This window comes from Rhodanobacter sp. UC4438_H5, from assembly GCF_052978405.1.
The window spans coordinates 564,611-1,014,361 of record NZ_CM129672.1; the positions used below are offsets into that span (position 1 = coordinate 564,611).

At 67.1% G+C, this 449,751-nt stretch carries 405 protein-coding genes, 7 tRNA genes, 1 other RNA gene and 1 riboswitch (1 of these 414 running past the window's edge); of the genes, 245 read left to right on the forward strand and 168 right to left on the reverse strand.

All coding sequences use genetic code 11. The features are described from left to right. The 6 genes from pilV to ACVCL9_RS02605 all read left to right on the forward strand — a co-directional run. Window positions 1-218: the end of a type IV pilus modification protein PilV gene (gene pilV, locus ACVCL9_RS02580; RefSeq protein WP_447099238.1), read on the forward strand. Its footprint begins 313 nt before the window's first position; the window shows 218 of its 531 coding nt (coding positions 314-531); its start codon lies beyond the left edge, outside the window; the stop codon is at window positions 216-218. After that, window positions 215-1,600: a PilW family protein gene (locus ACVCL9_RS02585; protein ID WP_447099237.1), complete on the forward strand. Its 1,386-nt coding sequence runs from the start codon at window positions 215-217 to the stop codon at window positions 1,598-1,600. Before pilV ends, ACVCL9_RS02585 begins: the two co-directional genes overlap by 4 nt. An 82-nt stretch (window positions 1,601-1,682) precedes the next feature. Beyond that, a complete protein-coding gene (locus tag ACVCL9_RS02590) occupies window positions 1,683-2,291 on the forward strand; it encodes a pilus assembly PilX family protein (RefSeq protein ID WP_447099236.1) in 609 nt (202 codons plus the stop codon). Between the two features lie 17 nt (window positions 2,292-2,308). Continuing rightward, window positions 2,309-6,775: a pilus assembly protein gene (locus tag ACVCL9_RS02595; protein ID WP_447099235.1), complete on the forward strand. Its 4,467-nt coding sequence runs from the start codon at window positions 2,309-2,311 to the stop codon at window positions 6,773-6,775. A gap of 22 nt (window positions 6,776-6,797) precedes the next feature. After that, window positions 6,798-7,211: a type IV pilin protein gene (locus ACVCL9_RS02600; RefSeq protein WP_447099234.1), complete on the forward strand. Its 414-nt coding sequence runs from the start codon at window positions 6,798-6,800 to the stop codon at window positions 7,209-7,211. 5 nt (window positions 7,212-7,216) lie between these two features. Next, complete coding sequence (locus ACVCL9_RS02605) at window positions 7,217-7,798, forward strand: GspH/FimT family pseudopilin (RefSeq protein ID WP_447099233.1); 582 nt, start codon at window positions 7,217-7,219, stop codon at window positions 7,796-7,798. A 342-nt stretch (window positions 7,799-8,140) separates the two neighbouring features. Here the strand turns inward: ACVCL9_RS02605 and ACVCL9_RS02610 are convergent, their stop codons facing one another. The 5 genes from ACVCL9_RS02610 to recC all read right to left on the reverse strand — a co-directional run bounded on the left by ACVCL9_RS02610 (window position 8,141) and on the right by recC (window position 18,094). Continuing rightward, entirely contained in the window at window positions 8,141-8,431 is a 291-nt protein-coding gene (locus ACVCL9_RS02610) for a HigA family addiction module antitoxin (RefSeq protein ID WP_447099232.1), read from the reverse strand. 8 nt (window positions 8,432-8,439) lie between these two features. Next, window positions 8,440-8,718: a type II toxin-antitoxin system RelE/ParE family toxin gene (locus tag ACVCL9_RS02615; RefSeq protein WP_447099231.1), complete on the reverse strand. Its 279-nt coding sequence runs from the start codon at window positions 8,716-8,718 to the stop codon at window positions 8,440-8,442. A gap of 217 nt (window positions 8,719-8,935) precedes the next feature. Continuing rightward, window positions 8,936-10,897, reverse strand: coding sequence for an exodeoxyribonuclease V subunit alpha (gene recD / locus ACVCL9_RS02620; RefSeq protein WP_447110625.1), 1,962 nt, complete (start codon window positions 10,895-10,897; stop codon window positions 8,936-8,938). A gap of 1 nt (window position 10,898) precedes the next feature. Beyond that, entirely contained in the window at window positions 10,899-14,555 is a 3,657-nt protein-coding gene (gene recB, locus ACVCL9_RS02625) for an exodeoxyribonuclease V subunit beta (protein ID WP_447099229.1), read from the reverse strand. Further along, window positions 14,552-18,094, reverse strand: a complete 3,543-nt coding sequence (gene recC, locus ACVCL9_RS02630) for an exodeoxyribonuclease V subunit gamma (protein ID WP_447099228.1) — start codon at window positions 18,092-18,094, stop codon at window positions 14,552-14,554. Before recC ends, recB begins: the two co-directional genes overlap by 4 nt. Window positions 18,095-18,268: 174 nt before the next feature. On the opposite strand from recC, the gene ACVCL9_RS02635 reads away from it, so the two are divergent. The 6 genes from ACVCL9_RS02635 (at window position 18,269) to ACVCL9_RS02660 (ending at window position 28,665) form a co-directional block, all read left to right on the forward strand. Beyond that, window positions 18,269-18,691 carry a YciI family protein gene (locus ACVCL9_RS02635; RefSeq protein ID WP_447099227.1) on the forward strand — a complete coding sequence of 141 codons (423 nt, stop codon included), beginning with the start codon at window positions 18,269-18,271 and terminating at the stop codon, window positions 18,689-18,691. An 87-nt stretch (window positions 18,692-18,778) separates the two neighbouring features. Then, window positions 18,779-20,038 (forward strand): RNA polymerase sigma factor, encoded by a 1,260-nt coding sequence (locus tag ACVCL9_RS02640; RefSeq protein ID WP_447099226.1) that lies wholly within the window; start codon window positions 18,779-18,781, stop codon window positions 20,036-20,038. 254 nt (window positions 20,039-20,292) lie between these two features. Then, window positions 20,293-24,048 (forward strand): diguanylate cyclase domain-containing protein, encoded by a 3,756-nt coding sequence (locus ACVCL9_RS02645; protein WP_447110664.1) that lies wholly within the window; start codon window positions 20,293-20,295, stop codon window positions 24,046-24,048. 178 nt (window positions 24,049-24,226) lie between these two features. Then, window positions 24,227-27,946, forward strand: coding sequence for an EAL domain-containing protein (locus ACVCL9_RS02650; protein WP_447099224.1), 3,720 nt, complete (start codon window positions 24,227-24,229; stop codon window positions 27,944-27,946). Window positions 27,947-28,093: 147 nt separating this feature from the next. Continuing rightward, window positions 28,094-28,168, forward strand: a tRNA-Val gene (locus tag ACVCL9_RS02655). 155 nt (window positions 28,169-28,323) lie between these two features. Then, a complete protein-coding gene (locus tag ACVCL9_RS02660) occupies window positions 28,324-28,665 on the forward strand; it encodes a lipid-A-disaccharide synthase N-terminal domain-containing protein (RefSeq protein ID WP_395117545.1) in 342 nt (113 codons plus the stop codon). 82 nt (window positions 28,666-28,747) lie between these two features. On the opposite strand, the gene metH is transcribed toward ACVCL9_RS02660, so the two are convergent. The 3 genes from metH to ACVCL9_RS02675 are packed head-to-tail and all read right to left on the reverse strand — an operon-like array spanning window position 28,748 to window position 33,496. Then, window positions 28,748-31,447: a methionine synthase gene (gene metH / locus ACVCL9_RS02665; protein WP_447099223.1), complete on the reverse strand. Its 2,700-nt coding sequence runs from the start codon at window positions 31,445-31,447 to the stop codon at window positions 28,748-28,750. Then, window positions 31,444-32,541 carry a homocysteine S-methyltransferase family protein gene (locus tag ACVCL9_RS02670; RefSeq protein ID WP_447099222.1) on the reverse strand — a complete coding sequence of 366 codons (1,098 nt, stop codon included), beginning with the start codon at window positions 32,539-32,541 and terminating at the stop codon, window positions 31,444-31,446. Before ACVCL9_RS02670 ends, metH begins: the two co-directional genes overlap by 4 nt. A 25-nt stretch (window positions 32,542-32,566) precedes the next feature. Next, window positions 32,567-33,496 (reverse strand): ArsR/SmtB family transcription factor, encoded by a 930-nt coding sequence (locus tag ACVCL9_RS02675; protein ID WP_447099221.1) that lies wholly within the window; start codon window positions 33,494-33,496, stop codon window positions 32,567-32,569. A gap of 99 nt (window positions 33,497-33,595) precedes the next feature. On the opposite strand from ACVCL9_RS02675, the gene ACVCL9_RS02680 reads away from it, so the two are divergent. Continuing rightward, window positions 33,596-34,789, forward strand: coding sequence for an acyl-CoA dehydrogenase family protein (locus tag ACVCL9_RS02680; RefSeq protein WP_395121363.1), 1,194 nt, complete (start codon window positions 33,596-33,598; stop codon window positions 34,787-34,789). A 192-nt stretch (window positions 34,790-34,981) separates the two neighbouring features. Here the strand turns inward: ACVCL9_RS02680 and ACVCL9_RS02685 are convergent, their stop codons facing one another. Together ACVCL9_RS02685 and ACVCL9_RS02690 are read right to left on the reverse strand one after the other, a co-directional pair. After that, window positions 34,982-38,149: a multidrug efflux RND transporter permease subunit gene (locus ACVCL9_RS02685; RefSeq protein WP_447099220.1), complete on the reverse strand. Its 3,168-nt coding sequence runs from the start codon at window positions 38,147-38,149 to the stop codon at window positions 34,982-34,984. A gap of 12 nt (window positions 38,150-38,161) precedes the next feature. After that, window positions 38,162-39,355, reverse strand: a complete 1,194-nt coding sequence (locus tag ACVCL9_RS02690; protein ID WP_395117555.1) for an efflux RND transporter periplasmic adaptor subunit — start codon at window positions 39,353-39,355, stop codon at window positions 38,162-38,164. 131 nt (window positions 39,356-39,486) lie between these two features. Here ACVCL9_RS02690 and ACVCL9_RS02695 point away from each other — a divergent pair, with 131 nt between their 5' ends. From ACVCL9_RS02695 to ACVCL9_RS02710, 4 genes are all read left to right on the forward strand, one after another. After that, window positions 39,487-39,801 (forward strand): hypothetical protein, encoded by a 315-nt coding sequence (locus ACVCL9_RS02695; protein WP_447099219.1) that lies wholly within the window; start codon window positions 39,487-39,489, stop codon window positions 39,799-39,801. Between the two features lie 11 nt (window positions 39,802-39,812). After that, window positions 39,813-44,738 carry an NAD-glutamate dehydrogenase gene (locus ACVCL9_RS02700; RefSeq protein ID WP_447099218.1) on the forward strand — a complete coding sequence of 1,642 codons (4,926 nt, stop codon included), beginning with the start codon at window positions 39,813-39,815 and terminating at the stop codon, window positions 44,736-44,738. Window positions 44,739-44,893: 155 nt separating this feature from the next. Then, the gene (locus ACVCL9_RS02705; protein ID WP_447099217.1) at window positions 44,894-45,655 is read left to right on the forward strand and encodes an NAD kinase; all 762 of its coding nucleotides are present in this window, start codon (window positions 44,894-44,896) and stop codon (window positions 45,653-45,655) included. A 110-nt stretch (window positions 45,656-45,765) separates the two neighbouring features. Continuing rightward, window positions 45,766-46,689 (forward strand): 5'-nucleotidase, encoded by a 924-nt coding sequence (locus tag ACVCL9_RS02710; RefSeq protein ID WP_447099216.1) that lies wholly within the window; start codon window positions 45,766-45,768, stop codon window positions 46,687-46,689. Window positions 46,690-46,720: 31 nt separating this feature from the next. On the opposite strand, the gene ACVCL9_RS02715 is transcribed toward ACVCL9_RS02710, so the two are convergent. Together ACVCL9_RS02715 and ACVCL9_RS02720 are read right to left on the reverse strand one after the other, a co-directional pair. Then, the gene (locus ACVCL9_RS02715) at window positions 46,721-47,356 is read right to left on the reverse strand and encodes a LysE family translocator (RefSeq protein WP_395117563.1); all 636 of its coding nucleotides are present in this window, start codon (window positions 47,354-47,356) and stop codon (window positions 46,721-46,723) included. Beyond that, window positions 47,353-48,213 carry an NIPSNAP family protein gene (locus ACVCL9_RS02720; protein WP_395117565.1) on the reverse strand — a complete coding sequence of 287 codons (861 nt, stop codon included), beginning with the start codon at window positions 48,211-48,213 and terminating at the stop codon, window positions 47,353-47,355. The genes ACVCL9_RS02715 and ACVCL9_RS02720 overlap by 4 nt, the downstream gene beginning before the upstream one ends. A 94-nt stretch (window positions 48,214-48,307) precedes the next feature. On the opposite strand from ACVCL9_RS02720, the gene ACVCL9_RS02725 reads away from it, so the two are divergent. After that, on the forward strand, window positions 48,308-49,309 hold the full coding sequence (locus tag ACVCL9_RS02725) for a helix-turn-helix transcriptional regulator (protein WP_447099215.1): 1,002 nt from the start codon (window positions 48,308-48,310) through the stop codon (window positions 49,307-49,309). On the opposite strand, the gene ACVCL9_RS02730 is transcribed toward ACVCL9_RS02725, so the two are convergent. Beyond that, entirely contained in the window at window positions 49,251-50,126 is an 876-nt protein-coding gene (locus tag ACVCL9_RS02730; protein WP_395117569.1) for a DMT family transporter, read from the reverse strand. The two genes, ACVCL9_RS02725 and ACVCL9_RS02730, sit on opposite strands and share 59 nt — an antisense overlap. A gap of 142 nt (window positions 50,127-50,268) precedes the next feature. Here ACVCL9_RS02730 and ACVCL9_RS02735 point away from each other — a divergent pair, with 142 nt between their 5' ends. The 4 genes from ACVCL9_RS02735 (at window position 50,269) to ACVCL9_RS02750 (ending at window position 54,960) form a co-directional block, all read left to right on the forward strand. Next, complete coding sequence (locus ACVCL9_RS02735; RefSeq protein WP_395117571.1) at window positions 50,269-51,438, forward strand: acyl-CoA dehydrogenase family protein; 1,170 nt, start codon at window positions 50,269-50,271, stop codon at window positions 51,436-51,438. Between the two features lie 166 nt (window positions 51,439-51,604). Continuing rightward, the gene (locus ACVCL9_RS02740; RefSeq protein WP_395117573.1) at window positions 51,605-52,147 is read left to right on the forward strand and encodes a GNAT family N-acetyltransferase; all 543 of its coding nucleotides are present in this window, start codon (window positions 51,605-51,607) and stop codon (window positions 52,145-52,147) included. After that, on the forward strand, window positions 52,144-52,650 hold the full coding sequence (locus ACVCL9_RS02745; RefSeq protein WP_447099214.1) for a hypothetical protein: 507 nt from the start codon (window positions 52,144-52,146) through the stop codon (window positions 52,648-52,650). Before ACVCL9_RS02740 ends, ACVCL9_RS02745 begins: the two co-directional genes overlap by 4 nt. A 39-nt stretch (window positions 52,651-52,689) precedes the next feature. After that, on the forward strand, window positions 52,690-54,960 hold the full coding sequence (locus ACVCL9_RS02750; RefSeq protein WP_447099213.1) for a thiamine pyrophosphate-dependent enzyme: 2,271 nt from the start codon (window positions 52,690-52,692) through the stop codon (window positions 54,958-54,960). 346 nt (window positions 54,961-55,306) lie between these two features. Here ACVCL9_RS02750 and ACVCL9_RS02755 read toward each other — a convergent pair whose 3' ends face one another. The 3 genes from ACVCL9_RS02755 to ACVCL9_RS02765 form a co-directional block, all read right to left on the reverse strand. Further along, window positions 55,307-57,067, reverse strand: a complete 1,761-nt coding sequence (locus ACVCL9_RS02755; protein ID WP_447099212.1) for a diguanylate cyclase — start codon at window positions 57,065-57,067, stop codon at window positions 55,307-55,309. Between the two features lie 357 nt (window positions 57,068-57,424). Then, a complete protein-coding gene (gene mfd, locus ACVCL9_RS02760) occupies window positions 57,425-60,913 on the reverse strand; it encodes a transcription-repair coupling factor (protein ID WP_447099471.1) in 3,489 nt (1,162 codons plus the stop codon). 89 nt (window positions 60,914-61,002) lie between these two features. Beyond that, window positions 61,003-61,605 carry a GNAT family N-acetyltransferase gene (locus ACVCL9_RS02765; protein ID WP_395117581.1) on the reverse strand — a complete coding sequence of 201 codons (603 nt, stop codon included), beginning with the start codon at window positions 61,603-61,605 and terminating at the stop codon, window positions 61,003-61,005. Between the two features lie 199 nt (window positions 61,606-61,804). Here ACVCL9_RS02765 and ACVCL9_RS02770 point away from each other — a divergent pair, with 199 nt between their 5' ends. Both ACVCL9_RS02770 and ACVCL9_RS02775 read left to right on the forward strand, forming a co-directional pair. Then, window positions 61,805-62,206: an MmcQ/YjbR family DNA-binding protein gene (locus ACVCL9_RS02770; RefSeq protein WP_447099211.1), complete on the forward strand. Its 402-nt coding sequence runs from the start codon at window positions 61,805-61,807 to the stop codon at window positions 62,204-62,206. Continuing rightward, complete coding sequence (locus ACVCL9_RS02775; protein WP_447099210.1) at window positions 62,203-62,604, forward strand: VOC family protein; 402 nt, start codon at window positions 62,203-62,205, stop codon at window positions 62,602-62,604. The genes ACVCL9_RS02770 and ACVCL9_RS02775 overlap by 4 nt, the downstream gene beginning before the upstream one ends. Window positions 62,605-62,728: 124 nt before the next feature. Here the strand turns inward: ACVCL9_RS02775 and ACVCL9_RS02780 are convergent, their stop codons facing one another. Further along, window positions 62,729-63,268 (reverse strand): DUF2058 domain-containing protein, encoded by a 540-nt coding sequence (locus ACVCL9_RS02780; RefSeq protein WP_447099209.1) that lies wholly within the window; start codon window positions 63,266-63,268, stop codon window positions 62,729-62,731. 332 nt (window positions 63,269-63,600) lie between these two features. Between ACVCL9_RS02780 and ACVCL9_RS02785 the strand changes: the two genes are divergently transcribed. The 4 genes from ACVCL9_RS02785 to ACVCL9_RS02800 all read left to right on the forward strand — a co-directional run bounded on the left by ACVCL9_RS02785 (window position 63,601) and on the right by ACVCL9_RS02800 (window position 66,863). Next, window positions 63,601-64,020, forward strand: coding sequence for a GntR family transcriptional regulator (locus ACVCL9_RS02785; RefSeq protein WP_447099208.1), 420 nt, complete (start codon window positions 63,601-63,603; stop codon window positions 64,018-64,020). Further along, window positions 64,017-64,901: an ATP-binding cassette domain-containing protein gene (locus ACVCL9_RS02790; protein ID WP_447099207.1), complete on the forward strand. Its 885-nt coding sequence runs from the start codon at window positions 64,017-64,019 to the stop codon at window positions 64,899-64,901. Before ACVCL9_RS02785 ends, ACVCL9_RS02790 begins: the two co-directional genes overlap by 4 nt. Then, window positions 64,898-65,584, forward strand: a complete 687-nt coding sequence (locus ACVCL9_RS02795; protein WP_447099206.1) for an ABC-2 transporter permease — start codon at window positions 64,898-64,900, stop codon at window positions 65,582-65,584. The genes ACVCL9_RS02790 and ACVCL9_RS02795 overlap by 4 nt, the downstream gene beginning before the upstream one ends. A gap of 94 nt (window positions 65,585-65,678) precedes the next feature. Beyond that, on the forward strand, window positions 65,679-66,863 hold the full coding sequence (locus ACVCL9_RS02800) for an acyltransferase family protein (RefSeq protein WP_447099205.1): 1,185 nt from the start codon (window positions 65,679-65,681) through the stop codon (window positions 66,861-66,863). A 57-nt stretch (window positions 66,864-66,920) separates the two neighbouring features. Here ACVCL9_RS02800 and ACVCL9_RS02805 read toward each other — a convergent pair whose 3' ends face one another. From ACVCL9_RS02805 to ACVCL9_RS02815, 3 genes are all read right to left on the reverse strand, one after another. Beyond that, window positions 66,921-67,820 carry a cation diffusion facilitator family transporter gene (locus tag ACVCL9_RS02805; protein ID WP_447099204.1) on the reverse strand — a complete coding sequence of 300 codons (900 nt, stop codon included), beginning with the start codon at window positions 67,818-67,820 and terminating at the stop codon, window positions 66,921-66,923. Window positions 67,821-67,951: 131 nt separating this feature from the next. Beyond that, window positions 67,952-68,467: a Slp family lipoprotein gene (locus tag ACVCL9_RS02810; protein WP_447099203.1), complete on the reverse strand. Its 516-nt coding sequence runs from the start codon at window positions 68,465-68,467 to the stop codon at window positions 67,952-67,954. A gap of 39 nt (window positions 68,468-68,506) precedes the next feature. Then, a complete protein-coding gene (locus ACVCL9_RS02815; protein WP_395117607.1) occupies window positions 68,507-69,421 on the reverse strand; it encodes a 23S rRNA (adenine(2030)-N(6))-methyltransferase RlmJ in 915 nt (304 codons plus the stop codon). A gap of 163 nt (window positions 69,422-69,584) precedes the next feature. Between ACVCL9_RS02815 and ACVCL9_RS02820 the strand changes: the two genes are divergently transcribed. The 12 genes from ACVCL9_RS02820 (at window position 69,585) to ACVCL9_RS02875 (ending at window position 81,989) form a co-directional block, all read left to right on the forward strand. Continuing rightward, the gene (locus tag ACVCL9_RS02820) at window positions 69,585-69,920 is read left to right on the forward strand and encodes a hypothetical protein (RefSeq protein ID WP_395117609.1); all 336 of its coding nucleotides are present in this window, start codon (window positions 69,585-69,587) and stop codon (window positions 69,918-69,920) included. A 147-nt stretch (window positions 69,921-70,067) separates the two neighbouring features. Then, a complete protein-coding gene (locus tag ACVCL9_RS02825) occupies window positions 70,068-70,415 on the forward strand; it encodes a hypothetical protein (protein ID WP_447099470.1) in 348 nt (115 codons plus the stop codon). Window positions 70,416-70,518: 103 nt separating this feature from the next. Further along, window positions 70,519-72,264, forward strand: coding sequence for a copper resistance system multicopper oxidase (locus ACVCL9_RS02830; protein ID WP_447099202.1), 1,746 nt, complete (start codon window positions 70,519-70,521; stop codon window positions 72,262-72,264). Further along, complete coding sequence (locus ACVCL9_RS02835; protein WP_395117613.1) at window positions 72,261-73,283, forward strand: copper resistance protein B; 1,023 nt, start codon at window positions 72,261-72,263, stop codon at window positions 73,281-73,283. Before ACVCL9_RS02830 ends, ACVCL9_RS02835 begins: the two co-directional genes overlap by 4 nt. Window positions 73,284-73,292: 9 nt before the next feature. Beyond that, window positions 73,293-74,384, forward strand: coding sequence for a c-type cytochrome (locus tag ACVCL9_RS02840; protein ID WP_395117615.1), 1,092 nt, complete (start codon window positions 73,293-73,295; stop codon window positions 74,382-74,384). 2 nt (window positions 74,385-74,386) lie between these two features. Further along, complete coding sequence (locus ACVCL9_RS02845; protein WP_395117617.1) at window positions 74,387-74,839, forward strand: DUF411 domain-containing protein; 453 nt, start codon at window positions 74,387-74,389, stop codon at window positions 74,837-74,839. Between the two features lie 137 nt (window positions 74,840-74,976). Next, a complete protein-coding gene (locus ACVCL9_RS02850; RefSeq protein WP_447099201.1) occupies window positions 74,977-75,345 on the forward strand; it encodes a hypothetical protein in 369 nt (122 codons plus the stop codon). A gap of 82 nt (window positions 75,346-75,427) precedes the next feature. Next, window positions 75,428-76,705 (forward strand): TolC family protein, encoded by a 1,278-nt coding sequence (locus ACVCL9_RS02855; RefSeq protein WP_447099200.1) that lies wholly within the window; start codon window positions 75,428-75,430, stop codon window positions 76,703-76,705. Beyond that, window positions 76,702-77,994 carry an efflux RND transporter periplasmic adaptor subunit gene (locus ACVCL9_RS02860; RefSeq protein WP_447099199.1) on the forward strand — a complete coding sequence of 431 codons (1,293 nt, stop codon included), beginning with the start codon at window positions 76,702-76,704 and terminating at the stop codon, window positions 77,992-77,994. The genes ACVCL9_RS02855 and ACVCL9_RS02860 overlap by 4 nt, the downstream gene beginning before the upstream one ends. After that, on the forward strand, window positions 77,991-81,167 hold the full coding sequence (locus tag ACVCL9_RS02865; protein WP_447099198.1) for an efflux RND transporter permease subunit: 3,177 nt from the start codon (window positions 77,991-77,993) through the stop codon (window positions 81,165-81,167). Before ACVCL9_RS02860 ends, ACVCL9_RS02865 begins: the two co-directional genes overlap by 4 nt. 3 nt (window positions 81,168-81,170) lie before the next feature. Beyond that, a complete protein-coding gene (locus tag ACVCL9_RS02870; RefSeq protein ID WP_447099197.1) occupies window positions 81,171-81,521 on the forward strand; it encodes a copper-binding protein in 351 nt (116 codons plus the stop codon). Window positions 81,522-81,647: 126 nt separating this feature from the next. Beyond that, window positions 81,648-81,989 carry a hypothetical protein gene (locus ACVCL9_RS02875; protein WP_447099196.1) on the forward strand — a complete coding sequence of 114 codons (342 nt, stop codon included), beginning with the start codon at window positions 81,648-81,650 and terminating at the stop codon, window positions 81,987-81,989. 131 nt (window positions 81,990-82,120) lie between these two features. On the opposite strand, the gene merR is transcribed toward ACVCL9_RS02875, so the two are convergent. Beyond that, a complete protein-coding gene (gene merR, locus ACVCL9_RS02880) occupies window positions 82,121-82,528 on the reverse strand; it encodes an Hg(II)-responsive transcriptional regulator (RefSeq protein WP_447099195.1) in 408 nt (135 codons plus the stop codon). 70 nt (window positions 82,529-82,598) lie between these two features. On the opposite strand from merR, the gene merC reads away from it, so the two are divergent. The 9 genes from merC to ACVCL9_RS02925 all read left to right on the forward strand — a co-directional run bounded on the left by merC (window position 82,599) and on the right by ACVCL9_RS02925 (window position 91,409). Next, entirely contained in the window at window positions 82,599-83,021 is a 423-nt protein-coding gene (gene merC, locus ACVCL9_RS02885; RefSeq protein ID WP_447099194.1) for an organomercurial transporter MerC, read from the forward strand. A 70-nt stretch (window positions 83,022-83,091) separates the two neighbouring features. Next, window positions 83,092-83,307 (forward strand): GDCCVxC domain-containing (seleno)protein, encoded by a 216-nt coding sequence (locus tag ACVCL9_RS02890; RefSeq protein ID WP_447099193.1) that lies wholly within the window; start codon window positions 83,092-83,094, stop codon window positions 83,305-83,307. A 174-nt stretch (window positions 83,308-83,481) separates the two neighbouring features. Then, a complete protein-coding gene (locus ACVCL9_RS02895; RefSeq protein ID WP_447099192.1) occupies window positions 83,482-83,805 on the forward strand; it encodes a hypothetical protein in 324 nt (107 codons plus the stop codon). Window positions 83,806-84,017: 212 nt separating this feature from the next. Continuing rightward, on the forward strand, window positions 84,018-85,196 hold the full coding sequence (locus ACVCL9_RS02900; protein WP_447099469.1) for a TolC family protein: 1,179 nt from the start codon (window positions 84,018-84,020) through the stop codon (window positions 85,194-85,196). Further along, entirely contained in the window at window positions 85,193-86,290 is a 1,098-nt protein-coding gene (locus tag ACVCL9_RS02905; RefSeq protein ID WP_447099191.1) for an efflux RND transporter periplasmic adaptor subunit, read from the forward strand. The genes ACVCL9_RS02900 and ACVCL9_RS02905 overlap by 4 nt, the downstream gene beginning before the upstream one ends. Next, window positions 86,290-89,424, forward strand: a complete 3,135-nt coding sequence (locus ACVCL9_RS02910; protein ID WP_447099468.1) for an efflux RND transporter permease subunit — start codon at window positions 86,290-86,292, stop codon at window positions 89,422-89,424. Before ACVCL9_RS02905 ends, ACVCL9_RS02910 begins: the two co-directional genes overlap by 1 nt. Then, complete coding sequence (locus ACVCL9_RS02915) at window positions 89,421-89,750, forward strand: P-II family nitrogen regulator (RefSeq protein WP_447099190.1); 330 nt, start codon at window positions 89,421-89,423, stop codon at window positions 89,748-89,750. The genes ACVCL9_RS02910 and ACVCL9_RS02915 overlap by 4 nt, the downstream gene beginning before the upstream one ends. Before the next feature lie 133 nt (window positions 89,751-89,883). Next, entirely contained in the window at window positions 89,884-90,504 is a 621-nt protein-coding gene (locus tag ACVCL9_RS02920; protein WP_447099189.1) for a cation transporter, read from the forward strand. Further along, on the forward strand, window positions 90,504-91,409 hold the full coding sequence (locus ACVCL9_RS02925; protein WP_447099188.1) for a cation diffusion facilitator family transporter: 906 nt from the start codon (window positions 90,504-90,506) through the stop codon (window positions 91,407-91,409). The genes ACVCL9_RS02920 and ACVCL9_RS02925 overlap by 1 nt, the downstream gene beginning before the upstream one ends. 207 nt (window positions 91,410-91,616) lie before the next feature. On the opposite strand, the gene ACVCL9_RS02930 is transcribed toward ACVCL9_RS02925, so the two are convergent. The 5 genes from ACVCL9_RS02930 to ACVCL9_RS02950 form a co-directional block, all read right to left on the reverse strand. Then, entirely contained in the window at window positions 91,617-92,186 is a 570-nt protein-coding gene (locus tag ACVCL9_RS02930; RefSeq protein WP_447099187.1) for a phosphatase PAP2 family protein, read from the reverse strand. Further along, the gene (locus ACVCL9_RS02935) at window positions 92,183-92,806 is read right to left on the reverse strand and encodes a cation transporter (RefSeq protein WP_447099186.1); all 624 of its coding nucleotides are present in this window, start codon (window positions 92,804-92,806) and stop codon (window positions 92,183-92,185) included. Before ACVCL9_RS02935 ends, ACVCL9_RS02930 begins: the two co-directional genes overlap by 4 nt. A 12-nt stretch (window positions 92,807-92,818) precedes the next feature. Continuing rightward, on the reverse strand, window positions 92,819-94,798 hold the full coding sequence (locus ACVCL9_RS02940) for an FTR1 family protein (RefSeq protein ID WP_447099185.1): 1,980 nt from the start codon (window positions 94,796-94,798) through the stop codon (window positions 92,819-92,821). Between the two features lie 219 nt (window positions 94,799-95,017). Further along, on the reverse strand, window positions 95,018-96,088 hold the full coding sequence (locus ACVCL9_RS02945; RefSeq protein WP_447099184.1) for an EamA family transporter: 1,071 nt from the start codon (window positions 96,086-96,088) through the stop codon (window positions 95,018-95,020). A gap of 59 nt (window positions 96,089-96,147) precedes the next feature. Then, window positions 96,148-97,077 (reverse strand): DMT family transporter, encoded by a 930-nt coding sequence (locus tag ACVCL9_RS02950; protein WP_447099183.1) that lies wholly within the window; start codon window positions 97,075-97,077, stop codon window positions 96,148-96,150. A 214-nt stretch (window positions 97,078-97,291) separates the two neighbouring features. Here ACVCL9_RS02950 and ACVCL9_RS02955 point away from each other — a divergent pair, with 214 nt between their 5' ends. Beyond that, complete coding sequence (locus ACVCL9_RS02955; RefSeq protein ID WP_447099182.1) at window positions 97,292-98,077, forward strand: DUF4349 domain-containing protein; 786 nt, start codon at window positions 97,292-97,294, stop codon at window positions 98,075-98,077. Window positions 98,078-98,130: 53 nt separating this feature from the next. Here the strand turns inward: ACVCL9_RS02955 and ACVCL9_RS02960 are convergent, their stop codons facing one another. From ACVCL9_RS02960 to ACVCL9_RS02970, 3 genes are all read right to left on the reverse strand, one after another. Beyond that, the gene (locus ACVCL9_RS02960; protein WP_447099181.1) at window positions 98,131-100,254 is read right to left on the reverse strand and encodes an AsmA family protein; all 2,124 of its coding nucleotides are present in this window, start codon (window positions 100,252-100,254) and stop codon (window positions 98,131-98,133) included. A gap of 120 nt (window positions 100,255-100,374) precedes the next feature. Beyond that, a complete protein-coding gene (locus ACVCL9_RS02965) occupies window positions 100,375-102,603 on the reverse strand; it encodes a penicillin acylase family protein (RefSeq protein WP_447099180.1) in 2,229 nt (742 codons plus the stop codon). Window positions 102,604-102,673: 70 nt separating this feature from the next. Beyond that, on the reverse strand, window positions 102,674-103,525 hold the full coding sequence (locus ACVCL9_RS02970; RefSeq protein ID WP_395117649.1) for a LytTR family DNA-binding domain-containing protein: 852 nt from the start codon (window positions 103,523-103,525) through the stop codon (window positions 102,674-102,676). 144 nt (window positions 103,526-103,669) lie between these two features. Between ACVCL9_RS02970 and ACVCL9_RS02975 the strand changes: the two genes are divergently transcribed. After that, window positions 103,670-105,478 (forward strand): FAD-binding protein, encoded by a 1,809-nt coding sequence (locus ACVCL9_RS02975; RefSeq protein WP_447099179.1) that lies wholly within the window; start codon window positions 103,670-103,672, stop codon window positions 105,476-105,478. A gap of 285 nt (window positions 105,479-105,763) precedes the next feature. Here the strand turns inward: ACVCL9_RS02975 and ACVCL9_RS02980 are convergent, their stop codons facing one another. Then, on the reverse strand, window positions 105,764-106,534 hold the full coding sequence (locus ACVCL9_RS02980; RefSeq protein ID WP_447099178.1) for a YajG family lipoprotein: 771 nt from the start codon (window positions 106,532-106,534) through the stop codon (window positions 105,764-105,766). 16 nt (window positions 106,535-106,550) lie between these two features. Here ACVCL9_RS02980 and ACVCL9_RS02985 point away from each other — a divergent pair, with 16 nt between their 5' ends. From ACVCL9_RS02985 to ACVCL9_RS03015, 7 genes are all read left to right on the forward strand, one after another. Further along, window positions 106,551-106,976 (forward strand): heavy metal-responsive transcriptional regulator, encoded by a 426-nt coding sequence (locus ACVCL9_RS02985; RefSeq protein ID WP_447099177.1) that lies wholly within the window; start codon window positions 106,551-106,553, stop codon window positions 106,974-106,976. Beyond that, window positions 106,973-109,504 carry a heavy metal translocating P-type ATPase gene (locus ACVCL9_RS02990; protein WP_447099176.1) on the forward strand — a complete coding sequence of 844 codons (2,532 nt, stop codon included), beginning with the start codon at window positions 106,973-106,975 and terminating at the stop codon, window positions 109,502-109,504. The genes ACVCL9_RS02985 and ACVCL9_RS02990 overlap by 4 nt, the downstream gene beginning before the upstream one ends. 90 nt (window positions 109,505-109,594) lie before the next feature. After that, window positions 109,595-110,869 (forward strand): bifunctional tetrahydrofolate synthase/dihydrofolate synthase, encoded by a 1,275-nt coding sequence (gene folC / locus ACVCL9_RS02995; protein WP_447099175.1) that lies wholly within the window; start codon window positions 109,595-109,597, stop codon window positions 110,867-110,869. A 76-nt stretch (window positions 110,870-110,945) separates the two neighbouring features. Then, a complete protein-coding gene (locus tag ACVCL9_RS03000; protein ID WP_447099174.1) occupies window positions 110,946-111,974 on the forward strand; it encodes an SPOR domain-containing protein in 1,029 nt (342 codons plus the stop codon). Between the two features lie 84 nt (window positions 111,975-112,058). Then, window positions 112,059-112,766: a CvpA family protein gene (locus ACVCL9_RS03005; RefSeq protein WP_447099173.1), complete on the forward strand. Its 708-nt coding sequence runs from the start codon at window positions 112,059-112,061 to the stop codon at window positions 112,764-112,766. A gap of 30 nt (window positions 112,767-112,796) precedes the next feature. Further along, on the forward strand, window positions 112,797-114,272 hold the full coding sequence (gene purF, locus ACVCL9_RS03010) for an amidophosphoribosyltransferase (RefSeq protein ID WP_447099172.1): 1,476 nt from the start codon (window positions 112,797-112,799) through the stop codon (window positions 114,270-114,272). Window positions 114,273-114,359: 87 nt separating this feature from the next. Continuing rightward, a complete protein-coding gene (locus tag ACVCL9_RS03015) occupies window positions 114,360-115,217 on the forward strand; it encodes a ferritin-like domain-containing protein (protein WP_447099171.1) in 858 nt (285 codons plus the stop codon). A 5-nt stretch (window positions 115,218-115,222) separates the two neighbouring features. Here ACVCL9_RS03015 and ACVCL9_RS03020 read toward each other — a convergent pair whose 3' ends face one another. From ACVCL9_RS03020 to ACVCL9_RS03090, 15 genes are all read right to left on the reverse strand, one after another. Further along, on the reverse strand, window positions 115,223-116,485 hold the full coding sequence (locus ACVCL9_RS03020; protein WP_447099170.1) for an XVIPCD domain-containing protein: 1,263 nt from the start codon (window positions 116,483-116,485) through the stop codon (window positions 115,223-115,225). 71 nt (window positions 116,486-116,556) lie between these two features. Continuing rightward, window positions 116,557-117,042, reverse strand: coding sequence for a hypothetical protein (locus ACVCL9_RS03025; RefSeq protein ID WP_447099169.1), 486 nt, complete (start codon window positions 117,040-117,042; stop codon window positions 116,557-116,559). A gap of 50 nt (window positions 117,043-117,092) precedes the next feature. Then, window positions 117,093-117,416, reverse strand: coding sequence for a hypothetical protein (locus ACVCL9_RS03030; RefSeq protein WP_447099168.1), 324 nt, complete (start codon window positions 117,414-117,416; stop codon window positions 117,093-117,095). Next, complete coding sequence (locus ACVCL9_RS03035) at window positions 117,413-117,973, reverse strand: DUF4189 domain-containing protein (protein WP_447099167.1); 561 nt, start codon at window positions 117,971-117,973, stop codon at window positions 117,413-117,415. The genes ACVCL9_RS03030 and ACVCL9_RS03035 overlap by 4 nt, the downstream gene beginning before the upstream one ends. Next, on the reverse strand, window positions 117,973-119,058 hold the full coding sequence (locus ACVCL9_RS03040; protein ID WP_447099166.1) for a type IV secretion system protein: 1,086 nt from the start codon (window positions 119,056-119,058) through the stop codon (window positions 117,973-117,975). Before ACVCL9_RS03040 ends, ACVCL9_RS03035 begins: the two co-directional genes overlap by 1 nt. 67 nt (window positions 119,059-119,125) lie before the next feature. Continuing rightward, a complete protein-coding gene (locus ACVCL9_RS03045; protein ID WP_447099165.1) occupies window positions 119,126-119,905 on the reverse strand; it encodes a hypothetical protein in 780 nt (259 codons plus the stop codon). A gap of 17 nt (window positions 119,906-119,922) precedes the next feature. Next, window positions 119,923-122,406 carry a VirB4 family type IV secretion/conjugal transfer ATPase gene (locus tag ACVCL9_RS03050; RefSeq protein ID WP_447099164.1) on the reverse strand — a complete coding sequence of 828 codons (2,484 nt, stop codon included), beginning with the start codon at window positions 122,404-122,406 and terminating at the stop codon, window positions 119,923-119,925. A gap of 53 nt (window positions 122,407-122,459) precedes the next feature. After that, on the reverse strand, window positions 122,460-122,768 hold the full coding sequence (locus tag ACVCL9_RS03055; RefSeq protein WP_395117701.1) for a type IV secretion system protein VirB3: 309 nt from the start codon (window positions 122,766-122,768) through the stop codon (window positions 122,460-122,462). Next, window positions 122,761-123,168 carry a TrbC/VirB2 family protein gene (locus tag ACVCL9_RS03060; protein WP_395121368.1) on the reverse strand — a complete coding sequence of 136 codons (408 nt, stop codon included), beginning with the start codon at window positions 123,166-123,168 and terminating at the stop codon, window positions 122,761-122,763. The genes ACVCL9_RS03055 and ACVCL9_RS03060 overlap by 8 nt, the downstream gene beginning before the upstream one ends. A 195-nt stretch (window positions 123,169-123,363) precedes the next feature. Further along, entirely contained in the window at window positions 123,364-124,326 is a 963-nt protein-coding gene (locus tag ACVCL9_RS03065) for a transglycosylase SLT domain-containing protein (protein ID WP_447099163.1), read from the reverse strand. Then, a complete protein-coding gene (virB11, locus tag ACVCL9_RS03070) occupies window positions 124,326-125,357 on the reverse strand; it encodes a P-type DNA transfer ATPase VirB11 (RefSeq protein WP_447099162.1) in 1,032 nt (343 codons plus the stop codon). The genes ACVCL9_RS03065 and virB11 overlap by 1 nt, the downstream gene beginning before the upstream one ends. 28 nt (window positions 125,358-125,385) lie before the next feature. Then, the gene (locus ACVCL9_RS03075) at window positions 125,386-126,510 is read right to left on the reverse strand and encodes a TrbI/VirB10 family protein (protein ID WP_447099467.1); all 1,125 of its coding nucleotides are present in this window, start codon (window positions 126,508-126,510) and stop codon (window positions 125,386-125,388) included. A 53-nt stretch (window positions 126,511-126,563) separates the two neighbouring features. Beyond that, window positions 126,564-127,331 (reverse strand): TrbG/VirB9 family P-type conjugative transfer protein, encoded by a 768-nt coding sequence (locus tag ACVCL9_RS03080; protein WP_395117707.1) that lies wholly within the window; start codon window positions 127,329-127,331, stop codon window positions 126,564-126,566. Further along, complete coding sequence (locus ACVCL9_RS03085; protein ID WP_447099161.1) at window positions 127,328-128,185, reverse strand: virB8 family protein; 858 nt, start codon at window positions 128,183-128,185, stop codon at window positions 127,328-127,330. The genes ACVCL9_RS03080 and ACVCL9_RS03085 overlap by 4 nt, the downstream gene beginning before the upstream one ends. A 43-nt stretch (window positions 128,186-128,228) precedes the next feature. Beyond that, entirely contained in the window at window positions 128,229-128,696 is a 468-nt protein-coding gene (locus ACVCL9_RS03090; RefSeq protein ID WP_447099160.1) for a hypothetical protein, read from the reverse strand. Window positions 128,697-129,494: 798 nt separating this feature from the next. On the opposite strand from ACVCL9_RS03090, the gene ACVCL9_RS03095 reads away from it, so the two are divergent. Together ACVCL9_RS03095 and ACVCL9_RS03100 are read left to right on the forward strand one after the other, a co-directional pair. Beyond that, window positions 129,495-131,444: a type IV secretory system conjugative DNA transfer family protein gene (locus ACVCL9_RS03095; protein WP_447099159.1), complete on the forward strand. Its 1,950-nt coding sequence runs from the start codon at window positions 129,495-129,497 to the stop codon at window positions 131,442-131,444. 17 nt (window positions 131,445-131,461) lie between these two features. After that, window positions 131,462-131,680 (forward strand): hypothetical protein, encoded by a 219-nt coding sequence (locus ACVCL9_RS03100; protein WP_447099158.1) that lies wholly within the window; start codon window positions 131,462-131,464, stop codon window positions 131,678-131,680. Between the two features lie 367 nt (window positions 131,681-132,047). On the opposite strand, the gene ACVCL9_RS03105 is transcribed toward ACVCL9_RS03100, so the two are convergent. Together ACVCL9_RS03105 and rnd are read right to left on the reverse strand one after the other, a co-directional pair. Continuing rightward, window positions 132,048-132,124, reverse strand: a tRNA-Pro gene (locus ACVCL9_RS03105). A gap of 16 nt (window positions 132,125-132,140) precedes the next feature. Next, window positions 132,141-133,298 (reverse strand): ribonuclease D, encoded by a 1,158-nt coding sequence (gene rnd, locus ACVCL9_RS03110; protein WP_447099157.1) that lies wholly within the window; start codon window positions 133,296-133,298, stop codon window positions 132,141-132,143. 249 nt (window positions 133,299-133,547) lie between these two features. Between rnd and ACVCL9_RS03115 the strand changes: the two genes are divergently transcribed. The 8 genes from ACVCL9_RS03115 (at window position 133,548) to ACVCL9_RS03150 (ending at window position 147,103) form a co-directional block, all read left to right on the forward strand. Beyond that, window positions 133,548-135,485, forward strand: a complete 1,938-nt coding sequence (locus tag ACVCL9_RS03115) for a formylglycine-generating enzyme family protein (RefSeq protein ID WP_395117766.1) — start codon at window positions 133,548-133,550, stop codon at window positions 135,483-135,485. Between the two features lie 315 nt (window positions 135,486-135,800). Beyond that, complete coding sequence (gene fic, locus ACVCL9_RS03120) at window positions 135,801-136,925, forward strand: protein adenylyltransferase Fic (protein WP_447099156.1); 1,125 nt, start codon at window positions 135,801-135,803, stop codon at window positions 136,923-136,925. Window positions 136,926-136,928: 3 nt separating this feature from the next. Continuing rightward, the gene (locus ACVCL9_RS03125) at window positions 136,929-137,492 is read left to right on the forward strand and encodes a type I restriction-modification system subunit M N-terminal domain-containing protein (protein ID WP_447099155.1); all 564 of its coding nucleotides are present in this window, start codon (window positions 136,929-136,931) and stop codon (window positions 137,490-137,492) included. Then, window positions 137,489-140,638: a helicase-related protein gene (locus ACVCL9_RS03130; protein WP_447099154.1), complete on the forward strand. Its 3,150-nt coding sequence runs from the start codon at window positions 137,489-137,491 to the stop codon at window positions 140,636-140,638. Before ACVCL9_RS03125 ends, ACVCL9_RS03130 begins: the two co-directional genes overlap by 4 nt. A gap of 3 nt (window positions 140,639-140,641) precedes the next feature. After that, the gene (gene drmB, locus ACVCL9_RS03135; protein ID WP_447099153.1) at window positions 140,642-142,456 is read left to right on the forward strand and encodes a DrmB family protein; all 1,815 of its coding nucleotides are present in this window, start codon (window positions 140,642-140,644) and stop codon (window positions 142,454-142,456) included. Window positions 142,457-142,458: 2 nt separating this feature from the next. Then, window positions 142,459-143,643 carry an ATP-binding domain-containing protein gene (locus tag ACVCL9_RS03140; protein WP_447099152.1) on the forward strand — a complete coding sequence of 395 codons (1,185 nt, stop codon included), beginning with the start codon at window positions 142,459-142,461 and terminating at the stop codon, window positions 143,641-143,643. A 2-nt stretch (window positions 143,644-143,645) separates the two neighbouring features. Further along, complete coding sequence (locus ACVCL9_RS03145; protein WP_447099151.1) at window positions 143,646-145,523, forward strand: hypothetical protein; 1,878 nt, start codon at window positions 143,646-143,648, stop codon at window positions 145,521-145,523. Window positions 145,524-145,525: 2 nt separating this feature from the next. Beyond that, complete coding sequence (locus tag ACVCL9_RS03150) at window positions 145,526-147,103, forward strand: NERD domain-containing protein (protein WP_447099150.1); 1,578 nt, start codon at window positions 145,526-145,528, stop codon at window positions 147,101-147,103. Window positions 147,104-147,280: 177 nt separating this feature from the next. On the opposite strand, the gene ACVCL9_RS03155 is transcribed toward ACVCL9_RS03150, so the two are convergent. The 14 genes from ACVCL9_RS03155 to ccmA all read right to left on the reverse strand — a co-directional run bounded on the left by ACVCL9_RS03155 (window position 147,281) and on the right by ccmA (window position 156,818). Then, the gene (locus ACVCL9_RS03155; RefSeq protein WP_447099149.1) at window positions 147,281-147,445 is read right to left on the reverse strand and encodes a hypothetical protein; all 165 of its coding nucleotides are present in this window, start codon (window positions 147,443-147,445) and stop codon (window positions 147,281-147,283) included. 68 nt (window positions 147,446-147,513) lie between these two features. Beyond that, a complete protein-coding gene (locus ACVCL9_RS03160; RefSeq protein ID WP_447099148.1) occupies window positions 147,514-147,729 on the reverse strand; it encodes a HipA domain-containing protein in 216 nt (71 codons plus the stop codon). A 195-nt stretch (window positions 147,730-147,924) separates the two neighbouring features. After that, a tRNA-Leu gene (locus tag ACVCL9_RS03165) sits at window positions 147,925-148,010 on the reverse strand. A gap of 27 nt (window positions 148,011-148,037) precedes the next feature. After that, window positions 148,038-148,619: a cysteine dioxygenase family protein gene (locus tag ACVCL9_RS03170; RefSeq protein WP_395117880.1), complete on the reverse strand. Its 582-nt coding sequence runs from the start codon at window positions 148,617-148,619 to the stop codon at window positions 148,038-148,040. A gap of 33 nt (window positions 148,620-148,652) precedes the next feature. Beyond that, window positions 148,653-149,777 carry a homoserine O-acetyltransferase MetX gene (gene metX / locus ACVCL9_RS03175; RefSeq protein WP_447099147.1) on the reverse strand — a complete coding sequence of 375 codons (1,125 nt, stop codon included), beginning with the start codon at window positions 149,775-149,777 and terminating at the stop codon, window positions 148,653-148,655. A 2-nt stretch (window positions 149,778-149,779) separates the two neighbouring features. Continuing rightward, window positions 149,780-150,832: a tetratricopeptide repeat protein gene (locus tag ACVCL9_RS03180; protein WP_447099146.1), complete on the reverse strand. Its 1,053-nt coding sequence runs from the start codon at window positions 150,830-150,832 to the stop codon at window positions 149,780-149,782. After that, a complete protein-coding gene (locus ACVCL9_RS03185; RefSeq protein WP_395121372.1) occupies window positions 150,829-151,254 on the reverse strand; it encodes a cytochrome c-type biogenesis protein in 426 nt (141 codons plus the stop codon). The genes ACVCL9_RS03180 and ACVCL9_RS03185 overlap by 4 nt, the downstream gene beginning before the upstream one ends. A 56-nt stretch (window positions 151,255-151,310) precedes the next feature. Beyond that, window positions 151,311-151,853 (reverse strand): DsbE family thiol:disulfide interchange protein, encoded by a 543-nt coding sequence (locus ACVCL9_RS03190; RefSeq protein ID WP_447099145.1) that lies wholly within the window; start codon window positions 151,851-151,853, stop codon window positions 151,311-151,313. Continuing rightward, window positions 151,850-153,823, reverse strand: a complete 1,974-nt coding sequence (locus tag ACVCL9_RS03195; protein WP_447099144.1) for a heme lyase CcmF/NrfE family subunit — start codon at window positions 153,821-153,823, stop codon at window positions 151,850-151,852. Before ACVCL9_RS03195 ends, ACVCL9_RS03190 begins: the two co-directional genes overlap by 4 nt. A gap of 125 nt (window positions 153,824-153,948) precedes the next feature. Beyond that, window positions 153,949-154,401, reverse strand: coding sequence for a cytochrome c maturation protein CcmE (ccmE, locus tag ACVCL9_RS03200; protein WP_447099466.1), 453 nt, complete (start codon window positions 154,399-154,401; stop codon window positions 153,949-153,951). A gap of 22 nt (window positions 154,402-154,423) precedes the next feature. Further along, a complete protein-coding gene (ccmD, locus tag ACVCL9_RS03205) occupies window positions 154,424-154,660 on the reverse strand; it encodes a heme exporter protein CcmD (RefSeq protein ID WP_395117890.1) in 237 nt (78 codons plus the stop codon). Next, window positions 154,657-155,415: a heme ABC transporter permease gene (locus ACVCL9_RS03210; protein ID WP_447099143.1), complete on the reverse strand. Its 759-nt coding sequence runs from the start codon at window positions 155,413-155,415 to the stop codon at window positions 154,657-154,659. Before ACVCL9_RS03210 ends, ccmD begins: the two co-directional genes overlap by 4 nt. After that, complete coding sequence (gene ccmB / locus ACVCL9_RS03215; RefSeq protein ID WP_447099142.1) at window positions 155,415-156,101, reverse strand: heme exporter protein CcmB; 687 nt, start codon at window positions 156,099-156,101, stop codon at window positions 155,415-155,417. Before ccmB ends, ACVCL9_RS03210 begins: the two co-directional genes overlap by 1 nt. Window positions 156,102-156,182: 81 nt before the next feature. Further along, the gene (ccmA, locus tag ACVCL9_RS03220) at window positions 156,183-156,818 is read right to left on the reverse strand and encodes a cytochrome c biogenesis heme-transporting ATPase CcmA (protein ID WP_447099141.1); all 636 of its coding nucleotides are present in this window, start codon (window positions 156,816-156,818) and stop codon (window positions 156,183-156,185) included. A gap of 36 nt (window positions 156,819-156,854) precedes the next feature. Here ccmA and ACVCL9_RS03225 point away from each other — a divergent pair, with 36 nt between their 5' ends. Next, a complete protein-coding gene (locus tag ACVCL9_RS03225) occupies window positions 156,855-157,805 on the forward strand; it encodes an RNA polymerase sigma factor (protein WP_447099140.1) in 951 nt (316 codons plus the stop codon). Between the two features lie 267 nt (window positions 157,806-158,072). Here the strand turns inward: ACVCL9_RS03225 and ACVCL9_RS03230 are convergent, their stop codons facing one another. After that, complete coding sequence (locus ACVCL9_RS03230; protein ID WP_447099139.1) at window positions 158,073-159,671, reverse strand: Ig-like domain-containing protein; 1,599 nt, start codon at window positions 159,669-159,671, stop codon at window positions 158,073-158,075. 494 nt (window positions 159,672-160,165) lie between these two features. Here ACVCL9_RS03230 and gspG point away from each other — a divergent pair, with 494 nt between their 5' ends. The 12 genes from gspG (at window position 160,166) to gspF (ending at window position 170,885) form a co-directional block, all read left to right on the forward strand. Then, complete coding sequence (gene gspG, locus ACVCL9_RS03235; RefSeq protein WP_447099138.1) at window positions 160,166-160,600, forward strand: type II secretion system major pseudopilin GspG; 435 nt, start codon at window positions 160,166-160,168, stop codon at window positions 160,598-160,600. A gap of 14 nt (window positions 160,601-160,614) precedes the next feature. Further along, on the forward strand, window positions 160,615-161,136 hold the full coding sequence (locus ACVCL9_RS03240) for a GspH/FimT family pseudopilin (RefSeq protein ID WP_447099137.1): 522 nt from the start codon (window positions 160,615-160,617) through the stop codon (window positions 161,134-161,136). After that, on the forward strand, window positions 161,114-161,509 hold the full coding sequence (gspI, locus tag ACVCL9_RS03245; RefSeq protein WP_447099136.1) for a type II secretion system minor pseudopilin GspI: 396 nt from the start codon (window positions 161,114-161,116) through the stop codon (window positions 161,507-161,509). The genes ACVCL9_RS03240 and gspI overlap by 23 nt, the downstream gene beginning before the upstream one ends. Further along, window positions 161,506-162,105 carry a type II secretion system protein GspJ gene (locus tag ACVCL9_RS03250; protein WP_395117910.1) on the forward strand — a complete coding sequence of 200 codons (600 nt, stop codon included), beginning with the start codon at window positions 161,506-161,508 and terminating at the stop codon, window positions 162,103-162,105. The genes gspI and ACVCL9_RS03250 overlap by 4 nt, the downstream gene beginning before the upstream one ends. Next, window positions 162,102-163,022 carry a type II secretion system minor pseudopilin GspK gene (gene gspK / locus ACVCL9_RS03255; RefSeq protein ID WP_447099135.1) on the forward strand — a complete coding sequence of 307 codons (921 nt, stop codon included), beginning with the start codon at window positions 162,102-162,104 and terminating at the stop codon, window positions 163,020-163,022. The genes ACVCL9_RS03250 and gspK overlap by 4 nt, the downstream gene beginning before the upstream one ends. Beyond that, a complete protein-coding gene (gspL, locus tag ACVCL9_RS03260; protein ID WP_447099134.1) occupies window positions 163,019-164,230 on the forward strand; it encodes a type II secretion system protein GspL in 1,212 nt (403 codons plus the stop codon). Before gspK ends, gspL begins: the two co-directional genes overlap by 4 nt. Further along, window positions 164,227-164,715 (forward strand): type II secretion system protein GspM, encoded by a 489-nt coding sequence (gene gspM / locus ACVCL9_RS03265; protein WP_447099133.1) that lies wholly within the window; start codon window positions 164,227-164,229, stop codon window positions 164,713-164,715. The genes gspL and gspM overlap by 4 nt, the downstream gene beginning before the upstream one ends. Further along, window positions 164,712-165,512, forward strand: a complete 801-nt coding sequence (gene gspN, locus ACVCL9_RS03270; RefSeq protein ID WP_447099132.1) for a type II secretion system protein N — start codon at window positions 164,712-164,714, stop codon at window positions 165,510-165,512. The genes gspM and gspN overlap by 4 nt, the downstream gene beginning before the upstream one ends. 78 nt (window positions 165,513-165,590) lie before the next feature. After that, on the forward strand, window positions 165,591-166,058 hold the full coding sequence (locus ACVCL9_RS03275; protein ID WP_447099131.1) for a type II secretion system protein N: 468 nt from the start codon (window positions 165,591-165,593) through the stop codon (window positions 166,056-166,058). 34 nt (window positions 166,059-166,092) lie between these two features. After that, window positions 166,093-168,192, forward strand: a complete 2,100-nt coding sequence (gene gspD, locus ACVCL9_RS03280; protein ID WP_447099130.1) for a type II secretion system secretin GspD — start codon at window positions 166,093-166,095, stop codon at window positions 168,190-168,192. A 7-nt stretch (window positions 168,193-168,199) separates the two neighbouring features. Further along, window positions 168,200-169,675, forward strand: coding sequence for a type II secretion system ATPase GspE (gene gspE / locus ACVCL9_RS03285; protein ID WP_447099129.1), 1,476 nt, complete (start codon window positions 168,200-168,202; stop codon window positions 169,673-169,675). Window positions 169,676-169,679: 4 nt separating this feature from the next. Beyond that, the gene (gspF, locus tag ACVCL9_RS03290) at window positions 169,680-170,885 is read left to right on the forward strand and encodes a type II secretion system inner membrane protein GspF (protein ID WP_447099128.1); all 1,206 of its coding nucleotides are present in this window, start codon (window positions 169,680-169,682) and stop codon (window positions 170,883-170,885) included. Window positions 170,886-170,951: 66 nt separating this feature from the next. Here gspF and ACVCL9_RS03295 read toward each other — a convergent pair whose 3' ends face one another. The 3 genes from ACVCL9_RS03295 to ACVCL9_RS03305 form a co-directional block, all read right to left on the reverse strand. Further along, window positions 170,952-171,359, reverse strand: a complete 408-nt coding sequence (locus ACVCL9_RS03295) for a DUF3293 domain-containing protein (RefSeq protein WP_447099127.1) — start codon at window positions 171,357-171,359, stop codon at window positions 170,952-170,954. Continuing rightward, the gene (locus tag ACVCL9_RS03300) at window positions 171,352-172,755 is read right to left on the reverse strand and encodes an FAD-dependent oxidoreductase (protein ID WP_447099126.1); all 1,404 of its coding nucleotides are present in this window, start codon (window positions 172,753-172,755) and stop codon (window positions 171,352-171,354) included. The genes ACVCL9_RS03295 and ACVCL9_RS03300 overlap by 8 nt, the downstream gene beginning before the upstream one ends. 165 nt (window positions 172,756-172,920) lie before the next feature. Further along, a complete protein-coding gene (locus tag ACVCL9_RS03305) occupies window positions 172,921-174,474 on the reverse strand; it encodes a M4 family metallopeptidase (RefSeq protein ID WP_447099125.1) in 1,554 nt (517 codons plus the stop codon). Between the two features lie 344 nt (window positions 174,475-174,818). Here ACVCL9_RS03305 and ACVCL9_RS03310 point away from each other — a divergent pair, with 344 nt between their 5' ends. Beyond that, a complete protein-coding gene (locus tag ACVCL9_RS03310; protein ID WP_447099124.1) occupies window positions 174,819-176,786 on the forward strand; it encodes a cytochrome c/FTR1 family iron permease in 1,968 nt (655 codons plus the stop codon). 10 nt (window positions 176,787-176,796) lie between these two features. Here ACVCL9_RS03310 and phbB read toward each other — a convergent pair whose 3' ends face one another. The 7 genes from phbB to ACVCL9_RS03345 all read right to left on the reverse strand — a co-directional run bounded on the left by phbB (window position 176,797) and on the right by ACVCL9_RS03345 (window position 183,877). Next, complete coding sequence (gene phbB / locus ACVCL9_RS03315; protein ID WP_447099123.1) at window positions 176,797-177,558, reverse strand: acetoacetyl-CoA reductase; 762 nt, start codon at window positions 177,556-177,558, stop codon at window positions 176,797-176,799. 112 nt (window positions 177,559-177,670) lie between these two features. Next, window positions 177,671-178,171, reverse strand: coding sequence for a polyhydroxyalkanoate synthesis repressor PhaR (phaR, locus tag ACVCL9_RS03320; RefSeq protein ID WP_395117937.1), 501 nt, complete (start codon window positions 178,169-178,171; stop codon window positions 177,671-177,673). 89 nt (window positions 178,172-178,260) lie between these two features. Continuing rightward, on the reverse strand, window positions 178,261-179,814 hold the full coding sequence (locus ACVCL9_RS03325; RefSeq protein WP_447099122.1) for a DHA2 family efflux MFS transporter permease subunit: 1,554 nt from the start codon (window positions 179,812-179,814) through the stop codon (window positions 178,261-178,263). 9 nt (window positions 179,815-179,823) lie between these two features. Continuing rightward, window positions 179,824-181,026, reverse strand: coding sequence for an HlyD family secretion protein (locus tag ACVCL9_RS03330; protein ID WP_447099121.1), 1,203 nt, complete (start codon window positions 181,024-181,026; stop codon window positions 179,824-179,826). After that, window positions 181,023-182,495: an efflux transporter outer membrane subunit gene (locus tag ACVCL9_RS03335; RefSeq protein WP_447099120.1), complete on the reverse strand. Its 1,473-nt coding sequence runs from the start codon at window positions 182,493-182,495 to the stop codon at window positions 181,023-181,025. The genes ACVCL9_RS03330 and ACVCL9_RS03335 overlap by 4 nt, the downstream gene beginning before the upstream one ends. Before the next feature lie 11 nt (window positions 182,496-182,506). Further along, window positions 182,507-183,031 carry a MarR family winged helix-turn-helix transcriptional regulator gene (locus ACVCL9_RS03340; RefSeq protein ID WP_447099119.1) on the reverse strand — a complete coding sequence of 175 codons (525 nt, stop codon included), beginning with the start codon at window positions 183,029-183,031 and terminating at the stop codon, window positions 182,507-182,509. A 69-nt stretch (window positions 183,032-183,100) separates the two neighbouring features. Next, window positions 183,101-183,877, reverse strand: a complete 777-nt coding sequence (locus ACVCL9_RS03345) for a TatD family hydrolase (RefSeq protein WP_447099118.1) — start codon at window positions 183,875-183,877, stop codon at window positions 183,101-183,103. Window positions 183,878-184,049: 172 nt separating this feature from the next. Between ACVCL9_RS03345 and ACVCL9_RS03350 the strand changes: the two genes are divergently transcribed. Together ACVCL9_RS03350 and ACVCL9_RS03355 are read left to right on the forward strand one after the other, a co-directional pair. Next, a complete protein-coding gene (locus ACVCL9_RS03350) occupies window positions 184,050-184,628 on the forward strand; it encodes a glycine zipper 2TM domain-containing protein (protein WP_395117948.1) in 579 nt (192 codons plus the stop codon). A gap of 26 nt (window positions 184,629-184,654) precedes the next feature. Continuing rightward, on the forward strand, window positions 184,655-185,143 hold the full coding sequence (locus ACVCL9_RS03355; protein WP_395117950.1) for an outer membrane lipoprotein: 489 nt from the start codon (window positions 184,655-184,657) through the stop codon (window positions 185,141-185,143). A gap of 84 nt (window positions 185,144-185,227) precedes the next feature. On the opposite strand, the gene ACVCL9_RS03360 is transcribed toward ACVCL9_RS03355, so the two are convergent. Further along, entirely contained in the window at window positions 185,228-185,662 is a 435-nt protein-coding gene (locus ACVCL9_RS03360) for a cell wall hydrolase (protein WP_395117952.1), read from the reverse strand. Between the two features lie 475 nt (window positions 185,663-186,137). Then, window positions 186,138-186,941, reverse strand: coding sequence for a CAF17-like 4Fe-4S cluster assembly/insertion protein YgfZ (ygfZ, locus tag ACVCL9_RS03365; RefSeq protein ID WP_447099117.1), 804 nt, complete (start codon window positions 186,939-186,941; stop codon window positions 186,138-186,140). Between the two features lie 131 nt (window positions 186,942-187,072). Between ygfZ and ACVCL9_RS03370 the strand changes: the two genes are divergently transcribed. The 14 genes from ACVCL9_RS03370 to lpxK all read left to right on the forward strand — a co-directional run bounded on the left by ACVCL9_RS03370 (window position 187,073) and on the right by lpxK (window position 199,847). After that, window positions 187,073-187,240 (forward strand): DUF1674 domain-containing protein, encoded by a 168-nt coding sequence (locus ACVCL9_RS03370; protein WP_395117956.1) that lies wholly within the window; start codon window positions 187,073-187,075, stop codon window positions 187,238-187,240. A gap of 79 nt (window positions 187,241-187,319) precedes the next feature. Further along, a complete protein-coding gene (gene sdhC, locus ACVCL9_RS03375; RefSeq protein WP_395117958.1) occupies window positions 187,320-187,715 on the forward strand; it encodes a succinate dehydrogenase, cytochrome b556 subunit in 396 nt (131 codons plus the stop codon). Beyond that, a complete protein-coding gene (gene sdhD, locus ACVCL9_RS03380; protein WP_395117960.1) occupies window positions 187,712-188,125 on the forward strand; it encodes a succinate dehydrogenase, hydrophobic membrane anchor protein in 414 nt (137 codons plus the stop codon). The genes sdhC and sdhD overlap by 4 nt, the downstream gene beginning before the upstream one ends. Window positions 188,126-188,150: 25 nt before the next feature. Beyond that, window positions 188,151-189,938, forward strand: a complete 1,788-nt coding sequence (gene sdhA / locus ACVCL9_RS03385) for a succinate dehydrogenase flavoprotein subunit (RefSeq protein WP_395117962.1) — start codon at window positions 188,151-188,153, stop codon at window positions 189,936-189,938. Between the two features lie 53 nt (window positions 189,939-189,991). Next, the gene (locus tag ACVCL9_RS03390) at window positions 189,992-190,774 is read left to right on the forward strand and encodes a succinate dehydrogenase iron-sulfur subunit (RefSeq protein ID WP_395117964.1); all 783 of its coding nucleotides are present in this window, start codon (window positions 189,992-189,994) and stop codon (window positions 190,772-190,774) included. Between the two features lie 63 nt (window positions 190,775-190,837). Next, window positions 190,838-191,020, forward strand: a complete 183-nt coding sequence (locus ACVCL9_RS03395) for an FAD assembly factor SdhE (RefSeq protein ID WP_395121375.1) — start codon at window positions 190,838-190,840, stop codon at window positions 191,018-191,020. Beyond that, the gene (locus ACVCL9_RS03400; RefSeq protein ID WP_447099116.1) at window positions 190,992-191,429 is read left to right on the forward strand and encodes a protein YgfX; all 438 of its coding nucleotides are present in this window, start codon (window positions 190,992-190,994) and stop codon (window positions 191,427-191,429) included. The genes ACVCL9_RS03395 and ACVCL9_RS03400 overlap by 29 nt, the downstream gene beginning before the upstream one ends. Window positions 191,430-191,522: 93 nt before the next feature. Continuing rightward, on the forward strand, window positions 191,523-192,764 hold the full coding sequence (locus tag ACVCL9_RS03405) for a lipoprotein-releasing ABC transporter permease subunit (protein WP_395117968.1): 1,242 nt from the start codon (window positions 191,523-191,525) through the stop codon (window positions 192,762-192,764). A gap of 7 nt (window positions 192,765-192,771) precedes the next feature. Then, on the forward strand, window positions 192,772-193,470 hold the full coding sequence (lolD, locus tag ACVCL9_RS03410; protein ID WP_395117970.1) for a lipoprotein-releasing ABC transporter ATP-binding protein LolD: 699 nt from the start codon (window positions 192,772-192,774) through the stop codon (window positions 193,468-193,470). Between the two features lie 109 nt (window positions 193,471-193,579). Next, window positions 193,580-195,880, forward strand: a complete 2,301-nt coding sequence (locus ACVCL9_RS03415) for a DNA internalization-related competence protein ComEC/Rec2 (RefSeq protein WP_447099115.1) — start codon at window positions 193,580-193,582, stop codon at window positions 195,878-195,880. 114 nt (window positions 195,881-195,994) lie between these two features. After that, window positions 195,995-196,639, forward strand: a complete 645-nt coding sequence (locus ACVCL9_RS03420) for a MotA/TolQ/ExbB proton channel family protein (RefSeq protein ID WP_447099465.1) — start codon at window positions 195,995-195,997, stop codon at window positions 196,637-196,639. A 10-nt stretch (window positions 196,640-196,649) separates the two neighbouring features. Next, window positions 196,650-197,081: an ExbD/TolR family protein gene (locus ACVCL9_RS03425; RefSeq protein ID WP_395117974.1), complete on the forward strand. Its 432-nt coding sequence runs from the start codon at window positions 196,650-196,652 to the stop codon at window positions 197,079-197,081. Beyond that, entirely contained in the window at window positions 197,078-198,862 is a 1,785-nt protein-coding gene (msbA, locus tag ACVCL9_RS03430) for a lipid A export permease/ATP-binding protein MsbA (RefSeq protein WP_447099114.1), read from the forward strand. The genes ACVCL9_RS03425 and msbA overlap by 4 nt, the downstream gene beginning before the upstream one ends. 10 nt (window positions 198,863-198,872) lie before the next feature. Further along, the gene (lpxK, locus tag ACVCL9_RS03435) at window positions 198,873-199,847 is read left to right on the forward strand and encodes a tetraacyldisaccharide 4'-kinase (protein ID WP_447099113.1); all 975 of its coding nucleotides are present in this window, start codon (window positions 198,873-198,875) and stop codon (window positions 199,845-199,847) included. Window positions 199,848-199,874: 27 nt separating this feature from the next. Here lpxK and hutI read toward each other — a convergent pair whose 3' ends face one another. The 3 genes from hutI to ACVCL9_RS03450 all read right to left on the reverse strand — a co-directional run bounded on the left by hutI (window position 199,875) and on the right by ACVCL9_RS03450 (window position 204,264). Beyond that, the gene (gene hutI, locus ACVCL9_RS03440) at window positions 199,875-201,140 is read right to left on the reverse strand and encodes an imidazolonepropionase (RefSeq protein WP_447099112.1); all 1,266 of its coding nucleotides are present in this window, start codon (window positions 201,138-201,140) and stop codon (window positions 199,875-199,877) included. 13 nt (window positions 201,141-201,153) lie between these two features. Beyond that, window positions 201,154-202,611 carry a chloride channel protein gene (locus ACVCL9_RS03445; protein WP_395117982.1) on the reverse strand — a complete coding sequence of 486 codons (1,458 nt, stop codon included), beginning with the start codon at window positions 202,609-202,611 and terminating at the stop codon, window positions 201,154-201,156. Window positions 202,612-202,704: 93 nt separating this feature from the next. Further along, window positions 202,705-204,264: a GNAT family N-acetyltransferase gene (locus tag ACVCL9_RS03450; protein ID WP_447099111.1), complete on the reverse strand. Its 1,560-nt coding sequence runs from the start codon at window positions 204,262-204,264 to the stop codon at window positions 202,705-202,707. 90 nt (window positions 204,265-204,354) lie between these two features. On the opposite strand from ACVCL9_RS03450, the gene ACVCL9_RS03455 reads away from it, so the two are divergent. The 4 genes from ACVCL9_RS03455 to ACVCL9_RS03470 all read left to right on the forward strand — a co-directional run bounded on the left by ACVCL9_RS03455 (window position 204,355) and on the right by ACVCL9_RS03470 (window position 207,863). Continuing rightward, window positions 204,355-205,722: a formimidoylglutamate deiminase gene (locus ACVCL9_RS03455; RefSeq protein WP_447099110.1), complete on the forward strand. Its 1,368-nt coding sequence runs from the start codon at window positions 204,355-204,357 to the stop codon at window positions 205,720-205,722. Between the two features lie 104 nt (window positions 205,723-205,826). Then, complete coding sequence (locus ACVCL9_RS03460) at window positions 205,827-205,988, forward strand: hypothetical protein (protein WP_447099109.1); 162 nt, start codon at window positions 205,827-205,829, stop codon at window positions 205,986-205,988. Between the two features lie 101 nt (window positions 205,989-206,089). Continuing rightward, window positions 206,090-206,536: a hypothetical protein gene (locus tag ACVCL9_RS03465; RefSeq protein ID WP_447099108.1), complete on the forward strand. Its 447-nt coding sequence runs from the start codon at window positions 206,090-206,092 to the stop codon at window positions 206,534-206,536. Window positions 206,537-206,594: 58 nt separating this feature from the next. Next, window positions 206,595-207,863, forward strand: coding sequence for an MFS transporter (locus tag ACVCL9_RS03470; RefSeq protein WP_447099464.1), 1,269 nt, complete (start codon window positions 206,595-206,597; stop codon window positions 207,861-207,863). Window positions 207,864-207,978: 115 nt separating this feature from the next. On the opposite strand, the gene ACVCL9_RS03475 is transcribed toward ACVCL9_RS03470, so the two are convergent. Continuing rightward, complete coding sequence (locus ACVCL9_RS03475; RefSeq protein WP_447099107.1) at window positions 207,979-209,262, reverse strand: alkaline phosphatase family protein; 1,284 nt, start codon at window positions 209,260-209,262, stop codon at window positions 207,979-207,981. An 84-nt stretch (window positions 209,263-209,346) separates the two neighbouring features. Here ACVCL9_RS03475 and ACVCL9_RS03480 point away from each other — a divergent pair, with 84 nt between their 5' ends. Continuing rightward, complete coding sequence (locus tag ACVCL9_RS03480; RefSeq protein ID WP_447099106.1) at window positions 209,347-209,730, forward strand: hypothetical protein; 384 nt, start codon at window positions 209,347-209,349, stop codon at window positions 209,728-209,730. Here the strand turns inward: ACVCL9_RS03480 and ACVCL9_RS03485 are convergent, their stop codons facing one another. From ACVCL9_RS03485 to ACVCL9_RS03500, 4 genes are all read right to left on the reverse strand, one after another. Next, window positions 209,731-210,264: a methylated-DNA--[protein]-cysteine S-methyltransferase gene (locus ACVCL9_RS03485; RefSeq protein WP_395117998.1), complete on the reverse strand. Its 534-nt coding sequence runs from the start codon at window positions 210,262-210,264 to the stop codon at window positions 209,731-209,733. It lies immediately after the preceding gene. Beyond that, on the reverse strand, window positions 210,261-211,757 hold the full coding sequence (locus tag ACVCL9_RS03490; RefSeq protein ID WP_447099105.1) for an AlkA N-terminal domain-containing protein: 1,497 nt from the start codon (window positions 211,755-211,757) through the stop codon (window positions 210,261-210,263). Before ACVCL9_RS03490 ends, ACVCL9_RS03485 begins: the two co-directional genes overlap by 4 nt. A gap of 49 nt (window positions 211,758-211,806) precedes the next feature. Then, a complete protein-coding gene (locus tag ACVCL9_RS03495; RefSeq protein ID WP_447099104.1) occupies window positions 211,807-212,364 on the reverse strand; it encodes a YybH family protein in 558 nt (185 codons plus the stop codon). Window positions 212,365-212,627: 263 nt separating this feature from the next. After that, the gene (locus ACVCL9_RS03500) at window positions 212,628-213,005 is read right to left on the reverse strand and encodes a response regulator (RefSeq protein WP_447099103.1); all 378 of its coding nucleotides are present in this window, start codon (window positions 213,003-213,005) and stop codon (window positions 212,628-212,630) included. Window positions 213,006-213,106: 101 nt separating this feature from the next. On the opposite strand from ACVCL9_RS03500, the gene ACVCL9_RS03505 reads away from it, so the two are divergent. The 5 genes from ACVCL9_RS03505 to ACVCL9_RS03525 all read left to right on the forward strand — a co-directional run bounded on the left by ACVCL9_RS03505 (window position 213,107) and on the right by ACVCL9_RS03525 (window position 219,230). Beyond that, window positions 213,107-214,414 (forward strand): two-component system sensor histidine kinase NtrB, encoded by a 1,308-nt coding sequence (locus tag ACVCL9_RS03505; protein WP_447099102.1) that lies wholly within the window; start codon window positions 213,107-213,109, stop codon window positions 214,412-214,414. A 76-nt stretch (window positions 214,415-214,490) separates the two neighbouring features. Next, window positions 214,491-216,161 carry a urocanate hydratase gene (gene hutU / locus ACVCL9_RS03510; protein ID WP_447099101.1) on the forward strand — a complete coding sequence of 557 codons (1,671 nt, stop codon included), beginning with the start codon at window positions 214,491-214,493 and terminating at the stop codon, window positions 216,159-216,161. A 117-nt stretch (window positions 216,162-216,278) separates the two neighbouring features. After that, the gene (locus ACVCL9_RS03515; protein ID WP_447099100.1) at window positions 216,279-217,487 is read left to right on the forward strand and encodes an AAA family ATPase; all 1,209 of its coding nucleotides are present in this window, start codon (window positions 216,279-216,281) and stop codon (window positions 217,485-217,487) included. A 59-nt stretch (window positions 217,488-217,546) separates the two neighbouring features. Then, the gene (locus tag ACVCL9_RS03520; RefSeq protein WP_447099099.1) at window positions 217,547-217,915 is read left to right on the forward strand and encodes a hypothetical protein; all 369 of its coding nucleotides are present in this window, start codon (window positions 217,547-217,549) and stop codon (window positions 217,913-217,915) included. 622 nt (window positions 217,916-218,537) lie between these two features. Further along, window positions 218,538-219,230, forward strand: coding sequence for an aspartate/glutamate racemase family protein (locus ACVCL9_RS03525; RefSeq protein ID WP_447099463.1), 693 nt, complete (start codon window positions 218,538-218,540; stop codon window positions 219,228-219,230). Window positions 219,231-219,520: 290 nt separating this feature from the next. Here ACVCL9_RS03525 and ACVCL9_RS03530 read toward each other — a convergent pair whose 3' ends face one another. Next, window positions 219,521-220,507: an MBL fold metallo-hydrolase gene (locus ACVCL9_RS03530; RefSeq protein ID WP_447099098.1), complete on the reverse strand. Its 987-nt coding sequence runs from the start codon at window positions 220,505-220,507 to the stop codon at window positions 219,521-219,523. 88 nt (window positions 220,508-220,595) lie between these two features. Continuing rightward, window positions 220,596-221,489, reverse strand: coding sequence for an alpha/beta hydrolase family protein (locus ACVCL9_RS03535; RefSeq protein ID WP_447099097.1), 894 nt, complete (start codon window positions 221,487-221,489; stop codon window positions 220,596-220,598). Window positions 221,490-221,864: 375 nt separating this feature from the next. On the opposite strand from ACVCL9_RS03535, the gene ACVCL9_RS03540 reads away from it, so the two are divergent. The 9 genes from ACVCL9_RS03540 to ACVCL9_RS03580 all read left to right on the forward strand — a co-directional run bounded on the left by ACVCL9_RS03540 (window position 221,865) and on the right by ACVCL9_RS03580 (window position 229,171). Continuing rightward, window positions 221,865-222,158, forward strand: a complete 294-nt coding sequence (locus ACVCL9_RS03540) for a hypothetical protein (protein ID WP_447099096.1) — start codon at window positions 221,865-221,867, stop codon at window positions 222,156-222,158. Between the two features lie 463 nt (window positions 222,159-222,621). After that, entirely contained in the window at window positions 222,622-222,906 is a 285-nt protein-coding gene (locus ACVCL9_RS03545; RefSeq protein WP_447099462.1) for a PAAR domain-containing protein, read from the forward strand. 3 nt (window positions 222,907-222,909) lie between these two features. Beyond that, a complete protein-coding gene (locus ACVCL9_RS03550; RefSeq protein ID WP_447099095.1) occupies window positions 222,910-223,170 on the forward strand; it encodes a helix-turn-helix domain-containing transcriptional regulator in 261 nt (86 codons plus the stop codon). Window positions 223,171-223,243: 73 nt separating this feature from the next. Continuing rightward, window positions 223,244-224,938: a site-specific DNA-methyltransferase gene (locus ACVCL9_RS03555; protein WP_447099094.1), complete on the forward strand. Its 1,695-nt coding sequence runs from the start codon at window positions 223,244-223,246 to the stop codon at window positions 224,936-224,938. A 30-nt stretch (window positions 224,939-224,968) separates the two neighbouring features. Then, entirely contained in the window at window positions 224,969-225,175 is a 207-nt protein-coding gene (locus ACVCL9_RS03560) for an addiction module protein (protein ID WP_447099093.1), read from the forward strand. Beyond that, window positions 225,175-225,471: a type II toxin-antitoxin system RelE/ParE family toxin gene (locus tag ACVCL9_RS03565; RefSeq protein WP_447099092.1), complete on the forward strand. Its 297-nt coding sequence runs from the start codon at window positions 225,175-225,177 to the stop codon at window positions 225,469-225,471. The genes ACVCL9_RS03560 and ACVCL9_RS03565 overlap by 1 nt, the downstream gene beginning before the upstream one ends. A gap of 32 nt (window positions 225,472-225,503) precedes the next feature. Continuing rightward, complete coding sequence (locus tag ACVCL9_RS03570) at window positions 225,504-228,140, forward strand: DEAD/DEAH box helicase (protein WP_447099550.1); 2,637 nt, start codon at window positions 225,504-225,506, stop codon at window positions 228,138-228,140. 106 nt (window positions 228,141-228,246) lie between these two features. Beyond that, window positions 228,247-228,804 (forward strand): hypothetical protein, encoded by a 558-nt coding sequence (locus ACVCL9_RS03575; RefSeq protein WP_447099091.1) that lies wholly within the window; start codon window positions 228,247-228,249, stop codon window positions 228,802-228,804. A gap of 97 nt (window positions 228,805-228,901) precedes the next feature. After that, window positions 228,902-229,171 carry a hypothetical protein gene (locus ACVCL9_RS03580; RefSeq protein ID WP_447099090.1) on the forward strand — a complete coding sequence of 90 codons (270 nt, stop codon included), beginning with the start codon at window positions 228,902-228,904 and terminating at the stop codon, window positions 229,169-229,171. Here the strand turns inward: ACVCL9_RS03580 and ACVCL9_RS03585 are convergent. Then, complete coding sequence (locus tag ACVCL9_RS03585) at window positions 229,123-230,214, reverse strand: ISL3 family transposase (RefSeq protein ID WP_447099089.1); 1,092 nt, start codon at window positions 230,212-230,214, stop codon at window positions 229,123-229,125. The two genes, ACVCL9_RS03580 and ACVCL9_RS03585, sit on opposite strands and share 49 nt — an antisense overlap. A gap of 250 nt (window positions 230,215-230,464) precedes the next feature. On the opposite strand from ACVCL9_RS03585, the gene arr reads away from it, so the two are divergent. Beyond that, window positions 230,465-230,899 (forward strand): NAD(+)--rifampin ADP-ribosyltransferase, encoded by a 435-nt coding sequence (gene arr / locus ACVCL9_RS03590; protein ID WP_395118031.1) that lies wholly within the window; start codon window positions 230,465-230,467, stop codon window positions 230,897-230,899. Window positions 230,900-230,908: 9 nt separating this feature from the next. Here arr and ACVCL9_RS03595 read toward each other — a convergent pair whose 3' ends face one another. Further along, entirely contained in the window at window positions 230,909-231,301 is a 393-nt protein-coding gene (locus tag ACVCL9_RS03595) for a hypothetical protein (protein ID WP_447099088.1), read from the reverse strand. Between the two features lie 35 nt (window positions 231,302-231,336). Here ACVCL9_RS03595 and ACVCL9_RS03600 point away from each other — a divergent pair, with 35 nt between their 5' ends. Next, window positions 231,337-231,726, forward strand: coding sequence for a TonB-dependent receptor (locus tag ACVCL9_RS03600; protein ID WP_447099087.1), 390 nt, complete (start codon window positions 231,337-231,339; stop codon window positions 231,724-231,726). A gap of 108 nt (window positions 231,727-231,834) precedes the next feature. Here the strand turns inward: ACVCL9_RS03600 and ACVCL9_RS03605 are convergent, their stop codons facing one another. Then, complete coding sequence (locus ACVCL9_RS03605) at window positions 231,835-232,875, reverse strand: cytochrome-c peroxidase (protein ID WP_447099551.1); 1,041 nt, start codon at window positions 232,873-232,875, stop codon at window positions 231,835-231,837. Between the two features lie 509 nt (window positions 232,876-233,384). Here ACVCL9_RS03605 and ACVCL9_RS03610 point away from each other — a divergent pair. Further along, entirely contained in the window at window positions 233,385-234,320 is a 936-nt protein-coding gene (locus tag ACVCL9_RS03610) for a hypothetical protein (protein WP_447099085.1), read from the forward strand. A 107-nt stretch (window positions 234,321-234,427) separates the two neighbouring features. On the opposite strand, the gene ACVCL9_RS03615 is transcribed toward ACVCL9_RS03610, so the two are convergent. After that, on the reverse strand, window positions 234,428-236,149 hold the full coding sequence (locus ACVCL9_RS03615) for an ankyrin repeat domain-containing protein (protein WP_447099084.1): 1,722 nt from the start codon (window positions 236,147-236,149) through the stop codon (window positions 234,428-234,430). Window positions 236,150-236,305: 156 nt separating this feature from the next. Continuing rightward, the gene (locus ACVCL9_RS03620; RefSeq protein ID WP_447099083.1) at window positions 236,306-236,734 is read right to left on the reverse strand and encodes a GFA family protein; all 429 of its coding nucleotides are present in this window, start codon (window positions 236,732-236,734) and stop codon (window positions 236,306-236,308) included. A 279-nt stretch (window positions 236,735-237,013) separates the two neighbouring features. Here ACVCL9_RS03620 and ACVCL9_RS03625 point away from each other — a divergent pair, with 279 nt between their 5' ends. The 3 genes from ACVCL9_RS03625 (at window position 237,014) to ACVCL9_RS03635 (ending at window position 238,182) form a co-directional block, all read left to right on the forward strand. Next, window positions 237,014-237,520 (forward strand): DUF2975 domain-containing protein, encoded by a 507-nt coding sequence (locus ACVCL9_RS03625; RefSeq protein WP_447099082.1) that lies wholly within the window; start codon window positions 237,014-237,016, stop codon window positions 237,518-237,520. Continuing rightward, complete coding sequence (locus tag ACVCL9_RS03630; RefSeq protein ID WP_395118045.1) at window positions 237,520-237,750, forward strand: helix-turn-helix domain-containing protein; 231 nt, start codon at window positions 237,520-237,522, stop codon at window positions 237,748-237,750. Before ACVCL9_RS03625 ends, ACVCL9_RS03630 begins: the two co-directional genes overlap by 1 nt. Before the next feature lie 156 nt (window positions 237,751-237,906). Beyond that, complete coding sequence (locus ACVCL9_RS03635) at window positions 237,907-238,182, forward strand: hypothetical protein (protein ID WP_447099081.1); 276 nt, start codon at window positions 237,907-237,909, stop codon at window positions 238,180-238,182. 295 nt (window positions 238,183-238,477) lie between these two features. Here ACVCL9_RS03635 and ACVCL9_RS03640 read toward each other — a convergent pair whose 3' ends face one another. Continuing rightward, window positions 238,478-239,134 (reverse strand): glutathione S-transferase family protein, encoded by a 657-nt coding sequence (locus tag ACVCL9_RS03640; RefSeq protein ID WP_447099080.1) that lies wholly within the window; start codon window positions 239,132-239,134, stop codon window positions 238,478-238,480. A 98-nt stretch (window positions 239,135-239,232) separates the two neighbouring features. Beyond that, a complete protein-coding gene (locus tag ACVCL9_RS03645; RefSeq protein WP_447099079.1) occupies window positions 239,233-239,712 on the reverse strand; it encodes a VOC family protein in 480 nt (159 codons plus the stop codon). A gap of 204 nt (window positions 239,713-239,916) precedes the next feature. On the opposite strand from ACVCL9_RS03645, the gene ACVCL9_RS03650 reads away from it, so the two are divergent. Beyond that, window positions 239,917-241,518: a tetratricopeptide repeat-containing sulfotransferase family protein gene (locus tag ACVCL9_RS03650; protein ID WP_447099078.1), complete on the forward strand. Its 1,602-nt coding sequence runs from the start codon at window positions 239,917-239,919 to the stop codon at window positions 241,516-241,518. Window positions 241,519-241,631: 113 nt separating this feature from the next. Here ACVCL9_RS03650 and ACVCL9_RS03655 read toward each other — a convergent pair whose 3' ends face one another. Both ACVCL9_RS03655 and ACVCL9_RS03660 read right to left on the reverse strand, forming a co-directional pair. Continuing rightward, window positions 241,632-242,477, reverse strand: coding sequence for a diguanylate cyclase domain-containing protein (locus ACVCL9_RS03655; protein ID WP_395118054.1), 846 nt, complete (start codon window positions 242,475-242,477; stop codon window positions 241,632-241,634). 112 nt (window positions 242,478-242,589) lie between these two features. Further along, the gene (locus ACVCL9_RS03660) at window positions 242,590-242,946 is read right to left on the reverse strand and encodes a DUF1428 domain-containing protein (RefSeq protein WP_395118056.1); all 357 of its coding nucleotides are present in this window, start codon (window positions 242,944-242,946) and stop codon (window positions 242,590-242,592) included. A gap of 136 nt (window positions 242,947-243,082) precedes the next feature. Between ACVCL9_RS03660 and ACVCL9_RS03665 the strand changes: the two genes are divergently transcribed. The 3 genes from ACVCL9_RS03665 (at window position 243,083) to ACVCL9_RS03675 (ending at window position 245,121) form a co-directional block, all read left to right on the forward strand. After that, entirely contained in the window at window positions 243,083-243,301 is a 219-nt protein-coding gene (locus ACVCL9_RS03665; protein ID WP_447099077.1) for a hypothetical protein, read from the forward strand. Window positions 243,302-243,512: 211 nt separating this feature from the next. Next, a complete protein-coding gene (locus ACVCL9_RS03670) occupies window positions 243,513-243,914 on the forward strand; it encodes a DUF6795 domain-containing protein (protein ID WP_395118060.1) in 402 nt (133 codons plus the stop codon). A 43-nt stretch (window positions 243,915-243,957) separates the two neighbouring features. After that, complete coding sequence (locus ACVCL9_RS03675; protein ID WP_447099076.1) at window positions 243,958-245,121, forward strand: lipase family protein; 1,164 nt, start codon at window positions 243,958-243,960, stop codon at window positions 245,119-245,121. Window positions 245,122-245,126: 5 nt separating this feature from the next. Here ACVCL9_RS03675 and ACVCL9_RS03680 read toward each other — a convergent pair whose 3' ends face one another. The 7 genes from ACVCL9_RS03680 to ACVCL9_RS03710 all read right to left on the reverse strand — a co-directional run bounded on the left by ACVCL9_RS03680 (window position 245,127) and on the right by ACVCL9_RS03710 (window position 251,580). Further along, window positions 245,127-245,690, reverse strand: coding sequence for a hypothetical protein (locus ACVCL9_RS03680; protein WP_447099075.1), 564 nt, complete (start codon window positions 245,688-245,690; stop codon window positions 245,127-245,129). A 68-nt stretch (window positions 245,691-245,758) separates the two neighbouring features. Continuing rightward, entirely contained in the window at window positions 245,759-246,286 is a 528-nt protein-coding gene (gene msrA / locus ACVCL9_RS03685) for a peptide-methionine (S)-S-oxide reductase MsrA (protein WP_395118066.1), read from the reverse strand. Beyond that, window positions 246,283-246,741 (reverse strand): peptide-methionine (R)-S-oxide reductase MsrB, encoded by a 459-nt coding sequence (msrB, locus tag ACVCL9_RS03690; RefSeq protein WP_395118068.1) that lies wholly within the window; start codon window positions 246,739-246,741, stop codon window positions 246,283-246,285. The genes msrA and msrB overlap by 4 nt, the downstream gene beginning before the upstream one ends. A gap of 99 nt (window positions 246,742-246,840) precedes the next feature. Beyond that, the gene (locus ACVCL9_RS03695) at window positions 246,841-247,665 is read right to left on the reverse strand and encodes an NAD-dependent protein deacetylase (RefSeq protein ID WP_447099074.1); all 825 of its coding nucleotides are present in this window, start codon (window positions 247,663-247,665) and stop codon (window positions 246,841-246,843) included. An 85-nt stretch (window positions 247,666-247,750) separates the two neighbouring features. Continuing rightward, a complete protein-coding gene (gene ahpF / locus ACVCL9_RS03700; protein WP_447099073.1) occupies window positions 247,751-249,343 on the reverse strand; it encodes an alkyl hydroperoxide reductase subunit F in 1,593 nt (530 codons plus the stop codon). Window positions 249,344-249,522: 179 nt separating this feature from the next. After that, window positions 249,523-250,086 carry an alkyl hydroperoxide reductase subunit C gene (gene ahpC / locus ACVCL9_RS03705; RefSeq protein ID WP_395118074.1) on the reverse strand — a complete coding sequence of 188 codons (564 nt, stop codon included), beginning with the start codon at window positions 250,084-250,086 and terminating at the stop codon, window positions 249,523-249,525. Window positions 250,087-250,260: 174 nt separating this feature from the next. Continuing rightward, a complete protein-coding gene (locus ACVCL9_RS03710) occupies window positions 250,261-251,580 on the reverse strand; it encodes a dicarboxylate/amino acid:cation symporter (protein WP_447099072.1) in 1,320 nt (439 codons plus the stop codon). Between the two features lie 153 nt (window positions 251,581-251,733). On the opposite strand from ACVCL9_RS03710, the gene prpB reads away from it, so the two are divergent. From prpB to prpC, 3 genes are read left to right on the forward strand one after another with little or no spacing between them, the layout of a single operon-like run. Next, on the forward strand, window positions 251,734-252,624 hold the full coding sequence (gene prpB, locus ACVCL9_RS03715) for a methylisocitrate lyase (protein WP_447099071.1): 891 nt from the start codon (window positions 251,734-251,736) through the stop codon (window positions 252,622-252,624). Between the two features lie 4 nt (window positions 252,625-252,628). Beyond that, entirely contained in the window at window positions 252,629-253,222 is a 594-nt protein-coding gene (locus tag ACVCL9_RS03720) for a hypothetical protein (RefSeq protein WP_447099070.1), read from the forward strand. Between the two features lie 13 nt (window positions 253,223-253,235). After that, entirely contained in the window at window positions 253,236-254,387 is a 1,152-nt protein-coding gene (gene prpC / locus ACVCL9_RS03725) for a bifunctional 2-methylcitrate synthase/citrate synthase (RefSeq protein ID WP_447099069.1), read from the forward strand. A 66-nt stretch (window positions 254,388-254,453) separates the two neighbouring features. On the opposite strand, the gene ACVCL9_RS03730 is transcribed toward prpC, so the two are convergent. From ACVCL9_RS03730 to ACVCL9_RS03740, 3 genes are all read right to left on the reverse strand, one after another. After that, a complete protein-coding gene (locus ACVCL9_RS03730; RefSeq protein ID WP_395118082.1) occupies window positions 254,454-254,666 on the reverse strand; it encodes a helix-turn-helix domain-containing protein in 213 nt (70 codons plus the stop codon). After that, window positions 254,666-255,247 carry a hypothetical protein gene (locus ACVCL9_RS03735; protein ID WP_447099068.1) on the reverse strand — a complete coding sequence of 194 codons (582 nt, stop codon included), beginning with the start codon at window positions 255,245-255,247 and terminating at the stop codon, window positions 254,666-254,668. Before ACVCL9_RS03735 ends, ACVCL9_RS03730 begins: the two co-directional genes overlap by 1 nt. 140 nt (window positions 255,248-255,387) lie before the next feature. Continuing rightward, window positions 255,388-256,077 carry a TerC family protein gene (locus ACVCL9_RS03740; RefSeq protein WP_447099067.1) on the reverse strand — a complete coding sequence of 230 codons (690 nt, stop codon included), beginning with the start codon at window positions 256,075-256,077 and terminating at the stop codon, window positions 255,388-255,390. A gap of 274 nt (window positions 256,078-256,351) precedes the next feature. Here ACVCL9_RS03740 and ACVCL9_RS03745 point away from each other — a divergent pair, with 274 nt between their 5' ends. From ACVCL9_RS03745 to ACVCL9_RS03755, 3 genes are all read left to right on the forward strand, one after another. Then, a complete protein-coding gene (locus ACVCL9_RS03745; RefSeq protein ID WP_447099066.1) occupies window positions 256,352-257,803 on the forward strand; it encodes a bifunctional 2-methylcitrate dehydratase/aconitate hydratase in 1,452 nt (483 codons plus the stop codon). 311 nt (window positions 257,804-258,114) lie between these two features. Next, complete coding sequence (locus tag ACVCL9_RS03750) at window positions 258,115-259,269, forward strand: OmpA family protein (protein ID WP_395118089.1); 1,155 nt, start codon at window positions 258,115-258,117, stop codon at window positions 259,267-259,269. Window positions 259,270-259,377: 108 nt separating this feature from the next. Next, the gene (locus ACVCL9_RS03755) at window positions 259,378-260,151 is read left to right on the forward strand and encodes a pseudouridine synthase (RefSeq protein ID WP_447099460.1); all 774 of its coding nucleotides are present in this window, start codon (window positions 259,378-259,380) and stop codon (window positions 260,149-260,151) included. Window positions 260,152-260,190: 39 nt separating this feature from the next. Here ACVCL9_RS03755 and kbl read toward each other — a convergent pair whose 3' ends face one another. Together kbl and tdh are read right to left on the reverse strand one after the other, a co-directional pair. Beyond that, entirely contained in the window at window positions 260,191-261,390 is a 1,200-nt protein-coding gene (kbl, locus tag ACVCL9_RS03760; protein WP_395118093.1) for a glycine C-acetyltransferase, read from the reverse strand. A gap of 47 nt (window positions 261,391-261,437) precedes the next feature. Then, window positions 261,438-262,472 (reverse strand): L-threonine 3-dehydrogenase, encoded by a 1,035-nt coding sequence (tdh, locus tag ACVCL9_RS03765; protein ID WP_447099065.1) that lies wholly within the window; start codon window positions 262,470-262,472, stop codon window positions 261,438-261,440. 317 nt (window positions 262,473-262,789) lie between these two features. On the opposite strand from tdh, the gene ACVCL9_RS03770 reads away from it, so the two are divergent. After that, complete coding sequence (locus ACVCL9_RS03770) at window positions 262,790-264,952, forward strand: S46 family peptidase (protein WP_447099064.1); 2,163 nt, start codon at window positions 262,790-262,792, stop codon at window positions 264,950-264,952. A 134-nt stretch (window positions 264,953-265,086) separates the two neighbouring features. Here ACVCL9_RS03770 and map read toward each other — a convergent pair whose 3' ends face one another. Then, window positions 265,087-265,854: a type I methionyl aminopeptidase gene (gene map / locus ACVCL9_RS03775; protein ID WP_447099063.1), complete on the reverse strand. Its 768-nt coding sequence runs from the start codon at window positions 265,852-265,854 to the stop codon at window positions 265,087-265,089. Then, window positions 265,851-266,063: a ParD-like family protein gene (locus ACVCL9_RS03780; RefSeq protein ID WP_395121377.1), complete on the reverse strand. Its 213-nt coding sequence runs from the start codon at window positions 266,061-266,063 to the stop codon at window positions 265,851-265,853. The genes map and ACVCL9_RS03780 overlap by 4 nt, the downstream gene beginning before the upstream one ends. A gap of 202 nt (window positions 266,064-266,265) precedes the next feature. Between ACVCL9_RS03780 and miaA the strand changes: the two genes are divergently transcribed. The 6 genes from miaA (at window position 266,266) to ACVCL9_RS03810 (ending at window position 272,485) form a co-directional block, all read left to right on the forward strand. Continuing rightward, on the forward strand, window positions 266,266-267,234 hold the full coding sequence (gene miaA / locus ACVCL9_RS03785) for a tRNA (adenosine(37)-N6)-dimethylallyltransferase MiaA (protein ID WP_447099062.1): 969 nt from the start codon (window positions 266,266-266,268) through the stop codon (window positions 267,232-267,234). A gap of 132 nt (window positions 267,235-267,366) precedes the next feature. After that, window positions 267,367-267,651, forward strand: coding sequence for an RNA chaperone Hfq (hfq, locus tag ACVCL9_RS03790; protein WP_395118103.1), 285 nt, complete (start codon window positions 267,367-267,369; stop codon window positions 267,649-267,651). A gap of 57 nt (window positions 267,652-267,708) precedes the next feature. Next, on the forward strand, window positions 267,709-269,010 hold the full coding sequence (gene hflX / locus ACVCL9_RS03795; RefSeq protein ID WP_447099061.1) for a ribosome rescue GTPase HflX: 1,302 nt from the start codon (window positions 267,709-267,711) through the stop codon (window positions 269,008-269,010). A gap of 167 nt (window positions 269,011-269,177) precedes the next feature. Then, window positions 269,178-270,248 (forward strand): FtsH protease activity modulator HflK, encoded by a 1,071-nt coding sequence (hflK, locus tag ACVCL9_RS03800; protein WP_395118107.1) that lies wholly within the window; start codon window positions 269,178-269,180, stop codon window positions 270,246-270,248. Then, window positions 270,245-271,114, forward strand: a complete 870-nt coding sequence (gene hflC / locus ACVCL9_RS03805; RefSeq protein WP_395118109.1) for a protease modulator HflC — start codon at window positions 270,245-270,247, stop codon at window positions 271,112-271,114. Before hflK ends, hflC begins: the two co-directional genes overlap by 4 nt. A 78-nt stretch (window positions 271,115-271,192) precedes the next feature. Continuing rightward, complete coding sequence (locus tag ACVCL9_RS03810) at window positions 271,193-272,485, forward strand: adenylosuccinate synthase (RefSeq protein WP_447099060.1); 1,293 nt, start codon at window positions 271,193-271,195, stop codon at window positions 272,483-272,485. 46 nt (window positions 272,486-272,531) lie between these two features. On the opposite strand, the gene smpB is transcribed toward ACVCL9_RS03810, so the two are convergent. Beyond that, window positions 272,532-273,020 carry an SsrA-binding protein SmpB gene (gene smpB, locus ACVCL9_RS03815; RefSeq protein ID WP_395118114.1) on the reverse strand — a complete coding sequence of 163 codons (489 nt, stop codon included), beginning with the start codon at window positions 273,018-273,020 and terminating at the stop codon, window positions 272,532-272,534. Between the two features lie 141 nt (window positions 273,021-273,161). Between smpB and ACVCL9_RS03820 the strand changes: the two genes are divergently transcribed. After that, window positions 273,162-273,593: a type II toxin-antitoxin system RatA family toxin gene (locus ACVCL9_RS03820; protein WP_447099059.1), complete on the forward strand. Its 432-nt coding sequence runs from the start codon at window positions 273,162-273,164 to the stop codon at window positions 273,591-273,593. Next, entirely contained in the window at window positions 273,586-273,867 is a 282-nt protein-coding gene (locus ACVCL9_RS03825; RefSeq protein ID WP_395118118.1) for an RnfH family protein, read from the forward strand. Before ACVCL9_RS03820 ends, ACVCL9_RS03825 begins: the two co-directional genes overlap by 8 nt. 24 nt (window positions 273,868-273,891) lie before the next feature. Here ACVCL9_RS03825 and ACVCL9_RS03830 read toward each other — a convergent pair whose 3' ends face one another. Further along, entirely contained in the window at window positions 273,892-274,350 is a 459-nt protein-coding gene (locus ACVCL9_RS03830) for an outer membrane protein assembly factor BamE (RefSeq protein WP_447099058.1), read from the reverse strand. Window positions 274,351-274,426: 76 nt separating this feature from the next. Here ACVCL9_RS03830 and fur point away from each other — a divergent pair, with 76 nt between their 5' ends. After that, window positions 274,427-274,849, forward strand: coding sequence for a ferric iron uptake transcriptional regulator (gene fur / locus ACVCL9_RS03835; RefSeq protein WP_395118122.1), 423 nt, complete (start codon window positions 274,427-274,429; stop codon window positions 274,847-274,849). Between the two features lie 269 nt (window positions 274,850-275,118). Here fur and ACVCL9_RS03840 read toward each other — a convergent pair whose 3' ends face one another. Then, window positions 275,119-276,717, reverse strand: a complete 1,599-nt coding sequence (locus ACVCL9_RS03840; RefSeq protein WP_447099057.1) for an MASE1 domain-containing sensor histidine kinase — start codon at window positions 276,715-276,717, stop codon at window positions 275,119-275,121. A 96-nt stretch (window positions 276,718-276,813) separates the two neighbouring features. Between ACVCL9_RS03840 and ACVCL9_RS03845 the strand changes: the two genes are divergently transcribed. After that, window positions 276,814-277,449 (forward strand): response regulator transcription factor, encoded by a 636-nt coding sequence (locus ACVCL9_RS03845; RefSeq protein WP_395118124.1) that lies wholly within the window; start codon window positions 276,814-276,816, stop codon window positions 277,447-277,449. 12 nt (window positions 277,450-277,461) lie between these two features. Here ACVCL9_RS03845 and recN read toward each other — a convergent pair whose 3' ends face one another. Then, window positions 277,462-279,135, reverse strand: coding sequence for a DNA repair protein RecN (gene recN / locus ACVCL9_RS03850; protein WP_447099056.1), 1,674 nt, complete (start codon window positions 279,133-279,135; stop codon window positions 277,462-277,464). 122 nt (window positions 279,136-279,257) lie between these two features. On the opposite strand from recN, the gene hrcA reads away from it, so the two are divergent. From hrcA to dapB, 5 genes are all read left to right on the forward strand, one after another. Further along, complete coding sequence (hrcA, locus tag ACVCL9_RS03855) at window positions 279,258-280,319, forward strand: heat-inducible transcriptional repressor HrcA (RefSeq protein ID WP_395118128.1); 1,062 nt, start codon at window positions 279,258-279,260, stop codon at window positions 280,317-280,319. Window positions 280,320-280,400: 81 nt separating this feature from the next. Then, window positions 280,401-280,934: a nucleotide exchange factor GrpE gene (gene grpE, locus ACVCL9_RS03860; RefSeq protein WP_395118130.1), complete on the forward strand. Its 534-nt coding sequence runs from the start codon at window positions 280,401-280,403 to the stop codon at window positions 280,932-280,934. A 98-nt stretch (window positions 280,935-281,032) separates the two neighbouring features. Continuing rightward, window positions 281,033-282,949, forward strand: coding sequence for a molecular chaperone DnaK (gene dnaK / locus ACVCL9_RS03865; RefSeq protein WP_447099055.1), 1,917 nt, complete (start codon window positions 281,033-281,035; stop codon window positions 282,947-282,949). Between the two features lie 109 nt (window positions 282,950-283,058). Continuing rightward, window positions 283,059-284,186 (forward strand): molecular chaperone DnaJ, encoded by a 1,128-nt coding sequence (dnaJ, locus tag ACVCL9_RS03870; protein ID WP_395118134.1) that lies wholly within the window; start codon window positions 283,059-283,061, stop codon window positions 284,184-284,186. An 82-nt stretch (window positions 284,187-284,268) separates the two neighbouring features. Continuing rightward, window positions 284,269-285,060, forward strand: coding sequence for a 4-hydroxy-tetrahydrodipicolinate reductase (gene dapB / locus ACVCL9_RS03875; protein ID WP_395118136.1), 792 nt, complete (start codon window positions 284,269-284,271; stop codon window positions 285,058-285,060). Between the two features lie 37 nt (window positions 285,061-285,097). Here dapB and ACVCL9_RS03880 read toward each other — a convergent pair whose 3' ends face one another. Continuing rightward, window positions 285,098-285,793, reverse strand: a complete 696-nt coding sequence (locus ACVCL9_RS03880) for a 2OG-Fe(II) oxygenase (RefSeq protein ID WP_395118139.1) — start codon at window positions 285,791-285,793, stop codon at window positions 285,098-285,100. 215 nt (window positions 285,794-286,008) lie between these two features. Between ACVCL9_RS03880 and carA the strand changes: the two genes are divergently transcribed. The 3 genes from carA to greA are packed head-to-tail and all read left to right on the forward strand — an operon-like array spanning window position 286,009 to window position 290,838. After that, the gene (carA, locus tag ACVCL9_RS03885) at window positions 286,009-287,136 is read left to right on the forward strand and encodes a glutamine-hydrolyzing carbamoyl-phosphate synthase small subunit (protein WP_395118141.1); all 1,128 of its coding nucleotides are present in this window, start codon (window positions 286,009-286,011) and stop codon (window positions 287,134-287,136) included. Window position 287,137: 1 nt separating this feature from the next. Beyond that, on the forward strand, window positions 287,138-290,365 hold the full coding sequence (gene carB / locus ACVCL9_RS03890; RefSeq protein WP_395118144.1) for a carbamoyl-phosphate synthase large subunit: 3,228 nt from the start codon (window positions 287,138-287,140) through the stop codon (window positions 290,363-290,365). Then, window positions 290,362-290,838, forward strand: a complete 477-nt coding sequence (gene greA, locus ACVCL9_RS03895; RefSeq protein ID WP_395118146.1) for a transcription elongation factor GreA — start codon at window positions 290,362-290,364, stop codon at window positions 290,836-290,838. Before carB ends, greA begins: the two co-directional genes overlap by 4 nt. A 229-nt stretch (window positions 290,839-291,067) precedes the next feature. Here greA and ykgO read toward each other — a convergent pair whose 3' ends face one another. From ykgO to ACVCL9_RS03915, 4 genes are all read right to left on the reverse strand, one after another. Next, complete coding sequence (gene ykgO / locus ACVCL9_RS03900; RefSeq protein WP_007080705.1) at window positions 291,068-291,193, reverse strand: type B 50S ribosomal protein L36; 126 nt, start codon at window positions 291,191-291,193, stop codon at window positions 291,068-291,070. A 62-nt stretch (window positions 291,194-291,255) separates the two neighbouring features. Continuing rightward, entirely contained in the window at window positions 291,256-292,167 is a 912-nt protein-coding gene (locus ACVCL9_RS03905; RefSeq protein WP_447099054.1) for a LysR substrate-binding domain-containing protein, read from the reverse strand. Window positions 292,168-292,398: 231 nt separating this feature from the next. Beyond that, window positions 292,399-294,417: an oxidoreductase gene (locus tag ACVCL9_RS03910; RefSeq protein WP_447099053.1), complete on the reverse strand. Its 2,019-nt coding sequence runs from the start codon at window positions 294,415-294,417 to the stop codon at window positions 292,399-292,401. Between the two features lie 81 nt (window positions 294,418-294,498). Further along, on the reverse strand, window positions 294,499-294,756 hold the full coding sequence (locus ACVCL9_RS03915) for an acyl-CoA-binding protein (RefSeq protein WP_447099052.1): 258 nt from the start codon (window positions 294,754-294,756) through the stop codon (window positions 294,499-294,501). A gap of 104 nt (window positions 294,757-294,860) precedes the next feature. On the opposite strand from ACVCL9_RS03915, the gene cmk reads away from it, so the two are divergent. The 11 genes from cmk (at window position 294,861) to bla (ending at window position 305,769) form a co-directional block, all read left to right on the forward strand. Beyond that, the gene (gene cmk, locus ACVCL9_RS03920; RefSeq protein ID WP_395118154.1) at window positions 294,861-295,541 is read left to right on the forward strand and encodes a (d)CMP kinase; all 681 of its coding nucleotides are present in this window, start codon (window positions 294,861-294,863) and stop codon (window positions 295,539-295,541) included. A gap of 176 nt (window positions 295,542-295,717) precedes the next feature. Continuing rightward, window positions 295,718-297,391: a 30S ribosomal protein S1 gene (gene rpsA, locus ACVCL9_RS03925; protein WP_395118156.1), complete on the forward strand. Its 1,674-nt coding sequence runs from the start codon at window positions 295,718-295,720 to the stop codon at window positions 297,389-297,391. Window positions 297,392-297,463: 72 nt separating this feature from the next. Beyond that, window positions 297,464-297,763: an integration host factor subunit beta gene (locus ACVCL9_RS03930; protein ID WP_395118158.1), complete on the forward strand. Its 300-nt coding sequence runs from the start codon at window positions 297,464-297,466 to the stop codon at window positions 297,761-297,763. Between the two features lie 121 nt (window positions 297,764-297,884). Next, window positions 297,885-298,133: a DUF1049 domain-containing protein gene (locus ACVCL9_RS03935; protein ID WP_447099051.1), complete on the forward strand. Its 249-nt coding sequence runs from the start codon at window positions 297,885-297,887 to the stop codon at window positions 298,131-298,133. Further along, the gene (gene lapB, locus ACVCL9_RS03940; RefSeq protein WP_395118162.1) at window positions 298,130-299,302 is read left to right on the forward strand and encodes a lipopolysaccharide assembly protein LapB; all 1,173 of its coding nucleotides are present in this window, start codon (window positions 298,130-298,132) and stop codon (window positions 299,300-299,302) included. Before ACVCL9_RS03935 ends, lapB begins: the two co-directional genes overlap by 4 nt. A gap of 7 nt (window positions 299,303-299,309) precedes the next feature. Further along, complete coding sequence (locus ACVCL9_RS03945) at window positions 299,310-300,335, forward strand: MraY family glycosyltransferase (RefSeq protein ID WP_447099459.1); 1,026 nt, start codon at window positions 299,310-299,312, stop codon at window positions 300,333-300,335. Beyond that, window positions 300,322-302,220, forward strand: coding sequence for a polysaccharide biosynthesis protein (locus ACVCL9_RS03950; protein WP_447099050.1), 1,899 nt, complete (start codon window positions 300,322-300,324; stop codon window positions 302,218-302,220). The genes ACVCL9_RS03945 and ACVCL9_RS03950 overlap by 14 nt, the downstream gene beginning before the upstream one ends. After that, window positions 302,217-303,092, forward strand: coding sequence for a UTP--glucose-1-phosphate uridylyltransferase GalU (gene galU / locus ACVCL9_RS03955; RefSeq protein WP_395118166.1), 876 nt, complete (start codon window positions 302,217-302,219; stop codon window positions 303,090-303,092). Before ACVCL9_RS03950 ends, galU begins: the two co-directional genes overlap by 4 nt. Before the next feature lie 78 nt (window positions 303,093-303,170). After that, window positions 303,171-304,460, forward strand: coding sequence for an NAD(P)/FAD-dependent oxidoreductase (locus ACVCL9_RS03960; protein ID WP_447099049.1), 1,290 nt, complete (start codon window positions 303,171-303,173; stop codon window positions 304,458-304,460). Further along, window positions 304,457-304,804 carry a tRNA-binding protein gene (locus ACVCL9_RS03965; protein ID WP_395118170.1) on the forward strand — a complete coding sequence of 116 codons (348 nt, stop codon included), beginning with the start codon at window positions 304,457-304,459 and terminating at the stop codon, window positions 304,802-304,804. Before ACVCL9_RS03960 ends, ACVCL9_RS03965 begins: the two co-directional genes overlap by 4 nt. 92 nt (window positions 304,805-304,896) lie before the next feature. Further along, entirely contained in the window at window positions 304,897-305,769 is an 873-nt protein-coding gene (gene bla / locus ACVCL9_RS03970) for a subclass B3 metallo-beta-lactamase (RefSeq protein ID WP_447099048.1), read from the forward strand. Window positions 305,770-305,787: 18 nt separating this feature from the next. Here bla and ACVCL9_RS03975 read toward each other — a convergent pair whose 3' ends face one another. Further along, window positions 305,788-306,711 (reverse strand): MBL fold metallo-hydrolase, encoded by a 924-nt coding sequence (locus ACVCL9_RS03975; RefSeq protein ID WP_447099047.1) that lies wholly within the window; start codon window positions 306,709-306,711, stop codon window positions 305,788-305,790. A gap of 151 nt (window positions 306,712-306,862) precedes the next feature. Here ACVCL9_RS03975 and ACVCL9_RS03980 point away from each other — a divergent pair, with 151 nt between their 5' ends. Together ACVCL9_RS03980 and ACVCL9_RS03985 are read left to right on the forward strand one after the other, a co-directional pair. Then, window positions 306,863-307,204 (forward strand): hypothetical protein, encoded by a 342-nt coding sequence (locus ACVCL9_RS03980; RefSeq protein WP_395118175.1) that lies wholly within the window; start codon window positions 306,863-306,865, stop codon window positions 307,202-307,204. Window positions 307,205-307,213: 9 nt separating this feature from the next. After that, window positions 307,214-307,642: a DUF2231 domain-containing protein gene (locus ACVCL9_RS03985; protein ID WP_395118177.1), complete on the forward strand. Its 429-nt coding sequence runs from the start codon at window positions 307,214-307,216 to the stop codon at window positions 307,640-307,642. Here the strand turns inward: ACVCL9_RS03985 and alkB are convergent. The 5 genes from alkB to ACVCL9_RS04010 all read right to left on the reverse strand — a co-directional run bounded on the left by alkB (window position 307,620) and on the right by ACVCL9_RS04010 (window position 312,614). Further along, window positions 307,620-308,276, reverse strand: coding sequence for a DNA oxidative demethylase AlkB (gene alkB / locus ACVCL9_RS03990; protein WP_447099046.1), 657 nt, complete (start codon window positions 308,274-308,276; stop codon window positions 307,620-307,622). The genes ACVCL9_RS03985 and alkB overlap by 23 nt on opposite strands. Further along, window positions 308,273-309,004, reverse strand: a complete 732-nt coding sequence (locus ACVCL9_RS03995; RefSeq protein ID WP_447099045.1) for a 2OG-Fe(II) oxygenase — start codon at window positions 309,002-309,004, stop codon at window positions 308,273-308,275. Before ACVCL9_RS03995 ends, alkB begins: the two co-directional genes overlap by 4 nt. Further along, window positions 309,001-310,077: a bifunctional DNA-binding transcriptional regulator/O6-methylguanine-DNA methyltransferase Ada gene (ada, locus tag ACVCL9_RS04000; RefSeq protein WP_447099044.1), complete on the reverse strand. Its 1,077-nt coding sequence runs from the start codon at window positions 310,075-310,077 to the stop codon at window positions 309,001-309,003. The genes ACVCL9_RS03995 and ada overlap by 4 nt, the downstream gene beginning before the upstream one ends. A 154-nt stretch (window positions 310,078-310,231) precedes the next feature. Beyond that, window positions 310,232-310,933 carry a pirin family protein gene (locus ACVCL9_RS04005; RefSeq protein WP_447099043.1) on the reverse strand — a complete coding sequence of 234 codons (702 nt, stop codon included), beginning with the start codon at window positions 310,931-310,933 and terminating at the stop codon, window positions 310,232-310,234. A 118-nt stretch (window positions 310,934-311,051) separates the two neighbouring features. After that, window positions 311,052-312,614, reverse strand: a complete 1,563-nt coding sequence (locus tag ACVCL9_RS04010) for an SDR family NAD(P)-dependent oxidoreductase (RefSeq protein WP_447099042.1) — start codon at window positions 312,612-312,614, stop codon at window positions 311,052-311,054. Between the two features lie 280 nt (window positions 312,615-312,894). Between ACVCL9_RS04010 and ACVCL9_RS04015 the strand changes: the two genes are divergently transcribed. Further along, window positions 312,895-313,791 (forward strand): hypothetical protein, encoded by an 897-nt coding sequence (locus tag ACVCL9_RS04015; protein WP_395118189.1) that lies wholly within the window; start codon window positions 312,895-312,897, stop codon window positions 313,789-313,791. Between the two features lie 15 nt (window positions 313,792-313,806). On the opposite strand, the gene gcvP is transcribed toward ACVCL9_RS04015, so the two are convergent. After that, window positions 313,807-316,674, reverse strand: a complete 2,868-nt coding sequence (gene gcvP / locus ACVCL9_RS04020; protein ID WP_447099041.1) for an aminomethyl-transferring glycine dehydrogenase — start codon at window positions 316,672-316,674, stop codon at window positions 313,807-313,809. 38 nt (window positions 316,675-316,712) lie between these two features. Continuing rightward, a riboswitch (glycine riboswitch) is annotated at window positions 316,713-316,810 on the reverse strand. A 191-nt stretch (window positions 316,811-317,001) separates the two neighbouring features. On the opposite strand from gcvP, the gene ACVCL9_RS04025 reads away from it, so the two are divergent. Continuing rightward, window positions 317,002-317,409 (forward strand): VOC family protein, encoded by a 408-nt coding sequence (locus ACVCL9_RS04025; protein ID WP_447099040.1) that lies wholly within the window; start codon window positions 317,002-317,004, stop codon window positions 317,407-317,409. A gap of 208 nt (window positions 317,410-317,617) precedes the next feature. Here ACVCL9_RS04025 and ACVCL9_RS04030 read toward each other — a convergent pair. Next, window positions 317,618-317,704, reverse strand: a tRNA-Leu gene (locus tag ACVCL9_RS04030). A gap of 134 nt (window positions 317,705-317,838) precedes the next feature. Here ACVCL9_RS04030 and rnr point away from each other — a divergent pair. The 3 genes from rnr to ACVCL9_RS04045 are packed head-to-tail and all read left to right on the forward strand — an operon-like array spanning window position 317,839 to window position 321,559. Further along, on the forward strand, window positions 317,839-320,538 hold the full coding sequence (gene rnr / locus ACVCL9_RS04035; RefSeq protein ID WP_447099039.1) for a ribonuclease R: 2,700 nt from the start codon (window positions 317,839-317,841) through the stop codon (window positions 320,536-320,538). Further along, on the forward strand, window positions 320,535-321,281 hold the full coding sequence (gene rlmB, locus ACVCL9_RS04040) for a 23S rRNA (guanosine(2251)-2'-O)-methyltransferase RlmB (RefSeq protein ID WP_447099038.1): 747 nt from the start codon (window positions 320,535-320,537) through the stop codon (window positions 321,279-321,281). The genes rnr and rlmB overlap by 4 nt, the downstream gene beginning before the upstream one ends. Continuing rightward, window positions 321,278-321,559 carry a CBU_0592 family membrane protein gene (locus tag ACVCL9_RS04045; protein WP_395118204.1) on the forward strand — a complete coding sequence of 94 codons (282 nt, stop codon included), beginning with the start codon at window positions 321,278-321,280 and terminating at the stop codon, window positions 321,557-321,559. Before rlmB ends, ACVCL9_RS04045 begins: the two co-directional genes overlap by 4 nt. Before the next feature lie 45 nt (window positions 321,560-321,604). Here ACVCL9_RS04045 and rnt read toward each other — a convergent pair whose 3' ends face one another. Beyond that, entirely contained in the window at window positions 321,605-322,294 is a 690-nt protein-coding gene (rnt, locus tag ACVCL9_RS04050; RefSeq protein ID WP_447099037.1) for a ribonuclease T, read from the reverse strand. Between the two features lie 12 nt (window positions 322,295-322,306). Then, entirely contained in the window at window positions 322,307-322,813 is a 507-nt protein-coding gene (locus tag ACVCL9_RS04055) for a redoxin family protein (protein WP_447099036.1), read from the reverse strand. 132 nt (window positions 322,814-322,945) lie between these two features. Between ACVCL9_RS04055 and ACVCL9_RS04060 the strand changes: the two genes are divergently transcribed. Both ACVCL9_RS04060 and ACVCL9_RS04065 read left to right on the forward strand, forming a co-directional pair. Beyond that, window positions 322,946-323,398: an Hsp20/alpha crystallin family protein gene (locus ACVCL9_RS04060; protein ID WP_395118210.1), complete on the forward strand. Its 453-nt coding sequence runs from the start codon at window positions 322,946-322,948 to the stop codon at window positions 323,396-323,398. A gap of 106 nt (window positions 323,399-323,504) precedes the next feature. Next, window positions 323,505-324,401, forward strand: a complete 897-nt coding sequence (locus ACVCL9_RS04065) for a DnaJ C-terminal domain-containing protein (RefSeq protein ID WP_447099035.1) — start codon at window positions 323,505-323,507, stop codon at window positions 324,399-324,401. 204 nt (window positions 324,402-324,605) lie between these two features. On the opposite strand, the gene typA is transcribed toward ACVCL9_RS04065, so the two are convergent. Together typA and ACVCL9_RS04075 are read right to left on the reverse strand one after the other, a co-directional pair. Further along, complete coding sequence (typA, locus tag ACVCL9_RS04070) at window positions 324,606-326,432, reverse strand: translational GTPase TypA (protein WP_447099034.1); 1,827 nt, start codon at window positions 326,430-326,432, stop codon at window positions 324,606-324,608. Between the two features lie 221 nt (window positions 326,433-326,653). Continuing rightward, entirely contained in the window at window positions 326,654-328,051 is a 1,398-nt protein-coding gene (locus ACVCL9_RS04075; RefSeq protein ID WP_395118216.1) for a GntP family permease, read from the reverse strand. A gap of 164 nt (window positions 328,052-328,215) precedes the next feature. Here ACVCL9_RS04075 and ACVCL9_RS04080 point away from each other — a divergent pair, with 164 nt between their 5' ends. From ACVCL9_RS04080 to ACVCL9_RS04125, 10 genes are all read left to right on the forward strand, one after another. Continuing rightward, entirely contained in the window at window positions 328,216-330,504 is a 2,289-nt protein-coding gene (locus tag ACVCL9_RS04080) for a TonB-dependent receptor (protein WP_447099033.1), read from the forward strand. A 136-nt stretch (window positions 330,505-330,640) separates the two neighbouring features. After that, window positions 330,641-331,675, forward strand: coding sequence for an extracellular catalytic domain type 2 short-chain-length polyhydroxyalkanoate depolymerase (locus ACVCL9_RS04085; protein ID WP_447099032.1), 1,035 nt, complete (start codon window positions 330,641-330,643; stop codon window positions 331,673-331,675). Between the two features lie 410 nt (window positions 331,676-332,085). Then, window positions 332,086-335,496, forward strand: coding sequence for a PAS-domain containing protein (locus ACVCL9_RS04090; RefSeq protein ID WP_447099031.1), 3,411 nt, complete (start codon window positions 332,086-332,088; stop codon window positions 335,494-335,496). Window positions 335,497-335,587: 91 nt separating this feature from the next. Next, entirely contained in the window at window positions 335,588-337,009 is a 1,422-nt protein-coding gene (locus ACVCL9_RS04095; protein WP_447099030.1) for a cbb3-type cytochrome c oxidase subunit I, read from the forward strand. Continuing rightward, window positions 337,006-337,995, forward strand: a complete 990-nt coding sequence (locus tag ACVCL9_RS04100) for a cbb3-type cytochrome c oxidase subunit II (RefSeq protein ID WP_447099029.1) — start codon at window positions 337,006-337,008, stop codon at window positions 337,993-337,995. Before ACVCL9_RS04095 ends, ACVCL9_RS04100 begins: the two co-directional genes overlap by 4 nt. Before the next feature lie 10 nt (window positions 337,996-338,005). Continuing rightward, window positions 338,006-338,158 (forward strand): hypothetical protein, encoded by a 153-nt coding sequence (locus ACVCL9_RS04105; protein WP_395118228.1) that lies wholly within the window; start codon window positions 338,006-338,008, stop codon window positions 338,156-338,158. A gap of 14 nt (window positions 338,159-338,172) precedes the next feature. Beyond that, a complete protein-coding gene (locus ACVCL9_RS04110) occupies window positions 338,173-338,622 on the forward strand; it encodes a cytochrome C (RefSeq protein WP_395118230.1) in 450 nt (149 codons plus the stop codon). Between the two features lie 166 nt (window positions 338,623-338,788). Beyond that, on the forward strand, window positions 338,789-338,959 hold the full coding sequence (locus tag ACVCL9_RS04115) for a hypothetical protein (RefSeq protein ID WP_395118232.1): 171 nt from the start codon (window positions 338,789-338,791) through the stop codon (window positions 338,957-338,959). A gap of 82 nt (window positions 338,960-339,041) precedes the next feature. Further along, the gene (locus tag ACVCL9_RS04120) at window positions 339,042-339,383 is read left to right on the forward strand and encodes a carboxymuconolactone decarboxylase family protein (RefSeq protein ID WP_447099028.1); all 342 of its coding nucleotides are present in this window, start codon (window positions 339,042-339,044) and stop codon (window positions 339,381-339,383) included. A gap of 1 nt (window position 339,384) precedes the next feature. Beyond that, the gene (locus ACVCL9_RS04125) at window positions 339,385-340,335 is read left to right on the forward strand and encodes a PLP-dependent cysteine synthase family protein (protein WP_447099027.1); all 951 of its coding nucleotides are present in this window, start codon (window positions 339,385-339,387) and stop codon (window positions 340,333-340,335) included. A 45-nt stretch (window positions 340,336-340,380) separates the two neighbouring features. Here the strand turns inward: ACVCL9_RS04125 and ACVCL9_RS04130 are convergent, their stop codons facing one another. Both ACVCL9_RS04130 and ACVCL9_RS04135 read right to left on the reverse strand, forming a co-directional pair. Further along, window positions 340,381-342,087 (reverse strand): hypothetical protein, encoded by a 1,707-nt coding sequence (locus tag ACVCL9_RS04130; RefSeq protein WP_447099026.1) that lies wholly within the window; start codon window positions 342,085-342,087, stop codon window positions 340,381-340,383. Between the two features lie 198 nt (window positions 342,088-342,285). Then, window positions 342,286-342,945, reverse strand: a complete 660-nt coding sequence (locus ACVCL9_RS04135) for a response regulator (protein WP_447099025.1) — start codon at window positions 342,943-342,945, stop codon at window positions 342,286-342,288. Between the two features lie 105 nt (window positions 342,946-343,050). On the opposite strand from ACVCL9_RS04135, the gene ACVCL9_RS04140 reads away from it, so the two are divergent. The 6 genes from ACVCL9_RS04140 to ACVCL9_RS04165 all read left to right on the forward strand — a co-directional run bounded on the left by ACVCL9_RS04140 (window position 343,051) and on the right by ACVCL9_RS04165 (window position 352,809). Continuing rightward, complete coding sequence (locus ACVCL9_RS04140; protein WP_447099024.1) at window positions 343,051-344,901, forward strand: 3-hydroxybutyrate oligomer hydrolase family protein; 1,851 nt, start codon at window positions 343,051-343,053, stop codon at window positions 344,899-344,901. A 180-nt stretch (window positions 344,902-345,081) separates the two neighbouring features. Then, entirely contained in the window at window positions 345,082-347,607 is a 2,526-nt protein-coding gene (locus ACVCL9_RS04145; protein WP_447099023.1) for a TonB-dependent receptor, read from the forward strand. Between the two features lie 128 nt (window positions 347,608-347,735). Continuing rightward, a complete protein-coding gene (locus ACVCL9_RS04150; protein WP_447099022.1) occupies window positions 347,736-350,030 on the forward strand; it encodes a glycosyl hydrolase family 95 catalytic domain-containing protein in 2,295 nt (764 codons plus the stop codon). Further along, complete coding sequence (locus tag ACVCL9_RS04155; RefSeq protein ID WP_447099021.1) at window positions 350,027-351,670, forward strand: trehalase family glycosidase; 1,644 nt, start codon at window positions 350,027-350,029, stop codon at window positions 351,668-351,670. The genes ACVCL9_RS04150 and ACVCL9_RS04155 overlap by 4 nt, the downstream gene beginning before the upstream one ends. A 74-nt stretch (window positions 351,671-351,744) precedes the next feature. Beyond that, window positions 351,745-352,254: a peptidylprolyl isomerase gene (locus ACVCL9_RS04160; RefSeq protein ID WP_395118250.1), complete on the forward strand. Its 510-nt coding sequence runs from the start codon at window positions 351,745-351,747 to the stop codon at window positions 352,252-352,254. Between the two features lie 135 nt (window positions 352,255-352,389). Next, window positions 352,390-352,809 carry a YidB family protein gene (locus ACVCL9_RS04165; protein WP_447099020.1) on the forward strand — a complete coding sequence of 140 codons (420 nt, stop codon included), beginning with the start codon at window positions 352,390-352,392 and terminating at the stop codon, window positions 352,807-352,809. 47 nt (window positions 352,810-352,856) lie between these two features. Here the strand turns inward: ACVCL9_RS04165 and ACVCL9_RS04170 are convergent, their stop codons facing one another. Beyond that, the gene (locus ACVCL9_RS04170) at window positions 352,857-353,111 is read right to left on the reverse strand and encodes a GlsB/YeaQ/YmgE family stress response membrane protein (RefSeq protein WP_395118254.1); all 255 of its coding nucleotides are present in this window, start codon (window positions 353,109-353,111) and stop codon (window positions 352,857-352,859) included. 160 nt (window positions 353,112-353,271) lie between these two features. Here ACVCL9_RS04170 and ACVCL9_RS04175 point away from each other — a divergent pair, with 160 nt between their 5' ends. Both ACVCL9_RS04175 and ACVCL9_RS04180 read left to right on the forward strand, forming a co-directional pair. Further along, window positions 353,272-354,471, forward strand: coding sequence for an aminotransferase class I/II-fold pyridoxal phosphate-dependent enzyme (locus tag ACVCL9_RS04175; RefSeq protein ID WP_447099019.1), 1,200 nt, complete (start codon window positions 353,272-353,274; stop codon window positions 354,469-354,471). A 111-nt stretch (window positions 354,472-354,582) separates the two neighbouring features. After that, window positions 354,583-355,566, forward strand: a complete 984-nt coding sequence (locus ACVCL9_RS04180) for a malate dehydrogenase (protein WP_447099018.1) — start codon at window positions 354,583-354,585, stop codon at window positions 355,564-355,566. Window positions 355,567-355,682: 116 nt separating this feature from the next. On the opposite strand, the gene ACVCL9_RS04185 is transcribed toward ACVCL9_RS04180, so the two are convergent. Further along, the gene (locus ACVCL9_RS04185) at window positions 355,683-356,891 is read right to left on the reverse strand and encodes a cation:proton antiporter (protein WP_447099017.1); all 1,209 of its coding nucleotides are present in this window, start codon (window positions 356,889-356,891) and stop codon (window positions 355,683-355,685) included. A gap of 75 nt (window positions 356,892-356,966) precedes the next feature. Further along, a complete protein-coding gene (locus tag ACVCL9_RS04190) occupies window positions 356,967-358,421 on the reverse strand; it encodes an MFS transporter (protein ID WP_447099016.1) in 1,455 nt (484 codons plus the stop codon). Window positions 358,422-358,604: 183 nt separating this feature from the next. On the opposite strand from ACVCL9_RS04190, the gene rnk reads away from it, so the two are divergent. From rnk to ACVCL9_RS04210, 4 genes are all read left to right on the forward strand, one after another. After that, window positions 358,605-359,012 carry a nucleoside diphosphate kinase regulator gene (gene rnk / locus ACVCL9_RS04195; protein ID WP_395118264.1) on the forward strand — a complete coding sequence of 136 codons (408 nt, stop codon included), beginning with the start codon at window positions 358,605-358,607 and terminating at the stop codon, window positions 359,010-359,012. 61 nt (window positions 359,013-359,073) lie between these two features. Next, the gene (gene ligA, locus ACVCL9_RS04200) at window positions 359,074-361,464 is read left to right on the forward strand and encodes an NAD-dependent DNA ligase LigA (protein ID WP_447099015.1); all 2,391 of its coding nucleotides are present in this window, start codon (window positions 359,074-359,076) and stop codon (window positions 361,462-361,464) included. Continuing rightward, entirely contained in the window at window positions 361,464-362,420 is a 957-nt protein-coding gene (gene epmA / locus ACVCL9_RS04205) for an EF-P lysine aminoacylase EpmA (RefSeq protein WP_447099014.1), read from the forward strand. The genes ligA and epmA overlap by 1 nt, the downstream gene beginning before the upstream one ends. A 218-nt stretch (window positions 362,421-362,638) precedes the next feature. Further along, on the forward strand, window positions 362,639-363,943 hold the full coding sequence (locus tag ACVCL9_RS04210; protein WP_447099013.1) for an MFS transporter: 1,305 nt from the start codon (window positions 362,639-362,641) through the stop codon (window positions 363,941-363,943). 81 nt (window positions 363,944-364,024) lie between these two features. Here the strand turns inward: ACVCL9_RS04210 and ACVCL9_RS04215 are convergent, their stop codons facing one another. Further along, a complete protein-coding gene (locus tag ACVCL9_RS04215) occupies window positions 364,025-364,711 on the reverse strand; it encodes a DUF2461 domain-containing protein (protein WP_447099012.1) in 687 nt (228 codons plus the stop codon). A gap of 72 nt (window positions 364,712-364,783) precedes the next feature. Next, window positions 364,784-366,226, reverse strand: coding sequence for an exodeoxyribonuclease I (gene sbcB, locus ACVCL9_RS04220; RefSeq protein ID WP_447099011.1), 1,443 nt, complete (start codon window positions 366,224-366,226; stop codon window positions 364,784-364,786). Window positions 366,227-366,295: 69 nt separating this feature from the next. Here sbcB and orn point away from each other — a divergent pair, with 69 nt between their 5' ends. The 4 genes from orn (at window position 366,296) to ACVCL9_RS04240 (ending at window position 370,237) form a co-directional block, all read left to right on the forward strand. Then, window positions 366,296-366,859, forward strand: a complete 564-nt coding sequence (orn, locus tag ACVCL9_RS04225; RefSeq protein ID WP_395118278.1) for an oligoribonuclease — start codon at window positions 366,296-366,298, stop codon at window positions 366,857-366,859. A gap of 37 nt (window positions 366,860-366,896) precedes the next feature. Further along, window positions 366,897-367,805: a dihydropteroate synthase gene (gene folP, locus ACVCL9_RS04230; protein WP_447099010.1), complete on the forward strand. Its 909-nt coding sequence runs from the start codon at window positions 366,897-366,899 to the stop codon at window positions 367,803-367,805. A 43-nt stretch (window positions 367,806-367,848) separates the two neighbouring features. Continuing rightward, on the forward strand, window positions 367,849-369,201 hold the full coding sequence (glmM, locus tag ACVCL9_RS04235; protein ID WP_447099009.1) for a phosphoglucosamine mutase: 1,353 nt from the start codon (window positions 367,849-367,851) through the stop codon (window positions 369,199-369,201). Between the two features lie 100 nt (window positions 369,202-369,301). Next, the gene (locus tag ACVCL9_RS04240) at window positions 369,302-370,237 is read left to right on the forward strand and encodes an isopenicillin N synthase family dioxygenase (RefSeq protein ID WP_447099008.1); all 936 of its coding nucleotides are present in this window, start codon (window positions 369,302-369,304) and stop codon (window positions 370,235-370,237) included. 45 nt (window positions 370,238-370,282) lie between these two features. Here ACVCL9_RS04240 and ACVCL9_RS04245 read toward each other — a convergent pair whose 3' ends face one another. From ACVCL9_RS04245 to ACVCL9_RS04255, 3 genes are all read right to left on the reverse strand, one after another. Beyond that, window positions 370,283-370,696, reverse strand: a complete 414-nt coding sequence (locus ACVCL9_RS04245; protein WP_447099007.1) for a hypothetical protein — start codon at window positions 370,694-370,696, stop codon at window positions 370,283-370,285. Between the two features lie 95 nt (window positions 370,697-370,791). Further along, window positions 370,792-371,463 (reverse strand): DUF6445 family protein, encoded by a 672-nt coding sequence (locus ACVCL9_RS04250; RefSeq protein ID WP_447099006.1) that lies wholly within the window; start codon window positions 371,461-371,463, stop codon window positions 370,792-370,794. 1 nt (window position 371,464) lies between these two features. After that, complete coding sequence (locus tag ACVCL9_RS04255) at window positions 371,465-372,277, reverse strand: SDR family NAD(P)-dependent oxidoreductase (protein WP_447099005.1); 813 nt, start codon at window positions 372,275-372,277, stop codon at window positions 371,465-371,467. 98 nt (window positions 372,278-372,375) lie between these two features. Between ACVCL9_RS04255 and tpiA the strand changes: the two genes are divergently transcribed. From tpiA to ACVCL9_RS04335, 16 genes are all read left to right on the forward strand, one after another. Beyond that, on the forward strand, window positions 372,376-373,143 hold the full coding sequence (gene tpiA / locus ACVCL9_RS04260) for a triose-phosphate isomerase (protein WP_447099004.1): 768 nt from the start codon (window positions 372,376-372,378) through the stop codon (window positions 373,141-373,143). Window positions 373,144-373,166: 23 nt separating this feature from the next. Further along, window positions 373,167-373,631, forward strand: a complete 465-nt coding sequence (gene secG, locus ACVCL9_RS04265; protein ID WP_447099003.1) for a preprotein translocase subunit SecG — start codon at window positions 373,167-373,169, stop codon at window positions 373,629-373,631. A 12-nt stretch (window positions 373,632-373,643) separates the two neighbouring features. After that, window positions 373,644-373,728, forward strand: a tRNA-Leu gene (locus ACVCL9_RS04270). 184 nt (window positions 373,729-373,912) lie between these two features. After that, window positions 373,913-375,130, forward strand: a complete 1,218-nt coding sequence (locus tag ACVCL9_RS04275) for a tyrosine-type recombinase/integrase (protein ID WP_447099002.1) — start codon at window positions 373,913-373,915, stop codon at window positions 375,128-375,130. A 114-nt stretch (window positions 375,131-375,244) separates the two neighbouring features. Continuing rightward, window positions 375,245-375,601 (forward strand): hypothetical protein, encoded by a 357-nt coding sequence (locus tag ACVCL9_RS04280; RefSeq protein WP_447099001.1) that lies wholly within the window; start codon window positions 375,245-375,247, stop codon window positions 375,599-375,601. Then, on the forward strand, window positions 375,598-375,798 hold the full coding sequence (locus tag ACVCL9_RS04285; RefSeq protein WP_447099000.1) for a hypothetical protein: 201 nt from the start codon (window positions 375,598-375,600) through the stop codon (window positions 375,796-375,798). Before ACVCL9_RS04280 ends, ACVCL9_RS04285 begins: the two co-directional genes overlap by 4 nt. 91 nt (window positions 375,799-375,889) lie before the next feature. Beyond that, a complete protein-coding gene (locus ACVCL9_RS04290; RefSeq protein ID WP_447098999.1) occupies window positions 375,890-376,633 on the forward strand; it encodes a hypothetical protein in 744 nt (247 codons plus the stop codon). A gap of 102 nt (window positions 376,634-376,735) precedes the next feature. Next, window positions 376,736-376,963: a helix-turn-helix transcriptional regulator gene (locus ACVCL9_RS04295; protein ID WP_447098998.1), complete on the forward strand. Its 228-nt coding sequence runs from the start codon at window positions 376,736-376,738 to the stop codon at window positions 376,961-376,963. Further along, on the forward strand, window positions 376,960-377,139 hold the full coding sequence (locus ACVCL9_RS04300) for a hypothetical protein (protein WP_447098997.1): 180 nt from the start codon (window positions 376,960-376,962) through the stop codon (window positions 377,137-377,139). Before ACVCL9_RS04295 ends, ACVCL9_RS04300 begins: the two co-directional genes overlap by 4 nt. Next, window positions 377,136-377,570, forward strand: a complete 435-nt coding sequence (locus ACVCL9_RS04305) for a hypothetical protein (RefSeq protein WP_447098996.1) — start codon at window positions 377,136-377,138, stop codon at window positions 377,568-377,570. Before ACVCL9_RS04300 ends, ACVCL9_RS04305 begins: the two co-directional genes overlap by 4 nt. Then, window positions 377,567-379,192, forward strand: a complete 1,626-nt coding sequence (locus tag ACVCL9_RS04310) for a DUF3631 domain-containing protein (RefSeq protein WP_447098995.1) — start codon at window positions 377,567-377,569, stop codon at window positions 379,190-379,192. The genes ACVCL9_RS04305 and ACVCL9_RS04310 overlap by 4 nt, the downstream gene beginning before the upstream one ends. Then, a complete protein-coding gene (locus ACVCL9_RS04315) occupies window positions 379,189-379,377 on the forward strand; it encodes a hypothetical protein (protein ID WP_447098994.1) in 189 nt (62 codons plus the stop codon). Before ACVCL9_RS04310 ends, ACVCL9_RS04315 begins: the two co-directional genes overlap by 4 nt. Continuing rightward, a complete protein-coding gene (locus ACVCL9_RS04320) occupies window positions 379,374-380,093 on the forward strand; it encodes an HGGxSTG domain-containing protein (RefSeq protein WP_447098993.1) in 720 nt (239 codons plus the stop codon). Before ACVCL9_RS04315 ends, ACVCL9_RS04320 begins: the two co-directional genes overlap by 4 nt. Before the next feature lie 182 nt (window positions 380,094-380,275). Beyond that, on the forward strand, window positions 380,276-380,737 hold the full coding sequence (locus ACVCL9_RS04325) for a DUF4124 domain-containing protein (protein WP_447098992.1): 462 nt from the start codon (window positions 380,276-380,278) through the stop codon (window positions 380,735-380,737). Window positions 380,738-381,076: 339 nt separating this feature from the next. Continuing rightward, window positions 381,077-381,337: a hypothetical protein gene (locus ACVCL9_RS04330; RefSeq protein ID WP_447098991.1), complete on the forward strand. Its 261-nt coding sequence runs from the start codon at window positions 381,077-381,079 to the stop codon at window positions 381,335-381,337. A gap of 110 nt (window positions 381,338-381,447) precedes the next feature. Next, window positions 381,448-382,101 carry a response regulator gene (locus ACVCL9_RS04335; RefSeq protein ID WP_447098990.1) on the forward strand — a complete coding sequence of 218 codons (654 nt, stop codon included), beginning with the start codon at window positions 381,448-381,450 and terminating at the stop codon, window positions 382,099-382,101. Between the two features lie 94 nt (window positions 382,102-382,195). On the opposite strand, the gene ACVCL9_RS04340 is transcribed toward ACVCL9_RS04335, so the two are convergent. Beyond that, entirely contained in the window at window positions 382,196-385,423 is a 3,228-nt protein-coding gene (locus ACVCL9_RS04340; RefSeq protein ID WP_447099458.1) for an Rne/Rng family ribonuclease, read from the reverse strand. Between the two features lie 338 nt (window positions 385,424-385,761). Here ACVCL9_RS04340 and ACVCL9_RS04345 point away from each other — a divergent pair, with 338 nt between their 5' ends. After that, window positions 385,762-386,760 carry an RluA family pseudouridine synthase gene (locus ACVCL9_RS04345; protein ID WP_447099457.1) on the forward strand — a complete coding sequence of 333 codons (999 nt, stop codon included), beginning with the start codon at window positions 385,762-385,764 and terminating at the stop codon, window positions 386,758-386,760. On the opposite strand, the gene ACVCL9_RS04350 is transcribed toward ACVCL9_RS04345, so the two are convergent. Next, a complete protein-coding gene (locus tag ACVCL9_RS04350; protein ID WP_395118305.1) occupies window positions 386,761-387,102 on the reverse strand; it encodes a 4a-hydroxytetrahydrobiopterin dehydratase in 342 nt (113 codons plus the stop codon). A 167-nt stretch (window positions 387,103-387,269) separates the two neighbouring features. Between ACVCL9_RS04350 and ACVCL9_RS04355 the strand changes: the two genes are divergently transcribed. Further along, entirely contained in the window at window positions 387,270-387,878 is a 609-nt protein-coding gene (locus ACVCL9_RS04355) for an NfuA family Fe-S biogenesis protein (protein ID WP_395118307.1), read from the forward strand. Window positions 387,879-387,951: 73 nt separating this feature from the next. Here ACVCL9_RS04355 and ACVCL9_RS04360 read toward each other — a convergent pair whose 3' ends face one another. Both ACVCL9_RS04360 and ACVCL9_RS04365 read right to left on the reverse strand, forming a co-directional pair. Further along, complete coding sequence (locus ACVCL9_RS04360; protein ID WP_395118309.1) at window positions 387,952-388,305, reverse strand: c-type cytochrome; 354 nt, start codon at window positions 388,303-388,305, stop codon at window positions 387,952-387,954. An 18-nt stretch (window positions 388,306-388,323) separates the two neighbouring features. After that, window positions 388,324-388,647 (reverse strand): c-type cytochrome, encoded by a 324-nt coding sequence (locus ACVCL9_RS04365; RefSeq protein WP_395118311.1) that lies wholly within the window; start codon window positions 388,645-388,647, stop codon window positions 388,324-388,326. A gap of 267 nt (window positions 388,648-388,914) precedes the next feature. Here ACVCL9_RS04365 and ssrA point away from each other — a divergent pair. Then, window positions 388,915-389,269, forward strand: a transfer-messenger RNA (tmRNA) gene (gene ssrA, locus ACVCL9_RS04370). A 239-nt stretch (window positions 389,270-389,508) separates the two neighbouring features. Then, a complete protein-coding gene (locus ACVCL9_RS04375; protein ID WP_447098989.1) occupies window positions 389,509-390,480 on the forward strand; it encodes an alpha/beta hydrolase in 972 nt (323 codons plus the stop codon). A 15-nt stretch (window positions 390,481-390,495) separates the two neighbouring features. Here ACVCL9_RS04375 and ACVCL9_RS04380 read toward each other — a convergent pair whose 3' ends face one another. From ACVCL9_RS04380 to ACVCL9_RS04395, 4 genes are all read right to left on the reverse strand, one after another. Then, a complete protein-coding gene (locus ACVCL9_RS04380) occupies window positions 390,496-391,935 on the reverse strand; it encodes a c-type cytochrome (RefSeq protein ID WP_447098988.1) in 1,440 nt (479 codons plus the stop codon). A gap of 155 nt (window positions 391,936-392,090) precedes the next feature. Further along, complete coding sequence (locus ACVCL9_RS04385) at window positions 392,091-394,886, reverse strand: protein kinase domain-containing protein (protein WP_447098987.1); 2,796 nt, start codon at window positions 394,884-394,886, stop codon at window positions 392,091-392,093. A gap of 70 nt (window positions 394,887-394,956) precedes the next feature. Continuing rightward, on the reverse strand, window positions 394,957-395,487 hold the full coding sequence (locus tag ACVCL9_RS04390) for an ECF-type sigma factor (protein ID WP_395118319.1): 531 nt from the start codon (window positions 395,485-395,487) through the stop codon (window positions 394,957-394,959). Between the two features lie 118 nt (window positions 395,488-395,605). Continuing rightward, window positions 395,606-395,681: transfer RNA gene (locus tag ACVCL9_RS04395), tRNA-Ala, on the reverse strand. A 187-nt stretch (window positions 395,682-395,868) separates the two neighbouring features. Between ACVCL9_RS04395 and hisS the strand changes: the two genes are divergently transcribed. The 3 genes from hisS to ACVCL9_RS04410 all read left to right on the forward strand — a co-directional run bounded on the left by hisS (window position 395,869) and on the right by ACVCL9_RS04410 (window position 399,633). Next, the gene (gene hisS / locus ACVCL9_RS04400; protein WP_447098986.1) at window positions 395,869-397,248 is read left to right on the forward strand and encodes a histidine--tRNA ligase; all 1,380 of its coding nucleotides are present in this window, start codon (window positions 395,869-395,871) and stop codon (window positions 397,246-397,248) included. A gap of 64 nt (window positions 397,249-397,312) precedes the next feature. After that, entirely contained in the window at window positions 397,313-399,211 is a 1,899-nt protein-coding gene (locus ACVCL9_RS04405) for an HAL/PAL/TAL family ammonia-lyase (RefSeq protein ID WP_447098985.1), read from the forward strand. 23 nt (window positions 399,212-399,234) lie between these two features. After that, entirely contained in the window at window positions 399,235-399,633 is a 399-nt protein-coding gene (locus tag ACVCL9_RS04410; RefSeq protein ID WP_447098984.1) for a DUF6165 family protein, read from the forward strand. A gap of 72 nt (window positions 399,634-399,705) precedes the next feature. Here ACVCL9_RS04410 and pilH read toward each other — a convergent pair whose 3' ends face one another. The 9 genes from pilH to ACVCL9_RS04455 form a co-directional block, all read right to left on the reverse strand. Further along, window positions 399,706-400,071: a twitching motility response regulator PilH gene (pilH, locus tag ACVCL9_RS04415; RefSeq protein WP_136258582.1), complete on the reverse strand. Its 366-nt coding sequence runs from the start codon at window positions 400,069-400,071 to the stop codon at window positions 399,706-399,708. A 69-nt stretch (window positions 400,072-400,140) separates the two neighbouring features. Then, entirely contained in the window at window positions 400,141-401,139 is a 999-nt protein-coding gene (locus tag ACVCL9_RS04420; RefSeq protein WP_447098983.1) for a YhdH/YhfP family quinone oxidoreductase, read from the reverse strand. Window positions 401,140-401,156: 17 nt separating this feature from the next. Continuing rightward, a complete protein-coding gene (locus tag ACVCL9_RS04425; protein WP_447098982.1) occupies window positions 401,157-401,753 on the reverse strand; it encodes an LOG family protein in 597 nt (198 codons plus the stop codon). 149 nt (window positions 401,754-401,902) lie between these two features. Continuing rightward, window positions 401,903-403,327 (reverse strand): dihydrolipoyl dehydrogenase, encoded by a 1,425-nt coding sequence (gene lpdA, locus ACVCL9_RS04430; RefSeq protein ID WP_447098981.1) that lies wholly within the window; start codon window positions 403,325-403,327, stop codon window positions 401,903-401,905. A gap of 142 nt (window positions 403,328-403,469) precedes the next feature. After that, window positions 403,470-404,663 carry a 2-oxoglutarate dehydrogenase complex dihydrolipoyllysine-residue succinyltransferase gene (odhB, locus tag ACVCL9_RS04435; protein ID WP_447098980.1) on the reverse strand — a complete coding sequence of 398 codons (1,194 nt, stop codon included), beginning with the start codon at window positions 404,661-404,663 and terminating at the stop codon, window positions 403,470-403,472. Window positions 404,664-404,744: 81 nt separating this feature from the next. Then, window positions 404,745-407,585, reverse strand: a complete 2,841-nt coding sequence (locus ACVCL9_RS04440; RefSeq protein WP_447098979.1) for a 2-oxoglutarate dehydrogenase E1 component — start codon at window positions 407,583-407,585, stop codon at window positions 404,745-404,747. A 303-nt stretch (window positions 407,586-407,888) separates the two neighbouring features. Continuing rightward, window positions 407,889-408,842, reverse strand: coding sequence for a GNAT family N-acetyltransferase (locus tag ACVCL9_RS04445; RefSeq protein WP_447098978.1), 954 nt, complete (start codon window positions 408,840-408,842; stop codon window positions 407,889-407,891). After that, on the reverse strand, window positions 408,839-410,035 hold the full coding sequence (locus ACVCL9_RS04450) for a JmjC domain-containing protein (protein WP_447098977.1): 1,197 nt from the start codon (window positions 410,033-410,035) through the stop codon (window positions 408,839-408,841). Before ACVCL9_RS04450 ends, ACVCL9_RS04445 begins: the two co-directional genes overlap by 4 nt. A gap of 21 nt (window positions 410,036-410,056) precedes the next feature. After that, window positions 410,057-410,797: a sulfite exporter TauE/SafE family protein gene (locus tag ACVCL9_RS04455; protein ID WP_395118340.1), complete on the reverse strand. Its 741-nt coding sequence runs from the start codon at window positions 410,795-410,797 to the stop codon at window positions 410,057-410,059. Window positions 410,798-410,955: 158 nt separating this feature from the next. Between ACVCL9_RS04455 and ACVCL9_RS04460 the strand changes: the two genes are divergently transcribed. The 3 genes from ACVCL9_RS04460 (at window position 410,956) to ACVCL9_RS04470 (ending at window position 415,324) form a co-directional block, all read left to right on the forward strand. Continuing rightward, the gene (locus tag ACVCL9_RS04460; RefSeq protein ID WP_447099552.1) at window positions 410,956-412,830 is read left to right on the forward strand and encodes an assimilatory sulfite reductase (NADPH) flavoprotein subunit; all 1,875 of its coding nucleotides are present in this window, start codon (window positions 410,956-410,958) and stop codon (window positions 412,828-412,830) included. Window positions 412,831-412,913: 83 nt separating this feature from the next. Next, window positions 412,914-414,608 (forward strand): assimilatory sulfite reductase (NADPH) hemoprotein subunit, encoded by a 1,695-nt coding sequence (gene cysI, locus ACVCL9_RS04465; RefSeq protein WP_447098975.1) that lies wholly within the window; start codon window positions 412,914-412,916, stop codon window positions 414,606-414,608. After that, window positions 414,605-415,324, forward strand: a complete 720-nt coding sequence (locus ACVCL9_RS04470) for a phosphoadenylyl-sulfate reductase (protein WP_447098974.1) — start codon at window positions 414,605-414,607, stop codon at window positions 415,322-415,324. Before cysI ends, ACVCL9_RS04470 begins: the two co-directional genes overlap by 4 nt. Before the next feature lie 82 nt (window positions 415,325-415,406). Here the strand turns inward: ACVCL9_RS04470 and ACVCL9_RS04475 are convergent, their stop codons facing one another. Further along, entirely contained in the window at window positions 415,407-416,348 is a 942-nt protein-coding gene (locus tag ACVCL9_RS04475) for a peptidylprolyl isomerase (protein ID WP_447098973.1), read from the reverse strand. A gap of 148 nt (window positions 416,349-416,496) precedes the next feature. Between ACVCL9_RS04475 and ACVCL9_RS04480 the strand changes: the two genes are divergently transcribed. From ACVCL9_RS04480 to ACVCL9_RS04490, 3 genes are read left to right on the forward strand one after another with little or no spacing between them, the layout of a single operon-like run. Continuing rightward, a complete protein-coding gene (locus ACVCL9_RS04480) occupies window positions 416,497-416,859 on the forward strand; it encodes a PadR family transcriptional regulator (RefSeq protein ID WP_395118348.1) in 363 nt (120 codons plus the stop codon). Then, window positions 416,856-417,788: a sensor domain-containing protein gene (locus ACVCL9_RS04485; RefSeq protein ID WP_447098972.1), complete on the forward strand. Its 933-nt coding sequence runs from the start codon at window positions 416,856-416,858 to the stop codon at window positions 417,786-417,788. Before ACVCL9_RS04480 ends, ACVCL9_RS04485 begins: the two co-directional genes overlap by 4 nt. After that, complete coding sequence (locus ACVCL9_RS04490; protein ID WP_447099456.1) at window positions 417,788-418,231, forward strand: DUF1579 family protein; 444 nt, start codon at window positions 417,788-417,790, stop codon at window positions 418,229-418,231. The genes ACVCL9_RS04485 and ACVCL9_RS04490 overlap by 1 nt, the downstream gene beginning before the upstream one ends. 37 nt (window positions 418,232-418,268) lie before the next feature. Here ACVCL9_RS04490 and ACVCL9_RS04495 read toward each other — a convergent pair whose 3' ends face one another. After that, window positions 418,269-418,556 carry a hypothetical protein gene (locus tag ACVCL9_RS04495; RefSeq protein ID WP_395118354.1) on the reverse strand — a complete coding sequence of 96 codons (288 nt, stop codon included), beginning with the start codon at window positions 418,554-418,556 and terminating at the stop codon, window positions 418,269-418,271. A gap of 127 nt (window positions 418,557-418,683) precedes the next feature. Here ACVCL9_RS04495 and ACVCL9_RS04500 point away from each other — a divergent pair, with 127 nt between their 5' ends. From ACVCL9_RS04500 to ACVCL9_RS04525, 6 genes are all read left to right on the forward strand, one after another. Then, window positions 418,684-419,292 carry a class I SAM-dependent DNA methyltransferase gene (locus ACVCL9_RS04500; RefSeq protein ID WP_447098971.1) on the forward strand — a complete coding sequence of 203 codons (609 nt, stop codon included), beginning with the start codon at window positions 418,684-418,686 and terminating at the stop codon, window positions 419,290-419,292. A 74-nt stretch (window positions 419,293-419,366) separates the two neighbouring features. Beyond that, window positions 419,367-421,358: an OPT family oligopeptide transporter gene (locus ACVCL9_RS04505; protein ID WP_395118358.1), complete on the forward strand. Its 1,992-nt coding sequence runs from the start codon at window positions 419,367-419,369 to the stop codon at window positions 421,356-421,358. 85 nt (window positions 421,359-421,443) lie between these two features. Further along, complete coding sequence (gene mprF / locus ACVCL9_RS04510) at window positions 421,444-424,050, forward strand: bifunctional lysylphosphatidylglycerol flippase/synthetase MprF (RefSeq protein WP_447098970.1); 2,607 nt, start codon at window positions 421,444-421,446, stop codon at window positions 424,048-424,050. Beyond that, the gene (locus tag ACVCL9_RS04515; protein ID WP_447098969.1) at window positions 424,047-424,850 is read left to right on the forward strand and encodes an AcvB/VirJ family lysyl-phosphatidylglycerol hydrolase; all 804 of its coding nucleotides are present in this window, start codon (window positions 424,047-424,049) and stop codon (window positions 424,848-424,850) included. The genes mprF and ACVCL9_RS04515 overlap by 4 nt, the downstream gene beginning before the upstream one ends. Before the next feature lie 79 nt (window positions 424,851-424,929). After that, window positions 424,930-425,991, forward strand: coding sequence for a class I SAM-dependent methyltransferase (locus ACVCL9_RS04520; protein WP_447098968.1), 1,062 nt, complete (start codon window positions 424,930-424,932; stop codon window positions 425,989-425,991). Next, a complete protein-coding gene (locus tag ACVCL9_RS04525; RefSeq protein WP_447098967.1) occupies window positions 425,988-426,686 on the forward strand; it encodes a pseudouridine synthase in 699 nt (232 codons plus the stop codon). The genes ACVCL9_RS04520 and ACVCL9_RS04525 overlap by 4 nt, the downstream gene beginning before the upstream one ends. Before the next feature lie 43 nt (window positions 426,687-426,729). Here the strand turns inward: ACVCL9_RS04525 and ACVCL9_RS04530 are convergent, their stop codons facing one another. Both ACVCL9_RS04530 and ACVCL9_RS04535 read right to left on the reverse strand, forming a co-directional pair. Beyond that, entirely contained in the window at window positions 426,730-427,074 is a 345-nt protein-coding gene (locus tag ACVCL9_RS04530) for a YkgJ family cysteine cluster protein (RefSeq protein ID WP_395118367.1), read from the reverse strand. A gap of 47 nt (window positions 427,075-427,121) precedes the next feature. Then, a complete protein-coding gene (locus ACVCL9_RS04535) occupies window positions 427,122-427,709 on the reverse strand; it encodes a DUF1415 domain-containing protein (RefSeq protein WP_447098966.1) in 588 nt (195 codons plus the stop codon). A gap of 182 nt (window positions 427,710-427,891) precedes the next feature. Between ACVCL9_RS04535 and ACVCL9_RS04540 the strand changes: the two genes are divergently transcribed. Continuing rightward, window positions 427,892-429,451 (forward strand): protein adenylyltransferase SelO, encoded by a 1,560-nt coding sequence (locus ACVCL9_RS04540; RefSeq protein WP_447098965.1) that lies wholly within the window; start codon window positions 427,892-427,894, stop codon window positions 429,449-429,451. A 44-nt stretch (window positions 429,452-429,495) separates the two neighbouring features. Here the strand turns inward: ACVCL9_RS04540 and ACVCL9_RS04545 are convergent. Then, window positions 429,496-429,572 (reverse strand) — tRNA-Arg (locus tag ACVCL9_RS04545). Between the two features lie 224 nt (window positions 429,573-429,796). Here ACVCL9_RS04545 and amaB point away from each other — a divergent pair. The 6 genes from amaB to ACVCL9_RS04575 all read left to right on the forward strand — a co-directional run bounded on the left by amaB (window position 429,797) and on the right by ACVCL9_RS04575 (window position 435,498). Continuing rightward, window positions 429,797-431,332 carry an L-piperidine-6-carboxylate dehydrogenase gene (amaB, locus tag ACVCL9_RS04550; RefSeq protein ID WP_447098964.1) on the forward strand — a complete coding sequence of 512 codons (1,536 nt, stop codon included), beginning with the start codon at window positions 429,797-429,799 and terminating at the stop codon, window positions 431,330-431,332. A gap of 94 nt (window positions 431,333-431,426) precedes the next feature. Next, window positions 431,427-431,735 (forward strand): DUF4190 domain-containing protein, encoded by a 309-nt coding sequence (locus tag ACVCL9_RS04555; protein WP_395118375.1) that lies wholly within the window; start codon window positions 431,427-431,429, stop codon window positions 431,733-431,735. Continuing rightward, entirely contained in the window at window positions 431,729-432,499 is a 771-nt protein-coding gene (locus tag ACVCL9_RS04560) for an SDR family NAD(P)-dependent oxidoreductase (RefSeq protein ID WP_447098963.1), read from the forward strand. The genes ACVCL9_RS04555 and ACVCL9_RS04560 overlap by 7 nt, the downstream gene beginning before the upstream one ends. A 76-nt stretch (window positions 432,500-432,575) precedes the next feature. After that, window positions 432,576-433,622, forward strand: coding sequence for a quinone-dependent dihydroorotate dehydrogenase (locus tag ACVCL9_RS04565; protein ID WP_447098962.1), 1,047 nt, complete (start codon window positions 432,576-432,578; stop codon window positions 433,620-433,622). 10 nt (window positions 433,623-433,632) lie between these two features. Further along, a complete protein-coding gene (murB, locus tag ACVCL9_RS04570) occupies window positions 433,633-434,661 on the forward strand; it encodes a UDP-N-acetylmuramate dehydrogenase (RefSeq protein WP_447099455.1) in 1,029 nt (342 codons plus the stop codon). Between the two features lie 318 nt (window positions 434,662-434,979). Continuing rightward, a complete protein-coding gene (locus ACVCL9_RS04575; RefSeq protein ID WP_447098961.1) occupies window positions 434,980-435,498 on the forward strand; it encodes an energy transducer TonB in 519 nt (172 codons plus the stop codon). A 153-nt stretch (window positions 435,499-435,651) separates the two neighbouring features. Here the strand turns inward: ACVCL9_RS04575 and ACVCL9_RS04580 are convergent, their stop codons facing one another. The 4 genes from ACVCL9_RS04580 to ACVCL9_RS04595 form a co-directional block, all read right to left on the reverse strand. After that, window positions 435,652-435,990: a TfoX/Sxy family protein gene (locus ACVCL9_RS04580; protein ID WP_447098960.1), complete on the reverse strand. Its 339-nt coding sequence runs from the start codon at window positions 435,988-435,990 to the stop codon at window positions 435,652-435,654. Window positions 435,991-436,017: 27 nt separating this feature from the next. Further along, complete coding sequence (locus tag ACVCL9_RS04585) at window positions 436,018-436,929, reverse strand: ribonuclease H-like domain-containing protein (protein WP_447098959.1); 912 nt, start codon at window positions 436,927-436,929, stop codon at window positions 436,018-436,020. Window positions 436,930-436,931: 2 nt separating this feature from the next. After that, complete coding sequence (locus ACVCL9_RS04590) at window positions 436,932-439,355, reverse strand: DEAD/DEAH box helicase (RefSeq protein ID WP_447098958.1); 2,424 nt, start codon at window positions 439,353-439,355, stop codon at window positions 436,932-436,934. A gap of 120 nt (window positions 439,356-439,475) precedes the next feature. Continuing rightward, window positions 439,476-440,471 (reverse strand): LysR substrate-binding domain-containing protein, encoded by a 996-nt coding sequence (locus tag ACVCL9_RS04595; protein WP_395118387.1) that lies wholly within the window; start codon window positions 440,469-440,471, stop codon window positions 439,476-439,478. 291 nt (window positions 440,472-440,762) lie between these two features. Between ACVCL9_RS04595 and cysG the strand changes: the two genes are divergently transcribed. The 5 genes from cysG (at window position 440,763) to ACVCL9_RS04620 (ending at window position 445,588) form a co-directional block, all read left to right on the forward strand. Further along, window positions 440,763-442,229 (forward strand): siroheme synthase CysG, encoded by a 1,467-nt coding sequence (cysG, locus tag ACVCL9_RS04600; RefSeq protein ID WP_447098957.1) that lies wholly within the window; start codon window positions 440,763-440,765, stop codon window positions 442,227-442,229. 76 nt (window positions 442,230-442,305) lie between these two features. Further along, the gene (gene cysK / locus ACVCL9_RS04605; RefSeq protein WP_395118389.1) at window positions 442,306-443,244 is read left to right on the forward strand and encodes a cysteine synthase A; all 939 of its coding nucleotides are present in this window, start codon (window positions 442,306-442,308) and stop codon (window positions 443,242-443,244) included. Between the two features lie 79 nt (window positions 443,245-443,323). Continuing rightward, window positions 443,324-443,908 (forward strand): TMEM175 family protein, encoded by a 585-nt coding sequence (locus ACVCL9_RS04610; RefSeq protein WP_447098956.1) that lies wholly within the window; start codon window positions 443,324-443,326, stop codon window positions 443,906-443,908. 182 nt (window positions 443,909-444,090) lie between these two features. After that, window positions 444,091-444,639: an isochorismatase family protein gene (locus ACVCL9_RS04615; protein ID WP_447098955.1), complete on the forward strand. Its 549-nt coding sequence runs from the start codon at window positions 444,091-444,093 to the stop codon at window positions 444,637-444,639. Then, window positions 444,587-445,588 carry a GlxA family transcriptional regulator gene (locus tag ACVCL9_RS04620; RefSeq protein ID WP_447098954.1) on the forward strand — a complete coding sequence of 334 codons (1,002 nt, stop codon included), beginning with the start codon at window positions 444,587-444,589 and terminating at the stop codon, window positions 445,586-445,588. Before ACVCL9_RS04615 ends, ACVCL9_RS04620 begins: the two co-directional genes overlap by 53 nt. A 6-nt stretch (window positions 445,589-445,594) precedes the next feature. Here ACVCL9_RS04620 and ACVCL9_RS04625 read toward each other — a convergent pair whose 3' ends face one another. From ACVCL9_RS04625 to ACVCL9_RS04640, 4 genes are all read right to left on the reverse strand, one after another. Then, entirely contained in the window at window positions 445,595-447,163 is a 1,569-nt protein-coding gene (locus ACVCL9_RS04625) for a phospholipase D family protein (protein WP_447098953.1), read from the reverse strand. Window positions 447,164-447,305: 142 nt separating this feature from the next. After that, window positions 447,306-448,232: a hypothetical protein gene (locus ACVCL9_RS04630; protein WP_447098952.1), complete on the reverse strand. Its 927-nt coding sequence runs from the start codon at window positions 448,230-448,232 to the stop codon at window positions 447,306-447,308. Window positions 448,233-448,497: 265 nt separating this feature from the next. After that, window positions 448,498-449,397: a hypothetical protein gene (locus ACVCL9_RS04635; RefSeq protein WP_447098951.1), complete on the reverse strand. Its 900-nt coding sequence runs from the start codon at window positions 449,395-449,397 to the stop codon at window positions 448,498-448,500. Window positions 449,398-449,408: 11 nt separating this feature from the next. Continuing rightward, window positions 449,409-449,693, reverse strand: a complete 285-nt coding sequence (locus tag ACVCL9_RS04640; RefSeq protein ID WP_447098950.1) for an addiction module antidote protein — start codon at window positions 449,691-449,693, stop codon at window positions 449,409-449,411. Window positions 449,694-449,751 lie beyond the last annotated feature (58 nt).

A 449,751-nucleotide genomic window follows, 5' to 3' on the forward strand; every position in this document is an offset into this window, starting at 1 on the left:
GGAGCAGCCAGTTGAAGACCTTCCTGCCCGGCCCGTCGGCCAGCATCGACTGCGGCGGTGTGGGTACCGCCGGCTACGACCCCACCTCGCAGCTGGCCATGCAGCCGCCTTATGGCGGCAGCTGCAAGATGAAAATCACCTGGAACGAGCAGGGCACCGGTGACCAAACCAAGCGTGCCAGCGAGCCACAGTCCTTCTCGTGGGAGTTCCAGCCATGAGCGCGTTCCGCATGCTGCCTCGCCATTCGCGCGGCTTCACCTTGATCGAACTTATGGTGGCGATGGTGCTGGGCCTGCTGGTGGCCGCCGGCATCGTCACCGTGTTCGCCTCCACCTCGAGCAGCAACAAGGCGCAGAACCAGCTGGCGCAGTTGCAGGAGGCGGGGCGCTTCGCAGTGACCCGCATGGGCACCGACCTGCGGATGGCCAACGGACAGTACTGCACCAACACCGGCGGCGTGGCCAAGATCGGCACGGGCGGCAATGCGCTCGATCACATCCGCGCGCCCAAGGTCTACGCCAAGAACCTGATCGGTGCCGCTGGCGCGGTCAGTGGCGCGTTCGGCGACGTCACCACCGCCTGGGGCGCCGGTTCGTATCCGGCTGCACCCGCGGCGCCGTACACGATGCCGTCGTTCCTGTTCATGCGTGGCTACGAGTGCACGCTCACCGCCTGCACGCCGGTCGATCCGAACACCAGCATCAGCACCATCCCGGCGATGGGTACCGCGATCAACAATCGGGTCAAGGGCGCCGACGTGCTCACCGTGCGTTACGTCAACCCTGCCGCCGGCTGGGCCATCGTCCCGGCGGGCGTCACCGGCAGCACCTTGGCCACCAGCAGCAGCGCGGCCACCATCACCTCGATCACGCTGGTCCAGCGTACCGGCGAACCGCCGGTGAGCAATGCCGCCAACGGCGACCTGTTCATGCTGGCGGACTGCTCCAACGCGCAGATCTTCCCGGCCACCGCCAGCAGCGTCGGCGTGATCACCCCCTTGGCCAACACCACCGATGGCTTCGGCACCGGCGCGGCCAACCTGCCGACCGCGCAGGAGCCGGAGTCGGCGCCCAAGGTGTTCGACGTCAACCGTGATTTCCAGACCGTCACGTATTACCTCAAGCTGGTCAGCGTCAACAATGACGGCAACGCACCGTTCACCGGTGCACTGATTCGAAGGGTCAACGGCGGTACGGCCGGCCGCGGCGGCTCGGAGGATGAGCTGGTGCGAGGCGTCGAGCGGCTGGATTTCCGCTACGGCGTGCAGGACAACACCGGCAAGACCAGCTTCCTCACTGCCGCCCAGGTCGACGCCGCCCCCGCGGCAAGTTGCCCACCGGCCGAGTTGAATGCGATCACCGCCACCGGTTGCCTGTGGCGCAGCATCAAGAGCATCGAGGTCAGCCTGCTGATGGACGGCCAGACGCCGCTGTACACGCTCACCGGCAACCAGCTGAATTACCGCTACAGCGCCGACGCAAACACCGGCCTGCTGCCGCCGTCCGGTCATGCCATCAGACCCAGCGACCAGGGCTTCCCCGACCAGTTGCTGCGGCGCGAGTTCAGCGTGCTGGTGCCCGTGCGCAACTACAACCCGTGATGAAAGCGGCGGCGCCCACCGGTGCTGCCGCATGATGTTTTCCTGGAGCCAAGTCATGGCGATGCCGAACAAACCACGATCAATGCGAACCGGCCTGCACGCCCAGCGTGGCGCGGTGCTGGTGGTGGCGCTGATCTTCCTGATTCTGCTGACCATCCTGGCGATCAGCGCCTCCGGCCGCTCGCTGTTGCAGGAGCGCATGGCCGGCGGCCTGCACAACGCGCAGCAGGCGGACATGAGCGCGCTCACCGCGCTGCGCGGGGCCGAGTGGAAGCTGTGGACCAGCACCACCAACGTCACTGCCCATCTCAATTGCGGCACCGGCATCTTCACCGACTGCTACGTCTACGACCCGGCCAACCCGATCGCCAACGTGGTCGACTTCCGCACCAAGCAGGGCTGGGTCACGGCAGGCTCCACCGAGTACAAGGGCTACGGCGGTTCGGTCGACTACACCGGCGCCACGACGGGCGATCTCGCGCAGAACCCGCGCTACATCATCGAGGACCTTGGCGTGGAGCTGCCGCCGGGGGTCAGCGGCGGCCTGCATGAATCCGGGGCCACCGGCAGTTCCGGCACCGGCACCGCCAGTTCCAGTCGGCACATTTATCGCATCACCGCGCGCGCCACGGGCGGCAGCGCCAACACCGTGCGCGTGATGGAAAGCACCTTCGCGGCCAAGAGCAACTGAGTCGGAGTATTCAAGCCATGTCTAGTCGTCGGTTTCTTCCCGGACGCATGTCGTCGGCGCTGATGGGCGCCGTGCTCACCGCCGTGGGTGGCCTTTCCGCACCGGCCCCGGTGCCCGCGACGCTGTCGGTGATGGCGCTGGTCGCCGCCGGCAGCAGCTTCGTTTCCGCACCCGCTTCCGCGGCCACGGCGGTGACGAGCGGCATCGTGGAGCTCAGCCCCACGCCGCCCAACGTGACCCAGGCGGTGCCGCCGAACATCGTGGTGACGTTCGATGATTCGGGGTCGATGGCCAGCAACTACATGGGCGACAACCGGCCGTTCGATGGTGGCAGCTGGAGCGGGCCGTGGCGCTGCGCCGGCGTGATCGATCCGCGCATCACGTCCAGCAGCGACGTCCGTTCCAAGGCCATGAACGGTGTGTACTACAACCCGAACGTCGTGTATTCGCCGCCAGTGAAGGCAAACGGATCGTTGTTCCCGAATGCGGACAAGACGTTGGCTGCGGTGTGGCTGGACGGCGTTGGCGTCAACCGACCGTATTCGCCGGTCACGGCCGACACTTACTCCAGCTATCGCAACAATCCCAATGGCACGACCGATCCCACCGGCCTGACTGATCTGACCGGCACGATCAATTACAAGACCAATACCATTATCTTCGTCAAGTTCGGCGACAGTACTGCTTGTCCTGCAAATGCCGACGCGGGTTCCTGTCAGGTGACGAATTCGGCCACCAGTTCCGGCGGCACCAACCGTTTCTGGATAAGCAACTACACCACCTCGGGCAGCGGTATCGGAGCGGTCTATTCGGGCAGCAGCCTGAAAACCCGACTCAGCAGTGGTGGGGGTTACGACCGGATAGACGGCGACAAGACCAGCGCCACGGCAACTTTCGCGAAATGGACGGTCACCACGACTGATACCTCGAGCGTCGTCAGCGACAATCGCTGGAAGTGCGGTTATGGCAGCTCGCCGATGGACGGCAGCAGCGCTGACTCCGATGGCAACACCTATCCGAACGGCGGCCCGTACTACTACCGCTACAAGTCCACGGCGCCCACCATCACGGTCGATACTTTCGGCAACCCGGACAGCGCCGGTCGCGGCAACCTCTACAGCAGCGCCAACTGGGAGGCCGTGGCCGTCCCCAACACGACCGTCACCATCAATGGTCAGTCGGTCAACCAGTGGCAGAACTTCGCCAATTGGTATGCGTACTACCGCACGCGCAACCTGATGACGAAAACCGCGCTGTCGCGCGTATTCGGCTCGCTCGGTGCAACCACGGCCACCGGCGGCTTCGGCAACAGCATTCGCGCCGCGTGGCAGAACATCAACGATGGCACGTTCAAGCTGCCCAGCAGCGCGATCATCACCAGCTTGATCGATGCGTCCGGATGCGATGCGAGTTCGACGACAACCTCCAGTCCTTCGGCCATCCAGCAATCCGGCGCGATCAAGACTCCGCCCGATTGCTACCGCAGCGCATTCTTCAACTGGATGTTCCAGACCGACGCCAGCGGCGGTACGCCCAACCGCGCTTCGACCATTCGCGCCGGCAAGTTCTTCCAGCGTGGCAATGGCAATACCGGCGGCACCGGCAACCTCCAGGATCCGTACTGGGATCCGCCCAAGACCAGCGGAGCCGACGGCCTGGAGCTGGTGTGCCGGCAGAACTACCACATGCTGGTGACTGACGGTTACTGGAACGAGGGCGATCCAACTCTGCCCACCCCGTTCCAGACGTCGCAGTCGGCCGTCTCGGGCAATTTGCCTGACGGCACCGCCTATCCTGCCAATACCGCCGAGTCTCGCGTGTACTGGGACGTGCAGGGCAGCGTCTACACCTCATCGCTGGCCAATATCGCGTTCAACTACTGGGCGACCAATTTGCGCCCCGACCTGTACAAGCCATCCCAGGGCAAGATCGTGCCGCCGTACATGCCCGACACCACCACGGGCGTGGTCACCGGCGCCACCTCGCCGGCCCTGGAGAAGTATTTCAACCCGAAGAACGATCCCGCCAACTGGCCGCACCTGGTGCAGTACATGGTGACCCTGGGCGTACCCGGCAACCTGACCCATTCGACCGACGCCGACTGCACGGATGCCAACAACGATCTATGCCGTTTGCGGCGCGGGCAGACCAACTCCAGCGGAAGTACGGGTTGGCCGCGGCCGATCAACAACGATCCTGCAGCGATCGACGACACCTGGCACGCCGCCGTCAACAGCCGCGGCGCCTACTTCAACGCGGCCAACCCGCAGAACCTGGTCGACCAGCTGACCAACATCCTGACCAACATCAGCGCACGCAACGTGCCGGCGACCACCAGTGCGCTGAACACCAGCGTGCTGGTGCAGGGTGCGATCGGCTTCACCTCGGGCTACAGTTCCGGCGACTGGACGGGTGTATTCCAGGCCATCACGGCGAACGTCGACGGCACCGTGGCGGGCCTGCAGTGGGATGCGGGCGTGATCCTCACTGACGCGACGAAAACGCCGCCGGCCAACCGGCAGATCCTCAGCGCCAAGGAGAAGGCGGATGGGTCGTTCGATGGCGGCACCGCTTTTCGCACCTTCACCGGCCTGGACAACCTGACCGCCAGCACGGGCAGCAGCTATCTGAGCGCGCAGGCCCTGCTCAGCGGCCTGCCGGCCAGCACCGGCAGCACGGACACGGGCCAGGCCCGGCTGGATTACCTGCGCGGTTCGAGGGCGCTGGAGAGCACTGTCTACCGCACGCGCAGCAGCCTGCTCGGCGCCATCATCAACTCGCAGGCCCTGTACGTGGGGGCGCCGTCCAGCGGCTACCACAGCGGCTGGCCGGCGGGCTCGCCCGAGGCCACCGCGATGGCCAACGACAACACCACCTGCGTCGTGACGGCGCCCACCCTGACCACCTGCCACAGCTACGAGGCATTCGCCAAGATCTACCAGGATCGCACGCCCGCAGTGTACGTGGGTGCCAACGACGGCATGTTGCACGCGTTCAACGCCAAGATGGTGCTGGACTCGTCGACGCCACCGGTGGCGGTGCCTGACGCCGACGCGGGCAAGGAGATATTCGCCTACGTGCCGCGCACGGTGTATCCGAACCTGGGCAATCTCACGGCCAGAACCAATTTCAAGTTTGCGCCGACCGTCGATGCCACTCCGGTGACGCGTGACGTGTTCTTTGGCGCCGATACCTCCACCCCGGCCGTGACCACCAAGGGCTGGCATACGTTGCTGGTGGGCGGCTTGCGCCTGGGCGGCCGCGGCGTCTATGCGCTGGACATCACCAATCCCGCCGACGTCACCGAGGCGAATGCCGGGCAGAAGGTTCTGTGGGAGTTCAATGCCGATACGCCGGCGGTGAGCGGCGTGGGCGATCCGGCCGACCTGGGCTACACCTTCGGCCAGCCCAACATCGGCCGCCTGGCCAATGGCAAATGGGTGGTGCTGGTGCCGGGTGGCTATTTCCCCGACTGCAGCAAATCCGATCGTCCCGCGAACTGCGTGACGCTGGCGGCCGCCTCCAAGGGCTACAGCGCGCTGTTCGTGCTGGATGCGCAGACCGGCGCGATGATCCGCGAACTGAAGACGCTGACCACGATCAGCGGTGTCACCAGCGGTGGGTTGTCGTCGGTAGTACTGGGCGACTACAACAACGACCAGATCGACGACGTGGCGTTTGCCGGCGACCTCAACGGCAACCTGTGGCGCTTCGACCTGACCGATCCCAACCCGGCCAACTGGCAGGCGCATGTGACGCTGGCGTTCAAGCCCGCCGTGCAGGGCGACCAGCCGATCACGGTAATGCCGCGACTGTTCCCCGATCCGGCCACCAACCGCTTCATCGTGGTGTTCGGCACCGGCAAGTACCTGGGTGCGGACGACAACACCAGCAACAGCGCCAAGACCCAGTCGATCTACGGCATCCGCGACAAGCTCGACACCAGCGGCAACCCGATCACGGCGGTCAAGGCCGACCTGCAGCAGCAGACGCTGTACGAGGCGCAGTCCGCCAACGGGCTCAACACGCTGCGCGGCCTGACCGACAATTCGCTGACCCTGGCGCAGAACGGGTGGTACATCGACCTGAATCTGTCCACCGCCCCGGGCGAGCGCATGGTGGTCACCGCCGGTGCGTTGTTCAACACCAACCGTGCCATCATCACCACTCTTATCCCGGGCAGCCAGGACCCCTGCAGCGCCACCATCGGCGGTGCGCTGATGGTGCTCAACGCGGCCACCGGTGGCGCGGGTGGCGGCCTGTCCAGCCCGTCCGGTCCGACCGGTGGCTGGAACACAGGGGTAAGTACCGTGGGCGGCCTGGTCAACAATCCGCCTACCGGTGGCTCGGTGCCGGTGGCGTCGGTGATCGGCGGCGGCAAGCTGCTGATCCCTGGCCTGGAGCTGCAGGGCGGCGGCAACCTCAACATCGATGACGCGATCTGGCGTCGACGCTCATGGCGGGAGTTGAACAATGACCTGTGACGGCAAGCCAAGGGGAATGGCGATGGGGCGCATGCGCGGCTTCACCCTGCTCGAACTGATGATCGTGGTAGTGATCATCGCGGTGCTCGCCGCCGTGGCGATCCCGACCTACGGGCGCTACGCGTTCCGCGCGCATCGGGCGGACGGGCAGGAGCTGCTGCTGCGCGTGGCCACGGCGCAGGAGCGCTACTACGCCACGGCCAATGCCTATGGCGGCCTCACGGACATCGGCTTCGATAATCCGGCGATCTCCGAGAAGGGCTTTTACTCGGTGACGGTGGTAGCCAGCTCCTCGTCGCAAGCCTTCGTGGCCACCGCCACGCCGGTCGGCGGGCAGGCCAACGACGTGTGCGGGCCGCTGACGATCGACAACGCGGGCGTGAAGAGGCCCGACCCGGCGTCGGCCTCCTCCAACAGCAACGGCAGCTGCTGGTGATCGCCATGAATGCCATGCCCAACCGCGCGCGCGGCTTCAGCCTGCTGGAGCTGATGATCACGATTACCGTGATGGCGATCCTGCTGGCGATCGCCGTGCCCAGTTTCCGTGACGTGATCCATCGCAACCAGGTCAGCTCGGCCAGCAACGCCTTGCTGGCCAGCGTGAACTACGCGCGCAGCGAAGCGATCACCCGCGGCCAACTGGTGTCGATGTGCCCGGGCGACAAGACCTCGGGCTGCACCTCGGGCGGCACGGTGTACGACCAGGGCTGGATCGTCTACACCTACCCGGCCGGCGCGGCCTCGGCCAACAAGGCCTACGCAGCAGCCAGCTCGATCCTGCTGCGCGCCACCGATCCGCAGACCAACGTGTCGATCCAGGCCAAGAGCGGCACCATCGTCACCTTCGGCCAACAGGGCCAGCTCAAGCCGAGCACGCCACTGGTGTTCGCCACCTGCTACCGCAGCGGCAGCAGCGGTGCCGGCACCATCACCGCCAAGGTGCCCGGCGTCCAGCTCGATGTGAACGGCTCGGGCAGCGTCACCACGAAATCGCTGACGACCGGGAGTTGCACGCCGAGCTGAGCCGGCCCAGGCATTGAACATGGCGCCGTCGCGGATTCCGCGCCGGCGCTTTTTTTTGACACGAGTGTCATCGAAGTCCCTGCGGCCGAGGCTCATCTCCAACAGTCCTGCGGTTCACGCTCAAGGCGATTGGCAGCGAGCGGTGTCGAGTTGCGAGGCGGCGAGGCGCTCACGTAGATCGCCTGGCGCGCGAGATGGCGGTGTAAACCAATTCGCGCGTGAGGATGCGGTTGTCTTCGTCGGGCGGCAATTCAGGCGGATGGGAACGCCTTCGATTCTGCATTTTGCGCGGGAAAACGCCCCTTCTCCGGGGCGTGTTCGGTCCCTGCGCCCTCCCGGGCTTTATGCCACGGCTTGCAGGCGCTGCACGGTCGGCTGCTTCCGTTGCTCGGCCAGCGACAGCTCGTAGTTGGCCTGCAGCGTCATCCAGAACCGGGCGGTACTCACGCCGGCGCGCTCCAGCCTGATCGCCAGATCCGGGCTGATCCCGGCACGGCCGTTGATGACGCGCGACAACGTGGTGCGGGACATCCCGAGCCGGTGTGCGGCATCAGTGACTTCGATGCCGAGCGGCAGCAGCACGTCTTCGCGCAGAAGCTCTCCGGGGTGCGGGTGATTCTTCATCATGGCCATGACCTCTTTCAGTGGTAGTCCTGATAGTCGACCAGCTCCACGTCGGTGCCGACAAACCGGAACGTGACACGCCAGTTGCCATTGACCCACACGGACCAGTGGCCTTTCAGTGCCCCTTTGAGTGGATGGAGTTTGTAACCAGGCTGGTTCAGTTCAGCCTGTGACGTGGCTGCGTCGAGCGCCGCCAGAATGCGACCGAGCTTGGGAACGTGCGCAGCCTGCACTCCACGAGCAGAACCTGTCCGGTACAGGGTTTCAAGTCCCTTGTGGCGGAAGCCGATTATCATGGCTCAAGTGTAGCGTGTGGCGATACACGCTGCAATGAAGGTCACATTCTTTACGGCGAACGGATGGCAGCATGCTCCGCCCTCCAGGTGCGTTTCCTGCCTTCGCGGGAATGACGGTGGGGAAGGATCGATGGTCGGGGCGACAACGGGATGACGAAGGGGCGGCAAGGAGGCTGCAAAGGGGGAGTGGCGGCAGGGAAGGGCCGCCGTGTGGCGGTCAGCCGGCGAGGTGCGCGGGGTCGTCGCGATCGCCGCCATCCTGCGCCAACCGCTCGGCCAGGCCGGAGTGGCGGCGGGTACGGCGCGCCACCGCGTCAGCGATGATCGCTTCGCTGCCGAGCAGGCTGAACCAGCGGCGGGCGCGGGTGATGCCGGTGTAGAGCAGTTCGCGGGTCAGCACCGGGTTCATGGCTGCAGGCAGCACCAGGGCGGCATGCTCGAACTCGGAGCCTTGTGATTTGTGCACGGTGAGCGCGTAGGCCGTTTCCACTTCGGGCAGGCGCGAGGGAGCGACCAGACGCAGGCGCGTGCCGCCGCCTGCTGCCGCGGCGAGGAAGGCCACCGCCAGCCGGCTGCCGCCACCGGCGACAGGCAGCCGCAGGCACAGCCCGATGTCGCCGTTCATCAGGCCCAGCGCGTAGTCGTTGCGGGTGACCATCACCGGGCGACCTTCGTACCAGCCGCTGCTGGCGTCGATCAATCCCTGCGCGTGCAGCGCTTCGGCGACGAGCTGGTTGAGCTTGTCCACACCATGCGGTCCGTGGCGCAGCGCGCACAGCAACTGAAATCGATTGAACGCCTGCAGGGCGCTGGTGGCCCAGTCCGCGTGGGCGTCGTCACCGGCGTCGGTGGCCGGGCGGCAGGAGTGCAAGGTATCGAGGTAGTGGCGGTAGCCGCAGGCGCCGCCGGGCGCCGCGGTGCCATGGATGACGAGCGCTTGCAGCGTGCCGACGTCGGCAGCGGGCAGCCAGGCGAGGTCGTCGCAAGGTGCGCCCAGCAGCGCCAATGTGGCGGCCGCATCACCCATGTTCACGTCCTGTGCCAGCCGGCCGATGCCGCTGGCGGCGCTGAAGCGATGGCTCACGCGCAGCATGGCGATGTGTTGATCCAGCGGCTGTGCATCGGCCTGCACGAAGTCGCCGATGTCGTCGCCGCTGGTGGCCGCGATCCACCGTGCGGTGGTGGCATCGTAATGACCACCGTCGGCACGCCGGCACAGGTCGCCCAGTACCGCGCCGGCCTCCACCGAGGCGAGCTGGTCCTTGTCGCCCAGCAGGATCAGCCGCGCCGACGCGGGCAGCGCGTCGAGCACGGCGGCCATCATGTCCAGGTCAATCATCGACGCCTCGTCGATCACGAGTACGTCCAGCGGCAGCGGGTTGGTGCGGTCGTGGCGGAAGCGCCGGGTATCGGGGCGGGCGCCCAGCAGGCGATGCAAGGTGGCCACCTCGGCGGGCACGGTGGCGCGCACGGCGTCGTCCACATCCAGTCGGGCGAGCTGAGCGCTGATCGATGCATTGAGCCGCGCCGCCGCCTTGCCGGTGGGTGCGGCGAGGCGGATGCGCAGCGCCGGCGCCTGTGCGCGCCATTGCAGGGTCTGCAGCAGCCCGAGCAGGCGCACCACGGTGGTGGTCTTGCCGGTACCGGGGCCACCGGTGATCACGCCGAAGCCGCTGCGCGCGGCCAGCGCACAGGCGATGCGCGGCCAGTCGAGTGTGTCGCCGGCAGCGGTCGGGAACAGTCGCGCCAGTTCCTCGGCCAGGTACGGCGAGGGCGGTTCCGCGCGCGCCACGCGGTCCAGGATGCCCTTCGCCACCTCGCGCTCGTGGTTCCAGTAACGGCGCAGGTAGAGTCGCCCGCCGTCGAGGACCAGCGGCGCACTGGCCGGTTCGCCACCGTCGCCGGCGGCGAGCAGCGAAGACGCGGGCGGGTCGTCGCGCAGCGTGTCGGCCAGTGCACGCCAGTCATCGGGCCAGTCCTGTTCGTTGGCCAGCGCGTCGAGTCCGGCGAGGTCGAGGCAGAGATGACCGTCGGCCAGTTGCCGGCTGAGCACCGCGGCCAGCCAGGCGAGTGCGGGTGCGATGTTCGGTTCCCGTTCGATCAGGAAGCGCGCGAAGGCCACGTCCAGCGGGCGCAGGCGCTGCTGTTGCAATGCGTGGTCGAGCAACGAGGAGAGCATGTCATGCCGCATGCGTGGTGCCCCCCGAGGCGAAGAGCTGGTCGAGGGCGTCGACCAGGGCGAACGGCAGCCGTTCGCGATGCACGCCGCGACCGCTGCCATCCACCCCGCGCAGGTAGAGGTAGAGCACGCCGCCCATGTGGGTGTCGTAGTCGTAGTCGGGCAGGCGCGCCCTGAGCTGGCGATGCAGCGCCAGTGTGTAGATGGCGTACTGCAGTTCGTAACGGCTCTGCAGCACCGAGGTGCGCATGGCTTGATCGGTGTACGCGGCGGCGTCCTTGCCGAGGTAGTTGGATTTGTAGTCGGCCACGTACCAGCGGCCCTCATGCTCGAACACCAGGTCGATGAAGCCCTTGAGCATGCCGTTGACGAGGTTGGGCGCCAGTGCGGGACGTGGTGCGCCATCCAGCGTGTGCGCGGTGACGAGGCGATCCAGCGCCTGCGCCTGCACGAGATTGGCCTCGAACCAGAACTCCAGTTCGGCTCGGTAATGCAGCGGATCGGCAAGCGCGGTCAGCGCCATGTGGGTGCCGCCAGGCAGCGGCAATGGCGTGCGCAGCAGCGCGGGCAGCCAGGCGGTGAGCGGTTCGATCCAGTGCTTCCAGCCGCGTGCCTGGCAGCGGCGGGCGAGGGTGTCGCGCAGCAGCGGCGACGGTGCGGCGGCGCGGGCGAAACCTTCCTCGGCGCAGTGCTCCAGCAGCTCGTGCAGGAACGTGCCGGGCGCGGCGCCACGCTCGAAGCCGTGAATGCCCGGCGCGGATGCGGAGGCCTCGATGTCGGCTTCCGTCTGCACGGCTTCGGCCAGCGTGGCCTGGCTCGCGGTTTCCGGTGCGGCGTGCGGTGCGGTTTCGTCGTGCCGGGCCAGTGCGCTGTAGCTGGCGATCCACCACGGCGTGTGCGCGGGCAGCGTGCACTGGCGCGCGGGGCGTGGCTGGCTGGTGTTGTCCTCGGGCTGGTAGCGCCGGGTTCCCGCGGCTTCGGGAAGGGTGACGAGCTGGATGGCGGACTGGCCCCGGGTCAGCGTTTGCAGCGTGGGCATCAGCTCGCCGGCCTCGATGATGTTGCCGCCGGCCAGCACGTAGCCGAAGGCGGATTTGTGCAGGCCGGAATCCTTCTTTGCGCCGTCCTTGAGGCAGCCCACGCCCAGCCAGCACAGATAGCGGCCGCGGGTGAGTGCGACGTAGAGCAGGCGCAGGTCTTCCTGCAGGCGCGCGATCTCGGCGGCTTGCCAGGCGTCATTGCCGGGGCGCAGGTCGAAGTGCGCCACGGCGTGTTCGTCGTGCCAGAGCAGCGGTTTCCTGCCGTCGGTTTCCCTGTAACCGCAGACAAAGGGCAGCAGCACCACCGGGTACTCCAGGCCCTTGGATTTGTGGATGGTCACCACCTTGATCAGGGCGGCTTCGCTTTCCAGTCGCACGATCTGTTCTTCGGGTGCCTCGCCACCGGCGGGGTTGGCAATCTGCGCGGCGAGGTGGCGGATCAGCGCGTGTTCGCCGTCCAACCCGGTAGCGGCTTGTTGCAGCAGCTCGGCCAGGTGCAGCAGATTGGTGAGCGCACGCTCGCCGCCATCGCGTGCGAGCAGGCGCGCGGGCACGCCGAAGCGGTGCAGCAGTTCGTGCAGCATGGCCAGCACGCCATGGCGTCGCCACAACGCATGCAGCTGGCGGAAGTGCTCGCCGCAGCCTTCCCAATGGGCCTCGTCGGTGTTCAGGCGATCCAGCTCGGCCAGGCTCTGGCCCATCATCGGCGTGGCCAGCGCGGTGCGCATGGCGCGGTCGTTGCCGGGGTTGGCACAGGCGGCGAGCCAGGTTTGCAGCTCCTTGGCCTCGCCGCTGGCGTAGACCGATTGCTTGTCCGAGAGGTACACGTGGGCGAGGCCGCGCGCGTGCAGCGCCGCGCGCATCGCGGCGGCATCGTTCCTGTCACGCACCAGAATGGCGATGTCGCCGGGTCGCAACGGCGTGAGCCGGCCCTCCTCGCCGACGAAGCCGCAGCGGCCTTGCCGCGCGGCGGTGAGCCATTCCACCAGCTGCGCGGCGGCGTGGGCGGCAAGCGTCTCGCGATAGTCGCCGGCGCCGATGGTGGTGGCGGACGTCTGGACGGCCATTTGCATGGCCGGCAGGTCGGCGCCGTCGAGTTGAAACCGATCCTTGCGGCCCCTGGCGTTCACCGCGACGAAGGGAAGCTTTGCGCCGAAGCCGAAGGCGCCCGTGACGCGCCCGTTCGTGGCGTGCTGGTCGGCGAACTCGAAAACGTGGTTGACCGCCTTCACCAGCGCATCGGTGGAGCGGTAGTTGGTGTCCAGCGTCCAGTGCGGGCTGGCGGCCTTGTCGCGCGCGGCGAGATAGGTGTGGATGTCGGCGCCGCGAAAGCCGTAGATCGCCTGCTTGGGGTCGCCGATCAGCAGCAGCGCCTTGCCTTCGGCGCCGTGGAAGACGCGCTGCAAGATGCGCCACTGCAGCGGGTCGGTGTCCTGGAACTCGTCCACCAGCGCCACCGGGTATTGCGTGGCGATCAGGCGCGCGAGGGTATCGCCGGTAGCTCCGCGCAGGGCGGCATCCAGGCGCTTGAGCATGTCGTCGTAGCCGAGCAAGGCCTGCTTGCGGCGGGCCTGGTCCGTACGCTTCGCCACCCGGGGCGCGGCATGCGCGAGCAGCAGTGGCGGCAGCGACGCGGCCTGCCGGCGCGCGGCCAGCAGATGCTCGACCGCCGCAAAGGCGTCATGCGTGGGCGGCTGCTTGCCGGCCATCGTGCGCTCGGCGAAATAGGCCGGCGTGAAGCGCTCCAGCGTGGCGTCGTCGAGCGCGTTGCCCTGTGCCCAATCGAACATGCTGGCGAGATGGCCGGGCAAGCCACGGGCTTGCAGTCGGCGGCCGTCGAACACTTTGGTTTGCGAGGCCACGAGAAGCAGCGCTTCAATGGCATCGGCGTGCTGCAGCCACAGGCTTCGCGCCCGCATCTCGGCGGTGTGCAGGGCCTTGGCCTGCGCGGTCAGCAGGTCGCCGGGATCGCGCAAGGCAATCAGCGGCTGGCCGTCCAATTGCAGACGCTCGACGTGGGGCAGCAGCGGCTTCAGCGCGGCCTGCAGCGCGTCGGGCGTATCCCACGACTGCGCGTACAGCGCGGCAGCTTCGATGCCCAGCGTCAGCACATGGCCGCGCCAGTAGTCGCGCACGGCTTCGGCGAGCAGGTCCGCCTCGTCGGCCACGGCATCTGCGCTGGCCGTCTCGCCACTGGCGAAAGCGTGCTGGGTGAGCATGCGCTGGCACCAGCCGTGAATGGTGAACACGGCGGCCTCGTCCATCCATTGCGCGGCGAGTTCCAGCTGGCGCGCGGCGCGGGCGCGCGGTTCGGCGCCGGGGTATCCGGCGATCAGCTCGCGCAGGAAATCATCCGGCGCGGCCTGGTCGCGGAAGGCGGCGGCAGCTTCGGCCAGGCGCGTGCGGATGCGCTCGCGCAGCTCGGCGGTGGCGGCCTTGGTGAATGTCATCACCAGGATCTGCGCGGGCAGTAGCGGCGCGCCCCCGCCGTGGCCAAGCACCAGGCGCAGGTACAGCGCGGCGATGGTCCAGGTCTTGCCGGTGCCGGCGCTGGCTTCGATCAGCTGGGTGCCGGTCAGCGGCAGGCGCAACGGGTTCAGGGCTTGCGCGGCGCTCATGCGGTTTCTTCCATGACGCATGCGGCGTCCAGCAGGGGGCGGTACAGGTGCAGCCAGCGTTCGAAGCCGGCGTCGTGCAGGGTGGCGAAGTCGGGCCAGCGGCGGGCGAGGGCGGGTTCCTCGTCCACCTCGCCGTGGCCGTGCGGGCCATCGCTGTGGTCGTAGACCCTGCTGGCATGGACGAAGGGATCTTTCTGCTTGTCGGGGTCGGCCCCCTGGTTCGCGGCCTCGACCTGCAGCCAGGCGAAGGCGCTCTTGCGCACGATCGGCAGTGGCGTGGTCATGCCGGTGGCAAAGGCGGCGAGCAGGTCGTCGAGGTGGTGCTTTGCGGTGGCGACGTCCAGCGGCAGCAACTGCACCAGTGCGTCCGGTGCCACGATGCAGGTGGTGGCGGGCAGTGCGTTGGCGTTCGCCAGCAGGTGCGCGACCCAGTGGGCGAGCAGCTTGTCGTGGCGCAGCGCCTTCTTGTCCACGAGCTTGCTGGCCGTGGCGATGAGGCGGGTGAGATTGCCGTGCTCATCCTCGCGCAGGTCGTCCAGGCCGTCTTCCACGATCAGGCCGTGCGCGGTGGCGCGCAGCAGGCAGGTGTTGCCGGTGCGCGGGTAGTGCGCGTCCAGTGCCTGCCAGCGCGTGGCGACGCGCTCGACGGCGGCTTCCATCGGCTCCAGCGTCAGCGCGCCGAAGCTGCCCGGCGGCAGCGCACCTTGCTCGTGCAGGCGTTGCATGGCTGGTGCCACCGCGTCGTGGCCGTCATGGATGGCGGTGCGCAGCAGGGCGTCGGTGAACTGGTGGTTCTCCAGATGATCCAGCGCGAAGGGCTCGTTGTCCGTGTCGACCTCATCGTCGCCGGCAAAGTGCACCCCGAGGCGTTCGGCATAGAACACCTTGGCGGGCGACTTGAGGAAGCGCTGCAGCAGGGCGAGGTTCAACGGCGTTTCGCGCTGCCAGGGCTGGAGCGGGGCGTCGCCGCCGGCCGGTGCGACCTGGCGTGCGCGCTGCCATTCGCCGGCATAGGTGAACAGTCGCGCATCGCTGGCGGTATCGAAATAGCTGGGACTGAAGGCTTGCAGCGGGTACTCGGTGGTGAGGGACAAAAGGGGGTCGGAGTCACTTTTCGTGGCGGCCGACGCTGGCGAGCGGTCATCGGAAAAGTCACTCTGCCCCTCTATTTTCCACCCCGCGGCGAGGTAGTCGCGCAATTGCCCCACCAGCACCGACGGCGGCAGCTCGCTGTTGTCGCGAGCGCTCTTGCCCACCCAGCTCACGTACAGTGCGTCGCGGGCGGCGAGCAGGGCTTCGAGGAAAAGGTAGCGATCGTCTTCGCGGCGGGAGCGGTCACCGGGGCGTGACTGGCCGGGCGTGGCCATCAGGTCGAAATCCGGCGCGTTGGCGCGGCGCGGGTAGGCATCGTCGTTCATGCCGAGCAGGCACACCACGCGGAAGGGAATGGCGCGCATCGGCATCAGGGTGGCAAAGCTCACCGCGCCGCCGAGGAAGCGTTGCGAAAGATGGCTTTCGTCCACCGCGCCCAGCCAGTATTCACGCACGACGGCAAGTGGCAGGGCGTGGCCGAAGCCCGCCTCAAGGCAGGTTTGCTCCCATGTTTCCAGCGCATCGGCCAGACGTTGCAGCAGGATGGCGTCGCCGTCGTCGCGGCCGGCATCGAAGAACGCCGCGAGCAGGCCGCGCAGGCGATCGCCCCACGCCGCGGGCGTGGCCGGGGTGGCGAGCAGGCGGCCGTAGTGGTCGAGCTGATCCAGCAGTTGCACCAGCGGGCCGACCAGGGCGGCGTCCAGGCCGGCCACTTCGCCGTAGGGGGCAATGCCGTCCAGTGATTCGCCATCGCCCACCGCGTAGCCCAGCAGCATGCGGCGCAGACCGAAGCGCCAGCTGTTCTGTTCCTCCGGCGGCAGGCCCAGGTTTTGCTTTTGCGGGCCGTCAAGGCCCCAGCGGATGCCGGTGCCTTCGATCCAGCGGCGCAACACGGGCAGGCCGGCCTCATCCAGCTGAAAACGGCAGCGCAGTGCGGGCGTGTCCAGCAGGTCGAAAATGTCGCCCGCGGCGTAGCGTGATTCGGGCAGGCGCAGCAGTTGTTCCAGCGCCACCAGCAGCGGCGCGGTGCCGCGCGCGGGGCGGTCGGCGATGCTGCAGGGCATGTGGCGCGGGTCGTTCGGCGGCAGGCGGCCGAACACGGCCTGGATGTGCGGTGCGTAGGCGGCGATGTCGGGCACCATCACCATCACGTCGCGCGGCGCCAGCGGCTTGCCCTCGCGCTCGGCCTGCTCGAACCGGGCGAGCAGGTTGTCGTGCAGGATCTCCACTTCGCGCTGCGGGTTGTGCGCAACGTGGAAGCGCAGCGAGTCGTCGCCGGCGATCAGCTGCCGGCGTTGCGCGGGGTGGGCGGGCAGCGGCTCCAGGTCGAGGATCGCCTGCTGCACCTGGTGCAGCAGGGTGTCCGTGCCCGGATCGTCGAACAGGTCGATGTCGCGGCCCAGTGCGGCGAAGCGTGCGCGGTACGCGGCCGGCGCATCGAAGCTGTCCAGCAGGCGGATGTAGTCACGGCCCTGCTTGCCCCAGGCGGCCAGCAGCGGGTTGGCGTGCTGGTGCAGGTCTTCGAAGCGCGGTTCGGGCGGCAGGCCGGGCTTGCCGGCGTGGCGGCGCTGCGCCGCCTTGAGCAGCTCGCGATCCTCGATGATGTCGGCCCAGTAGTGGCGACACGGGTTGGCCACCACCAGCAGTACCTGGCTGAAACGGGCCAGCGCGGTGAGCGCCTCCAGGGTCTGCTGCGGCAGGGAGGAGATGCCGAACACCACGATGCGCCGCGGCAGCGCCGCCGGCCGTTCGGCTGCGGTGGCGAGGCGCTCGACGAAGCTGCGATGCACGGCGGCGCGATGCTGCCGGCGTTCGGCGGGACCGACGTCGTCCAGCAGCAGGCGCCACAATCGCGGTTGCCAGCGATGGCTGGCCTCGATGGATGTGCGCCGGCCACGCAGGTCGTCGCGCAGCACGTCGTCGCCGTGTTCCCAGTCGTCCAGCCAGTCCGCGCGATAGACCTGGTACTGGTCGAACAGGTCGGCAACCTGGGCGGCGAGCTGGTACTGGCGCAAGCCGTCGGCTTCGGCGTGCCCGGCCAGCAGGTAATCGCGCAACGGGCCGAAGTCGGGGTCGTCCACGTGCTGCGGAATCAGCCGCAGCAGCCGCCAGGTCAGCCGCGACTTGTCGAACGGCGAGGTGGAGGCCACTGCCTCGCGGCCCAGCACCGCGCGATAGGCGGTCCACAGGAACCGCCCGGGCAACTGCATGTCGATCGCCGCGCTGATGCCCAGCCCGCCATCCGCCGGTGCGCGGGCCAGCGCCAGCTTCAGCCACTGCGCGATGCCGTTGCTCTGCACCAGCATCAGCTCGTCTTCCAGCGGCCGCAGCGGCGTGCCTGCCAGCCAGGCGGCGAGCAGATCGCGCAGGTCTTCCAGGCGGTTGCCGTGCAGCACCATCAGGCCCGCTTCGATCGAACTCCCGGCAGAGATCGTGGCGGTGCTCACCGGGGGCGTGGCTCGTGTGCGCTCATGCGGCGATTGTCTCCAAGTGGAGCGGCATTGTCGCCCGTCCGGGTCTCGACGCCTGCGACGGGTGGGCCGTGTCGATCCGCGGCACGCTGGTTCGTCGGTGAAGTGAAGCCGGCGCACGGTGATCCGGCCCCACGGGAGACACTTGCGATGCGATGCATGGTGATAGTCAAGGCCACCGCCGAATCGGAAGCCGGCGTGATGCCGAGCCAGGAGTTGCTGGCTGCGATGGGCAAGTTCAACGAGGAGCTGGTCAAGGCCGGCGTGATGCTTGCCGGCGAAGGGTTGGCGCCCAGCGCGCGCGGTGCACGGGTGACGTTCTCCGGCAGGCAGCGCCATGTCGTCGACGGGCCGTTCACCGAGACCAAGGAGCTGGTCGCCGGCTTCTGGCTGTGGCAGGTGAAATCGCTCGACGAGGCGATCGCCTGGGTGCGGCGTTGCCCCAATCCGATGGAGGGCGAGTCGGTGATCGAGATCCGCCCGGTGTTCGAGGCGGAGGATTTCGGCGAGGCGTTCACGCCCGAGCTGCGCGAGCAGGAAGCCCGCCTGCGCGCGCAACTGGGCCACGAGTAGGGCGGGTACCGCCCGCCAGCGCGACGGGCGGCAGCCCCCACCAACGGCGCTTGCGCCCGCCGCGGACCGGTGCTGTGATCGGCGGTCATGAGCATGACCGACACCCATCGCACCATCGACGCGGTCTGGCGCATCGAATCGGCCCGGCTGATCGCCGGCCTCGCGCGGATGCTGCGCGATGTCGGGCTGGCCGAGGAACTGGCGCAGGACGCGCTGGTGACGGCGCTGGAACAGTGGCCGCAAACCGGCGTGCCGGACAACCCCGGCGCCTGGCTGATGACCACCGCCAAGCGCCGTGCCATCGATCGCCTGCGCCGGCACAAGCTGGTCGAACGCAAGCACGAGCAACTTGTGCACGAATGGGATCGCGAACACGAATCCGCCGAGGCCGTCGCCGAACGCACGCTGGACGACCCGTTCGGCGACGATCTGCTGCGGCTGATCTTCACCGCCTGCCACCCGTTGCTCTCGATGGAGGCACGAGTGGCGCTGACCCTGCGCCTGCTCGGCGGGCTGGGCACGGACGAGATCGCGCGCGCCTTCCTGGTGCCGGAGGCAACGATTGCCCAGCGCATCGTGCGGGCCAAGCGCAGCCTGGCCAAGTCGGACGTGGCCTACGAAGTGCCGCGCGGCGACAAGCTGGCTGAGCGGCTGGCCGCCGTGCTCGGGGTGATCTACCTGATCTTCAACGAGGGCTATGCGGCCACCACCGGCGACGACTGGATGCGCCCGGGCCTGTGCGAGGACGCGCTGCGCCTGGGCCGCGTGCTGGCCGGGTTGATGCCGCGCGAGCCGGAGGTGCATGGGCTGGTGGCGTTGATGGAGATCCAGGCCTCGCGCGCCCGCGCGCGCACCGATGCGCGCGGCGAGCCGATCCTGCTGCTCGACCAGGACCGCGCGCTGTGGGATCGCCTGCTGATCGGCCGTGGGCTCGCCGCGCTGGAACAGGCGCGCCGGTTGGGCGGCGAGCTGGGCCCGTACGCCCTGCAGGCGGCGGTGGCGGCCTGCCACGCGCGCGCCGCCACGGCCGCGGAAACCGACTGGTCGCGGATCGCCGCGCTGTACGCCGTGCTGGCCCGGGTCGCGCCCTCGCCGGTGGTGGAGCTCAACCGCGCGGTGGCGGTGGGCATGGCCAGCGGTGCGGCCGAGGGCCTGGCCCTGGTCGATGCGCTGGGCGACGAGCCGAGCCTGCGCCATTACCACCTGCTGCCCGCCGTGCGCGGCGATCTGCTGGCGCGGCTGGGGCGCGGCGAGGAGGCGAGCCGGGAGTTCGAGCGCGCCGCCACGCTGACCCGCAACCGTCGCGAGCAGGCCATGATGCGCGAGCGGGCGCGTGCCTGCCGGTAGCGGCGCTGATCGGCCCGTTCTGACCCAAACGGCATGGATTTCCCCGGCCGCTGTCCGGCGGCATGGCGCGGGAATGCGGGCGATGCCTGCAGGCAAGGGGTTTCCGTGGTGCGGTTGCGGTGGCGTGGAACTTGCTTCTACTGCGCCGTGAACCAGTTTCCGGCGGGCTCTCGGTGGGGCGCAGCGCCTGGCTGCCGCCCGTCTTTCGGCCATCGGCCGGCTGAGCGGGGCGTCGGAGAGGATATTTGGGGGGAATGATCGGCATGGCGGTACAGGGGCAGGATCGGCAGGATGGCGAACTTCGCGAGCGCTTCTACCAGAGCGTGGCGGAGACGCTTACCCTGCTGCACCCGGCCGCCGGCTACGATCGCCGCCGCGCCCTGCTCGAAGTGGCCACCACCGTGGTCAGCACGATGGATCTGCCGCTGGTGTGGATCGGCCGGCGCGAACTGGGCCAATCCACCCTCGAGCTGATCGCCGCCGGCCCCGCCGCGGAGTACGCCAGCGTGTGGCCGGTCAGCGACGATCCGCGCGAACCGGGCGGCCGCGGCCCGGCCGGAGCCGCCTTGCGCGACGGCCGTCCGCAGCTGGCCTCGATCGACTCGCCCGGGGACGCGGACTGGCAGGGCTCGGCCCATGCCTACGGCCTGGACTCGGTCATCGTGGCGGCCGCCGGCACCGCCGACGGTGGCCAGTTGGCACTGGCCGCGTACTCGCGCCGCGGCGGGCCCGCGCTCACCGACGAACTGCTCGACTGGGCGCAGCGCCTGGCCGACGAGCTGGCCCGGTTCTGGGACGACCAGGCGCAACTGGAACGCAACCTGCGGCTGGGCCGTTTCCGCGATGCGCATCGCACGATCCAGCGCGCGCTGCTGGCGCACCCCGAGCCGGCGGCGATCTACATGACGCTGGCCAATGCACTGGTCAAGGACGCCGCGGCCAGTGCGGTGATGGTTTATGTGCCCGAGGGCGAGGTGTTGCGCCGGGAAGTGGGTGCCGGGCCGCTGGTCGAGCGGCTGGCGACGCTGCCCGAACCGCCGCGACAGGTCGACGAACCGCCGATGCCGGTAGCCACCCAGGCGTGGATGGAGGGTGAACCGGTGGTGCGGCTGCGCCCGTCGGCGTGGCCCGACGTGTCGCTCGTGTGGCACGGCGAGTCGCTGGGCGAGGTGGCGGCGATCGGTTGCTGGCCGATCTTCCAGACCCTGCCCCGCGACAGCGGTGTCGAGTACCACGCCGCCGCCGTGTTGTTGCTGGCGGCGGCCGAGATCGACGCGTTCGATGCCGACCTGTGGCGCCTGCTCGACGAGATTTCCGACACCGTCGGCCTGGCGCTGCGCCAGTACTCGCAGCGCCAGGCCCTGTTCCGCGAACAGGAGCGACAGACCTACCTGGCGCTGCACGACGCACTGACCGACCTGCCCAACCGGCGCGCGCTCGATTACCACCTCGAACGCGCGCTGGCGCGGGCGGCCCGGCACCACCATCTGGTGGCGGTGGGCATGCTCGACCTGGACGACCTCAAGCCGATCAACGACCGCCACGGCCACGCCGCCGGCGACCGCGTGCTGGTCGAGGTGGCACATCGCCTGCACGACGCACTGCGCTCGGAGGATTCGGTGGCACGCGTGGGCGGTGACGAATTCGTGCTGGTGCTGGAGGACCTCGCCAGCGAAGACGACCTGGCCATGCTGCTGGAACGGCTGTGGCAATCGCTGCAGCAGCCGATCGCGCTGGGCGGACAGAACAACATCGACATCACCGTCAGCCTGGGCGTGGCCTTGTATCCGACCCACGCGCAGGACAGCGGCGAGCAACTGCTGCGGCTGGCCGACCAGGCGATGTACCAGGTCAAGGCACACAAACAGCAGCGCGCCAACTGGTGGGCGCTGGCGCGCAGCGAAGGCGCCCCCGTTGCGGCGGCGGGCGATGAGGCCGGCATCGCCGAGGCGCATGGCCCGCAGGCGGCCGCGGTGCTGCGCGCGTGTGCCGAGGTCTGGCAGGCGCAACTGCCGGTGGTGGCGCAGCGCTTCCATGCCGCCCTCGGCGCCCATGAAGGCATCGCCGGCCTGCTGGCGAGTTTCCCCGCGTCGGCGCGGGAGGCGTTCGAGGAACGCCTGGCGCGCCATCTGCAAACCCTGTGTTATCCCGAGCTGGAAGAAGCCGGCCAGCGCGCAGGCGCGATCCGCGCCGGTATCTGCCAGGCCGCGTGCGGGCTGGAAGAAGCGTGGCTGGCCGAGGCGATCGAGCAATTGCGCGGGATCCTCGCCGGCACCCTGGGACGCGGTCCGCGCGCCCAGCGCGATGCGCTGGCGATCGTGCTGCAGCGACTGGCGATGGACCAGCAATGGCAGCTGGAAAGCATGCGCGACCTGCAGCGGCGGCGTGACGCGGCGCTGGCGAAGATCCACGCCGCGGCGTGGTCGGCGCACGACAGCCTGGACTTGCTCGAAGACGCCGTGCAGGTGCTGGCGGCGCACGAGGAACTGGTCGTCTGCGCCGCCGGTCGCCCGGATGCCTCCGGCGACATGGTCAGCGAGCTGGTGGCCGGCGCGGTGCCGGCCGAATACCTGCGCATCACCAACCACGGCGTGGCGCCGCCGCTGCAGGTCGATCGCGCCGCGGCACGGGCGGAAGAACCGCTGCGCCGCGCCTGGCAAAGCGGTGCCGTCGAACGCAGCGCGCACTACGGCAGCGATCCGGTGATGGCCTTGTGGCGCGACACCGCCGAACGCCACGGCATCGTTTCGCAGGTCGCGGTGCCGCTGTGCCTGGCCCCGGGCCGGCCGGTGGCGCTGCTGGCGCTGTACAGCGGTTATGCCGGCGGCTTTCGCAGCGAGCACCAGCGCGCGTTCATCGCGCAGATCAAGCAGGTACTGGAACTGGCGCTGCTGCGCATGGCGCCGCAACGCCAGTTGGCGACCCTGCTGCCGGCCTTCGTGCGCCAGCGCTGGCGCAGTCTGCTGGCCGGCGGTGCGCTGCGCATGCACTACCAGCCGATGGTGCGCCTGGCCGACAACCAGATCGCCGGCTTCGAGGCGCTGGCGCGGCTGCGCGACGCCGCCGGCGGCCTGCAGCTGCCGGCCAGTTTCATGCCGGCGCTGGGTGCGGCAGGGCTGATGCGGCTGTTCCGCGACGGCATCATCCAGGCGGTGGCGCGGCAGCAGTCGCTGGCACGCAGCGGGCTGGCGCTGGGCATGTCGGTCAACGTGCCGGTGGCGGCGCTGCGCGATGCCCGCTACGCGCGCACGGTCGAGACCATCCTGCAGGCCAGCGGCTGCCCGCCCGACGCGCTGCGTTTCGAGGCTTTCGAGAATGCCAGCGGCATCGGCTGCTGGGCGTTGCTGGCCGAAACCGGCGTGCAGTCGCTGAAGTCGATCGAGCACCACGCGCCGGGCGACGACCGCGCGCTCAGCCGCAACCTGGTGGCGCGGCTGAGCCAGTCGCCGTTCGACCGCATCAAGGTCGACCACGCCATCATCGGCCAGGTCCGGTTCGACCCGCTGGGCACCCTGCGCGCGCTGCGCCAGTTGATCCGGGTCAGCCACGACCTGGGTCTGGAGGTGGTCGTCGAAGGCCTGGAATCGGCCGGCATGCTGGAGGCCGCCGCGATCCTCGGCGCGGATTTCGGCCAGGGCTTTGCGCTGGCCCACCCGATGCCGGCGGAGGCGTTGCCCGGGTGGCTGGGGACCGTCCGTCCTCCGCGGCCGGGCGCATCGCCGCGCCATGCGCTCGGCGCGCTGGCCAGCGCGCTGCGTTGGGAGGAGCGTTTCGCCGCGTTGTTCGACGTGCCCGATGCGCTGCGCCGCCACGTCCATGCCGGCGGCGGCGTCGGGGACTGGCTGCGTACCGCCGAGGGCGTCGGCGCGCCGTTGCGGCTGGCCTGGCGCGAGATGCTCGACGCCGCCGCCGCGGGGCCGTTCGACCCCGGCCACGGCCGGCGCCGCGACCGGCTGTTCGCGCTGCTGGTCGAGCACGCGCTGGCCGAGGAGCAGGCCCCCGCTCGCTGACCAGCGCGGGCCGATCTGCACAAGCGCAAGCTGATGCGGCGACGGACCGATTTCCGGTAGGCTGATGATCGTTGCACCGAATCACCCACGACTGCCGCTTTGCCGGTGACTCCCGGCTTGTGCGGCAGGCAAACGCGCCGACACGATCCACGACGACGGGGAGCCGCCGAGGGAGTCCATGCCGAACCGAGCTGCCGTGCCCGGCGAACTGCGCGAGCGCTTCTATCGAAGCGTGGCGGAAACCTTGAGCCTGTTGCATGCCGCTCCCGGTCACGATCGCCGCCGGGCACTGCTGGAAGTCAGCCGCATCCTTGCTGCCACCATGAAGCTGCCGTTGGTGTGGATCGGCAGGCGCGAGAGCAACATGCACGCGGTCGAGGTGCTGGCCGCCGCGGGGCCGGCGCAGGCCTATGCCGAGACCCTGCGCTTGAGCGACGCGATGGACGAGCCCGGCGGCCGCGGCCCGGTCGGCATCGTGCTGCGCGAGGAGCGCGCCCGCGTCACCCCGGTGGCCTCCGCCGAGTTTGCGCACTGGCGCGCCGCCGCCCGCCAGCACGGCTTCGGTGCCTGCATCGTGGCCGCCTCGCGTACCCGCGACGGCGGCCAGCTGGTGCTGGCCTCGTACTCGCGCGAGGGCGGCCCGGCGCTTGGCGAGGAGCTGCTGGACTGGGCCCAGCGCCTGGTCGACGAGCTGAGCCGGTTCTGGGACCACCAGATGCTGCTAGAACGCAGCATCCGCATGAGCCGTTACCGCGATGCGCAACGCACGATCCAGCGCGCGTTGCTGGAGCAACCCGACCCGGACGCGATCTATCCCACCTTGGCGCGTGCGCTGGCGGACATCGCCGGCGCTGCGGCGGTCGACGTGTTCGCCGCCGTGGAGGGCCAGGACACCTTGCGCCGGGTGGCCCTGGTCGGGCCGATCGCCGAGGTGATGCTGACCCTGCCGATGCCGCCGCGGCACCAGGACGGCCCGCGCACCATCGCGCCTACCCAGGCGTTCATGCAGGGCACGCCGGTCATCCGGCGCAAACCCACGGCAGGCACGCCGAGCGACAACCCCTGGCGCCCCGAGCTGAGCGAGCACGCCAGTGCGGTCGGCTGCTGGCCATTGTTTGCCGGGCCCGTCGATGGCACCGACCCGAATGCGCGCACGCCGACCGGCGTATTCGTGGTGGTGACCGCCGAACCCGATGCGTTCGACGAGGAGATGTGCCGGTTGCTCGACGAGATCGCCGACGCCGCCGGGCTCGCCCTGCGCCAGCATGCGCAGCGCCACGCCCTGCGCCAGGAGCAGGAGCGGCAGACGTACCTCGCCTCGCACGACGACCTCACCGACCTGCCCAACCGGCGCGCGCTGGATCGCCATCTGGACGCGGTGCTGGCCAGCGCGCGGCGGCAGGGGCGGCGGGTCGCGGTCGGTCTGCTCGACCTGGACGATCTCAAACCGATCAACGATCGCCACGGCCACGCGGTGGGCGACCGCGTGCTGGCCGAGGTGGCCGAGCGGCTGCGCCTGCTGCTGCGCGGCGGCGACTACGTGGCGCGCTTCGGCGGCGACGAGTTCGTGCTGGTGTTCGACGACCTGCAGCACGAGAGCGACCTGGACGACCTGCTGGAACGGATCGGTGCCGCGTTGCTGCAACCGGTGCCGATCGACGGCCGGCTGCTGCCGATCGGCGCCAGCCTGGGCATCGCCACCTATGCCAGCGACGGCCATGCCAGTGGCGAGCAGTTGCTGCGCCTGGCCGACCAGGCGATGTACCAGGTCAAGGCGCGCAAGCGCCATCGCACGCGCTGGTGGGCGATGGCGCGCTCCGACGGCGCGCTGGCCACGGTGGAACCGGAAGGGCCGGTCGCACCTTACGGCGAGCAGGCCACCATGTTGCTGCGGGCCTGCCGCGACAGCTGGCAGCCGCGGCTGCAGGCGGTGGTGGAGAGTTTCTGCGCGGCGCTGCTCCAGCACGAAGGCATCGGCACGCTGCTGCGCGCGTTGCCGGACGGCGAGTACCGCGCGCTCAAGCTGCACATGCTGGCGCATCTGCAGGTGCTGGCCCGCGCGGACCTGGACCTGGCCGCCCACCGCAAGCGCGCCACGCGCACCGGCCTGTTCCACGCCGCCTGCGGGCTGGAGGAAGTGTGGCTGCTGGAGGCGATCGAGCAACTGCGCGACGACCTGGTCACGGTGCTGGCCTCGGCCGACCGCCGCGCGCTGGACGTGGTGCTGCAACGGCTGGATGCCGAGCGGCATTGGCAGCTTGAAAGCATGCGCGCGCTGCAACGCCGGCGCATGGCGCTGCTGGCCCGGCTCAATGCGCTGGCGTGGTCGGCCGAGGGCTATCTTGGCCTGATCCAGGGCGTGGTCGACATCCTCGCCTCGCACCAGGAATTTGCCGCCTGCGCGGTGGGGCGCCCGGATGATTCCGGCCGGCTGACCTACGAGGCGGTAGCGGGCAATGCGTTTGCGGCCTACCTGCGCGCGCTGAGCGCGGGCGAGGCATTGCCGATCCGCGTCGATCCCGGTCACCCGGAGGGCGGCGGGCCGAGCGGGCGCGCCTGGCGCACGGTCAGCATCCAGCGCTGCGTGCATTTCGGCAGCGATCCGGCCATGGCCAGCTGGCGCGACATGGCGCTCGGGCTCGGGGTGGTCTCCAGCGTTTCGATCCCGCTGTGTCCGTCGCGCGACAACCCGGTGGTGGTGCTGTCGCTGTACAGCCCGTATGCCGGCGGCTTGCAGAGCGAGGATCAACGTGCCTTCGTGGAGCAGGTCAAGTCGGTGCTGGACCTTGCGCTGGCGCGGCTGTCGCCACCGCGGCAGGGCGCCGAATTGCTGCCGTTCTTCGTGCGCGAGCGCTGGCGCGCGCGGATCGCCACCGATGCCTTGCAGATGCACTACCAGCCGCTGATCCGGCTGGCCGACGGCGCGGTCACCGAGTTCGAGGCGCTGGCGCGCTTGCGCGACGTGGACGACCAGCTGCTGGCGCCGGGCCGCTTCCTGCCCGCGCTGGATGCCGATGACCTGATCGTGCTGTTCCGGCATGGCCTGGCGCTGGCCACCGCCTGCCGGCAATCGCTGTGCGGTGCGGGCCACCCGCTGGACATGTCGGTGAACGTGCCGGCGGCGGCGCTGGAAGATCCCCGCTACGGCGCGGCTGCCGCCGCGGTCCTCGCCGACAGCGGTTGCCCGCCCGCGGCGCTGCTGCTGGAGATCCTCGAATCCCCGCTGGCCAGCGAACACCCCGGCTCGCTGGACGAGCCGGGCATGCAATCGCTGAAGGCGCTGGGCGTTCGGCTGGTCGAGGACGACCTCGGTGCCGGCTACAGCTCGCTGATCCGGCTGCGCCAATGGCCGTTCGACCGCATCAAGATCGACCAGGCGATCGTGCTGCAGGCCCGACGCGACCCCTTGAACACGCTGCGTTTCATCCGCCAGCTGATCCGCATCGGCAACGACCTGCGGCTGGAGGTCGTGGTGGAAGGGCTGGAAACGCCCGACCTGATCGAGGCGGCCTCGCTGCTGGGCGCCGATTTCGGCCAGGGCTACGCACTGGCCCGGCCGATGCCGGCCGAGGCGCTGCAAGGCTGGCTGCGCGCGCATCGCCCCGCTCCGCGGGCGCAAGTCCCGCTCACCAGTCTCGGCGCGCTGGCCGGCGAGTTGCTGTGGGAGGAGCAATTCGTCGCGCTGCCGGCCGAGTCCGCGTTCTGGGCCACCCACAGCGGACGCACCTGCGGCCCCGGCGAATACTTCCACCTGGCCGATCTCGACGACAGCCTGGGCGCCAGCCACCACGCCATGCACGTAGCCGCGCTGAAAGGCCCGCAAGACCCGCACTACCGCCGCCTGCGCGAAACGTTTCTGGCCGCACTGGTCGCCCACGTGCTCGAATCGTCGGGCTGATCGTGCCGGGGCAGGCGAGATCCGTGTCGCTTGCCCGGCCCAGCCATTGATCACCGGGCGCCGGCCATCCCAGCGTCGGCGCCGCGCCGGAGTTCGCGCGATGGTTGACCGGCTCGGCATGTATCCCTAAAATTGCGCGTTCTCGGCGGGCGATTAGCTCAGCGGTAGAGCACTGCCTTCACACGGCAGGTGTCGCAAGTTCGATCCTTGCATCGCCCACCATACAGAATCGCGAAAAGGCCACCCAGCGGGTGGCCTTTTTCGTGTTCGCGGCGAAGGAGACGGCCTTGCCGATCGCCGCCGGCTGCGGCGGCGTGCAAGGAGCGATGGTGGCGAATTGCTAGACTTGGCGCCTTTCCCGACGCAAGCGCACGCTCATGGCATTCCTCGACACCGAACTGGTTCGCATCCTTCACGCGCTGCAGCAGTTCGAGCTGACGCCGTGGAAGATCGTCGGCTTCGCCGGCACGCTGATGTTCACCAGCCGCTGGTTCGTCCAGCTCTACTACACGCGCAAGTACAAGCGCGTGGTGATGCCGCTGGCGTTCTGGTGGCTGTCGGTGTGCGGCAGCGTGTTGCTGCTGGCGTACTTCGTGTTCGGCAAGAACGACTCGGTGGGCATCCTCTCCAACTTCTTCCCGGTGTTCGTGTCGGTCTACAACCTGGTCGTTCACCTCCGCCATCGAAAGAACGGCATGACCGGCGACGCCACCGCTTGAGTTGGCGTAGGGCGGGCACTGCCCGCCGCCCTCGTCACGAGCAAGAGCCGGCGGGCAGTGCCCGCCCTACCCGGGCGGCCGGTCAATCCGGGTCGTAGTCGAGGTTGGCGGCGAGCCAGCGTTCGGCCTCGGCCTGGCTCCAGCCTTTGCGTTTGGCGTAGTCCTGCACCTGTTCCAGGCCCAGGCGGCCGACCACGAAGTACTGGCTGCCGGGGTGCGAGAAGTACCAGCCGGAGACGGCGGCTGCCGGATACATCGAGAAACCTTCGGTGAGTATGATGCCGGCGTTGTTCGTGGCGTCGAGGAGCTTGAAGAGCGTCGCCTTCTCGGTGTGATCGGGACAGGCCGGATAGCCGGGGGCGGGGCGGATGCCCTGGTATTTCTCGGCGATCAACGCCTCGTTGTCGAGGCTTTCGTCGGGCACGAAACCCCAGAACTCCTTGCGCACGCGCAGGTGCATGCGTTCGGCGAAGGCTTCGGCGAGGCGGTCGGCCAGCGCTTTCAGGATGATCGCGGAGTAGTCGTCATGGTCGGCGTGGAAGCGCTCGAGGTGCGGCTCGATGCCGAGGCCCGCGGTGACGGCAAAGCCACCGATCCAGTCGGGCTTGCCGAACGACTTCGGCGCGATGAAATCGGCCAGGCACAGGTTGGGCCGTTCCACCGGCTTGTCGGCCTGCTGGCGCAGGTGGTGCAGCGTGGCCAGCGGCTGGGTGCGGGTGTCGTCGGTGTAGATCTCCACGTCGTCCATGAGGTTGGCGGCCGGCCAGAAGCCGATCACCGCGCGGGCCTTCAGCCACTTCTCGTTGACGATCTTGTCCAGCATCGCCTGCGCGTCGGCGAACAGTTCGCTGGCCTGCGTGCCGACCACGGCGTCGGTGAGGATGGCGGGGTAGTGGCCGGCCAGTTCCCAGGCCTGGAAGAACGGTGTCCAGTCGATGGTTTCGCGCAGCTCGGCCAGCGGGTAGTCGTCGAACACGGTGAGGCCGGGCTGCACCGGCTGCGGCGGGTCGTAGTTGGCCCAGTCGCAGCTGAAGCGGTTGCCGCGTGCGTGCGCCAGCGTCACCAGTTTCTTGCCGGGGCCGCGGTGCTTGTGGCGCTCGCGCACCTCCGCGTACTCGCTGCGCACCTTGGCCAGGAAGCCGTCGACCAGCTCCTTGCTGACCAGCGACTGCGCCACGCCGACCGCGCGCGAGGCATCCTTCACCCACACGCAGGCGGTTTCGTAGTGCGGCTCGATCTTGATCGCGGTGTGCGCGCGCGAGGTGGTGGCGCCGCCGATCAGCAGCGGGATGCTGAAGCCGCGCCGCTTCATTTCGCGGGCGACGTTGGCCATCTCCTCCAGCGAAGGGGTGATCAGGCCGGAGACGCCGATCATGTCGGCCTTCTCCTCGATCGCGGTGTCGAGGATCTTCTGCGCCGGCACCATCACGCCGAGGTCGATCACCTCGAAGTTGTTGCAGGCGAGCACCACGCCCACGATGTTCTTGCCGATATCGTGCACGTCGCCCTTGACCGTGGCCATCACGATCTTGCCGTTGCTCTTGCTGGTGTTGCCGCTGAGTTTTTTCTCCTCTTCCATGAAGGGCAGCAGCCAGGCCACCGCCTTCTTCATCACACGGGCGGATTTCACCACCTGCGGCAGGAACATCTTGCCGGCGCCGAACAGGTCGCCGACCACGTTCATGCCGTCCATCAGCGGACCTTCGATCACGTCCAGCGTGCGGGTGACGGTCTGGCGCACTTCCTCGGTGTCTTCCACCACGAACTGGTCGATGCCGTGCACCAGTGCGTGTTCCAGCCGCTTGCGCACCGGCAGTTCGCGCCAGGCCATGGCGTTGCTATTGTCCTGCTCGCGCGCGCCTTTCTTGTGCTTCTCGGCGATCTCCATCAGCCGCTCGGTGGCGTCGGCGCGGCGGTTCAGCACCACGTCTTCCACGCGCTCGCGCAGCTCGGGTTCCAGCTCGTCGTAGATCGCCAGCTGGCCGGCGTTGACGATGCCCATGTCCATGCCGGCCTGGATGGCGTGGTAGAGGAACACGCTGTGGATCGCCTCGCGCACGGCGTCGTTGCCGCGGAACGAGAACGAGACGTTGGAGACGCCGCCGGAGAGGTGCGAGTACGGGAAGCGTTTCTTCAGTTCCTTCGCCGCCTCGATGAAGTTCACCGCGTTGTCGGCGTGCTCCTCGATGCCGGTGCCGATCGGGAAGATATTGGAGTCGAAGATGATGTCTTCGGGCGGAAAACCCACTTCTTCGGTGAGCAGCTTGTACGAGCGCTCGCAGATTTCCAGGCGGCGCGGCACGCTGTCGGCCTGGCCGTTCTCGTCGAAGGCCATCACCACGGTGGCGGCGCCGTAGCGCAGGATTTTCCGCGCCTGCTCCAGGAATGGTTCTTCGCCTTCCTTCAGCGAGATGGAGTTGACCACGCCCTTGCCCTGCAGGCACTTCAGGCCGGCCTCGATCACGCTCCACTTGGAGGAGTCCACCATCACCGGGATCTTGGCGATGTCCGGCTCGGCGGCGATCAGGTTGAGGAACTTCACCATTGCCGCTTCGGAATCGAGCAGGCCTTCGTCCATGTTCACGTCGAGGATCTGCGCGCCGCTCTCCACCTGCTGGCGGGCCACTTCCACCGCTTCGTCGTAGCGGTCTTCCTTGATCAGCTTCTTGAACTTGGCCGAGCCGGTGACGTTGGTGCGCTCGCCGATGTTGATGAACAGCAGGTCGGGCGTGATGACCAGCGGTTCGAGGCCGGACAGGCGGGTGTGGCGCGTCATGGTCATGCGGCCTCCGCTTGATCGACGCAAGGCAGCGCACGCGGCGCGCAATCACGCACCGCCTCGGCAATCGCCCGGATGTGAGCCGGCGTGGTGCCGCAGCAGCCGCCGACCAGGTTGAGCAGGCCGTCGCGGGCGAAGTCGGCGATCACGCCGGCCATGTGTTCGGGCGTCTCGTCGTATTCGGCGAAGGCATTCGGCAGGCCGGCGTTCGGGTGGGTGCTGACATGGCTTTCGGCGATGCTCGCCAGGGTCTGGATGTGCGGGCGCAGGTCCTCGGCGCCGAGCGCGCAGTTGAAGCCGACCGACAGCGGCTGTGCGTGGCGTACCGAGTAGTAGAACGCCTCGGCGGTCTGGCCGGAGAGCGTGCGGCCGGAGCGGTCGGTGATGGTGCCGGAGATCATCACCGGCACGCGCGCGCCGCGCTGGTGGAACAGTTCGGACAGCGCGAACAGCGCGGCTTTCGCGTTCAGCGTGTCGAAGATCGTCTCGACCATGATCACGTCGGCGCCGCCGTCGATCAGGCCGCTGGCCGCTTCGGTGTAATTCGCCGCCAGCTCCTCGAAGGTCACGTTGCGGAAACCCGGGTCGTTGACGTCGGGCGACAGCGAGGCGGTGCGGCTGGTCGGGCCGAGCACGCCGATCACGAAGCGTGGCCTGTCCGGCGTCTTTGCCGTCATCGCGTCGCAGGCGGCACGGGCCAGCTTTGCGCCTTCCAGATTCAGCTCGTGGGCCAGGTGCTGCAGTTTGTAGTCGGACTGGCTGATGCGGGTGGAGTTGAAGGTGTTGGTTTCGACCAGGTCGGCGCCGGCGTCGAGGTAGGCATCGTGCACGCCGCGGATGATTTCCGGGCGGGTCAGGGTGAGCAGGTCGTTGTTGCCCTTGAGGTCGCAGCCCGGATGGTCATGGGCATGACCGTCGTGCGCGTGCGCGTGGCCGTCGTGGCCGTGCTCGAAGCGCTCGCCGCGAAAGCCCTCTTCGTCGAGGTGGTGCGCCTGCAGCATGGTGCCCATGGCGCCGTCGATGATCAGGATGCGTTGGCGCAGCGCCTGTTCCAGGGCGGCGACGCGATCGGGGTGGAGCCAGGGCAGGGTGTTCATTGCAACGTCCTTGCAGACAAGAGGGTCAGGCGCGCTTGCGCGCCAGCAGGCTGATGACTTCGAAATGCGGCGCCTTGCGCTCGCGGCTGAGCCGGTTGCCGCTGAGCACGTCGAGCCCGGCGCTGCGCGCGTAGCCTTCGAGTTGCTCGATGCGGAAACCGAGATTGCGGTGGTCGAACGGCTCGACCGCGGCGCGGTGGTCGTGCTGGCCCAGCGTCACGGCCAGCAAGCGGCCGCCGGGGCGCAGCAGGCGGGCGGCCTCGGCCACCGCCTTGGCGGGGTGTTCGGCGTAGGTCAGCGCGTGCAGCATCAGCACCAGATCGAAGCGCTGCTCGCCCAGCTCCAGCGCGTGCATGTCGCCCTGGATCACGCGCACGTTGGCGAACGACTTCAGTCGTTTCGCGGCGGCCTCGACCACGCGCTCGCTGGAATCGACGCAGACGATCGAGTGCGCATGCGGCGCCAGCAGCTCGGCGGTGATGCCGTCGCCGGAGGCGATGTCGAGCACGTCGCCGGTGCCCAGCAGCTGCAGCAGCGAGCGCGCCAGCGTTTCCCAGGTGCGGCCGGGCGAGTAATGGCGCTCCATGTCGCCGGCGACGGTGTCGGCCCAGCCTTCCTCGCGGGCGCGGTTGGCCAGCACGCCGGGTAGTCGTGCGGTGTCCTCGCGCAACAGGGCGTCGTCGATGCTGGCGCGCAGCGAAACCACCAACGCGTGCTGCGCCTCGTCGCCCTCGTTGTTGGCGCGGTAATAAGCCGAGACGCCGGCGCGGCGGTCGCGCACCAGGCCGGCTTCCTTGAGCTTGGCCAGATGCGTGGATACCCGTGGCTGCGCCAGATGCAGCACGGCGGCCAGTTCGGCCACGGTCAGCTCCTCGTTCTCCAGCAGGGCCAGCAGGCGCACGCGGGTGGGGTCGGCGAGCAGGCGCAACACGCTGGACGCGGTGGCCAAGTCCATGATTATCCCTGTATCGCGATATAAAGATGTATAGGCTAGGCCGGGCTTTGCCATGCGTCAAGCGGGCTGCGCGGGGCCGATCGGCCATTTGCCGCTAAAATCGGCGGCTCGATTGCCTCAAGGAGCCCACCCGTGGATTTCCGTTTTACCGAAGACCAGTTGTCGATCCAGTCGATCGCCCGTGATTTCGCGCACAAGCGCATCGCGCCGGTGGCGGCCGAGCTGGACGCGAAGGGCGAGTTTCCGCTGGAGAACATCCGCGAGATGGGCCGGCTCGGACTGATGGGCATCGAGGTGCCTGAGGCGTACGGCGGTGCCGGCATGGACCCGATCGCCTACGTGCTGGCGATGATCGAGATCGCTGCCGCCGACGCGGCCACTTCGACGGTCATGTCGGTGAACAATTCGCTGTTCTGCAACGGCATCCTCAAGCATGGCACCGAGGAGCAGAAACAGCAGTACGTGCGCGCCATCGCCACCGGCGAGGCGATCGGTGCCTATGCGCTGACCGAGCCGCAATCGGGCTCCGATGCCTCGGCCATGCATACCCGCGCCACCAGGAACGCCAACGGCGACTGGGTGATCAACGGCAAGAAGAGCTGGATCACCTCCGGCCCGGTGGCGCGCTACATCGTGCTGTTCGCGATCACCACGCCGGGCATCGGCGCCAAGGGGGTGTCGGCCTTCATCGTCGATACCCGGCTGCCCGGCTTCCACGCCGGCAAGACCGAGCCCAAGCTCGGCATCCGCGCCTCGGCCACCTGCGAGATCGAGTTCACCGATTACGTGTTGCCAAAAGCCAATTTGCTGGGCGAGGAGGGCAAGGGCTTCTCGATCGCGATGGGCGTGCTCGATGCCGGACGCATCGGCATCGCCTCGCAGGCGGTCGGCATTGCCCGCGCCGCGTACGAAGCCACGCTGCAGTGGTCGCGCGACCGCAAGGCGTTCGGCCAGCCGATCGGCACCTTCCAGATGACCCAGTCCAAGATCGCCGACATGAAGTGCAAGCTCGATGCGGCCACGCTGCTCACCCTGCGCGCCGCGTGGACCAAGGGCGAGGCCGAAAAGCACGGCGGCCGCTTCGGCACCGAGGCGGCCGTGGCCAAGCTCACCGCCTCCGAAGCGGCGATGTGGATCGCCCACCAGGCCGTGCAGATCCACGGCGGCATGGGCTATTCGAAGGAAATGTCGCTGGAACGCTACTTCCGCGACGCCAAGATCACCGAGATCTACGAAGGCACCAGCGAGATCCAGCGGCTGGTGATTGCGCGGGCGGAGACGGGATTGCGGTGAGGCAGGGAATCGGGAATAGGGAATAGGGAATGGGGAATCGGACGAGCATGCGGCAGGCGCAATCCGGTTGATTGAGGCTCCGCCGCTCTCAAGGGAAACAAAAAACGCCCCGGCTGATACCGGGGCGTTTTTGTCAGGGGCTTGCGGGGCGTGCTTTTCCGATTCCCTATTCTCGATTCCCTATTCCCGGCTTCAAAGCCCCCGCTGCGGATCGGAGTCGAAGGTGTGTGGCCCCTGGATGCCCGGGTGGTCGTGGCCATCGAGTCTGTCGCCGAGCAGGCGACGCACCACCACGTAGAACACCGGGATCAGCAGCACGCCGAGGAAGGTGGCGAACAGCATGCCGCCGATCACGCCGGTGCCGATGGCGTGGCGTGCGTTGGCGCCGGCGCCGGAGGAGACGAGCAGCGGGAACACGCCGAGGATGAAGGCCAGCGAGGTCATCAGGATCGGGCGCAGGCGCAGGCGGGCTGCGTCGACCGTGGCCTCGCGCAGGCTGCGTCCGGCCTGCTGCTCGGCCACCGCGAATTCCACGATCAGGATCGCGTTTTTCGCGGCCAGGCCGATTACCGTGATCAGGCCGATCTTGAAGTAGATGTCGTTGGGAAGGCCGCGCAGCAGGGTGAACACCACCGCGCCCAGGAACGCCAGCGGCACGATCAGCAGCACCGAGACGGGGATCGACCAGCTTTCGTACAGCGCGGCCAGCGCCAGGAACACGATGAAGATCGACAGCACCATCAGCAGGGTAGCCGCGTTGCCGGAGAGGATCTCCTGGTACGACTGCCCGGTCCAGTCGTAGCCGAAGCCCTTGGGCAGGTCGTTGCGGATGATCCGTTCCATCTCGCTCATTGCCTCGCCCGAGGCGTGCCCGGGCGCCGGCGAGCCGACGACCTCGACCGCCGAGTAGCCGTTGTAGCGGGTCAGCGAGGGCGATGACACGTCCCACGTCGAGTGCACCACGTTGGCCAGCGGGATCATCTGCGCGGTGCCGTCGCCGGCCAGCTTGGAGCTGGGCGTGAAGATGTGCTGCAGCGCATCCGGGCCCATGCGGTAGGGCGCGTCGGCCTGCATGATCACGCGCTTGATGCGCCCGCCATAGGTAAAGTCGTTGACGTACACCGGCGCCAGCATCAGCCCGATCGCGTTGTAGATGTCGCCGATCGACAGGCCCATCGACTGCGCCTGCACGCGATCCACCTGCAGGTGCAGCTGCGGTGCTTCCTCCAGCTCGTTCGGACGCACGCCGGCCAGCTTGCTGTCCTGGTTGGCCTTGCCGATCAGGGTGTTGCGTGCCGCGGTCAGGGCGTCGCGACCGGCACCGCTGCGGTCCTGCAGGTACATGTCGAAGCCGCCGAACTGGCCCAGCCCCTGCACGGTGGGGATGTTGATCACGAAGATGCGCGCATCGCGGATCTGGTGCAGCTTGCGGTTGGCGCGCTGGATGAACTCGCTGGCGCCGACATCGCGGTCGGCCCAGTCCTTGAGCTTGATGAAGGCCATGCCGGCGTTCTCGCCGGAGCCGATGAAGCTGAAGCCGGTGACCTGCATCACCCCGTCCACCGCGGGGTCCTTGCGCAGGATGTCGCGCATCTGCGTCATGACCTCGGTGGTGCGCTGCTTGGTTGCGCCCGGCGGCAGCTGGATCACCGACATCGCGTAGCCCTGGTCTTCCTCCGGCAGGAAACTGCCGGGCAGGCGCGTGTAGAGGAAGCCGCCGAGCAGCGCGACCACCACGAACGCCAGCATCCACCGCGGCGCGTGGCCGATCGCGACGCCCACGTGGCGGGTATAGGTGTGCGTGGTCCAGTCGAACAGCCGGTTGAACTTGCGATAGACGACGTTCTTCTTCTTCTCGTGCTCCGGCTGCAGGAAGCTGGCGCACAGCGCCGGCGTGAAGCTCAGCGCGAGGAAGGCGGAAAAGCCCATCGACAGCGCGATGGTCAGCGCGAACTGCTTGTAGATGATGCCGGAGGCGCCGGGCTGCAGCGACGAGGGCACGAACACCGCCGCCAGCACCACGGTGATCGCCACCACCGCGCCGGTGATCTGGCCCATCGCCTTGCGCGTGGCATCCTTCGGCGAGAGACCCTCCTCGGTCATGATGCGTTCGACGTTCTCGATCACCACGATCGCGTCGTCGACCACGATGCCGATCGCCAGCACCATGCCGAACAGGGTCAGCTGGTTGATGGTGAAGCCGAGCACCAGCATGCCGAGGAAGGTGCCGAGCAGGGCCACCGGAATCACCAGGGTGGGGATGATGGTGGCGCGGAAGTTCTGCAGGAACAGCAGCATCACCAGGAACACCAGCACGATCGCCTCGATCAGCGTGTGCACCACCTCGTTGATCGAGATGGTCACGAAGGTAGTGCTGTCGTACGGGCTGAACCAGGTCACGCCCGGCGGGAAGCTGGGCGCCAGCTCATCCATCTTGGCGCGCACCGCGGTGGCCACGTTGAGCGCGTTGGCGCCAGGCAGCAGCTGGATCGCGAAGGCGCCGATCGGCTTGCCGTCGTACTGGGTATCGAAACCGTAGTTGCCGGGCCCGAAGCTGATGCGCGCCACGTCGCCCAGGGTGACGGTGGTGCCGTCGGTGTTGGTGCGCAGGATGATCCCGGCGAACTGCTGCGGCGTGGTGAAACGGCCTTCGGTCGACACCGTGGCGCTGAAACCCTGGCCGGGGATGGCCGGGTCCGCGCCCAGCGCGCCGGCGGCGAACTGCACGTTCTGCGAACGCACGGCGGCGAGCACCTGGCTGGCCGACAGATTGTAGCCGTGCAGCTTGTCCGGGTTGAGCCAGATGCGCATGGCGTACTCGGAGCCGAACTGCCGCGTGCTGCCCACGCCCGGCACGCGCGAAATCTGGTCGAGCACCTGCGAGCCGACGATGTCGTTGAGGCGGTCGCGGTCGATGCCCGGGTTGGTCGATTGCAGCGCCACCACCATCAGGAAGCCGGCGTTGGCCTTGGCCACCACCACGCCCTGCTGGGTCACTTCGGAAGGCAGTCGCGGTGTGGCCAGCGCCACCTTGTTCTGCACCTGCACCTGGGCGATGTCGGGGTCGGTACCGCTCTCGAAGGTCAGCGTGATGCTGGCGCGACCGCTGGCGCTGGACGAGGAGCTGAAATACAGCAGGTGGTCGATGCCGGTCAGCTGCTGCTCGATGACCTGGGTGACCGTTTTCTCGGTGGTGTCGGCGCTGGCGCCGGGGTAGCTGGCGCTGACCGTGACCGACGGCGGCGCGATGTCCGGGTAGGATTCCACGCCCAGGTTGAGGATGGCCAGCACGCCACCGAGCGAAATCAGGATGGCGACCACCCAGGCGAAGACAGGGCGGTCGATGAAGAAGTTGGGCATGTCGGCGCTCCGTTACTGGCCGTTCGCGGAAGCGCCGCCCGCCGGCGCCGTGGACGTCGCGCCGGCCGGCGCATCGCGGTGCCAGGGACTCGGCTTGGCCGGCTCGCCTTCCTTCACGTTCTGGATGCCGGAAACCACCACCTTGTCGCCGGCCTTCAGGCCGCCGCTGATTACCCAGTCGCCGTCGCGCATGTCGGCCGTGGTGACGTCCTTGCGCACGACCTTGTTGTCCGCACCCACGGTCATCACGTAGGCGCCGGTGGTGTCGCGCTGCACCGCCTGCTGCGGCAGCACGAACACCTTGTGGCGCTGGCCCAGGTTGGCCTGCAGGGTCACGTACATGCCCGGCAGCAGCTTGTGCTTCGGGTTGGGGATGGTGGCGCGCAAGTCCACCGAGCCGGTCGCCGGGTTGACCGTGGCGGCGGAGAAATCGACCGTGCCCGGCTCGGCGTAGGTGCTGCCGTCGGGCAGGGTGATGCGCACGCTGGCCTTGTTCTGGCCGGCCAGGGTGACGTTGCCCTCGCTCTGCGCCTGGCGCATGTTCTCCAGCGATTCCACGCTGAGCGTGAAGTTCACGTACAGCGGGTCGATCTGCTCGACCGTGGTGAGCAAGGTGGCCGCGCCGCTGCCCACCAGCGCGCCCTCGGTCACCTGCTGCTGCCCGGCGCGGCCGGCGATCGGCGCGGTGACGTTGGCGTAGCCCAGGTTGATGCGCGCGGTCTCCACGTTGGCGCGCGCGGCCTGCACGGCCGCGGCGCTGCTGCGCTCGGCGGCCAGCGCGTTGTCGAGGTCGGCCTTGGACACGTAGCCCTTGGGCGCCAGTTCGCGCACGCGCTGCGCGGTGACCTTGTTGTTGGTCCAACTGGCCTGGGCCTGCGCCAGCGAAGCCTTGGCCGCGTTCAACTCGGCCTGCAGCGGCGCCGGGTCGATCTGGAACAGCAACTGGCCGCGCGTGACGTCGGTGCCTTCCTCGTAATCGCGCTTGAGCAGCACGCCGGCCACCCGCGCGCGCACGTCGGCGCTGCGATAGGCGGAAAGGCGCCCGACCAGGTCGCGGGTCAGCGGCGAGTTCTGCGGTTGCACCGTGACCACGCCCACCTCGGGCGGCGGCATTTGCGGCGGACCGTTGCCGGTGCTCTTGCCGCAACCGGCCAATACCAGCAGGCACAGGCACAGCAGCGGCGAGCGCAGTGACGAAGGCTTCATGGGGACTCCGGTTCTCTTTCTTGTTCGGGGTGTGGGGAGGGGCGTCGCATGCGCCGCGCGGGAATCCGTTTCCGCCGCGCATCGGGTGTTGCCGGTGGCGCCCGAAACGCCGCCGTGGCGGCGCTTCGGAGATGTCACAACGTACAAACTGGACTGCGCAGTATACATTTTCCGGCGGCGTCGTTTCCAGCGCGGGTCGCGCGCGCAACCTCGCATGGTCGGAGGCAGCGGTCGATGAATATCCGCCGCCGCGCCACGCGCCGTTCGACACGCCGTTCGACACATTGTTCGACATCCGCGCGGGCCGCGTTGCGCGGCGGATCATCCGCGCCGCGTGCGGCGCCTCGCAGACGTTCGCCCCGGCCCGCGCGCGGGTGGATTCGGGAGGTGCCGCGGCGTATCCTTCCGAGGATTTATCGCGGCCCTTCCCACCTCCGTCCAACTAACAGCAGATGCCATGAATGCGACCCTTGCGGCAAATGACCCCTCCCTCCCGTCCGTAGTGCTCGCCGAGCTGAAAAAGAGCGGCATGTCGCCCCAGCGCCTGACCCAGGCCGAGGTGTTCTGCACCGCCTTCTTCGCACGGGTCGCCGGCAGCGATGTCCAGCTGCACACGCCGGTGCAGTGGGCGGCGCTGGTCGGCAGCCTGCTGGAGTTCATGCAGCAGCGCCCGGCCGGTCGCGCCGCGGTGCGCGTGCTGAGCCCCGCGGACCTCCACGCCGGGCGCAGCCTGCTGCAGGTGGTCACCGACGACATGCCGTTCCTGATCGACACGGTGAGCATGGTGGTGTCGACCAACCTGCAGATCCACGCGGTGATCCACCCGGTGCTGACCGTCTCGCGCGACGCCGCCGGCGCGCTGCAGGAGCTGGGCGGCAAGCAGGGTCACGCCGAGTCGGTGATGCATTTCGAGATCGACCGCCCGGCCGACGCCGCCGAGCAGGAGCAGTTGAAGGCGCAGGTCGAGGCGGCGCTGGAAGACGTGCGCGCCGCGGTCAACGACTGGAGCGCGATGCGCGAGCAGGCGCTGGCGATCGCCGCCGAGCTGCCGCAGCGCAAGATCCCGCTGGACGAGGCCTCGGCGAAGGAAGCGGCTGCCTTCATGCGCTGGCTGGCGGAGGACAACTTCACCTTCCTCGGCTATCGCGAATACGAGGTGGTCGATGCCGACGGCGACCGCGTGCTGCGTTCGCGCGAAGCCTCGGGCCTGGGCATCCTGCGCAAGACCGACCGCTCGCTGGCCCCGCGTTCGCTGCGCACCCTGGCCGCCAGCGAGCTGCCGCAGTCCGGCGCCACCGACGCGATCATCCTGACCAAGACCAACGCGCGCTCGCACGTGCATCGCCCCGGCTACATGGACTACATCGGCGTGCTGCAGTTCGGGCCTGATGGCCGCGCGGTCGCCGAGCAGCGCTTCCTGGGCCTGTTCACCTCCAGCGCCTACATGGCGCGCCCGCAGGAGGTGCCGCTGGTGCGGCACAAGGTCGAGGCGGTGCTGGCCCGCTCGGGCCTCAAGCGCGATTCGTACTCCGGCAAGTCGCTGCGCCACATCCTGGAAACGCTGCCGCGCGAGGAGCTGCTGCAGGGCACCGAGGAGGAGCTGTTCAACACCTCGATGGGCATTCTCGAACTGCGCCAGCGCGCACGCACGCGGCTGTTCGTGCGCCGCGACCGCTACGGGCGGTTCTTCACCTGCATGGTGTTCGTGCCGCGCGACCGCTTCAACACTTCGGTGCGCGAACGCATCGAAGCCACGCTGGGCATGGCGCTGCACGCGGTGCAGAGCGATTCCTCGGTGGAGATGGGCGAGTCGGCGCTGGCGCGGCTGACCATCGTGATGCGGCCGAAGATCGGCGACCAGCCTGCCTGCGACGTCGCCGAACTGGAGCACGCCGTGGCCGCGATCGTGCGCAACTGGCACGACGAGGTGCGCGACGCGCTGGTGCGCCTGCGCGGCGAACACGAGGGCGTGGTGCTGGCCAACCGCTACGCCCGCGCGCTGCCGGCCGGCTACGTCGAGGACGTCAGCCCGGCGGTGGCCGCGGAAGACATCCACGAGTTGTCGCAGCTGAGCGGCGAGCACGGCATCCGCATGTCGTTCTACCACCCGCCGCAGAACCCCGAGTCGCTGCGCTTCAAGGTGTACCGCAACGGCAGCGACATCTCGCTGTCCGAGGTCCTGCCGCAGCTGGAGAACCTCGGCTTGCGCGTGCTCACCGAGCATGTCTACGAGATCCCCGGCGACACGCCGTTGTCGATCCAGGATTTCGACGTGCAGCCCACCGGCAAGCTCGCCTTCAGCGTGGAGCAGGTCGGCGCGCTGTTCGAGGATGCGTTCGAGCATGTCTGGCGCGGCGCTGCGGAGAACGACGGCTTCAACCGGCTGGTGCTCGGCGCCAAGCTCGATTGGCGCCAGGTGGCGATGCTGCGCGGCTACAGCAAGTATCTGCTGCAGACCGGCGTGACCTTCTCGCAGGCGTACATGGAGGAGACGCTCAACCGCTATCCGGCGATCGCCGGCTTGCTGGTGGAGCTGTTCCTGGCCAAGTTCGACCCGCGTCGCGAGGCGCTCTCGCCCGACGAGCTGAAGATCGCCGGGGCCACCCTGGCGGTGGAGATGCGCACGCTGATCCCGGCCAACGTGCAGGCCGCGCAGCCCGGCCTGATCGACGAGCTGGGCGCCGCGCTGGCGCGTCCGCGCGCCGAGCAGGTCAAGGTCGTGGAAGCTGCCATCGGCGTGCTGCTGGAGAACGTGGCCAGCCTCGACGAGGACCGCATCCTGCGCAGCTTCGTGGGGCTGATCCGCGCCACCTTGCGCACCAGTTTCTTCCAGCAGTGGGAGGGCGCGTACCGCGACTACATCAGCTACAAGATCGACTCGCACCAGGTCGCCGAGCTGCCCAAGCCGGTGCCGTACCGCGAGATCTGGGTGTGCGCCCCGCGCGTGGAAGGCATCCACCTGCGCTTCGGCGCGGTCGCCCGCGGCGGCCTGCGCTGGTCCGACCGCCGCGAGGATTTCCGCACCGAGGTGCTGGGCCTGGTCAAGGCGCAGATGGTGAAGAACACGGTGATCGTGCCGGTCGGCTCCAAGGGCGGCTTCTTCGTCAAGAAGTCCCCCGACGGCGACCGCGACGCGGTGCTGGCCGAGGGCATCGCCTGCTACAAGCTCTTCATCAACGGCCTGCTCGACATCACCGACAACCTGGTCGAGGGCAAGGTGGTGCATCCGCACGACGTGGTGCGCCACGACGCGGACGACCCCTACCTGGTGGTGGCCGCCGACAAGGGCACGGCGAAGTTCTCCGACATCGCCAACGCCATCTCGATCGAGCACAACTACTGGCTGGGCGACGCGTTCGCCTCCGGCGGGTCGCACGGCTATGACCACAAGGGCATGGGCATCACCGCGCGCGGTGCGTGGGAGTCGGTCAAGCGCCACTTCCGCGCACTCGGCCGCGATTGCCAGAACGAGGATTTCACCTGCGTCGGCATCGGCGACATGTCCGGCGACGTGTTCGGCAACGGCATGCTGCTGTCCGAGCACATCCGGCTGGTGGCGGCGTTCGACCATCGCCACGTGTTCCTCGACCCGAACCCCGACGCGGCCCGTTCGTTCGTCGAGCGCAAGCGCATGTTCGACGTGCCGCGCTCGAGCTGGGACGACTACGACAAGTCGCTGATCTCCGCCGGCGGCGGCGTCTACCCGCGCAGCGCCAAGTCGATCCCGATCTCGCCCGAGGTGCGCGTCGCGCTGGGCCTGAAGCCCGACGTGGAACACCTGGCGCCGAACGATCTGCTCAGCGCGGTGCTCAAGGCGCCGGTCGACCTGCTCTGGAACGGCGGCATCGGTACCTACATCAAGGCCAGCAGCGAAACCCACGCCGACGTGCGCGACCGTGCCAACAACGGCCTGCGCATCGATGGCGCCGAGGTGCGCGCGAAGATCATCGGCGAGGGCGGCAACCTGGGCATGACCCAGAAAGGCCGCATCGAGGCGGCGCAGAAGGGCGTGCTGCTCAACACCGACTTCATCGACAACTCCGCCGGCGTGGACACCTCCGACCACGAGGTCAACATCAAGATCCTGCTCAACGACGCCGTGCAGCGCGGCGAGCTGAGTTTCGATGCCCGCAACACGCAACTGGCGGCAATGACCGACGAAGTGGCCGAGCTGGTGTTGTGGGACAACTACCGGCAGAACCAGGCGATCACGCTGATGGAGCACCAGTCGATCGGCCGCATCGGCTCGATGGCGCACTTCATCAAGACGCTGGAGAACGAGGGTGCGCTGGATCGCCAGGTGGAGAACCTGCCGTCGGAGGCCGAGCTGGCCGAGCGCAAGAGCCGCGGCCTGGGCCTGACCCGGCCGGAGCTTGCCGTGCTGCTGTCCTACGACAAGATGCGCCTGTTCCAGCAACTGCTGGACTCCGACGTGCCGGAAGACCCCTACCTGTCCAAGGAGCTGGTGCGCTACTTCCCGGCGCCGCTGCACGAGAAGTACGCCGAGCACATGCAGCGCCATCGGCTGAAGCGCGAGATCATCGCCACGGCGGTGACCAACTCGACCATCAACCGCATGGGCGCCACCTTCATGATGCGCATGCAGGAGGACACCGGCAAAGGTCCCGAGGCGATCGCCAAGGCGTACACGGCAGCGCGCGAGATCCTCGATGCGCGCCAGCTGTGGGCGCAGATCGAGGCGCTGGACAGCAAGGTCGCCGAGGACACCCAGGTCGATGCAGTGAAGCAGGTCTGGTCGCTGCTGCGCCACATGACTCGCTGGCTGCTCAACCGCCCCGGCGGCTCGCTCGACATTGCCGAAAACGTGGCGCGCTATCAGACAGGCGTTTCCGCCCTGCGCCAGGTACTGCCCGAGGTGCTCACGCCCACCGGCAAGGGCGACTTCGCCTGCACCCAGGAGAAATGGGAAGGCCTGGGCATGCCGGCCGAGCTCGGCCAGCGACTGGCCCGCATGCCGGACCTGCGCGCCGCGCTGGACATGGTCGAAGTCGTGCAGCAGAGCGGGCAGCCGATGGAAAAGGTGGCGCGGGTGTTCTTCGAACTGGGCGAAGTGCTGGATCTCGAGTGGCTGCGCGGCCAGATCGAGGCCTTGCCGGTGGAAGGTCACTGGCATGCGCAGGCACGCGGCTCGCTGCTCGACGAACTGAGCCACCAGCATCGTGCGTTGGCGCTGCAGGTGCTCGGCATGGCCGGCGCCACTGGCGACCTCTCGCCGGTGCAGGCCTGGCTGCAACGCGACGACGCCACCTTGCAGCACACCCGCAACATGCTGGCGGAAATCCTCACCCAGAACGCGGACTACCCGATCGCCTCGGTCGCCGTCCGTCGCCTGGCCCAGCTGGCACAGGTGCCGGTGGGTTGAGGGCAGGGAATAGGGAATAGGGAATAGGGAGTAGGGAATAGCGAATGGCAAAGGCGGCGGCGAGCAGGCTTGATCTGATGCGCGCGTTGCAGGGATGATCGGAACGGTCGGCTTGCCGGCTCTTCCGATTCCCTATTCCCTATTCCCGGCCTCCCATGCGCATCGCCTTCGTCGCCAGTGACACCAGTGTCGCCCAGCAGGCGAGGCGCAAGCTGGTGGAGCGGTACGGTGACGTGCCGGCGGTCGAGGCGGAGCTGATCGTGGCGCTGGGTGGCGATGGTTTCATGCTGCGCACCTTGCACCTGCACCACGCGCTGGACGTGCCGGTGTATGGCATGAAGCTGGGGCGGGTCGGCTTCCTGATGAACAAGCACAAGCTCGATGGCCTGCCCGAGCGGGTGGCGCGCGCGCACGCGGCGGAGCTGCATCCGCTGGAGATGCTGGTCACCGATGCGGACGGCGCCAGCCATCAGGCGCAGGCGTTCAACGAGGTGTCGCTGCTGCGCCAGAGCAATCAGGCCGCGCACCTGGAAGTGAAACTCAACGAGACGGTGAAGCTGCCCAACCTGGTCTGCGACGGCATCATGGTCGCCACGCCGGCGGGCTCCACCGCCTACAACCTCTCCGCGCACGGGCCGATCCTGCCGCTGGACGCGAACGTGCTCGCACTCACCCCGATCAGTCCTTTCCGCCCCCGCCGCTGGCGCGGCGCGATCCTGCCGCACCGTACCCAGGTCACGCTGCGCATCCTCGATCCGGGCAAGCGTCCGGTCAGCGCCACCGCCGATTTCCATGAAGTGCGCGACGTGCGCGAGGTGGTCGTGCGCCAGGCCGAAGGACGCGGCGTGCGCCTGCTGTTCGACCCGGAGCACAACCTGGAGCAGCGCATCCTGGACGAGCAGTTCGCCGCGGAATGAGAGGTGAGTGGAGAGGAGTGAGAAGTGAGAGAAGGCCGACTCCGCTGTTGCTCGCTCTCACTCCTCACTCCTCTGCACTCACTCCTCGCCCTTTGCGGTAGATTCGCGGCATGAGCCAGCCAACCGTTCACGATCCCGTATCCACCACCGACAACCGCCTGGTCGTCGCCATCTCCTCGCGCGCGCTGTTCGACCTCGGCGACAGCCACGCGCTGTTCGAGCGCGACGGCCTCGACGCCTACCGCTCGTTCCAGATCGACCATGAGAACGAGATCCTGCAACCCGGCGTGGCGTTCCCGCTGGTGCAGAAGCTGCTGGGCCTCAACAAGCTGGCCGGCGACGTGCCGCCGGTCGAGGTGATCCTGCTGTCGCGCAACTCCGGTGACACCGGCCTGCGCATTTTCAACGCGATCCAGCATTACGGCCTGGAAATCAGCCGCGCCGCGTTCACCAGTGGCGCGCCCACCTCCGACTACATCGCGCCGTTCAAGGCCGACCTGTTCCTCTCGGCCAACGCCGAGGACGTCGGCCGCGCGCTGGCCGCCGGCGTGGCTGCGGCGACGATCCTGCCCAGCACCGCGCCGCCGCGCATGAGCGAGCAACTGCGCATCGCGTTCGACGGCGACGCCGTGATCTTCGGTGATGAGGGCGAGCGTGTCTCGCGCGAGGAAGGCCTGGAAGCCTTCCATCGCAGCGAAACCGAACACGCCGCCGAGCCGCTGTCGGTGGGTCCGTTTCGCGGCTTCCTCACCGCGCTGCATCACCTGCAGACCGCGTTCCCGGCCGAGGACTCGCCGATCCGCACCGCCTTGGTGACCGCCCGTTCCGCGCCCGCGCACAAGCGCGTCATCCTCACCTTGCGCAAGTGGGGCGTGCGCATCGATGAGGCGCTGTTCCTCGGTGGCCGCGACAAGGGGCCGTTCCTCGACGCGTTCGGCGCCGACATCTTCTTCGACGACTCGCCGGCGAACGTGGAGTCCGCGCGCAAGCACGTGGCGACCGGGCACGTGCCGCACGGGGTCAGCAACCGCTGAGCGCGGTGCCGGCAGCGAATGGCGCGCCGGCTTACGCGCCGCGCCATCCCTCGAACCCGGTGAACATGGCCGCGGCGATCAGCAAGGCGCCCACGCAGCGGGTCGCCAGCATTCCGGCCTTCGGCTTGCCTTGCAGCCATGCGCGGGCGCGGTCGGCCATCAGCGCCAGTCCGCCGTACACGCACAGCTGGTTGAGCGCGATGATCAGCCACAGCACCAGCGCCTGCATCGCGATCGGGCCATGCTCCGGGCGCAGGAACTGCGGAAAGACCGCCAGCATGAACAGGTAGGCCTTGGGGTTGAGCAGGCAGGTCAGCATGCCCTGGCGGAACGTCGCCGCGTGCGAGCGCCGCGAGGCATCCGGCTGCAGGGCCGGCGCGGCGTCGCTGCGCATCAGCGAAAGGCCGATCCAGGCGATGTACAGCGCGCCGGCCAGCAGCAGCGCGTTGAATGCACCAGGGACCAATTCCAGCAGCACGCTGATGCCCAGCGCGGTCATCACGACATGGCACACGCCGCCAGCGACGATGCCGGCCAGCGCAGCGAAGCCGCGGCGGCGGCCGCCTGCCAGCGTGCTGCCCAGCACGAAGGCCATGTCCAGGCCGGGCAGCACCATGATGCCGAAGACCAGTGCGAAGAACAGCCACAGTTGCTCGACGTGGTTCATGGTGAAACCCCGGCGCCCGCGCCGGCAAGCCAGCGCAGGCGCGAGCGTGGGGTCGGGTCCATCACCACGCGTTCCGGCGCGCCGCGCAGGAGGCCACTGGCGGCGAGCGTGCGTTCGGCCGCGGCCAGCCGTGGCGCGAGTCGCTCATCCAGCGTTGCGTTGTCGCGAACCACGCCGAGCCATACGAGGAACGGACCGTCGGTGCGTATCGGCAACTGCGGGAAGTTGTTCGGCACATCCAGCGACACCAGCACGCCGGCCGGGTGCACGCCCTCGATGCGGTAGCCGGCGAACGCGGCCTCGGCCTGTTTCGCGAAGGCCTCCTCGCTGCCTTTCTTCACCGCGAAGATCTGCGCCACCACGATGCCTTGCGCGCCGCGCTCCTCGGTCACCGGGTCGACCGCCGGCAGCACGCTGATGCCGTGTTCCGGATGCAGCGGGCGCAGCAGCATCACGTTGTCGCTGTCCGGCAGGATCGCGTTGACCTTGATCCGGTGTTCCTTCCACAGCGGCCCGTAGTAGAACGCCGCATTGACGATCGGGCGTGCATTGATGTCGTGGAAGCCGCGCAGCCAGGTGAAGCGGTTCGGTTGCCCGCGCTCGGTGAACTGGCCGAACACCATCGCGCCCAGCTGCTCGAAGGCCTCCGGGAAATACGCGTCGAAGTACTTGACGAAGTGCGCCAGCTCGCCGTCTGCGGTGACGTAGCGGCGGAATTCGACGACCTGGTAGTCCTTGAGGTGCTGCACGCTTTCCATCATGGGGGCCTCGTTCGCGGGTTTGCCGTGTGCCGACATGGCTGCACCGAGCGCGATGCCCGCGACGATGCCGGGTAACAGTCGCTTGAAGTGGTTCATGGGTATCCCTGGCCTGGACGCCGGGTGGCGCAGGACACACGCTAAAACCCATACAGGGCAAATTGCGCCCTGATTTGTCGCTACCATGGCCGCCATGGCCAAACCCACCACGCGCGTGCTGGCGGTGCTCGACCTGCTGCAGAGCCACGGCCGCATGAGCGGCCCCGAACTGGCGCGCCGGGTCGGCGTCGACGTGCGCACGCTGCGGCGCTACATCGTGATGCTGGAGGACCTCGGCATCCCGCTCACCACCGAGCGCGGCCGCCACGGTGCCTACATGCTGGTCGCCGGCTTCAGGCTGCCGCCGATGATGTTCACCAACGACGAGGCGGTGGCGCTGTCGGTGGGCATGGTGGCGGCGCGCGGACTGGGCCTGGCCGAGGCGGCGCCGGCGGTGGAAAGCGTGCAGGCGAAACTGGCGCGGGTGATGCCCGATGGCCTGAAGCGCCACGTGCGCGCGATCGCCGATACGGTCAAGGTCGATATGCTGCCGGCCACAATCATGCCGACCAGCAACGCCGCGCTGATCACGCTGACCACCGCGGCGCAGGCGCAGCAGCGGGTGCGCATGAGTTACGACTCGGCCCAGGGCAGCCACACCGAACGCGAGTTCGATCCGTACGGCCTGGCCTGGCGCGGCGGTGCCTGGTACGCGCTGGGCATGTGCCAACTGCGCCACGGGCTGCGCTCGTTCCGGCTGGACCGGATGGGCCAGGTGACCTTGCTGGACCACCATTTCGAGCGGCCCGACGATTTCGATGCGCTGGAGCATCTGGTGCAGGGCATCGCCGGCATGCCACGCGGCCGCGACATCGAGGTGTTGCTGCATGCGGACCTGCCGACCGCACGGCACGCGTTCTCGCTGGGTTTTGGCCTGCTGGAGCCGCTGGATCGCGGCGTGTTGTTGCGCAGCAGCGCCGATGACCTGGCCTGGTTTGCCCGCCAGCTCGCCGCGGTGCCGTTCGACTTCGAGATTCGCACGCCATCGGCATTGCGTGCCGAGCTGGCGCGCTGCGCCGTGCGCCTGCAGAAGCTGGCTAGATCATCCGTACGCGCTTCCACCAGCGCGTCACCTGCTCCTCGCGCACGAAGGTGAACAGGCCGGCGCCCAGGATGATCGCGATGCCGGTCGCCATGGGCCAGTCCAGCCGGTCATGGAAGACCACGTAGCCGAGCAGCACGGCCCACAGCATCTGGCTGTACTGGGTTGGTGCGACGTGGTTCGCCGGCGCTATTTGCGTGGCCAGCATCAGCAGCACGGAGCCGAGTGCGGCGAGCAGGCCGTAGCCCAGCAGCAGGCCCCACTGGGCGAGGTCCGGCCAGCGGAAGTTGGCCAGCATCAGCAGGCCGGCCACCAGCATCGAGCCGACCATGCCGGCGCCGTACAAGGTGACGCGTTTCTCGTGCGGCCCGGCCATGCGCAGCGCGATCATCGAGACGGCGCCGGAAAGCCCGCACACGATCGCCGCCAGATGCCCGATGCCCAGCACGCGGAAGCCCGGCCGCAGCACCACCAGCACGCCGACGAAACCGGCCACCACCGCCGACCAGCGGCGCCAGCCCACGGCTTCCTTCAGCACCAGCACCGACAGGATGGTGACGAAGATCGGCAGCAGGAAGATCAGCGCGAACGCCTCGGCCATCGGCAGCGCGGTGAACGCCATCACCGCCGCGATGCTGCCCATCGCGCTGGCGAGCGCACGTACCAGCCACAGGCCGGGGCGCTGCGCCCGCACCACGTCGCGCCAGCGGTCGTCGCTTCCCTTGATGAAGGGCAGGGCCGTCAGCCCCAGCGCGGCGCCGAAAAACACGGCCTCGTAGGCCGGCAGCGAGCCGCGCAGCGACTTCACGAACGCGTCGCTGGCGGCGAAGGCGGCAAAAGCCATGAAGCCGAGCAAGACACCTTTGAACATGGATTTTCGGGGGGCAGATGTGCGGCGGAGAGAGGGGCCGGGACAGGCGCGCTCCATACGCACCCGTCGGGGCCGCCCGGCCTGTGCGGGCGCATGGGTCGCGCTACAATACCGGCTTTTACGCGCCCCCTCTGGAGCTTCCATGGCTGTCCGTCTGAATCCGCTCGATCTGTACGATGTCCGCGCGCTGCTCAGCGACGAGGAGCGCATGGTGCAGGATTCCGTCGGCCGCTTCGTCGACGAGCGCGTGCTGCCGATCATCGGCGACTGCTTCGACCAGGGCCGCTTCCCGAAGGAGCTGATCCCCGAGATCGCCGGTCTGGGCCTGCTCGGCGCGACGATCCCCGAGCAGTACGGCGGCGGCGGCATGAACGGCGTCAGCTACGGCCTGATCTGCCAGGAGCTGGAGCGCGGCGATTCGGGCCTGCGCAGCTTCGCCTCGGTTCAGAGCTCGCTGTGCATGTACCCGATCTTCGCCTACGGCAGCGAGGAGCAGAAGCAGCAGTACCTGCCGCGGATGTCGGCCGGCGAAGTGATCGGCTGCTTCGGCCTGACCGAACCGCATGGCGGCTCCGATCCGGCCAACATGAAGACCAACGCGAAGAAGGACGGCGGCGATTGGGTTATCAACGGCGCCAAGATGTGGATCACCAACGGCAACCTGGCGCACATCGCGATCGTCTGGGCGCAGACCGACGACGGCATCCAGGGCTTCGTGGTGCCGACCGACACGGCCGGCTTCAAGGCGCAGGAAATCCACAAGAAGATGAGCCTGCGCGCCTCGGTCACCAGCGCGCTGTTCTTCGACAACGTGCGCGTGCCGGACAGCGCGCGGCTGCCGAACGTGAAGGGCCTGAAGGGCCCGCTCGGCTGCCTGACCCAGGCGCGCTACGGCATCACCTGGGGTCCGATCGGTGCGGCGCAGGCCTGCCTGAAGGAAGTGCTCGACTACACCGCCGAGCGCATGCTGTTCGGCAAGCCGCTCGCCTCCAACCAGGCGATCCAGCTGAAGATGGCCGACATGGCCAGGCGCATCACCACCGCGCAGCTGCTGTCGCTGCAACTCGGTCGCCTCAAGGATGCCGGCAAGATGCAGCCGACCCAGGTGTCGCTGGCCAAGTGGAACAACTGCCGCATGGCGATCGACATCGCGCGCCAGTGCCGCGACATCCTCGGCGGTGCCGGCATCACCACCGAGCACTCGGCCATCCGCCATGCGCTGAACCTGGAATCGGTAATCACCTACGAGGGCACCGAGACCGTGCACGAGCTGGTGGTCGGCCGCGAGCTGACGGGGATCAACGCGTTCTGAGGCATGGCGCCAGGTGCCTTCCCGGCTCGTCATCCCGGCGAAAGCCGGGAGCCAGTGCCTTTCCCCATGCCGGAAACACTGGATGACCAGCTTCGCTGTGGTGAAGCTTCTCCGGCGTTCGCCGGAGTGACGGCGCCAGGCATCGCCGCTTAGGCCGGAGTGTTGTATGGGTTGGCAAGACATCCGCATTGAAACCGATCGCCTCATCCTCCGCCCGACCCGGCCGGAGGATTTCGAGGGCTGGGCGACGCTGATGGCCGACGCGGAGAACGCACGCCACATCGGTGGCCCGCAGCCACGGGCAGTGGCGTGGCGCGGCTTCCTGTCCATGGCGGGGGCCTGGGCGATGCAGGGCTTCGGCATGTTTTCGGTGATCGAGAAAAGCAGCGGCCGATGGATCGGACGGCTCGGGCCGTGGTGTCCGGAAGGCTGGCCCGGCACCGAAGTGGGCTGGGGCTTGTTGCGCGATGCCTGGGGCAAGGGTTATGCGACGGAAGGTTCGGTGGCGGCGATCGACTGGGCCTTTGCCCAGTTGGGCTGGACCGAGGTGATCCACACCATTGCGCCGGACAACCTTGCATCGCAAAGCGTCGCGCGCCGACTCGGCTCAAGCCTGATCGGTCCCGGCCGCCTGCCCGAACCGTTCCAGGATCTGCCGGTGGAGATCTGGGGGCAGAGTCGCGAAGCCTGGGAACGCCGCCGCGCATGAGCCATCTCTCGCCCGCGCTGTATGCCACCCTGGCCGACGTGGTGCCCGATCTGCACGTGCACTGCGCCGATCCGTGGTGCCTGATCGGCAGCGTCGCGGCGTTGGTGCTTGGTGCCGAGGTCAGCGTGGCCGACGTGGACGTGCTGACCTCGCGCGCCGATGCGGACACGCTGATGCAGGTGTGGGCGCAGCAGCGCGAACCCGCATTCACGCCACCGGATGGCGACCGCTTCCGCTCGCATTTCGCCCGCTTCCGTTTTCCCGGCGCGCCGGTCGAGGTGATGGGCGGGCTTGAACTCCACCTCGACGGTCGCTGGCAGCCAGTGGCGCCGGGCAAGCTGGTGCTCGCCGGCGTGAACGGCCTCGCCGTGCCGGTACCGTGCATCGACGACCAGATCCGCCTGCTCGAAAGTTTCGGTCGCGAGAAGGATCTGCGGCGCGCCGCCGTGCTGCGCGCGCTGCGGGTACCGGCTTTCCCCTTGCCTGTTGTTTCATCCCGCTGAGCGACTCCGTTGTCGCCGGCCACCACTGACGAATCCGCCATGACCGCCATTCCGTTTGCCATCAGTTCCCGCCACAAGGGCTTCAACCGCGCCGAAGTGGTCGACCAGAACTTCATCGAGTTCGTGCAGCTGTGGCGCGGCGACGTGCATGCCGCACCGCGTGACGGCGAGGCGGTGCTGCCGGGCAGCGCGCTGGATGCACGCGGGTTCCGCGAGCTGTTCGAATCGCAGCTGATCTCGCGCCACCTCGACCTGATGGCGCGCGTGCTGCGCGTGCAGAACAAGGTGTTCTACACCATCGGTTCGTCCGGCCACGAAGGCAACGCGATGGTGGCGCGGCTGACCCGCCACACCGATCCGGCCTTCCTGCATTACCGCTCCGGCGGTTTCATGGCCGAGCGCTTCCGCAAGATTCCGGGGATGGACCCGGTGATGGATTCGGCGCTGTCCTTCGCCGCCAGCAAGGACGACCCGGCTTCCGGCGGCCGCCACAAGGTGTGGGGCAGCAAGCCGCTGTGGGTGCTGCCGCAGACCTCGACGATCGCCTCGCACCTGCCCAAGGCGCTGGGCACTGCGGTGGCGATCGAGCAGGCGCGGCGGATCGGCCACCAGCTGCCGATTCCCGACGACAGCATCGCCATCTGCTCGTTCGGCGATGCCTCCAGCAACCATGCCACTGCGCAGACCGCGTTCAACACCGCGGCGTGGACGGCGTACCAGAAACTGCCGGCGCCGGTGCTGTTCGTGTGCGAGGACAACGGCATCGGCATCTCGGTGAAGACGCCGAGCGGCTGGATTGCGGCCAACTACCAGCATCGTGCCAATCTCGACTACTTCTTCGCGAACGGCCTGGACCTCGCCGAAGGCTACGCCCAGGTGCAGCGTGCGGTGGAGCATTGCCGCGGCACGCGCCGGCCGACCTTCCTGCACCTCAAGACCACCCGCGTGATGGGCCACGCCGGCACCGATTTCGAGATCGAGTGGCGCTCGATCGAGGAGCTGTTCGCGGTGGAGGCGACCGACCCGCTGCTGCGCTCGGCCGGCATCGCGCTGGCGTCCGGCCTGTATTCGAAGGATGAATTGCTGAACCTGTACGAGGCCACCCGCAGGCGCTGCTTCGCCGCTGCCGAGGACGCGGATTCGCGCCATCGGCTGACCTCGCTGGAGGACGTGATGGCCCCGCTGGCGCCGTACACGCCGGCCGCGGTGAAGGCCGAGGCCACGCGTGCCGACTACGCGCAGAAGCGCCTGGCCGTATTCGGCGGCGAGGCGAAGCTGCCGGAGAAACTGCCGCCGCGGCACCTGGCGATCCAGATCGGCCAGGCCCTGCACGACTTGCTGGCGAAGTATCCCGAGGCGCTGCTGTTCGGCGAGGACGTGGCGCAGAAGGGCGGCGTGTACACCGTCACCAAGGGCCTCAACAAGACCTTCAAGGGCAGCCGCGTGTTCAACACGCTGCTCGATGAAACGATGATCCTGGGCCTGGCCCAGGGCTACGCGAACATGGGCATGCTGCCGCTGCCGGAGATCCAGTACCTGGCGTACTTCCACAACGCCTGCGACCAGATCCGCGGTGAGGCGGCGTCACTGCAGTTCTTCTCCAACGGCCAGTACCGCAACCCGATGGTGATGCGGGTCGCGTCGCTGGGCTACCAGAAGGGCTTCGGCGGCCATTTCCACAACGACAACTCGATCACCGCGCTGCGCGATATTCCGGGCCTGGTGGTGGGCTGCCCCAGCCGTGGCGACGACGCAGCAATGATGCTGCGCACGCTGATGGCATTGGCGAAAGTGGACGGCCGCGTGTGCGCCTTCCTCGAACCGATCGCGCTGTACATGACCAAGGACCTGTACGAGGCCGGCGACGGCCAGTGGCAGTTCGACTATCCGGCGCCGGACCAGGCGATGACGCTGGGCGAGGGCCGCATCTACAACGACGCGGCGAACGACCTGGTGGTATTTACCTTCGGCAACGGCGTGCCGATGGCGCTGCGCGCCGCGCGCACGATCGAAGCGGAACTGAAGTGGAAGGTACGCGTGGTCGACCTGCGCTGGCTGGCGCCGCTCAACGACGCCTTCATCGCGGCGCAGGCGAAGACCGCCAAACGCATCCTGGTGCTGGACGAAGGCCGCAAGAGCGCCGGCGTGGGCGAGGGCGTGATCACCGCGATCGTCGAAGGCGGCTGCGGCGCCACTCCGATCAAGCGCGTGGTCGGCGCCGACACCTTCACCCCGCTGGCCGGGGCGGCGCTGCTGGTGCTTCCGGGCGAGGCCGACGTGGTGGCGGCAGCGCACGCGCTCGTCGGCTAGGCATGCTCTGACCACGTCTTTGCCCGTCGTTCCCGCGAGGCGCGTTTCAACAGTCGAAGGGCTGGTCGAGCTTGTCGCTGTCCGGCATCGTACCGTCACGCCGCTGGGTCAAGTACGGCAGGATCGGTGGCCGTGACCGGGCATCGAAGCCATCGCCTCCCGCAGGAGCCCACTCGCGGGCGATGCCGTTGGGGCCGGGATCGGGATTTGTAAGAGCCAACGCATCGCCCGCGCGCGGGCTCCCGCGACCGTCGGCCGCGAGTGGGCCAGGATCGTGACTGGACAACCGCACGCCTCCGCCGGGGTGACGACTTGTTCGGACCTTCGCTGGCTGGCGCACCGCGCTTCAGCGATCCTCGCGCCGCGTCTCCACCACGCGCAGGCGCTTTTCGCCGGCGGCGTGCGCGGAGCGGTTCGCGAATTCGTCCATGCACACGCGATTGCGGCCGCGCAGCTTGGCGCGATACATCGCCTGGTCGGCGCGGTCGATCAGCAATTCGAGCGTGTCGCCGCGCTGGCGCATGGCCACGCCGATGCTGACGCTGAGCAGTTGCTGCTCGTCGCGCACCGGAATCTCCAGCCGGTGCACGCGGCGGCAAAGGCGGGTGGCCACCTGCATCGCCTCCTGCGCGTCGATGCCGTCGAGCATTGCCACGAATTCCTCGCCGCCGTAGCGGCCGAACAGGTCGCCCGGCCGCAGTTCCGCGCTGAGCGTGGTGGCCACCGCCACCAGCGCGCGGTCGCCGGTGTTGTGGCCGTGGTGGTCGTTGAGCTGCTTGAAGTGATCCAGGTCGAGGAACAGCACGGCGATCGAAGGCGCCTGGCTGCTGGCCAGCAGCGCTTCGGCACGCTCGGTCCAGGCACGGCGGTTGAGCAGGCGGGTGAGCGCGTCGTGGTCGGCCAGCACCTGCACCACGTCGCGATCCTGGCGCAGTTGCAGCGCGCGATCGGCCAGGCCCAGCGACAGCACCATCGCCTCGAAGGCGCCGCCGGCGAGGCTGAGATCGTTGAGCCAGTCGATGCGGGGCAGGGCGCCGTTGACCTGGGCGCTGGTCAGCGCGGTCAGCAGCAGCAACGGCGTCCAGCCGGCGAGGAAAAACCAGGCCTGGCGCGAGCCGCGCAGCGCGGCGATTGCCCCGGCCACCAGCAACAGCAGCGCGCCGATCATCAGCAACGGGTTGAGCAGGGCCTGGGCCATCGAGACCAGCAACGGGATGCCGCTGCAGCGCATCAGCACCAGCTGGATCATGCCCACGGCCACGGCGATCACCGGCACCTGCAGCAGCCGGGCATGGCGGCGCAGGTCGCAGAACCGCATCATAAACAGCGAGGCGAACGTCACCGACAAGGCCACCGCCACTGCGCCGACCATGGTGCTGGAGTCGACCAGCCATTGCCAGCGCAGCGGATGGAACACGAAACCGGTCTGCATGCCCTGGATCAGGGCGTAGCAGACGATGTAGCCGGCATACCAGGCGTAGGTGATGTCGCGCAGCATCAGCGAGAAGAACAACGCCATCATCACCATCGCCAGCATCACCGCGAAGCAGATGCTGGCGAACACCAGCCATTGGGTGTCGCGCTGCAGATACTCGTCCCACGACAGGATGCGAAAGCGGATCGGCGCGCTGACGGTTTGCGTCGGTTCCACGCGCAGCAGGATCGGCGTGGATGCGGACAGGTCCGCCGGCACGCGCCATGCCAGCCGGCCGTGGCCGTGGCCGTGGGCGCTGAAATCGTTCATCGCCAATCGATGCACCCGGTCGCCGTGGAACACGCTGATCGCACCCATCGGCGCCGGGTACACGGTGAGCACGCGATCCTCGTTGTTCCACGGCGGCTGCGCCGCGATCACCACCCAGCTGCCCAGCTCGTTGCGCGGAAAGCGTTGCAGCATGGACGGGTCGAAACTCTTCATGCGGCCGGCGTGGTAGGCGTCCATCACGCCCTGTGGCGTGTCACCGGCGACAACTTCCTGCCAGGCCCCATTCAGCGGCATGCCGTCGGCATGGGCTGCGCCGATCCCGAGCAGCAGCAAGCCGAGCCCCAGCATCCATGCGCGGATGCGTTGGCGGTGGCGTGCTGAAAATGTGACCGGCTTCTCCACTCGGCTTTCCCTGTTCTGCGCGACTTGCGGGGGAGCACGCGCGCAGGGCTTTTCTGTGGCCCGTGAGTCGATTTGTCCGTGGATACTGGCCTGCAGGGGTGCAAAGAAGGCCAACCTCCAACGCTGCACGATGTAAAGCCAGGATGTCAAGCACGGGTCATGCCATGTCGTGGCTTGCCGGGAGAGGCGGCCGGCGGCGGCGGGGAGGGCGGGGCGATGCTCTGATGGTCCAGGAGAACGGCCTGCAGGGACCAAAGCGGACGCTTTGGGTCACTCCCGACACCCGGGGCCGGCAAGGTGATTCCGGCAGCCCGGTCGTGGCTTCCCTGCCGACGGAGGAGTCTGAGCTTGCCGCGCTCAGCGCGGGCGACGCGCGCCCAGCAGCGCCAGCACGTCCTGTGCGCTGCGGATGCGTTCGCTGGCGCCGGGCAGGTCCAGGATCACCTTCAGCTTGTCCTGGCCATCCAGTTTGTAGACGCGCGGCTGGGTCTGGATCAGCTTGATGATGGCCAGCGGATCGACCTCCGGCTTCTCGCGGAACACGATGCGGCCGCCGTTGGCGCCGAAGTCGAGTTTGCGAATGCCCAGTGGCGTGGCCATCAGTTTCAGGCTGGCTACGGCGAACAACTGCTTCGTCGGTTCGGGCAGCAGGCCGAAGCGGTCGATCATCTCCACCTGCAAGTCGCGCAGGTCATCCTCGCTGCGGGCGCTGGCGATGCGCTTGTACAGGGTCAGGCGCGTGTGCACGTCGCCGAGGTAATCGTCGGGAATCAGCGCGGGCAGGTGCAGTTCGACCTCGGTCTCGTGCTCGGAACTGAGATCGAAGTCCGGCACCTTGCCCGACTTCAGCGCGCGTACCGCGCGATCGAGCAGTTCGGTGTACAGGCCGAAACCGATTTCCTGGATCTGGCCGGACTGCTCGTCGCCGAGCAGCTCGCCGGCGCCCCGGATCTCCAGGTCGTGCGTGGCCAGGGTGAAGCCGGCGCCGAGTTCTTCCAGCGAGGCGAGGGCCTCCAGCCGTTTCTGCGCATCGGCGGTGATCGACTTGCGGTCGGGCACCACCAGATAGGCATAGGCGCGATGGTGCGAGCGACCGACGCGGCCGCGCAGCTGGTGCAGCTGGGCCAGGCCGAAGTGGTCGGCGCGGTCGATGATGATGGTGTTGGCGGTGGGGATGTCGATGCCGGTTTCGATGATGGTGGTGCACACCAGCACGTTGAAGCGCTGGCGGTGGAAATCCGCCATCACGCCTTCCAGCTCGCGCTCGGGCATCTGGCCGTGGGCGATGCGGATGCGCGCCTCGGGTACCAGCTCCTCAAGCTCGCGCACGGTGCGCTCGATGCTCTGCACCTCGTTGTGCAGGAAGTACACCTGGCCGCCGCGCGACAGCTCGCGCTGCAGCGCCTCGCGGATCGTCGCCGGGTCCCACGCAGAGATGAAGGTGCGCACGGCGCTACGGTGCGCCGGCGGGGTGGCGATCAGCGACAGGTCGCGCAGGCCGGCCATCGCCATGTTCAGCGTGCGCGGGATCGGCGTGGCGGTCATCGTCAGCAGGTCCACTTCGGCGCGAAGTTTCTTGAGCTGCTCCTTCTGGCGCACGCCGAAACGCTGCTCCTCGTCGACGATCACCAAACCCAGGTTCTTGAACTTGACGTCCGACTGCAGCAGCTTGTGCGTACCCACGATCACGTCGATCTGGCCGTCGGCGAGGCGCTTGAGCGCCTCGTTCACTTCCCTGGTCGACTTGAAGCGCGACAGCACGTCCACGCGCACCGGCCAGTCGGCGAAGCGGTCGGCGAAGTTGCGGTAGTGCTGCTGGGCGAGCAGGGTGGTCGGCACCAGCACGGCGACCTGCTTGCCGGCGGTGGCGGTGGCGAAGGCGGCGCGCAGCGCGACCTCGGTCTTGCCGAAGCCGACGTCGCCGCAGATCACCCGGTCCATCGCGCGCGGCGCGGCGAGATCGTCCAGCACCGCCTCGATCGCGCTTTCCTGGTCGGGAGTTTCTTCGAACGGGAAGCTGGAGCCGAATTCCTCCACCAGCTGACGGTCGATCGGCAACGACTCGCCGCCGCGCGCCTGTCGCTGCGCGTAGATCGCCAGCAGCTCGGCGGCGACGTCGCGCACCTTCTCCGCCGCCTTGCGGCGCGCGCGCTCCCACGCGTCGCCGCCCAGCGAGTGCAGCGGCGCCAGCTCCGGCGCGGTGCCGGAGTAGCGGCTGACCAGGCCGAGCTGCGAGACCGGCACGTACAATTTGTCGCCCTTGGCGTATTCGATGGTGAGGAACTCGCCGGCCATGCCGCCGACGTCCATCGACAGCAGCCCCTGGTAGCGGCCCACGCCGTGATCCACGTGCACGATCGGCGCGCCGACGGTGAGTTCGGTGAGATCGCGGATGATCGTGTCGGGATCGCGCGCCGTGCCACGCCGGCGTTTGCGCTCGCGCTCGTTGCGCACGCGCTCGCCGTAAAGCTCGCGCTCGGTGAGCACGGTCAACACCGGTTTGGTCAGTGCAAAGCCCTGCTCAAGCGGTGCGATGGTGATGGCGAAGCGCGGGAGGTTTTGTTCGTCATTCCGGCTTTCACCGGGGTGACGAGCGAGAAAGGCCGACCAGTCATCGACGTGCTCGGGTTTCAGCCCCGCGCTTGCCAGCGTATCGACCAGCGCCTCGCGCCGTCCCGCCGAATCCGCCGCGATCAGCACGCGGCCCGGGTAGCCGGCGAGGAAATGCCGCAGCGAGGTGGCCGGCTCCTCGCCCTTGCGATTCAGCGGCAGCTCCGGCGCCGGCTGGGTGCCGGTGTCGATGGCGTGCTCGTGGCCGGGCTCGACCACGTCCACGCGCAGGCGCTTGTTGAGCTGCTCGCGCAACTTGTCCGGCGGCAGGTACAGCTCGGCTGGCGGCAGTACCGGGCGCTCGATGTCATGCGCGCGCTGGTCGTAGCGCTCCAGTGTCTGTGCCCAGAACTGGTCGGCGGCTTCCCCGGCACCTTCGCCGAGCACGAACAGCGCGTCGTCGGCGAGGTAGTCGAACAGCGTGGAGGTCTGCCGGAAGAACAAGGGCAGGTAGTACTCGATGCCCCCGGGCGTGACGCCCTCCTTCATGTCCTGGTACAGCGGGCAGCGGCGCACGTCGATCGGGAAGCGCTCGCGCAGATTGGAGCGGAACTCCTTCGCCGCTTCCTCGGTGAGCGGAAACTCGCGGGCGGGCAACAACTCGACGCGTTCCACCTGCTGCTGCGAGCGCTGCGTCTCGGGATCGAAGCTGCGGATCGAGTCGACCTCGTCGTCGAACAACTCGATGCGGTACGGCTCGGCGGTGCCCATCGGAAAGATGTCCAGCAACGCGCCGCGCACCGCGAAGTCGCCCGGCTCGGCCACCTGCGGCACGTGGCGGTAACCGGACGCTTCCAGTCGGCGCTGCTCGGCGGCCAGGTCGAGCTGCTGACCCTTCGACATCACCAGGCCGGAGCCGGTGATGTGGGTACGCGGCGCGATCCGCTGCATCAGCGTGGCCACCGGCACCACCAGCACGCCGCGCTTGACGCCAGGCAGGCGATACAGCGTGGCGATGCGTTGCGAGACGATCTCCGGATGCGGACTGAACGCGTCGTAGGGCAACGTCTCCCAGTCCGGGAACTGCAGCACCGGCAGATCATCGGCAAAGATGCCCAGCTCCGCTTCCAGCGCCTGTGCGCGCTGGGTGTCGCGCGCCACCACCACCAGCAGGCCGTCATGCGTGCGCGCCGCCTCGGCCAGCAGCAAGGCGCGTGCCGAGCCGTGCGGCGGCAACCAGTAGCGGCGCTGCCTGGGTGTGGTGGGGAGGGGAGGATGCTTGATCGGGCTGGGCATAGCCGACAAGTGTAACGCGGCGCTCCAGTCGGGCCGTGCGGGGCGGGCACCGCCCGCCGCTCCCGATCATGGCGCCGTGACGAGTTGTCCTACAGTTTCAAGGTGATCAGCATGGTGCCCGGTTCGTCGGGAATCGCGCGCTGGGTGAAGCCGAGCTCCTTGCACAGTTGCAGCATCGGCCGGTTTTCCTGCAGCACGTAGCCCCACAGTTCGTACAGGCCACGGCGCCGGCAATCGTCGACCAGCCGCTGCATCAGCAGCGCGCCGAGGCCGATGCGGCTCCAGGCATGCTCCACCAGCACGGAGAACTCGGCCGTGTCGGTGGTATCGTCGACGTAGATGCGCCCCACGCCGCGCATCTCGGCCGGGTGGAGGGATTCGTCCATCAGCACGAAGGCGGTTTCGCGCGTCGGGTCGATCCGGCACAGTTGCTGCGCCATCGGCGTGGGCAGCTCGGACATCGCGTGCAGGAAGCGGCGACGGATCTCCTCCGGCGACAGGCGGGCGAAACAGCGCTGCATCGCCGCCACGTCACCCGGTTCGATCGCCCGCAGGGTGAGCTCCCGTTCGTCCTGCGTACGCACCTTCTCGCCGGCCGCCGGCGCGAGGGCCTTGCGGGCAAAGCGCAGGCTGCTTCGCGGTGGCAGCGAGGCATGCGGCGTGGGGGAGACGAAGTCGATCGCGGGAATCATGGGCGCTCCATACTTTTGCGTATTGTGTGCAATGCAGCATGATTATGCAACGGGCAACCGCCGACAGATCATGATGATGAGGTGAGCTTTGGCGTCACTTCCGGTCATTCATGTTGCGCCACAAGATGCGCCGCAGGACAAAGACAGCGCCTGCGCAACACCCCACAATGGATGCGGATTCCCCGGCGGAGCAGCCTGCATGACCAACCAGCCACCCCGCGGCATCACCGTGGCCCAATTGCAGCGGCTGTGCAGCCGCTGGCCCGGCGTAACGCGCGACATCAAGTGGGGCGACAACCTGGTGTTCAGCGTGGGCGACAAGATGTTCGCCATGACCCATGCCGATGGTCGCGAGGGCGGGCGCCTGGCGTTCAAGGTGGCGGACGAGCGATTCCTCGAACTCACCGACCTGCCCGGCATCATTCCGGCCCCGTACCTGGCGCGGATGCGCTGGGTGTCGGTCACCGAACCACGACGTTTCGCCACGGCGGAGCTGCAGGCGCTCATCCTCGACGCGTATACGCTGATCCGCGCCAGGCTCACGAAGAAACTGCAGTCCGGACTGGGCCCGCTGCCCGTGCTCAAGGCAGGCAAGCCATGAAGCAGCATCTCGGCGCACTTGCGCTGCTGGTCGCCGACTACGACGAGGCGATCGCCTGGTACACCCGCGCGCTCGGTTTCGAGCTGATCGAAGACACCGACATGGGTGGCGGCAAGCGCTGGGTGCTGCTGGCGCCGCCCGGTTCCGGCGAAACCCGCTTGCTGCTGGCCAAGGCGAAGGGTGACGAACAGACTTCCCGCATCGGCAACCAGACCGGCGGCCGCGTGTTCCTGCTGTTGCACACCGACGACTTCCAGCGCGACTGGCAGCGCATGCGCGCCGAAGGCGTGCACTTTCGCGAGGAGCCGCGGCATGAGGCCTACGGCACGGTGGCGGTGTTCGATGATCTGTACGGCAACGGCTGGGATCTGCTGGAACCGCGGCGTAACCCGCCGTAACCGTTCTCCGAGGCCACCCCCGTCCCTGCAGGAGCCCGCTGGCGGGCGATGCCTTGAAAGCCGGGATTCGGGAATTCGGGATTCGGGATTCGCAAAAGCAACTGCATCGCCCGCGAGCGGGCTCCTACCAGATCAAATCGTCCGGCACCTGGAACTGCTTGTAATAGTCGTCGTCCGCACCATTGCCGCTACCGGCTTCGCTACGCGCGTGATCAAGCACGATCGCTGTCGCATCACGCTCGTATACCTTGTCGGCCGCAACACGCGGCAGCAATTCATAACCCTGATCATGCCGCACGATCACCAGCGTGCCGCTGGCCAACTGCGCACGCAGCGCCTCGTTCACCAGCACATCCCTGATCGTGCCGCCATCGGTGAACCGATAGGCAATCTCGCCATCGCGCTTCACCTTGTGCGCCTCGACAATCTGGCGCACCTGCGCGTGCGCTTCGTTCTGCCGCAGCTGCGCATTGCGCTCCGCCGCCAGCGCACGATCGCGCTCGGCCTTCTCCGCCTGCAACCGCTCCACCTCCACCTGCTCGGCACTCGGTGCCGCCGGTCCCTTGCCCTTGTGCTTCTTCGCCTGCTCGCGCACGACCTGCGCCGCCTTGGCCTTGTTGACCAGACCGGCCTTGAGCAGTTGTTCTTGCAGGGGGTTGCGCATGAGGCAGAGGGATCCCGGGCAGAAGTGCTAAAGAGAATTGTAGCGTGTGACCGGTATGCGACCGTCGTCAGTTTGGGTGGCGTGTGCAACTCCTCGTCTTTACGCACCTAGCCGAAAAGTCTTCGCTTCCCCGATGCGGTCGATCTTTTGCCGCCCGATGTAATGCTCGGCATCTCGTTGCTTGAGCAGCCGCCCGAGCCATCCGTGCCACATGTCCATGAAAGGCGGAAATCCGCTCCGGATGTCTTCTGCCGATGGTTGTCCGATGGAGGCTTTCCTGCCGAGTGTCCCGATGGCTTTACGGCACAGAACTTGGTGGGTATACTGTGTATATGAAGTATGCACAGATCGACCCCGGACTGTTCCTGTCGGTCAGCGACAGCACGCCGATGTACCAGCAGATCGTCAACCAGATCACCACCAAGGTGATGGCTGGTGATTGGCCGGCGGGCCAGCCGTTGCCATCGATCCGGGAGTTGGCGAGTGCCAGCCGGGTCAGCGTGATCACGGTCAAGCGCGCCTATGCGGAGCTGGGCCAGGCCGGGGTGATCGTGACGCGACACGGCATGGGTTCGTTCGTGGCCGAATCGCGGGATTTGTCGACAACCTTGCTGCGTGCCGAGTTCACCAAGCACTTTGATGCCATGTTGGCCAGCGCCCGACGGCTTGGCCTATCCGCGGAAGATATCCGGCGACTGCTTGACGAGCAGGCCGACTGGTCCGCCGATTCCACTGAAGGATCCACACCATGACGACTGCATTCTCCCTGTCCGGAGTGACCAAACGCTACGAGAACTTCGCGCTCCGGGACATCGATCTCAGCATGCCCGAGGGGCAGGTCATGGGGCTGGTGGGAGTAAACGGCGCGGGCAAGACCACGTTGCTACGCATTCTCAGCGGGCTGGCACTGGCCGATGCGGGTGCGGTCGAGGTGCTTGGACATGCCATGCCGGCGCAACAAGTTGCCGCGAAGAAGGACTTGGGATTCGCGACGGAAGACATGCGCCTGTTCAAGACCCGGACCTTGCGCTGGCACATGGATTTCGTGCGTGCGATCTATCCGGGCTGGGACGAGGCGTACGCCACCGAGCTGCTTCGCCGCTTCGACCTGCGCGCGGAACAGACGATGACTGGGTATTCGCACGGGCAGCGCGTTAAAGCGCTGCTGATGCTCAATTTCGCCCGCCGGCCGAGGCTGCTGTTGCTCGATGAACCGACCACGGGCCTCGACCCGGTGGCGCGTGACGAGGTGCTGGAGGCGCTCGCCGATGTTCTTCGCGACGAAGCGCGCAGTGTGATCTTTTCCTCTCACAACACCAAGGACATCGAGCAGATGGCGGACACCATCACCTTCGTTCACGACGGCGCGCTGCTGGCGTCCAGGGAGAAGGAAGCATTCCTCGACGATTGGCGCCGGATCGTCTGCCTGGGAGCGTGGCTGCCGGACAAGATCGCGTGGCCCGAAATCGCCGCGGCGCGACAGAACGGTTCGATCCTGGAACTGAAGGTGCGCCAGTTCAGCGACGGATTGCTGAAACGCCTGCAGGCGAAGGGCGTGGAAATTCGCAGCACCGAGCCGATGAGCCTGGAAGATATTTTCGTCACCACCGTGCGCGCTGGAGGTGTGGCATGAATTTCTCGTCACTCAACCTGCCGGTGATCAAGCTCCTGGTGGCGAAGGACTGGCTCCTGTTCCAGAAACAACTCGCGGCCTGCGTGCTCGCCGGGATCGTGGCGCTGTGCCTGATCGGCATGGCCACCGGCTGGAGTTTCTATCTTGGCTCGCTGCTGCTGATCATCGTGCTGGTCTCTGCCTCGTGCTTCTCGATCTCCACCTCGTTGCTGGTCGAACGCAAGGAGCACACGCTGGCGTTCGTGATGAGCCTGCCGGTGACGCCGCTGGACTATTACCTGGCCAAGCTGGTCGGCAGCCTGGTCACGTTTCTCGTGCCGTTCTTGGTGATGCTCGCTGGAACGATGCTGGTGATCCTGTTCACACCGTTACCGGACGGGCTCGTCGTCTTGTCGTTGTTGATCTTCGGACACGTGCTGCTGGCGTACACCGCGTCGTTGAGCGTCGCCATGGCAGTCGAATCCGAGGGGTGGAACATTTTCGCCATGATCAGCAGCATGGTGCTGATCAATCCGTTCATCATGCTTCTGGGGCAGCTCCCGGCGATCAGCGACCACGTCAAGACCGACACCATCGTATTCGGCCCGGTCGTGGTGTCGATCCTGCTTGGCCAACTGGTGGTCGGCGTTGCGGTCCTCATCGCGACCGGCTGGGTGCATTGCCGAAAGAAATCGTTCTACTGAACTGATCCCCGTTCACGCTTAGCCCTTCGACAAGCTCAGGACAGGCGTAGCCCGCGCAGCGGGTGGAGTCGAAGCGCGGCCATGCACCATTCCGATGAATCCGTCCGACCTGTTCGGAGGTCTCGCCATGCACGACACAATGCGCTTTCATTACATGGACAACCTGCGCGCGCTGGCCATGTTGTCCGGGGTGGTTTTCCACGCCGCGCTGGCTTACAGCCCGCTCCTGCATCCGTATTTTCCCACGGCCGATCGCGCGCAATCGCCTGCCCTTGATTGGTGCATCTGGTTCCTGCACCTGTTTCGCATGCCGCTGTTCTTTCTGGTTGCGGGCTTCTTTGCGGCGATGCTCCTGCGCAAGCGTGGTATGTGCGGCATGTTCCTCAATCGCATGCGGCGCATCGCATTGCCGCTGGTGATCTTTTGCCCGCTGGTGCTCGCCGCGATGAGCTACAGCACGCTGCATGCGGCGGCGAGCGTGCAGAACCCGTCACCTGTGCTGGTGATGATCAAGCAGTTCTCGTTGATGGCGAACCCACCAGCACTGCCGCCCGGCACGGGCCACCTATGGTTCCTCTACTACCTGTTGTTCTTCTATGTCCTGATCTGGGCGGCGAAAAGCCTGGAGCTGGGGGAGGTCGGGAACCTGGTGCGTGGCCTGAACCCCGCGTGGCAGTTGGCGTTGTTACCCCTGTTGCTGGTGCCGGCGCTCGCCTCGGTGACCGCTCCGCATCCCGCACCAGAAAGCCTGTTTCCCAAGTTCTGGGCTTTCGGGTTCTATGGACCATTCTTCGCGTTCGGCTATCTGCTTTTCGGCCACGAGGCCCTGATCGAGCGCTTCCGCCGTTTCGCATCGTGGCTGCTGCTGGCAAGCCTGGGCCTGTACGGTGTGTTCTGGTATCTGCTCAAGCGGCACGTGCCCACCGCCGCGGAGCCGTCTGCGACGCTGCCCATCGCGGCAGTCGAAGCCTGCGTCAGCGTCTGGATGACCTGCGTTTGCCTCGTCGCCGGCCGATCGTTGCTGAATCGGGGCAACTGTCTGTTGCGCTACCTCTCCGACTCGTCTTATTGGGTCTATATCATCCATCTCCCGGTCCTGTTCGTCATTCAGTACCGACTGATGGACATGGAGGTGTGGTGGGGGGCGAAGTTTGCGATCTCCGTCATGGCAACGTTCGCACTTTGCCTGCTCAGCTATCACGCTCTGGTGCGCAAGACCGTTATCGGAAAACTTCTTGGCGTCCGACCACCGGTGGCGGGAGCAGCCACCGGGGGGTGATGGCGCGGGCGCTTGCGACGAACAACACGTTGTCACATGGCTTTCCCTCGCCGATATTCAATCCGCGTTGTCCGGCTCGAAGAAGCTCCAGCGCACGTCGCCGAACTCGGCCTTCATCGCGGCCTCGACGGTGTTGATGGCTTCGATGAGGTTGGCGGTGGGCTGCATGCGCGCCTTCACCGCCACCATCACGTCGGCGCCCATCTGCAGGGTGATCAGGTTGAGTACTTCGGCGACTTCGGGGCGGTTCCTCAGGAAGCCCATCAGCTCGTCACGGCGGCGCGGTTCCACGCCCTGGCCGATCAGCAGCGCCTTCACTTCGATCGCCACCAGCACGGCGACGACGATCAGGAGGGTGCCGATGGCGATGGTGCCGGCGGCGTCGAACATCAGGTTGCCGGTGAGCATGGTGGCGCCGATGGCGAGGGCGGCCAGGCAGAGGCCGACGAGGGCGGCCAGGTCTTCGCCGAAGATCACCAGCAGTTCGCTGGAGCGGGTTTGGCGAAACCACGTCCACAGATCCTGGTCACCGCGGGCCTTGTTCACTTCCTGCATGCAGCCGCGCATCGAGATGCCTTCGACCACGATGCCGAACACCAGCACGCCCATCGCCAGCCACGGCCACTTGAGCGGTTCGGGATTCGTGAGCTTGTGCACGCCCTCGTAGATCGAGAACATGCCGCCGACGCTGAACAACAGGATGGCGACGAGGAACGACCAGAAGTACAGCGCACGACCCCAGCCCAGCGGGAATTCGTCGGACGGTGGACGCTTGGCCTGGCGGATGCCGAGCAGAAGCAAACCCTGGTTGCCGCAGTCGGCCAGCGAGTGCACCGCCTCGGCCATCATCGCGCCGGAGCCGGTAACCACGGCGGCGACGAGCTTGGCCACGAAGATGGCGAAGTTCGCGCCCAGCGCGAGGAAAATGGCCTTGATCGGGTTGGCGTGGCTGGACATGCGCGGGCTCGGGCGGGAAACGGGCGGCCATTGTAATGGACGCCAGCCGGGCCTCTCCGCGAGATGGCGGCGGACGCCTGCTGCCTCCGCCGCGAGGCCGTGAGGCGGGGTGCCCGCCTCCGGACAGCGACTCAGCGGATGCCGACGCCCACGCCAAGCCCGAAGTGCACGTTGCTGCGACCCTTCTGCATTTCCTCGGCGGTCCAGACGTGGGACTGCGCCACGTCGACCAGCGGGAACAGGTAGTCAGCCTGGCCAACCTGGCCGCCGCGGGTGCCGTTGAGTTTGCCGTCGACGGTCATCAGCGCGCCGGCGGGGTAGTCGAGCGGTTCGACGTAGCCGCGCAGCACGGCGATGAAGCGGCCGTTTCCGCTGTCATTCGCCTTCGGCCGCTGCGAGGAATCCAGCGGGTAGGCCAGCAGCTCGATTTCGCTGTGGTCCTGGAAATTGTTGACGTGCACGATGCGCCCGCCCCAGATGACTTCGTTGCCGCTGTACTGCTCGGGCGTCTGCGCCACTTGCGCGGGGGTGGCGAGCACCGCGTTGCCGGTGGTCTTGTAGATCGGCGCGGGTGCGCAGGCGGCCAGCACGAGCAAGGCGGCGGGCAGGGCGAGCCGGATCAGCAGCGGGGCGGGGCGGTGGCGCATGGTCGTGGCTCCTGGGCGGACGCGAAAGACGGGGCCAGCTTAGCGACGGTTCGGCCTGGGCGGTAGTCGCGAGGCGGGCAGGGGGCTGGGCGTATTCAGCTGGCTGCCGGCCTCGTCCAGCAGCCAGTCGAGTTTTACCGTGGCCGGACGCTCGCGCGCCAGCAGGCCGGCCAGCACGCGCAGCGGTTCGCGCAGGGCATCGTCCAGTTTCCACGGCGCGTTGAGGATGACCATGCCTGAGCCGTTGAGGCGCAGCGGCGAATCGTCCGGGTGCACCAGCAGCTCGGCGCGCAGGACGCGTTTCACCCCGCTGTGCTGCAGGCGGCGCAGGAACGGCTGCACCTGGCTGCGCAGCTTGATCGGATACCACACCGCGTAGACGCCGGTGGGCCAGCGCTGCAGCGCCGGCTTCAGGGCCTGCTCGATCAGCTTGTACTCGGCGTCCTGCGCCTCGTAAGGCGGGTCGATCAGCACCAGGCCGCGCTTCTCCTGCGGCGGCACCAGCGCCTTCAGCGCCTCGTAGCCGTCGCGCTCGTGCACGTGCACCTGAGGGTTGCCGCGGAACAGGTCGCGCAGCTTGCATGCCGCCTCGGTATGCAGTTCGCACAACTGGGCGCTGTCGCCGGGGCGCAGCAGGCGGGCGACCTGCAGCGGCGAGCCGGGGTAGCGCTTCAGGCCTTGCGCGTTGTCGGCGCTGCCCAGGATGCCGTCGCGCCAACGACGCAGCAGCGGCGGCAGTTTCTCCGCCGGGTGCAGGCGCGCGATGCCGTCCTTGAACTCGCCGGTCTTGCCTGCCTCGAAACCGTCCAGCGGATAGTTGCCGCTGCCGGCATGGGTGTCGATGTAGCAAAACGGTGCGGGCTTGGCCTGCAGCGACTCGATCAGTGCCAGCAGCACGACGTGTTTCAGGACGTCGGCAAAATTGCCGGCGTGGTAGGCGTGGCGGTAGTTCATGGCGGTCACGGGAATGGGGACACCCAGTATAGAGGGCCGGTGCCGTGCTCCCCCGGCGCTACGTAACCTTTCCTGCACATGGGCCGGTGCAGGCTCCGCTTGTTGCAGCGTTGCAACCGGCCGGACGCGCGGCTCCGGCCGTCCACCTGCGCGGAGAATCATCATGAAGTTCCTGCCAAGAATCATGGTTTCGACGGCCGCTGTCGGCCTTTGCCTGGCATTCGGCACGGTCAGCGCCCAGGACACCGGAGGCATGGCGCCGGCACCGGCGTCGAGCAGCATGGGCCATATGGGCGGCATGCATCACAAGATGATGCGCCACAACAAGAACGGCAGCATGCACATGATGCCGGCCACGGTGAGGTCGGTGGATGCCAAGACCGGCATCGTCGAGGCGGACGCGGGAGGCATGTCGCTACGCGTGCACTTCCCGCCGGCTTCGGTGGCCAACCTGAAAGTCGGCGACAAGATCACGCTGCACATGGGCTATACCAAGTAGTTCGTCGGGTGACCGACGAACCATTACGGGCGCCGGACATGGGCCGATGGACCCATGTCCAGAGTTGAGACTGGCCGGCATCGACCCTATGCTGTGCCGATGAATCACCTGCTTCGCCATGCCGCACGCTTGCCGTCCCTCCGGGCGATGGCATGGTTGGCGTGGCTGATTCTCGCGCTGGCACCGGTGCATGGCATGCCGCGCGGGATGGCCGGCGACGCGCTGCGGGGCGCGCCGGCATCGTCCGTCGCGCACGCGGCCGATCATGGTCCGGATGCCATGCCGGTCGCGTCCGGCTGCTGCGCCGACCACGGCCTCGGCCAGCGCGACGCGATGACGTCGGCCCATTGCGCGGCGGCGTGCGGCAGCTTGCTGCAGGTGGCCACCCTGGCTGCTCTGGTGCCGGTGGCGCCGGAACCGCTGCACGTTTCCCCTCCCTTCGCGTCCGCGCCCAGCGTCGTGCACGCGCCACCGCTGCGGCCGCCAGCCGGCTGATCCTCGTTCGCTGCGACCGTGCCTGCATGCCCGCCTGGCGGCGAGCGTGGACGGCGGCCCGTGTCGGCACCGGCCATCGGTGCCTTCCCCGAAGGAGACCTGCGTGCATCCATTTCCCCCCTTGCCTGCGACCGACCTGTCGCGGCGACGTTTCGTGCAGGGCCTGGCCCTGGGCGGCGCGGCAGCCGGCCTTGGCCTGCTGCGGCCCGCGAACGCCTGGACGCTGACCAGCCCGGGACAGCCCACCGTGCTCAGCGGCACCGACTTTGCGCTGGACATCGTCGAGCGCACCATCAACTTCACCGGCGCGGCGCGGCCGGCGACCACCGTCAACGGAGGCGTGCCAGGTCCGTTGCTGCGCATGCGCGAAGGCACCACGGTGAACCTGCGCGTGAGCAACCGCCTGCGCGTGCCCACCTCGATCCACTGGCACGGCATCGTCCTGCCGTTCCGGATGGACGGCGTACCCGGCCTCAGCTTCGACGGCATCGCGCCGGGCGAGAGTTTTCTGTACCGGTTCCAGCTGCGCCAGAGCGGCACCTACTGGTACCACTCGCACTCGGGTTTCCAGGAGCAGAACGCGCTGTACGGTCCGCTGGTGATCGAACCGGCCGGCCCCGAGCGCTACCCCACGGATCGCGACTATGTGGTGATGCTCAACGACTGGACCGACGAGGACCCCGAGCGCATCTACGCCAAGCTGAAAAAGCAGAGCGACTACTACAACTTCGCGCAGCCCACCGTGCCGGACTTCTTCCGTGACGTGCGTGAAAAGGGCCTGAGCCAGGCGCTGGCCAAGCGCAGAATGTGGAACCAGATGCGGATGAATCCGACCGACCTCGGCGACGTCTCCGGCTACACCTACACCTACCTGATGAACGGCACGACGCCGGCCGGCAACTGGACCGGCATCTTCAGGCCCGGCGAAAAGATCCGGCTGCGTTTCATCAACGGTTCGTCGTCCAGCATCTTCGACGTGCGCATTCCCGGCCTGAAAATGACGGTGATCGCCGCCGACGGCCAGGACGTGCAACCGGTGGCGGTCGACGAATTCCGCATCTCGGCGGCCGAGACCTACGACGTCATCGTCGAGCCGCAGGAAGAGCGCGCGTACACGCTGTTCGCCCAGTCGATCGACCGCAGCGGCTATGCGCGCGGCACGCTGGCGCCGCGGCTTGGCATGTCCGCCGAAGTGCCGGCGCTGGACAGGCGCGTATGGCTGGACATGCGCGACATGATGGGCGCGATGTCGCACGCGGACCACGGCGGCGGCCACGCCGCGATGCCCGACATGGACCACGGCAGCATGGCCGGCATGGCCCCCGCGCCGGCCGTGCACCATGCCCGCAGCGAATACGGCCCCGGCGTGGACATGCATGTCGACACGCCGCGCACCAACCTCGACGATCCGGGCATCGGCCTGCGCGACAACGGCCGCCGCGTGCTGACCTACGCCGACCTGCACACCGTCGGCGGCCCGCTCGACGCGCGCGAACCCGGCCGCGAGATCGAACTGCACCTGACCGGAAACATGGAGCGCTTCATGTGGTCGTTCGACGGCATCAAGTACTCCGACGCCAAGCCGATCCATTTCAACACCGGCGAGCGCCTGCGCATCGTGCTGGTCAACGACACCATGATGAACCACCCGATCCACCTGCACGGCATGTGGAGCGAGCTGGAGAACCCGCACGGGCAGTTCCAGGTGCGCAAGCACACCATCAACGTGCAGCCGGCACAGCGGATCAGCTACGCGGTGACCGCCGACGCGCCGGGGCGCTGGGCCTACCACTGCCACCTGCTGTACCACATGGAGGCGGGCATGTTCCGCGAGGTGGTGGTGGCATGAGCACGAAGCGCCGCGATACCTCGATCGTTCCGCGCCGCGTGGCGTGGCTGGCCGCACTGCTGCTGGCCATGCCGCTGGCGGCGACGGCGCAGAGCGCGCCAGCCCCGGCCGGCAGCACGGCGCCGGTGGCGATGGACCATGGCCCGATGCACGGGATGGACCACGGCGGCATGCATCACGGCACGCCGCCGCCCGCGCCGGCGACATCCCCCCAGGTCATGCCCGACATGGATCACGCGTCGATGCCCGGCATGAGCCACGGCCAGGCGCATGGCGCGGGCGCGGGCATGCAACCGATGCAGGGCGGCTACGCACCGGCGGACGCACGCAGTGGCGATTATTCCGACGGCATCGCCGCCAGTCCCGCGCACGCCCTGCACATGCACGGCAGCACACCCGCCGGCATGCTGCTGATCGATCAGCTCGAAGCGTTCCACGGCCGCGACGGCAACGGTCAGTCGTGGGAAGCCTCAGGCTGGTACGGCAGCGACACGGACAAGCTGTGGCTGCGCAGCGAGGGCGAGCGCAGCGATGGCCGGATCGGCGATGGCGAGGTCGAGGCGCTATGGGATCACGCCGCGGCCGCGTTCTGGAGCACGCAGCTGGGCGTGCGCCATGACTTCGGCACCGGTCCGCAGCGAAGCTGGGCCGCGTTCGGCGTGCAGGGCCTGGCGCCGTACTGGTTCGAGATCCAGGCCACCGCCTACGTCGGGCCGTCCGGCCGCAGCGCGGCGCGCCTGCGGGCGGACTACGAGCTGCTGTTCACCCAGCGGCTGATCCTGCAGCCGGAGCTGGAGGTCAACCTGCACGGCAAGTCCGACCCGGCGCGCGGCATCGGCAGCGGCCTCACCGATGCCAGGCTGGGCTTGCGCCTGCGCTACGAGATCCGGCGCGAGTTCGCGCCGTATCTTGGCGTAGTCTGGACGCGCCGCTTCGGCACCACGGCCGATTTCGCCCGCGCCGATCATCAGGCAGTCTTCGACCGGCAGTGGGTCGCCGGCCTGCGCATCTGGTTCTGAGGAGAGCCCATGAAACGACTCATCATCACCGTCGTGATTCTCTGCGTCATCGCCGCCGCCGGTGTCGGCGCCTTCGTCTGGTCCGGCGTCTACAACGTCGGCGCCGACGACCACCACACCAGACCCGTCTACGCGCTGATGCAGACGCTGCGCGAGCGCTCGATCGAGCATCACGCAAAAGACATCGTGGTGCCGAATCTCGACGACCCGCAGCTGATCCTCAAGGGCGCCGGCCAGTACGCGGCGATGTGCACCGGTTGCCACCTGGCGCCGGGCATGGCCGAGAACGAGATGCGCCCGGGCCTGTACCCGCTGCCGCCCGAGCTGGCGAAATTCCGGCCCGATCCGCGCGAGGCGTTCTGGGTGATCAAGCATGGCGTCAAGATGAGCGCGATGCCGGCGTGGGGTGCCACCCATGACGACGCCACGATCTGGAGCATGGTGGCGTTCCTGCAGAAACTGCCCGACATGACGCCGGCGCAATATCAGGACATCGTGGCCCGGGCACCGCAGGACCACGACATGGATGAGGCGGGCGGCCACAGCCACAGCCATGGCGGCACCGCTGACGAGGATGCGCATGGCACGGCGGCGATGGAAGGCATGCCGATGGCCGGCGAAGCGGGGCACAGCCATGACGCGGCTGATGGCGATGTTCACGAACACGCCGCCGTGCCGACGGTCGAGGCGCCGCTGTCGATGGAAGGCATGACGCCGGGCGCAGTGCCGGCGGCCGAAACGGTGGCGCGGGCCTTCCAGGCCGCGTTGCAGCGTGGCGACCGCGAAGCCGTACTCGCACTGCTGGCGCCCGGGGTCCGCGTCAGCGAAGGCGGCCACACGCAGACACGCGACGAATACGCCGCCGGCCATCTGGGCGAGGACATCAAGTTCCTGAAGGCCGCGAAGCTCACGCCGGTCTCGTTCGGCTCGATGCCGATGGGCGACACCGCAATGGTCGGCAGCGAAAGCGGCGTCGAGGTCACGATCAAGGGCAGGCCGACCACGCTGCGCAGTCGCGAGATGCTCAAGCTCGGCAAGGACGGCGACAGCTGGAAGATCGTGTCCGTCCAGTGGCAAACCACCCCGACAACCGGAGAATGACGATGAAACGATGGTTTTCCCGCATGGGCATCAGTTTGCTGTTTGCCGTGCTGTTCGCGCCGGCGGCGTTGGCGGCGAATGCGTTCGACGTCTACCGCGACCCGTCCTGCGGCTGCTGCGGCGCCTGGGTCGATTACATGCGCGCGCAGGGCTACACCGTCACCGTGCACCAGGACCAGCCGATGGCGACGGTGAAGGCGCGCTTCGGCGTGCCGCCCGGTGCGGTGTCTTGCCATACCGCGGTGATCGAGGGCTACGTGGTCGAGGGGCACGTGCCGGTGGAGGACATCCGCCGCCTGCTCGCCGAGCGGCCGGACGCCATCGGCATCGCCGCGCCCGGTATGCCGATGGGCTCGCCCGGCATGGAGATGGGCGCGCCCGAGCGTTACGATGTAGTGCTGATCGGCCGCGACGGCTCGACCCGGGTGTATGCGACGCACGGCCTGGCTGCGTGAGCGCAGCTGGTCTCCCGATCGCGATCCGCCGACTTGATCCGCGTCAATGACCTGCCCGCTGCCGACACTACAGTGCCCGTGAGATGAAACCCGCCTTCCGCCTCCGTCCCGTCGCCCGTCGCCGCCTTGCGTGGCTGGTGGTCGTGCTGCTGCTGTGGCAGCAGGTGGCGGTGGCGGCGTATGCCTGCGTCGCGGCACAGGCGGCGCCGGCCGCGGCCGCGCTGGCCGTGGCGGTGCACTCCTCGTCCATGGCAATGGCCGACGGCTGTGCGGACATGACGACACCGGTCGATCCGCTGTGCCGGCAGCATTGCCAGCCCGACCATGCCACCCAGGTCGATGCGCGCACCGCCTCGGTGCCGGCCAGCGCGTTGTCCGCGCTGCCGCCGGTGCTGCTGTCCGTGACGGCGGTGGCGTTGCCGTCCGAGCGGGCGTTGATTCGGCGCGAGCGTCTGCGAGCGCCGCCACCGATTCCCCGCTTGTTGTTCTGTTCGCTCCTGATTTGATCTGACCCGTCGCGGTATCCACCGACGTGGCGTCGTGCCTGCATGGCACGGCGCGAATCGCAGATCGACGGAGTGTTCACCCATGTTCTCCCTTCAATTCGCCCGGCGCCTGATGGCGGCGGGTCTGGCCGTGCTCCTGTGGGGAGCGGCGGCCGCGGCGGCGCATGCCGCCGAACCGCCGCTGACGCTTGATGCCGCCATCCATCAAGCGATCGAGCGCGCACCCCTGCTGGAGGCGCGCCGCGCCCAGTCGGAATCGGCACGACAGGAGGCGGCCCGTGCGGGTGCGCTGCCCGATCCCCAACTCACCGTCGGGGTCGACAATCTGGCCGTGCAGGGGCCGGGCGCATTTACGGTTGGCGGTGACAGCATGACCATGCGCACCGTCGGCATCAGCCAGGCCCTGCCATCGCGCCGCAAGCGTCAGGCCGAACGGGCGATGGGCCATGCCCAGGCGGATTTGGCCGCATCGTCGGAGGTGGCGACCGGCTTGTCGATCCGGCAGCAGGTGGCCGATGCCTGGATCTCCGCCTGGGGTGCGCACCGCGAAGCCATGATGTTGCGATCCATGCGGCAGGCATGGGCGCAGGACGTGGCCGTGGCGAAAGCACGCTTGCGCGGTGGTACCGGTAGCGCGGCAGAGGTGCTCGCCGCCCGCATGGAATCCCTCGACCTGGAAAACCGTCTCGATGAGGCGAATGCCCGCGAGGCACAGGCCCGCGCGGGCCTGGCGCGATGGCTCGGTTCTCCGATCGGGCAGCCGCTGGGGGACGCGCCAGACTTCGCCGTCCTGCCGCACGACGAAGCGTCCTTGCTGGCCAGCCTCGATCGTCAGGGCAACCTGCTCGGGTGGCCGGCCCGCGAACAGGCCGCCGAGGCGGCGCTTGCCGCCGCCCGTGCCGACAAACGCCCTGAATGGAGCGTGGGCTTGAGCTACGGCTCCCGTGTGCGCGGCTTGTCCGACATGGTGTCGCTGCAGGTCGGGGTAAGCCTGCCGCTGTTCACGCGCAACCGGCAGGATCGGGGCATTTCCGCCCGCGCGGCCGACCTCGATGCGGTTCGCGACGAACGCGACGACGCACGCCGCCAGCAGGCCGAGGCGATCCAGTCCGCCTGGGCGCAATGGGAATCGCTCGGCCAGCAAGTGCGCCGGCACCGCGATGCCTTGCTCCCATTGGCCAATGACCGCGCGGCCCTGGCGCTTGCCGCGTATCGCGGCGGCGGTGAGATCCAACCCTTGCTGGATGCCCGTCGCGACGAGATCGCCCACCACACCGATTTCGCCCGCATGCAGGCCGAGTACGGCCGGGCCTGGGCGGCGCTGGCCTACCTGTTACCCACTTCGGAGACGACGCCATGAAGCGCGCACTGATGATGCTCACCGCCGCGTTGCTGGCGGTCATGCTGCTCCTGATCGGCTACTTCGGCGGCCGCCATCAGGCGCCATCGTCACAGTCGCAGGTCGGTACCCCCGCAGCCGCATCGGAAGCCGGTGGTAAAAAGATTCTGTACTGGTACGACACGATGGTGCCGCAGCAACACTTCGACAAGCCTGGCCTGTCGCCGATGGGCATGCAGATGGTGCCCAAGTACGCTGATGAAGAGACGGCCAAGGATGTCGTTCGGATTGATCCGACGACGGTGCAGAATCTCGGCGTTCGCACCGCTCCGGTGGAGCGTCGCGTGCTGGCGTCGGCGCTCCGGGTGCCGGGCACGATTACGTGGGATCTGCGCCGAGCCATCACCATCAGCGCCCGCACCGATGCGGTGGTGAGCAAGCTGGACGTACGCGCACCGTACACCGTGGTCAAGGCAGGCGAGCCGCTGGCGGAGCTGTTGGCACCGCAATGGAGCAGCGCGCTGGCCGAATACGCTGCGCTTCAGCATGTGCAGTCGGCTGAAGCAAAAGGCCTTCGCGCGGCCTCGCGGGAGCGCCTGCAGGTGCTGGGCCTTACGCCGGCGGAGATCCAGTCGTCGCGTCGCGGCACGGGCGCGGCGATCACGCTGCACGCCCCGCAGGCGGGCGTCGTCACGACACTGGACGTGCGTGAAGGCCAGCGTGTCACGGCCGGCCAGACCTTGCTGACCGTGAATGGCCTGTCCACCGTGTGGATCGAGGCGGCACTGCCGCAGGCAGCGGCGGGTACGGTGCGCCGTGGCACGCCGGTGGTGGTCACGGTCGATGCCCTGCCGGGTCGGTCGTTCCCCGGCACCGTGGAAACCTTGCTGCCGGATGTGGATGCGATGACGCGCACCCAGCGCGCCCGCGTCGTGCTCGACAATGCCGACGGTGCCTTGAGTCCGGGCATGTTCGCCACCGTGCAACTCAATCCGACGCCGGACGCGGCCGTGCCCGTGGTGCCGGACGACGCGTTGATCGCGACGGGTACCCACACGCGAGTCATTCTTGCCGAGGGAGGTGGGCACTTCCGTGCTGTATCGGTGCGCATCGGACGTGCGGCCGGCGGCTATACGGAAATTCTCGACGGCCTCAGTGGTGGCGAGAAAGTCGTGGTCTCCGGCCAGTTCCTGATCGATTCGGAGGCGAGTCTGTCCGGCGCGCTGGAGCGTCTGAATGACACCACCGCCAAACCGGTACCGGCTGCCAGTGCACCGATGCCGGGCATGCCGATGGGAGACAAACCATGATCGCTGCCCTGGTTCGCGCGGCGATCGCCCATCGGGTGTTCGTGCTGTTGGCAGCACTGGCCCTGGCCCTGATGGGCATGTTCTCGGTGACGCGCACGCCGGTCGACGCGCTGCCCGATCTGTCCGACACCCAGGTGATCATCCGCACCAGCTACCCGGGCCAATCGCCGCAGGTGGTCGAGGATCAGGTCACCTATCCGCTGGCTACCACCATGCTTTCGGTGCCTGGCGCGACGACGGTGCGCGCCTATTCATTCTTCGGCGACTCCTATGTCGACGTGCTGTTCGACGACAGCACCGACCTGTACTGGGCCCGCTCACGGGTGCTGGAGTACCTGAGCCAGGCGCGCGATCGCCTGCCGGCCGGCGTTACGCCAGCGCTCGGTCCCGATGCGACGGGACTCGGCTGGATCTACGAGTACGCGCTGATCGATCCCACCGGCAAGCACGATCTCGGCCAGCTGCGTGCGTTGCAGGACTGGTTCCTGCGCTATCAGCTCAAGACCGTGCCGAATGTCGCCGAGGTGGCGACTCTGGGCGGCATGGAGCGGGCGTGGCAGATCGTGCCCGATCCGCAGGCGCTGGCCGCGCGCGGCATCACCGTGGCGCAACTGGTCGATGCGGTGCGCAGCGCGAACGGCGCCAACGGCGGGTCGGTGATCGAACAGGGTGAAGCGGAGCTGATGGTGCGCAGCGAAGGCTACCTGAAGAGCCGCGAGGCCTTTGAAAACGTGCCGATCACCACCAACGCCAGTGGTGTGCCGGTGCTGCTGCGCGACGTGGCGACGGTGCGGCGTGGCCCGACGTTTCGTCGTGGCATTGCCGAACTGGACGGGCAAGGTGAAGTGGTCGGCGGCGTCATCGTGATGCGCACGGGCAAGAACGCGAAGGCCACCATCGCCGCGGTGAAAGCGCGGCTGGCCGAACTGCAGCGCAGCCTGCCGGCCGGCGTCGAAATCGTGCCCACCTACGACCGCTCGCAGCTGATCGACGCCGCGGTGAGCAATCTGTGGAGCAAGTTGTTCGAAGAATTCCTGGTGGTGACGCTGGTCTGCGTGTTGTTCCTGGGGCACCTGCGCTCGGCGCTGGTGGCCGTGATCACGTTGCCGCTGGGCGTGTTGGTTGCCTTCATTGCGCTGCATCTGCAAGGCGTCACGGCGAACCTGATGTCGCTCGGCGGTATCGCCATCGCGATTGGCGCGATGGTGGATGCGGCGATCGTGATGATCGAGAACGCACACAAGCATTTGGAACATTGGCGTAACGCGAACGATGGACGCGAACCGCAAGGTGCGGAACGGTGGTCGCTGGTTGCCGATGCCGCCGTCGAGGTGGGACCGGCGCTGTTCGTGAGCCTGTTGATCATCGCGTTGTCGTTCGTGCCGGTCTTTGCGTTGCAGGGGCAGGAAGGCAAGCTGTTCAAACCGCTGGCCTTCACCAAGACCTACGCGATGGCGGCAGCGGCCGGGCTGGCGGTGACCCTGGTGCCGGTGCTGATGGGTTATCTGATCCGCGGCCGCATCCGTGCCGAGCGCGACAATCCGCTCAACCGGGCTCTGATCCATGGCTATCGGCCCCTCCTCGAAGCCGTATTGCGCTATCCGAAAGCGGTCCTGGTGCTGGCCGGTGTGCTGCTGCTTACCGCGGTCGTTCCGCTGACCAGGCTCGGCAGCGAGTTCATGCCGGCGATGGACGAAGGCACGCTGCTGTACATGCCCACTGCACTGCCGGGGCTGTCCGCCGGCAAGGCCGCGCAGTTGCTGCAGCTGACCGATCGCATGATCAAGACCGTGCCCGAGGTCGATCATGTGTTCGGCAAGGCGGGGCGCGCCGACACGGCCACCGATCCGGCACCGCTGGAGATGTTCGAAACCACGATCACCTTCAAGCCGAAGGATCAGTGGCGGCCCGGCATGACGATGGACAAGATCAAGGCGGAACTGGACAAGGCCGTCCACGTGCCGGGGCTGACCAACCTGTTCGTGCCGCCGATCCGCAACCGCATCGACATGCTCTCCACCGGCATCAAGAGCCCGATCGGCATCAAGGTGCTGGGTACCGACCTGGCTACGCTGCAGGTCGTGGCCGACCGGATCGAGACGGTGGCGAAGACCGTGCCCGGCGTCAGCTCGGCGATCGCCGAGCGCCCGGCCAGCGGTCGCTACGTCGACGTGCACATCCGTCGCGATGCGGCCGCCCGTTACGGGTTGTCCCAACAGCAGCTGCAGCAGTTGATCGCGACGGTAGTTGGCGGCGATCCGGTCGGCCAGACGATCGAGGGACGCGAGCGCTATCCGATCGTGGTGCGTTACCCGCGTGCCGAGCGTGACTCGGTCGGGGCGTTGCGGCAGCTGCCGATCGTCGCTGCCGATGGCGCCCAGCTCACCCTGAGTCAGGTGGCGGACATCGCCGTGGTGGCGGGGCCGTCGATGCTGAAAAGCGAGGGCGGCCAGTTGGCGACCTACGTTTACGTCGACACAGCCAGCAGCAATCTCGGCGGCGTGGTTGCGGATCTGCAACGCGCAGTGGCGCAGCAAGTCAAATTGCCGCCGGGCACGACCTTGGCGTGGTCCGGTCAGTTCGAGTACCTGGCCAGTGCCATGGAAAGACTCAAGCTGGTGGTGCCGATTGCGCTGGTGATCATTTTTCTGTTGATCTATGCCGTTTTCCGCAGGGTGAGCGAAGCCGCGCTGATCATGGCCAGCGTGCCGCTGGCACTGGTCGGCGGCCTGTGGCTGATCTGGCTGCTGGGCCATGCGGTGTCGGTGGCCACGATCATCGGCTTCATCGCGCTGGCTGGCGTCGCTGCCGAATTCGGCGTGGTGATGCTGTTGTATCTGCACCATGCCTGGGAGCACCAGCTTGCGCTCGATCCCCACGCCGGCCCGGAAGCGCTGGACGCAGCGATCCGCGAAGGCGCCGTGCAGCGCGTGCGCCCGAAGGCGATGACCGTCGCGGTGATTCTCGCCGGTCTGTTTCCGATCCTGCTCGGCCACGGCGCCGGCTCGGAAGTGATGCAGCGCATCGCCGCCCCGATGATCGGCGGCATGGTCACCGCACCCTTGCTGTCCATGCTCGTCATACCCGCGGCGTACCGCCTGCTGGTTCGCCATCGATTGCGTAAAGCCAGCAAGACAAACACCACACTTCACCCCAACCCGCAAGGAAACTGACCCATGAAAAAGCCATGCATCACCCTCGCGATCGCCGCTGCACTGATCGCTACTCCGGTGTTTGCCAACCCTCAGCAGATGGATCCCAACATGCCGGGCATGGCTGGGATGCACGAAGCCACACCCGCCGATGTGCAGGGCGTGGGCGTAGTCAAGGCGGTCGATACCGCCAAGAACACCATCACGCTGCAGCACGAGGCGATTGCCGCGATCGGCTGGCCGGCGATGACGATGCCGTTCAAGGTGGCTTCACCGGAGCTACTGAAGCACGTGAAGGTGGGCGACAAGGTGCAGTTCACCTTCCGTCAGGCCAGCACAGGCAGCACGGTGACGGCGATCCGTCCGGCACGTTGACAGACCACGTCGCCGGCTGGCCTTCAACTGTCGAGGGCCAGCCGGCGATCGTGAAGGCAGTACCGCCACGCACGTTATGCGTGCGCGTGGCGGTGTTTGTTGCGGTTGTCATTTTGGAGAACGCCCATGAAATCGTTTGCTGCTTGTCTCAGCCTCCCGCTGCTGCTCGCGGGCCTCACCATGGGTAGCGTCGCGTACGCGGCCGATTCTTACACCGATGGTTGGGTTGGCCATGTGGATGGCCAGCATTTGGACGTCTGTTATCGTGTCACGCCGCTGCCGGCGGTTGGTGCACGACTGGAGGTCCTGCGGACATCCTTCGTGATTCCCAACAAAGGGCCGCCCCGCCAACAGTTCGCGGTGGCGGGGTATGCCACGGTGACGTCGATCATCGACGCGCACTGCGTGCGTGCCGAGCTGACCCAGGGCACGGCGAAGCGAACCGATCACGCGCGACGCGCGGACTGAACGGACGCGACGACAAGGCCGCCAAGGCATGCTCCGCGACGGCCCATGGCGGAGTGACCAGGGCGCGGCTACGACATCCAGCCGATGCACTTCACCGGCGTCATGCCTGTCGCATCCTGCCTGCCGCCATTTCAGCAGGCATGCAACGAGGCGATCAGCGGGCAGGACACGCTGCGCTGACGTGCACCGCACTGTTCGACGAGCGCAGCGAGGGCCGTCTCCATGCGTGTAAGGTCGGCCAGTCGGCTGCGTACATCGGCCAGCCGCAGCGCGGCCAGATCGGCCGCTTCCGTGCAATGGGCACCGTCCTCCAGCCGCAGCAACTGCGCCACCTCATCGAGGCTGAACCCCAACCGCTGCGCGGATTTCACGAACTTCACCCGTGCGACCTCCGCGTTTCCGTAGCGACGAATGCCGCCCGGCGGACGGGTGGGCTCCGCCAACAGGCGCTTGCGCTGGTAGAAGCGGATCGTTTCGACATTGACCCCGGCTGCCTTGGCGAAGGCGCCGATGGAAAACGTATCCTGCGTGGAGGACATGGGCTTGACTCCGTACTTGACTACGGGAATACCTTAGATCATCGGCATTCCACGCTAAAGGAGAACCTCCATGCCCCTGCTCACCCGGTTGGCCGACAAGGCCGGACTGATCGGCAGTGTCGTCTCGGCAGCGGCCTGCGTGAATTGCTTTCCCGCCCTGGCCAGCCTCGGTGCGGCGATCGGGCTGGGCGTACTGAGCCCGTACGAAGGCCTGTTCATCCGCATCCTGCTGCCGGCATTTGCGGGCATCGCGCTGCTCGCCAATGCGCTGGGCTGGCGCAGTCACCGGCGGTGGCCGCGGGCCGCGCTCGGTATGCTCGGCCCGCTGCTGGTGCTGCTGGCGGTATTCGTGATGCGGGCCAGTGGCCATCGCACCGGATGGCTGCTCTATCCGGGTCTGCTGCTGATGGTGGCGGTGTCCCTCCGCGATCTGCTGGCGCCGGCTCCCAGCGCATCCTGTCGCACAGCCAGCGATACGGCGGGTGCCCGCTGAACCGACACAATTGACAGGGGCATAGCGAAGACTATGCCAACACTTCACTCTCATTTCTCCGGCGAAACACTTGACGACCGAACTCATCCTGCAGAGCACGCTGACCTGCCCGCATTGCGGCCACCAGGCCACTGAAACCATGCCGACCGATGCCTGCCAGTTCTTCTACGACTGCCCCGGCTGCGGCAAATTGTTGCAGCCCAAACCCGGCGACTGTTGCGTGTTCTGTTCCTGGGGCAGTGTGCCGTGCCCGCCGATCCAGCAACAGAAGTCGTGCTGCGGGTAGACCATCTTCATAGGGGTCGGCTGGCGCCGGTAGGGGCTGTCTGAATTCATCACGACCGGCGCCCAAGTGAAATTGTCTAACAGCGCAGCTGTCGTATAGGATCGAAGAATGTATCGGTCTGCGCCATTACTGCTGACTCGCCTGCGCCGCCACCGCGGATTGTGGGTGTTGGCCGTGGCCGTGTTGCTGATCAAGCTGATCAGCGGATCGATCTGCGTGGCCGATGGGCCTAGTGCGCGATTCGCTTCGGCGACTGCTGCTGCCCCGACCACCCTGTTGGCGGATACCGCCGTCAGTACGGTATCGGCTGACGATGCGAATCTCTGTCTTCTGGGTGAAGGGCGCAGTTGCCATTGTGCCTGTGCGCATTCGGTGACGCTGCCGGCCAGCACGCCGCTTCCCCTCGCCATGATGGAAGCACGCTTCGCACCGCTCACCCTCCATTCGGGATTCACGCCGGCCACGACCGGCTCGCTGCTGCGCCCTCCGATCGCCTGAAACCGCTCCGTTTCGCGACACCGCCGCTTGTGCGGTGCATCGCTTCGTGACCGTTTTCAGGAGATCGCTTCATGTCTGTTTTTCGTTCGGTGCCGATCGGCGCCGTGTGTCTGTTGTACGCGGCGATGCTCAGTGCCGCCCCCGTATCCCATCCTTCCCCACCGGTAGTTCCCCTACCGACCTCGTTGGCGTCTTCTCCTTTGCAGGAGGCGGTGCGCCGTATCTGGCAAGCCAGTCCCGAGGTACAGGCCGCGCGGGCAGACCTTGATGCTGCCCAAGCTCGTGCGCGTGCCGCTGCACAGCCGCTGTACAACCCTTCGCTGTCGCTCGATGCGGAGGACGCCGACGTCAATCGACGCACGGCCGGCATCAGCCTGGCGCTGGATTTGTCCGGCAAGCGTCGTGCCCGGGCCACCCAGGGAGAGGCTGATCTGCTGGCTGCCGAGGCGGCCTATGACCGGGTGCGTCGCGACGTGGCAACCCGCTGGCTGAAGGCCTGGTCGACGGCCGCACTCGCGACCAGACAGAGCGAGCTGGGTCAGCGTCGCCTGGCGCTGATGCAGCGCTTCGATGACTTGGCCGCGCAGCGGCTGAAGGTGGGCGACATCAGCAGTCCGGAACGCGATCTGGCCGGTTTGGCCTTGGGCGAGGCGCAGGTGCAACAAGCCACACTCGTAGGCAACGAAGCGGCGGCCCGCGCGGCGTTGCTGGCCATCAGCGGCGATCAGCTGACTGCGCTGCCACCGTTGCCCGAGGGCCTGTCACCGGCACTCGACAATGTCACGCCGTTGCCCGTCGACGAGCTGCCGGAACTGCGTCAGGCCCGCGCCCAGCAAGCGAGTGCCGAGGCCGGCGTGCAAGTCGCCCGCAGGGCGCGCATTCCCGACCCCACGCTCAGCCTGACCGGCGGCCAAGTGCACAGCGGGCCGCGCACCGATCAGGTGATCGGTCTGAGCGTATCCATACCGTTGCCGGTGCTCAACAGCGGACGCGCCGAAGTGGATGCTGCCCTGGCGGAGGCCGACGCCGCGGCGGCTGCCGTGCGCTCGCGCGAGTTTGTGTTGCGCGCGGGACTGCGGGAAGCACAGGCCCGTTACGCAGCCTTGCGCAGCGCGACCGAAGCCTTTCGCAGCGGCCGTGCCGCCGCGTTCGAGGATCGCACCGCGTTGCTGGAGAAGCTCTGGCGTGCCGGTGAAATCAGCACGTCCGATTACCTCGTACAGCTCAAACAGAGCCTGGACACCGCGTTGTCCGGCCAGGAACTGGAAAGCCAGACCTGGCAGACCTGGTTCGACTACCTCACCGCTGCGGGCCGTCTCACCGACTGGCTCGATGGCCGCACTCAGGACGGTCCGACTCAGGACGGCCTCAATCAGGATATCCCCCGATGAATTGCTCTCTTTTGAAACGCAGCCTGCTGGGCATGACGCTGCTCGCGGCGCTGGCCGGCCCCGTCATGGCACAGGAACTGGCTCCCGCCAATCCGCTGGCGCTCGATGCCAAGGCGATCAAGGACGCCGGCATTGTCCTCGACAAGGCCGCTCCGCGCACCTTGACCGATGAACTGAAAGCGCCCGGCGAAGTAAAGGCCGATGCCTATTCCACCGTGCTGGTATCGCCACGCGTGGAATCCCAAGTACTGGCTCGCAAGGCCACGCTTGGCGACGTCGTCAAAGCCGGCGCGCCGTTGGTGGTGCTCTCCAGTGTGCAGGTCGCCGAGACGCAGGGCGCGTTGATCGTGGCCGAGCAGGACTGGCAGCGCATCGCGGCGCTCGGACCGCAGGCCGTCTCGGCACGGCGCTACAACGAAGCGAAGGTGCAGCGCGATCAGGCACGCGCCAAGTTGCGTGCCTACGGATTGTCCGACGGTCAGATCGGTGGCCTGCTGCGCAAGGGTTCGGCCGGTGCCGATGGCAGCTTCGAACTGCTCGCGCCAGCGGCCGGTCGCGTCACCACCGACGAGTTTCTGGTCGGTGAGCGGGTGGAACCGGGCCGCACGCTGTTCACCCTGGTCAAGGAAGATTCGGTATGGGTCGTGGCCCAGATGTCTCCGGCCGATGCCGAACGGGTCAAGCCCGATGCCGATGCCCGCATCCTCGTGCACGACACCGCGATACCCGGCAAGGTCGTGCAGCGCTCGCACCAGACCGATGAGCGTACGCGCACCGTGCCAGTACGCATCGAAGTCGACAACCGCAAGGATCTTTTGCATCCCGGTGAACTGGTCGAGGCACGCATCGTCACCGGGAGTGCCGTGCGGAAGCTGGCCGTTCCCGCCGAAGCGATCGTGTTGCTGCAGAACCAGCCGACTGTATTCCTCGCCAAAGGCAACGGCCAGTTCGAACCGGCACCGGTCATGGTCGGCGACACGCGGGATGGCTGGACGGCGGTCACCCAAGGCCTCAAGGCCGGCGACACCTACGTGCGCAAGGGCGCCTTCGCGTTGAAGGCCCGCTTGCTGCGCTCGCAGCTGGGAGAAGAATGATGCTGGAACGTCTGGTTGAATTCTCCCTGCGCTACAAGGTGCTGGTGCTGATCGCCTTCGTGGTGATCGGCTTCCTGGGTTTCCAGGCCGTACGCCAGCTTCCCATCGACGCCTTCCCCGACGTCACGCCGGTGCAGGTGAACGTCTATACCGAGGCCTCCGGCCTGGCCGCCGAGGATGTGGAGCAACTGCTCACTACGCCGGTGGAGTCGGCACTGGCCGGCCTGCCCAAGGTGGAACAGATCCGCTCGGTCAGCCTGTTCGGCTTGTCCTACGTGTCGGTGTACTTCGACGACAGCATGGACATCTACTTTGCCCGCCAGCTCGTCAACGAGCGGCTGCAGCAGGTGGGCGACCGCCTGCCGGCCGGCTACGGCAAGCCGGAGATGGGTCCGAACACCTCCGGCTTGGGCCAGGTGTTCTGGTACACCGTCGAACGGGCCGACGCCAAGCTCAAGGACGCCGCCAGCACCGGGGCACCCAGCGACATGGACTTGCGCACGCTGCAGGATTGGACGATCCGCCTGATCCTGCGCACCGCACCGGGTGTGGACGATGTCACCTCCTGGGGCGGCCAGGAAAAGCAGTACCAGGTGCGCATCGACCCGCTGAAGCTGATCGCGCACAAGCTCGGCTTCAAGGACGTGATCGAGGCCCTGCAGGCGAACAACGCGCAGGTCGGCGGCAACTTCATCGACGTCGGTCGCGAACAGTACCTCGTGCGTGGCTTGGGTCTGGTGCAGGACGCCAAGGACATCGGCAGCATCGTCCTGAAGACCGAGGATGGCATACCGGTCTACGTGCGCGATGTGGCCACCATCGTCGAAGCCGGTGCACCGCGCACAGGCGCGGTCACCCGCGACGGCAAGGAGGTGGTACTGGGCATGGCACTCGCTCGCATCGGTGAGAACGCCAAGAGCGTGGTCGATGCGGTCAAGGCCAAGCTCGGCACGGTCGAACAGGCGTTGCCACCGGGCGTGGTGGTCAAGCCGGTGTACGAACGCACCGAGCTGGTCAATGCAGCCGTGGAAACCGCCGTGCGTGCCTTGATCGAGGGTTCGATCCTGGTTGCGATCATCCTGTTCCTGTTCCTGGGCGAGTTCCGCAGCGCCATCGTGGTGGTAGTGGCGCTCCCGCTGGCCATGCTGATCGCCTTCATCTGCATGAATCAGGTCGGCCTCTCGGCCAACCTGATGTCGCTGGCGGGGCTGGCGATTGGCATCGGCATGATGGTGGATGGCGCGGTGGTGATGGTGGAGAACGCCTATCGCATCATGGCCGAGCGCAAGGCGCACGGGCTCCCGGTGGATCGCACCGCCGCGGTGCTGGCGGCCGCCCGCGAGGTGGCCAACCCGGTGGCGTTCGCCATCCTCATCATCATCGTGGTGTTCCTGCCGCTGTTCAGCCTGCAAGGGTTGGAAGGCAAGATGTTCAAGCCGATGGCGTTCAACATCAGCTTCGCGATGGCGGGCTCGCTGGTCCTCGCGCTGACGCTGATCCCGGTGCTGGCCGCGCTGGTGTTGAAACCGAAGGAAGAGAAGGACACCTGGCTGGTCGCGTTCCTGAAACGCCACTACGCCACGGTGCTGGCGTGGGCGCTCGCCCGCCGCAAGCTCGTGCTGGGCATCGCTGCCGGGGCCTTGATCGGCAGCCTGGCGCTGTTCCCGTTCCTCGGCAAGGAGTTCATGCCGAACCTGAAAGAAGGCGCCATCATGTGGCGCATCACCTCGATTCCGTCGGCATCGCTGGACGAATCCATCGCCATCTCCAAACAAGTGTCGACGCTGGTCAAACAGAAGTTTCCGGAAGTGGAGACCACGCTGGCAATGATCGGCCGTGCCGAGAAAGGCGAGACGGCGGACGTGAACTACATGGAGATGTACACACCGCTGAAGCCCAAGGATCAATGGCGCAAGGGCGAGACGCTGGAAAGCATCGAGGAAGCGATGCAGAAGGAGTTGTCGGCAGTATTGCCGACCGCGGTGGTGAGCTATACCCAGCCGATCCAGATGCGCATCGAGGAACTGATCTCGGGTGTGCGCGCCACGCTGGCACTGAAGATCTACGGCGATGACCTGGGCGAGCTGGATCGGTTGAGCGGCCGCATCAAGGACGTCCTGGCCGGGGTGCCCGGCGTGGCGGATCTGGCTCTGGAGGCGAACATCGGCAAACCGCAAATCCGTATCAAGGTCGATCGTGATGCGCTGGCCCGTTACGGCTTGAACGCCGACGACGTGCTCACTGTGGTGAAGAACGGCATCGGTGGTGAGCCGGTGACCACGCTACTCGATGGCGTGAAGCGTTTTGACATTGCCGTGCGGCTGGACGATGCGGACAAGGCCTCGTTGCCAGCCATACAGCGCATTCCGATCCGCACGCCCAGCGGTGCGCTGGTGCAGCTGTCGCAGGTGGCCGAGGTCAGCGATGCGGAAGGCTACTCGTTCATCCGCCGCGAGCAGTTGCAGCGCTATGCGGTGATCCAGATGGACGTGCGCGGCCGTGACATCGACGGCTTCGTCAAGGACGCCAATGCCGCCATCGCGCAACAGGTGAAATTGCCGACGGGCTACTACAGCGAATGGGGCGGCGCGTTCGAGAACCAGCAACGGGCGTTGAAGCGGCTGTCGCTGATCGTGCCAGCCACAATCTTCTTCATCTTCGTGCTGCTCTACACCGCCTTCAACTCGGTGAAGTACGCCGCGCTGATCCTGGCCAACGTGCCGTTCGCCACCATCGGCGGCATCGTCGGCCTGGCGATCACCGGGCAATACCTGTCGGTGCCCTCGGCGATCGGCTTCATCGCGGTGTTCGGCGTGGCGATGTTGAACGGCATCGTGCTGGTGAGCTTCTTGAACGAGCAACGCGAGAAAGGCTTGCCCGTGCGTGACGCGGTGATCCGCGGCACGGCGCTGCGCATGCGGCCGGTGATGATGACGGCGAGCGTGGCGATCCTGGGCCTGGTGCCGATGCTGCTCTCCAGCGGCGTCGGTGCGGAAACCCAGCGGCCGCTCGCCACCGTGGTGGTCGGCGGTCTGATCACCTCGACTCTGCTGACGCTGGTGCTGTTGCCGGTGCTCTACGACTGGATCGAAGAACGCGCCGCCCGGCGCCTCGCCAAGGAGAACACTCCATGAAAGAAGTCAAAGCGTTTATCCATCGCGGCCGCGTCGTTGACGTCATCCATGCCTTGGCGGATGCGGGGTTCCGTTACCTGTCGGTGAGCGACGTAAAGGGCCTGCTGACCGCGCTCAGTGAGCAAGAGCAAAGCTACTCGATCGAAATGGGCGAACGGGTCATCAAGCAGGTCAAGCTGCTGGTGTTTTGCGAGGACGATCAGGCCGAACGAGCGGTGCAGTTGATCCGCCTGCACGGGCGCACCGGCCAGAGTGTGGCGGGCTGGGTCTACCAGAGCACGGTGGATCAGGCATGGCCGATCGATGGGCGTGTGGACAACGACTGATCGTGGCGGCGGGAGCACTCCCGCCGCCGTATCGGTGTCATTTCATAACACGGCGGCGGCCGCGTAGAGTGGCCGCCGCCATGAGAGATTCCAATGCCTGAAGCATGCATCCAAGCCATCGGATTACCGGCTCATGACTGATACGTGTTGTGCCACCACCATCGATATTGCCGCGTTGCAGGCGCGGCAGCGTCGGGTGTTGATGATCGTTCTGGCGACCAACCTCGCCACCTTCGTGATGATGCTGTCCGCGGCGATCTACAGCGGTTCGTCGTCGCTGCTGTCCGGCGGACTGGACAACCTGGGCGATGCGCTCACCTACCTCTTGAGCCTTGCGGTTATTGGTGCCAGTGATCGCGCGAAAGCCCGGGTGGCATTATTCAAGGGCGCACTGATTCTTGGTGCGGCGCTTGCAGTCGCCATCCAGATTGGCTGGCGTCTCCTGCATCCGGGCGTGCCGATCTTCGAGGCGATCGGTATCGCCGCCTTGCTGAACCTGGTCGCCAATGCCGCATGTCTGCGCCTGCTGCTGCCTTACCGCAAAGGCGACGTCAACATGGCCTCGGCCTGGGAATGCTCACGCAATGACGTATTCGAAGGTATTGCCGTGCTGGCAGCGGCCGCCGGCGTCGGCATCTTCGGCGCAGGCTGGCCCGATCTGCTGATTGCATCGGCATTGTTGCTGATGTTTATACGCTCGGCATGGCGGGTGTTCCGCATGGCGTGGTGCAGCTACACGAACGGAGACAAATGATGAGTGCCGGACACGATCATGTGGGTACAGAGATCAAGCACGAGACGCCGCTGTGGTGGGCACTCGGCCTGACCAGTACGTTTCTTGTCGTCGAGATCATCGGCGGTTTGCTTACCAACAGCTTGGCCTTGTTGTCGGATGCGGCACACATGGCCACCGATGTGATCGCGCTGACGATCTCGCTGACCGCCGTGCGCCTGGCTCGACGTCCGCCCGACGCGAAACGCACCTATGGTTACGCGCGCATGGAAGCCATCGGCGCACTCGTCAACGGTGGCTTGCTGTTCCTCGTCGCCGGTTACATCTTGTGGGAGGCGGCGCGGCGCTTCAGCGAACCGCCTTCGGTGGCCTCCACTGGCATGCTGGTGATCGCGGTACTGGGGCTGGTGATCAACCTCATCTCGATGCGATTGCTCAAGGCCGGCAGCGGTGAAAGCCTCAACGTGAAAGGTGCCTATCTGGAAGTTTGGGCCGACATGCTTGGTTCAGTAGGCGTCATCATCGGCGCGTTGATCATCAAGTTCACCGGCTTCTACCTTGCCGATCCCATTATCGCCGTGTTGATTGGTTTGTGGGTATTGCCGCGGACATTGATCCTGCTGCGAGAGGCAGGGAATGTCCTGATGGAGGGGGCGCCTCGTGGCGTCGATACTGGAGAGGTTCGCAACGAAATGTTGGCGACTCCAGGCGTGGCTGCACTGCACGATGTGCACGTATGGGCGCTGAGCAGCACGCGTTCGGCGATGGCGGCGCATGTGATCATGGATGGCGACGCATCAGACGCGGAAGCGCTGCGGCTCCGGTTGGCGCAGATGCTGGAAGCGCGCTTTGGCATTCATCACGTGACACTGCAGGTCGAAACAACGTCGTGTGGGCATGGGTGCGAGGAGCCACAAAAGGTTTGACCTCCACAGCCGCTTCGCCAAACTGCCCGCCGGTGCCGCTTCCGCGCGATGACTCTCCGTCGGCGTGGCTGCAACAGGAACCGCGCCGTCTTGTCCAAACCAGCGAGCTCATTGCGCGTGCGATGCCGGTGGACCTGAGCGATCGCGTGTGCCGCGGGCAGACGCTAGCCACGGTGGAAAGCAACGACAGCATGTGCGGCTGCATGGTCACCGCCGCTGGACGGGTGGGGTGCTGGCACGCAACCACAACCAACCACTCAGCATGGCCAGCCCGCCCATCGCGAGGGCTCCCAGCATATCGCCGGGATAATGCACGCCCAGGTAGATGCGCGCCCATGCCATGGGCAGACTGAACAGTGCGATCCCGGTGCCCCATGCTCGGGTGCGTCGATCCAGCAACAGCATGCCGGCGACGACCCACTGCGCGGTCAGATGGTCGCTGGGAAAGCTGCCTGTCGCCGCATGCGAAACCCAGGCTTGGCCGACACCGGCCACGAAGGGGCGTGCTCGATCCCAGAAGAGGCCGATGGCCAGGTTCGCGAGCAGTGCCATGGCAGCAGCACCTGCTGCTTTAAGAGCTGGCACTCGCATTGCCCATCGGGGAAACACCAGCATCGCCGCAAGGAGGACGACAGTCAGCATCAACGGCCCATTGGCCAGACCGCGTGCCAGATGAAGCATCGTGGGCGATGGCCGTGTGGACGGATGGATGGCGTGGAACAGTCGCAGGTCAACGGCATACACCACCGGACCAAGCCCTGACACCGGAGAGGTCATGGCTTGACGGTCGATTCGCTGGCCGCAACTCGCGCTTCCTTTGCTTCGCGCAGAATGCCTAGAGCCTCTTTGAGCACGTAGCAGGCGATGGCCGCACCGATGACCAGGTCGGGCAACGCACTGTGCAGGACTAGCACCAGCACACCGGAGATGATCACTGCCAGGTTGGCGATGACGTCGACCCGCGTGAACAGCCACGTGGCGCGCAGATGCACTTCGCCGTGACGGAACCGTTCCAATAGCCTCAACACGGTGGCATTCACGATCAAGGCGATGAGGGCAATGCCCATCATCCAACCACCCTCGGGATGACTGCCCGCAACGAGTCGCCACACCACACCCGCGACGACACCGGCGCCCAAGATCAGCAGCAACGTGCCGCTCACGGAAGCGGCCGATGCTTTGAAGCTTGTACTGCGCTGCCAGGCGACGAGCGCGATGCCGTACGCACTCGCGTCGGCGAGCATGTCCAGCGAATCGGCGATCAGCCCCATCGATTGCGCGATCAGACCCGCGACAATGCCGACCACAAACATCGTGGCATTCAGAACCAGCGCGAGGTGGAGGATGCGTCGCTCCGCTTCATTGCTGGCTTCAGTGTGACAACCACATTCAGTCATGCCCTATTGCCTTCATTCTGCATCGGGGAGAACTTCCCTGGTCGTGGTGGCTGACGCGGAGGATTGGCGGCCGCGACGGATATTGAACGCGAATCCGACCGCCAGCAGCACCAGAATCGTCAACTGGGCCAGCAAGGATTGCCACGTCGGATAAATGCCCAGCAGTTCGATATGCGGCACCGGCGCGACGCTTACTGTGACCCAGCCGGCCTCCTGCAGGGCGGCGATCCCCTTGCCGGTCAGCACGATGGCGAGCAAGGCGATCAGCGCCGAACTGGCGGAGAAGAATGTGCCGATCGGCAGCCGCCGGCTGGTGCGCAGCAGCACCCAGGCGATCAGCCCCAGCACGGCCGCGCCGGCCGCGATACCGCCGAGCAGCCATACTTCCTGGCCGTCGTTCCACAGCGCGGCGTAGAACAGGATGCTCTCGAACACCTCGCGGTACACCGAGATGAAGGCCAGCCCGAAAAGGAACCACGCAGAACGCCGGTTGAGCGCAGCCGCCATCTTTTCCTTCAGGTACGCCTGCCAGCGACCGCCGATACTTTTCTGGTGCATCCACAGACCCACTCCGAGCAACACGAACGCCGCAAACAGCGACGACAGTCCTTCGGTCAATTCACGGCCGGCACCACTGATGGAAATCGCATAGCTGGCGATCGCCCAAGTGATCCCGCCGGCGACGAGCGCAAGCATCCAGCCCGCATGAACATAGCGCAGCGCTTCGGGTCGCGCGGCCTTGCGCAGAAAAGCGAGCAGCGCGACCACGACCAGCAGGGCTTCCAGGCCCTCGCGAACCAGGATGGTGAAGGCCCCCAGAAAGATAGCGGCAACGTCGCCCGCCGCATCGGTAGTGACCTCCTGCGCGCGTACCAATAGATCATCGACAGCGTCTGCCTGTTTCACCACCGACGCCATGGAAGCGCTGCTCGACAGCGCAGTGCGATAGGCGCCCATGGCTGTTTCGAGCTGAGCGCGCAGTGCACTGTCGTGTGCGTTAAGTTGCGGTTCGACCGGTTCCACACCATCGAGGTAGGCGGACAGTGCCAGTTGGGTGGCTTGCGTTTCCGCGCCGGCACGGTAAGCCGCCAGACTCGCCGCCAGTCGCGCTCGCGCTAGAGGAATGCCAGTCAAGGCTTCTTGCTGGATGACGTCCGGGTGAGCCCGCAGATAACCCACGATCGTCCGAGCACGCTCCGCGCCGAGCGTGGGCGTCAACTGCGCCACGCGCGCACGCGACAGCTCCTTCAGATCGGCGATCTGTGCCCGTGCGGCGGTGTCGTGTTGCCAAGTGTCGGCGCCAGTGACTGCCTCCTTGGTATAAGCCAGCGAGCCCACGTAGTATGCCAGTGCCCAACGGTCGTCTGAGGACAGTTGCTGCGCGTAGCTCGCCATCGGCGTGCCTTCCACGCCTTGGCTTATCACCTCATATAACGACAGCGCGCTGCGCTGATCGGCCCGCGTCTGATCGGTGAAGTTCACCGGCCGGGGCGACAGCTGCAGGCCAGCGGGCCCATCACCGTGTCCGGTGGCTCCATGACAGGCAGCGCACTGGGTTTGATAGAGCGTTGTCCCGCGGGTCAGATCGGGCGCGTGTTCTGGTGCGGTCGGCACCGGGTACGCCTGGAGTAGCGCATCGGCCAGCGCATGCGCCTGCGTAGCTACCTGAGCGGGTGTCGCCTTGGCATCGACCGAGGCCACCAGCGCATCCGCCTGTTGCAAGAGTGCCGGTGTGGCGACGGTCGGTGGTAACGCGGTGATGCGCGATCGCGCCGTTGCCGTGAACTCCCGCATCTCGGCGTACTCGGATGTGCTGATGACAGCGCCACTCTTCACCGCGCCTGCGTAATCGGTCGCTAGGTAATCAAGCATCTGCCAAGTCTGTGGAACCGAGGTCATCGCGTCCTGAGCTGTGACCGGGAAGGCCGTCATGCCGAACAGCAGAAGTATCGCCGTGAAAAGGCTGCGCAAAATATTGCGAATACGATTCATTGTCATTCAAGGATGATACTCGTCCTTGAGCAATTCGCCAGCACATCACCTCAGCCTGAGCGTCTGCCGATTCAGCACCAGCAACCGTGCTGCGGCATGCCCAGTCACAAGTTAAGGTCATCCAGCAGATTTGTGCGGCTCGGCGGGACGCAATTGAAGTCGCCGTCGAATCCCTCGGTGATCAGGGCGTCGGATCCACACCGCGTGGCCGCGCAGTTCTCAGGAATGCCGGTGGCGATGATGGATGTCCGGATAATGCGGATGGCTGTGCACCAGCGGTTCGTGCAGGTGCGGATGGGTATGAGGTTCCTTGCCGTCCCACGGGAAGTCGTGGGCGTGCTGGTGATGCTCGTCGTGGTAATGGCGGTGGTTGTGCGCCAGTGCCTCATGCGCGTGCTCGTGCGCATGCCGCTCGCTGACGTGCAGCCACACGCCGAGCGCCATCAGCGCGCCGGCCAGCCAGAACGCGAGCGGCGGATGTTCGGCGATCAGCAGCAGCGACAGGCCGGCGCCGACGAACGGCGCGGTGGAGAAGTACGCGCCGGTGCGCGCCGTGCCCAGGCCGCGCAGGGCGAGCACGAACAGCACCAGGCTCAGGCCGTAGCCGACGAAGCCGAGCGCTCCGGTGGCGAGCAGGGGCAGGATGGCCGGGAAGCGATAGCCCATCACCAGCGCGAGGGTGAGTGTGATGATTCCGGCCACGCCGCCCTTGATCGCGGCTATCTGCACTGGGTCGCCGCCGGCGACGGGGCGTGTCAGGTTGTTGTCGATCGCCCAGCACAGGCATGCGCCGGCGATCGCCAGCGCGCCCCACGGAACCTCGCTGCCGGCCTGGCGCTGCCAGGACAGCAGCACGCTGCCGGCAACGATCGCCAGCATGCCCAGGAACACGCGCCGATCCACATTCTCGCGAAACACCACCCAGGCGAGCACGGCGGTCAGCACGCTTTCCAGGTTGAGCAACAGCGAGGCCGTGGACGCGGGCGTCTGCGCCAGCCCCAGCATCAGCAGGATCGGACCGAGCACGCCGCCGAACAGCACCGCGCCGGCGAGCCATGGCGCGTCCCGTCGCGTCAGTGGTGCCTCAGCGGCGCGCTGGCGGCGCAGCTTGCGCAGCAGCAGCCATAGCGACAGGCCCAGCCCCGAGCCGGCGTACAGCAGCCCGGCCAGCAGCAGCGGCGGCGTCGTGTCCAGCAGCAGCTTGGCCAGCGGCGTGCCGAGGCCGAACAAGGCTGCCGCGGCCAATGCCTGCAAGATGCCGCGGTGGTGCTGGTGGTTGGCGGTCGTCATGTGTTCGCCCCGATGAATCAACGCTGGCGCGCCGTGGCAGCGTAGTGCGCGAGGTTCGCTCAGTCGACCATGCTGTGGCTTTCGGTGGTGCCAAGCAGCTCCGGCTGGGTGGTGACGCGCTGCTTGCGATGCAGCAGCGGATGCACGAACACTGCAGCGAGGATCACCGCCACGCCGAGATAGAACCAGTGATCGAGTTCGTGCTGCTCGCCGAGCAGCACGATCGCCAGCACGATCGCGTAGACCGGTTCCAGGTTGGTCACCATCTGGGTGCCGAACGCCGTCATGTGGCGCAATGCCACCAGCGCCAGCGTGAACGGCAGCAGGGTGCAGCCGAACGCCAGCGCCAGCAGCAGCAGCGCGTCGTGCAGGTTCGGCAGCACGAACAGCGCGCCCTGGTGCGGCAGCAGCGGCGCCAGCAGGGTGAGGAACGCGGTACCGGTGCCCAGCTCGATGAAGGTCACCGTCAGCGGATCGCCCGATTCGACCATGCGCTTGTTGAGCGAGCCGAACAGCGCCACGAACAGCGCCGACAGCACGCCCACCGCGATGCCGATGCGCATGTCCACCGGCACGCCGCCGACCACCATCACCACGCCCGGCACTACCGCCACGCCGATCAGCAATTCGCGCGGATCGAATTTGCGCTTGGCGAGCCACGGCTCGATGAAGGCCAGGAACACCGGCCCCAGCGCGATGCAGGTGGCGCCCACCGAGGCATTGGACAGCTTGATCGCGGCATAGAAGGTCAGCCAGTGCAGCGACACCAGCACGCCGATGCCGGCATATGCGCCGATCAGCCGCCATGACATCGCCCGCAACTGGCGCCGCACCCGCGGCACCAGCAGCAGCGCACCGGTTACCAGCAGCATGCGCCACCACACCAGCGGCAGCGCCTGCAAGGTGATCAGCTTGCCCAGGATCGCGGTAAAGCCCCACAGCAACACGCAGAAATGAATCTGCAGACGAGCCTGATTGACGGGGTGCATGGGCGTACGCGCAAGGGAAGTCGCGGCATTCTAGCGCCATGCCTGGCACGACTCGCGTGCCCGTGCAGGAGCGCACCCTGTGCGCGATGCCTTTGGGTGTCGGGACGAAGCGTGGGGCACCGCGGTACGGTGCGCTCGCGCTTCGACGCCACGTGGTTTGAGTTTGTCTGCCGCTGTGGCAGATTGACCCGACCTGACTGCCTTGGGGAATCGCATGTCCAGCTTCCGCTCTGTCTGCATGGCGCTGTTGCTGCTGGGTGTGCTGCAGGCGATCTGCGGGTGCTCGAAGAAGCAGGAGGTCTCGCCAGCACCGGTCAGCGGAGAGCAGTCGAAGTCCGGGGCGATGCTGGCTTATGAGCACACGCTGCGGATCAAACTGCCGGAAGCGAAAATTGCCGATCGCCTGGCGGCGGCCCGGCAGGCTTGCGAGTCGGATCGATTCGGTGCCTGCAACGTTCTGCGCATCCGGCAGGATGAGCACTCGGCATCGCTGGTCGTGCGAATCGTGCCAGATGGCGTTGAGCCGATGGCGAAGCTGGCATCTCAAGACGGCACGGTCGGATACCGGCAGACCCGGGCCGAGGATCTCGCCGATGTCGTCACCGACAACCGGCGTCAGCGCGACTTGCTGGAAAAGCAAGCCCAACATCTGGCGGACCTCGCCGCGCGCAAGGACATGGCCGTTGCCGATCTGATCGCGCTCAGCCACGAGCAGGCCTCGGTGGAAAGCCAACTGCAATCGCTGCAGGCCGCTGGGGCAAATCAGCAGCGCCGGCTGGATACCAATCGGCTCGAACTGGAGTTCGACAGTAGCGATGCCCGCAGCGGGCGTATCGGTATCGGCTTTTCCGGCTTGCCCGACGAGGTGGCGGACGGCGTGGTCGATGCGTTGGGGCTGCTCGGCTACGGCTTGCCCTTTCTGATTCTGGCCTTCCCGCTGGCGATGCTGTGGCGCCGGCTATGGCGCCGGTTCACCCGCTCCGGACGGCAGCTGCACTGAACGTTGCCGGTTGGCGGACGGTTCGGTCGTGCGGTGAAACCGCCGACAGATGGTCATTTCCTGCTTGATTGAGTCTTCTGGCCCGAGCCACGCAGTTGCATCAGCACCGCGCGGCAGGTGTTCTCGCCGCTGTCCTCGTTTTCGTGGCTGGGCGCGATCAACGCGATCAGCGCGGCCGCCGGTGCGGCGACGGCGCCCAGGGCCACGGCGCCGGCGCCGCGCAGCAGCAGCGGACCCTTCTGCACGCCGACGTCGGGGTGCTTGAGCGTGCCGCGAACATACAGCGGCGAGCGCAGGGATAGGATGCGCAGGCCCTTGGTGTGCGGTTTCACGTCGAGGTCGAGTTTCTCGCTGGCGAGATTCACCGTGCCATCCACCTTGATCAGCGCGTCGTCGGTGTCGAACACGAACAGGCGCATGTCGAACAGGCCGTGCTTCGCGACCATGTCGGTGGCGGCGCAGTTGATCTCCACCGTCTTGTCGCCGAACAGCTTGCCGATGATGATGTTGCCCACGTTGAGGCCGGCGGTTTCCAGCAGCGTCTTGCTGATCGCGCCGTCGTTCATCAGCAGCTTCAGCTCGCCGTCGGCGCTGCCGAGCAGGGCGGCGATGGAATTGCCTTCGGCGGTGAGGTTGGCGTCGCCGTTGATCTCGCCGAAGCTGGTGCGCATCGGCGAGAACTGCGGGAACAACTGTTTCAGCTTCAGATGGCGCGCATGCAGTTCCAGCACGCCGGGCATCGGCGCGCGGCTGCCGTCGAGGGTGATGTTGCTGCGCACGGTGCCGCCGGCCACGCCGAAAGTCAGCGGGTCGAGGTAGAGCGCGCCGCTTTTCAGCACGAGGTGGGTGCGCAGCGAGTCGATCGGCAGCGCCTCGCCGTGTTCGATGCGGGCGGCGCTGAAATCCACGTCGGCGTCCATGGTTCGCCAGCGCCCGGTGCGGAACGGCGCCACCGGCAGCAGTTTGTCGACCGGCTGCGAGGTGTCGGGGCGATCGACCTTGGCGGTGCTGGAGTCGGCGCCGATCAGCGGCGCCAGGTCGGCGAAGCGCAGCAGGTTCGAATGCAGCTTGCCGCTCAGTTTCGGTCGTTCGCCGCCAGTGACGAACAACAGGTCGCCGGCGAGGTCGCTGCCACCGACGTGGCCGCGGAAGTCCTGGTAGTGATAGCGGCCGGAGCCCTCGCCCAGCCTGGCGCTCAGGTGGCCCTCGGTGGCGTAGGGCGGCGTATCGGGCAGGGTGATGCCGGTCAGCGGGTACAGCTTGGCCATGCTGCTGCCGGAGAACCACAGGCGCAGATCAAGCGCGCCCAGTTGCAGCGGATCGGTCAGCGTGCCGACCAGGGCGATGTGGCTGTCGCCGATGTGCACGTCGGCCTGCACCGGAAAGGGCTGGCTGGCGTCCTGCAACGCCAGCACGGCACCGGTCTTGCCTTCGCCGGTGAGCGCACCGCCCTGGTACGTGCCGCTGGCTTGCCAGGCGAACTGGTAGCTGGTCGCGCTGGCCGATTTGTCCCTGGGCACTTCCGGCGCCTTGGCGGCGGCCTTGCCGGTGGTCTTCTGCGCCTGCTTGCGGGCGTCGGCGCTCTGTTGCGCCACGATGTCGTCGTAGGGAATCGCCGCCTGCAACGGTTTCACGGCGACCTTGAGCCTGGTCTGCGTGACCGCGTCATCCAGCCGGATCACGCCGTGGTCGAAACCGACCGAGCCCACGTCCAGATGCCATGCCGACGGCCCGGATTTCTTCGGTGGATTGAAGTGCCAGGTGGCGCGACCGTCCTTGTCGCGCTCCAGGTCGATGCTGGGGTTCACCAGTTGCACGCTGGGTACCTCGATGCGATGCACCAGCAGCGCCCACGGCGAGAGCCGGAAGCGCAGCGCATCCAGCTGTGCGAATGGCGTTTGCGCGGCCCAGTCGGGATTGGCGATGCGGATGTCACGCGCGGTGAACTCGGGCCACGGCACCCAGGCGGCGGGGCCGCTGCGGCTGCGGTCCCGGCGCCAGTCCAGCGTGAGGTCGCCGTTGATGGAAAAGGGCCGGCCGATCGCCTGGCTGACCTTGTCGCCGATGAACGGCCGCAGCCGGTTCCAGTCGAACGTGGCGATGACGATCAGTGCCACCACGAGCAACGCCAGCACGACGCTGCCGATCACCACCAGTGACTGGGTGCCACGCTTCATGGGTTCGCTCCGCGGTCCGCGACCTGCGCACCGGGTTGGCGCATGCGCAGGTCATTCCACGGAAGTCATAACCAGGTCGATGACAAGGTTATGTGCTCGACCGTCGTTGCCGTTCAGCTTTTACCCGCCGGGGTGATAGCTGCGTTCGGTGTGGCCCTTCAATTGTTCCGGCCAGAAGTACACGGTGCGCAGGTTGCCGGTGGTGTAGCGCTCCGCCTCGTCGTTGAAGTGCGGAGAATCGGGGTGCCCGCTTTCGCCGCCGGCGGTGATCGCCCGCGCATGCACCTTCGGCCCGAATTCGACGGCAGCCACGAAGCTGTTGCCGCCGGTGCCGTAGTAGCGCTTGGTACCCGGCCAGCGATGCGCGCCGAACGAGGCCAGCGAACCCCAGCGCGAGGAGGTGAACGGCACCGGGATGCTGGGCTTGGCGTCGTCGAATTTCTGCACGATGTCGCCGTTGATGCGCTGGAAGCGGTTGATCTCGCCCCACGGCACGCCCCAGCTGCCGAAGTCCTGGGTCAGCCGGTCGGAGGCTTCGACCAGCGCATGGAGGCGCGCCTTGGCGCCGGCCTTGGCGGCCATCCGGTCGTAGATCGACAGGCCTTCGGCGGTGTCGGCCTTGCTCACTTCGTCCCACAGCGTATCGCCCCAGAACACCGCCAGCGAGGTCGGCATCGAGGCGATGCCCCAGCGGTAGTCCCAGTCGCGCAGCAACTGGATCGGCCCGGCGAGTTTCGCGCGCAGGGGATCGTCGGCGGGCAGCGCGTCGTAGTCGGCGATCAGGATCGGCAACTGGCGCGCGAACGCGGGCAGGTAGGAGTCGAACGCGGCGGTGATCAGCGAGGGCAGGGTGACCTGCCTGATGTCGGTGAGCAGGCGGATCGCGTGCAGGCCGCGCGGGTTCTCGCCGAAGGTGTCCATGTAGCGCGGGTAGTCGGCCTGCTTCGGGCTGTACGCGCCGGCGGCGGAATACGGCCAGTTGTTGGTGTTGAAGGTCCAGCCATTGGGCGGGTTCACCACCTGCGGCAGCTGGTCCAGCGGCGTCAGGCCCTGCCAGTCGGTGGCCGGATCGCTGCCGTCCACGGGTTTGGTGTAGTCGAAGCGGTTGTCGCGCCTGGGCACGAATTGCGGCAGCAGGAAGGCGATCTCGCCCTTGTCGTCGGCAAACAAGGTGTTGTTGGACGAGTTCGCCTTCAGCTCGGCGACCTTCATGTAGCTGGCGAGATCATGCGTCCTGGTGCGCAGCCAGCTCTGCTCCAGCGCGGGGATCGGCTTGTTCATCAGTGCTTCGGCGATCCACTTGCCGTCCGCCTCGCGCACGATCGGGCCGTGATGGGTGAAGTGCGCGGTGAACGTGCGCTGCGCCAGCGCGCCGCTCTTGTCGCGATACGACAAGGTGATCTGGCGTGACGTCACCGGCCGCAGTTCCTTGCCGTAGCGGTAGAACAGCTTGCCGTCCCGGTGCACGATGGTCTCGGCGAACTCGTCGACCACGTCGACGCCGGTCGAGGTATGCATCCAGCCCACGTGCGGGTTGAAGCCCTGGTAGATGAAGAACTGGCCCCAGGTCACCGCGCCGTAGGCATTCAGCCCCTCGTCGCTGGACATCTGCAGTTCGGAGCGGAAGAAGAACGAGGTGTGCGGGTTGATCAGCAGCAGCGCGTGGCCGTCGGCGGTGAGCTTCGGCGCGATCGCGATGCCGTTGGAGCCGGTCGGCTCGATCCAGCTGGGTTGCGTGTGCACCTGGGCCAGCGGCGCGTCGGCCGGGCTGCCATAGAACGCCTTCAGCGGTGCCAGCTCCACCCGCTCGATGTCGCCGCCGATGCTGCCTTCGGTGAAGGACAGCGCCATCCACGGCTCGAAGCGGGTGAGCACGCGCGGGTGCACGTCGGGATGGGTGGCGAGGTAGTAGTTGAGCCCGTCGGCCCAGCTGTCCATCAGCTGGCGCAGCCAGCGCGGGCTTTGCGCGTACAGCTTCTTCAACTCGGCCGGATCGATGAACAGGCGCTGGCGCAGGTCCTGCCACAGCGCAGAGTCGTCGGCGTCCTTCGCCTCGGCCAGCCGGCCCAGCGCGATCAGGTAGTTGGTCTCGACCCGGTTGAAGTCGTCCTCGGCCTGGGCGTAGGCCATGCCGAACACCGCGTCCGCATCGGTCTTGCCGTGCACGTGGGCGATGCCCCAGTCGTCGCGGGTGATCGTCACCGCCTGCGCCTGGCGCTCCCAGCGCGACTGCTCCGGGGTGGCCGCGGTGGCGGTTTGCAGCAGGCTCCATGTCAGCAGTGCGGCGATGACCAGCACGATCGACGCCCTGTGCGCCCGCGCGATGCCGCCGAGGATGCGTGTATTCATCTGTTGCCCCTTGATGACCGACCGTTCTGCCCAGCGTAGCCCATTCCGCCCGCACCGCGCTGTCGCCCGCTCAGCCGCCGAAACGCTCGCGCAAGGCAGCACGGTGGCGTCGGCTGCAGGGGATGGTGGCACCGTCACGCATGGTCAGGCGGGCGTCGCCGGTATCCAAGGGCTCGATCTGGGCGAGGTAGTCGAGATTGACGAAATAGCCCCGGTGCACGCGCACGAAACGCGCCGGGTCCAGCCGCTCCTCGATCGCCGCCATGGTGCTGCGCAGCGGGTAGTCGCGACCGTGCACATGCAGGTTCACGTAATTGCCCGAGGCCTGCAGCCATTCGACCTCGCTGGCATTGAGCAGGAATTCCCGCCCCAGCTTGCGCACCAGGAAGCGTTCGGGCCGCTCGACCGGTTCGGCCGGCTGTCCCTCGTCGGGGGCGGCCAGCAAGCGCGCCTCGCCCTGCCAGCGGATCAGCCACAGGCGCGACAGGCACAGCAGCGCGATGATGACGAAATAGGTGCGGATGTCCTTCAGATACTCGTAGCCGTAGTGCGCGCCGAACTGGTCGTGGGAACCGACCAGCGCGTAACAGAGCCGACGCAGCGCCACCATGCCGGTGACATGGATGAGGCTGAACGGGACCGTGGCCAGCAGGTGGCGCGGCAGGCTGTGCCGCCAGGTATCGACGCGGAACGGCCAACGGCGTTCCAGCGCGATCACGAACGGGATCAGCGCCAGGATCAGGAGGGCGCTGCTGAACTCCCACACCCAGGGTTTCCACGTGTCCACGTCGGGATGGTCGGTCAGCGCAACCAGCGCATTGAATCCGGCGTTGAGGATGACCAGGGCCACCCAGAAGCCGACTTCGATGGGTCGCCGCCAGCGCTGGAAATCGTCGAAGCTGAGGCCGGGGCGTTCGTTCATCCGGCGATTCTACGCAAAGCCCCGCGACCCGTCCCCGCAGCCCTGCCGTCCGTCCCCGTGACGGGTCGATCCGTCACCTGGCGGGCGACAGCGCGGCCGGAGGCGCTGCAAGATGGAGCCCTCGACCCCACCATCGGAACGCCCATGAACCGCCGCGATCTGCTCAAGGCCGCTGTCGCCGCATCGCTCCTGCCCTTGGCGCTGTCGCCGGTCGCCCGGGCGCTGGCCGGTACCCGCAACCATCTTTCCCGATTGCTGCGCCGGGTGCGGCCGGGCGATCCGGCGTGGCCCGACGCCGACGCCTGGGAAACGCTGAGACAGCAGGTCGGCGGACGCCTGCTGAAACTGCAATCGCCATTCGCGCCGGGGGCGACTGCCGCTGCCCGGGCCGAGGCGCTGGCGCAGATCAAGAATCCGTTCTACGTCGGCGACAACCCCGCGCTGACCCAGACCAGCGGCTGGCTGGATGCCTGGGCCTCGCAGCCCAGCACGTACGCCGTGGCCGCCGAGAGCACGGCCGACGTGGTCGCCGCGGTGAACTTTGCCCGTCGGCATCATCTGCGGCTCGTCGTGAAAGGCGGCGGCCACAGCTACCAGGGCACCTCGAACGCGCCCGACTCCCTGCTGGTGTGGACGCGGCACATGCACGACGTGACCCTGCACGATGCCTTCGTCGGCCACGGCTGCGCGGGCAAGCAGGCCGCACAGCCGGCGGTGAGCATCGGCGCCGGCGCGATGTGGATCGACGCCTACGACGCGGTAACCACCAGGGGCGGCCGCTACGTGCAGGGCGGCGGCTGCACCACGGTGGGCGTGGCCGGGCTGGTGCAGAGCGGCGGCTTCGGCAGCTTCTCCAAGCATTACGGCACCGCGGCGGCGGGCCTGCTGGAAGCCGAAGTCGTCACCGCCGACGGCCAGGTGCGCATCGCCAACGCCTGCACGAATCCGGAGCTGTACTGGGGCCTCAAGGGTGGCGGCGGCGGCAGCCTTGGCGTGGTCACGCGCCTGACCCTGCGCACGCGCGAGCTGCCGGCGTTCTTCGGTGGCGTGTTCGGCACGATCGAGGCCACCACCGATGCCGCCTATCGCGCGCTGATCGCGCGGGCGATCGCATTCTATCGCAGCGACCTGTTCAATCCGCACTGGGGCGAGCAGATGGGCTTCAGCGGCCGCAAGCTGGAACTGAGCATGCTGTGCCACGGGCTGGATCAGGCGCAGATGGAAAAGGTCTGGGCGCCGTTTCTCGACTGGGTGAAGGCGCGCGTGGAATATCGCTACGCCGATCCGATGAAGATCTTTGCGATGCCGGCGCAACGCATGTGGGACGTGGATTTCATGCGCCAGAATGCGCCCGGCGTGATGGTGGCGGACAACCGGCCCGGCGCGCCGAAGCACCATGCCTACTGGGCGACCAATGTGGGGGAGGCGGCCTGGTTCCTGCACGCCTACCAGTCGGCGTGGTTGCCGGCCACGCTGCTGCACGAGGATCGCCAGGGTGCACTGGTCGATGCGCTGTTCGACGCCGCGCGCGAATGGAGCGTGGGCCTGCATTTCAACAAGGGACTGGCCGGCGCGCCCGCGACGGAAATCGCCGCAGCGAGAGACACCGCGACCAACCCGCAGGTGCTCGATGCGTTTGCGCTGGCGATCATCGCCGGCGGCGGTGCACCGGCCTTTCCGGGCATGCCGAAACCGGATCTGGCGGAGGCGCAGCGCGCCGCCGCCAGCATCGGCACGGCGATGGCCGCCCTGCGCAAGGTCGCGCCGAACGCGGGTGCCTACGTCTCCGAGAGCGATTACTTCCAGCGCGACTGGCAGGCCGCGTTCTGGGGCACCCACTACCCGAAGCTGCTCGCCGTGAAGCGCCGCTACGATCCCGACGGCCTGTTCTTCGTCCACCACGGCGTGGGCAGCGAGGGTTGGAGCGGCGAGGGGTTCGTGCGCAAGGATTGACCGGATATCGAGTTCAGAAGGGAAGACGAGGATGTAGGCCGAGCAGCTGTCTTAGTGATCTGAGGACAGCTTGCTTCGGCGGGCAAGCACTTCACCTCCCTCCTGGGGAAGATGGCGCAAAGCGATGGATGAGGGTTCGGGGTCCCCAGCGCGCGCTTCCGCCGCCCCTCGCCCCTACCCCTCTCCCGAGGGGAGAGGGGTTCAACACCTTCACGCGGCGCGTATGCACGCCGCCTCCTGTCCTCCAGTGACGCAGATGGCGTTCTTATGGCTTTTACGCCTGACTCAGAGCCCGTTGTTGTTGGCGGCGTCGGCGAACTGTTTCAGGTAATCCTCGAATGCACGCTGGTAGGCCAGTTGCCAGTTGGCTTCGCGAGCGACCTGGATGGAGTTGTGGCCGTATCCCTTCACGGTCACCTGGCGATGCCCCTGCGGGCTGTCGATCTTGAGCAAGGTGTCCAGCTTTGCCTCGATGCTGGCGCTCCAGAACCCGGGCGTGAACCACGCCCAAAATTGGCGGATGTCGACGCTGACATGTGGCGCATTCGCCGGGGCGCTGGCTGCATCCACGACGCTGTAGCCGCGGCTGGCAAATGCATTGGTCAACAACTGCCGGGTCACCGACTCCACGTTCTGGCCGGGCTTGAGCAGGATGTCGCCGAATGCCTTTCCGAAGCCGCCACGCTTGCGCGCGATGGCCTGCTTGCGTTGCGTTGCATCCAGCGCGTAGCTGGCGCCCTTCTTCAAGGATGGCGTGCTGGGGTCGTCCGGATCGGTTTCGAACACGCGCACGTCATGGATGGCGTCGATGACCACCGGTTTGCCGCCGCTGACTACCGCTGAACCCGGCGATGGCACGTCGAGCGACATCCGGGTGCGCGTGGTTGCGCAGCCTGAGATGAGGGCAAGGACAAAGACGGCGACGAGGCCGTGAACGAGATGCTTCATGCGTTTTCCCCTGTAGCGATGATGTCGTGGATCTGAATGGAACGGGAGAGTTGTCGCAAATGTCGCGACGAAAGGGAAGCTGATGCTTGACTCTTGACCTTGATCCAAGGTCTAGACTATGCCCATGAACACGCAAGCCTCCTCCCTGACCATCGGTGCCGTCGCCAGGCGCGTCGGCGTGGCGATCGACACGATCCGTTATTACGAGCGCGAAGGGTTGTTGCCCGAGCCGCAGCGGCGTGCCTCCGGCTATCGCAGTTACGGCGAGGGCGCGGTGACGCAGCTGCGCTTCATCCGCCGTGCCAAGGATCTGGGCTTCACGCTGGAAGAGATCCGCGAACTGCTCGCGCTGTCGGCAGATCGCCGGCGCGGGGTGAAAGCGGTGAAGCAGCGTGCGCAGAAGCGGCTGGCGGCGATCGAGCAGCGTATCGCCGAGCTGCAGCGGGTGCGCGATGGCCTGGCGGAGCTGGTGGCGTCGTGCCCGGGGCACGGCAAGCCGGAGCAATGCCCGATCCTGCGCGCGCTCAGCGGTGAGGAGGTGTCGCCATGAACGCGCATGCCTGCTGCCACGGTGGCGACGACACGCCTTCGGCGGTGATTGACCCGGTTTGCGGCATGACGGTCGATCCGGCCACGTCGAAACATCAGTCGATGCACGACGGGCAGGCCTTCCATTTCTGCTGCGGCGGCTGCAAGGCCAGGTTCGAGGCGGAACCGGCGCGTTACCTGGCCCAGCCTGCGGCGCACCATCATGACCACGCCTCACACGGGGCTGCGCATGGCGCACACCTGGCGAAGGACCCGGTCTGCGGCATGAGCGTGGACCCGCACACCGCGAAGCACCGCGCCGACCACGACGGCCATCCGTATCACTTCTGCTCCGCGCGCTGCCGCGAGAAGTTCGTGGCCGACCCGGCCGCGTACCTGGGCGAACGCAAACCCGCGCCGGCCGCGCCTGCGGGCGCGATCTACACCTGCCCGATGCACCCGGAAGTGCAGCAGGTCGGCCCCGGCTCTTGCCCGAAATGCGGCATGGCGCTGGAGCCGATGATGCCCTCGCTGGACGAGGACGACGGCGGCGAGCTGCTGGCGATGACGCGGCGTTTCCGGTGGCTGGTGGCGCTGACCCTGCCGGTGTTTGCGCTGGCGATGGGGCCGCATCTGTTTGGCTGGCATCTGCCCGCGCCGTGGGATCGCGTGGCCGCGTGGGTCGAGGCGGTGCTGGCCAGCGTCGTGGTGCTGTGGGGCGGCGCGCCGTTCTTCGCGCGCGGCTGGCGCTCGCTGAAACCGTGGTCGCCGAACATGTACACGCTGATCGCGTTGGGCACCGGCGTGGCATGGTTGTACAGCGCGGTGGCGTTCCTGCTGCCGGGGATTTTCCCGGCGGGGTTCCGCGATGCGCATGGTCGTGTTGCGGTGTATTTCGAATCGGCAGCGGTGATCGTCACCCTCGTCACGCTGGGCGATTTCCTGGAGCTGCGCGCGCGGCGGCGCACCGGCGCGGCGCTCAAGGCGCTGCTGGGGCTGGCGCCGAAAACCGCGCGGCGGATCGCTGCCGACGGCAGCGAGGCCGACGTCCCGCTGGAGCAAGTGCAGGCCGGCGACGTGCTGCGCGTGCGCCCCGGCGAGAAGGTGCCGGTCGATGGCGTGGTGATCGAGGGCGAGAGCCATGTCGACGAATCGATGCTCACCGGCGAGCCGATGCCGGTGGTCAAGGCCAAGGAGGATGCGCTCACCGGCGGCACCGTGAATCAGGATGGCGCGCTGACCATGCGCGCGCAGAAGGTCGGCGGCGAAACCATGCTGGCGCAGATCGTGGCGCTGGTGGCGGCCGCGCAGCGCAGCCGCGCGCCGCTGCAGCGCGTGGCCGACAAGGTCGCCGCGTGGTTCGTGCCGGCGGTGGTCGTGGCGGCCGTGCTGGCGTTCGCCATCTGGGCGATGGTGGGGCCGGCACCGCGCCTGACGCATGCACTGATCGCGGCGGTGTCGGTGCTGATCATCGCCTGTCCGTGCGCGCTGGGCCTGGCCACGCCGATCTCGATCATGGTCGCCAGCGGGCGTGGCGCGCAGCATGGCGTGCTGTTCAGGGACGCCGGCGCGATCGAATCCCTGCGCGACATCGACACCCTGGTGGTGGACAAGACCGGCACGCTGACCGAAGGCAAGCCGGCACTGACCGAACTGGTGGTCCTCGGCAACCAGCCGCGCGAACACCTGCTGGCGCTGGCCGCCGCACTGGAGCGGCCGAGCGAGCATCCGCTGGCCCGCGCGATCGTCACTGCCGCCGAGGCCGAAGGCGTGGCGGCACCGGCGGCCACGGAGTTCCGCTCGCTGACCGGCCGCGGCGTCAGCGCGACGGTGGATGGCCGCAGGGTGGCACTGGGCAATGCCAGGCTGATGGACGAGTCGCGCGCCGCCATCAGCGCCGACGCCAATGCCCGCGCGGAACGACTGCGTCAGCACGGCGCCACCGTAATGTTCCTTGCCGTCGACGGCACCCTCGCCGCGCTGCTGGCGGTAGCCGACCGCATCAAGCCGGACACGCCCGCCGCCATCCAGGCGCTGCATGCCGCCGGGCTGCGCATCGTGATGCTCACCGGCGACAACGCCACCACCGCGCAGTCGGTGGCGCGCACGCTGGGCATCGACGAGGTGCATGCCGACGTTTCGCCCGCCGACAAGGCCGCCGTGGTCAACGCGTTGCGCGCCGAAGGCCGTCGCGTGGCAATGGCCGGCGACGGCATCAACGACGCGCCGGCACTGGCCGCGTCCGATGTCGGCATCGCGATGGGCAGCGGCACCGACGTGGCGATGGAGAGCGCGCAGATAACGCTGGTGAAGGGCGAGCTCGGCGCCATCGTGCGCGCGCGCCGGTTGTCGCAGGCCACCGTGCGCAACATCCACCAGAACCTGTTCTTCGCCTTCGTCTACAACGCCGTCGGCGTGCCGCTGGCGGCCGGCGTGCTGTATCCGTGGTTCGGCATCACCTTGTCGCCGATGATCGCCGCGCTGGCGATGAGCCTGAGCTCGGTGTCGGTGGTGAGCAACGCGCTGCGGCTGCGTGGCGCGGGATTGTGAGGGCAGTGCCGGCTGTCTGATCGGTGCGTTCCTGCGCCGGGTTCGGCGACAATGGGCGACCCCTTCGCCTGTTCATCGAGTAACCCGTTCATGCCCCGCACCCTCGCCGAGTGGTTGAGCTATCAGGATCGCGTCAACCTGCACACCATCGAACTGGGGCTCGATCGCGTGCGCGAGGTATGGCAGCGCATGGGCGCGCCGCGGCCGGCGCCGCGGGTGATCACCGTGGCCGGCACCAACGGCAAGGGTTCGACCGTGGCGCTGCTGGAGGCGATGCTGAAGGCGGCCGGTTGGCACGTCGGCGCCTTCACCTCGCCGCATCTGCTGGCCTACAACGAGCGCATCGGCATCGAGGGCGTGCCGGTCACCGATGCCGCGCTGATCGAGTCGTTCGAACGCATCGAGGCGGCGCGCGCGGAGATTCCGCTGACCTATTTCGAGTTCGGCGCCTTGGCGGCGGTGGACTTGTTCGCCCGCGCCGGTGTCGACGTGGCGGTGCTCGAGGTGGGGCTGGGCGGCCGGCTCGACGCGGTCAACATCATCGATGCGGACGTGGCCGTGATCACCACCGTGGATCTGGACCACATGGAGTGGCTGGGCCCCGACCGCGACAGCATCGGCCGCGAGAAGGCCGGCATCGCGCGCCGCGGTCGGCCGGCGATCGTGGGCCAGCTCGATCCGCCCGATGGCCTGCTTGCAGCGCTGGCCGAACGTGGCGCGCAGGTCGAGCGCGCCGGCATCGATTTCAGCGTGGAGCGCCACGAGGACGGCTGGCGCTGGCGCCATCGCGACGGCAGTGCGATGGAGTTGCCCGATCCCTATCTCGCCGCGCCGGTGCAGCACGCCAACGCCGCCGCCGCGATCGCTGCGTTGCATGCGTTGGGCGACGAGGCGTTCTCGCCCAGCACCCTGTTCGCCGCGGCCAGCGCCGGCCTGCACGACGTGCGGATCGCGGCGCGACTGCAGGCGCTGGGCGGCGAGCCGCCGGTGTTCGTGGACGTGGGCCACAATCCGCAGGCCGCGCGGGCGCTGGCCGAGTGGCTGGACGCATCGGCGCACGGCGCAGTGCATGCCGTCTATGGTGCGCTGGCCGACAAGGACGTGGCCGGGGTGATCGGCGCGCTGGGTGCGCGCATCGCGCACTGGCATCTGGCCGGGCTGGAGCAGGTTTCGCCGCGTGGCATGGACGTGGCGGCGCTGTCCGAGAAGCTGAAAGCCACCTTGCCGCAAGCATCGTTCGACGCCCATCCCGACGTGGCTGCCGCGCTGGCTGCGGCACGCCAGGCCACGCAGCCGGGCGACTGCATCCTGGCGTTCGGCTCGTTTTTCGTCGCCAGCGCGGTGATGGCTGAACATGCGCCGTGAGCCGCCGCATGGCGCCGGGCGCCGGCAGGTATAATCGCCATATTGCGCATCGCGTTCGCCGCCTGGGAGCGAAAACTTGAAAACACGCCTGCTGGGAGCTGCCGTCCTGATAGCGTTGGCGGTCATCTTTGTGCCGATGTTCTTCACCGACAGCCCGCCCACCCCCGGCGGTGACCGCTCGGTGAGCCTGGCCATTCCGCCTGCGCCCGACCGCGACCTGCAAACCAGGACGATGAGCCTCGACCCGTCCGCCGCCGCCAGCGTGCCGGCCGGCGCGGCGACCGCCGCGGCGTCGGGCGACCGCATCGCCACGGTCACCATCGACTCGAACCGCCCGCGCGACGTGGAACTCGACCCCCAGGCAGGCCGGACGCCCGCGCCGACCACGGTGACGACTGGCAGCGGCACCTCGCCGGCGCAACCGGTGATCCCGCAGCGCGACACGGGTGCCGCGCCGATGCCGAAAGCCACGGTCGCAGCGAAACCCGCGCCGGCCAGCGAGCCGACCCGGCCGGCGGCCAAACCGGCCGAGCCGACGCCCGCACCCGCGCTGGCACCGGTCGCGGCGGCTGCGGCACACGGCAGCTACACGATCAACCTCAGCGCCTACGCCAGCGCCAGTGGCGCGGCAAAGTTGCAGAGCCGGGTGCGCGCATTGGGCTACCCGGTATCGGGCCGCGTGATCACGCGGGCCGGGCAGTCGCGCACGCTGGTCACCGCCGGTCCATTCGAAACGCGCACGGCCGCCGAGGCGGCGCGCCTGAAGATCACCCAGGCGATTCCCGGCGTGCCGGCCAAGGTGGAGCAGGACGGCGATGCCGCGGGGACGTCCACGAGCACCACGCCGACGGCCACCCATGCCGCCAGGGCCGGCGGCTGGGCGGTGCAACTGGCGGCGGTGAGCAGCCAGGCCGACGCGACCGCCTTGCGCGACAAGTTGCGCGCGGCCGGCTTCGACGGTTTCGTCGACTCGGTGCAGTCCGGTGGCCGTACCCTGTGGCGCGTGCGCGCCGGCCCGCAGACCCAGCGTGCCGATGCCCAGCGCGTGCACGACCAGATCAAGGCCAAGCTGGGCATCGACGGCAATGTCGTTTCGGTGCCCTGAACGACACCGCGGCCGCGGTGATGAAGGTACGCCGGCGACGCAGTCATATGCCGGGCGCGGCGTCCGCGCGAGCCGGTTGAACGGATGAACTGGCTCGACGGAATCATTCTGGCCATCCTTGCGCTGTCGGTGCTGATCGGCCTGATGCGCGGACTGGTGGCGGAGGTGTTGTCGCTGGCCACCTGGATCGCCGCCTTCTGGATGGCGGCGGTGTTCGGGCCGGATGTGGCGGCCTTGTTCCAGAATTCGATCTCGCTGCCCATGGCGCGGATCGGACTCGGCTACGCGATCTGCTTCTTCGGCATCCTGTTGCTGGGCATGCTCGTGCGCTTTGCCGCCCGACGGCTGATCTGGAGCACCGGCCTGAGCGGTATCGATCGACTGCTGGGCGTGTTGTTCGGTTTCGTGCGTGGCGCACTGGTGGTCACCATCCTGGTTTTCCTGGTGGGGCTTACTGCGGTGACGCGCGAATCGTGGTGGCAACAATCGGTGCTGCTGCCGCAGTTCCAGGGCGCCGCAGCGTGGCTGGGGCAGAACATCCCGGCCAGCGTGGGCGATCACCTGCATCCCGATGCAGTGCTGGACAAGCTCAAGTCGGCGCCGGTGCTGCCGCACGGGCCGGCCGGCTCGTCGACAGCGCCGAGCCTGCTCGAGCGCGTGGCTCCGGCCGAACTGCTCAAGCGGGTGGACGGCTTGAGCGAGCGGCTGCACGCCCCCATTTCCGGACGGCAAGGCGCTCCCGCTGCGCCGGCCAGCGCCGCCAGCACGCCGCCGCCCGCGCGGCAACCATAGAATCAGCATTCCCGAAACAGGCCATCCATCATGTGCGGAATCATCGGCATCGTCGGTACCACGGAAGTGGCGTCGGCGCTTTATGACGGCTTGACGGTGCTGCAGCATCGCGGCCAGGACGCGGCCGGCATCGCCACGGTCGAGGGCTCGCGCCTGCGCCTGCACAAGGGCAACGGCCTGGTGCGCGACGTGTTCGGCCAGCGGGCGATGGGCGAGTTGCGCGGGCGTATCGGCATCGGCCATTGCCGCTATCCCACGGCCGGTTCGGAAGGTTCGGCCGAGGCGCAGCCGCTGTACGTCAATTCGCCGTATGGCATCGCCTTCGCGCACAACGGCAACCTGGTCAATACCGACGCACTGCGGCGCGAGATGTTCGAAGGCGACCGTCGCCATATCAACACCGATTCCGATTCCGAGGTGCTGCTCAACGTGCTCGCGCACGAGCTGCAGATCCAGGACCGCATGGAGCTGACTCCCGACCACATCTTCAAGGCCGTGGCCGGCGTGCATGCCCGCGCCCGCGGCGGCTACGCCTGCATCGCGCTGCTGCTGGGTTACGGCCTGGTCGCGTTCCGCGACCCGCACGGCATCCGCCCGCTGGTGCTGGGCGAGCGCGTTACCGCCGAAGGGCACGAGTACGCCGTGGCCTCCGAATCGGTGGCGCTGGACGTGCTGGGTTTCAAGCGGTTGCGCGACGTGATGCCGGGCGAGGCGGTGATCATCACCGACCAGGGCCAGTTGCACAGCCGCCGGTGCGCCGAGGGCGCGGTGCACACGCCGTGCATTTTCGAGTACGTCTACCTGGCGCGGCCGGACTCGATGATCGAGGACGTCTCGGTATACAAGGCGCGTCTGCGCATGGGCGAGAAGCTGGCCGAGAAAATCCTGCGCGAGCGCCCCGACCACGGCATCGACGCGGTGATCCCGATCCCCGACACTGCGCGCACCGCCGCCAGCGCGCTGGCCGGCGTGCTCGGCGTGCCGTTCCGCGAGGGCTTCGTCAAGAACCGCTACATCGGCCGCACCTTCATCATGCCGGGGCAGGGCGAGCGGGTGAAATCGGTGCGCCGCAAGCTCAATGCGATCGGCCTGGAGTTCAACAAGAAGAACGTGCTGCTGGTGGATGATTCCATCGTGCGCGGCACCACTTCGAAGCAGATCATCCAGATGGCGCGCGATGCCGGGGCGAAGAACGTCTACTTCGCCTCCGCCGCTCCGCCGGTGCGCTACCCGAACGTGTACGGCATCGACATGCCCTCGACCAGCGAGCTGGTCGCTGCCGGTCGCGCCGAGCAGGAAGTGGAGAAGCTGCTCGGCGCCGACTGGCTGATCTACCAGGACCTCAAGGATCTCGAGTGGTCGGTGCGCGACGGCAACGCGAACCTCGAGCACTTCGATACCTCGTGTTTCTCCGGCGAATACGTCACCGGCCTGGACGACCAGTACCTGGAACAGATCCAGATGCTGCGCTCCGACGACGCCAAGGCTGCGCGGCGCGCCGTGTAAACCGCAGGAGCGCACTTGTGCGCGATGCTTTTCTGCCGGGATTCGGGAAAAGCGTCGCGCACAGGGTGCGCTCCTGCAGGGAAACCCATGTCCGATCTGCATGCCGCCGCCAAAGCCTGCCTTGACGCCAGCGAGCCCGACGAGAAGTTGCGTCTGACGCGTGAGACGTGGCGCGCCTTCGAGCGCGGCGAATTGCAGGCCGATGCGTCATCGCCTGCGCCCGAACCGATCGGCCCGCCCGGCCGTCCCGAACGGCCGCGGCTGGTCAATGCGCGCCAGCTGCCGCAGCGCGGGCTGGGCAGTGCCGAAGGCCGCATTGCCCTGGTGCATGCGGTGGCGCACATCGAGTTCAACGCGATCAACCTCGCCTGGGACGCGGTCTACCGCTTCCGCGGCAAGCCGCACGACTATTACCGCGACTGGGCCAGCTGCGCCCACGACGAAGCGCGTCACTTCGCGATGCTGTCCGCGCGGCTGGGCGAGCTGGGCCACGCCTACGGCGATTTCGACGCCCACGACGGCCTGTGGCAAATGGCCGAGAAAACCGCCGACAACGACACCGCGCGCATGGCACTGGTGCCGCGCGTGCTCGAAGCGCGCGGGCTGGATGTGACGCCGGGCATGATCGAGCGCCTGCGCCAGCTGGGCGACGAAGCCACGGTGGCCATTCTCGAAGTGATCCTGCGCGAAGAAGTCGCCCACGTCGCCGCCGGCACGCGCTGGTATCTGCATTGCTGCGAGCGCGACGGCATCGACCCGGTGGAAACCTTCTTCGGCCTGATCCGCGAGTACATGGGTGTCGACCTGCGCGGGCCGTTCAATCGCCCGGCACGTATCGAGGCAGGCTTCACGGCGCAAGAACTGGACAGGCTCGCCAGTCTCGCGGCGGGAGCACACGAACATCGCGAACCGGTCGATCGGTCAGCAACGCGCAACCAGGCGTAACGGGCTCAACGTCCGATTGCTTGCGGAACCGGGGACACGGGGACAGCCTGTGCTTGTGCCGACACGCTTCGGCATGCCGCCTGTTGGTTCGCCTGCGTCCAGGCGACGCTGCTGTCCATGATCGACGTGTGTACCGCGTCGGCGGTTTGCACGTGGGCCATTCGCGCAGGCAATCCGTTCTGCAGCACGAACGCACGCTCACCGTCTTCGCACAGTACCACTTGGTCGATGCGACCCAGGCCTTGGCGGCGCGCGGCGACAACGATGGCGGCGGCAAGATTCTCGCTGCGCGTGTCAGAGTGTCGGCCGAGCTGCGCATCGATCCTGTGCACGCCTGCCAGTGCCTGCTGGTACAGCGCGTGATCCGGGTGGCGCAGATCGTCTAGCCACGTGGTGGCGACGCGATCCTTTTGTCGCAAGGCCAGATCAAGCGCGTGTTGCGTTCGCGGGCCGACCTTGCCGTCGACTGCCAAGTGATGTTCGCGCTGGAAAGCCACGACCGCAGAATGGGTGTTCGAGCCAAAGTCGCCGTCGGATTTCAGTGAGCGACCGTGAGCATCGCAGTAACCCAAGGCGGCCAGTGTGCTCTGCAAGGTTCGCACGGCATCACCGTGATTGCCTTGGCGTCGCAGGTGGTTCGACGGTGATTCGTCATCGGAGGACGAGCGCTGGTGATCGCTGGCGGTGACGTGCTTCCACGCTTCGGACGGCGAGAAGCCGCAGGCGATGTCGGCCTGATACGTGGTCCGCATCTGGTTCAGGGCGCTTGCCGATTGCGCCAGGGTGATACTGGCGTGGTTGGCGCCGCCATAATGGCTGGCGCCGCCTTGATCCGGATCACCGAAACTGGCCCATTCCGCCGCCAGACTTCGCTGGGCGGCCTCCAAAGTGATTCCCGGTTGGCCGGTGACATATCCGTGAATGGCTGGCCGTTTGTCGACGATCAAATACTCCGAGAAGATTCGATCCTGCAGGGCCGTCGAGAACGGTAGATCGCGATCCAGGTTCAGCTTGGTGATCGCGCCGTCCATGGTGGAGGGAATCACCTGATACCTGCCGACCGCGAACACCCGGTGAGGGTCGTCGCCTCGAAGATGTTGCAGATCATGTACCTGGCCCACGGTCAGGCTGGAAAAGTCGATTGCGCCGCTTGGACCGCGAATATGCTTGCCGCCATGCAGATCGACGTAAGTGCCGCGGTTGTAGGCGTTGTAGCCAGCGGCACCGGACTCACCACGGACGATCAAATCCAACAACGGATTGCTCATTGAAATCTCCCTGAGAGGTTTCTTCGTGCCCAAGCTCGACAGGAGCGGCTTGCTTCTGCGTCGCTAGTCGATCAATGCAACGCCGTCGACGACACAGTCCAGCCCGTCACACCCAGTTGTGAATCCACGCCATGAACGTTTCGATCACCGAGGTCGCCGTATGTACTCACGTCAAGCTGGCGATGGGTCGCTGCATCCTGAAAGTGCATCAGGCAGACCGCATCGCCACTGCAGGCGCCCAGTTCGGGCAACTCGTCACAGGCTTTGCACGAGTCCAAACCTTTTGCGCAAAGCTCCTTGTAGGCACCACCCACCACATTGGCCTTGCATTTCAGGTCCACTACCGGTCGCCAGCCATCGACGAGCAGGGCGGTGCGGAAGTCGGCGTACGCCATGCCCTTGTGCACGTTGTCGAGGGATGCCTCTGCATCAGATTTTGCGGACGCAGTGGCTCGTCCAGGCGCGGCTGTTGCGCCAGTAGTGGCTTGCTGCGAAGAATGGCAAGCGGACGCTGCGACACAGAAAATGAGCAGGGACAGGGAGCGCAAGGGCTTCATGGTTGTCGGATCCTCAAAGGTCAATCACAAGTGGAGACGCTTGTTGTGCTCTACGGCACGGTGCCCCACTGGGCGATGATGGCGTTCAGGATGGCGGCGTTGGTGGCGACGTTGGCGCCGGGGCAGGTCATCAGGTATTGACGCCGCAACTGGGAAGTTGCCGGCGCGTCGAAGTACGGATCGAATACCACCAGGCTGAAGAAGAACGCAGTAGCTGGTGCGCAGGCCGCACCACCCGTGGCACCTTCACCGGACATGCCTGCCATGCAGGTGTAGACCGCGCATGGGTCGACGCTTTGAGCGCGGGCGGGAGCAATAGTGAAGGCGGTAGTGACGCCGATCATCAAGGCGGCGAGAGAGATGGGCAACTTCATGGCATACCTCCGCTGTATGGGACTGGTATTGAGAGCATGCGTTTCTGAACATCAATTGCCAGGCTGCATTCGCTGTAGTAGACGTGGCAGCCGCGGATTTTGTCATTTGCACACATGTCCATGCCGGATTGAATGGCTTCATTCGAAGTTGCGTCTATGGTTACGGCATACCATCCATAGCCAGTCACTATCGCAGCGCAGGCGTCCGTGTATGAACGGATTATTTCGCAGTTTGAGCCGCCATTTCCCCTGCAGTCCATGATTGCGGTGCTCTCGGCGATGGCTTGATTATCCATGGAGCCGACTGTTCCAAAGATTCCTTTTTCCGAATCCAGGGCAATGGCTCCCGAGAGGTGAATCCAGCGGGGCGGCGGCGGACGCGGCGCTTGCTGTTGGTATTCGTAGTTCTGGATTGGTCTGCAAGCGACTGGAGCCTGGGGACTGGGTGCCGCCCCGGAGGGTTGGAAACCTGGCGGACAGCCGCCCTCGCCATGGACAGCGCCGGCCATCAAAAGCAACAACACGATCAGTAGCCATCGGAACGAAATCGATATCATTACGAGCTTCTCCCGATCGGCTGATGCTTGACGGTGTCAGTTGCGCCTGAACTCGGTGAGAGGGTGCCGCGGACACTGCCATTGGCACTATTGAGCGGGCTGCCGGCAGGTCGCTGACCAAGGCTTTCTTGCCCGAAAGTCGGCGATGACGCTCCGTGTCCATAACTTCCCGGTGGCTGCCCCTGCGGTCCCAGTCGACTTGAGGCGCCCGTGCCGAACGCTGAGTAGGTCAGAAAATTGCCCAGCGTTCCTTGGAAGAACATCGCTGCCATCGGGGGCACGGAGATGATCAGCACGGTCAACAGCAGGCCGAGGCCACCTTGTTCCAAGGCTTGGGTGGAGAATCCCTCGGCGCCCTGGCCGGTGATCGTGTTGATGATGTTGGCGCTCCACAGCGCCGCGGCGACCCGCAAGGACAACTGCAGTACGAGTGAGCTCACGAAGGCGAGCACAGCCATGGAAAAAACGGTGCCGATGCCGTAGAGCAGCCAGCGTTGGAACAGTGATTTGGTCTGCTCGAAGATCAGGCACAGGATGAACAACGGCCCCAGGCCGATGAACAGGGCGAGCGCGAACTTGTACAGCAACAGCATGGCGGCAGCAGCCATCGGCGGACTGGCGGTACCAAGGCCGGCGATCAGCAGTGCGTGATTCTTCTGATTGATGGTTTCGGTGTCGCCAGGGGCAACTTGCACGGTATCGATGGCACCCAGCGCCAGTTGGGTCCAGGCAAGGTTTTCATCGATGGTTTGCGCAGCCGTGCTGTTGTCACCGGTGAACATCTGGTTGATGCCGGTGCTCAGTTCGGTGGTGAAGAACGAGAGCAGATTGGTGCCAAAAATGCTCATGGTGGTGGCGACGGTCACGATGATCGCCACTCGAGTCATGCTCATGACCAAGGCCATCATCGACTCACGCGACTGGCCGGTGATCATGCGATAGCCCTGGATCATGATCCACAACGTGACAAGCACCAGTGCGACGGCGCTGGCCCACGTCATGAACGTAGCCATCAGATTCATCCCGAAGGTATCGATCCGATCGCTCAACCATTTGTAGATCAGTGCGAAATATACGAAGCCCATCGCGGCCGTTCCCTGTCAATGTGAAGATGTGGGTTCAGGCCCCGAGTGCCGACATCCCACGCGCGGCTCAGTGGAAAGCCGCGGCGAAGGTAGAGGCTTGGATAACATTACCCAGAACGGTGCTGTTGCCGTTCAATGCAACGTGCCCAAGGATGGACTGCTGATTCTGCAGCGTTTCAATGATGGCATCGTCGGCCTTCATCTGCGCTTGCCAGTTCCCCATTTCAGTGGTGACCGCACTGTTGTACTTCTCCACCTGTGTAGCAGCTCGTCCGGTATCAGCGACGGTGCTTATCGACTTGACGATGCTTTCCACCTGATGGAACTGACTGCTGTAGTTATTGAGTTTGTTGAGCATGTCGACCGTCGTGTTGTACTTGTGGATCTGCGTGGCGACGATCTGGCCGCAGATCATCCGCTGAGTCTGGGTGATGGACTGGGTCATCAACGAAGACATGCTGTTCATGACACCGCTGACCAAGCCCGCCGGGCTGGAAGTGTTTGAACACTTGCCTTGGATCAGTGAATCGGTGTTGGTGACGCGTTGCAGCTTGTTGGGAGCAAGTGATAAGCCGTTGCTGAGGCCCTGGATGCTGGACAGCAACTGCTGATATTGCTGAAGCTGGGTTTCGTACTGCTGGATCTGTTTCGCGTACTGCTCGATCGTCTTGGCGAGCTGGGCTGCGAAACTCTGTTCGTTCGCCGCGATGCTTCCGGGATCGACGACGACGACCTGGGCGCTGACGCTTCCCGCGAGCAGGGCGCAGCCGATGGCTGTTGCCAACATCAGCCGATGCCCGAACCGATTCTTGAGCGAAGGCGATTTGGTGGACAGTGTGTTGTGCATGGGGTGGTTCTCCACGTTCAGCGAACGGCGGCGCGTGGTGTGCGCGGGGTTGGTTGGTTGGGCTTTTGCTTCCCGCTGCCCCTGCGGTTTTCGTAGAAGCGCTCGAGCCACTGTTCGGGGCGCAGTTCGTCAACGGTGACGCCTTCGGCGGCAGCACATTCACGCAGTACCTCGTGCATGATCTCGATGTTGTCGGTGGATGCGGAAATGACGGCGAGGGCATCGTCCATGCCGCGCAGGTTCAGCTGGCACACCGCGCTGGCGTGGCCCTGCTTGACCAGGAAACAACGTGAACGCTCGTCCAGGCTCACGACGACCTGGTATTCGGCGTCGGTCAGTTTCAAGCCGTCGACGTAATCCTCGCGGCTGGCGTTCGGGTTGGGCAGCAGGATCATCGTGGCGGTCTGCTCGATCAGCGCCGCGGCGATGTCGCTGGCCAGCGCGTCCTCGGGGCTTTGCGTGGCGAAGATGCCCAGGCCGTTCTGCTTGCGGATCGTCTTCTGCTTGTTTTTTGCGAACTCCTTGAGGCCGCCCTTGCCGTCGAGGATCTTCCAGAATTCGTCCATCACGTAGATCAGCGGGCGCCCGTCGATCAGCGCCTCCAGCCTGTGCAGCAGATAGTTGATGACCGGCACTCGCGCTTCGGGATTGTCGATCAGCTCGGTGTAGTCGAAGCCGATGATGTTGGCTTTCTCAAGGTCGATGGTGTCGACCGGGTTGTCGAATACCCAACCCAGCGAATTGCCTGCCGTCCACTTGCGCATGCGGATGAACAGGCCGTCGTCGCCCATGTTGGGCAGGCTCTTCTGGAAGTTGGTCAACGTGCGAAGATGCATGGGCGTATCGAGCATGTTCTCGACGGCGCGGAAGATGTCCTCTTCCTCGCGCGAGCTGTAGACGCTCTTGCCGGCCATCACCTTTACCAGATCGGCCAGGAACTGCACGTTGGTTTCGTTGCGTTCGCAGTGGAAAGGGTTGAAGCCGGTGGGCTTGCCGTTTTCCAGTGCGAGGTAGTTGCCGCCGCAGGCGCGAACGAAGATCTCGGCACCGCGATCCTTGTCGAAGAAGAAAATCGTGGGCGAAGGCTGCAATTTCTGCACCTGGCTCAGCAGGAAGTTGATCAACGCGGTCTTGCCCGTGCCGGACTTGCCGATGACCATGGTGTTGGCGATGGCCTTCTCGCCGAGCGAGTTCTCCGCCGGATGGGTGGCGTGGAAATTGAAGTGATACGCCTGCCCGTTGGTGGTCTGCAGGGTGGTGACGCAGTCGCCCCAGGGGTTGTTCTCCTTCTTGCCGGTGGCGAAGTTGTGCAGCGGCGACAGGCCGAGGAAATTGAGTGAGCTGACGTTGGCCAGGCGCGTGCGGTATTTCCAGTTGCCCGGGAACTGGGCGTAGAACGCCGCGGTGACGGCCAGATCCTCCTTGACCGAGACGAATCCCGCGTTCGACAACTCGGCACGGGTGCTGGCGATCTGCTGCGACAGCGCTTCCTGGCTGGCGGCATAGATGGCCATGGAGAAGTGGTACTCGCCCAGCACGAAATTGCCGGAGGCGAGCTGATCCATGGCGTGGTCGAGCTCGGCGATCTGGCTGAAGGCCTTGTCGCCGGAGGAGATCATCATGCCCTTGGTGCGATCCAGCGCCTTGAGTGCATCCTGCCGGCCCATGGGGCTGAAGGAATGGGTGATGACGTATTCGAAATCGAGGTACTTCAGGCTGTTGAGGATGCCCGGGTAGGTCCCGTCGGTGTATTCCTTGATGTTGAGGATGGCGCCGAAGTGATTGATGCCGTCGGGCGTGGTGATCACGTAGTCGCCGGTTTTGGCCGAGAAGCGCTGCTTGCTGACCGGCAGGTAGTCGAACACGGGGGCGCTGAGCACGGGCACCGGTTCGTCGATGCGGTTGAGCAGGTAGCCGTACAACTCCAGCGCCTCGGAGAACACGACGCCGTTGGCCGCTTCGTACATGCCCAGTCGGCTGGGTGCGTAATCCTTCAGCACGGCTTCCAGGTTTCCGGCCAGTTCGAGCACGGTGTTCACCGCGTCGCGCTGTTCGGACTCCAGGCGGGCGAGATCGGCCGACTTCTCCACGAAGCGCCTGCCGCTGACGATGGGGCGGTACATCAGAGTCAGATACAGCTCGTTCTGCATCAGCTTTTGCGCGGACAAGCCCTTGTAATAGGTATCGGACAGATCCTGGTTGAAGGGCTGCACGAAGCGGCTACAGTCATCCAGGCGCCGGCGCCGGCGCACGTCGTGGACCCAGAACGCCACGTTGACGAAGTCGGGCGCGCGCAGGGTTTGCAGCAGCCGATTGAAGGTGTTGTGGCGGTGCTCGATCTCCCATTCCTCGCGCCCCACGAAGGGCAGCCCGCCCAGGCGCCACACCAGCAGGAAATCGCCGCCCGTGCTCTTGAGCACGGTCGGTGACACGTGCGTCGACAGGGGCAGGAACTCGGCGATGGGCGTGTCCGGCATGAATACGGGTTTTGGCTTGGGCATGAGTCCTGGTCCGGCGAACTCCGCGGCACGACGGCGGCGGCGTTCGCGTCACATCACTGTTTGTCGTTGTGTTGGCCGCGATGGTGGTTGGGGGTGAACACCCACATGCCATCGTTGCCGCCGATGTTCCTCATCCGGGCACGGAACTGCAGGCGCAGCCCCAGCAGACGAAAAATCATTTCGTCGCGCCGTGCCATCTGGCGCATCACGAAGATGATCAGCGGCAGCAGCAACAGGTAGAGGAAGTTGGTGTACACCGCCACGAGAAAGCACCCGCCCGCCGCCATGAAGAACGGCACGTAAGGCACGCCCATGAACATGGGCGGGCGGGTGCAACCGCGAAACAGCGCGTTTTTATGCATAGAAGTGGAGCGCGTGGACGAGCACGCTGGCGGTGCACTGCGTGGCGCCGGCGTCGGTCGTGCTGCCGGCGAGGAACATCTTTGCGATCTGGCCCGCCGCGCCGATCAGCACCGCACCGATAAGCACCGGGGCGACATCGCCGATGCGCTTGTGGGCAAAGGCGATCTGGTAACCGGAGAACACGATGGCGATCGTCACCACCACGACCGAGATCGCGTTGAGGATCATGTTGATGTTGGTGGCGAACTTGCAGGTGGTATCAATCGTGCCGGTGGCATCCTGCGCGAGCGCGAGGTTGGGCAGGACCAACGCCAGCAGCATGGCCACAGAGAGGAACGTGAACCAGCGCGTGCGCGAGGAGGTGAGGATGCTTTCGTTGCCGAGGGAGGTGTTGGCCATCACGGGGTTCCTTGTCGGGAGTTGCGGTGGAATGCGGTCATCGCGGGATGACTGCCGGGAGCTGGCCGCGGGATGCGGCCGGAAGAGTTGTGCGGTGGTGTTGGTGATGCGAAAGGGGGCGATGCGCCGTCGCCATTGCGGCGGGGCATGGTGTTAATGGCACGACTCGCTACGGTGCTGCGCCTGCGGATGGCATCAGAAGACAAAGGCGGCATCGCGCTGCTCCATGCGCAAGTCGGCGCGGTCGTGCCGTGGGGCGGATGTGCCTGCAGCCGGCGCGGCTGACGCCACAGCCGGGTCACCGGGGCCGCGCACCTGCGGTTCGAACACGCCGCCGGTGGTCGTGCCGGCGAGCCCGGGCGGGGCAGGCTGGCGGGCAGGGGCGGTCGAGGGTGAAGAGGGCGCAACGCTGTGCTGCGGCAGGACGGCAGGGTCTGCGTTGGCGCCGGACAAGCCCGCCGTGGAGACTGCCGCAGCGGACGCAGCTTCGCCGCCGATATCGCGTGGCGTGAACGGGTTCGGCCGTGATGCAGGTTCCTTCGCGACGGCTGCCATCGGCACGCTGCGCAGTGCGATCCGATAGTTGGCGTTGTCACCGGAATAGACCACCAGCGGCGGTACGGCGCTTCTGCCGGCGACGATTTCTGCGGGGGGTGGCGCGCGTGTCGGCGCAATGGCCGCGACTTCGGGAACGGGTGTCGTGGTCGCCAGTCGGGCTTCGGCCACGCGGTTCATCGAGGCGTATACCTTCTGCACGTAGCCGTCGCGGAAGCCGGTGGTGAAGTTGCCGGAGTAGTAACAGCTGAAGGCCTTGCCCCAGTCGCCATGGGCGCTGTCGTGGCAGCGGGCGAGGATCTGCGCGCCCGCGGCCAGGTTGTCGCACGCGCTGAAGGCCTTGCGGTAGGAATCCAGTCCGTAGTGGCCCAGGTTGGCGCGGTTGACCTGGGCAATGCCAACGGAGAAGTTGTAGCCACGGCTCTCCAGCATGCGTGCGGTGGCCAGGGCCTCTTCCATGCTGTGCGGCTGGCGCGCGAGCTTGCCGCCGACGACGCCGATCGCATAGGGATTGGCGCCGGATTCGACCTGCACGATGTGCTGCATCACCTGAGGCGACACGGCCAGGTTGGGGCAGGCCAGCATTTCCATCCCGGGCAGCATCAGGATTCCGCCGCTTCACGTTGCGGGTTGAAGTCGATGCCGGTGATGTGGCGGCTGCCGGCGTGCGCGCTGATGTGCACCACGATGTCGATGGTCATCTTCAGCAGGCGCTTGATGGTGTTGAACTCGAGACCCGCGCCTTCGGTGGATGCCTTGACCATCAGCGCGAGCTGATCCCAGGTTTGCCGGGTGCTGCCGGCGTGGCAGCTGGTGATCGAGCCGGGATGGCCGGAGGCGCAGTTGCGGATGAAGTAGAACGACTCGTCGCCACGCAGCTCGGCCAGGATGATGCGGTCGGGCTTCATGCGCAGGCATGCTTCCATGCAGCTCTTGGCGGTGACGTGGCTGGTGCTCTGGCCGCCCTTGGAGTACAGCAGGTGCACCACGTTGGGCTGGTCGATGAACAGCTCGCGCGCGTCCTCGATCGTGACCAGGCGCTCGTCGTCGGGGATGTGGTTGACCAGCGATTTCATGAACGTGGTCTTGCCGCTGCCGGTGGCGCCGGCGACGACGATGTTCTTCTTGTTCAGCACGGCCTTGCGGAAGAACTCCGCATAGTTGCGCGCGCTGCGCAGTTCCAGCAGTTCGCTGTCCAGCTCGCTGAGGCCGTGGTCCACTTCCACGACCTTGTCGAAGAAGCCGTCGCTTTCGTATTGCGCCAGGGTCCGGCGCTGCCGCGAGGGAAGGCGGATGGTGATCGAGACGCGGTCGGCCTCGCATGCGGGGGGTATCACGAGCTGTGCGCGCTGCCCGGTGGGAAAGGTCAGCGAGACGACCGGGTCGATGTCGGTAATGCGCTGGCCGGTGTTGCTCTCGTTGATCACCGCCGTGCAGAACTGCCGCGCGCGCTCGAACGTCAGCGAGGGCACCTCGATGCGCTGCCAGCCCTGGCGGTTTTCGACGTAGATCTCGCCGGGCCGGTTGATGCAGATCTCGGTGACCTCGGCGCTGGCCATGTGCTCACGCACACCCAGCACCTCGTACTGGTAGTCGAGGAAATCGCTGGAAACCTGTGCGTTCACGTCGTCCATGGCGTCGGTAGTCGTTGGATCAGGACATTCAGAAGCGGGCAACCACGCCGCTGAAATCCACGTCCTTGGCGACGTAGACGTAGATGACGGTGCCCTGGTTGATGGTGACCGTGGGGCGACGGTTGGCCGCTTCACGCACGGCCTGGTCGGCCAGTTGCTGCGCGGTTTGCGCGGTATTGCTTTCGAATGGGGTCTGGGTGACGAAGCCGTTGCCGATGGTGCTGTTGCGCGGACCATGTTCGGCGGCTTCGTATTTGAACGCGTCGCTGAGCAGGCTGATCAGCAGCGCCGAGCTGACACGCTGGCCCCAGTGGGCGTCGTAATGGCCGGGCAGGCCGGCGCCGCCCAGGTTGTCCATGCCGGGGCTCGCCATGTTCACGTCGATCCCGGTGGGCGTGATGATGCGATCCCACACCACTTCCATGCGGTTGCCGGTCGGCTTGTGGCTGTAGGCACCGAGCAGCTTCGACCCCTTGGGCAGCAGCAGCGTGTGACCATTGAATGAGTACACCGGCTCCGTGACCAGGCAGGTGGAGAAGCCGGGCACGTCGGAGACGATGCGCGTTTCGAGAACGCAGCGGATATAGGTGCCGCGCTGCATCAGAGTGTCGGCGTGCGGCAGGGCCTGGGCGCTGGTCGGGCCGGTCTGCTCGCCGGTGGGCAGCCGCGCATCGACGCCATCGGGCATGCGTTGCGTGGCGGATGGGTCCGGGATCTCCGCGCCGCTGGCGGCGATGCGCCGTTGCAGCAGGGTGGGGTCATGCGCCCTTGCTGGCTGCACGGTCGTGGTGGGAAGCGGCGGCGCCGGGCTGGCGGGCAGTACCGGAATGGGTGGCGTCGGCGGCTGGCTGTGCACTGTGGGGGAAGGCGGCAACTGGGGCACCCGCAGCGTGCTCGGGGCCTCGGCGACCGTGACTTTCTCTTCGCGCGGTTTCGGTTGCTCGCGGCGGCTGCCTGCGCTGGTGAACATCCAGTAGGCGACGAACATCAGCAGCAGGACCACCGCGCCCAGCAGGAGCAAGGCCCGCCGGTTCATCCGGCGCAGCTCGATCGCGCGCAGCTGCGGCACGTTGGCATCGAGGTCAGGCTCGTGGCCGCGCTGGATGTGGCTGGCGTAGGGATTGCCGACGAGCGGCTCGCGGCTTTCGTGCATGCCGCCGGCGTGCTCGCCGTCGGCGCGCTCGTCGCCGGGATGCTGGTGGTTGTTCACTGGGGCGTGTTCCTGCGCAGGCCCACGACGTCGTTGCCGTGGCGAATGACCAGATAGTTGTAGGTGCCGTGGACGATGATGGTGTCGCCCTCGACAGTGGTGTTCACCAGCGAGTCCTCACCGTGCGCCTGCTCGCGCATGTACACGGCGGGGAAATCACCGCTGGGGAACTGTTTGAGGTCGCTCATCTTGAGATAGGTGAAGCGGCCGTCGTCGTAGGCGTTGACCGGCACCAGCCACGGGGCGGCCTTGCTCCTGGTGGCGTAGTCGTAGTCGAAGTTGTAGCTGCGGCCGGGCAGCAGGCTGCTGTTTTGTGCGAGTGTCCGCAGCTGCTGCTTCTTCTCGTGGGAGAAACTGGTGTCGGCCGGGTAGGTGAAAGTGACCTTGTACTGCACGCCGTCGCGCCGCGCCTCGGCGAGGGTTTTCCAGTCCGTTGCCACCACCTTCAGTTCGAAGATGTACGAATGCGTGGCAGTGCGCACCATCATGTTGGTGTCCACGTCCACGTTCCGCGGTTTCAGGTAGAACACGTTCTCCCGACGCGTGAGGTCCCAGCCGCTGCTGAAGCCGGTGCTGTAGTCGAGGATCTTCTCGCTCGGGCTCAACTCGATCTGGGTGGTGATGCCCAGGCCGGTGCGCACCGGATAGATTGCGTCGGCGGCGTACTCGTAATGGGTCAGCACCTGCTCCGCGCCTTGCGAGTGGGCGGCAGCAGCGGTGGTGCACAGGGCGGCGCCGAGCCACCAGATGCTTGTTCGGTTCATCGGGAACCTGCTCCAGGGAGAGTGTCGGTGGCAGCGGCAGCCGGTGGTGTCGGTGCAGGCGCGGGCGTGGCGGCCATGGCCGGTGCCGGCTGCGTCATCACCGGCGGTACGGACACCTCCGGCGGCGGCGCGGTGGCGTAGTCGTCGTCCACCCGGTAGCTGGTGACCCAGAAGCCCAGCGGGTTCTCGACCCGGCTCTGATCGTCCATCTCCAGGTTCTGCTTGTAGGTGAAGGCGATGGTGGCGATCTTGTTGTCCAGCGGACGGGTCGCCCCGTTCTGCTTGTTGTAGAGGCTGCGCTGGAACCGCACGGTGGCGCCGCGCGGCGTCTTGCCGGGGCCGCCGCCGACCAGCTGGATGCTCAGCAGCTTGATGCGGATCGCCTGGTCCTTGCCGAACTGCTTGATGAGGCTGTCGGGATTGCTGTTGGCGAACAGCTGCACGTAGGGCGCCTTGACGCCGGCTGCTGCCATCGTCTGCACCGTCTTCCAGTCGCGCAGGTTGACCAGCTCCAGGTCGTACGACTCGCGCGCCAGCACGAAATGCGCCACGTTGCTGCGGTTGACCGCTTCGCGCGTGGTGATCCCGCGCATGGCGAAGTCGCCGTCCAGCCGCGCTACCGTGGCGGTGCCGGTGTAGGCATCGGCCATTACCAGATAGGGAACTTTCTGCTTGAGCGGCAGCATGAAGTAGTAGCCGCCGGAGAGGACCAGCACCAGCGCAACGGCTGTCCAGGCCACCCACCACGCTCGACGCTCGCTGCGTTGCGCCAGCTCGGAAATGGTCAGTTCGAACCGGGTCGATTGCGCCACACTGCGTTCGATCGCGGTGCCGGATGTCTTCTTCCCTGCCATCAGCAAGGAACCCCATGCGGGGCGAGGGCGGGATGCCTGGGATTCATGGCAGGGCGTTTCCGGTCTTGGAGTTGTCGTTCGATGCTGTCGGCACGGAAGGCGACGGGCGGTTGGTCGAGCGCACGACGATCTCGCCCGGCCCGATGCTGACCTGGACGCCCTGCGCGGCGTAGATGCCGCTGAGCCTGGAGACGGCGGCTTCCAGGTCGGCGGTGCGAATCGTCGCCACGGGCGTGTACAACGTGACGTCGTAGTTCAGCTCGTAGCGCAGCGTGCGGTTCGTGTCGGTCGCCCAGCGCGTGAGCATCGCCTTCAGCGTGCCGTCGATGGGCGCGGCGAAAAAGGTGTACTGCGGATGCAACGGTATCTCGGTGGGCTCGGAGCGATACCGGTTGACCGGGCGCCACGAGCCGCTGAAGTCCTTCGCAGGCGGGGTGCCACAGGCAGCGAGGAGCGTGGTGGCGAGCAGCAGCCCGCCGAGCGCCGTTCGGTTGGAAATCTTTTCTTTCACTTCAACCCCGGAGATCAGTGCGGACGCTGGCCGGACATGGCCAGCGAGGTGTCGCCGATGTTTCGACGGGCAAGCCGGCGCCAGGCCCGGACCGTTGCCGGTCTGCGCGTTCAGTCGTCTTGAATCCGGAAAGGGATTGCTCCCGGTTCCCCTGCAAACCATGTCGAGTACACCAACAGTCCAATGTCGTGAGTCAGTTGCGTACCCGGTCCGATGCCGGGTACGCAACACTTGTACTTCTCGGGTGCCAGGCGTGGATCGCGGCTGCGTGAAGCAGCTGCGCGCCTGGCGAGATCTCGATTTCCCTGATCGAACGGTCGCCATGATCGAGAGCAAGCCGCGAGTCGTCAACCGAATCCGCCTAGGAAAATTTCCTGCCTCATGTGATCTGACTCGCACTTGTTCCGACGTAGTCACTCTCACTTTCACATCGATCGCGCCGTGGTGAACAGACATATTCTGCGTTGTGGAAAAGTGCTTGAAACCCCATGATTCATGTTGTTTCCTGCGCCTCTCCGATCAACCTGATGCGGCAAGCCGGCAATGCCCGTGCACTGGTTTGCGGCACCGGGAGCGGCGGCAGGACTCCTACGACGCGAGAGGTTCTTGCCGGTCTCGATTTCGGAATGCGCCTACACCCCGCTGTGGCGCGCGGACAGTCGAAGAGCTGCGGCGCCGCTTCGCGACGGGCGGCTTGAGAAAGTTGTTGGCGGTACGCAGACGGACGGCCAAATGATGTGTGCCGTGACGATCTGCACCGACGCGGGTGAACATCAGCGGCCTTGACACCTTTGCCGCATGACGTCGAAGATCGTCGACCTCACGTATCCAGGGAAGGAGGGGGAGATGGGTGTCTTGCGAACCAGGGTTGCGGGAGTCGTCGCGCTGCTGCTGTTGGCGCTGACCGTTGGACTCTATCTCGGCGGCCTGCTCACGCTGTGGCTGCTCCGGCAGCCGGCGCAGCTGCATTTCACCACCTATGTCGAATACTGGCAGGCACTCGGCCAGCCGGACTGGCAACCGTTTGCCGGCAAGATCCGGTTGGCCGGTGGTCTCGGTTTCGGTTTGCCGTTGCTGTCGTGGGCGATCGTTGCGGTGTTGATCCTCAAGCCCCGCGCCAGGGCCTTCCATGGCGATGCGCGCTTTGCCGGTCGCGGCGACCTGGCTCGCGCCGGCCTGCTCAAGCCGTCGCCCGAAGGCGTCATCATCGGCAAGGCAGGCGGTGATTACCTTTATCTCGGCGGCACGCGGCACATCGTCATGACGGCGCCGACGCGCACCGGCAAGACCACCTCCATCGCGATTCCGGTGCTGCTGACTTACCGGCATTCCATCGTCTGCATGGATCTCAAGGGCGAGTTGTTCCAGCACACCAGCGGATACCGCGCCGGCATCGGGCAAACCATCTATCGCTTCGCGCCGTATGCCGAGGACGGCCGTACACATCGCTTCAATCCGCTGATGGCGATGTCCTCCGATCCGCGCGTGCGCGTGGGCGAACTGCAGACGCTCGGCGCGATCCTGTATCCGGATGAGCCTGGTCAGGACCCGTTCTGGACGTCGCAATCGCGCACTGCCTTCGTGGCATTTGGCTCGTACCTGTTCGAGGCATGGGACGACAAGGTTCGCCAGAATCTTCACGGTTCCGACGGCTGTCCCATCGACCCCAACACGCACGACGCCTTCCCCAGCTTCGAGCGCATCTATCGCTTTTCCGCCGGCGACGACGGCGAGCTAAAGGCGTTCCTGCAGGCGCGGCTCAAGGAACCGTTCGTCAGCACGACCACCCGAGCCGCCCTCACCAGCCTGACCGGCATGGCCGAACAGACCTTCGCCTCGGTGATCGCCACCACCCAGGCGCCGCTGCAACAGTTCCTCAGCCCGATCCTGGCCGCAGCCACCAATGCCTGCGATTTCGACGTGGACGTCCTGCGTCGACGCCCCGTTACCATCTATGTGGTGATTCCGCCGCAGAAGCTGGGCGAGGCGCGCCGGCTGCTCAACATCTTTTTCTCCACCGTGATCGGACAGAACCTGCGGCAAACTCCGCAGGATGATCCCGCGCTGAAATACCAGATGCTGCTGCTGATGGACGAGTTCACCGCGATGGGGCGGGTCAATGTGTTGTCCGAGCGGATCTCGCTCACCGCCGGTTACGGCATTCGTGACCTGTCGATCATCCAGAGCCTGTCGCAGCTGGACGCGACCTACGGTGCGGACGAGGCACGCACCTACATCACCAACCACGCCGCCAGCATCGTGTTCACTCCGCGCGAGCAGCGCGATGCCGAGGAGTACTCCAAGATGCTTGGTGACACCACGGTCAAGCGACGCACCCGCAGCACCGGCAAGCAAGGCACCAGCTACAGCCACACGGAAGAGCGACGCCCACTGATGCTGCCGCAGGAGTTGAAGGAGCTGCCAAACGACGAGGAGATCATCTTTCTCGAGGGTTGTCGCCCCATCAAGTGCCGCAAGAACTGGTACTTCAAGGATCGACGACTGAAGCAACGTATCGTTCCGCCCGTGGCCGTGCGGCCGATCTCCGCGGCTGGAGAACATCCCATGCCCGGCAAGACCCGGCAGGCCATTGCGGCTGCCGTCAGCTTGGCGTTGGCGGCGTGCGCTTCGCCATCCATTTCCAACGCCGCCGCTGCGGAAAGCAGCGCGGCGGTTCAGGCGGTCCCCGCCATCGGCGTCAAGGCGCAGCACGGGCCAAGTACCCTTTCGAACGGCTGCCGACCTTGATCGGCCAGAGCCGGGGCATGGCCGACATGACGCCGGAACGTATCGGCAAGGTGTTCGGAGAGCGCCTGCGTCGTTGCGGGTCAGGCAACGTCGGGCGTGGCGAGGACATTTCCGGGGCCCGGCCGTGGAACATGGACCGTCGGGATGCGGTGGGCGGCAATCCGTTGCAGTGGGTTTCGGGCTCTTGCCCCGATCCAGGCGTTTCGTCGCCGGTGGTGATCCGGCGGAGCGTATGACGATCAGGGAAAGACAGACGCGATTCGGCTGCCGCTGGCCAAGCTGGGGCTGGTGGATCGTCTGTTCGACCGCGACGACGTGATGTTCCTCTCCGCCCATGAACTCGGGCACGGCCCGAACTGCCAAGGAACGTCGGGATACTCGTGCGAACTTCGCTCGCGGTGTGCGCGACAGCCCGCAAGGTGTGCTTCCTGCCGGCCAGGTGCGGCCGCGGGGCTGAGCTGGCCGGCGGGGCTGCCCGGTGGCGCTGAGGCGAGCGGAGCCGTCGACCGAGAATGGCGCCTGGTCCGGCGCAATAATGACGCAGCCTTCGATGCGCCACGGCCACGAAAAAGACCGCCCTGAGGCGGCCTTGATCGTTGTTCTTGGTCGGGGAGACAGGATTTGAACCTGCGACTTCTACGTCCCGAACGTAGCGCTCTACCAGGCTGAGCTACACCCCGTGGGAAGCCGCGTATCTTAATCGCCGGCCGAGGGCTTGGCAACTGGTCGGCTGGTCGCGGGGCGGTCGGGCAGCAGGCTGGCGAGGCGCGGGTGCAGCAGGTCGTGGCGCCAGCCGTCGAGGGATTCGGGCCATTCGGCGGTGACCACGTATTCCTCCAGCACCTTGCGCGGACACAGCAGGCCGGGCGGCAGGTCGAGTTCGGTGGCGAGCGTGTCGACCGACTGCTTCATCGCCGCCAGCGCCTGCTTGGCGGCGCCCTGCGGATGGCCGGGGATGCGGGCGGTGGCGTCGATCTCCGCCGGGGTGACGGCGGGCGCGAGCACCTCGAACAGCTCGCTGCGCTGGGCCGAGCGCAGTGCGCGCTGGCCACGGGCGCGTTGCTCCAGTTCGGCCAGCGTGGCCGGCGGTTGCTGCGCCAGGCTGAGGGCGAGGGTGTCGTCCAGCAGCCACGGGCGCGGTACGTCGAGGCGGCGGGCGCAGCTGTCGCGCCAGAGCAGCAGTCGGCGCAGGCGGGCCTGCGCTTCCGGGCGCCAGTCGGCCGCCGCGCGCAGGGCGCGCTGGGGCTGCGGGTCGCTTTCTCGGTGCACCCGGCGTTTCAGCCGCTCGCAATCCTGCGCGTGCCAGTCGCTGCGCCCGCGCTGCTGCAGGAGCTCGGCGAGTTGTTCGTGGATGGTCTTCAGATGCACCACGTCCAGCGCGGCGTAGCTGCATTGCGAGGCGGTCAGCGGCCGGCGCATCCAGTCCGAGCGGGTTTCGCCCTTGTCCAGGTCCACGCCGACCAGCTCGGCCACCAGCGCGCGATAGCTGACGCCCAGGCCCATGCCCACGAAGGCGGCCGCGATCTGCGTGTCGAACAGTTGCTGCGGGCCAGCCGGCAGCAGCGGCGCCAGCACTTCGAGATCCTCGCTGGCGCTGTGCATCACGGTCACCGCTTTGCCCGCACCCAGCAGCGGTTGCAGTGCAGCGCCGATCGGAAAGGCCAGCGGGTCGACCAGCGCGTGACGGCCGTTCCAGCCCAATTGCAGCAGGGCCAGCTGCGGATGAAACGTGTCGCGACGCATGAATTCGGTGTCGAGGCCGACGGCCGCGTCCGCGGGCAGGGCAGCAAGCCAGGATTGCAATGCGTCGGCTTGGTCGATCCAGTCGGCAGCGGCGGTTTGGGACAGCAACATCGGGACTCCTTCGAGGGCGCCGGCGCGGATTGCCCTGCCGGCGGTTTGTGCCTATGGTGAACGCAGAGCCTGGGCGGGACGGGTCATCCGGCGACGAGGTGCGGCTTGCGGCGCGCGCTTCCGCCGGCATATCGGCGAGAATGGAGTCACGCGTCGAACGTCGGCCCGCCGCGTACGATCTCCGCCGCCAAGGTTTTCATTGTTCATACTCCTTGGCACGATAACAGGCCGCAACCGGGACGCCCATCCATGCCACGCAATGCCATCCTGCGCCGTCAGCGTTTCTTCGGTGGGGCGCTGGGCATGATCGTGCTGGGCGTCGCGCTGACGTATCACTTTTTTCCGCAGTGGTTCCACGTGGCGCCGGGGCAGATGCCGCAGCGGGCGATGAGCCTGGGTGACGTGTCGCCCACCGGCAACCTGCCACCGCAACGCGTGGCGGCGATCAACGAACTGAACGCCGGTCCGCCGCTGACGCTGGCCCCGACCGCGGTGATCGTGGCGCGCAACCGCAACAACGCCAGCCTGCCCGAGCAGAAATCGGCCGAGTCGCCGCAGGTGAAGGAGCTGCTGGCGCGCGCCCTCAAGGCGTTCCATGCCGGCCAACTGGCTGGCGATCCGGAGAGTGCCGCCGCGCTGTTCATGCAGGCGCTGAAGGAAAAGCCCGACAGCCGGCGCGCCGTGCAGGGCCTGTTCGACGTGCGCGCGCGGCTGGTGGCGGAGATCGATCAGGATATCGCCGTCGGCGACGTCGACGCGGCGAAGGAATTGCTCGATGCCCTGCGCACCCTGCCCAATGCCGAGCAGGAGGTCGCGCAACTGGAGGAGAACCTGAAGACGCTGGCCACGGTGCGCCCGATGCTGGCCGCGGCGGCGGCGCTGCTGCAGCAAGGCAAGGCCGACCAGCCCAAGGGCGACAACGCGCTGGAGTTGTACCACCAGGTGCAACAGCTCGATCCGCAGAATGCGGTAGCCGAGCAGGGGATTTTCCAGGTGCAGCGTGCGGTGCTCGATCGCGCGCTGGCGGCGGTCGCGCAGAACGATTTCGCCGGCGCCGAGAAGCAGCTGGCCCGCGCGCAGGCGATCCGTCCGGGCTCGCAGCAGATGCACGACGTGCAACTGCGCATCGACGACATGCGCCGCCAGCGCGCCGCGGGTGTGCTGGCGCAGGCGCGGCTGGCGCTGGATGGCGGCAACCTCGAGCTGGCGACCAAACTGGTCGCGCAGGCACGCGCGACCGATGCCGACCTGCCCGAGCTGGCGCAGGTGGACGAGCAACTGACCAACGCGCGCCTGTACGCGAACTACAAGCCCGGTCAGGTGTTCACCGATCGCTACGTCGACCTGCCCGGCAAGGGGCCGGCGATGGTGGTGGTGCCCACCGGTTCGTTCCTGATGGGGGCGGCGGCTGACAACGAGGATCGCACCGACGCCCAGTTGCCGCAGCACCGGGTCACCCTGGCCAGGGGCTTCGCCATCGCGCGCACGGAAATCAGCGTGGGCGAGTTCCGCGAGTTCGTCCGCGCCAGCGGCTACGTACCCGATTCGACCCGGCTCGGCGGCGCCAGCGTGTACGACGAGCGCAGCGGCGCCCTGCGCGACGATGCCAACGCCAGCTGGCAGGACGACTACGCCGGTCGCAAGGCCGGCGACAACCTGCCGGTGGTCAACATCTCGTGGAACGATGCGGTGGCCTACGCCAAGTGGCTGAGCGAGCGCACCGGCAAGCAGTATCGGCTGCCCAGCGAGGCGGAGTTCGAGTACGCGCTGCGCGGCGGCGCCACCAGCCGCTACTGGTGGGGCGACGCCGCACCCGACCAGAAGGTGGAGAACCTGACCGGCTCCGGCGACCGCTCGCGCAGCGGGCGTCGCTGGAGCAACGCCTTTCGCGGCTACCGCGACGGCTACTGGGGCCCGGCGCCGGTGATGAGCTTCGCCGCCAACCCGTTCGGCCTGTACGACATGGACGGCAACGTCTCCGAATGGGTCGCCGACTGCTGGCACGACAACTACATCCGCGCCCCCGACGACGGCAGCGCCTGGATCAACCCCGGCTGCCGCGTGCACGTATTGCGCGGCGGCTCATGGGGCAGCTCCCCCGACCAGGTGACCTCTGCCTACCGCCAGGGCGCCGACGGCGACGTGCGCAGCGGCCGCGTGGGCTTTCGGGTGGTGCGGGAGTTGTAGGCGCGAAGAGGTCCGGCTGTTTTGTGATGGAGCCTGCAGGGGAGGGCCGATACCACGGACGTAGCGGCCACGTTCGACGTCGAAGATGCCATCGCGGCCGGGCAGGCGGTGCCGGAGCGCCGCTTGAACCGGGGCAGCCACAGCGCTCCCCGATTTGGGTTACGCCGGCGCATGGCCTGAAGCTGGACAGGCCATTCCATCGACATATAGACAAAATGTGTCGATAAATAGTTTGTTCTTCGACGTATTGTGGGCTAATGTCGACGCCTTCGACATGTCGTCAAAACATGTCGAGGACTCAGGGGAACCATCGACATGCCTTTTGATCCACAGCGACCCCATGACGACTTGCCGGCGCTGCCACCAGCGGCTGACATCGAATCGCGGCCCCTGCTCAAGGCCTGCATCGAGGCCCGCGCCGCCTTGGCCGAGCTCAAGAGCGTCGGCGCCGCCATCCCCAACCAGGCCGTCCTCATCAACACCATCCCGTTGCTGGAGGCCCAGGCCAGCAGCGAGATCGAGAACATCGTCACCACCAGTGATGCCTTGTTCCGCTTCGCCCAGGACGAGCAGGCCGCCGACCCGGCCACCAAGGAGGCGCTGAACTACCGCGCCGCCCTGCGCGAGGGATTCGAATCGCTGGCCGAGCGCCCGCTCGGCACCGGCACCGCCGTGCGCGTGTGCAGCCGCTTGAAGAACCGCGACATGGATGTCCGCCGCGTCCCCGGTACCGCACTCAAGAATGCCGCCACCGGCGAAGTCGTCTACACCCCGCCCCAGGGCGAGGCGCTGCTGCGCGGCAAGCTGGCCAACTGGGAGCGTTTCATCCACGACGCCACGGACATCGATCCGCTGATTCGCATGGCCGTCGCGCATTACCAGTTCGAAGCCATCCATCCGTTCCTCGACGGCAACGGCCGCACTGGGCGCGTGCTCAACCTGCTGCTGCTGGTGGAGCAGGGACTGCTGGATCAGCCCGTGCTGTATCTGTCCCGCCACATCCTGCGCCATCGCATCGACTATTACCGCCGGCTGCTTGCCGTCACCCGCGACGGCGCGTGGCAGGACTGGATCACCTTCATGCTCGAAGCGGTCGCCCAGACCGCGCGCTGGACCGGCGACAAGATCCGCGCCATCCAGGCCCTGCACGCGCAGGCCACGGACTTCGTGCGCACGCACGCGCCGAAGATCTACAGCCGCGAGCTGGTCGATGCCCTGTTCGTGCAGCCGTACTGCCGCATCCAGAACCTGGTGGACGGCGGCATCGCCAAGCGCCAGACCGCCTCCGTCTACCTCAAGCAACTGGCCGATCTGGGCATGCTGGTCGAGGTCAAGGTCGGGCGCGAAAAGCTGTTCCTGCATCCCAACTTCGTCCGCCTGCTCACCAGCGACGAGCATCCCGTGCTGCCCTACGGCAACACCGCAAGCCGGAAAGACTGATCCATGACCGCCGATCACTTCGCCCACCTCGACCAATTCGGCGCCGACCTGTGGAAGCTGGCCGACCAGCTACGCGCCAACTCGGGGCTGGCCTCCAACGAATACTTCATGCCCATCCTGGGCTTGCTGTTCCTGCGCCACGCCACCAACCGCTACTACGCCGCGCGCGAGGCCATCGCCGCCGATCAGGCGGGCGGCAGCATGCCCAAGCGCCCGCTGCGCGATGCCGATTTCACCCAGCGCCGCGCCATGAACCTGCCCGAGGCCGCGCGCTACGACGTGATCCTCAACCAGCACAAGGACGGCAGCCTCGGCCACCCCGACGGCAAGCAGCAACGCGGCAACCACGGCTGGGACGACATCAAGGACACCCCCACCGGCACCACCATCGAGCAAACCGTCGCCGACGACATCCTCGCCAATGGCCCCACCAAAAAAGTCCGCCGCTACGAAGCCCCCTTCACTTTGGCCAACCGCGAAACCGACTACCGCATCGCGTGGGGATTTTTTGCACAACCAGCCGGGAAAGCCATGAATGTCGCCGTCCAGAACGGGAGACCTTCATGACGACCCATCCGTTTGTCGAGCCGCGCGCGCGCCTCATCGAATGGGTGCGCCATCAGCTGGTGGGCGCGTCGCGGGCGCGCGGTTCGGAGGGATCGGATCTCCGCGGCGTGCTGCCAACCGAACGCTTCCCGTGCGGGGCGATCTATCCTGTGTCTTCGTCGGGCGAAGGCATCGATCCGGCAGGGGATGAAGTGGAGGATGCCGAGGCCGCTGCGGGAGCCTCGGGTGAAAGTAATGCCGAACCGGCCATCGTGCGCCGCTACATTCCGCCGTCCTCGCTGGGCTTTTCCTTCTTCATCAAGGGAGGGCGCATCGAGCTGCAACTGTTGTGTTCGGCTGTTCGATATGAACGCACGGAGCGCGATGAGCGCGGACGGTACAAAAACGAATGGACCCGAAAGGTGTTGGTTTCAGAAGCCGACAGCGAGGAAGTTGTCAACGTCACCTGCCCAGACAAGGAACAACATCAAAGCCACGGGGTGCTGGCGGATCGTGCGCGGCTCGACACCATCTGGCGGCCCTTCGCCGATGGGTGGATCGTCACCGTCACGCTCTGCAATACGCAGGTGGTTGCCGACGATACGCGCGAATTCGCATTCGAGCGGGCAGAGAAAACGCTGTTCGAAGCCAACCTCAGGTGCGTGATCGACGCGGGCCACGTGAGCGAGTATCCACGGGTGGATCGCAGCCTGCTTGATGACGAAGAACAGGAAATCGAACTCCAGTACGCTGAGCAGCGCATCCATGCCATCGGGCACGGCTGCGCAGCCGACTGGGTGGTAGCCGATGGCAAGGTGACCGCGCTGCGCACACAGACCGTGCCTGTCTTGGAAGTGCCGCAGATGACCGCCGACACGGGCTCGGGCGGGGACGCGGCATTGTCCTTGGCGGTGCTGTCGCGCCTTGGCGATTGCCCAGACCCGCTTGCGTCCGAGTTGCCTGCTTTCGTGAATGGCTACGCCGTTTGGGCAGGCCGACAGAGGGAGGTGCTTTCCGGGTTGTTGGAGGATGATCGCGCGGCAGGGGAACGCATCTGCCAGCGCATTGAAACGACCGTCAAGCGCATGCGGCATGGTTTGGCGCTGTTGGGCATGGATGTGCAAGTTCGGCTGGCCTTTGCCCTGGCCAATCGCGCCATGCTTGATCAGATGCGACAGCATGACGTCGTGCAAGGCAAGCTGCGTGGTGATGATGCCTATCGCTGGCGCCCGTTCCAGTTAGCCTTCCTGCTCACCGTACTCGAGTCCGCCACCGATCCCGACAGCGAGGACCGCGATACGGTGGATCTCATCTGGTTTCCGACCGGCGGCGGCAAGACCGAGGCATATCTCGGGTTGATCGCCTTCCAGATCGCGTTGCGGCGGTTGCGGCATCCCGATACCGGTGGCGGCACCTGCGTGCTGATGCGCTACACCCTGCGGCTTTTGACCCGCGACCAGTACCTGCGTGCATCGCGTCTTATATGCGCGCTGGAACGGATTCGACGCGAGCGCAATGACCTCGGGACGGAGCCGATCAGTATCGGGCTATGGGTGGGCAAGGCCACCAGCCCGAACACGTTCGCAGAAGCCGCAAAGCGTGTAGCCGAGGCCCGCGCGAGCGGCGACTTGCCGGCGCTGGTGCTCGACCGCTGCCCGTGGTGCGGGCAAGGGTTCGATCCACACACCAGCTACCAGGCCACCGAGCGGCAGTTCGGCTTTCGTTGTGGCAACCCGCAATGCGAGCTTGAGGGATCCTTGCCGTGCAACGTGGTGGACGAGGCGCTCTATGCCAACCCACCGACCATGCTGGTTGCCACCGTGGACAAGTTTGCGCGGCTGGCCTGGGAGGAGCGCGCCGGCGCGTTTTTTGGTGGTGCGCAGTGCCTTCCCCCCGAGCTCATCATCCAGGATGAGCTGCACCTGATCGCCAGCGCACTGGGCTCGGTGGCCGGGCTCTATGAGGCTGGGCTGGATACCGTGCTGCGGCTGCGCGGCATCTATCCCAAGTACGTTGCCTCCACGGCCACGATCCGCATGGCGACGCAACAGGTTCGTCGGCTATACGGGCGCGCGGTGTCCGTGTTTCCGCCGCCCGGATTGAGTCGCGACGATTCGTACTTTGCCCGTACCGTGCCACTGACGCAGCGCCCGGGGCGCATGTACATCGGTTACATGGCTCCCATGCTCAATCGCCAGAAGTGTCTGGCTCCGCTTGCGGCCGCCATGTTGCTGGCACCCCATGCCTTGTTCAAGAACGAGCAAGAGCGAGACGCGCTGCTCGATGCATGGTGGACGATGGTCGTGTACCACGGCAGCTTGAAGGGGGTCGGCAACAGCCACACCGCGTTCGTGAGCGACGTCGGCGAGTTCATGCGCTTGCTGAACCCCCAGTCAGATGCACGCAACCAGACAAGCATTGCGCAGTTGACCAGTCTGCAGACGGCCGAGGAAAACAGCGCAATCTTTACCCGGCTTGCACTGCAGCGGGATGCGGACGGATGCCTAGATGTGGTGCTGGCTACCAACATGGTCTCGGTGGGCTTGGACGTTGGGCGCCTTGCACTGATGACGATCAACGGCCAACCACTAACCACCGCCGAGTACATCCAGGCCAGCAGCCGGGTTGGCCGCAGCGACGTGCCCGGCGTCGTGTTCGTGAACTACTACCGGGACCAGGCGCGCAGCCTCTCGCATTACGAGAGTTTTCGCCCGTTCCACGAAGCCTTCTATCGGTTTGTCGAGCCGACCAGCGTGACGCCTTACACCTACCAGGCGCGCCTGCGCGCACTGCACGCAGCGCTGGTGATCGTTATGCGCCACGCACGCATCGGTCTCGCCGGCAACGACGCCGCAGCGCAGTTCGATCCCACCCATGCTGCCGTGGACAAAGCCATTCGGGAGTTAAAACGACGTTGTAGCCAATCCGCCGTCAACCAAGGCCAGAAAGCAGAGATCGAGGCACATATCGATAGCTTGGTGGCCGCCTGGCGAAATGAAGTGGAGCGGTGCCGTGATTCGAGGCGCGCCCTGCATTATCAGGTGCCGGGCAACGACAATGCAGCGGACAGATTGCTCTACAACCACGATGATCGAATCAGGGGACTTTGGCCAACCTTGCAATCCCTGCGCAATGTCGAAAACTCGGCACTTCTCAAGGTACTTTAAGTCATGTCGAATCATCTGATCCCGATTCGCCTGTCGCACTTGCTTGCACACAGCGGGGTTGGCGCCATCGTGCGCGGCCCCGACGACTTGGTAGTTGTTCGTGATACTCGGCAGTGGACGGATAGGTTAGGGCAGCCCGGGGGCAACGTTATCCCCTATGTGGAGCGTGTTCGCGCGGCACTGGGAGTCACCGAAGTTCTCCGGGAGCCTCCCGTGGCGCGGGAGGGCGCACATGGTCAGGTGGACGGTGTTTGCGTGCCGGTATCGCGCTTTCCGGCATGGGCGCGTTGCCCGAACTGCGGCGCGCTCTACCTGAATCCATGGCGGGTAGACGGTGACGAATCGCCGCGATGCGATCGGCAGGCGTGCGGGAGGAGACCTAAACTTGTGCAGGTGACATGGGTGCTGGCCGACCCGGCTGGCTATCTCGCCGAAGTGCCTTGGCATTATCTGGTCCACAAGGACGTCCGTTCACCGGAGCAACGGGGATGCAACGTCAAGGACAGGCTGCGACTGGTTGAAACCGGAGCGTCACGATCCTTGCGTTGCGATGCCTGCCGAGCCGAAGCACTATTTCGTGGCGATGAACGTCTGGGTTTCGGAACGGGTCGCCAACAACCCTGGACGAATGATGACATGGCACTCGCCAGGGAGCTGCCGAATGCCGGGCCCGATCACCTTGCGCAGGTACTGGCGATCAATGACACACGCGTCTACTCGCCTGCCTGGGCGCTTGCACTGGTGATCCCGCCCGAGTCACGCGTACGCAAAGGGACGGCCGTGGACCGCCTGTACCGCAGTACCCAGGATCGTCGGACCATCGACGCCGCGCGGGCGCCTTTGGCAAGGAGGGCAGCGATCCGACAGATCGCAGAAGCCTATCGCTGCACGTCGGAAGAGGTCGAATCGGCCATGCTGGATATCGATCAAGGCTACCCTTCGTACGATGCGGTCTTCACTCCCGGACAGTTGCGGGAAAGCGAGTTCGATGCGTTTTTGGAGACTCTGGCCGATCAGCGGCCCGATGAGGATCTGGTCACGCATGACCAGACCGAAGCTTGGCAGGCATTGGCCTGTGACGAGACAACTGGCGAAGAAATGCGTCAGCTCGTTCGTGGGGTGAAGCGCATGGTGCGCGTGGGTCGGCTAAAGGCTGTGAAGGTGTTCAAGGGATTCAGTCGCCTCAACGGAGAGAACGTTGTACCGCCGGACATCGTGGGCAGCTCCGACTGGTTGCCGGCTGTCGAGCTCTATGGCGAAGGCATCTTCATCGTACTCGACGAGGACCGGCTCTCACGTTGGGGTGATGACGAGGCGGTCAACTTGCGGCTGCGGCAATTGCTCCCTCGCTTCATCCAATCCGGCCTGGATGCGCCCAATCCACTGACAGCCCGTTTCCTGTTGCTGCATACGTTGTCGCACCTGCTGATGCGTCAGATCGAAGCGGAAGGCGGATACCCTGCTGCGTCACTGACAGAAGTCATCTACTGCGCGGAAGCGCCCAAGCCGATGGCCGGGATACTGATCCATGTCGCGGTTCCGGATATCGCAGGTTCTCTGGGGGGGCTGGCCGAAATTGCGGAGCCGCGCCGCTTTCTAGGCATCCTTGTGCGTGCGCTGGAACATGCCCGCTGGTGTTCGCTAGATCCGGTATGCAGCGAGCACGAAGGCCAGGGGCCAGGTCTCCTCAATCGTGCAGCCTGCCATGCTTGCGCACTGGTCCCCGAGCCTGCCTGCGAATACGGCAATACCTTGCTGGATCGCGTGTTCGTCAAGGGTATGGATGGTGGCGTCCCCGCGTTCTTCCGGATGTCCTAGACATGCCCGTCGATCGGACCCGCCGATTTACCCTGCCGAACGCCCAAGACCTGAGCAAGGATCAGGATGCGGCACTAGCCCTGCCGCTGGACGGGCAGCATTTGATCGTGGGAGGGCCCGGAACCGGCAAGTCGGTCGTCGCGCTACTCCGTGTGCGACGCTTGGCGGCCGAGAATGCGAACTATCGCTTTCTCGCATACAACAAACTCCTAGATCAATCGAGTCGGCATTTGTTCGGAGACGACTTGAAGGCGTTCACTCTTGAAACGTGGTTTCGCAAACTTTGGAAGGCACTTTTCAAGGAGCGTGTGCCGCTTCTGCAACCTGATCGGCCCGGTGCGTATCAGGCTATCAATTGGCAGAGTGTCACTGACCGCCTTCAGACCGACGACCTTCCACCACACTCGTTTGCTCTTCCTCTTCTGGTCATCGACGAAGGACAGGACATGCCACCGGCGTTCTATAACGCGCTGGCCAATCTCGGGTTTGAGCACTTCTACGTCGTCGCCGACCAGAACCAGCAGATTCATCCCGACAGGTGTAGCGCTCGGCGGGATATCGAGAATGCTTTGGATATTGCCCATGCAGACACTAAGGAGTTGCTTGCCAACTATCGCAATACCCGTCCCATCGCCCAGTTGGCGCTACATTTCTATCCGGGCGACCCAGCCAGCCCGAAGCCCGACCTCCCTCCGCCGAAACCGGGTGCCTTGACGCCCGAGCTGTGGAGGTACGGCGATGGAGAGGCGTGGACGCTTGAAGGTATTGCAGAACTCATCCTGCAGACCGCGGACCGCAACCCGAGGAAATTGGTAGGGATCATCTGTCCAAACAACCGTATTCGCGAGAAGTTCGTGAGCGCGCTCAATGGCATGAACCCCGCACTCGATCACGACAAGCCGCAGATCGGGACCTTCGTTTCGGGGCAACAGGAGGCTTTGGATTTCGGTCAGGGCGGGATCACGGTGATCAACGCCCAAGCTTGCAAAGGCCTGGAATTCGATACCGCCATCCTGGCGGATATCGATGAACATCTACCCCGGAACAATCCAGACGTGCTGAAGAAGAGGTTCTACGTGATGGTGGCGCGCGCACGCGATCAGATCATCCTTCTGCGCACCGGAAATCCAATGCCGGCCATCGATGATCTCTTACCGCAAGATCAGGCCGTCTTGGCCAGGAAATAAACATGACCACGCGCAAGAAAGTGACAGATCCAGCAAAGCCGCCGGCCAAGCGGACACGCAAGAAGGCAACACCGGAATCAGCGGTAGAGCCAAACCGGCAGCCGGACCTGTTAGGAGCAATCGCGCCAGCCGAATCGACCGAATCTGGGCCCGGAACGCCGCCTGAGGCCCCGGATAGCGAAGCTGAGCAACTCCTCGACCCGGCGCCTGATCGCCTGGAGCCACCGGACCCTTCCATGCAACATCCGGCATCGCCGCCTGCCCTTGAGGAACCGGAGCTAGTCCTTGCAGGGAATTCTGTTCCTTCGGGCGCAGCGGCTTCCGGCCTGGAGCAGGTCGACGTCGCTGCACTAACCTGGCTATTGGCGACGAATCACCTGAACCTGCTTCATATGCTGGCCGCGGGCATGGTCATGGGCCCGGCAGGCTTTGCGGGCAAGCATTATCGTGATCCATCCAGCGAGGTGCCTGGCCTGATTCCCATCTTTCGCGACGGAGTTCCGGAGGCTGCGGTACAGCAGGCCGTCAGTGAGCAAAAGCACTTGCGCGCCTGTATCGCCGAGATCGATCTCGCGAGGCTCGCCGGGCCGGTTCGATTGGTCTCGCGCAATGGCGAGGTTTCCTCCGGGACGTTACCTTTGAGCATCGACTCTGAGACGGGTGCGCTGATTGTGCCGGCACCCTTGCCAATGGCCTTGGCGACACGCTTGGTGTTTCGTTCACCAGCAGACCGCAAGGAGTTCGAAGCGTCCGCACGCAATTTCGCCAACATCGACTTGGCTGGCCTGAGCATTGAGGTGGGCGAGGAATTCTTTTCCTCGGCCGCGCCCATGATCTGGCCCTTGCCCAGACAACCACAAGGCGCCACTCAAGTAGTGGTCGATCAGCCGCCAGCACGCGGAGAGGCTATCGGGGGCGTGCTGGCCATGCTGTACCAGCTTGCGAACCGAAGTGACCTGTGTTGCTCGGTTTATCGCATAGCCAGCGGTGCCGGCACTGCCGACGATTGCGACGCAGTCCAACGCGATGCTGTATTGGCAGAGCTTGCGCAATGGATTGAATCCGGAAGCCCGCGTCCGGAAAGTCCGGTGCAGGCACGGCTGTTCTGGGGTGCGGTACAGGCATTAGTCGATGCACGGCTTAGCGGATCGGCAGAAAGGCCTGTCGACATTGTCCTTGCCTTTCTGGATGACCAGCTCGCCGCACTGCAAGAAGTGCGTTATCAACCCCGACTGGGGCGACTGATCTCCGACATGCGCAGCACGTTCGGTTTAGGCGGCGGCACGATTAGCCAGTTGTTCGAAAGTCACAAGGGAACGCTGTCGCGCCCGTTGTTGCTGTTCTGTCTTCGCGAACACTGCGTGGATCTACTGGAATTCTCGCACCCAGACCTGAATGACGAAGAGCTCGTGCTTGCAGCGGTCCTGTTCGGAGCCCGTGATGGTTGGATTGGATTGCCTGTTGCGTTGCGGACTCCAAAAGGGCTTTCGCGATTCGTGGGACAGAGGATGTTCGAAGCCGAATGCAGTCAGCGTGGCGCCTGGCTCTCGCTGGATCAGACGCCGCCCCGACCGATGCCTCTTCGTGAACTGCTCATTGGGAGCGGAGGTGCCTGGAGCGAGGCGCGCAATACATCACTGGCGAAGGTAGTCGGCCGGATTGGATGGCAAGACTGCATCGTTTCCCGTATTCGTTTGTCGCCAGGGCAGTATCGTCTGAACGTTTCTGCCGATGGCATCGAGGTTGTCGTTCGAGGGGACATCAGGCCGCCGATCGTCGAGATCGACAGAGCTGGCCTCCTGAAGAAGATCTCCCAATGGCCACCAATGCCCAATGACGTCGAAAGTGAAGTGAGAGCGGCACTGGATTCCAGGGGCTGATCATGAGAATGATCCCAAGTCAGCCGCTGGATACTCGAAGCCGGGCGGAGCTGCAAGTTTTCGACCAGTTACGTGCATGCTTTTCTGGAGCAGATCAGCATGGCTGGTTCGCCATGCATTCGCTCAATCTGCCGCAACATGAATACAAGCGCTTTGGTGAAATCGACTTCGTTGTTTGCGGGCCAGGTGGCGTGTTCGTATTGGAAGTCAAAGGTGGCCGCGTATCCTGCCACGATGGTGTCTGGGAGACACAGAATCGCCATGGGAACATTGACCGCCTTGCGGAATCACCATTCCGGCAGGTCGAAGGCGCACTCCATGGTTTGCGGAAGAAACTGCCAGCCGAGCTAGCATCCGCCTTCGTCTTTGGGTATGCGGTAATCATGCCGGATGTGGGAGGTCTGCCCGAAAGTGCCGAATGGGATAGGGCGGTTCTCGCAGATGCCAGGAACTTTCGCGAGTTTGAGCATTGGCTGAAGAAATTGATTTCCCATTGGCGCAGCAAGGACAGGAACGACTCGAAGGCGAGCCCAGAGCAATTGCGCAGGCTGCAGCAGTTCATGCGCCCTGAGTTCGAGGCGGTGATGCCATTGCATGCATCGGCGCATGCGACCGAAGTGCGCATTGCTCAGCTGACCGAGGATCAGCTTCGATACATTGACGTCGTCGAAGCCAACGATCGCGTCATTTGTTCGGGGGGAGCCGGGACAGGAAAGACGATGCTGGCGCTGGAACTTGCCAAGCGTTGGAGCGCTGCTGGTATGAAGGTTGCTCTGACCTGCCACTCCCCGTGGCTCAAGACCTATCTTGAGAATGCCGCTACACCCGGGGTTACGGTGTCACTGGCAAACTCCGCTCCCGTCACCGCGAGGCGCGCCGGTATAGAAGTGTTTGATGCCCTGATCGTTGATGAAGGCCAGGACGTGCTGAATATGGATGCTTTGGAGCGCCTGGACAGTGTTCTGCGTGGCGGGCTTGATGGCGGTCGTTGGAGCTTCTTCCACGATGCAAATAATCAATCCGGGCTGTGCGGCGAATATCAGCCGGATGCCTACGAGTATCTTGCGGCTCTTGGCGCTGTCTGCATTCCATTGAAAACCAACTGTCGCAACTCGTTGCCCATCCTGGCGCGGGTGCAGAAGGCGCTCGACGCAGATGTAGGTGCGTCTGCTGTTGGGAATGGCCCTCCGGTGCGTGAGATAACGGTTGCCGGCAGGGAGGATGCCGCCGTCGCGTTGCACAACGAGTTGCTGAAACTGATCAATGACGAAGGCTTAAGCCCCTCAGATATCGTTATTCTGTCGCCAGAGACCTATTCGCAGTCTTGCGCGGCATTGATGCCGGAACATGCGGGGGTGCACGTTGCGGTACTGGATGCCTACTCTCCCCGAGGTGCTGGCAATGGCGCTATCGGTTTCGCGCAGATCGAGAGCTTCAAGGGGTTGGAAAGTTCAGTTGTATGGCTGGTCGACATGTGTGCTCCGAGCATGAAGTCCCCCTTGCGGTCATCGCACTATGTGGGAATGACCAGGGCACGCGCCCTGCTTGGAATGATCCACGTCGATCCACACGGGGGATGACGGTTGCCCGTGCGCGCTTCGCGCCCGCTACATTGCAAAGGCCATCAACACGATCGGATCGACGGGCGGGGACTGCTCCCAGCGGCTTCCGCGGCTCTGCGGTCGGGATGCAAGTACACAGTTCAAATACTGACTCGATCTGCCGCACAAGTTCCTATCGTTCTGGGCAGGAAGCCTTCACCGCTCGCCATGCACCGTGGCTGGCGCAATTGCCGCGCGTCCGCCATCCCATTCGCTCTTGAGGCGCTGGAAGAACTCCGGTTCGACGCGGTGGCGGTGTTCCGCCAGCGTGTCGCTCATGACCTGGCTGATGCGCTCGATCACGCGCTCGGGCGATCGCACGTGGCACAGGGTCTTGCCGAAGTCGAGCAGGGTTTCGCGGCTGGGATAGTGTTTGCTCCTGGCGAGTTTCAGCGCCAGCGTGCGGTCGGCGTACAGGGCGCCGGTACGCGGGTTGATGTCGTCGTGGCGGCAGTGGTCACCATGTCGTAGAGCGGCGCCAGGCGTGGCCGCTCGGCCTGCGGATGGGCGTAGAGCAAGCCGAAGTCTTTCTGGTGGGCGTCGCCGTTGCGCGCGGCAAGGGACAGCACGAGGTAGTTGGACCGCTCCGGGTCACTGCGGGGCAATTTGGGCCTCGTCAGCGACTAGTCGGCGCGACGATCTCATTCACACAAATACCGCCAAAAGTACCGTCAGATACCGTTGGATTCCCTGCGATCCTAATGAGACCGATTGAAAACCCTTCAGGCATGAAAAAGCCCGCTGTTATGCGGGCTTCGGGTGTTTCGTGGGTCTCGGTGATGTTGCCTGAAACCCTCAATTGGTACCGGTGAGAGGACTCGAACCTCCACTGTGTCACCACAAGCGGATTTTGAGTCCGCCGCGTCTACCATTCCGCCACACCGGCATGCGTGAGCGGGGAATTATGCCGGGTTCAGTGCACGCGGTCGAGACCCAACTGGCGCACGTCGCGGCCGTACCAGCGGTCTTCGGGCAGTGGCTGGAATACCGAGCAGCGAACCATCGGGCCGGAGTAGACGTGCAGGCTCACGGTGACGGCGTCGTCGCTGGGGTTGCGGATGCTGTGGTATTCGTGCGGCGGGATCAGGCTGCCGGCGGAGCCGGTGCCGGCCTGGATCGAGCCGACTGCCTGGAAGCAGTAGCGTTGCGCATCGTGTTCCAGCAGTTCGTACTGCACGATCTCCAGCGCGCCGTTCCAGACGCCCTCGACGCACCACATGCCATCGTGGTCGTGGATCGGCGTGCCCTGGCCCGGCCCCCAGGTCATCGCCACCACGCAGTAGCCGTGGTCTTCGCTGCGGTACAGCTCGCGGCGCGCGTAGTGCTCCGGGTTGGCCTCGAACACGCATTCGGGCAGGCGCACTGCCTGCTCGCGGATCAGCCGGCACAGGCTCTGGCGCAGGCTGTCGGTGAGTTCGTGGGTGGTGGGTTTGGCCACGGCGGCGTCGATCGCGTCGATCAGGGTGCGGCTGCCGGGGAAATCCAGGGTGAGCATGGCGGTCTCGGATGGGCGAGTGGCGGCCAGAGTCTACCAGCGCGGCGATGGCGCGGCCGCCAGGCGGTTCAGGAATCCGCCGATGGCGGGGCTGTAGTGCTCGATGTCGACCAGGAAGGCATCGTGGCCCTGGGGCGAATCCAGCGCCACGAATTCCACCCTGGCGCCGGCGGCCTGCAGGCCTTCGGCGATCTGCTCCTGCTGCTGCAGCGGAAACAGGATGTCGGTGCTCACGCCGATCACCATGGCCTGTTCGATGCAGATGCGCTTGAGGCCTTCCTGCACGCTGCCGTGGCCGTACTCGGCGATGTCGAACCAGTCGCTGGCGCGCGACAGGTACAGGTAGCAGTTCGGATCGAAGGTACGCACGAAACGCCTGGCGTGGCCTTCGAGATAGGACTCCACCTGGAACTCGCGGCCGAACGGTTCGTCCTCGCGCTGCTCCGGATCGAGCCGGATGCGCGCGAAGCGGCCGTTCCATTCCATCGCGGAGCGGTAGGTGATCACGCCCAGCTTGCGCGCGATGCTCATGCCGATGTCGGGGTAGTTGGCGTCGTCATAGGCGCCTTCGTTCCAGTGCCGGTCGAGGCGGATGGCCTCGCGCTGCAGGGAGCGGATCGCGATGGCGAACGGCTGCGCCTGCGGTGCGGTATCCACGCTGATGTGCGCGCGCACGCTGCCCGGGTGCAACAGCATGTAGGCCAGCGCGCTCATGCCGCCCATCGAGCAGCCGATCAGGCAGGCCAGCTGCGTGATGCCGAGGCTGGCGACCACGGCGTGCGCGGCATTGGCCACGTCTTCCAGCGCCAGCTCGGGAAAGCTCAGCCGATAGGGCTCGCCCGTGGCAGGGTCGAGCGACGCCGGACAGGTGGAGCCCTTGTCGCTGCCCAGCGAGTTCACGCAGATCGCGAACCAGCGATCCGTGTCGATCGCCTTGCCGGGGCCGGCCATGTCCTGCCACCAGCCGGGCGACGGGTCTTCATCGCACGAGGTCATGTGTGCACTGGGCGACAACCCGGTGAGCACCAGCACTGCGTTGTCGCGCGCTGCATTCAGCGTGCCCCAGGTTTCGTAGGCGACGTGCGCGCCGTGCAGTTCGCCGCCGCGCTTCATCGGAAAAGGCGAGGGCAGGCTCAGATAGCGGCGCGCGTCGCCCATGGTCAGTGCACCTTGTCGATCGTGATGGCGACCGGCGTCTTGCGCGCGACGTCGACCACGCCGGCATCGCCTTCGAGGTCGCCGGGCGCGGCGGTGGGCTGGCCGTCGTGGCTGATCCGCGCGCCGACGAAAACCCGTGCCACCGACGACAGCTTGAACGCGGGCGTCATCGCCATGGCGTCGTTGAGAGTGACCGTGGCGGGCAGCTTGACCGGCTCGATCCGGGCCACCGCCAGCGGCATCGGCGGGCCATCCGGCGCGCGCGCGTAGACATAGAGCACGTCGCCCTTGGCCAGCTTGCCCTGCAGCGACGGCGCCAGGGTGACGGTGACCCGCAACGAAGCACCTGCCGGCACAGCCGCTGCGGCGCTGCCGGAGGCACCGGCCGGTGCGCCGCCGGCGCGGGCGTCGGCGATGGCGATCTGTTCGGCGACGGACTTCGCCACGCTGGAGCCGGGTTCGAGCTGCGGTTGCAGCAGGCGCCAGGTGGCGGCAGCGTTGCGGTAGTCGCCGCGCTGGAAGTCGCTGATGCCGAGCAGCCACAGCCCGCGCTGGTTGTCCGGGTGCTGCTTCACCGCACGCTGCAGCAGCTCGCGGGCGCGGCCTTCGATCTGGTGGTCGGCGCGCAGCATCGAATCGCTTTCGGCCCAGCCCACCATCGCCTCGGCGTTGTTGGCATCGAGCTTCAGCACGTGGTCCCACGCATCGCGCGCGTCGCCTGGCTGGCGCATCATCGCGCTGGTCTGTGCCAGCAGCATCCAGCCTTGCTGATCGTCGGGCTGCTGCGCCAGGTGCTCGCGCAGCTGGGCGATCGCCTGCGGCAGGCTGATCGGCGTCTGCGCCTGCGCAGAGACCCCGTTGAGTGCCGCCGGCGTGCCGACCTTGAGGTAGAGCACGCCGGCACCCAGCGGCAGCAGCAGGGCGATGGACAGGCTGAGCACGAACACGCTGCGAGCGCGGCCGGAGCGGCGTCCCTCGCGCACCAGGGGCACCAGCAGGGCAGCCAGCGCCAGCGCGACCATCAGCGCGGCCACCACGATAAAGGCGATTTTCACCAATCTTCCCCGTTGTCGGCGCTGTCGCCGACGGTCTTTGTGTCAACGCCTTCGCGCCTGCGTTTGCGGATCGCCACCAGCACCACGCCGGCGCCGGCCAGCAGAATCGCCAGCGGCCCGAACCAGAGCAGCACGGTGCCCGGCTTCAGCGGCGGGTCGTACAGGATGTAATTCGAATAGCGCGCGACCAGGTACTGCTTGATCTCGTCGTCGCTCTTGCCTTGTTGCATCAGCTTGAAGATCTGGTTGCGCAGGTCGCGGGCGATCGGCGCATTGGAATCGGCCAGCGTCTCGTTCTGGCACATCGGGCAACGCAGCTGGTGGGTGAGATGCTGGAAACGCAGCTCCTGCGCGTGATCCGTGAACGGCATCGGCTCGATCGCCTGCGCGTGGGCGATGCCCGCGCACGTCAGCAGCGCGATGAAGAACGCGAACAGCAACCCGCGGGCTGGCGATGCCCGATTCCCGATGCCCGGTTTCACGGCGTCTCCTTCAGCATCGCGGCGATCGCCGGCTTGACCTTGGTCGCCAGCACGTCCGGGGTGATCGGCCCGATGTGCTTGAAGCGGATCACGCCCTTCGCGTCGACCAGGAAGCTTTCCGGCGCGCCGTAGACGCCGAAGTCGATCGCGGTCTGGCCGGACTCGTCGGCGATCAGCAACGCGTATGGGCTGCCGTGCGCCGCCAGCCAGGCCTTGGCGTCGGCCGGCGCATCCTTGTAGTTGTAGCCGACCAGCTTCACCCCAAGGCTCGGCGCTGCGGCGGTCAGCACGGGGTGTTCCACGCCGCACTCGATGCACCAGCTGGCGAACACGTTGAGTAGGTAGGGCTGGCCGAGCAGGTCGGCCTTGCTCACCGTCTGCGTCGGCTCGTACAGCTTGGGCAGGTTGAACGCGGGCGCGGGCTTGTTCAGCAGCGGCGTGGGGATCGCGTTCGGATCGTGGCGCGTGTTCCACCAGATGCCGAACCCGAACAGGCCCACCAGCAGCATGAAACCGATGAACGGCAGCAGGCGATTCATGCGCGGGTTTCCTGTGGCTGCAGGTCCAGCGAAGCGGTGGCATCAGCCGTGCGCTTGAGACGGAATCGCTTGTCTGCGGCGCAGACGAAACCACCCAGCATCATCAGCAAGCCGCCACCCCAGATCCAGCGCACGAATGGCTTGTAGTAGAGGCGCAGCGCCCACGCGCCTTCGATGTTGCCGGCGTCCATCGGCTCGCCCAGCGCCACGTACAGGTCGCGGAACACGCCGGCGTCGACCGCCGACTCAGTCTGCACCTGACCGCGCGGGTAGGTGCGCTTCTGCGGGTGCATGACCGCAATCTGCTTGTCGTCGCGGGTCACCGTGATCACGCCCTGGTCGGCTTTCCAGTTCGGGCCGGTGGTGCGGTGCACGCCATCGAAGCGGAAATCGTAACCGCTGATGTGCTGCGTTTCGCCCGGCGCCATGCGCACGTCGCGGGTCACGCTGAGCGATTCGGTCAGCAGCACGCCGGCGACGAACACCCCCACGCCAAGATGCGCCAGCAGCATGCCGGCCATCTCGCCCGGATAACGGCGGCCGCGCGGCACGTCGCGCCAGCGCTTGTAGGCATACAGCAGCACGCCCACGCCCAGCCACACCAGCGCCGCGACGCCGACGATCGCCTTGAGCTTGCCGTCGACGAAGAACGCCGCCACGATCGCGCAGGCCGCCGCGGCAACGCCGACGCGCAGCAGGATCTGCTTCAGCAGCGGCGATTCGCCCTTGCCCCAGCGCAGGAACGGCCCGAACGGCATCAGCAGCACGACCGGCAACATCAGCAGGGGGAACAGGAAGCCGAAATACGGCGGGCCGACCGAGATCCGGCCCAGGTTCAGCGCGTCGCCGATCAGCGGGAACAGCGTGCCCAGCAACACCATCGCCGCAGCCACCGCGAACATCAGATTGCCGATCAACAGCACGGTTTCGCGCGACAGCAGCTGGAACGCCTTGCCGCCGGCCACCTTGGGCGCCCGCAACGCGTACAGCAACAGCGAGCCGCCGACCACGATGGTGAGGAAGATCAGGATGAACACGCCGCGGCGCGGATCGGAGGCGAACGCGTGCACCGAGGTCAGCACGCCCGAGCGCACCAGGAAGGTGCCCAGCAGGGACAGCGAGAACGCGAAGATCGAGAGCAGGATCGTCCACGCGCGCAGCGAGCCGCGCTTCTCGGTCACCGCCTGCGCATGGATCAATGCCGCGCCGACCAGCCACGGCATGAAGCTGGCGTTTTCCACCGGGTCCCAGAACCACCAGCCGCCCCAGCCCAGCTCCGCATACGCCCACCAGCTGCCGGCGACGATGCCCAGGGTGAGGAAGGCCCAGGCCACGTTGGTCCACGGTCGCGCCCAGCGCACCCACGCCTGTTCCAGCTCGCCGCCGAGCAGGCCGGCGATGGCAAACGCGAAGGCCACGGAGAAGCCGACGTAGCCGGTGTAGAGCACCGGCGGGTGGAAGGCCATGCCGGGGTCCTGCAGCACCGGGTTGAGATCCGCGCCGTCGCCGGGCATCGGCAGCAGCCGGCCGAACGGGTCGGAGGTAAACACGATGAAGGCGAGAAAGCCCACCGCGATCAATCCCATCACCGCGAGCACGCGCGAGGCGAACACTTCGGGCAGCTTGTAACTGAACGCGGCCAGCGCCACCGTCCACACGTTGAGGATGAAGATCCACAACAGCAGCGAACCCTCGTGCGCGCCCCACACCGCGGCGATGCGGTAGTACCACGGCAGCTCCAGGTTGGAGTTGTCGGCTACGTACTGCACCGAGAAATCGAAATGCAGGAACGCCCAAACCAGGATGCCGAAGGCGAACGCCACGAACACCGCCTGGCCCGCCGCCGCGGGCCGTGCCACCGCCATCAGCGCGCGATTGCCGCGCCACGCTCCGATCAGCGGCAGCACCCCCTGCGCCAGGGCGAGCAGCAGGGCGAGAATCAGTGCAAGTTGGCCGAGTTCGGGGGTCATGGGTTTGAGCCGGGAATAGGGAATAGGGAGTGGGGAATAGGTGAAAGCGAGGCACCACGCAGTTTCGGCGCGTTTCGGTGCAGCAATTGACAGCAGGGAATGGTGTGCACGGCTTTTCCGATTCCCTATTCTCGATTCCCTATTCCCGGCTTCTCGGCATGCGCCTTGGCCATCGCGTCCTTCAGTTCCTTGGGCATGTAGGTTTCGTCGTGCTTGGCCAGCACTTCGGTGGCGACGAAGCGGGCGCCGGCCATGTGGCCGGTGGCAATCACCGACTGGTTGTCGCGGAACAGGTCCGGGAGGATGCCGGTGTACTCCACCGGCATCGCGCCGCCGGCGTCGACCACGGTGAAGGTGACCTTGAGCGAATCGCTGGAGCGCTGGATCGAGCCGGCCTTGACCATGCCGCCGAGGCGAAAGGTCTTGTAGCCGCTGGCCTGGCCGGACTGCACCTGGCTCGGCGTGAGCAGGTAGTTCATGTTGTTCTGCAGCGCCACCACCACCAGCACGGTGGCTAGCGTGGCCGCGGCGAGGATCAGCAAGACGATGATGAGGCGGCGCTTGCGGGTGGGGTTCATGGGCATGGCAGGTCTGTGCCGGTCAGGCGGACGGCGTGGAAGGAGGTGAATGACGTTGCTGACGGGCACTCTGACGGGCCAGTCGCGCGCGAAGTTCCCGCAGCACGCGGTGGCGGCGCAGTCCCGGCGCGAGGCTGTCCGCAACCAGCACGATGAAGAACACCGCGTAGGCTGGCCACACGTAGGCGGCGTAGCCGCCCATCCTGAAGAAGGCGGCGGCCTCGCCGCCCGCGGCGAAAAATTGCTGCAGCGCGCTCATCGGTCGGCCTCCTCTTCGGCAATCTTGCGTACCCAGTCCTTGCCGCCTTCCATGTCCAGCAGGTCGGTGCGCGCACGGCGGAACAGGCTGCCGGCGTAGTAGAACTTGGTCGCCAGGGTCATCGTCAGCAGCGGCCACAGCATGTCCCACGCCATCTTCGACTGGCCGAACACGTTGACCGTGCTGCCCTGGTGCAAGGTGTTCCACCAGTTCACCGAGAAGTGCACGATCGGCACGTTGATGACGCCGATGATGGCCAGGAAGCCGGCGGCGCGCGCGCCCTGGCGGCGATCCTCGAACGCGTGGTACAGGCCGATGACGCCGAGATACAGGAACAGCAGCACCAGCTCGGAGGTCAGCCGCGCGTCCCAGGTCCACCAGGTGCCCCACATCGGCTTGCCCCACAACGAGCCGGTGACCAGGGTGATGAAGGTGAACGCCGCGCCGATCGGCGCCGATTGCATCGCCACCACCTCGGCCAGCTTGATCCGCCACACCAGCGCGACGAACGAGGCCACGCCCATCACCGCGTAGATGAACATGCTCATCCACGCACTGGGCACGTGGATGAAGATGATCCGGTAGGCGTCGCCCTGCTGGTAGTCGGCGGGCGCCAGCACCAGGCCGCCGTACAGCGCGACCGCGCCCAGCAGCAGCGCCAGCGCCATCGCCCACGGCTGCAGCGCGCCGGCGAAGCGGTAGAACGTCGGCGGCGAGCCGAGCTTGTGCAACCAGAGCGGAATCCAGTCAGACATCATGCGTCCAGGGCAATGCGAAGGGCGGCCGCGCAGGCCAGCGGCGCCAGCACCACGGCGAGCACCAGGGCGGCAGCCAGCCAGGCGATCGGTGCCAGCCACGGCAGCCCCTGTTGGGCGGCAGCCACCGCGCCGGCGGCGAAGATCACGGCCGGCACGCACAAAGGCAGCAGCATCAAGGCGAGCAGCATACCAGAGCGCCGCGTGCCGGCCGTCAGCGCCACCAGCACGGCACCGAGCAGGCTGAGCAGCGGCGTGGCCAGCAGCAGCGCCAGCAGCAGTACCGGAATCACCGCGCCGGGCAGGTGCAGCATCGCCGCCAGCAGCGGCGCGATCACGATCAGCGGCAGCGCGGTAGCCAGCCAGTGGGCGAGGATCTTCATGCCCAGCAGCAGCGCCAGCGGCTGCGGGGACAGCACCAGTTGTTCCAGCGAACCGTCCTCGATGTCGCTGGCGAACATCGCATCCAGCGCCAGCAGCATCGCCAGCAACACGGTGACCAGCACCACGCCGCCGGCAATCCGCTGCAGCAGGGTGTCTTCCGGGCCCAGCGCGAACGGAAACAGCGTGGCCACGATCACCGCGTACAGCACCGGCATGGCGATGTCGCCGCGGCGACGCCAGGCGAGCGCGAGATCGCGCCGCAGCATCGCGGCGCAGGCGGTGCCGAGGCCCGGCCGGTTCATCGTCGTGCTCCTCCCTCTGCTTGTCCCAAAGGGATTTCCTTCGGTCGCAGGGGAGCGAGTTCACGCATGGGGTTCCCGGCCTCAATCATGCATGCGAATCCGTCGCGGTTCGCCGCCGTGGAAACTCACGGTGCCGTGGCTGGTGACCATCGCCGCGCCACCGGCGTCGGTGTGGCCTTCCAGCAACTCGTTGACCAGCGCGATGCCGATGCGGTCGAGGTTGGCGTAGGGCTCGTCGAGCAGCCACAGCGTGGCCGGCAGCAGCAGCAGGCGCGCCAGCGCGGCGCGCTTCTTCTGGCCGGCGGACAAGCGCCGCACCGGCTCGTCCTCGTAGCCGCGCAGGCCGATCCGGGCCAGCACGGAGGCAGCGTTGGCGCCCTCGCGGCAGCCATGCAGGCTGGCCGCCACGCGCAGGTTCTCGCGCGGGCTGAAGTCCGCCTTCAATCCCAACTGGTGGCCGAGAAACAGGATGTCGCCGGCGGTGGCGTCGCGCTGCAGCGGCGCGCCGCGCCAGCGCAGTTCCCCTTCGCCGACATGCAGCAGGCCGGCCAGCATGCGCAGCAAGGTGGTCTTGCCGCTGCCGTTGTCGCCCTCGATCAGGGCCAGCTCGCCCGCGTGCAACCGGAAATCCAGCGGTGCGAACACCGGTTCGTCCTGGCGACGAAAACTCAAGCCCCGTGCTTCGAGCAGGGGCGCGGCGGCGGGCGTGGCGGTCATCTCCGTGATTGTCCGCAATGGCGATGGCGCTTGTCCATGCGGCGCACTGCCGCTGTCGCGCGAGTGCCGCAGGCGCGCGTACACCGGGCCGTACCCCGGGCCATGCCGGCGCATGTGCTGCCCGGCCCGGCGGCCCGGAGCGTCGGGCACGCCCGTAGCCGGATCGTGCCGGGCAGGCAGCGGCCCGCGTTCGTGAGCGCCGATGCCGGCCGCCGGTCGATGCCGGAACCCGCAAGCCGCATCTGCATCCAAATAGCCATGCAAGGGTCCTCATCTTCGTCCGCGGATGTCACGCGGATCGACTACGCCGCGCTGAACGACGCCGCGCTGGTCCTGCTTGTGACGCATGGTGACCATGAAGCGTTCCGGTACATCATGCAGCGCTTCGGCCCGCACTTGTACCGGATCGCGCGCGGCGTGCTCGAGGAGGAGACCGAAGCCGAGGACATCGTGCAGGAAGCTTTCGCCAGGGCCTATGACAAATTCGACACGTTCCGCGGCGATGCGCCCCTGCGAACCTGGCTGATCAGCATCCTGCTCAACGAGGCGCGCAGCCGCTTGCGCAGGCGGCGCGCGACGGTCGGGCTTGAGCACGTCGACATGTCGTCGCCGGATCCTTTCTGGGTCAGCCGATCCGGGCTTGGGCGCCATGGTGGCGACCCGGTATCGTTCGCTGCCCGCGCAGAGATCCGTCTCCTGCTGCGGGATGCGATCGACGAGCTGCCCGAGCCCTATCGCACCGTCTTCAGGTTGCGCGAGATCGAAGCGTGCAGCGTCGAGGAAACCGCTGCTCGACTGGCCATCAAGCCGCAGACCGTGAAGACCCGGCTGCACCGCGCGCGCCGGCTGCTGCGCAAGTCGCTGGGCACCACGCTCGGCAACATGCTGGCCGACAGTTTTCCGTTTCTCGGCGTGCGCTGCGCGTGCATGACCGCCGTCGTGATGGCGTGGCTCTCGGCGGAACCAGCTTCCGGCGAGGGCGATTAGCTCCTCCGTGGCCCGGTTGCCGCTGCTTGGTCGCCAGATGCCGGTGCGATCCGCCATCGGCATCACGCCGGCGCAGGGCGCCGACGGGTCACCGCCGGCTTGCCTTGCCCGAATGGCGATCGGGATTGCCTGAAGCGGGCATCCCCCGGCGGCGTCGGGGGATGTCCTCGGGTATCTGGCCAAACCGCGCCGCGGAGCCGGCTTGAACTGCCGGGTCGCGCCCTGCGGATCGTGTCGCATTCGTCCGGTCGGGCGCTCCCGCACGAGCTACAGCGACTTCACGTACTGCGCGACATCGGCTACCTCCGCGCTGCTCAGGCCAAGCGCCTGCTTCGCGTTGTATTTCGCCACGACGTCGTCGAGCGTGGCCGCCGAGCCGTTGTGGAAGTACGGTGGATGCTGCCAGACACCCTTCAGCGGTGCCGTGCGGTACTGCTTGGTCGCCGTGCGCGATGCGTAGCTCGGCACTCCGGGGGCCTCGGGTTCGCTTGCCACGTCGCTTGCCGGGTGCAGGCGTTCGTTGGCGTCGGTGAACTCGGGGCCGCTGTGGCAGGTGATGCATCCTGCCTTGCCCTCGAAAAGGACCTTGCCGCGCGCTGCGGCCGCGGCGTCGAAGCTGCCGGCCGGTGCGGGTGGCGCCGCGATCGACAGCTGATATGCCTGCAGCGCGGGCAGCTTGGCGGTGACCAGGTCGTCGGTGCCGTTGGTGATGTTGATGCCCGTGCCGACGCGCGCATCGGTGAAGTTGCCGTGCCCGCCCATCTGCGTGACGGCGACATACCGGTTCCAGTAAGCCAGATCGTCGCCATCGCCGGTCGCGATGATCTTGTGGATGCCCTGCAGGCCGAAGGCCGGCGAGATCACCTGCGGACCGTTGATGCCATCGATGTTGTAGCGGGGGTCGTACATGCCCGGCCCCCACGAACTGTAGACGGCCTTTTGCGCCTGGGTCAGCGCCGGCGACAGCGAGATGATCAGCCCGGGATTGAGGTCGCGATTGGGCCAGCCATCCAGGCGCTTGCCGATACCCGGCGCAAACGAGTTGTCGACCGTGGAATGGCACAACGCACAGGTGATTCCGACGCGGGTCAGCGTGCTCTTGCCGTTGACGGTTTCCACGGTGCCCTTGATGCCCACCACCGCATCGAGGCTGATCAGCGCAAGCGTGGTGTCGGGACTGGTCAGGCTGATGCTGCCGTCCTGGATGCCTGCCACGACGGACGGAGGAAGCGCCTCCGCGTCCACTTTCAGGCCGACGGCCAACGCCGTCTTCGGATCGACGGCTGCAGCGATGACGTCGTTCATGTGCAGTGTGTCGGTCCACGTCGTCTCGTCGCCGAACGTGTCGAAGCGGAAGATCTGCTTGCCCTGGTCCAGGAACGCCGTGTCGGTCACGGTCGAGAATGTCCACACGTAATTCGTCGCCAACGCGGCGCCGTTGGTGCCCTTGACGCCGGTCGTGATGGTCGCGGTGCAGGTGACGTTCGCCGCCATGGGTTCGGCCACCTCCGACTGCGGCGGGTTGGTCGGCGATTCGGTGATGCGCACGAACGTGGCTTTCCTCGTCGCCGCATCGTAGGTGACGGACCCGAAGGCAGCCGCGCCGGCCGGGCAGTTCACGTTGAAGGTGGCGTTCTTCAGCGTTGCCGGGTCGATCGCCTGGTCGAACGTGGCGCTGACTTCCGCCGTGTTCAGCACGCCCGTCGCGGCATTGGCCGGGGTGGTGGACACCACGGTCGGGGCCGGGACCGGAGGCGGCGTGGCCGCCTGGCCGTGGGGACTGGAGCCGCCGCATCCGGTGAGGCCGACGACAAGTGCGACAGGCAGCGCCGTCGGCAACCATTTCTTGTGCATGAATCTGCTCATCTGCATTCCCTCTTCATTGGATGCACCCAGTCAGGACAAAAACACTCCGCGCAGCGGTTTCCAGCGGCCGCAGCAACCCATGCCGCCCGCATCGGCCGGCACCATGAAACTGTCTCTGCGTATCGACGAATCCGCGCAGGTCCATCGCTGCGCGGTACCCGCATTGCATCGCGTCGACGCCGGGGAACCAGTCCCCGCTCACCAACCGACGCAGCGGCACGAAGAAGGTTCCCGTCGACGCACGGGACGACGAAAGAGGCATTGCGATCGGCGAACGGGTTTGCCTGCCGCACCGACGATGCGCATGCGCGTCATGCGGAACCTGCGGGCCGCTGCTTGCATCACAACGGAGACTTCAGCGCATCTTCGGGCCGATGTGCCCGCCGAACGCGTCGCGCCTGTGCTGGAGCCGTCTTGCCTTGCCGCCGTGCGCACGCGCAGTGCGGCCGGACATCCGAGCCGCAAGCTCTCTGCACATCCGAGGTGGCGCCACCATGCCGACACGTGTTTCGTCCCAACGCGGTTTCACCCTGCTTGAACTGATGGTGGTCGTGGTGATCCTCGGCATCCTCGCTGCGCTGGTCGTGCCGAAGGTGATGAGCCGGCCGGACGAGGCGCGCGTGACCGCATCGCGGCAGGACATCGCCAGCCTGATGCAGGCCCTGCAGCTCTACCGTCTGGACAACCGGCGCTACCCGACCACCGAACAGGGACTGCAGGCGCTGGTGTCCCGGCCTGACTCCGGGCCGATCCCGTCGAACTGGAAGCCCGAGGGGTACGTCGGGCGCCTGCCGAAAGACCCCTGGGGCCATCCCTACCAGTACCTGAACCCGGGCCTGCACGGGGAGGTGGATGTCTACGGTTTGGGGGCCGACGGTGCACCCGGCGGCGAGGGCAACGATGCCGACATCGGTTCGTGGACGCTGTGACGGAAACCCGTGCCGTGCATGAAGCGATCGTCCGCCTGGGCAAACGCGGCTTCACGCTGCTGGAGATGCTGGTCGTGGTGCTGATCATGGGCATCCTGGCGGGAACCATCGGGGCACGGATGCAACCGGGCGATCGCGACCTGTTGCGGGTCGAGGCCGAGCGACTCGCGCAGCTGCTGGAGCTTGCCGCCCAGGAAGCGCGCATCTCCGGCGCCGCCATCGTGTGGACGTCCGACGGCAGCCACTACCGCTTCTGGCGCCAGGGTGGCGATGACGGGTGGTCCGAGATCCGTGACGACGATGTGTTGCGTGCGCGCAGCCTGCCGCACGGCATGCTGATATCGCAGCTGCGCAACGAAGCCGCCGCGGCGCAGGCGACCATGCGTCTGCAGTTTCCGTCCGACGGCTCGATGTCGGCGTTTTCGATGGACCTGGCGCTCGGTGCCGACCATTACGGCATCGCGGCCTCTCCGGTCGGCGACTTGCGCATCGCACCCGGGCAGGGGAAGACCTATGGCGACATGGCAGCGCAATGACGCGCCGGGATTCACGCTGGTCGAAGTGCTGGTCGCCATGACGATCGTCGCGGTGTCGCTGCTTGCCGCGCTGCGCGTGGCCACGCAGGGCGTCAGCCATGCCGACGAACTGCGTGGGCGACTGCTGGCCGGGTGGGTCGCGGCCGATCGCCTCGCCGAGCATCGTGCACGCGGCGACTGGTTGCCGGTTGGCGTGCGAACCGGTGTGCGGCGCCAGGGCAATCTTGAACTCGGCTGGCGCGAGGAAGTATCCGCGACGCCGAATGCGGCATTCCATCGTGTCGACGTCTTCGTCTTCGCGCCGGCGCAGCCAGCGCACTTCCTTGCGCATTCCACGGGTTTTGTCGTGGATCCCTCGGAGAGCGGCCGATGAACGCCCACCGGTTTCGCGCTGCCCCCGGATTCACCTTGATCGAGCTGCTGTCGGCGCTGCTCGTTCTGTCGCTGCTCACGCTGATGGCCTATCGCGGACTTGGCGTGGTCATGGCGTCGCGCGACCGCATTCAGGCGGAATCCGCGCAATGGCGGCAGGCGGAGTCGTTCTTCGTCCGCTTTGCGCGCGATGTACGGCTGGCCGCGCCGCGCCCGGTGCGCAGCGATGCCGGCACCTCGCCAGCGTGGCTTGGTCGACCCGATGCAGCACAGGCGCCACTGCTGGAGTTCACTCGGTTCGCCGGGACGGACGGCGTCGACGTACCGCGGCGCATCGGCTACGGAGTGAACGGCGCGCACCAGATCGAATTGTGGATCTGGCCGGGGCTCGACCTTGCCGCAACCACGCCGCCGACCCGCTACGTGGTACTCGATGACGTGACCCGCCTGAGCCTGCAATATCTCGGCCCCGCGTTGACCTGGAACAATACGTGGCCGACGACGCCGGCCGACCCCCCGCTGCCGCTGGCCGTACGCATGCAAGTGGTGCTCGGTTCGGGCGAAACCGTGGTGCGCGTGTTCGCGCTGCGCTCATGAACGCCGGGCAGCGCGGTGCGGCCTTGCTGATGGCGATGGCGATCATGGCCGTGGCTGCAGTGGCGGCAACGGCCATGCTGGTCGCGCTGAGCACGTGGTCGCGCCAGGCCGGGTTGGCCGCCGACCATGTCCAGGCCGAGGAACTGGTCACGGCGGGAGGCGACTGGGCTCGCGCAATGCTGTTCGACGACCGTCGAGCCAGCGGCGACGTCGACCACGCCGGAGAACCGTGGGCGCTGCGCCTGCCGCCGATCCCGTTCGAGAACGGCGAACTGGCCGGCCACATCGAGGACCAGCAAGGCCGGTTCAATCTCGACAACCTGGTCCGGAACGGCAAACTCGATGTCACGCAGTACGCGCGTTTCCAGCGCCTGCTGGCCATCCTCGGCTTGCCGGCGGAGCTGGCCGATGCACTCGCCGACTGGGTCGATGCCGACAGCGTGGCGCAGCCCGCCGGCGGGGCGGAGGATGCGTACTACCGCGGGCTCGGCCACCCTCGTCTCGCCGCCAACCGGCCGCTCGTCGATCTGGACGAACTGGGTCTTGTACGTGGCTTCGACGCCAGTGTCCGTGCGCGCCTCGCACCTTTCGTGACGGCGCTGCCGGCGGCGACCGCACTCAACGTGAACACGGCGTCCGCCGAGGTTCTCGCTGCCGTGGTCGACGGACTGGATCTGGATTCGGCGCGGGCACTGGTCGCCCGCCGCAACGGAACTTTCTATCGCAACAACGCCGATTTCCTTGGCCAGCTCGGCAAGGACGCCACGGTACCCGGGCAGGACATCCGCGTCGGCAGCGATTATTTCCTGGTCACGCTGCGGGTGACTTACGGCAAGACGCAGGCCCGCAGCCAGCTGCTGTTGGCGCGGACGGACGCGGCGCGCTGGCCCGGCGTCGTATGGCGGAAGCTCCGATGAGCCTGCTGCGCATATTCTGTCCGCTGTCGACGGCGCCCACGTCATGCCGATGGGTGCTGCTGGACGAGCACGCCGGTGTGCATTCCGGAAGTGGGGCACTGGCACAGTTGCCGAACACGGCATCGCGGGTCGAACTGGTGCTTGCCGCCAGCCAGGTCTTGATCACCCGAACGCGATTGCCTCGAGTGGGCAGGCGCAGGTCCGCGGCGTTGCTGGCCTATGCAGCCGAGGAACAACTGGCATCCGACCCGGACGCCAACCAGGTGAGCATGCTGGGGCGGGTCGGGGACGACGACGTGCTCGCAGTGGTCGACCGGCAGCGGCTGCAAGGCTGGCGCGACGCGCTTGGCGCGGTCGGTATCCGCGTCGACGTCGTGTATTGCGAGACGCTGATGTTGCCGATGCAGCAAGGGGAGTGGAGTCTTGCCTGGAGCGGGCAGGAAGGCTATGTGCGCATCGGCGAACTCGAGGGCGCCGCCACCGATTGCGGCGATCGGCAGACGCCGCCACTGGTGCTGCAGTTGCTGCTTGAGCAGGCGCGGGCGCGCGATGCCGTACCCGCGTCGATCGCGCTGCATGTGACGACGCCGGCGGCGCGGCCCGATCCGGAGGCATGGCAGCAGGGCCTGGGCGTCAGCGTCCGGTTCGCATCGGAACCGGATTGGCGCATGGCGCCGGCGTTGGCCGGCATCCGGATCGATCAGGAACGCGGGCACTGGCGCCCGTCCGTCGCCATGCTCGCACGCTGGCGACACATCGGCTGGATTCTGCTCGCGGCGCTGCTGCTGCATTCGGCAGCCTTGCTGGTCGATCGCGTGCGGCTGGCGAGCGAACAGCATGAGCTTCGCCAGCAGATGGAGGCGCGCTTCCGCGCGCTGTTCCCCGACGCCGTCGCGGTGGCCGACCCGGCATTGCAGATGCGGCGGCAACTGGCCCAGGCACGGCGCGCCGCGAACCAGCCGGATGCCGGCGATTTCCCGGCCATGCTCGGCAAGGTGGCAGCAGCGTTGGCGGAGGTGCCGGCCGCGGAGCTGCGCGCGCTGTCGTATGAGGACGGACGCATGGTGCTGGAGTTCGCCGCTGCGGACGGCGCGCTCATGCGTCGCGTCGAGGCTCGCCTGGCGCAGGCCGGGTTGGATGTCGACGCGCCGCAGGAGGCGCGTCGTGCCGGGCGCGGCACCGTCACCTTGACCCTGAGGTCGCCATGAAGCATGCCTTGAACCGACTGTGGGCGGCCCGATCCCCGCGGGAACGTGGGCTGGTTGCCGTCGTGGCGATCTGCCTTGGGCTGGTGGCGTATGCGTGGCTGCTGTACGCGACGACACAGGCGCGCTTGCGGCTGCTGCCGGCGGTCGCCCAGCTGCGTGCAGACGCGATGCGTCAGAGCGGGCAGGCGGACGAGATCGTGCGCCTGCGCGCGATGCCACCGCTGCCTGCGTCCACGACGGACCTGCGCCAGCTGGTGCAGCGCCAGGTCGACGCCAGCGGACTGACCCGTTCGCTGGCGAGCATCGAGCTGCCGGATGCGCGCCACGTGAAGCTGGTATTCGCCAATGTGGCGTTCGCCGACTGGCTGGGTTGGGCAGACACCATGCGCGCGCAGCAGCTGCGCCCCGTCGCAGTGCGGATCGAATCCGGTTCCGCGCCCGGCCAGGTGGGCGTGACCGTCACCCTGGAGCGCCCCGGTCGATGACGCGCCGACCGACATGGCGGGAACCGGTTGCCAGCGTCTGCGTGGCGATGGCGGCCTATGCGGCGTTTCTGGTCGTGCTGGCGCCAGCCACGCTGCTCGATGCGGGCCTGCGGCGCGCCAGCGCCGGGAAGCTGCGTCTTGCGCAGGCGCACGGCAGCCTGTGGTCCGGCAGCGGGCGGCTGGAGATCCGCGATGGTGCCGGGTCGGGCGGCGTCGGCAAGGATCTTTCCTGGACGCTGCAACCGCGGGCCCTGTGGCGCGGGCGCCTCGACTTCGAGGTCGCCATCGACCACGCCGACCGGGGCTTCCCCGTGCGCATCTCGGCGCACGGTATCGAGGTATCAAGCGTCGACTTCTCCTTGCCGGCCAGTGCGCTTGGCCTCGCCGTGCCTCGCATGGCGCCGCTCGGCCCGCGCGGCGATCTCGCCCTCCATGTCACGCAGTTCTCGCGTTCCGGCCACACCGTTTCGGCCGATGCTGTCATTACGTGGAAGGATGCCGGTTCCGCCCTGACCCGGGTCGCACCGCTCGGCACCTACGAACTTCGTGTCCACGGCAACGCGGGATTGTTGAAGGCGACATTGCGTACCGGCAGCGGGCCGCTCCATCTCGACGGCGGCGGGTCCTGGCGCGGCGGCGGCCCCGCGACGTTTTCCGCCACCGCGCGGGTCGATGCGCAGCAGCGCCCGCAACTGGCGCCGCTGTTGCGGCTGATCGCCGTCGAGCGCGACAACGGCGATTTCGACCTGCAACTCGGCCCGCCGCTCGGCGGCGCACCCGCCGGCGCGCGGCCATGAGTTTCCGGCGGGCCATCGACATGGGAACCCTGTTGTCCCCGCGACCATCCAACCCGTGCAGGCAGAGGGAACAAAGGCATGTTGTCCGGACGATCGAATCTTGCGCGAACGGCGCTCGGCGCTGCATCGAAAGCCGGCGCGCTGTCGTTGCTCGGTCTCGTGCTGGCCTACTGGACCTGGGCGTGGTGCGCGCCGGCACCGCTGCCGCGGGCCATGGAGATTTCCGGGCCGGCCGATCGCCTCGCTGCTGCCGGCAACCTGTTTGGCCGGCTGCCCGGCGATGCGCAGGCCGAGGTGCCGTCCGGGCTGGCGATCAGGCTGCTGGGCGTCATGGCTGCCGAGCCGCAGGGCGCCGGCTACGCGCTGCTGCAACTCGATGCGAAGAAAACCCGACTGGCCCGTGCCGGCGAGTATCTCGCGCCGGGCATCCGGCTCGAGAAGGTACTTCCCCAGCAGGTGATCCTGCAGCGCAACGGATCGCGCGAAACGCTGGCCTGGCCACGCCCCTCCCGGACCCCTGCCACCACCACGAGCACTTCCCGATGAAACGCCATGGGTCAACTTCCCCCTGCGGGCAGCCATGAACCAGCACACGCTGCAAGCGGCCATCGTGGCCGTGGCCTTGTCCTGCGCGTACGTTCCGGCGTCGCGCGCGATGGCACAGGCGGCGGAAAGTCCGGCGCCGGTCAAGACCGTCACGCTCAATTTCGTCGATGCGGACATCGAGGGTGTGGTGAAGGCGATGGCGGAAGTCACCGGCAAGAATTTCGTGCTTGATCCGCGCGTCAAGGGCACCGTCAACATCATCTCGGCGCGGCCGGTGGCACGGGATACCGTGTACGAGGTATTCCTGTCGGCCTTGCGCCTGCAAGGTTTCGCGGCGGTGGAGGACCACGGCCTGGTCAAGATCCTGCCGGAGGCGGACGCCAAGCAGCACAGCAACGTCCAGTCGAGCCGACACCCCGGCAGCGACGGACTGCAGACGCGGGTGTTTGCCCTGGCGCATCAGTCGGCGGTGCAACTGGTGCCTACGCTGCGTCCCCTGGTGGCGCCGAACAACACCATCACCGCGCTGCAGGACAGCAACTCGCTGGTCATCACCGACTACGCCGGCAACCTCGAACGGCTGGCGGGCATCATTGCCGCCGTCGACCAGCCGGACGAGGCCGGCGCGACGATGATTGTCCTGCAGCATGCTTCCGCGCTGGACGCAGCGCGGACCATCAACAATCTGTTTGCGGCAGCGCCGCAGGCGTTGCAGACGCTGCAGGGAACGGACCCGACCCAGCGCGTGGCAGTCATCGCCGATGCCCGCTCCAACAGCCTGCTGGTGCGCGCGGCCGATCCGGCGCGACTTGCCCAGGTCCGGAAATTCGCCGCACTGCTCGACTCCCCGACCAGCGCCGCCGGCAACGTTCACGTCGTCTACCTGAAGAACGCCGAGGCCGTGCAGCTGGCGGAGACCTTGCGCGGCATCTACTCCGGCAGCGCATCATCGCCGGGACAGGTATCCGGCGCGGCGGCGCCAGCCGAGGCGGTGCCGCCGAATGCGACTGCCGGTGTTGCCATCGGCGGCGGCGCGCAGGCGGCATCGGGCGGCGGCGGCATGCCGGCGACGGGAGACGCCATGCCGCAAGCTGCAACCGTGCCAGGCATCATCCAGGCGGACGCCGCCACCAACTCGATCATCATCACGGCGCCCGATGCGGTCTACAACAACCTGCGCGCGGTGGTGGAAAAACTCGATGCGCGGCGGCTGCAGGTCTATGTCGAGGCGCTCGTGGTCGAGCTTACGGCGAACAAGGCCGGCGAGTTCGGCATCCAGTGGCAGGACCTCGGCGGCATCGGCGAGTCGGGTACGCAAGTGTTCGGCGGCACCAACTTCGGCGGGGCGGGGCGGAACATCATCGGCATCGCGCAGAACCCGGCCAGTGCCGGCCCCGGGCTGAACATCGGCACGGTGCACGGCAGCGTGACGGTGGGTGGCGTTCAGGTCCTCAACCTCGGCCTGCTCGCGCGCGCACTGGAAACGGACAGCAACGCCAACATCCTGTCGACGCCGACCCTGCTCACCCTCGACAACGAGGAGGCGAAGATCGTGGTTGGCCAGAACGTCCCGTTCATCACCGGCCAGTACGCAGTTTCCGGTGCGGCAACCACGCCGTCGCCGTTCCAGACCATCGAGCGCAAGGATGTCGGGCTGACCCTGAGGATTCGCCCGCAGATATCCGAAGGCGGAGTCGTGCGCCTGCAGATCTACCAGGAGGTTTCGAGCATTGCCGACACCGCCAATCCCGCCGGGGTCATCACCAACACGCGCTCGATCGAGTCGACTGTTCTGGTCGACGACGGACAGATCATCGTGCTCGGCGGGCTGATGCAGGATTCCGTCAACGGCGGCGTAGCCAAGGTTCCGCTGCTGGGCAGTCTGCCGTTGCTCGGCGGCCTGTTCCGCTACAACAACCACTCGCGTACCAAGACCAATCTGATGGTATTCCTGCGCCCGACCGTCCTGCGTGATGCGCAGGGGGCGGGTGCCTTGACCGGCGAACGCTACGACTACATCCGTGGTCAGCAGATCCACGCCGAGCCGACTCGCGGCGCAGTGCGCGGCAACGATCCTTCGCCACTGTTGCCACCCCTGCCGCCGGCATCGGCCGGCCAGGACAATCGGCGGTGATCGCGGGATGCTGACGAAGCCGCCCGTGCCGTATGCCTTCGCCAAGGTCAACGGCATCGCCGTCACCGGACTTGGCGACGGTGTCGCCGAAGTCGTCGTGCGCCATGGCGCGTCGGCTGGCGCGCTGGCCGAGCTGCGCCGCGCACTCGGCGTGCCCATTCGTGCGCAGCGCGTCGGCACAGGCGAGTTCGACGAGCGCATCGCCACCTTGTACAACGGCGCCGACGAAGGCGCGGCTGCGCTGGCGGACGACCTCGCACAAGACATGGATCTGTCCCGGTTGCTGCAGGAAATACCGCGCGTCGAGGACCTGCTGGACAGCCAGAACGACGCGCCGCTGATCCGCCTGATCAACGCCTTGCTGACCCAGGCGTTGCGCGAAGGCGCTTCGGACATCCACATCGAACCGTTCGAGTCGCGCTCGGTGGTTCGGCTGCGCATCGACGGTACGTTGCGCGATCTGATCGAGCCCGCACGCGCGCTGCATACGGCCATCGTGTCGCGCGTGAAGATCATGGCGCAGCTCGATATCGCCGAGAAACGCCTGCCGCAGGACGGCCGCATCGCGCTGCGCGCCGCCGGCAAGCCGATCGACGTGCGGGTGTCGACGATCCCGACCGGCCACGGCGAGCGTGTCGTGCTGCGCCTGCTGGACAAGCAGGCCGGCCGGCTCGAACTGTCCCGGCTGGGCATGGACCCGCCCACCCTCGCGCAAGTGGACGCGCTGATCCGCGAGCCGCACGGCATCATCCTGGTGACCGGCCCCACGGGTTCCGGCAAGACCACCACGCTGTATGCCGCGCTGTCGCGGCTGGATCCCAAGGCGCTCAACATCATGACCGTCGAGGATCCGATCGAGTACGACCTCGACGGCATCAACCAGACGCAGACCAACAGCCGCGTCGACATGAGCTTCGCGCGTGCCCTGCGCACCATCCTTCGCCAGGACCCGGACGTGATCATGATCGGCGAAATCCGCGACCTGGAGAGTGCGCAGATCGCGATCCAGGCCAGCCTCACCGGGCATCTGGTGCTCACCACGCTGCATACGAACGACGCGGTGAGCGCCGTCACCAGGCTGGTCGACATGGGCGTCGAGCCCTTTCTGCTTGCGTCCAGCCTGATCGGCATCGGCGCCCAGCGCCTGGTGCGCAAGCTCTGCGTGGAATGTCGTGCGCCACTGGCAGCCGATGCCGTGCAGTTGCGCAGCCTCGGTCTGGCGTCTGCACCGGGCAATTTCCATGCGGCGGTCGGTTGCCCTGCGTGCAACCGCTCCGGCTACAAGGGCCGTACCGGCATCTACGAATGGCTCACGGTCGATGACGAGCTGCGCAGGCTCATCCACGACCGGGTGGACGAGCAGACGCTGCGCGAACACGCCGGCGCGCATGGCATGGGTTCGCTGCGCGACGACGGCATGCGACTGGCCGCCGAAGGCACGGTGAGCCTGGAGGAAGTGCTGCGCGTCACCCGCGAGCGGTAGCGCCATGGAGGCGTTCCGTTACCGGGCACTCGACGCCGCCGGTCATCCCAGGTCCGGCCTGGTGCAGGCGGATTCACCGCGTCAGGCCCGCACCCAGTTGCGCACCCGGGGCTTGTATCCGGAGCGCGTCGAGCGTGTTCGCAACCGGGAGCGCGCGGCGCCGCCCTGGTCACGCGGCATCCCTGCGGCCGAACTGAGCCTGCTCACCCGCCAGCTGGCCACGCTGCTCGCTTCCGGCCTCACGATGGAGCATGCACTGGCTGCGCTGATCGAGGAGGTTGCGGCGCCAAAGACGCGGGAAGTACTTGGTGGCGTCAAGGCCGAGATCACCGCTGGCCTGTCGCTCGCCGGCGCCATGAGCAGCTACGGGCGGGATTTCCCCGGTTATTACCGCGCGCTGGTGCGCGGTGGCGAGGAATCGGGCGCGTTGCCGGACGTGCTGCAACACCTTGCCGACTACCTGGAGGCGCGTCAGGCGCTGCGCCAGAAGACCAGTCTCGCCCTGCTGTATCCGGCGCTGGTCACCTTCGTGGCGATCTGCGTGGTTGCCGGATTGCTGGTCTACGTCGTGCCGCAGATCGTGCAGGTTTTCCAGCAGTCTCGGCAAAGCCTGCCGTTGCTCACCCGGGGGCTGATTGCGGTCTCGGATTTCCTGCGCGGAGCGGGGCCTTGCCTCCTCGTCATCGGCCTCTGCGCCGCGGTCGGCGTGCGGGCCGTTCTCCAGCGCGAGCGCCACCGGCGCCGCTGGCATGCTCTGGCGTTGCGCTTGCCCTGGCTCGGATCGGTCATTCGGAGTCTGAATGCCTCGCGCTTCGCCAGTACGCTGGCCATCCTCGTCGGCGGTGGCGTGCCCTTGCTCGCGGCACTCGACTACGGTGCGCGGGCCATGTCCAACCTGGTCATGCAAGGCGGCATCAAGGCTGCCATTGAGCGCGTGCGCGAAGGCGATACGCTGACACGCGCGCTGGATGCCGCGCATGTCTTTCCGCCGCTGATGATCCACCTGGTCGGCAGCGGCGAAGCCAGCGGCAAACTGGAACACATGCTCGAACGCGCCGCACAGCTCGAAATGCAGGCTCTCGAACGACGTCTGGCGGTTCTGCTCACGTTGCTCGAACCGATGATGATCCTGGTCATGGGCGGCATCGTGCTGATGATCGTGCTGGCTATCCTGCTGCCGATCATGGAAATCAACCAGCTGGTGCATTGAAATGCATGTCGTCCCTGATCCCGCCCACCTCTCCTGGTGTCGGGTCGACGGGCGCGTGCGGACGCGTCATTCCATTACGCGCAAGCGGGCCGTACCGTCGGCGCGGCCGTGAAGGTAGGCCAGTTGCTCGTGGCGACGGGCCAGCGCGTCCAGCGTCGCCCGGTCGGGTCCGGTCACGAACAGGCTGGGCTCATGCCAGCCGCTGGTGCCGATGCCGATCCCCGGACGGATCGCCGCCCCCGGCCATTCGCGCAATGCGGCGAACAGCTGCCCCTGCGCAGCGAGGTTGTCCGCCAGGTCGCGTGGTTCGCCGCGCGGGTTCCACGCCGTGATGAATCCCCAGGCCTGGGCACCGACCAGCGCGTGCAGCGCAACCGGCAACGGCTGGTCGATGCGGATGTCGGCCCATTCCACAGGGTCGAGGCAGACCAGGTAACGAGTGGCGCGGAAGGCGGCAAGCAGCGATTCATCCATGGCGCAGTGGCGGCAGCGGCGGCAGGCGGGAGCGCAACAGACTCGCCGCGGCGTCCAGGTCGATGTCCGCAACCCGGGGCGTGTCGCGCAGCAATTGTTCCAGCAGTTCATCCTGTGCGCGGCCGCGTGCAAGCGCGTAGGCGTAGGGCACGTGGGTGAACGTCACCAGGCGATAGCGCGCCATGTAGTGGCCGGGAATGCGCTCGGCCAGCTTCGCGCCGAGTTCGCGCTTGGCCAGGTAGTGCGGATCGGCCACCGAGTCGCGCATCTCGATGTAGTTCTCCACCGCCATCGCGGCGATCGCGTCGGCGTTCGGCTGGCGCACGCGCTGGAATTCGGCGAACACGTCGGCGCTGTCGTCCGGCGCCCCGGCCAGCAGGTCCGCCAGCACCACGGTGTCCTCGAAGCCGCAGTTCATGCCCTGGCCGTGGAACGGCACGATCGCGTGCGCCGCGTCGCCGAGCAGCAGCGCGCGGCCGTCCAGGTGCCAGCGCTCGAGGTACAGCGTGGACAGCGTGCCGACCGGGTGGCTGTCGAAATCCTCTCCGAAGCGCGGGATCAGCGGCAGCAGGCCCGGGAACTGCTCGCGGAAGAATGCGCCCGCGGCCGTGGCGTCGGGCAGGGTGGCGAAGCTCGGCGCGGCGCCCTGCGCCGGCAGGAACAGGGTGACGGTGAAGCTGCCCTCGGTATTCGGCAGCGCGATGCACATGTAGCCGCCGCGCGGCCAGATGTGCAGCGCGTGCGGCTCCAGCGCGAACTGGTCGCGGCCGCCGCTGTGCTGCAGCACCGCGGCCGGCAACTCGCCGGCTGGCGGGATCTCCAGTTCCTTGTAGCCGTGGCCGAGCGATTCGATCCGCTCGCCCAGCGGCGCCTGCGCGTTCATCGCCGCGCGCACCGCGGAGCCGGCGCCGTCGGCGCCGACCAGCAGCCCGGCATCCAGTTCACGCTGCACGCCCGCCTCGTCGGCGAGCCGGATGCGCTGACGCCCGAAGTCGGCGCCGACCAGCCACTGGCCGAAATGAAAGCGCACGCCGGCCGCCTCGGCGGCATCCAGCAGCAGCATGTTCAGCGCGCCGCGCGAGACCGACCAGATCACCTCGCTGTCGTCCACGCCGTAGCGCTGCAGGCCGCTGTTGCCATCGCGGTCGTGCACCATGCGCCCGCGCATCATCACCGCGCGCTGCAGCACGTCGTCGGCCAGGCCGGCCGTGCGCAGCGCCTGCAGGCCGCGCTCGGCCAGCGCCAGGTTGATCGAGCGACCACCCAGGAAACCGCTCAGTCGCGGATCGGGGCGCTTTTCGAAGACATCGACGGCGAAACCGCGCCGGGCCAACTGCTGCGCCAGCAAGGCGCCGACCAGGCCGCCGCCGATGAGGGTGATGGGTTGCTGCGCCATGCTGCGGTCCGGAGAAGGAATCCGCACACTGTTCCGCAAGCGCCGCGCGACTGCAATCCCGGATCGTCCGTTTCGTGCCGGCATGCCTCCGGCAGGCTGTCGCGGCAACGAGAAGGGCCGGCCCTTGCGGACCGGCCCTCGTTCAACGGCAGGCTTGCCGGTTGCCTACTGGCAGGTCACGCCGACGGCATTGAATGCCGCCACCACGTCGCTGCGCGAGTAGCCGTAGTCGTCCGCCGCGTTCTCCACGCCGCAGGCACCGGCGTTGAACGTGGAGGTGGCCGACCAGTACATCGCGTTGGCGTGCGCGAAGACTTCGAAGGCCTTCCTGGTGTTCCAGTTGGACGACTTGGCCAGCGTGCAGAACGCCTTGTTGTAGACACCGCTGGAATAGTGCACGTCCAGCGAGCTGGTGTAGTTCGCCGCGTTGTCGATCGAGGCGCCGTCCAGCTTCGGCGTGCACATCCAGCGCAGCGCGGTGCCGTTCTTGATGATCTCCGCGCCCACCAGCCAGTCGTTGTGGCCGCGGTCGAAGTACTCGGCCGCTTCGCCTGCCATGTCCGAGAACGCCTCGTTCATGCCGCCGGACTGGCCGGAATACTGCAGGCCGGAGTTCTGCTCGGTGAAGCCGTGGCTGATTTCGTGGCTGGTGACGTCCAGCGAGGTCAGCGGATAGAAGTAGCTGGCGCCGTCGCCGAAGTTCATCGACGAGCCGTTCCAGAACGCGTTCTCGTAGTTGCGGCCGTAGTGCACGTTCATCACCAGCGAGAAGCTCAGCGGCGGCGCGCCGAGCCAGTTGTTGTACATGTCGTGCACGACGCTGCCGAAATGGTGTGCGTCGTTGATCGGCGAATAGGCCCCGTTCACGGCATCGCCGCTGCTGTTCGGGCAGATGAAGCTCCACAGCGTGCCCGTGCGCGTGCTTTTCGCCATGTTGTTGGTCTTCACGTCCGGGTTCTGCATGTAGCAGGTGGAGCCGGACTGGGTGACGGCAAGCGCCGCATAGTCGGTGCCGTAGAAATACTGGCCGGTCTTCTGGTTGCCGCCGGCGCCGGTGGCCAGTGCCGGCGTGCCGGTGCTGCCGCCACCGCCGCCGCCCGGCTTGCCCTTGGTGGTGAGGCCGTCCCAGGACTCGATCACTTCCCCGGTGTTGGCGTCGATGATCGCCATCGGGCGCGTCGGCTGACCGCTGCGATCGACGAAGAACGAGGTGAGATAGGCGAGACGGGCGCGGTTGCCCTCGGCGTAGACGTACAGATCGATCTTCGCGTCCTGGATGTCGCTGTCGCGAATGCCGTTGACGCCGATGCCGAGCGGCAACAGGCCGGCGTGCGCGCGCAGCAGGCCGATGGCGCGATTGCCGTTGATGGCGGGGGCGACCGAGGCGATGTCGTGGCCGATGCCGCGGGAAATCTCGCCGCTGACGCCGAGCACGTTGCCGCTGCCGTCACGTTCCACCACGACCCGGCGACCGTATACCGGTATGCCGCGGAACGTCTGCTGTTCGCGGGTTTTCACGGTGCCGTGGGTGGTGCGTGCCTGCAGGCGCGGCGACAGCGCGGCGTCGGCATCCAGGCCGATGCGGTTGGCCAGGGCGGCGGGCGCGAGCTTGCCCATGGATGGCGCCTGCACGCGTGCGTGCGTTGCTGCGCCGGCATCGGACATGACGGCCAGGCCGATGGCGCCCAGCAGCGCCGCGGCAAGTGGTTTTTGCATCATCAGTGGTTCCCCTCCTCGTGATTCGAAAAGACGCCCGGCAGGTTTCCCTGCCGGTGCGTCTTGCAGTCCGGTGCGCGAGGAGTCCCCCCCAGGACAGACGGCGACCGGATCGCAGGAAACTACGACTTCTTGCCATTTCCGGTCAATGACCGGGTTCCAGGGCCGCACGGACGCGGCGTCGCGACGCAGGAAGTTTCGGCCGGGTCAGCGCGGCCGCCGAGGTGCAAGGGATACGGCATCTGCGTGAATCATTCTCATTTGCAGTTGATGCGCTCATTCGCGACAATGGCGCCTTCCGTTTTTCCGTCGCCCCTGGCCGGGCGCTGCCTGGAATCCGCTTCGCCATGCATACGCATTGTCGTCGTCCACCTTCGTTCTGCCTTGCCTGGTTGCTGGGCCTGGGCATGCTCGTCGTCGCGGCCACGGCGACGGCAGCCGCACCCGCGCCTGCCGCGGACAAGGCGCAGACGATCGTGCACATGCTCGATTACATCAGCGTGGACTACCCCCAGTTCGTGCGCGACGGCAAGGTGCTCGACCAGAGCGAGTACGCCGAGCAGCTCGAATTCGCCACGCAGTCGCTGGCGTTGCTGCAGCAGTTGCCGGCACAGACGGGGCAGGCGGAACTGGTGGGCAAGGCGCAGGCCCTGCGCGCGGCGATCGCGACGAAGACCGATGGCAAGGCGGTGGCCGCGGCGGCCAATGCGTTGCGTTGGGACATCATCCGCGTCTGGCAGCTGAGCGTGGCGCCGCGGCAGGCGCCGGACCTTGCCGCGGGTGCGCGCCTGTATGCCGCCGATTGCGCCGCCTGCCACGGCGTCAGCGGCCATGGCGACGGCGTGCTGGCAGCCGGGCTCGATCCGGTGCCCAGCAATTTCCACGATGCGGCAAGGATGGATGCGCGCAGCATCTACGGGCTGTACAACACCATCACGCTGGGCGTGGCCGGCACGCCGATGCGGCCGTTCCCGGAACTGTCCGAGGCCGAGCGCTGGTCACTCGCGTTCTACGTCGCCGGCCTGCGCGCCACGCCCGCGCAGTTGCAGGCCGGGGCCACGGCTTGGCAGCAAGGCATCGGCAAGGCGCAGTTCAAGGACTTCGGCGACCTGGTGACGCGGGCGCCGAATGACGTGGCGCAGCGCGAAGGCGCGCAACTGGTGGCAGTGCAGGCTTACCTGGCCGCCCATCCGGCGTCGATCCAGGCCGCGGCACCCACGCCGATGGCAACCACCCGCGACAAGCTCGACGCCAGCCTCGACGCCTATCGCCGCGGCGATCGCGACATGGCGCGGCAACTGGCCATCGGTGCCTACCTGGAAGGTTTCGAACTGGTCGAGGCCAGCCTGGACAACGTCGACGCCCCGCTGCGACGCGAGGTGGAGACCCGGATGATGGCCTTGCGCACGACCATCGCCCAGGGGCCGCCGGTGGCTGAGGTCGCCGCGCAGGTCAAGCGCATCGACGGCCTGCTCGACCGTGCCGAACAGGAGCTTGCGGCGGGCGAGCTGTCGCCGCTGACGGCCTTCCTCAGCGCGCTGCTGATCCTGCTGCGCGAGGGTCTGGAGGCCATCCTGGTGCTGGCGGCGATCATCGCGTTCGTGCACAAGACCGGGCGCCGCGATGCGATGCCGTACATCCACTTCGGCTGGATGGCGGCGGTGCTGCTGGGCACGGCGACGTGGGTGGTATCGAGCTATCTGCTGGCGATCTCCGGCGCCAATCGCGAGGTCACCGAGGGCGTCACCGCGCTGATCGCCGCGGCGATGCTGCTGTACGTCGGCTACTGGCTGCACAGCAAATCGTACGCGCAGGCATGGAGCGCGTTCATCCGCACGCGGGTGAATGCCGCGCTGGGCAAGGGCACCTTGTGGGCGATGGCCGGCGTGGCGTTCCTGGCCGTGTACCGCGAGCTGTTCGAGATCGTGCTGTTCTACCAGACCCTGTGGGTGCAGGTGGGCAGCGAGGGGCAGCACTACGTGATCGCCGGCATGCTCACGGCGGCGCTGCTGCTGGCGCTGGTGGCCTGGGCGATCCTGAAGTACAGCGTGCGCCTGCCGATCGGGCCGTTCTTCACCGCGACCTCGGCCTTGCTGGCGCTGCTGGCGGTGGTGTTTGCCGGCAACGGCATTGCCGCGCTGCAGGAGGCTGGCGTGGTCGGCGCCGACGCCGTGTCGTTCGTCTCGATCCCGTTGCTGGGCATTCACCCGACGCTGCAGGGCCTGCTGGCCCAGGCGTTGGCGCTGGCGCTGACTGCCGGTGGGGTGTGGCTGGCGCGGCGGCAGGCACTTGCTGCCGCCCGCAACGCGGGGTGAGCCGGGACGCTCAGAAGCTCATGAAGTAACCGCCGTTCACCGGCAGGTTGGCGCCGGTGATGTAGCCGGCGTCGTCGGCGGCGAGGAAAGCCACGGCGCGGGCGATGTCCGCCGGCGAGCCGAGCCGGCCGACCGGAATGCCGGCGATGATCTGGGCGCGGATGTCGTCGGGCACGGCCGCCACCATCGGCGTGTCGCAGTAGCCGGGCGAGACGGTGTTGACGGTGATGCCCTTGCGCGCGGTCTCGCGCGCCAGCGCCATGCTGAAGCCATGCACGCCGGCCTTGGCTGCCGAGTAGTTGGTCTGGCCGAACTGGCCGGTCTGTCCGTTGACCGAGCTGATGTTGACGATGCGACCGAAGCCGCGCGCGCTCATGCCGTCGACCACGTGGCGGCAGATGTTGAACACGCCGTCCAGATTCACCTGCATCAGCTCGTGCCATTGCTGCGGGCTCATCTTGCGCAGGCTGGCGTCGCGGGTGATGCCGGCGGCGTTGACCACGATGTCGACGCTGCCGTGGCGGTTTTCGACCTGCGCGAGCGCCTGCCGGCAACTTTCGAAATCGCTGACGTCGAGCGGTGCGAAGTCGACCGCGCCACCGAATTCGGAGAGTTCGTGGTGGAAGGCGGCGACCCGTTCGGTGCGCGCAGCCAGATCGAGCGCCACCACCTGGCGCCCGGCGCGGGCAAGGTGGCGGCAGATTTCGGTGCCCAATCCGCCGATGCCGCCGGTGACGATGGCAACGCGTCGTGGAGTGTCGGTCTGATTCATCGGGATCGCTTCGCTGGCCGGCTCACGCTGCGTGGCAGCACATGTTGTGCTGCAGCGTCCGGGAAAGGTTGGGGCGCCGGCGACGGAGCGGGGCCGTCGCGGCGCGCGGGATTCAGCCGGGCTTCTTGCCGCTGCGCGTGCCGGCCGGCGGCGGGGTCGGCATCACCTTGGCGGCGGTGTCCATCAGCCCGCGCTGCATTGCCTGGAACGCCGCCATGTTGCGCTCGGTCAGGTCGTTCAGCGTGTTCCAGGGGGTTTGCCCCATGAGGTTGTTGAGCTGGCTGCGGAACTGGGTCTGCTGGTCGAGGAACACCTGCAGGCTGCGCTCCAGATAGGGGCCCATGAAGCCCTGCAGCGAGTCGCCGTAGAAGCGGATGATCTGGCTGAGCAACTGCGGCGACAGCATCGGCTGCCCCTTGTCCTCGTGCTCGGAGATGATCTGCAGCAGCACCGAACGGGTCAGATCCTCGCCGCTCTTGGCGTCGCGGACCTCGAAATCCTCGTTGTCCAGCACCAGCTGGCGGACTTCCTCCAGCGTGATGTAGCTGGAGATCTCGGTGTCGTAGAGACGCCGGTTCGGGTACTTCTTGATGATGCGTTTGTTTTGTGCCATGCGCCACAAGCTAGCAGAAGATATTGCGGCGCACCAGTCGGCGCCGCCGTTTCATGCTGCGGCATCCGGGCGCAGCAAATCCGCCTGTTTCAGTGCCCCGGGGCACCGCCGGCATTGCCGAACGGCGGGCGCGCCAGCCACAGCAGCGGGATCATGGCGAGGAACAGCACGGCGCAAACGAGGTAGACGTCATTGACCGACAAGGTCAGCGCCTCGCGGGTGATCAACTGGTCGACCACATCCAGCCCCTGCCGCATGGAAAAGCCGCCGTGCTCCAGGCGCTGCAGGAAACTGGTCGCGGCGGGCGCCGCCGGCGTGATGTGTTCGGTCAGCACGGCGTGGTGGTATTCGCCGCGATGCTGCCACAGCGTCACCGTGGCCGCGGTCGAGACGCTCGACGCCAGCGTGCGGCAGAAGTTGGCCAGGCCCGAGGCGCTGGCGACCTGGTCCGGGTTCAGGCCGGACAGGTACATCTGGTTGAGCGGGATGAAGAAGCAGGCGATGCCGATGCCCATCACGAAGCGCGGCAGCACCAGGGTGCCGAACGAGGCGGAGCTGTCGAAGCTGGCGAACCAGAACGAGGTCACCGCGAACACGATGAAGGCGAACGTCACCACCGCGCGCAGCTCCAGCCGCTGGATGTTGGCGCCGATCACCGGTGCCATCAGGAACGCCAGCACGCCCACCGGCGCGCTGGCCAGGCCGGCCCAGGTGGCGGTGTAGCCGAGGTCGATCTGCAGCCACAGCGGAAACACCACATTGATGCCGAAGAACGCCATCATGCCCAGCGACAGCGCCACCACGGCCACGGTGAAGTTGCGCCGCTTGAACAGCGCCAGTTCGACCACCGGATGTCTGGCGTGCAGCTCCCACACGATCAGGAAGGTGAGGCAGACCAGCGCGATGATGCCCAGGGTCAGGATCATCGGCGAGGCGAACCAGTCGTGGTCGTTGCCGTTGTCCAGCATGAACTGCAGCGCGCCCACGCCGACCACCAGCAGCACCAGCCCGATCACGTCGATCGGCATCTTGAAGGTTTTCGTCTCGCGTTTGTGCAGCAGCGCCCAGGTAATCAACGCGGCCAGCGCACCCACCGGCACGTTGATGTAGAAGATCCACGGCCACGAGAAATTGTCGGTCAGCCAGCCGCCGAGGATCGGGCCGAAGATCGGCGCCACCACTACCGTCATTGCCCACAGCGCCAGCGCCATGCCCTGTTTCGCCTTCGGGTAGCTCGACAGCAGCAGGGCCAGCGACAGCGCCACCATCGGGCCGGAGCCCGCGCCCTGCAGCAGGCGGCAGATCACCAGCATCGGCATGCTGGTAGCCATGCCGCAGAGCATCGAGAACAGCACGAACAGCGTCACCGAGCTGATGAAGGTGCGCACCTCGCCGAAGCGTCGCGCCAGCCAGCCGGTCAGCGGCTGCATGATCGCGCTGGCCAGCGCGTAGGAGCTGATCGTCCAGGTGCCCTCGCTGGGACTCACGCCGAGGCTGCCGGCGATGTGCGGCACCGAGACGTTGACGATGGTCATGTCCAGCACTTCCATGAAGGTGCTGAAGGCGACCGCGATGGTCAGCAGGACCAGGGCGCCGCCTTGCAGCGGCTTCAGGGACGTGGTGTCGTCGGGCGTGGCGGCCATCGGCTCGACTCAGCGGGCGTCGCGCGGCAGGTTGGCGCGGATGACCTGCTCGGCCTCGGCGTCGGCCTTGGCGGCCATCTGGGTATAGACGTCGGTCTGCGCCACCGGCTGCTGCGCCGGGGTGGCGGCCAGCACGCTGCCCTTGTCGTCGGTGATGTCGATGGTGACCTCGCTGGACAGGCCCACCCGCAGCGGATGCTTGTCCAGCTCGGCGTTGTCCAGCGAGATGCGCACCGGCACGCGCTGCACCACCTTGATCCAGTTGCCGGTGGCGTTCTGCGCCGGCAGCAGCGAGAACACGCTGCCGGTGCCGGCGCCCAGGCCGATCACCTTGCCGTGGAACACCGCATCGTCGCCGTAGAGATCGGAGACGACCGTCGCCGGCTGGCCGATGCGGATGTGGCGCAACTGGCTTTCCTTGAAGTTGGCCTCCACCCACAGATCGTGCAGTGGCACCACCGTCATCAATTGCTGCCCGGGCTGCACGCTGTTGCCCAACTGCACGCTGCGCTGCGCCACGTAGCCGGAGACCGGTGCGTAGATCGCGTTGCGCTGGGCGGCGATCCACGCGGCGCTGAAATTCGCGCGGGCCTGCATGACGCCCGGGTTGCGCGCCACGTCGGTGCCTTCGATTGCCGCATGCGCCGCGGCTGCCTGGGCCTGCGCGCCGGCCAGCGCGGCGCGCGCCTGCGCCACGCCGTCGCGCAGGTGCTGCACGATTTCCGGCGATTCGGCGTGCGCCGCCAGCAGCGGCAGGTGGCGTTTGAGGTCGGCGTCGGCCTTCTGCAGCGCGAGCCTGGCTGCGTCGACCTGGGCGTCGGCACTGCTGGCCGAACTGGTTTGCTGGCGCACGCCGCGCACGGCCTGGGCCAGTGCGCTGCGTGCCTGTTCCAGGCGCACCTTGGCGTCGGTGGGGTCCAGCCGTACCAGCACCTTGCCGGCTTCGACGCGCTGGGTGTCGTCGGCGAGGATCGCCACCACCGTGCCGGGCACCTGGGCCGAAATGGCCACCTGGTTGCCGCCGACGTAGGCGTTGTCGGTCTTGACCCGGGTGGAGAACACGAAGAACCACAGCGCGAACCAGGCGAGCCCGGCGAGGATGAACGCGGCGGCCACGATCAGCAGCGCGCGCCGACGCTTGGCCGCGTCCTTCGCGGCCATGCCGCTGTCGTTGGCGTCGACAGACGACCGGTCGGTTTCAGTGGTGCTCATGGGCGGGCTCCAGCGGTAACGGAAGAGGTGGCATCGGCGTTGCGGTCGGCGGCGGAGGCGTCGCGATAGCCGCCACCCAGCGCCTTGACCAGCGCGAGGTCGGTCGCCACGGCTTGCGCCTGCAACTGCACGGCCGCGTCGCGCTGCTGCAGCCATTGCGCCTTGGCCACCAGGCTCTCGCGGGCGTCGCGCACGCCCTGGGCGGCGCGCGCCTGCGCGTTGGCCAGCAGTTGCCGCTGCGCATCCACGCGGGTGCGCTGGACCACGCGCCGCGCGGCGATCTGTTGTGCGCCGAGCGCCTGCGTGGCGACTTCACGGGCGGCACCCAGCACCGTGCTGTCGTACTGCGCGATTGCCGCGTCGAGCTGGGCCTTGCTCACACCGTAGTTCGCCTTCAGCGCGCCGCCATTGAAGATCGGCAAGTGCAGCGCCGGGGCCAGCGAGAACGTGCGGCTGCCGGCGGTGAACAGCTTGCCCAGGTCGATGCTCGACAACCCGGCCATCGCGCTGATGCTGAAATCCGGGAAGAACTCGGCGCGGGCGGCGTCGGTCTGGCGCAGCGCGGCTTCGACCTGCCAGCGGCTGGCGGCGATGTCCGGGCGGCGCGAGATCAGGTCCAGCGCGGCGTTGGCGGGAATGCCTTCGTCGACGCGCGGCAGCGGTCGCGGCTGCAGCTCGGGCAGCTGTTCCGGTGCCACGCCGAGCAGCGAGGCGAGCGACACGCGGCGGATCTTCGCCGAGCCTTCCAGCGCCACGCGCATTTCCTGCACGGCGGCCAGTTGCGCGCGCGCCTTCTGCGCTTCGTCCGGCAAGTCCACGCCCTGCTTGACGCGCAGATCGGCGATGCGGCTGAACTGCTGCTGCGTGGCGAGCGCTTGATCGGCCAACTGCAGGCGCGCCTGGTCGGCCTGCCAGCCGAAGTAGGTATCGGCCACGGCGTATTGCAGTGCCAGCGCCGCAGCGCTGCGCTGCGCTTCGGCCGCGTGCGCCTGGTCGAGCGCTGCTTCCAGCGTGGCGCGCTGCTTGCCCCACCAGTCGAAGTCGTATTTGAGCTGCGCACCGAGGTCGGCCTGGTTGTACCAGCTGAAGCCGAGGAACTGGCTCGGGATCAGCCCGTGGTCGCTCAGCCGTTGCCGCGCCACCTGCGCGCTGCCGTTCACCGACAGCCCGAGCTGCGCCGCTGCCAGCCTCGCCGACTGCTCCGCCTGGGCCACCCGGCTCTGCGCCATCGCGAGGTCCGGCGACTGGCGGGTGGCGCTATCCATCAGGTTGTCCAGCTGCGGATCGTGGTATTGCCGCCACCACTGCGCCGCGGGCCAGCCGGCGCGCTCGGGCGCCTGCAGCCCGGCCAGCGGCACGTCGCCGCGCAGGTCCGGTGCCAGCAGCCTGGCCGGTGCAGCGCAGGCGGCCAGGGTCAGGGCAATCAGGGCGGCGAGCATCGCGCGTCCGCCCGGCAAGGCGTGCTTCATGCGGGAATCCTTCATGGCAGGCGCTGTTCGCCCAACTGGTCGAGATTGGCGGCGAGCTTGCGCAGCAGCCGGTCGAACTGACGCATGTCGCCGGCGCTGAAGCCGCCGAACATGGCGCCCACCTGCGGGAACATCGGCGGCAGCATCTTCTGCACGAAGCGCCGGCCGGCAGGGGTGATGCGGATCAGTACGCGGCGGCGATCCTCCTTGCTGCTGCCGCGGGTGATCAGGGCGCGCTTGACCAGCGCATTGGCGATGCGCGTCATGTTGGTGGCGCCCTGGGTGGTGAACTCGCACAGCTCGCCCGGCGTGGAACTGCCGTCCGGCCGGCTGTACAGGATCATCAGGGTCAGGAACTCGCTGTGGTTGAGCTTGTTCGGCTTGAGCTTCGCCTCCAGCTCGCGGTCGATGGTGGCGCCGAGCATCAGCATGAGCCGGCACATCCGCGCTTCCGCCACGGGCATCTGCGGGACGAGCTGGCCGACCCGGTCGATGCCTTCGTCCATCATCGCGATGCAGTTTGCGAGAGTCGCCATTTCACTGATTTATAATTCACCAGTGAAGTAAATTAGCAGGCGCCGATGGCCCGGGGCAAGTGACAATTGTCACGGGTTCCGGTCGAGGCCGAACAGGCGGCGGGCATTGGCGGAGGTGGCTTGCGCCACGTGCTGCTCGCTCTCGCCGCGCAGCTCGGCCACGCAGCGCAGGATCTCGACCAGTCGCGCCGGTTCGTTGCGTTGGCCGCGGTGGCCGGCGTCGGGCTGGTCCGGCGCGTCGCTTTCCAGCAGCAGGAACTGGATCGGCATGGCGGCAACGATGCGCCGCAGGCGCTGCGCGCGTTCGTAGGTCACCGGGCCACCGATGCCCAGGTGGAAGCCGATGTCCCACAGCTTTGCTGCCTGTTGTTCGCTGCCGGAGAAGCTGTGCACCACGCCGCGCGCGCCGGGGCAGCGGCGCAGGCTCAGGCTCACCTCTTCCAGTGCCTGGCGTGCGTGCACGATGACCGGCAGATCCAGTTCGCGCGCCAGCCGCAGCTGGATTTCGAAGAAGCGTTGCTGCAGGTCGCGATCGGGCCCCGCGCCGTGGTAGTCCAGGCCGATCTCGCCCACGGCGACCGCGGGGTGATCGCCCAGCCAGTCGCCGAGGCGCTCCAGGTGCTCGGGCCGATGGCGGTCCATGAACAGCGGATGCAGGCCATAGGCGGGATGGATGCCGGGTCGGTCGTCGCACAGGGCATGGATGCGCGGCCAGCTTTCGGCGTCGGTGGCCGGGACCACCAGTTGGCCAACGCCGGCCGCTTCGGCCCGCGCGATGACCGCGGCGCGGTCGGCCTCGAACGCCTCCAGGTCGAGATGCACGTGGCTGTCGATGAGCAGTTGCATGGGGAAGATCCGTGAATGTGGGCGCGACTGCACGGCAAGTGCGTGAAAACCATGTCATAACTTCGAGCTAGCTGCGATTCAGTCTGGCATCGGTTCAATTGACTGCGCAGGTTGTTACGTCCGCTGCACATCCCGGGCGGTAGGCTGCGCTCAAACAGAGGAGTAGGAAGTGATGAACACGTTGATGGTCAATGTACTCAAGGCGGCGATCGCCGCGGCGCTGGTGACGGGAGTGTCTGCCTGCAACCGCAGTGCGGACGCCGGCTCGACCGGTGCGGACGGCATGGCCGCGAGCGCCGATGCCGGAGTGAAGTACGGCAAGGTCGTCTCCGTCGACCCGGTGCGCACGACGGTGAACAACCCCAAGCAGGTCTGCCATGACGAGACCGTCACGCACACCGCACCGCCGAAGGACCAGCATCGCATCGCTGGCACGGCGATCGGCGCAGTGGTCGGCGGCCTGGTCGGCAACCAGGTCGGCGGCGGCAAGGGCAAGACACTGGCCACCGTGGCCGGCGCGGTCGGCGGCGGCTACGCCGGCAACCGGATCGAGGCGGCGCACCAGAAGGGGCAGGTCACCACCAGCGTCGAACGCCGCTGCGACACGGTCAACAACACCAGCAGCAAGATCGTCGGCTACGACGTCCGCTACGTCTACGACGGCGTCACCCGTACGGTCCGCATGGATCACGACCCCGGTGATCGCGTTGAGGTGAAGGAAGGCGTGACCGTGGTATCCGACGCTCATTGAGCTCATTCATCCCACAGGAGCACCTGATGACTGCACGCATTGCAAAACTTGCACTGGCCGCATCGATGACGACGGGCCTCGCCCTCGCCGGTTGCGCGACCCAGCCTTACGGCAACAGCAACAACGGCTACTACGGAGGCCAGTCGTCGGCTTACGGCAACCAGCCGGTTCGCTGCAACACCTGCGGCGTGGTGCAGGAGGTTCAGCAGGTGTATCTGGAGAACAGCGGCAACGGTGGCACGCTGGGTGCGATCATCGGCGCGGTGGCCGGCGGCGTGCTCGGCAACCAGGTCGGCAAGGGCGATGGCCGCAAGGCCGCGACCGTGGCCGGCGCGGTGGCCGGCGGCGTGGTCGGCAACCAGGTCGGCAAGCGCAGCGGTGGCGACAAGGTGGCCTGGCGCATCGTTGTCCGTCTGGACGACGGACGCTACGCCACCGTGACCCAGCGCGAGAACCCCGGCCTGCGCCAGGGCGACTACGTCGAGGTGCGCGGCGATCACGTCTACCCGCGCTGATCGTCCTTGACATACGGACGTCTGGACGTCCAAAAGAAAAGGCCACCGGAAGGTGGCCTTTTCTGTGTCTGCGATACCTGCCGCTCAGTTCACTGCGTAGAAGGCGTGGTCGCCGATCGTCACGCTGGGGCGGTTGTGCGACCACGAGGGGGAGATCGTGGTGGTCGCGAAGTGATCGGCGTGCGGCACCAGCATGCGACGCTGCGCCAGGGGCAGCTGCCAGTTGTGGATCGAGTTTCCGGCGACGTCCCACGCCTTCACGAAGGCAGGGAGGTTGCTGATCTCGAATGATCCGGACGTGGTGGTGGTGGCGAACTGGTGCGGTGCCGTGACCACCTTGCACACGGTATCGCCGTAATGCCCGCGATCGCGCCGGCGCAGCGCCACCTCGGCCACCGCCAGCTGGCCGTCGGTAGGCTGGCTGCGTGCTTCGAGATAGACGGTCGTGGCCAGGCAGGCCTGGTCAGCTACCGGCTGGGGCATCAGTGTCGTCAGCCACAACAGCAGGGAAAGTTTCATGTTCTGCCTCCAACGTGCTGTACGCGCGAAGCCGGTCTCGGCTTCTTGCGCCGTTGCGGTGGACGGGCGGGCAGGCCGTTCCACCTGGATCTGTCGCCCGGGCCGAAACTTGTGGCCAGGGCGCTGTGCCACGGGATTGTGGCGATTCGAGCGGCTCTGCGAAGCCGGCCGGAAGGGTTGTGCCGGGAACGGTGCCGTCATGCGGGCGTCGCGTTGCTTCCGGCGGCTTTGCCTCGAAGGATGGCAAGGCCTGTTCTCATCCGGCATTGCTGCTGCCGGGTCGCGCCGATACGGATTCATCCGGTTCGTCGCGTCAATCGACACCCCGTGTACCGGGTGCCGCGATATTCGATCGGCGGAGCCTAGTGGCGGGAAGCGCCGCTGGCAAGTGCCGCGATGGGCGGATTTAACTTGCACTCACGTGTCGTTGACAAGTGCCATCGCGAAAAAATCCCCGCGTGTCCGCACGTCATGTTCATGCGGACCATGACGTCTGCAGCGTCAATGCAAGTGCACGCTGGAATGACGGCGTAGCGCCTGCGCGAAGTTGTGCGGCAATGTCGTCGTCCAGCACCAGCAGCACGTCGGACGCGCCGTCGCCGTCGACGACATCCAGCACGCAACCGACCTCGCGATCGTCGATGCGCAACGCGTCGCCGGCCTGCACCGGCTGCGACGTCGTGCCGCGGTGCAGGTGGCGCTTGTGGCCACCGCGAAAATGCAGTCGCGCCACGATTTCCTGGCCGGGATAACAGCCCTTGTCGACAGCCACCGCGTCGAGCCGCTGCAGCGACAGCGCCGCGGGCAACGACGTTCCGAGCATCGGCGCCGGCAGCCACGGCCAACCGTCGCGCAACTGCAGCGCGCGCCATGCGTCGTCCGTGGAAGCGGTCGCGGAAACGAGCAGCGCATGCGAGCCGCACCCCAGCGAAACGGCGTCGCCTTCCATCGTCATCACATGCAACGGTTGCGCGGGGCCGGTACTCAAACCGCGCGCCGGCAGCGCGGTCAGCCGGACCCGGGAGCGGAACACGAATCGCTGCAGCGCCTCCACCATCGCCGCGGCTTCGCCGCCGCGCAACAGCAACAGGTAGCGTTGTTCTTCCAGCCGCGCCAGGTGGAACAGCGCACGCACGCGACCTTTCGCATCCAGCCAGGCGCTGAATTGCCAGCGGCCCACGGCAAGGCCATCCACCTTGCTGCTGAATTGCGCGTGCGCGAATGCGCCTGCATCGGGACCTTCGAGCAACAGTGTTTCGGCGATCGGGGATGCGTGCATGGTCTGGGAAGTTTGGGGCAGTCGCGCCGTTGCGCAAGTGAGCGGCATGGCCGCCATGCGGTGCGGCGCCCGCGGGCCGATGGTTGTGCTGTCCGGGGGCAAGTATTAATCTTCAGCGGCTGACAAACACCATGTCCAATACCTCAGTCCCCATCGAAACCACGCCTGCCCCCGTCAAGCCGGAGACGACCGCCAAGCCGGCCGATCCGCCGCCCGACAAGGCAGCCTTGGAGCGTCCAGCTCCGGACCCCACGCGCTACGGCGACTGGGAAAAGAACGGGCGCTGCATCGACTTCTGAGCGGGGCGCCCGGCACGGGGCGCGGCATCAAGGGGCGAATGCAGCAGGGATATCAGCGATTCCACAGAGGATAGCCGCCATGGCAGAGAAGCAACGACCGCTTTCCCCGCATCTGCAGATCTACCGCAAGCAGGTGCAGATGATGACCTCCATCACGCATCGCGCCACCGGCATCGCCCTCGCGGTCGGCGGCTTGCTGGTGGTCTGCGGCCTGCTGCAGCTTGCCGCCGGCGAAGATAGCTTCAACCGCTTCAAGGGCATCATCGGCAGCCCGGTCGGGATGGTGCTGCTGTTCGGCTGGAGCTGGGCGCTGTTCTATCACCTCTGCAACGGCATCCGGCACCTGATCCAGGATGCCGGACTCGGTTACGAGATTCCCCAGTTCGTGCGTTCGAGCTGGCTGTCGGTTGCCGGCAGCATCGTGCTGACCGCTGCGACCTGGGCCTGGGTAATGATGGCCGGAGGTGCGGCATGAACCTGCGTGTGGGAACCGACGACGTGCGCAGCCAGCTGCGCAATCCGATGAAACTCGCCCGCGGACTGGGTTCGGCGAAATCCGGCGTGGAGCACTGGTGGGTGCAGCGGTTGACTGCGGCCGCGCTGGTGGTGCTGGGCATCTGGTTCGTGATCACCGTGCTCGGCCTGCTGCACGCGGATTATGCGGCGGCGCGCGCGACGGTGGCCAAGCCGTGGAATGCGCTGCTGCTGATCGTGTTCGTGCTGACCATGTTCTGGCATGCCGTGCTGGGCTTGCAGGTGGTGGTCGAGGATTACGTGCACACCCGCTGGAAGGAGGTCGTGCTGCTCGTGGCGATCAAGTTCCTCGCGGTGCTGGGCGCACTGGCTGGCGTGCTGGCCGTGTTGCGCGTGGCGCTGACCCCCTGAGACGAAAACGCGAGGCCGGGATTCCATGGAAAGCTACAAGGTTCAGCAGCATCTTTATGACGTGATCGTGGTCGGCGCCGGCGGCGCCGGCTTGCGCGCCACCTTCGGTCTCGCCGAGAAGGGTCTGAAGGCGGCGTGCATCACCAAGGTCTTCCCGACGCGTTCGCACACCGTGGCGGCGCAGGGCGGCATCGCCGCCGCGCTCGGCAACATGAGCGAGGACAACTGGCGCTTCCACTTCTACGACACCGTGAAGGGCGGCGACTGGCTCGGCGACCAGGACGCGATCGAGTACATGTGCAAGCACGCGCCCGAAGCGGTGATCGAGCTCGAGCATTACGGCGTGCCGTTCTCGCGCACCGAGGACGGCCGGATCTACCAGCGTCCGTTCGGCGGCATGACCACGCACTACGGCAAGGGCACGGCGCAGCGCACCTGCGCGGCCGCCGACCGCACCGGTCACGCGATCCTGCACACCCTGTACCAGCAGGCGCTTGCGCACGATGCGACCTTCTTCGTGGAGTACTTCGCGATCGACCTGGTGTTCGACGCCGAGGGCGTGTGCCGCGGCGTGCTGGCGCTGGACATGAACGAAGGCACCATGCATTTCTTCCGTGGCCACGCGGTGGTGCTGGCCACCGGCGGTTACGGTCGGGCTTACCTGAGCGCCACCTCGGCCCACACCTGTACCGGAGACGGCGGCGGCATGGTGCTGCGCGCGGGCCTGGCGCTGCAGGACATGGAGTTCGTGCAATTCCATCCCACCGGCATCTACGGTGCCGGCTGCCTGATCACCGAGGGCGTGCGCGGCGAGGGCGGCTACCTCACCAACTCCGAGGGCGAGCGCTTCATGGAGCGCTACGCGCCGCATGCGAAGGATCTCGCCTCGCGCGACGTGGTCAGTCGCGCGATGACGGTCGAGATCAACGAAGGCCGCGGCGTCGGCGAGCACAAGGACCACATCTTCCTCAACCTGATGCATCTCGGCCCCGAGGTGATCCACGAGCGGCTGCCCGGCATCGCCGAGTCGGCGCGCATCTTCGCCGGCGTCGATGTCAGTAAGCAGCCGATCCCGGTGTTGCCGACCGTCCACTACAACATGGGCGGCATCCCCACCAACTACCACGGCGAAGTCGTGCAGAAGCGCGGCGACGACGTGGATGCCGTGGTGCCCGGGCTGTTCGCGATCGGCGAAGCGGCGTGCGTGTCGGTGCACGGCGGCAACCGGCTGGGCTCCAACTCGCTGCTCGACTTGGTCGTGTTCGGTCGTGCCGTGGCGCATCGTTGCGCCGAGATCATCCAGCCCGGCACGCCGCACAAGGATCTGCCCGCCACCGCGCTGGACAAGGCGCTGGAGCGCTTCGACCGCCTGCGCAACGCCAACGGCAGCACGCCCACGGCGGCGATCAGGCTGAACATGCAGCGCACGATGCAGCGCTACGGTGCGGTGTTCCGCACGGGCGAGACGCTGGACGAAGGCAGCCAGAAGATCTCCGAGGTGTTCAAGACGTTCGAGGACGTCAAGGTCAGCGATCGTTCGCTGGTCTGGAACACCGATCTGATCGAGACGCTGGAACTCGCCAATCTGCTCGAGCAGGCGGTGGCGACCATGCACTCGGCCGCGCAGCGGCCGGAGAGCCGTGGCGCACACGCCCGCGAGGATTTCCCGGAGCGCGATGACGAGCACTGGCTCAAGCACACGCTGGTGTGGGTCGACCGCGAAGGCGCCACCCGCTTCGACTATCGTCCGGTGCACCTGGACACCTTGACCGACGAGGTGGCTTCGGTCCCGTTGGCCAAGCGCGTCTACTGAGTCGTTGCGTTCGATGTCACGTCCCGTTTTCGAGAATATGGAAGGGCAATGCCATGGGTGAATTCACGCTGCCACGGAACTCCAAGATCCAGCCCGGCAAGCATTACCCGGCCAAGGATGCGAAGAAGCCGCGCACCTTCCGCATCTATCGCTGGTCACCGGACGACGACAAGAATCCGCGCATCGATACCTACGAGATCGACCTGGCCGCATGCGGTCCGATGGTTCTCGACGCCCTGCTGAAGATCAAGAACGAGATCGACCCGACGCTATCGTTGCGCCGTTCCTGTCGCGAGGGCATCTGCGGCTCGTGCGCGATGAACATCGACGGCACCAACACGCTGGCGTGCATCTGCGCGATCGACAGCGTCGCCAGCGGCGACGTGAAGATCTACCCGCTGCCGCACATGCCCGTGGTCAAGGACATCATCCCGGACCTCACCCATTTCTACGCGCAGTACGCCTCGATCAAGCCGTGGATTCGCACGCAAAGCCCGGCGCCGGGCAAGGAGCGCCTGCAGTCGCCGGAAGATCGCAAGAAGCTCGATGGCCTGTACGAGTGCATCCTGTGCGCCTGTTGCTCCACCAGCTGCCCCAGCTACTGGTGGAATGGCGACAAGTACCTCGGTCCGGCAATCCTGCTGCAGGCCTACCGCTGGATCGTCGACTCGCGCGATGAAACCACCGGCGAGCGCCTGGACGACCTGGAAGACCCGTTCAAGCTGTACCGCTGCCACACGATCATGAACTGCACCCGCACCTGCCCCAAGGGGCTGAACCCGGCCAAGGCGATCGCCGAGATCAAGAAGCTGATGGTGGAGCGGCGCAGCGCATGATGCGTCGTGGATAAGGGCCGCCTGCGCTGGCGTGCCCGCCGCGGCACGCGCGAACTGGATGCCATGCTGGGCGGCTGGCTCGACGAGCGTTTCGAGCAGGCCGACGAGGCACAGCGGCAGGCGTTCGACGAATTGCTCGACACGCAGGACCCGGAGCTGTGGGACTGGATGATGGGCCACGCCCGTCCCGACCGAGCCGACTGGCAGATCATCATCGATGACATCCGCGCCCGCCATCGGCTTTGATTATTCCCCGTCGCGGCTGCTGCCGCGCTACCTGCTGCTGGTGGCGACGCTCGCCGCGATCGGCGTGCTGGTCAGCGCCTTGCCGCCCTGGCTGCGCGCGGTGACGGTGGTTGCGCTGGCACTGGCGGCCTGGCAGGCGTGTCGCCGATTGGCGATGACTGTCGTGGCTGCCGCCGGCTGGAGCGCAGAGTCGGGCTGGACCCTGCATACCGTGGACGGCGAGGATCATCCCGCCAGCCTGGCTTCGTTCCGCGTGCTGGGCGATCTGGTGTGGCTGCGCATGCAATCGGCGCAGCACGGCATCTGCGTGCTGCTGCTGGCGCCGGACAACAGCGACGCCGACATCCGCCGTCGCCTGCGCATGCGCCTGGCGACGATGCAGCCGGGTGAGGCGCTGCCGCGCTGGTGAGGCAACTTCGTCGAATCGGCGCGGTCTTGTCGAATGACCGATAATGCCGGTCCGGGCGGCCCGCCCCGTGCCATCACCACAAGCGAATCGCCCATGTTCCGACCGCTCGAACTCTTCATCGGCCTGCGCTACACGCGCGCCAAACGTCGCAACCAGTTCATCTCCTTCATCTCCACCGTGTCGATCGTGTGCATTGCGATCAGCGTGATCGCGTTGATCACGGTGATGTCGGTGATGAACGGCTTCGACTACCAGATGCGCTCGCGCATCCTGGGCGCGGTGTCGCAGGCGACGATCACCAGCGTCGACGGCCCGATCAAGGACGTGCCGCGCGCGCTGCAGGTCGCCCAGGCCAATCCGCACGTACTGGGCGCGGCGCCGTTCGTCGAATCCGAGGCCATGCTGATCGGCCAGCGCTCGGCCGGCGTGCGGGTGCGCGGCATCGACCCGGCGCAGGAGCCGAAGGTTGTCGACATCGGCCAGCACATGATCGAAGGCTCGCTCGACGACCTGCGTTCCGGCGACTGGAACATCGTGCTGGGCCGCGATCTGGCGATGCAGCTCGGGGTGGGGGTGGGCGACCGCGTGACCATGGCGGTGCAGGAGTTGCGCGCCACGCCGATGGGCGGCATCCCGCGCATGCGCAGCTTCCACGTCACCGGCACGTTCCAGCTCGGCATGGAGCAGTTCGATTCCGGCCTGGCCCTGGTCAACATGCGCGATGCCGAGAAACTCAATGATCTCACTGGTCCGACCGGCATCCGGCTGCGCCTGGACGATCTGTTCAGCGCGCGCCCGGTGGCGCGCGAACTGGCCAGTCAGTTGGGGCAGTACTACGGCGTGCGCACCTGGATGGACGAGAACGCCAACCTGTTCCATGCGCTGTCGATGGAAAAGCTGGTGATGTTCATCATCCTGTCGCTGATCGTGCTGGTGGCGGTGATCAACCTGATCTCGATGCTGATGATGCTGGTCACCGACAAGCAGGCGGACATCGCGATCCTGCGCACGCTCGGCGCCACGCCCCGCAGCATCATGGGCACCTTCATGGTGCAGGGGTTGCTGGTGGGCTTCGTCGGCATCGGCTTCGGCGTGGGCTTCGGCGCGCTGCTGTCGTGGAAACTGCCGGGCATCGTCAAGTGGATCGAGCACACCTTCCACGTCACCTTCCTGTCGCCGGACGTCTATTACATCAGCGAGGTGCCGAGCCGGCTGGACTGGCAGGACGTGGGCTGGACCGCGCTGCTGACCTTCGTGTTCGCGCTGCTCGCCACCCTCTATCCCGCCTGGCGCGCCTCGCGCACGCAGCCGGCGCAGGCCTTGCGTTATGAGTGAGAAATCCATGTCTCCCACCCGCGAAAACGTGCTGCGCGCCAGCCATGTGGCCAAGACCTACGCCGAAGGCGGCCTGCGCACCGACGTGCTGAGCGACGTCAGTTTCACCCTGAAACGCGGCGAGACGATGGCGATCGTCGGCGCCTCCGGCTCCGGCAAGAGCACCCTGCTGCACATCATCGGCGGATTGGACACGCTGACCGCCGGCGAAGTGGAGGTGGATGGCCGCGTACTGTCGAAGCTCTCCGACGCCGAGCGCGGCCGCGTGCGCAACCGGTCGCTCGGCTTCATCTACCAGTTCCACCACCTGCTGCCCGAGTTCACCGCGCTGGAGAACGTGTGCATGCCGTTGCTGATCCGCGGCACCGCGATCGCCGAGGCGCAGCGGCAGGCGGTCGGCTTGCTGGAGCGGGTCGGCCTGGGCGCGCGCACCCACCACAAGCCATCGGAACTCTCCGGTGGCGAGCGCCAGCGCTGTGCGGTGGCGCGTGCGCTGGTGACGCGGCCGGCCTGCGTGCTCGGCGACGAGCCCACCGGCAACCTCGACGAGGCGAACGCGGCGCAGGTCTACGAGCTGATGCTGGAACTCAACCGCGAAATCGGCACCAGCTTCATCCTGGTCACGCATGACCCGCACCTGGCCGCGAAGATGGATCGCACCCTGGTGCTGCACAACGGCGTGCTGCGGGAAGGTCCGGGCGCCTGACGTCAACGGCAGGAGCGCACCCCGGCGCACGCCTACAGCACTTTCAGCATCAGCGTCGCCGCTTGCACGCTAGGCTCGACGGTCTCCAGGACGGAACGGGCGATGCGGCATGGCGCGACACGGGGCGATCACGGTGGCGCTGGCCTTGCTGGCAGGCGTGTTGCTGGTGCAGGCGTGGCCGCGCCTGCCGTCGGTGTGGATCTGCCTGCCGCTCATCGTGCTGGCGTTGGCCTGGGCGTGGCGTTGTCCGCGCTCGCGCTGGCTGTGCGCCCTGCCTCTGGGTGTCGCCTGGGCGCTGTGGTGCGGCACGCAGGCGATGCAGGCCCGGCTGCCGCGCGCGCTGGAAGGCCGCGACGTGCTCGTCGTCGGCAGTCTCGACGGATTGCCGCTGGCGCGTACCGATGCCAGCCGCTTCACCCTGCGGGTCGAAAGCGCCCAACTGGACGGCCGGCCGCTGGCCTTGCGCGGCCTGCTCACCGTGTCGTGGTACGAGGGCGCGCCGCCGCTAGCGCCGTGCACGCGTTGGCGCCTGCTGCTGCGCCTGAAGCGCCCGCGCGCGCTGCTCGACCCCGGCAGCACCGACAGCGAGCGCTCGGCGCTGGAGCGCGGCATCGTCGCCACCGGCTACGTGCGCGAGGATGAAGGCAATCGCCGCCTCCCGGGTCCGCGCTGGTGCGTGGACGGCACGCGCGCGGCGATCGCCCGCGGCATCGCCGCGCGCGTGCATGACCCGCACGATGCCGCGCTGTTGCGCGCCTTCGCGGTCGGCGACACGCGTGGCCTCGGCCAGCAGGACTGGGCGGTGGCACGGGCGAACGGCGTCTCGCACCTGATCGCGATCTCCGGCTTTCACGTCGGCGTGGCGGCGGTGTTCGGCGTGTGGCTGGCCTGGCTGGTCTACGCGTGGTGGCCGCCAGCGGCGCTGCGTCTGCCGCGGCCGCAGGCGCAGGCTGCCGCGGCGCTGCTGTTCGCCGTGGTCTACAGCGCGCTGGCCGGCTTCGGCCTGCCTACCGTGCGCACGCTGTTGATGATCGCGGTGGTGGCGCTGGCGCGTTGCAGCCGGCGCGGCAGCAGCGGGGCGCAATCGCTGGCGCTGGCGATGATCGCGATCCTGCTGGCCGATCCGTTGGCGGTGCTGGCGCCGGGGTTCTGGTTGTCCTTCGTCGGCGTGGCGTTCCTGATTCTCTGCCTGCAGGCGCAAGGCCGCGGTTGGCGTGCCTTCCTGCACGAACTCTCCGCCGGCCAGTTGCTGATGACCGTGGCGCTGCTGCCGCTGACCCTGTGGTTCTTCGGCCAGGCGTCGCTGGTCGGTGCGCTGTCCAACCTGGTCGCGGTGCCGGTGGTGAGTTTCGTGATCGTGCCGTGCGCGCTGTTCGGGATGCTGCTGTTGCTGCTGTGCCCGCCGCTGGCCGCGCCGGTGCTGTGGCTGGCCGCGCGGATCGTCCACGCGCAATGGTGGCTGTTCGAGCGCATGGCCACCTGGCCGGGGGCGCACTGGTATCTGCCGGCGGTGCAGCTCCACGCGCTGCTGCTGGCGGTGGTCGGTGCGCTGTGGATGTTCATGCCGCGCGGGGTGCCGCTGCGCTGGCTCGGGGCGGTGCTGTTCCTGCCGCTGCTGTTGCCGCCGCGCAGTACGCCGGCCGACGGAGCGTTCCGGTTGTGGGTGCTCGACGTGGGGCAGGGGCTGGCGGTGCTGGTGCGCACGCACGATCACCTGCTGGTCTATGACACCGGTGCGCGCTATCCCTCCGGTTTCGACCTCGGCGAGGCCGTGGTGTTGCCGTCCATCCATGCGCTGGGCCTGTCGCGCGTGGATATGTTGATGATCAGCCATGGCGACAATGATCACGCCGGTGGCGCGCAGACGGTTGCAGAGGCGTTTCCGCAGGCACGCCGGCTGGCCGGCGAACCCGCCCGCATGCGCGTGCCCATGCAGCAATGCGCGGCCGGACAGGCGTGGCAGTGGGATGGCGTGCGCTTCCGCGTGCTGAGCCCGGCGCCCGGCGGCGGCGACCGCGACAACGACAGCTCCTGCGTGCTGCTGGTGGAGGGACGCGGCGGGCGGGTGCTGCTGCCCGGCGACATCAGTTCGAAGGCGGAACCGGCGGTGGCCGCGGCGGTGGGGACGGGCCCGCCGCCGGTGCTGGTAGTGCCGCATCATGGCAGCAAGACTTCCTCCGGTGCGGCCTTCATCGCGGCGTTGAGGCCGTCGCTGGCGCTGGTTTCCGCCGGTTGGCGCAATCGCTTCGGGCACCCGCGTGCGGAGGTCCTGGCGCGCTATGCCGAGGCGGGCGTGCCGTTGTTCAACACCGCCGTGGAGGGGGCCGTGGAGGTGGAGTTTCCCGCCGACGGGACGCCGCGACGGCAGCCGGGCTGGCGCCGGCAGCAGCCCCGCTACTGGCGCGAGTAGCATGGTGCGACGCCGGGATTGCCACGCCTGCCGCAGTACGCGCGAACGACGCTGCTATCATGCGCGCTTCCCCGGAGCGTGGTGCGGCGAGGACTGAAGGTGCTTGATATCCTGATGGCGGGCGGCTGGGCGATGGTGCCCATCCTGATCTGTTCGGCGGTCGCCCTGGCGATCGTGCTGGAGCGTTGCTGGACGCTGCGCCGCAGCTCGGTGCTGCCGCCCGGGCTGGGCGACGAGGTACGCCAGTGGGCGCGCTCGGGCCAGCTCGATCCCGGTCATCTGGAAGCCCTTGCCAACGGCTCGCCGCTGGGCGAGCTGCTGGCAGCCGCGCTCGCGGTGCGGCGGCAGCCGCGCGAGATCATCAAGGAGCGCATCGAGGACACCGGTCGCCACGTGGTGCACCGGATGGAGCGCTATCTCAACACGCTGGGCACGATCGCCCTGATCGGCCCGCTGCTGGGCCTGTTCGGCACCGTGATCGGCCTGATCCGCATGTTCATGGAGGTGATGGGCGGCGGCATCGGCGATCCCGCGCGGATGGCCGGCGGCATCGGCGAGGCGCTGATCTGCACCGCGTCCGGCCTGACCGTGGCGATCCCCGCCTACGTGCTGCACCGCTACTTCCGCTCGCGCGTGGCCGGTTACTGCGTGCTGATGGAAAAGCAGGCCACCGCCTTGCTGGACGACCTGACCCTGGCCGCGCCGGCACCCGCGCGTACCCGTCGCGCGGCGGCACCCGTCGCGCCGAGCGCGGGCTGAGGCACCGACGATGCGCATCGGCAACGACCGCCGCGGAGACGATTTCGAGATCAACGTGATTCCGTTGATCGACGTGCTGCTGACCCTGCTGATGTTCTTCGTGCTCACCAGCACCTTCGTGCAGCATTCGCGGCTGAAGGTGACGCTGCCGCAGGCGAGCGTGCAGGAGCGCGACATGAACGCGCCGGCGCTGACCATCATGATCGACCGCGATGGCCGCTTCTTCGTCGGCAGCGACGAGGTGATGGGCGAGGGCATCGAGGCGCTCAAGCAGAGCCTCGCGCGCCATGCCGGCGACAGCCGCGACCAGGCGGTGACGATTCGTGCCGATGCCATGACGCCCAACCAGAACGTGGTGACCGCGATGGATGCACTGGGCCAGCTTGGCTTCACCCGCCTGTCGATCGCCACGACACCGAGCAAACCGGGCGCCGCGCAATGAACGCGGACCAGGCGACCGCGGCAGACGCGGGCAGCTGGCCGACCTACAAACGCCTGCTCGGCTACACGCGACGCTACTGGGCGATCGGCCTGGTGGCCTTCGTCGGCATGCTGGCCGACGGCGGCGGGTTGGCGCTGTTCACCGGGCTGATCAAGCCGATGATCGACAACCTGTTCGCGCAGAAAGACCCGTACCTGATCTTCTGGATGCCGATCTGGATCATCGCGATCTTCCTGGTGCGCTCGCTGGGCACCTTCGTCAGCGATTACGGCATCTCCTACATCGGCCGGCACGTGGTGCAGGCGCTGCAGCTGGAGGTGTTCGCCGCGTACCTGAAGCTGCCGGCGCCGTATTTCGGCAGCGAGCCGTCGGGCCAGCAGATCTCGCGCATCACCTACACCAGCGAACAGGTCGCCGCGGCGTCCAGCAGTGCGGCGAAGATCGCCATCACCGACGGCTTCACCGTGATCGCGATGCTGTTCGTGATGCTCTATTACAGCCCCTACCTGACGCTTTCGCTGCTGGTGATGGTGCCGGCGATCGCGCTGGTGGCCACGGTGGTGGCGCGCCGCTACCGGCAGATCAGCCGGCGCATCCAGGGCAGCATGGGTTCGGTCACCGGCACGGTGGAGGAATCCGTGGGCGCGCATCGCGAGGTGCGCGTGTACGGCGGCCAGGCGCATGAGGCCGAGCGTTTCGACCAGATCACCCGGCATACGCGGCGGCTCAACCTGAAGATCGCCGCCACCAACGCGGCGTCGAGTTCCACCGTGCAACTGGTGGCGGCCAGCGCGCTGGCGGCACTGGTGTTTCTCGGCACGCGGCCGCAGGTATTGGTCAACATGACGCCCGGCGTGTTCTTCGCCGTGCTCACCGCGATGGGCACCATGCTGCCGTCACTGAAGCGCCTCACCAACGTGCAGGCGAACATCCAGCGCGGACTGTCGGCGGCCGAGGACATCTTCGACGTGATCGACCTGCCGCCGGAGCGCGATGCCGGCACGCTGGAGCTCGAGCGCAGCCGCGGCGAGCTGCATTTCGTCGACGTCGGCCTGACGTATCCGCGCAGCCATGTTCCCGCCCTGCAGGAAGTCAATCTCGATTGCGCGCCCGGCACGGTCACCGCCCTGGTCGGACGCTCGGGCAGCGGCAAGAGCAGCCTGGTCAGCCTGCTGCCGCGCTTCAACGTGCCCGGCGCCGGGCGCATCGTGCTCGATGGCGAGGATTGCCGCAGCTACACGCTGGCTTCGCTGCGCAGGCAGATTGCCTGGGTCGGCCAGAGCGTGGTGCTGTTCAACGACACCGTGGCCAACAACATCGCCTACGGCGAACTGGCCGGCGCCAGCGAGGCGGAAATCGTCGCCGCGGCCGAGGCGGCCAATGCGATGGAGTTCATCTCGCGCATGCCGCTCGGCATCCACACGCCGATCGGGCAGAGCGGCAACCTGCTCTCCGGCGGCCAGCGCCAGCGCATCGCGATCGCCCGGGCGATCCTCAAGAACGCGCCGATCCTGGTGCTGGACGAGGCCACCAGCGCACTGGATACCGAGTCCGAACGGCTGATCCAGCAGGCGCTGACACGGCTGATGAAGGATCGCACCACGCTGGTGATCGCCCATCGCCTGTCCACCGTGGAAGGCGCCGACCAGATCGCGGTGATGGATCAGGGCCGCATCGTCGAGCGCGGCACCCACGCCGAACTGCTCGCGCTGAAAGGGCAGTACGCCGCGCTGCACCGCATGCAGTTCCACGACGCCGCGGCCGTAACGGCCGGCGGCTGAGACGCCCGTCATGGCGCTGCCCGACACGCTCGCATCGGCCTGGTACGGCGGCGGTCGCGCGCCGTGGTGGACGTGGCCGCTGGCTGCACTCTACGGCGGCGTGATCCGGCTTCGTCGCGCGTTGTACCGCATCGGCTGGCTGCGCCGCGAGCGCCTGCCGGTGCCGGTGGTGGTCATCGGCAACCTCACCGCCGGCGGCACCGGCAAGACGCCGCTGACGATCGCGGTGGCCGCCAGCCTGCGCGAGCACGGTTTCCGGCCCGGCGTCGTGAGTCGCGGTCACGGCGGCACGCAACGCGAGCCGCTGCTGCTCGGCGGCTCGCCGGACCCGCGACAGGTCGGCGACGAACCCTGTCTGATCCGCGCCAGCGGCGTGCCGGTCGCGGTCGGGCGCGATCGTCCCGCGGCGGCAAGGCTGCTGCTCGACGCCGGCTGCGACGTGGTGGTGGCCGATGACGGCCTGCAGCATTACGCGCTGGCGCGCGACGTGGAGATCTGCGTGATCGACGGCGTCCGTCGCTTCGGCAACGGCAAGCTGCTGCCGCTCGGCCCGCTGCGCGAGCCGCTGGGCCGGCTGCGCAGCGTGGACCTGCGCGTATGCAACGGCGGCACCGCCGAGGCCGGCGAATATCCGATGCAGTTGCGCGGCGACGAGGCGGTGGCGCTGGAAGGCGGCGAGCGTCGCCCGCTGGCCAGCTTCGCCACCGGGCCGGCACATGCGGTGGCGGCCATCGGCAACCCGCAGCGATTCTTCGACAGCCTGCGCGCCGCCGGCATCGAGGTGATCGGGCACGCCTTTGCCGACCACCATGCGTTCAGCGCGGACGAGCTGGATTTCGCGGACGACCTGCCGCTGTTGATGACCGACAAGGATGCGGTCAAGTGCCGGTCGTTCGCGCGGCCGCACTGGTGGCGCGTGCCGGTGCGGGCGGAATTGCCGCCGGCCTTCCATGCCGCCTTGCGCGAACGCCTTGCGCGGTGGTGATCCGAAGAGTCCTGGCGCGGCGACTCCCTACGGCTGGGTGCCCGCCGCGCGCTGCGCAGGCTTGCGCCGCGATACTGCCTCGCCGGCCACGTAGACCCGCCGCGCCAGGTTGCCGCCGATCCAGTAGCACAGTTCCGCCGGCTGGCGCGCATTCCAGATCACCACGTCGGCGCGCTGGCCAGCCGCCAGCGTGCCGCGATCGGACAGACCCAGCGCGCGCGCGGCGTTGACGGTCACGCCGCGCAGCGCTTCTTCCGGGGTCAGCCGGAACAGCGTGCAGGCCATGCCCGCCGCCATGCGCAGCGACAGCAGCGGCGAGGTGCCGGGGTTGCAATCGGTGGCCACCGCCAGCGGCACGCGTTGTTCGCGCAGCAGGTCGATCGGCGGCAAGCGGGTTTCGCGCAACGCGTAGAACGCCCCCGGCAGCAGCACCGCGACGGTGCCCGCGGCGGCCATGGCGCGCACGCCTGCCTCGCCCAGATGCTCCAGGTGATCGGCCGACAGCCCGCCGAACTCGGCCACCAGGGCGGCGCCGTGCTGGTCGGACAACTGCTCGGCGTGCAGCTTCACCGGCAAGTCGAGTTCGCGTGCCCGCTCGAACAGACGACGAACTTCCGCGACGCTGAAGCCGATGCTCTCGCAGAAGCCGTCGACCGCATCGACCAGGCCTTCGCGCGCCAGCGCCGGCAGCATCTCGTCGCAGACCAGCGTCAGGTAGTCGGCCCGGCGATCCTTGAACTCCGCCGGCAGTGCGTGCAGGCCAAGGAAACTGGTGCGTACGCTGATGCCCAGCTCGCGGCCGAGCCGGCGCGCCACGCGCAGCATGCGGCGTTCGCTGTCCAGTTCCAGGCCGTAGCCGGATTTGATCTCCAGCGTGGTCACGCCGTCGGCCAGCAGCGCGCGGGCGCGCGGCAGCGCCTGCGCGTAGAGAAACTCTTCGCTGGCCGCACGGGTGGCCTTGACGGTGGAGGCGATGCCGCCGCCGGCGCGGGCGATCTCCTCGTAGCTGGCGCCATTCAGGCGCAGGTCGAACTCGTCGGCGCGGTCGCCCCCGAACACCAGATGGGTGTGGCAATCGATCAGCCCGGGGGTGACCAGGGCGCCGTCCAGCGATTCCACTTCGTCGGCCAGCGCCACCGGCGCGTCCGGCAGTTCGTTCATCCGCCCCAGCCAGGCAATGCGCCCGTGCTGCATGGCGATGGCCGCGTGCTCGACCAAGCCATACGGCGTTTCGCCGGCGAACGTCGCCAGGGTGGCGTTCAACAGCAGGCGGTCCCAGCGTGGTTGGGTCATCGGTATCGCTCCGTCATGGTTTGCCGGGATGCTGCGGTTGGCCGGACTCGGCGGAGTCGGGGTAGGCCGTGGTCTCGGCGGCTGCGGGCAACGGTCTGGCGGGCTGGTGGTGGGCCCGCTCGGCCTGCTGCTGTCGCTCGGCGTCGCGCACCATGCGTTCGGCGAAGTCCCGATATACCGGGGTCGGGCAGAACAGCGACGCGGCCGCGCGAGCAAGCAGACAGGCTGCCATGATCGGAATCACCATGTCCTGGTTGTCGGTCAGCTCCATCGCGATCACCGCCGAGGTCAGCGGCGAACCGGTGACGCCGGCGAGGTAGGCGCTCATGCCCAGCAGCACCACCGCACCGGCGGGCGCGCCCGGCAGCAGATGCGCGATGTTCTGGCCCAGGCCGGCGCCTACCGCCAGCGCCGGCGAAAAGATGCCACCGGGGATACCGGCCCAGTACGAGACCACATTGGCCAGCAGCTTGGCGATGCCGAAGTCCTGGCCCGGCATGGCGGCCGTGCCCTGCACGATCGCGCGGGCCTGGTCGTAGCCGGTGCCGTAGATGCTGTTGTGCGTACACACGCCGAGCACCGCCAGTGCCAGGCCGCAGCCGGCGGCGAACAACACCGGCCAGCGCGCGCGAAGGCGACCGACCTGCGCCAGCGGGCCGCGTCGACTGAGCAGGATCAGGCGCGCAAACAGGCCGCCGAGCAGGCCGCAACCGACCCCGGTCAACAGCACGGCCAACCAGGCGCTGCCCAGCGGCAGGCTGGCGTCCACTTCGCCGAAGTATGAGTAGTTGCCCATGACGCCCAGCGACACCACGCCGCCGATGATCACCGCGGTCAGCAGCAGGCCGCTGAAGCGGTGCTCGAACGTCCCGGCCAGCTCCTCGATTGCGAATACCACGCCGGCCAACGGCGTGTTGAACGCCGCCGCGATGCCGGCTGCGCCGCCGGCGAGGATGAAGCGCGATGCAGCCTTGGGGTCGCTGAAGCCGAAACGCCTGCCGATGGAGTAGAACAGCGCTGCGCCGACATGCACGGTCGGGCCTTCGCGCCCGATCGAGGCGCCCACCGCCAGCGACGCCAGGGTCAGCACCATCTTGCCGGCGGCGACCGGCAGCGACAGCATGCGCGTGCGAAAGCCGCCGTCCTCGATGTGCAGCGAGGCGATCACCTGCGGAATGCCGCTGCCGCGGGTCGCGCGCAGGCGCCCCTCCGTTGCCTGAGCGAGCAGCCCGAACACCAGCGGAGTGAGGATGAGCGGTATCCAGATGCCGTGATCCAGGATGCGCAGGAACAACTGGTAGGACCAGACGCTGGCCTTGGCGAACAGGATCGCGGCCAGCGCCACCAGCACGGCGCCCGCCCACAACACCAACCGGCGTTTCCAGTGGTGCGGCGCAAAGAACTCATGCCCGAGCAGCGCCTGCAGGCGGGGATTGGAGGATGCTGGAGCGGACTTGGGCGGTTCTGGCATGGCGCGATTATCGCAGACGGCCGCGGCAGGATTGATGCCGCCAGCCCTGGCCGTCCGATACCGGTGCGAACGCTGTCGCACCGCGAGTCGCCATCAGCGTGGCCGCCAGCGGGTTTCGTAGAGATCGAAACGGCGGTCCTTGAGGTTGGTCACCGCGCCGGCGTTGCGCGCGCGGGCCAGGGTTGCCAGGTGCAGGTCGGCGAACAGCACGGTCTCGATGTTCGGCGTGGAGTCGGCGGCGATGCCGTCGCGGGCGAAGCCGAAGTCGCTGGGCGTGAGGATGCAGCTTTGCCCGTACTGGATGTCGAAGTTGTTGACCCCGGGCAGGTTGCCCACGTTGCCGGACAGCACCACGTAGCACTGGTTCTCGATCGCCCGCGCCTGCGCGCAGTAGCGCACGCGAAGGTAGCCCTCGCGCACGTCGGTGCAGAACGGCACGAACAGGATCAGCGCACCCTGGTCGACGAGGTGGCGCGCCACCTCGGGAAACTCCGAGTCGTAGCAGATCATCACCCCGATCGGGCCGCAGTCGGTGAGCACGGTGGCCGCGCTGTCGCCGCCGGCGATGTTCCACACGTTGCGCTCGCTGGGCGTGGGGTGCAGCTTCTCGCGCTCGTGCAGCGAGCCGTCGCGCAGGCACACGTAGCAGACGTTGTGGATGTCGCCGTTGGCCTGCTCGGTCGGGTGCGTGCCGGCGATGATGTTGATGTTGTAATGGACGGCCAGACGGCTGAACAGCTCCTTCACCTGCGGCGTGTACTGGCTGAGCTTGCGGATCGAGTCGACCGGGGACAGCTCGGTGTTCTCGATCGACAGCAGCTGCAGCGTGATCAGTTCGGGGAAGGTGACGAAGTCGGCGTTGTAGTCGGCGGCGATGTCGGTGAAATACTCGACCTGGGTGGCGAACTCCTCGAACGAGGCGATGCGCCGCTGCTGGTACTGCACTGACGCCACCCGCACCGCGTCGGGCAGGCGCTGCGGCGAGGGGATCGAGGGCGTGTCGGGCTGGTCGAGCAGTTGCGGGTTGCGCCAGACCAGGTGCACGGCGTAGCCCAGCGACTCGTGGTCGGAGGGCACGTAGCCGCGCAGCAGGCCGATCACCTCGAAATCGTTGGACAGCTGGAAGCTCAGCGTGAGGTCGCGCCGCCGGCCTTCGGTCACCGCCTGCACGTAGGACTCGGCACTGCCGTAGCGCGCGATGTTCTTCGCCAGCCCCGGAATGCGCCCGCCGAACACGATGCCGCGCAGCTTGAGATTCATGCACAACCGCTTGCGCGCGCGATACAGCCGCTGGCCGATGCGCATGCCGCGGTAGTCGGGGTGCACCACGACTTCCATGCCGTACAGCCAGTTGCCGTCCGGCTTGTGGCGCGAGGCCATGCCGCCGCCGGTGATCTCCATCCAGGTGTGCGGCGCCAGCGCGGTGGCTTCGTCGATGCGGAAGGTGGCGCAGTAGCCGACGATGCGATCGTCGTACTCGACCACGAACTGGCCTTCCGGGAAGTGCGTCTGCTGTGAGCGCAGCATCTCGGCCGAATGGCCCCATTCCGGGCCGTAGACCCGCCCGGTGAGTTCCACCAACTGCGGCACGTCGACCGGCCGCGCCTGGCGCAACAACAACCGCGGGGTGTTTTCACTGGATTTGCCTGCCATGCGGGCCATTATGCATGGGCGTGTCGAGGCTCGGGTGAAGGCGCGGCGGAGGCACGGTTACACTGGCGACCATCGCAACGGAGACCATCGATGAACGAAACCAGCCGCAGCACCAGCTACCGGGCCGGACGGTTGTGGCGAGACGGCGAATGGCAGCGCGATGCCAGCTTCGCGGTGGACGCCGGTGGTGCGCTGGTCGACGCGAGCGACGGCATCGAGACGATCGGCCAGTGGGTGTTGCCCGGCATGCCGAACCTCCATTCCCATGCGTTCCAGCGCGCGATGGCAGGCCTGGCCGAACGCCGGGGAAGGGCGGACGACAGCTTCTGGAGCTGGCGCGAGGCGATGTACGGCTTTGCCGCGGTGATCGACCCGGAGTCGCTGCAGGCGATCGCCGCGCAGCTCTACGTCGAGATGCTCAAGGCCGGCTACACCCGCGTGTGCGAATTCCACTACCTGCACCACCGGCCCGACGGCACGCCGTACGCGCAGGCCGAGGCCATGTCGCTGGCGCTGGTCGAGGCCGCGCGCGAGGCCGGCATCGGCCTGACCCTGCTGCCGGTGCTGTACATGAGCGGCGGTTTCGACGGCCGCGCGCTGGGCGAACGGCAGCGGCGCTTCGGACACGACGTGGATGGCTACCTGCGCTTGCTCGACACGCTGCAGGCGCACGCCGATCGCGACCTGCGCGTCGGCACTGCGCTGCATTCGCTTCGCGCCGTGCCGGAGGCGGCGTTGCGCGAAGTGCTTGCCGACTCGCGGGTGCGTCGCGGGCCGATCCACATCCACATCGCCGAGCAGATCGGCGAGGTGCAGGATTGCCTGGCCATCCGCGGCGCCCGCCCGGTCGAGTGGCTGTTCGACCACGCCGAGGTCGATGCCCGCTGGTGCCTGGTACACGCCACGCACCTGACCGAGGCGGAGACCGCACGGATCGCCGCCAGCGGCGCGGTGGCCGGGTTGTGTCCGACCACCGAGGCGAATCTCGGCGACGGCCTGTTTCCGCTGGCGGCCTACCTCGATGCCGGGGGCACGTTCGGCATCGGCTCGGATTCGCACATTTCCATTTCGCCGGTGGAAGAACTGCGCTGGCTCGAATACGGCCAGCGACTGCTCACCCGTCGCCGCAACATCGCCGCCCGCCAGCCCGGGGCCAGCGTGGGCGAGACGCTGTGGCGCGGCGCTCTGGCCGGCGGCGCGCGCGCCAGCGGCCTGCCGGGCGGCGAGTTGCATGCCGGCGCGCCCGCCGACCTGATCGTGCTGGACGAAAACTCGCCGCTGCTCGCCGCGCGCGATGAGACCTCCGTGCTCGACAGCTGGCTGTTCGCCGGCAACACGCCGCTGGCGCGCGACGTGATGCGGGGCGGTCGCTGGGTGGTGCGCGATTTCCGCCACCATGACGAGGAACGCATTGCAGCGCGGTATCGCACCGCCGTGCAGCGGATCGCCGCCGGCTGAGTCGACGGCGGCCGGCTGAACGGTTGCCATCGTGCGCCACACCCTTGTCATCGCCCGCGCGCGAATGCCGTTGATGGGGGCACTTCCCTCATCTGGAGCGTGCCATGCGTCGATTCCTGCATCGTGTTTCCGCCGCCGCGTTGCTGTTGCTGTTTGGCGCGACGCTGGCCGGCTGCGTGGTGGTGCCCGCGCGCGGGCGCGCGTGGGTGCCGGGCCACTGGGCGGCACCGCATGTCTGGGTGGGCGGGCACTGGCGTTATCGCTGAGCATGCCAGCCGGCGGCGTGACCATCGGCAGGGGTGACGGCGCCGGCGCGGGAGTATGTTGCCCGCTCGCATGCGGCATGCCGCCGCAGTCGGGAACGCGCATGAATCAGGCACGCCGCTCGGCGGGCGCCGCCATCCTGCGGGGTGGCCTGGTGGCCGGCACCATCGACATCGGCGCGGCGTCGCTGATCAACATGGTCGACCCGCTGATCATCCTGCGCGCGATCGCCAGCGGCCTGCTCGGCCGTGCGGCGTTCGCCGGCGGGTTGCCGGTGTCGCTGCTGGGCCTGGTGCTGCAATGGGCGATGTCGTTGCTGATTGCGGCGATCTTCGTGCTGGCCGCGCAGCGCCTGGCGTGGATGGGCCGCCGCTGGATCACTGCGGGACTTGCCTACGGCGTGGTGGTCTTCGTGGTGATGGAGTTCGTGGTGGTGCCGCTGTCGGCCGCGAAGAATCCGCACTTCACGGTGCTGTCGCTGCTGGAGAACGTGCTGGCAATGCTGCTGTACGGCCTGATCATCGCGTTCTTCGCGCGGCGGGTGCGCTAAGCTTTCCGGTCTTTCCGGTTCGCGCGCAGCGCAGGCATTGGACGTGACGACAGCTTCGATGCCCGCGGCGGTGCCCTCATTCCCGGACGCCGCCGCGCGCTACATCCATCACGGCACGCCAGACTTCCGCCGCACCAATCTCGCCCTGTTCGCCGCCGGCTTCGCCACGTTCGGCCTGCTGTACTGCGTGCAGCCGCTGATGCCGGAGTTCAGCCGCCACTACGGGGTGAGCGAGGCGGGCGCGGCGCTGTCCTTGTCGCTGACCACCGGGGTGCTGGCGTTCGCGATGCTGTTTGCCGGCGCGCTGTCGGACGCGTGGGGACGCAAGTCGCTGATGGTCGCTTCGCTGCTCAGCTCCGCGGTGCTGGTGCTGGTGACTGCGATGATGCCGGACTGGTACGCACTGCTGGTGGTGCGCACGCTGCTGGGGCTGACCCTGAGCGGGCTGCCCGCGGTGGCGATGACCTACCTCAGCGAGGAGATGCACGTCGAGTCGATCGGGCTGGGCATGGGCCTGTACATCAGCGGCAGTGCCGTGGGCGGCATGGGCGGGCGGCTGATCACCGGCGTGCTGGCGGACTTCTTCGGCTGGCGCATCGGCGTGGCCGTGGTCGCGCTGATCGGCATCGTGGCCGCGCTGGTCTTCTGGCGCATGCTGCCTGCCTCGCGGCATTTCACGGCGCAGCCGCTGCGCTGGCGCACGGTCGCGGGTCGCTTCAACGGCATCTTCCACGACCGTGGCCTGCCGTGGCTGTTCATCGAGGGCTTCCTGCTGCTGGGCGCGTTCGTCACGGTCTACAACTACCTCGGCTACCGCCTGCTGGCGCCGCCGTACAACCTCAGCCAGGCGGTAGTTGGCCTGATCTTCGGCATCTATCTGGTGGGCACCTTCAGCTCGGCGTGGATGGGCCACCTGGCCGGCAAGCTGGGCCGGCGCAAGGTGCTGTGGACGGCGCTCGCGCTGATGCTGGCCGGAGTGGCGCTGACCGTGGCGCAACCGCTGTGGCTGGTGATGGCCGGCCTCGTGGCGGTGACGTTCGGTTTCTTCGGCGGCCACTCGATCGTCAGCAGCTGGGTCGGCCGCCGCGCCGGCGCGGCGAAGGCGCAGGCCGCGTCGGTGTACCTGTTCTGCTATTACATGGGCTCCAGCATCGCCGGTGCCAGCGGCGGCCTGTTCTACGCCGCGCACGGCTGGGCCGGGGTGGCGCTGTTCGTCGGCGCGCTGGTGCTGCTCGGACTGCTGGTCGCGCTGTGGCTGTTCCGGCTGCCGCCGCTGGTCAATGTGGCGACCGCGCCGACGCCGATGAGCAAGGGCGCGATGGGGTAGGGCGGGCACTGCCCGCCGATGTGCGGAGTCGAGAGCGGTGAGCGCCGATGTGCGGTGCACAGCGGCGGGCGGTGCCCGCCCTACGGGTGACGCGGAAGGTGGCGCGAGTCCGGGCTCATGGCGCGGCCGACTTCAGCATCCCGTTTACGGTGTCGTAATCGCCGTCGTTCGCGGCTGCTGGAAGCCCGAGCAGGTGGGTCATCAGCGGATACACGTCCACGTTCGGGAAGGCGGGGACTTTCGCGCCGACGCGAAACGCCGGGCCGTGCGCGATGAAGATCGCCTGCATGGCAGGCTCGGCGTTGTCGTAGCCGTGGTTGCCCAGGCTGGGCGGGTCCTTCTTCGCGGCCAGCTTGGCGCGGCTGGCGATGCGCCAGTGCACGTTGGCCAGGCAGATCAGCTGCGGCACCCGCGGATTGCTTCCGTAGTCGAAGCGCGCCGGTATGCGGCGCTTGTCCCAGCAGCGCATGTGTCGTTGCGGTCGTTCCAGCTTGCGTTCGATCGCCGCGAACCGGGCGCGGTCTTCCGCGCTGTCGGAGCGCGGATTGAAGCCGGCGACGATGCCCTCGCTCACCAGTTGCACCTGGTCCAGCGGCAGCAGGTCGTCCAGCAGCACGGTGTTGCCGGCCGGCACCGTGGCCATGCCGTGGTCGGACAGCACGATCAGGTTGATCCGCTGGAACAGCCCGCGCCGCTTCAGGCCCTGCAGCAGTCGGCCCAGCGCGGCATCCGTGGCGCGCAGCGCGGCGTCGACCTGCGGCGAGTCCGGGCCGTGCTCGTGGCCGGCGTGATCGACGGCATCGAAATACAAGGTGAGAAAACGAGGCCGCAAGGCGGGCGGCAAGTCGAGCCAGGCCAGCACCTGGTCGACCCGCGCATCGGCGCCGACACTGCCGTCGAACGGGTGCCAGTAGTCGGGATGGCGGCCGTGGATCGCCGCTTCCGAACCCGGCCAGAACATCGTCGCGGTGCGCATGCCGTGTTCGTCGGCGGTCACCCAGATCGGCGTGGCCTCGTCCCACCAGCGGCCGTCACTGACCGCCTTGCGGTTGCCCAGCGAGAACTTGCCCAGCTGCGGGTCGAACATGGTGTTGTCGACGACGCCGTGATGGTCCGGGCGCAGTCCGGTGACCAGGGTGTAGTGGTTCGGAAACGTCAGCGAGGGAAACGAGGGTTGCATCGAGGCAGCCTGCACGCCGTGCCTGGCCAGCTTCTCCAGGTTGGGGCTGAGGCCGCGATCGATGTAGTCGTGGCGATAGCCGTCGATCGAGATCAGCAGCAACGGTGAGGGTTCGCTTGTCGCGGCGCGGACGAGCGCGCGATCGGTGCCGGAAAGATGCGCGCAACCGGCGCACGCGGCGATGGCTGCGCAAAGCAGCAGGCGGAACACTGTGTTCATGCGGGTCGTTGCACACTCTGGCCAAACCAACGCCCATGGTCGCGCAGAGTCATGACGATTGCAGCCCACGCATCTCCAACCCGCATGCTCGCCTGTACGGCGATGCTGCTGGCGCTCGGCTCTTCCGCTGTCGCGGGCGCCGGGCAGGTCACGCCGCCGACACCGGTGCGCGCGTACGCGCCGGTGCAGGGCGACGCGTCCCGCCATGCCGTGCGCCAGCAGCAGCTGCGCGATCAGGTGCGCCAGAGCGAACTGCAGCAGCAACTGCAACAGAACGTGTCCGACAACGCGAAGCGTCCGGGCGCGAAGAACAAGCTGCTGCAACGCCAGCTCGAGCAGGCCGACCAGGCGCGGCACGAGCGCGACCGCGCTGCGCTCAGGGACCTGCTCGACCGGCAGCAGGCCTACTCCGTGCTGCCGCGGGTGATCCCGCCGGATGCGCCGGCGCCGGCGCGCAGCGGCGGTTGATCAGCGCGCCGCGCGGCGCCCGTCGTCAGCGCCGAACAGGTCGCCGTGCGCGATGCGGCGTTCCCACCCCAGCAGGAATCGCTTCGCCGGCAGGCCGCCGCCGAAGCCGGTGAGGCTGCCGTTGCTGCCGATCACGCGATGGCAGGGCACCACGATCGGCAGCGGGTTGCGCCCGTTCGCCGCGCCGACCGCGCGCATCGCCTGCGGCTGGCCGATACGGCGCGCCAGCTCGCCGTAGCTGATGGTCTCGGCGTAGGGGATGCGCGCCAGTTCCTCCCACACCGTCAGCTGGAACGCCGTGCCTTGCGGATGCAGCGGCAGGTCGAACCCGGTTCGCGTGCCCGCGAAGTATTCCTCCAGTTGCTCGCGCGCGAATGCGAGCGCCGACGACGAGCGCACCCAGTGCGGCGAAACCGGCCGCGGGTGCCGCTCGGTCTCGAAGCGGATCTCGCGCAGCCCCTGCGCGTCGGCCAGCAACAGCAGGCGGCCGACCGGGCTCGGCATCCCGTCGACGTGGATCGTTTCGGCGTTCATGGTTTGCTCCGTTGGGCGGTCGCGGCGTCGCCGACGCTGCGCCACAAATGCATCACCGCGTAGGCGCGCCACGGTCGCCATGCCTCGGCCAGCGCGGCGAGCGCCTTCGTGCCCAGTTCGGCGCCGTCGCCGGCCGCCGCTCGGCGCAGGATCAGGTCGGCGGCGGGGAATGCATCGGGGTGGCTCAGCGCGCGCATCGCCATGTAATGCGCAGTCCATTCGCCGATGCCGGGCAGCGCCACCCAGCGCGCGACGAACTCCTGCAGCGGTTGCTCCACGCGAAAATCCACGCGGCCGTCGAGCAGCGCCTGCGCGATGCCGCGGATCGCGGCGGCGCGCGCGGTGGTGACGCCGAGTTCGCGCAGGTCCGCGTCGGCCAGTTGCGCCGGGGTCGGAAACAGCCGTTCCAGGCCGTCCGGCAGCGGCAGCGCGAGCACCGAGCCGTGGCGCTGCACGATGCGCGAGGCCAGCGTACGTGCGGCCGCCACGCTGACTTGCTGGCCGAGCACCGCGCGCACCGCGATCTCGAAACCGTCCCAGCTGCCCGGCAGGCGCTGGCCCGGGTGCTGGCGCAGCATCGGTTTCAGCACCGCGCTGGCGCCCAGCGTCGCCGCGATCACGCGCGGGTCCGCGTCGAGGTCGAACATCCGCCGCGCTCGCGTGACCAGCGGCAGCAGTTGCGCGGGCCGTGCGCCGTGCAGTTCGAGTTGCAGCGCGTGGTCACCGCCCGGCGCCGCGGACAGACGCAGCCAGCCGGCATCATCCGCGTCGCCGAAGACGCGCGCGTAGGCGTGCTCGTCCACCCGTTCCACGCCGGGCAGCGCGCGCGTGCGCAGGAATGCCAGCAAGGCCGGGAAGTCGTATGGCGGGCGATAACCCAGGCGCAGCACCAGCGTGGCGCCGGCCGCAGCGCGCGGTTGCCGGCGCAGCTCGCGCGGCGGCATCCGGTTCGCCGCCGCAAACGCGGCATTGAAACGGCGCAGGCTGCCGAAGCCCGACGCCAGCGCCACCTCGGTCACGGGCAGCGCAGTCTCGGTCAGCAGTTGCTTGGCGAACAGCAGGCGGCGAGTGGTGTGCACGTCGATCGGCGGTGCGCCCAGATGCGCCACGAACAGGCGGCGCAGTTGCCGCGCGCCGACGCCCACGCGCGTGGCCAGCTCCGCCAGCGGACGCTCGCTCAGCGCGCCGGCATCGATCAGTTTCAGCGCACGCGCCACCACGTGCTCGCCGCGATGCCAGCTTGCATTGCCCGGCGCCAGTTCCGGCCGGCAGCGCAGGCAGGGCCGGAACCCGGCCGCTTCCGCGGCCGCGGCGCTGGCGTAGTAGCGGATGTTTGCCGGTTTCGGCGGCGGCGCCGGGCAGACCGGGCGGCAATAGATCCGCGTGCTGGTGACGGCGGTGAAGAACAATCCGTCGAAGCGGGCGTCGCGGCTCAGCCGCGCCTGTTCGCAGACGGCCAGCGCGGGCAGGATGGCGGCGGGTGATTCGGACATGGGCGCAGGCTAGCACCGCGGCGGCCGCGGAACTGGCCGTTTTCGGACATCAATGCCGGATCGTCGGCAGCACCACCGCGGTGGGTCGCTGGCAGGCGCGCTGGCGGCTGCGGCGGAAGTCCCCCGCCTCCTTGTCGCTGGCGGGGCGGCCGCTGTCGCCACCATCGAACGCGACCCGCCACGAACCGTCCGGCGCGCGCCGCCATGTCGTCGAGAAATGTCCTATCGCGTAACGCGATGCCGCGTTCGCGCCCAGGTTCTCGAACAGGTACGGGCCGCTGGACGTCGCCAGCGTGCCGTCTGCGCTCGCGACCACGTGCTGCGGATACCAGTCCAGCCGCACGGCCTTGCCGGCAAGGATCGCCGCCCAGTGCCGCACGATTGCCTGCGGTCCGCGCACGGGCGTGTCCGCATTTGCGTCGAACACGCTGTCGTCGGCGAGGAACGCGGCGAATGCCGCGGCATCGTGCCGCTGCACGCTGCGGGCAAACGCCAGTTCGCGTTGCCATACCTCGCAGGCGGCGCGATCGGCCGCAGCCATCGCGGCGGACGCCGGCGCGCCGGGCAGGGCGGCAAGCAGCAGGATCAACCCCATCGAGCGTGACATCGGCGACTCCGGCGGTCGGGTTGCCGCGCAGCTTCCATCCGCCCCAGGCGTGGCGCCAGTGCCGGAACGCACGGGGCCATTGACGCAGCGCCGCGGGCATGGCCAGGTCAGCCTGGAGGCCTGCGCGAGCGTGGCGCTGCGCAAGCACACCGGCATCGACGCCGCCCGCAGCCCGCCCTCAGCCATGCCGACGGCCGCTCAGCGCCTGCGTTCGACGGGCACCCCGCGAAACGCGCGCTCCACGCCCTTCGCCCACCGGACGTTCAGGCGGAGGTGATGCCGAGCAGCCCGCCCACTGCGCCGAGCAGGGCGCGGCGATCGTAGGGCTTGGCCAGGAAGGTCGTGTTTTCGGGAAAACAGGTGAAGCTGTTGCGTGGATCCGCCGAGATCAGCATGACCTGGATGGACCGATGCCGTCGGGCGTGCAGCGCCAGTTCGATACCGTCGATGCCGCCGGGCATGTGGATGTCGCTCACCAGCAGGTCGATGGTGGAATCGTGCATCAGCATGTTCAACGCGCTGGTGCCGTTGCCGGCGGTCACGACGTGGTAGCCCTCGGCCTCCAGCACCATCGCGGTGGCGTCGCGGGCGCTGCGGTCATCCTCTGCCAGCAGGATGGTGTAGTTCTGCGCATGGGTCATGGCGATCTTCCGCAGACGGGGACCGACCATGATCTGTCCGGTGTAAAAGCCCGGTGAGGGTGGAATCTGTGTAGGCTGTAGCTCCCCGGGGGCGGCGACGCATGAACCGACTTGAGCGCTATCGACAGCTGGTCGGGTTCTTCCCCGATGGCATACATGAGCTCGACGTGTCCGGTCACATCGTCGGCATGAACGACAGCGGCCGCGCCGCGCTGTGCATTGCCGACCCGGTCAGCGCGATCGGGCAGCCGCTGGCCGCGTTCTGGCCCGAGGGAGCGCGTGCCGCGATCGATGCAGCGCTGGCGAGCGCGCGCGAGGGGCGCTCGGTCGAGTTCACCCAGGTGCTGCCGTCGGCCGACGGCGAAGATGGCTGGTGGGAGATCAGCGTGCATCCGTATCTGGATGCGCGACAGCGGGTGGACGGCATCGTCGTGATCAGCCATGACGTCACCGAGCCGGTGCAGGCAACGCTGGCCCTGGACACGGTGATCCACGGCCTGCACCGGCGGCTCAGCCTCAGCGAACTGGCCGGCGAAAGCGATGCCGCCCGCTATGAGGCGCTGGCCCGGCAGCTGGCGCGCGCACGGGTGTTCCAGCGGGAGGGAGCCGGCCGGGAGGCGTCGCTGAAGCTGCAACTGGGCCTGGCAAGCGCCGCCCAGGCGGTGGCCGAGCACGCCTCGCAGCAGGCGCAGAAAAACGAGGCGATTGGCCAACTGGTGGCGGGCCTCTCGCACGACTTCGCCAACATGCTGCAGATCGCCATGGTGGCGCTCAGCAGCATCGAGGACGATCCGGCCAACCTCGACGAGCGGCAGCGCCGCATGCTTGGCTACAGCATGGAGGGCGTACAGCACGCCGCGCTGCTCGCCAAGCGGCTTCTTGCGTTTGCCCGTGTGCACCGCTATGCGGCAGCGCCGGTGGAACTGACCGCGATCGTTCGCGACATCGAGGGTTTTGCCAGGCAGAGCCTGGGCGCCGGCATGGATTTCCAGGTTGGGCCCGTCGCTGACGAGCTGCCTACCCTGGGCGACTGCCATTCCATCGAACAGGCCTTCATCAACCTGTGCATCAATGCACGCGACGCATGTCGCGGGCAGGGCAGCATCCGGGTCGACCTGGGCGAGCTGATCGTGGGCGAGGCCGAGAGCAGCACGCTGCGCCAGGCGGGCGACTACGTCACATTGGCCGTCACCGACAATGGCAGCGGCATGGAGGAAGCCGTGCGCGAGCGCCTGTTCGAGCCGTACTTCACCACCAAGCCCGAAGGCGCCGGCACCGGCCTGGGCCTGGCCCAGGTGTACGGCGTGATGCGGCAGGCCGGTGGTTTTGTCGACGTGGAATCCGCGCCCGGCCAGGGCACCACGATGACCCTGGCGTTCCCGCGCCTGCGCCTGCCCGCAGCGGGCTGACCCGGCAGACCACCGCATTCGGGCCGTGTGGCCGCTGACCTATACTCGGCGGTCTGACTCACCGGAGCGCATCGCCATGAACGCACCCACCCGCATCGACACCACCCGCACCATCCGCGCGCCCCGCGGCAGCGAGCTTTCCTGCAAGAGCTGGCTCAGCGAGGCGCCGTTCCGCATGATCCAGAACAACCTCGACCCCGAGGTGGCGGAGAATCCGGCGGAGCTGGTGGTGTACGGCGGCATCGGCCGCGCCGCGCGCAACTGGGAGTGCTTCGACGCGATCTTGCGCAGCCTGCGCGAGTTGAACGACGACGAGACCCTGCTGGTGCAGTCCGGCAAGCCGGTTGGCGTGTTCCGCACGCATGCCGACGCGCCGCGCGTACTGATCGCGAACTCCAACCTGGTGCCGCACTGGGCCACCTGGGAGCACTTCAACGAGCTCGATAAAAAGGGCCTGATGATGTACGGCCAGATGACCGCCGGCTCGTGGATCTACATCGGCTCGCAGGGCATCATCCAGGGCACCTACGAAACCTTCGTCGAGATGGGTCGCCAGCATCACGGCGGCAACCTCAAGGGCAAGTGGCTGCTCACCGCCGGCCTCGGCGGCATGGGCGCGGCGCAGCCGCTGGCCGCCTCGCTGGCCGGCATGTGCAGCCTCAACATCGAATGCCAGCAGAGCCGCATCGACTTCCGTCTGAAGACCCGCTACGTCGACGAGCAGGCCAGCAGCCTCGACGACGCGCTGGCGCGCATCGCGAAGTACACGAAAGCCGGCGAGGCGAAATCCGTCGCGCTGCTCGGCAACGCCGCCGACATCCTGCCGGAACTCGTGAAGCGGGGCGTGCGCCCCGACGCCGTCACCGACCAGACCAGCGCGCACGACCCGGTCAACGGCTACCTGCCGCAGGGCTGGACACTGGAGCAGTGGTTCGAGCGCCGCAAGGCCGACCCGGTCGGCACCGCCCGCGCCGCCAAGCTGTCGATGAAGACCCACGTGGAGGCGATGCTCGCCTTCCACGCGCAGGGCATCCCCACCTTCGACTACGGCAACAACATCCGCCAGATGGCGCAGGACGTCGGCTGCGAGAACGCGTTCGCCTTCCCCGGCTTCGTGCCCGCCTATGTGCGCCCGCTGTTCTGCCGCGGCATCGGGCCGTTCCGCTGGGTGGCGCTTTCCGGCGACCCGGAAGACATCTACAAGACCGATCAGAAAGTGAAGGAGCTGATCCCCGACGACGAGCACCTGCACCACTGGCTGGACATGGCGAAAGAGCGCATCAGCTTCCAGGGGCTGCCGGCGCGCATCTGCTGGGTGGGGCTGGGGCTGCGCGACAAGCTCGGGCTGGCCTTCAACGAGATGGTGCGTAATGGAGAATTGAAGGCGCCGGTGGTGATCGGGCGCGACCACCTCGACTCCGGCAGCGTCGCCTCACCGAACCGCGAAACCGAAGCGATGAAGGACGGCAGCGACGCCGTCAGCGACTGGCCGCTGCTCAATGCGATGTTGAATGTGGCTGGTGGGGCGACGTGGGTTTCGTTGCATCATGGCGGTGGGGTGGGGATGGGGTATTCGCAGCACTCCGGCATCGTGATCGTGTGCGACGGTACGGCCGAGGCGGACAAGCGGATTGCGCGGGTGTTGTGGAACGATCCGGGCACCGGGGTGATGCGGCATGCGGATGCGGGGTATGAGATTGCGGTGGGGTGTGCGAGGGAGCAGGGGTTGAAGTTGCCGATGGTTTGATGGCTTACCAATAATAACCTTGAGGCAAAGATAATGGCATTAAAGACAACAAAGGAAAAAACTCTAGTAGTCAAGAACTTCTCGTGCATCGAGAAGGCTAGTTTTCAAATAAACGACTTGACATTGATCATCGGTCCTCAAGCTAGCGGAAAAAGCGTTCTTTGCAAATTATTTTATTTCTTTCATTCCATTCCAGATGAGCTTCCACGATGGGTGCAGGATGTGGGTAAAGGAGGGGATCTTAAGGAAAGGATTTTGGAGCGATTCTCCGAATGGTTTCCGCCGAGTAGTTGGGGAAGTCGCCAGTTTTCGATTATATATTCGACTGGTGAATTTTCACTCACGATCACTAAGTCACGAAGTCGGGATCCTAAAGCCAAGCTGGTTGGATCTAAGAGTTATGATGATTTGTTTAACAAGTTAGTTAGCGTCTATAAATCCAGCAGGGAAAGCAAGGCTGCCAGAGAGAGCGCTGAAGTTGATAGCGGCTGGAGACTCTACACCGTATTGGATAAAACGATCGATTCGTTGATGGGCGACGAGAAGCCACTTGGTCAGCTATTTATCCCTGCTGGGCGTTCCTTCTTTACGAGCGTTGGCAAGATCGTTGCCGCATTCGAGGCGGGCGGTATCCTGGATCCTGTTGTTTCACGATTTGGCAGGCTAGTCACACAGTTGCGCGAGCATGCATTTTTTGAGGGCGAGCCGAAAAATAAGAATTTATCTATTATTGAGGGATTGATAGGCGGTCATGTAATTCGAGAGCGCGGGCGGGAGTTCTTGTCAACACCCGACGGTAGAAACATTCCATTTTCGGCACTCTCGTCCGGTCAGCAAGAACTCCTCCCGTTATTTGATGGGCTTCGCTTCTCTCAGTTTTCTGAACAAAATAACCTTGTTTATATCGAGGAGCCTGAGGCACATCTATTTCCGAGTGCGCAGACTGACCTGGTAGGTATGTTTGCTCAGCTGATCAATAGCGGCAAGAAAAAGGTTGTATCCAGATCAAGAAATAAGACTCTTGCGAATCGCCAAATTGTTTTGACAACTCACAGCCCCTATGTCTTGGCAAAAATAAATAATTTGATCAAGGCCGGAGATCTTGGGTCGCGCGTGGTCGGTGAGAAGAAAAAGGCCATCGAGAAGATAGTTGACCCGTCTTGCTGGATTAGCCCGAGAAGTGTTTCGGCATACAAAATTGTTGATGGTAAGCTTTCCTCCATAATTGATGATTATGGTTTGATAGATGGAGATTATATTGATAGTGTTTCAGCCGCCACCGGAATCGAATTCGATGCACTCATAGATATTGAGGTATCTCTATGAGTTGCAAGGCTTATAGGACGCGTAGTTCAGTGTCGAACATAAAGATTGAAGATCATGGAATGTCTGCCGTTTTTTTGAATCCACGAAGGCAGGTTCACCATATCGTCAAGGTGGATGGTGGTTTGGTTGCCCAGCAGCGTGCGGCCGATTATGTCGTCTCCAAGCCGGGGGTGGGAGATTTGGTAGTAGAGCTAAAGGGAAAGGATGTGGGCGTTGCTTGTAAACAAATTGAGGCGACGCTGTGCATAATGAATCGATGTGAGGAGAAGCGATCTCCAGTTGCAGGATTGATCGTTTGTACCCGAGTTCCATGCTTTGATACCAAAGTTCAAGGTTTGAAGAGTTATTTTGCAAAAAGATACAAAAGCCGCCTCACAGTATGCTCATCGAAGAATAAGTTTGACTTCGAGAAGTTCTTTGGAAAATAGCTCCGAAACCGAGAAGTTCTTTGGAAAATAGCCCCGAAACCGGGACGGAGTCTGAGGTTTCCCCACGAAACCCTACGTTGAATCAGTGGCTTGGCATTGCTGCGCATGGAAAGAAGTGCGCGCATGGTGCAGTCTTCAAGGTGACGAAACCAGCGAGGACTACCAGGCCATGCGCGCCAGCCGAGTATTGCAGAAGTGTCTTTCAGGTTCATTCACGGCTATGCACCGTTCGCGATTAGAAACAGGGGTCAGAGTAAGATGGCCCGGGTTTGACGGACACCTTTGAACGGGGACAATCCCCTAGGAGGTAAAGTTAAAGGGGACGTAAAGTTAAAGGGGACGTGGCTAAAGTTAAAGGGGACGTGGCTAATTAAATTCTGACGCCGTTCTTTCGGTGGGTGGGGAGCATAGCGCTTGTCCGTAGGAATAAGGGAACGGACCCTTTTTTGCTTTTTTGGGCCGCCTTGCGATCAAACAGCAACTGGGGCGGAAACTCGCACCAAGGAAGATCGACCGGCCGAGAAAGACCGCCATCGAAACCGTAGACCTGCTGGAAAGTCGACTCTGACCGCGGTTTTACCTTGTGCGAGAATTCTCGCCAATCCATTGGGCGTTGCACGGCATGAAAACTATCGGGCTGATCGGTGGCATGAGCTGGGAATCCACGATGCACTACTACCAGCGCATCAACGAGCTGGTTGCCGCACGCCTGGGCGGCCTGCACTCGGCCAGGTTGCTGCTGTGGAGTGTCGAGTTCGCCGAGATCGCGCGCCTGCAACACGCCGATGACTGGGATGCGGCCGGCCGCATCCTCGCAGGTGCCGCGCGCCGGCTGGAACACGCCGGGGCCGAAGGCCTGTTGATCTGCGCCAACACGATGCATCGGGTGGCGCCTGCGGTCGAGGCGGCCGTCAGCGTTCCGGTGCTGCACCTTGCCGACATCACCGCCCAGGCCTTGCTGGCCGACGGCCACCGCAGCGCCGCGTTGCTTGGCACCCGCTTCACCATGGCCCAGCCGTTCTATCGCGAACGGCTGGAACGTCACGGCCTGTCCATCAGCGTGCCGACATCGGAAGAACAAGACGCGCTGCACCAAATCATCTTCGATGAGCTGGTGAAGGGGCGCGTGGAGCCGGCATCGCGCGAACGTTTCATCACGATCATGCGCCGGATGCACGCCGCGGGCGCGCAGGCGGTGATCCTCGGCTGCACCGAGTTCGGCATGCTGCTGCGCGCAGAGGATGCGCCAGACATCCCGCGCGTCGACACAACCGAACTCCACTGCCAGGCCGCCGTGGGTTGGATGCTCGCGTAACGCTCCGGTTACAAGACGCGACCTGACCCACTTTCAGTCGGGGTGCCCCCAGACGCTCACCGACGGCGCAGCCTGAAACCAAGCAAAGATTGCCGCATTCCAACCGCAAGGATCGCAGCACCCCAACACAACCGCCGCGAACGCCAGCGGACCATCGGCGCCACACGCTGGCGACAGCTCAGAAAGTCGATCCTGGCCCCTGTTTTCTCGAAAGCCCGCTGGAAAGTGCACTCTGAACCAGGTTTCAGGTTTCAGGTTTCAGGTTTCAGGTTTCACCGGTTTCACCGGTTTCAGCGATTGTTCCAGGGGAAGCCGGTCGCCAGGGTCATCTGGTCGTTGACCGGATACCTGCGCGGATAGAAGCCCGTGAACGTTGCCGTGCCGGCCTGGACCGCCATCAATGTCCGGTCCAGGTCGCGAAGGTCTTTCACGGTCAGCCAGGGCGCCGCCACGCCCTCGCCCTTTCGACAGCAGTGCGCGGTCCACAGGATCGTGTCGCCGGGCAAGGTCGCGAGCAGCCGCTGCGCCGTCTGGCGATAGGCCGACAAGCTCGCGCCCGGCAGGAAGGCGTAAAGCGTGGTGGGATAGACGTAGTCGCCGATGAAGAGCCGATGGTCCGCTGCATCGAACAGCGCCGCGGAGCTTGGCGTATGGCCTGGGGTGGACAGGACGGTCAACGAGCGGCCGCCCAGATCGATCACGGCGCCGGGGCTCAGCCATTCGGTGATCCGCGTTGCCGGAGCGCTGCGCCCGTCCCAAAAGCCGAGGTACGCGTAACGACTCGGCCGCAGGCGCCCGTTGGACACATCCGCACGCGTCTGTGGCAGATCGATCATGGCCACGTGATCGAAAGCACCGATCCCGCCGAAGTGGTCGAAGTGCAGATGCGAGACCATCACCGTGACTGGAAGGCGCGTGAGGGATCTCACCACCTTGCCGATGTCGCGCGTTCCCGACCCCGAGTCGAACATCAGCGCGCGCTTCGTTCCGATGATCAGGTAGGAGTAGTTCTGCTGGTAGTAGCGCGGCTCGCCGATGGCGAAGGTTCCCGCGCCGAGATCCTGCACCACGAAATAGCCATCGAACATGCGGCCCTTGGCGATTCTGGCCGGCGCGGGATCGACGATCACGTGCGGCTCCAACCGGGGCATCAGCTCGGCGTAAACGAACGGCGCAAACGCCGCGGCCAGCACGGCACCGACCAGCAACACGCCGACGATGACACCCGCGGCGACCCATGCCCTGCGCCAGATGCGGGAACCGGTTTGTTTGCCCATGCTCGCTCCCGCTGTTCGACGTCAGACTGCGCCGTGTCCAGGCCACCGTCGCAATCCGGGACGCCAGAAATTGAACCCGACCCCGGTTCTATTTAGGCAACCCCGCCAGCCACGCCAGCACCGCGTGTGACAGCTCGATGCGCTTGTCCGAATAGGCGTGGTCGGTGGCGAAATGCCGGGTGGTCACGTGCGTGTCGCCGGCGTTGCGCAAGGCAGCGGCGAAGGCGCTGTTCTCCCGGGTGAGGCCGTCGTCGGCCGTGAGGATCAGCGCGTTGCGGTTTTTCAGTGCATCCACCTTGTCCAGGAACGGCCAGCTCATGGCGTGGTCCGCCAGCTCCCTGGCCAGCCCGTCTGGTGTGCATCCCGCCAGCGGCGCCATGCCTTCTTCGGCCAGTCCGTGGGCCATGGCGGCGATCGCGTCGGAGCGCTTTTCCTTCTCGAGTAGAGCTTGCATGCGTCCGGACATGTCGGCGGCCGAGATGGTGGCGAAGGCCTTGATCGCGGGATCCGCCGCAGCGGCCTCGACGGTCATGAAGCCGCCCATGCTGTGGCCGATCAGCACGATGCGGTTGGGATCCAGTCGCAACGACCGGGCCACCTCCGGCTGGCGCAGGTAGGCGATGGCGGCCCCGGTATCCTCGATGCTGTGCGCGAACGAGAAGCCGCCCGGCGTGCCCCACGAACCGCGGTAATTGAAGTACAGGACATCCCAACCGGCGCGTCGCATGTCCTGCGCCAGATCGAGGTTGCGCTCGTTGCCGGGAAACCCGTGCAGCAGGATCACCACCGGATGGGGACCCGCGCCCGCGGCGATGTAGACCAATGCGTTCATCAGCTCCCCATGGCTGGGGATCTGCATGGTCTGCATGGAGGCGCGATCAGGCGCGTGGGCCATTGCCGCATCCTGAGGCGTACCCGGAACCGGCGGCATCCCGGCGCGGACGGCTCCAGCGGCGAGCGCAAGACAGGCGCTGAGGAACACAACCCTTGCGTGCTTCATGGCATTCCCCTGAGCGGAATTGGACGGGTCTGGTATGGAAGGAGCGCCGAACGCCAACCTTGTCAGATTACTCCGCCGAACATGAAGAGGTGTCACTGAAAAGGTGTCAGGGACAATTTTGGGTCGGCAATGGGGTCGCCAAATTTTCCATGACACCATTCTTCGAATCGGCAACCCGCGGCCTGATCGCTGCGAGGTGATGCCCGGCATGCCGTGAAGAGCCACCGCATCGTCTTTTGCGACGCGAGTCCCAAAGGGACGTGGCAACGCATCCGGCCAGACACGCTGGCGGGCTATCATCGTGCCAGCATCTGAAACCCTGGCCGTCGCTGCGTCACTCACTCAAGGAAGGTCCACATGTTCAGGGCAATCGAGCCATATCTGCTGGTCAACGATTCGGGCGTCGAAGTGTCACGCAGCGATCGCAACGCCATGCAGTACCGCAAGGGCGACCATGTGCTGTCGTTGTATTGCGACACCATCGCGTCCGACGACGGACGGTTCGGCGCCGCCATCCTGTTGCCGCTTGATCTGCACTGGGATCCGCCCTTCGAACGGGAACGGATCGATTTCTTTGAACGCGCGACGATCGAGAAAGATCTGCTGGATGCCTGGCGCGTGGTCGATTACCGGGTGACCATCGAGCGCTGATTCCATGACATCCCACACGGAAGTGGTGCGGCTCAAGGGCCTCATAGCGTCGGGAGCGATGTCGGTCGCCTCGCCGCACGATGGCGCGGTTTTCTACTCGGATGACGCGGGCAAGAATCGCGTTGCGGTCGAAGCGTATGCGAAGCGCTGCGGTCAGGCGGGGAAGCAAACCACGACACTGGAGGCGACCCGCTGCGGACAGTGGCTCGAAAGCGAGCATCTTTATGCTTCGCCGCTCTCGTTGTCTGCGGACGACATCTGGGCGGAAGCGTCGGTGAAGTACGCCCGGGAGGCATCGGGAAGCTGCCGTTGCTTGGTCGCCCACGCGCCATCCGATCGGGTCTTCCGCAAGCACGAGCTGGCCACGCTACTCGACAACGACAAGGTCACCGACCTCAACAACATCCCGCGGCAGACGCTGAAGTCCATCCATGACCGTGACCCCGGCGCGGCTTTCTCGGCGTTGGAACAGGCGGATCTGGCATTGAGGGGTGCCAAGGTTTCCGATTTTCACGTATGTCCGGTGGTGACGGGAGTCGTTCCCCATGTGGATGGGCCGATATCCATGGGATGCCCGACGGTGGCAGCACGAGTGGGGGACATGGCCGTTTGCGTGGGCCCACCAGACATCATCGCCAAGGGCTCGACCAAGGTCTTCATCGGCGGAATGCCGGCAGCGCGGATATCCGACAGCACGGCCCACGGCGGACAGATAGTTCTGGGAGCTTTCACGGTGCTGATCGGGTAGACATTGACCGGTTCGGCCCCATCCAGGCGACAGAAGCTCTCGCATCAGGCTCCCGATACGGCCGCACGTGCACGAAACACAAGCCTGTTGGCCGAAGCCGCCGGCCTGACTCGGGCAGGGCTGTACGAGGCACTGTCCAGCGAGGGCAACCCCAGTCCCGCCAGTACCATGAAGATGGCGAGGGCGCTTGGCTATCGGTTGAGCTGCTGCTTGATCGTGAGCGACATTACGCCATGGCGCGTGCGGTCGGGTCGCGGCGCCTGAGACGGTTGCGGGTAAACTGGGCCGCATCGCAACCATCGGCAGCGCCGAGCTTTCGGCAGGGGATCGCAGACACATGCCCGTACTGGACTGGATCGGCAAGCAGGCCGTCGTCAAACACCATCGTGACGTGCCGTATCGCTTGCTGGAGCCGGTGCCGGAGCTTTCCTGTCTCCCTCTCCCTCCGGCAGAGGGCCGGGGTGAGGGTTCGGGCCTTGCGGAAAACGACAGCGGCAACCTGATCGTCCAGGGCGACAACCTGCTGGCGCTGAAGGCGCTGCTGCCGCGCTATGCGGGGCAGGTCAAATGCATCTATATCGACCCGCCCTACAACACCGGCAACGAGGGTTGGGCCTACAACGACAACGTCAACAGCCCGGAGATCAAAAAGTGGCTGGGCGAGGTCGTGGGCAAGGACGGCGAGACGCTGGACCGCCACGACCGCTGGCTGTGCATGATGTATCCGCGGCTGATGCTGCTGAAGCAGTTCCTGCGCGAGGATGGGGTGATTTTCGTTTCGATTGACGACAACGAACTTCACCACCTGCGCAGCGTTCTCAATGAAGTGGGCGGTTTCAAATTCGTGGGTTGCATTGTCTGGGAGCGAAAGCGAAAGGGATCACACCTCTCGAAGAAGCTCACAAAGAAGACCGAGTACATCGTGGTTTGCAGCCGGCGGTCGAACGATATTGAGTTGGTTGGTGATGATGTCGGTGAAGATGAGGATTTCCCGCTGGTCAAGCGAACCAACGGAGTGAAAGACCTCCACATTCCCGTTGACAAGCTTGGTCCTACCGGACTCCCGGATGGTATCTATCCTCGTGGTCAATACGGTCGTGGTGGAACTGCTGTCGAGCTTGTCCACGATGCAACGGTGGTTGATGGCCGATTCACGTCCGATGTCTACTTGAGGGGACCATTCGTATGGACTCAGGAAAATATGGATAGAGAGCTCGCGTCAGGTGGACGGTGCTTTCTGCGCACAAAAAATATGTCGTTGCGTGCCGTGAAAGGTTCGGACAACCAAGGACAGAAAGGCCTCAGCAGCCTACTGACAAAAGAAGTAGGGACGAACGAGGATGCATCGTCTGAACTCGCGGAAATCCTCTCGGTTGATCTCAACTCAGTCTTCCAGTACTCGAAGCCGTGTGGCCTAGTGAAAGCATTGGTTAGGGCGGCAACCTTCTCCGACCCGGACTCACTGATTCTCGATTCATTTGCGGGCTCCGGTACCACCGCCCACGCCGTGCTGAAGCAGAACGCCGAAGACGGCGGCAACCGTCGCTGCATCCTCATCGAGATGGACCCGAAGATCGCACGCGACGTCACTGCCGAGCGCGTGCGCCGCGTGGCGCAGGGCTACACCAATGCCAAGGGCGAACAAGTCGCGGGTCTCGGCGGCGGCTTCCAGTTCTGCAAGCTTTCCGACGAACCGTTGTTCACCGCCGAAGGCCAGGTGCGCGACGACGTGACGTTCGCCCAACTGGCGGAGTTCGTGTGGTTCGTGGAGACGGGAGCGGGCTTCGCAGGCAATACCAACTCACCCCGGATCGGCGTGCACGAAGGCCGCGCGGTGTACCTGCTCTACAACGGCATCCTCAAGGACAAGTCCGTGGCCGGCGGCAACGTGCTCACGGCCGCCGTGCTGGATGTTTTGCCGCCGTTCGATGGCCCGCGCGTCATCTACGCCGCCGCCTGCCGGCTGGGTGCGCCGCGGCTCGCGCGCGAGGGCATCGTGTTCAAGCAGACACCCTATGCGTTGGAAGGGTAATCTGGATTCCTGGAAAGCCGGAGGTGTGCCGTGAAGACCGAAGACATCGTCAAGAGTGTGTTGCAGCTCAAGCCCGGAGACCGCTTTGAAGTCGCCGACGCGATCCTGCGCAGCCTCGACCAGCCCGACCCTGCGCTCGATGCCGTCTGGCTGGATGAAGCCGAACGGCGGCTGGCGGCCTATCGCAAGGGGATGGTTGCCGGCACCCCCGCGGAAGATGTGGTCGGCAAGCTGTAATGCGCCTGGTCTTCTCGCCGGAGGCGCGATCGGAATTTGAGGCCGCGGAGCGCTACTACGAGGTGCAGCTGATCGGGCTCGGCAAGGTGTTTCGCGAGGAGGTGCGCGCGGGGCTGCGGCGCATCCGCAGCTGGCCGCTCGCATGCCCGGTCGAGCGCGGCACGATCCGGCGGGCGGTGCTGGGCCGCTTTCCCTACAAGTTGCTGTACTCGGTGGAGCCGGAGGCCATCTACGTGCTTGCCGTGGCGCACCAGCATCGCCAACCGGATTACTGGACGGATCGCACCGACGCATGAGCGCCTATATCCCCAAGGTTTACCAGCAATCCGTGCTGGACAGCGTGCAAGCCTATTTCCGCGAAGTGCAGGTCACGGGCAACGCCAACAGCGCGTTCTACAACGCCACCCTGGCGTTGTGGGGGCGCGGTGTCGCCTATCGCCCGATCGACGGCTTCGACACGGCCATGCCGTATTTCTGCCTGCGCGTACCGACCGGCGGCGGCAAGACCTGGCTGGCAGCCAGGAGCGTCGCGCTGGTCAATACCCAATTGCTGCGCAGCGAGTTCAGCATGGTCCTGTGGCTGGTGCCGTCCAACACGATCCGTGAGCAGACGCTGCGCGCGTTGCGTGGCCGCGAGCATCCGTATCACGCCGCGTTGCGCGAGGCGGGCCCGGTCACCGTGCTTTCCCTGGACGAGGCCAAGAGCGTTACCCGCGCCACGCTGGAATCGTCCACCACGGTGATCGTGTCGACGGTGCAGGCGTTTCGTCGCGAGAACACCGAGGGGCTGAAGGTATTCGAGTCCAACGGCGCGCTGATGTCGCACTTCGAACATCTGGATCATGCCCAGCTTGCGGAACTACAGCGGGATGAGAACGGCGCCGTAGTGTGCTCGCTGGCCAACGTGCTGCGCTTGCGCCGGCCGTTCCTGATCGTGGACGAGGCCCACAACAGCCGCACGCCGCTTTCGTTCTCGACGTTCGCGCAGTTCCGCCCCAGCGGCATCATGGAGCTGACCGCCACGCCGGATACCGAGCAGACGCCCAGCAACGTGTTGCACAGCGTCTCGGCCGCGGAACTCAAGACCGAGAACATGATCAAGCTGCCGATCCGCCTCGAGACCGAGGGCGATTGGCAGAAGTGCCTGGCTTACGCCATTGACTGTCGTGACCAGTTGCAGTCGGCGGCGGATGCCGAACGGCGGCAGGGCGAACCCTACCTGCGGCCCATCGTGCTGATCCAGGCCGAAGCGCGGCGCAAGGACGTGGAAACCCGCGATGTGGAGGTGGTGAAGAAGGCCCTCATCGACAACCACAACGTCCCGGAAGATGAAATCGTCATTGCCACCGGGGAAACCCGCGGACTGGAAGCCGTCGAGAAGGGATACGCGCTCGGCGTCGCCGACGAGCATTGCCCGGTGAAATACGTGATTACCCAGCAGGCGCTGGCGGAAGGCTGGGATTGCCCGAGCGCCTACGTGCTGGTGAGCATGGCCGAGCTGCGTTCCTCCACTGCCGTGGAGCAGTTGCTGGGCCGCATCCTGCGCCAGCCGCAGGCGAAGGCGCGCGCATCGGTGATGCTCAACCAGTCCTACGCTTTCGTGGTATCGCGCGACTTCGGCCAGACGGCGGGCGCCCTGCGTGACCGGTTGGTCGACGGCGCCGGCTTCGAACGGCATGAGGTCGGCGATTTCGTGGTGGCAAGCAAGAGCGAGCAGGCCCGGCTGGACTTGTCGGCGCGCCCGGGCAAGGTGGTGGTCACGCCGGTGAGCGTTGCGCTGTCGGAGGCGCCGGATCTGCGCAGCATCCCCAAACCTGTCCGCGACAAGCTGGCATGGGACAGGAAGGCCGGCACGCTGACGATTACCGCACCGCTGACGCAAGACGAAACCGCGACGGTGCAGGCGAGCGTCACGCAAGCCGAGGCCAGGCAGGCGATCGAGCGTGCGGCCGAAAAATCCCGTGCCGCCGTCGAGATGTTCCAGACGCCCGCCGAACGCGGCGAGGTGCTGTCGGTGCCACAGATGGCGCTGCGCATCCAGGGTGAGTTGCAGCTGTTCGACGATCCCGAAGTGCTGGATTACCCCTGGACGCTGTCACCTTACGATGCGGTGCCGACGCACATGCAGCTCCAGGCACTGGACGGCAACCGGGTGGCGGAAGGTGGTGAGATCGACATCGATGCCGATTCCGGCAAGGTCACCACACGATTCATCGCGGATCTTCAACGCGACCTCGGCCTGAGCTATCGGCCCGAGCATTGGGATGAAAGCCGTCTGGCGACCTGGCTGACGCGCAATCTGCCGGAATCGGGGATTACCCACGCCAGCAAGCGTGCCTTCGTCGCGCACTGGCTGCGGCAGTTGCTTGAAGCCAAAGGGTTCGATCTCGCGCGGATCAATCGCCAAAAGTTTCTCATCCGCACGCTGCTGGAAACGCATGTGCGGCAGTTGCGGCAAGCCGCGGTGAATCAGGCGTACCAGGCGGCACTGTTTGGCGACGACGCAGCCGACCGTGTCGCGGTCGGCGACGACTACGCCTTCCGATTCAATCCGCAGGGCTACGCACCCAGCCGTGACTACGATGACCGCTTCGGCACGTTCGACTTCCGAAGGCATTACTACGGGCGCATCGGCGACTTCGACAGCAAGGAAGAGTTCGAATGCGCCTGCAAGCTGGACCAGTGGGCGCAGCAAGGCCGTATGCAGTTCTGGGTGCGCAACCTGGTACGCAAGGAAGGTTGCTCGTTCTTCTTGCAGAAGGCGGATGGGCGATTCTTCCCCGATTTCCTGTGCAAACTCAGCAACGGCACCACGTTGGCGGTCGAGTACAAGGGCGGCGACCGCTGGAACGACGCCCAGGACGATCGCGACATCGGTGGTTTGTGGGCCGCTCTCAGCGGCGGGCGCTGCCAGTTCGTGATGGTGCGTGATCGGCGGTGGGAAACCGTCGAAGCCTTGCTCTGATGCGGCGGGAGGAGAGCCTGTGAGCGTCGACGAAGAAGCCTCTGGCTGTTCTATGATGGGAAACGTCGGACCTTGTTCGCTTTCCGCGGTCATTCCCGGATGGAACATGCAACTGGTTCCCGAGGCGGTCGAACGTGTTCGACGAGGGCACGCGATCGAGACGGAACGCCTGAAAGGAAGCCGATTCATCGTGGCGGTCATGGTGTCGGCTTTCTCCATCGACAGCTTTCTGGACGATGTCTATCTCTGCGACGGTTTTGAGGACATGGGAGCCGCCGTAGATGGCGGTCGGATCGAACATCGAAAGCACGTCGCGGCAGGGTTCGCCGCCCATGCCGACGATCGCCCTCCGTGGAGGCAGTTGGAAGCGACCCTGGTCGACTGTCTTTCGATGTCACCGAAGTCCGCCTCAGGCATGTTTACCGTGGCGCGGGAAAAGATCGGCGACGACGGATATCTCGACAGCATCGACGTGCGTACCGTGGTGCTTGCGGTCAACCCGGAAAATCCGCTGGACGGGTCATTCGTGTCGGCCATCGACAGGGATTGGGACCTGATCAGGTACTTCGAGTCCGTTTCATCCATCAAGGCCGCTGCTGCTTTGTCCGGCGTCGAGGATGGCGCCACACTCGCTGCGCTCCGCCAGCACGAAGGCGACCACTGACCGAGGGGCGTCCGCAATTTCCCGGGCCACTCTGGTTGTCGCACCCGATGCGACAGCGTGAAGCTAGCCTGCAAGGCGCGGATGATGAGGACGGGGCATGGCCGGGACATTCTTTGAGTATTTTGATGGCTACGTGCGGGTAGCCTATTCAGGCGCGTCGTGGGGCGACATTTTCATCGACTTCTCGTTGTTCGGCGACACGGTTGCAGCGACGCCGTGTGACGACAAGTTCGAGAAAGGCGAGCCCGAACTTGCGACCCAGGACGATGTCACGATCCGGACATGGACATCGTGCACTGTTTCCGCCTTTTTTTTGGTTCATCGCGCCTTACCGGGAAAGGCGGCCTTGATTTTGAGGAAGAAGTAGGGGAAGTCGCGATAGCCATAGGCCATGCGCTTGATGACCTTGATGCGATTGTTCATGCCTTCCAGGACGCTGGTATTGAGTTGGTAGATGGCGCTGGCGACGATGCCTTCGATATACGGTGCCAACCGTTTGGCAAAGGCGATCAAGGGTGGGAGCCGGCTGTCCATGGCGAGGGTGTGCCATTCGTTCCAGCGCCGGCGGGCCTCGTCTTCGTCCGGGGCATACCACAGCTCCTTGAGCTGGGCCTTGAGCACGTAGACGGTCGTCAACGGCGCATTGGCTGCCAACAGATCATCCAGCTTGACGGCCTGCTCGTCGGTCAGGTTGCCCCGGTTGCGCAGCAGCAACCAGCGGCTGCGTTTGATGACGCGGCGGGCGGACGGATCGGCCTTGAGCACGTTGGCCTGATCCACGCGCACCCGGTCGATGACCTCCCGTCCGAACTTGGCGATGACGTGGAACAGGTCGTAGACCACGCGGATGTTCGGGCAGTGGGCTTTGGCTTCCAGGTCCATGGCCGTGTTCATGTCCATCGCCACCGCTTCGATGCGGGCGCAGGCCTCCAGCCCCAGCATCTCGAAGAACGGCCGCACGTCCTTGCGCGAGCGGCCTTGGCCCACCCACAACACCTGCTGGGTGTCGGCGCAGAGGGCGACGGTGGCGTAGCGATGGCCCTTGAACAGGGCAAACTCGTCCATGATGAGTCGACGCACCCGCGACAGATCCGGCGGTGTCACTTCGCGTGCCAGCCGCCGGGCATCGATGGCGCGGATGGTGTGCCAATGCAGCCCCGTGAGCTGACTGATATGACGGATCGGCAGCAGGCGCAGCAGGGCCTCGACATGGGCGATCAGATGACGCTCGCGCACTCGCCGGGTGCGACGCTCGTGGATCAGCCCGCAGGGCGCCTGGCAACGACCACAGCGCGGGTCAATGTGAGGATCCGCTTCCAGCCGGAGGAGCAGCTGCGTCTCCGACAAAGCCTGGGTCTCGAACAAACGAAACCCTATCCAAAAATGGGCAGCATCAATAGCATCGTGCATGAGGGCGGCGGCGGTTGAACCGCTGTTGGTGTGAGAGCTATCAGCTTATCCGCTGCCTGCCGCCCTCACCCTTTCCTTGTGCCTGTCAACACGATCTTTCCCGCTTACCCGCGAAGAACCAAAAAAAAGGAGGCGCACTGCGCCTCCCACCATCAATTTATATCAGTCACCGGGGCTTGCGGCAAGACTGCCGGGGCGTCTGAGAATCGCCGGCCTGCCGATCGGGCAGCAAGCATGAGGTACGCCGGGGATGCATGACGACGACGAGTGGGTTCCGGTTTCCCACGGGAACTGCCATCGCGTGGAAGGGCCGTTCTACCACGGGACGAAGGCGGATCTTTCCCTGGGTGATTTGCTGATGGCCGGGTTCACCTCCAACTACGACGTCCGCGTCGTGATGAACCACATCTATTTCACCGCCGTAGCAAAGGGGGCCGGCCTTGCCGCGGAGATGGCGCGCGGCAGGGGAAGGCCGCGGGTCTATGTCGTCACGCCGACCGGTGCGTTCGAAGACGACCCCAACGTGACGAACAAGAAATTCCCCGGCAACCCCACTCGCTCCTACCGAAGCGCGGCGCCGCTGAGGATCGTGGGCGAGCTCGAACGCTGGGAGCCCTACGACGCGGAGTTCATCCGGGAACTGAAGCGTCGCGTCGAAGCCGGCATGGGGGAGATCATCAATTGACACGTCGAGTCATTTCGGCGTGAGCCGATACAAGCCGCCGGGGCCGGCGTCCTCCAGCATCCACAGCGAGCCGTCCAGCGCTTCCTTGATATCGCACAGGCGCTTGCCGACGTTCCAGCGGTCGACCGCGGTGGTGCCGCACTTGCCATCGAACGTGACGCGGATGATGGCCTCGCTGGCCAAATGAAAGGGGACGTGAAAAAGAAGGGGCGTGGCTAATTGAATTCGGTCGTCGTCTGGCAAGGCCAGCCGCCTGCCTGGCTTGATTGGCCACGTCCACTTTTCCCGGTACGCCCTTCGCGTGACAGTTTCCGCGGGAAATACTTTCCGCGTGCCCGCTTCGAACATCTGTAGCAGAATCGCCCCGCGGCGGTGCGCAGCCGGCAGTGCATCGTGCGACATCGATGCCGGCCACCGGGGACCAGGGGAAAGACATCATGGCGCTCGATCGGAGATTTCTGCTCTGCGGTTTTGCCTATGCCATCGCGGGCATGGGGCTTGGCATCTACATGGCGGCTTCGCACAACCACGCCTTGTTCGTGGCGCACGCGCACATGCTGCTGCTGGGTTTTGTGGTGTCCTTCATCTACGCGTTGATCCACAAGCTGTGGCTCGTCGGCGCGGGGGGCAGGGTCGCCGGCTTCCAGTTCTACCTGCATCAGCTGGCGGTGCTGGTGTTGTCCGTGGGCCTGGTCCTGCTTTATGGCGGCGTGGTTCCGGAACCGGCGATCGGGCCCCTGCTCGGTGCGGCGGCGGTGGGTGTGCTGGTCGCCCTGTTGTTGATGGCCTGGCTGGTGCTGCGAATCAAAGGGGACGTGGCCAAATAAATCCGGTCGTCGTCTGGCAGGGCCAGTCGCCTGCTTGGCTGAATTGGCCACGCGCCCTTTTTTCTGGACGTCCCTGCATGCTTGCCTGGACAGCCTCATTCGTGCGGGTCACGGCTTGGGCCGCGGGGTGGTTGCCACGCTGGGTGGCAGGGTCGGCAGCGCGACCTTCGGCTGGTCGCCGGTCAGGGCCCCGAGGAAAACCTCGATCTTGCCGACCTCCTCGTCGCTCAGCTTTGCGCCGAGCTGGCTGCTGCCCATGATCGCGACGGCCTGGCGAAGATCCCACACCTTGCCCGTATGGAAATAGGGCGCGGTCAGCGCGATGTTGCGCAGCGAGGGCACCCGGAACACGTATTCGTCGCTGGCCGTCTTGGTCACCGCGAAGCGGCCCTTGTCCCCCGGCGGGAGAATGTCGGCACCGGGCCGCTCGACTACGCCGAACGGGGCGTACATGCCCCCGCCCACGTTGATGCCGTTGTGGCATGCCGCACAGCCCTTGTTGATGAACAGCGCCAGGCCTTCCTTCTGATTCGCGTCGAGCGCCTTCTCGTTGCCCTTGAGGTAGCGATCGAACGGCGCGTTCGGCGTGATCAGGGTGGCCTCGAACAAGGCGATGGCCTTGCGCACGTTGTCGAACGTGATCGGATCGGGCACGGCCGGATAGGCCTTGGCGAACACGGCGGCGTAGCCGGGAATCCCCTTGAGCTGTTCGACGACGTGTGACTCGGTGGTGTCCATCTCGACCGGGTTGACCAGCGGACCGCCAGCCTGCTGCTCAAGGTCCTTGGCACGCCCATCCCAGAATTGGGCGACGTCGAACACCGCGTTGTAGACGGTCGGTGCATTGCGACCGCCATGCTGCCAGCGATGACCCAGCGAAGTCTCCTGCAGGTCGACCCCGCCCATGCCGACCATGTGGCATGAGTTGCAGCTGATGGCATGGCTTTCGGACAGCCGGGGCTCGAAGTAAAGCAGCTTGCCTAGCTCCACCCTGGCCGGGGTCGCCGCATTGCCCGGCAACGGCGGCGCATTGGCGGGTATCGGTTTGAACAGACCTTGGGCCTGCTTCATCAATGCCGTTTGCGACCATGCCTGGCCTGTAGCCAGGGAGGCGAGAACCATCATTGAAACCAGCTTGATCGGTGACATGAGCTGACTCTCCGCAGTTGGGTGGCAATCGAAACCATCAATGTCCGTGGCGTATCCAGGAAACCCTGGCGATGCGCGAACGCGGCGCGGAACAGACGACATGGTGGACGTCGCCGGGGTCGTCGCCATGCCTGTCGTCCTGGCCCAAGCGGAGTCACCGGCTATGCCTGTCGATGCCGGATCGCGCTGGCAACACCCGCATGCTCGGTTCATCGGCACCGATGGCTGTTGACCGAGATCAACAAAAGCGATTTCGAAACGAAGGCAGGCGTCCGGCCCGCGACCATCGCTCCGTCCTGTCCGCAACAAGGGCATGCGGGAACAAAGGAGACGCGTCCAATTGAATTCGTGCTCGTGCGTCGGTCGAGATTGCGGATGGACCCGTCCGGGAACTGAACATGGCGGGCTCCTGGCCGCAGAGCGAAAAACGGTCAGTCGGGTTGTGCCGGCTGGCAAGCCTCGTGAGACCAGCGTATGGTCCGCACACGGCGCTGACTCAGGGGTGAGGCATGGCCTGCACACGGGAAGGCAGCGTCTTCGCGATTGCGGTGCCGCAAGGCGTGGAATCGTCGATCGCCTGCAAACCAACTTCAATCCACCAGGGGTCCCCACTCATGTCACGTTTCCGTCTTTTCTGCCGCGCCCTGGGCGTGAGCTTCGGCCTGGCTGCTGCCTGTGTGTCGTTGCCGGCTTTCGCGGGCGATCCGGTAGCGGTGACCTTCGCGGCCAACAGTGTCTGGGCGCAGGAAATCGGCAACCTCACGCATTCCGACAGCTCGCTCGATTACACGGTGGCGATCGCGGCGGGCAAGACGTTGCAGCTCAATCTCCTCACCCGCAATCCCAACGTGCGTTTCAGGGTGGAGGACCGGACCAACGACAAGCTGCTGCTGGATTCGCGCAAGACCGGTGAGTCCACCTGGACCTTGCCGAACGCGCCGGCTGCCACGTATGCGATCCATGTCTACATCGATCCCGCCGCGATACCATCCGGCGACACCGCCAAATACGCGTTGCAGGTCGGGCAGTACGGGGCCGAAGACATGCAGGTGCCCACAAGCGCGGTGACATTCGAAGCCGGCAAGCCGTGGGCACAACAGGCTGTGGTGTTGTCGCCCGGCGCCACCGCGCACAACTTCACCGTGGCCATCGCGGCGGGCATGACGGTGAAGATCAACCTCATTTCGGACAACCCTCGGCTGTACTTCAAGGTGACCGACCAGACCCACGACAAGGCACTGGTCGACACGAGCACGACCGGAGCGAACACCTGGACCGAATCGGTGGCGACGGCGACAAATTACGTGATCCAGGTGTATCTCGACCCGTCGGCGACGCCGTCCGGTCAAACCCGATTCACCCTGCAGGTCGGGCAATACCCGTCAGCGAACACGCAGCCCGCCGGCGCGACTACGGCCGCGGCGGCTTCCACGCCATCGATGTGATTGCGTTCGAAGCGGCCGGCGGCCGCTCCGGGCGTGACAGAGCAAAATAAGGGGTCGGCGTGCGCTTTCGGCACGCCGACCCCTTATTTCATGGTGCGCCGCTGCGCTCAGTCCGTACCCGAGCGCAAACCGTCGAAATACGCGGCGATCTCTTCCGGAAACGCGTAGCGCTCCTCCGGTATGGGCGAACCGGCGTCGATCAGCGCTTCCGCGCAGGCCAGCCAGTCGCCGCCGGGCGTGGTCTCGGCCCGGGACGCGAAGCTGAGCGTGCCGTAGACGTTGTCCTTGAAACCGTGGCGCTCGTCGTAGCGCGCGCCATGGGCGAGCAGGAAGCGTGCGAGCGATGCGTTGCCGCGGAATACCGCCCAGTTGAGCGCGCTGCCGTCGATGTCGCCGCCGCGCGTCGTGATCGGCCAACCTGCCTCAACCATCACGCGCACTGCTTCCTCCTCGTTGCCGGCGGCCATTTCCGGCAGCAGGCGCAAGGCGGCCGACGGCAGTTTGCCGATGAGGCCCGGGTCGTCGGCCAGCATCGCCTGCACGTTGGCGCGATCGCCTCGCGCGCACGCGCCGAGGAAGGCGTCATGCGGGCGGTCGTCGGGCACTGCGCCGGCTTGCACCAGTTGCCGGGCCACTTCGACGAGGCCAAGGCAGCACGCCAGGCGATAGGCGGAGACGCCGTGACCGTTGCTTGCCGAAGGATCGGCGCCGGCGTCGAGCAGCAGGCCGATGGTCGCGGGCGAGCGACGGCGGCGGATCGCGTGCAGCAAGGGGCTGCCGTCCGGGCCGGGTTCGTTCGGGTCACCCCCGTGGGCGAGCAGCAGGCGCACCGTGTCGGGATGCTCATGGTCGAGCGCGCGGAACAGCGCGTTGCAGCCGGTCACGCGGGCACCGGCCTCGAGCAGCAGGCGGACAATCGTGCTGTCGGCGATCTCGGTGGAGTGGTAGAGCGATTCGTTGTCGTTGGGGTTGGCGCCGGCTTGCAGCAGTCGCCGCGTGAGTGCGATGTCGTGGTTGCGACCGGCGGCGCCGTACAGGACGCTGAGCGAATCGTGCGGCAGCTCCGGATCGGTCCATCGCGCATCCGGGTCCGCGCCGGCATCGAGCAGCAGGTCCGCGCAGGCACGAATGCCCGGCGCGCAGGCGGGCAGGGCGATCAGCCCGGAAAAGGTGGCGCAGGCGAGCGGCGGCATGCCGTTGTCGGCGCGCGCCGTCGTGGCCCAGGCGGGATCGGCTGCGAGGGCGGCCTGCACTGTGGCGACGTCGCCGATGGCACAGGCAAGCGCGGGCGCGCCGACCAGCAGGTCCGCATGTTCGCGCAGCAGTCGCTCGGCCAGTGCGGGTTTGGCCGTCTGGTAGCCGTGGCCGAAGACCCAGTGCATCCACTGGCGTTTGCGCGCGTGCATGTCGACCGAGGCGGCCTGCAGTGCGACGTAATCCTTCAACTGCGACCACGAGCCGAAACCGTACTCGCGTGCGATGCAGGACTGCGCGTCGTGCAGGCGCAGTTCCATGGCGGCGATGGCGGCGTGATCGAGCCGGGCGGCGCCGGGCAGGGCAAGGCGAACGCGTTCGAGCGCATCGGGCTCGCCGTGGCGCACGTCCTCGAGCAGCCGCTTGGCCTGTTTCTTCAGATGGTCCAGATGCGGACGGGCGGGCAGGTTCTTCATGACAACCTCCATGCAATGAATGCCGAAGGTCCGCAATCCCGGCTGCACAAAGGTCGATGGTGGCCAGCGATGGACAAGTGGGTTGAACCCTTCCCGCGGACCCGGAGGCGGCTTGCGACGCCGGGGCGTGAGCATAGACCAGGAGCGAAGCGGGGCCAATCGCCAGGTAGCGTGGGTGTGGCACCCGGTTCGATGCGGGAATCAAACAGGGGCCGAGGCTGATCAAGTTCGATTGTCGTCCGCCACGGCAAGCCCCGCTGTTTCGTTGCACGTGCGTCAGGACCACTGCCCGTCCATGGGCTATCCGCCTGGACGTCACTCGGGCAGGGCTTGCCCCGATCCGCCAAGCTCGGCCGGGAAGTCTCTCAGCTTGGGCAAGCCGTCCTTCATCCGCAGCACGGTCTCGGCATAGTTCACGTGGACGGCGGGTACGAAGTCGAGATCCGGGATGGTGGCGGCGTAGACGTCGGTCAGGCCCAGCGTCGGATGGTCGGTCATCAGGTGCCCGCCGCATTGCTTGCAGAACTGGCGGTCGCTGGTTTCCGTCTTCTGGAAATGCCCGACGAATTCCGACCCCTTGGTTACCCTGACGCTGGCGGGTTTCCACAACGTGAATGCATTCACCGGTCCGGCCGACCAGGAGCGGCAGGAGCGGCAGTGGCAGTACCCCATTGCTTCGGGCGCGCCGGAGACCTCGATCTCCACGGCACCGCAGAAACAGCTACCCGTGTGCTTGTCTGTCATGTCGTTTCTCCAGCGTGTCGGTGGTGTTTCCCCTTGCCCTGATCGGGCGAATCATACGGCTGACGCGGCTCCGGGAGGGGCGAGGCAATCGAGTCGGCTTCCCCCGCTCGCCCGCTGCGGCTCTCTTCGGTGGCGAGGTGGCGTTGTCCTCACCGGAGCGTGCGCTGACTGATGCGACGGCGGAGGTTTTGGGAGGGCAGGACGATCATATCGTTTTTCATTGCGAATATATCGTTTTGCGATATATTACGGTCACTAAACGATACGTGGAGAGCAGCGATGGGGGATTTTGCGGTGCTGGCGCTGCGCGCCGTGATTGCGATCGCGCTGGCGGGTTCTCTGGTGGTGCAGGGCGTGATCGCGCCGTTGTTGTGGCAGGACCTGGAATCGGCGCGCGCGGACGTGCGCATTCCGCTGGTGGTGATCGTCATCCTCGGCGTGTTGACGATGCAGGTGACTGCGGTCTGCATCTGGCGGTTGCTGACCATGGTCCGGCGCGGCACGGTGTTCTCCTCCGCGGCCTTCCGCTACGTCGACATCGTGATCGGAGCCATCGCGGCAGCCTCGGCGCTCACGTTCGGCATGGCGGTGGTGGCCGCGCACGCCAACCGCATCACGCCCGGCGACGAAATCGCCCCGGGCCTGATCGCCATGGTCTGCGGCGCATCGCTGGTGATCGCCGGCGTGGCGCTGATCGTGCTGGTGCTGCGGATGTTGCTGGCGCAAGCGGTCGCGCTGGATTCGCAGGCCAGGCAGCTCAAGTCCGAACTGGACGAGGTGATCTGATGGCCATCCTGGTGGACATCGATGTCATGCTGGCCCGCCGCAAGATGGCCGTCGGCACGCTGGCCGAGCACATCGGCATCACGCCCGCCAACCTGGCAGTGCTCAAGAACGGCCGTGCCAAGGCCGTGCGTTTCACCACCCTCGCTGCGTTGTGCGAGGTGCTGGAATGCCAGCCGGGCGATCTGCTGCGTTGGGAGCCCGACGACGCCGCCGGGACGTCGGTGCGCTGAAGAAGCGACACGGGCGATGTGCGTTCGTACTGCAGGAAAGGTCACGACGAATGGCTAGGTCGCCGGGACCAGGATTGAACGAAAGCGGCACGGCAGCTTCACGTTGTCGTGGAGGTGGTGTTCGTAGCATGGCCGGACTACTCCCGGGAGCATGTCATGGCCGATGAAAATGCCGGCAGGCAACTCGATCACGTGACTGACACGCTGGCGCAGCTCAAGGAAATGCGCCACTACGCCAGGAACAATGTGGAGCACCTGACGGCGATCTGGCTGTTGTTCGACGGTGAATTGTCGAAGCTGAAGCAGACCGACAAGATCGACGATCTGATGAACCGCCAGGGCCAACTCCATGATGCACTGGAGGCGGTGATTGCGGATCTGGAGGCATTGCAGCAGAAACTGCAGCCGCCACCGGAGGGCGCGGCAGGCTGAGGACCAGTTTCGCGCCCCGGTCCGGTGCTTGCGTACCGAAGGGGTATTACCACAGCAACAAGGAAGAGCTGCGTGCCTCCGGAGTACCGTCTGGAACCTTCACCACCGGTCGCGGCCTGAACGCCTTGCGGGAAGCCGGCTGGAAGCTGTGCACGTTGAGTTTCGACGGCAAGCTCACCCGGCGGGGACGGCAGTTGGATGGCTGCCTGGCACGGATGAGCTGAAGCGTCGGCCGCATGATCTGCAGCCTTCCCGGAGATCCTGTTCCGCCGAAGGCGCAGGCCGCCGACGCGCCTCAACCGTCGGCGGCGTGCTTGCCGGTGAACACCGCCAGCTGCGCGGCGAACGCGCGCTTGTACGCGGGCCGCGCTTCACCGCGGGCGACATAGGCGGCGAGGCGCGGATATTCGGCGAGCATGCCGGATGGCTTCAGGCGCAGCAGCGTGTGGACCATCATGAGGTCGCCGGCGCTGAACGCGCCGTCGAGCCAGTCGGCATCGCCCAGCCGGACGGCGAGCTGGCCCAGCCGGTTGCGGATGCGATTCTTGATGAGCGGCAGCCGTTCTGCGGCCCATGGCTTGTCGCCTTCCAGGAACCTGGCGGTCTGCAGATCGAGGATCGGCGGCTCCACCGTGTTGAGTGCGGCGAACATCCACATGATGGCGCGCGCCCGGGCATTCACGTCGTCGGGCAACAGACCGGCGTGGTGTTGCGCGAGGTGGAGCACGATCGCGCCCGACTCGAACAATGTCAGCTCGCCTTCCTCGTAGGTGGGGATCTGCCCGAACGGATGCAGCGCCAGGTGGGCAGGCTGCTTCATCGTGCCGAACGAGACGAGGCGGACCTGGCAGGCTTGGCCCACTTCCTCGAGTGCCCAGCGCACGCGCATGTCGCGCGCGAGGCCCTGGCCGCGATCCGGCGAGCTTTCAAAAGCGGTGATGGTGGGGATCACGGCGAGACTCCGGGTGGATACGCGATGTCATGTCGGGTGGCGGCAGCGCTCGGTTCGCTGCGCAGGCGGTGGGGGCCAGCGCCGGCGGTTGAAACGCATCAGCCGCGCCGGGCCGCCTCGATCGCGGCGATGTCGATCTTGGTCATGTCCATCATCGCGTTGAACGCGCGCCGGGCGACGGCGGGGTCGGGGTCGCTGATCGCCGCCATCAGTGCGCGCGGGGTGATTTGCCACGACAGGCCCCACTTGTCCTTGCACCAGCCGCAGGCGCTGGGCTGGCCGCCGTTGTCGATGATCGCGTTCCACAGGCGGTCGGTTTCAGCCTGGTCGTCGGTCGCCACCTGGAACGAGAACGACTCGTTGTGCCGGAACGTCGGGCCACCGTTCAGGCCCAGGCACGGGATGCCCATGACCGTGAACTCGACCGTCAGCACGTCGCCTTCCTTGCCGGAGGGATAGTCGCCTGGCGCCCGATGAATGGCGCCGACGGTGGTGTCGGGGAAGGTCTTGGCGTAGAACGTGGCGGCCTCCACGGCGGCGCCGTCGTACCACAGGCAGATCGAGTTCTTGCTGGTCATGCGTGTTCTCCGGGTTGTGGGCGGCGTGGCTTGCATGATCTGCGACGAACGAGTGGCGGGCAGATCGACATCCCGCTATTCCGCCATGCGCGGCTGGCGACATCAGGCCATGTGCGTCGATGTGCCGTGGCAAACTGCACGGACTGCGGCCGGTTGCGGCCCGACGAGTGCGAGGTCGATCGTTTTGCATCCGGACGTTGTGCCATGAACAGTCATCTGGATACGGTGGCGTTTCCGCTCGGTCGCCGGGCGCGGCAATGGTTTGCCGAGCAGCAGTTCGACGCGGCGCGGGAGGCGCTGGAATCGCTGCTTCGGCAGGTCCCCGCCAACCCGTTCGTGCAGATGGATCTTGCGGCGGTGCTGCTGCGCTGTGGTCGCCTGGGCGACGCCGCGACCTTGATGCTCGATGTCGCGCAGTCCGACGATCCGCAGCCGTCGCTGGACATCCAGTTGGCGCGCGGGCTTTCCGCTGCCGGCGAGGTCGTCGCGACGCGATCCTGCCTGGATCGGCTGGAGCGGGCCGCGGATCTGCCGGCCATGCTGCTGGCCGAACAGGCCCATTTGCGCTGGGGCATGCGGGACATCCCCGCCGCGCGACGGATGATCGATCGCGCGGTCGCCGCAGGTGCCGACGCGCCGCGCGAACTCCATCTACAGGCCATGCTGCGGCAGTTCGCCGGCGAAACCGACGAAGCGGGCCGCCTCCTGGATGCCTGCCTGGATCGCTGGCCTGCCTTCGGCGATGCGGCGCTGGCGCGGGCCAACCTGCGTACGCAGACGGCGCAAACCCACCACCTCGATTTTCTGCGCCTGCAGCTGCAGCGGCTCCCGGCCGACGCCGGAGCTCCCGCGCAACTGGCCAATCGCGCCGCGTTCGAGGCGGCCGTGTTCAAGGAACTGGACGACCTGGGTCGATACGATGAGGCATGGCCAGCGATGCAGCGATGCAATGCGCTGATGCACCGGGTCAGGCCGTACGATGCGCAGGGCGAGACCGCGGTGGTGGACGTCTTGATCCGGGTTGCCGGTTCGCTGGGAAGGTCGGCGGCGCCGGGCGCGCAGCAGGAAGAAGGGCCGCAGCCGATCTTCATCGTCGGCATGCCGCGCTCCGGAACGACGCTGCTCGACCGCATGCTGTCCAGTCATTCGCAGGTGGCCTCGGCCGGCGAGATCATGGATTTCCCGCAACAGTTGCGCCGGGTCGCCGGGGTGGTCCCGCATGGCGCGGCAGGCACGCTGGCCGCGATCGAGCGCGGTGCGGAGCTGGACCTGGCCGATCTCGGTGCGCGCTATCTCGCGCAGACGCGCTGGCGGGCACCGGGGTGTCGCTACTTCATCGACAAGCTGCCGACCAACATACGCATGGTCGCCCACATCCGCCGCGCGTTGCCGCATGCGCGCATCGTGCACGTGGTGCGCGATCCGCTGGAGGTGTGCTTCTCGAACCTGAGCATGATGTTCGGGAACCGGGCGGCGTACAGCTACGACCAGCGTGCCATGGTTCATTACTACGGCCAGTACCGCCGCCTGGCGCGGCATTGGCAAACCACGATGCCCGATTCCATGATCGAAGTGGCCTATGCGGATCTCGTCCGCGAGCCGGGCGTCGCCTTGCGCAAGGTTCTCGACCATTGTGGTCTCGCGATGGAGGAAGCCTGCCTCCACCCGGAGCGGAACGCGGCGCCGGTGGCCACGCCCAGCGCCGCCCAGGTTCGCGAGCCGATCCACGGCCGGGGCAGCGGCCGCTGGCGCCCTTACGCGTCGCACCTGGACGTGTTGCGCGGGGCGGTGCTCGACATGGCGTGAGCTGCTGTGGCGCGGCGCGTATCGCGTCGCGAAGACGGGGCGGTGTTTCGAGGGCCTCGTGCGGCGCTTCGCGGCCTGCGCTTTTGCGACGCAGCCCGGCTTTCCGCCACGTGCTACTGGCGGCGCTTGGAGATGTACATCGCGCGGTCGGCGTGCGCCAGCAGCGCCTCGGCGTCGGTGCCGTCGCGGGGGTAGCAGGCGATGCCGATGCTGGCGTCGGGGCGGAACGGGCCGTCGGGCAGGGTGCAGGGCAAGCCGAGGCGGGCGCGCAGGTCGTCGGCGATGGTGCGGGCGGCCCGGCTGTCGCGGCAACCCGGCAGCAGCGCCACGAACTCGTCGCCGCCGACGCGCGCCACCAGGTCGCCCTGGCGCAGGCCCTGTTGCAGCCGCTGACCCACTTCGCGCAGCACGCGATCGCCGGTTGCGTGGCCGGCGCGGTCGTTGACTGCCTTGAATCCGTCGAGGTCGAGGTAGAGCACGGCCAGGCCAGAGCCGGTTTCCGCCGCGTTGGCGATGGCGTACTGCAGTTCGACGTGCAGGCGGTGACGGTTGGGCAGGCCGGTCAGCAGGTCGTGGGTGGCGCGATGTTCCAGTTCGCGCTCGTTGCGGCGCAGCTCGGTGACTTCGTGGGCCACGCCGATGCGCACGCCGTACTCCGGCAGCCAGCGTGCCGACCACTGGATGTCCACGCTGTGGCCGTCGCGGTGGATGTAGCGGTTGCGGAAGTGGCGTTGCAGTTCGCCGGCCATGACCTGTCCGGCTTGCCGCAAGGTGGCCTCGCGGTCTTCCGGATGCACCAGTTCGAAAATGCGCCGGCCGAGCACCTCGGCTGGTGCGTAGCCGAGTATCCGTTCGAAGCTCGCGTTGACGTAAAGCAGGCGTCCCTCCGCATCGACCACGCAGACCGCATCGGGCATCAGGTCCAGCACTTCGGCGAGCGGGGGAAGCTTGGCAATCATGGAGTGGCGCGCGGTCTTCGGGCATTACCGGTTGGCTTGCAGTATGGCCAACCGGGCAGGCCGAGGCTACCCGTCGAACCGCCGGGAACGGAAGGCGCGGGTTCGGCGGCACTCAGCCTGGCAGGCTGACCACCGGCACGAAGCCGCCGAAGATCATCCGCTTGCCGTCGAACGGGCAGTTGGCGGCTGCCTCCATGCGCGGGTCCTTCATGATCTTCTCCATGCCGGCGTCGCGGGTGGGCTTGTCGGGCCACTCGATCCAGGAGAACGCCACCGCTTCGTCCGGCTTCGCCTGCACCGCGCGGCGGAAATCGGTGAGCTTGCCGTCGGGCACGTCGTCACCCCAGCACTCCACGACGCGGAGGGCGCCGACCTCAAGGAAGATCGCGTCATAGGTGCGGGCGTGGGCGATGAACTGCGCGCGATTGGCCTCGGGTACGGCGATCACGAAACCGTCGATGTAGGACATGAGCGGACTCCTGCGGAGGACACGGCCGGGATGGCCGGTCTGCCATCGTGCGACGAACGAGCGGGCGCGGAATCGACGCCTGCGGCGAAGCGGGCCGATACAATCGGCGGACCACTTGCGACCGGGCAGCACGAGCATGCGCAGTTTCGACGATCTCCACGACGGGCACTGGCAGGCCGCGCTGCTGGACGCCTCGTATGGCAACGTGCGGCTGGTGTTCTCGCGCGCCGGCGCCGGCGAGATCCGTCAACTCGCCCTGCCGGCGGAGAACCTGCGCGTGGCCGAGGACGAGCTGGCCACGATGGACGATGCCCGGTTGCGCCAGCTGCTGGCCGAGTCCGAGCCGTGGGCGTAGCGCACGAGACGGCTCGATGCCGGGACGTCGAACCCTGCACTTTTTTTGCGGGCGGTTTGCCGGTACGGTTGGCGTTCGAGGGGGACAGGGCATGCTGATGCGGGCGGGAGAACCTGGCAAGGGGATGCGGCGGCGATTCTTGTCGCGGCCCGGCACGCTGGCCGTGGCGGCACTGTTCTTGTTGGCTTTCATTCTGTCCGAGGGGTGCGCCATGGGGTTGTCCAGTCCGCTGGTGCTGTTTTCCGAGGTGCATGGCACGGTGCTGAGCGGCGGCAAGCCGGTGCAGGGCGCCGAGCTGGTGCAGGAAGTGGTGTGGTCGGACAACAAGAACGACGTGCCGCCCGCACACACGCTCAGCGATGCGCAAGGCCGCTTCCACTTTCCGGTGGTGGAGCATCGCCCCGGCGTGCTGCGCGCGGTGCCGCACCAGCCGGTGGTGCTGCAGAAGATCACCATTCGCCACGAAGGCCGCGACTACACCGCCTGGCGGCACACCCGGAATTCCTACGAGCCGAATGCGGAGCTCGACGGCAAGCCGCTCAACCTGGAATGCGAGCTGACCCGCGCGCCCGATTTCGAGGGCACGCACTACGGTATCTGCAAGGCGATCTGAGCCGGAAGCTCAGTTGACTGGAAGCAAGCGGGGAGGGATGGGGATGTCGAATGACCTTTCACCGGCGCAGGCCGCCGAGATTGCGGACAGTGCGTACGCGTTGCGCCTGTCCACCGACATGGTGGATGCGGCGACCGCCGCGCCGACGGCGCGCGAGTCGTTCGACCTGCTGGGCGGCACGCGGCTGACCGGTTCGACCGGCCTGGGCAGCTCGCCGATCAGCCAGCGCACCGGCTTCGGCTACGTGGCGCGCGGCAGGAACGCGCGCGAACGCGAGCGCCTGGTCTCGATCCGCGGCACCTTCAAGACCAGCGCTTACGACTGGCTCAGCAACCTGCGCATGGCCGGCGTTTCCGGGCCGAGCGGCTACACCGTGCACGCCGGCTTCTGGGCCGCGGCGCAGACCCTGCTGCCGCAGATCCGCCAGGCGATCGGCTCACCCGCCGACGTCTCCACCATCCACGTGGTCGGCCACAGCCTCGGCGGCGCGATCGCCACGCTGGTGGCCGACAGCCTCGGCGACCTCGGCTGCAAGCTGCAGCTGTACACCTTCGGCGCGCCGCGGGCGGGGGTCGAGTTGCATGCGCAGTACCTTACCCGACGGCTGGGCGCCGACGCGATCCACCGGGTCTACCACGACACCGACCTGGTGCCGATGGTGCCGGTCTATCCGTACAGCCACGTGCCCTGGCGCGATACCGCCTACCGCATGAAGGGGCCGGGCAAGCTGGTGTCCATCGAGGCGCACCTGATGCCGCAATACCGTCGCTCGGTCGGCGACGCCACCTGGCGGGCGCTGCCGGTGCTGCAGGAAGGGCCGGACAGCTTCGAACAGGCCGAAGCCTGGCTGGGCATGGCCGCCGCGGTCGGCGGGCCAGGCATGATGCTGTCGGCGACCGCGCTGCGCTGGATCCTCCGCGCGCTGGACTGGATACTCTCCGCGCTGGGCCACGGCGCGGGCCTGGCGGTGCTGGGTGGCGCCACCATCCTGGACACGCTGGCGCGGCTGCTCTACTCCGGCGCGCTGCAGTCGCTGCGACTGGCGGCGATGATCCGCAACCTCATCACCGCGATCATGCGTTTCATGGGCCGCGCCGTGGCAGCCACGGTCAACATCACCGTGGCCTTTGTGGAGTACGTGCTGGGCATGCTGTTTCGCGTGGTGTCCACGATGGCCCGGCAGGCAGTGGATGTGCTGCTGCGCTGAAGCGGTCAGCGGAGGTGGGCGAACAGCATCGCGATATAGGCGCCCATCAGCGTGGCGCTGAAGACCACCAGCGCCTTGTGCAGCCACTCGCGCGAGGTCCACGCGCCCAGCAGTGAGCCGGCAATGAAAATCAGCTGGAAGCCTGCATCCAGCGTCCGGGGCAGGGCGCCGTGGAGCATCCGGCTCTTGCCGAGGCTGATCACCAGCAGCAGCACCAGCAAGGTATAGAACCAGCGGTGGTTGGCGTAGTAATGCCGGCGCAGGTCGACCGGTTCACCCGCGGTGATGTCCGGCAGGACCAGCCCGGCCAGCAGGTACAACGGCACGGTTTGCGCCAGCAGCACGGAGAAGCCGAGGAAACTCCAGTCCTGGCGCAGGCGCAGGTCGTACATGGCCCACCAGACTTGCACGTCGAGTACCAGCAGCAAGATGGCCCACGCCAGCGAAGGCCAGTACATCGTGGCGCTGGAGCGCGCCAGCATCAGGCCGCGCAGACCCTGCAACACCTGGGTGATCGCCAGGCCCACGATGATCGAGAGCAAAACGGACAGGTAGCTGAAAGCATCCATGTTCGATCCGGGCCGGTGTGGATTTGCGCAAACGCACTTTGCCCGAGCAGCTCGGCTCGCGCCAGCGATCAGCCGGCTTGCCCGGTTTCTCCGCCGCGATGCGGCAGCTTCCAGTCCGGCCGGATGAAGTGGCAGGTGTAGCCGCCGGGGTAATGCTGCAGGTAGTCCTGGTGCTCGGGTTCGGCCTCCCAGAAATCGCCGGCGGGGGCGAGTTCGGTCACTACCTTGCCCGGCCACAGGCCACTGGCCTCGACATCGGCGATGGTGTCGAGGGCCACCTGCCGCTGCGCCTCGCTGGTATGGAAGATCGCCGAGCGATAGCTGCTGCCGCGGTCGTTGCCCTGGCGATTCGGCGTGGTCGGGTCGTGGATCTGGAAGAAGAACTCCAGCAGCCGGCGATAGCTGATCCGCGCGGGATCGAAGATGATCTCGATCGCCTCGGCGTGGTTGCCGTGATGACGGTAGGTGGCGTTCGGCACGTCACCACCGGAATAGCCCACGCGGGTAGACAGCACGCCGGGCTGCCGGCGGATCAATTCCTGCATGCCCCAGAAGCAGCCACCGGCCAGGAGCGCGCGTTCGCTGGTCGGGTTCATGCGTCGTCCCTCGCGTGGTCGAACAGGTGGAGAAACTCGCCGTAGCCCTCTTTCTCCAGCTGTTCCAGCGGAATGAAGCGCAGCGAGGCAGAGTTGATGCAGTAGCGCAAGCCGCCACTGGCGCGCGGGCCATCGGGGAAGACGTGGCCCAGGTGGCTGTCGCCGTCGCGCGAGCGCACCTCGGTGCGGAGCATGCCATGGCTGGTGTCGTGCTTCTCCACCACGCGCTCGCCCTGCACGGGGCGGGTAAAGCTGGGCCAGCCGCAGCTGCTGTCGAACTTGTCCAGCGAGCTGAACAGCGGTTCGCCGGAAACGATGTCGACGTACAGGCCGGGCGCGGCGTGCGCGTTGTAGAGATTGTCGAACGGGCGCTCGGTGGCGGCCTCCTGGGTGACCCGGTATTGCTCGGGCGTGAGCCGGGCTAGCGCTTCGGCGGTCTTGCGGTATTTCGACATGGGAGCCTCCGGGGATGGTCGACCTGCACGCCGGCGCGCAGCGGGCGTTGCTGACTACATGGGGTTCGTCGGAGGCGTGCCAAGGTTACTCCCCGGCGATCAGATGACGGCCAGCGGTTCGGCGTCCAGCACGAACGCCAGGGCATCGCTGCAACGCGCGTCGACCTTCAGGCTGAGCAGCGCATCGGCGCGCGTGCGGCCGAGCGTCACCGCCGCCACCGGCTTGCCGGCCCTCGCCGCGGCCTGCACGAAACGGTAGCCGGAATAGACCATCAGCGAGGAGCCGACCACCAGCACGCCACCCGATGCGTCGAGCGCCTGCGTGGCCGCTTCCACGCGCCCGCGCGGCACGCCCTCGCCGAAGAACACCACGTCCGGCTTCACGATGCTGCCGCAGCGAGGGCACGGCGGCACGGCGAAGCGGGTGAAGTCCTGGCCGTCCAGGTCCGCGTCGCCATCGGGGGCGATGGTGGCGTCGAGGTGTTGCCAGGCCGGGTTGCTTTCGACCAGCTGCTGCTGGAATGCATCGCGCGGCAGGCGCCAGTCGCAGGCCATGCAGCGCACTTCGTCGAGCCTGCCGTGCAGGTCGACCACGCGCTCGCTGCCGGCGCGCTGGTGCAGGCGATCGACGTTCTGGGTGACCAGCAGCTCGATGTGCCCGCGTCGCTCCAGTTGCGCCAGGGCCAGGTGCGCAGGATTCGGGCGCGCCTGGCCGAAGTGCGGCCAGCCGATCAGGCTGCGCGCCCAGTAGCGCTGGCGCGTGGCGTGTTCGTGCATGAAGGCCTGCAGCGTCACCGGCGGGGGGCGCTTCCACTCGCCCTCGCGGTCGCGGTAGTCGGGAATGCCGGAGTCGGTGCTGACACCGGCGCCGGTCAGCACGAACAACCGCGGGTGGGCCTCGATGAATTGCTGCAGCGGAGTCATGTCTTGCGAGCCGGGTGACGCGCCGAAAGCGGCCGCCCGAGCATAGCCGCCCCGCGGCGCTTGCCGCGGGTGCCCTCAGCGATGGTCAGGCTGCCACCGCCTCGGGTTCGACCGCCGCCGCCACGGGGCTGCGGATGATGTGGTCGAACGCGCTCAGCGCGGCGGTGGAACCGGCGCCCATCGCGATCACGATCTGCTTGTACGGCACCGTGGTGGCGTCGCCGGCGGCGAACACGCCGGGCATGGAGGTCTGGCCGCGTTCGTCGATGACGATCTCGCCGCGGGGCGAGAGTTCCAGCGTGCCCTTCAGCCACTCGGTGTTCGGCAGCAGGCCGATCTGCACGAAGATGCCCTCCAGTTCGAGCGTGTGCATCTCATCGCTGACGCGGTCCTTGTAGACCAGCGCGCTGACCTTCTGTCCGTCGCCCAGCACCTCGGTGGTGAGCGCGCTGACGATGATGTCCACATTGGGCAGGCTGCGCAGCTTGCGTTGCAGGACGTCATCCGCGCGCAGCTTGCTGTCGAACTCGATCAACGTGACGTGGCTGACGACGCCGGCCAGGTCGATCGCCGCCTCGACGCCGGAGTTGCCGCCGCCGATCACCGCCACGCGCTTGCCCTTGAACAGCGGGCCGTCGCAGTGCGGGCAGTAGGCCACGCCCTTGTTGCGATACTGGTCCTCGCCGGGCACGCCCATCTGCCGCCAGCGCGCGCCGGTGGCCAGGATCACCGTCTTCGACTTCAGCGTGGCGCCATTGGCCAGTTGCACCTCGACCAGACCGCCGGGTGCGGTCGCGGGCACCAGCTTCTCGGCGCGTTGCAGGTTCATGAGATCCACGTCGTAGTTCTTGACGTGTTGCTCCAGCGCCGCGCCCATTTTCGGGCCTTCGGTGTAGTCGACCGAGACGAAGTTCTCGATCGCCATGGTGTCCAGCACCTGGCCACCGAAGCGCTCGGCCGCCACGCCGGTGCGGATGCCCTTGCGCGCGGCGTAGATTGCCGCTGCGGCACCGGCCGGTCCGCCACCCACCACGAGCACGTCGAACGCGTCCTTGGTCTTGATCTTCTCCGCTTCGCGGGCGCTGGAGCCGGTGTCGATCCTGGCCAGGATCTGCTCCAGGCTCATGCGGCCCTGGTCGAACAGCTCGCCGTTGAGGAACACGGTGGGCACCGACATCACCTGGCGCGTCTCGACCTCGTCCTGGTACAGCGCGCCGTCGATGGCGACGTGCTGGATGTTCGGATTGAGCACGCTCATCAGGTTCAGCGCCTGCACCACGTCGGGGCAGTTCTGGCAGGAGAGCGAGAAATAGGTCTCGAACCTGTATTCGCCATCGAGGCTGCGCACCTGCTCGATCAGCTCGGCCGCCGCCTTGGACGGATGTCCGCCGACCTGCAGCAGGGCCAGTACGAGCGAGGTGAATTCGTGGCCCATCGGGATGCCGGCGAAGCGCACGCCGATGTCGGTGCCAACGCGGTTGATCGCGAACGAGGGCTTGCGTGCTTCGCTGTCGTCGCGGCGCAGGCTGATCTTGTCCGACAACGTCGCGATCTCCCGCAGCAACTCGTCCAGCTCGCGCGACTTGGCGCCGTCATCCAGCGCTGCGACCAGCTCGATCGGTTGCGTCAGCTTTTCCAGGTAGGACTTCAGTTGGGTCTTGAGGGCTTCGTCGAGCATGGCGAACACTCCGAAACGGATAAGGGGGATGCGGGAGGCTTGTGGCAGCGGCCGGCGCCATGGGGAGGGCCGACCTGACGGAGGGGGGCAGGCCGGACGCAGGCCGCTGGCACAAGCATCCTGTGCGGAGCCCGGGCGCACCGCGGCGCCCGGGTCCGTGACATCGTTGCAGCGAAAACTCAGATCTTGCCGACCAGGTCCAGCGACGGCGCGAGGGTCTTCTCGCCTTCCTTCCACTTGGCCGGGCAGACCTCGTTCGGATGGGCGGCGACGTACTGCGCGGCCTTGACCTTGCGCAGCAGTTCGGACGCGTCGCGGCCGATGCCGCCAGCGGTGATCTCGACGATCTGGATCTTGCCCGCGGGATCGATCACGAAGGTGCCGCGATCGGCGATGCCGTCGGCCTCGATCAGCACGTCGAAGTTGCGCGAGATCTGGTGGGTGGGGTCGCCGACCATGGTGTAGTTGATCTTCTTCACCGCGTCGGAGGTGTCGTGCCACGCCTTGTGCGCGAAATGGGTGTCGGTGGAGACCGAGTAGATCTCGACGCCCAGCTTCTGGAATTCGGCGTAGTTGTCGGCCAGGTCCTCCAGCTCGGTCGGGCAGACGAAGGTGAAGTCGGCCGGATAGAAGAACACCACCGACCACTTGCCCTTCAGGTCGGCTTCGCTGACTTCGATGAACTTGCCGGCCTTGAGGGCCTGGGCCTTGAACGGTTTCACTTCGGTGTTGATCAGGGACATCTGCTTGGCTTCCCGTGGTGGTTGGACAACGAAAGGAATGCTACGAGCCCGTCGCCAATTTATCTAATTGATTGTTGGCATGGGTTTGATTGGCTGTAGCTATCGGCTTGACGGTACTGTGCAGATGCGGGCGAAGCAGCCGGCTTCAAGCCCTTCGAGCCGCAGCGGACGGGCTTACGGGCCCGTCGTCGCGAAACGGTCGCGCAGCTGGTTGTCCACCACCGTGGCGGTAACGATGTCGCTGCCCACGTTCACCGTCGTGCGCATCATGTCGAGCACGCGATCGACGCCGATGATGATGCCGATGCCCTCGGGCGGGATGCCGAAGGTGGCCAGCAGGCCGGCGATCATCGGCAGCGACCCGCCGGGAATGCCGGCCACGGCCACCGCGCTCAGCACCGACAACAGCATCAGGATGGCCTGGTGGGTCAGGCTGAGTTCCACGCCGAACGCCTGCGCCACGAACAGCACCACGCAGCCCTCGAACAGGGCGGTGCCGCTCATGTTCATGGTCGCGCCCAGCGGCAGCACGAAGCCGGCGGTGCTGGGGTTTAGCTTCAGTTCCTCCTGCGCCACCGCCAGCGAAGCGGGCAGGCAGGCGTTGCTGGAGCTGGTGGAGAAGGCGGTGATCAGCAGGGCGCGAATCTGCCGGAAGTACACCAGCGGCGAGCGCTTCGCCAGGAAGCGCAGCCACAGCGACATGGTGCCGAACAGGTGCAGCGCCAGTGCCACGGTGCAGCCGATCACGAATACCGACAGCGCCAGCAGTACATCCACGCCGACCTTGACGATCACGCTGTAGATCATCGCCGGCACCGCGTACGGCGCCAGCTCCAGCGCAAAGCCGACGATCCTGGTCATCAGGTCGGTGATGGTGTCCAGCGCCACCTGCACGCGCTTGCGCTCCTTCTCGCGCAACTGGGTGGCGGCGGCGCCTACCAGGATTGCGAACAGGATCAGCGGCAGCACGTCGCCGAGCGCATTGCGGCTGGGACCGGCCACCGCGCCGACCAGGTTGCGCGGCATGAACATCTCCACCAGCGTGCCGAAGCTCATGCTCGGCTGGGCCGCCCTGGTGTCGATCGTCTTCTGCGCACTGCTGCCGTACTCCTGCATCAGCTGGGCGCGCGCCTGCTCGTCCAGGTGATGGCCGGGCTGCACGGTGTTCATCATCACCAGGCCGATCGCCACGGCGATGCCCATGTTGAGGAAGAACAGCAGGAACGTACGTCCGGCGAGCGGGCCGAGCCGGTCCAGTCGGCCGAGCTGGGCCACGCCCGAGGCCAGCGAGCTGAACACCAGCGGGATCACCACGAAGAACAGCATGCGCAGGAAGATCTGCCCGAACGGGTCGAACACGGCCCCGGAAATCTTCTGCATCAACGCCAGGGTGGGCGGATGCCACTGGCCGATGCCGAGCGTGACCACGGCGGCAACCACGCCGATCACCAGGCCCCAGAGGATGCGTTTCGCGAGAGGAGTCGATGTGCTCATCGGACCGAATGTACGGGGCCGTGGCGGATTCGTCACGCGAGAAATTGCGATCGGCTGCCGGGCTGGTGCCCGCGGCCGGCGCGGGGGTGCCAGAAGGTCCAATCCCGGCCGTTGGCGCGGTGGGCTAAAATGGGCGTTTTCACGGGAGGCCACATGACAAAGTCAGCATCCCCGGGTGCCCGTTTTCGCGCAGCTGTCGCCGCCGAGCAGCCGCTGCAGGTCATGGGCGCGATCACCGCCTACGCCGGCCTGATGGCCAAACGCGTGGGCTACCAGGCGCTGTATCTGTCCGGCGGCGGCGTGGCCGCCAATTCGCTGGGCATGCCGGACCTGGGCATCTCGACGATGGAGGACGTGCTCACCGACGCGCGCCGCATCGTCGATGCCACCGGCCTGCCGCTGCTGGTCGACATCGATACGGGCTGGGGCGGGGCGTTCAACATTGCGCGCACGATCCGCTCGTTCGAGCGCGTCGGCGTGGCGGCGGTGCACATGGAGGACCAGGTCGGCCAGAAGCGTTGCGGTCACCGTCCGGGCAAGGAAGTGGTGTCGAAGGACGAGATGGTCGATCGGGTGAAGGCCGCGGTCGATGCACGTACCGATCCGGGCTTCGTGATCATGGCGCGCACCGACGCGGCGGCGGTAGAGGGCATCGATTCCGCGATCGAGCGCGCGGTGGCCTATGTCGAGGCCGGCGCCGACATGATCTTCCCCGAGGCGATGAAGACGCTGGCCGACTACCGCCAGTTCAAGGCGGCGGTGAAGGTGCCGATCCTGGCCAACCTCACCGAGTTCGGCTCCACCCCGTTCTTCACCACCGACGAACTGCGCGACGCCGGCGTGGACATCGCGCTGTATTGCTGCGGTGCCTACCGGGCGATGAACAAGGCCGCGCTCAACTTCTACGAAACGGTGCGTCGCGAAGGTACCCAGAAGAACATCATCGACACCCTGCAGACGCGCGAGGAACTGTACGACTTCCTCGGCTACCACGCCTACGAGGACAAGCTGGACGAATTGTTTGCCGGCGGCCAAAAGGCCTGAGCGCATGTCCGAACAACTGTCCCCCGTGAAAGCGACGCCGCCGGAACGGCGCGATTACTGGGATGCGCTAGGCGTGGCCATCGCCTCGCTGGTCGGCCTGCTGGCCTTGGTGGTGGCCGCTTATACCGCCTACATCCAGCGCCAGCAGGTGCGCGCGCAGGTGTGGCCGTATCTGACCAGCGGCAACAACGACCTGGCCCAGACCCTGACCGTCAGCAACAAGGGTGTCGGGCCTGCGCTCGTGCGCAGTGTGCAGGTCACTGTCGATGGCAAGCCGCAGGTCGACTGGGACCACGTGCTGGGCGCTCTGGGCATGCAGCCGCACGACTACATCATGACGACCATCAACCATGGCGTGTTGAGCCCGGGCGAGGATCTGCAGGCGATCCGTTTCCCAGACAAGCAACTGTGGCAACAGTTCCACGACGCTACCTCGGGGCGCATGGCGATCGACATATGTTTTTGTTCGACGCTGGGCGAGTGCTGGATATCCATCAATGAAAAGGTCATCGGCCCGAAGTCGATGCCATTGCAATTGCACGTGAAGCCGGTCGGACAGTGCCCGCGGCTATCGCCAGCTGAAACGTTCAACAATTGAGAGGAAGAATGCGATGAGCGACAACGCACAAGTTCTACCCAAGGCCAAGAAGTCCGTCGCCCTGTCCGGCGTGGCCGCGGGCAACACCGCGCTGTGCACGGTCGGCCGCAGCGGCAACGACCTGCATTACCGCGGCTACGACATCCACGACCTGGCCGCCAAGGGCTGCTTCGAGGAAGTCGCCTACCTGCTGGTGCACGGCGTGCTGCCGAACTGGACCGAGCTGCAGAACTACAAGGCCAAGCTGAAGCGCCTGCGCGGCCTGCCGGCACCGGTCAAGGCCGCGATGGAACTGCTTCCCGCATCGACCCACCCGATGGACGTACTGCGCACCGGCTGCTCGGTGCTCGGCACCGTGCTGCCGGAGAAGGACGACCACAACGTCACCGGCGCGCGCGACATCGCCGACCGCCTGATGGCCAGCTTCGGCTCGATGCTGCTGTACTGGTACCACTTCAGCCACAACGGCAAGCGCATCGAGGCCGAAACCGACGACGAATCGATCGCCGCGCACTTCCTGCACCTGCTGCACGGCCGCAAGCCGAGCGAGCTGCACGCGCAGGCGCTGGACAAGTCGCTGGTGCTGTACGCCGAGCACGAGTTCAACGCCAGCACGTTCAGTGCCCGCGTCATCGCCGGCACCGGCTCGGACCTGTACTCGGCGATCACCGGCGCGATCGGCGCGCTGCGCGGCCCGAAGCACGGCGGCGCGAACGAGGTGGCGATGGAGATCATCGCGCGCTACCGCAACGCGAACGATGCGGAAGCCGACATCCGTGCCCGCGTCGAGAAGAAGGAAATCATCATCGGCTTCGGCCACCCGGTCTACACCGTGTCCGACCCGCGCAACGAGATCATCAAGGAGATCTCGCGCAAGCTGTGCACCGATGGCGGCAACCCGACCCTGTTCGACGTCTCCGAACGCATCGAGAAGGTGATGGGCGAGCTGAAGAAGATGTTCCCCAACCTCGACTGGTTCTCGGCCAGCACCTACCACATGATGGGCGTGCCGACCGCCATGTTCACGCCGCTGTTCGTGATCGCGCGCACCGCCGGCTGGAGCGCGCACGTGATCGAGCAGCGTCAGGACGGCAAGATCATCCGCCCCAGCGCGAACTACACCGGGCCGGAAGACCTGGCCTACGTGCCGATCGACAAGCGCTAGGAAGCAGCAGGCAAGGTGGCGGGGAGCCAAACGGCTTCCCGCCTGCCTTGCGCCCGGGTCCGATTTTCAGGGCTCGTCGTCGACGTGGCGCAGCAGGTCGCCGGGCTGGCACGCCAGTGCCGTGCAGATCGCGTCGAGCGTGCTGAAGCGTACGCCTTTCACCTTGCCCTGCTTGAGCAGGGACAGGTTTGCTTCGGTGATGCCGACCGCCGCGGCCAGGTCCCTGGATTTCATCTTGCGCCGCGCCAGCATGACATCCAGTTCGATGATGATCGGCATCAGACGAACGCCCGGTTCTCCTCGGCGGCGCGTGCCCCCTCGCGCACCATTTCGGCCACCGCATAGGCGAGGATGGCGGCGGTGAGCGTGCCCAGGAAGCCGATGCCGAGGCTGAGCTGGTATTGCGGGATCTGGGTGGCGGCGACCAGCCCGGCGGCAAACCCTCCGATGAGGTTGACCAGCAAGGCGTGACCCAGCCACGAGAAGCACCGTGCGACGACAAGGTTCAGCGGCGACGGTGCGCGCAACGCCTTGCCCAGTCGGCGCAGGCACACGATCGGCGCCATCGCGGCCACCAGTGCCAGCAGCAGGGCCGCGGAAAGTACGGCGCCGTCGAACGAGGTTTTCGGCAGCAGGTGCCAGCGTTCAAGCAGTTGCTGCGCCGAGCCGGAGTCCATCCGGGTCATGCCGCTGACTTGCCAGAACAGGAGCGCCAGCAGCATGCAGCCGCCCACGGTACAGAAGGCGAGGATGCTGGCGAACGACATGATGTCGTTGGCACGCCGCTGGATGCGTGTCGTCCGCGCATGGGCGGGCTCGGCGGCGGGGCGAAGGGATTCGGTGCGGGCGGCAGACGACATGGGAGGTTCCTGGGCGGCAGATAGTTATCGTATTACGATAATTAATATCTGTGCAAGAACATCGGGCCGTGCGCGACAGCGCGCTGTCGCCTTGGTTGAATCGCGTAAGGTCCGGAGAAGGCCGGCCGGCGAGGCCGCGCCTATGCGCCGGCTTGCCGCAGTCGCCGCCGGCGACGCTGGACCAGCCAGCCGCCACCGCAAATGACCAGGATGGCCAGGACGTCGAGGCCATACGCGGCCCAGGCGTGGGCGTCGAACCACCCGCTGATCAACTGGTCGTGGGCGATCATGCGGCCGGCGGTGATCGCAATCGCGGCGGCGCCGATGTACATGATGATCGGGAAGCGGTCGATCAGCTTGAGGATCAGGGTCGAGCCCCATACCACCAGCGGCACGCTGACCAGCAGGCCGATGATGACCAGGCCCAGATGGCCCTTGGAGGCACCGGCGATCGCCAACACGTTGTCCAGCCCCATCAACGCGTCGGCGACGATGATCGTGCGCAGTGCGCTCCAGAACGTGCTGCCGGCCTTGATGTCAGGGCCATCGTCGTCGCCGTGATTCAGCAGTTGCCAGGCAATCGGCAGCAGCAGCAGGCCGCCGGCGAGCATCAAGCCGGGCAGCTTGAGCAGGAACACCACGATGGCGGTGAGCGCGAAGCGCACGGCCACGGCGCCGAAGGTGCCCCAGAACACCGCCTTCTTCTGCAGATGCTTCGGCAGCCGGCTGGCGGCCATGGCGATGACGATGGCGTTGTCGCCGGCCAGCACGAGGTCGAGCAGGATGATGGTGAGCAGGCCAGAGAGAAAATCGGGAGCAGCGAGGGTCATCGGGGGTTCCATGCGCGTCGAACAATGCGGCAGCCATGGACGCGCGCGGCCCATGCCCGCCACAAAAGTCTTGTTCGCAGGATGACTGCCGGACGACCGGAGCGAAACCTCGCTCGTGCTGACGATCGTCGCATCGCGGAAGGTGGACTTGCCGCGAGAACTACTCCCTTCTGGGCTGGCGGCGATTGTCACGGCCCGGGCGCGGTGCGGTCAAGCAACGCGTTCGACGACAGTCGGCTAAAATGGCGGTTTTCCCTCGCCACGAGATCCCGCCATGAGTGCGCACGACATCCGTTCCGCCGTCCGTCCCGATCCCGACCAGCCGCTGGTTGATATCGCCGATTACGTGGTCGATCACCAGATCGATTCGCGGGAGGCCTACGACACTGCGCGCTACATGCTGCTGGACTCGCTGGCCACCGCCATGATGGCGATGAAGTTTCCGGAGTGCGTGAAGCACCTCGGCCCGCTGGTGCCGGGCGCCACGCTGCCGGGCGGTGCGCGCGTGCCGGGCACCAGCCACGAGCTGGACCCGGTGCAGGCGGCGTTCGCGATCGGCACGCAGATCCGCTGGCTGGATTTCAACGACACCTGGCTGGCGGCCGAATGGGGCCATCCGTCGGACAACCTCGGCAGCATCCTGGCCGTCGGCGACTACCTCAGCCGCAAGGCGGAGCGCGAAGGCGGCCAACCGCTGAGCGTGCGCGACGTGCTTGGCTACGCGATCAAGGCGCACGAGATCCAGGGCTGCTACGCGCTGCTGAACAGCTTCAACCGGGTCGGCCAGGACCACGTGATCCTCGTGCGACTGGCCTCCACCGCGGTGGCCACCGCGATGCTCGGTGGCAGCAAGGAACAGATCATCACCGCCGTGTCGCACAGCTGGATCGACAACGGCGCGTTGCGCACCTATCGCCATGCGCCGAACACCGGTCCGCGCAAGAGCTGGGCCGCCGGCGATGCCTGCCGTCGCGCGGTGACCCACGCGATCAATGCGGTGTATCGCGGCGTGGTCGGGTATCCGTCTGCGCTGTCGGCAAAGACCTGGGGCTTCTACGATGTGGCGTTCGGCGGCAAGCCGTTCGAGTTCGAGCGCCCGTTCGGCAGCTACGTGATGGAGAACGTGCTGTTCAAGATCAGCTATCCGGCCGAGTTTCATGCGCAGACTGCCGTGGAATGCGCCATGCAGTTGCATGGCGAGGTGGCCGGCAAGCTCGATCAGATCGAGAAGATCGTCATCGAGACGCAGGAAGCGGGTTGCCGCATCATCGACAAGACCGGCCCGCTGGCGAACTATGCCGATCGCGACCACTGCATCCAGTACATGGTCGCCGTGCCGCTGATCTTCGGCCGCCTGGTGGCCAGCGATTACAACGACGAGGTCGCCGCCGACCCGCGCATCGACGCACTGCGCGACAAAATGACGGTGGTGGAAAATACGCAGTTCACCCGCGACTATTTCGATCCGGCCAAGCGTTATATCGGCAATTCGGTGCAGGTATTCTTCAAGGACGGCAGCCATACCGGCAAAGTGTCCGTCGATTATCCGATCGGTCACCGCAAGCGCCGGGCCGAGGGCATTCCCGTCTTGCTGCAAAAATTCGAGGCGGCCATGCGCAGTCATCTGCCGGCCCATCGGGTCAAGGCGATCATGGATGCCACGCGCGATCCGGCGCACTTGGACTCCATGCCGCTGCATCAGTTCCTGGGTCTCTTCACATTGTAGGCACGTCCGTCATGGAACATTCGGTTCGGTCGGAGATGAACCACTGCGTGGCGGCGAGTCGTTTAGCCAGTTTCGCCGCTCTGTGAAGGGATTGGCCCGGCACGATCACTTACCTGAATGATGTTGCACCGAATGGTTGCGAAAGCGTACGCGACGCAACTGCTACTTAACGTTTTTGCTACAATGCGGGTCGCTTGTCCAGGACACGCCAAGCGCGGGCCGGTAGGGCCTTGAATCGAGTTAAGTTCTGACGTGCGACTTTCTGGTATGGGTCGAACGGACTCAAATTTTAATAATCGAGGAGACACCTGATGAAACGTAAGGGCTTGTATTTTCTGATCGCGCTCGCCCTGGGCGGCGTAGGTGCCGTTCATGCGCAGGACACGGCTGCGGCACCGGCCGATGCCTCGAGCAGTGAAACCGCCATCTCGTCCTATGACGGGCGCTGGTATATCGCGCCGACGGTGGGGGGCTACGTCAACGACACCGAGCGCGATACCAATAGCCGCCAGATCTACTACGGCCTGGGTTTTGGTCGCTTCTTCTCGCCCAACATGTCGCTCGATTTCTTCGTCGACCGCACGAAGCGCAAGATGGACAAGGGCCCGGCCCTTGGCGGCGGTCACAGCAGCGATTCCTGGGCCAGCACCAATGTCGGTGCGGCTGCCCGGTTCTATGCCGGTGACTGGAATGCATGGCGCCCCTACGGCATGGTCGGCGTGATGGGCAGCCATCACCAGAACAAGCTGGACAATGGCTGGGCGCCTGCTGCACAGATCGGCGGCGGCGTGTCCAAGATGGTCACCGACAGCACCAACATCCGGTTGGAAGCGGGCTATCGTTTCGACTGGGACAAGGACACCCATCCCGCCAACAGCAGCTATGGTGACTGGTTCCTCGGCTTGACCGTTGCCTCGCGCTTTGGTGCGCCTGCCGCCGCTCCGGCGCCGGTAGCGGCACCGGTTGCACCCGCGCCGGCCGACTGCTCCACCCAGGACAGCGACCAGGACGGCGTGAACGATTGCGAGGACAAGTGCCCTGCCACCGCCGCCGGCACCATCGTGGGCCCGGATGGTTGCGCGCAGAAGGTGGTGATCGACCTGCGTGGCGTGAACTTCAAGTTCGATCGTCCGAAGGCCGGTGAAACCGACATCTCCAAGTCGCTCGCCGAGCCGACGGCCGATTCGATCTCGGTGCTGAACCAGGCCGTCGACACCTTGCAGCGTTACCCGCAGGTGCACGTGACCGTGGCCGGCTACACCGACTCGAAGGGCACGGACGCATACAACCAGAAGCTGTCCGAGCGTCGCGCCTCGATCGTCTACAACTACCTGACCAGCCATGGCATCGATGCCAGCCGTCTGGAAGGCCCGATCGGCCACGGCGAGAGCAACCCCATCGGCGACAACGAAACCGATGCGGGCCGTGCGCAGAACCGTCGCACGGAGCTGCAGGTTCAGCAGTAAACGAACCGCGGTAGCTAACAGGAAAAAGCCCGGCTTCGGCCGGGCTTTTTTTGTCTTCGCCGGCGATGATTCTTGTTGCCCCGCGGCCCCGACCTATACGCTTGCACGATGTCCCGTCCTTCTTCCTTCCACCCGGCGCGCGCGACCGGGCCGACTCCGCCGTCGCGCTACGGGCTTGCCCGCGTGCTGTCCAAACTGGGTGTGTGCTCGCGCAGTCAGGCCGAGCAGTGGATTCGTGCGGGCCGGGTCAGTGTGGGCGGGCGGGTCGTCCGCGACCCCCAGCATCCGACCCTGATCGACCGCCAGGGGATCGCCATCGACGGCGAAGCCGTGGGCCGGGCCACGCCTGTCCACGTGGCCTTCAACAAGCCGCGCGGCATCGTGGTCAGCGCGGCCGACGAGCATGGTCGCGCGACGGTCTACACCGCGCTGGCGGCCGCCGGGCTGCCCTGGCTGGGTCCGGTCGGCCGGTTGGACAAGGCCAGCGAAGGACTGTTGCTGCTGAGCAACGACACCCGTTGGGCGGCTGCCATCACCGACCCGCTGACGCATCTGGAGAAGACTTATCACGTCCAGGTCGCGGGGCTGCCGGATGCTGCGGTGCTGGCCGCGATGCTGGCGGGCGTCGAGGATGCCGGTGAACGCCTGAAGGCGCGCCGCGTCACGCTGCTGCGTGCGGGCGCAAAGAATGCATGGCTCGAAGTGGTGCTGGACGAAGGCCGCAACCGACATATTCGTCGGCTGCTGGCGGCGCTGGGTTTCGACGTGATGCGGCTGATCCGGGTGGCGATCGGCCCGCTTGCGCTTGGCGAACTGGCGAAGGGCCAGTGGCGCCGGCTGGAAGAGCACGAGGTGCGTTCGCTGGCGGCGAAGCGGCCGTGATGGCGGCGCGGCCAGGCTGCGGCCGCACCAGCCTCGGTGTCAGCGCGGAATCACGCCCAGGGTTTGCCCGACCTTGGTGAAGGCTGCAATCGCCTGGTCGAGGTGTTCGCGGGTGTGCGCCGCGCTCATCTGCGCGCGGATGCGTGCCTGCCCCTGCGGCACGACCGGATAGAAGAATCCGGTGACATAGATGCCTTCCGCCAGCAGCGCGGCAGCCATCGCCTGCGCTTTGGGCGCGTCGTGGATCATCACCGGCACGATCGGGTGCACGCCCGGCTTGATGTCGAAGCCGGCGGCCGTCATCCGTTCGCGAAAATAGCGGGTGTTCTCCTTCAGCCTGTCGCGCAGATCGCCGGCGCTGGCCAGCATGTCGAATACCCTGATCGCCGCGGCCACCACGTGCGGCGGCAGCGAGTTGGAGAACAGGTAAGGGCGCGAACGCTGGCGCAGCAGTTCGACCACTTCCCGCGGCCCGGTGGTGAAACCGCCGAGCGCGCCGCCGAGGGCCTTGCCCAGCGTACCGGTGAAAATGTCGATCTTGTCCATCACGCCGTGCAATTCAGCCGAGCCGCGGCCGGTATCGCCGAGAATACCGGTGCAATGGCATTCATCGATGTGCACCATGGCATCGTACTTTGCGGCCAGCGCGGTGATCTCGTCGAGTTTGGCGATGAAACCGTCCATCGAGAACGCGCCATCGGTGGTGATGAGCTTGGTCCGCGCGCCGGCCGCGTCGGCCGCCTGCAACTGCTTCTCCAGGTCGGCCATGTCGCTGTTGGCGTAACGGTAGCGGGTGGCCTTGCACAGCCGCACGCCGTCGATGATCGACGCGTGGTTCAGGGCGTCGGAGATCACCGCGTCTTCCTCACCCAGCAGCGGCTCGAACAGGCCGCCGTTGGCGTCGAAGCAGGCGGCGTACAGGATGGTGTCCTCGGTGCCGAAGAATTCGGCGATCTTCGCCTCCAGTTCCTTGTGCAGATCCTGGGTGCCGCAGATGAAGCGCACGCTTGCCATGCCGAAACCGTGGCTGTCGAGCGCATCCTTGGCCGCCTGGATCACCGCCGGATGATCGGCCAGGCCGAGGTAGTTGTTGGCGCAGAAGTTCAGCACCTTGCGGCCGCCTTCCAGCTCGATCTCGGCAGACTGCGGCGAGATGATGATGCGCTCGGCCTTGAACAGGCCGTACTCGCGGATGGCCGCCAGTTCGGTGGCGTAACGTGCTTTCGCGGATGGAGTCATGGAATCTCCGGGTGCAGAAGTGTGTGGCGTGGAGGTTGCGGCGGTGCTCAGTTCCAGGAGCAGACGACCTTGCCGCACTGGCCGGCATCCATCAGGTCGAAGCCCTTCTGGAAGTCGTCGATGTGGATCTGGTGGGTGAGCACCTTCTGCAGCGGGAAGCCGGTCAGCACCATCTGGGTCATCTTGTACCAGGTCTCGTACATGCGCCGGCCGTAGATGCCCTGCAGGGTGAGGCCCTTGAAGATCACCTTGTCCCAGTCGATGCCGGCCCCCTTTGGCTGGATGCCGAGCAGGGCGATCTTGCCGCCGTGGTACATGCAGTCGAGCATGTCGTTGAAGGCACGCGGGTTGCCGCTCATCTCCATGCCCACGTCGAAGCCTTCCATGTGCAGGTCCTTCATCGCGTCCTTGAGCGAGGCGTTGGTCACGTTCACCACGCGGGTGGCGCCCATGTCGGCAGCGAGCTTCAGGCGGAAATCGTTCACGTCGGTGACGACGACGTTGCGCGCGCCCACGTGCTTGGCGATGCCGGCGGCGATGATGCCGATCGGGCCGGCGCCGGTAATCAGCACGTCCTCGCCGATCAGGTCGAACTCCAGCGCGCAATGCGCGGCATTGCCGTACGGATCGAAGAACGCGGCCAGTTCGGACGGAATCTGGTCAGGGATCGGCCACAGGTTGGATGCCGGCATGGCCATGTATTCGGCGAACGCGCCGTTGCGGTTCACGCCGATGCCCACCGTATTGGGACACAAGTGCTGGCGACCGGCGCGGCAATTGCGGCAGTGGCCGCAGACGATGTGGCCCTCGGCCGAGACGCGGTCGCCAACCTTGTAGCCGGTGACGCCCGGGCCGATCTCGACGATGCGGCCGACGAACTCGTGGCCGATGGTAAGACCCGGCTTGATGACGCGCTGGCTCCATTCGTCCCACTTGTAGATATGCAGATCCGTACCGCAGATCGCGGTTTTCTCGATCTTGATCAGCACCTCGTTGGGGCCGACCTCGGGCATCGGCACCTCTTCCATCCAGATGCCCTGTTCGGGCTTGCGCTTGACCAGGGCTTTCATTGTCTGCGGCATGGGAAATCCATCGGCTGGCCCGCGATGCGGGCGGTTAAACGTCAATTATAGAGCGCGGCGGCGCGTGACCGCTGTCCGTGCGAATTTTCCGGGTCGTGTGCGGTGCCTGGCGGCGCAAGTCACTGCGATGGCGCGGAAGGGACTTCGATGCGCTGGAAGCACCTGCGATCGCCTGCCCGGACGAGTATGCGTGCGCGCTGAATGTCGCAGGCATGACTTGCGGCATATGCCGCACTCGCCCGGCTCGGGCATAAGTCGAAAGTTATTGCGCCACTTTCGCCTGCTTCCCGGGGCCGGCTTTCACCAGGAGATTCCCTTTGCGCCGTCTATTGCTTGCTGCCGCCGTATCCGTCGGCTTCATCTCGTCCGCCCATGCCGTCGAAGGCATGTGGCAGCCCGCCCAGCTTCCCGGTATCGCCGCCACGCTGCAGCAGCACGGCCTGAAACTCGATCCGAAAACGCTGACCGACCTCACCGCCTACCCGATGGGCGCGATCGTCAGCCTGGGCGGCTGCACCGCCTCGTTCGTCTCCCCCGAGGGTCTGGTGGTGAGCAACCACCACTGCGTCTACGGCGCGCTGCAGCTGAACTCCACGCCGGAAAACAACCTGATCGAGAAGGGCTTCCTGGCGAAGACCCAGGCGGACGAGCTCTCCGCCGGCCCGTCCGCGCGGATCTTCGTCACCGAGGAAATCCGCGACGTCACGAAAGAGATCACCGCCAAGCTCACCGACGCGATGAGCGGCGCCGAGCGCTACAAGGCGATCGAGCTGGCGATCAAGGAGCAGGTCAAGGCGTGCGAGAGCGAAGGCTACCGCTGCGACGTCTACACCTTCCACGGCGGTTACAGCTATCAGCTGATCAGGCAACTGGAAATCAAGGACGTGCGCCTGGTCTACGCGCCGCCGGAATCCATCGGCAAGTTCGGCGGTGACGTCGACAACTGGATGTGGCCTCGCCACACCGGCGACTTCGGCTACCTGCGCGCCTATGTCTCGAAGGACGGCAAGTCCGCCGCCTTCTCGAAGGACAACGTGCCGTACCGGCCCAGGCATGTGCTCAAGGTGAACCCGCAGGGCGTGGAAGCCGGCGACTACGTGATGGTGGTCGGCTACCCGGGCCGCACCAACCGCTACCGTCTCGCCGACGAAGTGCAGAGCGCGATCGACTGGACGTACCCGACCCAGATCAAGGTGTACGAGGACACGCTGGACATCATCAACACCGCCGGCAAGGCCAATCCCGATGTGGCGGTGAAGTACGCCAGCATGGTCGCCGGTCTCAACAACTACCTGAAGAACTTCGGCGGCCAGCTCGAAGGCCTGCATCGTGCCGACGCGGTCACGGTGAAGCGCGCGCAGGAAGCGCAGCTGGAGGCCTGGCTGAAGCAGCAGGGCGGCGCCGATAACACCGCGCTGGCGGCCGATATCGGCAAGCTGCGCCAGCAGATCGCCGCCGACCGGGCCAATCGCGAACGCGACCTGGCCATCGGTCTGGTCAGCCGCGCCCAGCTGTTCGGCACCGCGGTGCGCCTGACCCACCTGGCGAAGGAGCGCCCGAAGGCCGATCTCGACCGCGACGCCGGCTACCAGCAGCGCGACTGGGTGCGCATCGAGGGCGGCCTGAAGCAGATGGATCGCCGCTACGACCCGGGCGTCGACCAGCAGTTCATGGTCTACGGCCTCAAGCGCTACGTGGCCTTGCCGCAGGCGCAGCGCCTGCCGGCGCTGGACAAGTGGCTCGATGGTGCAAGCACCGAGGCGGCGATCAAGGCGAAGGTTGCCGCGCTGTACGCCGGCAGCAAGCTCGGCAACGTCGACGAGCGCATGAAGTGGTTCGGCGCCGACAGCAAGGCGATCGACGCCAGCTCCGACAGCATGCTCAGGCTCGCTCGCGCGGTGCAGCCGCAGCTGAAGGCGCTGGAGGACGAATCCGATGCCCGCGCCGGCGAGATGAGCAAGCTGCGCCCGCGCTACATGCAGGCGATGATCGCGTGGAAGGACTCGCAGAAGCTGCCGGTCTACCCGGACGCGAACAGCTCGCTGCGCGTCACCTTCGGCAACGTGCAGGGCGTGGCGCCGCGTGATGGCGTGAGCTACGCGCCGTTCACCACCGCGCAGGGCATCGTCGAGAAGGACACCGGCATCGAGCCGTTCAACTCGCCCAAGGCCGAGCTGGTCGCGATCAAGGCCAAGGCGTTCGACAGCTATGCCTCGCCGAAGCTGGGCACGCTGCCGGTCAACTTCCTCGCCGACCTTGACATCACCGGCGGCAACTCCGGTTCGCCGGCGATGGACGCGAACGGCCAGCTGGTCGGCCTGGCGTTCGACGGCAACTGGGAGTCGGTCAGCGGCGACTGGCTGTTCAACCCGCAGCTCAACCGCTCGATCCAGGTCGACGTGCGCTACATGCTGTGGGTGATGCACCACCTCGACCACGCCGACAACCTGCTGAAGGAAATGGGCGTGCCGGCGAAGTAAGCCGCACATTCGTGCATGCATCAGGGCCCGCGTCATCGGCGCGGGCCCTTCCGTTTTCCGTGCGGCGAACCCGGTCATGCGCGGGGCCGCGCCAAACCCGGAGCGGCAGACGCCGGCATGGCAGGCGGCTTGATTCAGCCGGCCGGTCTTTCCTCGGGGCGCAGCGTCAGGACCCGCACGCCGTTTCGCGTCACCGCCACCGTATGCTCGAACTGTGCCGACCATTTTCCGTCCCGAGTGACGACCGTCCAGCCGTCATCCTCGGTCCGCACGGTCCGGCGGCCCTGGTTGAGCATCGGCTCGATGGTGAACACCATGCCCTCCCGCAATACCAGACCGGTTTGCGGCCTTCCCCAATGCAACACCTGCGGCGGTTCGTGCATTTCACGGCCGATTCCGTGCCCGCAATACTCCCTCACCACCGAGTAGCCATTCCGTCGGGCGTGATGCTCGATGGCATGGCCCACATCGCCGAGCCGGGCACCCGGGCGGACAGCCCTGATCCCCTTCCACATGGCTTCATGCGCCACCTGCACGAGTCGCTTGGCCGCTGGCGTCACATCGCCGACGAGGTAGGTCTTGCTGGAGTCGGCGATGAATCCATTTTTTTCCAGCGTGATGTCGAAATTCACGATGTCTCCGTCTCGCAGGATTTCCGACGGAGACGGGACACCGTGACAGACGACGTCGTTGCGTGAGGAGTTCAGTGCATGGGCATAGCCGTACTGCCCCTTGCTCGCCGGACGCGCAACGAGTTCGTCCACGATGTAGCTTTCGACCAGGTCGTTCACCTGCATGGTCGACATGCCGGCCAGGCTCAACTGGTCCACGTAGCCGAATACATCGGCCAATAGCCTGCCCGACTCGGCCATCAGCGCGACTTCTTCCGGTCGCTTGGTCATGCGGCACCGGGTGCGAGCGGCCGTGCCTCGACACCGGCGGCGTGGAGTTCCCGCATGAGAACCTCCTGGAAAGTCAGCGTGGGGCTCATTTCACACAACATGCCGACCTTGATCCAGAAGGCCGCCTGCGCGTTGATGGATCGGCACGTCACTGCGCTCGCCCTGCGAATCTGACTGTGCAGATCGTCGTCGATGTTCACGATACCCATAAAACGTTCCATATATGTTTCGTATATGGATGATATATTTTGGGGGTATGGCTGGGCAAGCGGCGGATGTCATGGCTCATGGTGGCGACGGCACACCCTTGGCATCATGTCTGCGCACTTTTCCACCTCGTGGGGTGAGTGCCGTCGGCCGCGAGGCCGCTGGCGGTGCGGGCAGGGCGGTGCTCTCGTCTAAACTGCCGCGATGCCCGTTGATTCCCGCCCCCTGGCCATCTTCCTGATGGGCCCCACCGCCTCCGGCAAGACCGCGCTGGCATGCGCGCTGAGCGAGCGGTTTCCGCTGGATCTGGTCAGTGTCGATTCGGCGCTGGTCTACCGCGGCATGGACATCGGCACGGCAAAACCCGACCCGGCGACGCTGGCGCGCCATCCGCATGCGCTGGTCGACATCCGCGATCCCGGCCAGCCGTATTCGGCGGCGGATTTCCGCGCCGATGCGCTGCCGGTGATGCAGCGGATCAGCGCGCAGGGCAGAGTGCCGCTGCTGGTCGGCGGTACCGGGCTGTACTTCCGTGCGTTGCAGCAGGGGCTGTCCGACCTGCCGGAAGCCGACCCGGCCACCCGTGCGCGGCTGGCTGCCGAGGCGCAACAGCTCGGCTGGCCGGCCTTGCATGCGCGGTTGGCGGCCCTCGATCCGGCCGCCGCCGGCCGGATCGGCTGCAACGACGTGCAGCGCCTGCAGCGTGCGCTGGAAGTGATCGAACTGACCGGCCGGCCGCTATCCGAATTGCAGCGCGGCGGGACGGCGGCGCGCTTTCCGTGGCGCGTGCTCAAGCTGGCGCTGCTGCCGACCGACCGGCGCGTGCTGCACGAGCGCATCGCCCGGCGTTTCGACACGATGCTGGCGGAGGGCTTTCTGGACGAGGTGCGCGCACTGCGGGCGCGCGGCGACCTGCACGCCGACCTGCCGGCGATCCGCGCGGTCGGCTACCGGCAGGCGTGGGAACACCTCGATGGCCAGACCGATGCGGCCACGTTCCGCGACCGCGCCATCTACGCCACCCGCCAGTTGGCCAAGCGCCAGATCACCTGGCTGCGCAGCGACACCGGCATCCGGATCGTCGAGCCGGATCGGCCCGATCTCGGCGAGCGGGTGCGCGCGGCGGTGGGCCTGTTTGTCGACGGCCCGGCCGGGGTCATGCCACCAGCGTGACCCAGTCCACCGTCGTGGAGCAAAAATCTTCTTTCATCAAGCATTTGAAAGCAGTTAACATCCGATCTTGTTGGGCCGGGGCGCCAGCGGCGTCTTTTCTCCGGTCTGGTCGTGGCAAGGGGAGAACAAGAAATGTCCAAGGGGCAATCGTTGCAAGATCCGTTTCTCAATGCGTTGCGGCGCGAGCGTGTGCCGGTGGCCATCTACCTGGTCAACGGCATCAAGTTGCAGGGCACGGTCGAGTCGTTCGACCAGTTCGTGGTGCTCCTGCGCAACCAGGTCAGCCAGATGGTGTACAAGCACGCCATTTCCACCGTGGTTCCGAGTCGCAACGTGCGCATCGGCAATGGTCACGATGGCCACGAAGGCCACGATCACCAGGCCGATACTTCGGCAACCGTCGAAGCGGGCACTTGATTGCGCGTGGGGTGATCCACATGAAGGGAGACTGTCCCCGCAGGATGCTGCCCCACCGTGTTTGACCGGCAAAAGAGAGGCGACCGCGCCGTCCTTGTACTTCCGCATTCGCGCGGCGAAGGCGATGCCGTGCGCCGCGCGGAGGAATTCGCCGAACTGGCCAAGTCGGCCGGTGCCGAGGTGTTGGCAACCATCGCCGCGCGCGTCGACGACGTCAATCCGCGTTACTACATCGGCAGTGGCAAGGCCGAGGAAGTCGCCGAGGCATCCCGTGCGCTGGAAGCCGACCTGGTGCTGGTCGACCACGTGCTCACTCCGGTGCAGGAGCGCAATCTGGAGAAACACCTCGGCGTGCGCGTGGTCGACCGTGCCGGTCTGATCCTGGACATCTTCGCCCAGCGCGCACGGTCCCACGAAGGCAAGCTGGAAGTGGAGCTGGCCCAGTTGAAGCACTTGGCCACGCGACTGGTGCGCGGCTGGACCCATCTGGACGCCCAGCGCGGTGGTGCCATCGGCAACCGCGGTCCCGGCGAAACCCAGCTCGAAACCGACCGTCGTTTGCTGGCGGTGCGGGTGAAGATGCTCACCAAGCGGCTGGAAAAAGTGCAGACCCAGCGTGGTCAGCAACGCCGTTCGCGCTTGCGCAACACCGTGCCGCGGGTGGCGCTGGTCGGTTACACGAACGCCGGCAAATCCACCCTGTTCAACGCCTTGACCCGCGGCTCGGTCTACGCCGCCGATCAGTTGTTCGCCACGCTCGACCCCACGGTGCGCAAGATCGAGGACCTGGCCTGCGGCCCGGCGGTGATCGCCGACACCGTGGGCTTCATCCGCGAACTGCCGCATGACCTGGTCGCCGCGTTCCGCGCCACCCTGGCCGAGGCCCGCGACGCGGACCTGCTTCTCCACGTCGGTGACGCTGCCGACGAGGAGCGCGTGCGCCTGCATCGGGTGGTCGATGCCGTGCTGGAGGACATCGACGCCGGCGACGTCCCGCAGTTGCAGGTGATGAACAAGATCGACCTGGCCGGTACCGAGCCGCGGATCGAGCGCGACGCAACCGGCAAGCCGGTGCGGGTATGGCTGTCGGCCGCCACCGGCGCCGGCGTCGACCTGCTGCGCCAGGCGCTGGGCGAATTGCTTGGCGGCGACCGCGTGCAGTCGCCGCTGCATCTGCCCTTGTCCGCCGGGCGGCTGCATGCGCGCCTGAAGGCGGCCGGGGCGATCAGTGCCGAGCACGTGGACGAACACGGCTGGCAGCTGCGCATCGACGCGCCGCGCAGCGTGATAGCGCCGCTCAGCGGTGGTGAGGGCGCCGAGGCAGTGCTGTTGCGGGAACTGTTGAGTGCGGCCGGTTGATCGGCCGCGCCCGGACGGTTTCGGCTGCCTCTGCTAGAATACGCAGCGTTTGCGTCGGCCATGGCGGCATCGATGGTCCAGTGGTCACCTCGCCGTGTGCGAGGTGGAAGAAAGGCATGTTCCGGCCGTCGTTGCCGGCCTCCCGACGGCTTCAAGGAGACTGACTCGTGGCGTGGAATGAACCCGGAAAGAACGGGCAGAGCGATCCGTGGAACCGCAAGCGTCCTTCCGGCAAGTCGCCGCTGGACGACCTGCTGGCAAAGCTGAAGAACCGTGGCGGGAAGTTCGGCCAGGGCTCCGGCGGCATCCTCACCGGCGTGCTGGTGCTGATCGTGGTGGGCCTGCTGTTCAGCAGCTACACGATCATCGGCGCGCGCCAGCAGGGCGTGGTGCTGCGCTTCGGCCAGTACTCGCGCACCTTGCCGCCCGGCTTCCACCTGAAGTTTCCGCAGCCGATCGAATCGGTCACCAAGGTCGAGGCCACGCGTATCCGCTCGGTCACCGACAAGGTGGCCATGCTGACCCGCGACGAGAACATCATCACGATCGACTTCACCGTGCAGTACCAGGTGGATGATTCGCGCAAGTACCTGTTCTCGCTGACCGATCCGGACGGCACCATCAGTGCCGCCGCCGAAGCCGCCGTGCGCGGCGTGATCGGCGGCAGCGACATGGACCAGGTCCTGTCGGCGGCCGGTGCCAACCTGGTCACCCAGGCGCAGCAGGCGTTGCAGCGGACGCTGGACGTCTACGATTCGGGCTTGCGCGTCACCGAGGTGAGCTTCCAGAACGTGGCGCCACCCGATGAGGTGAAGGACGCCTTCGACGACGTCAACAACGCGCGCGAAGACAAGCAGAGCATCGAGAACGCCGCGCTGGCCTATTCCAGCAAGGTCGTGCCGGTGGCGCGCGGCGAAGCGGCCCGCATCGCCGCGGAAGCGGCTGGCTACAAGGCCGAGCGCGTCGCCCGCGCCGAAGGCGACACCGATCGCTTCAACCTGTTGCTGGCGCAGTACAAGGCAGCGCCCGAAGTGACCCGCAAGCGGTTGTGGCTGGAGACCATGGAAGAGGTGATGGCACACAACACCAAGATCGTCGACGACGCCAGCGGTCGCAACATCATCAACCTGCCCTCGACGCCGGGCGCCGCATCCCAGGCGGGGACGACCCAGGTCGGCGCGATCGTGCCGCCCCCCGCAACGGCAAGCAGTGCGAGCGACAAGGGAGCACAGCCATGAACCGCATCGTTGCCGCATTCGTTGCCGTCGTGGTGATCCTGCTCGGCTTGAGCAGCATGTTCGTGGTGAGCGAAGGCCACAGCGCATTGGTCCTGCAATTCGGTCGCATCGTGCACACGGACTACCAGCCGGGCCTGCATTTCAAGCTGCCCGTGCTGCAGCAGGTGATTCATTTCGACAAGCGCATCCTGTCGCTCGACGCGCCGCCCGAGCGCTACTTCACCTCCGAGAAGAAGAGCGTCAACGTCGATTTTTACGTCAAGTGGCGCATCGCCGACAACGCGGCCTATTACCGCGCCACCGGCGGCGACCAGCTGCAGGCCGCGCAGCGGCTCACCCCCATCGTCAAGGACGCGCTGCGGTTCGAGTTCAATGCACGCACCTTGCCCGACCTGATCTCCGGCGGGCGCAAGGACATCACCGAGCGGGTGCGTGCTCAGACCGATCTTTCGGCGCGCAAGAACCTGGGCATTGCGGTGGTCGACGTGCGCATCAAGCGCATCGACCTGCCCAACGAGGTCAGCGAATCGGTGTACAAGCGGATGCGTGCCGAGCGCCTGCAACTGGCCAATGAACTGCGTTACACGGGCCAGGAAGCGGCGACCCGGATCAAGGCCGACGCGGATCGCCAGGCGCAGGTGCTGGAAGCCGATGCCAACCGGGATGCCGCCAAGGTGAAAGGCGAGGGCGATGCCGAAGCCGCCGCGATCTATGCGCGTGCCTACAGCAAGGACCCGGAGTTCTACGCGTTCTATCGCAGCCTGGCGGCCTATCGTGCGTCGATGGAAACCGGCAACGGCGTGCTCATCCTCAAGCCTGATTCGCCGTTCCTGCATTACTTCGACGACCCCGCACCGCGGAAGTAGGCCGCATCGACCCGCGCAGCGGGCGTTTACCCAGGCAGCCCCGTGGCGGGGCGGCAAACTAACGAAACGAGAGTTCACATGGGCAAGTCAGTCGTAATCCTGGGCGCGCAGTGGGGCGACGAGGGCAAGGGCAAGATCGTCGACCTGCTGACCGAGCGGGTCAGCGCGGTGGTGCGCTTCCAGGGCGGCCACAACGCCGGCCACACGCTGGTGATCAAGGGCAAGAAGACCGTGCTGCACCTGATTCCCTCGGGCATCCTGCGCGAAGACGCGCTGTGCCTGATCGGCAACGGGGTGGTGCTGTCGCCCGAGGCGCTGATCAACGAGATCAGCGAATTGGAAGCCAACGGCGTCGAAGTGCGCTCCCGCGTCAAGATCAGCCCGGCGACACCGCTGATCATGCCGTACCACATCGCCGTCGACAAAGCTCGTGAAATCGCCGCCGGCGGCAAGGCCATCGGCACCACCGGCCGTGGCATCGGTCCGGCCTACGAGGACAAGGTTGCCCGCCGTTCGATCCGCGTTGCCGACTTGATGTACCCGCACGAATTGCCCGCGTTGCTCAAGACCGCGGTGGACTACCACAACTTCATCCTTACCCAGTGGCTGAAAGCCGAGCCGGTCGATTACGACACCGTGCTGAAAGATGCGCTGGCCTGGGGCGAGTACATCCGCCCGCTGGTCGACGACGTCGCCACCATCCTGCACGACGTGCGCAAGGGCGGCGGCAACATCCTGTACGAGGGCGCGCAGGGCGCGCTGCTGGACATCGACCACGGCACCTACCCGTACGTCACCTCCAGCAACACCACCGTCGGCGGCGCGCTGGCCGGCACCGGCGTGGGTACGCAGGACATCGACTACGTGCTGGGCATCTGCAAGGCCTACGCCACCCGCGTCGGCAGCGGTCCGTTCCCGACCGAACTCAATGACGAGATGGGCGAGCTGCTGCGCAAGAAGGGCAACGAGTTCGGCGCCAGCACGGGCCGTCCGCGCCGCTGCGGCTGGATCGACCTGGTCGCGCTCAAGCGCGCCACCCAGATCAACGGCATCAACGGCCTGGCGATCACCAAGCTCGACGTGCTCGACGGCCTGTCCACCATCAAGGTCTGCATTGCCTACGAATACCGGGGCAAGCGCCGCGAGCTGGCGCCGCTGGATGCGGACGGCTGGGACGAGTGCAAGCCCGTCTACCTGGAATTTCCCGGCTGGGAAGAATCCACCGCCGGTATCCGCGACTGGAACAAGCTGCCGCCCGCCGCCCGCGCCTACCTGCGCGCCGTCGAGGAACTGTCCGGTTGCCGCCTGGCGCTGGTCGCAACCGGTGCGGACCGGGAAGACACCATCGTGCTGGATGACCCGTTCGCCTGAGGTCCGTACGCCCCGCCGCGCACTGGCGCAAGGCGGGGTTCGCTGATCAGGCGCGGTTGTGCGAGCGCATGGTGCGCTGCTTCTCGATCTGCCAATCGCGTTGCTTCTCGGTCTCGCGCTTGTCGTGCTCCTGCTTGCCGCGGGCCAAGCCGATCTCGACCTTGACCTTGTTGCCTTTCCAGTACATCGCCGTGGGCACCAGGGTGTGGCCCTTGCGTTCGACCGCACCGACCAGCTGGTCGATCTCCTTGCGGTGGAGCAGCAGCTTGCGGGTGCGCCGATCCTCGGCGATGACGTGCGTCGACGCGCTGATCAGCGGCGGGATCGAGCAGCCGACCAGGAACACCTCGTTCCTGAGGACCACCGCATAACTGTCGCCGAAATTGATGCGGCCGGCACGCAGTGCCTTCAGCTCCCAGCCTTGCAGGGCAACGCCGGCCTCGAAGCGCTGGTCGATGTGATATTCGAAGCGCGCGCGCTTGTTCAGCGCGATGGTGCCGCCGCCCTTGGTGTCCTTGTCCTTGCTCTTGGCCATGTCCGCTAAACTTCGGGCCACTGGGCGGCCGCATTGCCCGCCGCCCCATCGGGGCGACGCATTTGTCGAGATGGCGCCTCGGGGCGGGCGCTCACTTGATCTTCGCATTCATGGATGAATGCACAAGCCCGAGAGGTTGTCGTGATCGAAATACGTCGCAGCGCGTTGGTGAAGTACTCGCCGGCGCAGATGTTCGAACTGGTCAATGAGGTGGAAGCATACCCAAAGCGCTTCGCCTGGTGTGCGGACGCCGAAGTGCTGGAGCGCGGCGACAACGTGGTGGTGGCCAGGCTGGATCTCAAGTTTGCCGGGTTCAGCCAGAGCTTCACCACGCGCAACGTGCTCGACGCGCCGCGGCGCCTGGAGATGAACCTGGTCGAAGGACCATTTCGCAGCCTGCATGGCGTGTGGGACTTCACCGCGCTGGGTGATGCCGGCAGCAAGGTCGCCTTTGCGCTTGATTTCGATTACGCGGGCAGGCTCGGCGGTGCCGCCTTGCGGCTCGGCTTCCAGGGGCTGGCCGGGCGCATGGTGGATGACTTCTGCCGCGAAGCGGAGCGCCTCCATGGTTGAGCCGTCGATCGGCATCGAGGTGGTGTTTGCCGATGGCGATTCGGTGGTGGTGCGTCGTCGCGTGCAGGTCGCCGACGGTTGCACGGTGGCCGAGGCGGTCACCGCCAGCGGCATCGCGTCGTCGCTGCCGGCAGGTGCCATCGATCCGGCCCGGCTGGGCATCTTCGGACACAAGGTCGTTGCCGGGCAGCGCGTGCGCGACGGTGACCGCATCGAGATCTGCCGACCGCTGACACTCGACCCGATGGAGGCGCGGCGCCGGCGTTCGCGCTGAAACCTTGCCGTCCGCGCGCCAGCCTCAATGGCTGCCGTCGGTCCCCTGGCCCAGGCCGCCGTCGTTCTTCTTGTCATCCGGTGACTGGCTCTTGTCGCCCTGGGTTTCGTTCGCCGGATAACCCGAGTTGTACTTGCGGCTTTCCCTGATCAGCTGCTGCGGGTCGCGGGCGAAGAAGTCGCCTTCGGTGTGCACCAGGGTGTCGTTGTTGAAGGTCAGCTTGAACGTGCGCACCTTGGGCTTGCCGCCGCGGCGGGACTGGGTGGACACGTAGTCCCAGCGGCTGTTGTCGAACGGCGTGCGCACCGATGGCGTGCCGAGCAGCAGAAGGACCTGGTGCTTCGTCATCCCCGGTTTGAGCTGATCCACCATCTTTTCGTCCAGCAGATTGCCTTGCTGCACGTCCGGCGTGTACGCGATGTGGCAACCGGCGACGGCAAGTGCCAGCAGCGCAACAACCGGCAGGATGATCAGCTTTTGCATGCGTGTTGCGTCCAGGGTCGTGAAGGTGTCGGATGATACACTACCGGCTCGGGCTCGCCGTGCGTGGAGAGAGGCTATGGAACAGGAAACCAGAGAGCTGCGTCGGGTCGGTCTCAAGGTGACCCATCCGCGCATGCGCATCCTGCAGGTGTTCGACGACGAGAGCGAACGCCACTTGACGGCCGAGGACGTGTACAAGCACCTGCTGGCCCAGAAGGAGGACATCGGGTTGGCGACCGTGTATCGGGTGCTGACCCAGTTCGAGGCGGCGGGGATCATCGTCAAGCACAATTTCGAAGGCGGCCAGGCAGTCTACGAACTCGATCGCGGCAAACACCACGACCACATGATTGACGTGGACAGCGGCAAGGTGATCGAGTTCATCAGCGAGGAGATCGAGCGCCTGCAGCACGAGATCGCCGCCAAGCACGGCTACGTGATCGAGGATCACAGCCTGGTGCTCTACGTGCGCCCGAAACAGCGCGCCCGCAAGGATTGAAGCCGGGCGCCCGACGCCTCGTTCGTATTCGTCATGCCACGAAAAAAACCGCAGGTGGACTCCTGTCCGCCTACGGTTGATGCCTTGCCGGTCGGATGGCGCGCGGTGCGCGCGCGTATCCATCCGGCAGCGGCGAAACGGCATCCTGCCGTTTTCTCAGAATCACCGTCCCCACGGTGACCCTGATCCGCCATCTCACGACGGCGGTTCCCCCACATCGATGACGACATCCTAACGATGTCTTCACGTTGCGCATATCGGAAAAATTCCTAGTCCAGGCGACTGCGTTCGGTGCCGCTTTTGTTGCCTCGCAGCAAAATACGCAGGTGCACGCCAGGGTGGTCGGTGCGCAGGCGGAACTGTCCGCCCAGCGAGGTCACCCGGTCGCGCATGCCCTGCAGGCCCCGCCCGCCGCGCGGGAGGCGATGGGGCAGGCCGGTACCGTCATCACGCAGATCGAGCAGGGCGACGGCGATGCCGTTGCGTTCGCCGATGCGCAGCCGCAGGCGGAATTCACTGGCGCAGGCGTGCTTGACGGTGTTGGTGGCGCTTTCCTGAGCCAGCCGGTAGATCGCCGTGCGGGTGTCATCGTCGAGCAATCGCGGGTCGCCGTGGAGTTCCACGTGGTAGCGCATGCCGGCACTGGTCAGCAGGTCGCGGATCGGGCCTTCATCCAGCGCGCGCAGCAGGCCGAACTCGTCCAGGATCGCCGGGCGCAGGTCGTCCAGCAGGCGATGCAGAGCGCGGCGCATGTGGGCGAGGATGGTGTTGATCGAGATGCTCACGTCGTCCATCCCGACCTCGTGCAAACGCGCCTGGGCCAGTTTCACGTGGGTCTGGATCGCGGTGATGTTCTGGCCCAGTTCGTCATGCAGTTCGGCCGCAAGATGCCGCCGCTGGTTCTCGTCGGCCTGCAGGTTGCCGCGTGCGGCGTCACGCAGTTGTTGGGCCAGATGATCCAGGCGGCGATTGACGGCCCCGAGGTAGACGTTCTGCTCCGCCACCCGTTCGCTGCTGCGCCGCAGGGCGTCGGTGGCCGAACCGAGCATCAGCGCGCCGGTGCCTGCCACGGCCAGGAACAGGTAGGCGGCGGCGGTCGAGGGCGTGTGGCCCAGGTGCACGTCCACCAGGGTCATGCCCAGACTGGTGATCAGCATGGCGAGGCTGGCGCCGCGCCAGCCATGGCGGAAGGCGAAAAACAGCACCGGCGCCAGCGACAGCACCCGCGCGAACTGCGGCTGCGGCGCGGCGCGCTCGGACAGCACCAGCAGGATGGCCATGGATGGTGCCAGCACCAGCAGCACGTCCGTCAGCAGGCGCATCACCGAGGCACGCTCCAGCCGCGTGTGCAGCAGCATGATCAACACCGGCGCCACCAGCAGGATGGCCAGATAGTGGCTGAGCAATTCCTCGGCGATGACGCGGATCATCAACTCTGGCGTTTCCGACCAGTTGGTGAATGCGAGCAGCGCGGCGTCCGCGGCGGTCGTGACCGTGACCACCAGCACCACCGAAAGCAGCAGCCGGGTCACGTCCTGCGGGCTGTGCAGGCTGGGATGCAGGTGCAGCCGGCGCAGCAGCCACATGCAGGCCATCATCACCAGGAATGCCGGCAGCACGTCTGCCAGCACGCCGCTGATGTGCAGCGGTGATCCATGCCACCAGGCGGCGCCGGCGCAGGCGAGCAGTTCCGCGGCGAGCAACCAGCCCCAGTGGCGCAACGGTACCAGCAGAAGTGCGGTGAAACGCAGGCCGTAGGGCAGCATCCAGTAGGGTTGTGCCGTGGCGCCGAGCAGCAGCCACAGCACCAGATAACCTGCGCCGATGAGCGGCCCGGAATCGGGCAGGAGAGATGGCTTGAATCGCATCCGGCGATGGTACATGCGCCGTGCGCGGGGTGGCGTGCCGGGGTACTTGGCCTGGCGTGCTGTCCCGGGCGCGCCTTCCTGTGTCAGAGTAGGAAGATGTACAGCATCGTTCTGGTTGACGACCACGCCATCGTTCGAGAGGGCTTCAAGCGCCTGATCGAGCTGGAATCGGACCTGGAAGTGGTTGCCGAATGCCGCAACGGCGACGACGCGGTAGAGGCGGTCGGCCACTGGCGCCCGGACCTGGTGGCGCTGGATCTTTCCTTGCCCGACGGCAGCGGTTTGCCGTTGATCGAGCATCTGCTCAGCGTGCATGCGGCCACTCGCGTGGTCGTGTTGAGCATGCATGATGGCGACGCTTACGTTTCCGAGGCGTTGCGCCGCGGGGCCAGCGGGTTCGTCACCAAGGGCGTCGCGCCGGAGGAACTGGTGGCGGGCCTGCGCGCCGTGATGCAGGGCGAGTGCTTCCTCAGCTCGGACCTGCGCCAGCGCCGCACCGAGCGCCCCAACGACGCGCTCGATCCGGTCAACCGGCTGACCGCCCGCGAGCGCGAAGTGTTCCTGTTGCTGGCCGGGGGGCGCACGCCCAAGCAGGTCGCTGCCGACCTCGGCATTGGCCAGAAAACCGTGTACATCCACCGTGCCAGCCTGATGGGCAAGCTCGGCGCCGGATCGGAACTGGACCTCTATCGCATGGCGACCGAGCGCGGCCTGCTGTCGACGACGGTCTGAGGACAGCCGCCTTCAGGTCGCCTGCGCGCGCTCCAGCATCTGCCTGGCGTGAGCCCGGGTCTCGCGGGTGATTTCCACGCCGCCGAGCATGCGAGCCAGCTCGTCGCGCCGGCCTGCGGCGTCCAGTTGTTCGATCCGCGTGCGGGTGGTGTCGCCGTCGCTCTGCTTGCTCACCCGCAAGTGGGCGTGACCTTGCGCGGCGACCTGCGGCAGGTGGGTCACGCAGAGCACCTGGCGACGGCTTCCCAGCGCACGCAGTTTCTGGCCGACCACCTCGGCGACCGCGCCGCCGATGCCGCTGTCGACCTCATCGAAGACCATGCTGCCGATCGAATCCTTGCCCAACGTAGCCACTTCGATGGCCAGACTGATGCGCGCAAGTTCGCCGCCGGAGGCGACCTTGCGCAGCGGCCGCGGTGGCTGGCCAGGATTGGCGCTGACCAGCAGCTCGCAGCGCTCCCGGCCCTGGGCGTCGGGTTCGTCGCCGGGCGTCGGCACCAGCTCGACGCGCAGTACGCCACCGGCCATGCCGAGTTCGCCCATCAGCGCACTGACTTCCTCGCCGAGCTTCGTCGCGGCAGCCATGCGCGATTGACCCAGCAGGTCCGCCGCGCGGGAGTATTCCTGTTGCAGGCGCTGAAGCTGACCGCTCAACTGTTCCAGTGCGTCGCCGGCGCCTTCGAGTTCGGCGTGCTCGGCGCGCAGCGCCAGCAGCCTCTCGTGCAGGGCTTCCGGCGGCAGCCGGTGGCGGCGCGAGAGCGCGTGCAGATGGCTCAGCTGCTGGTCGAGCGCGGCGTAGCCGGCCGGATCGAGGTCGACGTCTTGCGCATAGCGGCCCAAGCCGTCGGCGGCTTCGCCCAACTGGATACCGGCGTTGTCGAGCAGCTCCAGCCAGGGTGTCAGCCGGTCGTCCAGGGCCGCGAGCTTGCCCAGCTCGGCATGCGCTCGACCCAGTGCCCGGCGCAGGGCGAACTCGCCCTCGCCATCGAGCAGTTCCACCACGCCGGCGCTGCCTTCCGCCAGGCGGTCGGCGTTGGCCAGGCGCTTGTGGTTGGCCTCCAGTTCGGCCAGTTCGGTGGGTGGCAGCGCCCATTGCTCCAGTTCCGCCAATTCATGGCGCAGCAGCTCCAGCCGAAGTTCGTGATCCTCGCCGCCACTGAGCTTGTGCATGCGCTGGTTCAACTCGCGCCACTGCTCCGCCTGGCGGCGCACCTGGGCGATCAAGTCATCGTGGCCCGCATAAGCGTCGAGCAAGGCCAGCTGATGGGCCCGCGAGAGCAGCGCCTGGTGTTCATGCTGGCCGTGGATCTCGACCAGCAAGGCGGCCAGCTCTCCGAGCTGGCGCGTGTTGGCGGGGCGGCCGTTGATCCAGGCGCGGGAGCTGCCTTCGGCACGCAACACTCGCCGCAACTGGCAGTTGCCGTCTTCGTCGAGTTCCTCTCGGCGCAACCATGCCTGCGCGTCGGGCAGTCCGGTCAAATCGAACTCCGCGGCCAACTCGGCGCGGTCGCTGTCCGCGCGGATCATGCCGCTGTCGGCGCGTGCGCCGGTCAGCAGCATCAACGCGTCGACCAGCAGCGACTTGCCGGCGCCGGTCTCGCCGCTGACCACGGTCAGGCCGGGGCCGAAAGACACCTCGGCGGCCTCGACGACGGCAAAATGGCGGACATAGAGCGAAGTGAGCATGGGCAGTTCGGCATTGGAATGGGAGAATTGTAGCGGGAGCCCGGGTGGGCAAAACACCGCATTCGCTTGCAAGCCGCGCGTGCAGACCTTATTTCTGTCGGGTCTCAGGAACTGCTACGGACATGATCCTTCCACACGGCCATGACCTCGATGCCCGCACGCGGCGCCTGCTGCGCGCGCTGATCTCCCAGTATCTGGTCGACGGCGAGCCGGTGGGGTCGCGCACGCTGGCGCGCTCCTCGGGGCTGGACGTCAGTCCGGCGACGATCCGCAACATCATGGCCGACCTGGAAGACGCCGGCCTGGTCGCTTCGCCGCACACCTCGTCAGGCCGCGTACCCACGCCGCGCGGCCTGCGCCTGTTCGTGGACAGCCTGATCGAGTTGCAGCCCTTGCCGCGCGCCGAGCTGGCGCGCTTGCAGAGCGAACTGCCACCGGGGCCTGCCACCACGCGCGACCTGCTCGGCAACGTGTCGACTTTGCTCTCGGCGATGACCCGCTTTGCCGGCGTGGTGACGGTGCCGCGCCAGGCCGACTTCCCGCTGCGCCACATCGACTTCGTGGCCCTGCCCGATGCGCGGGTGCTGGTGATCCTGGTGTTTACCGACAACCAGGTGCAGAACCGCATCGTGCAACTGCTCAAGCCGTTGCCCGCCGGTGAGCTGGAGCGGGCGGCCAATTATCTCAACACCCACTTCGCCGGGCTGCGCGTGGACGATATCCGCGCCCACCTGCTGGCCGAGGTACGCGAAACCGGCAGCGAGCTCAACCGGCTGCTGGCCAGTACGGTGGAGCTGGCCACGGCCTCGTTCGCGCCGCAGGCCAGCGATGCCGACATGCTGGTCAGCGGGCAGACCAACCTGATGGCCTGCGCCGAGCTGGCCGACCTGCAGCGGCTGCGCGACCTGTTCGACGCGTTCCAGCAGAAGAACGAGCTGCTCCAGCTGATGGAAGTCTGCGCGAAGGCGCCGGGGGTACGGCTGTTCATCGGCGAGGAGTCGGGCTTCGCGGCACTGGATGGTTGCAGCGTGGTCACGGCCAGCTATGGCGCGCAGGGGCGAATGCTCGGCGCGGTCGGCGTGATCGGACCCACGCGCATGGCCTACGAGCGGGTGATTCCGGTCGTGCAGGCCACGGCCGGATTGCTGAGCGACGCCTTGAATCGGGTCGCGGTGACCCTATAACCGGCAGCAGAGGCGGGATTTCTGGTTGATTTGGATGGCGGGCCACGGTGCCGGCCGCGAACTTTTTGTTGGGAGTGACGCATGCACGACAACGACACCCAGGCGCATGACGAGGCCATGGACCCCGGGTCGGCACCAGCCGTCGACGGCGACCAGTTCGCCAAGCTGCAGGCCCGCGTGGCCGAACTGGAGGCGATCAACGCCGAGCTGCAGGAAACGGTCTTGCGCGAGAAGGCGGAGATCGAGAACCAGCGTCGGCGCCTGCATCGGGACCTGGAGCAGGCCCGGCGGTTTGCCAACGAGAAACTGCTGAACGAATTGCTGCCGGTATACGACGGACTGGAGAGCGGCCTGGCAGCCGAGGGCGGCGACGTCGCCTCGATACGCGAGGGCCTCGGTCTCACCCTGAAAGCGCTGCTCAAGGTCGCCGGGAACCACGGCATGGCGCAGGTCGATCCGATCGGCCAGCCGCTCGATCCCGAGCGCCACCATGCGGTGAGCATGGTCGCGGCCCCCGGCCAGGCGCCGGGCACCGTGGTCAGCGTGCTGCAGAAAGGCTACGTGCTGAACGATCGCCTGCTGCGTCCGGCGCTGGTCGCCGTGGCGAAGGACTGAGCGCATCGCACGCCGCCGTCGGCATTGAATCGCTGCGGCAGAACCCCATCTGGAAACCATCGCGGCCGCCGGGCCGCCAATAGATTCGGAGCATGAACATGGGCAAGATCATCGGCATCGACCTGGGCACCACGAACTCCTGCGTGTCCGTGATGGACGGCAGCACGACCAAGGTCATCGAGAACTCGGAAGGCGATCGCACCACGCCCTCCATCGTCGCCTTCACCAAGGACGGCGAGGTGCTGGTCGGTGCCTCGGCCAAGCGCCAGAGCGTGACCAACCCGAAGAACACCTTCTACGCGGTGAAGCGCCTGATCGGTCGCAAGTTCAACGACGCCGAGGTGCAGAAGGACCTGAACATCGTGCCGTTCGGCATCGTGGCGCACGACAACGGCGACGCCTGGGTGCAGACCTCCGACGGCAAGAAGATGGCGCCGCAGGAAATCTCCGCCAAGGTGCTGATGAAGATGAAGAAGACTGCCGAGGACTACCTCGGCGAGACGATCACCGAGGCGGTGATCACGGTGCCTGCCTACTTCAACGACAGCCAGCGCCAGGCGACCAAGGACGCCGGCCGGATCGCCGGCCTGGAAGTGAAGCGCATCATCAACGAGCCGACCGCGGCCGCGCTGGCCTATGGCTTGGACAAGAAGGGCGGCGACCGCAAGATCGTGGTCTATGACCTCGGCGGCGGCACCTTCGACGTGTCGATCATCGAGATCGCCGAAGTCGACGGCGAGAAGCAGTTCGAGGTGCTGGCCACCAACGGCGACACCTTCCTCGGTGGCGAAGACTTCGACATGCGCGTCATCGACTACCTGGTCGAGGAGTTCCAGAAGGAGCAGGGCATCGACCTGCGCAAGGACCCGCTGGCGCTGCAGCGCCTGAAGGATGCGGCCGAGCGCGCCAAGATCGAGCTGTCCTCCAACCACCAGACCGACGTGAACCTGCCGTACGTGACGGCCGACGCGTCCGGCCCGAAGCACCTCAACATCAAGCTGACCCGGGCCAAGCTCGAGGCGCTGGTGGAGGATCTGGTCAAGCGCACCATCGAGCCGTGCCGCACCGCGCTGAATGACGCCGGCCTGCGCGTGTCCGACATCAACGACGTGATCCTGGTCGGCGGCCAGACCCGCATGCCCAAGGTGCAGGAGGCAGTGAAGGACTTCTTCGGCAAGGAGCCGCGCAAGGACGTCAACCCGGACGAGGCCGTCGCCGTGGGCGCGGCGATCCAGGGCGGCGTGCTGGGTGGTTCGGTCAAGGACGTGCTGCTGCTCGACGTGACCCCGCTGTCGCTGGGCATCGAGACCATGGGCGGCGTGATGACCAAGCTGATCGAGAAGAACACCACCGTGCCGACCAAGGCGGCGCAGACCTTCTCCACCGCCGACGACAACCAGACCGCGGTGACCGTGCACGTGCTGCAGGGCGAGCGCGAGCGCGCCAGCGCGAACAAGTCGCTGGGCAAGTTCGACCTGCAGGGCATCGAGCCGGCGCCGCGCGGCATGCCGCAGATCGAGGTCACCTTCGACATCGACGCCAACGGCATCCTGCATGTGTCGGCCAAGGACAAGAAGACCGGCAAGGAACAGAAGATCGAGATCAAGGCCGGCTCGGGCCTGTCCGACGAGGAAATCCAGCGCATGGTCGCCGATGCCGAGGCGAACAAGGAAGAGGACAAGAAGTTCCACGAGCTGGTCGCCACCCGCAACAAGGCCGACCAACTGGTGCATGCCACCCGCAGCGCGCTGAAGGAACACGGCGGCAAGGTGCCGGCCGACCAGCTGTCCACGATCGAAGGCGCGTTGTCGGATCTGGAAAAGGCCAAGGATGGTGACGACAAGGCGGCGATCGAGGCCAAGGTCGAGAAGCTGGAACAGGTGGCCCAGGCGCTCTACGCCGCGGCGCAGGGCGGTCCGGCCGATGCCGGCGCGCAGTCCGCGCCGGGCGGCTCGGCGCAGCCGGACGACGTGGTCGATGCCGAGTTCACCGAAGTGAAAGACGACAAGAAGTAAGCGGCATCGTCATCGGCACTGCCCGATGGCCAGCCCGCGCCAGGAACGTTCCTGGCGCGGGCGGTTTTGCGGATGGTGCCATGGGGCGGACGAGCATGTGGATGCATGAATGAGCAAGCGTGATTACTACGAAGTGCTGGGTGTGGAACGCACCGTCACCGAAGTCGAACTGAAGAAGTCCTTCCGTCGGCTGGCCATGAAGTACCACCCGGATCGTTGCCCCGACGACCCGACCGCGCAGGACAAGTTCAAGGAGGCCAAGGAGGCCTACGAAGTGCTGTCCGACGAGCGCAAGCGTGCCTTGTACGACCAGCACGGCCACGCGGCGTTCGAAGGCGGCATGGGCGGCCGCGGCGGCGCCGGGTTCGGCGACGTGGGCGACATCTTCGGCGACATCTTCGGCGACATCTTCGGCAGGAATGGCGGTGGCCGCGGCCGGCCGCGCCGCGGCTCGGACCTGCGCTACATCATGGATCTCGACCTCGAGGAAGCCGTGTTCGGCGTCAGCAAGCAGATCGAGATCCCCACCCAGGTCAATTGCCATCACTGCAACGGCAGCGGTTCGGCCGACGGCAAGGTAGCCAAGTGCGCGACCTGCCATGGCCACGGCCAGGTGCGCATGCAGAACGGCATCTTCTCGATCCAGCAGGCTTGCCCGCATTGCGGCGGCACCGGCCAGGCAATCGAGAATCCCTGCCGCAAGTGCCACGGCGAGGGACGCATCGAGGAGACCCGCACGCTGTCCGTGCAGATCCCCGAGGGCGTCGACAACGGTGACCGCATTCGCCTGAGCGGGCAGGGCGAGGCCGGCCCGTCCGGCACGCCTGCCGGCGACCTCTACGTGGAAGTGCGCGTGCGCGAGCATGCGATCTTCCAGCGCGACGGCAGCGACCTGTATTGCGAACTGCCGATCCGCTTTTCGCAGGCTGCGCTGGGCGCCCAGTTGCCGGTGCCGACGCTGGAGGGCGAAGTCCCGATAAGCATTCCGCCGGAGACGCAGACCGGCGCGCAGTTCCGCCTGCGCGGCCGCGGCGTCAAGTCGGTGCGCAGCAGCCGCCACGGCGACCTGATTTGTCGGGTGGTGGTGGAAACGCCGGTGCGCCTGACGCGCCAGCAACGCGAGCTGCTGGAGTCGCTGGAGGCCACGTTCAGCGGCAGCGACGCCGACAAGCACACGCCGCGCGCCAAGGGCTGGGTCGACGGCGTGAAGAAATTCTGGTCCCGCGTGACCGCCTGAGGCGAAGCGGGCCTGCGGCCGCCACCCCGCGGCCGGGCTGCGCGGTTAGCATGGACGCCTGACCCCGAGGAATGCTGCGCCGATGACACGCCCCTTTCGACTCGCCGTGAACGGTGCCTCCGGCCGCATGGGCCGCGCCTTGCTCGACTTGCTGGGTGCCGACGGCGACGCCGAACTGGTGCATGCCGTGGTGGCGCCGGGGTCGATCCACGCCGGCCAGCCCGTGCCCGGTGTGGCAAACGGAACCCTTCGTTACGCGCATGACTGGACGCAGGCGCCGCCGATCGACGTCATTGTCGATTTCAGCACGCCTGCGGCGCTGGGAGCTGCGCTCGACCATTGTCTGGAGCGCGGCATCGCACTGGTCAGCGGCACCACCGGCATCGACGGCGCGCTGACGTCGCGGTTGGCCGATGCCGCGCGGCAGATCGCGGTCCTGCGCGCCGCCAACTTCAGCCTCGGCGTGGCGATGCTGGCGCGGCTGTTGCGCGAGGCGGCGTCGGCCCTGCCGGCCTGGGATCTGGAGATCGTCGAAGCGCACCACGGTCGCAAGCGCGATGCACCATCCGGCACCGCCCTGGCGCTTGGCGAGGCGGCGGCGGCCGCACGCCACACCACGCTGGAGGCTGCGGCGGCATTCGAGCGTGGCGGCGAGCGCGTCGACGGCAGCATCGGTTTCGCCGTGATCCGCGGTGGCGACATCGTGGGCGAGCACCAGGTCATGCTGATCGGTCAGGGCGAGCGGCTGGAGCTGGTCCACCGCGCCACCGATCGCTCGATCTTCGCGCGTGGCGCGCTGCATGCGGCGCACTGGCTCGCAGGCCGGCCAGCCGGTCAGTGGCGGCTGGACGACGTCATCGCCACGCGGCCCTGAGGCACTTCCTCCGGCGCTGCCGGAGCCTGCTCCCGGCTCAATCGCGGTGCGCGGCGTTGCGGCCCCGGCTGGCGCCGAACTTCCGGTCGAGGCCGCCGAAAACCTTCTTGAACGCCCGCGAGAACTTGCCGCGACGGGTCTTGCGCAGCTTCTCTTCCTCGCTGGTGAGCCAGGCGACCTGGATGACGCGGCGTTCGCCCTCGTACGGCAAATGGCCGTGGAAGGAGTTGTCGCAGCGCTTGAACACCGCAAACTCGCCGTACAGTGGAATCAGCTCGGGCATCACCATCGCGTCGATGTCGTCCATGCTGTGCAGGAATCGCAGGCAGCCGGCGCTGGTGTCAGGCCATTGGCCGTTGAGGTAGAGCAGGGCGGTGGCGATCTTCGACCGGCTGTCGGTGTGGATCGTGCCATGGCGCTTGTTGAGCATGCGGCACAGGGTAACCAGGGTGGGATAGCGATCCAGCTCCTCGATGCCCAGGCGCTTGCCGATGGCGCGGGCGAACTCCGGGGAGGTCAGGCCCTCGATCAGCGCATTGACGCTGGCGCCGCAATCGGCCGGTTCGTAGGGGAAGAATCCGGCGCTGGCATAGCGCGGGAAATCGCGATCGAGATCCGCACGCATCTCGTCGGGCAGTTGTCCGTGGGCGACCATGAACGGGAAAGGCTGGTGCCGGATCGTGGTATCCGGGCGATCGAGACGCGCGGGGTCCAGCAGTACGACGGCACCCATGGGACGTCCAGCTCCATTGAAATGAGGCCTAGTGTACCGTTCGCGCTCCATACGCGACGCACCGGGCATCGGCCGATTCATGCTGCCGCAAGGTGGACAGGAACGTGCCTGCAGCCTATCATTGCGACCCGCCCGGAAAGCTTCCCCTCCAAACTCCACAAGCCAGCAATACTGCGGCTTGCGGACTTTGCTGCATCAAAAAGGCGGTCCTTGTTATGTCGCATCCTGCCCTGCTGGCCCTCGAAGACGGCAGCATTTTTCATGGCCACGCCATCGGCGCCGTTGGCGAAACGGTCGGCGAAGTGGTCTTCAATACCGCCATGACCGGTTATCAGGAGATCCTCACCGATCCCTCCTACGCGCGCCAGATCGTCACGCTGACCTACCCGCACGTCGGCAACACTGGTGTCAACGAGGTGGATGTGGAGTCGAATCTCGTGCATGCCGCCGGCCTGATCGTGCGCGACGTGCCGCGGCGTGCCAGCAACTGGCGCTCCACTCGCAGCTTGCCCGACTACCTCGCCGACCACGGCACGGTGGCCATCGCCGGGATCGACACGCGCCGGCTGACCCGCATACTGCGCGAGAAGGGCGCGCTGGCCGGTTGCATCGTGGCGGGCGCGCAGGTCGACGCGGAAGATGCCCTGGCCAAGGCGCGCGGCTTCTCCGGCCTCGCCGGAATGGACTTGGCCAAGGTCGTGGGCACCGGCAAGCCCTACAGATGGAATCAGGGCTGCTATGACCTCGATCGCACGGCGTTCAACCAGCCGGCCATGCAGTTCAAGGTGGTGGCCTACGACTTCGGCACCAAGCTCAACATCCTGCGCCTGCTGGCCGAGCAGGGTTGCGACATTACCGTGGTGCCGCCGCAGACTCCCGCCGCGGAGGTGCTGGCGATGCAGCCCCATGGCGTGTTCCTTTCCAACGGCCCGGGCGATCCCGCTGCGTGCGATTACGCGATCGAGGCGACGCGCGTCTTCCTCGACGCGAAGATTCCGCTGTTCGGCATCTGCCTGGGCCATCAACTGATGGGGCTGGCGTTGGGCGGACGCACGCTGAAGATGAAATACGGCCACCACGGCGCCAACCATCCGGTGAAGGATCTGGACGACGGCCGCGTGCTGATCACCTCGCAGAACCACGGTTTCGCGGTCGATCCGGCCAGTCTGCCGGCCCATGTGCGGCTGACCCACCGCTCGCTGTTCGACGGTTCGCTGCAGGGTTTCGCGCTGACAGATCGCCCGGCCTTCTGTTTCCAGGGCCATCCCGAGGCCAGCCCGGGACCGCATGACATGGGCTATCTGTTCCAACGTTTCGCCAAGCTGATGCAGGAGGCTCGCTGAGATGCCCAAGCGCAATGACATCAAGAGCGTGCTTATCATCGGCGCCGGCCCGATCGTGATCGGCCAGGCCTGCGAGTTCGACTACTCCGGCGCGCAGGCCTGCAAGGCGCTGAAGGAAGAAGGCTTCCGCGTCATCCTGGTCAACTCCAATCCCGCCACGATCATGACCGATCCGGACACCGCCGACGCGGTGTACATCGAGCCGATCAACTGGCAGACGGTGGAACGCATCATCGCCAAGGAGCGCCCGGATGCGGTGCTGCCGACGATGGGTGGGCAGACCGCGCTCAATTGCGCGCTGGACCTTGCCGACCACGGCGTGCTGGAGAAGTACGACGTCGAGCTGATCGGCGCCCGGCGCGAAGCGATCCGCATGGCCGAGGACCGCGAGCTGTTCAAGCGGGCGATGACCGAGATCGGGCTGGACAGCCCCAAGTCGGACGTGGCCAAGAACTTCGAGCATGCAGTGGAGATCCAGGCCCGACTCGGTTTCCCGGTGATCATCCGGCCCAGCTTCACGCTGGGCGGCACCGGCGGCGGCATCGCCTACAACAAGGAAGAGTTCGAGACCATCGTCAAGCGTGGCCTCGACATGTCGCCCACCCACGAGGTGCTGATCGACGAATCCGTGCTGGGATGGAAGGAGTTCGAGATGGAAGTGGTCCGCGACACCGCGGACAACTGCATCATCATCTGCGCCATCGAGAACCTCGATCCGATGGGCGTGCACACCGGCGACTCGATCACCGTGGCACCGGCGCAGACGCTCACCGACAAGGAATACCAGCGCCTGCGCGATGCCTCCATCGCGGTGCTGCGCAAGATCGGCGTGGATACCGGCGGCTCCAACGTGCAGTTCGGCATCAACCCCGACGACGGTCGCGTGGTGGTGATCGAGATGAATCCGCGCGTGTCGCGCTCCTCGGCGCTGGCGTCGAAGGCCACCGGCTTCCCGATCGCCAAGGTCGCCGCCAAGCTGGCGGTGGGCTACACGCTGGACGAATTGAAGAACGACATCACCGGCGGTCGGACCCCGGCCTCGTTCGAGCCGTCGATCGACTACGTGGTTACCAAGATCCCGCGTTTCGCCTTCGAGAAGTTTCCCGCGGCCGATGCGCGCCTGACCACGCAGATGAAATCCGTCGGCGAGGTGATGGCGATCGGCCGTACCTTCCAGGAGTCGCTGCAGAAAGCCTTGCGCGGGCTGGAAATCGGCAAGACCGGCCTCAATCCCACCGGCCTGGACATCGGCACCGACGACGGTCTGGCGGTGCTCAAGCGGGAGCTGCGCGAGCCGCGTCCCGATCGCGTGTTCCACCTGGCCGATGCGTTCCGCGCCGGCCTGTCGCTGGAGGAGGTGTTCGAGCTAAGCCGGGTCGATCCCTGGTTCCTCGCCGCGTTCGAGGACATCGTGCTGGCCGAGACGGAGATCACCCGGCAAGGCATTACCGCGCTCGACGCCCCGCGTCTGCGTGAACTCAAGCGACTCGGCTTCGCCGACGCACGCATCGCCGAGCTGCTCGGTACCGACGAGGCCTCGGTGCGCCACCTGCGCCACACTCTGGGCGTGCGTCCGGTGTACAAGCGGGTGGATTCCTGTGCCGCCGAGTTTGTCACCGGCACCGCCTACATGTACTCGACCTACGAGGAAGAGTGCGAGGCGCTGCCCACCGATCGCGACAAGATCATCGTCCTCGGCGGCGGCCCGAACCGCATCGGGCAGGGCATCGAGTTCGACTATTGCTGCGTGCATGCGTCGCTCGCGCTGCGCGAGGACGGCTATGAAACCATCATGGTCAACTGCAATCCGGAAACCGTGTCGACCGACTACGACACTTCCGACCGGCTGTATTTCGAGCCGGTGACCCTGGAAGACGTGCTGGAAATCGTCCACCTCGAAAAGCCCAAGGGCGTGATCGTGCAGTACGGCGGGCAGACCCCGCTGAAGCTGGCGCGTGCGCTGGAAGCGGCCGGCGTGCCGATCATCGGCACCAGCCCCGACTCGATCGACCTGGCCGAGGATCGCGAGCGCTTCCAGCAGATGATCGAGAAGATCGGGCTGAAGCAGCCGCCGAACCGCACCGCGCGCAACGCCGACGAGGCGCTGGCGCTGGCCCGCGAGATCGGCTACCCGCTGGTGGTGCGCCCGAGCTACGTGCTTGGTGGCCGCGCGATGGAAGTCGTGCACGACGACGCCGACCTGTCGCGCTACATCCGCGACGCGGTGAAAGTGTCGAACGATTCGCCGGTGTTGCTGGACCGCTTCCTCGACCACGCGGTCGAAGTCGACGTGGACGTGATCGCCGATGCCGCTGGCACCGTGCTGATCGGCGGCATCATGGAGCACATCGAGGAGGCGGGCGTGCATTCGGGCGATTCGTCCTGCTCGCTGCCGCCGTATTCGCTGAGCGCCGATATCCAGGACGAGCTGCGCCGCCAGGTCAGCGCGATGGCGAAGGAGCTGAAGGTCGTCGGCCTGATGAACACCCAGTTCGCGATCCAGGGCGAGACGGTCTACATCCTGGAAGTGAACCCGCGCGCCTCGCGCACGGTGCCGTTCGTGTCCAAGGCTACCGGCGTGCCGCTGGCCAAGATTGCCGCGCGCGTGATGGCCGGGCGTTCGCTGGAGAGCATGAACGCGACACGCGAAGTGATCCCGTCGTACTTCTCGGTGAAGGAGGCGATCTTCCCGTTCCTGAAGTTCCAGAACGTCGATCCCATCCTGGGACCGGAGATGCGCTCCACCGGCGAGGTCATGGGCGTCGGGCGCAGCTTCGGCGCGGCGTTCGCGCGTGGCCACGAGGCCGCGGGCATCCGGCCGCCGTCGTTGGGCAAGGTGTTCCTGTCGGTGCGTGACGGCGACAAGGAGCTGCTGTTGCCGGTGGCCGCCGAAGTCATCGCGCGCGGGTTCAGCCTGGTGGCGACCGCCGGCACCGCCAGCTACCTGACCGCGCATGGCGTAAAGTGCGAGCGCATCAACAAGGTGATGGAAGGCCGGCCGCACATCGTCGACGCGATCAAGAACGGCGAAATCGTCTACATCGTCAACACCACCGAGGGGAAACAGGCGATCGCCGATTCCTTCTCGATCCGCCGCGAGGCGCTGCAGCACCGCGTCACCTACTCGACCACGGTGGCTGGTGCCCGCGCGCTGGTGCACTCGCTGGATTTCCGTGGCGGTGGTGAGGTCCACAGCCTGCAGGAACTGCATCAGGAGCTGAGCGCATGAGTCGTGCCCCGATCACCAAAACCGGTTCCGAACGCCTGCGCGCGGAACTGGAACGGCTGAAATCCATCGAGCGCCCGCGCATCATCGCGGCCATCGCGGAGGCTAGGGCGCACGGCGATCTCAAGGAGAACGCCGAGTACCACGCCGCGCGCGAACTGCAGAGCTTCACCGAGGGGCGCATCGCCCAGCTCGAAGGGTTGCTGTCGACCGCCGAAGTCATCGACGTGTCGCGGCTCAATGCGGGCAAGCGGGTGGTCTTCGGCGCGACCGTCGACCTGGAGGATGAGGACAGCGGCACCCCGGTGACCTACCAGATCGTCGGCGACCTGGAGGCGGACATCAAGCAGAACCTGATTGCCGTCTCCTCGCCGATCGCCCGCGCCCTGATCGGCAAGAGCGCCGGCGACAGCTTCGAGTTCACCGCGCCCAACGGCGTCAAACACTACGAAATCATCGACGTCCACTACGACTGAGGGGTTGGAAAGACTCAGCCTCGACGCCAAGGGCGGGGATGGTCGCGTGCCGGCCTGCTTTCGTCATTCGCGCGAACACGGAATCCATCTTGCGGTCCGCCCGGGATCAGGACGGCTTTCGCATGACCGCCCCTTCAGCCGTCGTGAAGCACCTCGCAGGCCCGATTCCACACGCGCACAAAAAAAGGCCGCATGAGCGGCCTTTTTTTGCCGGCACGTGCGCGACTACTCAGCGCTGGCGAGCCTTGAAACGGGGGTTGCTCTTGCAGATCACGAACACCTTGCCGCGACGACGCACGATCTTGCAATCGCGGTGCCGCGCCTTGGCGGACTTCAGAGAATTAAGCACCTTCACGGCAGGCTCCTGACACCAAATGAAAAACTCAAGCTCGCAAGTATAACGAGGCTCGCGGCAGCTCACAAGCCTGGCGCGACAGCCACTTCCGTGACGGTGGCCAGGAACTGTTGCAGCGCCGGTGAGGGGTCGTTGGCCCGGCAGGCCACGGCCAGCAGCAGAAAGGCGTTCGGGTCCTCCAGCGGCACATAGGCAACACCGGGCAGCCGCACCGTCCGCAGGCTGGACGGCACCAGCGCCAGTCCCAATCCGGCGGCGACCAGCGCCAGCAAGCCGTTGATCTGCTGGGCGTGCTGGACGATGGCGGGCTGGAACCCGGCGTGTTGCGCCAGCGTCACCAGGCGGTCATACAGCGTCGCGGCGAGCGCACGTGGCTGCGACACGAAGGCATCACTGGCAACCTCGGCAAGGTCGACGCTGCTGCGTCCGGCCAGCCGGTGCCCCGCCGGCATGGCAAGCAACAGCGGCTCGCGGTCGATCACGCTGAGTCTCAGGTTGCGCGCGTCCTGCAGGTGCGCCGGCTCGCCACGGACGAAGCCGGCGTCGATCTCGCCGCCCAGCAGCGCGGCGAATTGCGGCTCGGTGTACATCTCGTCGAGTTTCAGTCCCACCTTGGGCGCCACTTGTCCGTAACGGAGCAGGATTCGCGGCAGTGCCGGGTGGAACGATGCCGACACGGTGTAGGCCAGGCGCAGGTGGCCGCTGTGGCCGGCGGCAGCGGCGACGACCTGGCTGCGCGCCTCGTCTGCCTTGGCAAGGAGGTGCCTGGCCTGTTCGAGAAATACCCGGCCCGGTTCCGTCAGCGAGACATGGCGTTTGCTCCGCTCCAGCAGGCGCACGCCCAGATCCTGCTCCAGTGACTTGATCTGCTGCGACAGGGGCGGCTGCGAAAGATGCAGGCGCAAGGCGGCCCGCGTGAAGCTCAGCTCCTCGGCGACGGCCACGAAGTAGCGCAACTGGCGGAAATCAAACATATAGCAAAGTCGAATAAAAACGAGCGTAAATATATATTGGATACTTTATTCGGTCGATCATAAAATCACCGCGTCGCCCCACTATCCCCTCCCCCAGTGGCGGTGGCCCTCGCCCCGCAGCGACGCTGAATACGACATCTGGTTCAACTCCCCCCCTGAACCCATGTCGATGCGTCGCACCATGCGGGGCGCTTTCTTTTGCGGTGCCGCGCTGGCGTCGTCGCGGCCCGTTCAGAGTCGCGCCGCCAGCGCCGTGCCCTGCGCGATGGCGCGTTTGGCATCGAGCTCCGCGGCCACGTCGGCCCCGCCGATCACGTGCACGCTCATGCCCGCGGCGATGAGGGCATCGGCCAGTCGACGATCTGGCTCCTGGCCGGCGCAGACGACCACGTTGTCGACCGGCAGGACCTGCGGCTTGCCGTCGAGCGTGATGTGCAATCCGCGGTCGTCGAAGCGCTCGTAGCCGACCTTGCCCAGCATGGTCACCTGCTTGGCCTTCAAGGTGGCGCGATGCACCCAGCCGGTGGTCTTGTTGAGTCGGGCGCCGGGGCGTCCTTCGCTGCGCTGCAGCAGCCAGACCTGTCGCGCTGGCGCCTCCGGTCGCGCGTCCAGCAGGCCGCTGCGAGCGTGCAGCGCCATGTCCACGCCCCATTCGCGCGTCCAGCGGGCGACGTCGGTGGTGGGCGAGGGCGCGCGTTCGACGAGAAACTCGGCCACGTCGAACCCGATCCCGCCAGCGCCGATGATGGCCACTCTTGCGCCTACGGGTCGGTCCCGCGCCAGCACGTCGAGATAGCCCAGCACGCGCGGGTCGTCGCTGCCGGGGAAATCGACCTGGCGCGGGGTGACGCCGGTGGCAACGACCACCTCGTTGTAGCCGCCATCGCGCAGCATGGCAACGTCGGCGTTCTCGCGCAGACGCAGCTCGACGCCGGTATCGCGCAGCTGGTGGCCGAAGTAGCGCAGGGTTTCGTGGAACTCTTCCTTGCCCGGGATCCGCTTGGCGACGTTGAACTGCCCGCCGATCTCGTCGGCGCGGTCGATCAGGGTCACCCGGTGGCCGCGCTCGCCCAGCGTGCTGGCGCAAGCCATGCCGGCGGGGCCGGCGCCGATCACCGCGATGCGCTTGGGCACACGGGTCGGCTCGATCTTCAACTCTGTTTCGTGGCAGGCGCGCGGGTTGACCAGACAGCTGGCGCGCTTGTTCTGGAACACGTGGTCCAGGCAGGCCTGGTTGCACGCGATGCAGGTGTTGATGCGCTCGCTGCGGCCGGCCCTGGCCTTGTTCACCCACGCCGGGTCGGCCAGCAGCGGGCGCGCCATCGAGACCATGTCGGCGTCGCCATCGGCAAGGATGCGTTCGGCCACCTCCGGCATGTTGATGCGATTGGTGGCCACCAGCGGGATCGAGACCTCGCCCATCAGACGGCGCGTGACCCAGGCGAAACCGGCGCGGGGCACGCTGGTGACGATGGTCGGCACGCGCGCCTCATGCCAGCCGATGCCGGTGTTGATGATGCTGGCGCCGGCGGTCTCGACGGCCTTGGCCAGGGCCGCGATCTCGTCCCAGTTCTGGCCGTCGTCGACCAGGTCCAGCATCGACAGGCGATAGATGATGATGAAGTCGCGGCCGACGGCCTCGCGTGTGCGCCGCACGACCTCCACCGGAAAGCGCATGCGTCGCTGCGCATCGCCGCCCCATGCATCGTCGCGCCGGTTGGTGCGCGCGGCGATGAATTCGTTGATCAGGTAACCCTCCGATCCCATCACCTCGACGCCGTCGTAGCCCGCTTCCCGGGCCAGTTGCGCGCAGCGGACGAAGTCGCCGATGGTGCGCTCGACGCCGCGTGGCGACAGCGCGCGCGGCGTGAAGGGCGTGATCGGCGACTTGATCCGCGACGGCGCCACGGACAGCGGGTGATAGCCGTAGCGCCCGGCGTGCAGGATCTGCATGCAGATTCGGCCGCCTTCGGCATGGACGGCGGCGGTGAGCTTGCGGTGGCGCGGCTTGTGCCAGGGCATCGTGAGCCGACCGCCGAAGGGCTTCAGCCAGCCCTCGATGCTGGGCGAGATGCCGCCGGTGACCATCAGTCCCACGCCGCCGCGGGCGCGTTCGGCGAAATAGGCGGCCAGTTTGTCGTAGTCGCGGGCGCGATCTTCCAGCCCGGTGTGCATCGAACCCATCAGGATGCGGTTGGCCAAAGTGACGTGGCCCAGATCCAGCGGGGCGAACAGCTTGGGATAGTTCATGCGATCCACGCGGCTTCAAACGATCGTATGAATGTGCCGGCAATGGGCCTGCAAAAGCAAGCGGGGCGGGAGACGGAGCTGTCAGGCCAGCAGTTGCTGCACCAGGGCGATGTAGCGGCGCATGGCTTCCTCGACAGGAACGCCGTTCAACTGCGCCCAGGCTTCGTGCTTGGCAGTGCCCACGAAATCGAAAAAGCCCGGCAGGGTCCGCTTGAGGTCGCCCTCGGTGCCCTGCTTGTACAGGGCGTAGAGCTTGAGCAGGGTGTCGTTGTCCGGCCGTTTGGCCAGGCCTTTGACATCTTCGGCAGCTTGCTCGAACTCTCGACGCAGATCGTTCATGGGGCAATGGACCTGCGGCGGGCGGGAAACGGGATGGATAGCACGCGTTCGGAAGTGGGTCAACGCGTTAGACTGCGCGCTCTCCACGCCGCCAGGATGCTTCGATGAGCCATGCCGCCGCCGTTCCCGTGCTTGCCATCGACGGGCCGTCCGGGTCGGGCAAGGGCACGATCAGTGCGCTGGTGGCAGAGCGGCTGGGCTGGCGCCTGCTGGATTCCGGGGCGTTGTATCGCGCGGTGGGCTACGCCGCCGGCATGGCCGGGCTGGACCTGTCCGATGCCGATGCGATGGCCCGCTGCGCCCAGACGACGAAGATCCAGTTTCGCGCCGCCGAGACGGGAGGCGGGGCGCGGGTGATCGTCAACGGTCACGATGCCACCGACGAGTTGCGCACGGAAACGGCCGGTGCCGCGGCGTCGGCGATCGCCTCCATGCCCAGCGTGCGCGAGGCCCTGGTGGCGCTGCAGTTGGGCTTTCGCAAGGCGCCCGGGCTGGTGGCGGACGGGCGCGACATGGGCACGGTGATCTTCCCGGATGCCGCGTTCAAGGTTTTCCTCACCGCGAGCGCCGCCGAGCGGGCGAAAAGACGCTATAAGCAGTTGAAGGAAAAGGGGCTCAGCGTTACACTTGCCGGCCTTCAGCGCGAAATTGAGGCGCGTGACAGCCGCGATGCATCGCGTGCGGTCGCGCCACTCAAGCCCGCCGATGATGCGGTGCTGGTGGACACCACCGGCATGGCCATCGACGAGGTCGTGGCGAAAGTACTTGCCGTCGTGCAGTCCTGAGCGGATTGCGCGGCGGCTTTTGTGCCCCTGCCGCGGCAGGGGGTTTTGAACCACGGTGACAACGTTCGGCCCCGCAGGGCCGTCGCGGCCACCCCCAACCGGTGGACCGGGAAGTTCGTGCGCAACAACCAACCCAGCGCAGCGGACCCAAGGTCTTTTCCCACTATGGAATCAACATGACTGAAAGTTTTGCCGAACTGTTTGAACAGAGCCAGCAGGCCATCTCCAAGCTGAAGCCCGGCGCCATCGTCACCGGCATCGTCGTGGAAATCCGCAACGACGTCGTCGTGATCAATGCAGGCCTGAAGAGCGAAGGCATCGTCCCGATCGAGCAGTTCAAGAACGAGGAAGGTGTGCTGGAGGTGCAGGTTGGCGACGAGGTGAAGGTAGCCCTCGAAGCCCTGGAAGACGGTTTCGGCGAGACCAAGCTGTCGCGCGAGAAGGCCAAGCGCTCGATGGTGTGGGACGACCTGGAGCAGGCGTTCGACAAGGAAGAGACCATCGTCGGCATGATTTCCGGCAAGGTCAAGGGCGGTTTCACCGTCGACATCAAGGATGTCCGCGCGTTCCTGCCCGGTTCGCTGGTCGACGTGCGCCCGGTGCGCGAGCCGACCTACCTCGAGGGCAAGGAACTCGAGTTCAAGATCATCAAGCTGGATCGCAAGCGCAACAACGTGGTGGTCAGCCGCCGCGCCGTCGTCGAGACCGAGTTCTCCGAGGAGCGCGAGAAGCTGCTGGAACGCCTGGTGGAAGGCGCCGTCGTCAAGGGTGTGGTGAAGAACCTCACCGATTACGGCGCGTTCGTGGACCTGGGCGGCATCGACGGCCTGTTGCACATCACCGACATGGCGTGGAAGCGCGTGCGCCATCCGTCCGAGGTGGTCAACGTCGGCGACGAGCTCGACGTGCGCGTGCTGAAGTACGACAAGGAGCGCAACCGCGTGTCGCTGGGCCTGAAGCAGCTGGGCGACGACCCGTGGGTGAACATCTCGCGTCGCTACCCGGTCGGCAGCCGCATCTTCGGCAAGGTCTCCAACGTCACCGATTACGGCTGCTTCGTCGAGATCGAGCCGGGTGTGGAAGGCCTGGTGCACGTGTCCGAGATGGACTGGACCAACAAGAACGTCAACCCGGCCAAGGTGGTGCAGGTCGGCGACGAGACCGAAGTGACCGTGCTGGACGTGGATGAAGAGCGTCGCCGCATCTCGCTGGGCATCAAGCAGACCCGTTCGAACCCGTGGGAAGCCTTCGCCGCCATGCACAAGAAGGGCGACAAGGTCTCCGGCCAGATCAAGTCGATCACCGACTTCGGCGTGTTCATCGGCCTGGAAGGCGGCATCGACGGCCTGGTGCATCTGTCCGACATCTCGTGGCAGGTATCCGGCGAAGATCTCGTGCGCGACTTCAAGAAGGGCGAGGAGATCGAGGCGGTGGTGCTGGCCGTCGACCCGGAGCGCGAGCGCATCAGCCTCGGGATCAAGCAGATGGAGCAGGATCCGTTCGGCCAGTTCATGGCGGCCAACCCGCGTGGCACGATCGTCAACGGCACGGTCAAGGAAGTCGACGCCAAGGGTGCCGTGATCGACCTGGGCGAGGGCGTGGAGGGTTACCTGCGCGCCAACGACATCGCCAAGGAGCGCATCGACGACGCTACCCAGCACCTGAAGGTGGGCGACAAGGTCGAGGCCAAGTTCACCGGCATGGATCGCAAGGGTCGCCAGCTGGCGCTCTCGATTCGCGCCAAGGACGAGGAAGACGCCCCCGAAGCCGCGGTCGACTACTCTTCGGCCGCCAGTGGCACGACCAAGCTCGGCGCGTTGTTGAAGGAACAGTTCAACAAGGCCGACTGATCTCTCGTTGCAGGCACGACGCGGGGCGGCACGTCGCCGCCCCGCTGTTTCACGTCACGGACATTGGGGCCCATGACCAAATCCGAATTGATCGAAGCGCTGGCCAGGCGCCAGACCCACCTCGCGTTCGCCGACGTCGAGATGGCCGTCAAGAGCGTCATCGAACAGATGAGCCTGGCGCTGGCCCAGGGCGAACGCATCGAGGTGCGCGGCTTCGGCAGCTTTGCGTTGCACTACCGGCCGCCGCGGATGGGGCGCAACCCCAAGACCGGCGAAGCCGTGGCCCTGCCAGGCAAGCACGTTCCCCATTTCAAGCCGGGCAAGGAATTGCGCGAGCGCGTCAATCTTGACCTGGAGAACAGTGCCGGTTGAGTCCATCGACCGGAGAATGCGAGGCAGGCGGCGCGAGCCGGTCCTGCCTTCTTTTTGCCTGCAGGACGGCTGGCGGCGGCAGCGCCTGTGCCCGACTGCGCCAATCGGGTAAAGTTCGAGCATGCGATTGCTTGCCCTCATCATTCTGGCCGTTTTCGTCGCCGCCGGCATCGTGCTGGGCGCGCTGAATGCGGAAATGGTCGGCTACGACTTCGGCTTTGCCCAACTGCAGTTGCCCAAGGGAGCCGCGCTGCTGGGCGCCCTGGTGGTGGGCTGGTTGCTGGGCGGGGTGACCGCGTGGCTCGGTGTGCGGCCACGGCGTTCGCGACGCACTACGGGCGCGGACAGGAAGCCGCCGGCCAAGCCATGAATCCCCTGTATGTGCTGGCCGCACTGCTCCCCGTCGCCTTCGTGCTGGGTTGGTGGGCTTCGCGCCTGGTGGTTGCGCGGCGGGCCGGCGTCGACGTCAGCACCTTGTCGTCGGATTATTTCCGCGGCCTGAACTACCTGCTCAACGAGGAGCAGGACAAGGCCATCGAAGTCTTCCTGAAACTCGCCGAATACAACCGCGACACGGTGGAGACGCACCTCGCCCTGGGCAACCTGTTTCGCCGTCGCGGCGAGGTGGATCGGGCGATCCGGCTGCACCAGCACCTGGTCTCGCGACCGGGCCTGTCCGACGCAATGAAGACCGTGGCCCTGCTGGAGCTCGGCGAGGACTACATGCGCTCGGGCCTGCTCGATCGTGCCGAGGCCTTGTTCGCCGACCTGGTGGCGATGAACTCGCACGCGCCCTCGGCGCTGCGCCATCTGATCTCGATCTACCAGCACGAGCGCGACTGGCACAAGGCGATCGAGCACGCGCGGCGGCTGGAGGTGATGACCGGCGACGACGAGGCGCCGATGATCGCCCAGTTCTACTGTGAGCTCGCCGAGCGCGCGCGTCAGCATGGCGCCCGTGCCGAGGCGCGGGAATACCTGCGCCAGGCGTTCGAATGCCAGCCCGATTGCGTGCGCGCCTTCATGCTCACCGGACGCCTGCATGCCGAGGACGGGCAGCATGCCGAGGCCATCGACGCGCTGGAGGCGGCGATCAGGGCCGACAGCGCCTTCACTCCCGACATCCTGCCGCCGCTGCTCAACAGCTATGCCCGCGTGCGGCAGATGGACCGCGCCGAGACCTTCCTGCGCACCCTGATGGCGCGCTATCACGGCGTTTCGCCGATCCTGGCGCTGACCAACCTGTATCGCCAGCGCGACGGCGAGCGCGTGGCGGTCGACTTTCTCACCGCGCAGTTGCGCCAGCGGCCGTCGGTGCGCGGGCTGATGACCCTGCTCGACGCCACGATGGACAAGATCGAAGGCGAGGCGCGCGAGAATTTCCTGATCCTGCGCGATCTCACCCGCAAGCTGCTCGAAGGGCAGGCGATGTACCGCTGCAACCGTTGCGGGTTCGGGGCCAAGGCGCACCACTGGCAGTGCCCCAGTTGCAAGAGCTGGAGCACGATCCGGCCGATCCACGGGGTGGCCGGCGAGTGACATGGCCATGCTGATGACCATCGGATGGTTGCTGGCAGCCTTCCTGGTTACCGCACTGCTGGTACGCGCCGCGGTCGGTTACGCGCATCGGCGCGGCATGCTCGACCTGCCCGGACAACGCCGCTCGCATCAGGTGCCGACCCCGCGCGGCGGCGGCATCGGCATCGTCGTCGCCATGCTGGTGTGCCTGCCCGGCGTCGCCTGGAGTCTGCACGCGGCGGTTCCCGCGCCCGGGCTGCTCGGGTTGTCGTGCGTGGCCTTGCTGCTGGTGGCGCTGGCGGGCTGGTGGGACGACCATCATCCGCTTCCGGCCTGGCCGCGACTGGCCGTGCAATTGGTTGCCTGCGCCTTGCTGTGCGTCGGGCTGCAGGCCTGGTCGCCGGCCTGGTGGTGGTTGCCGTTGTTGCTGGTCGGCGGCGCGTGGAGCATCAACCTGCACAACTTCATGGATGGCATCGACGGTTTGCTGGCGCAGCAGGCGGCTTTCGTGGGCGGCGGCCTGGCCGTGCTGGCGTGGGCAGCGAACCTGCCTGCGCTGGCGCTGGCCGCGGCCTGTCTGGCGGCGTCGGCGCTGGCGTTCGGGTGGTTCAACTGGCCGCCGGCGCGGATCTTCCTGGGGGACGTGGGCAGCGGCAGCGTGGGCCTGCTGGTGTTCGCATTCAGTGCGATGCTGTGGCGGGCGAATCCGGCGTGGCTGTGGCCGGCGTTGATCCTGTCGTCGGCGTTCGTGGTGGATGCCAGCCTGACCCTGTTGACGCGGATGTGGCGGGGGCGTCGCTGGTACAGCGCCCACCGTGAACACCTGTATCAATGGCTGGCGCGCCGCGCCGGCAGCCATGCATCGGTGGATGCGGCCTACCTTGGCTGGAACCTGCTGGTAGCGGCCCCGATGACCTGGTTGGCCTGGAGTCATCTGCACGCCGCCTTGGCGATTACCATGGTCGTTTATGCAGGGGCAGCGATCATGTGGTTGTATCTGAAACGTCGCCTGGTGCGGCGCCACCCGAGCAAGGGCCTCCATGTCACTGCGTAAGCTTGTCGGCTTCATTCACCCGCGGGTAGCGGTCGTCGTCCACGATCTGCTGATGGCGGCGCTGGCCTGGTGGATCGCCAAGTGGCTGCGCTACACGCTGCGCCCGGACGAGGTGTTCGGTTTCCAGCTGCTCGAGTTCCCGATTGTGCTGCTGGTGCAGGGGCTGATCTTCCGCTGGACCGGGCTGTACAAGAGCGTCTGGCGCTTCGCCAGCCTGCCGGATCTGGTGAACATCGTGCGTGCCGCGGTCATCGGCACGCTGGCGATCGGACTGTGCCTGTTTCTGTATGACCGCCTGCTGGGCGTACCGCGCTCGGTGTTCGTGTTGTATCCGGGACTGCTCGCCGTGTTGCTGGGCGGTCCCCGGCTGGCCTATCGCTACTGGAAGGACAGCCGCGCCGATCTGTTCAAGGGGAGCGACGCCAAACGGGTGCTGATCGTGGGCGCCGACCGCGCCGGCGAAGTGCTGTCGCGCGATCTTCGCCGCGACAACCGCTATGCGGTGGTCGGCTTTGTCGACGACGCGCCCAGCCTGCGTGGCGCCAGCATCAACGGTCGCCCGGTGCTGGGCCGGCTCGACGAGCTGCCCGAGCTGGTGCGCAGCGCGGCCGCCGACATGCTGCTGATCGCCATGCCCGGGGCCACGACGGCCGAGATGCGGCGCGTGGTGGCCCTGTGCGACAGCACCGATCTGCCCTACCGCACGGTGCCGCGCATCGAGGACATCGTGGCGGGCCGTGCCCAGCTGAACCAGATCAAGGAGGTGGCGATCGAGGATTTGCTCGGCCGCGACACGGTGGAACTGGACTGGACCGCGATCCGCGAGACCCTGAGCGGGCGGCGCGTGCTGATCACCGGTGGTGGTGGTTCGATCGGCTCGGAACTGTGCCGGCAGGTGGCGCGGCTCGGTGCACAGGCGCTGACCGTGGTGGAGGTGAGCGAGTACAACCTCTACCGGATTACCCAGGAGCTGCGCAACCATTTCCCGGAGCTGATCCTCGACGGCATCCTGGCCAATTGCTGCGACCAGGTGGCGATGCGCAAGGTGTTTGCGGAGGCGCAGCCGCAGGTGGTATTCCACGCCGCGGCGTACAAGCACGTGCCGATGCTGCAAGGCCAGCTGCGCGCCGCGTTCTGCAACAACGCGCTGGGTACCCGCACGGTGGCCGACGCGGCCTGTTCGGTCGGGGTGGCGTGTTTCGTGCTGATCTCCACCGACAAGGCGGTCAACCCCACCAGCGTGATGGGTGCCTGCAAGCGCGTGGCGGAAATCTACTGCCAGAACCTCGACGCGCAGACCGATACCCGCTTCATGACCGTGCGTTTCGGCAACGTGCTGGATTCGGCCGGCTCGGTGGTGCCGCTGTTCCGCCGGCAGATCCGCGACGGCGGCCCGGTCACCGTGACGCACCCGGAAATCTCGCGCTACTTCATGACCATTCCCGAGGCCTGCCAGCTGATCCTGCAGACCGCCAGCATTGGCAAGGGCGGCGAGATCTTCGCGCTCGACATGGGCGAGCCGGTGAAGATCCGCGACCTGGCCGAGCAGATGATCCGCCTCGCCGGCAAGAAGCCGGGCAGCGAGATCCCGATCGTCTACACCGGCCTGCGCGCGGGCGAGAAACTGTTCGAGGAGCTGTTCCATCCGCTGGAGAACTACAGCGCCACCACGCATGCCAAGATTTTCCTGGCGCAGCATCGCGAGGTGTCGTGGGAGTTGCTGCAGGCCCTGCTGCACAAGGCCGCCGAGGCGGCCGACATTTTCAATGAGGAAGAACTTCGCCGCTGCGTGTCCAGCCTGTTGCCCTCGTTCCGCTGGAGCGAAGCGGCGCAGCCTGACAACGTGGTGTCGATCCGCCGTGCCAACCCGGAGATCAATGAGTGAGCAAGCCCCTGCGCAAAGTGGTGTTTCCCGTAGCCGGACTCGGCACGCGCTTCCTGCCGGCGACCAAGGTGGTCGCCAAGGAAATGCTGCCGGTGCTCGACAAGCCGCTGATCCAGTACGCCGTCGACGAAGCGGTGGATGCAGGTGCCGACACCCTGGTGTTCGTCACCAACCGCTACAAGCACGCGATCGCCGACTACTTCGACAAGGCCTACGAGCTGGAATCGAAGCTGCACGAGAAGGGCAAGGCCGAGCTGCTGGCGCTGGTGCAAGGCACCTTGCCGCGGCACGTGCGGGCGATCTTCGTGACCCAGCCCGAGGCGCTCGGCCTGGGCCATGCCGTGCTGTGCGCCAAGCCGGTGGTCGGCGACGAGCCGTTCGGCGTGATCCTGCCTGACGACCTGATCTGGAACGGCGCCGGCAAGGGCGCGCTGCGGCAGATGGCGGAGCTCGCCGAGGCGCAGCAGGCCGGCGTGATCGCGGTGGAGGAAGTGCCGCACACCGACACTGACAAGTACGGCATCGTCGATGCCACACCGGTCGACGATCGCAGCGCCCTGATCCGCCACATGGTCGAGAAGCCCAAGCCGGCCAACGCACCGTCGAACCTGGCCGTGGTCGGCCGCTACGTGTTGCCTGGCCGCATCTTCCAGCTGCTGGAGCAGACCACGCCCGGTGCCGGCGGCGAGATCCAGCTTACTGACGCGATCGACGCGCTGCTGAAAGAGCAAGGCAAGGTGCTGGCCTACCGCTTCGAAGGCACCCGTTTCGATTGCGGCAACAAGGCCGGCCTGGTGCGCGCCACCATGCACATGGCGATGCAGGACCCGAAACTCGCGCTCACTGTGCGAGAGTTCCTCGGCCAGCTTTGAACCACGGCTGCCACGACGTCCTGGCATGAAGGATATGCTTGCCCGGTCACGGACACTGGTGCCGCCTGTCGCTGCAGCATGAAATCCCCCTCGCCCACGTCCTACTACCGCGCCACTGCCACGCCGTACCCGGCCTGGGAGCCGCTTCAGGGCAGCACGCACGCACGTGTTGCCGTGATCGGCGGCGGCTTTGCCGGCTTGAACACCGCGCTGGGCCTGGCCGAGCGCGGCGTGCGCGACGTGGTCCTGCTGGAACGTGAGCAGGTCGGGTTCGGCGCCTCCGGTCGCAATGGCGGTTTCGTCTTCGCCGGCTATTCGCTGGGCGAGCAGGCGCTGCTCGACCAGTTGGGCGAAGCGCGTGCGCAGGCCCTGTTCCAGCTGACCATCGCGGCGGTCGGGCGCATCCGACGACGTGTCGCCGACTACGCCATCCCCTGCGACGCGGTCGACGAAGGCGTGATCTGGGCCAACTGGTTCCGTGACCCCGCGGTGCTGCGCCGGCGCCAGCAACTGCTGGCCGAACACTACGACGTGAACTGGCAGTGGTTGCCCGAAGCGGAGTTGCGCGCACGCATCCGCAGCGAGCGTTATCACGACGGCCTGTACGAGCGTGATGCGCTGCACCTGCACCCGCTCAACTACGCGATCGGCTTGGCCGCGGCGGCGGCCGGGCAGGGTGTGCGCATCCACGAGCACAGCGGCGTGCGCCGCCTCGCGCGCGAAGGCCGGCAGTGGCGCCTGCGCACGGCGCAAGGTGAGCTGCTGGCCGATGAGGTCGTGCTGGCCTGCGGCGGCTACCTGGCCGGCCTGCAGAAGCCGATCGACCGGGCGATCCTGCCGATCGCCACCTACGTCATGGTGACCGAACCGCTCGGCGATCGACTGGACGAGTGCCTGCACACCCGCGCGGCGATCTACGACAGCCGCTTCGCGTTCGACTATTACCGCGCGCTGCCGGATACGCGACTGCTGTGGGGTGGGCGCATCTCGGTGCTCAACCGCTCGCCGCGCGGCGTGCAGCGCCTGCTGACGCGGGACCTGCTGCGGGTGTTCCCGCAACTGGCCGGCGTGCGGATCGAGCACGCCTGGTCGGGCCTGATGAGCTACGCACGGCACCAGATGCCGCAGATCGGCGGCAGCGGCGACGGCCTGTGGTGGGCGCAGGCGTTCGGCGGCCACGGCCTGGCCCCGACCTGCGCGGCCGGTGAACTGCTGGCGGCGGCGATCGCCGAGGGCGACGATGGCTGGAAACGTTTTGCCGACTATGGCCTGGGCAGCACGCACCGTCCGTTCGGTTATCTGGCGGCGCAAGCCAGCTACTGGTGGCAGCAGAGCCGCGATTGTCTGAAGACGAGGCTGGAAGGATGAGTGCAGCGAATTGCCCCGAAATCAGCTGGGCCGATTTCGAGAAAGTGCTGGTCGTCGCCGGCACGGTGATCCGGGTCGAACCGTTTCCCGAAGCGCGCAAGCCGGCGTGGAAAGTGTGGGTGGATTTCGGCCCCTACGGCGAGAAGAAGACCAGCGCGCAGATCGCCGCGTTGTACCAGGCCGACGACCTGCTCGGCCGACAGGTCGTGGGTGTGATCAACTTCCCCGAAAAGCAGATCGGCCCGTTCCGCTCGCAATTCCTGCTCACCGGCTTTCCCACCGACGAGGGCGTGGTGCTCACCGCGGTCGAACGCCCGGTGCCGAACGGTACGCGGCTGGCCTGAGCGAGCCGCGCCCGCAATTTGCCAGCGATGCGCCCGCGCCAGCGCCGCGTCGTCGGCGAGCATGACGGCCTCGTCCCCACGGAATCCCCGGCATGAATCCATCTCTCCGCGCGTTATGGTTTGTTGTCACCTTGACGGTGGCGGGTTTCGCGCAAGCGGATGAGGCGCGCTGGAGTGCGCCGCAAAAGCCCTTCCACATTCATGGCAACAGCTGGTACGTGGGCACGCAGGGATTGAGCGCGATCCTGATCACCTCGCCGCAGGGCCATGTGCTGATTGACGGCACGCTGGAAGGCAACGTGCCGCAGATCGAGGCGAACATCCGCGCGCTCGGTTTCCGCTTGCGCGACGTGAAGCTGATCCTCAACTCGCACGCCCACTTCGACCACGCCGGCGGCATCGCCCGTTTGGCTCGTGACAGCGGCGCCTCGGTGGCGGCCAGTGCGGCCGGGGCGAAGGAGCTGCGGTCCGGCGGCAACGACCCGGACGATCCGCAGTACGGCATGGCGACACGCTATCCGGCGGTGGCATCGGTGCAAGTGGTCGCCGATGGCGCGGCAGTGCGGGTGGGGCCGATCGCGGTCACGGCGCACTACACGCCCGGCCATACGCCTGGCAGCACGTCCTGGACCTGGCGCTCGTGCGAGCAGGGGCGCTGCCTTGCGCTGGCCTATGTCGACAGCCTCACCGCGCTCAGCCGCGACGGCTTCCGCTACAGCGACGACCCGGCGCGCGTGGCGGCTTTCCGCCGGTCCTTCGCGACCGTCGCCGCGCTGCCGTGCGACATCCTGATCACCCCGCATCCCGAAGCCAGCGGCTTCATGCAGAAGATTGCCGCACGCGATCGCGAGCACGACTCCGCGGCCCTGATCGACGCCGGTGCCTGCCGCGCCTATGCCGCGGCGGCGCAGCCGCGCTTCGAGGCGCGGCTGGCACAAGAGCGGCGCGACGCACGCGCAAAGTGAGCTGCCAGCGGCGGGCGCTCAGCGCCCCAGCCACACCTCCAGCCCCTGCGCGTTCAGTTCGATGTCCATGCCCAGCAACTGGCGCAGCGCGTCGCGTCCCTGCTGCCAGCCATGGGCCTGCGCGCGGGCGGCATAGAGCCCGGTGAGCGATTCCACCAGCACGGCATGCCGCTCGGGCGAGCCGTGCGCGGCGCGGGCGATGGCCACCATCGCGTCGATCTGCGCATGCAGGTCGGCGGCCAGCCGCTCGACGCTCTCCACCCGGCCGTAATGGGTGAGGTACATCGCCTCGGGTTTCAGCGCGAGCAGCCGCTCGATCGACGCATGCAGCGCCTCCGGATCGAACTGCACCGGCGAGGTGGTGGGCAGGATGAACGGACCGTTCGCGGTGTCGAAGTCGCGATAGGAAAGGCCGAATACGTCGCCAGTGAAAAAGACGTTGGCGCGTGCGTCGTGGATGGCGATGTGGTGGCGCGCATGGCCCGGCGTATCGAGGCAGCGCAGGGTGCGTCCGGCAAGGTCGACGACGTGGCCGTCCCCCGCCTCGACCACGCGCTCGGCAGGCACTGGCCGCAAGCGTCCATACGTCTGTTCCATCACCGACTCGCCGTACACCGCGCTGGCGCCGGCCCACAGCACACTGGGGTCGATCATGTGGCGTGCTCCGCGCGGATGCACCACCAGCTTCGCGTTCGGCAGTTGTGCGATCAGCTCGCCGGCGCCGCCGGCGTGGTCCAGGTGCACGTGGGTGAGGATCAGCCAGTCGACGTCCGCCGGCGCGATGCTGGCCTCATCCAGTGCCGCCAGCATGCGCGGCACGGCGAAGTTGGTGCCGCAGTCGATGAAGGCGCCGCGGCCGTTCTCCACGATGAGGTAGGCCGCATCGAACCGCGGCCGCACGAAGCCGGTGTCGATGGTGTGGATGCCGTGGGTGGGTGTCATGTCTGCCTCGCGAACCGGACGATCCGACGAGGGTAGCAAGCCGCGGCGGCGCGGGCACCTGCACCATGGTCGAGCGCGGGAACCTTTGGGCAACCCGCCGCATCGGATCGAATGCTGCTCACTTCATCAACGTGCCAATCGGGGGAACGACATGCTGCTCTATGCGATTCTGGTTTTTGCGATCGCCGCCATCGGCGGCCTGGTGCTGGCTTCCAGCGTGCTGCGCGGCAAGCTGGCGCCGTGGGCAATTTCCTTGCTGCACGCGCTGCTGGGCGCCAGCGGCCTGGTGCTGTTGATCCTGGTGGTGCTGCAGGGTGCGGCGCCGGCACGGCTCACCGCGGCGCTGGCCCTGCTGGTACTGGCCGCGCTGGGCGGTTTCTTCCTCGCCTCGTTCCATCTGCGCAAGCAGGTTGCGCCGAAGGCCGTGGTATTGGTGCACGCCGGCGTCGCGGTGGCGGGTTTCCTGACCCTGCTCAGCCTGCTGCTGGCCTGAGTCGCTGTCATGCGCCATCCGCTGCATCCGGCCCTGGTGCATTTCCCGATTGCCTGCTGGTCGCTGGCCACCGCGGCGGATCTGGCCAGCCTGGCCTGGGGCGAACCGGCGTGGCGCTTCGCCGGCATCCTGCTGCTGGCGGGGATCGGCTTCTCGATCCCCGCCATGCTGGCCGGCCTGCTCGAACTGGCCAAGGTCGCCGAAGACAACCCGGCGCTCAAGGACGTCAACCGCCACATGCTGATGGTGATGGGCGCGCTCTGCTGCTACGTGGCCAGCCTGTTCCTGCGCCTGCACGGCACGCATTTCATCGCGCCGAGCCTGCTGGCGATCGCTCTGAGCGTGTCGGGTTTCCTGTGCCTGGCCGTGGCCGGCTGGCTCGGCGGCAAGCTGGTGTACGGACACCGGCTCGGCGTCAGCCCGCCCGACGAAACGTGAGATTGATCCGGGTCTCGCCCAGCAGCGGGTGATGATGTGGCTTCAACGGCAGCACGCCGTGATAGCGCAGCCGCGCCGGACCGCCCCACACGACCACGTCGCCGTGCGCCAGCGGCACGCGTTGCGGGCGATCCGCGCGCTGCAGGCCGCCGAACAGGAACACGGCCGGGATGCCCAGCGAGACCGACACGATCGGCTGGCCCAGGTCGCGTTCATCGCGGTCCTGGTGCAGGCTCAACCGGGCGCCGGCCTCGTAGCGGTTGAGCAGGCAGGCATCCGGCACGAAGCCGGTGAAACCGACGTGCGCCGCCGCGGCATCGGCCAGTTGCAGGAAGACCGCCGGCATCGGTGGCCAGGGCCGGCCGCTGTCCGGGTCGATCGGGTCGTAGCGGTAGCCACGACGATCGCTGACCCAGCCCAGCGGCCCCGCATTGGTCATCGCCACCGACATGCGCAAGCCGCCGGGTGTGACCAGGTGGCGGAACGGTGCCTGCGCCGTGATCGCATCGAGCGCCTGCAGCAACACCGCCTCGCTGGCCAGGGCAAACCCGCGCAACACCATCGCGCCCTCGCACAATGGCTCGTCCCGGCGGGCAGGCGCAGGCGTGGCGGCGAACAGGTCGGCGCTGATCATGTGGCGTCGTGGAAGATGATGCCAAGCGTGTGGCGATGGCCGCGGCGCACGCGGCTGACGCCGTGGCGCATGTTCACCCGGTAGCTGCCGCGGGTACCTTGCAGCGGCCGCTGGTGCACCGCGAACAGCACCGCATCGCCCTGGCGCAGCGGCACCACCTCGATGCGCGACTGCATGCGCGGGCGCTGCTCGGTCAGCACGAACTCGCCGCCGCTGAAATCGCGCCCCGGCTCCGACAGCAGGATCGCCAGCTGCAGCGGGAACACGTGCTCGCCGTACAGGTCCTGGTGCAGGCAGTTGTAGTCGCCGGTGCCGTACTGCAGCAGCAACGGAGTGGGGCGGCGCTGGCCGGCGGCGTGGCAGCGTTCGATGAATTCGGCATGCGTGGCGGGGTAGCGCGCGGGCAGTCCCATCGACGCGTTCCAGCGGTTCGCGATCGGCGCCAGCCGCGGGTAGACCGCGCTGCGCAGCCCGGCCACCAGCTCGGGCAGGGGGTAATCGAAATAGCGGTATTCGCCACGGCCGAAACCGTGGCGGGCCATCGGCACGCGGCTGCGGAAATGTTCGTCGTCCGCGTACATGCTTGCCAGCTTCGCGCACTCCTGCGGCGACAGCAGGGCCTCCAGCATCGCGCAGCCGTGTGCGTCGAGTTCATCGCCGATGCCGGCCCAGTCGTATGCCTGCAGCCGCGCACCGGTGTCGGGGGCAGGGCGCAGTTGCGCGTTCATGCCTGCGCCTCGCGCTCCAGCAGCGCGCGTTTGCGCGGCACGCCCCAGCGGTAGCCGGACAGGTCGCCGTCGTTGCGCACCACGCGGTGGCAGGGGATCGCCACCGCCAGCATGTTGCCGGCACATGCCTGCGCCACCGCCCGCGAAGCCTTGGGCGCGCCGATGCGCCGCGCGATCTCGCTGTAGCTGGCCGTGCTGCCGACCGGGATCTCGCGCAACGCCTGCCATACGCGCTGCTGGAACGCGGTGCCGCGCACGTCCAAGGGCAGATCCAGTCCCAGCGCAGGGGCTTCGACAAAGCCGACCACCTGCGCCACCAGGCGCTCGTAGTCGCGGTCGCCGCCGATCAGCCTGGCCCTGGGGAAGCGATCCTGCAGCTCGCGCGCGAGCGCGTCGGGGTCGTCGCCGAGCAGGATCGCGCACACGCCGCGCGCGCTCTGCGCCACCAGGATCGCGCCGAGCGAGCAGGCGCCGATGGCGAAGCGGATCTCGCTGTCGGCACCGCCGGCGCGATAGCGCGAGGGCGTCATGCCCAGCACCTCGTTCGCCGTTTCGTAGAAGCGGCTACTGGCGTTGTAGCCCGCATCGAAGATCGCCTCGGTCACCGTGTGGCTGCGCTCCAGGCCGCTGCGCACGCGGCGGTTGCGATGCGCCGTGGCGTACTGCTTCGGGGTCACCCCGGCAACCGCCTTGAACACGCGGTGGAAGTGGAAGGGGCTGAGTCCGCTCGGTTGCGCCAACTGTTCGAGCGTGGGTACGGTCTCGGCCTGCTCGATCAGTCGGCAGGCGGCGGTGACCATCGCCGCCTGCTGCTCTGCGAGCGATGGCTGGTCGGGCCGGCAGCGCCTGCACGGGCGAAAGCCGGCGCGCTCCGCCTCGGCGGCGGTGGCGTGGAACGCCACGTTCTCGGGGCGGGCGGGGCGCGCCGCGCAGGACGGCCGACAGTACACGCCGGTGCTGCGCACCGAGTAGAAGAAGCTGCCGTCGGCACGCGCATCGCGTGCCTGCACGGCGGCCCAGCGCGGGTCGGCGAGGGTGGCGGCACGTGCGGCCTGTTTCTCGGGAGTTTTCATGGCTGTTCCTTCCGTCGGATTATCGCTCAAGGCGCAATCTACGGACCGGCAGCCACCGCGGCACTCCGGGTCTTGCGATCGAATTGGAGCTGGCCGTGCCGGCGCCCGCCGGGGCGTCGGCACCGGGCGCCACTCGTGCCCGCATGCGCGAAGCTCAGGGCGCGGTATCGACCAGCACCAGCTCGGCGTCTTCCAGCGCGGTGACCTTCAGCGTCGACTCCTGGCGGATCGCGGCGCCGTCGCGGGCGTCCAGTTGCACGCCATTGAGGTCCACCTTGCCGGTGGCCGGTACCAGGTAGGCGTAGCGGCCGGGGGGCAGCAGGTACTCGGTGCTTTCGCCGGCCTTCAGCGTGGCGCCCAGCACGCGCGCATCGGTGCGCAGCGGCAGCGCCTCGGTGTCGTCCTTGAAGCCGCTGGCCAGTGCCACGAAGCGCCCGGAACGATCGCCCCTGGGAAACGGCCGCGCGCCCCACGACGGCGGCTGGCCGTTCTCGTCGGGGATGATCCAGATCTGGAAGATGCGCGTGGTCACATCCTCCCGGTTGTACTCGCTGTGGGTGATGCCGCTGCCGGCGCTCATCACCTGCACGTCGCCGGCCTCGGTGCGGCCGGCGTTGCCCAGGCTGTCCTGGTGGCTGATCGCGCCTTCGCGCACGTAGGTGATGATCTCCATGTCCGCGTGCGGGTGCGGCGGGAAGCCGGTCTGCGGCGCGATGGTGTCGTCGTTCCACACGCGCAGCGCGCCCCAGCCCATGCGATTCGCGTCGTGGTAGCTGGCGAAGGAGAAATGGTGTTTGGCGTTGAGCCAGCCGTGGTCGGCTCCGCCCAGGCGGTCGAAGGGTCTGCGTTCAATCACGGCGTTGCTCCTCATGCTTGATCGCGCCGGATGGCGCCTGTCCGCAAGATAAGGCTACGCAGTGCCGTCTGAAACCGGCGCGAAGGAAACGGATTGTCGTCGCCCCGGCACCAGTGGCTCACCAGTCGGTGGGGCGGTAGTCCTTCAGGAACTGGCCCCACACATGCTCGCCGGTGTTGATGCCGTGGATGATCGGGTCGACGATGCGTGCGGCGCCGTCGACGATGTCCAGCGGTGGGTGGAAGCGTTCCTCGCGCACTTTCTTCGCCGCCAGCTCGGCGGGGTCCTCGTCGGTCACCCAGCCGGTGTCGACGCTGTTCATGTGGATGCCGTCGTTGTGGTAATCGGTGGCCGCGGTGCGCGTCATCATGTTCAGCGCGGCCTTGGCCATGTTGGTGTGCGGGTGGCGGGTGGTCTTGAAGCTGCGGTAGAACTGGCCCTCCATCGCCGACACGTTGACGATGTGTTTGTCGCGCTCGGGCGTGCGCAGCATCAGCGGCTTCAGCCGCGCGTTGATGATGAACGGCGCGATCGCGTTGACCAACTGCACCTCCAGCAATTCGACCGACGGCACCTCGGCCATCAGCAGCCGCCACGAGTTGCGCTGGCGCAGGTCGACCTGCTGCAGGTCCTGATCCAGTCGGCCCTCGGGAAACAGGTGGCTCTGCGCCAGCAGTTCTTCCGGCAGCAGCGGCAGCTGCGACAGCTCGGCGGCCCGGCTCAGCCCGGGCAGGTCGGCGCCGCGACTGGCCAGCGCGCTGCTGCCGGGCAGGATCTCCGCGCCGCGCAGGCCTTCGTAATGGCCGACCAGCCGGCGCACGTGCTCGGGCAGCTCGTGCAGCGCGGCGGTCTCGCCTTCCATCATGTGTGCGTAGAAATCCGGCGGGCGGCGCACGGTCTGGCAGGCGTTGTTGATGATGAAGTCCAGCCGCGGCCGGGTTGCCACCAGTTTCTGGCAGAACGCCTCGACGCTGGGCGTGTGGCGCAGGTCCAGGCCGTAGACCTGCAGGCGGTGGCCCCAGTCGGCGAAGTCCGGCTCGGCCGCGTAGCGCGCCGCCGAGTCGCGCGGGAAGCGCGTGGTGACGATCAGCTCGGCGCCGGCGCGCAGCAGCTTCAGGCCGGCCTGGTAACCGATCTTCACCCGGCCGCCGGTGAGCAGTGCCACGCGCCCGCGCAGGTCGGCCAGTTCGCTGCGCTTGGTGTAGTTGAACGCGGCGCATTCCGGGCACAGCTGGTCGTAGAAGAAATGGATGGTCGAGTACTTGCGCTTGCACACGTAGCAGTGCTTCGGCTCGACCGACTCGCGCGGCTGCGCGGCGTCGGCCGCGGGCGGCACGTCGTGCGGCAGGAAACCTTCCGGCGCGAACGCGTTCGGCGTGGTGAACACCGGCTTGCGGCGCAGGGCGCGGATGCCGGTCTGGTTCAGCACGGTGTCTTCGGCCTGGATGCGCGCGGCGTGGCGTTGTTTCTCCGCGGCCTTGAGGCGAATCCGGCGCGCGCCCGGTTCGGGGTGGTACATCCGTGCCACGGCCTGGTGCAGCTGTTGGCGTTCCGCGACGGGCAGCCGCTCGAGCAGCCCGCGGTCGTCGGCAATGGTCTGCAGCAGCCGGATGGCGGCACGCGCCTGCGCCAGCAGTTCGGCGTCCGTTTCGTCGGCAGAGGGCGGGCAGGTCGTGGTCATGAGGGCGTCGGTCGTGGTCGAACAGGGCATCGCCGGCGCGCTGCGGGCCGGGCCGCACGCGGGTTGCGCGGGAAGCGAGCCACCCATGATGCCTGTTTTTGCGCCAATCGCGGTAATCGGGTGTCGACGGGATCAACCCCGGAATGAGCTCTGTGCCACATTTCGTGCCTTCGACGTGTGCCATCGTGAGCGCGAGGCCGCCTGGTGAGGGCGGTCAGTCCATCAGATCCGGGGCATCGCGGCAGGACATTCGCATCAGCCCCGGCAAACAGGTCGGTTTGTGCGCAAGTCCAGTTCAGTTTTCCTCGCCCATTTCGGGCCATCGGTGATCGGCAACCCCGGGTCCCGCCTTCGTTTTCTTTTCCTGCCGGCGCGCGAGGCTTGCGACCGGCATGCGACTTACCACGGCCATCTGGTCAAGGCCGAAATCCTGCTCGACCGCATCGCCGCCGCCCAGACGGCCGGGTTGCGCGCGGTTGCGCCGGCACTGGACGATGCGGACGAAGCGCGCGCCACGGTCAAGCCGCCACGCGACCTGTTTTCCCCCACCACGCTCGAATATCGCCGCTGGTACACGCCGGATGGCAGCGCGCGGGCGCAACCGTTGACGCGTGAGGCACTGGCCGACCTGCTGGGCGCGGATGGCTTGTCGCCGCGCGAGGCACTCGACCGCGCCACCCACCGTTCGCATGCATTGCCTGCGGCGGATCAGGCATGGCTGATCCGCCGACGCAGCCTGCCGGTGCAGCAGCGTCCGCTGAATCGCCGCGAGTTCCACGAGCTGGTCGACGCGCTCGACGGTGCCTGGCAGGCCCCGGCCGGTGCGCCGGAGGTGACGCGCCACAACCGGCGGCTTGCGCTGCAGGTGGCAACGTCGCTGGCCGGCATGCTCGATGAACATGTCGCGCCGCCGTTCCGCGTCGAGGCATTGAACGAGGCGTTCAACGAACGTCTGCTGGTCCACCTGCGCCAGAGCATCGACGCATTTTGCCGGGCCAACGCAGTCTGCGCGGTGCTGCTGGCGGGGCCCAAGGCGTGGTTTGCCGCCAAGGCCGCCCGCATGCGTGCCGAACATCAGGTCGCGCTGGTGTTGTCGACGCGCGCGCACTCCAGCGGGGTCGGCCCGCGTGCCGGGAACGCGCAGCCCGCGGGCATGCCGCGGGCTGCAACCGGCTGAGCCTGCCCTTCGGGCTCAGGCCTCGGCTTCTTCCTTGTACGCATCCACCGGGATGCAGGCGCACATGATGTGCTTGTCGCCGTAGACGTTGTCGACGCGGGCGACCGGCGGCCAGTACTTCTGCAGCTTCAGGCTGGCCAGCGGGAAGGCGGCCAGTTCGCGCGGGTAGGCGTGGGTCCACTCGCTGGCGCTGACCATGGTGGCGGTGTGCGGGGCGTTCTTCAGCGGGTTGTCCTCGCGGTCGAGCTTGCCTTCCTCGATCGCGCGGATCTCGTCGCGGATCTGGATCATCGCGTCGATGAAGCGGTCCAGCTCGATTCGCGATTCGCTCTCGGTCGGTTCCACCATCAAGGTGCCCGACACCGGGAAGCTCAGCGTCGGCGCGTGGAAGCCGAAGTCGATCAGCCGCTTCGCCACGTCCTCGGCGCCGATGCCGGTGGCGTCCTTGAGAGGGCGCAGGTCGAGGATGCACTCGTGCGCCACCAGCCCGTTGCGGCCGGTGTACAGGGTGGGGTAGTGCGCTTCGAGCCGCTTGGCGATGTAGTTGGCGTTGAGCAGGGCCACTTGCGTTGCCTTGCGCAGGCCCTGCTGGCCCATCATGACGATGTACATCCAGCTGATCGGCAGAATCGAGGCGCTGCCGAAGCTTGCCGCAGAAACCATGCCGACCGGGCTTTCCTCGCCGAACTTCCTCGGCAGGAACGGGGCGAGGTGCGACTTCACCGCGCACGGGCCGACACCCGGGCCGCCACCGCCGTGCGGGATGCAGAAGGTCTTGTGCAGGTTCAGGTGCGACACGTCCGAGCCCCACTTGCCGGGCTTGGCCACGCCGACCAGCGCGTTCATGTTGGCACCGTCGGTGTACACCTGGCCGCCGTGCGCGTGCACGATCTCGCAGATCGCCACGATGTCCTCCTCGAACACGCCATGCGTGGACGGGTAGGTGATCATCAGCGCGGCGAGACGGTCCGAATACTTCTCGGCGGCGCGGCGGATGTCCTCGACGTCGACGTTGCCGTTGCTGTCGCACTTGGTCACCACCACGGTCATGCCGCACAGGTGCGCGGAGGCCGGGTTGGTGCCGTGGGCGGATTCGGGGATCAGGCAGATGTCGCGATGCGCTTCGCCGCGCGAGCGGTGGTAGGCGCGGATCGCCAGCAGGCCGGCGTACTCGCCCTGCGCGCCGGAGTTCGGCTGCAGGCTCACCGCGTCGTAGCCGGTGCATTCGACCAGCATCGCTTCCAGCCCGTCGATCAGTTCCTTGTAACCCTGCGCCTGGGCGGCCGGCGCCAGCGGATGGATGTTGGCGAATTCCGGCCAGGTGACCGGGATCATCTCGGCGGTGGCGTTGAGCTTCATGGTGCACGAGCCCAGCGGGATCATCGTGCGATCCATCGCCAGGTCCTTGTCGGCCAGCGCGCGCATGTAGCGCAGCAACTCGTGCTCGCTGTGGTGCGTGTTGAACACCGGGTGGGTGAGGAAGTCGCTCTTGCGCAGCAGCGTGCGTGGCAGCGCGTCGTGGACTTCGGCATCGAGCGCGTCGATGTCGATCTCGGCACCGAACAGGCCCGCCAGTGCGACGACGTCGGCGCGGGTGGTGGTCTCGTCCAGGCTGATGCCGAGGCTGCTGGCGTCCAGCTCGCGCAGGTTGATGCCTGCAGCGCGGGCCTTGGCATGGACAGCGGCGGCGTCGATGCCGGTGATGTGCAGCGTATCGAAGAAATCGCCGCCCACCTTCACGCCGGCCCGACGCAGCGCGACGGTCAGGATCGCGGCCAGGCGATGCGTGCGGCGCGCGATGCGGGTGAGCCCGGCGGGGCCGTGGTAGACCGCGTACATGCTGGCCATCACCGCCAGCAGCACCTGCGCGGTGCAGATGTTGGAGGTGGCCTTCTCGCGGCGGATGTGCTGCTCGCGCGTCTGCAGGGTGAGGCGGTAGGCCGCCTTGCCCTCGGTGTCGATCGACACGCCGATCAGGCGGCCCGGCATCGAGCGCTTGTACGCGTCGCGGCAGGCCATGAACGCGGCGTGCGGGCCGCCGAAGCCGAACGGCACGCCGAAGCGCTGCGAGTTGCCCACCACGATGTCGGCGCCCCATTCGCCGGGCGCGGCGATCAGGGTCAGCGCGAGCAGGTCGGTGGCGACCGCGACCACGCCGCCGCGCGCGTGCACGGCGTCGGCGATCGCCTGGTAATCGTTGATGCTGCCGAAGGTGTCCGGGTACTGCAGCAGCACGCCGAACGCATCGGTACCGGCCGCATCGCTGTCCGCGCCGACCACCAGTTCGATGCCCAGCGGTTCGGCGCGCGTGCGCACCACTTCCAGCGCCTGCGGGTGCACGCCGCTGGACACGAAGAACACGTTCGACTTCGACTTGCACGAGCGCTTGGCCAGGGTCATCGCCTCGGCCGCGGCGGTGGCCTCGTCCAGCAGCGAGGCGTTGGCGATCTCCATCCCGGTGAGGTCGGCGCACATCGTCTGGAAGTTGATCAGCGCCTCCATGCGGCCCTGCGAGATCTCCGCCTGGTACGGCGTGTACGCGGTGTACCAGGCCGGATTCTCCAGGATGTTGCGCAGGATGACGTTCGGCGTCAGCGTGCCGTAATAGCCCTGGCCGATGAAGCTGCGGAACACCTGGTTCTTGCCGGCGATCGCGCGGATCTTGGCCAGCGCGGCCTCCTCGGTGATCGCTTCGGGCAAGGCCAGCGGGGCGGCGGACTTGATCGAGCCGGGAACGATGGCGTCGGTCATCGACTCCAGCGAATCGTGGCCGATCACGCGCAGCATCTGTGCGATCTCGGCGTCGTCCGGACCGATGTGGCGTTCGATGAACGCGCCGTGGTGTTCGAGGTCGCGCAGGGAGGTCGGGTTCTTCGAGGTCATGAAAGGGCATCCGCAGACAACGTGCCGTGCCGCACGTGGGGCGCCCCTCTGTCCTTTTGCCTGAGAGTTTGGAAACGCGGCGGCGTTTCGTGCCCCTTCGGCGGCGGATTCAACCGCTCTCTCCAGAGTGTTTGACGCGTGGTGGTGTGGGGCCTGAGCGATTACGGGCGTTGCGTCTTCGGCAGCCGGTGCTCCGGTCGGGAGCGCGCGGCTTCTCCCACCATGCGTTTTACCCCGGCGATTATACAGGTCGGGCACGTGTGCGGCGGGCGCGGTTCAGGTGGAACCGGCACTATGCTTGGCGCCCCGTCCAGTGGAGGAACCCGCATGCTCCGCATCGGCGAGATCGACCACGTGGTGCTGCGCGCCATCGACCCGGTGGCCATGCAGCGCTTCTATTGCGACGTACTGGGTTGCCGCGAGGAGCGGCGCCAGGACGAGATCGGCCTGGTGCAACTGCGTGCCGGCGCCTCGCTGATCGATCTGGTGGCGATCGACGGCAAGCTCGGCCGTCTCGGCGGCGCGGCACCGGCTGCACAGGGCCACAACATGGACCACCTGTGCCTGCGCGTGGAGGATTACGACGAGGCGGCGATCCTGGCCCATCTGCGGGCGCACGGCGTGCGCATCGGCGAGTCGGGTTCGCGCTATGGCGCGCGAGGCGAGGGTCCTTCGATCTACCTCTACGACCCGCAGGGAAACATGGTCGAGTTGAAGGGGCCGGCAATCGCTTGAAGTGCGAAAGACTGCACGCACACCGTTCGCTCCGAGCGTGGCGCAGCGAAGTCGAAGGGCTCGTCGGCTCCCGCGTGGCGACCCTTCGACTTCGACGCTTCGGTCTACGCTCGGGGCGAACGGTTCACGCGGGGCGGACGTCTTCCTGACTTCAATGCAAACCCTGAAAAGACGAAGGCCGCCTTGAAAGGCGGCCTTCGTTTACAATTGGTGCCCAGAAGAGGACTCGAACCTCCACGGAGTTGCCCCCGCTAGCACCTGAAGCTAGTGCGTCTACCAATTCCGCCACCTGGGCAAGGTGCCACACTGCTCAGCGAGCTGCGTGAGCCGCGTAATGTAGGCATCGACCGCTGGCTTGTCAACTCTTTTTCACCCTCATCGCACGCGCCGTGTCATTCTCTGCGCCGCGTGACACCACAAGGATACTTAGTGACCAGAAAAACTCCCCCCACGTCCGGCCGTTCCCCGGATGCGCGCCCCCCGAAGAAAACCGGCAGTCGCTCGTCGCGCGGGCCATCCGCGCCGGACAAGCGCGGCAAGGCTGCCACCGGCGCCGTGCGCGACCCGCATGCCAATCGCGAGGCACAGCGCTATGCGCGCCCCATCCCCAGCCGCGAGGCGATCCTCGCCCTGCTGGAAGAGCGCGGCGAACTGCTGACCGAAGCGCGCATCGCCGACGCGCTGCAGATTCACGATGAAGTCGACCTCGAGGCACTGCGCAAGCGGCTCGCGGCGATGGTGCGCGATGCCCAGTTGCTGCTGGGCCGGCGCGGCGGCTACGCGCCGACGCGCAAGCTCGACCTGATCGCCGGCCGCGTGCTGGCCAACGCCGAGGGCTACGGGTTCCTGCGCCCCGACGAGGGCGGCGAAGACCTGTACCTGTCGCCGCAGCAGATGCGTACGGTGCTGCATGGTGATCGCGTGCTGGCCAGCGTGGTCGGCATCGACCGTCGCGGCCGCAAGCAGGGTGCGATCGCCGAAGTGCTGGAACGTCGCTCGCCGCGCCTGGTCGGCCGCGTGTTGATCGAGGATGGCGTCACCCTGGTCACGCCCGACGATCGCCGCCTGAACCAGGACGTGATCATCAAGCCGGGCCAGGAGCAGAGCGCCGAGTCCGGCCAGATCGTGGTGGTGGAGATCACCGACCCGCCGACGCCTTACCGCGGTCCGCTGGGCGAGATCCGCGCGGTGCTGGGTAATCGCCTGCAGCCCTCGCTGGTGGTGGAGATGGCGATCGCCAGCCACGACCTGCCGCACGAATGGCCGGCCGAAGTGTTGCGTGATGCGGCGCAGGTGGAAGCGGAGGTGACCGCTGCCGAGCGGGAAGGCCGTACCGACATCCGCAAGCTGCCGCTGGTCACCATCGACGGCGCCGATGCCCGCGACTTCGACGATGCGGTGTATGCCGAGCCGAAGCGTGGTGGTGGCTGGCGGCTGATCGTGGCGATCGCCGACGTGTCGCACTACGTGCAGGCAGGCAACGCGCTGGATCGCGAGGCATACGAGCGCAGCACGTCCACCTATTTCCCCGGCTTCGTCGTGCCGATGCTGCCGGAGACGCTTTCCAACGGCATCTGCTCACTGAACCCGAAGGTCGAGCGGCTGTGCATGGTCTGCGACATGACCGTCGACGCCGAGGGCAACGTCGCCCGTTCGAAGTTCTACGACGCGGTGATGCGCTCGCATGCGCGGCTGACCTACGACAAGGTGTGGCAAGCGGTCGGCCTGCGCGAGAAGGACGCACGCCACGAGGTCGCCGACGTGCTGCCGCAGCTCGAGAACCTGCACGCGCTGTACAAGGCGATGGCGGCGCAGCGCAAGCGCCGCGGCGCGATCGACTTCGAGACGCCGGAGGTGAAGTTCCGTCTCGACCAGAGCGGCGGCGTGGAGTCGATGGGTGCCACCGAACGCAACGACGCGCACAAGCTGATCGAGGAGTGCATGATCGCGGCCAATGTGCAGGCCGCGCTGTTCCTGGAGAAGAGGAAAATCCCCGCGCTGTTCCGCGCACACGAGCCGCCGCCGGCGGAGAAATACGAGGACCTGCAGCAGTTCCTGCGCGAGTTCAAGCTGCGCATGCCGCCGGTGGAGGAGGTGACCCCGGCCGACTTCTCCGAGATCCTCGCGCTGGTGCGCGATCGCCCCGAGCGCGAACTGATCCAGAGCGTGCTGCTGCGCTCGCAGAGCATGGCCGCCTACCAGCCCGACAACCGCGGCCACTTCGGCCTGTCGCTGCAGGCGTACGCGCACTTCACCTCGCCGATCCGTCGTTATCCCGACCTGCTGGTGCATCGCGCGATCCGTTACGCGTTGACCGGCGGCAAGCCCAGCGACTACACCTACACGCCCGCCGAGGTGGCGGCTATGGCCGTGCATTGCTCGCAGCGCGAGCGTCGTGCCGAGGAGGCCGAGCGCGACGTGGACGAGCGCTTCAAGTGCGCGTGGATGGAGAAGCACATCGGCAGCGAGTTCGACGGCGTGGTCACCGGGGTCACCTCGTTCGGCCTGTTCGTGGAGCTGGACGAATCGAAGGTTTCCGGCCTGGTGCACATCAGCCAGCTGGTGAACGACTACTACCACTTCGACGCGGTGCGCAAGCTGCTCAAGGGTGAGCGCACCGGCGCGCAGTTCCGCCTCGGCGACCACGTGCGCATCCAGGTGCTGCGCGCGAGCCTGGAGGATCGCAAGATCGACTTCCGCCTGGTCTCGCCGCGCACGTCGGCCCCGGCTCCGGCCCCGACCGGCAGCGGCAAGGCGTATGACTATGCCGCCGCGGGCGAGCGCTATTCGCTGCCGAAGAAGGCGGCCGCCACGACCAAGGCACCGGGCATGTTCGGTCGCGCCGCCAAGGCGATCGGCCGCGCATTCGGCCGCAAGGAGGCCGAGGTTGCCACACCGGCGCCGGCCCCGCGCAAGGCTGCGGCGAGCGATAGTCCGCCGCCGCGTGCACAGCCGCCGGCAGGGCGCCAGCATGCCGGCGGCCAGCATCAGGGCCGCAGGGTCGAACCGTCGTCCGATCGTCGCCCGCGCAAGGACGGTTCCGCCAGGCGCGCGCCGGCCCCGGCTGCCGTCCCGCCGGCGCCGAAGAAGCACGGCGGCCGCAAACCGAAACCGAAAGGCAAGCCATGAGTGAGAGCTGGATCGTCGGCATCAATCCCGTCGAGGGCGCATTGAGCAACGATGCCGAGCGCGTGCGTGAGCTGCTGGTGGAGAACGGCCAGCGCAACGCCCGCGTGCTGGAGCTGGCCGAGCGCGCAAAGAAGCTGGGCATCGCGGTACGCCACCGTCCGCGCGAGGAGCTGGACAAGCACGCGGGCGAAGCGCGCCACCAGGGCGTGGCGGCGCGTTACGAGGCGGCGCCGGCCGCGCACGAAAGCGACCTTGCCGGCCTGCTCGAACGCGACGGCAGCGATACCCTGGTGCTGGTGCTGGACGGTGTCACCGATCCGCACAACCTCGGCGCCTGCCTGCGCAGCGCCGCCGCGGCGAAAGTCACCGCGGTGATCGTGCCGAAGGATCGCGCGGTCGGCCTCACGCCGGTGGTGCGCCGCGCCTCGGCCGGCGGCGCCGACCGGGTACCGCTGATCGCGGTGACCAACCTGGCGCGTACACTGCGCGAGCTGAAGGATGCCGGCGTGTGGATCACCGGCCTGGCGGGCGACACCGAGACCACGATCTACGGTATCGACTTCAAGGGACCGGTGGCGCTGGTGCTGGGCAGCGAAGGCGAGGGCATCCGCCGGCTCACCCGCGAACTGTGCGATTTCGTGGCGAAGATCCCCATGCCCGGTTCGATGGAAAGCCTCAACGTCTCCGTCGCCACTGGCGTGGCCTTGTTCGAGGCGTTGCGCCAGCGCGGAGCGAAGCGATGACTTTCTTCTGGTACGACTGGGCCGGCTATCTCGGGGTGGCGCTGGTGTTGCTGGCCTTTCTGCTGCTGCAGGGGCATCGCCTGCATGGCAACGGGCTGATCTACCAGACGATGAACATTTTCGGCGCGCTCGGTGTGCTGTTGTCGCTGGTATTCGGCAGCTTCAACCTGTCCGCCTTCCTGCTGGAGGCCGCCTGGATCGCCATCGGCGTCTATGGCGTGGTGAACAACTGGCGTCGTCGTCGCACGATGCCGCCGCCGGCTGGCCACGCGCCATAGGTTGGCTGCCTGAATCCGCGTGCCGCCGGTTCCGCGGGTGGCCCGTCAGGCGATCGGGACGTCGCCACCTCGCGCACCGGACGCGCCGAGGTCGAGGCTCGCCCGTTCCACCAGCTCCAGTTGCCGCCAGCGGTTGACGATGCTGCAGAACAGCTCGGCGGTGCGCTCGGCGTCGTAGACGGCCGAATGCGCCTCGCGGCTGTCGAAGGTCAAGCCCGCCGCCAGTACCGCCTTGCTCAGCACGGTCTGGCCATAGGCCAGGCCGGCCAGGCTGACCGTGTCGAAACAGCTGAACGGATGGAACGGATTGCGCTTGTACCCGCAGCGGCGCACCGCCTGGTTGAGAAAGCCCAGGTCGAAGGCGGCGTTGTGGCCGACCAGGATCGCCCGCTGGCAACCCGCCTCGCGCACCGCCTCGCGCACCACCTGGAAAACGTGGTCCAGCGCCTGGCGTTCGGGCAGGGCGCCGCGCAATGGATTGTCCGGATCGATCCCGGTGATCTCCAGCGAACGGGGATCGAGGTTGGCGCCGGGGAACGGCTCCACGTGGGTGGTGACCAGCTCCTTGGTGCTCAGGAAGCCGGCCTCGTCGATGCGCAGCGGTATCGCGGCGATTTCCAGCAGCGCATCGTGTTCGGCATCGAAGCCGCCCGTCTCCACGTCGACCACGACCGGCAGGAAACCACGGAAACGCTCGGCCATGCGGGCCACGGCAGGGTTGTTGACGATATCCATCGGCGCAGCATATCAGCCGCCGTGCGGTGCACCCGGCGCCTTGCCGATCGCCGCGAGCATCGCCTCGGCGGTGGACACGCGCAGTTCGCCCGGCGCTTCCAGCTGCAATTGCCGCACCACGCCATCCTCGGCATACAGCGCGAACCGGCGCGCGCGGATGCCCATGCCGAAGTCGCTGCCATCCAGTTCCAGGCCCAGCGCGCGGGTGAAGCTGGCGTTGCCGTCGGCCAGCATCAGCAACCCGCGCGGCACGTGCTGCGCAGCCGCCCACGCCTGCATCACGTAGGCGTCGTTGACCGCGAGGCACATCACCGCGATGCCGCGCGCCTGGAACTCGGCGAACGCCGCCACGTAGCCGGGCAGGTGATGGTTCGAGCAGGTCGGCGTGAACGCGCCAGGCACGCCGAACAGCACGGCCTTGCGTCCGCCGAACAGCGCGCCTGTGTGCACGGGCCGGATGTCGCCGTCGATCATCTTGATCGCGACGTCGGGCAGGGTGTCCCCGGGTTGGATGGTCATGGATCGCTCAATGGTGAACAACGCTTGCATGCTAGTGGTTTTGGCGGTCGGGTGCCTTGAATCGCCGCGGCGAGCACCTATTTCCGGAGCAGGCGGCGATCACGCCGCAAACCCGTCAGAGGAGGCACTGAAATGAACGTGAGCCGTCAATCCGTGTGGAACCGCGAGTTCGGTACGCCGGACGATTTCCGCCAGGTCATGAGCCGCTTTTTCGGCGCCGGCGACAATGACCAGTCCACCGTGGAAACCAGCCAGTGGGCGCCGCGGGTGGACATCCGCGAGGAAGACAAGCGCTTCATGATCCTGGTCGACGTGCCCGGCGTGGACCCGTCCACGATCGAGGTGAGCATGGACAAGAGCATCCTCACCATCAAGGGCGAACGCACCGTCGACAACGAAAAGGACGGCGGCAGGCTGACCCGGCAGGAGCGCGTCTACGGCACCTTCCATCGCCGCTTCTCGCTGCCGGAAAGCGCCGACGCGGAGAACATCAGCGCGCATGGCCGTTTCGGCGTGCTGGAGATCGCGATTCCGAAGAAGCCCGAAACCACGCCGCGTCGCATCGCGATCGACACCGGCAACTGACCTGCGCTGCACACGCAACGCGGTATGAAGACCCGCCCCGTCGTGGATAATGCTCCGCGGCGGGGCGCAGCCTTTCGGGCTGCGGTACCGACGAATAGGAGCGGGTGTGGAATTCAAAGATTATTACGAGATCCTCGGCGTCAAGCCTGACGCCAGCGAGGCCGACATCAAGGCGGCGTATCGCAAGTTGGCGCGCAAGTACCACCCGGACAAGAACAAGGACGCGGGCGCCGAGGAGAAGTTCAAGGCGGTCAACGAAGCCAACGAGGTGTTGAAGGACGCCGAGAAGCGGCGCTCCTACGACCAGCTGCGCGCCGGCGGTTATCGCCAGGGCGAGCAGTTCCGCCCGCCGCCGGGCTGGCAGGAGCAACAGGGCTTCGGTGGCGACGCCGGTGATTTCAGCGATTTCTTCGAAAGCCTGTTCGGTCGCGGCGCTGCGCATGGCGGCCATCGCGGCCAGCCGCGGCCGCGGCGTGGGCAGGACGTGCAGGCCTCGGTGCAGATCGACCTGCAGACCGCCTTCGACGGCGGCCCTACGCGGTTGGCCATGCACGATTCGTCCGGCGGCGAGCGCGTGCTCGAGGTGAAGATCCCCGCCGGCATCCAGAGCGGCCAGGTGATCCGTCTCTCGGGCCAGGGTCAGTCGGGCATGGGCGGTGGACCCAAGGGCGACCTGCTGCTGGAAGTGATCATCCGCGACGACCCGCGCTTTCGCCTCGACGGTCGCAATGTCGTCCACGTGCTGCCGATCGCGCCGTGGGAAGCCGCGCTGGGCGCGACCGTACCGGTGCCGACGCTGGCGGGCACCGTGGACCTGCGCATCCCCGCCGGCTCGCAGTCAGGCCGCAAGCTGAGGCTGAAGGGGCGCGGCATGCCGGGCAACAATCCCGGCGACCAATTGGTGGAATTGTCCATCCGCACGCCGGCGGCCGACAGCGATGCGCAGCGCAAGGCCTATGAGGTCTTGCGGAAGAGTTTCGCGGACTACGATCCGCGAGGCTGAAGTTCCGCACGTCGTAGGGCGGGCACCGCCCGCCATCGGCGCGCCGGAAAGGGCGGTCGGCGGGCAGTGCCCGCCCTACCCAGTGCTTTCCCTTACATGACGAAGAGCATCGCGCACAGGGTGCGCTCCTGCAGATGACGCGGCCGCCGGCAAGCAAAAGGCCGCCTCGCGGCGGCCTTCCGTTCAATCACACGAGATGACCACTCAGCTGCGCGAGGCGCGCTTGCGGTCGATCTCGGTGAGGTGTTTCTTGCGCAGGCGGATTTCCTTCGGGGTGACCTCGACCAGCTCGTCGTCGTCGATGAAGTCCAGTGCCTGTTCCAGGGTGAACTTGATCGCGGGGGTGAGCTGGATCGCGTCGTCCTTGCCCGAGGCGCGCATGTTGGTCAGCGGCTTGGGCTTGATCACGTTGACGGTGAGGTCGTTGTCCTTGGCGTGGATGCCGACCAGCTGGCCTTCATACACGTTGTCGCCCTCGGCGGCGAACAGCTTGCCGCGATCCTGCAGCGGCCCGAGCGAATAGGCGGGGGTGGTGCCGCCGGCATTGGCGATCATCACGCCGTTCTGCCGCTTGGCGATCTGGCCTTCTTCCTTCGGGCCGTAGTGGTCGAACACGTGGAACAGCAGGCCCGAGCCCTGGGTCAGGGTCTTGAACTGGTTCTGGAAGCCGATCAGGCCGCGCGCCGGGATTTCGTAATCCAGCCGCACGCGGCCCTTGCCGTCGGATTCCATGTTCTTCAGCTGGCCCTTGCGCATGCCCAGCTTCTCCATCACGCCGCCCTGGTGGATTTCCTCCACGTCGACCACCAACTGCTCGATCGGCTCCATCTTCTGGCCGTCGATCTCCTTGATGATGACTTCCGGGCGTGACACGGCCAGTTCGTAGCCTTCGCGGCGCATGTTCTCGATCAGCACCGACAGGTGCAGCTCGCCGCGGCCGGAGACCAGGAACTTGTCGGCATCCGAACCCTGCTCCACCTTCAGCGCCACGTTGTGCACCTGCTCGCGCTCCAGCCGGTCCTTGAGCTGGCGGCTGGTGAGGAACTTGCCGCCGGAGAGATCCTTGTTGCCGGCGAACGGCGAATTGTTGACCTGGAAGGTCATCGAGATCGTCGGTTCGTCCACGGTCAGCGCAGGCAGCGCTTCGGGCGTGTCCAGCGCGCAGATGGTGTCGGAGATGGTCAGGTCGGCGATGCCCGAGATGGCCACGATGTCGCCGGCCTCGGCGGTTTCCTGCTCGATCCGCTCCAGGCCGAGGAAGCCGAGCACCTGCAGCACCTTGCCCTGGCGCTTCTTGCCGTGACGGTCGATCACCGCCACCGGCATGTTCTTCTTCAAGGTGCCGCGCTGGATGCGGCCGATGCCGATCACGCCGACGAAGTTGTTGTAGTCGAGCTGGCTGATGCGCATCTGGAACGGGCCGTCAGGGTCCACGTCCGGCTTGCTGACGTGCTGCATGATCGCCTCGTACAGCGGGGTCATGTCGCCCTCGCGCACGTTCTCGTCCAGGCCGGCGTAGCCGTTCAGCGCCGAGGCGTAGACGATCGGGAACTCCATCTGCTCGGGCGTGGCGCCGAGGCGGTCAAACAGATCCCATACCTGCTCGACGACCCACTCCGGGCGCGCACCGGGGCGGTCGACCTTGTTGATCACCACGATCGGCTTGAAGCCCATCGCGAACGCCTTTTGCGTCACGAAGCGGGTCTGCGGCATCGGGCCGTCCATCGCGTCGACCAGGATCAGCACCGAGTCGACCATCGACAGCACGCGCTCGACCTCGCCGCCGAAGTCGGCGTGTCCGGGCGTGTCGACAATATTGATGCGGTTGCCCCGCCACGTGATGGCGGTGTTCTTGGCCAGGATGGTGATGCCGCGTTCCTTTTCCTGGTCGTTCGAATCCATCACACGCTCGGCCAGCACGGTGCGCTCGTTCAGCGTGCCGGACTGCTTGAGCAGGCAGTCCACCAGCGTGGTCTTGCCGTGGTCGACGTGGGCGACGATGGCGATGTTGCGCAGATTTTCTATGGACATGGGATCGACTCGGGTGGCGCGTGCAGCCACCACGTGGGTAATTTGAGGGTTAACCGGTCGATTATACGGGTTTGTGCGCCCGCGTGTGGGCACCCGTGCGACAGCCGGTCAAGGCACGCGACACCACCCGCCTCGGCGAACGGCCGGTGGCACGGGTCGGTCATCGCCCGAGGCGGGCTTCGTCCCGGGGTTCAAGCGGCGGGCGGCGCGGGCGGAGTGCGCTAGACCACGCCCAGCAGGTAGTACGCGGTGATGACCACGGCCACGGCCAGGGTCTTGATCACGGTGATCGCGAAGATGTCCTTGTAGGACTGGCGATGGGTCAGCCCGGTGACCGCCAGCAGGGTGATCACCGCGCCGTTGTGGGGCAGGGTGTCCATGCCGCCGGAGGCCATCGCGGCCACGCGGTGCAGCACCTCCATCGGGATGCCGGCGGCGTTCGCGTTGTGGATGAAGGTCTCCGCCATCGCGCCCAGCGCGATGCTCATGCCGCCAGAGGCCGAGCCGGTGATGCCGGCCAGCGCGGTGACGGTGACCGCCTCGTTGACCAGCGGGTTGGGAATGGTGTGCAGCGCGTCGGCCACCAGCTTGAAGCCGGGCAGGGCGGCGATCACCGCGCCGAAGCCGTACTCCGAGGCGGTGTTCATCGAGGCCAGCAAGGCGCCGCCGACCGCCGCCTGAGTGCCTGCGGCCAGCCGCCCCATCACTGCACGCCAGGCGAACACCAGCACGCAAAGAATGCCTGCCAGCAGGGCGCCCTCGACCGCCCAGATCGCGGCGACCTTGGACACCTCCTGCACCACCGGCCTGGCGCTGCCGACCACGCTGGGCAGGAACGATTGCGTCTCGCCGTAGAGGTGCGGAATCCAGTCGGTGAACAGCTTGTTGCATACGCCGACCAGCACCAGCGGCAGCAGGGCGATCAGCGGATGCGGCAGGCGGGTGGCGTCGAACGGCTCCGGTTCGTTGACCAGGTTGCTGCCGTAGCCCTCGCCGGCCGCCGCGGCCTTGCGCCGGCGCCAGTCGAGATAGCCCAGGCCCACGACCAGGATGAAGATGCCGCCGATCGTGCCCAACCACGGCGCGGCCCAGGTATCGGTGCCGAAGAACGCGGTGGGGATGATGTTCTGGATCTGCGGCGTGCCGGGCAGCGAATCCATGGTGAAGGTGAACGCGCCCAGCGCGATGGTGCCGGGGATCAGCCGCTTGGGGATGTCGCTGGCGCGGAACAGTTCCGCCGCGAACGGGTAGACCGCGAACACCACCACGAACAGCGACACGCCGCCGTAGGTCAGCAGCGCGCACACCAGCACGATGGACAGGATCGCCCGGCTGCGCCCGACCAGGCCGATCGTCGCCGCCACGATCGACTTGGAGAACCCCGACAGCTCGATCAGCTTGCCGAACACCGCGCCCAGCATGAACACCGGGAAATACAGCTTGAGGAAACCGACCATCCTGTCCATGAACAGGCCGGTGAACATCGGTGCCACCAGCGCCGGCTCGGTCAGCAGCACCGCGCCCAGCGCGGCGATCGGGGCGAACAGGATCACGCTGTAGCCGCGGTAGGCCGCGAACATCAGGAAGCACAGCGCAGCCAGCACGATCAAGAATGCCATCCGTGATTTCCCCAGCCTCGTCAATGCGACAGGCGTCGAGTATCCCGGAGGCACCAGGGCGCGGGCACTGTACGAAGGTACGAGTGCCCCGGCTTGCACGGGCACCTAAGCTGATCTGCATTCAGCATCCGCGCGAGCGATGCATTCACCGCCAAGGGGACGTCATGAAACGCACGCAACTGAGCTCGGCGATCGGTCTGGTACTGGGTTTCGCGCTGATGGCGCCGCTGCAGGCGCAGCAGGTCACGGATCCGTCAGGCACGGTCAAGCCGGCGGCCGCCAAGCAGGCCGAGGCGACACAGCTGGAAGCGGTCACGGTCACCGCGCGGCGTCGCGGCGAGGCGCTGGAGAAGGTGCCGGTGGCGGTCAGCGCGTTCACCAACGAGGATCTGAAGGATCTGCAGGCGAACAACATCGACGGCCTGCAGGGAGCCGTGCCGGGCATGAACATCGTGCAGGGCCGTGGCTCGTCCTCCTCGGTGAACGTGTTCATCCGCGGCATCGGCCAGCCCGACGCGTTGCAGACCTTCGACCCGGGCGTCGGCATGTACGTCGACGACGTGTACTACTCGCGCATCCAGGGCGCCCTGTTCAGCCTGTTCGACATCGAGCGCGTCGAGGTGCTGCGCGGGCCGCAGGGCACGCTGTACGGCAAGAACTCCACCGGCGGCGCGATCAAGATCATTACCAAAGAGCCGAGCAACACGCCCGAGGGCTCGATCGAGGGCACGGTCGGCAACTATGGCCGGCGCGAGGGTCGTTTCTATGTTTCCGGGCCGCTCGGCGCAACGGTGTCGGGCAATCTGGCCGGCGTCTACACGCGCACCGATGGTTACGTCACCGATCCGGCCACCGGCCAGAAATACAACAACGACAACACCAAGGCCGTGCGCGGCAAGTTGAAGTGGCAACCCAGTGACGCCTTCAGCGCCACGCTGTCGGCCGACTACACCAAGCAGGACACCAAGCTGACCCTGGGTGAGGCGACCGCGCCGCTGTATGCCACCGACCTCGCACTGGGCCAGGTGCTGCTCTACACGCCGCCCGCCGGCAAGTACGACTTCCACGGCGCGACCTCGTTCGGCCCCGGCCACGGGCAGAAGCTCACTCACTACGGCGCGTCGCTGCACATGGATTGGCACCTGGCCGACCGCTGGGACCTGAAGAGCATCACGGCGTGGCGCAAGCTGCACAGCAATTCCTTCATCGACATCGACGCCACCACGCTGGAACTGGGCGACGTGCTGGTCGATTTCCATCAGAAACAGCTGAGCCAGGAACTGCAGCTGCAGTACGACAACGGCAGCAACCTGCAGGCCGTGTACGGCCTGTATTACCTGGACGAGAAGGTGCCCTCGCACCAAGAGGCCTACGCCGACGACCTGCTGCGCTTCGCCACGCTGCCGGTGGATTTCCTGCGCACGATCGACGACAAGCTGGAGAACAAGAGCTGGGCCGGCTTCGCGCATTTCAACTGGGAGTTCGTGCCGACCTGGACGCTCGCCGCCGGCGTGCGCTACACCCACGAAACGAAGGACTACTGGCGCACCACCAGCGCGTTCTTCGGCGCGCCGCTGCAGGCGTTCAGCCAGGACCCGCAGGCGGTGATCCAGCCGACCAGCAAGTCGTGGAGCGCGGTCACGCCGTCGCTCAGCCTGGAGAAGCAGTTCACGCCGCAGACGATGGGCTATGTCTCGGTCAACCGCGGCTTCAAGTCCGGCGGCTTCAACGGCCGCGCCAACGATCCGGCGGAAGCGGCCGACCCGACCTTCGATCCCGAGTACGTGTGGACCTACGAGCTGGGCCTGAAGATGCGCTCGGCCGACAACCGGCTGCAGGGCAATTTCGCCGCCTACCACTCCAACTACACCGACTTCCAGGCGCGCGTTTCCGAGGTGCAGAACCCGGGCTCGGCCACGCCGGCCTTCAGCTTCCCGGTGCTCAACGCCGCCAAGCTGAAGATCGACGGCCTGGAGTTCGAGGGCGCCGCCGTGCTGGGCGAGGGCACCAGGCTTTCGACGCAGCTGGCGTGGATGGATGCGCGCTACGACAAGTTCGTCGACCCCCGCACGCAGTACGACCCGAGCCTGGCCGACCTGCACGACCACGTGCCGTTCTCGCCGAAGTTCACCGCCCGCGTGGCGCTGGCGCACACCTTCGGCCTGCCCAGCGGCAGCGCGCTGACCTTCGGCGCCGACGCCTCGTATCGCAGCGACACCTGGCTCAGCGTCGACAACCGCGACGGGCTGATGCAGCAGGCGTACACGGTCACCGGCGTGTTCGGCGTGTTCGATTCGGTCGACGGGCACTGGCAGCTGCGCGCCGGCGTGCGCAACCTCGGCGACAAGGTCTACAAGACCGACGGCCAGGAGTTCTCCAGCGTCGGCAACATCCAGACCGCCTACTACGGCGCGCCACGCAACTGGTACTTCAGCGCCCGGTACAATTTCTGAGCGGAACGCACCGGGTCCCGGTGCGCCGGGCCAACCGCCACTGCACCACGGGCAAGCATGGCCTGCGGCGCAGCGGTGGGCAGGGGCGATCCGCCGCTTCCCGGCCGGCAGGCCCACCATTCGACGGAGCAGACCCATGAACAGCCGATGGTTCAACCGCTTGCTGCTGCTGACCCTGCTGGGCAGCGGCAGCGCCTGCGCCGCCGACACCGCCGGGCGCCTGCCGCATCTGGCGATCGACCCCGCCCGCGTCGCGGTGGTGGGGCTTTCCTCGGGGGCCTACATGGCCGGCCAGGCGCAGCTCGCGTATCCCGATCTGTTTCCCGATGCCGCGCTGGTCGCCGGCGGCCCGTACGGTTGTGCCGGGGGGCAGCTGGCGGTGGCGCTGAGCGCCTGCATGAAGGGAGTGCCGGCGCCCGATGTCGCCAAACTGGTGGCCAGTGCCCGTGAGCGCTCGGCCGACGGCCGGATCGGTCCGCTGAAGGATCTCGCCGGCGCCCGCGTCTACCTGCTGCATGGCAAGGACGACGCCCTGGTCGCCCCGGCCGTGGCCGAGGCCGGCGCCCGTTTCTACGAGCAGTTGCGCGACGGCACGCCCGGCCTGGACGGCATGCAGGTGCACGAGGACGGCCAGCGTGCGTTTGCGCACAACCTGCCGGTGGCCGGCAGCGGCGACGATTGCGACAAGTCGGTGGCGCCGTACCTGGGCCACTGCGGCTTCGACGCCGCCGGCGAAATTTTCGCGCGGATGTTCGGCGAGCCGGCGCATGCCGCCACCGCGGCACGCGGCGAGCTGCGCACGTTCGACCAGGATGCGCTGCGCCCCGGGGGCGCCGACGCGTTCCTGGCAAGCACCGGATACGTCTATCTGCCGCCGGCCTGCATCGCCGGCAAGCCCTGCGGCCTGATGGTGGCCTTCCACGGCTGCAAGCAGAATGCCGACGCCGTGGGCAAGGCCTTCGTCGAGGACGCGGGCTTCAATCGCTGGGCGGACGTCTACGACGTGGCCGTGCTATATCCTCAGACACGCGCAAGTTTCGCGCCCTTGAATCCGCAGGCATGCTGGGACTGGTGGGGTTATTCGGGAGCCGACTACGACACACGCCAGGGCGTGCAGTTGCGCTGGCTGGTGGACGCGGTGCACGCGCTGGGTTTGCCTGCCGGGCATTGATGTCCCCCCATGCGGATGGCTTCGACGGTATCGTGGGAGCGCGCTCGCGCGCGATGCTTTTGGTTCCGTGCAAAACTTTTGGTTCCGTGCAAAACGGAGACTGGCCGCCCGCCCGTCCTTGTAGGAGCGCACCCTGTGCGCGATGCCTTTGCTCAAAGTGACTCGGTCGCCGAAGGCGATCGACCGCTGTTCGCTTCACCGGTGTCACGAGCCAGAGCATCGCGCACAGGGTGCGCTCCTACAGGGGCCGGCGATCGGACGCTGTTGGCTTCGGATGGAGTCAAGGACATCGCGCAGAAGTGCGCTCCTACAGGTGCAGGTGCAAGGAGGCTCTTTGCCTTGAAGACAGTGCACACCGCGGCAGAAGTATCGCGGCCGGGGCCACGCCCGCAAGCAAGGGCGCAAAAACCATGCTGAGCGCCAGCGTCATTGCCATCGCTGCGCTGTGCTGGCTCGGCCTGCTGTTCGGGGTGGCGTTGCTTGGCGAGCGGCAGCCGCACATATTCGAGAAGCGATGGGCGATCGTGTATGCGCTGTCGCTGGCGATCCACTGCACCTCGTGGACGTTCTACGGCACCGTCACCCAGGCCAGCCGCTCCGGTTGGTGGCTGCCGCCGACGTTCGTGGGGGCGATCGTGATGTACCTGTTCGCGCTGAAATTCCTCGGCCGGATGGTGCAGCTGGTGCGCGAGTACAACGCCGGTTCGCTGGCCGACCTGATCGCGGTGCGGCTGGGCCGGCATTCGGGGTTGGCGGCGCTGGTCACCGCGGTGGTGGTGATCGGCATCGTGCCGTACATCGCGCTGCAGCTCAAGGCGGTGGCGATGAGCTACGGCATCCTCAGCCAGGGGCAACTGGCCGAATCCGAGCCGTGGCAGGACAGCGCGTTGTACGTGGCCTTGCTGATGGCGCTGTTCGCGATGCTGTTCGGTACGCGGCGCGCCTCGACCATGGCGCACAATCGCGGGCTGGTGCTGGCGATGGCGTTCGAGTCGCTGTTCAAGCTTGGCGCAATGCTGGCGCTGGGCAGCCTGTTGTTTGCCGCGCTGCCGACGAACCTGCCTGCGCATGTGCCCACGCCGCCGGACAGCGGCGGGTTCCCGGCCTTGATCCTGCTCGGTGCGCTGGCGATGTTCACCATGCCGCACCAGTTCTACGCCGGCATCGTGGAGTGCCGCAGCGACGGCAACCTGCGCACGGCGCGCTGGCTGTTCCCGCTGTACCTGTTGCTGATCTCGCTGCCGATCCTGCCGCTGGCGCGGCTGGGCGACGCGCTGCTCGGCCCCAGCGGGGTGTCCTCGGACATGTATGTGCTGGCGCTGCCGCTGGCGCAGGGCAGGCAGGGGCTGGCGCTGATCGCCTTTCTCGGCGGGCTGAGCGCGGCGACCAGTATGGTGGTGATCGCCACGCTGACGCTGAGCCTGATGGTGGTCAACCATTTCATCGCGCCGCTGCGCGTGCGTTCGGGTTGGGGGCGCGGCGAGCGCGTCGACCTGCGCGGGGCGCTGCTCAATTACCGGCGCGTGGCGATCGTGGTGGTGATCCTGCTGGCCTGGGCCTACAGCCGCCTGCTGGCGCGCAACGAGGCGCTGGCCGACATCGGCGCGATCTCGTTCTCGGCATTGGCCGGTCTGACCCCGGCCGTGCTCGCGGCGATGTACCGGCCGCAATTGGGTTCGCGCGCGGTGATGGCCGGGCTGGCCGCCGGCACCGTGGTGTGGATCTATGCGGTGCTGCCGGCGCTGCTGCCGGCGTCGCTGCCGTGGCTGCGCGACGGGCCGTTCGGCATGCACTGGCTGGCGCCGGACGACCTGCTCGGCCTGGGCGACTGGAACCGTCTCGGTCGCGCCGTGGTGGTCAGCCTGGCGGCGAACGCGGCGGTGATGCTGGCCGTTGCCGGCTCGCGCTACGGGCAGGGCGGACGGGCGGTCAGCGTCGGCCATGTCGACGTCGCCGAACTGCGTGCGCTGGCGGCGCGCTTCCTGCCGCCGGAGCGTGTCGAGCATCTGTTCGACGGTGCGCCAGCCAGCGGCTCCTCCGGCACCGCGCGGGTCAACCAGGTGGAGCACGAGCTGGCCGCGGTGATCGGCGCCGCCTCGGCGCGCCTGCTGCTGGAAGTGGCCCATCGGCAGGGCCGCGAGGAGCTCGATACGGTGGTCGCGATCGTGGGCGAGGCGGCGCAGGATTTGCGCTTCAACCAGCGCGTGCTGGGCGCGGCGCTGGAGAACATGAGCCAAGGCATCTGCGTGGTCGACGCGGAGCTGTGCCTGGTGGCGTGGAACTCGCCGTATGCACGCCTGTTCAACTATCCGCCGGGCATGCTGCGGGTGGGCCGCCCGGTCGCCGAGCTGACCCGCCACAACATCGCGGCCGGCATGCTCGGCCCCGGAGCGGTCGAGACACGCGTGCAGCGCCGGCTGGAGCACATGCGCGCGGGTACCCGGCATTTGTCCGAGCGCCGTTTTCCCGACGGCAGGATCGTGGAGGTCCGCGGCAATCCGATGCCCGGCGGCGGCTTCGTGGCCACCTTCACCGACGTCACCGCGTTCCGCCAGGCCGAGGCGGCGCTCAAGCGCGTCAACGAAACGCTGGAATTGCGCGTGGACGAGCGCACCCGCGCGCTGGCGCTGGCCTCGGCGGATGCGCAGGCGGCCAACGAGGCGAAGAGCCGCTTCCTCACCGCGGTCACCCACGACCTGATGCAGCCGCTGCATGCGGCGCAGTTGTTCGCGCATGCGCTGACCGAGCGCGGTGGCGACAGCCGCACGGCGCAGCACCTCAACGGCGCGCTCGCCGCCACCGAGGGCTTGCTGACCGGGCTGCTCGACGTGGCGCGGCTGGAGGGTGGCCGCCTGCATCCGCAGCTGCGCGCGTTTGCGCTGGCCGAAGTGTTCGATCCGCTCGGCGCCGAGTTTCGCGCGATGGCCGCCGATCGCGATGTCCGGTTGCGCGTGGTGAGTACACGGGCATGGGTGCAGTCCGATCCGCAGCTGTTGCGGCGGGTGCTGCAGAACTTCCTGTCCAACGCGCTGCGCCATGCCGGCCACGGCCGCGTGCTGCTCGGCGCGCGCCGGCGCGGCGCCATGCTGCGGCTGGAGGTGTGGGATACCGGTGGCGGCATTGCGCCGGAGGAGCAGCAACTGATCTTCCAGGAGTTCCGTCGCGGCAGTACGGCCGGAGGGCAGGGCTTGGGGCTGGGCCTGTCGATCGCACAGCGCATGGCGGACCTGCTCGGCCATCCGCTCGGGCTGCGCTCGTCGCCGGGGCACGGCAGCGTGTTCCATCTCGAGGTGCCGCTGGCACCGCCCACGCCGCACCGCGCGCCCTCTCCCGACACCATGCGGCCGCTGCCGGCGGGCCGCGCGCTGGTGCTGGACAACGAACCGGCGGCGCTGGCGGCGCTGACCACGCTGCTGGCCAGCTGGGGCTGGCAGGTGCACGCCGCGCGCAACGCGGCGCAGGCGTTGGCGGTGCCGTGGCGGCCGGACGTCAACATCCTGGACTTCCATCTGGATGGCGGCCAGAACGGCCTGGATGTCTGGCGACAACTCGCGGCAGGTCACCCTGACGTACCCACGGTGATGCTCACCGCGGACCGCGACGGCGAACTGCGCCAGCAACTGCTCGATGCCGGCGCGGGCGTGCTGTACAAGCCGCTCAAGCCGCTGGCACTGCGGCAGACGCTGTTGCGCCTCGGTGCGCGCGGTGTACATGCGGCGCAACAAGTTGCGCGTACCCGCGCCGTCAGCGCGGGCACGGCGCCTTCGCCCACCGCGTCGCAGCCGGGCGATTCTTGCGGCGCCACTGCCGGCGAGACCTGATCTGGATCAATGCCGCACCGGAGATCGAGGCCTATGGTCACGGGGCTCGACGCCCGGGTGGGCGCCATACCGGATTCGACGGAATGGAACGATGCAGGCAAGCGCAGCGGCACCCCGCGCGATCGGACAGGTGGAAGACGACCGTGCGTTGACGGCGGTATTCACGGCGTACGTCACCACCGCCACGATCTGGCTGGTGATTGCCACGGCAGTCGGTCTGCTGCTGGCGTTCAAGTTCGGCGCACCGGACTTCTGGGCGGCCAAATACCTGACTTTCGGTCGCCTGCGGCCGATCCATACCAACGCGACGTTCTACGGCTGGGCCAGCATCGGCCTGGTCGGCGTGGCGTATTACATCGCCGCGCGCAGCTGCGGCACGCGCCTGTACAGCACCCGGCTGGCGTGGCTCGGACTGGCGTTGTTCAACCTCGCCGCGATCGCCGGCACGATTGCGCTGGACCTGGGCTGCAACGACGGCGATCTGGAATATCGCGAATGGCCGTGGCCGATCCGGCTGATCTTCCTGGCCGCCTTGCTGGTGACGGGATGGAACCTCATCGGCACCGTGCTCAGGCGCAGCAGCGAGGACATCTATCTTTCCAACTGGTACACCATCGCCGGCGTGTTGTGGACCTGCGTGATCGCCACCGTGGGCGTGCTGCCGTGGTACCAGCATGGCCTGGGCCAGGTGGCCATCTCCGGCTTCTACATGCACAACGCGGTCGGCATGTGGTTCACCCCGCTGGCACTGGGCACGTTCTACTACGCGATACCCAAGATCCTGAGCCGACCGATCTATTCCTACGCGCTGGGCGTGTTCGCGTTCTGGACCAACCTGCTGTTCTATCCGCTGCTCGGTGCGCACCATTTCCTGTTCAGTCCGCTGCCGTGGTGGCTGCAGACCACCGCGATCGTGTTCAGCGTGGCGATGCTGGTGCCGGTGTGGGGCGGCAGCGCGAACTATCTGCTGACCATGCGCGGGCGCTATCGCGACATGATCCATTCCTACCCGCTGATGTTCATCTTCGTGGGGGTGATCGGTTATCTGTTCGGCTCGACCCAGGGCACGGTCGAGGCGTTCCGCTCGATGCAGGCGATCTGGCACTTCACCAACTTCACGGTCGGACATTCGCACCTGACGATGTACGGCTTCGTCACGTTCGCGCTGTGGGGCGGCATCTACGCGCTGCTGCCGCTGGCCACCGGCAAGACCGCGGGACGCATCGGGCTGGCGGCGCATTTCTGGATGGCGCTGGTAGGCAGCTTCATCTACGTGATCTCGCTGTCGATCGGCGGCACGGTGCAGGGACTGGATTGGCTGCACGGCCTCCCGTTCATCCAGTCGGTGGTGGACATGCAGCCGTACTACGTGTGGCGTGGCGTGGGCGGGATGCTGATGTTCGGCTCGCACCTGGTGTTCGCGTGGAACGTGTGGCGCATGACCTCGGGCCAGCCCGGCAATGCCGCCTCGCCGGTGCTCGATGCCGACGCCACCGGGGAGGTCGCGGCATGAAAAAACTCCTGCTGATCGCCGGCGGGGCGCTGGGCATCTACATCGTCATCGTTCTGCTGGTGGCGGTGCTGCCCGCGATCGACTTGTCCGGCACACCGGCGGGCCCGGGCGTGGAACCGCTGACCGCGTTGCAGGCGGAAGGCCGCACGGTTTTCGTCGCCAACGGCTGCAGCTATTGCCACACGCAACAGGTACGCCCGCTGGACGAGGACAAGGTGTTCGGCCGGCCTTCCGCCCCGGGCGACTTCGTCTACCAGACGCCGGAGTTGCTGGGTTCCGAACGCACCGGCCCGGATCTCGCCAACCTGGGCGCCAGCAAGCCGAGCGACGTGTGGCAATACATCCATCTGTTCGATCCGCGTGCGGTGGTGCCGGAGTCGATCATGCCGAACTTCAAGTTCCTGTTCCGCGTGGTGGACGAGGTGCCGCCCGGCGAGACCGCGGTGCCGGTTCCGGCAGGCTTCGCGCCGAAGACGGGCAAGGTGATCCCCACGCCGCAGGCCAGGGCGCTGGTTGCCTATCTGCTGTCCCTGAAGCAGACACCGATCCCGGGTTACACGATGAACGGCAGCATGGGCGGCGCGACGAACGTGGCGCCGATGGCGAAGGCCGGACCTGCGCCGGCGACTGCTCCGGCCGGTGCGTACCAGTACGTGGCGAGCAAGGGCGAGGCGTTGTTCACCGCCAATTGTTCCGCCTGCCACCAGGCCACCGGCACCGGCATCCCCGGCGCCTTTCCGCCGCTCAAGGGCAATGCCGCGGTGGACGATGAGGACCCGACCCTGCACATCCACACGGTGTTGCAGGGCGCGCACGGCGTCATCATCGGCGGCGTGAAATACGACAGCGCCATGCCGCCGTTCGCCGGCCAGCTGAGCGACGCGGACATTGCCGACATCGTCAACTACGAGCGCAGCTCGTGGGGCAACCACGCCAAGCCGGTCACGCCGGCCGAGGTCGCTATTGTGCGCGCGAAGGGGCAATGACATGCATCACATGACCGGGCCGCTGTGGGGCAACATCGCGATCATCGGGATCGCCGGTGCCATCACGATCGGCTGTTTCGTCGCGATGTTCTGGATGATCTTCCGGCCCGGCGAGAAGGATCCGCGCCACTGCAAGAACGACATCCTGCGGCCGGATCGGTGAGGGAGGTATCCGTGATGGCCAAGCCGCACGTGCGCATCTACATCGACGACAACCCGAAGCCGGTGATCGATCGCGAGTTGCCCACCTCGCTGACGCTGGATACGCGCCAGCTGAGCGACGGTCCGCATCGTCTGATCGTCTGTGCCGAGGACCAGGGCGGTGCCGAAGGCATCGAGGAGATTCCGTTCGTCGTGCAGAACGGTCCCGGCATCCTGGTCTCCGGCCTGCGTCCGGGCTCGACCCGGCGCGGCGAGTTGCAACTGCACGTGGATGCGTTCAGCACGGACGATCCGTTTGATCCGCGCCGCGCCGAGGCGCGTTCGTCGATCCCGGTGTGGGTGTGGGTGCTGAGCCTGTTCGTGGTGGCCTGGGCGGTGTTCTACGCCGCGCGCATGTGGGAGGTGCCCGCGCCCTATGCGAACACGCCGACCTACATGCAGCCGGCCGCACCGTCGCACGGTTGATCGCTGCCGCCGCGCGTGGCCGGCGCGACCACAGTGTTTTCACCGGTGCGCGCCCATCATGCCGGCGATCCAGCCATTCCCTGACGTGGATCAGCGCTGCGTCATGCGGCCGCGCCTAAGGTGAGGGTACGCGACGCCCGCTTGGCGCCATGCCGGGTGCACAACCATGAAACGATGCAGAAGGGCAGCGGAATCCGACGTGCGGCGGCAAACGCCGGGTGATGCGCGCCAGTCGCGCGAACGGCGCGAACGACGCATCGACGAGCAACTGGCGCAGAGCTTTCCCGCCAGCGATCCGCCCGGCTGGGTGCTCGGCACATCGCGGCCGCCACTCTGAGGCGATCGACCCGACCCCGCGCGTCCGGTCGCCGCAGGGCGAGCGGGCGTGCGCGTCCGAGAAACGAACAGGAGCAAACCCCATGGAGTCACCCATGTATCCCCCCTCCACCGTGGAACTGGCGCGCAAGCGCCGCGAGCTGGCGCCCGCACCGCTGCAGGCCTTCAAGGCTTTCAGTGCCGCCGTGTTCGCCGACGGCGCCTTGCCCGACGTCACCAAGCAGTTGATCGCGGTGGCGGTGGCGCACACCACGCAATGCCCGTACTGCATCAAGGGCCATACCGCCGAGGCGCTCAAGCAGGGCGCCACCGAACAGCAGATCATGGAGGCGATCTGGGTCGCCGCCGAAATGCGCGCCGGCGCCGCCTATGCGCATTCCGCGCTGGCGCTGGACGTGATGCAGCATGCGCACGAGGGCCACTGAGATGAGCGCCCGTTTTGCCACGGTCTCCGACACCATCCTCGACGCCATCGGCGACACGCCGCTGCTGAACATCGAGGGCGTCTACGCCAAGATCGAGTTCCTCAACCCGTCCGGCTCGATCAAGGCGCGCATCGCCAGGTACATGATCGAGCGCGCCGAGCGCGAAGGCCTGCTCAAGCCGGGCGACACCATCGTGGAGGCGACCAGCGGCAACACCGGCAACGCCCTGTCGATGGTGGCCGCGGTGAAGGGCTACCGCATGCAGGTGGTGATGCCCGAGGGGCTGTCCAGCGAGCGCGTGGCGATCTCCCGCGCATTCGGCGCCGAGGTGCTGTTCTGCGGCAATTTCCACGTCAACGAGGCGCTGGCGCGGGCGAAGGAGCTGGGCCAGCAGCCCGGCTATTTCTGCCCCAGCCAGTTCGAGTCGGAATGGAACGTGGAGGAGAACCGCGAGATCCTCGGCCCGGAGATCCTTGCCCAGCTGCCCGCCGGCTGCGTGCCCGATGCTTTGGTGCTCGGCGTGGGCACCGGCGGTACGCTGATCGGTGTGGGGCAGGCGTTCCGCGCGGTCAATCCCGATGTGCGGCTGTTCGCGATGGAGCCATCCGAATCGTGCACGATCCTCTGCGGCGAGATCGCCGCGCACACCATCGAGGGCATTTCCGACGGCTTCGTGCCGGGCATCTTCGAACGCCACGCCAGCCTGGTGAACGAGGTGCTGTCGGTATCCAGCGTCGATGCGGTGGCCGAGATGAAACGGTTGGCACGCCGCCACGGCCTGTTCTGCGGCCCCAGCTCCGGCGCGCACATGCTGGCGGCGCAGCGCATCCGCAAGAACTTCCCCGAGTTGAATACGGTGGTGACGGTGTTCTGCGACGAAGGCGAGAAATACCTGCACGAGTATTTCATGGCGCCGGCAAGCAGCGAGGTCGATGCCACGCATTTCGCCTGAGTGCGTGTTGGTACGTGACGGGGATCGCGGCGGGACGCCGTGCATTCACGGATGTGCCGCGACGAACCCCTTCGCTTCGGCCAGCGCCGGCAGGCCCGCATCGGCGCTGTGCCAGATGGTCATCAGTTCCTTGTAGGTGGCGGTGGCTGCCGCGGTGTCGCCGCTGGCCGATTCCGCGCGGGCGCGGCCGAGCAGGGACCGGGTGCGGCGGGGTGCGCTTTTCAGTGCGGTCCCGAATGCCGCGCGCGCCTCGGTCGCCTTGCCTTGCCTGAGCAACTGTTCGCCCAGCAGTTCGTGTGGCGGCTTGATCGGCACCGGCGGACCGAAGTCGAACGCCAGTGTTTCGTAGCGGCGGGCTGCGCGGTGGATGGCATCCAGGCCACTCTGCGGCTTGCCCTCGCCGATCGCCAGCATGCCGCCGAGGTCCTCCCGGAGGATGGCCAGGTAGCTGGTCGTCTGGGCGTCGCCGGAGGTCTCGCTGCCGGCGTGCCGGGCCGACAGCGCGGCCAGCGATTTCTGCGCAGCCGGCAGGTCGTGGCGTTCGATCGCGGCATAGCCCTCGGTGAAATCGTTCCAGCCGGCGTCCGGGCCCATGCCGGTCGTATCCACCGTGGTGTGCGCGGCCGGGCCGTTGCCGTCGCCGGATTCGACCACGGCGATCGCGCGCATCTGCAACAGCGACTTGTTGAGCATTTGCGCGAATTTCGTCGGCGTGCTTTGCATCGTGGCCAGCCGGTCGGCGTGGGCGTTGGCCCAGGCTATCGAGGACTCGATCGACTGCCGGCATGCCTGCAGCGCCCTTTCAGCATCGCGGAAACGACCCTGCTGGTAGTAGGCGTACTCCAGCCACTCCATGTAGTGACCGCATTCGGCGGGCGGGCGGCCGGCGGCTTTGGCCTGGGCATTGACCACGCGCATCGCCACCTCGTTGGCTTTCGCCACGTCATCCCACAAGCCGAGCGCCATGAAGATGTGCGACGTCATGTGCTGGGCGTGGGCGGCCTCGGGCGAGATCTTCGACAGCGCGTGCGCAGGCTCGAGCGCGCCGGCGGCGTGCGCGGGATCGTCCATCGCGTGAATCCAGTAATGCGCCGCGCCGGGGTCCTGCGGGTTCAGGCGGAAGATGCGCTCGGCAATGGCACCGGCGCGCAGATAGGCCGGGATGTCGCGCACGCCTTCGCTGCGTCCCATCAGCGCCAGCGCGTGGAAGAGCTGGGCGTTGTTGTCATGCGGCCAGGTCCTGGCCAATCGCTCCATCGCCTGGTCGTACTGCGCGTCGCGTTCCGGCTTGGTGCCGTGGCCGGAATACAGGATTTCCACGGCGGCGAGATAGGCCTTCTCGCGCGGCGTCGGCGCCTTGGCGGCGCGCGCGGCCGGGGTAGGGCCGAGCCGGTCGAGTGCCGCGCGACCGGCATCGGCATCGAGCTGGTTCCAGATGCCGTGGTTGTACGTCATCGCTTCACCCCAGCAGGCCATGGCGAAGCCCGGGTCCAGTTGCCGGGCCTCGCGGAATGCCTTGGCGGCATCCGGATACTCGAACAGGTGCAACAGCAGCGCGCCGCGCAGGAAGGCGGTTTGCGCAGCCGTCGAATGGGTCGACGTGGGGAACGAGATGCTGCCGAGGCCGGCGATGGTTTGCATCGGGGTGGCTTCGCGCGCCTGGGCGCCGGTCAGCAGGCCCGGCCACAGGATTCCGCAGACGAAGGCGACGAGAGCCAGGACGACGAGACGAAGACGACGCGACAGATTCATGATTGACATCCTTCTGCTGGATGAAGTCACGTGCGGCGGGCGAACCCGCCGGCGCAGGGGACGAGATCATGAGGTAGCGCCCATCCTCCGGGAACGGGGCAGAGGCGTCTCGGTCTGGGCGCGCGCAGTGTGCGCCTGGCCGGCCACGGATGGAATCCCGCCAAGGGCGATGTCGTGGCGTGGTGTCGCCGCGTGCGGCTATCCCACCCGTCCTGGCTCCCCCAGGTCGAGCGATCGCAACAGCATGCCGGCCTGCGTGCGATTGCGCACCCGCAGCTTCTCGAAGATCGCCGTGACGTGCGCCTTCACCGTGCGTTCCTGGATCGAGAGCCGGTCGGCGATCTGCTTGTTCAGCAGCCCCTCGGCGAGCAGGGCGAGCACCCGCGACTGCTGTTCAGTCAACCGGGCCAGCCGGCCGGCGAGATCGGTGTCGGTGGAATCGGCGGGCAGGGCGGCGACGGCGTCGGCGAGTGCGGCGGGCAGCCAGCTGCCGCAGTCGAGCACCTGCCGGATCGCTGCACCGATCTCGGTGGGGCTGGCGCTCTTGCAGATGAAACCGGCGGCACCGTGGTCGAGCACGCGGCGCACCACGTGCGGTTCGTCGTGCGCGGATACCACCAGCACGGCAACCGCCGGATGCTGGCCGCGCACCGCGGCCAGCCCGGTCAGTCCGTGGCTGCCCGGCATGTGCAGGTCGAGCAGCACCAGGTCGATGTCCGGGTCCGCACGCAACGCGGCCAGTGCGGTGGCCAGATTGGTGGCCTCGCGCACGGTGCAGTCGGGCAGGCTGTGCTCGGCGGCCTGGCGCAACGCGGCACGAAACAGCGGGTGGTCGTCGGCGATCAACAGACTCGGCATGAGCGCCAAGGTAGCCGGACGAACTGCCGGCGTCGAGTTGCCGTGGCGGCGAGGCTGGACCTTCGTACGATGGCAACGCGTCGCGTGCCTGCTTATGGTGTGGCAATGAATGCATCCCTTCGCTGGTTGGCCGCGCCGTGCATCTGCGTGCTGGTTTCCGTCATGCTGTCCGCTTGTGTCGAAGGGGCGACCACGCGAGGGGCGAAGATGCATGAGCTGGAACTGGGCAAAGTGCTTGCCACCGAGCACCGCGGCCACGATGACCTGCTCAGCGCCGGCCTGGGCCTGAGCGGATTGGCAGGCTTGCCGGCGCCGTTCGCCAATCCGCTGGCGCCTACCGCGGCGGAGCTGCGCCGCTGGGCGATCCAGGCCAGTTGGAAAGGCATCGCCGATCTCGGCCCGCTGGGCGGCTACGGCCGCGTGTACGGCGGCGTGCCGGACGTGCCGGGGCGCGAGTACCAGATGTTCGCTCGGCTGCCGGGGGCGCGTTCGCCGCATCGGGTGCTGCTGCAATTGCCCGACGGATTCGACCACGCGAAGCGCTGCCTGGTGGTGACCGCCTCGTCCGGTTCGCGCGGCATCTACGGCGCGATCGCCGTGGCCGGCGCGTGGGGTTTGCCGCGCGGTTGCGCGGTGGCGTACACCGACAAGGGCACCGGCTCGGGCTATTTCGATTATTCCGACGACAGCGGGGTGGCGCTGGACGGCCGGCGTGCGAAACGCGGCGAGCAGGAACTGGAGTTCGAGCCGCCGCCGGCAGGTGCCGGCACGGGCATCGCGGTCAAGCACGCGCACTCCGGCGACAACCCGGAGGCGGACTGGGGCCGCGACGTGATCCAGGCCGCGCAGTTCGGCCTGGCCATGCTCGACCGCGCCTATCCCGGCGAGGCGCCGTTCACGGCGCAGAACACGAAGATCATCGCCACCGGCATCTCCAATGGCGGCGGCGCGGTGCTGCAGGCGGCGGGGCTCGACCATGACGGGTTCTTCGCCGGCGTGGTGGCGCTGGAACCCAATGTCTACGCCGCGGACGGCGGCCGGCCGCTGTACGACTACGCGACCGAGGCGGCGATCTGGCTGCCATGCGCGCTTGCCGACGCCCGCTTCGACGACACGCCCATGGCGCGCGGGGCAACCCGTCAGCCGCCGCCGGCGTGGTCGTTGCGCTGCGCCAGCCTGCGCGCGCAGGGCAAGCTGCAAGGCAGCACGCTGGCCGAGCAGTCGGCGCAGGCGCGCCACTATCTGCAGCAGCGTGGCTGGAACGACGCGGCGATGGCCACCGCGGCCAGCACCACCGCGTTCGACCTGTGGCGCGTGGTCACCGCCGGTTACGCCTCGGCCTATCTGCGCCGCGGCCCTGCCGACATGCCATGCGGGTTCCATTACGCGCCGATGGGTGCCGGTGCCCTCCCGGGCGTGACTGATCCGATGGCGCGCGCGGCGTGGTGGGCCGACGCCTCGGGCATTCCTCCCGGCAATGGCGTGGGGCTGTTCGGCGGCGTCAACGTGTCGCCCGATCCGACTCTGCTCGGCGAGGATTGCCTGCGCGCGCTGTGGACCGGCGACGAGCCGGCCGCGCAGATGCTGCAGGCCTCCATTGCTGCCACGGCGGCCAAGCTGCCACGCGCCGACTTGCCGCTGTGGGTGGTGCACGGTGCCGACGACGGCCTGCTGCCGACCGCCTTCACCTCCGAACCCTATGTCGCCTGGCTGCGCGAAGAGGGCCGTCGGCTGCTGTACTGGAAGGTGCCGCACGCCCAGCATTTCGATGCGTTCCTGCCGCTGCCAGGCTTCGGCGAGCGCCATCTGCCGCTGCTGCCCTACGGCTACGCCGCCCTCGACCGATTGTGGGCGCATCTGTACGAGGGGGCTGGCTGGCCGACCAGCGTGCCCACGCCTGCAGGCCACCCGCGCGGCGCATCCGTGCTCACGCGGGAGTCGCTGGGGCTGGACTGAGGCGCTGCCTCGCGGGGGCGGGTGTTGACCTGACCGGAAAAACGGCGCGACCATGTTCAGTGTTGCGGCAAATCGTCGCAGGCGAGGGACAACAAAAATCAGGGGCTCAATGACGGCGAAGCGGCCGGTCGCGAATGCGGCCGATACCGGCGAACCGCCTTACGTCGGGAGCAGAACTTGATGAACAGACACATTCGATTGGTCTTGTCCGCGGCGATTGCCGCCTGCCTCGTGCCCGGACTCGCGCTGGCACAGGATGACGACTCGGCGCAAATCACGGCACCGCCTGCTGCCAGCAAGGCGCCGCCCAAGCCCAGTACCGCCAATACCAAGAACCTCGAACAGGTGGTGGTGACGGGCAACGCGGCCACCGGCGGCCTGAAGAAGATCGACGCCAGCTACACGATCACCACGGCAACCGCCGAGCAGATCAAGATGGCCAACCCCAAGAGCACGGCCGATCTGCTGAAGATCGCGCCGGGCCTGTGGCCGGAGTCCACCGGTGGCCAGACCGGCGCCAACATCGAGATCGCCGGCTTCCCCGGCGGCGGCGATGCGCCCTTCAACACGGTGCAACTGATGGGCTCGCCGCTGTACGGCATGCCGACGCTGTCGTTCTTCGAGCAGACCTCGATCTTCCGCCTCGACGACACCGTCGATCGCGTCGAGATCATCCAGGGCGGGCCCTCGGTAGTATTCGCCGACGGCCAGATCGGCGCCAGCGAGAACTTCATCCTCAAGCAGGGCACCGAGGTGCCTTCGGGCAGCGTCGGGGTGACCTGGGGCAACGAGAACCTCAAGCGCGTCGATGGCTTCTTCGGCTTTCCGATCGCGCAGGACTGGTATGGCAGCGTGGGCGGCTTCTACCGCGATTCGGACGGCGTGCGCGATCCGCAGTTTCCCGCCGACAAGGGCGGCCAGCTCACCGGCACGCTGACCCACGACAGCGACAACGGCACGATGACGCTGTACGCGCGCTACCTCGACGACAAGAACCAGTTCATCACGCCGATTCCGCTGATCCAGACCGGCACGGACAACTTCCATGCCTATCCGGGCTTCGATCCGCTGACCGACACGTACAACAGCAAGGCCATCCAGCACGTGTTCCTGCGCGGCTATCCCGGTGGGGGCCGCAACGCCGACCTGGCCAATGGCCGCGGCGCCAAGTTCGGCTTCTTCGGCGGCAACTTCGACTACGACCTGGGCAACGGCTGGCGGCTGTCGAACAAGTTCCTCATCGACGGCGGCGACGTCGACACCAATGCGCTGTTTTCCGGCACCAACCCGGGCAGCATGAACGACATGCTGTACACCGACCAGAGCCAGATCGGCGCGTTCAACCTGGCGCCTGGTTCGGCCACCGCCACCTACGTGGGTGGCGGCGCGGTCGATCCGAACCAGAGCGTGATCCACCAGGGCTGGTGGTTCATCCACAAGCACCTGAAGAACATCAACAACGACTTTCGCCTGAGCAAGGAGATCTTCGACGGCAACACGCTCACCGCCGGCCTGTACCTGGCGCACTACACCATGGATGACGAGTGGGCACTGGGCAACCAGATGCTGATGACCAACACGCCCAACGCACGCCCGATCACGGTCAGCTACGTCGATGCCAACGGCGTCAACCAGCTCACCGACAACCAGGGGTTCCTCGACTACGGCGGCTTCAACATCACCGAGCATGGCAACGCCAACAACAAGGCGTTCTACCTGTCCGACATCTGGCGCCTGGGCAAGTGGCTGATCGACCTGTCCGGCCGGGTGGAGAACCAGAACGCCACCAACGACGTGTGCAACCTCACCAACGTCAACCTGGACGGCGACCCCAACACCAAGTATGACAACGCCGTGCCGGTATGCAACGGCAGCTTCTCGCATACGCGCTACGACAAGACGCATCCCTCGTGGACGTTCGGCGTGAACTACGAGCTGGCCGACAACATGAGCGTGTATTTCCGGGCGAACAAGGGCGCGCACTTCCCCGATTTCGACAACGGCATCCGCGGCAATGCGTCGGACAACGTCGCGCCGGTGCAGAAGATCCAGAACGTCGAGGGCGGCTTCAAGTTCCAGTCCAAGCAGTTCTATGCGGACATCAGCGTGTACCACCGCCAGTTCATCGGTCTGCTGTACCAGCCCACCGACGCCGGCGGCGTGCCGAACGGCCCGCAGAGCACCTACGGTTCGGATTCCAAGGGCGTCAACGTCAACACCGCGTGGAGCCCGACCGAGAACCTCAAGTTCCAGCTGATCGGCGACTACCTCGATGGCCACTACTCGCACAACAGCTCATGCCTGCCGTACACCAACCCGGTAGCCGGCGACGGCTGCGCGCTGATCAACGGCGTGCAGCTGCAGCGCCAGCCGAAAGTGCGCTACATGTTCACGCCCAGCTACAAGATCCCGTTCGGCTGGGGCGACGTGCTGGCCTTCGTCACCTATACCCACGTCGGCCCGCACACGCAGGACATTTCCGGCCTGCAGCAGCTGGGCAGCTACCACACCTGGGATTTCGGCGTGGTCGCCAACCTGCAGCAGAACTGGCAGGTGCGCGTGCAGGGCACCAACATGACCAACGAGCTGGGGCTGACCGAGAGCAACTCGCGCATCTTCGGTTCGGCGGCCGGAACCACCGGCGTGATCCTGGCCCGTCCGCTGGAGGGGCGTGAAGTCAACATGGAGGTCAAGTACATGTTCTGACCTGCGCAGGTGGCGCTTCCACGGGTGCGGGAGTGCCACCCATTTTCCCGGGGTCATTCCCGCGAAAGCGGGAATGACCCCGGGGGTACGCAGCCTTCCGGAAGCCGGGCAACAAAGAGGCATGCCCCATGAAGCGTTTTTCCGCCGGACTCGCGGCGTTCCTGCTCGCCATCACCTTGCTCGCTGCGCCGGCATCGGCCGCCACCGATCCGAGCTTCCTGTTCACCGCCACGGCGAAGGATTTCGCCAGCTACTTCCCTGGTTACCTCGCCAACGGCTACTTCTCCACCATGACCTCGCCGCGCGGCACCGAGCCGAACGCGTCGTACATGGTCGCCTTCATGGATTACAAGCCGGGCGACATCTCGCGTCCCGCGGCGATTCCCGGCTGGAGCGAAATCGACTACAACCCCGGCGGTGGCTGGCTCAACCGCACGCGACTGGATGCGGGCATCTTCCAGCGCTACGCACAGACGCTGGACATGCACGACGCCACGCTGACCACGCGCTACCGCTTCGCTTACGCCAACAAGGCCAGCGACATCGAGGTCACCAGCTTCGTCAGCCAGGCCTCGCCGCACCTCGCGGCTATCCGCATGGCGATCACGCCGCAGTTCGACGGCCAGGTGCAGCTGAGTTTTCCGATCCGGTTGTGGTCCGAGCACCAGCCGCGCTTCCCGATCGCCAGCATGGGCGGCGAGGAAATGATCGCCGCGGTGATCGCCAGCGGGCAGAGCCTGGACAACAAGCCGGTACCCACGCCCGACCGTGCGCCGGTGTGGTATCCGGGCTACACCAGGGTGCTTTCCACGCGCGGCGACGACAGGGCGTTGACTCTGCAACTGAAGGGCATGGCGCAACACGGCCCGGGCATGGCCGAGGCGGCGGCGATCGGCCTGCCGGCGGGTCTCTCGCCCGACACGGTGAAGCTCGAACGGACGCCAACGAAGTTGTCGCTGGAGATCACGGCCACCGTGCACAAGGGCCAGCGCTACGTCTTCACCAAGTACGTGGCGCTCTCGCGCGACGGCTGGGGCGACGACGGGGACGTGCTCGCCCTGGCCAGCGCCGCGCGCAAGGCCGGCTTCGACCGCCTGCTCGCCGATCACCGGGCGGCCTGGCACAAGCTGTGGCAATCGGACATCGTGATCGACGGCAAACCGGCCGTGCAGAAGGCGGTGCACTCGGACCTCTACTACCTGTTGTCCAACACCACCGTCGGCACCGCCTGGCCGATGGGTGCCTGCGCGCTGACGCCCAATTACGCGGGCCATGCGTTCTGGGACAGCGACTCGTGGGTGTTCCCGGCGCTGCTGCTGTTGCACCCGGAGCGCGCCAGACCCATCGTGATGTTCCGCGACCGCACCACCGGACCCGCGCGGGCGCGTGCCCGCCAGTACGGCGTGCAAGGCACCATGTACCCGTGGGAAGCCGATCCGCAGACCGGCGTGGACGTCACCCCGCACTTCGCCTGGGAGGTCTACCGCGAGGTCCACGTCAACGCCGACATCGCCATCGCGCAATGGCAGTACTACCTGGCGACGGGTGACAAGGCATGGTTGAAAACGCATGCGTGGCCCGTGCTGGAGGGCATTGCCACGTTCTGGACCAGCCGCGTCACCTACGACAAGTCGCACGACCGCTACGAGATCCACCACGTCACGTCGCCCGACGAGGCCTACAACGACGTGCCGAACGACTCCTTCACCAATGCCGTCGCCCGCAAGGCGCTCGAGATCGCGGTGAAGGCAGCGCGCGTGGTGGGCGCCAAGGCGGACCCGCGCTGGAGCGAGATCGCCGCGAAGATGTACATCCCGTTCGACGAGGATGAACAGCGCCATCTGGATTTCGACAAGTCGGTGCCGCACGACAAGATCACCTGGATGGGCTCCTCGCTGGCCTGGCTGATGTATCCGAACCTGGACTTGCCGATGTCGCCGCAGGTGCGCCGCAACGACTTCGACTTCCAGCTGCAGGCGCTGAAGAGCCACGGCGACGACCCCAACGAGATGATGATGGTGATGCTCGCCGTCGGTGCCGCAGAGCTGGGCGACGGCAAGGCGGCCGGCGAATGGATCGATCGCAACCTGGTCGGTTTCCTCAAACCCCCGTTCAACGTGCGCACCGAGACCGCGGCCAACAACGCCGGCTACATCCTGGCCACCTCGGCCGGCTTCGTGCAAAGCATGCTGTACGGTCTCACCGGACTGCGCATCGACGACGACGGGCTGAGCGCGAAGTACGCCCCGGTGTTGCCGCCAGGCTGGAACGCCTTGACGCTCAAGGACGTGAAGTTCCGCGGGCGCCGCTACGACATCCGCGTCAGTCGCGACGCCGACGGCAAGGTGGTGCTCAGCCGCCAGCCGTTGCGTGCAGCTGGCATGCGCCACCCTGATCCATTGCAGGAGGAAGCCCGCCCATGAAAGTCGTCTCCCTGTTCGCCGCCATGGCGCTGGCCTTCGCTACCGCGGCCGGTGCCGCCACGCCCGACCCGGCGCAGACGCAGGCATACATCCACAAGGCCTGGGACACGCTGACGCGCTCGCTGGACGATTGCTCGGCCCTGCACGATCCGAAAATGGATGCGCGCCCGGTGCTCTACCTGCCGGCCGGCTTCCCTGCGCCCGCAGCGATGGCCGACATCAGACAGCGTTGCAAGATCGACGTGCACACGCTGCCTCGGCGCATCGAAAAGCTCGGCGACCTGATGCCGTCCGCGCTGCCGGCGGAAGGCCTGCTCTACCTGCCCAGGCCCTACGTGGTGCCGGGCGGGCAGTTCAACGAGATGTACGGCTGGGACAGCTACTTCATCCAGCTCGGCTTGCTGGCGGACGGGCGCGTCGAGCTGGCTCGCGACATGACCGACAACATGCTGTTCGAGGTCGAGCACTACGGCGGCGTGCTCAACGCCAACCGCACCTATTACCTGACTCGTTCGCAGCCGCCGTTCCTGTCGCGAATGATCGGCGACGTGCTGGCCGCGCCCGGCGCCTTCAAGGGCGAGGCCGAGCGGCATGCATGGCTGGTCCACGCCTATCCGCTGGCGGTGGCCAACTACCGCATCTGGACCCGACCCGAGCATCGTGCCGGCGACACCGGCCTGGCACGCTACTTCGACCTCGGCGCCGGCCCGGTGCCGGAGATGCACGGCAGCGCCTACTACCGCGGCGTGATCGACTGGGTGCTGGCGCATCCGAAGGACGACCCCGGCTACCTGGTCAAGGCCGCCGAGCATCCCGACGCCGCCGAGACAGCGCGCCTGAAATCCACCAGTTGCGACATCGAGGCGTCCCATGTCTGCGCCGGCGCCTGGTCGCAGGGCCATCGCCTGAGCGCCGACTACTACCTGGGTGATCGCGCCATGCGCGAGTCCGGCTTCGACACCAATTTCCACTTCGGTCCGTACGGCGGAACCACCCATCACTACGCCGGCGTGGGCCTCAACAGCCTGCTGTATCGCTACGAGCGCGACCTGCACGACTTCGCCCTGCAACTGGGCAAGGTGGCCGAGGCCAGGCAATGGGCGGACGCCGCCGCGAGGCGCAAGGTGGCGATGGACAAGTACCTGTGGCAGCCGGAACGCGGCATGTTCATGGACTACGACTTCACCACCAGCAAGGCATCGACGCAGCCCTATGTCACCACCTACTGGCCGCTGTGGGCCGGGCTGGCCAGCAAGGCGCAGGCGGCCGCGCTGCAGAAGCACCTGGCCGTGTTCGAGCGCAAGGGCGGCCTGTCGATGGACGACCTGGGCAGCGGCGCGCAATGGGACGAGCCGTTCGGCTGGGCGCCCACCAACTGGCTGGCGATCTCGGGCCTGGACGCCTACGGTTTCCATGACGACGCCCGCCGCCTGGCGCGCAAGTTCACGGCCACGGTGGATACCGGCTTCGCCCACGACGGCACCATCCGCGAGAAATACAACATGGCGCTGGGCAACGCGGAGGTGAAGATCACCGCCGGCTACACCACCAACGTGATCGGCTTCGGCTGGACCAACGCGGTCTACCTCAAACTGCACCAGTTGCTGCAGGCGGCGCCAAAGCCGGCGGCGGCGCACTGAGGATCATCCGTTCACGGCTGCAGCCGGCGGCTGGGTTATCCTTTCGGTCTTTCGCCCCAGCCTCAAGGATCGCCATGACCATCAACGTCACCTTCACCACCAACCGCGGCCCGATCCACCTGCGCCTGCACGAGGACAAGGCACCGGTGACGGTCGCCAGCTTCGTCAACCTGGCGCGCCGCGGCTACTACGACGGCCTGTCGTTCCATCGCGTGATCGCCGATTTCATGATCCAGGGCGGGTGCCCCGAGGGCAGTGGCCGCGGTGGTCCGGGCTACAAGTTCGAGGACGAGTTCAATCCGTCGCTGCGTCACGACAAGCCGGGTGTGCTGTCGATGGCCAATGCCGGTCCGCGCACCAACGGCAGCCAGTTCTTCATCACCCACGGCCCGACGCCGTGGCTGGACGGCAAGCACAGCGTGTTCGGCGAAGTGCTGGACGCGTCCGACATGGACGTGGTCAACGCGATCCAGCAGGGTGACACGATCGAGAAGGTCACCGTGGAGGGCGACGTCGACGCCTTGCTGGCGGCGCAGGTCGACCGCGTCAAGGAATGGAACGAGGTGCTGGATCAGCGCGGCTGAGCTTGCCGCCGGATACGCAGGAAATCGCCGGCCGGAGCCGGCGATTTTTTTGGGCGAATGAGTCATGGCTCCACTACTTTCACCGGCCTATGATCGGCGGGCTACACGCGTGTTCATTCATCAAGGAGAGCGACCATGTCATTCCTCAATGATTTGCTTGGCGGTCAGGGACAGCAGGCCGGCGGTGCCGGCTCGATGATTTCGGTGGCCAGCGACCTGTTGCAGCGGGCTGGCGGCGTGCAGGGCCTGATCAGCATGCTGCAGCAGCACGGGCTGGGTGGCGCAGTGCAGTCGTGGGTGAGCAACGGGGCGAACCAGCCGGTATCGGGCGATCAACTCGGCCAGGCGCTGCAGCATGGCGGCATGGGCTCGCTGGTGCAGGAGGCGGCCAGCAAGCTCGGCGTCGATCCCGCCGTGGTGCTCAACGGACTTTCGCAGGTCTTGCCGCAGGCGGTCGACCACCTCACACCGGATGGCCAGGTGCCGGCAGACGGGCAGGGCGGCGGCTTCAACCTCGGCATGCTTGAAGGGCTGGCGGGCAAGCTGCTGGGCTGAGGCTGCGGAGCGTCCCGGCGGGGGTGATCGCCCCGCCGGGAGGCCGGTCAGGTCGACTTGCGCTTGAGCAGGTGGTAGAGCAGCAACAACACGATGGCGCCGACCACCGAGGCGATGAAGCCGGCCGATTGCCCCTCCTGGTACCAGCCGAACAAGTGCTGGCCGACCCAGGTCGCCAGCAGCGAGCCGACGATGCCGATGATGGCGGTGATGATGAAGCCGCCCGGGTCCTTGCCCGGCGTCAACAGCTTGGCCACCACGCCCACGACCAGTCCGATCACGAAAACCCAGAGCCAATGCATGCGGTTCTCCTTGTAGCGGGTTGACTGCGAAGCCCGGTGCGCGGGCGCATCCATGATGCCCCGATTGGACGGCGGTGGCGCAAGCGCATGGCAGACGAGCGCCCGGGGCGGGCGGCGTGGTAAAATTGCGGCCTTTGTTTCCTCACTGCGTGAGACAGCAATGCCCCAGCTCGCCAAGCGTGTCGGCCGCGCCAAACCCAGCGCGATCATGCTCATCGCCGAGAAGGCCAGACAGCTCAGGGCTGCCGGCCGCGACATCATCAGCTTCTCCATCGGCGTGCCGAACTTCCTGCCCGGCGAGCATGTCTACGCCGCCGCGCGCGAGTCGCTCTCGCACGACTCCGGCCAGTACGGCAGCAACCGGGGCGCCGACGCGCTGCTGGACGCATTCCTCAGGCACATCGAGGCGCTCGGCTTCAGCGGCTACACGCGCACGAACCTGTCGATCGGCATCGGCGCCAAGCAGGTGCTGTACAACCTGGCCGAGGCGTTGCTGGACGAAGGCGAGGAGATCTGCTTCGCCGCGCCGTACTGGACCACCTACCGCGACATCGCCGACATCGTGGGCGCGAAGATCCACGTGATGCCGTGCGGGGCGGAGCAGAACTACAAGCTCACCCCGGCCCAGCTCGACGCCGCGCTGGCGCGCAAGCCGAAGGTGTTTCTGTTCAACAACCCGTCCAACCCCACCGGCATGGTCTACACCGGCGCGGAAATCGCCGCACTGGCCGAGGTGATCGCCCGGCACCCGGATACCTGGGTCATCACCGACGACATCTACAACGCGATGGTGTTCGACGGGCTGGGATACCACAACTTCGTGTTCGCCAGGCCGGAGCTGCGCGAGCGGGTGATCTTCGTCGATTCGGTCTCCAAGACCTACGGCATGCCGGGCTGGCGCGTGGGCCTGCTGGCTGGCCCCGAAGTGGTGGCCAAGGCGGTCACCACGCTCAATTCCAACCACATCACCAGCCTGCCGGAAGTGATCACCGCCGCGGCCGTCGCAGCCTTGTCCGGCCCGCAGGACGTGCCGCAGGCCAAGTGCAGGGAGTTCGCCGGCCGGCGCGACACGGTGTTTGCCGCGCTCACGGCGATTCCCGGCGTGGCCTGCCCGCGGCCGCAGGGCGCGTTCTACGCGTTCCCGGACATCTCGGCGGCATTCGGCAAGCGCCACGGCAGCATGAAGATCGACAATGACGTGGAGTTCTGCGCCGCGCTGCTGGAAGCCAAGGGCGTGGCCTGCGTGCCCGGCTCGGCCTTCGGCGAGCCGCGTGCGATGCGCATTTCCTACACCTGCCCGCAGGCCCAGTTGCAACCCGGCCTGGACCGTATCGCCGAATTTTTCGCCGAACTGACGTGAATCAGTGCCTGCAGGAGCGCAGCCTGTGCGCGATGCCTTTCGCGACAGGAACATCGCGCGCAGGGTGCGCTCCTGCACGAGAATGAACACCCCCAGAAGGAGTCATCGTCCATGAAAGCCCCCGTTCGAGTTGCCGTTACCGGTGCTGCCGGCCAGATCGGCTATGCCTTGCTGTTCCGCATCGCCGCCGGCGACATGCTCGGCCCCGACCAGCCGGTGATCCTGCATCTGCTGGAGATCACCCCGGCCCTGCCGGCGCTGCAGGGCGTGGTGATGGAACTCAACGATTGCGCGTTCCCGACGCTGGCCGGCGTGGTCGCCACCGATGACGCCAATGTCGCGTTCAAGGATGTGGATTACGCCTTGCTGGTCGGCGCGCGCCCGCGCGGCCCGGGCATGGAGCGCAAGGATCTGCTGGAAGCCAACGGCGCGATCTTCGCACCGCAGGGCAAGGCCCTGAACGCGCATGCCAGGCGTGACGTGAGGGTGCTGGTGGTCGGCAACCCGGCCAACACCAATGCCCTGATCGCCCAGCAGAACGCGCCGGACCTGGATCCGAAGTGCTTCACCGCGATGGTTCGCCTCGACCACAACCGCGCCAAGAGCCAGCTGGCCGAGAAGACCGGCAAGCACAACACCGACGTGAAGAAGATGACGATCTGGGGCAACCACAGCTCCACCCAGTATCCCGACCTGCACCACGCCACCGTCGACGGCAAGCCGGCGCTGAGCCTGGTCGACCGGGCCTGGTACGAGAACGAGTTCATTCCCACCGTGCAGCAGCGCGGCGCGGCCATCATCAAGGCACGCGGCGCCTCGTCGGCCGCCTCGGCTGCCTCGGCGGCGATCGACCACATGCGCACCTGGGCGCAGGGCACGGCCGAGGGCGACTGGGCCTCGATGGGCATTCCTGCCGATGGCTCCTACGGCATCGCGCCGGGCGTGATCTACGGCTACCCGGTGACCGTGAAGAACGGCAAGTACGAGATCGTGCAGGGCCTGGAGATCGGCGCCTTCTCGCGTTCACGCATGGACGCCACCGACAAGGAACTGCGCGAGGAGCGCGCCGGCGTGGAGCACCTGTTCGCCAAGTGATCCCGCCGCGATGCCCGGCCCGCCCTCTGCGCAGGGGCAGCGGGCCACGGCGGCACTCCAACGGGCCGGCTTGCGTCGGCCCGTTGTCGTTTCGTCGCTGCCGCAAGCGGCAGCGGTCAGTTCGGTGCTTCGGGCAACTCCGTGGTGCCGGCGGCCTGATCGCCGCGCTTGAGCAGCCAGGCCAGGATCGGCGGCGTGACCATGGCGGTGAGCAGCGACATCGCCACGATGATCGCGTAGATGCGGTTGTCGAACACGCCGGCGGCCAGCCCCAGGGTGGCGACCACGATGCCCACCTCGCCGCGCGGCACCATGCCGAAGCCGATGATGGTGGCGCTGCGCGTGCCCAGCGTGAGCGAACCGAGCCAGCCGCCGGCCAGCTTGGATACCACCGCGATCGCGGTGACCACCGCCAGCATCCACAGCGCCTCGGCGCTGGCCAGTTCGTGCAGGTCGACCTTGCTGCCGGTGACCACGAAGAAGAACGGGGTAAGCAGGGCGAGCAGCGGGGCCGTCTGCTTTTCCAGGGTGTGCTGCTGGCGCGTTTCCGAGGCGATCATGCCGGCCAAGAACGCGCCGATGATCGCGGCCAGGCCGAAGCGGGTGGACAGCCAGGCCAGCCCCAGGCACAGCGCCAGCACGATCATCAGCGGCGAATGCGGGCCCAGCGGCTTGTCCAGCCAGGCGGAGTTCCAGCGCATCACCCGCGCGCCGCCCCAGCCAATCACCGCGATGAAGCCCGCCGCACCGGCGAGTACCACCAGCAGGTGCGAGGCATCGACGCTGCCGCCACCCTGCAGTGAAATCACGACGCCGAGCAGCAGCATGGCCAGGATGTCATCGATCACCGCCGCACCCAGGATCACCTTGCTCTCGATCCGCTGCAGTACGCCCAGCTCCTGCAGCACGCGCGCGGTGATGCCGGCCGAGGTGGCCACGAAGGCCGCCGCGACGAACAGTGAACGGTCCCAGTCGAAGCCGTTGCCGTGGGCCCACACGCTGCCCATGCCGAACGGCACCAGCACGCCGACCACGCCGACCGCGAACGCCACCGCACCGACCTTCTTCATGTCTTCCAGCCGGGTTTCCAGGCCCACCGCGAACAGCAGCAGGATCACGCCGATCTCCGCCAGCACGTCGAGCGGGGTGCCGGTGGCGATCTGCCCCGGGCTGATCCAGCCGAGCAGGGAAGGGCCGATCGCGCAACCGGCGGCGATCTCGCCGACCACGCCGGGCAGCTTCAGTCGTTGCGCGATCTCGCTGCCGATCTGGGCGGCGACGAACACGACAAACAGGGTGAACAGGATTTCGCTGGCGTGGTGCATGCAATACGTGCCCGAGCTTGCGGCAAAGACTGCATGCTACACGCAGCCTCTCGCCGGGCGGCGCCTTGCCGCGGTTCAACCTGCCGCTGCGCCGGCTCGCGACAGCGGGCGATCGTGCCGCAGCCGGCCGAACACGCGGCTGGCCGCCGCCGTGACCAGCGCCAGCAGCAGCACCGTCCAGCGGAACGCCTCGACGTAATCCGCGCGCTCATGCCCCTGCAGCAGCGCCTGCATCAGCAGCGTAGACAGCGCGATGCCGAAGCTCATCGCGAGGTATTGCACGGTCGAGGCCATCGACGAAGCCATCGAGGCGTGCGCGATGTCCAGGTCGTGATAGATCAGCGTGTTCATCGCGGTGTACTGCAGCCCGGCGAAGCCGCCGTAGCAGAACGTCAACGTCGCGATGGCCCACACCGGCGTGGCCGGTCCGAGCAGGGCAAACGCCGCCAGCAGCACGGCCACGATCAAGGTGTTGCCCAGCAGCAGGCGGCGGTAACCCAGGTGCACCAGCACGCGATTGATCGCCCATTTGGCGCAGATCGAACCCAATGCCTGCGGCACCATCATCAGGCCGGCCATCAGCGGCGACCAGCCGCAACCGACCTGCAGGAACAGCACCAGCAACAGGAACATGCCGGAGATGCCGAGCCGGGTGAACAGGCCGCCGGCCAGCGCCACCCACACGCTGCGCACCTTGAGCAGGGTCAGGTCGGCGACCGGAAAGGCGGTGCGTCGGCTGTGCCACACATAGGCCAGGCCCAGCAGCACCGCCGCCAGACTGCATTGGCCGATGCGCATCCACGGCACGGGCGTGGCGCCGGCCAGCTCCGAGGCGATCAGCAGCAGGGCCGAGGCGGCGGCGAAAAGCCCGAAGCCGAACAGGTCGAAACGGTGTGCGCGCTCCAGCCGGTAGTCCGGCATGTCGCGCCGGTTCATCCACACCCCGGCGATCGCCACCGGCACGTTGATCAGGAAGATCAGCCGCCACGAGGTGAACTCCACCAGCGCGCCGCCGAGCAGGGGGCCGAGTACTGAACCCAGCAGGCCGAAGGTGGCCACCGTGCTCATCGCGCGCACGAACTCGCGCCTGTCGATGCTGCGCACCAGCACGTAGCGCCCGACCGGCATCAGCGAGGCGCCACCGATGCCCTGCAGCACGCGCGCGGCGACCAGTTGCGGCAGCGTCTGCGCCAGCCCGCACAGCAGCGAACCCAGCCCGAACACCACGATCGCGGCGCCGAACACCCGCCGCGTGCCCAGCCGGTCGCACAGCCACGGACTGGCCGGGATCAGGATCGCCAGGGTCAGGACGTAGCTGGTCAGCGCCGTGCGCATGCCCAGCGGGGTCACCTCCAGCGCCACGGCCATCATCGGCACCGCGGTGTTGACCACGGTGGAATCCAGCGCCTGCATGAAGAAGGCCGCCGCGACCAGCCACAGCAGGCCGCGGAAGCGCTCGCGCGTGGACGGCTCGGGCAAGGCGGCCGAAACCGTTGCTGAAGGGGCGTCCGCGGCGGCTGGGCTGGCCATGTCGGGCATGATAACTGTTGTGACAGCTTGCATTTGGCGCCGGGATTTTGCACAGTCACGTCTGATGCACCTGCCGCCGGTGATGTGCCAGGCGCGGCAGCGGATAACCGACCTCACGCGCCGGGACACCATGTTCTGGCGCGTGTTTTTGTGCGGCTGGAGCCGCGGGAACCAGGAATCACCATGAGTCATTCAGCAATCACCGTGTCGCGCATCGACCTGGATCGCATCGAAGCCCTGCTGGAGCGGCTGCCGGCAGCCGAGGCCGACAAGCTGCAGGCGCTGCGCGCCGAGCTGGATCGCGCCGACGTGGTCGAGCCGGCGGACATGCCGCCGCACATCGTGACGATGAACTCCACCGTGGTCTTCGAAGATGAGTCCGACGGCGAAAAGCTGACCCTCACCCTGGTCTACCCGGCCGGCGCCGGTGCGCCCGGTACGGTCTCGATCCTCGCCCCCGTGGGCAGTGCGCTGCTGGGCCTGGCGCGCGGCCAGCAGATCGACTGGCCGATGCCCGACGGGCGCAAGCGCCGCCTGAAAGTGCTGGAGATCACCTACCAGCCCGAGGCCGCCGGCCACCTGCACCGCTGAGCGCCGCGCGCGCGGCGGGCGCACCGGCGGGTCGCTAAACTGCGCGGAGAAGGAGACCCGCATGGCCGCAACCGCCGTTCCCGCCGACATCCTGGCCCGCGCCGCCGCACTGCGCGCGCAGATCGAGCAGGCCAATTACCGCTACCACGTGCTCGACGACGCGGACATCACCGATGCCGCGTACGACCGCCTGATGCGCGAACTGGAAGCGCTGGAAGCCGCACACCCGGCGCTGGCCTCACCCGATTCACCGACGCGCAAGGTCGGCGCACGCGCGCACGGCGGCTTTGCCGAGGTGCGCCACGCGATCCCGATGCTGTCGCTCGGCAATGCCTTCGAGCAGGACGGCGAGACCGATCGCGAACGCTTCCACGAGGTGGCCGAGTTCGAGCGGCGCATCGAGCAGACGACAAAACGGACTGAACCAGTTTTCTCGGTCGAACCCAAGCTCGATGGCCTGGCGATCAGCCTGCGCTACGAGCATGGCGTGTTCGTGCAGGGTGCCACCCGCGGCGACGGCGAAACGGGCGAGGACGTCACCGCCAACCTGCGCACGGTGCGGGCGATCCCGTTGAAGCTGCGCGGCAAGGACTGGCCCGAGGTGCTCGAAGTACGCGGCGAGGTGATCATGCTGCGCAAGGATTTCGAGGCGTTCAACGCATACGCCCGCGCCCACGACGAGAAGCCGCTGGCCAATCCGCGCAACGGCGCTGCCGGCTCGCTGCGCCAGCTCGACCCGGCGATTACCGCGAAGCGGCGGCTCAGTTTCTTCGCCTACGCGATCGGCGTGGTCGAGGGCGGCGAGCTGCCGCCGACCCATTCGGCCACGCTGCGGCAGCTGCGCGAGTGGGGGTTCCCGGTGTCGCCGGAAGTGGACATCGCACGTGGCTTCGATGGCCTGATCGCCTATTTCCGGCGCATCGGCGCCAGGCGCGACAGCCTGCCTTACGACATCGACGGCGTGGTCTACAAGCTGGACGATTACGAAGGCCAGCGCGAGATGGGTTTCGTCTCGCGCGCGCCGCGCTGGGCGATCGCGCACAAGTTTCCCGCGCAGGAGCAAACCACCCGCCTGCTAGACATCGAGGTGCAGATCGGCCGCACCGGCGCCGCCACGCCGCGCGCGCGGATGGAGCCGGTACAAGTGGCCGGCGTCACCGTCACCTACGCCACGCTGCACAACGCCGACCAGGTCGCGCGGCTGGATGCGCGCATCGGCGACACGGTGATCGTGCGCCGTGCCGGCGACGTGATTCCGGAAGTGGTGCGCGTGGTCGAGGGCCAGCGCCCGCCCGGCACGGTGCCGTGGACGATGCCCGCGCAATGCCCGGTGTGCGGTTCGGCGCTGATCCGCGAAGAGGGCGCCGCCGCCTGGCGCTGCTCCGGCGGACTGATCTGCGCGGCACAGCGCAAGGAGGCACTGATCCACTTCGCGTCGCGTCGTGCCATGGACATCGAAGGCCTGGGTGAGCGCTTCGCCGAGGCGCTGGTGGAGTTCGACATCGTGCACTCGCCAGCCGATCTGTACGCGCTCACCGTCGACAGCTTCGTGGCGATGAAGCAGGCGATCGACGAACGGGATGGCACCACGCCCGAAACGGTCAAGGCCGGCAAGGTGGCGACCAAGTGGGCCGAGAACCTGGTCGCCGGCATCGAGGCCAGCAAGCACACCACGCTGGCGCGCTTCCTGTTCGCGCTGGGCATCATGCATATCGGCGAGAGCACGGCCAAGACGCTGGCCGCGTGGCTGGGCCGGCTCGATGTCGTGCGCGCCATGCCGGCGCCGGTACTGCGCGTGCTGCCTGACGTTGGCGCCGAAGTGGCCACCTCGATCGCCGGCTTCTTCGCGCAGGCGGGCAACCAGCAGGTGGTCGATGCGCTGCTCGAGGCCGGCATCGTGTTCAGTGACGAGAGCGCGCCTTCGCCGCAGCTGCGCGAGCGGCTGAATCTGGGCGTGCTGCTGGACATGGCCGGGATCAACAAGCTCGGTCCCAAGAGCAGCAAGCTGCTGGCGCAGCATTTCCCCACGCTCGATCGCCTGCTCGCCGCGGGCGCGGCGCACTGGATCACCGCTGGCGTGCCGCAGGCCGCGGCGGCGGCGTTGGAAGCCTTCCTGGCCGATCCCGCTGCACAGGCTGCGTTGCGCGATGCCGAGGCAGCGATGCACCGCCTGCTCGATGCGATTCCCGCCGGCGCGGCCGTGGCCACGGCGCCGCTGGACGGGCAGACCTTCGTGCTCACCGGCACGCTGGCCTCGCTCAGCCGCGACGAGGCAAAGGATCGGCTGGAGGCGCTGGGCGCCAAGGTCTCCGGATCGGTCTCGAAAAAGACCAGCGTGGTGGTGGCAGGCGTTGAAGCCGGCTCGAAACTGGACAAGGCGCAGGAGCTTGGCGTGCCGGTCTGGGACGAGGCGCAGTTGCTGGCCTTGCTCGACGAGCACGGGGCGGGTTGATGAGTCTCGCCCTGCCTGACGCCCTGCGCTTGCGTGCACGGCTGTACGCCCTGATCCGCGCGTATTTCGCCACGCGCGACGTGCTGGAGGTGGAAACCCCGGTGCTGTCGGCAGCCGGCAATACCGATCCGAACATGCAGGGTTTCAGCACGACCTTCAGCGGCCATGTCGATGCCGGTGCGCGCGAGCGCTGGTTGCGCACCTCGCCGGAGTACCCGCTGAAGCGGCTGCTCGCGGCGGGTGTCGGCGACTGCTACGAGCTGGGCCGGGTGTTTCGCAACGGCGAGGCGGGCGGGCGTCACAACCCCGAGTTCACCATGCTGGAGTGGTACCGGGTCGGTTGGGACCATCGCCGGCTGATGCAGGAAACCATCGTGCTGGTGGAGGCTGCGCTGGGGCTGGTGGGGCGGCGCGCCGAGGTGCGGGTGACCACGTACCGGCAGCTGTTCCTGGACGGGCTGGGCATTGACCCGTTGCATGCGCCGGTGGACGAACTGCGTGCGCCGCTGACCGCGTTCGGCATCGGCCCGGACGGGCTTGGCCGTGACGACTGGCTCGACCTGTTGATCACCCACAAGCTGCAGCCGGCGTTTCCGCGCGACCGCATCACGGTGATCCACGACTATCCGGCCAGCCAGTGTGCACTGGCGAAGATTCGCCCCGGCGAACCGCCGCTGGCCGAGCGCTTCGAGCTGTATCTGGGCCGTTACGAGCTGGCCAACGGCTACCACGAGTTGAACGATGCGGCCGAGCAGCGCGGGCGCTTCGAGCGCGACAACGCGGTACGCCGCGAGCGCGGCCTGCGCGAGATCCCGTTGGACGAGAACCTGCTGGACGTGCTCGATGCCATGCCTGCTTGCGCCGGCGTGGCGCTGGGCGTGGAGCGTCTGTTGATGTGCCTGGCCGATACCGACGCGATCGCCGACGTGTTGGCGTTTCCGTTTGCCCGGGCGTGAGACGCGGCGCGCGACCGGGCCGGTCGCACGCCTTGTCGCTCAGGCGGAGTCGCCCCCGCCGGTTGCTCCAGCCGGTCGACCGGGCTTGAAATCCCCGGCCAGTCGCGCCGGAGACCCATCGGAAAACGGCTCGCAGCCCGAGCACCCAGGTCGATCGGGCGGACCGGTTTTTGGGTTATGTTTCCGCGGCGGCCACGGCGGCTCCCGGAAAACTGACGATGATCGAACATGGCCTCGTGTTGCAGCGTGACATCACGGATGACCGGACTCTCGGTCGCCGCGACATCCGCACGCTGACCCTGGCGGCCCTGGGCGGCGCGCTGGAGTTCTACGACTTCGTGGTGTTCGTGTTTTTCGCGATCCCGCTGAGCCAGCTGTTCTTCCCGCACGACACCGCGCCGTGGCTGGCGCAGCTGCAGGTGTTCGGCATCTTCGCGGCGGGCTACCTCGCGCGGCCGCTGGGCGGCATCGTGATGGCCCACTATGGCGACAAGCTGGGGCGCAAGCGGATGTTCACGCTCAGCGTGTTCCTGATGGCGGTGCCCACGCTGGGTATCGGCCTGCTGCCGGTATACGCGCAGGTCGGCATGCTGGCGCCGCTGGCCTTGCTGTCGCTGCGGGTGGTGCAGGGCATCGCGGTGGGAGGCGAAGTACCCGGCGCGTGGGTGTTCGTGGCCGAGCACGTGCCGGCGCGACGGGTGGGATTTGCCTGCGCCAGCCTCACTTCGGGGCTGACCGTGGGCATCGTGATCGGCTCGCTGGCGGCGGCGGCGATCAACAGCCGGATGAGCCCGGCGACCGTGCTCGATTGGGGCTGGCGCGTGCCGTTCCTGGTCGGCGGCGTGTTCGGTTTCTTAGCGGTGTGGCTGCGGCGCTGGCTCAGCGAGACGCCGGTATTCGAGGCGATGCACGCCCGGCGAGAGCTGGCCAGCGGCCTGCCGCTGCGGCAAGTATTCGAGCAGCATTTTCCCAGTGTGCTGCTGTCGATGCTGGTGACCTGGATGCTCACCGCGGCGATCCTGGTGATCGTCCTGATGACGCCGTCGCTGGTGCAGTCGGTGTTCCATGTGGCGCCGGCGCGGGCGTTCCTCGGCAACACCGTGGCCTCCGTCGCGCTGGCGTTGGGCTGTCTGGGCTATGGCGTCCTGGCGGATCGAATCGGGTTTGCGCGCGCGCTGCTGTTCGGCGCGGCCGGCCTGGTGGTGTGCAGCTACGCGCTGTATCTGGATCTGCGCTTCGGGGCGGCGCATTTCCTCGTGCTGTACGCGCTCGCCGGGCTGGCCGTCGGCGTGGTCGGCGTGGTCCCGGCGCTGATGGTGGTGGCGTTCCCGCCCGCGGTGCGCTTCTCCGGATTGTCGTTCTCGTACAACATCGCCTACGCAGTGTTCGGCGGCATCACGCCGCCGCTGATCGGCCTGCTGGTGAAGCAGTTCGGCGTGCTGGCGCCGGCGCATTACGTGGCGTTCGCCGCGGTGATCGGGATGGGCGTGGCGTACACGCAACTTCGTCGCCGGCATGCGTAGGAGCCCGCTTGCGGGCGATGCTTTTCCCTGCGCGCACGAAGACAAGAGCATCGCCCGCGAGCGGGCTCCTGCCGTGGGCGATCAGAACTCCAGCTCCTGCGCGGCGCACAGATAGTCGACCAGCGGAGCGACGCGCTTGAAGGTGGCGACCGTCCACGGCAGCAGTTCGTCAGAGCAGGCCAGCGCTTCGCTGAAGCCGGTGCTGGCGATGAAATCCTTGCGCTTGAGATCCTCGATCAGCTCATGCGCCGGGTCGTAGCCGCGCGGCGGGCGGATCAGCGATTCACCGGCGAGCTGCAGGTGCTCCCGGAAGGTCTTGCTTCGCGTGGCGCGCTTCCATGCTTCCGGATTGTCGACCAGGAATTCGCGGATGTGCTTCAGTGCGTCCGGTTCCGGATGCCACATGCCGCCACCGGCGAAACAGTCGCCGGGTTCGATGTGGAGGTAGAAACCGGGCGCCTGGATCTCGTGGCGTCGCTCATGGGTGAAACGCGAGCCCTGCCAGGATTTGTACGGCAGCTTGTTGTTGGAGTAGCGCGTGTCGCGGTAGATGCGGTACAGCGAACCGCCGTTCTTGCGCGGGTCGGCGCGGTAGTGCGGGCTGATCTCCGCCAGCGGCGCCTGCAGGTCGGCGATCAGGACGAGGAACGGCTCGCGCACGTGGCGCTCGTAGTCGTCCTTGTGCGCGTGGAACCAGTCGCGATGGTTGTTGCGTTCCAGAGCGCGCAGGAAGCGGAAGGTGGCGGGGGTGAAATAGCTCTTGGGCATGGTGGTTCGTCGAGGGTGGGGCGGGCATTGCGCCGGGCTTTGGGCGTGTCGCGGTGGCGGGCAGCGCCGGCCCTACGTTCCGTCGATGCTGTGGGCGAGTTGCTCGCCCCAGGCCTGCAACTGATCGAGCAGGGGCAGCTTGTCCTGCGCGGCCGGATCGTGGCGCAGCTCGCCGAGGCGGGCGAAGTAGTCATCGAGCGTGAGTCCGGTCAGCGGCGTGTGGCGAGTCAGCCGTGCCTGGCGGAATGCACCCCAACGCACGTGTTCCTCCACGTCCAGCGTCTCGGGCCAGTTGCGCGCGCGGTAGCGGAACAGCAGCTCCGGATAGCGCGGGTCGCGGAATGGAAACGCGCGCGTGCCCAGTTCTGCCGGTGGCGTGGCACGTACCTGGGCCAGCAGGCGCTTGTCGGCATCGGGCAGGAAGCCGTTGTAGAGCGCCAGCTCCGGATCTTCCGGCGGAGGAAACTCCGCGGCGCGCTGGAACACGCGACGCAGCTTTTCGGCCAGCCCGTCGACCGCGCGCAAGGTGTCGCGATGCGCGAGGCAACGCTCCAGGTCGAGTTGCAGGCGCTGCAGGTCCACGCCTTGCAGCACCGACAGCGGCGCCAGCGCCGGTGCGTGGTTTGCCCGCACCGTGCGCAGCGGGATGCGTTCGATGCCTTCGGGGAGATCGGCACGCGGCGTGAAGATGCGGTCGGCGATCTCGTCTTCGTCCAGCGCCAGCCATTCGACCGGATCGGTGGCCAGGTCGTACACGATCACTTCGCCGGCGCGGCCCGGATGCGCGGCCAGCGGCGCGATCAGTGCAAGGCAGTGGCGACTGGCCGGGTAGCGCGAGGAGACGTGCACCAGCGGCGTCATGTTCACCACGTCGAGCAGGTCGAACACCTTCTGCTTGCGGCGCAACGCGTAGTACCAGTCCCACAGTCGCGGTTGGCGCACACGGATCAGCCGGGCCAGGTCGATCAGCGCACGGACGTCGGACAGGGCATCATGCGCCCGCTCCTGGCTGAGCCGGTTCGCGCTGGCCAGGTGCTCCAGCTTGAAACTCGGCGAGCCATCCTCGCGGGTCGGCCAGACAATGCCCTCGGGGCGCAGCGCCTGGCACATGCGCACCAGGTCGATCAGGTCCCAGCGCGAATTGCCGTTCTCCCATTCGCGGCCGTACGGGTCGTGGAAGTTGCGGTAGAGCATCTGCCGGGTGAATTCGTCGTCGAAACGCAGCGAGTTGTAGCCGACTCCGCAGGTGCCTGGTGCGGCCAGCTGTTCATGCACGCGGGCGGCGAAGTCGGCCTCGCCGACGCCCTCGCGCTCGGCCTGCTGCGGCGTGATGCCGGTGATCAGGCAGGCGTCCGGATGAGGCGGCATCTCCAGCGGGGGCTTGCCGTAGAACATCACGGGTTCGCCGACGATTTCCAGCTCCAACGTGGTGCGGATGCCGGCGAACTGCAGTGGGCGGTCGCGGCGTGGATCGGCGCCCGAGGTCTCGTAGTCGTGCCAGAAGAAGGTCTGCATCCGGCGATGATCGCATGCAGGCATCCGTCACGGGCAAGGCTGATAAACTGGGTCGCACAAGGAGATTCCATGAGCCAAGCCAACGAAGAAAACCTGATCTGGATCGATCTGGAGATGACCGGCCTCGACACCGACAATGATTCGATTCTCGAGATCGCCACGGTGGTTACCGACAAGAACCTCAACGTGCTGGCCGATGGCCCGGTCTTCGCGATACGCCATGAAATCGACCGGCTGGAATCCATGGACAGCTGGAACATCAACCAGCATCACAAATCCGGCCTGTGGCGCCAGGTGCTGAACTCGCAGACCGACCACGCGATGGCCGAGCAGGCCACCGTGGAGTTCCTGCGCGCCTGGGTGCCGCCAGGCAAGTCGCCGATGTGCGGCAACTCGATCTGCCAGGACCGGCGCTTCATGCACCGGCAGATGCCGCGGCTGGAGCGCTATTTCCACTATCGCAACCTCGACGTGTCCACGTTGAAGGAACTGGCGCGTCGCTGGGCGCCGGAAATCGCCAAGAGCGTGGGCAAGGAATCGGCGCACACGGCGTTGTCCGACATCCGCGATTCCATCGCCGAGCTGCGCCATTACCGGCGCTACATGGGCGAGCTGGGCGGCACGGGCGGATGAGCCCGCGGGCAGCAGGGCACGGCGCGGAGACATCAGCATGACGAACGAATGGTTTGCACCGGTACTGGACTGCGCCGGTCGCGCCCTGTCGCTGGATCGCCCGCGCGTGGTCGGCATCCTCAACCTCACGCCTGATTCGTTTTCCGACGGCGGCATCCACGCCAACGTGGACGACGCGGTGGCGCACGGCGTGCGCATGGTCGAGGAGGGCGCGGACATGCTCGACGTGGGTGGCGAATCCACCCGTCCCGGCGCCGACGAGGTCTCCGTCGAGGAGGAGTTGCGCCGCGTGCTGCCGGTGATCGAGCAGCTGGCGGCGCGCACGACGGTGCCGATCTCCATCGACACCTCGCGCCCGCAGGTGATGCGCGCGGCGGTGGCCGCGGGTGCGGGCATGATCAACGACGTGTACGCGCTGCGCCGCGACGGGGCGCTGGAGGCGGCAGCCGAGCTGGGCGTGCCGGTGTGCCTGATGCACATGCTGGGCGAGCCGCGCAGCATGCAGGACGACCCGCATTACGACGACGTCGTCGCCGAGGTGCATCGTTTCCTCACCGATCGCCTGTTTGCCTGCGAGCTGGCGGGCATCGACCGGCGCAAGGTGGTGGTCGATCCCGGTTTCGGCTTCGGCAAGACGCTGGAACACAATATTGCGCTGCTGTGCGCGCTGGATCGTTTCACCAGCCTGGGCAGCGGGGTGTACGCCGGTCTCTCGCGCAAGCGCATGATCGGCACCCTGACCGGCCGCGCCACGCCGGCCGATCGCGCGGCCGGTTCGGTGGCCGCGGCGCTGATCGCAGTGCAGCGTGGTGCCCGCATCGTGCGTGTGCATGATGTGTTGCCCACGGTCGATGCGCTGGCGGTATGGAGTGCGGTGCAGGCGGCCGACGCGGCGCCGCGCCGGGACGATCGCCCACCTGCGCCGCGCTGGCCGGACGACGACTGAAAACGCCCCGTTCGATGCGCCCATCCTTTCTCGGAAGATCACGATGACAGAACGCAAGTATTTCGGCACCGACGGTATCCGCGGCCTGGTCGGGCAGTGGCCGATCAGTGCCGATTTCATGCTGCAGCTGGGCCGCGCCGTCGGCGCGGTGCTCGGGCGCGAGGGCGGCGAACGGCCCCGGGTGCTGATCGGCAAGGACACGCGCGTGTCCGGCTACATGTTCGAGGCGGCGCTGGAGGCCGGGCTGGTGGCGGCCGGCGCCGACGTCGGCCTGCTCGGCCCGATGCCCACGCCGGCCGTGGCGTTCCTGACGCGCTCCATGCGTGCGCAGGCCGGCATCGTGATTAGCGCCTCGCACAATCCGCACCACGACAACGGCATCAAGTTCTTCTCCGCCGCCGGCGAGAAGCTCTCCGACGCGGTGGAGCTGGCGATCGAGGCGGAGCTGGAGGCGCCGTTCGCCACGGTCGCCTCCGAGCGCTTGGGCAAGGCCGTGCGCGTCGCCGATGCGGTGGCGCGCTACGCGGAGTTCTGCAAGGCCACGGTAGCCGAGGATTTCAGCCTGCGCGGGATCAAGCTGGTGCTCGACTGCGCGCACGGCGCCACCTACCAGGTCGCGCCGAAAGTGTTTGCCGAACTGGGCGCCGAGGTGGTGGCGATCGGCGACAAGCCCGATGGCTTCAATATCAACGATGGAGTGGGTTCGACCCATCCGGAGGCGTTGCAGCAGGCGGTGCTGGCGCATGCGGCCGACCTGGGCGTGGCGTTCGATGGCGACGGCGATCGGGTGATCCTGGTCGATCGGCATGGCGAACTCGCCGATGGCGACGACATCCTGTTCATCCTCGCCCGACACCTGCGCGCGCAGGGCCTGCTGGCCGGTCCGGTGGTCGGCACCCTGATGAGCAATTTCGGGTTGCAGCAGGCGCTGGATGACCTCGGCGTGCCATTCATCCGCGCCAACGTCGGCGACCGCTACGTCATGCAGCAACTGCAGCAGCACCAGGGTGTGCTGGGTGGTGAAACTTCCGGCCACATCCTTTGCCTGGACCGGGCCAGCACCGGCGACGGCATCATCGCAGCGCTGGCCGTCCTGGAAGCACTGACGCATGCCGGCCATGACCTGGCCAGCGCGCGCCAGGGGCTGCAGAAGTTTCCGCAGGTCATGCTCAACGTGCGCGCCGAGGGTGCGCGCGAGTCGCTGCGGAGCGACGCGGTGCGCGCTGCATTGGGCGAGGTCGAGCGCGTCCTGCAGGGGCGCGGCCGGGTGGTGCTGCGCGCTTCGGGCACCGAGCCGGTGGTACGGGTCACGGTCGAGGGCGCCGACGCGGACGAAGTGCGGCAACTGGCGGATCGCCTCGCCGGAACGGTAAAATCCGCCGCCGAACGCTCGTGAACCTGAGGTAGTACCGGGTCGCCATGGATTGGCCCGACGTGCCCCGCCCCCTGCGGTGGCGGATCAATCGACCGCACGACCCTCCAATGGACGTTCACCCATGAAGCACGTTCCCACCCTCGACATCCGCCGTTACGACAGCGACCGCAACGCCTTCGTCGCGGAAATCGGTGCGGCCTACCGCGAATTCGGTTTCTGCTGCATCAGCGGCCACGGCATCGCGCGCGAGCTGATCGACGGCTCCTACGACGTGTTCCGGCGTTTCTTCGCGCTGCCCACCGAGACCAAGATGAAGTACCACGTGCCGGGCAGCGGCGGTGCGCGCGGCTACACGCCCTTCAAGGTCGAGACGGCCAAGGACAGCCAGTACGCCGACCTCAAGGAGTTCTGGCATATCGGCCGCGAGATCCCGCGCGATTCGAAGTTTGCCGAGCTGATGCCGCCGAACCTCTGGCCGGCCGAGGTGCCCGACTTCAAGCGCTACGGTTACGGCCTGTACGAGGCGCTCGACCAGCTCGGCACGCGCGTGCTTCGCGCGCTGGCGCTGCACATCAGGCAGCCGGAGAACTTTTTCGAGGACAAGACCGACGTCGGCAACTCGATCCTGCGGCCGATCCATTACCCGCCGATCACCGACGAGAATGTGCCGAACGTGCGCGCCGGTGCGCACGAGGACATCAACTTCATCACCCTGCTGGTCGGCGCCAGCGCCGAAGGGCTCGAAGTGCTCACCCGCGAGGGCGAGTGGCTGCCGATCACCACCGAGGGCGACGCGATCGTGGTGAACATCGGCGACATGCTGCAGCGCCTCTCCAACCACGTGTATCCGTCGACCACTCATCGCGTGGTCAACCCGCCGAACGAGAACGCGCGCAAGCCGCGCTACTCGGTGCCGTTCTTCCTGCACCCGAACCCGGACGTGATGCTCGATCCGCTCGATTCCTGCATCACGCCGGACAACCCGCGCCGCTACGACACCTCGATCAGCTCGCACGAATACCTGCTGCAGCGGTTGCGCGAGATCAAGCTGATCTAGGGCCGGGATGCGGGGCGCCCCGTCGGGCGCCCCGCGATGCCGTTGCTACTGGTTTTCCAGCGCGTGGGTGTTCTGCAGGTTGCGGCGGATGTCCTGTTCCAGGTAGTCGATCCAGCCGTTGTAGTTGCGATGGATGCTGCGCTGAGCGCCCTTCTCGCGATAGTTCAGGTTGGTGCTGCGCAGGTAGGTGAGGTTCACCGCCGCGGCGTCGTAGGTGATGCGGATGGTGGCGGTATGTTCGCGAATGTGCAGCGTGCTGAGGATGTCGCCGTCGGCAAGATTGTCCAGGGTCCAGCCGCGACCTTCGAGAGCATTGATGATGCTGGCCTTGACCTGCGCCTGGCTGACCCCGGTCGGCACGGCGATCGGTGCGGCGGGCTTCAGCGGCGCCGAGGTACAGGCAACGAGCGCCAGCGTGGCCAGAAGCACGAGTACCGTCCTTTTCAACAGTCGATCCATGAGAATTCCCCCTGTGTGGTGCAAGCGCGCGGACATGCGCCGCAGGATCATAGCCGACGAACGCAGGCGGTCCGCGGCAAGCTGATTCCGGAGGATTACGCCATCCAGAAGAACACGGCGGTCATGCGCTTGGCCGCCATCTCCAGTCCCCAGTACGCGCTGGCGCTGTGGATCAGGTTGGCCTTGTAGACCAGCAGCCGGTTCCAGCGGTGCGCCACGCGCACGTCTTCGACGAACGCATCCGGGCGCACGAAACGGTTGCCCAGGGCCTCGGCCAGGTTGCGATGCGGCGGCAACACGATGTTGCCGCCGAGCTGGCCGCCGGGCATGCGCTGGCGGAAGAAACTGGTGCCGCAGTGGTCCGGGACGCCCGGGTTGAGGTAGAGCACGGCGGCGTAGCGGCACAGGTGCGAGGAATCGGTGTGCGGCTTCACCGAGCCTTCGACCGAGCCGACGACCTGCACGCAATTGTGGTTGAGCCGGGTGCCGGCTTCGCTATGCTCGACCCAGACCCTGGCCGCACCGGTCAGTGCGCAGACTCGCGCATCCAGTGCCGCCAGTTCCCCATCGAGCAAGGCGGGCATGGCCCGCATGCCGGGCCAGACTTCACCCGTGTGCGGGTAGCCGAGTTCCCAGTCGGTGCGGGCCAGGCAGCGTTCGCGCACTTCACCGGCATTCGCCAGGACATCGTCCACCACCCAGTAATCGCGGCCTTGTTGTGGTTTGCGATAGGGGAGCGGACGCATCTGCGTCGGCATCAGCGACATGTCAGTGGGTTTCCGTGTCGCGATAACGCGTGCCTTGCCGTGCCGACAGCCGCAGTGCCAATCGGTCCGGCATCAGCTGCAGCGCCGTCTTGATGAAACGGTTGATCCGGCCCGGGATGTAGACCGCGTCGCCACGCTCCACCGCGGCAATGCCCCGGCGCACGACCTCGTCGGCGGTCAGCCACATGTAGCCGGGCAGCTTGTCCATTTTTGCGCGCGTGCCGGTGACGTCGTGGAACTCCGACCAGGTGAAGCCCGGGCACAGCGCGCTGACATGGACGCCGCACGCGCTGTTTTCCAGTGCCAGCGCCTGCGAGAACTTGATCAGGTAAGCCTTGCTCGCCGCATACAAGGTGTGGCCGGCCGGCGCCGGAACATGCCCGGCCAGCGAGGCCACGTTGATGATGCGACCGTATCCGCGCTGGCGCATGCCGGGGAGCAATCGCCAGGCCAGCTCGGTGGGCGCGGTGAGCAGCACGCGCAGGAAATCGGCATGCACCGGCCAGTCATTGGCGTCGAACCTGCCGGGCACGCCGTAGCCGGCGTTGTTGACCAGCCAGTCCACCCGCAGGGCGCGTTGCTCCATGGCATGGCAAAGGTCCACCACCGCCGTCGGCTCGCCCAGGTCGCAAGACAGCACCGTGACCGTGGTCGAGTGCGTCGCGTGCAGTTCCGTCGCCAGCTCCTGCAGGCGCTCGGTACGGCGCGCGGTGACCACCAGGTCATGGCCCCGTGCGGCAAGCTGGCGGGCGAACGCCGCACCGATGCCGGAAGAGGCGCCAGTAACCAGGCTGAGCGGGCGAGCAGGTGTCATCGGTGTTCCCTGTGAGTGCCGCCGCGCGTGACCGGCGGGTTTGCCGATGTCGCGGGCGCTGGCTAAGCTTGCCGTTTTGACGGCTACGGAAGCACACCATGCGCAAGAAACTGGTCGCTGGCAACTGGAAGATGCACGGCAGTCGCACGATGGCCGCCGCGCTCGTCGACGAGCTTGCTGCCGCCAAGCCGGCGTCGATCGACGTGAACGTGTTCCCGCCTTTTCCCTACCTGGCCGAACTGGCTGCGCAGCACCGTGACAGCGGCATCGGCTTTGGCGCGCAGGATCTGAGCGAGCACGAAGGGCAGGGCGCGTTCACCGGCGAAGTGTCCGGCGCGATGCTGGCGGATGTCGGCGCGCGCTGGGTGCTGGTGGGCCATTCGGAGCGCCGGCAGTACCACCATGAGGACAACGAGCTGGTGGCGCGCAAGTTCGCCGCTGCACGCGCGGCGGGCCTCACGCCGATCCTGTGCGTGGGCGAAACCCTGCAGCAGCGCGAAGCCGATGCCACCGAAAGCGTGATCGCCGCCCAGCTGCAGGCCGTGCTGCGCAGCTCGGGCATCGCCAGTTTCGACACCGCGGTGATCGCCTACGAGCCGGTCTGGGCGATCGGCACCGGCCGTACCGCCACGCCGGAACAGGCGCAGCAGGTGCATGCGTTCATTCGTAGCCAACTGGAAACCGAAGATGCTACACTTTCCCGTCTGACCCGACTGCTTTACGGCGGTAGCGTCAAGGCGGCGAATGCCGCCGAGTTGTTCGCGCAGGCGGACGTGGACGGTGGCCTGATCGGCGGTGCCTCATTGACTGCTGCGGACTTCCTGGCCATCTGCACCGCCGCACACCAGGCGCCCCAGGGCAGCTAGTACACAGGCTCGAATACAAACCTATGTTCGTCATTTTCAGCGTGTTTTACATCCTGATCGCTGCGGCCATGATCGTGCTGATCCTGCTGCAGAACGGTGCAGGCGCGGATGCCGGTTCCGGTTTCGGCGGCGGCGCGTCGGCTACGGTGTTCGGCGCGCGGGGTTCGTCGACCTTCCTGACCCGCGCCACCGGCGTGCTGGCCGGGCTGTTCTTCCTGCTCAGCCTCGGCATGGGCATTTACCTGCATGCCAACGGCGCGCCACAGCCCGCCGGCGGCGGCCTGGGCGTGATGGCCGGTTCGACGGAACAGCCTGCACCCGCAGCGGCGACACCGCCGGCCGCAACCAACGGTTCGGAAGTACCCGCGGCCAAGCCGGCCGCCGGCAAGGCCGTTCCGGCAGCGGCGCCCGCCGCCACGAACGCAGCGCCGGCCCAGAGCCAGGGCGACGTGCCGCCGGCAAAGCCGTCGGAGCCAACAAAGCACTGAAGCAACACACCTGCCCAGGTGGCGGAACTGGTAGACGCACTACCTTGAGGTGGTAGCGCCGAAAGGCGTGGGGGTTCGAGTCCCCCCTTGGGCACCAATAGACTGTTTCAGGACGTCCGATAGAGTCCGAGAAACACAACGAAACCCGCTACTTGGCGGGTTTTTTTGTGCCCGAGTGTCCCATATCGTCCGATACGGGCCTATTGCATCCGGTCAGAACTGTGAGTAACTTTGGGAGTAACAAGGCCGGGTGGCCGGTTACTCACGGCGGAGTTACTCACATGCTGACCGAGATCAAGCTGCGCTCCCTGCGCCCCCGCGGCGCGCTGTACCGGGTGGCCGACGGTAACGGGCTGGCGGTCGAGGTGCCGACGTCCGGGGCGCTACGCTGGCGCTACCGCTACCGGTTCGACGGCAGGGCCAAGATGCTGAGCCTGGGCACCTATCCGAGCGTGACGCTGGCGCAAGCCCGGCTGAGGCGTGACGCGGCCCGGGCCCAGGTCGCCCAGGGCGTCGACCCCAGCGCCGAACGGCAGGCCAGCAAGGAGGCGAAGGCGGAAGCCGCGGCCCCTGTCCCGACTTTCCGCCTGGTGAGCGAGCAGTGGATGGCCCGGCAGGACGTGGCCGAGATCACCGCGGCGAAGTCCCGCTGGATCTTGGAATCGTTCCTGTACCCGGACCTGGGCAGCCGGCCGATTGGCGAGATCACGGCGCGCGAGCTGCTGGACACCCTGCGCAAGGTCGAGGCCACCGGCAAGCTGGAAACCGCCAAACGGGCCAAGGTGAAGGCGGGGCAGGTGTTCCGCTACGCCATCCTGGAGGGGATCACCGACAACGACCCGACCGGCAGCCTGCGCGGTGCGTTGAAGTCGCCCAGGGTGAAGCATCATGCCGCCATCGTCGACCCGGCCCAAGTGGGCGAGCTGCTGCGCGCGATCGACGGCTTCACCGGCCAGTACGTGACCCTGTGCGCCCTGAAGCTGGCTCCGTTGCTGTTCGTGCGGCCTGGTGAACTGCGACAAGCCGAATGGGCCGAGTTCGACCTGGACGAAGCGATGTGGCGCATCCCCGGCGAGCGCATGAAGATGAAAGCCGCGCACCTGGTGCCGCTGTCCACCCAGGCGGTGGCGATCCTGCGCGAGTTGCAGACCTTCGCCGGCGGAGGCCGCTACGTGTTCCCGGGCCTGCGCACCGCCAGCCGACCCATGAGCGAGAACACTATCAATGCCGCGCTGCGCCGGCTGGGTTACTCCGGTGAGGAAATGACCGGCCACGGCTTCCGCGGCATGGCGGCGACGCGGCTCAACGAAATGGGCTGGAAGCCGGACGCGATCGAGCGCCAGCTGGCCCATGCCGAATCGAACAAGGTGCGCGAGGCCTACACGCACGCCGCGCAGTACCTGGACGAACGCACCCGCATGATGCAGGCGTGGGCGGACTACCTGGATGGCTTGCGCGCTGGCGGCAAGGTAGTCGCGTTCAAGAGCAAGGCTGGTTGAGTCGCACGCGATGCGACGCCGGCATGAAGAATCGGGCCTGGCCCGGTAAGCGGCGGAACCGGGTGTTACGAGCACCCGGCCCGCCTTCCACAACCGTTCCAATGGAGAACGATCATGGCAACGAAAAGTGTAACCGATGAATCCATTCCGCCCTTCAAACCGGTGCTTGAGGATGTTGGCTTCGACAGGAACGGCCTTGCCGAGAGTGCCGTTTGGGCATTGAATGGTGCTGAGGCAATCAGCACGATCATCATGGAGGACATCGACGGAGAGACCAAGGGCAAGTGGTCTGAGGGCTTCCTGTGGCATCTGCATCAAGGGCAGCAAGCCCTTTTGGCTTTCGCGCGTAATCAGACGCAGGCGCTGAGTCATGAGCTTTGGTACACGCACGCACTACTTGGTGACTATGGCGAACAGGCCAAAGCCGACGCGATCGCCAAGATCGAGAAGACAACAGGGGCAATCGCATGAGCACAAAAGGCCGTGATCTCGCCTCATCGGAAAAGCTCTCCGAGATATGCGTGTTGTTCAACTCCATGGAAGCCGTTATCAGCAGCCTTTACGACGCACTGGAAGAGTTTGGTAGTGACGGTGGACAAGCCTACGGACTGGCGATGACCCTCGAAAATCTCAACAATCAGGTAGGCCGGCACGCCGGCGCCATCTGACCGTTTCAACGCCGCGCCTAGGCTGATCCCCGAAAACCGGGCACCTTCCCCGGCTGGCGCGGCACCTGTTGAAGGGCGCAGAGGTGTGCGCGTGTCGACCCGTCCTGATTTCACTGCCGATCAAGTGCGCGAGCTGAAAAGTCTTGGCTTGTGTGATGAGCAAGTGGGTGAATTGCGCACCGCATTGAGCGTAGTTCGCCGAACACTATTCAAGCCCGCCGCACGCAATGCCGTGAAAGCAGTTTTGAAAGATGTGGAGAAGCGTTCAACCGAACTGATGCAGGTGCTTGCCGCCATAGCCGTTCCATCGGACGCCGCGCGAGGCGAGGCACTTGGCCGAATCGAGGAGGGCTATTGGCAAGGAGACCGCATGGATGATGACGGCCCTACGTCGATGCATCACTTGATTCCTCGCCTGCACGCACTGGCGGTGGCTGCACGGGATGGCGTCGCGACTATGCCAAGTGGGCCGACGCGGTATAGCAGCGCCGACCCAAGGCCTGTGAATGCGATTGATCGCGCACTGCTGTATGGCTGGACAAAGGCATATGGCCCCCGAGTGGGAACAACATACGGCCATGAAACTCTTGCCGACATGGTTGCAGATGCCAAGGCGAACCCGCCAGCACCACCGTACCCTGCCGAGTTTGATGCGTCGCGTTCGCCTGGCTGTGTCTTTTCTCGGGTGGTTGGAATCTGCTACGCGGCAGTGGGTGGGAATCCCGATCCCGATCGTGCAATCAGGAATTATCTTGAGATCAAGCGGGCGACCTTCCGGGAGGCGATGGAGGCATTTGAGGAAGGGGTGAAGAGCGCAGCGCGAAAGCCAAAATAGACGTTGGACAGAACGCCCCTTCTTCTCTGATGTTGTGTCCTATCGGGCAATCAATCAGGTGCATATTGTCCGTGACCATCCAAACCCGCAAAGGATGGTCACATGAGTACCGAAGTCATCGCATCCCGCGCTTACCTGCGCGTTTCTGAAATCGCCAACAATCGCCGAACGGGTGAGCCTGGCCTGCTGTGTGTCTCGGCCGCGACGTGGTGGGCATGGGTCAAGGCCGGCAAGGCGCCCCAGCCCATCAAGCTGTCCCCCGGCGTCACTGTCTGGCGGTATGCCGACGTAGTGGCCTTCGTCGAGTCACTGGCCGGGGACGCCGCATGATCCGCCCCAAAAGCAGCACCGCCCCGACGCGGGAACGTCGAGGCGGCAAGGTGTTGCGCACTGTCTGGCGTCGATTGTATCGCTTCGCCGAGCGCCTGGACGGCTGCGGCGAGTGCGCCGTTGCCGTGTGCATCGTGGCGTTGTCCTTGCTGATCGTGCTGGGGGTGTTGCGATGAACGCCACCATGCTGCTGTCCCGATTGGACGGCGTGCGCCGTAGTGGCGACGGTTGGCGCGCGAACTGTCCGAATGGTCACGCGAAGGCGCGCGGTTCGCTGTCGATCACGGAAGCCGACGACGGACGCATTCTGCTGGCGTGCTTTGCCTGCCACGACACCCCAGCCATTCTCGGCACGCTGGGCCTTGAGCTAGCCGACCTGTTCCCTGAGCGCATCCGCGACCCGTCGCCGGAAGCGCGCCAGCGTGCGCGCGAGGCGTTCAGGCGCAGTGCCTGGGCTGCCGCGCTCGGGGTGCTGGGCCGCGAGTCGCTGGTGGTAATGCTGGCCGCACGCGACATGCTCGCCGGCAAGGCGCTGCCTGCCGGCGACGTGGAGCGGCTGGAGCAGGCAGAGGAGCGCATTACACGGGCGCGAGAGGTGCTGGCATGACGCACGCCACCGAACCGTTACCGCCGGCGATTCGCTCGCTGGAGGATCGGGCAGACAGAGAGCTGGCGATGCTGGATCGCGTGAAGCCTTCCGCGCAATCCGCTGCCGAATCGAAGGGCGAGACACCGGAACCCGACTGCATCGAACTCGCCATGCGGGAGCTGGACAGCGACCCCGGCGCCCTGTTCACGCGCGATGTACTGGACGCGCTGGCCAAGGTACGGCAGGCCGACCCGGCGCGGTATCAGCGCGTGCGTGCTGCTGCGAAAGCAGCGAAGGTCAGCGTCGGCGAGCTGGACAAGTTGACCACGCCGAAGGACGACGCCGGCACCGTTGAGCTGTTTCCAGACGTGGATCCGTGGCCCTCGCCCGTGGACGGCGCGGCCATGCTCGCGGGCATATACCGGATCATCGCGCAGCACGTCATCGCCGATCCGCCCACGATCTGCGCGGCGGCCTTGTGGGTGGCGCACACCTACTGCATGGACGCGCTCACCGTGTCGCCGCTGGCGCATATCAGCGCGCCGGAAATGCGCTGCGGCAAGACGGTACTACTCACGGCGATGATGCGGCTTTGCCATCGCCCGTTGTCGGTGGCGAGCATTTCCCCGGCGGCGATCTTTCGCACGGTGGAGCGCTGGGCGCCGACGCTGGGCATTGACGAGGTGGACGCTTTCCTGAAAGACAACGAGGAAGCGCGCGGGCTGATCAATTCCGGCCTGTACCGCGAGACCGCCGTGGTCATCCGCTGCACGGGCGACGACAACACGCCGACGCAGTTCAGCACCTGGGCGCCGAAGATCCTTTGTGGCATCGGCAAGCTGGCTGGGACCATCGAGGATCGTTCCATTCCGCTGCGCATGCGGCGCAAGGCGGCCGGCGAGGTAGCCGCCAACATCCGGCGATCCGACCCGCAACCGTGGGCCGACCTTCAAGCGCAGTTGACGCGCTGGGCGGATGACCGACGCCACGCGGTCGGCATGGCGCACCCGGCACCCGCGGCGGGCCTGGGCGACCGCGCGCAAGACTGCTGGGAACCGTTGCTTGCCATCGCCGACGAGGTGGGCGGGGAATGGCCGCGGCGGGCACGCGCGGCGGCCTTGGCGCTTCACGGCGTGGAGGAGGAAACCCCAAGCATCGGCGTCGAGTTGCTGCGGGACGTCAAGACCGTGTTCGATGAACGAGGCGCCAGCCGCATCGCCAGCAAGGAGCTTCTCCGCGCGCTCATTGATGACGAAGAAACGCCCTGGTCGACGTGGAACCGCGGCAAACCGCTCACCGTTCGCCAGCTCGCTGCGCGTCTGAGTGAGTTCGCCATCAGGCCGAAGGATGCACGTTTGCCGGGCGGCGCAAAGCTCAAGAGCTACATGCTTGCGGACTTCCGCGAAGCCTTCCGCCGTTACCTTTCGGACGACACCCCCTTTTCAAGCGCGACACCGCGACAACCGCATAGCAGTGCGGTTTCCGGGGCATTGCCATCCGAGACACATGCACCTGCGTCGCGGATGGAGGAAACCCTGCAGCCCGCACCAGACAAGGCTTGTCGCGGTGTCGCGGATAAAAGCACCCCTCTGGCCGAAAGAGACAACGCAGGCGAGCAAATCGGGAGTGTGACGATATGACCACCATTGAAGTCCTGTTGATCGCCTGGGCCGCTGGTCTCGTTCTCGACCGTCGCGGAGACCAGATCGTCGTGCATGGGCTCAAGCCCGGTTCCCCGCCCGAACTGCTGCACATGCTTCGCGAGCACAAGCCGCAGTTGCTGGCGCTCATGACAGACCGTGAAACGACCGAGCCGCAGCAATGACTATGACGCTCCCTACTACGAACCGGCGCGCCGCGGACTTCCGGGATTTCCTGAGCGAAATTGGGGTAACGCAGGCGCAGATGGACGCCGCTGCATTGACGCTGCCGGCCCCCATCCACGTCGCCAGCGATTGCAGGCATCGCGTGTCGCCTTCAGCCATTGAGGGGCTCGGCGTGTTCAGTGGCAGCGGTCTCAAGACAGGAGAGCACGTGTGCACGCTCATGGTTGGCAGCGGGTGGACGACGTGCGGCCGCTACATCAACCACGACCCCGACCCCAATAGCGTGGCCGTCCTCGTGCGAGAGGGTTTGATTGGCATGGCGGCACGCCAGATCAATGACGGTGACGAGATCACCTTGAATTATCGGCAAGTCAGAGACGCACTCCTGGCACGCCATGAAGGCCGCGGCCGACTTGATCCAACAGGCGCAGCAGGGCCACCGATGAATACGTCATCCAACCGATCAGGCACCACGCGGCGCGGCCTTTCTGATGACTACGCTGGCGATGATCCGGATTCATGCAATGCGCCGACGAAGTCCGGCCGGCCTTGCCGCGCTCTGGCGCTGTACTCAGGGCGTTGCAAGTTGCACGGCGGATTCAGTGATGGGTCACGGCCAGCGAAGGGAAAGGCAATGGTTGCCCGAAACTTGCGACTTGCACGTGAGCGCCTCGTGGAGCAGGTAGAGGCGGTGCTGAGTCGGGTGCGGCGATAGGCGGGTCACCAATTCCGCCAGCATCGCGCGCGCGCCCGCGCGCGCACGAGGCGGATCCAAAAGTCATGATCTCGTTACACGGTGCGAGATGTGCGATCGTGCACGCGAAGTCGTCAGAGCTGACGGCGCCCGAATTTGCAAAGTAGAAAGGAGTGGAAATGGCCGGATGGACGAGGGAATCCATGAAATACGCGATCGTCTTTTTCGTTTTCATGGTGGCTTCTATGGCAAACGCGGCTGAGCATGGCGGTGGACAGGCGAGTTCAGAAGCGGCGGCCGTGTATCGATGCACAGGTCCTGAGGGCAGGGTGACGTACGCCAGCGCGCCCCGGATCGGATGTGTCGTGACATTCACCTATGCGACCGCCAAAGCGAAAGCCGGGCTATCGACAGTTTTCGGTCTTGGACAGGCGTCTTGCGGCTCCTACTTGCAGAGCCGCTCACAGTGGCAGCGCCCTGGGGTTTCCGACGCCTACACCCATTGGCTCGCCGGCTTTGCCTCTGGTGTGAGTGCGCAGCGTGGGCGAGAGATCGCAACTGACTTTCCGGGGATGGAGGAATGGATCAAGCAGTACTGCGGAAAGGACCCGACCGTCCCTCTGATTTCTGCCGCGTGGGCCTTCTTCCAAGAAACAGGGAAATAGCAGCTTGGTGTGAGTAACTTTGAGAGTAACTTTCCTTGTGGTGTCTCGAAAGCTTTGGTATTCCTTACATTGTGATGCCCCCCTTGGCACCAACCCTGACCTTGGCCATCTGCGGCCAGGATCGCGAACAGCCGCCGCAAGGCGGCTTTTTCGTTCGATGGCTGCGTGGGCCATGGCGCTTGCATCTCGATCGTTCCAGGCATGTGCACGGCGAGTTTCCGCACAGCTTCCGTAGGATTGCACCGACATATCGGCAGCGGACTGGCGTGCCATCCTGCCTGCGTTTGCGGGGATGAGGGTTAGGGGCTGATGTCCGGCGTCATGCAAGGGGATGGCTGCATGCTGACGATTTCGCTGCGCTGCTCGGGATACGGCTGGAGCGTGTGTCGGCACGATGCCGCACTGTTCAGCCAGTTGCCGCTGCGGCAGGCGATCGAACTGGCGCGAACCGTTGCGCGTGACGAACACCGGCGTTCGCGCCAGCCGGTCCGCGTCGAGATGGCGGGTGCGCGCGGGCATGTCGTGCTGGCCCGTTTCGCGAAGGCGGACGACGGTCAGGGGATGCATCCGGCCCTCGACACCCGCTGTACAGGGGCCTGATTGGCGGGCGCGCGCGGTCGGTGCAGTTCAGTGCAAGAATCTGTGCCGGCCGCTTGCAATGGGGTGGCGGCCGGCCTACTTTCAAACAACCCAACCAAGGAGGGCGTCACGTGATCAGTGTGGTCCTGGTGGACGATCATGAGCTGGTGCGCACCGGCTTTCAGATGATCCTGAAACAGCAGCCGGACATCGAGGTCAGCGGCGAGGCGGGCAGTGCGGAAGAAGGCTTGCGCCTGATTCGCAACCTGTCGCCGGACATCGCCCTGGTGGACGTGCACATGCCCGGGATGAGCGGGATCGAGCTCACCGAACGGGTGAACCGATCCAAGCTGTCGACCCACATCGTCATCGTGACCGTGGTCGACGACGCGCGTTTCCCCAAGCGCCTGCTCGATGCCGGCGCGCTGGGTTACCTGACCAAGGGTTGCAACGCGGACGAGCTGGTGGCGGCCGTGCGACAGGTGGCTGGCGGGCGCCGCTACCTGGCCCCGGCGGTGGCTCAGCAACTTGCGTTGGCCACGCTCGACGGCAGCGTCTCGCCGTTCGATGCGCTCTCCAGCCGGGAGCTGGAAGTGGCCATGATGCTGGTGCGCGGCAAGCCGCTCACGATCATCGGCGAGCAGCTCAACCTGAGCCCGAAAACCGTCTCCACCTACAAGCAGCGCCTGATGGAGAAGTTGCAGGTGGATCATGTGCTCAGCCTTGCGCATCTGATGACCGTGCATGGCCTGATCGACACGCCCAGCCATCACGTCGGCAATTGAGCGCGGTTCGGTCCGGCTGACCGCCGGTACCGGATTCCGGGCACAAAAAAAACCGGACTCGCGTCCGGTTTTTTCGTTTCGACACCAGGCTGAATCAGCCGTGCGATTCACCACTCGAACGACCGTCCTCCGGCCGCGGCTCCGCTCGCGGTTTGTCGGCTTCGCTTGCCTGGACGTGAGGCGTCGCGTTGCCGGATGAGGCGAGCAGGTCGCCCTGCTTGGGCAACGATGCGGCGACCGGTGCCTGCGCGTGGGTCGTCGGGCCCGTCGATGGCTCAAGCGGTGTCGTGGCAGGCGTGACGACAGGCGCCGCCGGCGCGGTGGTCGGCCGAACGGTGTCGGCAGTGTCGGCCGCTGGGGTGGCCGGCGTCGGAGTCGCCAATGGCGCGGCCACCGGTGCCGCAGCGATTGCCACGCGAACCGGCGATTCGGTCGGCCGCGGGCCGGCGGGCAGGCTGGATGCCCCCGTCTGGGCCACCGCCGGTTCCGGGTGGAGGGACGTCGCATCACCAGCGACGCGATCAGCATGGCGCGGCGGCGGCGACTCGACCCGAACCTGGGTATCGGCACTGCGTGGTGGCGTCGCGGTAGCGGACAGGGTGGCCTGGGTCGGCGCCGGTTCGGCATCGGTCGATGGCGCAGCGGAATCGGGGATCGGCGGCAGCGTCGGCAGGATGAAGCTGGCGGCGGGCAAGGCAACAGCCGGCTTGTCCATGGACTTGTCGGAAGGCACGGTGCCGGTCGCCGAGAGGATCTTGTCGGTTGCCGGTTCCCGCGCGCTCGTCGGTGCAGACGACGAAGGTGCGGTCACGGCGGAGATGCCGGCAGGGGCCGGAGCGTGGTGCGACTCCGTCTCCTTCGATGCTGCGGCCAGCGCATCCGGCGTCGCGGCGGGACGTGGCGTGCGGCGCGCAGCGGCGGTCACGGTGTCGGCGGTAGCCGGCGCCTTGCCGGGCTCGTCGCGGTCCTCGTCGTCCAGCGCTTCGGCTTGCGTCGAATCCAGCGAACCGTCGACGGCGGTCGTGTCGTCATGACGGCGACGGCGACGGCCGCCACGGCGGCCGCGGCGGCGACGCGACGTGCCGGCATCACCCTCGGCTGCCGAGTCGGTCGGATTCTCGTTCTCGCCCGGCGCCGTCGGAACCACTTCGGCGGCACCGGCGGCGAGCAGGGCTGCGGCCTTGGCAGCCTCATCCGTTGCCTCGATGGGCGCGCGCTCGGCACGCTCGGCGCGCGGCGCCCGCTCCGGACGCGGCTGTTGCGGTGCGCGCTCGGGGCGTGACGCGGCGGCGGACTCGACGGCCGGCGCGGGCCTGGCCTGCCGCTCGGCACGCGCGTTCTGGCTCTGCGGCTGAGCGGGCGAACGCGACGCCGCTTCGTTGGTGCGTTGGCGATTGTTGCGCGCTTGCTGCTGGGCGCCGGACTTCTGGCTTTGCGGCGATGGCGAGTCGCGGCGCGGCTGGCGGGCGGATGATGCCTGCGTGCCATTCGTGCCGCGCGTGGCGTTGCGCGGACCGTTCTCCTCGCGGCGATTGCGTGCGCTGCTGGTCGGTGCCGGGGCGGGCGTGGGCGCGGCGGCTTCGGCATTGCGGAACCAGCCGAACAGGCGCGAGAGCAGGCCGCCGGTCGGAGCGGCGACGGCAGCACGCGGGGCAGGCATCGGGCGTCGCGGCGCCGGCTGCGTTGCCGCCACCGGGGCCGGCACTTCCTCGCGCACCGGGGCAGGGCTGCCCGGCACGATGCCGCTCACGGCGGGCTGCTCGCCGCTGCCCAGGGTCTGGCCCATCTTCGGCAAGTCCGTGGCGGTCACGGCGGTGAGCATTTCGTAGCTGGGCTTGCTGTGCTCGCCCATGTCCGCTTCGCGGATGCGCTGGATCTCGATGTGCGGGGTCTGGAGCTTTTCGTCGGCGACGATCATCACGTGCACCTTGTGGCGCAGTTCGATCTCGACCACGCTGGCGCGCTTTTCGTTGAGCAGGAAATTGACCACGCTCGAAGGAGCCTGCACCAGCACCTGGCCGGTGTTGTCCTTCATTGCGTGTTCCTCGATCAGGCGCAGGGTCGACAGCGACAGCGATTCCACGCCGCGGATATGGCCGTGGCCTTCGCAACGCGGGCAGGTGATCTGGGTGGCTTCGCCGAGGCTGGGGCGCAGCCGCTGGCGCGACATCTCGAGCAGGCCGAAACGCGAGATCCGGCCGACCTGCACGCGGGCGCGATCGAGCTTCAGCGCTTCCTTCAGGCGATCCTCCACCTCGCGCTGGTGGCGCGGACTGTCCATGTCGATGAAGTCGATCACGATCAGGCCGCCGGCATCGCGGATGCGCGCCTGGCGCGCCACTTCCACCGCGGCCTCGCAGTTGGTGTTGAACGCGGTCTCCTCGATGTCGCTGCCCTTGGTCGCCTTCGACGAGTTGACGTCGATGGCGGTCAGCGCCTCGGTCTGGTCGATCACGATCGAGCCGCCCGACGGCAGCCGCACCTGGCGGTCGAACGCGCTTTCGATCTGCGTCTCGATCTGGTAGCGGGTGAACAGCGGGGTGTCGTCCTGGTACAGCTTGAGCTTGCGCAATGCGTTCGGCATTACCTGCTGCATGAACTCGCGCGCGTCGTTGAACAGCGGCTCGTCGTCGATCAGGATCTCGCCGATGTCGCTGCGCAGGTAGTCACGCAGGGCACGGATGAACAGCTTGGATTCCTGGTAGATCAGGAATGGCGCCTTCTGCTTGCCGGCCGCCTCGGAGATCGACTTCCACAGGGTCAGCAGGTAGTCCAGGTCCCACTGCAGTTCTTCGGCGTCGCGGCCCAGGCCGGCGGTACGCACGATCAGGCCGACGTCATCCGGCACGGTGACGTGGTCCAGCGCCTCCTTCAGCGCCTGCCGGTCCTCGCCCTCGATCCGGCGCGACACGCCGCCGGCTTTCGGGTTGTTCGGCATCAGCACCATGTAGCGGCCGGCCAAGCTGATGAAGGTGGTCAGCGCAGCGCCCTTGTTGCCGCGCTCTTCCTTCTCCACCTGCACGACCACTTCCTGGCCTTCCTTGACCAGCTCGCGGATGCTCGACTTGTGGTGGTCGAGGCCCGGCGTGAAGTACTCGCGGGAGATTTCCTTCAGCGGCAGGAAGCCGTGGCGCTCGGCGCCGTACTCGACGAAGCAGGCCTCGAGCGAAGCCTCGACCCGGGTGATTCGGCCCTTGTAGATATTGGACTTTTTCTGCTCCCGCGAAGGGATTTCGATGTCCAGGTCGTACAGGTTCTGGCCATCGACAATGGCCACGCGCAACTCTTCACGCTGAGTCGCGTTGATCAACATGCGTTTCATGGTGGTTATCCTCGGCTTGGCCGCGCGTCGCGAGCCACGGTGGCGCCTGGAATGGCGGCCTGCCGGGAATCGCGCCGCAGCGGTTAAGCGGCAAAAAAACGGCACCGTTGCCGGTGTCGGGGATGATTCGGTCAGCTGCGCCTGCTGTCGCAATGCCGTATGGCAACGGACAAACACCAGCCCAAACCGTTACGATGAAAGGGAGCCGCGACCGGCTACCCCAAGGGCAACCGGCGCAATCCTCGCCGACGTCACGGGCGGGCACTCCACCCGATCCAGGCAACAGACGGATGGAAACCAGCGCCCGGCGAGTATCCTATCTAAGCAGGTTTTTTTCAATGCAGACGGCAACTTCCCGGGACGCACCTCACGGTGTACGTCAAGTCGAGATCGGCCCGGAGCGCGACGGGCAGCGCATCGACAACGCCCTGGTGACCCTGCTCAAGGGCGTACCCAAGAGCATGATTTACCGACTGTTGCGCACCGGACAGGTGCGCGTGAACGGGAAACGGGCCAAACCCGATACGCGTCTCGCTGACGGTGATACGCTGCGTATCCCGCCGGTGCGGGTGGCCGACAAGGTCGAGGGTCGGGGGCCGGCCGAGGGACAGGTGGCCGAGGTCGCCGAGGCGGTCATCTTCGAGGACAAGCATTTCCTGGTCATCGACAAGCCGGCCGGCGTGGCCAGCCACGGCGGCAGCGGGATCAGCCATGGGGCGATCGAGCTGCTGCGCGCGGCGCGTCCGCAGGAACACCTGGAACTGGTGCATCGGCTCGACCGCGATACCAGCGGTGTGTTGGTGTTTGCCCGTACCCGGGCGGGGCTGACCGGGCTGCAGGCGGCGATCCGGGCCGGCGAGGTCACCAAGCAGTACCTGTGTTTGATGCTGGGGCACCCGGCCAAGGCCAAGTTCGATGTCAATGCGCCGCTGCTGAAGTCGATCATGCAGGGCGGCGAGCGCATGGTGCGGGTGGCCGAGAGCGGCAAGCCGTCGCTGACTTTCTTCCGCGAAATGGAGCAGTACCCCAGCGCGCGCCTGATGCAGGCCACCCTGGGAACCGGCCGCACCCACCAGATTCGCGTGCATGCAGCGCACATCGGCCATCCGCTGGCTGGCGACCCGAAGTACGGCGATCGCGAGATGAACAAGCGCTACCGCGAGATGGGGCTGCACCGGATGTTCCTGCATGCGGCCCACCTGAGCTTCGACCTCGACGGGCGTTCCTACAGTTTCTCGGCGCCGCTGCCGGCGGACCTGAAGGATTTCCTCGACACGCTGGCCGTCAAGGGCAAGCGGCTGGTCTATACCCGCGAGAAGTCGCGTACCGACTTCTGATCACCGCGCCAGCAGGGCGTCGACCCGCGCGGCGCAGATGAAGTCGTTCATCGACAGCCCGCCCACGTCGTGGGTCGACCACAACAGCTGGCAATGGCCGTAGCCTGCTTCGATGTCCGGGTGGTGATCCTCGTGGTTGGCCATGAAGCCCACGGCATTGATGAAGCCCAGGGTGCGGTGGAAATCCTCGAACTTGAAATCCTTGACGATGGCCTTGCCGTCCTCGCGCAGTTGCCAGCCCGGCAATGCGCGCAGGAGCTTGGCGGCTTCCTCGGCAGCGAGCGCGTGCTGCTTGCCCTTGCGCGGTTGGCAGTGCTGGTTCGACAGTTCGGTGGCGTTCATCGCAAGGCTCCATGCAGGTTTGAAGTGAGAAGGGAAGGGTCGAAGCTGGCACGCGAAAAGTCAAAGCGCATGGCGACGCCAGCCATTGGACTCGAAACTGGACTAAAATGGTGCTGATTCACCGGTGAGGGCTCGCCGCCCCCGGTCCATGAACAGCGGAGCCAGGCATGATCGACATTTCCCCGCGGGCGCAGCAGCACTTCCTGCGCCTGCTTGACCAGCAAGGCATCGAGGGGCTGGGCATTCGCCTGCGGGTCACGGCGCCGGGCACGCCGGCGGCCAACTGCGAGCTGGAGTTCTGCGAGCCTGCCGATCTGGCAGGTGGCGAATGGACGATCGAGTGCGCCGGTTTCGAGTTCCATGTCGATGGCGACAGCGCCAGCTGGCTGGACCAGGCCAGCATCGACTTCGAGCCCAACGCCACCGGCGGCCAGCTCAACATCCGCGCGCCGAAGATCAAGGGGCACGTGCCCGGCGTGGATGCCGGCGTGATCGAGCGCGTGCGCTACGTGATCGAGGCGGAGATCAATCCGCGGCTGGCGTCGCATGGCGGGCGGGTGACCTTGCTGGAAGTCGATGCCGATGGCGCGGTGGTGCTGCAGTTCGGCGGCGGCTGCCATGGCTGCGGCATGGTCGATGTCACCTTGAAGCAAGGTGTGGAAAAGACCTTGCGCGAGCAGGTCCCCGAAGTCACCGCGGTGCGCGACGCCACCGATCACTCCGGCGGCGAGAAACCGTACTACAGCCGGCACGAAGGCAAGTCGGCGATGGCCTGAATCCGGGCCCGCCTATCCCGCAGTCAACAAAAAGGCCCGCATGGCGGGCCTCTTGTTGCCACGTCGGCGAGCTTCAGTTGTCACCGCCGATATGACCTTTCAGCGTGTCCAGCTTGCCGGGCAGGCTGGAGAAGTAGGCCGAGATGTCTTCGATGTCCTGGTCGGACAGCGTGGCCACCATGCCCTTCATGATCGGATTGTCGCGCTGGCCGCTCTTGTACTCGTGCAGGACCTGCTGCAGATAAAGGTTGTACTGGCCGGCCAGCCGCGGGTATTGCGGATCGACCGAGTTGCCGTCCGTGCCGTGGCAGGCGAAACAGGTGGCGGCCTTCGTCTTGCCGTTGGCGGCATTGCCGTTGGCGAGCGCTGCGGTGGAAGCGAATGCCAGCACGGCGCCGAAGGAGATCAGGGTAAGCACACGGTTCATGCGGAAGATCCTTGGCGATTACTTGGCGAGGCTGGAAAGATAGGCGGCGATGTCCTGGATGTCCGTGTCGGACAGGCTCTGCGCCTGCGCATCCATGGTCGGATGCTTGCGGTCGCCACTCTGGTAGCCATGCAGCGCGTTGACGATGTATTGCTCGTTCTGGCCGGCGATCTTCGGCACCGGGTATTGCGGATAGGCATTGGTGTAGCCGGGCACGCCATGGCAGCCGGCGCAGGTGTACACCAGCTTGCGACCGGCGGCCTTGTCGCCTTCGGCATGGGCGCTGGTTGCAGCGAAAAGAGCCGTGGCCGCAACGAGGCCAAGCATGTGCAATCGAGTCATCGAGTTCATTCCCACTGGTACGGCGACTTGGGTGATGCAACCGCGCAAGTATAGACGTTGCCCTCGCGCCTGAACAACACTCCGCCGAATCGGACCTGCCATGGAAGCGAGGTTCGCGCTTCGAAATGGCCCCCGGCAAGGCGCTTGCCGATGCGTCCCCGTCAAGACCGCGCGGCCGGACATGAACGGATCGCGCGAACGGCGCCAGCCTCGATTGCGGTTGCCGGCGACGGACCCATATACTTCGCGCGAGTCACCATTTTCCCCGGGGGTGTTCTGGCTTCGACGGGGGCAGTGAGATGGCTTGGTGCATGCCGAGGGGGCAGCTTTCCTCGTTAATCCAGCAGCAAACTCATAGTTGCCAACGACGACAACTACGCTCTCGCCGCTTAAGGCGTAAGCCCCGAACCCACTTGTGCTCATGCTCGTCGGTGTAGGGTCATTATCATGAGATCGCCGAAGACTGTCGCCTGGCGGTCGTAGGCAAGATCAATCAGGCTGGTTTCGCGGTGCGCTTTGCCCGCCGTGCTTGTCGCGAAACGAGATCGAACGGTGAGCTAAGCATGTAGATCCGGGCATTGAACGCCTTCGGACGCGGGTTCGACTCCCGCCACCTCCACCAATGCAAACCCATCAGGCGAGTGATTCGCCTGATGGGTTTTTTGTATGCGGGCACTGGTCCTTGGCCCGCCCCGCACCGGATGCCGATTGCAGCGACGGCCCCGTCTGCCCGGGAACGGGACTGAGGGGCCGTGCCGCGTGCGGCGAGTCAACCCGGGTGCTCGCGATCCGTTGAAGGCGGGCGACGTGCGCCGGCGTGGCGCGCGAGAGTTTTGGCTTCGTGGCTTCCGGGAGAGGATGATGGGTCGCAACTTTCGTTTGGCGTTCCAATCGTTCGCATGGATGAGCCTGGTGCTGTTGCCGTTGGTGGCGACGGCACAATCCGGTGCGTTGCGCGAGCGGCTGTTGCAGCGGCATGGTGCAACGGCGCAGCACGAATCGCGCGGGCCGGTGAACTTGCCGCCGGGCGCACGGTTGGTGCAGGACGTGGCCTACGGCAGCGATCCGCGCCAGCGTTTCGATGTGTATCTGCCGGCGCATGCCAGCGCAGCACCGGTGATCTTCATGGTGCACGGTGGCGGTTGGCGGCGTGGCGACAAGGCGGCGCGTGGCGTGGTCCAGAACAAGGTCGATCGCTGGTTGCCGCGCGGCTTCGTGGTCATTTCGGCGAACTACCGGTTGCTGCCGGATGCAACGCCGCTGCAGCAGGCGCAGGATGTGGCCCGCGCGCTGGCACTGGCGCAACGCAAGGCACAGAGCTGGGGAGCCGCTCCTCGCGCGTTCATCCTGATGGGGCATTCGGCCGGCGCGCATCTGGTGGCCCTGCTGAGTGCCGAACCGGCGCTGGCGCGCGAGCAGGGCGCGCAGCCCTGGCTGGGCACGGTCTCGCTGGACAGCGCCGCGCTGGATGTCGTGCAGATCATGCAGGGCCGGCACCCGCGCCTGTACGACGATGCCTTCGGTTCGCAGCCCGCCGATTGGCTGGCGGCATCGCCGTACCAGCAGATGCGTGGCCGCATGGCGCCGTTTCTGGCGGTGTGCTCCAGCGAGCGGCGGGAGTCCTGCCCGCGTGCGCACGATTTCGTGCGCAAGGCGAAGTCTTTCGGTGGAGAGGCTCGCGTGCTGGAGGAAGGCCTCTCGCATGGGCGGATCAATGCCGAACTCGGCTTGCCTTCGGATTACACCGATGCCGTCGAACGCTTCATGCGCGGCCTCAGTCCCGCCGTCGCACAACGACTTGGCTCGGCGCAGCCCGCGACGTCGAGCCGCTGAGTTGCCGGCCGGCTTTCACAACGCCGAAAGGAATGCCACCAGATCGCTTTTCTGCCCGGCGCTCATGCCGATGTTGAAGCGGCTGTCGTAGAAATCGACCACGTCCATCAACGTCGCCGCCGAACCGTTGTGGAAGTACGGCGCGCGGGCGGCCAGGCCGCGCAGGATCGGTCCCTTGAACTTGCCGATGTCGGCCCACTTGCCGGTCAGCATGGCCAGGCCCGGGTCGGTGGTGCGCACCACCTCGCCGGTGCTGTAGCGGGTCAGCGTGTACAGCGGCAGATCCGGCGTGCGCCGGCTGGCGTCGGCAATGCCGATATTTACCGGCAATGCCACCGAGTGGTTGCCTATGTTCGGCGCGTTGTGGCAACTGCTGCAGCTGCCGTGGATGACCGGCACGCCGGTGACGTCGTTGAGGCCGGCCACGCCGCTGATGTCGATCGGCATGTGGTTGAACAACTGCTCGCCGCGGGCGATCGCGGCGCGTGCGCGATCGCGCGGGTCGCGGCTCAGTGACGCGCGCGGATCGTTCCAGCTGTCGAACAGGCGCATGGCGCGCGGGTCGAACGGTTCTCCGGAGGGATCGTTGTCGAAAGTGTCGTTGATGCCGACCCAGAAGCGCTGTTGGCCCAGGATGCTGGCCCCGCCCATGCCGCCGTCGTCGTTGAGGCGCCCGGCCTGCCGGTCGATCGACTGCGCGGTGAACAGGTGCGATTCGAACTCGACGATCCGGTCGATGACGGCGGCATCCGGCACGCTGCCCGCCTGCTCGTGGCCGAGGATGGCATCGCGCGCCTGCGAGGCCAGGCTGGCGTCGATGTCGCCGATGTCGATGCCGGCATCCATCGGCGGCTTGAACGGGGCAAAGGTCTCGCGTCCGTCCCACATCACTGCGGTGTCCCAGATCAGATTGGTGGCTGGCAGCGGGCGGCGAAACAGCGACAACTCGCGCGCGCTGGCGTAGCCGTAGGGATCGTCCACGGCAGTGAGTCTGAACTCGGCGTGCGCCGGCATCGGCATGCCGATGCGCAGCACGCCGCGCTTGAGCAGCATGGCGTAGGCGATGCGCCGCGCGTAGACGCTGGAAACGTCCGCAAGCGGCGAAACGGCGCCGTCGACCAGGGCGAAGATCGGGTCGGTGCCGTTGCTCTGCCGGAAGCGTTCACGCACCTCGGCGGCGGAGATCGTCCAGCCCTCCGCCTGGCGATGGCAGGAGTCGCACGAGCGCCCGTTGCTGCCGAGGCTGGCGAAGAACGGGTTGTCGATGTCGATGCGGCCGCTGGGCGTGCTGGTCTGCAGCCAGCCGGACGGGTCGGCGGTGACGGCGTTGTCTGCTGATGCCGGCGCCGGTCGGCTGTCCTGGGCCGACGCCATGCCGGCAAACGCGAGCAGCAAGAGTGCAGCCACGGCAGCCAGCTGCCGCGCGGCCGCATGGATCGCGTGATGATGAAACATGATGGTCGACCTCCCTGGTAGCTCGTGCGCACGCGCGCCCCTTGCGCGGGTGGACACTGCGCAGAACACCGACGCGGCGGCAATTGCGACATGCGCCAGACCAGGCGCGTGAACCATGTGGACAGCGGGTTGCCGAGGAGGTGACGGGTTTCCCGTCAGTTCGGCAAGGCGACGCAGGTGGCGATGGGTTGACGCAGCATCGCCTGCGGGCCGGCGAGCCCGGGATGGGCGGCAAGCCGGTTCGCTTCGATGATCGTGCTGGCCGCCCGTGCCCTGGCCGATGCCGCGGCGCAATCGCCCGTGCGCGCCGTTGCAATGGCGAGCCACAGCTGCGCGGCAAGCTGGCGTGGATGGGCCGGTGGCAATTCGCGGGCGGCGTTGGCGATCGCGGTGGCCAGCTCGGTCCTGGCCAGCTCCGGTTCGCCGCGCAGCAGTTCGACCCGGGCGCGCAGCGTATGCACCCACAGCAGCTGCGGGTCGTGGCGCGAAGCGGCGGCAGCCACGTCGCGATCGACGCTGGCCTGGAGATCGTCGGGACACCCCGCGCCGGGAGCCTCGGTGCAGGCGAGCAGCAAGCGTGCCTCGGCGATCAGCGGAGGCATCGGCCAGGAACGCGTGCGCAGGCCGGCGATCGCCGCCGGCAGCAGTGTGCGTGCCTGTTCGGGATGGCCCTCCAGCAGGTCGATGCCGGCCAGTTCGCTGTCGATGCGGCCGACCCGCATGCGATTGGCCGGGCTGTCGCCGTAGCGTTGGCGCGCGGCGGCAAACAATTCGCGCGCACCGGCCAGATCGCCGGCTTCCTCCAGGCCGAACGCGGTGGCTTCGAGCGAATCGCCATGCAGCGCACTGGTTTCTCCGAAACCGTCCGCCGACCATGCTTGCGCCTGGCGGCAACGCGCCTGCGCAGCGGCACGATCGGCGCGCAACCCTTCCAGCACGCACGCCTTCTGCGCCGCGTACACCTGGGTGAGTTGCGGCTGGCCGCCATGGCGCGTGTACAGTGCCAGCGCTTGCGTGAAATGCCGGTGCGCCTGCGCCCAGTCGCCGGCGCGATATTCGGACGAGGCCAGGCCGGCCAGCGCCAGCGTGGACTCGTTGCTGGACGGGCCGAAATACGCGAGTTCGAACTGCAGGGTCTTGCGCCACATCGGGATCGCCTCGTCGTAGCGCGCCAGGCCTTCCAGTGCGGAGGCGACGTCGTTGTAGCCGATGCCGACGCGGGCGTCGTCCGGTCCCCAGGTGGCGATCCGCTCCGACAGCGCTTCGCGGGAGAGTTGCAGCGCGGCGTCGGCATGCCCTTCGCTGTTCTCGACCGCGGCCAGCGGGCCGAGCAGGCGGATCAGGTCCTCGCCATGGATGCCTTGCGCGCGCATGCGCCGGCGGGCCAGGCGCAGGTCGGCACCGCCGGCCGCGAAATCCTCCGTGCGCACCTCGGCGTAACCGCGTGCGGTGAGCGCGCGGATCGCCTCGATGTCAGTGGGCGCCAGCGCCCGCGCGGACAGGGCAACGGCCCGGTCTGCGAGCCTGCGCGACTGCGCGGGTTCGCCGAGGTTCTCGTACAGGCGCGAGAACATCGCCAGCAGGTCCACGCGACCGGCGTCGTCCAGTTGCGGCGAGTGGTCGAGCTTTGCCACGCCGCGCGCCAGCAGCTCGCCGAGACTGGGCTGCTTCGCGGGGGCAACGCCGTACTGGATCGGTGCGAACAGGTCCTCGACGAAGTCGCGCATCATGGTCGCGCGGATGGCTTGCCGGCGCGCAACGTGCGCCTGCCACAGCGCGGTGGAGAGCGAGACGAGCACGGCGAGCACAAGCACCGTCATGATCGCCACGCCGCCGCGATGGCGGTCGATGAACTTGCCGGCCCGATACCAGGGCGAGGGCGGATGCGCCAGCACCGGCAGGTGATCGAGGTGGCGTTCGATGTCGTCCGCGAGCGTGCCGGCCGAGGCATAGCGGCGCTCTGCGTCGGTGGCGGTGGCCATCCGCACGATGTTGTCGAGGTCGCCACGCAACTGGCGCCGCCATGCTCGCGCGGTGCGCGAGTTGCTCCTGCGCGAGACGGCGTCCGAACGCGTGGACGGCGGGCCGGTCTCGCCGGCAGTCCGTCGCCGGCCCGACAGCAGTTCGTCGAGCAGGACGCCGAGCGCATAGACATCCGTGGCTGTGGTCACTGGTTCGCGGGAGAACTGCTCCGGCGCGGCATAGGCCGGCGTGAGCGCGCGGTGCTGGGTACGGGTGGCGCCATCGGTGCGGTCGTCGAGCAGCTTGGCGATGCCGAAGTCGAGCAGCTTCACCTCGCCGTCGGTGGTGACCAGCACGTTGGAAGGCTTCAGGTCGCGATGCACGATCAGCGCGCGATGTGCTGCGGCCACTGCGCGGCACACCTTCAGGAACAGCAGCAGACGCGGGCGCAGTGGCAGGCGGCGATCGCGCGCGTAGTCGGTGATCGGCACGCCATCGACCAGTTCCAGCACGATATAGGCCAGCCCCTGTTCGGTGATGCCGCCCTCGATCAGCCGCGCGATGCCCGGATGGCGCAACCGCGCCAGCGCCTCGCGCTCGCGCCGGAACTGGTCGCGCGCAGCCGGCGTGTAAAGGCCGCGCGCCAGCAGCTTGAGGGCGACCTCCTGGCGCACCCCGGCCTCCTGGCGCGCGGCGCGGAACACGGTGGAGGAGCCGCCTTCGCCCAGCACCTCGATCAGTTCGAACGCGTTGATCCGGCTGCCCGGCGGCATCGCCGCGGCGACACCGGCCTCGCCGATCACGCGCGCCGCGTCGACGGCGTCGCCGGGCAGCCAGTCGTCGTCGGCGGTGTCGGCGCTGAGCATGCGTTCGATCTCTTCACGCTGTTGCGGGTCGAGGCAGTGCGCGGCCAGCCAGTCCATGCGCGCGGCGCCGCTCAACTGCAGCGCTGTTTCGAACAACTCGCGCAATGTCGGTGTGGAGTCCACGTGGAGCGCCCTTGCCGAATGACCTGCCTGCGTTTAACCCCGCTGCGCGCCCGATTGCGACGTGACCGGCTCAGTCCATGTGCGCCTTGAGGAAGGCGCGGGCGAAGCGCCAGTCGCGGTCGATCGTGCGCCGCGCCAGGCCGAGGGTGTCGGCGATCTGCTGCAGGCCCAGCCCGGCGAAATAGTGCAGCTCCACCACTCGGGCGGCGCGCGCATCGGTCTGTTCCAGCGCGTTCAGCGCGGCATCCAGCGTCAGCGCCTGGGCGGCCGTATCCAGCGCGAGCCGGACATCGTCCTCGTCCAGGGTGACCTTCATCCATTGACCGCCGGCGCGCAGGCGCAGCCGGTCACGGGCGCGGTTGGTCAGCAGGTGGCGCATGGCACGCGCGGCGTAACTGAAGAACTGCGCCGGGTGTTCGAAGTGCAGTGCCTCGTTCTGGCCGATGCGCAGGTACAGCTCGTGCACCAGCTCGGTGGTGTCCAGCGTGGCCCCCTGGCGTCGATTCAGTTGCCGGGCGGCCATCGCCTTGAGGCGCGCGTAGACCTCGGCGAACAGGGCGTCCGTCGAACCTTCGGCAAAGGATGATCCGGTCCCCGTCATGCTTTTGCGCGCACCGCCCCGACGCGGAGCTGGTCGGGGCCGATGGTACGCCTGTGCGGGCCGGACAGGAAAAAGGCCGGCGCCCTCGCTTGCGGACGATCCGGCCTCTTGCATGACGTGGTGGAGCGGATGGGGATCGAACCCACGACCTTCGCATTGCGAACGCGACGCTCTCCCAGCTGAGCTACCGCCCCACGTGAGCGGCGCATCTTAGCAGCGTGCGAGGCGGTTCGCCAAGTGTTGGTTGCGGCGGGAAGGCGGCCCCGGCTGCGTCGCGGCCCCCGCGTGCACGCGGGGGAAATCGCCTCGTTCTGCTAATCTTGACGGCTGCCGTCGCTGTCGCTCGCACGGCGACCCGTCCCATCGTCAGCAGAGGATTCCATGGCGCTTACCCCGGCCCGCACCATGCCCGGCGTGCTCGAGCTGTTGCCGCTCGACCAGATCGCGTTCCAGCGCATGCTCGACGTGATCCGTCGCAATTACGAGCGTTTCGGCTTTCTCGCCATCGAGACGCCGGTGATCGAATACTCCGACGTGCTGCTGACCAAGAGCGGCGGGGAGACCGAGCGGCAGGTGTACTTCGTGCAGTCCACCGGGGCGCTGGGCAAGGCCGATGAGGGCATGCCCGAACTGGCGCTGCGCTTCGACCTCACCGTGCCGCTGGCGCGTTACGTGGCCGAGCACGAGCGCGACCTCAGCTTCCCGTTCCGCCGCTACCAGATGCAGAAGGTGTACCGCGGCGAACGCGCGCAGCGCGGGCGCTTCCGCGAGTTCTACCAGTGCGACATCGACGTGATCGGCAAGGACTCATTGTCGGTGCGCTACGACGCCGAGATCCCGGCGGTGATCTACAGCGTGTTCCGCGAACTGGCGATCGGCCCGTTCACCATCCAGCTCAACAACCGCAAGCTGATGCGCGGCTACTTCGAGAGCCTGGGCATCGTCGACGGCGAGCAGCAGATGCTGGTGCTGCGCGAGGTGGACAAGCTGGACAAGCGCGGCGCCGACTACGTGCGCGACACGCTGACCGGCGAAGCGTTCGGCTTGAGCACCGAGGTTGCCACCAGCATCCTCGCCTTCGTGCAGGTGCGCTCGACCTCGCTGCAGGACGCGTTCGACAAGCTCGATGCGCTGGGCGCCGGCCCGGAAGCGATGGAGCAGGGCCGCAACGAGCTGAAGGAAGTGCTCGGTCTGATCCACGCGTTCGGCGTGCCGGAAACACATTACGCGCTGAACCTGTCGATCGCCCGCGGCCTCGACTACTACACCGGCACGGTCTACGAGACCACGCTGAACGACCACCCGCAGATCGGCTCGATCTGCTCCGGCGGCCGCTACGAGAACCTGGCCGGCCAGTACACCAAGTCGCACCTGCCCGGCGTCGGCATCTCGATCGGCCTGACCCGGCTCTACTGGCAGCTGCGCGACGCCGGCCTGATCGACACGGCGAAGAGCACCGTCGACGTGCTGGTGACCCAGATGGACGAGGCGCAGCTGCCGGCCTATCTCGCGCTGGCCGGCGAGCTGCGCGGCGCCGGCATCGCCACCGAGGTGGTGCTGGAAGGCGGCAAGCTGGGCAAGCAGTTCAAGTACGCCGACCGCGCCGGCATCCGCTTCGTGGTGGTGCTGGGCGAGGACGAGCTCGCCCGCGGCGTGGTGACGGTGAAGGACCTGCGCCGCGAGGACCAGTTCGAGGTGGCGCGCGGCGAACTGGTCAAGACGCTGCGGGTGGAGCTGGAGCAGGCTGCGGCAATGGGGTGAGGGCGCTATTGCCTTTGACGCCGTCATTCCCGTGTTGGCGGGAATGACGGCAACAACGTGGAGCATGACTGCGGTGAGTGAAACGATTCTTCTCGATGGCAGCAGCCTGACGCGCACGCAACTGGTGGCGGTGGCGCGGCAGGGCGCATCGGTGGCGCTGGATCAGGCGCAGCTCAAGCGCGTGCAGCGCGCCGCCGATTTCCTCGCCGAGAAAGTCAGCTGCGGCGAGCCGACCTACGGCGTCACCACCGGCTTCGGCAGCAACGCCGACAAGCTGCTGGGCGCGCATCGCGTGCGCGACGAGCTGCCGGGGCATCAGCCCGCCGAAGGCACGCTGATGGAGGAGTTGCAGCACAACCTGATCATCACGCATGCCGTCTGCGTCGGCAAACCGTTTGCGGCGGAGGTGGTGCGCGCGATGCTGGTGATCCGCATCAACACCTTGATGCGCGGCCACTCGGGCATCCGCGTGAGCACGCTGGAAGCGCTCGCCGCGATGCTCAATGCCGGCGTGGTGCCGGTGGTGCCGGAGAAGGGCTCGGTCGGCGCCAGCGGCGACCTGGCACCGCTGTCGCATCTGGCGATCGTGCTGCTCGGCGGCGGCGAGGCATTCTACGAAGGCGAGCGCATGCCGGGCGCGCAGGCGCTGGAGCGTGCCGGCCTCAAGCCGATCCGGTTGTCGTTCAAGGAAGGGCTGGCGCTCAACAACGGCACCGCGCAGATGCTCGCCACCGGCGCGCTGGCGCTGGACGTGCTGGGCGATCTGCTGGACGTCGCCGATCTCGCCGCGGCGATGACACTGGACGCCTTTGCCGGCCGCAGTGGCGCCTTGCGACCGGAGGTGCATGCGCTGCGTCCTCATCCCGGGCAAGTCGAGACTGCGGCGCACGTGCGCGAATTGCTGGACGGTTCCACCTTGCTGGACATTCCGTATCACCTGGTGCCGCGCTTCAAGCCGTGGAGCGCCGATGCCTGGAGCGAGCCGGACGACCAGGCGCTGAGTTTCGACATCGGCTGGGACTGGGTGCCTGCCAACCAGCGCCACGGCCGCGAGGCGTTCTACCAGCGCTTCCTGCCGTTCAAGGGCGGCAAGAAGCACCAGCCGCAGGATGCCTACAGCCTGCGCTGCATGCCGCAAGTGCACGGTGCGGTACGCGATGCCTGGGCACAGGCTTGCCGCGTGTTCGACATCGAGCTCAACTCGGTCACCGACAACCCGCTGATCTTCCCGGACAACGCGGACGCGCAGTTCATCGAGGAGCAGGTGATCTCTGCCGGCCACTTCCACGGCATGCCGCTGGCGCTGGCGATGAGTTACGTGAAGGCGGCGATCCCGGTGCTGGCGTCGATTTCCGAGCGCCGCCTCAACAAGCTGGTCGACCCGGCCAACAACGACGGCCTGCCGGCCTTCCTCACCGGAAACGAGGACGGCACCGACTCCGGCTTCATGATCGTGCAGTACACCGCCGCGGCCCTGGTCAACGACCTCGCCACGCGCGCGCATCCGGCCAGCGTGTATTCGGTGCCGACCAGCGCGAACGCCGAGGATCACGTTTCGATGGGGGCGAACGAAGCCCGCCACGTGCTGGACATGGTGGAGGATCTGAGCCACGCGCTGGCGCTGGAGCTGTACACCGCGGCGCAGGCGCTCGACTACCGCCAGGAAATGCTCAACGCCGCGCGCCGGCTGGCCCGCCGCGGCGGCTGGCAGGCATTGGCGGCCAAGGTGGCCAATGCGCCGCGCGAGGGCCAGCCGCACTACGAGCAGTTCGTCGCCGAGGTGCAGCAGCTCGCCGATGCCCTGACCGGCGCCGGCGATTTCCACGCGGGCGCACGGGTGCGTCAGGCACACGCGATCCTGCGTCAGCGCATTGCCTTCATGCATCGCGATCGCGCGCTGGACGGCGACGTGGCCGCGGCCTGCGCGCTGGTGCAGCAGGGCGCCTTCCGCGCCACGGTTTGAAACACACTTCCACGGAGCCGAGCATGAGCCTGATCCAGACCCCCGTTTCCCACGGCGAACTGATCGACAAGATCACCATCCTCGAAATCAAGTCGCGACGGATGACCGACGAGGCCAAGCTGGCCAACGTGCGCAACGAGCTGGACTTGCTCAACGCGATCTGGGCCAACGACGCGGCGTCGCGGATCGACATCGGCGAGGAGCGCGCCAGTCTGCTCGCGGTGAACGAGCTGCTGTGGGATATCGAGGACAAGATCCGGTTGAAGGAACGCGCGCAGGAGTTCGACCGGGACTTCATCGAGCTGGCCCGCTCGGTGTATTTCCGCAACGACGAGCGCGCCGCGTTCAAACGCGCGATCAACCTCAAGCTCGGTTCGCAGCTGGTCGAGGAAAAGTCGTATCAGGATTACCGCGCCGGCTGACCGACCGCCGGCCGGCCGCTTCACGAAAAACGGCGCCCGCGGGCGCCGTTTTTCGTGCAAATGGGAGACGGGTCAGTGGGGCAGGAATTCGTCCAGCGCCTTGACCAGTTCCTCTTCCTTGATGGGCTTGGTCACGTAGGCCTTGGCGCCCTGGCGCATGCCCCACACCTTGTCGGTTTCCTGGTCCTTGGTGGTGACCAGGATGATCGGGATGTGCGCGGTGTCGGCGTTCTTGCTGATCGTGCGGGTGGCCTGGAAGCCGTTGAGGTTGGGCATGACCACGTCCATCAGGATCAGGTCGGGCAGCTCCGCCTTGGCCACCTCGACGCCGGCGGCGCCGTCTTCGGCCGACAGCGTCTCATGCCCGAGTTTCTCGACGATCCGCTTGATGCCCAGCAACTGGGAGGGGGAGTCGTCGACGATCAGGATGCGTGCCATGGGTTGGGGGTTCCCTGCGGGTTTCGATGATTCTAAGGCGTGACGATGGTACTTCCAAGCACGTCGCTGTCAAACCGGATGGTCGATGTGCACGAGCGTGCGCCCGAAGGAATCACCGGCAAGCATGCGCTCGAACACCTGCGGCAACTCTTCCAGTGCGATGTCGCGCGTGCCGATGCGCTCCAGGTGCCGCGGCTTCCACTCACTGGCCAGGCGCCGCCAGATGTCGTCGCGAATGTCCCGCGCGGTGCCGGCCGAAGCCACGCCCAACAGGCTCAGGCCGCGGATGATGAAGGGCATCACCGTGCTGTCGAACGCGATGCCGCCGGCGTTGCCGCAGATTGCCACGTTGCCGTAGGGCGCGATGAGCGGCAGCAGGCCGGCGAGCATGCGGCCGCCGACGTTGTCCAGCGCGCCGCCGAAGCGGGCCGAGTCCATCGGCTTGCCGCTGAAGGCGAGCTGGTGGCGATCGATGCAGTCCGTGGCGCCGAGGCTGCGCAGGAAGTCGAAGTGGTCCGGCTTGCCGCTGATCGCATGCACTTCGTAACCGGCGCGGCTGAAGATGTCGATTGCCAGCATGCCGACGCCACCGCTGGCGCCGGTTACCGCGATCGGGCCGAGCGCCGGTGTTTGCCGGTTGTCCTGCATGCGCAGCAGGGCCAGTGCGGCGGTGAAGCCGGCGGTGCCGAGGATCATGCTCTCGCGCAGGCTCAAGGACGCCGGCAGCGGGATCGTCCAGCGCGCGTCGAGACGTGCGTATTCGCCATAGCCGCCGTCGCGCGTCTCGGACAGGCCGCTGCCGGTGCACAGCACCGCGTCGCCTTCCCTGAACGCCGGATCGGTCGAGGCGACCACATGGCCGGCCACGTCGATGCCGCCGTTGAGCGGATAGGTGCGCAGGATGCGGCCCTTGCCGGTGCCGGCCAGCGCGTCCTTGTAGTTGACCGAGGAATACGCGACCTTGACCAGCACCTCGCCGGGCGACAGCGCACCGGTGTCCATGGTCTCGATGCCGGCGCGGTAGCCGGCGTCGTCGTTGTGGATGCGGAACGCGCGGAAACGGGTCATTTCGACCTCCTGCGGAATCAGGCGTCGACGCTGCGGGAGGAAATCCACTTGGGCGTGTAGCTGCCTTCGTAGTCCCGCATCCAGTCGAACAATGCGGCGATGTCGTCGCCGAACCAGATGCTGTCGCGCTGCGCCGCCTTCACGAAGGATTCGTCGACCATGTGCTCCATCAGCGTGCGCAGGTCGCGGTAGTAGCCGCGCACGTCGAGGAAGGCGCAGGGGTAGCGGTGCAGGCCGAGCTGGGCCCAGGTCAGCATCTCGAACATCTCGTCCATCGTGCCGAAGCCGCCGGGCAGGGCGACGAAGGCGTCGGACAGCTCGTACATGCGCGTCTTGCGCTGGTGCATGGTCTCGACCACCACCAGCTCGCTCAGGCCCGGGTGCGCCACTTCCAGTTCCACGAGCTGGCGCGGGATCACGCCGATCACCTTGCCGCCGCCGGCGAGCACGGCGTCGGCCACCACGCCCATCAGGCCGACCTTGCCGCCGCCATAGACCAGCGCGATGCCGCGTCGTGCCATCTCGCTGCCGAAGGCGCGCGCCTGTTCGGCGTACTCGGGGTGCCTGCCGCTGTTGGAGCCGCAGTAGACGCAGATGGCGGTGGGTTGGGGCATGGGCTTACCTGGGTGGAGAGTGGAGAGGAGTGAGAAAAGAGTGTGCGCTTGCATGCTCTCTCTCGTTTCTCACTTCTCTCCACTCATTTCTGAAAAAGAGCGACCCGCCCATGTCGCCACGAGCGGGCCGCGTTGGCTCTGCGCGGGCTTCAGTTGCCCTTGTGGATGGCGCGTTTGTCGACCGACAAGGCGGCTTCGTGCACGGCTTCGGACAGGGTCGGATGGGCGTGGACGATGCGGGCGAGGTCCTCGGAGGACCCCTTGAACTCCATCGCCACCACGCACTCGGCGATCAGCTCGGAGACACCCGGACCCACCATGTGCACGCCCAGGATGCGGTCGGTTTCGGCGTGCGCAATCATCTTCACCTGGCCGACCGCCTCGTTCATCGCGACGGCACGGCCGATCGCGGCGAACGGGAAAGTGCCGACCTTGTACGGCACGCCCTCGTCCTTGAGCTGCTTCTCGGTCTTGCCGGCCCAGGCGATCTCCGGCTCGGTGTAGATCACCCACGGGATCGTGTCGTAGCTGACGTGGCCGGCCTTGCCGGCGATCCACTCGGCGACCGCCATGCCTTCCTCGAAACCCTTGTGCGCGAGCATCGGGCCGCGCACCGCGTCGCCGACCGCCCACACGCCGTCCACGCCGGTGTGGCAATGCTCGTCGACCACGATGCGGCCGCGCTCGTCCAGCTTCACGCCGGTGTCGTCGGCCAGCAGGCCGGCGGTATAGGCGCGGCGGCCCACGGCGACCAGCAGCTTGTCGACGACGAGCTTCTGCTCGCCGTCCTTGTCGGTGTAGACCAGGTGCACGCCGTCCTTCTTCACCTCAGCCTTGTTGAGCTTGGCGTTGAGCTTGATGTCCAGGCCCTGTTTGGCGAATTCCCTGGCGGCGACCTTGGCGACGTCCGCGTCGGCGACGGCGAGGAATTCCGGCAGCGCCTCGATCACGGTGACTTCCGCGCCCAGGCGGCGCCACACGCTGCCCAGCTCCAGTCCGATCACGCCGGCGCCGATCACGCCCAGGCGCTTCGGCACGGCATCGAGTTCCAGCGCGCCGGCGTTGTCGATGATGTTCTTGCCGTCGAACTTCGCGAACGGCAACTCGATCGGCACCGAACCGGAAGCCAGGATCACGTTGGTGGCAGCGATGGTCTGCCTGGCGCCGTCGTTGCCGGTGACCTCGACCTGGTTGCCCTTCAGCAGCTTGCCGGTGCCGAAGAAGCTGGTGATCTTGTTGGCCTTGAACAGTTGCGCCACGCCGCCGGTGAACTGCTTGACGATCTTTTCCTTGCGGCCGATGAAGGTCTTGAGGTCGACCTTGGCATTCTCGACGGTGATTCCGTGCACGGGAAGATTGTGCGCGAGGTTGTAGAACTGCTTGGAGGAGTCGAGCAGCGCCTTCGACGGGATACAGCCCACGTTGAGGCAGGTGCCGCCGAGTGCCTGCTTGCCATCCTTGCCGACAAAGGCATCGACCACGGCGGTCTTCAGGCCCAGCTGCGCGGCGCGGATCGCGGCGTGGTAACCGGCCGGGCCCGCACCGATGACGATGACATCGAATTTGTCGCTCATGATTTTCCTCTTTGCTCTTTCCTTCTCCCGCCGGGAGAAGGTGGCGCGAAGCGCCGGATGAGGGTGCGGGCGGAGCGAGGCGTTGCGGTATCACCGAACCCTCGCCCCAACCCCTCTCCCGGCGGGAGAGGGGCTCAAGCGATCACAGACCCAACAGCATCCGCTGCGGATTCTCCAGCTGGTTCTTGATGTCGACCAGGAACAGCACCGCGTCCTTGCCGTCGATGATGCGGTGGTCGTAGCTGAGCGCGATGTACATCATCGGCGCGGCGATGATCTGGCCGTTCTCGACGATCGGGCGCTCCTTGATCGTATGCATGCCGAGGATCGCGCTCTGCGGCGGGTTCACGATCGGCGTCGACAGCAGCGAGCCGAAGGTGCCGCCGTTGGTGATGGTAAAGGTGCCGCCCTGCAGGTCGTCCAGCGACAGCTTGTTCGCGCGCGCCTTGACGGCGTAGTCGGCGATGCCCTTCTCGACGTCGGCGAAGCTCATGTCCTGCACGTCGCGCAGCACCGGCGTGACCAGGCCCTTGTCGGTGGACACGGCGATCGAGATGTCCTGGTAGCCGTGGTAGATCACGTCGTTGCCGTCGACCGACGCGTTGACGAACGGATAGCGCTTCAGCGCCTCGGCTGCCGCCTTGACGAAGAAGCTCATGAAGCCGAGCTTGATGCCGTGTTCCTTCTGGAACGCGTCGCCGAGGGCTTTGCGCATCTTCACCACTTCGGCCAGGTTCACCTCGTTGAACGAGGTCAGCATGGCGATCGAGTTCTTCGACTGCATCAGGCGCTCGGCGATGCGCGCGCGCATGCGGGTCATCGGCACGCGCTCTTCCGGGCGGACGCCCGGGGTCGGTTTCGCGGCCGGCGCGGCGGCGGGAGCTGCGGCAGGGCGCGAACCGGCGTTGACCACGTCTTCCTTGATGATGCGACCGTCGCGGCCGGTGCCGGCGATGGCGGAGGTGTCGACCTTGCTCTCGGTGGCCACGCGCTGCGCGGCGGGCGAAAGCTCGGCGGCGGCCTTCGACGCGGCGGGGGCGGGCGCCGCGGCCGCGGGCGCCGGAGCGGCGGCGGCCGGAGCCGGCGCAGCCGCCGTGGCGCCTTCCTCGATGATCGCGATGACCTGCTCGCTGTTCACCGTGTCGCCGACCTCGTGCCTGATCTCCTTCAACACGCCGTCAACCGGCGCGGGCACTTCCAGCACCACCTTGTCGGTTTCCAGATCCACCAGGTTCTCGTCGCGCTTCACCGCGTCACCGGCCTTCTTGTGCCAGCTGGCGATGGTGGCGTCGGAGACGGACTCGGGCAGCACGGGGACTTTCAGTTCGATGGACATAAGAGGCTCTTGGGTTTGTGCGACTGTCGATGGACACAAGAAGCAGGGGCGGCCAATCGCGACCGCCCCGTTCGAAACGGATTACTCGGCGGCGTGGTCGGTACCGACCGGCTCGACCAGGGCCTGTTCGACCAGCGCCGCCTGTTCGGCGACGTGCGTGTTGTGGTGGCCGGCGGCCGGCGCCGGCGAGCGCGCGCGACCGGCGTACGACAGGCTGTGCTTGCTGCCCGTGCAGGCTTGCAGGTGATGGCGGATCTGGAACCAGGCGCCCTGGTTCATGGGCTCCTCCTGGCACCAGATCACTTCCTTCGCCGACGGATACTTGTCCAGCTCGGCGCTGACCTCCACGCGGGGGAACGGGTACAACTGCTCGACGCGCACGATCGCCACGTCGGTCAGGGCGCGCTTCTCGGCTTCCTCCAGCAGGTCGTAGTAGACCTTGCCCGAGCACAGCACCACGCGCTTGACCTTCTTCGCGGTCAGCTTTCGATGCTCGCCGATCACCAGCTGGAAGCTGCCGTTGGCCAGCTCGTCCAGGCTCGACACCGCCAGCTTGTGGCGCAGCAGCGATTTGGGCGTCATCACGATCAGCGGCTTGCGCGCGGCGCGCAGCATCTGCCGGCGGATCATGTGGAAATCCTGCGCGGGCGTGGTCGGCACGCAGACCTGCATGTTGTCCATCGCGCACAGCTGCAGGAAACGCTCCAGCCGGGCGGAGGAGTGCTCCGGCCCCTGGCCTTCGTAGCCGTGCGGCAGCAGCAGCACCAGGCCGCACAACCGGTTCCACTTCGATTCGCCCGAGCTGATGAACTGGTCGATCACCACCTGCGCGCCGTTGGCGAAGTCGCCGAACTGGGCTTCCCAGATGTTGAGGGTGTCCGGGTCGGTGGTGGAGTGGCCGTACTCGAACGCCATCACCGCCTCTTCGCTGAGCAGCGAGTCGATCACCTCGACATCGGCGGTGGCGCGCACTGCGGCCAGCGGCATGTAGGTGTGGCCGTCCTTCTGGTCGTGCAGCACCGCATGGCGGTGGAAGAACGTGCCGCGGCCGGAATCCTGGCCGACCAGACGCATGTCGAAACCGCCGTCGACCAGGGTCGCGTAGGCCAGGTTCTCGGCGAAGCCCCAGTCGGCGGGCTGTTCGCCGGCGGCCATCTTGCGGCGGTCTTCGTAGATCTTGGCCACGCGGCCCTGCAGGGTGAGGTCGGCGGGCAGGGTGAGGATATTGCCGGCCAGTTCCTGCAGCTTGCGCATGGGCACCGTGGTGTCGGTGGGCAGCGACAGCTTGCCGCCGATGAAGCGCGCCCAGTCGACGTGGCCGTCGCGGACGGGGCTGGGGTCCAGGTCGGTCATCGGTGCGCCGGCTTCCAGGCGCTCGCGGTAGGCGTCGAACTGCTTCGCCGCCTCGCCCTCGGCCAGTACGCCGGCCTTCACCAGTTGCTGCTGGTAAAGGTCGCGCGCGGTCGGACGCTTGCGGATGATCTGGTACATCACCGGTTGCGTGGCGGCCGGCTCGTCGGCCTCGTTGTGGCCGTGGCGGCGGTAGCAGACCAGGTCGATCACCGCGTCGCGGCGGAACCGCTTGCGGAAGTCGTAGGCCAGCCGGGTCACCAGGATCACCGCTTCCGGGTCGTCGCCGTTCACGTGCAGCACCGGCGCGTTGACCATCTTGGCCAGGTCGGTGCAGTACATGGTGGAACGCGCGTCCTCCGGATTGGAGGTGGTGAAGCCGACCTGGTTGTTGACCACGATGTGCAGGCTGCCGCCGATCTTGAAGCCGCGTGCCTGCGACATGTTGAACAGTTCCATGTTCACGCCCTGGCCGGCGAACGCGGCGTCGCCGTGGATCAGCACGGCCATCGACTGCGTGTGCGCGGTATCGCGGCGGCGGGTCTGGCGCGCGTGCACCGAGCCGGTCACCACCGGGTTGACGATTTCCAGATGCGAGGGGTTGAACGCCAGCGCCACGTGCACGCCGCCCTTGGGCGTCTTGACGTCGGCGGAGAAGCCCATGTGGTACTTCACGTCGCCGGAGTGGGCCGGGTCGTCGGGATGGTCGAAACGGCCCTCGAACTCGTCGAACAGGGTCTTCGGCGGCTTGCCCAGGATGTTGACCAGCACGTTGAGGCGGCCGCGGTGGGCCATGCCGATCACCAGCTCCTTGATGCCGTTGTCGCCGGCCGCGCGCACCACGTCGTCGAGCATCGGGATCAGGCTGTCGCCGCCTTCCAGCGAGAAGCGCTTCTGGCCGACGTACTTGGTGTGCAGGTAGCGCTCCAAGCCCTCGGCGGCGGTGAGGCCGTCGAGCACGCGCTGCTTGCCGGCCTTGTCCAGGCCGCTCTGGCCGGCGGATTGTTCGAGCCGGCTGTAGATCCAGTTGCGCTGCTCGTGGTTGCTGATGTGCATGAACTCCGCGCCGATCGAGCTGGCGTAGGTCTTCTTCAACCGATCGAGCAGGTCACGCAGTTTCAGCCGCTGGCCGCCGCCAGCGTAGTTGCCGGTGTCGAATTCGGTATCCAGGTCGGCGTCGGACAAGCCGTGGAAGGCCAGGCCGAGATCGGGGGCCGGCATCTTGTCGGCCAGGCCCAGCGGGTCGAGGTCGGCGGCAAGGTGGCCGCGCGAGCGGTAGGCGGTGAGCAGGCGCAGCACGCCGGCCTGCTTGCGCGCGTACTCGTCGCTCATCGGTACGGCGGCGGCGCCGTTGCGGCTCTGTTTCTGCGCCGCCTCGATCCGCGCAATGGCGGCGCCATGCGGGACATCGCCCGATTCGCGACCCTTGAACGTCTCGAAATAACCTGCCCATTCGGCGGGGACGGCCGTGGGGTCGGCCAGCCATGCGTCGTACAGCGATTCCACGTAATCGGCGTTGCCGCCAGCGAGTTGGGAGGATTCGTAGAACTCGCGGATCAGGTTTGTACTCACGTCACCACCGGCAGAAAAAGAGGCTTGCAGCCATCCATGTGAGCTGAACGTCGCGGCTTGCGACCGGTTTTCAAGTCCGACCGGTGGCTCGTGCGGATGACTGGTATCAATCTGCATGATTATACCCTTCGCCCGCCACGGCACGGCAACCCGTGAAATGGTCGCAGACGGCCTGCGGCGCGGCTCCGCGGCCACGATGCACGGCCGCAAACGCGCAAGGGGTGTGGCCTGGTCGCGTTGTGCATCGTCGCGGACGCGGATGGCCACGAGCCAGCTGCGGTTCAGTCCGCGCGGCCGTCTCGCTCAGATATCCAGCCGCTGCAGCGCCGTGGCGCGCTCGGAGCGCTCCCACACCTCGTCGAATTGCTGTTGCAGCGGCGCGGCGCCGGCGCGGTCGTCGCGCGCCGCGCGTCCAGGTGGACGCTCCGCCGCGGGCAGGAACAGGTAACCGCCGACGTCGTTGAGCAGGCAGGCCGAAGGCCAGGCCAGGTCGACGTCGTCCACCGGCACGCGGATCTGGAACGCGCTGGACAGGCGCTGGGCCAGGCCGATCAGTGGATGGTCGGCCTGCAGCGCGGCCTGCGGCTCGTGCAGCAGCACGCGGATCAGCGCACTGCGGCCGGAGGTGGCGATGCGTCGCAACTCGGCCAGTTGTTCCGCATCGGCGAAGGTGTCGGCAGTGAGCGCGGGCAGGCGCACGGCCAGCTGATGACGCGCATCACGCAGCAGTTGCAGCCGCGCCTGCACGCATTCCGCCGCCGTGCCGGTCGCCAGCCGTCCGGGATCGCGACCAGGCGGATGCTCGACCGTCGCGTCCCGCTCGAACACCAGCCGCATGGCGCGGTGTGCCAGCCCCGCGTCCTCGAATTCGTCCCCATATGCCACGAAACCGGCGCGGGTGTAGAAGCCGATCGCGCTGACCTGGGCGTCCAGTGCCACCTCGGGCCAGCCCTGCGCGCGCGCCAGGCCCAGCAGCTCGCGCAGCAGCGCCGCGCCCACGCCCTGGCCGCGCCAGTCCGGCAATACCGCCATGCGGCCGATCTTGTGTTGCGGCGTGAGCCGACCGCAGCCGATCGGGTGGCCGGCATCGTCGCGGGCCAGCACGTGCCAGCAGTCGACGTCCAGCCCGTCGCGCTCGCGCTGCTCGCTCACGCCCTGTTCGTGGATGAACACCGTGGCGCGCAGGTCGAGCAGGGCGGCGCGTTGGTCCTCGCGTGACCAGTCGGCGATCTCGACGTGGAAGTGCTGCAGCTTCATCGGCGGCGGCGCGCCGGGCGCAGCAGCAGGTGGCCGTCGTTGACCAGGGCGAGCAGGAGTTCGCGGTCGGCGGCGACAGGCGTGCGGTCGAAGGCCAGTTCGCGTTCGGCACACAGCCGTTGCGCCAGTTCCACCGAGGCGCCATAGGCCTGGCCACACACGTACAGCACGCCACCGGTCTTGCCGCCCGCCCAGGCCATGCGCGCCCAGGGGTGGCGCAGCAGCCGGGCACCGGCGGCGAGGCGCGCGCCGAACCGCTCCTCGCTCAGTGGATGCTCCGGCGCCACCGGCACCTGAGCGTTGCGGTAGCGGGTGATGAAGCGGCCGAACCAGTCACGCAGCAGGTCCTCGCGCAGGGCGGCGGCAAATGGCAGGGCCGCCTTGAGCCGCTCCAGCGCGGCGCGGTCGATCTCGCCGGCATGCCGGGCCGGGGCCAGGTCGGGATCGGCGTAACGCAACTCGTCAGGCAGCTGCTCGGCGATGTAGTCGGCCAGGTCGCCGGTCAGTTCGGCCTGCGAGGGTGCGCGCATGCCGACGGAGAACGTCATGCACGGGCCGCCGAAGGCGACGCCGTCGTGCGGCACGCCCGGCGGCAGGTAGAGCATGTCACCCGGGTCGAGCAGCCATTCGTGGGTCGGCTCGAACTGCACCAGTTGCTTGAGCTCGATGTCGGGCCGGAACGCCTTCGGTGCCAGCGGATCGTCGCTGATCGCCCAGTGGCGCTGGCCCAGGCCCTGCAGCAGGAACACGTCATACTGATCGATGTGCGCGCCGACGCCGCCGCCGGGTTCGGCGTAGGACACCATCACGTCGTCCATGCGCCAGCTCGGCAGGAACCGGAAGTGTTGCAGCAGGCCGGCCACGTCGGCGTCCCACTTGTCCACGTCCTGCACCAGCAAGGTCCAGTTGCGTGGTGGCGTGGCGGCGAAATCGGCCTCCTCCAGCGGGCTCGACTTGACCCGCCAGCGGTCGCGCACCTCGTCGTGCACGATCAGCCGCGCCAGCGCGGTGGGCTCGCAGGCCAGGCCGGCGAGATCGTCCGGTTGCAGCGGCGGGCGGAAGCCGGGGAAGGCGTTGCGGATCAGCAGCGGGCGCTTCTGCCAGTAGTCGCGCAGGAAACGGGCCGGGCTCATGCCCAGCGGGCGCGTGGCGCTGCCGCGCACTTCGATCGGAAAAGTCGGGGTGGCGTTCATCCGGCCATTGTAGTGGCCGGCTCAGGTGAACAGGCGCACGGTGTTGTTGAGGCCCAGCGCCAGCACTGCCAACCCGGCCAGCGCGGTGGCGACGCGCGCCGGCACGCGTCGCACGAACACGGCGCCGAACGGCGCGGCCAGGGCGCCGCCGATGATCAGCCCGACCACCGCGGCCGCATGGCTGACGCCGATGGTGAGCAGGAAACTGAAGCTGGCGGCCACGCTGACCACGCACTTGGCCAGGTGCACGCTGCCGATCACCGCTCGCGGCTGCAGGCCGCGCGCCAGCAGCGTGGTGACGGTGATCGCGCTCCAGCCGCCGCCGCCGATGGCGTCGACCAGGCCGGCAATGCCGCCGGTGATGCCGGTGCCGCGCGGGACGTCCATGCGTGCGCCGGCCGCTCGTCGGCAGCGCAGCAGCAGGAAGCCGCCCATGCCCAGCAGGTAGGGCGCCAGCAAGGCGCGCAGCCAGGAAGGCGGTACGTGCACGGCGATCCACACGCCGATCAGCGCCCCCAACACGCCGGGGATCACCAGTGCCAGGAACAGCGCGCGGCGCACGTTGCCGGCCAGCAGGTGGCTGAGGCCGGAAGCACCGCAGGTGAAGGCCTCCGCGTAATGCACGCTGGCGCTGGCGGCCACCGGCGGCACGCCCAGCGCCAGCAGCAGGCCGGACGCGGTGACCCCGAAGGCCATGCCCAGCGCGCCGTCGACCAGCTGGGCGAGGGCGCCCACGACCATGAATGCAAGCAGTTCGCTCAAGCGCGTCGGCAACCACATCGGGTGGATGCACAGTATACGGCGCGCCCGGCCGCGCGCAGGAAATGAGCAGCGGACATAACGACATGCCGACAGATGCTTTCCCCGAGTTCGAACCGAAACCTACCATTGTCATATGGACGTAAAGACGTCCAGAAGGAATGACCGTGAACGCTGCGCTGAAATCGCTGCCGCCTGCACCTACGCTCGATCCGGAGCGGCTGGCGCTGCTGGCCCGCTTGACCCACGGCCTGGCACCGGCCGACCTGTACTGGATCGCGGCGTACAGCGCCGCGGCCGCCGCTGGCGGCGTGGTTGCGGCCAGCTTGCCGGGCATGGGCGAGCAACCGGCGGACGCGGGCCGGCGGTTGACCATCGTCTATGGCAGCCAGACCGGCAACTCCCGCCGTGTGGCCGAGCAACTGGCGAACCGCGCCGAGGCCGCCGGCCTGCCGGTGCGCTTGCTGCGCGCCGGCGCCTACCCGCTGCGCGAGCTGGCGCAGGAGCGCTTCCTGAGCGTGGTGATCAGCAGCCAGGGTGACGGCGATCCGCCGGACGATGCGGTGGGTTTCGTCGAGTTCATCGCCGGCAAGCGCGCACCGAAGTTGCCGCAACTGAAGTTCGCCGTGCTGGGCCTGGGCGATTCGAGTTACCCGAAGTACTGCGCGGTCAGCCAGGCGCTGGATGCGCGGCTGGCCGAGCTGGGTGGACAGCGCTTTGCCGAGCTGGGCGAGGCCGACGTGGATTTCGAGGCGGCGGCGGCAGGCTGGTCCGAACGCGCCCTCGCCGCAGCCCGCGAGACGCTCGACGTGCCCGCGACGGCTCCGCGTCAGGGCGCGGCACTGCACGCGGTGCGCACGGTGGCGACATACTCGCGCGAGCAACCGTTCGCCGCCGCCGTGCTGGAGAACCAGCGCATCGTCTCGCGCGACAGTGGGCGCGACGTGCGGCATGTCGAACTGTCGCTGGAAGGTTCGGGCCTGCGTTACGAAGCCGGTGATGCGGTCGGCGTGTGGCCGCGCAACCCGCCGGCGCTGGTCGAGCAGTGGCTGACGACGTTGCGGCTGGATGGCGCTGCGGAAGTCGAACATGGCGGCAAGCACCTGCCGCTGGCGCGCTGGCTGGCCGAGGAGCGCGAAATCACCCGACTGACCCGTCCGTTGGTCGCGGCGCAGGCCGCAGCCACGAGGCATGCAGGTCTGCAGCGCCTGCTGGCTCCGGAGCAGCGCGCCGAGTTCGCCGCCTTGCTGGAAAGCCACCAGCCGATCGATCTCCTGCGCGAGTTTCCCGCCGCGTGGGACGCCGCCGAACTGGTCGCCGCACTGCGCCCGCTGACGCCACGGCTGTATTCGATTGCGTCCAGCCCGAAAGCCGTGGGGCCGGACGAGGTGCACCTGACCGTGGCGGTGGTGGAATACGCTGCGCATGGCAGCACGCATTACGGCGCGGCATCGAGCTTCCTTGCCGGCGCGGGCGATGACGCGGCAGTGCCGGTATTCATCGAACCGAACGAACGCTTCCGCCTGCCGGCCGACGGCAGCCGCGACGTGATCATGATCGGCCCCGGTACCGGCGTCGCCCCGTTCCGCGCCTTCGTGCAGGAGCGCGAGGCGACTGCCGCCAGCGGCCGCAACTGGCTGTTCTTCGGCAACCGCCACTTCGCCCGCGACTTCCTCTACCAGCTCGAGTGGCAGGACGCCTTGCGCCGCGGCAGCCTGAGCCGCCTCGACCTGGCCTTCTCGCGCGACGGCGTGGCTCGTTCAGAGAGTCCGCCCAGGGATGTGCGGGGTGTTGCGAGGGACTCGCACAAGGTCTACGTGCAGCAGCGCCTGCGCGAGAACGGTCGTGAACTGTACGCATGGCTGCGCGAAGGCGCGCATCTGTATGTCTGCGGCGATTCCGCGCACATGGCCCGGGACGTGCACGAAGCCCTGCTGGAGATCGTCGCCACCCACGGCGGGTTGTCCGCCGAGGGCGCGCGGGCCTGGTTGGCCGATCTTCTGCAGCAGGGGCGTTACGCCCGCGATGTCTATTGAGTGAACCGCGTCGTCATTCCCGCCTTCGCGGGAATGACGAACAAATAAGCATGCAACCCGAACGCGAACTGGCTTGAATCCCGATGCCTTCCCACCTGGAAAAGATCAAGATCGAAAGCCGCCTCCTGCGCGGCACCATCGCCGAGGGGCTGGCCGATGCCGTCACCGGCGCGATCGCCGAGAGCGACACCAAGCTGCTGAAGTTCCACGGCAGCTACATGCAGGACGATCGCGACATCCGCGACGAGCGCCGCCGCCAGAAGCTGGAACCGGCGTATGCCTTCATGGTGCGCGCGCGCCTGCCTGGCGGCGTGATGACCCCGGCGCAGTGGCTCGCCTTCGACCGGATCGCCGGCGACTACGCCTCCAGCGGACTGCGCATCACCACGCGGCAGACTTTCCAGTGGCACGGCATCATCAAGCGCGACCTGAAGCCCGCCATCGCGGCGATCAACGCGGCCATGGCCAGCACCATCGCCGCCTGCGGCGACGTCAACCGCAACGTGGTGTGCAACACCAACCCGGTCGAATCGCCGGCGCACGAAGCGGCATACGCGTGGGCGGTGCGCCTGTCCGAGCACCTCAAGCCGAAGACGCGCGCCTACCACGAGTTCTGGCTCGATGGCGAAAAGCTGGTGGGCGAGGAAGCCGCCAACGAAAGCGAACCGCTGTACGGCGCCACCTACCTGCCGCGCAAGTTCAAGATCGGGCTGGCGATCCCGCCGCAGAACGACATCGACGTGTTCGCCCAGGACCTGGCCCTGATCGCCATTGTCGAACACGGCGAGTTGCTTGGATTCAACGTGGGCATCGGCGGCGGCATGGGCGCCACCCATGGCGACCCGGCCACCTATCCGCGGCTGGCCGACGTGATCGGCTTCGTGCGGCCGTCGCAACTCATCGCGCTGGCCGAAACCGTCATCGCCGTGCAGCGCGACCGGGGCGATCGCGAGGAGCGCAAGCATGCGCGGCTGAAGTACACCATCGACACGCTTGGGCTCGGTGCGGTCAAGGCCGAGATCGAGCAGCGCCTGGGCTTCGCGCTGGAGCCGGCGCGCGCGTTCCGTTTCGACAATAACGGCGATCGCTACGGTTGGGTCGAAGGCCATGCCGGGCGCTGGCATCTGACCTTGCAGGTGGAGTCCGGCCGCCTGCTCGACCGCGGAGCGCACACCTGGCTCAGCGGCATGCGCGAACTGGCCGGCGTGCACACCGGCGACATCCGGCTCACCTGCAACCAGAACCTGATCATCGCCAACGTGGCGGCCGCCGATCGCGCCGCGATCGACGCCCTGGTGGCCCGCCACGGCATGGACGGCTACAAAAGGCACAGCGCGATCCGCCAGCACGCGATCGCCTGCGTCGCGCTGCCCACCTGCGGCCTGGCGATGGCCGAGAGCGAGCGCTACCTGCCGACGCTGCTGCCGAAACTGGAAGCCTTGCTGGACCGGCACGGCCTGCTCGACACGCCGATCCTGCTGCGCCTGTCCGGTTGCCCCAACGGCTGCTCGCGTCCTTACCTGGGCGAGATCGCCCTGGTCGGTCGCGGCCCGGGGCGTTACGACCTGCGCCTGGGCGCGGATTTCCGCGGCCAACGCCTGAACCAGGTCTGGCGCGAGAACGTCGACGAAGCGGCCATCCTTGCTGCACTCGACCCGCTGTTCGCGCGCTATGCCGCCGAGCGCGAGGCGGGCGAGGGCTTCGGTGATTTCCTGCTGCGCGCGGCTGTTCTGCAGCCACCACCTGCGCGGCGCATCGCCGCCACGGTGCTCGCGTGAAACCGCTGCCGGCGGACACCGCCCCCGACGCGCAGGCGCTTGCGGGGATCAACGCCATGCTGGCCACGCGCAGCGCTGCGCAGCGGGTGGCGTGGGCGCTGGAGCACCTGCCCGGAGAACACGTGCTGTCGTCCAGTTTCGGGGCGCAGGCCGCCGTGTCGCTGCATCTGGTCAGCCGCCAGCGTCCGGACATCCCGGTGATCCTGATCGATACCGGTTACCTGTTCCCCGAGACCTACCATTTCGTCGACCAACTGACGGCGCGGCTCGGGCTCAATCTCAAGGTCTACCAGTCGCCGCTCAGCCCCGCGCGGATGGAGGCGCGGCACGGCCAGTTGTGGCGCCAGGGAGTGAGTGGCATCGACCAGTACAACCGCGTTCGCAAGATCGAGCCGATGCAGCGCGCGCTCGATGAACTGCATGCCGGCAGCTGGATCGCCGGACTGCGCCGGCAGCAATCGCGCAGCCGCGCCGCGATCGACTTTCTCGAACTCCGCCACGGCCGCTGGAAACTGCACCCGCTGGCCGACTGGAGCGACCGCGACGTCGGCCACTATCTCAGCCGCCATCGCCTGCCGTACCACCCGCTGTGGGAGCAGGGCTACGTCTCGATCGGCGACCACCACACCAGCCGTCGCTGGGAGCCCGGCATGGACCCGGAGGAAACACGCTTCTTCGGCCTCAAGCGCGAGTGCGGACTGCACGGCATCGCGTGACGGTGGGTCCCCGCAGGTCGGGCAGTGCCCGCCGCTCCTGGTCCGGGTGCGTTGAAGAGCAGGCGGGCAGGGCCGCCCTGCGTCAATGCGCTGCTTTCGGCTCACGCACGGGGATGTCGACGCTGCACAGGCCGACCTTGCCGGACGACACCTTGTAGAAATCGTCATGCCGGTGGCGCTGGGCGTCGAGCAGGGCGGCGAAGGTGGCGCTGTCCGTGCGCAGCACCTGCACGGCCGGGCGCTGCGCCGGCGGCAGTTCGGAGGCCAGTCGCACGGATTCGATCGGCGTGCGTTGCGCGGGCTTGTCGTAGAAGCCCATCGGGCCGGTACCACGCGGCAGGGCGGACAGCAGCGGCATGCCTTCCAGCACGCGGCCGGCGATCGCCAGGTTGCGGTCGAGCCGGCGCGGGGACTGGCCGATCACCACGTACAGCTCGCTGCCGCTGCCGGTTTCCGGGCCGATGTCGCGTCCCACGCCGACCATGCCGTAGCAATGGGTCAGCCACTGCTCGCCGCTGGCCGGGTCGCGCGCGGCGGGGAAGCCTTCACTGAAACCGACCTCGGGTGCATAGACGTCGCCGTCGGGCAGCGGGGTCCATTCCAGCCTCGGGTCGATCGGCCGCGTGTATTCCGGCGGCAGCGTGGCGTGCGCCTTGCCAAGCGAGCGCGGCTTGCTGGCGGGATCGTTGTTGTCGCCCGCCGGGTCGCCCCATTGCGTGACGAAGTTGTCCTGCACACGCACGATCGCCAGGCCGTCGTAATAGTGCTGGCGCGCCATGGTGCGGATGTTCGCCGCATGCAGCGGGGTGAAGTCCGGCGCCAGCTCGATCAGCACGCGTCCCGTCTGCAGCTGCATCACCAGCAGGTTGTGCGGGTCGGGCGTGCGCCATTCGGCCGCGGTGGACTTGGCCAACAGCTCGGCGCGGCTCGGCGTGGGCGCCTGGGTATCCGTGGCGGCGAGCGCCGGCACGGCGACCAGGCTGGCCAGCAGCGTCAGGGCCGCGAATTGACGACGTGCATGCATGGCTATCCCCTCAAGGTTTGCAACGGCGAGACCCGCAACTTAGCAGAGCGTCCGCGTCGCCGGCAGGCGCATGACTTCAGGCATATTCACTAGTCATAACTGCACACTAGAATGAATACCGTAACAGGTGACAGTGCGGGTGAGCGCGATGGATGACGGCAGTCAACTGAAGAAGTTCCAGAAGGAGCTGTCCACCGGCACGGTGGCGCTGGTCCTGCTGGCCGTGCTGGCGCAGTCGCGCCAGCCGATGTACGGCTACCAGATCGCCAAGCGGCTGGAGGCGGTGGGCGAGGGCGTGCTCGCCGGCAAGCAGAGCGCGCTGTATCCGGTGCTGCGCAATCTCGAGGCGTCGGGATTGCTGGCCAGCGAGGTCGAGCCTTCGATCAGCGGACCGCCGCGACGCTATTACCGCATCACCCGGCCCGGGCGCGACGCGCTGCGCGACTGGACCGCCGCGTGGATCGCCACCCGCGATTCGGTCGACAACGTCTTGCAAGGAGGGGTTTCATGAACGCGCCACGCACGATTGCCCAATATCTCGATCAGCTGCGCGCCGCGCTGCGCGGGGCCGACCCTGCGCTGATCCAGGATGCGCTCTACGACGCCGAGGAACACCTGCGCGCCGAGCTTTACGAACGCCCCGGACGCGACGAGGCGGCGATGCTCGAACAAGTGGTGCAGAGCTACGGCGCACCTGACGAGGTGGCCGAGATCTACCGCGACCAGGAGATAAAGGTGCAGCGGGCGATCCGCCCGCCGCCAGCACCGCCGCGTCGCTCGCTGGCCGGGCGCTTCTTCGGCGTGGCGACCGACCTGCATACCTGGGGTGCGCTGTTCTACATCCTGCTGGGGTCGGCCACGGGCATCGCCTATTTCACGCTGGCCGTGGGTGGCATCGCGCTGTCGGCGGGCCTGTCCGTGCTGATCATCGGCCTGCCGTTCATAGTGCTGTTCATCGGCAGCATGCGGGGGCTCTCGCTGCTCGAAGGGCGCATCGTGGAAGCGCTGCTGGGCGTGCGCATGCCGCGGCGGCCACCGTACCCGCAACGCGGCGTGCCGCTGCTGGGGCGGATCGGCGCCATGTTTACCGACCCGCGCACCTGGACCACGCTGTTCTACATGGTGCTGATGTTGCCGCTGGGCATCGTATACTTCATCCTCACCGCCGTTTTGCTGGCCGTCGCGCTGGGCCTGCTGGGACTGCCGGTGCTGATGCTGTTTGGCCACGACTGGCTGCAGGGCCTGTACGTGGATCACACGATCCTGCTGGACTGGGGTTCCGGTCCGCACGTACCTGGCTGGGCCGAGGTGCTGGCGATGTTCCTGTTCGGCGCCGGGTTGCTGTTCGCCACCCTGCACCTGGTACGCGGAATCGGCCGCTTGCACGGCGCCATGGCCAAGCACCTGCTGGTGCGCGGCACAACCCGGAGTGCATCGTGATGGACGACCTGCTGGCCCGTTTCGATGGTGCATGGGATGGCGAAGAAACCATCGCCACGACCCGCTGGGGCGAGGGCGGCCCGGCGCTCGCGCAGATCAGCGGGCGGTTGGCCCTCGGCGGCAGGGTGCTGCTGATGGATTACCGCGAAACGCGGGACGGCCAACCCGCGCTGCAGGCGCACGCGGTATTCGCCGACGGTGCCAGTCCCGGCAACTTCGCGCTGCACTGGTTCGACAGCTACGGCTTCACTCCCGCAGAACCTGCGCCCGGATATCGCGACGGCGATCGGCTGGTGTTCGTGCGCAGTTCGTCGCGCGGGCAGACACGACATGTGTACCACTGGCTGGGCAACGACGAGTTCACCCTGGTGCTGGAAAGCTCGTTCGACGGCGGTACAAGCTGGGAGAAGGTCATGCAGGGCAGCTACCGTCGCGTCCCGTAGCCCCGGCGCGCCGGGGTGACCGGCGTCGTCGCGGCTTTCAGAAATCATCCACGAACTCGATGCCGGCGCTGCATTCGCTGGCCAGTATCTCGGCGTTCATGCGCACGTCGTCGGCCAGGCTGTCGCTGGCCGCGCCCACTTCGATGAGATAGGCATGTGCGTCGCTGTCGCCGGCCGAACCCAGCGAGCTGGAGTCGTCGCGGATGCCCAGCGCGGGGTCGTCGATTTCCTCGATGTGCTCGACCCCGTCAATGCCGTGCAGGCCGATGATGAGGGTGTCGGCGTCGGCGCGACTGCCGATCAGGCGAAAACGGATCATGGGCATGGTGTTGGCTCCGGGTGGTCGGGGGCGGGGCGAGCATCGCAAGCGAAACGCATGCGAAAAGTGATGCCGTGCCGCGCGCTACCATGGGCGTTCATCCGCCAGCCACTCCGGCCCGCGCCGGGAAGCCATGCCCAAGACCTACGACCGCATCTATTTCGACAAGTGGTATCGCGACCCGCGCCATGCGGTCGGCTCCCCGGCCGAGTTGCGGCGCAAGGTGGCGATGGCGGTGGCGCAAACCGAGTACTACCTGGGCCGCACGATCCGCAACGTGCTGGACGTGGGTTGCGGCGAAGCCACGTGGCGGGCGCCGCTGCGCGCGCTGCGACCAGGCGTGGAGTATCGCGGGCTGGATGCCAGCGAGTACGTGGTGGCGCGTTACGGCCGCAGCCGCCGGATCGGCCTGGCGCGCTTCGGCCAGCTCGAACAGCTGCGCTTCGACACCCGCTTCGACCTGATCGTGTGCAGCGACGTGCTGCACTACCTCAAGCCAGCCGAGATCCGTGCCGGGCTGCACGGTATCGGCGAGATGCTCGATGGCGTGGCCTTTCTGGAAGTGTTCACCAGCCGCGACGACGTGGCGGGCGACCGCCAGGGTTTCATCGCGCGCGCTCCCGCCTGGTACTTGCGCGAGTTCGGCCGCGTGGGCCTGTTGCCGTGCGGATCGCATTGCTATCTCGGGCCGCGACTGGAGCAGCATGTGGCCGCGCTGGAGCGCGCGCGGCTGCCTGGCTGACGAAGGCCGGCGTATCGCCGGGCGACGGTTCCGCGCTATCGTGCGCGGCAGTTTTCATCGGGGGAGAGCACGAAGTGACCCAGCCAGTCTTGTCCAGCCCGTCGCGCCGCGAGCTCACCCTTCGTGGCGTCATCATCGGCATCGTGATCACCGTGGTGTTCACCGCTGCGAACGTGTTCTTCGGCCTCAAGGCCGGACTCACCTTCGCCACCTCGATCCCCGCCGCGGTGATTTCCATGGCGATCCTGCGCGCGTTGAAGAACTCCACCGTGCAGGAGAACAACATCGTGCAGACGGTGGCCTCGGCCGCCGGCACGCTGTCGGCGATCATCTTCGTGCTGCCGGGCCTGGTGATCCTGGGCTACTGGAACGGCTTCCCGTTCTGGATGAGCTTCGGCATCTGCGCCACCGGCGGCATCCTCGGCGTGATGTACACCATCCCGCTGCGCCGCGCGCTGGTCACCGATTCCGACTTGCCGTATCCGGAAGGCGTGGCCTGCGCCGAGGTGCTCAAGGTGGGCTCGGGCGATTCGCCGGAGGCCGCCGAGTCGGTGGAGTCCGGCGGTGCCGGGCTGAAGGCGGTGGTGGTGGGCTCGATCGTCTCGGCGGCGTTCTACGTGGTCGTGCAGACCAAGATCTTCGCCGCCGCGGTGTCCAGCTATTTCCGCATCGGTGATCGGGGTGCGGCTAGCGGTTTCGACTTCGGTCTCTCCTTCGCGCTGTTCGCGGTGGGACACCTGGTGGGCCTGTGGGTGGGCGTGGCGATGCTGCTGGGCGCGATCATCGGCTGGGGCTGGGCGGTGCCGCACTTCCTGCTGCTGCACCCGGAGGGCGGCGCGGCGGCGGAAGCGGCCCAGGCCACCTGGAGCCACTACGTGCGTTTCGTGGGCGCCGGCACCATCGGCGTGGCGGCGATCTGGACGCTGGCCAAGCTGGTCAAGCCGGTGATCGGCGGCCTGGCCGGCGCGATGCGCGCCTCCAGCGCGCGCAAGGCGGGCACGCTGCATTCGCTGCCGCGCACCGAACACGACATGCCGATCGGCCAGGTCGGCATCATCACCTTGCTGTGCCTGATCCCGGTGGCGTGGCTGCTGGGCCACTTCGCCAACATCAGCGGGCTGGGCGAGCACATGGCGCTGCTGGTGATCGGCGGCGTGGTGTTCGTGATCATCATGAGCTTCCTGGTTTCCGCGGTATGCGGCTACATGGCTGGCCTGATCGGCTCGTCCAACAGCCCGCTGTCGGGCGTGGGCATCCTGGTGGTGATCATCGCCGCGCTGCTGCTGGTGCTGGGGGTGAAGTCGCTGGTGCCGGAGGAGGCCGGCAAGGCGCTGGTGGCCTTCGCGCTGTTCATCACCTCGATCGTGTTCGCGGTGGCCTCCATCGCCAACAACAACCTGCAGGATCTCAAGACCGGGCAGCTGGTGGACGCCACGCCCTCGCTGCAGCAATGGGCGCTGGTGATCGGCGTGATCGCCGGCGCGCTGGTGATTCCGCCGGTGCTGGACCTGCTGAACCAGGCCTACGGTTTCCTCGGCGCGCCGGGCGTGGACCCCGCGCGCGCGTTGCCGGCGCCGCAGGCCGGGCTGATCTCGGCGCTGGCGCAGGGCGTGATCACCGGCAACATCGACTGGAGCCTGATCGCCATCGGTGGCGGCATCGGCGCGGTGCTGATCGTGGTCGACGAGGTGCTGGGCAAGACCGGCAAGTCGATGCGCCTGCCGCCGCTGGCGGTGGGCCTGGGCATCTACCTGCCCACCTCGACCACGCTGATGGTGGTGGTCGGCGCGATGGTCGGCGCCTGGTTCGACAAGCGTGCCGAGCGCGGCCCCAAGGCGGAGCCGACCAAGCAGTTGGGCGTGCTGCTGGCGTCGGGCCTGATCGTGGGCGAGAGCCTGCTCGGCGTGATCGTGGCGGCAGCGGTGGCGCTGTCCGGCAACCAGTCGCCGCTGGCCGTGGTGGGTGAAAGTTTCGCCACCCCGGCGATCTGGATCGGCGGCCTCGCCTTCACCGCGACGATCGTGGTGATGTACCGCTGGATCGCGCGGATGGGGCAGGGCGGCTGAGGTCGCCTTGCCGCGTGGCTGCCGTTCAGCGGCTGCCACGCGACTGGCCCTAAACTGGCGGCCTTTCCGGGGGGATGCGAGCCGCGTGGTGCAGGAACAAGTCGAACGGGCGCCGCGCGCGGACGGGATTCCCGATGGCCCCAGCCAGAGGGTCGCGTGGTTGCGCCACATCGCCGGCCCGCTGTTCTCGGTGGGCATGCTGTGCCTGGCGCTGTTCGCCCTGCATCTGCTGGCGCGCGAGGTGAATTACCACCAGGTGCGCCAGTACGTGCAGGGGCTGTCGCACGAACGCCTGGGCCTGGCGGCGCTGTTTACCCTGGCCGGCTACGCGGTGATGACGATGTACGACCGCCTGGCGCTGGCCGCGATCGGACGTCGGCTGCCGTGGCGGCGGGTCGGCCTGATTTCCTTCATCAGCTACGCCTTCAGCAACGCCCTGGGCATGTCGCTGCTGGTGTCCGGTTCGATCCGCTATCGCTTCTACGTGCAGAACGGGCTGGGCAACGGCGAGATCGCCCGCGTGGTGCTGTTCTGCACCAGCAGCTTCTGGCTCGGCCTGCTGGCGCTCACCGGCACCACCTTGTTGTGGGTGCCGCTGCCGCCGGAGCTGCCGCTGGCCGGTCTGAGCCAGCCGTTGGGCGCGGTGCTGGTCGCACTGCCGCTGGCGTGGCTGGCTGGCGGATTGATCCATCGCCCGCTGCGCATCTGGCGCTGGCGCGTGACGCTGCCTTCGGTGGGCACCGCGTTGAAACAGATCCTGGTCGGCGCCTGCGACTGGGGCCTCGCTGCCGCGGTGCTTTACGTGCTGATGCCGGATGCGTTGAACAACGGCTTCGGGCACTTCCTGGCGATCTTCGTGATCGCCCAGATCGTCGGCCTGGTGAGCCACGTGCCCGGCGGGCTGGGCGTGTTCGAGGCGGTGATGCTGGCCGGCTTCGGCGCCACCGGCAACGCGCAGCTGACGGCACCGATCCTCGGTGCGCTGGCCGCGTACCGGGTGATCTATTACCTGCTGCCGCTGTGCGCCGCCGCCGTGCTGGTGCTGCAGCGCGAGGCGCAGGGCTGGCGCCGCAAGGCCGTGCTGGCGCCATGGTTCACCGGCTTGCTGCCTTCGTTCTTCGCCGGCCTGACCCTGGTCTGCGGGGCGGTGCTGCTGTTCTCCGGCGCGACCCGCGCGCTGCCGGTGCGCATGGCGATCCTCGGCGAGCTGTTGCCGCTGTCGGTGCTGGAGGTTTCGCACCTGCTGGCCAGCGTGATCGGCATGCTGCTGCTGATCCTGGCGCGCGGCCTGCAACGCCGGCTGGATGCCGCCTACTGGCTGACCCTGGTGTTGCTGCTGGCCGGCGCGGTGTTCTCGCTGCTCAAGGGCATCGACTACGAGGAGGCCGCGCTGATGACCTTGCTGGCGCTGGCGCTGGCGCCGGCCCACCGGTTGTTCCATCGGCGCGCGTCGCTGTTCAGCACCAGCTTCGGCGTGGGCTGGATCGTGGCGATCGTGGCGACGCTGGGCTGCGCGGCGTGGCTGGTGGTGTTCAGCTACAAGCACGTCGACTACAGCGCCGACCTGTGGTGGCAGTTCAGCCTGCAACACGGCGGCGCGCCGCGCGCGCTGCGCGCGCTGGTGGCCGCGGCCGTCACCGGCATGCTGTTCGCGGCGGCCAGCCTGATCCGTCCGCAGAAACTGCAGCGCGAACGACCCGGCGAGGCCGAGTTGGCGCAGGCGCTGCCGCTGATCAAGCAGTTTCCCTCGGCGCAGGCACACCTGGCCCTGATGGGCGACAAGACCTTGCTGTTCGACGACGAGCACAAGGCCTTCGTGATGTTCGACACGATCGGACGCAGTTGGGTCGCGATGGGCGATCCGGTGGGCACCGACGAGGCCGCACGGCGCGAGCTGGTGTGGACCTTCCTCGAACAGTGCGAGCGAGCGGGTGGCTGGCCGGTGTTCTACCAGGTCAGCCCGGCCAACCTCGACCTGTACCTGGAGGTGGGCCTGAACCTGCTTAAGATCGGCGAAGAGGCGCGGGTGCGACTGGATGCCTTCAACCTCGACGGCAAGTCGAAGAAGGTGCTGCGCAACACGGTCAACAGGCTGCAGCGCGACGGCCTGCGCCTGGAGATCGTGCCGGCCGACGCGGTGGCCGGCCTGCTGCCGAAGCTGCGGCCGGTGTCGGACGCCTGGCTGCGCGACAAGCACGTGCGCGAAAAGCGCTTCTCGCTCGGTGCCTTCGACCCGCACTACCTGGCGCGCACGCCGATGGCGCTGGTGTGGCAGGGCGATGAGCTGGTGGCATTCGCCAACCTGCTGCTCAGCGACACCCGTGAAGAGGCATCGGTCGATCTGATGCGCCATCGCCCGGACGCCCCGGCCGGCATCATGGACTACCTGTTCGTGGAGCTGATGCTGTGGGCGCGCGCCGAGGGCTACCGCTGGTTCAACCTCGGCATGGCGCCGCTGGCCGGGCTGCACAGCCGGCGGCATGCGCCATGGTGGAACCGGTTCGGCGCGATGGTGTTCGGCCGCGGCGAGCGCTTCTACAACTTCCGCGGCCTGCAACGCTACAAGCAGAAGTTCGACCCGCAGTGGGAGCCGCGCTACATGGCGGTGCCCCGCGGCATCGCCTTGCCGATGATCCTGGCCAACGTGGCCAGCCTGATCGCCGGCGGATTGGGAGGAGTCGTGCGCCGATGAGACGATGGAAGACCTGGCTGGCCGGTGTGCTGGTGCTTGGTGTGCTTGGCGCCTTGCTGGCGTGGCGGCCCTGGTCGTCGGTCAGCCTGGCCGATGCGGCCGTGGTCTGGCCGGTGGCCGCGCATGCCGTCGCACCGCCGGAGGGGAAGGACGACGTGATGGCGGTGATCGTCTCCGGCGACGGCGGCTGGGCCGACGTGGATCGGCGCCTGGGCATCGCCTTGATCGACCGCGGCGTGCCGGTGCTCGGCATCAACTCGTTCAAGTACTACTGGCGCGGGCACGACCCGCGGCAGACTGCGCGCGAACTGGATGCGTTGATGACGAAGCAGCTCGATGCGTGGGGCAAGCGGCGGATCTGGCTGATCGGCTTTTCGTTCGGCGCCGACGTGCTGCCCACCATCACCGACCAGCTCGGCGCCGAGAACCGTGCGCGGATCACCCAGATGGTGCTGCTCTCACCCAGCCGCGACGTGACCTTCGAGATCGAGCTGCAGGGTTACATGATCGAACAGGGCTGGTTCAAGGAGCGCCTCAAGGACGCGTTGCAGTGGATCAACCCGATCGATCATCACGACCCGCTGCCGCCGCTGCGGGCGTTGCACGACCAGCCGCCAGTGGTGTGCTACTACGGCCTGGACGATGCGGCCGACAGTCTGTGCGACCAGCCCGGTCTGCCGACGTGGGTCACCGTGCACGCCAAGCAGGGTGGCCATCATTTCGACGAAGGCTACGGCCCGTTGGCGCAACAGATGCTGGACGAATTGCCGGCGTCACCGGGTACCGCCGCTCGGCCTTGAGCACCGTGCAGGCGGCAGGCGCGCAAAGGCGCCGCGATACACTGCGCGCCTGTTTCCCGGGTCAGGACATCGAGTGAGCATGGCGGGAGTATTCGCGACCCCCAGCGCAGCGCTGGCGGCGTTGTTCGTGCCGTTCGAGACGGCGCGGTTGAGTTTGCCCGCGGATGGCCGGGTGCTGTTCTTGCGTGCGCGCGCCAATGTGCGCCTGCGCGAGCTGGCGCAGCCGGGCTGGTTGTGCGAGCAGGGTTTCCTGCCGTTCGCGGAGGAGCTGGCGCGACAGGGCCTGCACGTCGGCGAACCGGCGGCCGACGAACGTTTCGCGCTGGTGCTGGTGCTGCCGCCGCGCCAGCGCGACGAGGCGCGCGCGCTGTTCGCCCGGGCGCTGCAGCACACCGCACCGGGCGGCACCGTGCTGGCGGCAATGGCCAATGCCGAGGGGGCGAAATCCGGTGAGGCGGATCTGCAGAGGCTTGCCGGCCCCGTGCAGCAACTGTCCAAGCACAAATGCCGCGTGGTCTGGGCCGCGCGGGACGACGCTGCCATCGACCAGGCGTTGCTGAAGCCATGGCTGGCACTGGATGCACCACGCGAGATTGCCGGCGGCTACGTCAGCCGGCCGGGGCTGTTCGCCTGGGACCGCGTCGACCGCGCCTCGGCGCTGCTGGCCGAACACCTGCCGGTGGAGCTGCACGGTCGGGTGGCGGACCTCGGCGCCGGTTACGGTTACCTCGCCTGCCAGCTGATCGCGCGTTGCCCGCGGGTCTCGGCGATCGACCTGTACGAGGCCGAGGCGCGCGCGCTGGAGCCGGCGCGCGTCAACCTGGCGCGGGCACAACGCGATGCTGGTCGCGAGCTGGCGGTGAACGTGCACTGGCACGACGTGACCCGCGGCTTGTCCGAACGCTACGATGCCATCGTCAGCAATCCGCCATTCCACCAGGGCCGCGCGGACCTGCCGGAGCTGGGCCGCGCCTTCATCACCAGTGCAGCGGATGCGCTGCGACCGGACGGCTGCCTGCTGCTGGTGGCGAATCGGCACCTGCCGTACGAGGCGCACCTGGGCCAGCGCTTCGAGACCGTGCGCACGCTGGCGACGCAGGAAGGATTCAAGGTGATCGAGGCCACCGGAGTACACGCATGAAACTGGTCAAGCTGATCGCCAACCTCGGCTACGGCAGTCGCAAGGACGTGACCCGGCTGTTCCGCAGCGGTCGCATCACCGACGCCGATGGCGAGGTGCTCTACGCCGACGACGTGGTGCCGCTGGAAACCGTCCGCGTCGACGACGAGCCGCTGGACCCGCCGCCTGGCCTGGTGCTGATGTTGAACAAGCCGCTCGGTGTCACCTGCTCGCGCAAGGACCCGGGCCGCATCGTCTACGACCTGCTGCCGCCGCGCTACAGCGTGCGTACGCCCGCGCTGTCCACCGTGGGGCGACTGGACCGCGACACCTCCGGTTTGCTGCTGTTCACCGACGACGGCCCGCTGCTGCACCGGATCATTTCGCCGAAGGCGCAGGTGGCCAAGGTGTACGAGGCCACCCTCGCACAGGATCTGCGCGGCGACGAGGGCGCGCTGTTCGCCAGCGGCACGCTGCTGCTGGAATCGGAGAAGGAACCGCTGGCACCGGCGACACTCGATGTGCTGGGGCCGCGGCATGCCCGCCTGACCGTCACTGAGGGCCGCTATCACCAGGTTCGCCGGATGTTCGCTGCGGTGGGCAACCACGTGGAAACGCTGCAGCGGATTTCAGTCGGTGGACTCGCCTTGGGGAACCTGCGGCCCGGCGAATGGCGCGCCCTCGATGCCGCCGAGGTCGCGCTGATTTTCGCGTAGGCCCGCCGGCTGTTTTGCAATCCGATGGCGGGCGGCGCCCGCCCTACAGCACGTGCACCGCCGTGGGGATGACGTTGCCGAACCATTTGTGGCGCTCGTCGCGGCAGCTCGGGCTGCCCATGGCGTACTTGCGGCAAATCGCGGGGCGGTCTTCGTAGATGGTGCAGCGGGAGGTGTTCGGGTCCACCGCGGCACACCAGCCGTCTTCGCCCTTGGCCAGGATTTCCATGCCGTGTGCGTCGTGATCGACCAGCCAGGCGGGCACGTGGTCTTCGGGCATCAATACCACGGTGAGACGGCAGCACACGGCCTCGCAGGTCGTGCATTGCACGCCGGGGTCGATGCTTTCGCTGTAAGGGTCGCTATGAGGGTCGGGAATGTTATTCACGCGCCAGCATGGCACGGCGGGCATGAACGCCGTGTGGTGGCGCAAGTTCAGCCGGTTTCGCCGCGCCACAGCTCCTGCCAACCCTCGACACCCAGCCGCCGCAGTGTCTCGATGTTGCGCCGGTAGATCGCGTCGGTGTCGCTCATCTGTTCCATCGCGCGTTCCACGCTAGCTTCGCGCAGCAGGTGCAGGGTGGGAAAGGGCGAGCGGTTGCTGAAGTTCTCGATCGCGTCGTCGGCGCTGTGAGCGAACTGGTATTGCGGATGGAAGCCGGCCACCTGCCATTCGCCTTCGAGCCCCAGCGTCTGCACCGCGGCATCGGCCACGTCGAGAAAATCGTTGTAGTCGAGGAAGTCGTTCAGCACGAACGGGTGGATCAGCAGGCCGGTCTCGCATTCCTCCGGCGTCAGGGCGTTCAGCGATTGCAGTTCGCCACACAGGTCGTCGAGCAACGCATCGGTATCGCGTGCGTGGCTTACCCGCAGCCGCAGCTTGCCCTGCGCGTGGGGCGCGCGGGCAAACGGGCACAGGTTCAGCCCGATCACCGCGCGCTCGATCCAGCGCGTGGTGGCGGCGAGGCAGGGCGCGTCTTCGGGCAGGGCGTCGGCGTTGAGGTCGGCGGGTGTGTCGTTCATGCGCTTCTCGCAGGCTGGGCGCGCCGACTATAGCTGTCCGCGATGCCGACGCCGTAGCGCCATGCTTGTAGGGGCACACCCTGTGCACGATGCTCTTCATCACGTGACGCAAAAGTATCGCGCGCGACCAAAGGAAGTCCCTTGTGGACAGGCTGCTCACCTACAATCGGTCGGGTATGCCGATGTTCAAGCTTCGTTTCGACAACGCGTTCGTGCACGAGCTGCCCGGGGACCAGGAGGCAGGTGCGCGGCTGCGCCAGGTCGAGGGGGCGCTGTACTCGCGGGTCGATCCGACGCCGGTGGCCGCGCCGCGACTGCTGGCGCATTCGGCGGAGATGGCGGCGTCACTGGGTTTCAGCGAGGCGGATGTCGCCAGCGACGAATTCGCCCGGGTGTTCGGCGGCAATGCCTTGCTCGGAGGCATGCAGCCGTGGGCGGCCAATTACGGTGGCCACCAGTTCGGCAACTGGGCCGGCCAGCTCGGCGATGGCCGTGCAATTTCGCTGGGCGAGGTGATCAGCGCCGCTGGCGAACGTTGGGAGTTGCAGTTGAAGGGAGCGGGCCAGACGCCGTACTCGCGCGGCGCCGACGGTCGCGCGGTGCTGCGTTCGTCGGTGCGCGAGTTCCTGTGCAGCGAGGCGATGCACCACCTCGGCGTGCCGACCACGCGCGCCCTGTGCCTGCTCGAAACCGGCGAGCCGGTGCTGCGCGACATGTTCTACGACGGCCACGCCGCGCCCGAGCCCGGCGCCATCGTCTGCCGTGCGGCGCCTTCGTTCATCCGCTTCGGCAATTTCGAGCTGCCGACCTCGCGCGGCGATGCCGCGCTGTTGCGGCAGTTGGTCGATTTCACCATCAGGCGCGACTTTCCGGAGCTGTCGGGGCAGGGCGAGGCGCTGCATGCCGAGTGGTTCGCCCAGGTCTGCGAACGCACAGCCACGATGATCGCGCACTGGATGCGGGTGGGCTTCGTGCATGGCGTGATGAACACCGACAACATGTCGATCCTCGGCCTCACCATCGACTACGGCCCCTACGGCTGGGTCGACAACTTCGACCCGGACTGGACGCCGAACACCACCGACGCGCAGCGCCGCCGCTACCGCTACGGCCAGCAGCCGAACGTGGCGTGGTGGAACCTGAGCCGGTTGGCCGCGGCATTGGCGCCGCTGTTCGACGACGTGGCGCCGTTGCAGGCCGGACTCGACCGCTACGCCGAGGCCTACGCCGCCGCGGATCGCGTCAACATCGCGCGCAAGCTCGGGCTGGCCGAGTGCCGTGACGCGGATGTGGCGCTGATGCAGGATCTTCATGCGCTGATGGCGTCGGCCGAAATCGACATGACGCTGTGGTTCCGCGCACTCGCCGACATCGATCCGGCGAGGCCAACCCTGCAGTCGATGGACGATGCCTTCTACGATGAGGCGAAACGGCGCGAAACCGAGCCGGCGCTTGCCGACTGGCTGGTGCGCTATGCCGCCCGGCTCATCGACGATCCGCTTTCGGCCGACGTGCGCCGCGCGCGCATGCGGGCGGTCAATCCACGCTACGTGCTGCGCAATTACCTCGCGCAACAGGTGATCGACCAGGCAAGCGCGGGCGATCCTTCCGGCATCCGCGAGCTGCTCGACGTGATGCGCCATCCGTACGATGACCAGCCCGGCCACGAGGCATTTGCTTCGAGGCGGCCGGACTGGGCGCGGCACAAGGCGGGTTGCTCGATGCTGTCGTGCAGTTCCTGAAACGCACAAGGGCCGACATGGCCGACCCTTGCGTTCGCTGCGATTGGTGCCCCCGAGACGATTCGAACGTCCGACCTGCCCCTTAGGAGGGGGCCGCTCTATCCAACTGAGCTACGAGGGCGGGGAGGCGATTTTCGCATGGATCGCGCGGTTCTGCTCCTCCCTTCAGCTTGCGGAGGCAGATTGCGGGGGCGCGCGCAGGGTCGCTGCAAACCGGGGCCGAGAGCGACCCACCCGATCCTCGCCAGCGCGCAGGGAAGAAGCCATTCCTGCCACCCTGCTAGAATGGCCAATTGCCTACTTCATCCACGGCGCCGGCGGGCGCCGCACGACCAGGAGCCACGTATGTCGCATGCCATCCTCAAGTCGCTCGGTATCGGTACCGAACATTCGGGTACCTATCTCGGCCAGGGCGAGTGGTCGAAGACCACCGATGCCGGCGCCCTGCAGCCGGTGAATCCGGCCACCGGCGAGGTGATTGCGACGGTGCATGCCTCCAGCGCCGCCGACTACGAGGTCATCGTCAAGCGTGCGCAGGAAGCGTTCAAGGTGTGGCGCACCACGCCGGCGCCGCAGCGCGGCGAAGCCGTGCGGCTGTGCGGCGAGGCGCTGCGCAAGCACAAGGACGCACTGGGTTCGCTGGTCGCGCTGGAGATGGGCAAGATCAAGCCCGAGGGCGACGGCGAAGTGCAGGAGATGATCGACATCGCCGACTTCGCGGTCGGCCAGAGCCGCATGCTGTACGGCTACACCATGCACTCGGAGCGCGCCGGCCACCGCATGTACGAGCAGTACCACCCGCTGGGCATCGTCGGCATCATCAGCGCGTTCAACTTCCCGGTCGCGGTGTGGGCCTGGAATGCGATGCTGGCTGCCGCCTGCGGCGACATCTGCATCTGGAAGCCCTCGCCGAAAACGCCGTTGTCGGCGATCGCCGCGATCAGGATCTGCAACGAGGCGCTGAAAAACGGCGGCTACCCCGACCTGTTCTTCCTGTTCAACGACGCCGGCAGCGACCTGGCGCAGGCCTTCGTCGACGACAAGCGCATCCCGCTGATCAGCTTCACCGGCTCGACCAAGGTCGGCCGCATGGTCGGCGAGCGCGTGGCGCAGCGCATGGGCCGCTCGCTGCTGGAGCTGGGCGGCAACAACGCGATCATCCTGGACGAGTCGGCCGACCTCAAGCTGGCGATTCCGGGCATCGTGTTCGGCGCGGTCGGCACCGCCGGCCAGCGCTGCACCAGCACGCGCCGCCTGTTCGTGCATGAATCCATCCACGACAGCGTGCTCGACACGCTGGTCAAGGCCTACAAGCAGGTCGAGGGCAAGATCGGCGACCCGACGCTGGCCACCACGCTGATGGGCCCGTTGAACAGCCAGGACGCGGTGCAGGGTTATCTCGCCGCGATCGAGAAGGCGAAGGCGGCTGGCGGCACGGTGGCCACCGGCGGCGCGGCGCTGACCGACCGCAAGGGCAACTTCGTGCTGCCGACCATCATCACCGGCCTGAAGAACGCCGATGAAGTCGTGCAGACCGAAACCTTCGCGCCGATCCTCTACGTGATGAAGTTCAAGCATCTCGACGAGGCGATCGAAGCGCAGAACGACGTGCCGCAGGGCCTGTCCTCGGCGATCTTCACGCAGAACCTGAAGTCGGCCGAGAAGTACCTTTCCGCGGCCGGCTCGGACTGCGGCATCGCCAACGTCAACATCGGCACCTCCGGCGCCGAGATCGGCGGCGCGTTCGGCGGCGAGAAGGAAACCGGCGGCGGCCGCGAGTCCGGCTCGGACGCGTGGAAGGTCTACATGCGCCGCCAGACCAACACCATCAACTACTCCGATTCGCTGCCGCTGGCGCAGGGCATCAAGTTCGACTTGTAAGTACCGGCAACAGGCTCGTGGCCGGTTCGCCGGCCGCGGGCGATCACGCTACGATGCTCTCGACGCCGACCCGGCGCATTCCGCGAGCAAGCCGATGAACGATCCCGTGTCCTATCGCGCCGCCGCCCCGACCAGCACGCTGGCGGTGGTGAGCCTGGTGTTCGGCATCCTGGCCTGGTGCGTGCTGCCGTTCTTCGGCGCGGTGGTGGCCATCGTCTGCGGACACCTCGCGCGCAGCGAGATCCGCAACAGCCATCCGGAGCACCGCCCCGAAGGTGACGGCATGGCGGTTGCCGGGCTGGTGCTTGGCTACGTGCAACTGCTGCTGTCGGTGCTGTTCGTGTCCTTGGTGATCGCGGTGCTGTTCTTCGGTTTCGCGCTCGGCGGCTGGCACGGATGGTGAGTGCGCCGCCGCCGTTCGATTTTCATGGCTGGCGCGTGCTGGTGGCCGGCGGCAGCCGCGGCATCGGCCGCAGCATCGCGCTGGGTTTCGCCCAGGCCGGCGCCGCGGTGTCGATCTGCGCACGCGGCGCGGCGGCACTGGAGAAAACGCGCCTGCAGATCGCCGCCCACGACGTGACCGTGCACGCGCAATCCGTCGACCTGGCGCAAGCGACGGCCATCCAGGCCTGGGTCGACGACGCGGCGAGCGCGCTGGGCGGCATCGACGTGCTGGTCAACAACGCCAGCGGCTACGGCTTCCGCGACGAGGACGAGGACTGGCTGGCCAACTTCAACGTGGACCTGATGGCGGCCGTGCGCGCCTCGCGGGCCGCGCTGCCGCACCTGGCCGGGTCGGCGCATCCGTGCATCCTGCACACCAGTTCGATCTCGGCGCTGCGCCCCCGTCCGGGCGGGCCGTCGTATGCCGCCTTGAAGGCCGCGTTGAGCCATTACACGACGTCCCAGGCGCAGGCACTGGCGCCCAGGCGCATCCGCGTCAACGCGATCGCGCCGGGCTCGATCGAGTTTCCCGGTGGCCTGTGGGACCAATGCCGCAAGGATGATCCGACGCGCTACGCCGAGGTGCTGGCGAAGATCCCGTTCGGCCGCTACGGCCAGCCGGAGGAGATCGCGCACGCCGCGCTGTTCCTCGCCTCGCCGTGGGCCGGCTGGATCACCGGCCAGACCCTGGTGGTGGACGGCGGCCAGCTGCTGGCCGGCTGAGCGTGACCCAGCCGCCTTCGGCGCGCTGCACGGCACGCTAAACTGCGCGACATTCCACGACTGCCGGCGTTTCGATTTGGCCCTCTACGACATCCTGCGTCCGCTGCTGTTCTCGCTCGAGGCGGAGTCGGCCCACCGGCTGACCCTGTACGGGCTGGGCGTGGCCCAGCGCAGCGGTTTCGCCCATCGCCTCGCCACCGTGCCGGCCGACCTGCCGGTGCGTGCGTTCGGCCTCGAGTTTCCCAATCCGGTCGGCCTTGCCGCGGGGCTGGACAAGAACGCCGAGCATCTCGATGCGCTGAACACACTGGGTTTCGGCTTCATCGAGGTGGGCACGGTCACGCCGCTGCCGCAGCCTGGCAATGCGAAACCGCGCCTGTTCCGGCTGCCCGCACACGAGGCGATCATCAACCGCATGGGCTTCAACAACGGCGGTGTCGACGCGCTGGTGCGCAACGTGCAGCAGTCGAGCTACCACGGCGTGCTCGGCATCAACATCGGCAAGAACAAGGACACGCCGAACGACAAGGCGGTCAACGACTACCTGGCCTGCCTGACCAAGGTGCATGAGCTGGCCAGCTACGTCACGGTGAACATTTCCTCGCCCAACACCCAGGGCCTGCGCGACCTGCAGGAACAGGCCACGCTGTACAAGTTCATCTCGCTCCTGCGCGCCGCGCAGGAGCGGCTGGGCTCGCAGCACGGTCGGCGCAAGCCGATGCTGCTGAAGATCGCGCCGGACCTATCCGGGGTCGAGCTCGATGCGATGGCCGAGGTGCTGCTGCGTACCGGCATCGACGGCGTGATCTGCACCAACACCACGACCGACCGCGCCACGGTGGCGGACGACCCGCGCGGCGGCGAGGCAGGAGGGCTCTCCGGCAAGCCGCTGTTCGAGCGTTCCACCGCCGTGCTGGCCGGCATGCGCCAGCGCCTGGGCGAGCGCATCCCGCTGATCGGCGTGGGCGGCATCCTCGACGGCAGCGACGCGGTGGAAAAGCTCGACGCCGGCGCCTCGCTGGTGCAGCTCTATTCGGGCCTGATCTATCGCGGCCCGCACCTGGTGGCCGAATGCGTCAACGAGATCCGCCGCCAGCGCGAGGCGTCAGTCGATGGCGTCTGAGCGCGTGGACATGGGCGGCTACACGCTCACCGAGAACGCGTCGCTGGCGCGGCTCAACACCTTGCGCGTCGATGCCCGGGCGAACCTGCTCGCCGACATCCGCGATGCGGGAAAGTTGCCCGAGCTGCTGGACTTCCCGGCGATCCGCCAGGGGCGGCTGCTGGTGCTCGGCGAGGGCAGCAACGTGCTGTTCACCGACGATTTCCACGGCACCGTGCTGCGGATGTCGACGCGCGGCGTGCAAGTTGAAAGTGACGGCGACAGCGCGCGCATCGCGGTGGCCGCGGGCGAGCGCTGGGACGATTTCGTGCGCTGGACGTTGGGGCAGGGCTACGCGGGGCTGGAGAACCTGATCCTGATCCCCGGCACCGTCGGCGCCGCACCGATCCAGAACATCGGCGCCTACGGCTGCGAGGTGGCCGAGTTCATCGAAAGCGTCGAAGCCTGGGACCTGCGCGAGCATCGCGTGGTGACGCTGGGCCACGCCACCTGCGCGTTCGCCTATCGCGACTCGCTGTTCAAGCACGAGCCCGGCCGCTACATCGTCACCGCGGTGCGCTTCGTGCTGCCGCGCAGCCGGCCGTTACGCACCGACTACGCCGGCATCGACGAGGAACTGGCGCGGATGGGCGTGGACAAGCCTGCGCCGTTCCACGTCGCCGAGGCGGTGGTACGCCTGCGCACGCGCAAGCTGCCTGACCCCGCGGTGATCGGCAACGCCGGCAGCTTCTTCAAGAATCCGATCGTCGATGCTTCCGTGGCGGAAGCATTGCAGCGCGAGCACTCCGACCTGCCGGCCTGGCCGCAGCGTGACGGTCGCCGCAAGATTTCCGCCGCGTGGATGATCGAGGCGGCCGGCTTCAAGGGGCTACGCGAAGGCGACGCCGGCATCTCCAACCGCCACGCGCTGGTGCTGGTCAACCACGGCCACGCCAATGGCCCGCAGTTGTGGGCGCTGGCGCAACAGGTGATGGACGGCGTGCACGGGAAATTCGGCGTGCGGCTGGAGCCGGAACCGGTGGTGATCGGCGCGGGCTGAGTCCGCGCCATCCGGGCTTCACCCGGCGCCTTGTGTCGTTTTGCCTGAGCGCAAGTGCGCAGCCCCGTGGGCCAAGGGTGGTGCATTGCGCGTGCACTTCGACGCCGCTTGCTGTTCCAAGTCGAGCTCAGTGCGAACGGGGGGTGTGGTGGCCCATGCCGTTCTCCCTGAGTGCAGGCCCGCGGGGTCGAAGTCGAAGGGTGGGGCGCCGGTATCTTCGATCCTTCCCGTATTGCGCATGGGCAGGTGCCCTGTCATTTTGACGCGCGGGCGACGGGTCGCCCCAACCGCATTCTGATTCGATCATGGAGGTTGGACATGCAGGTGTCGTCGAGCTGGCCGGTGCTCGTGTTGTGGACCTTCGTTGCCACCGTGGTTTGCGGCTGCAGTACGCAAGAGGAACGCAAGCCGGTTGGGGAGCCCCGGACCAGTTACGCGGAGATGGCGTCGCCTGCGAGCGCACCGCATTACACCTTGCAACCCGGGGATACGGCGGTGAAGCCCGTGCTGGACAAGCAGGTCTCGCCGGTGTACCCGCCCACCCTGGTTCGCCCGGGCGCTGCGCCGGTCACTGTCGTGGTGCAGCTGGTGATGGACGAGAACGGCCGCGTCCAGGCCGTGCACCCGCAGCCCGGCACTGCGGATGGTCCGGCGCATGCCTTGTTCGAGGCTGCAGTCGAGCAGGCGGTCATGCAATGGACGTTCACGCCGATGTGGGTGCGGCATCCGCGGGGCGATGGCACGTATGAGGTGACGCAGAAACCTTTCAGCCTCTGGTACGTATTCGATTTCAAGATGGCAGGCGGCAAACCTGTCGTCGAATCGGGCCGGCGCTGAAGGCCGATCGCAGCGGGACGCGGATTACCCTCATGCTGCCTGCCGGTCATGTTGTCTGCATGTTTGCCATGTGCGGCAACGCTCCGGCCAGGCTTGTCACCGGGATGCAGGGCGGGCACTGCCCGCCGGTTCTTGCGACTCGACGACAGCCACTTATTCGCTGCGCTTGCCCCGCTTCTTTCCCGGCTTCGGCAAAGGCAGCGCGGCAGATGTAGCCACCAGCAACTCCCTCAATGCTTCCGGGTCGTCCAGCAGCTCGTCGGCGATCGGATACATCTTGGTATCGGGATACGGTTGGCCCTGCGGCAGCCCGGGAGCCAGCGCCTGCGACGCTGAAGTGGGTTTGATGAAGAGGCGGTTGTCGCAGGCAAAAGCCGTGACCTTCCCTGCGTGGTAGAGCGCGTATTCGCCAAACATCCGCTTGTATGTGAGCGCCTCGCCGAGGTCGGCCTGTTCAAGCACGTAATCCACGAAACGCTTGTCGGTTGCCATGATTTTCCCTCGGGAGACGGTCCCGGATTATCGCGTGATGCATCGTGTCCGCGCTCGGGCCTCTGCTGTGGGCGCGGCCATCCCGGCCATATGCAGCAGCACCCCGGCCAGGCTTTTCAGATCCTGCGCGTTGTGCGCGGCGACGCGGCGCAGGTTGCGGGCGGAGCCGCCGCGCAGGTAGGTGAGCCAGGCGGCGGGGGCCTCCGCGCCGGGCAGGTCGTCCTCGCGCACGACGCCGAGCAGCTGGCGCTCGGCGGTGGCGAGGCGACAGTTCGGCCACTGGTGTTTCCAGTGGCGGCGCACCGGATGCAGCAGGTCCAGGTGGCCGCGGCCGGCCAGCGGGTTCGGCAGGCGGGCGAGACGGTAGCGCGTTGCCAGCAGCGGCGCGTCGTAGCACTTGCCGTTATAGCTGACGAGCACGGTGTCCTCGTCCAGCCAGCCGGCGAAGGTGCGCAGCATGGCGGTCTCCGCCGCCATGGTGGTGATGGTGAGCTGGCGGATGCGCAGGCGGCCACCCTGCCAGTCGGCCGCGCCGATCATGAAGGCGCGGGTCCCGGTGCCGCCGGCCAGGCCGGTGGTCTCGGTGTCGAAGTGCAGCAGGCGATCGTGGTGCACGGGTTCCATGCGGGCGAAGCCGGCGTCGATGACCGGCGGCGGAACGAGCCAGTCGGCAAACGCCTCGGTGTAGCGCAGGCCGGGGGAAAGTTCGAAGCCGGGCACCTCGCGGTCGCGGGATGACGGCACCGCGGCGGTGCCGCGCTTGAGCCGGGCGTGGCGCTGGAGCAGCCGGCGCAGCTCGGGCGCCATCGCGGAAGAGGGCGACGCGACGCGGGGGGTTCCCGGCGTCGCTGCATCCAGCGCATGGCGGGCAGGCACGGCGGCGTGGGCTTGTCCCGCCTCGGTGCGCAGCTGGCGCAGCTTCGCGATGAGCGGGTTCACGCTCACAACGCCACCAGCAGCGCGAGCACGCGCAGGGCGAGGGCCTTGGGCGTGGCGACGGCCGGATCGTCGGCGGTCTGCTCGTCCGTCGCCAGTACCGGGCCGACACAGGCGGGGCAGCCGGCGCGGCAGTCGCAGCGTTCGATCAGGCTGACCGATTGCGCCAGCAAGTCCTCGCGACGCCGGAACAGCGGTTCGCTGTGTCCGATGCCGCCGGGGAACGCGTCGTACAGGTAGACGGTGGGCGTGAACGGCGCATCCGGCGCCAGCGCGGCGGGCTGGCCATCGCTGCCGCGCAGCTGGCCGCGACCGTGGAGGTCGGTGCTGGCGAACCAGGCGCCGTCGCCCGAGCCCACGGCTTTCTGCAGGTCGCGCGCCTCGGCCATCACCGCCACGGTGGCGACGATGTGCAGCGCGTACGCCGCGCCGAGGAAACCGTCGAGCGCCTGCTGGCGTTGCTCGAACGCGGCTTCCAGCACCATCTGCGGCAGCTGCCACCACACCGCCGTGGTGTGCAGTTCCTGGTCGGGCAGGTTGATCGGGCCGTAGCCGATGTTCTCGTGCGAATAGAAGCGGATCTTCTTGTAGCCGGGCACCCGGCGCACCACGTGCACCTCGCCGTGATGGGCCTGACCGCAGCCGGCGTGCGCGCTGTCGAAACAGTCCAGCACCTTGAGCCGGGTGTAGTCGATGGCGTCGGTGTAGTAGTCGACGCTGGTGCGCGTGACGTAGGCCTTGCGGCCTTCCCAGTCCAGCTTCTCCACCTGGTAGGGCAGCGACTGCACCATGTGGATCGCGCCTTCGTACAAGGTGACCGCGGCGGCGGAGTAGTCGACTTCGGCGATGATGGTCTGGCGGCCGTCGGTGCGATCGACCACCACGAAGTTGCCGTCGGCCACCGAGCGCAGCGACACCGCGATGGCCGGGTAGCTGTCGGCGATCCATTCCCAGCGATCGCCCTCGCGGTGCAGCACGCCTTCCTCGCGCAGCAGGTCGAGCCACGGCGTGGCGACCTCGGTGCCGAACATCTCGTCGCCGGTGAACGGCAGCTCGAACGCGGCGCAACGGATGTGGTCGAGCAGGATCAGCGGTTGATCGGGCTGGATGCGCGCGTGCTCCGGCGAAGCGCCCTGGAAGAACTCCGGATGCCGCACCAGGTACTGGTCCAGCGGATCGGAGCTGGCCACCAGCACGCCAAGCGCCGATTGCTGGCGTCGGCCGGCGCGGCCGAAGCGCTGCCACGTCGCGGCGACCGAACCGGGGTAGCCGTTCAGCACCACCACGTCGAGCGAACCGATGTCCACGCCCAGCTCCAGCGCCGAGGTGCTGACGATGCCGTCGATGCTGCCTTCGCGCATCGCCCGTTCGGCCGCGCGGCGCTCCTTCGGCAGGTAACCGCCGCGGTAGGCGCGGATGCGCGGGCGCTTGCGCGGGTCGTGGTCGAACACGTCCTTGAGGTACTTGGTGAGCACCTCGACCATGCTGCGCGACTGGGCGAACACCAGCGTCTTCATGCCGCTCTTGATCGCCAGCCGCGCGATGCGGTTGGTCTGCGAGCGCGCCGAGGCGCGCAGACCAAGGTCGGGGTTCACCACCGGCGGGTTCCACAGCAGCACGTGCTGGTCGCCGCTGGGCGCACCGCTTTCGGTGATCGCGGTGACCGCATCCTCGATCAGCGCCTCGGCGTGTTCCCGCGGATTGCCGATGGTGGCCGAGCACAGGATGAACTGCGGGGTGACGCCGTAGAACGCGCAGACACGCTTGAGCCGGCGGATCACGTTGGCCACGTGCGAGCCGAACACGCCGCGATACGTGTGCACCTCATCGATCACCACGTAGCGCAGGTTCTCGAAGAACTGCGCCCACTTGGTGTGATGCGGCAGGATGCCCTGGTGCAGCATGTCCGGATTGCTGACCACGATGTCGCCATGCAGGCGGATCGCCTGTCGCGCATCGCCGGGCGTGTCGCCATCGAAGGTGAATGCCTTCACCCCCAGCGCACCGGCCCGGTTCAGCTCCAGCAGCTCGGCCACCTGGTCCTGCGCCAGCGCCTTGGTGGGGAACAGGTACAGCGCCTTGGCGTGATCGGTCATGGCAGCGCTGATGACCGGCAGCGTGTAGCACAGCGACTTGCCCGAGGCGGTGGGCGTGACGATGGCCACGTGCGCGCCTGCCCGCGTGGCTTGCCATGCCTCGGCCTGATGGCTGTAGAGCTGCTCGATGCCGCGCGTGCGCAGCGCCCCGGCCAGCGCATCGGGGAGATCGTCGGGCAGCGGCGCGAACGTGCCCTCCCGACCGGGCACCACGAAGGCGCCGGTGATCCGCGCGGCATAGCGCTTCGACAGCCGCCGGGCCAGGCTGCGGCCGTCGCCCGGCCCGTCCAGCACGAGGTCGTCGCTGGCGTAGCGGTCGGGTAATGTGTTCATCGGCAGGCTCCGCGCGAAGGTCCGCGGATTAGGCCGCGTGCGCGTCTCACCGGGTGAGATGGCGCGCGGCCGTCACGGCATCGTCAGCCGTCCTTGCGGGAGCGGGCCCGACCAGGAGCGTCAGGCGACTTGCGCGGCAGGCGACCGCTGACGTTCGCGCCAGTGCGGCACCTCGGCCCAGCCGTCGCGCGGTGGTTCGCCGGCCAGCGCGCGGCGCAGTTCGTGGCGACCGAGATGGGGTGCAAACTGGTGGATGAAGGCCAGCGTGTACTCACGCGGCACGCTGTCCCGGCGCAGTACCACCCAGGTCGTGCACGGCGCGAACAACGCATCGGCGGGCAGCGCGAGCAGGTCGGCGTCGCCGGGCTGCATGGCCATTTCGGCGAGGATGCCCACACCCATGCCGGCGCGCACGTAGGTCTTGATCAGGTCGGCGTCACCGGCAGTCATCGCGATCTGCGGTGACAGCCCGGCCTCCTCGAACGCGCGGCGCAAGGACGACTCCGGCCGCAGCGAGGAGTCGTAGCTGACCAGCGGCAGGCCCGCCAGCTCGGTCAGCGTGGGCGCGGCGGCGCGCCGCGCCAGCGGATGGTCGCGCGGGGTGACGATCACCCGTTGCCAGCGATAGGCGGCAAAAGCCATGCCGACGGCCGGCGCGCTGCCGGCGCTGCTGATAATGGCCAGATCGACCTGACCGGCTTCCAGCCGGGCCAGCACGTCGGCGTCGCGGGTCGGCTCCAGATGCACGCTGACCTGGGGGAAGCTGGCATTGAGCGCGGCGATTGCCGCGGGCAGGGCGAAGCGAGCCTGGGTATGCGTGGTGGCGATGCGCAGCTCGCCGTGGGCCTCGTTGCGCAGGTTCGCGGCGATCGCGCGGATGTTGGTTGCCTCGGCCAGGATGATCCGCGCCCGTTCGATCACCTGCTCGCCCGCGTGGGTCACCGCATCCAGGCTCTTGCCCTTGCGCACGAAGAGCTGAAAACCCAGCTCGTCCTCAAGCTGGCGCAGCTGCTTGCTGAGCCCGGGCTGGGTGGCATGCACGCGCTCGGCCGCCAGGGTGATGTTGAGGCCGGAGTCGGCGATGGCGATGAGATGGCGCAGCTGGGTAAGCGTCATGGGCAGGAGTCCGTGGGCGATGGTCGGGGGACGGATGGGCGATGCAGCTGCGCATACATCGTGCAATCCCCCGGCCGCCGACGTGACGAGCCCCTGGCCGGTCGCCACGGATACCCTTGTCGATGGAATGACATACTTTCATATTGGACGTCTATACGTCCATTCGTGTTGCATGTCAATCAGGCCTGCCGGTCATGCCGCGACGGCATAAGCACCAAGGCGCAAATCATTTGTGGTGCCGGCGGCGGCTTCGTAGCGTAGGCGAACCCCTTGCTCCGGCCATTCCCGCGCATGAAGCTCTACCCGATCTTTGCCTCGTTGTCGCAGCGCGCCGTGCTGGTGGTCGGCGGCGGCGCGGTGGCCGAGCGCAAGGTGGCAGCACTGCTGCAGGCTCGGGCGCAGGTGACGGTGAACGCGCCCAGCCTCACGCCGCGCCTGCAGCGCTGGGTGCGGCAGGGCCGTATCGCCCATCGCACCGATCCGTTCCGCGAGAGCTGGCTGGAGCGCGTGTGGCTGGTGGTGGCGGCCACGCCCGATCGCGAGATCAACGCGCTGGTGGCCAGTCTGGGCGAGTTGCGCCGGATCTTCGTCAACGTGGTCGACGATGCGGCGCTGTCCAGCTTCCACGTGCCGGCGGTGATCGACCGCGCACCGCTGACCATCGCGATCTCCAGCGGCGGCGAGGCGCCGATGCTCTCGCGCCTGCTGCGCGAGCGGCTGGAAGCGCTGCTGGATGATTCGCTGGGCGCGCTGGCCCGGCTGATGGCCCGGCTGCGCCCGCGCATTCGTGCCCGTTTTCCCGCACTGGCGGCACGACGCGCCTTCTACGACAGCCTGCTGGCCGGGCCGGTGGCGCAATTGTTGCGCCAGCAGCGAGATGGCGAGGCGCAGGCGGCGGCGGAACATGCTCTCGCCGATACGCCGTCGCCGGCCACCGGTTCGGTGGTGCTGGTGGGCGCCGGCCCCGGCGATCCGGGCCTGTTGACCTTGCGTGCATTGCGCGCGCTCAACGAGGCCGACGTGATCCTGCACGACCGGCTGGTCGGTGCCGGCGTGCTGGCGCTGGCCCGGCGCGATGCCGAGCGGATCGACGTCGGCAAGCAGGCCGGCCGGCACCACGCCACGCAGGAGGCGATCCACGCCTTGCTGCTGGAGCATGCGCGTGCCGGCAAGCGGGTGGTGCGGCTGAAGGGCGGCGACCCGTTCGTGTTCGGTCGCGGCGGCGAGGAGCTGGAGTTCCTGCACGCCCACGCGATTCCTTTCGAAGTGGTGCCCGGCATCACCGCCGCCGTGGCCTGCGCGGCGTACTCGGGGGTGCCGCTGACTCATCGCGAGCGCGCCCAGTCAGTGCGCTTCGTCACTGCGCATTGCCGCGATTCGCACGACACCGTGGACTGGCCTGCGCTGGCGCAGGAGCGGCAGACGCTGGCGATCTACATGGGCGTGAACGAGCTGGCGACCCTGCAGGCGCGCCTGGTCGAACACGGACGCGCTGCGTCCACGCCGTTCGCCCTGATCGAAAACGGCTCGCTGCCGAACCAGCGCGTGGTCTGCGGCGTGCTGGGCAACCTTGCCGAGCGAGCCGCAGCCCATGCCGTGAGCTCGCCGGCGCTGCTGATCCTGGGCGAGGTGGCCGCCTTGGCGCCGTCGCTGGCCTGGTTCGGCGCCGCCCCGCTGGGCGCGACCGTGCACGCCTTGCCCGCCGCCGCGGCGGCGCGCGATGGCGTGCTCGAGGCGATCCATCGCGCCGCCTGTTGACCGATCCCGAATCGGCGCATCATCTGCCTTCGTCCATGCGCCCGTTCCTCACGCCCGATTCCCCGAGGAGACACCCATGATCTACGACAACATCCTGGACACCATCGGCCGCACACCGATCGTGAAACTGCACCGCCTGGCGCCCGCACACGTGAGCATCTACGTGAAGATCGAGGCGTTCAACCCGGCCGGTTCGGTGAAGGACCGACTCGCCCTGGCGATCATCCTGGACGCCGAGCAGCGCGGCACGCTCAAACCCGGGCAGACCGTGGTGGAGGCCACGTCCGGCAATACCGGCGTGGCGCTGGCCGCGGTGTGCGCGGCGCGCGGCTATCCGTTCGTGGCGGTGATGTCCGACACGTTCTCGCTGGAGCGGCGCAAGCTGATCCGCGCCTATGGCGGCAAGGTGGTGCTCACCCCCGGTGCGGCACGCGGTACCGGCATGGTGGAAAAGGCCGCCGAACTGGCGAAACAGCATGGCTGGTTCCTCGCCGACCAGTTCGAGAATCCCGCCAACCCCGCCTACCACCGCCAGACCACGGCAGCCGAGGTGCTCGGCGACTTCGCCGGCCGGCGACTGGACTACTTCGTCAGCGGCTGGGGCACCGGCGGCACGCTCACCGGCGTGGGGGAGGTGCTGAAAGTGGCTCGGCCGCAGGTCAAGGTGATTGGCGCGGAGCCGGCCGGCGCCTCGCTGCTCGGCGGCAAGGAATGGCAGCCGCACAAGATCCAGGGCTGGACGCCGGACTTCGTGCCCGCCGTGCTCAATGCCAAGGTGGTCGACCGGATCGTCACCGTCGACGACGTGGTGGCGCGCGACACCGCGAGGGAACTGGCCCGGCGCGAGGGTATCTTCACCGGGCTGTCTTCCGGCGGCACGCTGGCCGCGGCGCTTGAAGTGGCGAAGGACGCGCCGGCCGGATCGGTCCTGCTCGCGATGCTGCCCGACACCGGCGAGCGCTACCTGTCGACCTTCCTGTTCGAGGGCGTCAACGAGGGTTCCGACGAGGTTTGAGCGCGGCTGCATGGCAACCGGGGCTCGCGCCCCGGGGCGCCTCGTCGGATACTCGGCTTCGATCGATCCCGGGGCGACGATGCACAAGAACCGACTCGAGGCGTTCAGCGACGGCGTGCTCGCCATCATCATCACCATCATGGTGCTGGAGATGAAGGTGCCGCACGGCGAGACGCTGGCGGCGTTGCTGCCGATGGCACCGGTGTTTCTCAGCTACGTGCTGAGCTTCGTCTACGTGGGCATCTACTGGAACAACCACCACCACATGCTGCAACTGGCCGGCCCGGTCAGCGGCGCGGTGTTGTGGGCCAACCTGCATCTGCTGTTCTGGCTTTCGCTGCTGCCGTTCGCCACCGGCTGGATGGGCGAAAACCACTTCGCGCAGGGGCCGACGGCGCTGTACGGCGTGGTGCTGCTGATGGCGGCGCTGGCGTACTGGATGCTGCAACGCGCGCTGATCCGCGCCGAGGGCCGGGCATCCGCGCTGGCCCGCGCCGTCGGCGGCGACTGGAAGGGAAAACTCTCGCCGATGATCTACGCCAGTGCCATCCTCGTCTCGTTCCGCGCCGCGTGGATCGCGCAACTGCTGTATGGCGTGGCCGCCCTGCTGTGGCTGGTGCCGGACCGGCGCATCGAACGGGTGGCGGGACGGGCGCCGCACTGAGGCGGGTTCTGCCGGCGAGTTTGGCCGGCGAGTTTGGCCGGAAAGAGTTGGCCGGAAAGTTTGGCCGGAAAGGGTTGGCCGGAAAAGCTTGGCCGGATCGGTCCGCTCCGGGTCCGGTGCAGGGCTCGTCGAGGACGCAGCGGCTGCCTAGAGTGACGGCTCCCCCATGATGGAGTCGCCCCATGTCCGACACCCCCGCCTTGCTGGTCATCGACGTGCAGCAATCGTTCCTGCAGGCACCGTACTGGCGCGAAGACGACCTGCCGGCGTTCCGCGAGAAGTTGTTGCAGCTGATCGACGGCGCGAGCGCCCGCGGCTGGCCGATCGTGCGCATCCTGCACGAGGAGGCTGCCGGTCACTTCAGCGTGGCGTCGGGGCTGGTGCAGCCGATGGCGTGGGTGCCGCAGGTGCACGACACGGTGTTCCGCAAGCAGGTGCACAACGCGTTCACCGGCACCGGCCTGCAGGCATGGCTGCGCGAGCGCGGCATCGGCCGCGTCATCATCAGCGGCATCCGCAGCGAGCAATGCTGCGAGACGACCGCCCGGGTTGCTTCCGATCTCGGCTTCGACGTCGATTACGTCACCGAGGCGACGCTGACCTTTCCGATGGTCCACGCCGGCAGCGGCACTCGCTACGATGCGCAGGACATCAAGCAACGCACGGAACTGGTTCTGGATGGACGCTTTGCCCGCATCCGCACCGTCGATGACGTCCTCGCCGATCACTGAGGTGTGCTTCGTGCTGCCACCGGACCTGATCCTGCTGGATCTGGCCGGTGCCGCCGACGCCTTTCGCATTGCCGCGGCGATGGGCTTGCCGGTGCGCCTGCGGCTGATGGCGCCGGTGGCGGCGGGCGAGGCGGCACCGACTGCGCTGGGCGTCAGTCTTGCCGGCGTCGAACCGCTGCCGGCGAAGTTGCTCGAGCACGTGCTGATCGTGGTGTGCGGTGCCACCGGCAGCGCCGCGCGCCTGTTGTCGTCGGCGGCCGGCAAGGCGCTGGTGGCCTGGTTGCGGCGCCATGTCGTCGCTGGCCGACCGCTGGCCTGCGTCTGTTCCGGCGCACTGCTGGCCGCCGCCGCCGGCCTGCTCGACGGGAGACGCTGCACCACGCACCACAGCCTGCTCGACGAGCTGCGCCAACTGGCGCCGGCGGCCGAGGTGCTGGACAGCCGCGTGTTCGTGGAAGACGGCGAGGTCTGCACCAGCGCCGGCATCACCGCCGGCATCGACCTCGCGCTGCACCTGATCGCCAAGCTCGGCTCGCCGCGCCTGGCCGTCGCCGTGGCGCGGGAAATGGCCGTCTACATGCGCCGCGCCGCCGGCGACCCGGCGCTGTCGCCGTGGCTAGAAGGGCGCAACCACATGAACATGGCCATCCACCGCGTGCAGGACGCGCTGCTCCAGGCGCCCGCGCAGGACTGGCCGCTGGCGCGGCTGGCCGACATCGGCCACCTGAGCGTGCGCAGCCTCACGCGCCACTTCCGCGAAGCCAGCGGCATGTCGGTCAACCGCTACCACGCGCGTCTGCGGCTGGCGCTTGCGCGGCAGGCGCTGGCCAACGGCGACAACGTGGAGCGGGCGGCCGAGTGCGCGGGCCTGGGTTCGGCACGGCAGCTGCGCCGCTTGTGGGCAGCGCATGCCGACGACCGTCCGGCGTCGGTGCGGTCACGCGGTTGAGCGGGCCTAGAGCAGGCTTTCCAGCGGCAGCAGCTTGAGCATCTGCACCTCGACCCGGTGGCCGGTGGTGGCGCCGGGGTCGTGGTCGTAGGTCACCGGCTTGCCGTGCTCGGTGGCCTGCCATTGCATGGCGCCGCCATGCGCCGAGCCGTCCTGCTTCAGGATCACGCGGTAGGCCTGCTCGGGCAGCGTGGCGCTGTCGAAGAACGCGGTGACCGCCGCGGCCAGCGGCGGACAGTCGACGATGATGCCCATCTCGGTATTGAGCAGTTTCGAGCGGGCATCCATGTTCATCGAGCCGATGAACACCTTCTGCCGATCCACCACGACGGCCTTGGCATGCAGGCTGACGCCCGAGGAGGTGCCGCCGGTGGTGGCCGGTTGCGGCGCGCCGGCGGCGGCTTGCAGTTCGAACAGTTGCACGCCGCTTTCCAGCAGCGGGCGGCGATAGCGCGAATATCCCGAATACACGATCGGCTCGTCGTTGGAGGCCAGCGAATTGGTCAGCACCTTGACCGTCACGCCGCGCTTGGCCAGCGCATCGAGATAGGTCGTGCCGCGCTCGCCGGGGATGAAGTAGGGCGAGATCAGCAGCAACTCGTGCTGCGCGGCGTCGGCCATCGCCTTGATATCCGGGCCGATGCGCAGCTCGGGCTGGTCCCCGGTCGCCTCGATCTTGGCCGGCTGGTCGGCCACCAGCGTGGCCGGTCCCCAGAACCACTCGCCCTTGCGGTCGGCGGAGGCGCCGTAGGGCAGGGCGTCCAGCGTGGCCTGGGCGTAATCCGATTGCGCGAACGCGCGCGCATCGTGCGCCAGTTCGGTCCGCAGTTTCGCCAGGTCGACATGATCGGCATGCTTGCCATGGAATGCCTTCACCGGATAAGCCGCGTCGCAGTTCCAGTACTCGTCGAAGGCATGCGAGGCCTGTGGCACCACCGGGCCGATCGCGATCAGGTCGAGGTCGCGGAAATGGGTGTCCTCGCCCGCGTCGAAGTATGCATCGCCGATGTTGCGTCCGCCGACGATCGCCACGTTGCCGTCGGCGATGAACGACTTGTTGTGCATGCGCCGGTTCAGCCGGTGCGTGTCGAGCAGGAACTGGGCAGCCTTGGAGAATACCGACGGCTTCTTCGTGGCGAACGGGTTGAACAGGCGCACCTCGATGTTCGGGTGGGTATCCAGCGCGTCGAACAGGTCGATCGCCTGGCTGGCGTTGATGTCGTCCACCAGCAGGCGCACGCGCACGCCACGGTCGGCCGCGGCCAGCAGGCGCTGCGCCATCAGTCGCCCGGTCGCGTCGTTGTCGAAGATGTAGTACTGCAGATCCAGCGAATGCTGCGCGTGGTCGGCCAGCGCCACGCGGCTCATCAGCGCATCGGTGCTGCGGATGAGCAGGCGGAAACCCGACTGATCCTGGTGCTTGGCGGTTTCCGCGTGCACGTAGCGCGCCGCCGGCGTGCCCACGGTCGGCGGCAACGCCTTCGACACCGGCTTGACCACGGGCGCGGGCGGCGAGCAGGCCGCCAGGGCCACGCCGAGCAACACCGCGCCAAGCGCTCTGATGAGTCGCCGCATGTTCACCCGCCTTTTGCTGCGTGCCGATCACGGCTTCGCGGCAATCGTCCATCGCCAGCGGCGTACTTTGCGAAGGCGGTCGTGAAATCCATGCGACTGTGGAGCCTCGCCTGACCCGGGTACTCGGGTTTCCGCCTTTCGCCTATCCCCAGCTCGACAACGGCATGGCACCGGGCGCGAACATCCCCTGCGGCCCGAAGTGGAACATGCGGGAGCGGTCGCGTGCGTAGTCGTGGCCTTTCTCGGCGAGCACGGACCGGTTCAGTTCTTCGTACCAGCGTTGCACCGTGGTGGCGTCGGTCAGCAGCAGGAAGGTCCAGTCGGGGAACACCACGGTGACGGGTTCGTCGCCGTGCCAGGCGAACTGCGCCTCCGCGCCGTGCTGCACCATGTCGGCGCCGATCAGCTGGTTCAGCGAGCTGCGGATGCGCTCGAACTCCATGTCCGGGAGCAACGGGGTGAAGTTCTTGACGCCGTGGAGTTGGCCTTCATGGCGTCGGTTGTCGGTTTCCTTGCCGCGAACGATCACATCCTTCAGATCGTAGTCGCCGTGGATGTAGACCCAGCCCTTGCCGGCGTGGTCGAGCTGCAGGCAGCCGTAGTGGCGGGATGCGGGGTCGACGTCGACGCGCCAGCGCCACTCGGCCGAGCAGGCGGCGGCGCGGCCCACGCCCCAGGCCGCCCAGCTTTCCGGACGCTGCGGATCGCCCATGGCCGGCATCTTGTTCTCGGCCGCCAGGTAATGCATGCCGTCGTGCCAGGCCTTCATCGCCTTGTCCCGCTTGGCCGGCTTGAAGGCCCCCGGGTGCATGCCCGGGTGCACCACCAGCCCGGCGATGACGTAGTCCTGTTTCACCATGCGCCCCGCCACCGAGCGCATGAGGCCCGACGGGTTGACGTCGGCGGTCTTGGCTTTCAACAGGGCCGGTTTGGGGTAATAGCCGGGCATGCCGACGTAGCGCAGCGAATCCTCGTTGGTATGACGCACGAGCAGGATGACCTTGCGCTCCCGCGCCACCATGAGGAACTTCTGCAGGTCGATGCCGCGCATTCCGATGCCGATACCCATGTTCGTCGTCCTTGTGTCGTATGGATGGGGGGAGTGTACGAGTTTTGAAAATCGAGATCGGAGCAAAAAGCCCCGGCGACAGGGTTCCGGACTCGGCGCGCAAGGCAATCTTTGCGTCGGTGGAACGATGGGACCCCGGCGTTGGCACTTTTTCGCGCGATGCCGATACAAAAAAATCCCGCCATCGGCGCTGTCTGCTCCCACGACGTCGGGAAGGCGTGGATACGTTGTCGCGGAATTGTGGACTACCCGACATTTCGAGCAGTCAGCGTGGTGGTGATGATGATGCCTGAGGGTTGGCGCTGGCTCGTGCAGGCGGCGATGCCGTGACCTGATCCAGACTGTAGAGATAGTCATGGCCGTATGCGCTACCGTCCACCAGTTCGCCAGCCTTGATGCCGGTGAGACCTTTGTCCTTGTGCGCGCCGCACGTTTCCGTGCAGTTCCAAGCCGTGCCATCGCGCGCGTGGACGATCATCACCGTCTTGACGCCGTCGCCCACAAAGGCTCCGGCTGGCGCAAAGGCGAGTGACGGAATCATGGCCTGCTTTCGTTGGCTGTGAAGATTTCCACCTAGGGCAATGAGGCGGCCTTTGGCTGCCAGATCGCGCAAGTGTTCACCCACTTGCTTGTTCATCTGCACGGCGTTCTGCTCCTTGCCTGTCAGTTGGAAATCCAGCGTGAGCTTGCCTTGCTTCTCCAGCGCCTCCAGATGGTTGACCAGCGACATCATCGCCTGCGACGTCCTGCCATCCACGCCGGCCCAAGTCCGGTCGCCAGTATCACGGGCGAAATTAGGCAGCTCGAGCGAGACAAAGAGCGGCGCAACGCCGGCAGCCACTTCCGCGTCCACCAGGCAACGCACGAGGTTGGGTGATTCCACGGTGCCGTGTAGCTCGCCGAGGTAGATGTTGCCCAGCTGCAGCAGGGGCTGGAGCTTCTGTGCGGAGGGACACGCAATAGATGTGTGGTCGGGTGCCGTGAAGGCATGTGGAGGCGTGGCCAAGCCGGCATGGGCCAGCGAGGCAAGGCCAGCAAGGGCAGTCACCCATGTGGCGGATCGGATCCTGGAACGCGTGCCGTTTGGAAACTGGAAGCGCATGGCTTTCTCGCGGGCGATATTAAGGAGACGGAGAAAGTTAATCCGATTATCGGTGGTGTGCATCGCCAGATCTGCTACGCCGCCTCGGCACTCAACTTCACCCCCAACGCCTGCACGACCTTCATGATCGTGGCGAACTCCGGGTTGCCGTCCGCCGACAACGCCTTGTACAGGCTTTCGCGGCGCAGGCCGGTGTCGCGTGCGAGTTGGGAGATGCCGCGGGCGCGTCCAACCACGCCGAGGCTGTCGGCGATGAAGGCGGGATCGCCGGTTTCGAGGGCGGCAGAGATGTACTCGACCTGGGCTTCGGGGGTGGCCAGATGTTCCGCGGGGTCGAAGGGGCGAGTTTTGGTGCGCAAGTTTCACCTCACAGGCGGTCGGCGGTTTTGAACTGCCTTGTGACTGCCGAAATGCCCG

What these genes read in the sequence shown, in the direction of transcription:
- ACVCL9_RS02585 (WP_447099237.1), top strand. Translation starts at nt 215, where the DNA reads ATGAGCGCGTTCCGCATGCTGCCTCGCCATTCGCGCGGCTTCACCTTG.
- ACVCL9_RS02590 (WP_447099236.1), top strand. Translation starts at nt 1,683, where the DNA reads ATGCGAACCGGCCTGCACGCCCAGCGTGGCGCGGTGCTGGTGGTGGCG.
- ACVCL9_RS02595 (WP_447099235.1), top strand. Translation starts at nt 2,309, where the DNA reads ATGTCTAGTCGTCGGTTTCTTCCCGGACGCATGTCGTCGGCGCTGATG.
- ACVCL9_RS02600 (WP_447099234.1), top strand. Translation starts at nt 6,798, where the DNA reads ATGGGGCGCATGCGCGGCTTCACCCTGCTCGAACTGATGATCGTGGTA.
- ACVCL9_RS02605 (WP_447099233.1), top strand. Translation starts at nt 7,217, where the DNA reads ATGAATGCCATGCCCAACCGCGCGCGCGGCTTCAGCCTGCTGGAGCTG.
- ACVCL9_RS02610 (WP_447099232.1), bottom strand. Translation starts at nt 8,431, where the DNA reads ATGGCCATGATGAAGAATCACCCGCACCCCGGAGAGCTTCTGCGCGAA.
- ACVCL9_RS02615 (WP_447099231.1), bottom strand. Translation starts at nt 8,718, where the DNA reads ATGATAATCGGCTTCCGCCACAAGGGACTTGAAACCCTGTACCGGACA.
- recD (WP_447110625.1), bottom strand. Translation starts at nt 10,897, where the DNA reads ATGCTCTCCTCGTTGCTCGACCACGCATTGCAACAGCAGCGCCTGCGC.
- recB (WP_447099229.1), bottom strand. Translation starts at nt 14,555, where the DNA reads ATGAGCGCCGCGCAAGCCCTGAACCCGTTGCGCCTGCCGCTGACCGGC.
- ACVCL9_RS02635 (WP_447099227.1), top strand. Translation starts at nt 18,269, where the DNA reads ATGCGATGCATGGTGATAGTCAAGGCCACCGCCGAATCGGAAGCCGGC.
- ACVCL9_RS02640 (WP_447099226.1), top strand. Translation starts at nt 18,779, where the DNA reads ATGAGCATGACCGACACCCATCGCACCATCGACGCGGTCTGGCGCATC.
- ACVCL9_RS02645 (WP_447110664.1), top strand. Translation starts at nt 20,293, where the DNA reads ATGATCGGCATGGCGGTACAGGGGCAGGATCGGCAGGATGGCGAACTT.
- ACVCL9_RS02650 (WP_447099224.1), top strand. Translation starts at nt 24,227, where the DNA reads ATGCCGAACCGAGCTGCCGTGCCCGGCGAACTGCGCGAGCGCTTCTAT.
- ACVCL9_RS02660 (WP_395117545.1), top strand. Translation starts at nt 28,324, where the DNA reads ATGGCATTCCTCGACACCGAACTGGTTCGCATCCTTCACGCGCTGCAG.
- metH (WP_447099223.1), bottom strand. Translation starts at nt 31,447, where the DNA reads ATGACCATGACGCGCCACACCCGCCTGTCCGGCCTCGAACCGCTGGTC.
- ACVCL9_RS02670 (WP_447099222.1), bottom strand. Translation starts at nt 32,541, where the DNA reads ATGAACACCCTGCCCTGGCTCCACCCCGATCGCGTCGCCGCCCTGGAA.
- ACVCL9_RS02675 (WP_447099221.1), bottom strand. Translation starts at nt 33,496, where the DNA reads ATGGACTTGGCCACCGCGTCCAGCGTGTTGCGCCTGCTCGCCGACCCC.
- ACVCL9_RS02685 (WP_447099220.1), bottom strand. Translation starts at nt 38,149, where the DNA reads ATGCCCAACTTCTTCATCGACCGCCCTGTCTTCGCCTGGGTGGTCGCC.
- ACVCL9_RS02690 (WP_395117555.1), bottom strand. Translation starts at nt 39,355, where the DNA reads ATGAAGCCTTCGTCACTGCGCTCGCCGCTGCTGTGCCTGTGCCTGCTG.
- ACVCL9_RS02695 (WP_447099219.1), top strand. Translation starts at nt 39,487, where the DNA reads ATGTCACAACGTACAAACTGGACTGCGCAGTATACATTTTCCGGCGGC.
- ACVCL9_RS02700 (WP_447099218.1), top strand. Translation starts at nt 39,813, where the DNA reads ATGAATGCGACCCTTGCGGCAAATGACCCCTCCCTCCCGTCCGTAGTG.
- ACVCL9_RS02705 (WP_447099217.1), top strand. Translation starts at nt 44,894, where the DNA reads ATGCGCATCGCCTTCGTCGCCAGTGACACCAGTGTCGCCCAGCAGGCG.
- ACVCL9_RS02710 (WP_447099216.1), top strand. Translation starts at nt 45,766, where the DNA reads ATGAGCCAGCCAACCGTTCACGATCCCGTATCCACCACCGACAACCGC.
- ACVCL9_RS02715 (WP_395117563.1), bottom strand. Translation starts at nt 47,356, where the DNA reads ATGAACCACGTCGAGCAACTGTGGCTGTTCTTCGCACTGGTCTTCGGC.
- ACVCL9_RS02720 (WP_395117565.1), bottom strand. Translation starts at nt 48,213, where the DNA reads ATGAACCACTTCAAGCGACTGTTACCCGGCATCGTCGCGGGCATCGCG.
- ACVCL9_RS02725 (WP_447099215.1), top strand. Translation starts at nt 48,308, where the DNA reads ATGGCCAAACCCACCACGCGCGTGCTGGCGGTGCTCGACCTGCTGCAG.
- ACVCL9_RS02730 (WP_395117569.1), bottom strand. Translation starts at nt 50,126, where the DNA reads ATGTTCAAAGGTGTCTTGCTCGGCTTCATGGCTTTTGCCGCCTTCGCC.
- ACVCL9_RS02735 (WP_395117571.1), top strand. Translation starts at nt 50,269, where the DNA reads ATGGCTGTCCGTCTGAATCCGCTCGATCTGTACGATGTCCGCGCGCTG.
- ACVCL9_RS02740 (WP_395117573.1), top strand. Translation starts at nt 51,605, where the DNA reads ATGGGTTGGCAAGACATCCGCATTGAAACCGATCGCCTCATCCTCCGC.
- ACVCL9_RS02745 (WP_447099214.1), top strand. Translation starts at nt 52,144, where the DNA reads ATGAGCCATCTCTCGCCCGCGCTGTATGCCACCCTGGCCGACGTGGTG.
- ACVCL9_RS02750 (WP_447099213.1), top strand. Translation starts at nt 52,690, where the DNA reads ATGACCGCCATTCCGTTTGCCATCAGTTCCCGCCACAAGGGCTTCAAC.
- mfd (WP_447099471.1), bottom strand. Translation starts at nt 60,913, where the DNA reads ATGCCCAGCCCGATCAAGCATCCTCCCCTCCCCACCACACCCAGGCAG.
- ACVCL9_RS02765 (WP_395117581.1), bottom strand. Translation starts at nt 61,605, where the DNA reads ATGATTCCCGCGATCGACTTCGTCTCCCCCACGCCGCATGCCTCGCTG.
- ACVCL9_RS02770 (WP_447099211.1), top strand. Translation starts at nt 61,805, where the DNA reads ATGACCAACCAGCCACCCCGCGGCATCACCGTGGCCCAATTGCAGCGG.
- ACVCL9_RS02775 (WP_447099210.1), top strand. Translation starts at nt 62,203, where the DNA reads ATGAAGCAGCATCTCGGCGCACTTGCGCTGCTGGTCGCCGACTACGAC.
- ACVCL9_RS02780 (WP_447099209.1), bottom strand. Translation starts at nt 63,268, where the DNA reads ATGCGCAACCCCCTGCAAGAACAACTGCTCAAGGCCGGTCTGGTCAAC.
- ACVCL9_RS02785 (WP_447099208.1), top strand. Translation starts at nt 63,601, where the DNA reads ATGAAGTATGCACAGATCGACCCCGGACTGTTCCTGTCGGTCAGCGAC.
- ACVCL9_RS02790 (WP_447099207.1), top strand. Translation starts at nt 64,017, where the DNA reads ATGACGACTGCATTCTCCCTGTCCGGAGTGACCAAACGCTACGAGAAC.
- ACVCL9_RS02795 (WP_447099206.1), top strand. Translation starts at nt 64,898, where the DNA reads ATGAATTTCTCGTCACTCAACCTGCCGGTGATCAAGCTCCTGGTGGCG.
- ACVCL9_RS02800 (WP_447099205.1), top strand. Translation starts at nt 65,679, where the DNA reads ATGAATCCGTCCGACCTGTTCGGAGGTCTCGCCATGCACGACACAATG.
- ACVCL9_RS02805 (WP_447099204.1), bottom strand. Translation starts at nt 67,820, where the DNA reads ATGTCCAGCCACGCCAACCCGATCAAGGCCATTTTCCTCGCGCTGGGC.
- ACVCL9_RS02810 (WP_447099203.1), bottom strand. Translation starts at nt 68,467, where the DNA reads ATGCGCCACCGCCCCGCCCCGCTGCTGATCCGGCTCGCCCTGCCCGCC.
- ACVCL9_RS02815 (WP_395117607.1), bottom strand. Translation starts at nt 69,421, where the DNA reads ATGAACTACCGCCACGCCTACCACGCCGGCAATTTTGCCGACGTCCTG.
- ACVCL9_RS02820 (WP_395117609.1), top strand. Translation starts at nt 69,585, where the DNA reads ATGAAGTTCCTGCCAAGAATCATGGTTTCGACGGCCGCTGTCGGCCTT.
- ACVCL9_RS02825 (WP_447099470.1), top strand. Translation starts at nt 70,068, where the DNA reads ATGGCATGGTTGGCGTGGCTGATTCTCGCGCTGGCACCGGTGCATGGC.
- ACVCL9_RS02835 (WP_395117613.1), top strand. Translation starts at nt 72,261, where the DNA reads ATGAGCACGAAGCGCCGCGATACCTCGATCGTTCCGCGCCGCGTGGCG.
- ACVCL9_RS02840 (WP_395117615.1), top strand. Translation starts at nt 73,293, where the DNA reads ATGAAACGACTCATCATCACCGTCGTGATTCTCTGCGTCATCGCCGCC.
- ACVCL9_RS02845 (WP_395117617.1), top strand. Translation starts at nt 74,387, where the DNA reads ATGAAACGATGGTTTTCCCGCATGGGCATCAGTTTGCTGTTTGCCGTG.
- ACVCL9_RS02855 (WP_447099200.1), top strand. Translation starts at nt 75,428, where the DNA reads ATGTTCTCCCTTCAATTCGCCCGGCGCCTGATGGCGGCGGGTCTGGCC.
- ACVCL9_RS02860 (WP_447099199.1), top strand. Translation starts at nt 76,702, where the DNA reads ATGAAGCGCGCACTGATGATGCTCACCGCCGCGTTGCTGGCGGTCATG.
- ACVCL9_RS02865 (WP_447099198.1), top strand. Translation starts at nt 77,991, where the DNA reads ATGATCGCTGCCCTGGTTCGCGCGGCGATCGCCCATCGGGTGTTCGTG.
- ACVCL9_RS02870 (WP_447099197.1), top strand. Translation starts at nt 81,171, where the DNA reads ATGAAAAAGCCATGCATCACCCTCGCGATCGCCGCTGCACTGATCGCT.
- ACVCL9_RS02875 (WP_447099196.1), top strand. Translation starts at nt 81,648, where the DNA reads ATGAAATCGTTTGCTGCTTGTCTCAGCCTCCCGCTGCTGCTCGCGGGC.
- merR (WP_447099195.1), bottom strand. Translation starts at nt 82,528, where the DNA reads ATGTCCTCCACGCAGGATACGTTTTCCATCGGCGCCTTCGCCAAGGCA.
- merC (WP_447099194.1), top strand. Translation starts at nt 82,599, where the DNA reads ATGCCCCTGCTCACCCGGTTGGCCGACAAGGCCGGACTGATCGGCAGT.
- ACVCL9_RS02905 (WP_447099191.1), top strand. Translation starts at nt 85,193, where the DNA reads ATGAATTGCTCTCTTTTGAAACGCAGCCTGCTGGGCATGACGCTGCTC.
- ACVCL9_RS02910 (WP_447099468.1), top strand. Translation starts at nt 86,290, where the DNA reads ATGCTGGAACGTCTGGTTGAATTCTCCCTGCGCTACAAGGTGCTGGTG.
- ACVCL9_RS02915 (WP_447099190.1), top strand. Translation starts at nt 89,421, where the DNA reads ATGAAAGAAGTCAAAGCGTTTATCCATCGCGGCCGCGTCGTTGACGTC.
- ACVCL9_RS02920 (WP_447099189.1), top strand. Translation starts at nt 89,884, where the DNA reads ATGACTGATACGTGTTGTGCCACCACCATCGATATTGCCGCGTTGCAG.
- ACVCL9_RS02925 (WP_447099188.1), top strand. Translation starts at nt 90,504, where the DNA reads ATGAGTGCCGGACACGATCATGTGGGTACAGAGATCAAGCACGAGACG.
- ACVCL9_RS02930 (WP_447099187.1), bottom strand. Translation starts at nt 92,186, where the DNA reads ATGACCTCTCCGGTGTCAGGGCTTGGTCCGGTGGTGTATGCCGTTGAC.
- ACVCL9_RS02935 (WP_447099186.1), bottom strand. Translation starts at nt 92,806, where the DNA reads ATGACTGAATGTGGTTGTCACACTGAAGCCAGCAATGAAGCGGAGCGA.
- ACVCL9_RS02940 (WP_447099185.1), bottom strand. Translation starts at nt 94,798, where the DNA reads ATGAATCGTATTCGCAATATTTTGCGCAGCCTTTTCACGGCGATACTT.
- ACVCL9_RS02945 (WP_447099184.1), bottom strand. Translation starts at nt 96,088, where the DNA reads ATGACGACCGCCAACCACCAGCACCACCGCGGCATCTTGCAGGCATTG.
- ACVCL9_RS02950 (WP_447099183.1), bottom strand. Translation starts at nt 97,077, where the DNA reads ATGCACCCCGTCAATCAGGCTCGTCTGCAGATTCATTTCTGCGTGTTG.
- ACVCL9_RS02955 (WP_447099182.1), top strand. Translation starts at nt 97,292, where the DNA reads ATGTCCAGCTTCCGCTCTGTCTGCATGGCGCTGTTGCTGCTGGGTGTG.
- ACVCL9_RS02960 (WP_447099181.1), bottom strand. Translation starts at nt 100,254, where the DNA reads ATGAAGCGTGGCACCCAGTCACTGGTGGTGATCGGCAGCGTCGTGCTG.
- ACVCL9_RS02965 (WP_447099180.1), bottom strand. Translation starts at nt 102,603, where the DNA reads ATGAATACACGCATCCTCGGCGGCATCGCGCGGGCGCACAGGGCGTCG.
- ACVCL9_RS02970 (WP_395117649.1), bottom strand. Translation starts at nt 103,525, where the DNA reads ATGAACGAACGCCCCGGCCTCAGCTTCGACGATTTCCAGCGCTGGCGG.
- ACVCL9_RS02975 (WP_447099179.1), top strand. Translation starts at nt 103,670, where the DNA reads ATGAACCGCCGCGATCTGCTCAAGGCCGCTGTCGCCGCATCGCTCCTG.
- ACVCL9_RS02985 (WP_447099177.1), top strand. Translation starts at nt 106,551, where the DNA reads ATGAACACGCAAGCCTCCTCCCTGACCATCGGTGCCGTCGCCAGGCGC.
- ACVCL9_RS02990 (WP_447099176.1), top strand. Translation starts at nt 106,973, where the DNA reads ATGAACGCGCATGCCTGCTGCCACGGTGGCGACGACACGCCTTCGGCG.
- folC (WP_447099175.1), top strand. Translation starts at nt 109,595, where the DNA reads ATGCCCCGCACCCTCGCCGAGTGGTTGAGCTATCAGGATCGCGTCAAC.
- ACVCL9_RS03005 (WP_447099173.1), top strand. Translation starts at nt 112,059, where the DNA reads ATGAACTGGCTCGACGGAATCATTCTGGCCATCCTTGCGCTGTCGGTG.
- purF (WP_447099172.1), top strand. Translation starts at nt 112,797, where the DNA reads ATGTGCGGAATCATCGGCATCGTCGGTACCACGGAAGTGGCGTCGGCG.
- ACVCL9_RS03015 (WP_447099171.1), top strand. Translation starts at nt 114,360, where the DNA reads ATGTCCGATCTGCATGCCGCCGCCAAAGCCTGCCTTGACGCCAGCGAG.
- ACVCL9_RS03020 (WP_447099170.1), bottom strand. Translation starts at nt 116,485, where the DNA reads ATGAGCAATCCGTTGTTGGATTTGATCGTCCGTGGTGAGTCCGGTGCC.
- ACVCL9_RS03025 (WP_447099169.1), bottom strand. Translation starts at nt 117,042, where the DNA reads ATGAAGCCCTTGCGCTCCCTGTCCCTGCTCATTTTCTGTGTCGCAGCG.
- ACVCL9_RS03030 (WP_447099168.1), bottom strand. Translation starts at nt 117,416, where the DNA reads ATGAAGTTGCCCATCTCTCTCGCCGCCTTGATGATCGGCGTCACTACC.
- ACVCL9_RS03035 (WP_447099167.1), bottom strand. Translation starts at nt 117,973, where the DNA reads ATGATATCGATTTCGTTCCGATGGCTACTGATCGTGTTGTTGCTTTTG.
- ACVCL9_RS03040 (WP_447099166.1), bottom strand. Translation starts at nt 119,058, where the DNA reads ATGGGCTTCGTATATTTCGCACTGATCTACAAATGGTTGAGCGATCGG.
- ACVCL9_RS03045 (WP_447099165.1), bottom strand. Translation starts at nt 119,905, where the DNA reads ATGCACAACACACTGTCCACCAAATCGCCTTCGCTCAAGAATCGGTTC.
- ACVCL9_RS03050 (WP_447099164.1), bottom strand. Translation starts at nt 122,406, where the DNA reads ATGCCCAAGCCAAAACCCGTATTCATGCCGGACACGCCCATCGCCGAG.
- ACVCL9_RS03055 (WP_395117701.1), bottom strand. Translation starts at nt 122,768, where the DNA reads ATGCATAAAAACGCGCTGTTTCGCGGTTGCACCCGCCCGCCCATGTTC.
- ACVCL9_RS03060 (WP_395121368.1), bottom strand. Translation starts at nt 123,168, where the DNA reads ATGGCCAACACCTCCCTCGGCAACGAAAGCATCCTCACCTCCTCGCGC.
- ACVCL9_RS03065 (WP_447099163.1), bottom strand. Translation starts at nt 124,326, where the DNA reads ATGCTGCCCGGGATGGAAATGCTGGCCTGCCCCAACCTGGCCGTGTCG.
- virB11 (WP_447099162.1), bottom strand. Translation starts at nt 125,357, where the DNA reads ATGGACGACGTGAACGCACAGGTTTCCAGCGATTTCCTCGACTACCAG.
- ACVCL9_RS03075 (WP_447099467.1), bottom strand. Translation starts at nt 126,510, where the DNA reads ATGCACGAAAGCCGCGAGCCGCTCGTCGGCAATCCCTACGCCAGCCAC.
- ACVCL9_RS03080 (WP_395117707.1), bottom strand. Translation starts at nt 127,331, where the DNA reads ATGAACCGAACAAGCATCTGGTGGCTCGGCGCCGCCCTGTGCACCACC.
- ACVCL9_RS03085 (WP_447099161.1), bottom strand. Translation starts at nt 128,185, where the DNA reads ATGGCAGGGAAGAAGACATCCGGCACCGCGATCGAACGCAGTGTGGCG.
- ACVCL9_RS03095 (WP_447099159.1), top strand. Translation starts at nt 129,495, where the DNA reads ATGACGTCGAAGATCGTCGACCTCACGTATCCAGGGAAGGAGGGGGAG.
- ACVCL9_RS03100 (WP_447099158.1), top strand. Translation starts at nt 131,462, where the DNA reads ATGGCCGACATGACGCCGGAACGTATCGGCAAGGTGTTCGGAGAGCGC.
- rnd (WP_447099157.1), bottom strand. Translation starts at nt 133,298, where the DNA reads ATGTTGCTGTCCCAAACCGCCGCTGCCGACTGGATCGACCAAGCCGAC.
- ACVCL9_RS03115 (WP_395117766.1), top strand. Translation starts at nt 133,548, where the DNA reads ATGCCACGCAATGCCATCCTGCGCCGTCAGCGTTTCTTCGGTGGGGCG.
- fic (WP_447099156.1), top strand. Translation starts at nt 135,801, where the DNA reads ATGCCTTTTGATCCACAGCGACCCCATGACGACTTGCCGGCGCTGCCA.
- ACVCL9_RS03125 (WP_447099155.1), top strand. Translation starts at nt 136,929, where the DNA reads ATGACCGCCGATCACTTCGCCCACCTCGACCAATTCGGCGCCGACCTG.
- ACVCL9_RS03130 (WP_447099154.1), top strand. Translation starts at nt 137,489, where the DNA reads ATGACGACCCATCCGTTTGTCGAGCCGCGCGCGCGCCTCATCGAATGG.
- drmB (WP_447099153.1), top strand. Translation starts at nt 140,642, where the DNA reads ATGTCGAATCATCTGATCCCGATTCGCCTGTCGCACTTGCTTGCACAC.
- ACVCL9_RS03140 (WP_447099152.1), top strand. Translation starts at nt 142,459, where the DNA reads ATGCCCGTCGATCGGACCCGCCGATTTACCCTGCCGAACGCCCAAGAC.
- ACVCL9_RS03145 (WP_447099151.1), top strand. Translation starts at nt 143,646, where the DNA reads ATGACCACGCGCAAGAAAGTGACAGATCCAGCAAAGCCGCCGGCCAAG.
- ACVCL9_RS03150 (WP_447099150.1), top strand. Translation starts at nt 145,526, where the DNA reads ATGAGAATGATCCCAAGTCAGCCGCTGGATACTCGAAGCCGGGCGGAG.
- ACVCL9_RS03170 (WP_395117880.1), bottom strand. Translation starts at nt 148,619, where the DNA reads ATGCTCACCCTGGATTTCCCCGGCAGCCGCACCCTGATCGACGCGATC.
- metX (WP_447099147.1), bottom strand. Translation starts at nt 149,777, where the DNA reads ATGGGCGACGCGCGCCGCTATCTGAGCCTGCCCTCGCCTTTTCCGATG.
- ACVCL9_RS03190 (WP_447099145.1), bottom strand. Translation starts at nt 151,853, where the DNA reads ATGAATCGCCTGCTGCCGTTCATCGGTTTCATGCTGCTGGTGGGCCTG.
- ACVCL9_RS03195 (WP_447099144.1), bottom strand. Translation starts at nt 153,823, where the DNA reads ATGACCCCCGAACTCGGCCAACTTGCACTGATTCTCGCCCTGCTGCTC.
- ccmE (WP_447099466.1), bottom strand. Translation starts at nt 154,401, where the DNA reads ATGAACCCCACCCGCAAGCGCCGCCTCATCATCGTCTTGCTGATCCTC.
- ccmD (WP_395117890.1), bottom strand. Translation starts at nt 154,660, where the DNA reads ATGAGCGCGCTGCAGCAATTTTTCGCCGCGGGCGGCGAGGCCGCCGCC.
- ACVCL9_RS03210 (WP_447099143.1), bottom strand. Translation starts at nt 155,415, where the DNA reads ATGTCTGACTGGATTCCGCTCTGGTTGCACAAGCTCGGCTCGCCGCCG.
- ccmB (WP_447099142.1), bottom strand. Translation starts at nt 156,101, where the DNA reads ATGAACCGGCCGGGCCTCGGCACCGCCTGCGCCGCGATGCTGCGGCGC.
- ccmA (WP_447099141.1), bottom strand. Translation starts at nt 156,818, where the DNA reads ATGACCGCCACGCCCGCCGCCGCGCCCCTGCTCGAAGCACGGGGCTTG.
- ACVCL9_RS03225 (WP_447099140.1), top strand. Translation starts at nt 156,855, where the DNA reads ATGCGGCGCACTGCCGCTGTCGCGCGAGTGCCGCAGGCGCGCGTACAC.
- ACVCL9_RS03230 (WP_447099139.1), bottom strand. Translation starts at nt 159,671, where the DNA reads ATGAGCAGATTCATGCACAAGAAATGGTTGCCGACGGCGCTGCCTGTC.
- gspG (WP_447099138.1), top strand. Translation starts at nt 160,166, where the DNA reads ATGCCGACACGTGTTTCGTCCCAACGCGGTTTCACCCTGCTTGAACTG.
- gspI (WP_447099136.1), top strand. Translation starts at nt 161,114, where the DNA reads ATGGCGACATGGCAGCGCAATGACGCGCCGGGATTCACGCTGGTCGAA.
- ACVCL9_RS03250 (WP_395117910.1), top strand. Translation starts at nt 161,506, where the DNA reads ATGAACGCCCACCGGTTTCGCGCTGCCCCCGGATTCACCTTGATCGAG.
- gspK (WP_447099135.1), top strand. Translation starts at nt 162,102, where the DNA reads ATGAACGCCGGGCAGCGCGGTGCGGCCTTGCTGATGGCGATGGCGATC.
- gspL (WP_447099134.1), top strand. Translation starts at nt 163,019, where the DNA reads ATGAGCCTGCTGCGCATATTCTGTCCGCTGTCGACGGCGCCCACGTCA.
- gspM (WP_447099133.1), top strand. Translation starts at nt 164,227, where the DNA reads ATGAAGCATGCCTTGAACCGACTGTGGGCGGCCCGATCCCCGCGGGAA.
- gspN (WP_447099132.1), top strand. Translation starts at nt 164,712, where the DNA reads ATGACGCGCCGACCGACATGGCGGGAACCGGTTGCCAGCGTCTGCGTG.
- ACVCL9_RS03275 (WP_447099131.1), top strand. Translation starts at nt 165,591, where the DNA reads ATGTTGTCCGGACGATCGAATCTTGCGCGAACGGCGCTCGGCGCTGCA.
- gspD (WP_447099130.1), top strand. Translation starts at nt 166,093, where the DNA reads ATGAACCAGCACACGCTGCAAGCGGCCATCGTGGCCGTGGCCTTGTCC.
- gspE (WP_447099129.1), top strand. Translation starts at nt 168,200, where the DNA reads ATGCTGACGAAGCCGCCCGTGCCGTATGCCTTCGCCAAGGTCAACGGC.
- gspF (WP_447099128.1), top strand. Translation starts at nt 169,680, where the DNA reads ATGGAGGCGTTCCGTTACCGGGCACTCGACGCCGCCGGTCATCCCAGG.
- ACVCL9_RS03295 (WP_447099127.1), bottom strand. Translation starts at nt 171,359, where the DNA reads ATGGATGAATCGCTGCTTGCCGCCTTCCGCGCCACTCGTTACCTGGTC.
- ACVCL9_RS03300 (WP_447099126.1), bottom strand. Translation starts at nt 172,755, where the DNA reads ATGGCGCAGCAACCCATCACCCTCATCGGCGGCGGCCTGGTCGGCGCC.
- ACVCL9_RS03305 (WP_447099125.1), bottom strand. Translation starts at nt 174,474, where the DNA reads ATGATGCAAAAACCACTTGCCGCGGCGCTGCTGGGCGCCATCGGCCTG.
- ACVCL9_RS03310 (WP_447099124.1), top strand. Translation starts at nt 174,819, where the DNA reads ATGCATACGCATTGTCGTCGTCCACCTTCGTTCTGCCTTGCCTGGTTG.
- phbB (WP_447099123.1), bottom strand. Translation starts at nt 177,558, where the DNA reads ATGAATCAGACCGACACTCCACGACGCGTTGCCATCGTCACCGGCGGC.
- phaR (WP_395117937.1), bottom strand. Translation starts at nt 178,171, where the DNA reads ATGGCACAAAACAAACGCATCATCAAGAAGTACCCGAACCGGCGTCTC.
- ACVCL9_RS03325 (WP_447099122.1), bottom strand. Translation starts at nt 179,814, where the DNA reads ATGGCCGCCACGCCCGACGACACCACGTCCCTGAAGCCGCTGCAAGGC.
- ACVCL9_RS03330 (WP_447099121.1), bottom strand. Translation starts at nt 181,026, where the DNA reads ATGAGCACCACTGAAACCGACCGGTCGTCTGTCGACGCCAACGACAGC.
- ACVCL9_RS03335 (WP_447099120.1), bottom strand. Translation starts at nt 182,495, where the DNA reads ATGAAGCACGCCTTGCCGGGCGGACGCGCGATGCTCGCCGCCCTGATT.
- ACVCL9_RS03340 (WP_447099119.1), bottom strand. Translation starts at nt 183,031, where the DNA reads ATGGCGACTCTCGCAAACTGCATCGCGATGATGGACGAAGGCATCGAC.
- ACVCL9_RS03345 (WP_447099118.1), bottom strand. Translation starts at nt 183,877, where the DNA reads ATGCAACTGCTCATCGACAGCCACGTGCATCTCGACCTGGAGGCGTTC.
- ACVCL9_RS03350 (WP_395117948.1), top strand. Translation starts at nt 184,050, where the DNA reads ATGAACACGTTGATGGTCAATGTACTCAAGGCGGCGATCGCCGCGGCG.
- ACVCL9_RS03355 (WP_395117950.1), top strand. Translation starts at nt 184,655, where the DNA reads ATGACTGCACGCATTGCAAAACTTGCACTGGCCGCATCGATGACGACG.
- ACVCL9_RS03360 (WP_395117952.1), bottom strand. Translation starts at nt 185,662, where the DNA reads ATGAAACTTTCCCTGCTGTTGTGGCTGACGACACTGATGCCCCAGCCG.
- ygfZ (WP_447099117.1), bottom strand. Translation starts at nt 186,941, where the DNA reads ATGCACGCATCCCCGATCGCCGAAACACTGTTGCTCGAAGGTCCCGAT.
- ACVCL9_RS03370 (WP_395117956.1), top strand. Translation starts at nt 187,073, where the DNA reads ATGTCCAATACCTCAGTCCCCATCGAAACCACGCCTGCCCCCGTCAAG.
- sdhC (WP_395117958.1), top strand. Translation starts at nt 187,320, where the DNA reads ATGGCAGAGAAGCAACGACCGCTTTCCCCGCATCTGCAGATCTACCGC.
- sdhD (WP_395117960.1), top strand. Translation starts at nt 187,712, where the DNA reads ATGAACCTGCGTGTGGGAACCGACGACGTGCGCAGCCAGCTGCGCAAT.
- sdhA (WP_395117962.1), top strand. Translation starts at nt 188,151, where the DNA reads ATGGAAAGCTACAAGGTTCAGCAGCATCTTTATGACGTGATCGTGGTC.
- ACVCL9_RS03390 (WP_395117964.1), top strand. Translation starts at nt 189,992, where the DNA reads ATGGGTGAATTCACGCTGCCACGGAACTCCAAGATCCAGCCCGGCAAG.
- ACVCL9_RS03395 (WP_395121375.1), top strand. Translation starts at nt 190,838, where the DNA reads ATGCTGGGCGGCTGGCTCGACGAGCGTTTCGAGCAGGCCGACGAGGCA.
- ACVCL9_RS03400 (WP_447099116.1), top strand. Translation starts at nt 190,992, where the DNA reads ATGACATCCGCGCCCGCCATCGGCTTTGATTATTCCCCGTCGCGGCTG.
- ACVCL9_RS03405 (WP_395117968.1), top strand. Translation starts at nt 191,523, where the DNA reads ATGTTCCGACCGCTCGAACTCTTCATCGGCCTGCGCTACACGCGCGCC.
- lolD (WP_395117970.1), top strand. Translation starts at nt 192,772, where the DNA reads ATGTCTCCCACCCGCGAAAACGTGCTGCGCGCCAGCCATGTGGCCAAG.
- ACVCL9_RS03415 (WP_447099115.1), top strand. Translation starts at nt 193,580, where the DNA reads ATGGCGCGACACGGGGCGATCACGGTGGCGCTGGCCTTGCTGGCAGGC.
- ACVCL9_RS03420 (WP_447099465.1), top strand. Translation starts at nt 195,995, where the DNA reads ATGGCGGGCGGCTGGGCGATGGTGCCCATCCTGATCTGTTCGGCGGTC.
- ACVCL9_RS03425 (WP_395117974.1), top strand. Translation starts at nt 196,650, where the DNA reads ATGCGCATCGGCAACGACCGCCGCGGAGACGATTTCGAGATCAACGTG.
- msbA (WP_447099114.1), top strand. Translation starts at nt 197,078, where the DNA reads ATGAACGCGGACCAGGCGACCGCGGCAGACGCGGGCAGCTGGCCGACC.
- lpxK (WP_447099113.1), top strand. Translation starts at nt 198,873, where the DNA reads ATGGCGCTGCCCGACACGCTCGCATCGGCCTGGTACGGCGGCGGTCGC.
- hutI (WP_447099112.1), bottom strand. Translation starts at nt 201,140, where the DNA reads ATGACCCAACCACGCTGGGACCGCCTGCTGTTGAACGCCACCCTGGCG.
- ACVCL9_RS03445 (WP_395117982.1), bottom strand. Translation starts at nt 202,611, where the DNA reads ATGCCAGAACCGCCCAAGTCCGCTCCAGCATCCTCCAATCCCCGCCTG.
- ACVCL9_RS03450 (WP_447099111.1), bottom strand. Translation starts at nt 204,264, where the DNA reads ATGGCAGGCAAATCCAGTGAAAACACCCCGCGGTTGTTGTTGCGCCAG.
- ACVCL9_RS03455 (WP_447099110.1), top strand. Translation starts at nt 204,355, where the DNA reads ATGAACGAAACCAGCCGCAGCACCAGCTACCGGGCCGGACGGTTGTGG.
- ACVCL9_RS03460 (WP_447099109.1), top strand. Translation starts at nt 205,827, where the DNA reads ATGCGTCGATTCCTGCATCGTGTTTCCGCCGCCGCGTTGCTGTTGCTG.
- ACVCL9_RS03465 (WP_447099108.1), top strand. Translation starts at nt 206,090, where the DNA reads ATGAATCAGGCACGCCGCTCGGCGGGCGCCGCCATCCTGCGGGGTGGC.
- ACVCL9_RS03470 (WP_447099464.1), top strand. Translation starts at nt 206,595, where the DNA reads ATGCCCGCGGCGGTGCCCTCATTCCCGGACGCCGCCGCGCGCTACATC.
- ACVCL9_RS03475 (WP_447099107.1), bottom strand. Translation starts at nt 209,262, where the DNA reads ATGAACACAGTGTTCCGCCTGCTGCTTTGCGCAGCCATCGCCGCGTGC.
- ACVCL9_RS03480 (WP_447099106.1), top strand. Translation starts at nt 209,347, where the DNA reads ATGCTCGCCTGTACGGCGATGCTGCTGGCGCTCGGCTCTTCCGCTGTC.
- ACVCL9_RS03485 (WP_395117998.1), bottom strand. Translation starts at nt 210,264, where the DNA reads ATGAACGCCGAAACGATCCACGTCGACGGGATGCCGAGCCCGGTCGGC.
- ACVCL9_RS03490 (WP_447099105.1), bottom strand. Translation starts at nt 211,757, where the DNA reads ATGTCCGAATCACCCGCCGCCATCCTGCCCGCGCTGGCCGTCTGCGAA.
- ACVCL9_RS03495 (WP_447099104.1), bottom strand. Translation starts at nt 212,364, where the DNA reads ATGTCACGCTCGATGGGGTTGATCCTGCTGCTTGCCGCCCTGCCCGGC.
- ACVCL9_RS03500 (WP_447099103.1), bottom strand. Translation starts at nt 213,005, where the DNA reads ATGACCCATGCGCAGAACTACACCATCCTGCTGGCAGAGGATGACCGC.
- ACVCL9_RS03505 (WP_447099102.1), top strand. Translation starts at nt 213,107, where the DNA reads ATGAACCGACTTGAGCGCTATCGACAGCTGGTCGGGTTCTTCCCCGAT.
- hutU (WP_447099101.1), top strand. Translation starts at nt 214,491, where the DNA reads ATGAACGCACCCACCCGCATCGACACCACCCGCACCATCCGCGCGCCC.
- ACVCL9_RS03520 (WP_447099099.1), top strand. Translation starts at nt 217,547, where the DNA reads ATGTCTGCCGTTTTTTTGAATCCACGAAGGCAGGTTCACCATATCGTC.
- ACVCL9_RS03525 (WP_447099463.1), top strand. Translation starts at nt 218,538, where the DNA reads ATGAAAACTATCGGGCTGATCGGTGGCATGAGCTGGGAATCCACGATG.
- ACVCL9_RS03530 (WP_447099098.1), bottom strand. Translation starts at nt 220,507, where the DNA reads ATGGGCAAACAAACCGGTTCCCGCATCTGGCGCAGGGCATGGGTCGCC.
- ACVCL9_RS03540 (WP_447099096.1), top strand. Translation starts at nt 221,865, where the DNA reads ATGTTCAGGGCAATCGAGCCATATCTGCTGGTCAACGATTCGGGCGTC.
- ACVCL9_RS03555 (WP_447099094.1), top strand. Translation starts at nt 223,244, where the DNA reads ATGCCCGTACTGGACTGGATCGGCAAGCAGGCCGTCGTCAAACACCAT.
- ACVCL9_RS03565 (WP_447099092.1), top strand. Translation starts at nt 225,175, where the DNA reads ATGCGCCTGGTCTTCTCGCCGGAGGCGCGATCGGAATTTGAGGCCGCG.
- ACVCL9_RS03575 (WP_447099091.1), top strand. Translation starts at nt 228,247, where the DNA reads ATGCAACTGGTTCCCGAGGCGGTCGAACGTGTTCGACGAGGGCACGCG.
- ACVCL9_RS03580 (WP_447099090.1), top strand. Translation starts at nt 228,902, where the DNA reads ATGGCCGGGACATTCTTTGAGTATTTTGATGGCTACGTGCGGGTAGCC.
- ACVCL9_RS03585 (WP_447099089.1), bottom strand. Translation starts at nt 230,214, where the DNA reads ATGCACGATGCTATTGATGCTGCCCATTTTTGGATAGGGTTTCGTTTG.
- arr (WP_395118031.1), top strand. Translation starts at nt 230,465, where the DNA reads ATGCATGACGACGACGAGTGGGTTCCGGTTTCCCACGGGAACTGCCAT.
- ACVCL9_RS03595 (WP_447099088.1), bottom strand. Translation starts at nt 231,301, where the DNA reads ATGTCGCACGATGCACTGCCGGCTGCGCACCGCCGCGGGGCGATTCTG.
- ACVCL9_RS03600 (WP_447099087.1), top strand. Translation starts at nt 231,337, where the DNA reads ATGGCGCTCGATCGGAGATTTCTGCTCTGCGGTTTTGCCTATGCCATC.
- ACVCL9_RS03605 (WP_447099551.1), bottom strand. Translation starts at nt 232,875, where the DNA reads ATGTCACCGATCAAGCTGGTTTCAATGATGGTTCTCGCCTCCCTGGCT.
- ACVCL9_RS03610 (WP_447099085.1), top strand. Translation starts at nt 233,385, where the DNA reads ATGGCCTGCACACGGGAAGGCAGCGTCTTCGCGATTGCGGTGCCGCAA.
- ACVCL9_RS03620 (WP_447099083.1), bottom strand. Translation starts at nt 236,734, where the DNA reads ATGACAGACAAGCACACGGGTAGCTGTTTCTGCGGTGCCGTGGAGATC.
- ACVCL9_RS03625 (WP_447099082.1), top strand. Translation starts at nt 237,014, where the DNA reads ATGGGGGATTTTGCGGTGCTGGCGCTGCGCGCCGTGATTGCGATCGCG.
- ACVCL9_RS03630 (WP_395118045.1), top strand. Translation starts at nt 237,520, where the DNA reads ATGGCCATCCTGGTGGACATCGATGTCATGCTGGCCCGCCGCAAGATG.
- ACVCL9_RS03635 (WP_447099081.1), top strand. Translation starts at nt 237,907, where the DNA reads ATGGCCGATGAAAATGCCGGCAGGCAACTCGATCACGTGACTGACACG.
- ACVCL9_RS03645 (WP_447099079.1), bottom strand. Translation starts at nt 239,712, where the DNA reads ATGACCAGCAAGAACTCGATCTGCCTGTGGTACGACGGCGCCGCCGTG.
- ACVCL9_RS03650 (WP_447099078.1), top strand. Translation starts at nt 239,917, where the DNA reads ATGAACAGTCATCTGGATACGGTGGCGTTTCCGCTCGGTCGCCGGGCG.
- ACVCL9_RS03655 (WP_395118054.1), bottom strand. Translation starts at nt 242,477, where the DNA reads ATGATTGCCAAGCTTCCCCCGCTCGCCGAAGTGCTGGACCTGATGCCC.
- ACVCL9_RS03660 (WP_395118056.1), bottom strand. Translation starts at nt 242,946, where the DNA reads ATGTCCTACATCGACGGTTTCGTGATCGCCGTACCCGAGGCCAATCGC.
- ACVCL9_RS03665 (WP_447099077.1), top strand. Translation starts at nt 243,083, where the DNA reads ATGCGCAGTTTCGACGATCTCCACGACGGGCACTGGCAGGCCGCGCTG.
- ACVCL9_RS03670 (WP_395118060.1), top strand. Translation starts at nt 243,513, where the DNA reads ATGGGGTTGTCCAGTCCGCTGGTGCTGTTTTCCGAGGTGCATGGCACG.
- ACVCL9_RS03675 (WP_447099076.1), top strand. Translation starts at nt 243,958, where the DNA reads ATGTCGAATGACCTTTCACCGGCGCAGGCCGCCGAGATTGCGGACAGT.
- ACVCL9_RS03680 (WP_447099075.1), bottom strand. Translation starts at nt 245,690, where the DNA reads ATGGATGCTTTCAGCTACCTGTCCGTTTTGCTCTCGATCATCGTGGGC.
- msrA (WP_395118066.1), bottom strand. Translation starts at nt 246,286, where the DNA reads ATGAACCCGACCAGCGAACGCGCGCTCCTGGCCGGTGGCTGCTTCTGG.
- msrB (WP_395118068.1), bottom strand. Translation starts at nt 246,741, where the DNA reads ATGTCGAAATACCGCAAGACCGCCGAAGCGCTAGCCCGGCTCACGCCC.
- ACVCL9_RS03695 (WP_447099074.1), bottom strand. Translation starts at nt 247,665, where the DNA reads ATGACTCCGCTGCAGCAATTCATCGAGGCCCACCCGCGGTTGTTCGTG.
- ahpF (WP_447099073.1), bottom strand. Translation starts at nt 249,343, where the DNA reads ATGCTCGACGAAGCCCTCAAGACCCAACTGAAGTCCTACCTGGAAAAG.
- ahpC (WP_395118074.1), bottom strand. Translation starts at nt 250,086, where the DNA reads ATGTCCCTGATCAACACCGAAGTGAAACCGTTCAAGGCCCAGGCCCTC.
- ACVCL9_RS03710 (WP_447099072.1), bottom strand. Translation starts at nt 251,580, where the DNA reads ATGAGCACATCGACTCCTCTCGCGAAACGCATCCTCTGGGGCCTGGTG.
- prpB (WP_447099071.1), top strand. Translation starts at nt 251,734, where the DNA reads ATGACAAAGTCAGCATCCCCGGGTGCCCGTTTTCGCGCAGCTGTCGCC.
- ACVCL9_RS03720 (WP_447099070.1), top strand. Translation starts at nt 252,629, where the DNA reads ATGTCCGAACAACTGTCCCCCGTGAAAGCGACGCCGCCGGAACGGCGC.
- prpC (WP_447099069.1), top strand. Translation starts at nt 253,236, where the DNA reads ATGAGCGACAACGCACAAGTTCTACCCAAGGCCAAGAAGTCCGTCGCC.
- ACVCL9_RS03730 (WP_395118082.1), bottom strand. Translation starts at nt 254,666, where the DNA reads ATGCCGATCATCATCGAACTGGATGTCATGCTGGCGCGGCGCAAGATG.
- ACVCL9_RS03735 (WP_447099068.1), bottom strand. Translation starts at nt 255,247, where the DNA reads ATGTCGTCTGCCGCCCGCACCGAATCCCTTCGCCCCGCCGCCGAGCCC.
- ACVCL9_RS03740 (WP_447099067.1), bottom strand. Translation starts at nt 256,077, where the DNA reads ATGACCCTCGCTGCTCCCGATTTTCTCTCTGGCCTGCTCACCATCATC.
- ACVCL9_RS03745 (WP_447099066.1), top strand. Translation starts at nt 256,352, where the DNA reads ATGAGTGCGCACGACATCCGTTCCGCCGTCCGTCCCGATCCCGACCAG.
- ACVCL9_RS03750 (WP_395118089.1), top strand. Translation starts at nt 258,115, where the DNA reads ATGAAACGTAAGGGCTTGTATTTTCTGATCGCGCTCGCCCTGGGCGGC.
- ACVCL9_RS03755 (WP_447099460.1), top strand. Translation starts at nt 259,378, where the DNA reads ATGTCCCGTCCTTCTTCCTTCCACCCGGCGCGCGCGACCGGGCCGACT.
- kbl (WP_395118093.1), bottom strand. Translation starts at nt 261,390, where the DNA reads ATGACTCCATCCGCGAAAGCACGTTACGCCACCGAACTGGCGGCCATC.
- tdh (WP_447099065.1), bottom strand. Translation starts at nt 262,472, where the DNA reads ATGCCGCAGACAATGAAAGCCCTGGTCAAGCGCAAGCCCGAACAGGGC.
- map (WP_447099063.1), bottom strand. Translation starts at nt 265,854, where the DNA reads ATGACCAAGCGACCGGAAGAAGTCGCGCTGATGGCCGAGTCGGGCAGG.
- ACVCL9_RS03780 (WP_395121377.1), bottom strand. Translation starts at nt 266,063, where the DNA reads ATGGGTATCGTGAACATCGACGACGATCTGCACAGTCAGATTCGCAGG.
- miaA (WP_447099062.1), top strand. Translation starts at nt 266,266, where the DNA reads ATGCCCGTTGATTCCCGCCCCCTGGCCATCTTCCTGATGGGCCCCACC.
- hfq (WP_395118103.1), top strand. Translation starts at nt 267,367, where the DNA reads ATGTCCAAGGGGCAATCGTTGCAAGATCCGTTTCTCAATGCGTTGCGG.
- hflC (WP_395118109.1), top strand. Translation starts at nt 270,245, where the DNA reads ATGAACCGCATCGTTGCCGCATTCGTTGCCGTCGTGGTGATCCTGCTC.
- ACVCL9_RS03810 (WP_447099060.1), top strand. Translation starts at nt 271,193, where the DNA reads ATGGGCAAGTCAGTCGTAATCCTGGGCGCGCAGTGGGGCGACGAGGGC.
- smpB (WP_395118114.1), bottom strand. Translation starts at nt 273,020, where the DNA reads ATGGCCAAGAGCAAGGACAAGGACACCAAGGGCGGCGGCACCATCGCG.
- ACVCL9_RS03825 (WP_395118118.1), top strand. Translation starts at nt 273,586, where the DNA reads ATGGTTGAGCCGTCGATCGGCATCGAGGTGGTGTTTGCCGATGGCGAT.
- ACVCL9_RS03830 (WP_447099058.1), bottom strand. Translation starts at nt 274,350, where the DNA reads ATGCAAAAGCTGATCATCCTGCCGGTTGTTGCGCTGCTGGCACTTGCC.
- fur (WP_395118122.1), top strand. Translation starts at nt 274,427, where the DNA reads ATGGAACAGGAAACCAGAGAGCTGCGTCGGGTCGGTCTCAAGGTGACC.
- ACVCL9_RS03840 (WP_447099057.1), bottom strand. Translation starts at nt 276,717, where the DNA reads ATGCGATTCAAGCCATCTCTCCTGCCCGATTCCGGGCCGCTCATCGGC.
- ACVCL9_RS03845 (WP_395118124.1), top strand. Translation starts at nt 276,814, where the DNA reads ATGTACAGCATCGTTCTGGTTGACGACCACGCCATCGTTCGAGAGGGC.
- recN (WP_447099056.1), bottom strand. Translation starts at nt 279,135, where the DNA reads ATGCTCACTTCGCTCTATGTCCGCCATTTTGCCGTCGTCGAGGCCGCC.
- hrcA (WP_395118128.1), top strand. Translation starts at nt 279,258, where the DNA reads ATGATCCTTCCACACGGCCATGACCTCGATGCCCGCACGCGGCGCCTG.
- grpE (WP_395118130.1), top strand. Translation starts at nt 280,401, where the DNA reads ATGCACGACAACGACACCCAGGCGCATGACGAGGCCATGGACCCCGGG.
- dnaK (WP_447099055.1), top strand. Translation starts at nt 281,033, where the DNA reads ATGGGCAAGATCATCGGCATCGACCTGGGCACCACGAACTCCTGCGTG.
- dnaJ (WP_395118134.1), top strand. Translation starts at nt 283,059, where the DNA reads ATGAGCAAGCGTGATTACTACGAAGTGCTGGGTGTGGAACGCACCGTC.
- dapB (WP_395118136.1), top strand. Translation starts at nt 284,269, where the DNA reads ATGACACGCCCCTTTCGACTCGCCGTGAACGGTGCCTCCGGCCGCATG.
- ACVCL9_RS03880 (WP_395118139.1), bottom strand. Translation starts at nt 285,793, where the DNA reads ATGGGTGCCGTCGTACTGCTGGACCCCGCGCGTCTCGATCGCCCGGAT.
- carA (WP_395118141.1), top strand. Translation starts at nt 286,009, where the DNA reads ATGTCGCATCCTGCCCTGCTGGCCCTCGAAGACGGCAGCATTTTTCAT.
- carB (WP_395118144.1), top strand. Translation starts at nt 287,138, where the DNA reads ATGCCCAAGCGCAATGACATCAAGAGCGTGCTTATCATCGGCGCCGGC.
- greA (WP_395118146.1), top strand. Translation starts at nt 290,362, where the DNA reads ATGAGTCGTGCCCCGATCACCAAAACCGGTTCCGAACGCCTGCGCGCG.
- ACVCL9_RS03905 (WP_447099054.1), bottom strand. Translation starts at nt 292,167, where the DNA reads ATGTTTGATTTCCGCCAGTTGCGCTACTTCGTGGCCGTCGCCGAGGAG.
- ACVCL9_RS03910 (WP_447099053.1), bottom strand. Translation starts at nt 294,417, where the DNA reads ATGAACTATCCCAAGCTGTTCGCCCCGCTGGATCTGGGCCACGTCACT.
- ACVCL9_RS03915 (WP_447099052.1), bottom strand. Translation starts at nt 294,756, where the DNA reads ATGAACGATCTGCGTCGAGAGTTCGAGCAAGCTGCCGAAGATGTCAAA.
- cmk (WP_395118154.1), top strand. Translation starts at nt 294,861, where the DNA reads ATGAGCCATGCCGCCGCCGTTCCCGTGCTTGCCATCGACGGGCCGTCC.
- rpsA (WP_395118156.1), top strand. Translation starts at nt 295,718, where the DNA reads ATGACTGAAAGTTTTGCCGAACTGTTTGAACAGAGCCAGCAGGCCATC.
- ACVCL9_RS03930 (WP_395118158.1), top strand. Translation starts at nt 297,464, where the DNA reads ATGACCAAATCCGAATTGATCGAAGCGCTGGCCAGGCGCCAGACCCAC.
- ACVCL9_RS03935 (WP_447099051.1), top strand. Translation starts at nt 297,885, where the DNA reads ATGCGATTGCTTGCCCTCATCATTCTGGCCGTTTTCGTCGCCGCCGGC.
- lapB (WP_395118162.1), top strand. Translation starts at nt 298,130, where the DNA reads ATGAATCCCCTGTATGTGCTGGCCGCACTGCTCCCCGTCGCCTTCGTG.
- ACVCL9_RS03945 (WP_447099459.1), top strand. Translation starts at nt 299,310, where the DNA reads ATGCTGATGACCATCGGATGGTTGCTGGCAGCCTTCCTGGTTACCGCA.
- ACVCL9_RS03950 (WP_447099050.1), top strand. Translation starts at nt 300,322, where the DNA reads ATGTCACTGCGTAAGCTTGTCGGCTTCATTCACCCGCGGGTAGCGGTC.
- ACVCL9_RS03960 (WP_447099049.1), top strand. Translation starts at nt 303,171, where the DNA reads ATGAAATCCCCCTCGCCCACGTCCTACTACCGCGCCACTGCCACGCCG.
- ACVCL9_RS03965 (WP_395118170.1), top strand. Translation starts at nt 304,457, where the DNA reads ATGAGTGCAGCGAATTGCCCCGAAATCAGCTGGGCCGATTTCGAGAAA.
- bla (WP_447099048.1), top strand. Translation starts at nt 304,897, where the DNA reads ATGAATCCATCTCTCCGCGCGTTATGGTTTGTTGTCACCTTGACGGTG.
- ACVCL9_RS03975 (WP_447099047.1), bottom strand. Translation starts at nt 306,711, where the DNA reads ATGACACCCACCCACGGCATCCACACCATCGACACCGGCTTCGTGCGG.
- ACVCL9_RS03980 (WP_395118175.1), top strand. Translation starts at nt 306,863, where the DNA reads ATGCTGCTCTATGCGATTCTGGTTTTTGCGATCGCCGCCATCGGCGGC.
- ACVCL9_RS03985 (WP_395118177.1), top strand. Translation starts at nt 307,214, where the DNA reads ATGCGCCATCCGCTGCATCCGGCCCTGGTGCATTTCCCGATTGCCTGC.
- alkB (WP_447099046.1), bottom strand. Translation starts at nt 308,276, where the DNA reads ATGATCAGCGCCGACCTGTTCGCCGCCACGCCTGCGCCTGCCCGCCGG.
- ACVCL9_RS03995 (WP_447099045.1), bottom strand. Translation starts at nt 309,004, where the DNA reads ATGAACGCGCAACTGCGCCCTGCCCCCGACACCGGTGCGCGGCTGCAG.
- ada (WP_447099044.1), bottom strand. Translation starts at nt 310,077, where the DNA reads ATGAAAACTCCCGAGAAACAGGCCGCACGTGCCGCCACCCTCGCCGAC.
- ACVCL9_RS04010 (WP_447099042.1), bottom strand. Translation starts at nt 312,614, where the DNA reads ATGACCACGACCTGCCCGCCCTCTGCCGACGAAACGGACGCCGAACTG.
- gcvP (WP_447099041.1), bottom strand. Translation starts at nt 316,674, where the DNA reads ATGACCTCGAAGAACCCGACCTCCCTGCGCGACCTCGAACACCACGGC.
- ACVCL9_RS04025 (WP_447099040.1), top strand. Translation starts at nt 317,002, where the DNA reads ATGCTCCGCATCGGCGAGATCGACCACGTGGTGCTGCGCGCCATCGAC.
- rlmB (WP_447099038.1), top strand. Translation starts at nt 320,535, where the DNA reads ATGAGTGAGAGCTGGATCGTCGGCATCAATCCCGTCGAGGGCGCATTG.
- ACVCL9_RS04045 (WP_395118204.1), top strand. Translation starts at nt 321,278, where the DNA reads ATGACTTTCTTCTGGTACGACTGGGCCGGCTATCTCGGGGTGGCGCTG.
- rnt (WP_447099037.1), bottom strand. Translation starts at nt 322,294, where the DNA reads ATGGATATCGTCAACAACCCTGCCGTGGCCCGCATGGCCGAGCGTTTC.
- ACVCL9_RS04055 (WP_447099036.1), bottom strand. Translation starts at nt 322,813, where the DNA reads ATGACCATCCAACCCGGGGACACCCTGCCCGACGTCGCGATCAAGATG.
- ACVCL9_RS04060 (WP_395118210.1), top strand. Translation starts at nt 322,946, where the DNA reads ATGAACGTGAGCCGTCAATCCGTGTGGAACCGCGAGTTCGGTACGCCG.
- typA (WP_447099034.1), bottom strand. Translation starts at nt 326,432, where the DNA reads ATGTCCATAGAAAATCTGCGCAACATCGCCATCGTCGCCCACGTCGAC.
- ACVCL9_RS04075 (WP_395118216.1), bottom strand. Translation starts at nt 328,051, where the DNA reads ATGGCATTCTTGATCGTGCTGGCTGCGCTGTGCTTCCTGATGTTCGCG.
- ACVCL9_RS04080 (WP_447099033.1), top strand. Translation starts at nt 328,216, where the DNA reads ATGAAACGCACGCAACTGAGCTCGGCGATCGGTCTGGTACTGGGTTTC.
- ACVCL9_RS04085 (WP_447099032.1), top strand. Translation starts at nt 330,641, where the DNA reads ATGAACAGCCGATGGTTCAACCGCTTGCTGCTGCTGACCCTGCTGGGC.
- ACVCL9_RS04090 (WP_447099031.1), top strand. Translation starts at nt 332,086, where the DNA reads ATGCTGAGCGCCAGCGTCATTGCCATCGCTGCGCTGTGCTGGCTCGGC.
- ACVCL9_RS04095 (WP_447099030.1), top strand. Translation starts at nt 335,588, where the DNA reads ATGCAGGCAAGCGCAGCGGCACCCCGCGCGATCGGACAGGTGGAAGAC.
- ACVCL9_RS04100 (WP_447099029.1), top strand. Translation starts at nt 337,006, where the DNA reads ATGAAAAAACTCCTGCTGATCGCCGGCGGGGCGCTGGGCATCTACATC.
- ACVCL9_RS04105 (WP_395118228.1), top strand. Translation starts at nt 338,006, where the DNA reads ATGACCGGGCCGCTGTGGGGCAACATCGCGATCATCGGGATCGCCGGT.
- ACVCL9_RS04110 (WP_395118230.1), top strand. Translation starts at nt 338,173, where the DNA reads ATGGCCAAGCCGCACGTGCGCATCTACATCGACGACAACCCGAAGCCG.
- ACVCL9_RS04115 (WP_395118232.1), top strand. Translation starts at nt 338,789, where the DNA reads ATGAAACGATGCAGAAGGGCAGCGGAATCCGACGTGCGGCGGCAAACG.
- ACVCL9_RS04120 (WP_447099028.1), top strand. Translation starts at nt 339,042, where the DNA reads ATGGAGTCACCCATGTATCCCCCCTCCACCGTGGAACTGGCGCGCAAG.
- ACVCL9_RS04125 (WP_447099027.1), top strand. Translation starts at nt 339,385, where the DNA reads ATGAGCGCCCGTTTTGCCACGGTCTCCGACACCATCCTCGACGCCATC.
- ACVCL9_RS04130 (WP_447099026.1), bottom strand. Translation starts at nt 342,087, where the DNA reads ATGAATCTGTCGCGTCGTCTTCGTCTCGTCGTCCTGGCTCTCGTCGCC.
- ACVCL9_RS04135 (WP_447099025.1), bottom strand. Translation starts at nt 342,945, where the DNA reads ATGCCGAGTCTGTTGATCGCCGACGACCACCCGCTGTTTCGTGCCGCG.
- ACVCL9_RS04140 (WP_447099024.1), top strand. Translation starts at nt 343,051, where the DNA reads ATGAATGCATCCCTTCGCTGGTTGGCCGCGCCGTGCATCTGCGTGCTG.
- ACVCL9_RS04145 (WP_447099023.1), top strand. Translation starts at nt 345,082, where the DNA reads ATGAACAGACACATTCGATTGGTCTTGTCCGCGGCGATTGCCGCCTGC.
- ACVCL9_RS04150 (WP_447099022.1), top strand. Translation starts at nt 347,736, where the DNA reads ATGAAGCGTTTTTCCGCCGGACTCGCGGCGTTCCTGCTCGCCATCACC.
- ACVCL9_RS04155 (WP_447099021.1), top strand. Translation starts at nt 350,027, where the DNA reads ATGAAAGTCGTCTCCCTGTTCGCCGCCATGGCGCTGGCCTTCGCTACC.
- ACVCL9_RS04160 (WP_395118250.1), top strand. Translation starts at nt 351,745, where the DNA reads ATGACCATCAACGTCACCTTCACCACCAACCGCGGCCCGATCCACCTG.
- ACVCL9_RS04165 (WP_447099020.1), top strand. Translation starts at nt 352,390, where the DNA reads ATGTCATTCCTCAATGATTTGCTTGGCGGTCAGGGACAGCAGGCCGGC.
- ACVCL9_RS04170 (WP_395118254.1), bottom strand. Translation starts at nt 353,111, where the DNA reads ATGCATTGGCTCTGGGTTTTCGTGATCGGACTGGTCGTGGGCGTGGTG.
- ACVCL9_RS04175 (WP_447099019.1), top strand. Translation starts at nt 353,272, where the DNA reads ATGCCCCAGCTCGCCAAGCGTGTCGGCCGCGCCAAACCCAGCGCGATC.
- ACVCL9_RS04180 (WP_447099018.1), top strand. Translation starts at nt 354,583, where the DNA reads ATGAAAGCCCCCGTTCGAGTTGCCGTTACCGGTGCTGCCGGCCAGATC.
- ACVCL9_RS04185 (WP_447099017.1), bottom strand. Translation starts at nt 356,891, where the DNA reads ATGCACCACGCCAGCGAAATCCTGTTCACCCTGTTTGTCGTGTTCGTC.
- ACVCL9_RS04190 (WP_447099016.1), bottom strand. Translation starts at nt 358,421, where the DNA reads ATGGCCAGCCCAGCCGCCGCGGACGCCCCTTCAGCAACGGTTTCGGCC.
- rnk (WP_395118264.1), top strand. Translation starts at nt 358,605, where the DNA reads ATGAGTCATTCAGCAATCACCGTGTCGCGCATCGACCTGGATCGCATC.
- ligA (WP_447099015.1), top strand. Translation starts at nt 359,074, where the DNA reads ATGGCCGCAACCGCCGTTCCCGCCGACATCCTGGCCCGCGCCGCCGCA.
- epmA (WP_447099014.1), top strand. Translation starts at nt 361,464, where the DNA reads ATGAGTCTCGCCCTGCCTGACGCCCTGCGCTTGCGTGCACGGCTGTAC.
- ACVCL9_RS04210 (WP_447099013.1), top strand. Translation starts at nt 362,639, where the DNA reads ATGATCGAACATGGCCTCGTGTTGCAGCGTGACATCACGGATGACCGG.
- ACVCL9_RS04215 (WP_447099012.1), bottom strand. Translation starts at nt 364,711, where the DNA reads ATGCCCAAGAGCTATTTCACCCCCGCCACCTTCCGCTTCCTGCGCGCT.
- sbcB (WP_447099011.1), bottom strand. Translation starts at nt 366,226, where the DNA reads ATGCAGACCTTCTTCTGGCACGACTACGAGACCTCGGGCGCCGATCCA.
- orn (WP_395118278.1), top strand. Translation starts at nt 366,296, where the DNA reads ATGAGCCAAGCCAACGAAGAAAACCTGATCTGGATCGATCTGGAGATG.
- folP (WP_447099010.1), top strand. Translation starts at nt 366,897, where the DNA reads ATGACGAACGAATGGTTTGCACCGGTACTGGACTGCGCCGGTCGCGCC.
- glmM (WP_447099009.1), top strand. Translation starts at nt 367,849, where the DNA reads ATGACAGAACGCAAGTATTTCGGCACCGACGGTATCCGCGGCCTGGTC.
- ACVCL9_RS04240 (WP_447099008.1), top strand. Translation starts at nt 369,302, where the DNA reads ATGAAGCACGTTCCCACCCTCGACATCCGCCGTTACGACAGCGACCGC.
- ACVCL9_RS04245 (WP_447099007.1), bottom strand. Translation starts at nt 370,696, where the DNA reads ATGGATCGACTGTTGAAAAGGACGGTACTCGTGCTTCTGGCCACGCTG.
- ACVCL9_RS04250 (WP_447099006.1), bottom strand. Translation starts at nt 371,463, where the DNA reads ATGTCGCTGATGCCGACGCAGATGCGTCCGCTCCCCTATCGCAAACCA.
- ACVCL9_RS04255 (WP_447099005.1), bottom strand. Translation starts at nt 372,277, where the DNA reads ATGACACCTGCTCGCCCGCTCAGCCTGGTTACTGGCGCCTCTTCCGGC.
- tpiA (WP_447099004.1), top strand. Translation starts at nt 372,376, where the DNA reads ATGCGCAAGAAACTGGTCGCTGGCAACTGGAAGATGCACGGCAGTCGC.
- secG (WP_447099003.1), top strand. Translation starts at nt 373,167, where the DNA reads ATGTTCGTCATTTTCAGCGTGTTTTACATCCTGATCGCTGCGGCCATG.
- ACVCL9_RS04275 (WP_447099002.1), top strand. Translation starts at nt 373,913, where the DNA reads ATGCTGACCGAGATCAAGCTGCGCTCCCTGCGCCCCCGCGGCGCGCTG.
- ACVCL9_RS04280 (WP_447099001.1), top strand. Translation starts at nt 375,245, where the DNA reads ATGGCAACGAAAAGTGTAACCGATGAATCCATTCCGCCCTTCAAACCG.
- ACVCL9_RS04285 (WP_447099000.1), top strand. Translation starts at nt 375,598, where the DNA reads ATGAGCACAAAAGGCCGTGATCTCGCCTCATCGGAAAAGCTCTCCGAG.
- ACVCL9_RS04295 (WP_447098998.1), top strand. Translation starts at nt 376,736, where the DNA reads ATGAGTACCGAAGTCATCGCATCCCGCGCTTACCTGCGCGTTTCTGAA.
- ACVCL9_RS04300 (WP_447098997.1), top strand. Translation starts at nt 376,960, where the DNA reads ATGATCCGCCCCAAAAGCAGCACCGCCCCGACGCGGGAACGTCGAGGC.
- ACVCL9_RS04305 (WP_447098996.1), top strand. Translation starts at nt 377,136, where the DNA reads ATGAACGCCACCATGCTGCTGTCCCGATTGGACGGCGTGCGCCGTAGT.
- ACVCL9_RS04310 (WP_447098995.1), top strand. Translation starts at nt 377,567, where the DNA reads ATGACGCACGCCACCGAACCGTTACCGCCGGCGATTCGCTCGCTGGAG.
- ACVCL9_RS04315 (WP_447098994.1), top strand. Translation starts at nt 379,189, where the DNA reads ATGACCACCATTGAAGTCCTGTTGATCGCCTGGGCCGCTGGTCTCGTT.
- ACVCL9_RS04320 (WP_447098993.1), top strand. Translation starts at nt 379,374, where the DNA reads ATGACTATGACGCTCCCTACTACGAACCGGCGCGCCGCGGACTTCCGG.
- ACVCL9_RS04325 (WP_447098992.1), top strand. Translation starts at nt 380,276, where the DNA reads ATGAAATACGCGATCGTCTTTTTCGTTTTCATGGTGGCTTCTATGGCA.
- ACVCL9_RS04330 (WP_447098991.1), top strand. Translation starts at nt 381,077, where the DNA reads ATGCTGACGATTTCGCTGCGCTGCTCGGGATACGGCTGGAGCGTGTGT.
- ACVCL9_RS04340 (WP_447099458.1), bottom strand. Translation starts at nt 385,423, where the DNA reads ATGAAACGCATGTTGATCAACGCGACTCAGCGTGAAGAGTTGCGCGTG.
- ACVCL9_RS04345 (WP_447099457.1), top strand. Translation starts at nt 385,762, where the DNA reads ATGCAGACGGCAACTTCCCGGGACGCACCTCACGGTGTACGTCAAGTC.
- ACVCL9_RS04350 (WP_395118305.1), bottom strand. Translation starts at nt 387,102, where the DNA reads ATGAACGCCACCGAACTGTCGAACCAGCACTGCCAACCGCGCAAGGGC.
- ACVCL9_RS04355 (WP_395118307.1), top strand. Translation starts at nt 387,270, where the DNA reads ATGATCGACATTTCCCCGCGGGCGCAGCAGCACTTCCTGCGCCTGCTT.
- ACVCL9_RS04360 (WP_395118309.1), bottom strand. Translation starts at nt 388,305, where the DNA reads ATGAACCGTGTGCTTACCCTGATCTCCTTCGGCGCCGTGCTGGCATTC.
- ACVCL9_RS04365 (WP_395118311.1), bottom strand. Translation starts at nt 388,647, where the DNA reads ATGACTCGATTGCACATGCTTGGCCTCGTTGCGGCCACGGCTCTTTTC.
- ACVCL9_RS04375 (WP_447098989.1), top strand. Translation starts at nt 389,509, where the DNA reads ATGGGTCGCAACTTTCGTTTGGCGTTCCAATCGTTCGCATGGATGAGC.
- ACVCL9_RS04380 (WP_447098988.1), bottom strand. Translation starts at nt 391,935, where the DNA reads ATGTTTCATCATCACGCGATCCATGCGGCCGCGCGGCAGCTGGCTGCC.
- ACVCL9_RS04390 (WP_395118319.1), bottom strand. Translation starts at nt 395,487, where the DNA reads ATGACGGGGACCGGATCATCCTTTGCCGAAGGTTCGACGGACGCCCTG.
- hisS (WP_447098986.1), top strand. Translation starts at nt 395,869, where the DNA reads ATGGCGCTTACCCCGGCCCGCACCATGCCCGGCGTGCTCGAGCTGTTG.
- ACVCL9_RS04405 (WP_447098985.1), top strand. Translation starts at nt 397,313, where the DNA reads ATGACTGCGGTGAGTGAAACGATTCTTCTCGATGGCAGCAGCCTGACG.
- ACVCL9_RS04410 (WP_447098984.1), top strand. Translation starts at nt 399,235, where the DNA reads ATGAGCCTGATCCAGACCCCCGTTTCCCACGGCGAACTGATCGACAAG.
- pilH (WP_136258582.1), bottom strand. Translation starts at nt 400,071, where the DNA reads ATGGCACGCATCCTGATCGTCGACGACTCCCCCTCCCAGTTGCTGGGC.
- ACVCL9_RS04420 (WP_447098983.1), bottom strand. Translation starts at nt 401,139, where the DNA reads ATGACCCGTTTCCGCGCGTTCCGCATCCACAACGACGACGCCGGCTAC.
- ACVCL9_RS04425 (WP_447098982.1), bottom strand. Translation starts at nt 401,753, where the DNA reads ATGCCCCAACCCACCGCCATCTGCGTCTACTGCGGCTCCAACAGCGGC.
- lpdA (WP_447098981.1), bottom strand. Translation starts at nt 403,327, where the DNA reads ATGAGCGACAAATTCGATGTCATCGTCATCGGTGCGGGCCCGGCCGGT.
- odhB (WP_447098980.1), bottom strand. Translation starts at nt 404,663, where the DNA reads ATGTCCATCGAACTGAAAGTCCCCGTGCTGCCCGAGTCCGTCTCCGAC.
- ACVCL9_RS04445 (WP_447098978.1), bottom strand. Translation starts at nt 408,842, where the DNA reads ATGAAGCTGCAGCACTTCCACGTCGAGATCGCCGACTGGTCACGCGAG.
- ACVCL9_RS04450 (WP_447098977.1), bottom strand. Translation starts at nt 410,035, where the DNA reads ATGAACGCCACCCCGACTTTTCCGATCGAAGTGCGCGGCAGCGCCACG.
- ACVCL9_RS04460 (WP_447099552.1), top strand. Translation starts at nt 410,956, where the DNA reads ATGACCGTGAACGCTGCGCTGAAATCGCTGCCGCCTGCACCTACGCTC.
- cysI (WP_447098975.1), top strand. Translation starts at nt 412,914, where the DNA reads ATGCCTTCCCACCTGGAAAAGATCAAGATCGAAAGCCGCCTCCTGCGC.
- ACVCL9_RS04475 (WP_447098973.1), bottom strand. Translation starts at nt 416,348, where the DNA reads ATGCATGCACGTCGTCAATTCGCGGCCCTGACGCTGCTGGCCAGCCTG.
- ACVCL9_RS04480 (WP_395118348.1), top strand. Translation starts at nt 416,497, where the DNA reads ATGGATGACGGCAGTCAACTGAAGAAGTTCCAGAAGGAGCTGTCCACC.
- ACVCL9_RS04485 (WP_447098972.1), top strand. Translation starts at nt 416,856, where the DNA reads ATGAACGCGCCACGCACGATTGCCCAATATCTCGATCAGCTGCGCGCC.
- ACVCL9_RS04490 (WP_447099456.1), top strand. Translation starts at nt 417,788, where the DNA reads ATGGACGACCTGCTGGCCCGTTTCGATGGTGCATGGGATGGCGAAGAA.
- ACVCL9_RS04495 (WP_395118354.1), bottom strand. Translation starts at nt 418,556, where the DNA reads ATGCCCATGATCCGTTTTCGCCTGATCGGCAGTCGCGCCGACGCCGAC.
- ACVCL9_RS04500 (WP_447098971.1), top strand. Translation starts at nt 418,684, where the DNA reads ATGCCCAAGACCTACGACCGCATCTATTTCGACAAGTGGTATCGCGAC.
- ACVCL9_RS04515 (WP_447098969.1), top strand. Translation starts at nt 424,047, where the DNA reads ATGAGACGATGGAAGACCTGGCTGGCCGGTGTGCTGGTGCTTGGTGTG.
- ACVCL9_RS04520 (WP_447098968.1), top strand. Translation starts at nt 424,930, where the DNA reads ATGGCGGGAGTATTCGCGACCCCCAGCGCAGCGCTGGCGGCGTTGTTC.
- ACVCL9_RS04525 (WP_447098967.1), top strand. Translation starts at nt 425,988, where the DNA reads ATGAAACTGGTCAAGCTGATCGCCAACCTCGGCTACGGCAGTCGCAAG.
- ACVCL9_RS04535 (WP_447098966.1), bottom strand. Translation starts at nt 427,709, where the DNA reads ATGAACGACACACCCGCCGACCTCAACGCCGACGCCCTGCCCGAAGAC.
- ACVCL9_RS04540 (WP_447098965.1), top strand. Translation starts at nt 427,892, where the DNA reads ATGTTCAAGCTTCGTTTCGACAACGCGTTCGTGCACGAGCTGCCCGGG.
- amaB (WP_447098964.1), top strand. Translation starts at nt 429,797, where the DNA reads ATGTCGCATGCCATCCTCAAGTCGCTCGGTATCGGTACCGAACATTCG.
- ACVCL9_RS04555 (WP_395118375.1), top strand. Translation starts at nt 431,427, where the DNA reads ATGAACGATCCCGTGTCCTATCGCGCCGCCGCCCCGACCAGCACGCTG.
- ACVCL9_RS04560 (WP_447098963.1), top strand. Translation starts at nt 431,729, where the DNA reads ATGGTGAGTGCGCCGCCGCCGTTCGATTTTCATGGCTGGCGCGTGCTG.
- murB (WP_447099455.1), top strand. Translation starts at nt 433,633, where the DNA reads ATGGGCGGCTACACGCTCACCGAGAACGCGTCGCTGGCGCGGCTCAAC.
- ACVCL9_RS04575 (WP_447098961.1), top strand. Translation starts at nt 434,980, where the DNA reads ATGCAGGTGTCGTCGAGCTGGCCGGTGCTCGTGTTGTGGACCTTCGTT.
- ACVCL9_RS04580 (WP_447098960.1), bottom strand. Translation starts at nt 435,990, where the DNA reads ATGGCAACCGACAAGCGTTTCGTGGATTACGTGCTTGAACAGGCCGAC.
- ACVCL9_RS04590 (WP_447098958.1), bottom strand. Translation starts at nt 439,355, where the DNA reads ATGAACACATTACCCGACCGCTACGCCAGCGACGACCTCGTGCTGGAC.
- ACVCL9_RS04595 (WP_395118387.1), bottom strand. Translation starts at nt 440,471, where the DNA reads ATGACGCTTACCCAGCTGCGCCATCTCATCGCCATCGCCGACTCCGGC.
- cysG (WP_447098957.1), top strand. Translation starts at nt 440,763, where the DNA reads ATGAAGCTCTACCCGATCTTTGCCTCGTTGTCGCAGCGCGCCGTGCTG.
- cysK (WP_395118389.1), top strand. Translation starts at nt 442,306, where the DNA reads ATGATCTACGACAACATCCTGGACACCATCGGCCGCACACCGATCGTG.
- ACVCL9_RS04610 (WP_447098956.1), top strand. Translation starts at nt 443,324, where the DNA reads ATGCACAAGAACCGACTCGAGGCGTTCAGCGACGGCGTGCTCGCCATC.
- ACVCL9_RS04615 (WP_447098955.1), top strand. Translation starts at nt 444,091, where the DNA reads ATGTCCGACACCCCCGCCTTGCTGGTCATCGACGTGCAGCAATCGTTC.
- ACVCL9_RS04620 (WP_447098954.1), top strand. Translation starts at nt 444,587, where the DNA reads ATGGACGCTTTGCCCGCATCCGCACCGTCGATGACGTCCTCGCCGATC.
- ACVCL9_RS04625 (WP_447098953.1), bottom strand. Translation starts at nt 447,163, where the DNA reads ATGCGGCGACTCATCAGAGCGCTTGGCGCGGTGTTGCTCGGCGTGGCC.
- ACVCL9_RS04630 (WP_447098952.1), bottom strand. Translation starts at nt 448,232, where the DNA reads ATGGGTATCGGCATCGGAATGCGCGGCATCGACCTGCAGAAGTTCCTC.
- ACVCL9_RS04635 (WP_447098951.1), bottom strand. Translation starts at nt 449,397, where the DNA reads ATGCACACCACCGATAATCGGATTAACTTTCTCCGTCTCCTTAATATC.